The 461,373-nt window shown below is 42.2% G+C and carries 464 protein-coding genes, 16 pseudogenes and 2 riboswitches (1 of these 482 cut by a window edge); of the genes and pseudogenes, 200 read left to right on the top strand and 280 right to left on the bottom strand.

Features of this window, described 5'->3' with window-relative positions; translation table 11 throughout:
* The first annotated feature begins 606 nt into the window (after window positions 1–606).
* From QFZ81_RS15600 to QFZ81_RS15565, 7 genes and pseudogenes are all read left to right on the top strand, one after another.
* Window positions 607–2,099, top strand: a pseudogene (locus QFZ81_RS15600) (spore germination protein).
* The gene (locus QFZ81_RS15590) at window positions 2,083–2,451 is read left to right on the top strand and encodes a Ger(x)C family spore germination protein (protein ID WP_307603442.1); all 369 of its coding nucleotides are present in this window, start codon (window positions 2,083–2,085) and stop codon (window positions 2,449–2,451) included. Before QFZ81_RS15600 ends, QFZ81_RS15590 begins: the two are co-directional and overlap by 17 nt.
* Window positions 2,452–2,492: 41 nt before the next feature.
* Window positions 2,493–3,170, top strand: a complete 678-nt coding sequence (locus tag QFZ81_RS15585) for a Ger(x)C family spore germination C-terminal domain-containing protein (protein WP_307603440.1) — start codon at window positions 2,493–2,495, stop codon at window positions 3,168–3,170.
* 152 nt (window positions 3,171–3,322) lie between these two features.
* A complete protein-coding gene (locus QFZ81_RS15580) occupies window positions 3,323–3,802 on the top strand; it encodes a carboxymuconolactone decarboxylase family protein (RefSeq protein ID WP_307603439.1) in 480 nt (159 codons plus the stop codon).
* Window positions 3,803–3,927: 125 nt separating this feature from the next.
* Window positions 3,928–4,407 (top strand): carboxymuconolactone decarboxylase family protein, encoded by a 480-nt coding sequence (locus QFZ81_RS15575; RefSeq protein WP_307603437.1) that lies wholly within the window; start codon window positions 3,928–3,930, stop codon window positions 4,405–4,407.
* Window positions 4,408–4,490: 83 nt separating this feature from the next.
* The gene (locus tag QFZ81_RS15570; protein ID WP_307603435.1) at window positions 4,491–5,255 is read left to right on the top strand and encodes an SDR family oxidoreductase; all 765 of its coding nucleotides are present in this window, start codon (window positions 4,491–4,493) and stop codon (window positions 5,253–5,255) included.
* Window positions 5,256–5,554: 299 nt separating this feature from the next.
* Window positions 5,555–5,749, top strand: coding sequence for a hypothetical protein (locus QFZ81_RS15565; RefSeq protein WP_307603433.1), 195 nt, complete (start codon window positions 5,555–5,557; stop codon window positions 5,747–5,749).
* A gap of 828 nt (window positions 5,750–6,577) precedes the next feature.
* Here the strand turns inward: QFZ81_RS15565 and QFZ81_RS15560 are convergent.
* Genes QFZ81_RS15560 through QFZ81_RS15550 form a run of 3 tightly spaced genes read right to left on the bottom strand, consistent with a single transcriptional unit; the run spans window position 6,578 to window position 7,777 of the window.
* Window positions 6,578–6,862 (bottom strand): transposase, encoded by a 285-nt coding sequence (locus QFZ81_RS15560; protein ID WP_307603431.1) that lies wholly within the window; start codon window positions 6,860–6,862, stop codon window positions 6,578–6,580.
* A 37-nt stretch (window positions 6,863–6,899) separates the two neighbouring features.
* The gene (locus QFZ81_RS15555) at window positions 6,900–7,451 is read right to left on the bottom strand and encodes a hypothetical protein (protein ID WP_307603428.1); all 552 of its coding nucleotides are present in this window, start codon (window positions 7,449–7,451) and stop codon (window positions 6,900–6,902) included.
* Window positions 7,448–7,777, bottom strand: a complete 330-nt coding sequence (locus QFZ81_RS15550; RefSeq protein ID WP_307606917.1) for an IS110 family transposase — start codon at window positions 7,775–7,777, stop codon at window positions 7,448–7,450. Before QFZ81_RS15550 ends, QFZ81_RS15555 begins: the two co-directional genes overlap by 4 nt.
* A 333-nt stretch (window positions 7,778–8,110) precedes the next feature.
* On the opposite strand from QFZ81_RS15550, the gene QFZ81_RS15545 reads away from it, so the two are divergent.
* The gene (locus tag QFZ81_RS15545; protein WP_307442906.1) at window positions 8,111–8,380 is read left to right on the top strand and encodes a hypothetical protein; all 270 of its coding nucleotides are present in this window, start codon (window positions 8,111–8,113) and stop codon (window positions 8,378–8,380) included.
* Between the two features lie 45 nt (window positions 8,381–8,425).
* Here the strand turns inward: QFZ81_RS15545 and QFZ81_RS15540 are convergent.
* Both QFZ81_RS15540 and QFZ81_RS15535 read right to left on the bottom strand, forming a co-directional pair.
* A pseudogene (locus QFZ81_RS15540) lies at window positions 8,426–8,521 on the bottom strand (SDR family NAD(P)-dependent oxidoreductase); the annotation flags it as partial.
* 117 nt (window positions 8,522–8,638) lie between these two features.
* Window positions 8,639–9,259, bottom strand: a complete 621-nt coding sequence (locus tag QFZ81_RS15535; protein ID WP_483874679.1) for a hydrolase — start codon at window positions 9,257–9,259, stop codon at window positions 8,639–8,641.
* A gap of 500 nt (window positions 9,260–9,759) precedes the next feature.
* Between QFZ81_RS15535 and QFZ81_RS15530 the strand changes: the two genes are divergently transcribed.
* The 6 genes and pseudogenes from QFZ81_RS15530 to QFZ81_RS15505 form a co-directional block, all read left to right on the top strand.
* On the top strand, window positions 9,760–10,929 hold the full coding sequence (locus tag QFZ81_RS15530; protein ID WP_307442908.1) for a murein hydrolase activator EnvC family protein: 1,170 nt from the start codon (window positions 9,760–9,762) through the stop codon (window positions 10,927–10,929).
* 141 nt (window positions 10,930–11,070) lie between these two features.
* Window positions 11,071–12,897 (top strand): amidohydrolase, encoded by a 1,827-nt coding sequence (locus QFZ81_RS15525; RefSeq protein WP_307442909.1) that lies wholly within the window; start codon window positions 11,071–11,073, stop codon window positions 12,895–12,897.
* 39 nt (window positions 12,898–12,936) lie between these two features.
* Window positions 12,937–13,143, top strand: a complete 207-nt coding sequence (locus tag QFZ81_RS15520; protein WP_307442910.1) for a CDGSH iron-sulfur domain-containing protein — start codon at window positions 12,937–12,939, stop codon at window positions 13,141–13,143.
* 1,099 nt (window positions 13,144–14,242) lie between these two features.
* Entirely contained in the window at window positions 14,243–14,761 is a 519-nt protein-coding gene (locus tag QFZ81_RS15515; RefSeq protein WP_307442911.1) for a GNAT family N-acetyltransferase, read from the top strand.
* Window positions 14,762–14,864: 103 nt separating this feature from the next.
* Complete coding sequence (locus QFZ81_RS15510; protein ID WP_307442913.1) at window positions 14,865–15,386, top strand: P-loop nucleotide/nucleoside kinase family protein; 522 nt, start codon at window positions 14,865–14,867, stop codon at window positions 15,384–15,386.
* A gap of 184 nt (window positions 15,387–15,570) precedes the next feature.
* A pseudogene (locus tag QFZ81_RS15505) lies at window positions 15,571–16,029 on the top strand (IS110 family transposase); the annotation flags it as partial.
* Window positions 16,030–17,596: 1,567 nt separating this feature from the next.
* Here the strand turns inward: QFZ81_RS15505 and QFZ81_RS15500 are convergent.
* Window positions 17,597–17,863: a spore germination protein gene (locus QFZ81_RS15500; RefSeq protein WP_307442915.1), complete on the bottom strand. Its 267-nt coding sequence runs from the start codon at window positions 17,861–17,863 to the stop codon at window positions 17,597–17,599.
* Window positions 17,864–18,360: 497 nt separating this feature from the next.
* Here QFZ81_RS15500 and QFZ81_RS15495 point away from each other — a divergent pair, with 497 nt between their 5' ends.
* The 17 genes and pseudogenes from QFZ81_RS15495 (at window position 18,361) to QFZ81_RS15420 (ending at window position 31,394) form a co-directional block, all read left to right on the top strand.
* Window positions 18,361–18,930, top strand: coding sequence for a TetR/AcrR family transcriptional regulator (locus QFZ81_RS15495; RefSeq protein ID WP_307442917.1), 570 nt, complete (start codon window positions 18,361–18,363; stop codon window positions 18,928–18,930).
* A gap of 875 nt (window positions 18,931–19,805) precedes the next feature.
* Window positions 19,806–20,555, top strand: a complete 750-nt coding sequence (locus tag QFZ81_RS15490) for an SDR family NAD(P)-dependent oxidoreductase (protein ID WP_307442918.1) — start codon at window positions 19,806–19,808, stop codon at window positions 20,553–20,555.
* Between the two features lie 82 nt (window positions 20,556–20,637).
* Window positions 20,638–20,823, top strand: coding sequence for a hypothetical protein (locus QFZ81_RS15485; protein ID WP_307442919.1), 186 nt, complete (start codon window positions 20,638–20,640; stop codon window positions 20,821–20,823).
* A 388-nt stretch (window positions 20,824–21,211) separates the two neighbouring features.
* Window positions 21,212–21,964: an SDR family NAD(P)-dependent oxidoreductase gene (locus tag QFZ81_RS15480; RefSeq protein ID WP_307442920.1), complete on the top strand. Its 753-nt coding sequence runs from the start codon at window positions 21,212–21,214 to the stop codon at window positions 21,962–21,964.
* Between the two features lie 134 nt (window positions 21,965–22,098).
* A complete protein-coding gene (locus QFZ81_RS15475; RefSeq protein WP_307442922.1) occupies window positions 22,099–22,851 on the top strand; it encodes an SDR family oxidoreductase in 753 nt (250 codons plus the stop codon).
* A 271-nt stretch (window positions 22,852–23,122) separates the two neighbouring features.
* Window positions 23,123–23,452, top strand: a pseudogene (locus QFZ81_RS37345) (transposase); the annotation flags it as partial.
* Window positions 23,379–23,663, top strand: a complete 285-nt coding sequence (locus tag QFZ81_RS15470) for an IS3 family transposase (RefSeq protein ID WP_307442925.1) — start codon at window positions 23,379–23,381, stop codon at window positions 23,661–23,663. The pseudogene QFZ81_RS37345 and the gene QFZ81_RS15470, both read left to right, overlap by 74 nt.
* Window positions 23,647–23,973 (top strand): MFS transporter, encoded by a 327-nt coding sequence (locus tag QFZ81_RS15465; protein WP_307442926.1) that lies wholly within the window; start codon window positions 23,647–23,649, stop codon window positions 23,971–23,973. The genes QFZ81_RS15470 and QFZ81_RS15465 overlap by 17 nt, the downstream gene beginning before the upstream one ends.
* A gap of 156 nt (window positions 23,974–24,129) precedes the next feature.
* Window positions 24,130–25,008 carry an SDR family NAD(P)-dependent oxidoreductase gene (locus QFZ81_RS15460; protein WP_307442928.1) on the top strand — a complete coding sequence of 293 codons (879 nt, stop codon included), beginning with the start codon at window positions 24,130–24,132 and terminating at the stop codon, window positions 25,006–25,008.
* Complete coding sequence (locus QFZ81_RS15455) at window positions 24,929–25,294, top strand: hypothetical protein (protein WP_307442930.1); 366 nt, start codon at window positions 24,929–24,931, stop codon at window positions 25,292–25,294. Before QFZ81_RS15460 ends, QFZ81_RS15455 begins: the two co-directional genes overlap by 80 nt.
* Window positions 25,295–25,935: 641 nt before the next feature.
* Window positions 25,936–26,424, top strand: a complete 489-nt coding sequence (locus QFZ81_RS15450) for a GNAT family N-acetyltransferase (RefSeq protein WP_307442932.1) — start codon at window positions 25,936–25,938, stop codon at window positions 26,422–26,424.
* Between the two features lie 111 nt (window positions 26,425–26,535).
* Complete coding sequence (locus tag QFZ81_RS15445; protein WP_307442934.1) at window positions 26,536–27,018, top strand: hypothetical protein; 483 nt, start codon at window positions 26,536–26,538, stop codon at window positions 27,016–27,018.
* Between the two features lie 130 nt (window positions 27,019–27,148).
* Window positions 27,149–27,286, top strand: a complete 138-nt coding sequence (locus QFZ81_RS15440) for a hypothetical protein (RefSeq protein ID WP_307442935.1) — start codon at window positions 27,149–27,151, stop codon at window positions 27,284–27,286.
* A gap of 158 nt (window positions 27,287–27,444) precedes the next feature.
* Window positions 27,445–27,969, top strand: a complete 525-nt coding sequence (locus tag QFZ81_RS15435) for a GrpB family protein (RefSeq protein ID WP_307442937.1) — start codon at window positions 27,445–27,447, stop codon at window positions 27,967–27,969.
* A 196-nt stretch (window positions 27,970–28,165) separates the two neighbouring features.
* The gene (locus QFZ81_RS15430) at window positions 28,166–29,452 is read left to right on the top strand and encodes an IS110 family RNA-guided transposase (protein ID WP_307603425.1); all 1,287 of its coding nucleotides are present in this window, start codon (window positions 28,166–28,168) and stop codon (window positions 29,450–29,452) included.
* Between the two features lie 502 nt (window positions 29,453–29,954).
* Complete coding sequence (locus tag QFZ81_RS15425) at window positions 29,955–30,911, top strand: sigma-70 family RNA polymerase sigma factor (protein WP_307603423.1); 957 nt, start codon at window positions 29,955–29,957, stop codon at window positions 30,909–30,911.
* Between the two features lie 99 nt (window positions 30,912–31,010).
* Window positions 31,011–31,394: an SRPBCC family protein gene (locus tag QFZ81_RS15420; protein ID WP_307606913.1), complete on the top strand. Its 384-nt coding sequence runs from the start codon at window positions 31,011–31,013 to the stop codon at window positions 31,392–31,394.
* 79 nt (window positions 31,395–31,473) lie between these two features.
* Here QFZ81_RS15420 and QFZ81_RS15415 read toward each other — a convergent pair whose 3' ends face one another.
* Window positions 31,474–31,890 (bottom strand): VOC family protein, encoded by a 417-nt coding sequence (locus tag QFZ81_RS15415; protein WP_238171709.1) that lies wholly within the window; start codon window positions 31,888–31,890, stop codon window positions 31,474–31,476.
* Window positions 31,891–32,166: 276 nt separating this feature from the next.
* Here QFZ81_RS15415 and QFZ81_RS15410 point away from each other — a divergent pair, with 276 nt between their 5' ends.
* Together QFZ81_RS15410 and QFZ81_RS15405 are read left to right on the top strand one after the other, a co-directional pair.
* Window positions 32,167–32,865, top strand: coding sequence for a penicillin-binding protein 2 (locus tag QFZ81_RS15410; RefSeq protein WP_307606911.1), 699 nt, complete (start codon window positions 32,167–32,169; stop codon window positions 32,863–32,865).
* 188 nt (window positions 32,866–33,053) lie between these two features.
* Window positions 33,054–33,620 carry a histidine phosphatase family protein gene (locus tag QFZ81_RS15405; RefSeq protein ID WP_307603421.1) on the top strand — a complete coding sequence of 189 codons (567 nt, stop codon included), beginning with the start codon at window positions 33,054–33,056 and terminating at the stop codon, window positions 33,618–33,620.
* Between the two features lie 301 nt (window positions 33,621–33,921).
* Here QFZ81_RS15405 and QFZ81_RS15400 read toward each other — a convergent pair whose 3' ends face one another.
* On the bottom strand, window positions 33,922–34,239 hold the full coding sequence (locus QFZ81_RS15400; protein WP_307603419.1) for a hypothetical protein: 318 nt from the start codon (window positions 34,237–34,239) through the stop codon (window positions 33,922–33,924).
* 81 nt (window positions 34,240–34,320) lie between these two features.
* Window positions 34,321–34,690 (bottom strand): annotated as a pseudogene (locus QFZ81_RS15395) (transposase); the annotation flags it as partial.
* Between the two features lie 158 nt (window positions 34,691–34,848).
* On the opposite strand from QFZ81_RS15395, the gene QFZ81_RS15390 reads away from it, so the two are divergent.
* From QFZ81_RS15390 to QFZ81_RS15365, 6 genes and pseudogenes are all read left to right on the top strand, one after another.
* Window positions 34,849–35,178, top strand: a complete 330-nt coding sequence (locus QFZ81_RS15390; protein WP_307603417.1) for a hypothetical protein — start codon at window positions 34,849–34,851, stop codon at window positions 35,176–35,178.
* 224 nt (window positions 35,179–35,402) lie between these two features.
* Window positions 35,403–36,773: a UDP-N-acetylmuramoyl-tripeptide--D-alanyl-D-alanine ligase gene (locus QFZ81_RS15385; RefSeq protein WP_307603414.1), complete on the top strand. Its 1,371-nt coding sequence runs from the start codon at window positions 35,403–35,405 to the stop codon at window positions 36,771–36,773.
* Window positions 36,774–36,940: 167 nt separating this feature from the next.
* Window positions 36,941–37,196, top strand: a pseudogene (locus QFZ81_RS15380) (DUF3977 family protein).
* Between the two features lie 191 nt (window positions 37,197–37,387).
* Entirely contained in the window at window positions 37,388–40,921 is a 3,534-nt protein-coding gene (locus tag QFZ81_RS15375) for an SIR2 family protein (protein ID WP_307603412.1), read from the top strand.
* Window positions 40,922–41,140: 219 nt separating this feature from the next.
* On the top strand, window positions 41,141–41,626 hold the full coding sequence (locus QFZ81_RS15370; RefSeq protein ID WP_307443054.1) for a DinB family protein: 486 nt from the start codon (window positions 41,141–41,143) through the stop codon (window positions 41,624–41,626).
* Between the two features lie 913 nt (window positions 41,627–42,539).
* Window positions 42,540–43,328: a class I SAM-dependent methyltransferase gene (locus tag QFZ81_RS15365; protein ID WP_307443055.1), complete on the top strand. Its 789-nt coding sequence runs from the start codon at window positions 42,540–42,542 to the stop codon at window positions 43,326–43,328.
* A 404-nt stretch (window positions 43,329–43,732) separates the two neighbouring features.
* On the opposite strand, the gene QFZ81_RS15360 is transcribed toward QFZ81_RS15365, so the two are convergent.
* Complete coding sequence (locus tag QFZ81_RS15360) at window positions 43,733–44,998, bottom strand: IS110 family RNA-guided transposase (RefSeq protein WP_307443056.1); 1,266 nt, start codon at window positions 44,996–44,998, stop codon at window positions 43,733–43,735.
* Window positions 44,999–45,270: 272 nt separating this feature from the next.
* Between QFZ81_RS15360 and QFZ81_RS15355 the strand changes: the two genes are divergently transcribed.
* Entirely contained in the window at window positions 45,271–45,582 is a 312-nt protein-coding gene (locus tag QFZ81_RS15355) for a hypothetical protein (RefSeq protein WP_307443058.1), read from the top strand.
* A 107-nt stretch (window positions 45,583–45,689) separates the two neighbouring features.
* A complete protein-coding gene (locus QFZ81_RS15350; protein WP_307443059.1) occupies window positions 45,690–45,836 on the top strand; it encodes a hypothetical protein in 147 nt (48 codons plus the stop codon).
* A 621-nt stretch (window positions 45,837–46,457) separates the two neighbouring features.
* Here QFZ81_RS15350 and QFZ81_RS15345 read toward each other — a convergent pair.
* Entirely contained in the window at window positions 46,458–47,321 is an 864-nt protein-coding gene (locus tag QFZ81_RS15345) for a LysR family transcriptional regulator (protein WP_307443060.1), read from the bottom strand.
* A 215-nt stretch (window positions 47,322–47,536) separates the two neighbouring features.
* Here QFZ81_RS15345 and QFZ81_RS15340 point away from each other — a divergent pair, with 215 nt between their 5' ends.
* From QFZ81_RS15340 to QFZ81_RS15245, 20 genes are all read left to right on the top strand, one after another.
* Window positions 47,537–48,316: an ABC transporter ATP-binding protein gene (locus QFZ81_RS15340; protein WP_307443061.1), complete on the top strand. Its 780-nt coding sequence runs from the start codon at window positions 47,537–47,539 to the stop codon at window positions 48,314–48,316.
* A complete protein-coding gene (locus QFZ81_RS15335; protein WP_307443064.1) occupies window positions 48,313–49,152 on the top strand; it encodes an ABC transporter permease in 840 nt (279 codons plus the stop codon). The genes QFZ81_RS15340 and QFZ81_RS15335 overlap by 4 nt, the downstream gene beginning before the upstream one ends.
* 32 nt (window positions 49,153–49,184) lie before the next feature.
* On the top strand, window positions 49,185–50,240 hold the full coding sequence (locus QFZ81_RS15330) for an ABC transporter substrate-binding protein (protein ID WP_307603410.1): 1,056 nt from the start codon (window positions 49,185–49,187) through the stop codon (window positions 50,238–50,240).
* A 339-nt stretch (window positions 50,241–50,579) separates the two neighbouring features.
* Window positions 50,580–50,840 carry a hypothetical protein gene (locus tag QFZ81_RS15325; RefSeq protein ID WP_307603409.1) on the top strand — a complete coding sequence of 87 codons (261 nt, stop codon included), beginning with the start codon at window positions 50,580–50,582 and terminating at the stop codon, window positions 50,838–50,840.
* A 194-nt stretch (window positions 50,841–51,034) separates the two neighbouring features.
* Window positions 51,035–52,426 (top strand): MFS transporter, encoded by a 1,392-nt coding sequence (locus QFZ81_RS15320; RefSeq protein ID WP_307606909.1) that lies wholly within the window; start codon window positions 51,035–51,037, stop codon window positions 52,424–52,426.
* Window positions 52,427–52,725: 299 nt separating this feature from the next.
* Complete coding sequence (locus tag QFZ81_RS15315) at window positions 52,726–53,883, top strand: 2-methylaconitate cis-trans isomerase PrpF family protein (RefSeq protein ID WP_307603407.1); 1,158 nt, start codon at window positions 52,726–52,728, stop codon at window positions 53,881–53,883.
* Between the two features lie 17 nt (window positions 53,884–53,900).
* Window positions 53,901–55,034, top strand: coding sequence for an MFS transporter (locus QFZ81_RS15310; protein WP_307443070.1), 1,134 nt, complete (start codon window positions 53,901–53,903; stop codon window positions 55,032–55,034).
* Window positions 55,035–55,088: 54 nt separating this feature from the next.
* On the top strand, window positions 55,089–56,510 hold the full coding sequence (locus QFZ81_RS15305) for an NAD-dependent malic enzyme (protein ID WP_307603405.1): 1,422 nt from the start codon (window positions 55,089–55,091) through the stop codon (window positions 56,508–56,510).
* Window positions 56,511–57,066: 556 nt separating this feature from the next.
* A complete protein-coding gene (locus QFZ81_RS15300) occupies window positions 57,067–57,543 on the top strand; it encodes a glutamine amidotransferase-related protein (protein ID WP_307606907.1) in 477 nt (158 codons plus the stop codon).
* 163 nt (window positions 57,544–57,706) lie between these two features.
* Window positions 57,707–58,147: a carboxylesterase family protein gene (locus tag QFZ81_RS15295; protein WP_307603403.1), complete on the top strand. Its 441-nt coding sequence runs from the start codon at window positions 57,707–57,709 to the stop codon at window positions 58,145–58,147.
* Window positions 58,148–58,151: 4 nt separating this feature from the next.
* Window positions 58,152–58,373 (top strand): hypothetical protein, encoded by a 222-nt coding sequence (locus QFZ81_RS15290; RefSeq protein ID WP_307603402.1) that lies wholly within the window; start codon window positions 58,152–58,154, stop codon window positions 58,371–58,373.
* A gap of 49 nt (window positions 58,374–58,422) precedes the next feature.
* Window positions 58,423–58,956 (top strand): histidine phosphatase family protein, encoded by a 534-nt coding sequence (locus tag QFZ81_RS15285; protein WP_307603400.1) that lies wholly within the window; start codon window positions 58,423–58,425, stop codon window positions 58,954–58,956.
* Between the two features lie 223 nt (window positions 58,957–59,179).
* Window positions 59,180–59,695 (top strand): hypothetical protein, encoded by a 516-nt coding sequence (locus tag QFZ81_RS15280; RefSeq protein ID WP_307603397.1) that lies wholly within the window; start codon window positions 59,180–59,182, stop codon window positions 59,693–59,695.
* A gap of 130 nt (window positions 59,696–59,825) precedes the next feature.
* Window positions 59,826–60,077 carry a hypothetical protein gene (locus QFZ81_RS15275; RefSeq protein ID WP_307603395.1) on the top strand — a complete coding sequence of 84 codons (252 nt, stop codon included), beginning with the start codon at window positions 59,826–59,828 and terminating at the stop codon, window positions 60,075–60,077.
* A gap of 206 nt (window positions 60,078–60,283) precedes the next feature.
* On the top strand, window positions 60,284–60,961 hold the full coding sequence (locus QFZ81_RS15270) for a hypothetical protein (protein ID WP_307603393.1): 678 nt from the start codon (window positions 60,284–60,286) through the stop codon (window positions 60,959–60,961).
* A 58-nt stretch (window positions 60,962–61,019) separates the two neighbouring features.
* Window positions 61,020–61,673 (top strand): hypothetical protein, encoded by a 654-nt coding sequence (locus QFZ81_RS15265; RefSeq protein ID WP_307603391.1) that lies wholly within the window; start codon window positions 61,020–61,022, stop codon window positions 61,671–61,673.
* Between the two features lie 195 nt (window positions 61,674–61,868).
* Window positions 61,869–62,222, top strand: coding sequence for a hypothetical protein (locus QFZ81_RS15260; protein ID WP_307603389.1), 354 nt, complete (start codon window positions 61,869–61,871; stop codon window positions 62,220–62,222).
* 527 nt (window positions 62,223–62,749) lie between these two features.
* A complete protein-coding gene (locus QFZ81_RS15255) occupies window positions 62,750–63,562 on the top strand; it encodes a class I SAM-dependent methyltransferase (protein ID WP_307603387.1) in 813 nt (270 codons plus the stop codon).
* Window positions 63,563–63,720: 158 nt separating this feature from the next.
* Window positions 63,721–64,224, top strand: coding sequence for a DinB family protein (locus QFZ81_RS15250; protein WP_307603385.1), 504 nt, complete (start codon window positions 63,721–63,723; stop codon window positions 64,222–64,224).
* Window positions 64,225–65,208: 984 nt separating this feature from the next.
* Window positions 65,209–65,328 carry an N-acetyltransferase gene (locus QFZ81_RS15245; protein ID WP_307603383.1) on the top strand — a complete coding sequence of 40 codons (120 nt, stop codon included), beginning with the start codon at window positions 65,209–65,211 and terminating at the stop codon, window positions 65,326–65,328.
* Here QFZ81_RS15245 and QFZ81_RS15240 read toward each other — a convergent pair.
* The gene (locus QFZ81_RS15240; RefSeq protein ID WP_307603381.1) at window positions 65,286–65,720 is read right to left on the bottom strand and encodes a hypothetical protein; all 435 of its coding nucleotides are present in this window, start codon (window positions 65,718–65,720) and stop codon (window positions 65,286–65,288) included. The genes QFZ81_RS15245 and QFZ81_RS15240 overlap by 43 nt on opposite strands.
* 124 nt (window positions 65,721–65,844) lie before the next feature.
* Window positions 65,845–66,591 carry a hypothetical protein gene (locus QFZ81_RS15235; RefSeq protein ID WP_307603379.1) on the bottom strand — a complete coding sequence of 249 codons (747 nt, stop codon included), beginning with the start codon at window positions 66,589–66,591 and terminating at the stop codon, window positions 65,845–65,847.
* Between the two features lie 216 nt (window positions 66,592–66,807).
* Between QFZ81_RS15235 and QFZ81_RS15230 the strand changes: the two genes are divergently transcribed.
* The 17 genes and pseudogenes from QFZ81_RS15230 (at window position 66,808) to QFZ81_RS15150 (ending at window position 86,971) form a co-directional block, all read left to right on the top strand.
* Entirely contained in the window at window positions 66,808–67,098 is a 291-nt protein-coding gene (locus QFZ81_RS15230) for a hypothetical protein (protein ID WP_307443122.1), read from the top strand.
* A gap of 103 nt (window positions 67,099–67,201) precedes the next feature.
* Window positions 67,202–67,744, top strand: coding sequence for a hypothetical protein (locus tag QFZ81_RS15225; protein ID WP_307443123.1), 543 nt, complete (start codon window positions 67,202–67,204; stop codon window positions 67,742–67,744).
* Window positions 67,745–67,847: 103 nt separating this feature from the next.
* Window positions 67,848–68,855 carry a phosphotransferase enzyme family protein gene (locus QFZ81_RS15220; protein ID WP_307603377.1) on the top strand — a complete coding sequence of 336 codons (1,008 nt, stop codon included), beginning with the start codon at window positions 67,848–67,850 and terminating at the stop codon, window positions 68,853–68,855.
* Window positions 68,856–68,946: 91 nt separating this feature from the next.
* Entirely contained in the window at window positions 68,947–69,402 is a 456-nt protein-coding gene (locus tag QFZ81_RS15215) for a DinB family protein (RefSeq protein WP_307443127.1), read from the top strand.
* A 325-nt stretch (window positions 69,403–69,727) separates the two neighbouring features.
* Window positions 69,728–70,855 (top strand): NADH:flavin oxidoreductase, encoded by a 1,128-nt coding sequence (locus QFZ81_RS15210; RefSeq protein WP_307603375.1) that lies wholly within the window; start codon window positions 69,728–69,730, stop codon window positions 70,853–70,855.
* 229 nt (window positions 70,856–71,084) lie between these two features.
* Window positions 71,085–71,561, top strand: a complete 477-nt coding sequence (locus QFZ81_RS15205) for a DUF6980 family protein (RefSeq protein WP_373463775.1) — start codon at window positions 71,085–71,087, stop codon at window positions 71,559–71,561.
* A 747-nt stretch (window positions 71,562–72,308) separates the two neighbouring features.
* A complete protein-coding gene (locus QFZ81_RS37340) occupies window positions 72,309–72,479 on the top strand; it encodes a hypothetical protein (protein ID WP_171688074.1) in 171 nt (56 codons plus the stop codon).
* A gap of 119 nt (window positions 72,480–72,598) precedes the next feature.
* On the top strand, window positions 72,599–73,030 hold the full coding sequence (locus QFZ81_RS15195; protein ID WP_171688075.1) for a DUF6326 family protein: 432 nt from the start codon (window positions 72,599–72,601) through the stop codon (window positions 73,028–73,030).
* A gap of 1,874 nt (window positions 73,031–74,904) precedes the next feature.
* A complete protein-coding gene (locus QFZ81_RS15190) occupies window positions 74,905–75,672 on the top strand; it encodes a nucleotidyltransferase family protein (protein ID WP_307603371.1) in 768 nt (255 codons plus the stop codon).
* Window positions 75,673–77,462: 1,790 nt separating this feature from the next.
* Window positions 77,463–77,651, top strand: coding sequence for a hypothetical protein (locus tag QFZ81_RS15185; RefSeq protein ID WP_307440050.1), 189 nt, complete (start codon window positions 77,463–77,465; stop codon window positions 77,649–77,651).
* Between the two features lie 249 nt (window positions 77,652–77,900).
* On the top strand, window positions 77,901–79,067 hold the full coding sequence (gene ltrA / locus QFZ81_RS15180) for a group II intron reverse transcriptase/maturase (RefSeq protein WP_307603369.1): 1,167 nt from the start codon (window positions 77,901–77,903) through the stop codon (window positions 79,065–79,067).
* A 1,454-nt stretch (window positions 79,068–80,521) separates the two neighbouring features.
* Complete coding sequence (locus tag QFZ81_RS15175; protein WP_307603367.1) at window positions 80,522–81,205, top strand: hypothetical protein; 684 nt, start codon at window positions 80,522–80,524, stop codon at window positions 81,203–81,205.
* A complete protein-coding gene (locus QFZ81_RS15170; RefSeq protein ID WP_307603365.1) occupies window positions 81,186–81,737 on the top strand; it encodes a hypothetical protein in 552 nt (183 codons plus the stop codon). Before QFZ81_RS15175 ends, QFZ81_RS15170 begins: the two co-directional genes overlap by 20 nt.
* Before the next feature lie 49 nt (window positions 81,738–81,786).
* A pseudogene (locus QFZ81_RS15165) lies at window positions 81,787–82,378 on the top strand (YdeI/OmpD-associated family protein).
* A gap of 802 nt (window positions 82,379–83,180) precedes the next feature.
* Window positions 83,181–84,137, top strand: a complete 957-nt coding sequence (locus QFZ81_RS15160) for an ABC transporter permease (protein ID WP_307603363.1) — start codon at window positions 83,181–83,183, stop codon at window positions 84,135–84,137.
* 27 nt (window positions 84,138–84,164) lie between these two features.
* The gene (locus tag QFZ81_RS15155; protein ID WP_307603361.1) at window positions 84,165–85,064 is read left to right on the top strand and encodes a carbohydrate ABC transporter permease; all 900 of its coding nucleotides are present in this window, start codon (window positions 84,165–84,167) and stop codon (window positions 85,062–85,064) included.
* Between the two features lie 137 nt (window positions 85,065–85,201).
* Window positions 85,202–86,971: a type 2 periplasmic-binding domain-containing protein gene (locus QFZ81_RS15150; protein WP_307603359.1), complete on the top strand. Its 1,770-nt coding sequence runs from the start codon at window positions 85,202–85,204 to the stop codon at window positions 86,969–86,971.
* Between the two features lie 33 nt (window positions 86,972–87,004).
* Here the strand turns inward: QFZ81_RS15150 and QFZ81_RS15145 are convergent, their stop codons facing one another.
* Entirely contained in the window at window positions 87,005–87,898 is an 894-nt protein-coding gene (locus QFZ81_RS15145; RefSeq protein ID WP_307603357.1) for an AraC family transcriptional regulator, read from the bottom strand.
* 132 nt (window positions 87,899–88,030) lie between these two features.
* On the opposite strand from QFZ81_RS15145, the gene QFZ81_RS15140 reads away from it, so the two are divergent.
* Together QFZ81_RS15140 and QFZ81_RS15135 are read left to right on the top strand one after the other, a co-directional pair.
* On the top strand, window positions 88,031–88,609 hold the full coding sequence (locus QFZ81_RS15140; RefSeq protein ID WP_307603355.1) for a hypothetical protein: 579 nt from the start codon (window positions 88,031–88,033) through the stop codon (window positions 88,607–88,609).
* 347 nt (window positions 88,610–88,956) lie between these two features.
* Entirely contained in the window at window positions 88,957–89,817 is an 861-nt protein-coding gene (locus QFZ81_RS15135; protein WP_307603353.1) for a protein phosphatase 2C domain-containing protein, read from the top strand.
* Between the two features lie 151 nt (window positions 89,818–89,968).
* Here the strand turns inward: QFZ81_RS15135 and QFZ81_RS15130 are convergent, their stop codons facing one another.
* Window positions 89,969–90,376, bottom strand: a complete 408-nt coding sequence (locus QFZ81_RS15130; protein WP_307603351.1) for a hypothetical protein — start codon at window positions 90,374–90,376, stop codon at window positions 89,969–89,971.
* A gap of 150 nt (window positions 90,377–90,526) precedes the next feature.
* Here QFZ81_RS15130 and QFZ81_RS15125 point away from each other — a divergent pair, with 150 nt between their 5' ends.
* The 6 genes from QFZ81_RS15125 (at window position 90,527) to QFZ81_RS15100 (ending at window position 97,250) form a co-directional block, all read left to right on the top strand.
* Complete coding sequence (locus QFZ81_RS15125) at window positions 90,527–91,078, top strand: hypothetical protein (protein ID WP_307603349.1); 552 nt, start codon at window positions 90,527–90,529, stop codon at window positions 91,076–91,078.
* 533 nt (window positions 91,079–91,611) lie between these two features.
* Window positions 91,612–92,154: a transposase gene (locus QFZ81_RS15120; RefSeq protein WP_483874677.1), complete on the top strand. Its 543-nt coding sequence runs from the start codon at window positions 91,612–91,614 to the stop codon at window positions 92,152–92,154.
* 50 nt (window positions 92,155–92,204) lie between these two features.
* Window positions 92,205–92,756 carry a hypothetical protein gene (locus QFZ81_RS15115; protein WP_307603347.1) on the top strand — a complete coding sequence of 184 codons (552 nt, stop codon included), beginning with the start codon at window positions 92,205–92,207 and terminating at the stop codon, window positions 92,754–92,756.
* Between the two features lie 15 nt (window positions 92,757–92,771).
* Window positions 92,772–93,455 carry a hypothetical protein gene (locus QFZ81_RS15110; protein ID WP_307603345.1) on the top strand — a complete coding sequence of 228 codons (684 nt, stop codon included), beginning with the start codon at window positions 92,772–92,774 and terminating at the stop codon, window positions 93,453–93,455.
* A gap of 62 nt (window positions 93,456–93,517) precedes the next feature.
* The gene (gene lepB / locus QFZ81_RS15105; protein WP_307603344.1) at window positions 93,518–94,144 is read left to right on the top strand and encodes a signal peptidase I; all 627 of its coding nucleotides are present in this window, start codon (window positions 93,518–93,520) and stop codon (window positions 94,142–94,144) included.
* 1,744 nt (window positions 94,145–95,888) lie between these two features.
* Complete coding sequence (locus tag QFZ81_RS15100) at window positions 95,889–97,250, top strand: fibronectin type III domain-containing protein (protein ID WP_307603342.1); 1,362 nt, start codon at window positions 95,889–95,891, stop codon at window positions 97,248–97,250.
* A 52-nt stretch (window positions 97,251–97,302) separates the two neighbouring features.
* Here QFZ81_RS15100 and QFZ81_RS15095 read toward each other — a convergent pair whose 3' ends face one another.
* Entirely contained in the window at window positions 97,303–97,689 is a 387-nt protein-coding gene (locus QFZ81_RS15095; RefSeq protein ID WP_307559831.1) for a hypothetical protein, read from the bottom strand.
* Window positions 97,690–99,306: 1,617 nt separating this feature from the next.
* Here QFZ81_RS15095 and QFZ81_RS15090 point away from each other — a divergent pair.
* The 10 genes and pseudogenes from QFZ81_RS15090 (at window position 99,307) to QFZ81_RS15045 (ending at window position 109,935) form a co-directional block, all read left to right on the top strand.
* Window positions 99,307–100,032, top strand: coding sequence for a stalk domain-containing protein (locus QFZ81_RS15090; RefSeq protein WP_307603340.1), 726 nt, complete (start codon window positions 99,307–99,309; stop codon window positions 100,030–100,032).
* 342 nt (window positions 100,033–100,374) lie between these two features.
* The gene (locus QFZ81_RS15085) at window positions 100,375–101,514 is read left to right on the top strand and encodes a hypothetical protein (RefSeq protein WP_307603337.1); all 1,140 of its coding nucleotides are present in this window, start codon (window positions 100,375–100,377) and stop codon (window positions 101,512–101,514) included.
* Window positions 101,515–101,662: 148 nt separating this feature from the next.
* On the top strand, window positions 101,663–101,824 hold the full coding sequence (locus QFZ81_RS15080) for a hypothetical protein (RefSeq protein ID WP_307606905.1): 162 nt from the start codon (window positions 101,663–101,665) through the stop codon (window positions 101,822–101,824).
* 1,187 nt (window positions 101,825–103,011) lie between these two features.
* The gene (locus QFZ81_RS15075; RefSeq protein ID WP_307603335.1) at window positions 103,012–103,581 is read left to right on the top strand and encodes a M10 family metallopeptidase domain-containing protein; all 570 of its coding nucleotides are present in this window, start codon (window positions 103,012–103,014) and stop codon (window positions 103,579–103,581) included.
* Window positions 103,582–103,597: 16 nt separating this feature from the next.
* Window positions 103,598–104,170 carry a hypothetical protein gene (locus QFZ81_RS15070; RefSeq protein ID WP_307603333.1) on the top strand — a complete coding sequence of 191 codons (573 nt, stop codon included), beginning with the start codon at window positions 103,598–103,600 and terminating at the stop codon, window positions 104,168–104,170.
* Between the two features lie 1,584 nt (window positions 104,171–105,754).
* Complete coding sequence (locus QFZ81_RS15065; protein WP_307603331.1) at window positions 105,755–106,372, top strand: hypothetical protein; 618 nt, start codon at window positions 105,755–105,757, stop codon at window positions 106,370–106,372.
* A 17-nt stretch (window positions 106,373–106,389) separates the two neighbouring features.
* On the top strand, window positions 106,390–106,950 hold the full coding sequence (locus QFZ81_RS15060) for a hypothetical protein (protein WP_307603329.1): 561 nt from the start codon (window positions 106,390–106,392) through the stop codon (window positions 106,948–106,950).
* Between the two features lie 11 nt (window positions 106,951–106,961).
* Window positions 106,962–107,356, top strand: a pseudogene (locus QFZ81_RS15055) (glutamate--tRNA ligase family protein); the annotation flags it as partial.
* A gap of 188 nt (window positions 107,357–107,544) precedes the next feature.
* A complete protein-coding gene (locus QFZ81_RS15050; RefSeq protein WP_307603327.1) occupies window positions 107,545–108,561 on the top strand; it encodes a hypothetical protein in 1,017 nt (338 codons plus the stop codon).
* Window positions 108,562–109,380: 819 nt separating this feature from the next.
* On the top strand, window positions 109,381–109,935 hold the full coding sequence (locus QFZ81_RS15045; protein WP_307603325.1) for a 2'-5' RNA ligase family protein: 555 nt from the start codon (window positions 109,381–109,383) through the stop codon (window positions 109,933–109,935).
* Between the two features lie 573 nt (window positions 109,936–110,508).
* On the opposite strand, the gene QFZ81_RS15040 is transcribed toward QFZ81_RS15045, so the two are convergent.
* Together QFZ81_RS15040 and QFZ81_RS15035 are read right to left on the bottom strand one after the other, a co-directional pair.
* Window positions 110,509–110,913: a VOC family protein gene (locus QFZ81_RS15040; RefSeq protein WP_307603323.1), complete on the bottom strand. Its 405-nt coding sequence runs from the start codon at window positions 110,911–110,913 to the stop codon at window positions 110,509–110,511.
* 135 nt (window positions 110,914–111,048) lie between these two features.
* Window positions 111,049–111,996: a helix-turn-helix transcriptional regulator gene (locus tag QFZ81_RS15035; RefSeq protein ID WP_307603322.1), complete on the bottom strand. Its 948-nt coding sequence runs from the start codon at window positions 111,994–111,996 to the stop codon at window positions 111,049–111,051.
* Window positions 111,997–112,286: 290 nt separating this feature from the next.
* Between QFZ81_RS15035 and QFZ81_RS15030 the strand changes: the two genes are divergently transcribed.
* Entirely contained in the window at window positions 112,287–112,841 is a 555-nt protein-coding gene (locus tag QFZ81_RS15030; RefSeq protein WP_307603320.1) for an imm11 family protein, read from the top strand.
* 122 nt (window positions 112,842–112,963) lie between these two features.
* Entirely contained in the window at window positions 112,964–113,251 is a 288-nt protein-coding gene (locus QFZ81_RS15025) for a winged helix-turn-helix domain-containing protein (protein WP_307603318.1), read from the top strand.
* Between the two features lie 318 nt (window positions 113,252–113,569).
* Here QFZ81_RS15025 and QFZ81_RS15020 read toward each other — a convergent pair whose 3' ends face one another.
* Window positions 113,570–115,405 (bottom strand): ATP-dependent nuclease, encoded by a 1,836-nt coding sequence (locus tag QFZ81_RS15020; protein ID WP_307603316.1) that lies wholly within the window; start codon window positions 115,403–115,405, stop codon window positions 113,570–113,572.
* Window positions 115,406–115,851: 446 nt separating this feature from the next.
* Between QFZ81_RS15020 and QFZ81_RS15015 the strand changes: the two genes are divergently transcribed.
* The gene (locus QFZ81_RS15015; protein ID WP_307603314.1) at window positions 115,852–116,208 is read left to right on the top strand and encodes a DUF3221 domain-containing protein; all 357 of its coding nucleotides are present in this window, start codon (window positions 115,852–115,854) and stop codon (window positions 116,206–116,208) included.
* Between the two features lie 8 nt (window positions 116,209–116,216).
* On the opposite strand, the gene QFZ81_RS15010 is transcribed toward QFZ81_RS15015, so the two are convergent.
* Window positions 116,217–116,510 (bottom strand): hypothetical protein, encoded by a 294-nt coding sequence (locus QFZ81_RS15010; RefSeq protein WP_307603312.1) that lies wholly within the window; start codon window positions 116,508–116,510, stop codon window positions 116,217–116,219.
* A 174-nt stretch (window positions 116,511–116,684) separates the two neighbouring features.
* Here QFZ81_RS15010 and QFZ81_RS15005 point away from each other — a divergent pair, with 174 nt between their 5' ends.
* Entirely contained in the window at window positions 116,685–117,146 is a 462-nt protein-coding gene (locus QFZ81_RS15005) for a hypothetical protein (protein ID WP_307603310.1), read from the top strand.
* Window positions 117,147–117,707: 561 nt separating this feature from the next.
* Here the strand turns inward: QFZ81_RS15005 and QFZ81_RS15000 are convergent.
* On the bottom strand, window positions 117,708–118,985 hold the full coding sequence (locus QFZ81_RS15000) for an IS110 family RNA-guided transposase (protein WP_307603308.1): 1,278 nt from the start codon (window positions 118,983–118,985) through the stop codon (window positions 117,708–117,710).
* A gap of 318 nt (window positions 118,986–119,303) precedes the next feature.
* On the opposite strand from QFZ81_RS15000, the gene QFZ81_RS14995 reads away from it, so the two are divergent.
* Entirely contained in the window at window positions 119,304–119,645 is a 342-nt protein-coding gene (locus tag QFZ81_RS14995) for a hypothetical protein (protein ID WP_307603306.1), read from the top strand.
* Window positions 119,646–119,778: 133 nt separating this feature from the next.
* Here QFZ81_RS14995 and QFZ81_RS14990 read toward each other — a convergent pair whose 3' ends face one another.
* Window positions 119,779–120,612, bottom strand: a complete 834-nt coding sequence (locus QFZ81_RS14990; RefSeq protein WP_307603304.1) for a Cthe_2314 family HEPN domain-containing protein — start codon at window positions 120,610–120,612, stop codon at window positions 119,779–119,781.
* A gap of 508 nt (window positions 120,613–121,120) precedes the next feature.
* On the opposite strand from QFZ81_RS14990, the gene QFZ81_RS14985 reads away from it, so the two are divergent.
* The 7 genes from QFZ81_RS14985 (at window position 121,121) to QFZ81_RS14955 (ending at window position 126,198) form a co-directional block, all read left to right on the top strand.
* Window positions 121,121–121,378 (top strand): hypothetical protein, encoded by a 258-nt coding sequence (locus tag QFZ81_RS14985; protein ID WP_307603302.1) that lies wholly within the window; start codon window positions 121,121–121,123, stop codon window positions 121,376–121,378.
* 292 nt (window positions 121,379–121,670) lie between these two features.
* On the top strand, window positions 121,671–122,243 hold the full coding sequence (locus QFZ81_RS14980) for a hypothetical protein (protein ID WP_307603300.1): 573 nt from the start codon (window positions 121,671–121,673) through the stop codon (window positions 122,241–122,243).
* A 59-nt stretch (window positions 122,244–122,302) separates the two neighbouring features.
* Window positions 122,303–123,760 carry an AAA family ATPase gene (locus tag QFZ81_RS14975; RefSeq protein WP_307603298.1) on the top strand — a complete coding sequence of 486 codons (1,458 nt, stop codon included), beginning with the start codon at window positions 122,303–122,305 and terminating at the stop codon, window positions 123,758–123,760.
* Between the two features lie 12 nt (window positions 123,761–123,772).
* Window positions 123,773–124,690, top strand: a complete 918-nt coding sequence (locus tag QFZ81_RS14970) for an HNH endonuclease signature motif containing protein (RefSeq protein WP_307603296.1) — start codon at window positions 123,773–123,775, stop codon at window positions 124,688–124,690.
* A gap of 185 nt (window positions 124,691–124,875) precedes the next feature.
* On the top strand, window positions 124,876–125,238 hold the full coding sequence (locus tag QFZ81_RS14965; RefSeq protein WP_307603294.1) for a hypothetical protein: 363 nt from the start codon (window positions 124,876–124,878) through the stop codon (window positions 125,236–125,238).
* Between the two features lie 223 nt (window positions 125,239–125,461).
* Window positions 125,462–125,728, top strand: a complete 267-nt coding sequence (locus QFZ81_RS14960) for a hypothetical protein (protein WP_307603292.1) — start codon at window positions 125,462–125,464, stop codon at window positions 125,726–125,728.
* A gap of 68 nt (window positions 125,729–125,796) precedes the next feature.
* The gene (locus QFZ81_RS14955) at window positions 125,797–126,198 is read left to right on the top strand and encodes an immunity 22 family protein (RefSeq protein WP_307603290.1); all 402 of its coding nucleotides are present in this window, start codon (window positions 125,797–125,799) and stop codon (window positions 126,196–126,198) included.
* Window positions 126,199–127,264: 1,066 nt separating this feature from the next.
* Here QFZ81_RS14955 and QFZ81_RS14950 read toward each other — a convergent pair.
* Entirely contained in the window at window positions 127,265–127,420 is a 156-nt protein-coding gene (locus tag QFZ81_RS14950; protein ID WP_307603288.1) for a hypothetical protein, read from the bottom strand.
* 277 nt (window positions 127,421–127,697) lie between these two features.
* Here QFZ81_RS14950 and QFZ81_RS14945 point away from each other — a divergent pair, with 277 nt between their 5' ends.
* The 8 genes from QFZ81_RS14945 (at window position 127,698) to QFZ81_RS14910 (ending at window position 134,758) form a co-directional block, all read left to right on the top strand.
* Window positions 127,698–128,192, top strand: a complete 495-nt coding sequence (locus QFZ81_RS14945; RefSeq protein WP_307603286.1) for an NUDIX domain-containing protein — start codon at window positions 127,698–127,700, stop codon at window positions 128,190–128,192.
* Window positions 128,193–128,902: 710 nt separating this feature from the next.
* Window positions 128,903–129,877 carry an aminoglycoside phosphotransferase family protein gene (locus QFZ81_RS14940; RefSeq protein ID WP_307603284.1) on the top strand — a complete coding sequence of 325 codons (975 nt, stop codon included), beginning with the start codon at window positions 128,903–128,905 and terminating at the stop codon, window positions 129,875–129,877.
* A 220-nt stretch (window positions 129,878–130,097) separates the two neighbouring features.
* Entirely contained in the window at window positions 130,098–130,610 is a 513-nt protein-coding gene (locus tag QFZ81_RS14935) for a hypothetical protein (RefSeq protein WP_307603282.1), read from the top strand.
* Window positions 130,611–130,785: 175 nt separating this feature from the next.
* Window positions 130,786–132,156 carry a UTP--glucose-1-phosphate uridylyltransferase gene (locus QFZ81_RS14930; protein WP_307603280.1) on the top strand — a complete coding sequence of 457 codons (1,371 nt, stop codon included), beginning with the start codon at window positions 130,786–130,788 and terminating at the stop codon, window positions 132,154–132,156.
* A 382-nt stretch (window positions 132,157–132,538) separates the two neighbouring features.
* Entirely contained in the window at window positions 132,539–133,222 is a 684-nt protein-coding gene (locus QFZ81_RS14925) for a hypothetical protein (protein WP_307603278.1), read from the top strand.
* 126 nt (window positions 133,223–133,348) lie between these two features.
* Window positions 133,349–133,768, top strand: coding sequence for a DUF7674 family protein (locus QFZ81_RS14920; RefSeq protein ID WP_307603276.1), 420 nt, complete (start codon window positions 133,349–133,351; stop codon window positions 133,766–133,768).
* Between the two features lie 206 nt (window positions 133,769–133,974).
* Window positions 133,975–134,367, top strand: coding sequence for a DUF2569 family protein (locus tag QFZ81_RS14915; protein WP_307603274.1), 393 nt, complete (start codon window positions 133,975–133,977; stop codon window positions 134,365–134,367).
* Window positions 134,368–134,572: 205 nt separating this feature from the next.
* Complete coding sequence (locus QFZ81_RS14910; RefSeq protein ID WP_307603272.1) at window positions 134,573–134,758, top strand: hypothetical protein; 186 nt, start codon at window positions 134,573–134,575, stop codon at window positions 134,756–134,758.
* A 332-nt stretch (window positions 134,759–135,090) separates the two neighbouring features.
* Here the strand turns inward: QFZ81_RS14910 and QFZ81_RS14905 are convergent, their stop codons facing one another.
* Together QFZ81_RS14905 and QFZ81_RS14900 are read right to left on the bottom strand one after the other, a co-directional pair.
* A complete protein-coding gene (locus tag QFZ81_RS14905) occupies window positions 135,091–135,336 on the bottom strand; it encodes a hypothetical protein (RefSeq protein ID WP_307603270.1) in 246 nt (81 codons plus the stop codon).
* Window positions 135,337–135,381: 45 nt separating this feature from the next.
* Window positions 135,382–136,653, bottom strand: a complete 1,272-nt coding sequence (locus QFZ81_RS14900) for an S-layer homology domain-containing protein (protein ID WP_307603268.1) — start codon at window positions 136,651–136,653, stop codon at window positions 135,382–135,384.
* 335 nt (window positions 136,654–136,988) lie between these two features.
* Here QFZ81_RS14900 and QFZ81_RS14895 point away from each other — a divergent pair, with 335 nt between their 5' ends.
* The 27 genes from QFZ81_RS14895 (at window position 136,989) to QFZ81_RS14765 (ending at window position 157,499) form a co-directional block, all read left to right on the top strand.
* Window positions 136,989–137,312 carry a hypothetical protein gene (locus QFZ81_RS14895; RefSeq protein ID WP_307603266.1) on the top strand — a complete coding sequence of 108 codons (324 nt, stop codon included), beginning with the start codon at window positions 136,989–136,991 and terminating at the stop codon, window positions 137,310–137,312.
* A 194-nt stretch (window positions 137,313–137,506) separates the two neighbouring features.
* Window positions 137,507–137,806 carry a hypothetical protein gene (locus QFZ81_RS14890; protein WP_307603264.1) on the top strand — a complete coding sequence of 100 codons (300 nt, stop codon included), beginning with the start codon at window positions 137,507–137,509 and terminating at the stop codon, window positions 137,804–137,806.
* A gap of 52 nt (window positions 137,807–137,858) precedes the next feature.
* A complete protein-coding gene (locus QFZ81_RS14885) occupies window positions 137,859–138,260 on the top strand; it encodes a hypothetical protein (protein WP_307603261.1) in 402 nt (133 codons plus the stop codon).
* A 595-nt stretch (window positions 138,261–138,855) separates the two neighbouring features.
* Window positions 138,856–139,353 (top strand): VanZ family protein, encoded by a 498-nt coding sequence (locus QFZ81_RS14880; protein WP_307603259.1) that lies wholly within the window; start codon window positions 138,856–138,858, stop codon window positions 139,351–139,353.
* Window positions 139,354–139,594: 241 nt separating this feature from the next.
* A complete protein-coding gene (locus QFZ81_RS14875; RefSeq protein ID WP_307603257.1) occupies window positions 139,595–140,050 on the top strand; it encodes a GNAT family N-acetyltransferase in 456 nt (151 codons plus the stop codon).
* A 246-nt stretch (window positions 140,051–140,296) separates the two neighbouring features.
* Entirely contained in the window at window positions 140,297–140,875 is a 579-nt protein-coding gene (locus tag QFZ81_RS14870) for a TetR/AcrR family transcriptional regulator (protein ID WP_307603255.1), read from the top strand.
* A gap of 61 nt (window positions 140,876–140,936) precedes the next feature.
* Window positions 140,937–141,749 carry an SDR family NAD(P)-dependent oxidoreductase gene (locus QFZ81_RS14865; RefSeq protein ID WP_307603253.1) on the top strand — a complete coding sequence of 271 codons (813 nt, stop codon included), beginning with the start codon at window positions 140,937–140,939 and terminating at the stop codon, window positions 141,747–141,749.
* A 595-nt stretch (window positions 141,750–142,344) separates the two neighbouring features.
* Window positions 142,345–142,965, top strand: a complete 621-nt coding sequence (locus QFZ81_RS14860) for a hypothetical protein (RefSeq protein WP_307603251.1) — start codon at window positions 142,345–142,347, stop codon at window positions 142,963–142,965.
* 104 nt (window positions 142,966–143,069) lie between these two features.
* Window positions 143,070–143,435: a DUF6547 family protein gene (locus tag QFZ81_RS14855; protein WP_307603249.1), complete on the top strand. Its 366-nt coding sequence runs from the start codon at window positions 143,070–143,072 to the stop codon at window positions 143,433–143,435.
* A gap of 199 nt (window positions 143,436–143,634) precedes the next feature.
* The gene (locus QFZ81_RS14850) at window positions 143,635–144,402 is read left to right on the top strand and encodes a nucleotidyltransferase domain-containing protein (protein WP_307603247.1); all 768 of its coding nucleotides are present in this window, start codon (window positions 143,635–143,637) and stop codon (window positions 144,400–144,402) included.
* 195 nt (window positions 144,403–144,597) lie between these two features.
* Window positions 144,598–144,987 (top strand): hypothetical protein, encoded by a 390-nt coding sequence (locus tag QFZ81_RS14845; protein ID WP_307603245.1) that lies wholly within the window; start codon window positions 144,598–144,600, stop codon window positions 144,985–144,987.
* 140 nt (window positions 144,988–145,127) lie between these two features.
* Window positions 145,128–145,967, top strand: coding sequence for an alpha/beta fold hydrolase (locus tag QFZ81_RS14840; RefSeq protein WP_307603243.1), 840 nt, complete (start codon window positions 145,128–145,130; stop codon window positions 145,965–145,967).
* Between the two features lie 87 nt (window positions 145,968–146,054).
* A complete protein-coding gene (locus QFZ81_RS14835; RefSeq protein ID WP_307603241.1) occupies window positions 146,055–146,342 on the top strand; it encodes a hypothetical protein in 288 nt (95 codons plus the stop codon).
* Between the two features lie 112 nt (window positions 146,343–146,454).
* A complete protein-coding gene (locus QFZ81_RS14830; RefSeq protein ID WP_307603239.1) occupies window positions 146,455–146,955 on the top strand; it encodes a shikimate kinase in 501 nt (166 codons plus the stop codon).
* Between the two features lie 327 nt (window positions 146,956–147,282).
* The gene (locus QFZ81_RS14825) at window positions 147,283–147,753 is read left to right on the top strand and encodes an NUDIX domain-containing protein (RefSeq protein WP_307603237.1); all 471 of its coding nucleotides are present in this window, start codon (window positions 147,283–147,285) and stop codon (window positions 147,751–147,753) included.
* 63 nt (window positions 147,754–147,816) lie between these two features.
* Window positions 147,817–148,269 (top strand): GNAT family N-acetyltransferase, encoded by a 453-nt coding sequence (locus QFZ81_RS14820; protein ID WP_307603235.1) that lies wholly within the window; start codon window positions 147,817–147,819, stop codon window positions 148,267–148,269.
* Between the two features lie 147 nt (window positions 148,270–148,416).
* Entirely contained in the window at window positions 148,417–148,824 is a 408-nt protein-coding gene (locus QFZ81_RS14815) for an NUDIX hydrolase (RefSeq protein WP_307603233.1), read from the top strand.
* 52 nt (window positions 148,825–148,876) lie between these two features.
* Window positions 148,877–149,287, top strand: a complete 411-nt coding sequence (locus QFZ81_RS14810) for a GNAT family N-acetyltransferase (protein WP_307603231.1) — start codon at window positions 148,877–148,879, stop codon at window positions 149,285–149,287.
* Window positions 149,288–149,492: 205 nt separating this feature from the next.
* Window positions 149,493–149,942 carry a GNAT family N-acetyltransferase gene (locus tag QFZ81_RS14805; RefSeq protein WP_307603229.1) on the top strand — a complete coding sequence of 150 codons (450 nt, stop codon included), beginning with the start codon at window positions 149,493–149,495 and terminating at the stop codon, window positions 149,940–149,942.
* A gap of 526 nt (window positions 149,943–150,468) precedes the next feature.
* Complete coding sequence (locus tag QFZ81_RS14800; protein WP_307603228.1) at window positions 150,469–150,846, top strand: hypothetical protein; 378 nt, start codon at window positions 150,469–150,471, stop codon at window positions 150,844–150,846.
* A 182-nt stretch (window positions 150,847–151,028) separates the two neighbouring features.
* The gene (locus QFZ81_RS14795; RefSeq protein ID WP_307603227.1) at window positions 151,029–151,946 is read left to right on the top strand and encodes a Nif3-like dinuclear metal center hexameric protein; all 918 of its coding nucleotides are present in this window, start codon (window positions 151,029–151,031) and stop codon (window positions 151,944–151,946) included.
* Window positions 151,947–152,049: 103 nt separating this feature from the next.
* Window positions 152,050–152,667 carry an HD domain-containing protein gene (locus tag QFZ81_RS14790; RefSeq protein ID WP_307603226.1) on the top strand — a complete coding sequence of 206 codons (618 nt, stop codon included), beginning with the start codon at window positions 152,050–152,052 and terminating at the stop codon, window positions 152,665–152,667.
* Window positions 152,668–152,879: 212 nt separating this feature from the next.
* On the top strand, window positions 152,880–153,626 hold the full coding sequence (locus tag QFZ81_RS14785) for a hypothetical protein (protein WP_307603225.1): 747 nt from the start codon (window positions 152,880–152,882) through the stop codon (window positions 153,624–153,626).
* Between the two features lie 154 nt (window positions 153,627–153,780).
* Window positions 153,781–155,067 (top strand): IS110 family RNA-guided transposase, encoded by a 1,287-nt coding sequence (locus QFZ81_RS14780; protein ID WP_307602321.1) that lies wholly within the window; start codon window positions 153,781–153,783, stop codon window positions 155,065–155,067.
* Between the two features lie 527 nt (window positions 155,068–155,594).
* Window positions 155,595–155,936 carry a serpin family protein gene (locus QFZ81_RS14775; protein WP_307603224.1) on the top strand — a complete coding sequence of 114 codons (342 nt, stop codon included), beginning with the start codon at window positions 155,595–155,597 and terminating at the stop codon, window positions 155,934–155,936.
* Window positions 155,933–156,847, top strand: coding sequence for a serpin family protein (locus QFZ81_RS14770; protein ID WP_307603222.1), 915 nt, complete (start codon window positions 155,933–155,935; stop codon window positions 156,845–156,847). Before QFZ81_RS14775 ends, QFZ81_RS14770 begins: the two co-directional genes overlap by 4 nt.
* A gap of 238 nt (window positions 156,848–157,085) precedes the next feature.
* On the top strand, window positions 157,086–157,499 hold the full coding sequence (locus tag QFZ81_RS14765; protein ID WP_307603220.1) for a hypothetical protein: 414 nt from the start codon (window positions 157,086–157,088) through the stop codon (window positions 157,497–157,499).
* Between the two features lie 173 nt (window positions 157,500–157,672).
* On the opposite strand, the gene QFZ81_RS14760 is transcribed toward QFZ81_RS14765, so the two are convergent.
* Window positions 157,673–158,542 (bottom strand): LysR family transcriptional regulator, encoded by an 870-nt coding sequence (locus QFZ81_RS14760; RefSeq protein ID WP_307603218.1) that lies wholly within the window; start codon window positions 158,540–158,542, stop codon window positions 157,673–157,675.
* A gap of 216 nt (window positions 158,543–158,758) precedes the next feature.
* On the opposite strand from QFZ81_RS14760, the gene QFZ81_RS14755 reads away from it, so the two are divergent.
* The 3 genes from QFZ81_RS14755 (at window position 158,759) to QFZ81_RS14745 (ending at window position 160,607) form a co-directional block, all read left to right on the top strand.
* Window positions 158,759–159,463 (top strand): SDR family NAD(P)-dependent oxidoreductase, encoded by a 705-nt coding sequence (locus QFZ81_RS14755; RefSeq protein WP_307603216.1) that lies wholly within the window; start codon window positions 158,759–158,761, stop codon window positions 159,461–159,463.
* A 311-nt stretch (window positions 159,464–159,774) separates the two neighbouring features.
* Window positions 159,775–160,344, top strand: coding sequence for a dihydrofolate reductase family protein (locus QFZ81_RS14750; protein WP_307603214.1), 570 nt, complete (start codon window positions 159,775–159,777; stop codon window positions 160,342–160,344).
* Window positions 160,345–160,442: 98 nt separating this feature from the next.
* Complete coding sequence (locus tag QFZ81_RS14745; protein WP_156390090.1) at window positions 160,443–160,607, top strand: hypothetical protein; 165 nt, start codon at window positions 160,443–160,445, stop codon at window positions 160,605–160,607.
* A gap of 73 nt (window positions 160,608–160,680) precedes the next feature.
* On the opposite strand, the gene QFZ81_RS14740 is transcribed toward QFZ81_RS14745, so the two are convergent.
* On the bottom strand, window positions 160,681–162,696 hold the full coding sequence (locus tag QFZ81_RS14740) for a beta-galactosidase (RefSeq protein ID WP_307443624.1): 2,016 nt from the start codon (window positions 162,694–162,696) through the stop codon (window positions 160,681–160,683).
* Between the two features lie 147 nt (window positions 162,697–162,843).
* On the opposite strand from QFZ81_RS14740, the gene QFZ81_RS14735 reads away from it, so the two are divergent.
* From QFZ81_RS14735 to QFZ81_RS14695, 9 genes are all read left to right on the top strand, one after another.
* The gene (locus QFZ81_RS14735; RefSeq protein WP_307603211.1) at window positions 162,844–163,707 is read left to right on the top strand and encodes an AraC family transcriptional regulator; all 864 of its coding nucleotides are present in this window, start codon (window positions 162,844–162,846) and stop codon (window positions 163,705–163,707) included.
* A gap of 264 nt (window positions 163,708–163,971) precedes the next feature.
* On the top strand, window positions 163,972–164,865 hold the full coding sequence (locus tag QFZ81_RS14730) for an ABC transporter permease (RefSeq protein ID WP_307443621.1): 894 nt from the start codon (window positions 163,972–163,974) through the stop codon (window positions 164,863–164,865).
* 6 nt (window positions 164,866–164,871) lie between these two features.
* Window positions 164,872–165,771: a carbohydrate ABC transporter permease gene (locus QFZ81_RS14725; protein ID WP_307443619.1), complete on the top strand. Its 900-nt coding sequence runs from the start codon at window positions 164,872–164,874 to the stop codon at window positions 165,769–165,771.
* Between the two features lie 62 nt (window positions 165,772–165,833).
* A complete protein-coding gene (locus tag QFZ81_RS14720; RefSeq protein ID WP_307443617.1) occupies window positions 165,834–167,540 on the top strand; it encodes a type 2 periplasmic-binding domain-containing protein in 1,707 nt (568 codons plus the stop codon).
* 66 nt (window positions 167,541–167,606) lie between these two features.
* Entirely contained in the window at window positions 167,607–169,397 is a 1,791-nt protein-coding gene (locus QFZ81_RS14715; protein ID WP_307603209.1) for a cache domain-containing sensor histidine kinase, read from the top strand.
* Window positions 169,397–171,010, top strand: coding sequence for a response regulator (locus tag QFZ81_RS14710; protein WP_307603207.1), 1,614 nt, complete (start codon window positions 169,397–169,399; stop codon window positions 171,008–171,010). The genes QFZ81_RS14715 and QFZ81_RS14710 overlap by 1 nt, the downstream gene beginning before the upstream one ends.
* 237 nt (window positions 171,011–171,247) lie before the next feature.
* A complete protein-coding gene (locus QFZ81_RS14705) occupies window positions 171,248–171,442 on the top strand; it encodes a hypothetical protein (RefSeq protein ID WP_307443614.1) in 195 nt (64 codons plus the stop codon).
* A 154-nt stretch (window positions 171,443–171,596) separates the two neighbouring features.
* Window positions 171,597–172,067, top strand: a complete 471-nt coding sequence (locus QFZ81_RS14700) for an NUDIX domain-containing protein (protein ID WP_307603205.1) — start codon at window positions 171,597–171,599, stop codon at window positions 172,065–172,067.
* A gap of 218 nt (window positions 172,068–172,285) precedes the next feature.
* Window positions 172,286–172,975 (top strand): hypothetical protein, encoded by a 690-nt coding sequence (locus QFZ81_RS14695; protein ID WP_307603203.1) that lies wholly within the window; start codon window positions 172,286–172,288, stop codon window positions 172,973–172,975.
* A gap of 345 nt (window positions 172,976–173,320) precedes the next feature.
* On the opposite strand, the pseudogene QFZ81_RS14690 reads toward QFZ81_RS14695, so the two are convergent.
* Window positions 173,321–173,503 (bottom strand): annotated as a pseudogene (locus QFZ81_RS14690) (hypothetical protein); the annotation flags it as partial.
* 161 nt (window positions 173,504–173,664) lie between these two features.
* Complete coding sequence (locus QFZ81_RS14685; RefSeq protein WP_307603201.1) at window positions 173,665–174,558, bottom strand: ketopantoate reductase family protein; 894 nt, start codon at window positions 174,556–174,558, stop codon at window positions 173,665–173,667.
* A gap of 162 nt (window positions 174,559–174,720) precedes the next feature.
* Here QFZ81_RS14685 and QFZ81_RS14680 point away from each other — a divergent pair, with 162 nt between their 5' ends.
* A complete protein-coding gene (locus QFZ81_RS14680) occupies window positions 174,721–175,299 on the top strand; it encodes a TetR/AcrR family transcriptional regulator (RefSeq protein ID WP_307603199.1) in 579 nt (192 codons plus the stop codon).
* Between the two features lie 530 nt (window positions 175,300–175,829).
* Window positions 175,830–176,213, top strand: a complete 384-nt coding sequence (locus QFZ81_RS14675; protein ID WP_307603197.1) for a putative periplasmic lipoprotein — start codon at window positions 175,830–175,832, stop codon at window positions 176,211–176,213.
* 189 nt (window positions 176,214–176,402) lie between these two features.
* On the opposite strand, the gene QFZ81_RS14670 is transcribed toward QFZ81_RS14675, so the two are convergent.
* Window positions 176,403–177,131, bottom strand: coding sequence for a GDSL-type esterase/lipase family protein (locus QFZ81_RS14670; protein WP_307603195.1), 729 nt, complete (start codon window positions 177,129–177,131; stop codon window positions 176,403–176,405).
* Between the two features lie 277 nt (window positions 177,132–177,408).
* Between QFZ81_RS14670 and QFZ81_RS14665 the strand changes: the two genes are divergently transcribed.
* The 4 genes from QFZ81_RS14665 to QFZ81_RS14650 all read left to right on the top strand — a co-directional run bounded on the left by QFZ81_RS14665 (window position 177,409) and on the right by QFZ81_RS14650 (window position 179,824).
* Window positions 177,409–177,606, top strand: a complete 198-nt coding sequence (locus tag QFZ81_RS14665) for a nucleotidyltransferase domain-containing protein (RefSeq protein WP_307603193.1) — start codon at window positions 177,409–177,411, stop codon at window positions 177,604–177,606.
* Window positions 177,607–177,703: 97 nt separating this feature from the next.
* Window positions 177,704–178,264 carry a hypothetical protein gene (locus QFZ81_RS14660; RefSeq protein ID WP_307603191.1) on the top strand — a complete coding sequence of 187 codons (561 nt, stop codon included), beginning with the start codon at window positions 177,704–177,706 and terminating at the stop codon, window positions 178,262–178,264.
* A gap of 398 nt (window positions 178,265–178,662) precedes the next feature.
* Window positions 178,663–179,061, top strand: coding sequence for a MerR family transcriptional regulator (locus QFZ81_RS14655; RefSeq protein ID WP_307603189.1), 399 nt, complete (start codon window positions 178,663–178,665; stop codon window positions 179,059–179,061).
* A complete protein-coding gene (locus tag QFZ81_RS14650; protein ID WP_307603187.1) occupies window positions 179,054–179,824 on the top strand; it encodes an SDR family oxidoreductase in 771 nt (256 codons plus the stop codon). Before QFZ81_RS14655 ends, QFZ81_RS14650 begins: the two co-directional genes overlap by 8 nt.
* 315 nt (window positions 179,825–180,139) lie before the next feature.
* On the opposite strand, the gene QFZ81_RS14645 is transcribed toward QFZ81_RS14650, so the two are convergent.
* Both QFZ81_RS14645 and QFZ81_RS14640 read right to left on the bottom strand, forming a co-directional pair.
* Window positions 180,140–180,472: a hypothetical protein gene (locus QFZ81_RS14645; protein ID WP_307603185.1), complete on the bottom strand. Its 333-nt coding sequence runs from the start codon at window positions 180,470–180,472 to the stop codon at window positions 180,140–180,142.
* A 449-nt stretch (window positions 180,473–180,921) separates the two neighbouring features.
* Window positions 180,922–181,611, bottom strand: coding sequence for a hypothetical protein (locus QFZ81_RS14640; RefSeq protein ID WP_307603183.1), 690 nt, complete (start codon window positions 181,609–181,611; stop codon window positions 180,922–180,924).
* Window positions 181,612–182,026: 415 nt separating this feature from the next.
* Between QFZ81_RS14640 and QFZ81_RS14635 the strand changes: the two genes are divergently transcribed.
* The 5 genes and pseudogenes from QFZ81_RS14635 (at window position 182,027) to QFZ81_RS14615 (ending at window position 185,317) form a co-directional block, all read left to right on the top strand.
* Window positions 182,027–182,587: a hypothetical protein gene (locus QFZ81_RS14635; RefSeq protein WP_307603182.1), complete on the top strand. Its 561-nt coding sequence runs from the start codon at window positions 182,027–182,029 to the stop codon at window positions 182,585–182,587.
* Between the two features lie 570 nt (window positions 182,588–183,157).
* Window positions 183,158–183,268: pseudogene (locus QFZ81_RS14630) on the top strand (polyketide cyclase); the annotation flags it as partial.
* 201 nt (window positions 183,269–183,469) lie between these two features.
* The gene (locus QFZ81_RS14625) at window positions 183,470–183,895 is read left to right on the top strand and encodes a MarR family winged helix-turn-helix transcriptional regulator (RefSeq protein WP_307440771.1); all 426 of its coding nucleotides are present in this window, start codon (window positions 183,470–183,472) and stop codon (window positions 183,893–183,895) included.
* A gap of 159 nt (window positions 183,896–184,054) precedes the next feature.
* Window positions 184,055–184,396 carry a DoxX family protein gene (locus QFZ81_RS14620; protein WP_060647815.1) on the top strand — a complete coding sequence of 114 codons (342 nt, stop codon included), beginning with the start codon at window positions 184,055–184,057 and terminating at the stop codon, window positions 184,394–184,396.
* Window positions 184,397–184,738: 342 nt separating this feature from the next.
* Window positions 184,739–185,317 (top strand): hypothetical protein, encoded by a 579-nt coding sequence (locus QFZ81_RS14615; protein WP_307603180.1) that lies wholly within the window; start codon window positions 184,739–184,741, stop codon window positions 185,315–185,317.
* A gap of 252 nt (window positions 185,318–185,569) precedes the next feature.
* On the opposite strand, the gene QFZ81_RS14610 is transcribed toward QFZ81_RS14615, so the two are convergent.
* Complete coding sequence (locus QFZ81_RS14610; protein ID WP_307603178.1) at window positions 185,570–186,925, bottom strand: catalase; 1,356 nt, start codon at window positions 186,923–186,925, stop codon at window positions 185,570–185,572.
* Window positions 186,926–187,172: 247 nt separating this feature from the next.
* On the opposite strand from QFZ81_RS14610, the gene QFZ81_RS14605 reads away from it, so the two are divergent.
* The 4 genes from QFZ81_RS14605 (at window position 187,173) to QFZ81_RS14595 (ending at window position 189,343) form a co-directional block, all read left to right on the top strand.
* On the top strand, window positions 187,173–187,388 hold the full coding sequence (locus tag QFZ81_RS14605) for a hypothetical protein (protein ID WP_307603176.1): 216 nt from the start codon (window positions 187,173–187,175) through the stop codon (window positions 187,386–187,388).
* Window positions 187,389–187,608: 220 nt separating this feature from the next.
* A complete protein-coding gene (locus QFZ81_RS14600; RefSeq protein ID WP_307603174.1) occupies window positions 187,609–188,151 on the top strand; it encodes a hypothetical protein in 543 nt (180 codons plus the stop codon).
* Between the two features lie 409 nt (window positions 188,152–188,560).
* Entirely contained in the window at window positions 188,561–188,953 is a 393-nt protein-coding gene (locus QFZ81_RS37335) for a VanZ family protein (protein WP_373463674.1), read from the top strand.
* A 183-nt stretch (window positions 188,954–189,136) separates the two neighbouring features.
* On the top strand, window positions 189,137–189,343 hold the full coding sequence (locus QFZ81_RS14595; RefSeq protein WP_307603172.1) for a hypothetical protein: 207 nt from the start codon (window positions 189,137–189,139) through the stop codon (window positions 189,341–189,343).
* A 299-nt stretch (window positions 189,344–189,642) separates the two neighbouring features.
* On the opposite strand, the gene QFZ81_RS14590 is transcribed toward QFZ81_RS14595, so the two are convergent.
* The 7 genes from QFZ81_RS14590 to QFZ81_RS14560 form a co-directional block, all read right to left on the bottom strand.
* The gene (locus tag QFZ81_RS14590) at window positions 189,643–190,212 is read right to left on the bottom strand and encodes a TetR/AcrR family transcriptional regulator (RefSeq protein ID WP_307603170.1); all 570 of its coding nucleotides are present in this window, start codon (window positions 190,210–190,212) and stop codon (window positions 189,643–189,645) included.
* A 144-nt stretch (window positions 190,213–190,356) separates the two neighbouring features.
* Window positions 190,357–190,695 (bottom strand): bacillithiol system redox-active protein YtxJ, encoded by a 339-nt coding sequence (gene ytxJ / locus QFZ81_RS14585; protein WP_307603168.1) that lies wholly within the window; start codon window positions 190,693–190,695, stop codon window positions 190,357–190,359.
* A gap of 307 nt (window positions 190,696–191,002) precedes the next feature.
* On the bottom strand, window positions 191,003–192,181 hold the full coding sequence (locus QFZ81_RS14580; RefSeq protein WP_307603166.1) for an MFS transporter: 1,179 nt from the start codon (window positions 192,179–192,181) through the stop codon (window positions 191,003–191,005).
* Window positions 192,182–192,252: 71 nt separating this feature from the next.
* On the bottom strand, window positions 192,253–192,810 hold the full coding sequence (locus QFZ81_RS14575) for a TetR/AcrR family transcriptional regulator (protein ID WP_307443157.1): 558 nt from the start codon (window positions 192,808–192,810) through the stop codon (window positions 192,253–192,255).
* A gap of 258 nt (window positions 192,811–193,068) precedes the next feature.
* Window positions 193,069–193,374, bottom strand: coding sequence for a hypothetical protein (locus tag QFZ81_RS14570; RefSeq protein WP_307603164.1), 306 nt, complete (start codon window positions 193,372–193,374; stop codon window positions 193,069–193,071).
* A gap of 197 nt (window positions 193,375–193,571) precedes the next feature.
* Window positions 193,572–194,342: an SDR family NAD(P)-dependent oxidoreductase gene (locus QFZ81_RS14565; protein ID WP_307443160.1), complete on the bottom strand. Its 771-nt coding sequence runs from the start codon at window positions 194,340–194,342 to the stop codon at window positions 193,572–193,574.
* Window positions 194,343–194,427: 85 nt separating this feature from the next.
* Window positions 194,428–195,012, bottom strand: coding sequence for a TetR/AcrR family transcriptional regulator (locus tag QFZ81_RS14560; RefSeq protein ID WP_307603162.1), 585 nt, complete (start codon window positions 195,010–195,012; stop codon window positions 194,428–194,430).
* 179 nt (window positions 195,013–195,191) lie between these two features.
* Between QFZ81_RS14560 and QFZ81_RS14555 the strand changes: the two genes are divergently transcribed.
* The gene (locus tag QFZ81_RS14555; RefSeq protein WP_307603160.1) at window positions 195,192–196,292 is read left to right on the top strand and encodes a GerAB/ArcD/ProY family transporter; all 1,101 of its coding nucleotides are present in this window, start codon (window positions 195,192–195,194) and stop codon (window positions 196,290–196,292) included.
* On the opposite strand, the gene QFZ81_RS14550 is transcribed toward QFZ81_RS14555, so the two are convergent.
* The 17 genes and pseudogenes from QFZ81_RS14550 to QFZ81_RS14475 all read right to left on the bottom strand — a co-directional run bounded on the left by QFZ81_RS14550 (window position 196,281) and on the right by QFZ81_RS14475 (window position 211,379).
* On the bottom strand, window positions 196,281–196,511 hold the full coding sequence (locus QFZ81_RS14550) for a hypothetical protein (protein WP_307603159.1): 231 nt from the start codon (window positions 196,509–196,511) through the stop codon (window positions 196,281–196,283). The two genes, QFZ81_RS14555 and QFZ81_RS14550, sit on opposite strands and share 12 nt — an antisense overlap.
* Window positions 196,508–197,680, bottom strand: coding sequence for a Ger(x)C family spore germination protein (locus QFZ81_RS14545; RefSeq protein ID WP_307443165.1), 1,173 nt, complete (start codon window positions 197,678–197,680; stop codon window positions 196,508–196,510). The genes QFZ81_RS14550 and QFZ81_RS14545 overlap by 4 nt, the downstream gene beginning before the upstream one ends.
* Window positions 197,677–199,272, bottom strand: a complete 1,596-nt coding sequence (locus QFZ81_RS14540; RefSeq protein WP_307443167.1) for a spore germination protein — start codon at window positions 199,270–199,272, stop codon at window positions 197,677–197,679. Before QFZ81_RS14540 ends, QFZ81_RS14545 begins: the two co-directional genes overlap by 4 nt.
* A 251-nt stretch (window positions 199,273–199,523) precedes the next feature.
* Window positions 199,524–200,219, bottom strand: coding sequence for a sensor histidine kinase (locus QFZ81_RS14535; RefSeq protein ID WP_307443168.1), 696 nt, complete (start codon window positions 200,217–200,219; stop codon window positions 199,524–199,526).
* A gap of 41 nt (window positions 200,220–200,260) precedes the next feature.
* Entirely contained in the window at window positions 200,261–200,743 is a 483-nt protein-coding gene (locus QFZ81_RS14530; RefSeq protein ID WP_307443169.1) for a hypothetical protein, read from the bottom strand.
* 205 nt (window positions 200,744–200,948) lie between these two features.
* Entirely contained in the window at window positions 200,949–201,758 is an 810-nt protein-coding gene (locus tag QFZ81_RS14525; protein WP_307603157.1) for an SDR family NAD(P)-dependent oxidoreductase, read from the bottom strand.
* Window positions 201,759–202,220: 462 nt separating this feature from the next.
* On the bottom strand, window positions 202,221–202,670 hold the full coding sequence (locus QFZ81_RS14520; RefSeq protein ID WP_307603155.1) for a TetR/AcrR family transcriptional regulator: 450 nt from the start codon (window positions 202,668–202,670) through the stop codon (window positions 202,221–202,223).
* 162 nt (window positions 202,671–202,832) lie between these two features.
* A complete protein-coding gene (locus QFZ81_RS14515; RefSeq protein ID WP_307603153.1) occupies window positions 202,833–203,408 on the bottom strand; it encodes a TVP38/TMEM64 family protein in 576 nt (191 codons plus the stop codon).
* A gap of 92 nt (window positions 203,409–203,500) precedes the next feature.
* Window positions 203,501–203,974 (bottom strand): DinB family protein, encoded by a 474-nt coding sequence (locus QFZ81_RS14510; protein WP_307443176.1) that lies wholly within the window; start codon window positions 203,972–203,974, stop codon window positions 203,501–203,503.
* A gap of 63 nt (window positions 203,975–204,037) precedes the next feature.
* On the bottom strand, window positions 204,038–205,177 hold the full coding sequence (msrA, locus tag QFZ81_RS14505; protein ID WP_307443178.1) for a peptide-methionine (S)-S-oxide reductase MsrA: 1,140 nt from the start codon (window positions 205,175–205,177) through the stop codon (window positions 204,038–204,040).
* A gap of 351 nt (window positions 205,178–205,528) precedes the next feature.
* Window positions 205,529–205,810 (bottom strand): annotated as a pseudogene (locus QFZ81_RS14500) (spore germination protein); the annotation flags it as partial.
* 158 nt (window positions 205,811–205,968) lie between these two features.
* Window positions 205,969–206,211: a hypothetical protein gene (locus tag QFZ81_RS14495; protein ID WP_307603152.1), complete on the bottom strand. Its 243-nt coding sequence runs from the start codon at window positions 206,209–206,211 to the stop codon at window positions 205,969–205,971.
* 325 nt (window positions 206,212–206,536) lie between these two features.
* A complete protein-coding gene (locus QFZ81_RS37330) occupies window positions 206,537–206,704 on the bottom strand; it encodes a helix-turn-helix domain-containing protein (RefSeq protein ID WP_373462645.1) in 168 nt (55 codons plus the stop codon).
* Window positions 206,694–207,752: a hypothetical protein gene (locus tag QFZ81_RS14490; RefSeq protein ID WP_307603150.1), complete on the bottom strand. Its 1,059-nt coding sequence runs from the start codon at window positions 207,750–207,752 to the stop codon at window positions 206,694–206,696. Before QFZ81_RS14490 ends, QFZ81_RS37330 begins: the two co-directional genes overlap by 11 nt.
* Before the next feature lie 184 nt (window positions 207,753–207,936).
* Window positions 207,937–208,416 carry a MarR family winged helix-turn-helix transcriptional regulator gene (locus tag QFZ81_RS14485; RefSeq protein WP_307443183.1) on the bottom strand — a complete coding sequence of 160 codons (480 nt, stop codon included), beginning with the start codon at window positions 208,414–208,416 and terminating at the stop codon, window positions 207,937–207,939.
* 433 nt (window positions 208,417–208,849) lie between these two features.
* The gene (locus QFZ81_RS14480) at window positions 208,850–210,325 is read right to left on the bottom strand and encodes a protein adenylyltransferase SelO (RefSeq protein WP_307443185.1); all 1,476 of its coding nucleotides are present in this window, start codon (window positions 210,323–210,325) and stop codon (window positions 208,850–208,852) included.
* A 73-nt stretch (window positions 210,326–210,398) separates the two neighbouring features.
* The gene (locus QFZ81_RS14475) at window positions 210,399–211,379 is read right to left on the bottom strand and encodes an NAD(P)-dependent alcohol dehydrogenase (protein WP_307603148.1); all 981 of its coding nucleotides are present in this window, start codon (window positions 211,377–211,379) and stop codon (window positions 210,399–210,401) included.
* A 242-nt stretch (window positions 211,380–211,621) separates the two neighbouring features.
* Here QFZ81_RS14475 and QFZ81_RS14470 point away from each other — a divergent pair, with 242 nt between their 5' ends.
* A complete protein-coding gene (locus QFZ81_RS14470; protein WP_307603146.1) occupies window positions 211,622–213,070 on the top strand; it encodes a sigma-54 interaction domain-containing protein in 1,449 nt (482 codons plus the stop codon).
* A 117-nt stretch (window positions 213,071–213,187) separates the two neighbouring features.
* On the top strand, window positions 213,188–214,615 hold the full coding sequence (kamA, locus tag QFZ81_RS14465) for a lysine 2,3-aminomutase (protein WP_307443190.1): 1,428 nt from the start codon (window positions 213,188–213,190) through the stop codon (window positions 214,613–214,615).
* A gap of 310 nt (window positions 214,616–214,925) precedes the next feature.
* Here the strand turns inward: kamA and QFZ81_RS14460 are convergent, their stop codons facing one another.
* The 5 genes from QFZ81_RS14460 to QFZ81_RS14440 are packed head-to-tail and all read right to left on the bottom strand — an operon-like array spanning window position 214,926 to window position 219,278.
* Window positions 214,926–216,224 (bottom strand): peptidase, encoded by a 1,299-nt coding sequence (locus tag QFZ81_RS14460; protein ID WP_373463673.1) that lies wholly within the window; start codon window positions 216,222–216,224, stop codon window positions 214,926–214,928.
* A 51-nt stretch (window positions 216,225–216,275) separates the two neighbouring features.
* Window positions 216,276–216,938 (bottom strand): 3-oxoacid CoA-transferase subunit B, encoded by a 663-nt coding sequence (locus tag QFZ81_RS14455; RefSeq protein WP_307603145.1) that lies wholly within the window; start codon window positions 216,936–216,938, stop codon window positions 216,276–216,278.
* Window positions 216,905–217,633, bottom strand: a complete 729-nt coding sequence (locus QFZ81_RS14450) for a CoA transferase subunit A (RefSeq protein WP_307443194.1) — start codon at window positions 217,631–217,633, stop codon at window positions 216,905–216,907. Before QFZ81_RS14450 ends, QFZ81_RS14455 begins: the two co-directional genes overlap by 34 nt.
* The gene (locus tag QFZ81_RS14445; protein ID WP_307603143.1) at window positions 217,617–218,981 is read right to left on the bottom strand and encodes an aspartate aminotransferase family protein; all 1,365 of its coding nucleotides are present in this window, start codon (window positions 218,979–218,981) and stop codon (window positions 217,617–217,619) included. The genes QFZ81_RS14450 and QFZ81_RS14445 overlap by 17 nt, the downstream gene beginning before the upstream one ends.
* Window positions 218,982–219,014: 33 nt before the next feature.
* Window positions 219,015–219,278: a YokU family protein gene (locus QFZ81_RS14440; RefSeq protein ID WP_307443198.1), complete on the bottom strand. Its 264-nt coding sequence runs from the start codon at window positions 219,276–219,278 to the stop codon at window positions 219,015–219,017.
* 346 nt (window positions 219,279–219,624) lie between these two features.
* Between QFZ81_RS14440 and ablB the strand changes: the two genes are divergently transcribed.
* Complete coding sequence (gene ablB, locus QFZ81_RS14435) at window positions 219,625–220,482, top strand: putative beta-lysine N-acetyltransferase (RefSeq protein WP_307443200.1); 858 nt, start codon at window positions 219,625–219,627, stop codon at window positions 220,480–220,482.
* An 18-nt stretch (window positions 220,483–220,500) separates the two neighbouring features.
* Here the strand turns inward: ablB and rpoN are convergent, their stop codons facing one another.
* The 17 genes and pseudogenes from rpoN to QFZ81_RS14350 all read right to left on the bottom strand — a co-directional run bounded on the left by rpoN (window position 220,501) and on the right by QFZ81_RS14350 (window position 236,496).
* A complete protein-coding gene (gene rpoN / locus QFZ81_RS14430) occupies window positions 220,501–221,826 on the bottom strand; it encodes an RNA polymerase factor sigma-54 (protein ID WP_307603141.1) in 1,326 nt (441 codons plus the stop codon).
* A gap of 119 nt (window positions 221,827–221,945) precedes the next feature.
* The gene (locus tag QFZ81_RS14425; RefSeq protein ID WP_307603139.1) at window positions 221,946–222,356 is read right to left on the bottom strand and encodes a glycoside hydrolase family protein; all 411 of its coding nucleotides are present in this window, start codon (window positions 222,354–222,356) and stop codon (window positions 221,946–221,948) included.
* A 510-nt stretch (window positions 222,357–222,866) separates the two neighbouring features.
* Window positions 222,867–223,784, bottom strand: coding sequence for a C40 family peptidase (locus QFZ81_RS14420; protein WP_307603137.1), 918 nt, complete (start codon window positions 223,782–223,784; stop codon window positions 222,867–222,869).
* Window positions 223,785–223,786: 2 nt separating this feature from the next.
* Entirely contained in the window at window positions 223,787–224,890 is a 1,104-nt protein-coding gene (locus QFZ81_RS14415) for a dipeptide epimerase (RefSeq protein ID WP_307443206.1), read from the bottom strand.
* A gap of 77 nt (window positions 224,891–224,967) precedes the next feature.
* On the bottom strand, window positions 224,968–225,900 hold the full coding sequence (locus tag QFZ81_RS14410) for a S66 peptidase family protein (RefSeq protein WP_307603135.1): 933 nt from the start codon (window positions 225,898–225,900) through the stop codon (window positions 224,968–224,970).
* Window positions 225,901–225,972: 72 nt separating this feature from the next.
* A complete protein-coding gene (locus tag QFZ81_RS14405) occupies window positions 225,973–227,616 on the bottom strand; it encodes a peptide ABC transporter substrate-binding protein (protein WP_307603133.1) in 1,644 nt (547 codons plus the stop codon).
* A 31-nt stretch (window positions 227,617–227,647) separates the two neighbouring features.
* Window positions 227,648–228,679, bottom strand: a complete 1,032-nt coding sequence (locus QFZ81_RS14400) for an ABC transporter ATP-binding protein (RefSeq protein ID WP_307606901.1) — start codon at window positions 228,677–228,679, stop codon at window positions 227,648–227,650.
* Window positions 228,680–228,699: 20 nt separating this feature from the next.
* Window positions 228,700–229,617, bottom strand: a complete 918-nt coding sequence (locus QFZ81_RS14395) for an ABC transporter permease (protein ID WP_307443211.1) — start codon at window positions 229,615–229,617, stop codon at window positions 228,700–228,702.
* Window position 229,618: 1 nt separating this feature from the next.
* Window positions 229,619–230,551, bottom strand: a complete 933-nt coding sequence (locus QFZ81_RS14390) for an ABC transporter permease (RefSeq protein WP_307443212.1) — start codon at window positions 230,549–230,551, stop codon at window positions 229,619–229,621.
* A gap of 21 nt (window positions 230,552–230,572) precedes the next feature.
* Entirely contained in the window at window positions 230,573–231,397 is an 825-nt protein-coding gene (locus QFZ81_RS14385; protein ID WP_307443214.1) for a M55 family metallopeptidase, read from the bottom strand.
* 124 nt (window positions 231,398–231,521) lie between these two features.
* Window positions 231,522–231,878, bottom strand: a complete 357-nt coding sequence (locus QFZ81_RS14380) for a DUF3870 domain-containing protein (RefSeq protein ID WP_307443215.1) — start codon at window positions 231,876–231,878, stop codon at window positions 231,522–231,524.
* 144 nt (window positions 231,879–232,022) lie between these two features.
* Complete coding sequence (locus tag QFZ81_RS14375) at window positions 232,023–233,177, bottom strand: serine hydrolase domain-containing protein (RefSeq protein WP_307443217.1); 1,155 nt, start codon at window positions 233,175–233,177, stop codon at window positions 232,023–232,025.
* Window positions 233,178–233,370: 193 nt separating this feature from the next.
* Complete coding sequence (locus tag QFZ81_RS14370; RefSeq protein ID WP_307443219.1) at window positions 233,371–233,820, bottom strand: DUF3888 domain-containing protein; 450 nt, start codon at window positions 233,818–233,820, stop codon at window positions 233,371–233,373.
* Between the two features lie 378 nt (window positions 233,821–234,198).
* Window positions 234,199–234,852, bottom strand: a complete 654-nt coding sequence (locus QFZ81_RS14365) for a M48 family metallopeptidase (protein WP_307443220.1) — start codon at window positions 234,850–234,852, stop codon at window positions 234,199–234,201.
* A gap of 202 nt (window positions 234,853–235,054) precedes the next feature.
* Window positions 235,055–235,591, bottom strand: a complete 537-nt coding sequence (locus QFZ81_RS14360; RefSeq protein ID WP_307443223.1) for an NADPH-dependent FMN reductase — start codon at window positions 235,589–235,591, stop codon at window positions 235,055–235,057.
* A gap of 87 nt (window positions 235,592–235,678) precedes the next feature.
* Window positions 235,679–236,080, bottom strand: coding sequence for an ester cyclase (locus tag QFZ81_RS14355; RefSeq protein ID WP_307443224.1), 402 nt, complete (start codon window positions 236,078–236,080; stop codon window positions 235,679–235,681).
* 67 nt (window positions 236,081–236,147) lie between these two features.
* Window positions 236,148–236,496 (bottom strand): annotated as a pseudogene (locus QFZ81_RS14350) (ester cyclase).
* A 251-nt stretch (window positions 236,497–236,747) separates the two neighbouring features.
* On the opposite strand from QFZ81_RS14350, the gene QFZ81_RS14345 reads away from it, so the two are divergent.
* Window positions 236,748–237,503 carry an ArsR/SmtB family transcription factor gene (locus QFZ81_RS14345; protein ID WP_307606900.1) on the top strand — a complete coding sequence of 252 codons (756 nt, stop codon included), beginning with the start codon at window positions 236,748–236,750 and terminating at the stop codon, window positions 237,501–237,503.
* Between the two features lie 103 nt (window positions 237,504–237,606).
* Window positions 237,607–237,759, top strand: coding sequence for a hypothetical protein (locus QFZ81_RS14340; protein ID WP_171688098.1), 153 nt, complete (start codon window positions 237,607–237,609; stop codon window positions 237,757–237,759).
* A 26-nt stretch (window positions 237,760–237,785) separates the two neighbouring features.
* Here QFZ81_RS14340 and QFZ81_RS14335 read toward each other — a convergent pair whose 3' ends face one another.
* From QFZ81_RS14335 to QFZ81_RS14325, 3 genes are all read right to left on the bottom strand, one after another.
* Window positions 237,786–238,091: a glycoside hydrolase family 30 beta sandwich domain-containing protein gene (locus tag QFZ81_RS14335; RefSeq protein ID WP_307443227.1), complete on the bottom strand. Its 306-nt coding sequence runs from the start codon at window positions 238,089–238,091 to the stop codon at window positions 237,786–237,788.
* A 68-nt stretch (window positions 238,092–238,159) separates the two neighbouring features.
* A complete protein-coding gene (locus tag QFZ81_RS14330) occupies window positions 238,160–238,402 on the bottom strand; it encodes a hypothetical protein (protein WP_307603131.1) in 243 nt (80 codons plus the stop codon).
* Window positions 238,403–238,581: 179 nt separating this feature from the next.
* Window positions 238,582–242,280 carry an FIMAH domain-containing protein gene (locus tag QFZ81_RS14325; RefSeq protein ID WP_307603129.1) on the bottom strand — a complete coding sequence of 1,233 codons (3,699 nt, stop codon included), beginning with the start codon at window positions 242,278–242,280 and terminating at the stop codon, window positions 238,582–238,584.
* 822 nt (window positions 242,281–243,102) lie between these two features.
* Here QFZ81_RS14325 and QFZ81_RS14320 point away from each other — a divergent pair.
* Both QFZ81_RS14320 and QFZ81_RS14315 read left to right on the top strand, forming a co-directional pair.
* Window positions 243,103–243,660, top strand: coding sequence for an NADPH-dependent FMN reductase (locus QFZ81_RS14320; RefSeq protein ID WP_047673269.1), 558 nt, complete (start codon window positions 243,103–243,105; stop codon window positions 243,658–243,660).
* Between the two features lie 381 nt (window positions 243,661–244,041).
* Window positions 244,042–245,112, top strand: a complete 1,071-nt coding sequence (locus QFZ81_RS14315) for an SDR family oxidoreductase (protein ID WP_307606898.1) — start codon at window positions 244,042–244,044, stop codon at window positions 245,110–245,112.
* A gap of 57 nt (window positions 245,113–245,169) precedes the next feature.
* Here the strand turns inward: QFZ81_RS14315 and QFZ81_RS14310 are convergent, their stop codons facing one another.
* Window positions 245,170–245,544 carry a winged helix-turn-helix transcriptional regulator gene (locus QFZ81_RS14310; RefSeq protein ID WP_307603128.1) on the bottom strand — a complete coding sequence of 125 codons (375 nt, stop codon included), beginning with the start codon at window positions 245,542–245,544 and terminating at the stop codon, window positions 245,170–245,172.
* Window positions 245,545–245,715: 171 nt separating this feature from the next.
* Here QFZ81_RS14310 and QFZ81_RS14305 point away from each other — a divergent pair, with 171 nt between their 5' ends.
* Together QFZ81_RS14305 and QFZ81_RS14300 are read left to right on the top strand one after the other, a co-directional pair.
* Window positions 245,716–246,777, top strand: coding sequence for an LLM class flavin-dependent oxidoreductase (locus tag QFZ81_RS14305; protein WP_307606896.1), 1,062 nt, complete (start codon window positions 245,716–245,718; stop codon window positions 246,775–246,777).
* Between the two features lie 256 nt (window positions 246,778–247,033).
* Window positions 247,034–247,423, top strand: coding sequence for a PaaI family thioesterase (locus QFZ81_RS14300; protein WP_307449800.1), 390 nt, complete (start codon window positions 247,034–247,036; stop codon window positions 247,421–247,423).
* Window positions 247,424–247,558: 135 nt separating this feature from the next.
* Here QFZ81_RS14300 and QFZ81_RS14295 read toward each other — a convergent pair whose 3' ends face one another.
* The 4 genes from QFZ81_RS14295 to QFZ81_RS14280 all read right to left on the bottom strand — a co-directional run bounded on the left by QFZ81_RS14295 (window position 247,559) and on the right by QFZ81_RS14280 (window position 251,736).
* The gene (locus QFZ81_RS14295; RefSeq protein ID WP_307603126.1) at window positions 247,559–247,978 is read right to left on the bottom strand and encodes a phytanoyl-CoA dioxygenase family protein; all 420 of its coding nucleotides are present in this window, start codon (window positions 247,976–247,978) and stop codon (window positions 247,559–247,561) included.
* 100 nt (window positions 247,979–248,078) lie between these two features.
* Window positions 248,079–249,785, bottom strand: a complete 1,707-nt coding sequence (locus QFZ81_RS14290) for an ABC transporter substrate-binding protein (protein ID WP_307443236.1) — start codon at window positions 249,783–249,785, stop codon at window positions 248,079–248,081.
* Window positions 249,786–249,882: 97 nt separating this feature from the next.
* Complete coding sequence (locus tag QFZ81_RS14285; RefSeq protein WP_307603124.1) at window positions 249,883–250,818, bottom strand: carbohydrate ABC transporter permease; 936 nt, start codon at window positions 250,816–250,818, stop codon at window positions 249,883–249,885.
* Window positions 250,819–250,830: 12 nt separating this feature from the next.
* Window positions 250,831–251,736 (bottom strand): ABC transporter permease, encoded by a 906-nt coding sequence (locus QFZ81_RS14280; RefSeq protein ID WP_307443240.1) that lies wholly within the window; start codon window positions 251,734–251,736, stop codon window positions 250,831–250,833.
* A gap of 171 nt (window positions 251,737–251,907) precedes the next feature.
* Here QFZ81_RS14280 and QFZ81_RS14275 point away from each other — a divergent pair, with 171 nt between their 5' ends.
* The gene (locus tag QFZ81_RS14275) at window positions 251,908–253,644 is read left to right on the top strand and encodes a sensor histidine kinase (protein WP_307606894.1); all 1,737 of its coding nucleotides are present in this window, start codon (window positions 251,908–251,910) and stop codon (window positions 253,642–253,644) included.
* Window positions 253,641–255,161 carry a response regulator gene (locus QFZ81_RS14270; RefSeq protein ID WP_307603122.1) on the top strand — a complete coding sequence of 507 codons (1,521 nt, stop codon included), beginning with the start codon at window positions 253,641–253,643 and terminating at the stop codon, window positions 255,159–255,161. The genes QFZ81_RS14275 and QFZ81_RS14270 overlap by 4 nt, the downstream gene beginning before the upstream one ends.
* 49 nt (window positions 255,162–255,210) lie before the next feature.
* On the opposite strand, the gene QFZ81_RS14265 is transcribed toward QFZ81_RS14270, so the two are convergent.
* The 3 genes from QFZ81_RS14265 to QFZ81_RS14255 all read right to left on the bottom strand — a co-directional run bounded on the left by QFZ81_RS14265 (window position 255,211) and on the right by QFZ81_RS14255 (window position 258,399).
* Window positions 255,211–256,509 carry a hypothetical protein gene (locus QFZ81_RS14265; RefSeq protein WP_307603120.1) on the bottom strand — a complete coding sequence of 433 codons (1,299 nt, stop codon included), beginning with the start codon at window positions 256,507–256,509 and terminating at the stop codon, window positions 255,211–255,213.
* Window positions 256,510–256,842: 333 nt separating this feature from the next.
* Window positions 256,843–257,823, bottom strand: coding sequence for an aldo/keto reductase (locus QFZ81_RS14260; protein ID WP_307443244.1), 981 nt, complete (start codon window positions 257,821–257,823; stop codon window positions 256,843–256,845).
* 234 nt (window positions 257,824–258,057) lie between these two features.
* Window positions 258,058–258,399: a zinc ribbon domain-containing protein YjdM gene (locus tag QFZ81_RS14255; protein WP_307443245.1), complete on the bottom strand. Its 342-nt coding sequence runs from the start codon at window positions 258,397–258,399 to the stop codon at window positions 258,058–258,060.
* A gap of 153 nt (window positions 258,400–258,552) precedes the next feature.
* On the opposite strand from QFZ81_RS14255, the gene QFZ81_RS14250 reads away from it, so the two are divergent.
* Entirely contained in the window at window positions 258,553–258,933 is a 381-nt protein-coding gene (locus QFZ81_RS14250) for a hypothetical protein (RefSeq protein WP_307443246.1), read from the top strand.
* 134 nt (window positions 258,934–259,067) lie between these two features.
* The gene (locus QFZ81_RS14245) at window positions 259,068–259,610 is read left to right on the top strand and encodes an NADPH-dependent FMN reductase (RefSeq protein ID WP_307443247.1); all 543 of its coding nucleotides are present in this window, start codon (window positions 259,068–259,070) and stop codon (window positions 259,608–259,610) included.
* Between the two features lie 78 nt (window positions 259,611–259,688).
* On the opposite strand, the gene QFZ81_RS14240 is transcribed toward QFZ81_RS14245, so the two are convergent.
* The 4 genes from QFZ81_RS14240 to QFZ81_RS14225 all read right to left on the bottom strand — a co-directional run bounded on the left by QFZ81_RS14240 (window position 259,689) and on the right by QFZ81_RS14225 (window position 263,683).
* On the bottom strand, window positions 259,689–260,288 hold the full coding sequence (locus QFZ81_RS14240; protein WP_029197103.1) for a response regulator transcription factor: 600 nt from the start codon (window positions 260,286–260,288) through the stop codon (window positions 259,689–259,691).
* Complete coding sequence (locus QFZ81_RS14235; RefSeq protein ID WP_307443249.1) at window positions 260,285–261,421, bottom strand: sensor histidine kinase; 1,137 nt, start codon at window positions 261,419–261,421, stop codon at window positions 260,285–260,287. Before QFZ81_RS14235 ends, QFZ81_RS14240 begins: the two co-directional genes overlap by 4 nt.
* Window positions 261,422–261,499: 78 nt before the next feature.
* Window positions 261,500–262,555, bottom strand: coding sequence for a Delta(5) desaturase DesA (gene desA, locus QFZ81_RS14230; RefSeq protein WP_307443250.1), 1,056 nt, complete (start codon window positions 262,553–262,555; stop codon window positions 261,500–261,502).
* 273 nt (window positions 262,556–262,828) lie between these two features.
* A complete protein-coding gene (locus QFZ81_RS14225; RefSeq protein ID WP_307443251.1) occupies window positions 262,829–263,683 on the bottom strand; it encodes a helix-turn-helix transcriptional regulator in 855 nt (284 codons plus the stop codon).
* A gap of 117 nt (window positions 263,684–263,800) precedes the next feature.
* On the opposite strand from QFZ81_RS14225, the gene fabF reads away from it, so the two are divergent.
* Entirely contained in the window at window positions 263,801–265,036 is a 1,236-nt protein-coding gene (fabF, locus tag QFZ81_RS14220; protein ID WP_307443252.1) for a beta-ketoacyl-ACP synthase II, read from the top strand.
* 92 nt (window positions 265,037–265,128) lie between these two features.
* On the opposite strand, the gene QFZ81_RS37325 is transcribed toward fabF, so the two are convergent.
* The 4 genes from QFZ81_RS37325 to QFZ81_RS14205 all read right to left on the bottom strand — a co-directional run bounded on the left by QFZ81_RS37325 (window position 265,129) and on the right by QFZ81_RS14205 (window position 269,372).
* Window positions 265,129–265,329, bottom strand: coding sequence for a CLC_0170 family protein (locus QFZ81_RS37325; protein WP_307545370.1), 201 nt, complete (start codon window positions 265,327–265,329; stop codon window positions 265,129–265,131).
* 66 nt (window positions 265,330–265,395) lie between these two features.
* Complete coding sequence (locus QFZ81_RS14215) at window positions 265,396–266,619, bottom strand: Ger(x)C family spore germination protein (RefSeq protein ID WP_307443254.1); 1,224 nt, start codon at window positions 266,617–266,619, stop codon at window positions 265,396–265,398.
* Window positions 266,591–267,712: a GerAB/ArcD/ProY family transporter gene (locus QFZ81_RS14210; RefSeq protein ID WP_307443255.1), complete on the bottom strand. Its 1,122-nt coding sequence runs from the start codon at window positions 267,710–267,712 to the stop codon at window positions 266,591–266,593. Before QFZ81_RS14210 ends, QFZ81_RS14215 begins: the two co-directional genes overlap by 29 nt.
* Complete coding sequence (locus QFZ81_RS14205) at window positions 267,660–269,372, bottom strand: spore germination protein (protein WP_373462767.1); 1,713 nt, start codon at window positions 269,370–269,372, stop codon at window positions 267,660–267,662. The genes QFZ81_RS14210 and QFZ81_RS14205 overlap by 53 nt, the downstream gene beginning before the upstream one ends.
* 226 nt (window positions 269,373–269,598) lie before the next feature.
* Here QFZ81_RS14205 and QFZ81_RS14200 point away from each other — a divergent pair, with 226 nt between their 5' ends.
* A complete protein-coding gene (locus QFZ81_RS14200) occupies window positions 269,599–270,855 on the top strand; it encodes a sensor histidine kinase (protein WP_307443256.1) in 1,257 nt (418 codons plus the stop codon).
* Between the two features lie 130 nt (window positions 270,856–270,985).
* On the opposite strand, the gene QFZ81_RS14195 is transcribed toward QFZ81_RS14200, so the two are convergent.
* Window positions 270,986–271,483 (bottom strand): DinB family protein, encoded by a 498-nt coding sequence (locus QFZ81_RS14195; RefSeq protein WP_307443258.1) that lies wholly within the window; start codon window positions 271,481–271,483, stop codon window positions 270,986–270,988.
* 156 nt (window positions 271,484–271,639) lie between these two features.
* Between QFZ81_RS14195 and QFZ81_RS14190 the strand changes: the two genes are divergently transcribed.
* Window positions 271,640–272,206, top strand: a complete 567-nt coding sequence (locus QFZ81_RS14190) for a CGNR zinc finger domain-containing protein (protein ID WP_307443259.1) — start codon at window positions 271,640–271,642, stop codon at window positions 272,204–272,206.
* A gap of 64 nt (window positions 272,207–272,270) precedes the next feature.
* Here the strand turns inward: QFZ81_RS14190 and ymzB are convergent, their stop codons facing one another.
* The 26 genes from ymzB to QFZ81_RS14065 form a co-directional block, all read right to left on the bottom strand.
* Window positions 272,271–272,627, bottom strand: a complete 357-nt coding sequence (gene ymzB / locus QFZ81_RS14185; protein ID WP_307443261.1) for a protein YmzB — start codon at window positions 272,625–272,627, stop codon at window positions 272,271–272,273.
* A 61-nt stretch (window positions 272,628–272,688) separates the two neighbouring features.
* Window positions 272,689–272,853: a YozQ family protein gene (locus QFZ81_RS14180; protein ID WP_307603118.1), complete on the bottom strand. Its 165-nt coding sequence runs from the start codon at window positions 272,851–272,853 to the stop codon at window positions 272,689–272,691.
* Between the two features lie 84 nt (window positions 272,854–272,937).
* Window positions 272,938–273,906, bottom strand: a complete 969-nt coding sequence (locus QFZ81_RS14175; protein ID WP_307443264.1) for a S8 family peptidase — start codon at window positions 273,904–273,906, stop codon at window positions 272,938–272,940.
* 245 nt (window positions 273,907–274,151) lie between these two features.
* Entirely contained in the window at window positions 274,152–274,235 is an 84-nt protein-coding gene (locus QFZ81_RS37320; RefSeq protein ID WP_367618672.1) for a putative holin-like toxin, read from the bottom strand.
* Between the two features lie 116 nt (window positions 274,236–274,351).
* A riboswitch (cyclic di-GMP riboswitch) is annotated at window positions 274,352–274,432 on the bottom strand.
* 170 nt (window positions 274,433–274,602) lie between these two features.
* On the bottom strand, window positions 274,603–275,793 hold the full coding sequence (locus tag QFZ81_RS14170) for an alanyl-tRNA editing protein (protein ID WP_307443265.1): 1,191 nt from the start codon (window positions 275,791–275,793) through the stop codon (window positions 274,603–274,605).
* Window positions 275,794–275,842: 49 nt separating this feature from the next.
* The gene (locus tag QFZ81_RS14165) at window positions 275,843–276,481 is read right to left on the bottom strand and encodes a ThuA domain-containing protein (RefSeq protein WP_307443266.1); all 639 of its coding nucleotides are present in this window, start codon (window positions 276,479–276,481) and stop codon (window positions 275,843–275,845) included.
* A 25-nt stretch (window positions 276,482–276,506) separates the two neighbouring features.
* Window positions 276,507–276,707, bottom strand: a complete 201-nt coding sequence (locus tag QFZ81_RS14160; RefSeq protein WP_307603115.1) for a hypothetical protein — start codon at window positions 276,705–276,707, stop codon at window positions 276,507–276,509.
* Window positions 276,676–277,434 (bottom strand): class I SAM-dependent methyltransferase, encoded by a 759-nt coding sequence (locus tag QFZ81_RS14155; RefSeq protein WP_307603114.1) that lies wholly within the window; start codon window positions 277,432–277,434, stop codon window positions 276,676–276,678. The genes QFZ81_RS14160 and QFZ81_RS14155 overlap by 32 nt, the downstream gene beginning before the upstream one ends.
* A gap of 221 nt (window positions 277,435–277,655) precedes the next feature.
* The gene (locus QFZ81_RS14150; protein ID WP_307603112.1) at window positions 277,656–277,970 is read right to left on the bottom strand and encodes a hypothetical protein; all 315 of its coding nucleotides are present in this window, start codon (window positions 277,968–277,970) and stop codon (window positions 277,656–277,658) included.
* A 7-nt stretch (window positions 277,971–277,977) separates the two neighbouring features.
* Window positions 277,978–278,241, bottom strand: a complete 264-nt coding sequence (locus tag QFZ81_RS14145; RefSeq protein ID WP_307443273.1) for a phytanoyl-CoA dioxygenase family protein — start codon at window positions 278,239–278,241, stop codon at window positions 277,978–277,980.
* Between the two features lie 30 nt (window positions 278,242–278,271).
* On the bottom strand, window positions 278,272–279,462 hold the full coding sequence (locus QFZ81_RS14140) for a GntR family transcriptional regulator (protein ID WP_307443274.1): 1,191 nt from the start codon (window positions 279,460–279,462) through the stop codon (window positions 278,272–278,274).
* On the bottom strand, window positions 279,428–280,636 hold the full coding sequence (locus QFZ81_RS14135; RefSeq protein WP_307443275.1) for a trans-sulfuration enzyme family protein: 1,209 nt from the start codon (window positions 280,634–280,636) through the stop codon (window positions 279,428–279,430). Before QFZ81_RS14135 ends, QFZ81_RS14140 begins: the two co-directional genes overlap by 35 nt.
* The gene (locus tag QFZ81_RS14130; RefSeq protein WP_307443277.1) at window positions 280,636–281,466 is read right to left on the bottom strand and encodes a carbohydrate ABC transporter permease; all 831 of its coding nucleotides are present in this window, start codon (window positions 281,464–281,466) and stop codon (window positions 280,636–280,638) included. The genes QFZ81_RS14135 and QFZ81_RS14130 overlap by 1 nt, the downstream gene beginning before the upstream one ends.
* Window positions 281,467–282,348 carry a carbohydrate ABC transporter permease gene (locus tag QFZ81_RS14125; RefSeq protein ID WP_307443278.1) on the bottom strand — a complete coding sequence of 294 codons (882 nt, stop codon included), beginning with the start codon at window positions 282,346–282,348 and terminating at the stop codon, window positions 281,467–281,469. It lies immediately after the preceding gene.
* A 64-nt stretch (window positions 282,349–282,412) separates the two neighbouring features.
* Window positions 282,413–283,783, bottom strand: coding sequence for an ABC transporter substrate-binding protein (locus QFZ81_RS14120; RefSeq protein WP_307443279.1), 1,371 nt, complete (start codon window positions 283,781–283,783; stop codon window positions 282,413–282,415).
* Window positions 283,784–283,926: 143 nt separating this feature from the next.
* The gene (locus tag QFZ81_RS14115; RefSeq protein ID WP_307443280.1) at window positions 283,927–284,208 is read right to left on the bottom strand and encodes a late competence development ComFB family protein; all 282 of its coding nucleotides are present in this window, start codon (window positions 284,206–284,208) and stop codon (window positions 283,927–283,929) included.
* 208 nt (window positions 284,209–284,416) lie between these two features.
* Window positions 284,417–284,962, bottom strand: coding sequence for a DinB family protein (locus tag QFZ81_RS14110; RefSeq protein ID WP_307449810.1), 546 nt, complete (start codon window positions 284,960–284,962; stop codon window positions 284,417–284,419).
* 83 nt (window positions 284,963–285,045) lie between these two features.
* A complete protein-coding gene (locus QFZ81_RS14105; protein WP_307443281.1) occupies window positions 285,046–285,399 on the bottom strand; it encodes a DUF6463 family protein in 354 nt (117 codons plus the stop codon).
* Window positions 285,400–285,453: 54 nt separating this feature from the next.
* Complete coding sequence (locus QFZ81_RS14100) at window positions 285,454–285,699, bottom strand: hypothetical protein (protein WP_307443283.1); 246 nt, start codon at window positions 285,697–285,699, stop codon at window positions 285,454–285,456.
* A 21-nt stretch (window positions 285,700–285,720) separates the two neighbouring features.
* On the bottom strand, window positions 285,721–286,896 hold the full coding sequence (locus QFZ81_RS14095) for an ArsA family ATPase (RefSeq protein ID WP_307443285.1): 1,176 nt from the start codon (window positions 286,894–286,896) through the stop codon (window positions 285,721–285,723).
* 490 nt (window positions 286,897–287,386) lie between these two features.
* Window positions 287,387–287,761 carry a Rid family detoxifying hydrolase gene (locus QFZ81_RS14090; protein WP_307443287.1) on the bottom strand — a complete coding sequence of 125 codons (375 nt, stop codon included), beginning with the start codon at window positions 287,759–287,761 and terminating at the stop codon, window positions 287,387–287,389.
* A 192-nt stretch (window positions 287,762–287,953) separates the two neighbouring features.
* Entirely contained in the window at window positions 287,954–288,769 is an 816-nt protein-coding gene (locus QFZ81_RS14085; RefSeq protein WP_307443289.1) for a uroporphyrinogen-III synthase, read from the bottom strand.
* Between the two features lie 66 nt (window positions 288,770–288,835).
* A complete protein-coding gene (locus QFZ81_RS14080) occupies window positions 288,836–289,054 on the bottom strand; it encodes a hypothetical protein (protein ID WP_307443290.1) in 219 nt (72 codons plus the stop codon).
* 235 nt (window positions 289,055–289,289) lie between these two features.
* Window positions 289,290–290,156, bottom strand: coding sequence for an SDR family oxidoreductase (locus QFZ81_RS14075; RefSeq protein WP_307443292.1), 867 nt, complete (start codon window positions 290,154–290,156; stop codon window positions 289,290–289,292).
* 105 nt (window positions 290,157–290,261) lie between these two features.
* A complete protein-coding gene (locus QFZ81_RS14070) occupies window positions 290,262–290,678 on the bottom strand; it encodes an Rrf2 family transcriptional regulator (RefSeq protein WP_307443293.1) in 417 nt (138 codons plus the stop codon).
* Window positions 290,679–291,095: 417 nt separating this feature from the next.
* Window positions 291,096–291,623: a GNAT family N-acetyltransferase gene (locus QFZ81_RS14065; protein WP_307443295.1), complete on the bottom strand. Its 528-nt coding sequence runs from the start codon at window positions 291,621–291,623 to the stop codon at window positions 291,096–291,098.
* 523 nt (window positions 291,624–292,146) lie between these two features.
* Between QFZ81_RS14065 and QFZ81_RS14060 the strand changes: the two genes are divergently transcribed.
* A complete protein-coding gene (locus QFZ81_RS14060; RefSeq protein WP_307443297.1) occupies window positions 292,147–292,788 on the top strand; it encodes a response regulator transcription factor in 642 nt (213 codons plus the stop codon).
* Between the two features lie 12 nt (window positions 292,789–292,800).
* On the opposite strand, the gene QFZ81_RS14055 is transcribed toward QFZ81_RS14060, so the two are convergent.
* The 8 genes and pseudogenes from QFZ81_RS14055 to QFZ81_RS14020 form a co-directional block, all read right to left on the bottom strand.
* Window positions 292,801–293,922, bottom strand: coding sequence for a Ger(x)C family spore germination protein (locus tag QFZ81_RS14055; protein ID WP_307443299.1), 1,122 nt, complete (start codon window positions 293,920–293,922; stop codon window positions 292,801–292,803).
* Window positions 293,919–295,028, bottom strand: coding sequence for a GerAB/ArcD/ProY family transporter (locus QFZ81_RS14050; RefSeq protein ID WP_307603109.1), 1,110 nt, complete (start codon window positions 295,026–295,028; stop codon window positions 293,919–293,921). The genes QFZ81_RS14055 and QFZ81_RS14050 overlap by 4 nt, the downstream gene beginning before the upstream one ends.
* Before the next feature lie 19 nt (window positions 295,029–295,047).
* Window positions 295,048–296,526: a spore germination protein gene (locus tag QFZ81_RS14045; RefSeq protein WP_307449813.1), complete on the bottom strand. Its 1,479-nt coding sequence runs from the start codon at window positions 296,524–296,526 to the stop codon at window positions 295,048–295,050.
* Between the two features lie 148 nt (window positions 296,527–296,674).
* Window positions 296,675–297,487, bottom strand: coding sequence for an alpha/beta fold hydrolase (locus QFZ81_RS14040; RefSeq protein WP_307603107.1), 813 nt, complete (start codon window positions 297,485–297,487; stop codon window positions 296,675–296,677).
* A gap of 83 nt (window positions 297,488–297,570) precedes the next feature.
* Window positions 297,571–298,431 (bottom strand): annotated as a pseudogene (locus tag QFZ81_RS14035) (aldo/keto reductase).
* A gap of 82 nt (window positions 298,432–298,513) precedes the next feature.
* Window positions 298,514–298,903 carry a MerR family transcriptional regulator gene (locus QFZ81_RS14030; protein ID WP_307603105.1) on the bottom strand — a complete coding sequence of 130 codons (390 nt, stop codon included), beginning with the start codon at window positions 298,901–298,903 and terminating at the stop codon, window positions 298,514–298,516.
* Window positions 298,904–298,948: 45 nt separating this feature from the next.
* The gene (locus QFZ81_RS14025) at window positions 298,949–299,791 is read right to left on the bottom strand and encodes a VOC family protein (protein ID WP_307603103.1); all 843 of its coding nucleotides are present in this window, start codon (window positions 299,789–299,791) and stop codon (window positions 298,949–298,951) included.
* A gap of 222 nt (window positions 299,792–300,013) precedes the next feature.
* Window positions 300,014–300,520, bottom strand: a complete 507-nt coding sequence (locus QFZ81_RS14020; protein ID WP_307603101.1) for a DUF3189 family protein — start codon at window positions 300,518–300,520, stop codon at window positions 300,014–300,016.
* 143 nt (window positions 300,521–300,663) lie between these two features.
* Between QFZ81_RS14020 and QFZ81_RS14015 the strand changes: the two genes are divergently transcribed.
* Window positions 300,664–300,846: a hypothetical protein gene (locus QFZ81_RS14015; protein WP_029194957.1), complete on the top strand. Its 183-nt coding sequence runs from the start codon at window positions 300,664–300,666 to the stop codon at window positions 300,844–300,846.
* Window positions 300,847–300,928: 82 nt separating this feature from the next.
* Here the strand turns inward: QFZ81_RS14015 and QFZ81_RS14010 are convergent, their stop codons facing one another.
* Complete coding sequence (locus tag QFZ81_RS14010; RefSeq protein ID WP_373462652.1) at window positions 300,929–302,167, bottom strand: MFS transporter; 1,239 nt, start codon at window positions 302,165–302,167, stop codon at window positions 300,929–300,931.
* A gap of 170 nt (window positions 302,168–302,337) precedes the next feature.
* On the opposite strand from QFZ81_RS14010, the gene QFZ81_RS14005 reads away from it, so the two are divergent.
* Window positions 302,338–303,102: a C40 family peptidase gene (locus tag QFZ81_RS14005; protein ID WP_307603099.1), complete on the top strand. Its 765-nt coding sequence runs from the start codon at window positions 302,338–302,340 to the stop codon at window positions 303,100–303,102.
* 113 nt (window positions 303,103–303,215) lie between these two features.
* Here QFZ81_RS14005 and QFZ81_RS14000 read toward each other — a convergent pair whose 3' ends face one another.
* The 27 genes and pseudogenes from QFZ81_RS14000 to QFZ81_RS13870 all read right to left on the bottom strand — a co-directional run bounded on the left by QFZ81_RS14000 (window position 303,216) and on the right by QFZ81_RS13870 (window position 327,873).
* Complete coding sequence (locus QFZ81_RS14000; RefSeq protein WP_307606893.1) at window positions 303,216–303,659, bottom strand: GyrI-like domain-containing protein; 444 nt, start codon at window positions 303,657–303,659, stop codon at window positions 303,216–303,218.
* A 48-nt stretch (window positions 303,660–303,707) separates the two neighbouring features.
* The gene (locus QFZ81_RS13995; RefSeq protein ID WP_307443309.1) at window positions 303,708–304,058 is read right to left on the bottom strand and encodes a VOC family protein; all 351 of its coding nucleotides are present in this window, start codon (window positions 304,056–304,058) and stop codon (window positions 303,708–303,710) included.
* 139 nt (window positions 304,059–304,197) lie between these two features.
* The gene (locus QFZ81_RS13990; RefSeq protein WP_171644114.1) at window positions 304,198–304,458 is read right to left on the bottom strand and encodes a hypothetical protein; all 261 of its coding nucleotides are present in this window, start codon (window positions 304,456–304,458) and stop codon (window positions 304,198–304,200) included.
* A 15-nt stretch (window positions 304,459–304,473) separates the two neighbouring features.
* On the bottom strand, window positions 304,474–304,854 hold the full coding sequence (locus QFZ81_RS13985; protein ID WP_307603097.1) for a hypothetical protein: 381 nt from the start codon (window positions 304,852–304,854) through the stop codon (window positions 304,474–304,476).
* A 14-nt stretch (window positions 304,855–304,868) separates the two neighbouring features.
* On the bottom strand, window positions 304,869–305,912 hold the full coding sequence (gene mreB / locus QFZ81_RS13980) for a rod shape-determining protein (RefSeq protein WP_307443312.1): 1,044 nt from the start codon (window positions 305,910–305,912) through the stop codon (window positions 304,869–304,871).
* A gap of 172 nt (window positions 305,913–306,084) precedes the next feature.
* Window positions 306,085–306,990: an S-layer homology domain-containing protein gene (locus QFZ81_RS13975; RefSeq protein WP_307603095.1), complete on the bottom strand. Its 906-nt coding sequence runs from the start codon at window positions 306,988–306,990 to the stop codon at window positions 306,085–306,087.
* Window positions 306,991–307,301: 311 nt separating this feature from the next.
* Window positions 307,302–307,418, bottom strand: a pseudogene (locus QFZ81_RS13970) (class I SAM-dependent methyltransferase); the annotation flags it as partial.
* Between the two features lie 131 nt (window positions 307,419–307,549).
* On the bottom strand, window positions 307,550–308,020 hold the full coding sequence (locus QFZ81_RS13965) for a GNAT family N-acetyltransferase (protein ID WP_307603092.1): 471 nt from the start codon (window positions 308,018–308,020) through the stop codon (window positions 307,550–307,552).
* Window positions 308,021–308,044: 24 nt separating this feature from the next.
* On the bottom strand, window positions 308,045–308,605 hold the full coding sequence (locus QFZ81_RS13960) for a hypothetical protein (RefSeq protein ID WP_307603090.1): 561 nt from the start codon (window positions 308,603–308,605) through the stop codon (window positions 308,045–308,047).
* A 41-nt stretch (window positions 308,606–308,646) separates the two neighbouring features.
* Complete coding sequence (locus QFZ81_RS13955) at window positions 308,647–308,994, bottom strand: DUF962 domain-containing protein (RefSeq protein WP_307603088.1); 348 nt, start codon at window positions 308,992–308,994, stop codon at window positions 308,647–308,649.
* A 12-nt stretch (window positions 308,995–309,006) separates the two neighbouring features.
* Entirely contained in the window at window positions 309,007–309,363 is a 357-nt protein-coding gene (locus QFZ81_RS13950; RefSeq protein ID WP_307603086.1) for a hypothetical protein, read from the bottom strand.
* A 171-nt stretch (window positions 309,364–309,534) separates the two neighbouring features.
* Window positions 309,535–310,389 (bottom strand): 3-hydroxybutyryl-CoA dehydrogenase, encoded by an 855-nt coding sequence (locus QFZ81_RS13945; RefSeq protein WP_307603083.1) that lies wholly within the window; start codon window positions 310,387–310,389, stop codon window positions 309,535–309,537.
* A 21-nt stretch (window positions 310,390–310,410) separates the two neighbouring features.
* A complete protein-coding gene (locus QFZ81_RS13940) occupies window positions 310,411–311,592 on the bottom strand; it encodes an acetyl-CoA C-acetyltransferase (RefSeq protein ID WP_307603081.1) in 1,182 nt (393 codons plus the stop codon).
* A gap of 20 nt (window positions 311,593–311,612) precedes the next feature.
* Window positions 311,613–312,257 carry a 2-oxo acid dehydrogenase subunit E2 gene (locus QFZ81_RS13935; protein ID WP_307603079.1) on the bottom strand — a complete coding sequence of 215 codons (645 nt, stop codon included), beginning with the start codon at window positions 312,255–312,257 and terminating at the stop codon, window positions 311,613–311,615.
* Window positions 312,258–312,269: 12 nt separating this feature from the next.
* Complete coding sequence (locus tag QFZ81_RS13930) at window positions 312,270–313,250, bottom strand: alpha-ketoacid dehydrogenase subunit beta (protein ID WP_307603077.1); 981 nt, start codon at window positions 313,248–313,250, stop codon at window positions 312,270–312,272.
* Window positions 313,251–314,261, bottom strand: coding sequence for a thiamine pyrophosphate-dependent dehydrogenase E1 component subunit alpha (locus QFZ81_RS13925; RefSeq protein ID WP_307443326.1), 1,011 nt, complete (start codon window positions 314,259–314,261; stop codon window positions 313,251–313,253). It lies immediately after the preceding gene.
* 24 nt (window positions 314,262–314,285) lie between these two features.
* Window positions 314,286–317,522 (bottom strand): fused isobutyryl-CoA mutase/GTPase IcmF, encoded by a 3,237-nt coding sequence (gene icmF, locus QFZ81_RS13920; RefSeq protein WP_307606891.1) that lies wholly within the window; start codon window positions 317,520–317,522, stop codon window positions 314,286–314,288.
* A 53-nt stretch (window positions 317,523–317,575) separates the two neighbouring features.
* Window positions 317,576–318,718 carry an acyl-CoA dehydrogenase gene (locus tag QFZ81_RS13915; RefSeq protein ID WP_307603075.1) on the bottom strand — a complete coding sequence of 381 codons (1,143 nt, stop codon included), beginning with the start codon at window positions 318,716–318,718 and terminating at the stop codon, window positions 317,576–317,578.
* A gap of 85 nt (window positions 318,719–318,803) precedes the next feature.
* A complete protein-coding gene (gene prpB, locus QFZ81_RS13910) occupies window positions 318,804–319,712 on the bottom strand; it encodes a methylisocitrate lyase (RefSeq protein WP_307603073.1) in 909 nt (302 codons plus the stop codon).
* 39 nt (window positions 319,713–319,751) lie between these two features.
* On the bottom strand, window positions 319,752–321,200 hold the full coding sequence (locus QFZ81_RS13905; protein ID WP_307603071.1) for a bifunctional 2-methylcitrate dehydratase/aconitate hydratase: 1,449 nt from the start codon (window positions 321,198–321,200) through the stop codon (window positions 319,752–319,754).
* Window positions 321,197–322,348, bottom strand: coding sequence for a citrate synthase (mmgD, locus tag QFZ81_RS13900; protein WP_307443332.1), 1,152 nt, complete (start codon window positions 322,346–322,348; stop codon window positions 321,197–321,199). The genes QFZ81_RS13905 and mmgD overlap by 4 nt, the downstream gene beginning before the upstream one ends.
* 39 nt (window positions 322,349–322,387) lie before the next feature.
* Window positions 322,388–323,530 carry an acyl-CoA dehydrogenase gene (locus tag QFZ81_RS13895; protein ID WP_307603069.1) on the bottom strand — a complete coding sequence of 381 codons (1,143 nt, stop codon included), beginning with the start codon at window positions 323,528–323,530 and terminating at the stop codon, window positions 322,388–322,390.
* Between the two features lie 221 nt (window positions 323,531–323,751).
* On the bottom strand, window positions 323,752–325,155 hold the full coding sequence (locus QFZ81_RS13890; RefSeq protein WP_307443334.1) for an MFS transporter: 1,404 nt from the start codon (window positions 325,153–325,155) through the stop codon (window positions 323,752–323,754).
* A 236-nt stretch (window positions 325,156–325,391) separates the two neighbouring features.
* Window positions 325,392–325,595: a hypothetical protein gene (locus tag QFZ81_RS13885; RefSeq protein ID WP_307603067.1), complete on the bottom strand. Its 204-nt coding sequence runs from the start codon at window positions 325,593–325,595 to the stop codon at window positions 325,392–325,394.
* Window positions 325,596–325,655: 60 nt separating this feature from the next.
* Entirely contained in the window at window positions 325,656–325,886 is a 231-nt protein-coding gene (locus QFZ81_RS13880) for a hypothetical protein (protein ID WP_307443337.1), read from the bottom strand.
* Window positions 325,887–326,276 (bottom strand): S-layer homology domain-containing protein, encoded by a 390-nt coding sequence (locus QFZ81_RS13875; protein WP_307443338.1) that lies wholly within the window; start codon window positions 326,274–326,276, stop codon window positions 325,887–325,889. It abuts the gene before it with no gap.
* A gap of 94 nt (window positions 326,277–326,370) precedes the next feature.
* Window positions 326,371–327,873: a DUF4153 domain-containing protein gene (locus tag QFZ81_RS13870; RefSeq protein WP_307443339.1), complete on the bottom strand. Its 1,503-nt coding sequence runs from the start codon at window positions 327,871–327,873 to the stop codon at window positions 326,371–326,373.
* A gap of 143 nt (window positions 327,874–328,016) precedes the next feature.
* Between QFZ81_RS13870 and QFZ81_RS13865 the strand changes: the two genes are divergently transcribed.
* Complete coding sequence (locus QFZ81_RS13865; RefSeq protein ID WP_307443341.1) at window positions 328,017–329,813, top strand: ABC transporter substrate-binding protein; 1,797 nt, start codon at window positions 328,017–328,019, stop codon at window positions 329,811–329,813.
* Between the two features lie 20 nt (window positions 329,814–329,833).
* Here the strand turns inward: QFZ81_RS13865 and QFZ81_RS13860 are convergent, their stop codons facing one another.
* The 10 genes from QFZ81_RS13860 to QFZ81_RS13815 all read right to left on the bottom strand — a co-directional run bounded on the left by QFZ81_RS13860 (window position 329,834) and on the right by QFZ81_RS13815 (window position 342,234).
* Window positions 329,834–331,780, bottom strand: coding sequence for an ATP-dependent DNA helicase (locus tag QFZ81_RS13860; RefSeq protein WP_307443343.1), 1,947 nt, complete (start codon window positions 331,778–331,780; stop codon window positions 329,834–329,836).
* A 145-nt stretch (window positions 331,781–331,925) separates the two neighbouring features.
* Window positions 331,926–332,804 carry a radical SAM/SPASM domain-containing protein gene (locus QFZ81_RS13855; RefSeq protein ID WP_307443345.1) on the bottom strand — a complete coding sequence of 293 codons (879 nt, stop codon included), beginning with the start codon at window positions 332,802–332,804 and terminating at the stop codon, window positions 331,926–331,928.
* Between the two features lie 83 nt (window positions 332,805–332,887).
* A complete protein-coding gene (locus QFZ81_RS13850; RefSeq protein WP_307443347.1) occupies window positions 332,888–333,685 on the bottom strand; it encodes a lipid II flippase Amj family protein in 798 nt (265 codons plus the stop codon).
* Window positions 333,682–334,116, bottom strand: a complete 435-nt coding sequence (locus QFZ81_RS13845; RefSeq protein WP_307443349.1) for an SRPBCC domain-containing protein — start codon at window positions 334,114–334,116, stop codon at window positions 333,682–333,684. Before QFZ81_RS13845 ends, QFZ81_RS13850 begins: the two co-directional genes overlap by 4 nt.
* 37 nt (window positions 334,117–334,153) lie before the next feature.
* A complete protein-coding gene (locus QFZ81_RS13840) occupies window positions 334,154–334,681 on the bottom strand; it encodes a DinB family protein (protein WP_307443350.1) in 528 nt (175 codons plus the stop codon).
* A gap of 488 nt (window positions 334,682–335,169) precedes the next feature.
* Window positions 335,170–335,841, bottom strand: coding sequence for a ribose-5-phosphate isomerase RpiA (gene rpiA / locus QFZ81_RS13835; RefSeq protein WP_307449822.1), 672 nt, complete (start codon window positions 335,839–335,841; stop codon window positions 335,170–335,172).
* A gap of 175 nt (window positions 335,842–336,016) precedes the next feature.
* Window positions 336,017–337,906: an ABC transporter ATP-binding protein gene (locus QFZ81_RS13830; RefSeq protein ID WP_307443351.1), complete on the bottom strand. Its 1,890-nt coding sequence runs from the start codon at window positions 337,904–337,906 to the stop codon at window positions 336,017–336,019.
* On the bottom strand, window positions 337,903–339,669 hold the full coding sequence (locus QFZ81_RS13825; RefSeq protein WP_373462654.1) for an ABC transporter ATP-binding protein: 1,767 nt from the start codon (window positions 339,667–339,669) through the stop codon (window positions 337,903–337,905). The genes QFZ81_RS13830 and QFZ81_RS13825 overlap by 4 nt, the downstream gene beginning before the upstream one ends.
* 46 nt (window positions 339,670–339,715) lie before the next feature.
* Window positions 339,716–340,666 (bottom strand): magnesium/cobalt transporter CorA, encoded by a 951-nt coding sequence (gene corA, locus QFZ81_RS13820; protein WP_307603064.1) that lies wholly within the window; start codon window positions 340,664–340,666, stop codon window positions 339,716–339,718.
* A 125-nt stretch (window positions 340,667–340,791) separates the two neighbouring features.
* Window positions 340,792–342,234, bottom strand: coding sequence for a CoA-acylating methylmalonate-semialdehyde dehydrogenase (locus QFZ81_RS13815; RefSeq protein ID WP_307443353.1), 1,443 nt, complete (start codon window positions 342,232–342,234; stop codon window positions 340,792–340,794).
* Between the two features lie 122 nt (window positions 342,235–342,356).
* Here QFZ81_RS13815 and QFZ81_RS13810 point away from each other — a divergent pair, with 122 nt between their 5' ends.
* The gene (locus QFZ81_RS13810) at window positions 342,357–343,970 is read left to right on the top strand and encodes a PucR family transcriptional regulator (RefSeq protein WP_307603062.1); all 1,614 of its coding nucleotides are present in this window, start codon (window positions 342,357–342,359) and stop codon (window positions 343,968–343,970) included.
* Here QFZ81_RS13810 and QFZ81_RS13805 read toward each other — a convergent pair.
* The 11 genes from QFZ81_RS13805 to QFZ81_RS13755 form a co-directional block, all read right to left on the bottom strand.
* Window positions 343,967–344,182, bottom strand: coding sequence for a hypothetical protein (locus QFZ81_RS13805; protein ID WP_307443357.1), 216 nt, complete (start codon window positions 344,180–344,182; stop codon window positions 343,967–343,969). The genes QFZ81_RS13810 and QFZ81_RS13805 overlap by 4 nt on opposite strands.
* Window positions 344,175–345,617, bottom strand: a complete 1,443-nt coding sequence (gene hydA, locus QFZ81_RS13800) for a dihydropyrimidinase (protein ID WP_307443359.1) — start codon at window positions 345,615–345,617, stop codon at window positions 344,175–344,177. The genes QFZ81_RS13805 and hydA overlap by 8 nt, the downstream gene beginning before the upstream one ends.
* Before the next feature lie 3 nt (window positions 345,618–345,620).
* A complete protein-coding gene (gene preA / locus QFZ81_RS13795; RefSeq protein WP_307443361.1) occupies window positions 345,621–346,916 on the bottom strand; it encodes an NAD-dependent dihydropyrimidine dehydrogenase subunit PreA in 1,296 nt (431 codons plus the stop codon).
* A 32-nt stretch (window positions 346,917–346,948) separates the two neighbouring features.
* A complete protein-coding gene (locus QFZ81_RS13790) occupies window positions 346,949–348,313 on the bottom strand; it encodes an NAD(P)-dependent oxidoreductase (protein WP_307443363.1) in 1,365 nt (454 codons plus the stop codon).
* A gap of 20 nt (window positions 348,314–348,333) precedes the next feature.
* Window positions 348,334–349,215: a nitrilase-related carbon-nitrogen hydrolase gene (locus QFZ81_RS13785; protein WP_307443365.1), complete on the bottom strand. Its 882-nt coding sequence runs from the start codon at window positions 349,213–349,215 to the stop codon at window positions 348,334–348,336.
* A complete protein-coding gene (locus QFZ81_RS13780) occupies window positions 349,212–350,483 on the bottom strand; it encodes a M20 family metallo-hydrolase (protein WP_307443367.1) in 1,272 nt (423 codons plus the stop codon). The genes QFZ81_RS13785 and QFZ81_RS13780 overlap by 4 nt, the downstream gene beginning before the upstream one ends.
* A 6-nt stretch (window positions 350,484–350,489) precedes the next feature.
* The gene (locus QFZ81_RS13775) at window positions 350,490–351,863 is read right to left on the bottom strand and encodes an aspartate aminotransferase family protein (protein WP_307443368.1); all 1,374 of its coding nucleotides are present in this window, start codon (window positions 351,861–351,863) and stop codon (window positions 350,490–350,492) included.
* Window positions 351,864–351,943: 80 nt separating this feature from the next.
* A complete protein-coding gene (locus QFZ81_RS13770; protein WP_307443369.1) occupies window positions 351,944–353,017 on the bottom strand; it encodes an ABC transporter substrate-binding protein in 1,074 nt (357 codons plus the stop codon).
* Between the two features lie 83 nt (window positions 353,018–353,100).
* Window positions 353,101–353,973, bottom strand: a complete 873-nt coding sequence (locus QFZ81_RS13765) for an ABC transporter permease (protein ID WP_307443370.1) — start codon at window positions 353,971–353,973, stop codon at window positions 353,101–353,103.
* Window positions 353,970–354,782: an ABC transporter permease gene (locus tag QFZ81_RS13760; protein WP_307449828.1), complete on the bottom strand. Its 813-nt coding sequence runs from the start codon at window positions 354,780–354,782 to the stop codon at window positions 353,970–353,972. The genes QFZ81_RS13765 and QFZ81_RS13760 overlap by 4 nt, the downstream gene beginning before the upstream one ends.
* Entirely contained in the window at window positions 354,766–355,578 is an 813-nt protein-coding gene (locus tag QFZ81_RS13755; RefSeq protein WP_307443372.1) for an ABC transporter ATP-binding protein, read from the bottom strand. Before QFZ81_RS13755 ends, QFZ81_RS13760 begins: the two co-directional genes overlap by 17 nt.
* Before the next feature lie 389 nt (window positions 355,579–355,967).
* Between QFZ81_RS13755 and QFZ81_RS13750 the strand changes: the two genes are divergently transcribed.
* The gene (locus QFZ81_RS13750) at window positions 355,968–356,594 is read left to right on the top strand and encodes a C40 family peptidase (protein ID WP_307443374.1); all 627 of its coding nucleotides are present in this window, start codon (window positions 355,968–355,970) and stop codon (window positions 356,592–356,594) included.
* A gap of 69 nt (window positions 356,595–356,663) precedes the next feature.
* Here the strand turns inward: QFZ81_RS13750 and QFZ81_RS13745 are convergent, their stop codons facing one another.
* The 4 genes from QFZ81_RS13745 to QFZ81_RS13730 form a co-directional block, all read right to left on the bottom strand.
* Window positions 356,664–357,587, bottom strand: a complete 924-nt coding sequence (locus tag QFZ81_RS13745; protein ID WP_307443375.1) for a S66 peptidase family protein — start codon at window positions 357,585–357,587, stop codon at window positions 356,664–356,666.
* A gap of 106 nt (window positions 357,588–357,693) precedes the next feature.
* Complete coding sequence (locus tag QFZ81_RS13740; RefSeq protein ID WP_307449830.1) at window positions 357,694–358,605, bottom strand: tyrosine-type recombinase/integrase; 912 nt, start codon at window positions 358,603–358,605, stop codon at window positions 357,694–357,696.
* Window positions 358,606–358,755: 150 nt separating this feature from the next.
* Window positions 358,756–359,007 (bottom strand): YolD-like family protein, encoded by a 252-nt coding sequence (locus tag QFZ81_RS13735; protein WP_307443376.1) that lies wholly within the window; start codon window positions 359,005–359,007, stop codon window positions 358,756–358,758.
* A 24-nt stretch (window positions 359,008–359,031) separates the two neighbouring features.
* Window positions 359,032–359,235 (bottom strand): YwbE family protein, encoded by a 204-nt coding sequence (locus QFZ81_RS13730; protein ID WP_307443377.1) that lies wholly within the window; start codon window positions 359,233–359,235, stop codon window positions 359,032–359,034.
* A gap of 173 nt (window positions 359,236–359,408) precedes the next feature.
* Between QFZ81_RS13730 and QFZ81_RS13725 the strand changes: the two genes are divergently transcribed.
* From QFZ81_RS13725 to QFZ81_RS13710, 4 genes are all read left to right on the top strand, one after another.
* Complete coding sequence (locus QFZ81_RS13725) at window positions 359,409–360,140, top strand: YqjF family protein (RefSeq protein ID WP_307443378.1); 732 nt, start codon at window positions 359,409–359,411, stop codon at window positions 360,138–360,140.
* Between the two features lie 194 nt (window positions 360,141–360,334).
* Window positions 360,335–360,757 carry a DUF3995 domain-containing protein gene (locus QFZ81_RS13720; RefSeq protein WP_307443379.1) on the top strand — a complete coding sequence of 141 codons (423 nt, stop codon included), beginning with the start codon at window positions 360,335–360,337 and terminating at the stop codon, window positions 360,755–360,757.
* A 66-nt stretch (window positions 360,758–360,823) separates the two neighbouring features.
* Window positions 360,824–361,687, top strand: coding sequence for a helix-turn-helix transcriptional regulator (locus QFZ81_RS13715; RefSeq protein WP_307443380.1), 864 nt, complete (start codon window positions 360,824–360,826; stop codon window positions 361,685–361,687).
* A 132-nt stretch (window positions 361,688–361,819) separates the two neighbouring features.
* Window positions 361,820–362,101, top strand: a complete 282-nt coding sequence (locus QFZ81_RS13710; RefSeq protein WP_307443381.1) for a hypothetical protein — start codon at window positions 361,820–361,822, stop codon at window positions 362,099–362,101.
* A 337-nt stretch (window positions 362,102–362,438) separates the two neighbouring features.
* Here the strand turns inward: QFZ81_RS13710 and QFZ81_RS13705 are convergent, their stop codons facing one another.
* The 5 genes from QFZ81_RS13705 to QFZ81_RS13685 form a co-directional block, all read right to left on the bottom strand.
* Window positions 362,439–363,098 carry a DUF3892 domain-containing protein gene (locus tag QFZ81_RS13705; RefSeq protein ID WP_307443383.1) on the bottom strand — a complete coding sequence of 220 codons (660 nt, stop codon included), beginning with the start codon at window positions 363,096–363,098 and terminating at the stop codon, window positions 362,439–362,441.
* Window positions 363,099–363,184: 86 nt separating this feature from the next.
* Complete coding sequence (locus QFZ81_RS13700) at window positions 363,185–364,030, bottom strand: ABC transporter permease (protein ID WP_307443384.1); 846 nt, start codon at window positions 364,028–364,030, stop codon at window positions 363,185–363,187.
* On the bottom strand, window positions 364,014–364,817 hold the full coding sequence (locus QFZ81_RS13695) for an ABC transporter permease (RefSeq protein WP_307443386.1): 804 nt from the start codon (window positions 364,815–364,817) through the stop codon (window positions 364,014–364,016). Before QFZ81_RS13695 ends, QFZ81_RS13700 begins: the two co-directional genes overlap by 17 nt.
* Window positions 364,792–365,811, bottom strand: coding sequence for an ABC transporter ATP-binding protein (locus tag QFZ81_RS13690; RefSeq protein ID WP_307603060.1), 1,020 nt, complete (start codon window positions 365,809–365,811; stop codon window positions 364,792–364,794). The genes QFZ81_RS13695 and QFZ81_RS13690 overlap by 26 nt, the downstream gene beginning before the upstream one ends.
* A 298-nt stretch (window positions 365,812–366,109) precedes the next feature.
* Window positions 366,110–366,427 carry a hypothetical protein gene (locus tag QFZ81_RS13685; RefSeq protein WP_307443388.1) on the bottom strand — a complete coding sequence of 106 codons (318 nt, stop codon included), beginning with the start codon at window positions 366,425–366,427 and terminating at the stop codon, window positions 366,110–366,112.
* A 288-nt stretch (window positions 366,428–366,715) separates the two neighbouring features.
* Here QFZ81_RS13685 and xerS point away from each other — a divergent pair, with 288 nt between their 5' ends.
* Window positions 366,716–367,798: a tyrosine recombinase XerS gene (gene xerS, locus QFZ81_RS13675; protein WP_307443390.1), complete on the top strand. Its 1,083-nt coding sequence runs from the start codon at window positions 366,716–366,718 to the stop codon at window positions 367,796–367,798.
* Window positions 367,799–367,801: 3 nt separating this feature from the next.
* Here xerS and mgrA read toward each other — a convergent pair.
* The 9 genes and pseudogenes from mgrA to QFZ81_RS13630 form a co-directional block, all read right to left on the bottom strand.
* A pseudogene (mgrA, locus tag QFZ81_RS13670) lies at window positions 367,802–368,793 on the bottom strand (L-glyceraldehyde 3-phosphate reductase).
* 567 nt (window positions 368,794–369,360) lie between these two features.
* Complete coding sequence (locus tag QFZ81_RS13665) at window positions 369,361–370,404, bottom strand: phosphotransferase (RefSeq protein ID WP_307603058.1); 1,044 nt, start codon at window positions 370,402–370,404, stop codon at window positions 369,361–369,363.
* A gap of 9 nt (window positions 370,405–370,413) precedes the next feature.
* A complete protein-coding gene (locus QFZ81_RS13660) occupies window positions 370,414–370,920 on the bottom strand; it encodes an ADP-heptose synthase (protein WP_307443395.1) in 507 nt (168 codons plus the stop codon).
* A gap of 147 nt (window positions 370,921–371,067) precedes the next feature.
* Window positions 371,068–371,661, bottom strand: a complete 594-nt coding sequence (locus QFZ81_RS13655; protein WP_307443397.1) for a ribonuclease H-like YkuK family protein — start codon at window positions 371,659–371,661, stop codon at window positions 371,068–371,070.
* Between the two features lie 106 nt (window positions 371,662–371,767).
* Window positions 371,768–372,721: a C40 family peptidase gene (locus QFZ81_RS13650; protein WP_307443399.1), complete on the bottom strand. Its 954-nt coding sequence runs from the start codon at window positions 372,719–372,721 to the stop codon at window positions 371,768–371,770.
* Window positions 372,722–372,881: 160 nt separating this feature from the next.
* Window positions 372,882–372,969: riboswitch (cyclic di-GMP riboswitch) on the bottom strand.
* 118 nt (window positions 372,970–373,087) lie between these two features.
* Window positions 373,088–373,381: a hypothetical protein gene (locus QFZ81_RS13645; protein WP_307443400.1), complete on the bottom strand. Its 294-nt coding sequence runs from the start codon at window positions 373,379–373,381 to the stop codon at window positions 373,088–373,090.
* Between the two features lie 70 nt (window positions 373,382–373,451).
* Window positions 373,452–375,755 carry a thiamine pyrophosphate-dependent enzyme gene (locus QFZ81_RS13640; RefSeq protein ID WP_307443401.1) on the bottom strand — a complete coding sequence of 768 codons (2,304 nt, stop codon included), beginning with the start codon at window positions 375,753–375,755 and terminating at the stop codon, window positions 373,452–373,454.
* Window positions 375,756–375,789: 34 nt separating this feature from the next.
* Window positions 375,790–376,800: a 2-oxoacid:acceptor oxidoreductase family protein gene (locus QFZ81_RS13635; RefSeq protein ID WP_307603056.1), complete on the bottom strand. Its 1,011-nt coding sequence runs from the start codon at window positions 376,798–376,800 to the stop codon at window positions 375,790–375,792.
* A gap of 113 nt (window positions 376,801–376,913) precedes the next feature.
* Window positions 376,914–377,090, bottom strand: a complete 177-nt coding sequence (locus QFZ81_RS13630) for a hypothetical protein (protein WP_307443404.1) — start codon at window positions 377,088–377,090, stop codon at window positions 376,914–376,916.
* Window positions 377,091–377,303: 213 nt separating this feature from the next.
* Between QFZ81_RS13630 and QFZ81_RS13625 the strand changes: the two genes are divergently transcribed.
* Both QFZ81_RS13625 and QFZ81_RS13620 read left to right on the top strand, forming a co-directional pair.
* Entirely contained in the window at window positions 377,304–378,551 is a 1,248-nt protein-coding gene (locus QFZ81_RS13625; RefSeq protein WP_307443406.1) for a sensor histidine kinase, read from the top strand.
* Between the two features lie 89 nt (window positions 378,552–378,640).
* On the top strand, window positions 378,641–379,039 hold the full coding sequence (locus tag QFZ81_RS13620) for a hypothetical protein (RefSeq protein ID WP_307443408.1): 399 nt from the start codon (window positions 378,641–378,643) through the stop codon (window positions 379,037–379,039).
* An 80-nt stretch (window positions 379,040–379,119) separates the two neighbouring features.
* On the opposite strand, the gene QFZ81_RS13615 is transcribed toward QFZ81_RS13620, so the two are convergent.
* The 80 genes and pseudogenes from QFZ81_RS13615 to fliM form a co-directional block, all read right to left on the bottom strand.
* The gene (locus tag QFZ81_RS13615) at window positions 379,120–379,602 is read right to left on the bottom strand and encodes a low molecular weight protein-tyrosine-phosphatase (RefSeq protein ID WP_307443410.1); all 483 of its coding nucleotides are present in this window, start codon (window positions 379,600–379,602) and stop codon (window positions 379,120–379,122) included.
* Window positions 379,599–380,333 (bottom strand): phosphonate ABC transporter ATP-binding protein, encoded by a 735-nt coding sequence (locus tag QFZ81_RS13610; RefSeq protein WP_057301492.1) that lies wholly within the window; start codon window positions 380,331–380,333, stop codon window positions 379,599–379,601. The genes QFZ81_RS13615 and QFZ81_RS13610 overlap by 4 nt, the downstream gene beginning before the upstream one ends.
* 147 nt (window positions 380,334–380,480) lie before the next feature.
* On the bottom strand, window positions 380,481–380,870 hold the full coding sequence (locus tag QFZ81_RS13605; RefSeq protein WP_307449832.1) for a YlbF/YmcA family competence regulator: 390 nt from the start codon (window positions 380,868–380,870) through the stop codon (window positions 380,481–380,483).
* A 109-nt stretch (window positions 380,871–380,979) separates the two neighbouring features.
* Window positions 380,980–382,449, bottom strand: coding sequence for a tRNA (N6-isopentenyl adenosine(37)-C2)-methylthiotransferase MiaB (gene miaB / locus QFZ81_RS13600; protein ID WP_373462768.1), 1,470 nt, complete (start codon window positions 382,447–382,449; stop codon window positions 380,980–380,982).
* A gap of 163 nt (window positions 382,450–382,612) precedes the next feature.
* The gene (pduL, locus tag QFZ81_RS13595; RefSeq protein WP_307443417.1) at window positions 382,613–383,182 is read right to left on the bottom strand and encodes a phosphate propanoyltransferase; all 570 of its coding nucleotides are present in this window, start codon (window positions 383,180–383,182) and stop codon (window positions 382,613–382,615) included.
* A gap of 95 nt (window positions 383,183–383,277) precedes the next feature.
* Window positions 383,278–384,144, bottom strand: a complete 867-nt coding sequence (locus tag QFZ81_RS13590) for a 2-oxoacid:ferredoxin oxidoreductase subunit beta (protein WP_057301495.1) — start codon at window positions 384,142–384,144, stop codon at window positions 383,278–383,280.
* Complete coding sequence (locus tag QFZ81_RS13585) at window positions 384,132–385,880, bottom strand: 2-oxoacid:acceptor oxidoreductase subunit alpha (protein WP_307443420.1); 1,749 nt, start codon at window positions 385,878–385,880, stop codon at window positions 384,132–384,134. Before QFZ81_RS13585 ends, QFZ81_RS13590 begins: the two co-directional genes overlap by 13 nt.
* 204 nt (window positions 385,881–386,084) lie before the next feature.
* Window positions 386,085–387,026 (bottom strand): dipeptidase, encoded by a 942-nt coding sequence (locus QFZ81_RS13580; protein ID WP_307603054.1) that lies wholly within the window; start codon window positions 387,024–387,026, stop codon window positions 386,085–386,087.
* Between the two features lie 124 nt (window positions 387,027–387,150).
* Window positions 387,151–387,411 (bottom strand): stage V sporulation protein S, encoded by a 261-nt coding sequence (locus QFZ81_RS13575; protein ID WP_028558349.1) that lies wholly within the window; start codon window positions 387,409–387,411, stop codon window positions 387,151–387,153.
* 114 nt (window positions 387,412–387,525) lie between these two features.
* A complete protein-coding gene (locus tag QFZ81_RS13570; RefSeq protein WP_029195281.1) occupies window positions 387,526–388,320 on the bottom strand; it encodes a TIGR00282 family metallophosphoesterase in 795 nt (264 codons plus the stop codon).
* Between the two features lie 116 nt (window positions 388,321–388,436).
* Window positions 388,437–389,978 (bottom strand): ribonuclease Y, encoded by a 1,542-nt coding sequence (rny, locus tag QFZ81_RS13565; RefSeq protein ID WP_307443427.1) that lies wholly within the window; start codon window positions 389,976–389,978, stop codon window positions 388,437–388,439.
* A 385-nt stretch (window positions 389,979–390,363) separates the two neighbouring features.
* Window positions 390,364–391,053, bottom strand: coding sequence for a regulatory protein RecX (locus QFZ81_RS13560; RefSeq protein WP_307603052.1), 690 nt, complete (start codon window positions 391,051–391,053; stop codon window positions 390,364–390,366).
* A 76-nt stretch (window positions 391,054–391,129) separates the two neighbouring features.
* Window positions 391,130–392,173, bottom strand: coding sequence for a recombinase RecA (gene recA, locus QFZ81_RS13555; protein ID WP_047672987.1), 1,044 nt, complete (start codon window positions 392,171–392,173; stop codon window positions 391,130–391,132).
* A 175-nt stretch (window positions 392,174–392,348) separates the two neighbouring features.
* Window positions 392,349–393,599 (bottom strand): competence/damage-inducible protein A, encoded by a 1,251-nt coding sequence (locus tag QFZ81_RS13550; RefSeq protein ID WP_307603050.1) that lies wholly within the window; start codon window positions 393,597–393,599, stop codon window positions 392,349–392,351.
* Between the two features lie 188 nt (window positions 393,600–393,787).
* Window positions 393,788–394,376, bottom strand: a pseudogene (pgsA, locus tag QFZ81_RS13545) (CDP-diacylglycerol--glycerol-3-phosphate 3-phosphatidyltransferase).
* On the bottom strand, window positions 394,373–395,701 hold the full coding sequence (gene rimO, locus QFZ81_RS13540) for a 30S ribosomal protein S12 methylthiotransferase RimO (protein ID WP_307443432.1): 1,329 nt from the start codon (window positions 395,699–395,701) through the stop codon (window positions 394,373–394,375). The pseudogene pgsA and the gene rimO overlap by 4 nt, the downstream one beginning before the upstream one ends.
* 128 nt (window positions 395,702–395,829) lie before the next feature.
* Window positions 395,830–396,321 carry a YajQ family cyclic di-GMP-binding protein gene (locus QFZ81_RS13535; RefSeq protein ID WP_047672977.1) on the bottom strand — a complete coding sequence of 164 codons (492 nt, stop codon included), beginning with the start codon at window positions 396,319–396,321 and terminating at the stop codon, window positions 395,830–395,832.
* A gap of 142 nt (window positions 396,322–396,463) precedes the next feature.
* Window positions 396,464–397,345: a helix-turn-helix domain-containing protein gene (locus QFZ81_RS13530; RefSeq protein WP_307443435.1), complete on the bottom strand. Its 882-nt coding sequence runs from the start codon at window positions 397,343–397,345 to the stop codon at window positions 396,464–396,466.
* A 48-nt stretch (window positions 397,346–397,393) separates the two neighbouring features.
* Entirely contained in the window at window positions 397,394–398,137 is a 744-nt protein-coding gene (locus QFZ81_RS13525) for a DUF3388 domain-containing protein (RefSeq protein WP_373291262.1), read from the bottom strand.
* 128 nt (window positions 398,138–398,265) lie between these two features.
* Entirely contained in the window at window positions 398,266–399,117 is an 852-nt protein-coding gene (locus tag QFZ81_RS13520) for a hypothetical protein (protein ID WP_307603047.1), read from the bottom strand.
* A 93-nt stretch (window positions 399,118–399,210) separates the two neighbouring features.
* Window positions 399,211–399,462, bottom strand: coding sequence for a DUF3243 domain-containing protein (locus tag QFZ81_RS13515; RefSeq protein WP_307443438.1), 252 nt, complete (start codon window positions 399,460–399,462; stop codon window positions 399,211–399,213).
* A 96-nt stretch (window positions 399,463–399,558) separates the two neighbouring features.
* Window positions 399,559–400,314: an elongation factor P 5-aminopentanone reductase gene (gene ymfI / locus QFZ81_RS13510; protein ID WP_307603045.1), complete on the bottom strand. Its 756-nt coding sequence runs from the start codon at window positions 400,312–400,314 to the stop codon at window positions 399,559–399,561.
* Window positions 400,311–401,600, bottom strand: a complete 1,290-nt coding sequence (gene yfmH / locus QFZ81_RS13505; protein ID WP_307443440.1) for an EF-P 5-aminopentanol modification-associated protein YfmH — start codon at window positions 401,598–401,600, stop codon at window positions 400,311–400,313. Before yfmH ends, ymfI begins: the two co-directional genes overlap by 4 nt.
* 3 nt (window positions 401,601–401,603) lie before the next feature.
* Window positions 401,604–402,884, bottom strand: a complete 1,281-nt coding sequence (gene yfmF, locus QFZ81_RS13500) for an EF-P 5-aminopentanol modification-associated protein YfmF (protein WP_307443441.1) — start codon at window positions 402,882–402,884, stop codon at window positions 401,604–401,606.
* A gap of 101 nt (window positions 402,885–402,985) precedes the next feature.
* Window positions 402,986–403,765, bottom strand: coding sequence for a spore cortex-lytic enzyme (gene sleB / locus QFZ81_RS13495; protein ID WP_307443442.1), 780 nt, complete (start codon window positions 403,763–403,765; stop codon window positions 402,986–402,988).
* 124 nt (window positions 403,766–403,889) lie between these two features.
* Complete coding sequence (locus QFZ81_RS13490; RefSeq protein WP_307443443.1) at window positions 403,890–406,439, bottom strand: DNA translocase FtsK; 2,550 nt, start codon at window positions 406,437–406,439, stop codon at window positions 403,890–403,892.
* Between the two features lie 64 nt (window positions 406,440–406,503).
* Window positions 406,504–406,743: a YlzJ-like family protein gene (locus QFZ81_RS13485; RefSeq protein ID WP_171688227.1), complete on the bottom strand. Its 240-nt coding sequence runs from the start codon at window positions 406,741–406,743 to the stop codon at window positions 406,504–406,506.
* On the bottom strand, window positions 406,740–407,474 hold the full coding sequence (locus QFZ81_RS13480) for a ClpP family protease (protein ID WP_307443444.1): 735 nt from the start codon (window positions 407,472–407,474) through the stop codon (window positions 406,740–406,742). The genes QFZ81_RS13485 and QFZ81_RS13480 overlap by 4 nt, the downstream gene beginning before the upstream one ends.
* Before the next feature lie 218 nt (window positions 407,475–407,692).
* Window positions 407,693–409,369 carry a ribonuclease J gene (locus QFZ81_RS13475; protein ID WP_307443445.1) on the bottom strand — a complete coding sequence of 559 codons (1,677 nt, stop codon included), beginning with the start codon at window positions 409,367–409,369 and terminating at the stop codon, window positions 407,693–407,695.
* Between the two features lie 170 nt (window positions 409,370–409,539).
* Entirely contained in the window at window positions 409,540–410,403 is an 864-nt protein-coding gene (dapA, locus tag QFZ81_RS13470; protein WP_307443447.1) for a 4-hydroxy-tetrahydrodipicolinate synthase, read from the bottom strand.
* Between the two features lie 27 nt (window positions 410,404–410,430).
* Window positions 410,431–411,648, bottom strand: a complete 1,218-nt coding sequence (dapG, locus tag QFZ81_RS13465; protein WP_307443449.1) for an aspartate kinase — start codon at window positions 411,646–411,648, stop codon at window positions 410,431–410,433.
* 51 nt (window positions 411,649–411,699) lie between these two features.
* The gene (locus tag QFZ81_RS13460) at window positions 411,700–412,737 is read right to left on the bottom strand and encodes an aspartate-semialdehyde dehydrogenase (RefSeq protein WP_307603043.1); all 1,038 of its coding nucleotides are present in this window, start codon (window positions 412,735–412,737) and stop codon (window positions 411,700–411,702) included.
* A gap of 36 nt (window positions 412,738–412,773) precedes the next feature.
* Complete coding sequence (locus QFZ81_RS13455) at window positions 412,774–413,367, bottom strand: dipicolinate synthase subunit B (protein WP_047672942.1); 594 nt, start codon at window positions 413,365–413,367, stop codon at window positions 412,774–412,776.
* A complete protein-coding gene (dpsA, locus tag QFZ81_RS13450; protein ID WP_307443452.1) occupies window positions 413,364–414,263 on the bottom strand; it encodes a dipicolinate synthase subunit DpsA in 900 nt (299 codons plus the stop codon). The genes QFZ81_RS13455 and dpsA overlap by 4 nt, the downstream gene beginning before the upstream one ends.
* Before the next feature lie 158 nt (window positions 414,264–414,421).
* Complete coding sequence (gene dut, locus QFZ81_RS13445) at window positions 414,422–414,877, bottom strand: dUTP diphosphatase (RefSeq protein WP_307443453.1); 456 nt, start codon at window positions 414,875–414,877, stop codon at window positions 414,422–414,424.
* A complete protein-coding gene (locus QFZ81_RS13440) occupies window positions 414,864–416,120 on the bottom strand; it encodes a M16 family metallopeptidase (RefSeq protein ID WP_307443455.1) in 1,257 nt (418 codons plus the stop codon). The genes dut and QFZ81_RS13440 overlap by 14 nt, the downstream gene beginning before the upstream one ends.
* Window positions 416,121–416,226: 106 nt before the next feature.
* Window positions 416,227–417,279 (bottom strand): polysaccharide deacetylase family protein, encoded by a 1,053-nt coding sequence (locus tag QFZ81_RS13435; protein ID WP_307603041.1) that lies wholly within the window; start codon window positions 417,277–417,279, stop codon window positions 416,227–416,229.
* 156 nt (window positions 417,280–417,435) lie between these two features.
* Window positions 417,436–419,538, bottom strand: coding sequence for a polyribonucleotide nucleotidyltransferase (locus tag QFZ81_RS13430; protein ID WP_307443458.1), 2,103 nt, complete (start codon window positions 419,536–419,538; stop codon window positions 417,436–417,438).
* Window positions 419,539–419,806: 268 nt separating this feature from the next.
* A complete protein-coding gene (gene rpsO / locus QFZ81_RS13425) occupies window positions 419,807–420,076 on the bottom strand; it encodes a 30S ribosomal protein S15 (protein ID WP_029195252.1) in 270 nt (89 codons plus the stop codon).
* 167 nt (window positions 420,077–420,243) lie between these two features.
* On the bottom strand, window positions 420,244–421,179 hold the full coding sequence (locus tag QFZ81_RS13420; RefSeq protein WP_307603039.1) for a bifunctional riboflavin kinase/FAD synthetase: 936 nt from the start codon (window positions 421,177–421,179) through the stop codon (window positions 420,244–420,246).
* Between the two features lie 46 nt (window positions 421,180–421,225).
* A complete protein-coding gene (gene truB, locus QFZ81_RS13415) occupies window positions 421,226–422,140 on the bottom strand; it encodes a tRNA pseudouridine(55) synthase TruB (RefSeq protein ID WP_307443462.1) in 915 nt (304 codons plus the stop codon).
* Window positions 422,137–423,138 (bottom strand): DHH family phosphoesterase, encoded by a 1,002-nt coding sequence (locus QFZ81_RS13410; protein ID WP_307603037.1) that lies wholly within the window; start codon window positions 423,136–423,138, stop codon window positions 422,137–422,139. Before QFZ81_RS13410 ends, truB begins: the two co-directional genes overlap by 4 nt.
* The gene (rbfA, locus tag QFZ81_RS13405) at window positions 423,135–423,494 is read right to left on the bottom strand and encodes a 30S ribosome-binding factor RbfA (protein WP_057301522.1); all 360 of its coding nucleotides are present in this window, start codon (window positions 423,492–423,494) and stop codon (window positions 423,135–423,137) included. Before rbfA ends, QFZ81_RS13410 begins: the two co-directional genes overlap by 4 nt.
* A 6-nt stretch (window positions 423,495–423,500) precedes the next feature.
* On the bottom strand, window positions 423,501–426,434 hold the full coding sequence (infB, locus tag QFZ81_RS13400; RefSeq protein WP_307443466.1) for a translation initiation factor IF-2: 2,934 nt from the start codon (window positions 426,432–426,434) through the stop codon (window positions 423,501–423,503).
* Window positions 426,424–426,753, bottom strand: coding sequence for a L7Ae/L30e/S12e/Gadd45 family ribosomal protein (locus tag QFZ81_RS13395; RefSeq protein ID WP_171648885.1), 330 nt, complete (start codon window positions 426,751–426,753; stop codon window positions 426,424–426,426). Before QFZ81_RS13395 ends, infB begins: the two co-directional genes overlap by 11 nt.
* Window positions 426,743–427,057 (bottom strand): RNase P modulator RnpM, encoded by a 315-nt coding sequence (rnpM, locus tag QFZ81_RS13390; RefSeq protein ID WP_307603035.1) that lies wholly within the window; start codon window positions 427,055–427,057, stop codon window positions 426,743–426,745. The genes QFZ81_RS13395 and rnpM overlap by 11 nt, the downstream gene beginning before the upstream one ends.
* A 29-nt stretch (window positions 427,058–427,086) precedes the next feature.
* Window positions 427,087–428,184 carry a transcription termination factor NusA gene (gene nusA / locus QFZ81_RS13385; protein ID WP_047672911.1) on the bottom strand — a complete coding sequence of 366 codons (1,098 nt, stop codon included), beginning with the start codon at window positions 428,182–428,184 and terminating at the stop codon, window positions 427,087–427,089.
* A 36-nt stretch (window positions 428,185–428,220) separates the two neighbouring features.
* Window positions 428,221–428,685: a ribosome maturation factor RimP gene (gene rimP / locus QFZ81_RS13380; protein ID WP_307443467.1), complete on the bottom strand. Its 465-nt coding sequence runs from the start codon at window positions 428,683–428,685 to the stop codon at window positions 428,221–428,223.
* Window positions 428,686–428,950: 265 nt separating this feature from the next.
* Complete coding sequence (locus QFZ81_RS13375; RefSeq protein ID WP_307443469.1) at window positions 428,951–433,261, bottom strand: PolC-type DNA polymerase III; 4,311 nt, start codon at window positions 433,259–433,261, stop codon at window positions 428,951–428,953.
* A gap of 66 nt (window positions 433,262–433,327) precedes the next feature.
* Window positions 433,328–434,776 carry a proline--tRNA ligase gene (gene proS, locus QFZ81_RS13370; protein WP_307443471.1) on the bottom strand — a complete coding sequence of 483 codons (1,449 nt, stop codon included), beginning with the start codon at window positions 434,774–434,776 and terminating at the stop codon, window positions 433,328–433,330.
* Window positions 434,777–434,798: 22 nt separating this feature from the next.
* Window positions 434,799–436,058, bottom strand: a complete 1,260-nt coding sequence (gene rseP, locus QFZ81_RS13365) for an RIP metalloprotease RseP (protein ID WP_307603033.1) — start codon at window positions 436,056–436,058, stop codon at window positions 434,799–434,801.
* Between the two features lie 269 nt (window positions 436,059–436,327).
* Entirely contained in the window at window positions 436,328–437,473 is a 1,146-nt protein-coding gene (locus tag QFZ81_RS13360) for a 1-deoxy-D-xylulose-5-phosphate reductoisomerase (protein ID WP_307606889.1), read from the bottom strand.
* 24 nt (window positions 437,474–437,497) lie between these two features.
* Complete coding sequence (locus tag QFZ81_RS13355) at window positions 437,498–438,292, bottom strand: phosphatidate cytidylyltransferase (RefSeq protein WP_307443475.1); 795 nt, start codon at window positions 438,290–438,292, stop codon at window positions 437,498–437,500.
* A gap of 45 nt (window positions 438,293–438,337) precedes the next feature.
* A complete protein-coding gene (locus tag QFZ81_RS13350) occupies window positions 438,338–439,111 on the bottom strand; it encodes an undecaprenyl pyrophosphate synthase (protein WP_373463670.1) in 774 nt (257 codons plus the stop codon).
* Between the two features lie 64 nt (window positions 439,112–439,175).
* Complete coding sequence (gene frr, locus QFZ81_RS13345) at window positions 439,176–439,730, bottom strand: ribosome recycling factor (protein ID WP_029195236.1); 555 nt, start codon at window positions 439,728–439,730, stop codon at window positions 439,176–439,178.
* 3 nt (window positions 439,731–439,733) lie between these two features.
* Window positions 439,734–440,459, bottom strand: coding sequence for a UMP kinase (gene pyrH, locus QFZ81_RS13340; protein WP_029195235.1), 726 nt, complete (start codon window positions 440,457–440,459; stop codon window positions 439,734–439,736).
* A 90-nt stretch (window positions 440,460–440,549) separates the two neighbouring features.
* Window positions 440,550–441,200 (bottom strand): translation elongation factor Ts, encoded by a 651-nt coding sequence (gene tsf / locus QFZ81_RS13335; RefSeq protein WP_307443477.1) that lies wholly within the window; start codon window positions 441,198–441,200, stop codon window positions 440,550–440,552.
* 113 nt (window positions 441,201–441,313) lie between these two features.
* Complete coding sequence (gene rpsB / locus QFZ81_RS13330) at window positions 441,314–442,012, bottom strand: 30S ribosomal protein S2 (protein ID WP_029195233.1); 699 nt, start codon at window positions 442,010–442,012, stop codon at window positions 441,314–441,316.
* A gap of 250 nt (window positions 442,013–442,262) precedes the next feature.
* The gene (locus QFZ81_RS13325; RefSeq protein WP_307443479.1) at window positions 442,263–442,778 is read right to left on the bottom strand and encodes a hypothetical protein; all 516 of its coding nucleotides are present in this window, start codon (window positions 442,776–442,778) and stop codon (window positions 442,263–442,265) included.
* Window positions 442,771–443,391 carry a DUF6115 domain-containing protein gene (locus QFZ81_RS13320; protein WP_307443481.1) on the bottom strand — a complete coding sequence of 207 codons (621 nt, stop codon included), beginning with the start codon at window positions 443,389–443,391 and terminating at the stop codon, window positions 442,771–442,773. Before QFZ81_RS13320 ends, QFZ81_RS13325 begins: the two co-directional genes overlap by 8 nt.
* A 34-nt stretch (window positions 443,392–443,425) precedes the next feature.
* Entirely contained in the window at window positions 443,426–443,749 is a 324-nt protein-coding gene (locus tag QFZ81_RS13315) for a hypothetical protein (RefSeq protein ID WP_307443482.1), read from the bottom strand.
* 19 nt (window positions 443,750–443,768) lie between these two features.
* Window positions 443,769–445,178 (bottom strand): flagellar assembly protein A, encoded by a 1,410-nt coding sequence (locus QFZ81_RS13310; protein ID WP_307443484.1) that lies wholly within the window; start codon window positions 445,176–445,178, stop codon window positions 443,769–443,771.
* A gap of 35 nt (window positions 445,179–445,213) precedes the next feature.
* Complete coding sequence (locus QFZ81_RS13305; RefSeq protein WP_307443485.1) at window positions 445,214–446,002, bottom strand: FliA/WhiG family RNA polymerase sigma factor; 789 nt, start codon at window positions 446,000–446,002, stop codon at window positions 445,214–445,216.
* Window positions 446,003–446,021: 19 nt separating this feature from the next.
* On the bottom strand, window positions 446,022–446,459 hold the full coding sequence (locus QFZ81_RS13300; protein WP_307443486.1) for a hypothetical protein: 438 nt from the start codon (window positions 446,457–446,459) through the stop codon (window positions 446,022–446,024).
* A complete protein-coding gene (locus tag QFZ81_RS13295) occupies window positions 446,456–446,950 on the bottom strand; it encodes a chemotaxis protein CheD (protein ID WP_307443487.1) in 495 nt (164 codons plus the stop codon). The genes QFZ81_RS13300 and QFZ81_RS13295 overlap by 4 nt, the downstream gene beginning before the upstream one ends.
* Window positions 446,947–447,534, bottom strand: coding sequence for a chemotaxis protein CheC (locus QFZ81_RS13290; RefSeq protein WP_373462769.1), 588 nt, complete (start codon window positions 447,532–447,534; stop codon window positions 446,947–446,949). Before QFZ81_RS13290 ends, QFZ81_RS13295 begins: the two co-directional genes overlap by 4 nt.
* Window positions 447,535–447,570: 36 nt before the next feature.
* The gene (locus tag QFZ81_RS13285; protein ID WP_307443489.1) at window positions 447,571–448,032 is read right to left on the bottom strand and encodes a chemotaxis protein CheW; all 462 of its coding nucleotides are present in this window, start codon (window positions 448,030–448,032) and stop codon (window positions 447,571–447,573) included.
* Between the two features lie 27 nt (window positions 448,033–448,059).
* Window positions 448,060–450,126, bottom strand: coding sequence for a chemotaxis protein CheA (locus tag QFZ81_RS13280; protein ID WP_307603031.1), 2,067 nt, complete (start codon window positions 450,124–450,126; stop codon window positions 448,060–448,062).
* Between the two features lie 49 nt (window positions 450,127–450,175).
* Window positions 450,176–451,279 (bottom strand): protein-glutamate methylesterase/protein-glutamine glutaminase, encoded by a 1,104-nt coding sequence (locus tag QFZ81_RS13275; protein WP_307443491.1) that lies wholly within the window; start codon window positions 451,277–451,279, stop codon window positions 450,176–450,178.
* 49 nt (window positions 451,280–451,328) lie between these two features.
* Window positions 451,329–452,198 (bottom strand): MinD/ParA family protein, encoded by an 870-nt coding sequence (locus QFZ81_RS13270; RefSeq protein WP_307443492.1) that lies wholly within the window; start codon window positions 452,196–452,198, stop codon window positions 451,329–451,331.
* Complete coding sequence (flhF, locus tag QFZ81_RS13265) at window positions 452,195–453,499, bottom strand: flagellar biosynthesis GTPase FlhF (RefSeq protein ID WP_307443494.1); 1,305 nt, start codon at window positions 453,497–453,499, stop codon at window positions 452,195–452,197. Before flhF ends, QFZ81_RS13270 begins: the two co-directional genes overlap by 4 nt.
* A complete protein-coding gene (flhA, locus tag QFZ81_RS13260) occupies window positions 453,496–455,529 on the bottom strand; it encodes a flagellar biosynthesis protein FlhA (protein ID WP_307443495.1) in 2,034 nt (677 codons plus the stop codon). Before flhA ends, flhF begins: the two co-directional genes overlap by 4 nt.
* A gap of 18 nt (window positions 455,530–455,547) precedes the next feature.
* Complete coding sequence (gene flhB, locus QFZ81_RS13255) at window positions 455,548–456,645, bottom strand: flagellar biosynthesis protein FlhB (RefSeq protein ID WP_307443496.1); 1,098 nt, start codon at window positions 456,643–456,645, stop codon at window positions 455,548–455,550.
* A 10-nt stretch (window positions 456,646–456,655) separates the two neighbouring features.
* Window positions 456,656–457,456 carry a flagellar biosynthetic protein FliR gene (fliR, locus tag QFZ81_RS13250; protein WP_307443498.1) on the bottom strand — a complete coding sequence of 267 codons (801 nt, stop codon included), beginning with the start codon at window positions 457,454–457,456 and terminating at the stop codon, window positions 456,656–456,658.
* A 12-nt stretch (window positions 457,457–457,468) separates the two neighbouring features.
* Window positions 457,469–457,738 (bottom strand): flagellar biosynthesis protein FliQ, encoded by a 270-nt coding sequence (gene fliQ / locus QFZ81_RS13245; RefSeq protein WP_029195371.1) that lies wholly within the window; start codon window positions 457,736–457,738, stop codon window positions 457,469–457,471.
* Window positions 457,739–457,763: 25 nt separating this feature from the next.
* Entirely contained in the window at window positions 457,764–458,537 is a 774-nt protein-coding gene (gene fliP / locus QFZ81_RS13240; RefSeq protein ID WP_307443500.1) for a flagellar type III secretion system pore protein FliP, read from the bottom strand.
* Window positions 458,534–459,109 carry a flagellar biosynthetic protein FliO gene (locus QFZ81_RS13235; RefSeq protein ID WP_307603029.1) on the bottom strand — a complete coding sequence of 192 codons (576 nt, stop codon included), beginning with the start codon at window positions 459,107–459,109 and terminating at the stop codon, window positions 458,534–458,536. The genes fliP and QFZ81_RS13235 overlap by 4 nt, the downstream gene beginning before the upstream one ends.
* A 102-nt stretch (window positions 459,110–459,211) precedes the next feature.
* Window positions 459,212–459,574, bottom strand: a complete 363-nt coding sequence (locus QFZ81_RS13230; RefSeq protein WP_029195368.1) for a response regulator — start codon at window positions 459,572–459,574, stop codon at window positions 459,212–459,214.
* A 24-nt stretch (window positions 459,575–459,598) separates the two neighbouring features.
* Window positions 459,599–460,888, bottom strand: a complete 1,290-nt coding sequence (fliY, locus tag QFZ81_RS13225) for a flagellar motor switch phosphatase FliY (RefSeq protein ID WP_307443504.1) — start codon at window positions 460,886–460,888, stop codon at window positions 459,599–459,601.
* A protein-coding gene (gene fliM / locus QFZ81_RS13220; RefSeq protein ID WP_307443505.1) for a flagellar motor switch protein FliM crosses the window boundary here: on the bottom strand, window positions 460,878–461,373 show its 3' end. The gene runs 503 nt beyond the window's last position; the window shows 496 of its 999 coding nt (coding positions 504–999); its start codon lies off the right edge, out of view; the stop codon is at window positions 460,878–460,880. The genes fliY and fliM overlap by 11 nt, the downstream gene beginning before the upstream one ends.

Here is a 461,373-nt window from a genome sequence, read left to right as displayed (position 1 = left end):
ATCACCCCCATGTCTGATTATGTAGACTTTGGAATTTTAGTTGAACTATGTCACATATTTAGATCGCTAATTGCCTTATTAGTGTAAACAAAAATAACAAACAACTGGAGAAATAAAAGGCTTTTCTTCTCTAGTTGCTTTCAAATAACGCTGCTATCAGAGTTTGAACAATCAGAAAAGAAATGGAGGAAGACACCTTGAGCAATTGTCCTGTTTGCCTAGTAGGTATTGTTGAGCCACTTGGTTACGTCGAATTAAAGGAGGGACCACTGGAATTCAAACTTGGCCAATTTCCACCGACAAAAAAAGAAATAATCACCATCACAATGTGTAGTCAGGGATCATGTCAGCATGTAAGTATGGGGGCAGCTCCGGAATCCCTTACTCCGGCCAAGAGATTATTGAGGGATCTCATTCTATCGCTTGAAAAAAGAACACGGTAATAGCAATAACAAGATTTCGTGCTCTCACTCCAAACGCAGTATATACGGAACTAGCAGCTTTATTAAAAGCGCTAGAATTTGGATAACTAGTTGTTGCTTTGTTCGTATCGATAGTTTGTATATCGATCTCGTTATTTTCCAAGAAGTTCAAGGAGGAAACTGCATGACTGGGACTGAACTTGAACCAGTAGAAGGTTGGAACAAGCAGAAAATCAAGGCACAATTTCTTCACTCTGCGGACGTTGAAATAAAGCAATATCGATTTGAAGAGGGCAGCACTGCCGAAGTTATTCTCATCTATAGCGGAGGATTATGTGATTCCTCACAGATTGCAAAAGTCATTCTTCCAGAGCTGGAAAGCTTGTACCGGCAACAAAGGTTATGTGATTTGCAATTGGATCATATGTCCATTCCATTGCCGTTAACAGCGATAAAAGCCACTGCCTCAAAGGAGCAAATATCTGAATGGATCTTTCAAGGCGATCTCCTTCTGTTGTTCTCACAGACGAACCTTTTATTTAGAATGTGTATAGCCAGTCGTCCAGAACGTACACCCGAGGAATCAAGCACGGAGATTTCCATCAATGGACCAAGAGATGGATTTGTGGAAGATATCGGTGTCAATGTGGCCTTAGTTCGAAAACGTATTCGCAGCCATTCCCTCTGTTATGAAACTTTTACGTTGGGAAGGAGAACAAGAACAAAGGTAGGCTTGTTATATTTTACGGATATTATTTCTTCCGACGTGTTGAACGAAGTTCGAAAAAGATTGAGTAAGATTGATGTCGACGGACTTCAAAGCATCAATCAACTAGAGAAGAAGATTGCCGATAAGCCGTACACCCTTATGCCTTTATTTGATTATACCGGCCGACCGGACAAGGCAGTTACCAGTTTGCTGAACGGAAGATTTGTCATTATCGTGGACGGTAATCCAATGGTTCTAATTGGGCCGGGGACATTTTTACTTTTACTAAAATCACCTGAAGATATCTATTTCAGTTTCCAGTATATTTCGTTTGCACGTTTGATTCGTGCAATCAGTTTTCTCTTATCAGTCTTAATGCCGGGAGCTTGGGTAGCACTCACTTCGTTTCACCCGGATCAGATTCCCTTTCGTTTGATGGCAACCATTGCCACGGCACGACTTGGTCTGCCATTCTCTGGACAAATTGAAATGTTGATATTACTGATGTTGTTGGAGATTTTTAGAGAAACAGGCCTTCGCCTCCCAAGTACCATTGGCCAAACATTGACCGTTGTAGGCGGGTTAATTATTGGGGATGCAGCCATTCGAGCTGGATTCGTTTCCCCAAGTGTCATCGTTGTTGGGGCCATTGTAGCAGTGACGGGCTCAACTTTAGTCAGTCAAAATTTAAGCGGAGCCGTTAGCGTCCTCCGATTTGCGTTTTTTTCATTTCTGCTGTTTTTGGGATGTTTGGGTTAATCGTTAGTATTGTGCTGTTTATTGGATATATGTGCAAACTGAGCTCCTTCGGAGTTCCTTACATGTCGCCTCTGTCACCCCCGGTGTTTAAAGAGATGGCAAGAGCTATTTTACGACTTCCATGGAGCCAATATAAAAAAAGACCTGATGACCTAAACACCTTAGATTCTGATAAGCAAGGGGAAGATCCGCATGAAAGTAATCATTAAATCGTATATCGTTCTGACTGTACTTTTAGTGATACCAGGATGTTGGGATTCCAAAACAATTCAAAATATCGCTTATGTTACGGCTCTTGGGCTTGATTATAAGGATGGACATTATATTGCGTATATACAGATTCTTAATTTTTCGAATGTGGCAAAGAGCGAGAAAATAGAAATTGGTAAAAATGTGCCCGTATGGATTGGCAAGGGAGAGGGGATGACGGTTATTGAAGCTTTAAACTCGATTTATGCGACTTCGCAATTAAGAGTATATTGGGGGCATATCAAAGCTACTATGAAGTCCGATATAATATTTTGCTGTTTACTACAAAAGAAAGCTTTTCCGAAATCTTAACACAAAAATCACTACTTAATCTTTCACCGCTGGATACGATCATGGATACACCTGAGGAAACCTATGCGCAAAGATCCTTTATTCAGCCTCAGTATGGTTACAAACAGGTTGCCGAACTTAACGAAAAGGGCAGAACGGTAATACTTCCAACGCTCTCCATCACGAAAGAAGAATGGCAGGAAGATCAAAAAGAGAAGGCCATGTTTAGAATAAACGGTGCATACGCAATGCACGAACATCAATTGATGGGATGGTTTTCAGAAGACGATCTCAAAGGAGTGAGATGGTTTAATAAGAAATCGAAACGCGTTCTTGTTAAAATACCCGATAACAAAAAACCGAAAGGAACGCTAGTATTAACTAAACCTCATCATAGGATACAGCCGCTAATTGATCAAGATGAAGCACGCTTTAACATATACATAAAGGCTCGTGCAGTAGTTGAAGAAATGACCGAAAATGTTTCTGTGAAGACAATGGAAGAACAAGCTGCACAAGTAGTTCGAGATGAAATCCTAACGACGTATCGAAAGGGCCTTTCCACGCAGTCGGACCTGTTGAATTTGTTTGGAGAAATTTATAGAAATAATCCCCAAGAATGGCATCGCTTAAACGACGGAGGCCATTTGGTTTTAAAAGAGGACATCTTAAATAAGATTGATATCAAAGTGAAAATTATGCAAACCGGAAAATATAAAGGCAGGGTGCTTCCTGATTAGTGGCCGCATACATTGCGGCTTTTTTTATGAGTAAAACTTAACTTTGGATAGCAGATATGAGTAAGGGGAAAATAAAAAGAAATGTTTTATGTCACACATTGAAGTCGCCAATTGTCATATTAGTGTCAAAAAAAATAGGAGGTACACAAACTATGACACAACGTATGAATTATATGCAGCAATCACCAGAGCTTTTCAAAAAGATGATGGAATTCAGTAACGCTGAGAAGGAAAGTGCAATTGAAGAGAAGATCCTCGATCTCGTTCACATCAGAGCCTCGCAAATCAATGGGTGTGGGTTCTGTCTGGACATGCACGTTAAACAAGCAAAGATCCATGGTGATAGCGAGCTTCGCTTCTACCACCTTTCGATTTGGAGGGAATCGACGCTATTTGGTCCGCGTGAACGCGCTGCGCTGGCATGGACCGAGATCCTGACCAAGCTTCCTGAGCAAGGTGTACCCGACGACGTGTACAATCGTGTTCGCGAACAGTTGTCTGAAAAAGAAATCTCGGATCTGACTTTCTCGATTATGGCAATTAATGCATGGAATCGTATCAACGTAGCCTTCAAAATTGTTCCGGGTTCGGCTGACGCAGCATTTGGATTGACGAATGCAGGTTTGAGCTAATCGTTGTATTGGCATAGTTAACACTTAAGCGCTTATTGAGGTAAAAAAAAGAAATAGTTTTTATGTCACACATTGAAATCGCCATTTGTCTTAATAGTGTCAAAAAAATAGGAGGTACAACAGTTATGACACAACATGTAAATTATATGCAGCAATCACCAGAATTTTTCAAACAAATGATGGAATTTAGCAACGCCGAGAAGGGAAGCTCAATTGAAAAGGAGATCCTCGATCTCATTCACATCAGAGCATCACAAATGAATGGATGCGGATTCTGCCTGGACATGCATATGAAGGAAGCAAAGATTCATGGTGAGCGCGAGCTTCGCCTACACCACATCTCGATCTGGCGGGAATCGACCCTGTTTGCTCCGCGTGAACGCGCTGTACTGGCATGGACCGAGATCCTGACCAAGCTCCCTGAGCATGGTGTACCCGACGACGTGTATAATCGTGTTCGCGAACAGTTGTCTGAAAAAGAAATCTCGGACCTGACTTTCTCGATTATGGCGATTAATGCTTGGAACCGCATAAATATAGCATTTAAAACTGTCCCGGGTTCTGCTGATGCTGCATTTGGATTGACCAAAGCTGGCCTAAGTTAAAAAGCAGTAAAGCTTATTTTAGAAATAAAAAGAAAAACATTACATGCCCTTATTTATGGGCTACAAAACTAGGAGGAATTAAGATGAAAATTGTAGTTATTGGCGGCAGTGGGTTTATTGGAAAAAAACTTGTAAACAACCTTCGTCAGCTTGGCCATGAGGTAGTGGCAGCATCACCTTCCTTAGGTGTCAACACGATCACTGGTGAGGGGCTGGCAGAAGCGCTTAGCGGCGCACAGGTTGTCGTCGACGTGACAAACGCGCCTTCGTGGGAGGACCAGGCAGTTTTGGAGTTCTTTGAGACGTCTACTCGTAATCTCCTTGCTGCTGAAGCAACCGCTGGAGTAAGTCATCATGTTGCGTTGTCGGTCGTTGGTACCGAACGCCTTCTCCAAAGTGGTTATTTCCGTGCGAAAATGGCTCAAGAAGAGCTAATTCAGAATTCCAAGAATCCTTATACGATCGTCCGCGCGACGCAGTTCTTCGAATTCGTCGGCGGCATCGCCGATGTGGCTACAGAAGGGGAAACCGTTCGTTTGCCTTCCGCCCTTATGCAGCCTATCGTTTCGGATGATGTTGCAGCAGCGTTGGCCGATTTCACACTTGGGGCGCCAGTGAATGGCATTGTCGATGTGGCTGGTCCAGATCAGATTCGTATGGACGAATTCGTTAGACAATACTTTAGCACAACTCAAGACAAACGTCAGGTGGTCACAGACGACAATGCGCTCTACTACGGATCGGTAGAGGTGAATGATCAATCTCTCGTTCCAAATGGCGATAGACCCGTACGCATCACTACGACACGTTTCCAAGATTGGCTCAGCCGTTCTGCATCTCATGTGTAATACTGCAAGACAGAGTCAGGAATTAATGATTTTATTGATGAAGAACATGGAAGAGTGGATTTAACCGAGAAATAAAGGGGAGGTAAGGCGAAAACGGCGTTCTTTACCTTACCCCATCCCATAGACCGAAAAATCGAAAGGGAGGAAGTCAGCGAACGGTGACATTGTTGAAGAAAGAAATGACAGACATCACTGACAAATTGGCGGGGTCAGAATCCCCATTCCTGTCGGGTGACAAGAACATTATCTCATTAATTACCGCGTAAATCGCGGTTTTTTTGTTTTATGGGATAAAGTTCTTGTCACGACCAATTGACAAGAACTTTATCCATAGAGCAACTGATACCGTCATTGGTAAACCACACATTTGTCTCAACAAAGAGTATAACGCTAGCGATGTTATGATCGCAGCGAAAAAAGCAGTTATGCCATACAAGAAAAAAGATTTGACGATCCCTGGGCTTTCATTCCAACCAACAGGAGGCTCCTTCTGAGCGATATCCTGAAATTGAATGGGCGGTATGGGATATTGTTCATTTCGCTCATCCCAATGACCCAAGACGAGGTGAGCCAGAGAAAAAGGCTGGCTATTCAATATGAAATGACTTTTGAACACTTGTAGGAGGACAAGATCATATATCCATTTGAATCCGTGATTTGAGCGGATTTTTTATTTTATGGATACAACTTCTTGTCTTTTCTAAAAGACAAGAAGTTGTATTGTTTTCCAATAAAGGACACTAAGTTGATACCTTCCCCTTAGTTGCTAAACGATACAGATTAGTGGTCTATTTAACATTATACAATACATCTTCATATCCTAAAATTCGGCTTTCATTACATGTTAATATTGAAACATAGCGATGCGAAAAACAGGCTCAAACTAATACAAAGGATAAACGGCCATAATCGGCTGATTTTGTTCAACTCCCTCAGAGAATAAGGATTTTCTCACGAATGCTCGCTCATTCGCAGGATTTCAATATGCATGTTAAATAGGGGTTCAGGTGTTTGGGTAGTATGTGGCAGGCAGTTCCGTTAGAGAGCATGCGGGAACAGAAGGTGCTGATCATTTTTACAACATCTTCCATAAAAAAGTTATACTGCACGCTTCTCTCCACAAGGTCCTTGGGGATTCACTCTCCCAAATCTCGACGGGTCTTTGCCCTCACATTCCTTCGTCCTATCTTTCCAAGGTGTGGAGTCCGATCATCGTTAACGGAACGGGTCTATGCCCTAAAGCGGAAAAATCTCGGTACTCGTGCTTTCTTTGTGAGATCCTGCGAATGAGCCAATCTACGTGTCAGGGTTACGATTTACTTTTATGCTGCTAACGGTAGCTGGGCCTTATCCATGGAGAATGTTTGTCCTTCTCTTGCCATGGCTACAAGCATCCGGGCCAGTTTCCCAATGAGCTTCATCATGGACTGCATTTTCGTCATTCGTTTTACGACGGTATTGTGCGCATGCATGGCTTGGAACGCTCCATTGAAAGATAACAGGTGAAACACAGTGAAGTAGAGATGCTTGCGCAGTAGTGAGTTGCCTCGTTTGGTGAGCTTGATTTGCCCCTTATACTTGCCTGAACTTCGTTCTGCTAAGTTCAATCCTGCCTTGCGTAGTAATTGATTTCCGTGAGACAGATTACGTAAGTCCCCCCCCAAATGCCAATATGGCAGCCGTTGCAGGAACGGAAGCACCGACAGATCGAACGAGATCAGAACAAGGAATTTCAGGCAGTATCTTTTCAATCATCTCGTCCGCTTCGTCAATAATTCGGCAGATTCTTTCATACTCTTCGATGAGGTGCCTTAGCTCCCATTTGTCTTCTTCAAGGGCAGTAGTGTCTCCCACGCTATGTCTAGCGAGTGATTGAAGTTCCAACGCCTTGTTCTTACCTCGCACCCCGCCAGGTCTGGCCATATACTCACCCCAGATCTGTACCATTTGCTCCGGAGTTAGCTGCAAGAGGTCAGAAGGGGCTGGGAACCGGCGCAAAGTGGCCAACGAACGATCGCTAAAAATATCATCAAATGCTTGTCTGTATTCTGGAAACCGGATATCAAGCCAGCGGTGGATTCTATTCTTAGTCCTTCCTGATTTAACAACCCAGTGCTCTCTGTTTGTAACCATAACCCGTAGGCGGCGGAATGCTTCATCCTTTGGAGAGAAGGGCGTGTAGAACCCACGGCTCACCGCATCGGCGATGACCAGAGCATCTTTTGGGTCGTTCTTGGAAGGTGAGTTATCTCTGTTTCCTTATTGCGTTTGGTTGTCATTGGATTGACAAGAGCTACATCAATGCCTTGACCCACCAACCAGTTGGCAATATTGAACCAGTAGTGACCGGTGCTCTCCATTCCCACAACGAAGTCATTCATGCCGTGCATCTTCTGTAATTTCCGAATACTGTGTTCTAAATGCTCAAAGCCAGCAAGGTCATTCGAAAATAGAATAGGGCGCTTGGAGAGGACAACACCTCGAAAATTAATGGCTTGTGCAGCGTGCTTCTCCTTGGCAATGTCGATGCCTATAACCAGAGTGGTAGTGGAGATTCGTTATACACGTTGATTTTGAGAATTAATTAGATTAGACTTCATGATAACGCCTCCTAAGGTGAGTTCTGAGGGCTGCAACCCAGTATATACTCATCCTAGCGAGGCGTCCTTTTTTCTGCAAGTTCAATCTACTAACACCTACAGGAATGTTAACGGGCAGTTTAGCGTGGTAGAGGTTGAAAGTATTTCAAAATACAATATGTAGGAAAAAAAGTTAATTTAAGTGAAATACTAAAGAGGATGGCTTAGGGAAATTCTGTGGTCGAAAGCATTTGTTTAAATCTAGAGGAGGTCAAGATGGGGAGTTTTGCCTTAATCTGTTTAATCGTTCTAACTCTAATAGCTGTTGCGATCTTTTATGGATGTGTATTATTGGACTTTATCAATCCAAGCGCTCTTCAAGTTCAACTTTTAGGTGTCATTATTATACTGTTCGGAGTAATTGTTTTGCTGTCTTTTGAAGATTCTTCTGGATATGGATTTACTTTTGGGTTAATTGGGCTTATTACAGGTATTTTCGGTTCATTTAGAGAATCCCAAAGGGCTAAACAAGAAAAAGATGGTTGAACTAGCGCAGAACGTTAGTATTATTTCCTGGTATTTCCTGTTTAGTTCACGTCGTCCACAAATAATGACTTTATTTCCAGCTTTTATAAAGCGCTCAGCAAAAGCTAATCCTATTCCAGCACTTCCGCCTGTAATAAGAATTTAACTCATGATATTGCTACAACGAAGAACTATATTTGAGGGGTTGCTTCGCGGCAGCTCTTAGCACAACATAAAAAAACCGCTAAAGGTGCTTCGGCGGTCATTTTTGTTTGAAGATTATTTTCCTTCTTTGCCGCCGAACATCTCCTTGGCGTATATGACACCAAGTCCATAAGCGCCGCCATGATCTTTGGCAATCGTGAGCACATCATTATAAGTCTTTTGATTCGCCCAGTCGCGCTGCATCTCGAGCAAGTATTGCAGCCAAGTCATAGGTACGGCACCGGCCTGGATCATACGTTGTACGGCCCTCTCGTGTGCCTCTTCGCTTACGCCTCCGCAAGCATCCGTAATAATGTATACTTGATGCCCCGCATCGATTGCCGAAAGAGCCGGATCGACAACGCAAACTTCTGTCCAAAGCCCCGCAATGACAAGTTTCTTTTTACCTGTCTTCTTAACTGCATCTACGACGCGCTGGTCTTCCCATGCATTCATGGTTGTACGATCGATTGGCGCTTGATCGGGAAACACAGCTTGAAGTTCCGGAAAGATCGGACCGCTAAACGTTTTGGATGCCACTGTCGTAAGAATCGTCGGCACTCCGAACAATTTCGCGGATTTAGCAGTCCCAGTTACGTTATTTCGAACGGATTCCAAACTATGGGATTTCGTTGCAAATGCCATTTGCGGTTGATGGTCAACTAATAAAAGTGTGTGATCGGTTGGGCTCAGCAATCCCGGTGATGCATTCGTGGCATTCGCTCTAATATCTGCCCCTTCTGAAACCTTTGTAGCAAGCGAGTTAAATTCTGTTTGTGGAGCCCCGCTTGCTGCATAAGGTTGAACCGTATCACTTGCGGTTCGGGCAACATAAGTGGGTGGGACTTGGCCGTCAGTCAATGTGTTAGCCTGAAAGTTCTTTGTTTGATAATTGGGATTGGTCCCTCTAGCTGTGCATCCTGTCAAAGCAGATAGTAACATGACGCCAGCAATAGGGTATATCAACTTTTTCATTAATAAACACCTCCATTCATAAGATGATTCTGTTGAGGTAGCATTATTCAAGTAATTAGTTCCATTTTTTAGAGTTAAAACGTCGTGTAGATAGATATATAAAGATTGTGCCACAAGATTCCAATGACATTCATCCTGCTCAGCTTATATACTTATCTATAGAGCAGTTCTAATTTCACCTGCCATCGAGACTTCTTAGAACAACTAGAAGGGATGATAGGATGAAATCCAAAAAACGTGTTATACCTTTCATCATCACCGTGATGTTAATGGTTTCCAATATGAATTTGGCTTATGCTCAAAATGATGCCAATCTGGCGGTCAAAGACTTGATCGATAATTATAATAAACGTCTGGAAGTCATTCAACAGCTTAATAATCAAGAAGAACAGATTCAAGGTCAGCTTTCTACGATTAACCGGCAAATATATGAATATGATCAATTGGTTAGCGAGCTGCAACCCGATATCGATAAAATTACAATGAAAATGCAATCCATACAAATCAATATCAGCAATACCGAGAAGAACATTGACTATCGTAATCAGTTATTGAAAAATCGCCTTAATAATATGTATACAAGCGGAAATCTCTCGGTTTCATTTATTGAAGTGCTTTTGGGTTCTACGGATTTTGGCGATTTTATTAATCGGGTGAGTATGCTGACGATGGTTATCAAATCGGATAAGCAATTGATCGAAGTCATGTCGCAGGACAAAGTAAATTTGACAAAATTAAAAGATGAGCTTGACCAACAACAAAGTTTGCTCTTGGCACAGCGGAATACATTAAGTTCTGCAAAGGCTGCACAAGAAGAAAAGATCAATCAACGGATTGCTTTATTAGATCAGTTACAGAAGAAAAGTCAGGCTGAAGTGGATACTGCTCATAAAGTAGAAGAAGACTTGTCGAGTATTGACGATAAGCTTACCCCTGAGGTTGAGGCGCAGCTCAATGCTGTCTTACAAAATAAGGTATGGAGTGACGGTTTTTGGGACTGGCCGGTTCCTTCCTCCCACATGATTACATCGGATTTTGGCCCGCGCGTACAAGAATTTCATGCGGGAATCGATATCGGTGCACCGATCGGAACATCCATCGTTGCGGTAGATAACGGGATTGTGCTTTACGCCGGGAAAGCGAACGGATTCGGCAACTGGGTTGTTATTAAACATTCCAACGGTTTAATGAGCGTATATGGCCATATGTTTGGAGCCGGGATCTACGTATCCGTAGGTCAGGAAGTAAAACTCGGGCAAACCATTGCAGTTGTCGGGAATGATGGGCAATCGACAGGTCCCCATCTGCATTTTGCCGTTGCTACAGGAATTACCGGAAATAAAATGAACTATATTGATCCTCGCCCTTATTTGGATAATAAAAAACTATAATCATGAAAACTCCCTTGGCGGCCATGTCCAACTAGGGAGTTTTTGATTTATAACCATGGGTACAATGGGCTGAATACATAGTTGCCAATTTAATGAATAAAGTGATGTAAGGAATTGTCATACTAAAGGAGGCGTACAGGTATGCGGCTTGAGCCTGATTTTCCAGAGGCTGATTTAGTCATTTATAACGCTAACATCGTAACCATGGATGAATCCAGACACATCGCAACAGCAGTTGCCATTAAGGGAGACCGTATTATTGCTGTGGGCAGAGATGCCGATGTTATGTGCTATAAAGGACCAAAGACTCGTGTTGTGGATGCTAACAAGCGCCTTATGATTCCAGGATTGAATGATACGCACATTCATCTAATACGCGGCGGATTGAACTATAACTTGGAGCTGCGTTGGGATGGAGTGCCGTCGCTTGCTGACGGTTTGCGTATATTAAAACAACAAGTAGACCGTACACCACCACCGCAATGGGTGCGCGTCGTCGGGGGGTGGTCGGAGTTTCAATTCAAGGAACGCCGATTGCCCACTTTGGAAGAAATCAATCGTATAGCTCCGGATACGCCCGTGTTCATTCTGCATTTATACCAACGAGCCCTTTTGAACAAAGCGGCTTTGCGCGCGGTTGGGATTACGAAGGATACGCCGGATCCACCAGGCGGTGAAATTCAACGGGATAGCCAAGGCAATCCGACCGGGCTGCTATTAGCCAAGCCGAGCGCAACGATTCTATATTCGACTTTAGCGAAAGGGCCTAAACTATCACATGAAGATCAGTTGAACTCCACGCGGCTGTTCATGCGTGAAATGAATCGCTTTGGCGTGACCAGCGTCATTGATGCCGGCGGCGGCTTTCAGAATTACCCGGAAGATTATCAAGTCTTTGAGGAACTCGACAAGAACGGAGAAATCACTATTCGAACGGCATATAATTTGTTTACGCAGCATCCCGGCCACGAACTGGACGATTTTAAAACATGGACGGCTACATCGAAGCCTTATACGGGGAGCCCTTATTATCGTCACAACGGCGGCGGTGAAATGCTTGTATACAGCGCAGCTGACTACGAAAACTTTGCCGAACCTCGCCCGATTTTGCCCGCTGTCATGGAAAGCGACTTATATAATGTTGTCCGGCTGCTGGTTCAACAGCGCTGGCCTTTCCGACTCCACGCAACCTATGGCGAGGACATCACGCGCTTCCTCAACGTGTTTGAACGTGTAAATAAGGAAGTTCCATTTAAAGATCTACGGTGGATCTTCGATCATGCTGAAACGATCCGCGAGCCGGATCTGGAACGCGTTATCGCGTTAGGCGGATCCATTGCCGTTCAAAACCGGATGGCGTTTCAAGGAGAATATTTCGTTGACAGATATGGAGCTGAAGAAGCTAAGCACGCTCCACCTGTCGTTAAGATGCTTTCACATGGATTGCATGTAGGCGTCGGTACGGATGCTACGAGGGTAGCCAGTTATAACCCTTGGGTTTCCTTGTACTGGCTAATTACCGGTAAAACGCTTGGCGGACTGCGCTTGTACCCTTCTTCCAATCGGGTCGACCGGCACCAAGCTCTTCGCATGTATACAGCCGGAAATGCCTGGTTCTCGAAGGAAGAGGATGTAAAGGGCCAAATCAGGGTAGGTTATTACGCAGACATATCACTCCTTTCTGATGATTTCTTCCGTGTCTCCGAGGAAGAAATCAAACGCATTGAGTCCGTATTGACTGTCGTAGGCGGTAAGATTGTTTATGGCGCTAGTGAATTCGCCAGATTATCGCCTCCAGCTCCGAAAGCAAGTCCAGACTGGTCGCCGATCAATTACTATGGCGGATACTGTAAAGCCCCGCATGATGGAGGCGGGGGTGGTCCGTGGATACATCGGCCGCAGCATGCGCATCATTGCGGCCATCATCACGGAAGCGGGTTCTGCGACTTGGATTGCTTCGTCTTTTGAACCTAACAACTAACTCACAAACAGAAAGGTCTGGCATGTATGTCCGATTTAACGATTAAAGTCAATGATAACGGTCCTTTACGGATCATGGGAAAAGTAGACATGGTGGATGCAGAGGGGAATCGCTTTGAGACCCCGGAATCTTTTATTCTGTGCCGCTGCGGACTATCCGATAAAAAACCGTTTTGTGATTTGGCACACAAAGGCAAGTTTGAAAGTGCTCCTCGTGCTGCCGATCAGGCTTAAATACAACAAAATAACCTTGAAGAGACAGCTGCGAGCTTGTCGTTCAAGGTTTTTTTGCATTTCTCGGGAAGCCGGCAGTTCAGGATTATGAGCGGCGATAGGCTTTCTCGTGAAATTTAATTATGCTTCGGAACAGCACCTTCCCGTCATCCGGCAGCCGATCCTTCTCATTAATAATCCTTCAAAAAAAGTAATGATAAAAATCGGTATGAGTTTTATTAAAATGTTCAGTCACCCGAAAGTTGAGAAAGATAGTCCTTTAAATAAACATGTTCTCTTTCATAAAAAGCAAAAATAATTCAGCTAACGGATACAAGAGCTCAAACTACATCACGAGGCTAACGCAGGAATAATTCGGCGGCCTCGTTAAGCTATCGGGCAGGATAGAGGAGCATAAGCGCAATATATCATGGTAGTATATAGAGTGAACACTGATTTGTGGAGAGGAGGATTTCTTGTTGAAGTATAATGAATTAATGGAACTGAAAGATGTATTCTTCCTTGGTCTTACAGAGCCTGAGATAAACGTATTAAGGCTTTATTTTAGCAGAAGCAATATCAGTGATACGCCTGAACCGCTCATTATAAGGTGAGAAAAACTTTGGAGATTCGTATTCAATAAATATTGATAAAAATTCCCCGATAATACAAATTGATTTTCACACATACATTGCGTATTCCATTCGAAATGAATCATTTACATCATGGGATGATTATGAGGAATTTGAAGGGAAGGGAAGATATTTAGGATTTACAAGAAATCTAGGTATGTATCCCGAAATCATCCCGCCAATACATCATCGATATATGTTCTTGTCCTCCGACACATCCGACATTTGTGTCGCGAAATGTCTGGTGACAAGAACATTATCTCATTAATATCCGTGTAAATCGCGGCTTTTTTATTTTATGGGATCAAGTTCTTGTCAAAAACCAATGACAAGAACTTGATCCCATTCCCGATTTTGACAAGAACTTGATCTCATTCCCGACGGATCCCCGGTCGAATACATTTTTGTTACGGTGAACTATAGCCTAATACGACGTAGTGCAGCTGCTGACAAAGATCGGCAGGCGTGTTCAACTAAAGGGCAGAATAATGCAACTGTCTAATGAATATTTATGGTATATTTTAGTGGATGAGGAAGGAGAGATTAATGTGGGCTTTGCATTCTTGGATTTAGAATTTATTCCTGGTAAAGAAGTTGACTTAGTTATCTCTGAGAAAGTTCCAGGTGATGAAGAGAAGGGATTTGTTCCTGCATATAAATACAACATCGTTCGAGCTGGTTCCAATGAAATCACAGGTAAAATAGATGTTCGGATTGGTAGCAATGAAAATCTTTATTATGGTGGACATATAGGTTATTCGATAACAGAGAAATTTAGAGGGAACCATTTCGCTGCAAAGGCTTGCTTATTAGTCAAGCAAGTAGCACTAGCACATGGTATGGAGAAATTAATTATTACATGTAACCCAGATAATTTCCCTTCGAGAAAAACTTGTGAGTACATCGGAGCTAAATTGAATGTAATTGTTGAACTCCCTCCACATAATGACATGTACCTTGAAGGAGAGAGGCAAAAATGTATTTTCGAGTGGTCATTATTGAGCTAACGGATACAAGAGCTCAGCGATAGAATCGATCCATCGCTTTTTCTGTATTTATTACGGCGGGCCGCTTAATATATGCGGCTTGGTTGTGAAGGAGGCGAATTTTATGCTCTATATATTTAGCGGGTTGCCAGGCACCGGGAAGTCCACGTTATCATCGGCTTTGGCTAGAGAGTTTCAGGCTACGTATCTCCGGGTCGATGTCGTGGAACAAGCTATGCGGGTTGCTGGGACGTGGGCAGATGGACCCGCGGGTTACATCGTGTGTTATGCGATTGCATCGCAGAATCTCCGACTGGGACTCGATGTGATAGCAGATACGGTCAATCCCATCGAAATAACGCGCCAAGATTGGCGCAACGTGGCGGAATCTCTTGGAACTCTGTTTGTGGAAATCGAAGTAGTCTGCTCAGACGATCGTGAACATAGGCATCGAATCGAAACGCGTGTAGCCGATATTCCCGGCTTTGCTTTACCTACATGGGAGCAAGTCAGGAACAGACAGTACGATATTTGGGAACGTGAACACATCGTCATCGATACAGCTCACCAAACTGTGGCCGAAAGTCTGAAGACGTTGCGCGAACGGTTGGATCGGGAGCGTAAGAAGTTTAGTAGATTCCGCTAACGGAGACGGAGCTTCAGGGCAACAGGCTGCTAGCATCAATGGCAGCCTGTTGAGCTATCGGGCAGCATTCCTATTATGAAGAAATACGAGACTTGAGAAACAAAAAGGCTCCTTGGTATGATGTTTATGGGTCCACGATGCTGGCCAGCTAACGGATCCAAAAACAAACCAAGGAGACTACAAGATGCATTCTACTCAAAATGAACGAATTAATCAAATCACTTCTTCTACCTTAATTGTCGGTGTCGACATCGCCAAATTCAAACATGTGGCTCGAGCCCAAGACTACCGCGGAGTCGAGTTCGGGAAGCCAATCACGTTTGAGAACAACCGGGAAGGTTTTGAATTGTTTGTTAATTGGTACCAAAAGATATCAACGGAGCAAGGATTCCAGGACGTAATTGTCGGCATGGAGCCGACAGGCCACTACTGGCTGAATCTTGCATATTACTTAAGAGAAAAGCGATTTAGGTACGGTGTGGTGAATCCACTGCACGTGAAGAAAAGCAAAGAACTGGACGACAATTCTCCAACGAAGAATGACGTTAAGGACGCGAAAGTAATTGCACAGCTAGTCAAAGACGGGAGATACGCCATACGAAGCCTACCTCAGGGCGTTTATGCAGAACTGCGGGAAGCGATGATAACTCATTTCATGTCGGGTGACAAGAACATATACGCTTATGAAGCCGCATATCTGCGGCTTTTTTCATTTTAACGATAAGTCAAAAGCCAGTGACAAGAACATATATCGTTTGCCGATTTAGGACAAGAACATGTATCGTTGTCCGCAGTTGAGGATTATTCTCAATTTGAATGCTTAAAAGGCAGGCAGAAGAGCGATGTGTATTCAAATCCAAGCAGTGAGAACAAACAATATATAAAATACGTAGACCAGTATGTAGCTCGATTAAGAATTTAAATTATCAGCGTTGCCGATAACTTGTTGTTATTGGTAACGCTGATTTTTTTTTCGAGGGGGAACGGAACAGAAACATTAATGTATAGAAGAATGTATAGAAGTTCTTGTCGTTTTTGTATAGAAGTTGTCGGGTGACATGAACATTATCTCTTTATTAGCCGCGTAGATCGCGGCTTTTTGCGTTATGGGATAAAGTTCTTGTCAAATTTTAATGATAGAACTTTATCTCATTCCCGATTTTGACAAGAACTTGATCTCATTCCCGACAAGCGTCATGACAGAGGTATTACCGTTCGGGAAACTCAGGTCATACAGGATATTGAAGGTGCTCTGGTTCGCTTTCGGATCGGTCAATGAGGATGTATCGCATCAACACGAAGATGACATGTTCAATTTTGACCGGGATTGGATCCATTGATTAGCTGGCTAACACTGGGAGACGGCGGGGATCAGGAATTATAGCAACTCTATGGCAAGATGCCAGCATTTTCTAACGGATGTGGTACGCCAAAAAGAGCCGGGCACCCGAAGGCGAATAAGTGCTGAATCTGATTTGCCTGGACGGAGTCCCAGGCGGAGGTGATCCGTGTAATTTCCTTCCAGTTTTGTATTTACGAAGTTCAGCAATTTGCGTAAGATGGAGGTATTCACGAAGTTCGTGAATATGACGTTATCCGAAACCTTCGAAAGCATGTTGAAGACACGATATTAACCATACAAAACCAAGAAGAACAGACCGTATAAATTAGACGCGCCAGCAAGCGAGCAATTGGGTAACCCCCTTCGCCGCCGCGGCGCTTTTTTAATGATGTCAGAAACCAAAAAGTGGTATATACTACCAATATCTAAGGGAGAAAGAATAAGAGAATGGAATGAAGCTAGTCGCAATGGAATTGTATGTTGGAAAAAGAAACTAGAAGAATAAAAAGCAGAACAAGAAAGAATCAAGCTAGTCGCGATAAAATATTAATGGGTAGGGGAAGGAAATAGAAGAATTCGAAGGTTGTTCAAGAGGTCGAAGGCATCGGATAACAACGTATTCATGCATCGGGGTATCCGCCCCTCGGTCCGGCCGAGGATTTTCGGGGAGGCAGGAGCAGCCGGACACATCTGCAAGACTAATTACGCTGCGCGAACCGGTGTGATGGATGGCTGCGCCGATCCAATCTGTCCCTTAAGTCTTTTGACGTCGTGAATACAGTAACGTTATGTGAAATGACCGCAGTTCAGAAAAACAAAGCCAAAATCCGGGAAAGTATTTGAGGCCACAACACGAGCACGTATTATCTTAATTGAAGAAAAAATTGGTGTACAGGTCTGGGAGCAGTTGGGTAATAGTTTGCAAATTTTGTTCAATGGACTCTACGAAGGCATTCTGTGGGCCGATAATCTGTGATTCAATTTCAGGTGCTGAGGCCTGTCGGCCGTTTTTTGCAGTTGTTTTAAATAAAATCGTCATATTAGAAGAGCTATGGATCGGCATCGAACAGCCTTGCACGATGTCCATCGCCATTTCTTCAATATTAGTCGTTGTTGCATGAATATTGACTTGCACTTGTGTGACGATTTCTTCAACGAATTTTTATCTTCTGGGTGATTTGGGATATAACGTATTAGTGGTGCCAAAAGATGCATGTAAACCAGTTCTTTGTCGACGACATATTCAACTTACATTAACCAACTTTGAAGCTTTGGCTGTGAGATGTCTTTTACCTTATTCTTTTGAGGAAGCATTTTTCAACACGTTCAAGGATTATGTTTTGATGTTTCATCATCTTACAAACTGAGCTCCTTTCTTTAAAAATTAAATTAGAAATTTAACACAACATTAATATTACCAGATTGTCGGAATATATCTTTTGTTTCGTAAATTTAGGTTAATTTGCAGGATTAAATTCTTGTATTATAATTCAAACGGGAAGTATTCGTTTTTCTTTTTTTTGCATTTATGTATAATTGACAGGTATTATAAAATAAACATCTGGTCAATAATGAAATAACTTATTCAAGTTATTTAGTCTATTTTAAATAAAGACAAAAGGGGAAGATGTAATGCGAAATGCAGAGGTGACAAGAGAACGAATACTGGAAGCCGCAATGAGAGAGTTTTCATCTTTTGGAATAGCAGGGGCACGTGTAGATCGTATAGCTAAAGCAGCAGATTGCAATAAAAATATGATTTATATCTATTTCGAAAGTAAGGAGAAGCTCTTTACTACTGTCCTTAAGAAACATCTTTCACGCGTATATGAAGAAATACCTTTCCTTCCGCAAGATCTCCCTGGCTTTGCCGTACAAGTGTTTGATTTCGCCATGGCTAATCCCGATCTGATGCGCTTAATGACTTGGTTTAGCTTGGAAAACAAGGACGAACATCTGGTTGACAGAGATACTGCCCAAAACTCGAAAGTTCAAGCATTGTTAGAAGCACAAAACAATGATCAAGTGGGGCAAGCATTTTCACCGGGTTTCCTATTAACGGTTGTAATGTCGATAGCTACTGCATGGACGACAGTGAACCCCTTTGGACCGTTTATTGATTCTAATTCTTCCAGCAATAATTATAATGAAATTCGGGATTATGTATCAAAAGTAGTAAGTATGATAACTCAGAGCAGCTGACTGGTCGCCGATTTCATCTTCAGCGACTGGTATAGTCAGCAAATATAGGATTTGGTCCTGTGCCCGCTTTATTGACGACATTATCGAAGTGGTCCGTACCCCATGTAGAAGCCAGGGCATCTTTTACGATAGCAATAAATGTATCGAAGATATTCTCTTTACTCACATCAAGCTTAAAGGCAATGGCTTTTCGGCCTGATTTTTCAACATACTAGACGACTTTCTCTGCTTCTTCTCGATTGGAATTGTAGGTGAAGATTGAATCAACCCCTCTTATAGCTAGTTCAAGAACAATACTGGCCAATGCCGTGGCTTCCACCAGTAAACAACAGCAATTTTGGTAATGTTAACTCAGTCCCTTTCATTTATTCTGATTTTTTGCTACATAGCTCTATTATTGATATAACTAAAAAGTCAGTTATGAAAATTTCAAAATAATCGCTCATGCAAAAAAGTAGTATGACCAGACGATGATTTTGTATTTATTGTCGGTTCATATTAGTCAATTATATACGAAATTAGGATTATCTCCCCGAATCCGGAGTTGTTTTGAGAGGTCGTTAATTCTTTTGCTGTCGCGGGTTTGTGCTCTAAACCAATTATGCCAATGAAGACTTGATGAAGTCCGCTGACGCAGAATTGTTTCGCAGGATATAGATCGATTGCGTCAGTCAATTAGTGCCGTCGCTGCTGACTCCAGAATTTAACAAGTTGAAGATAGGAGGGGCTCTTTCCATAAACGGTGGTTTTCGTGCTTTTTTATCAAAAATGCAATCCTAATTTTTACATTGACCTAACTATATAGTTAGTTATATATTATAGACATCCGGTCGACATGAGTCCCGGACAAAACTTCAGAAAGAAGGAAATTTCAAATGTCAAAAATCGCGATTGTAACTGGCGGCAGCAGAGGGATTGGCCGCAGCACCGTACTTTCACTAGCAGAGCGTGGAATTCATTCAATTTTCACATATAACACAAACGTCGAGGAAGCAGAAAAGGTAGTTGAACTCGTTACAAAATTAGGCGTCAAAACAACTGCGTTAAAACTGGATACAAGTAATACAGCCATGTTCGACCCCTTTATTACAAGCGTGAAGGAAGTATTGGCAACGTGGGGGCATGAAAGTTTTAATATTCTTGTAAACAACGCTGGTACATCCCATCATGGGTCTTTTGCCTCCACGACTGAAGAAGAGTTAGACGCTTTATATAACATTCACGTCAAAGGCGTATTTTTCCTCACCCAGAAGCTACTACCGCTAATCAATGACGGCGGCAATATCGTGAACATTTCGACTGGCTTGACTCGTATTATTGTCGGCAGCGCTCCTTATGCAGCTGTAAAAGGGGCGATTGAAGTGCTGACGAAGTATCAGGCAAAAGAGCTTGGGGCACGTCGTATAAAAGTGAATGTTGTAGCCCCTGGTGCTATTCAAACCGACTTTAGCGGAGGCATGGTACGGGATAATCCGCAAGTAAACAAAATGGTATCGGATATGACTGCACTTGGCCGCCCTGGACTTCCAGAAGATTTAGGTATGATGATCGCTTCTCTCGTTTCTGAAGAGAATCGTTGGATAAATGCACAAAGAATTGAAGTTTCAGGTGGTATGGGCATCTAACCTGCATGTTACCGAATTCTGATTTGGTTTGAATATATGGGATGCTTCTGTCGTTGTCATGAAGCACAGAAGGATGCCCTGTATGTCGATTTGGGAGTTGCCAGCTAAAGTGCGCGTTGCGAAATATTTGCCTTATAACGCTTTCCTGCCACTGAATATGGGAACGTACAATTCGCTCTGTCCAACGGTGTACCGCTTATTGGGGCAGGCGATTCGGAAGACAGGCCTGAAGTCAACCAGCGTATCGCATGGTCTGAAGCTGGCTTGAATTTGTAGTCGGGAACGCCATCGGTTGAACAACTTCGAGATGCTATAAACAAGTGCTTACCGATGGGAAATTCCGGGAGCGCCTTATAGTCATTCTCTTCATTCAGTTGAAACTAAACAAGGTAATTCTGTGTACAAACTTCATCTAAAGCAGCTCTTGGCCGAATACGACATTGCTTGCCAACAACTGCAAGTGGTTGAAGCAGAGTTAATTGCTGTGTCAGACTGTATTCCTTTTGCGAAATCAATGCGGATTCACTAGGAGAGGCCGGGATTGTGGTTCAAAGGAAAGAAAATATATCTTACTAACCGTTTGGTTAGGTATATAGTTTACTCGACCGAATGATAATATGTTCGGAAAACACATTTATGAAAGAAGGAAATTAAACATGTCCAAAATCGCTATTGTAACCGGCGGCAGCCGAGGCATTGGTCGCAGCACCGTTGTTGCGTTGGCAAACCGCGGCTTTGATACGATCCTCACTTATAACACCAACAGCGAGGAAGCAGATACGGCAGTTAAACTTGTTCAAGAATCAGGCCGCAAGGCCGTTGCGTTAAAGCTGGACGTAAGCAATACCTCCACATTCGACGCTTTCGTTACGAGCGTGAAAGAGGCGTTGTCAGCTACATGGGGCAAAGATCGTTTCGATATTTTGGTCAATAACGCGGGCACTGCCCATCACGGCACATTCGCATCCACGACGGAAGAAGAACTGGATACGTTATATAACATTCATATTAAAGGCGTCTTCTTCTTGACTCAAAAGTTGCTTCCGATTATGAACGACGGCGGCGAAATCGTGAACGTTTCTACAGGCTTGACCCGGATTATCGTCGGCAGCCCTCCTTACGCAGCCGTAAAAGGCGCGATCGAAGTATTGACGAAGTATCAAGCGAAAGAGCTTGGACCACGCCGCATCAAAGTAAACGTCGTCGCTCCGGGCGCCATTCAAACCGACTTCAGCGGGGGAATGGTACGCGATAATCCGCAAGTAAACAAAATGGTCTCGGATATGACCGCGCTTGGTCGTCCCGGGCTTCCCGAAGACCTCGGCATGATGATCGCGTCGCTCGTATCGGAAGAGAATCGATGGGTGAACGCGCAACGGATCGAAGTATCCGGCGGTATGGGTATCTGATTTAATGTACATGTTTATCAAAAAAAACTGAAATCGAGCGTGACCTGTCGAAGTAGGAACTAACTTGCTAAAACAGTTCACGCTTTATTCATTTATTTGATTCGACATAACAGCAGGTAAGGGGCTAAACATCTATGACCAATTTGAAAAATAAGGTTGCTTTAATCACCGGCTCCGGGCGCGGTCTCGGTAAGGCGATCGCCGAGCGGTATGCTTCTCTAGGTGCAAATATCGTCATTAATTATAGCAGCAGTAAAGCTTCGGCTGAGGAAACGATGGCTAATGTTTTAAAATATGGCGTTAAAGCTATAATGCTTCAAGCGGATATTTCCAAAGCGGACGAACTCCGAGAAATGTTTCAATTATCCTTGAAGGAATTCGGGAAAATCGACATTGTCGTTGCCAACGCGGGTATTGAATCGGAACGAATTCCGACGGTCGACATATCGGAGGAACAGTTCGACAAGTTTTTCCGAATCAACACCAAAGGTACTTTTATTACTTTACAAGAAGCGGCCAAGCACGTTGCGGATAATGGACGGATAATTTATATTTCGTCTAGCACTACAGCCAGCGCGTTGCCCGGAGCAGCTTTGTATGCCAGTAGCAAAATCGCGCCAATGTACCAGGTAGAGGTGTTAGCGAAGGAAATCGGCTATAGGGGAGTGACCGTCAATTCAATCGTGCCGACGGGCATAGAAGGTGCGGGAGCATTTTCCAATCCGGAGGAACGCGCGGAATTTATTAAGCAATTTACTCAAAGCCATCCCATGAGGAGGCTGGGCAATTTAGAAGACGTAGCGAATGTCGCCGAATTTTTCGCTAGCGAACTTAGCTCTTACGTGAGCGGCCAGCAACTGCTACTAAGCGGGGGAGCGTTACAATAATTTTTAATTATTAAAAGGAATAAATGTAGGCCTGTTGATTAACCAATATTTAGTTAAGGGAAAACCACATATAAGGCCAAATAAACATTCCATTCTGGAGGTTGAAGTGCACCCCCTATAATAGACATTGGATAAACCCCCTGGGTAAACCGATGAATTTATAGGGGGTGCATTTTTCATGGCGATTAAAGGACAAACGTTTAAACATTATCCAGAATCATTGAAAATCGAGGCAGTTCGACTGCATGTTTAAGAAAGCTGGAGCTACAGAAAGATAACGGAACAATTAGAAATACGGGATAAAGATCGTGTGAAGAGGTGGATGAGTAGCTATCGCAAAAGTGGAATCGATGCTTTCAAGGATAAACGTGGGAATCCTTCGACAATAGAGACAGAGCATGAACGCCAGATACGACGGTTGCAGTTGGAGGTAGACATCTTAAAAAAGTGGATACAAATCTTAAAACGGGAGGATTGCAGGACAGATACGACGTCATTGATCATTGATGTGCTAAAGAAAACCAGAAGTGTTAAGGAACTATGTGGCTATTTGGGGTTACTACGCCTATGTGAGGCGCAGAAAGGAAGTTCGGGACGGTGAACTAAAACTCAAAATCAAAACGATCTATGAAGAACGAGATAAGATTCTGGGATACCGTCGCATACGAGATGAGTTATACCGTCAGCATAATCTTATTGTTAACCATAAGAAGGTTCTGCGCCTTATGCAGCAGTTAGGCATCAAGTATGATGATCGGAATGTCTCTGGTCATGATGCCCGCGCAGACAACGGGCTTGAATCAGCTGCCTAGCCACCTTTATGCGCACGGCACCGCCATCTTGAACACGTTGCAGCAGGTTGCGGGTGCGATCGGTATTGCTTTGTTCATCAGCATCATGTCGTCTGGCGCGAAAGATTATATGAAAACATCACCGGACCCGGCTTCGCCGCATGAAGCGCTCCAATCGATGGTCGCGGGGCTGCACGACTCTTTCATGTTTGGCCTGATCTTGGCGGTGTTTGCGCTGGTCATCAGCCTCTTCATTAAGCGCACCCATGCGCCGAAGGAAAATAGCCCTAAGCAGCTGTTAACCGCGAAGGAGCAAGTGAACAAAGGATAATCAATACAGGACGATCATCTATGTTAAGCACAATTTGATCACAGGGGGATGCAAGATGACTGAGCATATCAGATGGAGCCGTGGATTCATACGGATTGACGAAATCACGCGAGATGTTTCATTTTCTTGCGGCATTCAATCAAGGAGGATATCATAATGAGTGAGGGTAAGGGCATGCCGCGGACTGCAGTGGTGACAGGTGGCAACAGTGGCGTCGGTTTGGCCGTCGCTGAAGCTCTCGGCAAGAAGGGCTACAAGGTTTGGATCGTGGGCCGGAACGCCGAAAAGGGCGCGGCCGCAGTGGAGCGGCTTCGGCCCCACTGCTCGGCGGGGATCGCATTTTTGCAGCTGGACGTGATGCTGTTCAGCGGCATCGAGCAGTTTGTATGCACCCTCAGGCCGCAGCTGGGCGGGCGGCTGGATGCACTGGTTCACTCGATGGGTGTAGTTGGCACCAAAAGGAAGGTGAGCTCCGATGGACTGGAAGAAGGCTGGGCGACGCAGTTCCTGGGCCGCTATCTCCTCACCGAGGCATTTACGCCGGAACTCTCAAAGTCCGAGGATGGCCGCGTGGTCTTCGTCAGCGCGCAAGCACCGAAGAAGCCGCAGTTGTTCGAGGACGATCCCTCGCTCGAAAAGAACTTCAGCACCATGCGCGCGATCGCGCAGAATCAGTCTGCGTGCGTGCTCTATGAACAGATGTACGCGGCCGAACATCCGAGCGGACCGGCCATTAGTGGCGCTGTCGCGGGTCTGGTCCGCGATACCGGCATCACTCGCGCGCATCCCGGTTTTGCCAGGGCGATCGCCGGCGTGATGTATAACCTCTTCGGGATCACGCCTGCGCAGTCCGCGATGAATATCGTGGCGCTCGCCAGCGATCCAGCACTCAAGGATATCTCCGGCTACTGGTTTTCAAAGCCGCAGGACCTCGAGAAACGTCAGAAGTTGGCGTATGACGAGATGCACGTGGAGTCTTTACGCCGCCTGCTCGGCAGGTACGAAGGCGTTAGAAACACTCTGCTGTCGGTCTGATTCCAACCATACAGCCGGCCGCTCTCGCCCTAAGTGGAAGATTGGTGAACGTATCGAGATTGGATGGCATGGAGGAGACAACCACGTAACAGGACTGACTATTGACGGTGATTACGATGAATACATGGTGGCCTTCGAGGAAAGTTTGTCTCGTATACCGGATGAATTGTCCGCCTTAGAAGCTGCACCACTTTCTCGCGCGGCAGGGACAAAGAAGAAGGAATTCGCCATCTTGGTGCACATCATTATATCGATTCTGAACAAGAAGATCCGGCTCTCGCATTGAAGGCACTTGGGGGAGATAGAAACAAAACGTAAGCCAAAAACCGAGATCAAGCTGATCTCGGCTTACTTAGTTTTTTCTAGATGGATAAGCAAAGAGAAACAAAGTATATAATGTGACACATCATATGTCGGGTGACATGAACATAGTAACATGCCGCATATATTGCGGCTTTTTTGTTTTATGTTATCAAGTTCTTGTCAAAATGAAATGTCCGACAATAGTGAACTCATCATTGTGTAGCTGGTTCAGGTGACAAAAGCCGAGATCAGCTTTGTAATTTTGCAGAAAAAAGAGGATGTCCAATGACACAAATGTGCCTACATAATTTTAAATGCAAATGCCTGAGGAATCAGGCTTATTTATTTTTATGTAGGAGGATTTGTGTCATCTAAAAATGCACAAATGTACCAACATTGTAGTCTGGCGACACAAAATCACCTACATTTTAGGAGATCAATTTTTGGATCGAATCACTCAAGAGATTATCCACTTGCCAACAAAATAATCCTAACCGCTCGGCTAACGGGCAGCATAGTTATTTGGACAAAGGGTATATCATGTCTTTTGGCGAACTTAGTGTAATCAATTATAAGAAGTCGTTGCAAATAATATCATAATTGCCGAGGTTAGGAAGTGACAGATTGATTGTAGTATTGGAAAAAATTACGGATGAAGGATTAGATGCTTTAAAAAATCTCTTTGAATTTGCTGCGTATGATCTTTCAGAATTAAATAGTTCCAACATTAATGAAAAAGGATCGTATATCTCGATTCTCAATTGCAGAGATTGGTATGAAGATCCAAACTATGATTTATTTTTTATTCGAGTTGATGGAGAATTAGCAGGATTTGTTATCATAAAGCATTTATTAGAGGAAGAAGTGTACTACCTCAATCACTTCTTTATCTTGAGGAAAAATCGTAGAAATAATATTGGAAAGCAAGCAGCTATACAGGCATTTAAATTATATATGGGAAAATGGAGAGTGAGTCAATTCGATTGGAATACTCCCGCACAAATCTTTTGGAGAAAAGTTATTAAGGAATTTACAAGCGATCAGTATTATGAGATCAGGAGAAAAGATAACAAAGGCCCAGCTCAAGAGTTTACTTATTGTTATTCAGAATAGTTTATCGCTGACTTCTGAGACAGTAACAAGTAAGTTAGTAGGGATTCTGGTTCCTTATATGGATATTTATTTAGTAGTTCAATGAAAATTGAGAGGGGGCTATTACAACAAATGGATTATAAACAAGAGTTGATTGAGACTATGGAAAAAATGGACATTGAAAACGCAGAGTATTGGTCGGACCAAGAAATATCCGACAAAAAGTATGCGACACTTGCAATGCTTCGATTTTTAAGACCATTCCAAAAATCATTAGACAATTACTTAGATAGCCATGAAAATTGGATAAAAAACGAGATGACTAGAAGGAATAGTAAATTATCAGGCGTACTTGATGAAATGATTAGTGCTGGTGTAAAGTCAGAATCTATCGGAATTCTAGCATATTGGATTTCGAGAATGACATTGAACAGCGTATTGTATAGATTAGATGACCCCGCAGGTGGGGATTATGATTTAGAAAATGAAGGTGAAGATCTCCCAAGATGGGTCCTGTTAGAACAAATAATATCAAAAGAAAATAATAAAATTGATGGAAAACTAACTGGCAGAATGCTAGCTGGAATGTATGAGGTATTCCCTTTAGAATCCTAATGAATAGAAATTCACACGAATGCTTCACTACGCTTAACGAGAAACAATATCACACAAATAACAGACTTCCGGCAGAAAACAATGAGCAGGCTGAGAGCAGACAAATCTGAAAAGGGAGAGATAAGGAATATTGAAAAAAAGATTTTCGGTTGGCAAGGCAGAGTGGTCAGATACAAAAGAAGAACAGTATAGAAAAGACAGTCTAGTTATTGCTTTTGGATTTGGAGACGAGACATGGCTAAAGTTAAAAGATTTCTACGGAGTCTAACACGATTCAACTAACGCAGAACGTTTGTTTAATTAGAAACCAAGACGAGGCTGCCGGCACTTCGGCAGCCTCGTTGAAGTAATGGGGCAGTTAAGTTCAAACACATAGAAATATAAAGTGTTAAAATAAATGAAATATTCATTTTTCTGGAGGCGTGTATGGAGAAAAGCGTAGTTATTGAGGAGTATAGCTCGGATTGGTTTTTTCAATATCAAAAAGAAGCTATGAAAGTAAGAGAAGTATTACGTGATAGAATTCTTGGAATTGAACATATTGGTAGTACATCGGTTGAAGGATTAGGCGCAAAACCGATTATTGATTTTATGGTTGGAGTAAGTGATTTAAACAAGGTAGATGAATTCATTGAACCATTACACAGAATTAACTATGAGCACGTTTTTCACAAGGAACTTCCAAATAGAAGGTTCTTTAGAAAAGGAGAAAGAGGTGCTGGCACACATCATCTGCATATGTATAAGTTTGGTGGTGAAGACTGGGACAATAATATTTTGTTTAGAGATTATTTAAAAACGCATCCAGATGTATTAATACAATACTGTAGCTTGAAGAAGAAGCTTGCTGAAGAATATCCTAATGATAGAGCTGCATATACGAAAGCTAAACATCCCTTTATAACACAAATAATTGAAAAGGCTAAAATTGATACAAGTAATGGAAAATGACTATTAGGTTGAACTAACGTAAGAACGTTGTTCAATACACAGCAATGGGAAGCTGCCGGCACGATCGGCAGCCTTTCGCTCACCTAAACATTCCTGTTAGGGCTAAGAAATAGCCTTTGTCAAAAAAGGAGCGCCTCGGTATGATGGGTTTGTCGACGGGTTTATAACCCAATACCATCAAGGAGGCGCTCTCACTATGAAGTTTAAACAAACAGACGGACAAAATCAACGTATTGAACGAATTACCACTTCTCATCTTGTTGTGGGCATCGACATTGCGAAGGAAACTCATGTCGCACAAGCGACTAATTTTCGCGGCATCGTACTTTCTCAGCGTCATCTCACATTTTCAAATACAATTGAAGGCTTCGAAAAATTAGTACGGTGGATCGATGGACTGAAACAGAAACACCGTTTACAGGGACTCATCATTGGCATGGAGCCGACTGGACATTACGGTTCAAACCTGGCTAATTGGCTTGCTGACAAAGGCATAAACGTTGTCATGGTGAATCCGGCCACCACCAAAAGAAACAAGGAGAATCGCGACAATAGTCCATCTAAGAATGATCCGAAGGATGCGCTTGTCATTGCCGACGTGGTCAGCCGAGGATTTTACTATGAATACTCTCGACAAGCTGCAGTCTTTCAAAGGTTGCGAACAATGATGAGTGATCGGGAATATTGGGTGACAAATAGTGTACGGCTGCAGAACCGAATCATCCGCTGGATAGATATTCGCTTCCCTGAGTATTTTTCTGTGTTTAAAGATTGGACCTGCAAACGTTCCTTGGCTACGCTTAAGGAATTCCCATTTCCGCAGGATATAGAGTCTCTGTCCGTATCTGAGGTGATCACCGCTTGGAGAGCGCATATGCAGCGAGCCGGTGGTTCCACTGGCATGCAGAAAGCTGCGCAACTTATCTCTCTAGCTAAGCGAAGTGTAGGCGACAAGACTGCTCTCAATGAAGCGAATCAGGATTTACACCGACTCTTGCAAGAGTTCGAACGGATTGTTGAAATACTAAATGAAATTGAAAAAGATATCCAAAAATTGCTCAGTGAAATTCCTATGGCCGATCAGCTTCGATCTATCAAAGGACTAGGCTCAATCTGTACGGCAGCTATTCTTTCAGGTGCTGGTGACCTTAGACAGTATGCGCATGGGCGCCAATTATTACGTAAAGCAGGCTTGAACCTAGCCGAAAGCACGTCGGGAAAACGTAAAGGACAGATCGTGCTTTCTAAAAGAGGTGATGCTACACTGCGAAAATATCTATATCTAGCCACGATCCAGCTCGTAGGGAATAATCCTGTGTTCCGACAGTTACATGAGAATAATGTTCAAATCAAGCATATGAAGAAGCAACAGTCTGTATTTAAACTGCTTGGAAAACTGGCACGAATCATCATTAGTATTGTTCAAAAAGGAGAAACTTTTTCTCCTGAGATAGCTGCTCCAACGTTTACGCAAGCTGCTTAAAACGAACTTAATGATCACATAGATTGACTCATTCGCAGGATTTCAAAAAAGAAAGCACGGAGAACCGAGCTACTGCCCGGCAAGGGCTTCAGACCCGTCCGCTAAACGCTATCGGTCTCCACGCCTTGGTCAGGTGTAACGAAGGAATGTAAGGGCATAGACCCGTTGAGCCATGGGATGGTGAACACCAAGGAGAAAGTGGAGTATGCGTGCAGAAGAATAGCACTTGGAGAAATGTTCCACACGTTTCTTCTGTTCCCGCATATCCAAACATGGAACGACGGTGTCTAATAAGCTTACTTTCTGGAGCACAGCTGTTATACATGGCGACGAAATCCTGCGAATGAGTGAGTAAATGTAAGATAAATCCTTAAAACCGAGGGACGGGCAGTTTAGCGCAACTATCCAAGTATTGGAAGCGTAAAATGTGTAGTATGGTTTTTCTGCGAAAGAGGGGGTTTGAAGGTACCGCCCTTCGGGGAGATCGTTAAGGGAGGCCGCGATGAACGAGAACGCATTTGACGAACAATTATTTACAAGCTTGAAGCCGGGCTTAACCTCGTTCTGTTACCGAATGCTAGGCTCCATGGACGATGCGGACGATGCCGTTCAGGAGACGAGTATTCGGGTCTGGCAGAGCTGGAGCACGTTCAGACAGGATTCCTCGTTCAAAACTTGGGTCTATCGGATTGCCTCCAACCTGTGCTTGGACAAGCTGAGACAATCCAAACGTCGCGCGCTTCCCGTTGACCTGTTCGACCCGGCCGTCGCCATCGTCGAGCCGCGCGACACGCTGCCGGACTCTGCCTGGATCTGGCCGTCTCCCGACTTTGGGGGCAATCCGGAGGATCGGCTCGTCCGCAGAGATACCCTTCAACTGTGCTTCATCGCTCTCCTGCAGACCTTGCCTCCGCGGCAGCGCGCGGTACTCATATTGAAGGATGTATTTGAATGGTCCTCCAAGCAGATCGCGGAAACGTTGGCGATGTCGCCGGCAGCGGTGAACAGCGCCTTGCAAAGAGCCCGAGAGACGATGGACCGGGCGCAGCTTCGCTCGGATGAGCTCAGCAGCATGGACGTTCAACCGGAGCAGCAGCTGCTGTCCCGGTATGTGGAGGCCTTCGAGCAATTCGATATTGCTGCGCTCGTCGCGTTGTTCCACGAGGAAGGCTGCATGTCGATGCCGCCCTTCGAGATGTGGATCCGCGGCAAGGAAGATTTGTCCGCTTTCTATTCGCTTACTCGCTGGCATTGCGAAGGTTCGCGATTTGTGCCCATTACGGTGAATGGCGGTTATCCGGCGTTGGCCCAGTATATGCCGGGCAAAGAGGGCTCTGGCCTGGTACCCTGGGGCATCCACGTCATCGAAACCAAAGAAAATCAAATCCTGCACGTTCAAAACTTCATTCATACGCCATTATTTTCGCGATTTGGGCTGCCTGAGCGAATTGACCAATGAATTTCGTCATTGGCTTACGTCTATATCATTGAGAATAACCAAACGACGAATATCATGAGAGAGGTGTCAATTTAAAATGGAAACGAGTCACGAGCCGTCATTCAAGCCCCTGTCGAGAAGGTATGGCGCTATTGGACCGGGCCGGATCACATCACGAAGTGGAATAAAGCGTCCGAGGACTGGCATGCGCCGAGAGCCGAAAACGATCTGCGGGTCGGCGGCAAGTTTCTGACACGAATGGAAGCGAAGGATGGCAGCATGGGCTTTGATTTTGGCGGCGTCTACGATGTCGTGAATCGGCATGAGGCGATCGGCTACACCATGGAAGACGGAAGAAGAGTGGATATTGCTTTCGTCGATCAAGGGAATGAGACGAAGGTCATTGAAACGTTCGACGCGGAAAGCTCCAATCCCGTCGAGTTCCAGCAAGCAGGCTGGCAAGCGATCATGGACAATTTCAAAGCCTATACCGAACAAAACTAATCATCGCGAAGAAGACGCCGGGGAAGATGCCCGGCGTCTTTCTTTTTGAACCCTAGTACGAGCGTGCTCTCCGTTAGCCTTAACCTTGTGCCTCATCCATGTTCATGTAGTTAATGGCCCACAGATGGCCGTCCAAGTCCACGAAGCCCCAATGATACATGAACCCATGATCTTCAGGTTCAGCGTGCAATTTCCCGCCCAAGGAGACCGCGGTATTCACGATTTCATCGACCTTTTCCCGGCTCTCGAAGGCCAATGCGATCGTCATCTGCGCATACTTGCTCGTATCGACGGATTCCTTCTCCGTGAGCGTATTAAAGAATGCTTGATTGATCAGCATGACCTGCAGGTTGTCGCCGATCACGATGGCTACCGAATTCTCGTTCTCGGGGAATTGCGGGTTGAGCTCGAATCCGAGTCCGGTGAAGAACGCTTTCGATTGTTCTACGTTTTTTACAGGCAGGTTGAAGCTCGTGAATGCGGACGTTAATGCCATTTTCAAAACACCTCTTCGTCAAATTAGTTTGTGTTCATTTATGCCTTCGTTTATATAGACGACAGCCGATCCGGGAATTCATCGGTCTCATGGATTCGGAAGCGTAAATTTTGAAAAATAACTTGGTATTGAGTTCGGATACCCGCCATTCCCGTAAGGTTGCTTATTCTTATTGTGCAGGGATAAAGATTGAACCTCCGCCAGACAAGCATGATCACGAAGGGCGTATCCATCCCGCCCATCCGCGGCAATATTTGCGATTCGGCGGGATAGCAGATCGCATATTCGATCTCAACTCAGTCCCTATACTTTACTTTCAAAACAGGCTTTAAGCAAGAAGCGGTGGAGGCGCTGGCTGCAAAACTCGTGCAGCTGTTTAACGAAAAAGGCGAAGCGAATTCCAAGCCGTTGACGACTGAGGAAGTTATCGAGGCTATGGACATCAAAGGCAGAACGCATCTGCCATTCCAACAACGACGGATCAAATCGGGACTGTCAAAAGAAGAGATCGCCTATCTTAGCGAGCACCGCGACGAGTATCCGGACATGGAGATCGTGGAGGAGCGCATCCGCCAGTACAGTCCCGACCGAGTCGCAGTTCAATTGGTCGGCTATATGAAGGGAGCCAAGGAGAATCTGGACTTTTACAAAGAAATCAACGCGGATCAATCGGATCCCACGCTTAAGTATTTGGATTCTGAGGAGGTCGGCTACGACGGCATCGAGTTGATGTATCTGAAGGAGATGCGGGGGCTTAACGGTTATAAATCCTATCAAATCGACAGCATGAGCCGGATCGTCGGCGACATGAAGCTGACCAAGCCGGTCAAGGGGCAGAATCTGTATCTAACGATTAATCGCAAGGTGCAGCTCACCGCGCAGCAAGCCATTCTCGATCAGATCGCGACAACCCTGTTAATTACACAGCCTGCCGGCGAGATCCTGCAGGCTGTTCGGCTAACGAAGAAACGATAGTTCCATAACCAACACGACGGTAGCCGGCACACGATTGGCTGCCGTTGTCCGTTGAAGTAACAGGCAGGATAGTCTCAATTGTTTCTCGAATATTTTCTGAGTTGGATAATTTTATAAACTTTGTGAATATAACGTTTATGTGAAATCACAGTGTGCTACTTAATGAAAGCAATCTAAAGGAGGCCTGTATGAAGACAATTATCTATATGGTCAGGCATGGAGAATCACCATACAATGAAGGAAATGAAAGAACAAGAGGGCTTACCCCAAAAGGAAAGATCGATATTGAAAAAGTAACGAAGTTACTTATAGGTGAAGGAATAGACATGATTATATCAAGTCCTTATACTCGAGCAATTCTTAGTGTTGAGGAATTGGCCGAGCACTTAAAGTTAGATATTAAAGTGTTTGAAGATCTTAGAGAACGTCATTTTTCATCTTATATTATTGAAAATGCAGAGTTAATGTCTAGTATCAGGGAGAGTTTTAATGACCCTAATTATACCTTGCCGGGTGGAGAGTCTAATGCTGATTGTCAGAAAAGAGCAATCTCGGTTCTAGAACCCATATTAAAGGAGCACAGAGGGAAGAAAATAGCAATCGGGACTCATGGTATTGTAATGACTTTGATGATGAATCATTTTGATCCAGCTTTTGGCTTGGAGTTTTTGAATCAATTAATGAAACCAGATATCTATAAAATGCAATTCGAGGACTTTGAATTAGAAGAAGTAACAAGAATGTGGAATGAATAGATTTTATAAGGTTTATCGAAGAGGACTGTGACATCACATAACAGAGTATTCGCGCTGCGGGGGACAAGCCCCCTTGGTCTGGTATCCATCAGATAACACCATAATAATGCACTGGGGCTATCGCCCCTCGGTCTGCCCGAGGGGTCTCGGAATTAAGCTAACGCAGAACGATAGTGAAACAATCAAGTAAGGTGTCCGGTCATCGGAAGCCTCACTATATTTACGAGAAGAATAGTATTTGACTAATGAAAGTTACCTGAATCGATCGACAGATCGGATTGTTGTAATTCGTATTTCATTTTTAATTGGATGGAGAATCATCCTGAGATAAGGCCTGATGTTTGAAATATGATTTATAATAACGCTGAATCCTGCTTTCAAAATAACGACGGACTTCACAATCAGGAATCCAAATTCCCTTTTGCTCTATCGCGATTAAAGTCTCCTGTAAAACCTGTTCGCGTTCTGGACGTTGTAATTGCCGTTTATGTTCAAGTATTAGAGTGATCGTTTTACTTCTGAGTAAGGAAGCGATCCACTCTTGTTGTCTTAGTTTTAAAGCGGAAAACTTCTTATTGGTTTGAAGTAACCTTCCATTTACTCGTATATGATTTTTCACACTTCAACCCCTGACTCCTTGTCGTTCATGTTATCCACAATACTCATGCCTTTTTCTATTATAAAGATTTTTCGATCCGACTAAAAGAACTTCTTCTGCGCCACGACGGTATAAGTCTTTCAGGACATCTCTCCAGCCATTTGCACTCTCTTGACCACCAATGTAAAATCCAAGAATCTCACGGTAGCCTTGTTCATTGATTCCCATAGTAAATGACTTCGCTGCTAACCGTGCTGCGCTTCAGCTTGACGTATAATCCGTCCAGATAAATAACGGAATAACGCTTCTCGAGTGGACGCTTTTGCCACTTTTCAACATCCTCAAGAACGGTTCCCGTTATGTTGCTTACGGTCGTTGGCGAGTACTGAGCCCCGAACATGCTTTCAATAAAGCCCGCAACATCCCGAGTACTCATTCCGCCTTTGTACATGCGTATGACGGCTTCCTCCAGCAACGACAAATGGTGTAGAATACAAATCGCTATTACAGCGCTCTATCGGAAACGAGAGAATTATGAAGCTGCCGGAAGTTTTTGAGTCGGTAACCTTCGTTACGATTGGGCATGAAATTTCTGAAGTGAATCAACTATAACGAAAGGACGGTTATTGGATGAAATTCTTGTGTGAGTGTGGTCATGCAATATATGATCAAACCGATTACTTATCCTATAAGGCATACTTAATATCAGACCAAGATTGGTTTAGTTTCTTAGATGAAATTGATAATGCAATTGAAAAAACTGGATCAACTCCAGAAGACAAAGAAAAAGCATTAATGAGAATTAGATCGATAGCAATTAATCTTACTAAGTTAGTGTATCAATGCGATAAATGTGGAAATATATTTTTTTATAATAGTCCACCTCAATTAGAAATGTTTCGAAGTTGTAGTGATACTCCTAATAAAGGATTATTAAAATCAGCTAAAGGAGTTAATTAGGAAAATTTGTTCATTTTCCAAAGGTTGATCATTCCGCTAACGCAGAACTATAGTTCAATCATTACATGACGGCAGCCGGCACACGATCGGCTGCCTTTGTTGAAGTAACGGGAGTATACTTGAAAAAATAAAATGATTCTGTGTAGTATTACCCTGGAAGGAATATCCTTATTGTAAGGGAACTTAATAATTCGGTTTATATAAAATTGATTGGCGGTGGTTCTGTGATTTGCCATAAACTAAAAGTTATTGAAACGATGACTGAAGGAAATGGACTATCTAATGTATTTGATGTCCTTATGATTCAAGGGGTTTCCATTGATTCTAGAACAATAAAGACACGTAATTTATTTATCCCAATCATAAGACAATTGGACGGTCACGATTACGTGGAAGAAGCAATATCCAAAGGAGCGATAGCCTCTTTATGGCAAAAGGATCATCCCAATCCACCTGTTCATTTACCGCTAATCTATGTTGATGATTGCTTGAAAGCACTTCAAATACTCGCCACTAATTATCGAAGGGAATTATCAATAAAAGTAATTGGTGTTACTGGTAGCAATGGTAAGACAACCACAAAAGATATGATAAATTCTGTGTTGCAGACAAAATACCGAGTTCATAAAACAATTGGTAATTTAAACAGCCAAATTGGAGTTCCCTTGACCATACTAGAGATAGATAAGAATACAGAAATTGCTGTAATTGAAATGGGGATGAGTGAACGTGGTCAAATCGATCGACTCTCCCGAATCGCTCAGCCAGACATAGCTGTCATAACAATGATTGGTGTATCTCACTTATCGAGTCTTGGATCAAGGGAAGAAATTGCTGCCGCGAAATTAGAGATTGTAAATGGCTTGCAAGATAAGGGAGTTCTAATCTACAACGGGGATGAACCGCTGTTAACTAATGGTCTTAATAAAATTAGAGCTAAGAATCCGATCTCTGCAATTTGCTTTGGTGAAGGCGATACTAATGACTATTGTGTGGGAACAACTCTAACAGACTCAGAAGGGTCCTTTTTTACAGTCGGTGACGATAAGTTTTACATTCCCCTACTTGGTGAACATAATGTCTCAAATGCACTTGCGACAATTGCTGTAGCGTCAATAATAGGCATAGGTCCTGCAGAAATGCATGAGGGCTTTAGAGATTTGAAAATAACCGGTATGAGAATGGAGAAAGTAGTCTCGCCCCATGGATTTACCATCATAAATGATGCTTGGAATGCAAGCCCAAATTCCATGACCGCTGCAATAAAGACCTTTGAAGAATTAACCGGTTATGCTAGGAAATTTTTAGTCTTAGGAGACATGCTTGAGCTAGGTGAACATGAGCAAGGATTTCATCGGGATATAGGGAGGAATATTAATCCAACTAAAATTGATTTTATTTATACGGTCGGCACTCTCGGTAAGCACATCGCATTAGAAGCAGAAAAAAGTTTTCACAAAAGTAGCGTCCAGGCGTTTCCAGACAAAGAAGAGTTAACTAAGAAATTAAGAAACATGGTAAAGCAAGACGATGTAATCCTGCTGAAGGGATCGAGGGGTATGCAATTAGAGACAATATTGCAGAATTTATTATAATACAATGCGTTTACTTTATTACGCTAAAGAGAAACGATAGTTTCATACAACACTTGTGAAGGCAGCCGAAATCATGCGGCTGCCTTTTCCCCGTTAACGGGCAGGATACTTCCAATATGTGTTAATATAGAAATGATAGATTTTTGCGAAGAAGTAGGTAAGCTCGTTTGAATTATATCGAAATAGGTGTAAGAAATACCTGGAGAATCCGAACAGAAACGATATTTTGAGGATGGTTCTGAGATTGAGCAGAAAGGAATTATAACGTTATTTATATTTCATTCGATCTATATAAGAATATGGCTTTGGAAAACTGTATTCATTTGGGATTCCAAACAAGGTTTAAAAAAGATTAAGCTACGACGTGAGTTTAAGTATATTTTAGGACTAGCTACTTATCTCAGCGAAAGTGACACTAACTAACGTAGCTAAATTAAACGCGGAACGATACACAAATAGAAACAGGTTGTATGCAATCTGGGCATCTTGTTCATGAAATGGGTGAGGATTCCGTGGAAGCACTCTTGGTTGCTGGGGTACGCGATACAGAAATAATCGAATTTTCAATGATTAGTGTGACTTGCAAATGTCTTTATTAAAGGAGTGCAAAATTAATGTGGATTACGAAAGACATTAAGTTACCAGACGAGATAATTGATGCTCAAAAAAAAGGGGAACTTGTTATATTCGCTGGAGCCGGTGTATCTACTCCACCACCATCTAATTTACCAAACTTCGAAAAGTTGGCTATTGCTATAGCTAATGATTTTGTTCCATTTGATAACACTATTTCAATCGATACTTTTTTGGGGAAGCTAATGAACAGAAGAATAAAAGTTCATGAGAAGACTATCGAACTACTTACTTTACACAATTCCAAACCTTGCTCTTATCACAGTAACATATTTAAGTTGTTTGATAAGGATAAAATCAAAATAGTAACAACAAATTTTGATGATCATTTTAAAAATGCATCTGAAGGTATAGAAATTCCTTATTATTCAGCACCGGCTTTGCCATTGGGACGGGATTTTACAGGCGTTGTTCATTTACATGGGAGCGTCACAAAAAGGCCTCAGGATTTAGTATTAACCGACAGCGACTTTGGAAGAGCTTATTTTACTGATGGCTGGGCTACAAATTTCTTAAGAGGTATGTTTTCTAATTATGTGGTACTTTTTATAGGTTTTAGTGCGAATGATCCTGTTATTAAGTACATAGCTCGGGGATTGGGCTCGAATAACCGGAATAGGTATGCTTTTACAGAAGAAGGACAGCATGATCACTGGAATCACTTGCAGATTAATTACATTGAGTATCCTCGATCAAGGCATGATTTGTTAGAAGAAGCAATTGGATCGTGGGTCGTTAGAACTCAAATGGGTGTGTTTGAGCAAAGAATGTTAATTAAAGATATAGTTGAAAAACCTCCGGAATACAATGAGGTTGAAGAAAGCTATATCTCACACCAATTGAAAGATCACTTGGGTGCCCAACATTTCTTTGAGTTTGCCAAAGATTTTCAATGGGTAGAGTGGATGTACAATAATAAAAGTTTGGATACTCTCTTTAATTCGGACAACACTCTAACTCCATATAAACATTTACAAGCAATGTGGTTTTCTAGTTTTCTGGCGAATGAACCAGAGAAAATGATGAAGATCATTATGGAAAAAGGTGTGGTTAGTAATTATTTAAAACAATATATTATCAGGGAACTTCATCGTCAGCAAGATGGATTATCACCAAAATCAATTGGAAAATGGTTACCAGTATTCTTAGATCATGTTAATTACCATAAAAAAGAAGACGGCTTAGAGCTTATTTCTCATGATATGGAGTACCCAAAGAACAAGGAACTCATACTTATTTTGTTTGAATATCTTACACGACCATTGACAAAATATAAGAAAAAATTCTCCCTCTCAGAGAGTAGTTATGATGAATTAGTTGATGTTGAAATTGAAATTCAAGGTGATATGTACTCGCTTGGAGAATTATGGAGGAAATCAATACTACCTAATTTAGAGTACTATGCAGTGCCATTAATGAATATTTTTATCAATCAACTTCAGATGGTTACATTTCTTCTTAAAGGAACAGGGCATGGGAACTGGGATCCCCTTAGTTTCTCTCGTTCTGCAATAGAGCCTCATGAGCAAGATCGTTATCCTGATAGTATGGACTTAGTAATTGATGGTTGTAGAGATGTGCTTGAGTATCTCATCCAACATGATGGTAAGCTAGCACAATCTTTAATTAATCAATGTCTTTTGAGTGAAAGTAAGTTATTAAAGCGAATTTCAATCCATAGTTATAAATTTATTACAGAAATAACGGTTGATGAGAAAATAGTATGGCTGGTTAACAACAATCTACTGTTTTTATCCGATTATAGACATGAGGTATATCAATATATTAAATATATCTATCCAGAATTAAGTTTAAAAAGTAAAAGAACATTTTTAAAACAAGTTAATGATGAATACGAAAAGAGAAGTGTGGATGAGAGTTTAATTAAAGAAAATGTTGAATATGAGGAGTTTAATCTCTACTATTGGTTAACACAATCAGACGATAAATGTCGGTTAGCTCAGAGAGCTTTTCTGAATGCTAAAAAGAAAAATAAGCGGTTTAAGGTTAGGAACGAATATCCTGATTTTACGCACTGGTCTTCAAGTAGCGGATTTTCACCGGTAACCAGCAAAGTAACTATTACAGAAATATTGTCAAAAGATCCTTGCGTTGATAAAGATTTAAACTGGCTTATGACATATCAAGACGAAAATTACATGCTTGAAAAAAGAGAAGGTTTTTTGGATGCTGTTAGTTCTGCAATTGAATCGGAACTTGATTGGGGATTGAAACTGTTAAGGCGTTTAATTACACCTCCCAAGAAGTGGAAGACGGATCTATGGAAAGCTATACTTAATGGATTTAAAGAAGCTAAATTAAAGAATGAGGAATGGGTAGAGTTTTTAAATGTTCTCATAATTCATCGTAATCTCAATGAGTTTCGTTTCGAAATAGCAAATCTTTTTGATAAAGCAACTAAGACTAACGATATAGATTTTCAGTTAAGTATTAATTTAGCAATAAAAATCTTTCATAAAATATTCAGTTCTGCTCGGACCTCTGATATTTCCTCTACGGAGGATGCCTTAACCCAGGCGATAAATCATCCAATTGGAAAGTTTACCGAATTTTTTTGTTATGTCTATATAAAAGTCTTCAACGATGAAAAGGCTAACAAACAGATTCTTAATGAGATTAAGACTAGTATATTTTCCAAAATGATAGTCCGGACTGATGAACAATCAATAATGGGTAAAATAATATTAGCAAACCGTTTACATATTTTCTTAACTATTGACGAAGATTGGAGCAAAAAGAACCTAATTCCTTTATTTGATCCCAACCATGATAAAGAAATGGCGAAAAAGGCGTGGAATGGTTATGCCTATGGTGGTAGATGGAACGAGCGAATTCTAGAGAGTCTGTTTTCAAAGTTAGTATTAATAATACCGATTGCTATCGAAATGAATACAGTGACTCAACAAAGTATTTATCGTTTATGTGCTTCAATACTATTTTACTCAACAGAATTTAACGAGCCCTTAAGAAAACACTTTTTTACTACGGGCAGTGAAAATCAATTTAACTTATTGACAAATGAGCTTACAAATTACCTTGAACAGCTTGAAGAATCAGCTAAAGAAAAAGCATGGAGAGAGTGGATAAATAATTATATAAAGAATCGGCTGGAGAATTTACCTGTAGTTATTAGTGATGATGAATTAAGTGAAATAGTTGAATGGTTACCTTTTTTAGAACCTATGATAGAAGAATTCGTAAGTCTGATTATTACAACTAGAAATGTTAGACTTAGAAATGCTCATATTATTTATCAGATCAGTACAAATGAGATTGGAAAAAAGCATCCTAATACACTTTTGATTTACTTAGAATTTATTTTGAGAGATAACGGAATTGAATTTTATTCAGATGAGGCATACAATGTAATGTCTCAGATTCTTGAATCTCTACAAAATAAGCATGATTATTTTCCTTTAGTCTGTGCACATTTACTAAAGTCAAATGTCCCGAAAGCGGTGGAATTGTTGGCAAGATATAATGAAAAGTTTTAATAACTTCTGTTTAATGTTTTTTGATCAGGAAAGATAACGGGATTATTGTCCAACAAAAGATTCCCACCCGATCAATGGTGTACAGGTAAAAAACTTTAGTCTGAAAAAATATTGTATTAGAGTGTACAAATAAAATATTAGACTGATTGGTCCAATTCAACGTTAAGCTAACGGATACGTTAGCTCCGCCGCATATCATTAAGAAGGAGTGTGGAAAGTATGTTTCATGTAAAAGATATTTTATCCGATCAGTTATTAGCAAATGCTAATGACCCTAGTTGGTACCCACCATTTTCAGATGCAGTTGAAAATTTGTCAGAGGAAGTTGCGTTTTGGAAACCTAGTGAAGATAGTAATAGTATCGCTGAAATTGTGCAGCATTTACTTTATTGGAATGAAACTTGGCAAACCAGGTACCAAAAATCTCATGTCAATGCTGTGCCTTCCATAGGAAATAATAATAAAAGTTTTATAATCCCGAAAGATCAAAAATTCACTGACTTAAAAGAACGATTATTAGAGGTGCTTTTACAATGGCAAGATCTACTTACTGAAGAAAAAGTCGAAAGTGATGTAAATGGTTTCCCAGAGACTGCCAAGTGGTGGGAGATACTCGGAAATGTGTCAACTCATAATGCATATCACATTGGTCAAATCTGTTATATTCGGAAACTACAAAAGAGCTGGAAAGTAGATACAAACTAAGAAAAATTACCTAGCATAAATAGTGAAGGGGCTTGCAACGCGGCAGTTCCTCTTTTGTTCATTCAAGTAACGGGCAGAATAACGGAACTTACAATACTTGGAAGCGTATAATTATTAACACCATCGGTGGAGGTGGGGCATGACTAAACCAAAAATGGGACTAAGAATGGCATGGATTATTCCAAATATATTAATGTACATTTTTTTCTTGGGCCTTTCTTTGTTTGTATTTGCGAATTCAGAATTGCTAAATGATATCAATCGACTTGGAATATGGTTTGTTATCCTTATTTTATTGTTGTTAATTGCACTTTTCGGGTCTTACCGAATTTGGTATTGGATACAACAGGGGAAGTTGTAGATTCGATAAACACAACAATTTAGTTCTAGGGAGGAAACAACAACGATGTAAATAATTACAGGAGGAGATTTTTATGCTATGGATAGCGTTGGGAGGTTTAGGTTTGTTAATAAGTTTCGTTATCTCATGGAAACGCGAAGGAATTACACAAGCGATTCTAAATCTCATTAGCCTACTTAGCTTCCTTTTCGCATTTATTGACCCTTTTAATAACATTATTCGCGTTACTATATATCTTCCTGCCCTTATCTGTGCATTAGCATCTATTACTATTTCAATTATTTTATGGCGGAGATCCAGTACGCGAAGATAAATGACTTGAAGTTTATTTCTAACGAGAACGATAACAAATCATTTGAAGGGTTGCGGCGTGGCGCTCTTCATTCCGAGGGACGAACGATAGCTGAATAAAAGCACTGCGGCAGCCGGCCATGATGATCGGCTGCCGTTTCCACGCTAACGGGCAGTAGAGTTACAAAAATGTTGACAATTAGCACAAAAATGGTACTATATACCAGCTAGTGTTGACATATGAATCTGGGAGGTATGTGTATGCAAGAAGAACTGGTAATTGCGAACAAGCTTGCGTGGGAAACGAAAGCGTATCAGGCTTGGGTTCAAAAGTATGGAACACCAGAAGAACTTGCGGTAGAACTGAAGCTGAAACATAGGCATCACTTGCGTTACTGGCTAAAGTACATTGGTGATCCAGCAGGCAAGCGAGTTATTAATCTCCTTGGCTCACACGGTCGAAAGGCAATTTCTTTAGCATTGCTAGGTGCTGATGTTACGGTGGTGGACATATCTGAAGAAAATCGGTTGTACGCGATGCAGGCTGCTACTGCCACGGGTGTGGAAATCGACTATATCTGTTCTGACGTCTTGAATATCCCGAACGAAGAGACACTAGGCGAATTTGACATCGTGTTGATGGAGTTTGGAGTTTTGCATTATTTCACAGATCTCAGCTCTATTTTCTCTGTGGTTCGTCGCAGACTAGGGAAAAATGGTCGGTTTATCTTGACTGACTTCCACCCTTTCGCACGTGCATGGATGAACACATACAATTTAAAACAGCCAACTGGTAATTACTTTGACGATAGCATTAAGGAAGGAGAAGTTGCCTTTGCTAAGCTGCTACCTGAGGAGGAACGCTCTGGATTAGGTAAGACTTTAGTACGAAGTTGGACAGTCGGTGAGATTTTAACTGCAATTGGGACTATGGGGTTATTTATACGGACATTTGAAGAAATACCAAGTTCCACAGATCCGAGGTTTCCAGAGTTTTACACTCTAATTACAGATAAAATTGATATGGAATTATCCCCACTACATCCCTGAATATGGAAGACATCCATTGTTAAACTCCCTCGGTATGATTTGATTTTCTCACGCAAGCTCGTGTATTCGCAGGATTTCATCCTCTTTGATATCGGACGATAAAGGAAAGAGAGTTGAATTGATAGGGCCTAATCGTTAGAAGGCATGCGGGAACAGAGGTGGGGGTAACATCACCTAATTTTTACCATCTGTTGCACGTATTCTCCATATGGCCCTTAGCGATTTTCGCTCCCATGTCTCAACGGGTCTAAGCCCTCTCATTCCTTCGTCACATCTATCTAAGTGGTGGAGGTCGGTTTTTCTAACGGAACGGGTCAGTGCCCTTTTGCGTAACGTATCCCGATACTCCGTGCTTTCTTTGTCATCCTGCGAATACGCCAACTTGCGTTAGTAATGCATAGTTTTTAAGCTGCCAATGCAAAGACTTTCACTGGGTTGTATGCTTCTTCACTGCGTGCCAGGCCTACTAAAAGTCGAGCCAACTTTCCACATAACTTCATGATGGATTTCATTTTTTTTAGCTTTTTTACCTGAACATTATGTTGATGCAAAGCCTTGAATTCTTTGTTATTCATAACCATACACATCGTGATTAGGTAGAGGAAGTGTCGCAGGCGTGGTCGTCCTCGTTTACTGAGGGTCATCTGGCCCTTCCATTTCCCAGAGCTTGCCTCGGTCAGATTAAGGCCTGCGTGACGCAGCAATGTGTTTCCGTGGATATAACCGCTGAGATCACCTGACTCCCCTAAAACACCCGCTAAAGCAATCGCACTTATGCCAGTAATGGCTAGGATTTTGACCGCATAGGGGATTCGTTCAAGTACGGCTTTGGCCTCAGTTTCGATTCTCTGCAGCTGTGTGTTTGCTAAGTCATACTCCTCAAGAAGATGCTCAAGATGGAGTTTGTAAGCATATGTTGCCTGGGTAGACCCAACGCTCATTTTGGCAAGATCGATGAGCAACTTAGCTCTACGGACACCAGAGTGTCGTTTCATGGACTTTTTCCATCCCGCAATCACATCGTTAGGTTCTAGTCTAGATAGATCGGCGGGGAGAGGAAACAACCTAAGAGTCTCCAATGCACCTTTGCAAGTTAAGAGTTTAAAGACTTGTCTAAGCTCAGGAAACACAATGTCGACCCAGCGGTGAATTTGATTAACTGCACTTACAAGCCGCTTAATAACAGTCTCCCGATTTGCCATAAGGACTCGCAGCTCTTCGTATTCTGTGGAATGAAAACGGACAGGGGAATAGTAGCCGTTTTTCACCATGTCAGCAATGACAAGCGCATCCTTTTTGTCACTTTTAGATCGTGTATTGTCGCGGTTTTCTTTATTCCTTTTGACTAGGTGAGGATTTACGAGTACAGCCTCGATCTCGGTATCTTTAAACCAATGTGCAAGGGCAAGCCAGTAATGTCCTGTTGGCTCCATACCGACGATTACTTGGCTTAGCTTGTACGAAGCTAGCAAGTCTCGGATCCAGCGATCAAGTGATCGGAAGCCGACTTCATCATTACTAAATTCCAGTGGATTACCCAAAGCAATACCACGGAAATTAACAGCTCTAGCAACGTGGATCTCCTGAGCGATATCTACACCGACAACAAGGTGATTAGCGGTAATGTTTTCAATGAGTTGATTTTGTTTATCTTGTGCTTTAAACTTCATAGTAGAGCGACCTCCTGATGTGGGATTTTAAGGGCTGTAGACCCGTTACGTACTCCCATCGTACAGAGGCGCTCTTTTTTATGCAAACTCCAGATAATTCGTTCCACAGGAATTCTAACGGCGAACGTTAGCTCATAAAGACATGAAAGCAGCCGTCTAGAAGTGAAGTGTACCCCAATAGTTAGACACCATCTAACTATTGGAGGTGCAGTTCAGGATCGGCTGCCTTTTCTCAACTAAGGGCAGTTTAATTCAAGGGTTTATTCTAAAATATGGATAAAGATATAAAGGTTGGTGATCTTATGGAATTTCCTAATATTATTTACTTTTTGAATGAATACCGCGATATGATGCAAATGCCGTTTACTGAAAATATAAAGTTGTACAATAAGACTGAGGCTCAATCTACAAAGTTAGAACTAAAAAATGAAATACAAATACTCGAGGAGAAATTATTACTCGATGATTGGGAGATGGACAGATCTGTAGCCTTACTATGTGATAAATATAATAAGAAAAGCCTTATTAAAATAGTTCATTCACTAAAGAATGAAATTAAGTATTTAACTCACGAGAAACTATAGTTAAGGGGCTAGCTTAGACGCTGCTCCAGGCGATCTCAATAATCTCATTGAAACATTTGCTAACATATGGTATAAATTCCTAGTTGAATTTGAAGGGGGCTTACAAAATGAAAATTGGGATTGTTGGTGACTTTCGTCCAGAATATCCATCACAGATTGCTACTAACGATGCACTTATACATTCATCTAGGAAATTAGGAATTTTTATCGAATATGAGTGGATTCCTACAGCTACCAAAATTAAACAACTTTAATACCATCAATGAAACCTATCATGGTTTTTGGATAGGCCTCGAGTTCCCAGATTCCGTTGATGGGGTACTTAGCATTATTCAATTTGCATTTATTTATGAGACATTCACAGTTTTTTTGTTGTTATTCTTCATAAATAACTGTAAATGTTTCATAATTTGTTGTAGTTTTTGTTTCAAAAATAAAGATATGCAAGTAAATGCATGAATATACATCGATTAACTCTATGCTGAGTATCTGGGACTTCACCAGAGAAATGTTAAAGAGAGAAACAGGCATAACTATGGTGCTACCCTTAAACCAGTCAAAAGTGCAAAGCGACTAGAGGTTGTAGAGGAGTACATACCGCTTTATTAACAAACCTTTCCGTTAGAATTAAAGGGCATCAAATGATCAGTATCGAGCTTGAGTAATTGATGAAATGTCATAATAGAAAATGAAACGCCACTCATTCATAGAAAATGAGAAGTGGCGTTTCGTTTTTCCATTTACGGTGGGTATAGCAAATTCCAGGTTGAGTTAGACGCAATAAATAGAAATAATAATTTTTTATATAAATTAATAAGAAACATTGTTTTCTATTGATTTTATATGTGGGTGATGGGATTGTTATGAATTTACCCTTACATCAGTTTCATATTCTGTATAAAATCTACAAAAGCATTAATTAGTGATATTTGCAAAGATTCCTTTCGATAAATCATCCATGATTTACGCAAGATAGGCTCCCCGTAATTAGTCCTTAGTTGTATACGATGCAAGTGTTCATTATCTCCTAAGACGATGTTGGGAAGTATCGCGTAACCAAATCCGCTGGATACCATCTCTTTGCATGTTTCCATATGATCTACTTCCATTGTGACTGTCGGTGGTACTGAATACGTCTCCTTCCACCAATTATCAAATACATTTTCTAAGGACAAGTCCGTTTTATAACTGATTCTCGGTAATTTTGGCAGATCGTTTAATGAGATCTCTCTGTTCGATACAATCCAAATATTCTCTGTCATAATTAGATGTTTTTCTTCAGGCCAATTATAATTTCCTCGAATAAATCCGATATGGACATCCTGCTTATATACCGAATTTATTAATTCTGAGCTGCGGTTTGAAGTTACTTTAAACTCAACATCGGGGTATTCAGTATGGAAATTTTTTAACATTCCTGGGAGTTTGTAACGTCCTAGACTGCTTGCAGTACCGATTTTTAATGTGCCAGAGATTTTATTATCCATACTTAATAAATGCTCTTTTGTTTTTTGTAATTGCTGTAGAAGATCCTTTGCATATCTTACCAAATATTCACCTTGAGGCGTAAATTCTATACCTCTTCTTCCCCGGTGCATGATTTTGATCCCAAATTGCTTTTCTAATTGTTGAATGCGGTAACTTAAAGAAGGTTGAGATACGTATAAAAGCTCAGCAGTTTTTGTTAAATTTTGGTGTTCGAAAAGTGTTTGTAATAACATGCAGTCTCTTTCTTCCATAATAAAATCACTCATTTCATGAAATTAGGTTAGTTTAATTGTAAGCACAACTAGAGTTAGAAATCAAATAATTTTATCGATTATTATAAATTTAAACACTTTGTTTTATTCCATGGAACATGGTAATTTTATTTTACAGAGCCACAAATGGCTTTTAGCAAGCATCATCTTATTATAGCAATCCTAATTCAAGCGAGAAGAAAGTAGGGGGAGCAATGGCCTTAATACAGTTTTCTAATGTATCCAAACGGTTCGAACGTAATGGAGAGCAGTTTTGGGCATCACGCAACATTAATTTGACAGTTGACGAAGGCGAATTTCTTACCGTAATCGGTCCAAGCGGTTGTGGGAAGTCAACGGTTTTAAACATGTGTGCGGGAGTTATGAAGGCCGACGGCGGAACGATCACGTATCGTGGCAAGCAAGTAGATAGAATCAACACAAAAGTTGGCTACATGACTCAAAAAGATAATCTTCTTCCTTGGCGCAACGTTAAAAATAATATTGGGATCGGTTTAGAAATAAAGGGCATAAGTAAAAAAGAACGAGAGAAAATATGTGACCATTATATCGAAATGGTAGGTTTGAAAGGATTTGAAAAGCATTACCCCCAAGAACTTTCAGGAGGAATGCGGAAGAGGGCAAGTTTAGCGAAATTATTAGCATACAATCCAGAGACCCTATTGATGGATGAGCCATTTGGGGCATTGGACGCTCAGATGCGCTTGATTTTGCAAGATAAATTGTTGGAAATTTGGAAAGAAACCCAAAAAACAGTCATCTTTGTTACACACGATCTCGATGAAGCGGTGACTTTGGGTGATAGAGTAGCGGTATTTAGCAAACGTCCCGGAACCATTAAATTTGTTGAGAATATCAACATATCCAGGCCCAGAGATGTTGTGAATACACGCTTTTCAGACGAGTTTACGAAAGCGCATTCAAAGCTTTGGACTGCATTGAAAGATGAATTTGAAATGGAGGTGCTGAGATGAATGCTGGAAGAGTGTCAGATAGCCGAATTGGAGTTGAAATTCCACTTAGCAAATCATTAAAGCATAACAAACGTGTTGAATTTTTTAAGTTATCATTAATCCGCCTGGTACTATTAATTATATTTTTGGGAAGTTGGCAGTACGCATCTGGGAGATTCATTGATAAATTTTGGATTAGTACGCCACTCGATATCATGAAAGCGCTGCAAAAATGGATTGTCAATGGGGAGTTATTTTTCCATTTGGGAATAACTGCTGAGGAGACCCTGCTAGGTTTTTTCATCGGCGCTTTAAGCGGCGGTATCGTTGGTTTTTTTCTGGGGCGATGGACGTTTGGTGCCAAAATCTTCGAGCCATTCATTATGGCGTTATATAGTTTACCTAAAGTAGCCTTGGCCCCTTTATTTATTCTCTGGTTTGGCATCGGGATAGAGATGAAAATTATGTTGTCAGCAGTCACGGTATTCTTCTTAGTATTCATTAACACATTCGCAGGTGTGAGGGATGTAGATAACGATCAGTTAGAAAGCATCCGAATTATGGGAGCAACAGAAAGACAAATATTGTCCAAAGTCGTATTTCCTTCCGCATTGAACTGGATCATAGTCGGACTCAAATTATCTGTGCCCTATGCTTTACTTGGTGCAATTGTCGGAGAGATTACGGCTTCCAATAGGGGGATAGGCTACTTGATTCAGTATTCGGCAGGACAATTTAATACGGCAGGCACATTTGCAGCCTTGATCACTCTTATCATAGTTTCCAGCTTTTTAAATTATATTCTATCTTTATTTGAAAAGCGCTTTCTTCATTGGAAAACCCCGAGTCCGAATTAAAAAATTGAGTTCAAAGAAAGCAGGGATTAGAAATGAAAATAACGAAAAAGTTTGCATTTATGTTGATGTCTGGCATCTTATTGCTATCAGCTTGTGGAAATGCACCTTCCAAAACAAATTCGTTACCTAACAATACTCCAGTTTCCTCTTCTAGTCTTTCAACAAAAAAAGAAAAAGTGACATTAGTTCAATCCACCGCTGGCTTTTTATTCTCAGCTATTTATGTGGCTAAAGGAAAAGGCTTTTTCGAAGAAGAAGGACTTGATGTAGAGGTTACTATTGCAGGGGGGTCCCCTAAGGTCATTTCAGCGGTAGCGGGCGGGGGAGCGCAGATTGGTGCAACTGGACTCTCGGTAGTTATGGATGTTAACGGAAAAGGACAAAATATCCAGGCATTCGCTTCCCTAATCAATCAATACGCGTCCAATATCGTCATTCGCAAAGATGTAGCTGCAAAATTGGGTATTAATGAAAATTCACCCATCGATCAGAAGATCAAGGCTCTGAAAGGGCTTAGTATAGGAATTAATACGCCAGGAAGTGGTAATGACAAATTAGTGCGTTATTTACTAAAATCCCAGAATATAAATCCGGATAAAGATGTCAATCTGGTTCCACTCGGGAATGCAGAGGCTTTCTTTCCTGCATTTGCCAATAATCAAATTCAAGCGTTTTGTTTTTCATCTCCCACATCTGATACGGCTGCCTCTTCTGATATTGGGATGATGCTAATTAATTTGTCGAAGGGTGAAGTTAAAGAACTAGATGGATTTTCTCATAGTGTTCTCTTAGCTAAGCAAGACTTTATTGCTAAGAATCCTGAATTGGTACAAAAAATAACGAATGCGATTGGGAAGGCTGAGAAGTACATTGCTGAGGATAAAATGGGGGCTAAAGAAATTCTAAGGAAATCATTTAGCGACCTTGATGCAAAAGTATTTGATGTTGCGTTTGAAAACAACTATGGTGCCTTTGCAAAAAAAACTGCGATTACAAAAAAAGGATATGAGATGAATGTTACATTTGAAGGTATTGATATCCCCTTTGATAAAGTTGTAGTTAATAAATTTGCTGATGCAGTTAAATAAAACAGCCAAGGCTACCTAACTTAGCTTTTCCATGACCGATCACAGTTCAACAGAGTTCGGGTGATCGTATCCCGATTATCGGGCATCCTTAAAAGACCGCGTAGTAGGCGGTCTTTTAACTTTTGTAAATAAGAATTGAACTCATAAAGAATTTCTATTTTCAGGCACTGGCTTTATTGCCGGTATCTGTTGCTGGAATCTTTTATCTTTAAATGCGGCAATTCAAATGGTAAGAGCAGGTGCAAGGAAAAGGTTTTGCAGTGGTTGCCATTGAAGTAAGGAAGCTAGCATTGTAAATCCCAAAGTACTTCCGGGCAAATTCAGGAGATTATCCTTAAAATGACAGGTTTAGTCAGAAGTGTATCTGATGTTATGAGAAACAAAGTAAGTATAGAAGTAGAAAAGGGGATCCTGGTTACTGAGGAAGCGCGAGAAGCCTTTACCGAGATTAAATTAGGATCGATGGACTCCTTCCAACACGTGACAGCTGCATCCCAGGAGCAGATTGCTTCAATGGAGGAAATGAATTCTACTTCAATTGTTTTAACCAAAATGGCTGAGAATATGCATCATGTAGTAGAACGTTTTAAGTTAAAGTGATTTAATCTGCAAACTTTTTTGGATTCCATAGAATTAGAATTTTAGAAATCAAAAATTTCTATTATACTCGATAAAATATACATATTTTTTTTATATCAATTCTGATGGTAAAGTTAAGTTGTTGCTCCGGGGTGAATGCTGAAGGCTTAGACTACAAATTATATGACACGATGGAGGAAAGAAAATTGAATATCATCCAAAATGAAAGCGGAAACAATATTTCAAGCCGTCTAGATCATCTACCGATTACAAGTATTCATAAAAAAGTTATAGCGGCACTGGCTATTGTTTATTTCTTTGAGTTTGCTGACCTAAATACATTTTCTTACGTTGCACCTGCATTAAAAAAACATTGGGGAATGTCCGTAAGCACGATTGGCATTGTTACATCTTGTTCTTTTTTGGGAATGTTTCTTGGTTCTGCATTCGGCGGATGGGTAGCCGATAGATTTGGGAGAAGAAATGCCATTATTACAAACACTGTCTTTTTCTCTATTCTTTCTTTACTAACAGCTTTTGCTTGGGATCCGGTTTCGCTAGGCGTCTTGCGGTTTTTAACAGGTATGGGAGCCTCAGCCGCTCTTGTAAACGCAAATACGTATATCAGTGAATTTTTCCCTTCTGCTTCCCGCGGCAAATACCAAGGCATAACGATTGCGGTGGGGTTACTCGGAATTCCTTTAACTGCTTGGGCTTCGAGTTATTTCGTTACTTTAGGACCGGATGGATGGAGGTACGTGTTCGCGTGGGGTGCGTTAGGGCTATTCTCAATTTTCTTTCTTCGTAAGCTTGTAGAAATACCCCGGTGGCACTTTGCCCGCGGAGATTTTACAAAAGCAGAAGCCATTATGCAGAGAATCGAGGATACTGTTCGCCTGGAAAAGGGGGAATTGCCTCCTATTACTGAAGTTATCCTTAAGCCAAAGGCACAATTGAAAACAGGTTCTCTTATCGAATTGTTTAAAGGGAAATACCTTGGCAGAACGTCGATTCTGACTTTAACGTGGATTTTCCAAACTATCGGTTTCTACGGATTTTCCTCCTGGGTCCCAACACTACTCGTACAGCACGGTATCGAATTGAACAAATCATTAGTTTACAGTTCATTAATTACGATTGGTGCACCGTTAGGCGCTTTAGTAGGCGCTTTTATTTCAGACCGTTTCGAACGAAAGTGGAATTTGGCTGTATCGTCCATAGTAATTGCAATTTGCGTCCTTTTATACGGAATGACTTTTAACCCTGTGTTTCTAATATCATTTGGATTTTTAGTTAATCTAGTGGAGAGAGTATTCTCTTCGAATTTATACACGTATACCTCCGAATTATACCCTACTGAGATAAGAGCTACAGGATATGGTTTTACTTATGGTATCGGCCGAGTTTCAAATGTTTTGGGACCAATCGTTATAAGTTATTTTATCATTCACTTAGGGAATATGAGTGTCTTTTCTTTAATCGCCGCCACTTGGATCGGTTCAGCCGTGGCACTTAGTTTCGGTCCTAAGACCAATAAACGTAATCTGGACGAGATCAACAGTGATGATCCGATAAAGGTTCAACAATCGTCAGTAACTGTGAAATAATTATAAAGACGATATAAAAGCGCTGCAGCAAGGTAGAGCTTTATATCGTCTTTTTTTGGGTCAGCCTAGCTCCAATTCGTTATTACTTTTATTTCCACATCAGGGTTTCTAAGATGAAATTACTTGAGAATACCGAGCAGCACATATTAAGTAATGTTTCCTTAAACTTAGAAATCAATATTTTTTATTGAATATTATAAAAAAACATTATTTTATTTATTTCTACTGTTCTAATACATTTAATTCTGTAAGTCAAAAGAATTATCAAACAGAAATGTTTTATTAAGGAGTGGTACGTGATGAACGATTTCGGACAAATGATAAAAATCCCGACAACCATCATGAGGGGAGGTACAAGCAAAGGTCTGATCTTACGAAAATACGATCTCCCTTCCAATCCGGACCAAAGGGATAAATTGATTTTGAGAATGTTCGGTAGTCCGGACAGCAGTCAAATCGATGGGTTGGGCGGGGGAACAAGTTTGACGAGTAAGCTAGCGATCGTAGGTCCGCCTTCGCGGCCCGGAGCACATATCGATTATACCTTTGGTCAAGTCAGTGTCGAAAACCATGTCATCGATTATAGAGTGACCTGTGGAAATTTAGTTACGGCAGTTGGACTTTATGCTGCTGAAGAAGGATTTGTCCCATTAACGGAACCTGTTACAGCGGTCCATATTTATAATACGAATATCGATAAAATCATTGTAGCCGAAATACCAGTAGCTAATGGACAAATCATCTATGATGGGGATTTCTCCATTGATGGTGTACCTGGCGTATCCTCGAAGATCATGCTGAACTTTTTGAATTCGGGAGGTACCTTTACAGGAAATACTTTACCAACAGGCAATGTTAAGGATACGGTTCAAATTGACGACGGCAGGAGATTTGAAGTTAGTATTGTTGATTGCGCCAATACGATTGTCATTGTCAGGGCTGAGGATGTAGGAGCCAAGGGGACGGAGTTGCAGCAAGAGGTTAATCAAAACACGGAACTGCTGAATACGTTAGAAAAAATAAGAGTGCAGGGCGGCATCCTCGCTGGGCTCATTAAACCGGGAGAGGTCGTTAAACCATCTACTCACGCCTTACCGAAGATCATCATGGTTACTGCTGCTACAGATTATGTAACCCTGACGAATAGAGAAATTAAACAGGGGGAAGTCGACATTATTTCTCGGTATATGACTATGGGTGCTTTGCATAAAGCACATGCAGTGAGCGGAGCTATGGCATTAGCAACTGCGTGTAAAATTCCGGGAACTCTTCCTTTCGAGATTGCACCCCCGAGATCCAGCGTAAGGATAGGACACCCATCAGGTACAATGTACGTCGAGACCAAAGTGGAGTACGAGGACTTAGTGTGGAATGTGGTCCGCGCCGCTTGTGGTAGGACCGCAAGAAGGCTAATGGACGGATACTCGTATGTACCTGCCTCTGTGTTAGGTGCTTAGAAGTAAAGGTGAACGATATGGTATTAAGAGTTGTCATCATCATCACAATAGGATTTCAAGTCATGTTGAATATCACCAGACCTGTTGTCACCTTATTTGCTTCCCATTTGGGCGCTAATACATTTGAAATTGGTATGGTAACAGCTTTTTACGCATTCTTTCCGCTATTTTTCGCCATTTATGCAGGTAAAATCTCCGATTATGTAGGCGATCGGTTACCAATTATTCTGGGCACAGTCGGTATGACGGTAGGGATGGCTTTCCCTTTTTGTTATCCGTCCATGTGGTCACTATACACATCCCAAGCCATAATAGGCGTTTCGCAGCTTTTTATAAATATTTCACTCCAAAACGTGCTAGGCAACGCTGCAACCCCCAAGAATCGAGATCAATATTTCAGCATATTTAGCATGGCGATGTCATTGGGTAGCGTCATAGGTCCGGTCGTTGGAGGATATCTGGTTGAACATTTTTCTTATACGTTTGCTTTTCTCGTTTCTATGTTCACTGGATTGATACCGATTGCGATTTCATTCTTTATACCTGTCATTATTAGAAAGAACGAACAATCGGATCATGCCTTTTCCGGTTCTATGAGTTTATTGAAAATACCAATTTTAAGGAAAGCTTTGGTTTCAAGTGCACTTGTTTTGTATTCTCGAGATATTTTCGTAGCATATTTTCCGTTGTTTGCTAAGCAACAGAATATTTTACCGAGTGTTATTGGATGGATTATAGCCATTCAGGGGATAAGTATGGTCGCAGTCCGGTTTTTCTTGCCTAAACTTATTATCATCTTTGGTCGGAACCGAATCTTATTAGCCTCCATCTTTACTGCAGGAATTTCATTTTTCCTGGTCCCATTTACAAGTCATTTTTATTTTTTCTGTGTGTTGAGCGCATTGATGGGTGCGGGTCTGGGGTGCGGTCAACCGCTTTCGATGACTACGACCTACAATGCTTCTCCAAAAATGAGAACAGGCGAAGTTCTAGGGCTCCGATTAGCGTCGAACCGGCTATCACAATTGATAGCCCCACTCTTTTTCGGTTTAGTAGGTTCGTCGGTTGGGCTTGTCTCAGTGTTTTATGTCAGCAGTGCACTGCTAATCGGTGGAGCGTATCTGACCAGATCCAACGCAGATGAACAGTGAGAGCAATTATCGGACTGAATTTGAAAGTTAATTTTTTGAGGGTAGGTAATTGGGATGAATAACTTTGGCGGTAAAAGTATTATTTTAAGATTGGAACTCTATACAGAGCAAATTAATTTCGGACAAGTCATAACAGTAATAAACGAAAATGGTGGAGATGTAATAGCTATTGATGTTATCCAAATGGGAGAAGATTCAACCATTCGTGATATCACAGTTACAGTCTCAGATCAAAAGCATATCGAACAAATTGTTATTGCTATCAAAAATTTAGTTGGCGTCCGACTAATTCATGTTTCTGATAGGACATTTCTTCTTCATTTGGGCGGGAAAATAGAAACAAAATTGAAAGTACCTATTCAAAATCGGGAAGATTTATCGCGTGTGTATACGCCTGACGTTGCACGGGTTTGCATGGCTATTCATGAAAAGCAAGAAAATGCTTATAACCTTACTATAAAAAGAAACACTGTTGCTGTTGTATCGGATGGAAGTGCTGTCCTGGGATTAGGTAACATTGGCCCATATTCGGCTATGCCTGTTATGGAAGGGAAATCTATGTTGTTTAAGCAGTTTGCCGATGTGGATTCTTTTCCAATTTGTTTAAATACACAGAATGTTGAAGAAATCATAGCTACTATTAAACATATATCGCCTGCATTCGGCGGCATTAACTTAGAGGACATATCCTCGCCCAGATGCTTTGAAATTGAGGAGAGGCTTCGAAACGAACTCGATATTCCTGTTTTTCACGACGATCAGCATGGAACAGCAGTTGTTTTATTTGCAGGACTCATCAATGCTCTTAAGATAGTTGGTAAATCAATAAGTGATGTGAAGGTCGTTGTTTGCGGTATTGGAGCTGCCGGAATAGCTTGCACCAAAATACTATTGGCAGCAGGCGTAAAGGAAATAATAGGCGTTGATCGGGAAGGCGCCCTTGTTGAAGGCGGCAAATTTATAAATCCAATGTGGGAGTGGTATGCCAAACATACAAACCGCAATCTAAGTTTGGGTTCATTACATGATGTGATTGAAGGCGCTGATGTATTTATAGGGTTATCTCGCGGCGGAGTTTTAAAGAGAGAAGATGTACAGAAAATGGCGCCACAACCCATTGTTTTTTGTATGGCTAATCCTACACCGGAAATTCTTCCCGAAGAAATAGAGGATATTGCCGCAGTAATTGCAACCGGTAGATCCGATTATCCAAATCAAATAAATAATGTATTATGTTTTCCTGGTATATTTCGAGGGGCGCTTGATTGCCGGGCAACAACGATTAACGAGGAAATGAAGCTTGCTGCCGCCCATGCTATAGCATCAGTAATTCCCAATAAAGCTCTTAATAAGCTATATATTATTCCAAGTGTGTTTAACCAGGATGTAGTAAAACTCATAAGGGACAGCGTAATTAAAGCAGCTATTCAGACCGGAGTTGCCCATAGAATTCCGAGAGAGTATGGAAAAGCATAACTGAAGGATGTGAATTCATTTGAATCAGAATTTATTATGTCTCCTTTGCAATCTTGCGGAAAAGCAAATCTCAGAAAAAATATGTGATTGCTGCGCAGATGTATTGGAATTTGGGTATCCTTCTTTTCCGGCTTATGTACTACAGGAGACCGGTGAATTGCATGAAGCTGAAAGAAACAAAAGTTTATTGATAATAAGTAATTATTAGTAACTAGACTCAAAGCTCATTTACTTTTTTCTTTTAGAAAAAATGGATATACATGAATATGTAAATGGTCTGTTGAAGCCTCAACAGGCTTTTTTGTAGGCTTTTTGACTTCGTGAGTAGTAATATAAGTCGTTTGTTGTTCACTGTGTCAAGATGTTTTGAATAACAAACGATACACTATAACTTTTGTCGAAAAAGTGCGTGAATATTTATGCATATACTGCATAAAAGCAGTATTTTCTGTTGCAAATAATTTTGAAACAGAAGCGTAATCGGAATACGCCAAAATGCAAATTCCAATTAATTTGAAACAAAAACAACGGAGCCACGCGGGATTGCGAGCTCCGTATTATATGCGAAAACAATATACCTTTGTTAGGGATATGCGGTGGATTTCAATACATCATTATGGAATATGCAAGAAACAAAATGATGCTGGATAATGCTGGGCACGAAGAACGCGATCCACACGCAAATCAAATAGTTATTAGTAAACTGGCTTGCTCATTAGTCGGCCAAAAAGGTGAATTCATAGTAAAGAAAACCTCGAGAATCTTTGATATTTATCAAGTTGAAAATGTAATTGAACAGTTCAGATGTAACTATGGACTTAGTTCGGATTATGAAAAACAAATTCATGAAGCCGGATTAAGAATAGTCGGAACGGATTACATTGGCAACCCAAGAATTATTGAACTACCTGAGCATAAGTTCTTCATAGGCACGTTATTTGTTCCCCAATTAAGTTCCACTTCTAATTCAACACACTGCATCGTTGACCCTTTTATTACTAACTGTCTTATGTCAGCCAGAGAATTAAGCTAACGGATAACTATAGCTCAATACAGAACTAAACGAGGCTGCCGGCACAAACGGCAACCTCCATTACGTTTTACGTTAACGTGCAGTATTGTTACATAATTCTATTGACTCCTTTCTGAGATAGAAGTATAATTCTCCCAATTTATCATTAGAGGTGGGCTATTAAATGGCAGTTAATAATTATGAGTTTCACAAAGAATCACCTCAGAAAATGAGTGTAAAATATCAATTATTTTTACCTCATGACTATGAATCAAAAACAGACAATAAGTATCCATTAATTTTGTTTCTTCACGGTGTTAAAAAACGCGGAGAGGATATTAGTGTGCTAGAAGGTTACGGGCTTACTTGGATTGCAGAAAGTAAACAAGATTTTCCTTTTATTGTAGCTACTCCACTATGTCCATCCGATTCTAATTGGGCGTTGGAATATCATTCGATCACAGCCTTGGTTAATGAAATAATAACAAATTATCGAATTGATTCTGACAGGATATATGTTACTGGATTTAGTATGGGTGGAAACGGTACATGGGATTTCGCTTCAAGATCGCCGGAACTATTTTCGGCTTATAGTTCCAATTTCAGGGTGGTTCGATTCGGATAAGGCTATGTTACTAAAAGATATACCTATATGGGCTTTTCATTGTGTAGACGATGATATTGTCCCTGTTTCAGGAACAAAGGATATGGTTAACGCTTTAATAAGTATTGGTGGGAATGTAAAATTTACTTACTATGCTGGATTAAAGCACGATCACCGAGTAATGCACGAAACATTCAATAATGCAGAACTATATACTTGGTTGTTGAATCAAAAAAGAAAAATATGACCTTTGGTGATTTTACTAACGAGATAGTATTGTTTGGAGAGATAAATACTTGAAATTATATGTTACAAGACATGGTCAAACTGAATGGAATGCTGAAAACAGAGTTTGTGGAGTAACAGATATTGACTTAACTGAACGAGGGATAGAACAAGCAAAGGAACTTTCAACTAGAATTGAACATTATGACATTGATTTAATACTATCTTCACCATTAAAAAGAGCAAGAAGAACCGCTAAAATCCTTGCAGATTGTATTGATAAAAAGGTTGTTATCGACAACAGACTTATTGAACAAAACTATGGTGGTTTTGAAGGAATATCTCGGGACTCAGTGGATTTTAAATACGCCAGGAAACAGTTTCCAAGCAGACTTATAACAGGCGAATCATTATTCCAAGTTGCACATAGAGTATATGGCTTACTAGAAGATATTCGAGAAAAATATTCAACAAAAAACGTTTTATTTGTTACTCATGGCAGTGTGTGTAGAGTGATCAATACCTATTTTAATGAGCTATCTAACGATGAATACTACTTATATTACACAGGCAATTGTGAACTCAAAGAATATGAAATGCAATAACAAACTTCAAGGAAAACGTGATAATCCATCATTTAGAACGAAAGTGAAGGAGCTTCATCGCGGCAGCTCCTTCACTTTCGTTCATTAAAGTAACGGGCAGTATAGTTGAGCAACAGAAAAGTTAATATTGGATGAAATACCATAAAATTAAACCTTTATAAATATCTCACGTCTATACTGTCATGAGTGTCTAAATTAAAGAGAGGGGTTCCGAGGGGGTCTTATGATATTATCTAAAATAAAATTATTTGCAATTCTGAATCTTCTACTATTTCTAATTGTTGGTTGTAATAATGGCAATAAGAGCGCTATTAATGAATTCTCAATCTATTTGGTTAAAGAATTATCTACAACTGAAGCCATGAGTAAAAAGCTTGATGATCTTCCATTAGAAACTATACCTGTGCTTACCGACAAGGAAATTAGAACATACGATTGGACAGAACATGAATTCACAATGAAGGAAGGCATTAGTTTAGAGGAAAAGTTAGATGGGAAGGTATCTTTAAGTGGCAAACCTTTTGTTGTAGTTGTTGGTAATGAAAGAATATATCTAGGGAGTTTTTGGTCCTATTTATCTTCTCAATTTAATCCTGATATTCCAATTATCTCTTCTGTGTGGAATAAAGGAAGCGATAACGATATGTATAAAATACAATATGGAAAAAATCAGGATCCTAGAGACGATACTAAAATATTTGAGGCATTAAAAGGATTAGGGAAAGTTATTAATTATTAATTCTTCTTGGGAGTGCTGAGTAGTAATTGCATCAGCATATTTTCAGGGGTTATACTTCACTTACGAAGAACGATAGATCAATTCACACAAATAGAGTCTGCAGGTATTTAGAGGGAAGGAAAAGATTTGAATGAGTAGGAAAAGCGTGGTTGCCGGGATACTTTTATCCTTGTCTGTACCGATGATCGTGTTTTTCGCGGTTGTAGCTATTACTAATCTCGGTAACGTGCAGGGGCCTCCAGAAGATTTTCAATATCACGATTCTTACTTCGTCGTGATACATATTGATCCATACGTGTATCCCATATTGGCGGTGACTACTTTCACGGTTTATGCAGCAATTTTCTGGGTCGTGCGATACGTTAAGCGAAAGAACCTGTAGGCTTTCGAAGAATGAATCAATGATTCGTTACGCTAACGAAAAACGATAGCTTCATAACAAAGATCAAACAGGCTGCCGGTGATAAACTCGGTGGCCTATTGTGAATGGGCAGGATACTAAGAATAAAGGGGAATTATTAAAGACGTTGAATACCTATAACACAGAGTGAAGTGAACCCTTTTTCATTAATCTTGAGGAGAGAAAAAATGATAAATAAATTCGTTTCAATGCTTATGGGACTTTTATTTTATCGGTCTTCTTCACTAAAGTTTTCACCTCATGAAGTCGTGGAATACGACAAAATCTACTCGAATGCTATTAGTGAACATTCTGAAATTATATATTCAAGCAGTTATCCAAAATATCGTTTTATCCAATACATTTCCTCATCCAAGCCAGTAATAATGCACGGATCAAACAATGAGGGAATTCTAGAATTCGAAACCAGAAGACAGACGCTTTATAATGGACAATACGTTGAGGCGGTGTTTGCAACAAAAGATGGAGCTTGGTCTTTATTTTATGCTGTATTTGATCGGCGAAAGTTAGTTGATAATTTTAGAAACGCTTGTTTCAAAATACGCAAAAACAAAAATAGATATTATTTCTTCTCATTGACTCAGAACACAATGAATAAAAACCCTTGGACGAACGGTATTGTATATTTTCTACCCCAAGAATCTTTTGAAAATACAAATAGTTCAATTGTTTCGTTTGATGAATGGATTAGCAGAACACCAGTTACACCAATTACAAGAATTACAGTGGAACCTCATGATTTTTACTTTATAGATAAAGTTTCATGTCATAAGGCAAATGAGTCACTTTTTACATCTTGGTTTCTTTACAAGCTTAGATTAAAGATAAATGTAAAAAAACATTAAACTAACGAAGACGATAGCCTGAACGAGATGTAGAATTTCCAGAAAGGACATAAGAAAGATGCAAAATTCAAATGAATTTTTTGAGGATTTGGAGATATATCGTAATCCCGCTCAAATGAGAGTTTATTTTGAAATGAAGCGTACTGAGATTATTGATAATAAGGAATATGTCAAATTAGCAAGGCTTAAAAAGGGAAGATATAAGGAGTTCCTTGAGGAGTTTTACCCTTTGTATCTTTTTAGCCAAACTAAATATGTTTCTTCGGATTCTGAGATAAGATTAGTTGTTGGTAATCAAAGATATGACGGCCTTTTAAAGTTACCAAGCGGACACATTCAAAAAATTGAAATTACTGAGTACATTGATGGCCATAAGGAAAATATGGATGCGAAAAAAATAAACGAACGTGGTTACAGTGAAATGAGGATCGGAGATACGAGAGATCTTAAAACAAAAGCTAATGACTATATGGAAAAGGTGATTGAGAACGCAAATAGGAAAGCTCAGAAAGACTATCAAGGAACTAGCATAATAATACTAATTAATTCACTATTGCATCTGGACATTTGGGAACTGAAAACAGATGAGTTCATTGTTAGATTGTTGAGCAGATTGAGGGAACTTCAATTTAATTCAGATGCGGTTTACTTGCTAGTGCGAAATAGTGACCCCGTCGAAGATATTAATAATAATATTTATAAGGTCATTTAAATCGTGGGACGAAACTAGCCATACATAGGAGATTGCGCTAACGGATACTATAGTTGAGGGGCTTGATTCGCGGCAAGCTCCTCTTTTTGTTTATTCAAGTAACGGGAAGAGAATGGAACAAATTGTTTGTATTCCTGGTATTCTAACATGTTAAATTAACGATAGGAAAGTAAAGATTGTATGGGGTGAATAGGGTTGGGTAAGTTTTTGGTCATTATTTCCACCTTTGCAGTCTTGTTGTCAGGATGTTCAGGAGATGCAAAGCTTGACGAGCAAAACGTAAAAGAGTCCGCGATTGGATATAAGACGGAAGTGACTGAAGGGGATTTCGTCTATCGCCTCGTGTCCGAGAAGTCAGTATACACCGAAGGCGAGAAAGTGGAGGTCTACGCGGAGCTGGAATACGTAGGAGATGAGGCAGAAGTCAAAATCGGCCATGCCATCTCGCCGTTCTATTTCCCGACGAAAGAGAAAACGAGAAACTTCGATATCCGCTACGGTATGCAACAGCCTGCACCTCGACAGATCAAATTGGGAAAAGGAATTTGAAGTAAAAAAAGACTTATTTATTTGGAAGTATATTTGATTTATTGGATTTGGCCCCCCAGGGCGCGCCTTTATTTGGGGGCGGGTGGACTTAACTTGCAGGACTTGCAGGACTTAAACTTGCATCTGCAGCCATCTGCAGCATTTTCTCAATGTAGGCACATTTGTGTCATTAATGTAGGCACATTTGTGTCATTAGACAATTGTCGGATGACAAGAACATAGTCCGAATCAAGTCCGCGTAAATCGCGGGCTTTTTAATTAATCGGCTCAAGTTCTTGTCAATTGGCGATGTCAAGAACTTGATCCGATTGCCGATTTGTGACAAGAACATTGTCCGATTGCCGACAAGATTAAAAGGGCGCGCTCAGCTAACGGGCAGATTTGCTTAATTTAATAATTCATGATAGAGGGCATTTACATAAGAACATACGTGCGATATGATAATTTTGCATATATATCCCAATATAGAGTTTGGGTTGGATTATTTTGTTACATTTAGTGAATCTTTTTTTGGGGAGTGTGATTGCATGGACAAGAATTCTATTTATGGGAAAAGCATTATAGGCGGTAGTGAGGTTGGTGTCATCTCGGTCGACGACATGAATACGAGTGATATTCATGAAACAAACAGCTTATTTTGGGATACAAAAGGAAATGATGTTTTAGGAGCAACCTCACTTCCTCTTTATGGAGCATTTGTCTCAGAAGAAAAATGCCAGCTTTTTGGTGATGTCTCAGGAAAAAAGATACTGGAAATAGGCTGTGGAAGCGGTCAATCTTTGCAATATGTGGGGGAACGCAAAGCATCTGAACTATGGGGTATGGATATCTCAGAAAACCAACTCGAAAAGACAAAGCAACATTTGACGGAGTTTGGTCTTTCAGCAAAATTAATCTGTTCTCCCATGGAAGAAGAATGTGGTATACCAGAGGATTATTTTGACTTTGTTTATTCGGTTTATGCAATAGGCTGGACAACTGACCTTGAAGGTACTTTTCGCCGGATTGCTTCTTACCTAAAAAAAGACGGCGTATTTATTTTCAGCTGGTCACACCCTATACACAAATGTGTTGCTGCAGAAGATAATATGCTTGTTTTCAAAAAATCTTATTTCGATGAATCTTGGTATTCGCTATCTCTTGGCGGAAGTACGCTAACATTATCGGACCGTAAACTATCAACCTATGTGAATGCGTTGGCAAAAGCGGGATTTGTTATTGAGCAATTGATTGAGGAATCTGATGATGAAATTATGCAATCGCCGGCTAACAGCGACAATTTTGCAAAAAAAGCGAAGATGCTTCCTGTAACTTTTGTAATCAAGGTAAGAAAACTATAGGAGAACAATAGTTTGAGGAGCTTGCTTCGCGGCAGCTCCTCTTTGTCATTGAAGTAACGGGCAGGATAGTGGATCCCCGACAATCATATTTATATAATAGGAAGGATTTAGTGTTATAATTGGATGAAAAATGGGAAAACGGAAAGCGAGGAATCTCCATGAAGAAAGCAATTGTCCCTCAATTACTAGCTTCTTTAACTATGTTAGAGGAAGCAATCAATACGTGTCCAGATGATTTGTGGGACCACCAAGGGTACGAAAACAAATATTGGCACATTGTTTATCACACCATATTCTTTACACATCTATACCTAACTACTTCAGAAAATATGTTTAAACCTTGGGAAAAAGCAAGAAATGAATATCAATTTATGGGACCAGTCCCATGGCCACCACATTATACACCGAGAATAGAACACACCTATACAAAGGAAGACCTTATTGAATATATTGAAAAGATTAAGGGAGAGGCACCAAATATAATAGCTCAAGATGATTTAAATGCGAAATCCGGGTTTGAGTGGTTGCCGTTTAATAGATTGGAATTGTATCTACATATGATAAGACATGTCCAGCATCATACAGGACAACTTATAGAGAGATTGAGGAATTCCGGTGTTAAACGTAACCAATGGATTGTTACAAATAACGTACATCAATAAACGGCATTTGATATAACACAAAATGTTCATAGCCCCTTCTTTCCAGAAGAAAGATTGCAAAGGGTTGAAAAGCGTTTGTTCAACTAACGACGAACGTTTGTTTAATAAGAAACCAAAAAGAGGCTGCCGGCATGGAGCAGCAGCCTCGTTAAAGTATTGGGCAGCATAGCTTAATAATTGTTGTTATAATTAACTTGAAGTTTTTAACATTGAGGTGTATGCAAATGGCTATTTGTCTTGAGTTTGAACTAATAGAAGTAATCGGCACAATAGCAAGGTATAGATTCGGCAATTGTTTACGTGAATTAGATGGCGTTATCGAACTTGATTTATTTAAGTTGAAAAACGGCTACCGGGTAACTTTAGTTGAATAGTAAAGTGGCAGCCTAAGACTTTATTTTCGAGTCTTAGACCGTTGTTGTTTCATTTTCAGGGTTAGTCTAATACTTAATTTTATACATCTGATGATAACTCAATTCACAAATCCCGTAGCATCATGGGGTTCAGTCTAACACTATATTTTCTAAAGACAATAATTATCTTTAACAATCACTTACGTAAACAAGTAGATATACGTAAAATCAAACGCGCGTTAGATAATTTCCTGCAACTACTTACGAATGGATGTAATTTGATATGGCACGTACCAAAACAGTTACGAGTGACAATAATTTATGCTTGGCAGGAGATTGTGAAAAGCCTATCAAAGCAAAGGGATTATGCGCTACACATCATCAAAGACAGTTTAGAACAGGCTCCACAGAGTTAAAAACACAAATGAAGCAGAAGCAGTTTCTTCAACGTGTATGTAGAGCGGCTGGATGCAATGTTCTGAGTGTTAGGCTAGGTTTGTGCCAAGAGCATTTAATTGAGTTTCAATTGTAAGTTTTGATTGTTACTACATTATAAGTTCATTACGCTAACTGGGAACGATAGTTCAATACCGAGAGGGTTGCCTCATAGAAGCCGCCTATACATAGGAATATGGGTGTAGGTCGGAAGCTTATGCAGCATGCCATTGACTTAGCTATTGAGAACAAAACGACCCGATTACAGCTTTTTCATTGTTTTTGGGATATGAGGTCTTGCTTCCAACCCATATGAATCCAATCATTGAGTTCAGGAGCAAGCACTTGAAACACTTCAGGAGTTGTTGTAACTTCAACTATTTCTTTTCCATGTATTGCTGGGGATATTTCGATAAATTTACCGTTGGTTAATTTTATTGATAAATAATTTGGTGGTATTGATTTTGAAGGGAAACTTTCCTTATATCCTAATACCTTGGATTTGCTTAACCAAACTAGAATTTTTTCAATAATTTCTTTATCTCTTTTCTCAGCTGGATTGAGTGGCAGAATTTGAATGGATTCAAGGGGTATAACATACTGAACAGAATCAATGTCATTTATCATTGGCATAGTAATATCTTTAGAAGCAGAGCAACCAGATAAAATCATCATTGTCAAAAGAAACATTATGAAAAATCTTCTCATATCATTCACCCTTTACATTTATTTAATGAAAGAACACTCAAACATTTTCCTTAGGTTAATCTATAATATACAACTTCAACATCTCGGATTATGGATCTGCTGAAGTAACTGGTTGGAGCGCCTATTATCCTTTTCGTTCTTTTGCTTTTAGTTTTTGCTTTAACCAAAAATCTGGTGGTTCGTAAGCAATGATTGAATAATCAAGTTCATGACCTAAAGCAGTTGCTAATTGAATAAGCAACGATTTCCTTAAATCAGTAGGATGTATATCACCTGTTTTAACGGTCAAGACTTGAACACCATTTCTATTGGGAGTGCCAGCGACAACCACTTGGTTTCCTTTTGTATAAACATCGGTGACTGTCGTTTGAAAAACAACAATATATAAATCAAGAGCAGTGTCATTCTGAAACATAGGAAAATTAATACCTACGTTTTGTTTGAAGTTTAACTCACCTGAAATTCCAATGTCGTAAGTGGTAAATAACCGATGGAGTGCGTATTGTATTCGCATTGGGATGTAACTCCATCTGCCCCCCCAATATGTACTGTGCCAATGTTCTTCATAAACAGGTCTTTTATAGTTAGGGTCATTCATTATTATGTTGAATGGAATTTTTGTTCCTTTATCTATTACTTCAGAAATAGGAATCGTGTCGGTGGGATAGTATTTTTTGGCTTCTGCTTCTTCTTGTGGTTCAACAATTGTAATTGGTTTAGGTGGCTCAAGCTGTTCTAAACGTCTTTCTAACTCTTCAACTTGCTGATCGGAGTTACCTATTTGGGGACTTGGTAATTCTTGCGCATAACAGGTTGTATAGGAAACGGAGAAAGCAAATAACATGAAGAGAGTTATACTTATTTTTGACATATCCAACACCTCATGGATATGTTGCTTCTTTACAAGCAAATTTATGTAAAAAATTCCCTTGAACTTACGGGAAACGATAGTGAAAGAGCTTGCCTCTTGGCAGCTCCTTTTTTTGTTCATTCAAGTAACGGGCAGGATTGCTTAGTATTTAGTTTCCGATTTATGGTAAAATAACGAGGTATAAATTTTCTCGAATAACACTTAAGGTGATAACAAATGCTCGATGTAATACGGGAAACAGTAGATGAATGTATTTTAAAAATAGACGGAGTTGTTATTGATAGTTTTGTTAAGTATGGAGATAAAAAGATTGAATATGCACTGTCATTTAAAGAATTTATGGCATCAGTATCAATCTTACCTGTTTTTACATATGACTTTTACGCGATTGAAATTGATTCGGAACGAACATTTATGTTTAATACAAAACAGTTCCAAAATCATGATGATGTCGTTTCAGAACTAAAAAAAGACCTTCTTGCTTTATCAAGCTTAGGGAAAAAATGAAATCACAATTTCTAAGGAAAACAAGAACTCAATAAATACCATGAACCGTTTCCAGTTGATTTGCTAACATAATGAATGAACATAGATATTAGGAAGTGTAACTATGAAAATCAACTATTTAATTACATTTGACTCTGAAGAATCAGATGCAACTTTAGATGAACTTGAATATGGTGGAAGTGTTTCAGGTTACTTTGAGTTGGTGTGTAATGAAGAATGTAGTTATGGGTGTATACCATATTTACCAATCCCCGCTGATTTACAAGGTTTGGATTTGCTATCAACATGGTTCGAGCAAATATCGGAAGCAGCAATGATAATTTCCAAAACTTCTGACTTTGTAATAATCAATGATATTGATTCTTTTAATTCGTGGATAGAAATTCAAAAATGTGGTGAACAAGTATTTATTAGTCATATAATATCAGAAAAGAAAGCAGGGCAAGGTGCTTTATTGCTTAAACCATTAAGTGACTATATTAACGGTCCCTGGGTGAAACAACCTGTCGAAGTAAAAGTTTTTTTAAATGAGATCATTGGTAAAACACGAGCATTTATGGATGAACTACTTGCACATAATAAAAATTTCCTAAACGTCAGTTGGGTTGAAAAAATAATGCATAATATAAATAACATAGAGATTTAGACGAGATTCAACGGGCAGTTTAGTTGAGTAACACCTTAGCAGAACTAACAACTTATGGTAATGTAAAACTAAGTTAGCAAAAGCTGAGGAAGGTGTTTCAGTTATGGATAACATTAAGTTACTTCAAGTGGCAGTAAAGCAATATGGATATAATCCTGAAGATTTGGTTGTCGAAAAAGAGCTTCAATTGAATACTTGGCATGGGGATTTACATTTTAAAATTCATTTAAAAGAAAAGTCGTTCTCAGCAAGATTTACTAGCCATGAGCGATATGAAATTAGCGTATTTGTTAAATTAACGGATGAAGTTCTTACAGAACAAATTAAATATTGCAATTATCTGCGTGAATCTGGAATTCCTTTTATGAAACATCGGTCAACTGTTTATAATGAACCATTTACTTTGGTTAATGATGGGGAAAAGGAATGGAGATTCGTATTGTTTGAGTGGATTGAAGGTGAACATATTACTCATTGTACTGAGTCCGTATCAGAAAAATTTAGTAAACTGGCACGAAAGATTCACGACATATCAGTAAAATTTGAAAGTGAGGTCTTTACAAAAGAATCCCATGTTTATGGTTCAGAACAATTTCTTGAAATGATTCGTAGAGAATTAGGCTCAATCAAGTTTACGGCAAGAACAGACGAATTGTTACAAAACTACATATCTCTTGTAGAATATAATATAGAAAAAGCAAAATCTGAATCATTGGAGTTCATAGTTCAAAGTGACTTAAACAATCTAAATATACTGTGGGATAGTAACGGTGAAATCATTGGAATCGTTGATTTTGAGTCAATCACTTACACGGATAGAGTAGAGGGCTTAGCATGGCTAATAAAATGGTATTCACGACCTCATGGAATAGGCTCCCATGAAATGTCTCCTGCTCTTGGAAAGGCTGTCTTACGCGGTTATGAGGCAAAAGAAATTCTTAATCAAAGTGATTTTAGCAGACTCCCTTCATTGCTATGGTTATCAGGTTGTTTAAATTGGAATTTTACTGCTCAAACAATAAATTTAATAAAGAATAATGAAGATATACTCCTAAAAGAACATCTAACTAAGTATTTAAAACGTGGGGAAAAACTTGTATCTCTTATTTAATGAAATATACTCAAAATGCTAAACCATATGTTATTGAACTAACGGGAACAGTAGGTTCAAGTAATCGATGAGACGAAGAGGGGAAACCGAAATGAAGACGATCAAGTGCATGATGGACCATCTGTACTGGGCGGACGGACGCATCTTGGACACGCTCGAGGAGAGTGAGACGAAAAACAAGGACCTTCTGAAGCTGGTTCGGCACGTCGCGGTCGCGGAACGAGTCTGGCTGTCCCGATTGCAGGGCAAGGGCAGCGCGCAATATTCGTTGTGGGAGGAAGCGGAAGACCTGACGGCGATCCGGACGATGTTCGAAGAAAACGCCGAGCAATATCGCGTCTATATCGAAGGGCTCGAGGAATCCGAGTTGGACGAGATGATCGACTATGCGAACCAGAGCGGGGTTCCGTTCCGAACGTCCGTCCGGGTCATCCTGTTGCAGGTCCTCTTACATGGGCAATATCACCGGGGACAGATCAACCGGGCACTTCGGATCGAATCGGCAGAGCCAGTCCAAGTCGATTACATCACGTTCGCGAGGCTCTAACAGGGCCTAATAATCACCATTACTCGGAATGGGATTGTCATTGAACTAACGAAAACGTTAGTTGAATAAAACAGCGACAGTCTAGGACCTTATTTTCCTGTCCATGACTGTCGCTGTTTCTATTTCAGGGTCAGTCTAATACTTTGTTTTCCTTCTACACCGACGCAAGAACCGCAGCTGCGGTATGCAGAAAACAGTAAGTAAAAAGTAGTGCTTTTGGAAAAAGTATGGTATAGTAAATTCAATAACTGTAATAATTTATATGACAGTTTAAGTGGCAAGGCTTATGAAACCAGAATTTATTCATAATGGAGGTAATGCTAAAATGAATAATCAAAAAATCCAACCTGCCTCCAAGCTAGGACCTTTATTCGAGTCCTCCAAGCTTGGAACTTTGAACCTAAAGAACCGGGTCGTCATGGCTCCAATGACGAGAGCCTTCTCTCCAGGAGGAGTGCCGGGTCCTGATGTGGCCGCTTATTACTGTCGCCGTGCTGATAACGGTGTAGGGCTTATTATTACGGAGGGTACCCTGATCAACGATCCGGCTGCCACCAATAATCCGAATATTCCGAATTTCCATGGGGAGGAAGCGCTGAAGGGTTGGGCTCGCGTCGTCGCGGAAGTACATGAAGCCGGCGGGCTGATTATGCCGCAGCTATGGCATATCGGCACGGACCGTAAGGTAGGAGCCGTTCCGAACCCGGAGGAGCTGCCGATCGGACCTTCAGGCTTGGATCTCGCGACCGGGGAAAAAGTCAATGAGCCGATGAGTCAGGAAAGGATCGATTCCGTTATTGCCGCTTACGCACAAGCGGCGGCGGATGCCAAACGAATCGGCTTTGACGGGATTGAGCTTCATGGCGCCCACGGCTATTTGATCGATCAGTTTTTCTGGGAGAGAACGAACCAGCGCACCGACAGCTATGGCGGAGACCTTGTGAAAAGAACCCGTTTTGCGGCTGAAATTATTGCGGCTTGCCGTCGCGCGGTAGGACCCGATTTCCCTATCTTACTGCGGATATCGCAATGGAAATCAAGTGATTACGAGGCGAAATTGGCAGCCAATCCGGATGAACTGGCCAAATTCCTTGCGCCGCTTGTAGAAGCGGGTGTTGATGTATTTCACTGCTCGACCCGCCGCTTCTGGGAACCGGAGTTCGCCGGTTCCGACCTGAATTTCGCAGGCTGGGTTAAAAAATTAACCGGCAAACCTACAATCACTGTGGGCTCCGTAGGTCTGGATAATGAGTTTCTATCTTCGTTTAGAGGGGAAAACGCAGGTACGGCGAACGTGGATACCTTGACCGACAAGCTTAACAATAGAGAGTTCGATCTGGTTGCAGTCGGCCGTGCGCTGCTGGTTGATCCGGCATGGGCGGCTAAGGTCCGCGATGGCCGGCTTGACGAGCTGAAGCCTTTCACCCCTGAAGCGCTGCGTTCGCTATCTTGATTCTGCTGTAATTCTAACCTTTTGTTTATATGATTGGGCACTCCGAGTTAGTGGGAGAGCCCGTTTTTTTGTTTGACGACTTAACATGTGTTATAGCAATTCCTGCAATTGGCGATAGAGGGCGGAATTGATCGGTGGCCTTTTCTGAACTAACGGGCAGTTTAATTGAGGGAGTTTTTGCTCTGGGTGGTATATAATCGAGTTATAGGTGAAGGCAGGTGTGGATTACATGGATTGTAAAACTTATAAAACGAACTATGCAAAATATCAACCGCCGTTGGAACAAGCAGTTTGGCAAACAAAAGAATATGAAGAACATGTTGAGCATTTTCATCAATGTACTCAATGCAGTGAATGGGTAATGGAACAGACTGCATTTCATAAGGGAATAGATGCATCGAGATATTGTTGCGTTGAGATGGCATACCACTTGTCGGCTGGAATAGGTGTGGACCCGTACCAGGATGCCGATGTAGTCATAATTCATTATAAGAAATATGATGAGTATGGCATACCGATAAAAGATGGAGGCACGTCATTTATCTCAATCAGCAATTGTCCTTGGTGTGGGAAGTTACTTCCTACTTCAAAGAGGGATTTGTGGTGGGATACACTTCAACGATTAGGTTATGAAGAAACCTCCGAACAAGAGATTCCCAAAGAATTTGAGACGGATGAATGGTGGCTTAAACTAAAGTCTGACTAAACTAACGAATAACGTTAGCACAACACAGTTGGATTTCTGAGACTGAAAATGTCTTCAGCTTAATCGAGATGATGGAATCTAACGATATACTTCCTGATGATATTGAAGAATTGCGAGATGATCTAGCTAGATTACAACGCAATATGGAAGTCATAAACAAAGATGATTATCGTGATAATCGATACATCCAAACAAAAGATTCCGAGTTTTGGACCATTGAAAGAATATTAGAGGACATTTAGACGCACTTTTAGACGACACAAACATACGTATGCTGATACGAATAAAATCACGGAATTTATATATTAATGAAGCATGCGACACAAATTTACATTTATTGAGTACATAAGCTTATCGAAATCAAAAGCTATTGCTGTCATTGAAGAAATTACTCTTTCTGATTCTACACACGACTAAGAACGTAATAAAAACATGTCGATTGACACAAAACCACCCTCAATCAACTTCCAGATTTTACTTGTATATTCGGTTGATTGGGGGTATATTTGTGTCCATTTCCTTTGACACAAATATACCCCCAAAAAAGGAGATTGACACAACACTACCCCCAAACACATCGGTTTTATTACCGCTGATCGGCAGCGGCAGGAAATTTCATACGTGAGCGTATTTGAGCTGCTAGATTGTTTTTCAGGTGCTGGAGGGTCTTTTATGCATTAACTTTGAATAAATTTAATATTACAGGTAAGAATTCTAATAAATAGTAGTAGAAAGAGGTGACTAGAGTTGGGTGATAAAAAACGTGAGGACTCCTGGAATGACGAGCATGATCAATTATTAGCCGAAGTAGTATTATCTCATATTAGGACTGGCAGCACACAATTGGCTGCTTTTGAGGTGAGTGGAAAACCACCAATGGATGTGGATGGACTTGTTGATGAGCGGCAAAACCCATGAACCCTCAAAATGTTATATTTTAGAAAATTTTTAGAATTGCTTTCGAGGGTGTTTATACTTCTCATTTAGACTAAGGTTGTAGGCAAGAGAAACCATATAACCTTAAAGGAGAGATTAATATGAATACACAAAATAAAGCACAAAATGCACTGGAAGACATCAAAGTCAGTTCGAAACTGAAGATTGCTACGCTGTGGGCGAGTTTTATGTTTCTCTATATTTATGTTGATTATTTCGCCTTATATATGCCGGGCAAAATAGAAGGTATTCTGGCAGGAAAAATATTTATATTTGACATTTCATATGTCTTTCTATTGATAGCACTGATTTCGGTAACAATTCCAGCTCTTATGATTTTCCTTTCTGTTGCCCTGCCGGCAAAAGTAAGTCGCTGGGCAAATATCATTATTGCCGCGGTGTATATTCCCTATACATTGTTTAATTTGACAGGAGAGGCTTGGGTGCACATGGTGTTTGGCGCTGTTGTAGAAGTCGCTCTTCTGTGTCTAATTATCTGGTATGCATGGAAATGGCCTTCTTCGTTACGGTAATTACGTTACTAATTATCTTTACTGCATGGAAGTGGCCTAGGCAGGATAGCTAGCAACGCGGGTTTCGGGCATTACTAAGAAGAATGATGATGACATAGTCGCAACTTTTGCATATCGTATGCGAAAAACTGGCTATCAAGAAAAAAATGAATATCAAACAACCCCCACCTCGGGATGGGGGAGAAGAAATGTCTACTGTTTAAGAATTTAGCCGGCAATGCGTTGGCAGCGAAGCTGACCATGGCATGAATGGCTCCAGTGCCTTCGGATCGAGCTGACCTGTTAGTTGAGGTAGCTGTTGCGTTATCAGGCTTATTTGGATTTTGGTAGATTACATGGAGTATGTAACGCACCCCGAGTTCATAATAAAACACCAAACATACATATCTAAGTAGATTGTTTTACGTTATTGAACAAACGAAGAACGATAGTTGAATGAAGCAGACAACTGCCTTTGACTTTTAGGCTGCTGCAAAGATTGACACAAAAATACCATTGGGAAACAGCAGCAGTCAGGGGGCGGTTAGAACTTATTATTTTGATGATCGAAAATACACATCATATAATGCGTAACAATATATTAAATTGTAAGAGGACAAGAACATATATCGATTAGAATCCGCGATTAGAGCGGATTTTTTAATTTATGGATATAACTTCTTGTCCTTTGCAAAAGACAAGAAGTTGTATTGTTCGCCGAAAATGGACGAAAAGATGATACCTTTCCCGTTGTTGCTAAAGGATACAAGTTGAGTGTCACTTTTTCATTATACAATACAACTTAATGTCCTAGTATTTGGTTTTCTCTATTTTCGTTGAGATAAGGGCATGAAAGTTCAATAAACACACTAAGGCAGTCGGAAGGAAACGATCGGCTGTCTTTGGTGCGCTTGGCAGCGGAATCGACTAAGACAATCACTGTGTACACGATTTTGAGCATTTGGCGATCTTAAGATACAAAACGAAAATGATACGGAATACTGTTTTGGACTCGAATTCATTTTACAGATGTAATGAAGGCGGCATAGCGGATTCGATGTTATAAGCAACATTCGTTTCCATATCTTGAAAAAGAAAATGTCGTTAAAATAACTGTATGCAGCAGCTCCGGTCGTTTCTACAACAATCGATCCTTACAGAACCGACCAAAGACATCCCAGTTCATAATGCATTTGTACATTATGGCCCTAATAGATTCCCAGTCTGGACAGAGATCCCTACGATCGACTTAAAGGTAGAACATATTTAGAGCATACAGTGAAAGCGTATTATTTTTCACCAGTTATGTATTTACGAAGGTCGTCAATTTGCTTAAAATGGAAGTATTATCGAAATTCGTAAATAAGACGGTTATCGGACAGTCTCGCAATTCGATTTAAAATCTCATTTTAAGATCAAGATCAAGATCAAGATCCAGATTAAGATCAAGATCCAGATTAAGATCCAGAATCAGAGACATTTGAAGACGAAAAATGATTGAAGATTATGAGCGATTGAAGATCAAGAAATATTAAAGATAGAAGAGCAATTGAAGATCAAAAGACAATCGAAGATAGAATAGCGATTGAAGATCAAAAGACAATAGAAGATAGAAGAGCGATTGAAGATTAAGAGAGAAATTGAGTCCTAAGAGCGATAGAAGACGAAAGACAGTTTGAAGGTAACTCAATGAAGGCGAGACCGTCCGATAACACCATATTCACGCTTCGGGCTGACGCCCTCGGTCCGGCAGAGTGATTTCGGGGAAGCGTGGCAGCCGGACAACCCTGCGAGGCTAAGTCTGACGACCCGTTCCCTACGGTCACTTAAGCCTCTCGGGCTCGTGAATACCAGAACGTTAGCCGAAAGAAGTTCTTAATTTAGGAGGAGTCTATATGATATTAGAAAAAGTTATAAATAGAATTGCAATACAAAGTGAATATAAGGATTTTGTTGATAAGTATATAGATAATATACTTACTGAATTTAAAGGTAAGATTCATAGCATTTATATGTGTGGCTCGATTCCAAAAGGAACTGCTATACCTTTTAAGTCAGATGCAGACTTTACTATTGTATGTGTAAATCCCAAAGATATTGATTACGAAAGATTGACAAATATTAAAGATAGGCTTTTGGAAGAATATCCAGTAGTAACTAAGATTGATACGATAATTTGCTCGATTGACGATGTATTAAGTAAACCAAATGAGTGGGGTTTTTGGGTTAAGATAATTTGTGTTTGCGTATATGGTCATGACGCTGGTGAAAAAGTACCACCCATAATTATTTCTCCAGAGTTCATTTTAGCCTTAAATACAGAGACCAAGGAGGAAGTAGATCGTATACATAGTTTACTTTCTAATGCTAGTGATAACACAATGAAAACTAGATATATTAAAGGTTACTCTAAGAGATTAATTCGTGCATTATACTCTTTGGTTTTAGAAGATACAGATGTATGGCAAGATGACATTATTAAGATGAAGACTGCCATATTAAACTATTGTGAGATTGACTCCGCTTTAGTTGATTATCTGTATGCTTGTTACTTAGATAGTAATGTACTTGTTGAAGAGTTTCTGGGAATTGCAGATGAAGTATTTAGCTATTTTGAGAACGCCTTAAATGCAATGGCTGCTTCCAGAACTTCTTTCGGCTAACACCATATTGACGCTCCGGGTCACTCTGAGAAGCGAGTGACCACATCCAGCCCCCTAAGCCCGTCGGGACGTCACTGCATTAGGTGTTCGGCAAGCCTCACAACTATAAGCAGCGACTCTAATTAAAACATAAGACTATTGAGCTAACGGGTAACGATAGTTAAATCAATAAAGCATGAAGGCGGCCGGCCAGATGATCGGCTGCCTTTTCTCAACTAAAGGGCAGCTTAGTTAAAGAAAATATGATAATGTATAGCTAAATCGCACTTTGGGACGTGATTAAAACGGATAAAAGCTTATTGGACATATATATTGACTGGGAAAACAAATTAGATAGCGATGAATGGTATTTTAGTAATTCTTTTGAATCGATTATTAAGGAAATGTCCCCTGAAGAAGCGTTTAACTACATTCCAAATGTTATTGAGATGTTATTTAAGTTAGATGATGACTTTTTGATTTGGGAAACCCTTATTTCTTAATTGAACTCAATACTATTGCTAATACCACTCAAATACATCCATTCCTCGAAAGAAATTGGTCTTTATTTAGAAAACACATTATGAAATATAAAGACTCCTATGATACTCCATTTAAGGAACTTATAAGAGACCTTAGAATTACAGAATGAACTGCCCATTAAACTAACGGATACTTGATAGTGAAGTGACGAAAGGGCTGCCCTGTGACAGCCTTCGCTCAGCAATCTGGCAAGATAATAGCAAGAAGAATTAACCGTTTATTTCCAACAAGGGGATAGGAACAAAATTCAGATAAAGTCGTTTAATGTTATGGTAAGAATGCAAACGGAGGTATAACATTGAAAAAATCTATCTTAGTTGTTCTAGTACCACTGATTATTGTTGCAGGTTTTGTGGTAGTTAATTTGTTTTCTAAACCAGAACTTAAGGGTCATCAGCCGCCAATTCAAAATTACAACTGATGAGAAAGAAATCCCAATTGTTTTAGGTTCACACACTTGGAAATCGGTCGTTGACGTAAATGTTGATTATGACGAAATTATTAAAAATCATAAACCAGTCGTTGTTTCCCCTAATTCGGAAATATCCATTGATTTTGGCAACTACAAGCCAAAACCAGATAACATGAACTATGGAAAGATAAACAAACATCAGGATGGTTGGCATAGTCTTACAGTTTCATATTCAATCAAAAATAATGTAATTAAAATTGGGGAAGACTCAGGAAAAGGAATTACAATCATTCATTTAACCACTTCATGGGATTCAGGTTCACAAGCAGATTATTATATTCCAATTGAAGTGAAGTAAAGAAATAAAAAGAGTATCCCAAGACTTTCAGACTATCGACAAAGTCTCTATCGTTCGGCTGACCACTCCATTGGGAGTGGTTTTGTTTGTGCGCCTCACAGTCGCACAATCTAAGTGGTTCAAATCCACTCGGTAACTTTACCCTTTAAAGTGCCGTAGCCGAAGTAGAGGTCCTAATCCAGCAGGGTTAGGATTGGCAGGGTGTCTCTTGTGAGAGGGAATCCGAAGGGCCTGCAGGCAAAATCCAGCCCGGAATGCGGTGAACCAGAGGTGGCGGCGATGTTGGGTGACCCGCCAAACAAACGGGGAAACTTATGCAAATATGTATATCTTGTAGGGAAACAAACAAAGGGATATGACCTGCAAGGCTCATCGACGTGATTAGGGTCAGGATGGATGGAATAGAATGTGCAGATAACTGAGGGAAGTCTCGTAGCTTCCTTGACGCAAACGCGGACAAGGTAGGGGAGGTATAACCTTAAAGGGAAAGCCGAATCAATGGGCTGCGAGATGGCGGATCGTTCCGTAATAGCGAGTAAGTCCGAGCCGATGAAAGCTGGTAACAGTCTGGAGGGGAAAACTCGGATGAGTATGCGCGCGAGAAAGAAGACTCAGTCGCATAACCTGCTTCCGCTTCAAAAGAGGGAAGACAGAGGCAAAGGGGACGTGCTTCGTCAAAATCTGTGAGTTTGCGTGAGTGGAGATCGTAAGCGCCTTAAACCAACGAGAGTAGCTCCAAGTGGGTGCGTCCCGCCAATGGCGAAGAACGCCAACGGATAAGGACTACTGGCGACCTGAGTACACGGCGGACCAACAGAGTGATTGACAATGAGACTAAGACGCATTTGTTACGCCCGTGGAACAAGCAAGGAATCGATCATCTGTAGCGGAAACAAGACCAGTTTGGTGAGTAGCGGTAAAGGTGGTGAAACACCAATGAAACCGAAACGACGATATTACTCCCTGATCGATAAAGTGTACCAAATAGAAAATCTGTACGAAGCATGGCTATCCGTGAGGAAGAATCAAGGAAGCGGCGGAATCGATGGCGTAAGCATTGCCATGTTCGAGAAGAATGTGAGTATGAACCTGAGGGAGCTCCAAAGGTTATTGCAACAAGGGCGGTACAAGCCTGACCCTGTGCGACGTCATTACATTGAGAAGGAGAATGGGAAATTAAGACCGTTAGGTATTCCTACAATCCGAGATCGCGTATGTCAGCAAGCGGTACGCCAGATCATCGAGTCGATTTTCGAGAAAGACTTCTACTATTATAGCTTTGGCTTTCGAGCAGGATACTCGGCGCACCAAGCAGTGAATACGATTCGACGCGCGAAACGCGGCGGATACGAATATGTGGTTGACCTGGACATTATGTCTTTCTTCGATGAAATTCCACACGAATTACTGATGGAGAAAGTACATGAGAGAATCGCCGACGGAAAAGTACTGACGCTCATTCGCGGATGGCTAACGGCGGGATTCATGGAAGATGATCAGTTCCATGAAACGGAAATCGGGTCTCCACAGGGCGGAAATTTGTCGCCATTGCTTGCGAATTTGTACTTGAACCATTTCGACTGGGGGATGAAGGAGAGAGGTTTTGCAGTGGTAAGGTATGCGGATGATGCAGTCATTCTATGTAAAACAAAGGAACAGGCTGAAGAGGCATACCTAGCGGCAAAGACCATTCTGGAAAACGAATTACAACTACGAATGCACCCTGAGAAAACGAAGGTTGTACATTTCGATGATGGATTTCGCTTTCTTGGATTCGACTTCTGGAAGGGATATCTCATTGTACCTGACACGAAAGTGAAGAAATACAAAGATAAAGTCCGTAAGATCACCCGCAGGCAACAAGGGATTAACCTTGATGGAATGCTCAAGAAACTAAATGAAATTGTGCGAGGGTTTGGTAATTACTTCGGCATAGGGAATGTAAAGAAGAAGTTTCAACGGTTAGACGAATGGACGCGCATGAGGGTGCGAGCCTTTATGTGTAAAAAGAAATCTACGGTTTCTAATTCGCTGATACCCAACAAAGTGTTGGAATCGGCAGGAATGGTATTTCTAACAAACTTACTCACCACACGTTTCTAATTCAGTTGTGAAATATGCAGCCCGGTGACGGGTGAAGATGACTCACTCCTGAAGATGGGGAACTGACGAAGGAAAGCCGTGTGCGGGAAATCCGCATGCACGGTTTGATGGGGAGTCCGGGGGAGTAATCCCCCGTCTTACCCTACTATTTACGAATATTGTACTTTGGGTTTTGATACTGTGAATCATACCGCAAATGGAGATCAGGTCATTGCGCTAACGGAAACGATAGCTAAATTGGCTTCTTTATCACTTATAACAATGAATGAAAGCACGATTTTATGGATGTAGGGTGGGGTGTATCTATGATTAAATATAGTCTTGGCGAAACACAACTTATTGTGAACAATAAAACGGTTGAACTCATTGAACCCCTTCGTTATATCGAAACATTCAATGACTGATTGATTGTTGTTTTTAATAAAGGAAATAGGGATATATCTCATGAACCCTTAAATAACATGAACGCCTATGACATTAAAACTGGAGAGTTGATTTGGAATATTGAGGAATTGATTAGCAAGAATGAAGAATGTAAGCAGTGGGGTATCAACAAGGCACTTTTCTTTAACTTGTGTCTGGTGGAAATAAAGTTGTAGACTGGAAAATAAAGTATTAGACTAAAAAATAAAGTAATAGACTGTCTACAGCAAAAAGGGGGTTGAAACATTGAAAGCAATCCACAAAAAACACGATGTTGTAAAACGGAAAATGATTGGATGGCTGTTGGTAGTAATTATTGTGTGCTCGTTAATTGTTATAACTTATAAATCTGGATACATAATTGGGAAACTTATGGCCTATTTAGAGCTTATATGGCAAGACTAAGACTGATTCGTTCAAATAACAGAGAACGTTAGCTCAATCAAAGACAGTGACCAGTCTAAGACTTTATTTTCAAGTCCTAGTCCGCCAATGTTTGATTTTCGGGTCCAGTCTAATACTTATCTTTAGAAGGCAGGCGATTTTCTAACTTGTAAACCGCGCCACATTAACACTTGTAGTCTAATACTTTATTTTCTTTGTACAACATGAAAAAGGAAAACGAGATATTGTATGCTTATGATTTAATGCATCACTTCTACATTAACCCAATCGAAAGTAGAATCATCAAGGTTACAACACGTAGATAGCATTGCAGGAAAGAGCAATTTCATTGAAAGGAAAGGAACAATAGCTGATGCAATGTCCAAAGAAGTATTGCTTTTTTTGGCTAGATAACGGTACTTGCGGATGCGTTTTCGGCAAATGCTCAGGATAGAAACGGATAAAGGCAATAAGGATTGGTACGAACCTAACGAACCAGAACACGATAAGAGTGGTCTCCCTTATGACCATTTCACGATAAAGGTTAAATAAAGCATAGTTTTCATAGGCGCTGAAAAGCGTCTTTTTGTTTATTTCTTGGGATAGAAGGGAAAATATAGGTATCCAGGATTCGAAAGGTGATACCAATGTCGCGACTGCTGTCTTTAATGCTCATAACATCTTTGTTGTTACTTCCTACGTTTGTCACGGCTAAACCAGATCAAACTCAAGATGCACATAAATTATCTGAACGCTTAAAACGCTTAGAGCCGGATGAACCAAAAGATATTGCTGATCCTCCGTTTGGGCAACGAGCATTTCCGTCAAAATTGAAGCAGCCACAAGACTTAATCAGAAACGGCAATCAGCTTCCGTATAAGGTACTGCTTGATAAACCTGATTGGAAGCGTCCAATATATAAATCATACTGGCATAGCAGCGTTTCTGGTGGTAGATGGAGTTATGTGCCGAATCGTTTATATTACGCTCAGCACCGTTTATTTATAGATATTACTGCTGGCGCATCAGAGTATTACGATTTTGTTCACGACATTGGTTTGGAAGAAGAATTAGGTCACAGTTCAACAGAGCCAAAAGGCGAAAGTCAGATAATACGTCTTGGTCAAATTGTAGTTGTCGTCATGCAAGCAAAAATAGAAAAAGTGCTGACATGTGGAAATCAAGTCGTGATTGTTGGAAGACCGCAGAGGAATGGCGTACAAGTGATAACGGTGAATATGGTAAATATGATGCTTGATGATCCGAAAGAAGCGGTACTGTTTCAGCTTATAACGCCGGAGGGTGATGAAATTGATTATTCGATTAATTAGATATATCGTGCTTGCGTTTGTTCTTATTTTGTCTGCTTATGATAGCGTTGAAGCAAGTCTGGCAAGAGACATGGTTGAAGCAACCATGAATTTTAAAGTTTCTACTGTGTTAGATGGATACGGAACGCAGGATAAACCTTTTAGTGATGAATCATTTAAACCAATACCTGATGCTCGTCTAATTGTCATTGATCGTAATGGGAATATCGCTGCAAACGGTATAACAGATCATAAAGGTGAGTGGAGCGTCAAAATTAATACTCCAATTGATACAGTGGCAGATGGGTTTAATGAGTTCATCAAATTTGACGTGCCAGTAAATGAGCATGGAGATGGTTTGGGAAGAGCATCAATTACTCTTAGACCGATTAGACCAGAAGCTCGAAATGAACCGTCATTCGATGCTGCGTTTCATCGGTTTACTGTTTTTGGGATGTTGGATTACTACGCTAGTAAAGTCGGGCTTGCAAAACAGAAACCGATTAAAGGTGTCGGGGAACAGGAAATGCCTTGGAGTGCAAAAATGAAATAGATACACTTAGCTGCTGCTGATCGAAAAATTGAAGAGGAGTGGTTCCTTGATGACAAATAGTAGAATGAATCCTAAGGTTGATGGATTTTTAAGAAAAGCTAAAAAGTGGAAGGAAGAATATGAGAAGTTGAGAAATATCGTTCTTGACTGTGAGCTGACCGAAGAATTTAAGTGGATGCATCCTTGTTACACGTTTGAGGAAAAAAACATAGTTTTAATACATGGATTTAAAGAATATTGTGCGCTTCTGTTTCACAAAGGTGCCTTGTTACAGGATGCCCATGGGATTCTAATCCAACAAACGGAGAATGTACAGGCGGCGCGCCAGATTCGGTTCACCAATGTTCAAGAAATAGTTGAAATGGAAATCATCTTGAAAGCCTATATTTATGAAGCCATTGAAGTTGAAAAAGCCGGTTTGGAAGTGAATTTTAAAAAGAATACAGAATTCATAATTCCTGAAGAATTTCAAAATAAATTCGATGAAATCCTTGCCTTGAAAACTGCTTTTGAAGCATTGACGCCGGGACGGCAAAGAGCATACATTCTTTATTTTTCTGCTCCCAAACAATCCAAGACTCGGGTGTCAAGGGTTGAAAAATGTATAGCAAATTCTCAATGGAAAGGGATTAAATGATTAACAGGCTTACGCATTACCAGCTAAGAAAAGAAAGTTGTAGTATAATGCTGACGCTATTTTACTCGTTCGGAACGACGCTACAGCTGTGGAGCTTACGATTCCGCGATTTAGCATCCATGCCATGTAAAAAAAGCCCCGAAGGGCTTACTCTGGCGTTACTTCTTGTGGATCGTCGTCGCATGCAGTCCCTATTCATGCTGCCATCACTTCTACTCATGTTTCACATACCAAGTGCCGTGCAGTCGGATGTACCCCGTTACAATCACTGGTTTCGGTTTGAACCACCTAATAATCCATTTCATGGCTGCACAACCTTTCGTGAGAGCGCAACGCTCTTTAGTCTGTCAATGGCCTAGTCTGTTAATGATGGGCTAAGAACGCATTCCAAGGGCGTTACTGATATGATTAAAAAATTTTATCTAATTGAATGAATTTCATAATTTAAAAGCCTTACCACACCTGAGTTTTTAAGACGTAAATAAGGGAGATTACTTTTTATCGGCTTAATTGGCGGAGTCCCATGTACTCTTCTTTCATGAAGAATAACCTGATTCATTATGCATTATTTGCGTATAAATATCAGTATTGTATTATAAATTGCGCAAAATCATACAAGACAGTAATCTATTAGATCATTATTATTGTAATTAAAGGGAAATTAAATATCAAATTTCCTCTCGGGATAAGAGGCCAACAAAGGGGTGTATTAGAAAAAATTAAATGATGGTGGATATATTGTTATTTCATGCAAACGTTTTCTTTTTGAGGGACATCTAGAAACGAAATTAAAAGGGGGAAAAAGAATGCAAGCTGATACCAACCCGGCTATTCGGACACCAAAGATCCGAAAGCGAAATAAAAATAAGTCAAAATACACATTGTTTCTGATGGCATTACCTTTCTTGATTCTGGCTTTCATCTTTTCATATTTACCGCTCTATGGGTGGATTTATGCCCTTTATGATTACCGTCCGGGGATCCCGCTAGCGGACTCCAACTATGTGGGACTGCATTGGTTCAAGACGATGTTCTCCAACGAAGTCCGGCGCTTAGAAGTACTGCGCGTTCTACGCAATACAATGGCCATGAGCTCATTAGGGATCCTGACATCCGTACTTCCCGTTATTTTTGCCATCTTTTTGACGGAGATCAGATCCTCGCGCTTTAAAAAGTATGTACAAGTCATAACGACCTTGCCGAATTTTATCAGCTGGGTGTTGGTTTACTCATTCGCCTTTATGTTGTTTTCCGTAGATAACGGCTTCCTCAACCATTTCCTTATGGATTTAGGTATCATCGACCGACCTTTGAATATCCTTGCATCTGATAACCATACATGGCTAACAATGACACTATGGGGAGTTTGGAAAGGGCTTGGCTGGGGGGCGATTATGTATATCGCAGCCATTACTGGAATTGATCAAGAATTGTACGAAGCTGCCAGAGTAGACGGTGCAGGCCGTTTTAAACAGATGTGGCATGTGACGATTCCTGGCTTAATGCCAACATTCTTTGTTCTATTGTTGCTCACAATCGCGAATTTCATTAATAACGGACTTGAACAATTCTACGTATTTCAAAACGCGATTAACACAGAGCATATCGAGGTACTTGATTTGTATGTGTACAATATCGGCATGCTGAATTCTAACTTTTCATTTTCTACTGCTGTAAGCTTACTTAAATCCTTAATCAGTATTTTTCTGCTGTTTTTTGCAAACGGGTTATCGAAGCTGGTTCGCAAAGAGAGCATCATTTGATTGACCATGACCTAGAGAGGGGCACACATGATGGAAGCTGCGATAAAGTCGCGAATCAGTTTATTTTCAATCCTGAACTATACTGCATTTGCATTATTTACACTGGCATGTATTTTTCCATTCTATTATCTGTTTATCAATACAATTAGTAATAATGATCTAAGCAGTAGAGGGTTGGTTATGTTTTATCCGAAAGGCTTTCACCTTGATAATTATACGCAAGCGTTTATGCTGCCTGGATTAGGGAAAGCCGCATTTATTTCGCTGGCACGTACCGTTCTTGGTACCGCACTCACAGTCGCCGGTTCTGCTTTTCTTGGATATTTGTTCACTAAGGACGAAATGTGGGCAAGGAAATTTTGGTATCGCTTCCTAATGATTACCATGTATTTCAATGCGGGATTAATTCCTTGGTACATTACGATGCTAAATTTAGGATTGACGAATAATTTTCTCGCCTATATTATACCTGGAATTGTTTCACCATTTTATATCATCCTGGTCAAAACCTTTGTTGAATCCACACCGGTCGCTTTACAAGAATCAGCGCAAATTGACGGTGCCGGTTACTTAACTATTTTTTGGAAAATAGTAGTTCCTTTAATTATGCCAATATTGGCAACAATTTCGATCTTTGCAGCTGTGGGGCAATGGAATTCTTTCACGGATACGTTGTTCTTAGTTTCTGAAAACAGGCTGTTCACTCTGCAATTTATACTGTATCGGTATATGAATGAGGCGACCTCGTTGGCCCAGCTTATGAAAAGCACAACTGGAGCGATGAATATAGACCTCTCCAATATGCAGACACCGACTTCGATCCGGACCACGGTTTCTATGATTGTCGTGATACCGATTCTAATGGTTTATCCATTCTTTCAACGTTTTTTTGTTAAAGGGATTATGATTGGTGCTGTAAAAGGATAAATAACACAAACAGCTGCATTACGATAAAGGGGTTGATGCATTCCGCGGGGATATTGACGTGGAGAAAGCAACGATGGGCAAAAAAATGGATTTGCAAGCGGCTTCACTAACAATAATTGAATGGGGTGTTCCAAGGTATGTTAAAAGGAAGAACAAGATCGGTTATGGTTTTAATGTTTATCATGATGTTCGTATTTGTAACAGCTTGCAGCGCTACAGATACAAAAGCGGTTCAAACAACTGCAAGCCCAGATAACGCAGCTGTGACTACAGCTCCAGTTGTAAAAGAGCTGCCGGAAATAACGTTAACAGTCTTCTCGATGACAGCTAACTACGCTGGTGAACAGCCGGGTTGGTTTGCGAAAATGATTAAAGATAAATTCAACATCAAGCTGAACATCATTGCATCCAACCTAGCGGGCGGTGCTGCAAAAACAGCGACGATGATGGCTTCGGGTGATATGGGCGATCTCGTTGTATTTGGTACCAACGGTAAAGATTATCAAGATGCAATCAAGGCTGGCTTATTATTGGATTGGAATAAGGACGGCTTGCTAGAGAAAAATGGACCGAATATCATGAAAAATGCGGGGCAAGCGGTTGAAGCGAATAAAAAACAATTCGGCGGCGGCACAGCTGTATATGGTGTAGGTCATGCTGTAGGTAATGGTGACGGTCCAAGCGAAGGCGCAGAAATGGTTTTTGGACCTAATATTCGCTGGGATCTTTATCAAAAACTGGGCAGCCCCAAGATCAAAACGTTAAATGATTATTTACCATTATTAAAAAAGATGCAGGAACTGGAGCCGAAGAGCGATACGGGTCGCCCAACTTACGGGTTTTCACTCTGGTCGGATTGGGATCCCAACTACATGACGCTAGCTAAGGTCATAGCCCAATTCAACGGTTATCAGGATGGTGATGGATTCAATCCGGGTGATTTAATTCTGACATCGGCCACCGAAAACAAAGCTCAAGGCCTGTTGGAAGAAAACAGCTACTATATGCAAGGTTTGAAATTCTATTATGACGCCAATCAAATGGGGCTGCTCGATCCGGATTCACTAACGCAAAAGTTCTCGGATGCCTCGAACAAATTTAAAGACGGTCAAGTATTCTTTTCTCATTTCCCTTGGCTCGATAATGTGTACAATTCACCAGAGCATACCTCTGTTGGTAAGGGCATGCAGTTGGTGCCGTTCGAAGATGAGAAGGTACAATCGTATGGACTAAACCCATATGGTGGTAATCGTGTGTGGGCGATTGGCTCAAAAGCTAAAGATCCTGCCCGCATCATGCAATTCATGGATTGGATGTATTCATCCAAGGGCATGGTAGAATGGAACTATGGACCTAAAGGGCTTGCTTGGGATATTAAAGACGGCAAAGCCTATGTGACAGATTATGGTTGGAAGGCGCTTACTTCGAATACTGAGCCCGTTCCGGCTGAATTCGGCGGTGGTACATTCAAAGACGGTACGAACCAAATCAACAATTCGACCTTGAATAACTCTATGATTAATCCAGATACGAATGAACCGTACGATTACCTCTTGTGGAGCAGCACGTTGAGTAGACCTACAAACCCAGTAGTTAAGAGCTGGCGTGAAGCGATGGGTGCAATGACAGCCAAAGAATATTTCGTTAAAAACAATATGGTTGCGGTAAATAGACCAACATTTACAGGTACAGCTCCTCTAACACCACCATCCGATATTCAGCAAAAACAGAGTGAAATCGGAAAAACGATCAAAGAATACTCTTGGAAAATGGTCTTTGCTAAAAATGATGCAGCATATACCAAATTGAAAGAGCAAATGCTCACTAAGGCTAAAGGGCTTGGATATGATGAGGTTGTAAAATTCCAGCTTGAGCAGACAGAGAAAACCGTCTGGGCAGCAAAATAAAAATTCCTCCCCAAGCAAAAACCTTCTTGCTTATCATGAGCTGGAAGGTTTTTGCGTTTTACGAAAATCAGATGGAGTACACTTCTTATGCAGTTTAAATAACTTAATGAAATAGCTGGGATTTTCAAAACCAACCTCCATGGCGATATCAATGATTTTTTTGTCTGAATGACTGAGCAGCTTGGCGGCTTGGTTGATACGGACGGTATTAATATATTCCATCGGGGTTTTTCGTACCATGGCTTTAAAAAAACGACAAAAATGTCCTTCGCTCATCGCTATCAGGGAAGCCATATCTTTGATTTGTATCCGTAATGGATAGCTTTCATCGATGAACTGCAGAACTTTTTTTAGACGCTCAATTTTATAGAGGCTGGCTGTAATGGGTGGTTCTGGAGCGGTTTCTTGTAGATTTGCAATGTACTCAGCGAATAAATTATACAGCTTGGCTTTTATTAGCAATTCGAAGGCAACGGGTTTCTTTTCGAATAGATCTGCAATACCCACCAATTGAGAAATTATATTATTCTCCCAGAATGTATGGGGCTGGAGAAGACTGGGGAGAAACAGCGTTTGTTCCAATAAAGGATCTATATACTTGCTCTGGATGACGTCATAGGTTCGTCCACTTAAGAGGTTTAAATCAAAGACAATGGCGTAAATTAGACAAGGAGTGGTTAAATCTGTAACAAATCCTGCATGTATGGTCCCGCTAGGAATAAACAAGGCATCACCCACCTGAAGCGCATATTGGCTAGTGCCCAACCAGAAGACGGCAGAACCTTCTCGCAAGTAAATAAATTCTGTCTCCTCATGCCAATGATAATCAAATAACGTATGACGTTCATCTTCGACTACCGGATAAACAACCATCGGAAATGTAATATTCCCATGCACTCTGTTTTCGTGGAGTATATCTTTATTCATGTCGGGAGACCTCCGTTTAATAAATATCAGTATTGTACTATTAAATATGCATAATCTTGCAAGACAGCGATATCATATATCAGTATTATTTTAGTTAAGATGATGGTATAAATCAAATGGAGGGTAAAGAAGATGAAATTCAGTGATGGCAATTGGTCTTTAGATGTATATGCTCCACCAAAGCACATCGCAGGAAGAGGGGGGCAATTGGACACGCCGCTTATGCTTATCCGTTACTCTTCCCCAATGCCCGATGTAATCTGTGTACGGATGACGCATCATAAAGGCAAGCAAGATCAGGGCCCTCATTTCGAAATCTACCAAAACCAAACTACTCCGTTAGAAATCACAGAAAACGATGCTTCATTGAGCTTGAAAAGTGGACAGCTTAGTGTTATTCGCAGGGAACAGCCATGGACGGTTGATTATCTTTGGAATAATAAGCGACTCACTAGCAGCTCAAACCGAGGAATGGGATATTTGAAATCGGCAGATCAGACCAACTATGTGCGCGAGCAACTGGATTTATCCGTTGGCGAATATGTGTATGGACTTGGTGAACGATTTACTTCATTTACTAAAAACGGACAAAGCGTGGACATGTGGAATCGCGATGGCGGAACTAGTACAGAGCAATCCTATAAAAACATTCCGTTTTATTTGACGAATAAAGGTTATGGGGTATTTGTTAATACAGTTGCTGTCCAATGACACAAAAGTGCCTACATAATTTATTCGGCAAAGGCTTGAGAAATCAGGCTTTTTTATTTTTATGTAGGCACATTTGTGTCAACTAAAAATGCACAAATGTGCCTACATTGTAGTCTTATGACGCAAATTCACCTACTTTATCGAAGCTCGAATTCGGGATAGCTCCTTATTTCATTAAACTCCCTCAGAGAATAAGGATTTTCTCACGAATGCTCGCTCATTCGCAGGATTTCAATATGCTTGTTAATTAGGAGTTCAGGTGTTAACGGGCAGGATAGTTCCAATACTTGGTAGTGGAGAAAATGGTAAAATAGATCGAGGATATTACAGATTAATTTGAGAAAGAGGTGAACAACTTGAATGTTACTTATGAGGAGATCACCAAGAAAGGCGTTGGGGTACTAAATGAGGATGCTATTATTATGCATCCGAAAGCAAATTTGTATGGAGCTTTGGATGGTGTATCTTCCTTGGTACCCTATCTAAATTCCAAAAAGGAAACTGGCGGTTTTATTGCGGCGAATCTGGTGAAAAACTACTTCGAATCTGTTACTGATCCTGGAAGTTTAAAGAACCACATGATTGAGGTGAATGATCTTCTTAGGGAACAAATGGTGCTCGCTAATATTGATCTGGAGAAAAAGGAAGAACTCTGGGGAGCGGCATTGGCAATCGTTCGTTTTCAGGATGATGGTGTGGAGTTCATACAGACAGGGGATTGCATGATTCTAGCCGTGTATGCTAATGAAGAGGTTCGCCCATTAACATGGAGACAAGTTTCTCACTTAGAAGCTCCAGCATTCGCTAAATGGCAGGAAGGAATAACAAAAGGCTTAAAAAGCCAGAAAGAGCTTCATGAAACCGTTATTGATACAATAAGAAAGAACCGATATCGTGCTAATACAGATGGTGGTTACGGGGTTTTAAATGGGGAAAAGGATGCAGTTCGTTTTTTCGAATACGGGAAAATTAATCTGACGTATTTAAAACATATCATTTTGTTGACTGATGGGATGTTTTTACCAACAAATATCGTACCCGAACAGAGTTCGTATTGGAGCTTTGTTGCGCAAAGAATATTGAATAAAGGTATAAAACTTTATACTCAAGAATTAATAGAACTTGAGGATAGCGATCCTGAGTGTATTCAACATATTCGCTTTAAGAAATCAGACGATAAGACCGCAATGGTGATTAATTTCCATTAGCAATTACGCTAACGAATACGTTAGTTCATTATAATTGAAGTTTCAATAAAAAAGCACAATCCATGAGGTTGTGCTTTTCTTTTGCCCTTGAGAGCGTGTAGGAATCCATCTACTGGTGTTGAATAGAGCAAGTGGGTGTGTGAACTAAAAATTATTGAGGATGATTTTCGTCATGCCTACGAGTCACATTAATACTACCTTTGATACTCCCACCTTCTCCAGAAGCTTCAACAACAAAATGATCGTGAATAGTATCATCCTTGGTATATCTCCAGACACAAGTCCAATCAAATTTGTTCCCTTTTTCGTTACAAATAAGAATTCGATTTTCCCATTGCTGTGTTCCAGTAGGAACTCTCCATACTTTAAATGTATTTGAATATGCGGTAGATACATGAATAACCATCAGTCCATCACCTTCAGGAAAGTAGACCCAATTACCTTCAGGAGCAGGAATAGTTTTAATGCTCATTAAAGATGGTTGTTGTGCATAAGCTGCTCCATTGAATATCAAAAGAAAGAAAGCAGTTACTACATTGATAGTTAGTTTTTTAATCATGCAAATTTCACCTCAATTGGTAAAATGCTCAACTCGGTAGAAAATTATTTATAAATGGACTATCCATGCGGTTATGCTATTTCTAGACCTTTAGAGCGACTATGAAAGGCTTGTGGAGCGTTCGTGGAGTGAGAATGGAGTAATGTGTTAGTGCATAAATTTATGGGAATAATACCTACAAAGCGTTATGGGTGGGATTATATGAGAAAATTGTATTGCTTAGTGATTGTTGTTTTGATGTTGAATTTGCCTAATTCGGTTGAATCTGCAAACATCGAAATCCCTCAAAGATTGAATACTGCTGATGTTGTTTCAATTCAAATCAGCAAAGGTTTACATGGTGCGTACACAAAAACTTATAAGGCTAAGAGGTTTTGGGAAAAGCATAAAATAACCAATGTAGTTAACTGGATAAATAATGCAACAGAAAATAATGTTGAGAACGATATTGTTGTATATGGCTATCCAGACTTATTACAAATTGATGTTAAAAATGGCGAGAATATCTATATTTCATATGCTCATAAGTGTGATGTGAGAAAAAATGCTGATTCAACGGAATACATTTGTAAGCCAATCGACGGTTACTTGAGATACAGTCAGGGCGAAGAAACAAAATTATTACAGTCTAAACAATTGTTTGATTGGTTGCAATCGCTAGGAGAAGAACGGACAGAAATATTGTTAAGGCATTTGAAATAAATAGATAATGTGTTACAAAGGCATCATCACACGATGGTGCTTTTCTTATGTTCATCTCGCCACAGCTTCATTATAGGGGCTTGGTCGTAGATTAGGAAATAAGTATTAGACTGGTCGGGTCATTAACGGAAACTTTAGTTCAGTAACATTATAAAATATAGGAGCTACCTATTACATATACAATAGGTAGCTCTTTTACTTCTTAGGTTTATAGTTACTGAAATAATTATTGTTCCATAGTGCTAAGGAAGCAGAACCGTCGATTAAGATAATAATCTAAACGTATTCAATATCATCTCTATCTTCTGTTCGATCATACCTTATCCAGCACATTTCCTCGATATCAAGTAATGATTTAAACCTATCGATTGCGTTATACTCTCCATTTATATAAGTATCAGCTATCAATAGTTTTCGTAATTCATCTATGATTTCATCTTTTAGATCAAAAAAATTAAGGTTTTTTAAAGGGCCGTGTAGAATTAATTTCTATACGGTCTTTCATTTGGAGGGTTAAGCTATGATGGGTGTAGATAAGTCTGGATGATCTTGTACCTAAAGATCACTTGCTTCGAGAGATCAAAAATAAAATCGACTTTTCATTCATTTACAAAAAAGTACAACACCTCTACTCTCCTATTGGACGTAAATCCATTGATCCTGTTCTTTTGATGAAGATGCTGCTCATTGGATACTTGTTTGGAATTCCTTCGGAAAGAAAATTAGAACAAGATATCGTTGTAAATCTTGCCTATCGCTGGTTTCTTGGTCTGGACCTGACTGAGGCAGTACCGGAACATTCTACGTTAAGTCAGAACCGTCGCAGGAGGTTTAGGGATAGTCAGATATTCCAGGAAATCTTCGATCACATTGTTTCGGAGTGTATCACGAAAGGTATCGTGACGGGTGAAATTGTCGTTGTAGACTCTACTCATTTAAAGGCCAATGCCTCCAACAGCAAAACAGAGAAAGTCGTTGTGGAAAGGAAACCTTCGGAATATTTCAAGGAGTTAGAACAAGAAGCTCGCCGGATCGAAAACGAATTGGATGATGATCCGTGGGGTATAACAAAATAATAGGTGATACACTTTGATAGTTAAAATATTTAGCAAAAGGAAGTGTTACTATGAGAAAACTAGTATTATATTTATCATATATTGTTTTGTTAATGAATGCCTCTACTTCAGTGGATGCTCATACTGCAGGAGCTGTTAATTACTCAGTAACGTATCCAGCAGGTAATCCATGCCCGAATCAATTTTGTGAATATTATTATGCAGATACACACTTTAGCTTCAGTATCTACTGGAATCCCGATCCAATCTTTGTTAATTCAGCAAATATTGTTCATACTGATGGGACATACACGTATTGCACAGGCTGCGGCACTTATCCTGTATATGATCAATGGGAACAAGAACGCCTTTGGATTGGTACTAACAAAAACCCTACATCATTATTATATACAACAGTGTATGATAGCAGTGCTCACAATGGGCATTTACATACAAACAGTAACTCTTCATTACTAGAGGATTATTATCCGAATGCCAAAGTAACTTTAGGTGACAATTACGTAATTGGTTACTTTGAACTTAAAAATTATGATAAAACTTTGCCTAGCGGCCCACTTAAGGAACATCTTTTCCCAAAACGGTATAGACAAAATTTTAATTAATGGTAGGTGAATATTATGAAAAGAAACACTAAATTTTTAAGTATCCTTACAGTAATTATTTTTTTATTAATAGGTACTAATGTATTTGCTCATGACTCCACCAATCAGAATAATTCTCAAGACAAAAAAAGCACTCCTCTTGAGGCAGGTACACCATCACAATTAGTGAAAACTGAGAAGTATATGAAACATATTTTATTTTCTGAGAATGTTCTTGATCCAGAAGGAAGGTTAGTTGAATCGAATTATGAAGTATGGTTTAATTCAAATGGTGAGTACCGAATGAACACATTGACTGGACCATTCTCTGGTGACTATGAGGTGTGGGATGGACTTAACTTATATCAATATACAAAAGTAACAAATGACTTAATGGTAAGAGAATTTAAAAATGAAGGAACTGATGTAGTGGTTCCCCACAAATTGTTTAGTTCCTATACTACTGAAAAAATAAAGCAAGAAGTTAATGATAACAAGTTGAAAAAAAGAACTGAAGTAAAGTACGAAAAAATAGATGGAAAAAACAGCACTCAAGTCATTTTTGACAAAAAACACTCAATTATTATGGAGTCTAGTTTCACATATGACGGGAAATTGTTGCATTCACTTAAAATTACATTATACGAAAAAATAAAAAACTTTAATATAAATCTTTTAGTAGTAGAACCAAATGATGCTCATATCATAAATATGAATTAGCGAAAAAATGAAGTTGAGGATTTCTCAACTTCATTTTTATTAGAAATGAAGGGTAGTGGATTATGAATAAATTAAAGTATATAACGTTTGTTTTACTTCTATGCTTATGTGCTTGTAATACTTCGATTAATTCAAACGTCATTACAGATACAATCTCAACTCAAAAACCTCAGACTCAGTACAATGTAATCAAATTGCCAGATAAACATATGATTTTTGAGTATTTAGAGGATGCAATGAATAGAGACACTACTTTTCCAAGGAAACTAGTCGTTAGTCAATCGTACTATGAGAAAAGCGCGATAAATAGGGGAGATATCATCTATATGGAATTTTCGGATAGTTTTATCAAAGAGCATTTTTCTATAACAGACCAAGAGCAAATCCAATTATATCAAAGAAAAGTTTCGAGGGTGATCGGGTTGCCCGGAGAAGTAATTCATATAAGCAAAGGACAAATTTATATAAACAATAAAAAACTAGATACTTTTTATGGGCATCAAACTTTCCATAATCAACCTGTCGCGTCGGAAGAGGGTTTGACGATGGCTAAAAACATTAAAGTTCCAGAAAATCATGTTTTTGTCATGCCTGATGAATGGTGGAGAGGTTCAGTTGACAGCAGCGGTATAGGTCCTATTGATCATTCATATATCAAAGGTAAAGTAGTAGGATATGTTACTGAATAAGCACTTCTAATTTTAGCTCCAATAAGTTTTATCTTGCTTGAATATAAACAACCGATATAGCATATAGAGATTAATAACAATTGTCGGGTGACAAGCACGTTATCTCATTAAATACCGCGTAAAATCGCGGTTTATTTGTTTTATAAGATAAAGTTGTTGTCGCAGCCAATTGACTAGAACTTTATCCCATTCCCGATTTTGACATGAACATTATCTCAAATAGTTAAAAAGGTGTATTGGCGGAATCTGAATATTTCAAGAACTATGTTAATGAAAGGAAATTTGTCCAACTTATATGATATGCCTGAGCGACACGCAGCTTATTTTTGAAACCTGAAAGGGGACCTTGATGCACCACTGCCTTATTGTGTTGTAGTTAAAATAGGAGAGGGGTGGGTTACTTATTGCGCATGAATTGGACAAAGCCATCATTGGATGAAATAAAGAATCCCGCTCTCTTTGAGAAGTGGGATTTACTTTTGATCGTTTCCATCTAAAAGTAAGCAACGTTGTGTTTGGTTGTTAGAATGCAGGATTGTGTAAATTTAAGGGCATTATGTATTAATCGCGCTTCTCACTGGGTAATTTAAACTAATTTACGCAGCTATTACATAGAACAAAACAAACAATATATATATTCGAAGGGGGGCATCCTATAATTAAATTCAAGAATCAGATTGATTGTGGATATAATATCATTAGTTTCAAGTTATCGGCGTTTGCCAACCTTATTTCGTTTGAATGTTCATATGGATAATGCGAGTCATAACATATAAATAGCCATAAAATTATCTAGTGAGTGAACTTTAAGTTCTTTTAGATAGCGCTTACAGAATATAAATCGTTAATGTTGTCATTGGATAAATGGATAGATGATAAACGCTGGAGCGATGGTATCCATAAGTTCGATATGTTCTCATATAGTGTGTGAGAGGACAAGAACTTACATCCACTGTTGCTTTTTTAAATACTCAAGAGTACTACAAATTGATGTTTTCTTATTATTTCAGCATATTGATTTAATCCATATTTTTTCAATTATTTTAAAAAAATAGGCCATGGTGGGACATTACTCATAATAATCTGTTGGTCCAGTTGACAGACCACCCCCAGGCCCTATTGAAAGTCCCCCGTCTGGCCTGTCGATAATAATCCTCCGCGAGGCCCCGTTGAAAGTCCAATCAGGTCCCGTTGATAGCCCCCGCGTGGTCCAGTAGACTTATTTCTATTCCACATATAAATACCCCCTTGTAATAAATTATATGATCTATCTTAACTTACTAAGAATGCCCACCATGTCAGTTTCATTATCACAATACCTAATGACAATAGTCATGAGCATTTTTAAAATATCATAAGCTTTTAAGATAGAAGCCTTGACTCATATAGGGGTCCCGACAACATTTTAACGAAAATATACGTTAAGCGTCGTTGCATCCCCAGCGTGGCTGGCATGAGATTAATAAAATTACCTCTTATTGTCTGTCTTCAATAGGCCAATGGTCTTACTGTGCATGCCTTGTTACTAGCGCAAAATATGTCAATTAAATAAGTCTAGGTGATCATCCTATTCTATTGAAATAATGCTAAAATGTGGAATTGGAGGGAAAAAATGATCATATAGTTCTAGTTTAAGGAGGTATCATTACATCAATCAATTCTTAAAGTAACTTGAATGTTCAATGAGTACTGGATACGGGTTGTATGGATTAAAATTGATATAAGTAGGAGGAGAAAAAATAGAATGAGCATTAAAAAAACAATATCTTTGTTAGCAGTGCCATTTATTGTAGTAACATTGTTTAGTCAATCATCTGTTTCTTTTGCTGCTCCAGCCAAAGGTCAAATTAAAGCTAAGACTGAAATTTCTGCATCATCTGTAACATTGAGTTGGGAAAAGATTGGGACAAATTACAAGGTATACAAAGATGGTAAACTTGTAGGTGAAACCCCAGAAAACACATTTGTTGATTCTGCAATTAAAGCAGACGAGCTTTATAAGTATCTTATTGTCGCTTACAATGGAAACCAACTAATTGATACCATAAGGATATCTACAAAAGCGAAATCTTCCACTGATAATGTGTCGTTAAAAAACGAAAATCAGAATACAATACCAGACATGACTATAGAAAGTATAGCTAGTTCAAATTCTGTCACTTTAAATTGGCCAGAAATTCCTGATGATGACAATGTTTACGAAGTTTATAGGGATGGTTCGCACATCGCGAGTGTTTCTGGCAGGCAATTTTCCGATCAAGATGTAACTCCTAGCACCAAATATCGTTATAACGTGATTGGGAAGAAAAAGCTCAATGTTGAGGATATTAATAAAATCAAAAAGGATTCGAAATATAATAATGCGAATGCTGTTTCGGATGAAGAGCTCCTTAAGTTAGAAAATACGTTCGAGGCAATTAAGTTTGTAAAAACTCTTGATAGTAATTTGCAATCGAATCTGGAGGAAAACCGTCTTAAGGAATCAAACGTTGTATCTTTCAGTTCGGTACCGTACTTTTCTTTCAGGTATATGACTTTTATTCCTGACTATAGAGTTGCAAACCCATTCTCGTCAGGAACCTATTTTTTGGGTAACAACCGATCATATGATGTATTGTCTAATGAGTACAAAACTTTACAAAACATTGACGTCACTTTCGATCAACCATACTATAGTACATACGGTCACCGAACAGGAACTGGTGTAACACATGTTGTTGATGCAAATAACAACCCTATTAGCTCAAAAACAGCAAATTGTACTTCCAGCAATGGGGCTTACGATTTATATTTGTTGTCACCAAATAGTTATGGAACAGATTTGAAACAATTTGGTGCGGGAGGAGATTGTGGTCTCCCGTACTATGATTCCATATCTCCAGATATTACTTATTATTATGATGCGTGGATGGAACGAGATGGGGATTGGAGGGTCAAAGGCTCTCATGATAAAGCACCTTCACACGAATTCTATCTCTATGATCGTTCGCTAGGTTATTATATAACGATTTTCCAACATGATGCCGCACGAAAAGCAAACGGTGATGTTGATTTTGCTGCTCTAGCTCCCCCTTATCCAAGTTGGACATTCGATATTAGCGGTTAATAAAAAGGTGTTCGTCCAAAGTCACTTGACTTAGGATGAACACCTTTTTTCTTTATCTAAGTAACTGAATTTTTTTCAAAAAACTATCAACTAACCATAATCCTGCTGCTGCTCCAAAAACTGAATTTATCAGAACATTTGAGAAAATAAGAATATCGTCGGATTCGGTAAAAGTAAACAAAAAAACAATAATTCCTGCAAACACAAGATGTAAAATAAGTCCCATCAGAAGGTAATTTATTGACTTCTTCTTTTTGGATAGGATCAGATCTGTCACAATTGAAAAGGGTACACCAATAATTAAGGAACCAACTGAAAAGTACATAAAATAAGCGAAAAATGAGGCATACCCATGAATAAGCAATAGAATTAGTGAAAGAATTAACGACATTAGAATACCAGATATAATCTTCCTTACAATCGCAACTTTTGTGAACATTTATAATATCTCCTTTCGTATAATGAATTTCAACGCCGGACTCATGGTGAGCAACTTATCGCTGTAACCTGAACGAAGACTACCCTGTTAAATGAGCTATCGTTTCCGCTGAAGTATGTTTTTACCCCCTGACATACCTCCCAGCAGTTGCTGCAAACGCTGAGCGCCATCGGAGGGCATTCGAATAAGTGCTAAGGCGTAGCAGGTTGCCGTATACGCTCACCTATTTCAGATGTGCTATTACCTGTTCTGTCATGTGGGCTTCAGGGGTCTTTATTTCAAACGATAGAAAGTGTGGGCCTAAGTGCCGTGGGTCTTAAAGATTTAATGAGGTTGGCTTTGCTCCCATTGCTTTTCTGTCCCAACAAAAAATTAAGTTTTTCTGGTCTAGTTGTTGTGCCATCAGTGTTCCTTATTTCCCCAGTTGAAGTTCCTAAGCCATGTATCATTATCACAGTATCAGGAAGTTTTGTTTTTTGTCCATTATTCTCAATATAATAAAAAACCATAGGGCCTGTAATGTTACTGCTTGAGTTCTAATTTTTCCAGAGGGAGGGACTTCATATACAATGTATTTCCTTCTTCATGTTTCAAAGCAGGATATTCAGATTGATCAAATATAACTTTTACCCACCCGAATATTCCTTTGGTAAGAGAAACTTATGAGTTGGATAATCCGGTTTGTTGAAAATAATTATTGTCCCTATTATAAGACAGACGACTACCGAGACTGCAATTGCAATACCTAGCATCTTTTCATAACCAACCTCCTCTAATTAGATGTATATTTCCAAGATTTCTAATTTTTAGATTAAAGCAAAGTAATCAGCTATGCAAATTTGGAACAATATTTTATTATATTGGCGTTTACACTGTCTAATACTTATAATGCTTTTAGTTGCAACGTTCATGGAATCTGAGCGCCTCTTAGATGGTATGTATTGGGATTTAACCCCCGTCAATAAACCCATCCCATCATACCGGGGCGCGAAAAGTCAGACTTGGAAGATAGGATTGATTTGTTATCAGAAGCCAGATTAGCCATTTCTTAAATATTTCTCAGACCGCTGTGGAAAGCCGCTTAAGGCGATCAAAAAAAATATTAAAAAAGGAGTTGTTTGAGATGGTTCAAGAAACATTGTCTCACAAAAAGTTGGTAAGAATTTTGAGCAAAAGGTAATTAAGAGAATTACAGGAGTAGCTCGTATCAACATACCCGTTAGAAACATAGAGAAATCTGTGGATTTTTACGTTATTCACTTGGGATGCACATTAATGCGAGGCATTACAAATACCTATTTCATGTTCAGCCCTTCTGCAAGGTATTGCAACACCTTATTTTTACGCAATATTAGGAGTTTTTTGAACAGGCTCTATTAAATAAAAAATTACAAAAAGTTAATATCCATTTTTATATGAAAAAGGGATTTTTTGGTTTATAATAAAATGAATTAAAAAACAGAGGGAGGGGGAATTAATCATATAGTCATCAGTTGTTCAAAGTATGAGTTAATTAGAAATTTGAAACTCCTAGTGTTTTTTTGGTTAATCTCATCAAGATAATGTTAAAAATTCTTAAAGTACTAATTATTTAATAAAGTATATAGGAGGAATACAATGAAAAAATTCACTTTAGGTCTCTTGTCTGGAATAATGCTTACAGCCAGTACCACTGTGATTGCGGCTTCATTAGATGTTACTTTATTTCCAGCTAAATATGTCATTAATAATAATCAGGTTCCCTTACCAGAAGAATATACTAGTCTAAACTACAATGGTCATGCTTACGTCCCAGTTAGGTTTGTTAGTGAGAATTTCGGCGCAAATGTTGACTATGATTCTAATTTAACTAAGATTCTTATTAATAACGAAGGTTTAAAGTTCACTGCTGAAAATAACATGAAATTTGGTAACCTAATTACTTACTTAGCAGAAAATAAGACCAAAGTTTCTTTTATGTTACAGAGTGACTTGGATAATGTGATAGGTGGGAATCTTTATTTTTACGATGACAGTGCTGTTTTATTAAGCAAAATGCCTATCGGTGGAGAGTATAAAGCGGGAACCTCTAAAATTGAAGGATTTGCTGAGGAGGATGTTTCAAACTATAAATACGTGGTCTTAAGAATTGGTATGAACCTAGGTAAAAATTATCAACCTGGACAATTGACTGATCAGCAAAGAGACGAGATTGCAAAGAATGGATTATTAAAAATTGGTATACCAGTCAACCAGGTCGAGAAATTAGGAGTTAAAAGAAGTATACTTTGGGACATTATTAAAACCTCGAACATGTCTAGTCTTGATAGCGCAAAACTGGCTGAGAAAATAAACGCAAGATAAATCATTATTAATTTGCAAGATTGTTTCTAAAGGGAAACAGCTGCAGAAGTAGTTTTTGGGAATATCCTTAAACGCGAAACGAGCCTTAGAAGCGATTCTAGAGGCTTGTTTTTTTCAGCTTTTTATTTTCTTTAAAAAAGTGTACTTTTGCAGTTGCCTCCAAATAAGGACTAGTTTTCTATGATTTATCCATTTTTTTTGATTATCTTAGAGCCTACATAGCTAGAAAAAGGAAAAAATTTACAAAATATAAACCCAATAAATGTAAATAATCGTCTACAATATAGTAGTGGGAGATAAAGGTAATGAAAATTCGGATCTTAAAAAAAGGAGACAATGAAAATGAAAAAACTTTTAGCTGTTGCATTAGGTTTTACACTAACCTTTTCTGTGGTTTTACCTACTTCATTTGCTACATCTACTAACAAAGAAATCTCTGAGGTTGAGAAGAAACTAATCAATAAAGGAGTTTCGAAAGAGGAAATTACTAATCTTGGGAAAAAGTACACTAGTATTATTGATAACGTATTGCAGTCTGAAGATCTATCCAACGAGCAATTGAGAAATTTAGTAAATGGTTTATTGGATCGAGAAACTGATGATGAAAAAGTAAAAAAGGGTACAATGAAGAAGCAGGATGGTTATAAAGAACTCCCTAAGCATGACTTTAATATGTACAAGCCTAAAGAATTAATAAAATCAAGAGATTTAAAAAATGAGGTTTCAGCGCTTGCATCGTCACCTAGTGAAGAACACTCAACTGGTGTAATTAGAAATGTTATCTCACAATGGGGATATTCAACAACAACTATGAAAATAGATTTACCTTCTGTATATCTAAATAAAACAAATGATAGTTCCTCATATGTATTTGGCGGAGCGTATACTAAAAATCCAAGCACAGGTATGCCCTATTCTGGGGCAGATCTAGGCGTAGGTACTGAAGATTCGAGCGGAAGATATTGGTTCCCGGTTATATACTTAGGGTTGCCCGGGTGGGACGGTAAACGTCTACCAGGGGAAGATGATGACGGATGGTACCAATCTCCAACGGTTAGTATTGACAAAAATCAAGTGCAGAAACTATACATGATTGTAGAAGCAAACGATGATCAACTAATTCTCTCGATTTTTAATGGCATTACATATTCAGAAATATCAAGTATTAGCATGTATGCTCCTGGTAGATATTTTACCAATGAAGGACAAAATGTTCAGTTAGCTCAACAGGCATCAATATGTTATCTAGCACGTGGCGATGGTACTTACAATGGTTATCTACAATCAGGATCATACATGAGATATGCTACTTTTTCAAATGTATATATTTATAATGATTTGAACTTACCTAACGGAACTTTATGGACAAGCTCTTATACTTCAGCGATAACAAAAGGAGAAACGACTCAAGCAGCTGCGAAAATTAATGCTTCCGTATTTTCCGCTGATTACAACCATCAGGTAAGCATAAATTTAAATTAGTTTGAATAATCAGAATTAAAGATACTTATTCCATTATCTTTATTAACCCTAAGCTAATAGGACACTCAATTTCTAATTTTGAGTGTCCTATTAGCATTTTTATTATCGGTATGCTGCTTGGTGCAATAAACCTGAACCTGATGAATCAATTATAATTGACGTTTTAATGGAACCTTTCGTTAAACAAGCTCGTCCAGAACAGAATTGCCAATTTTTACGTCATGGATATTTTTGCCTAGATAGAACCGGTGACCGTCTTGTATTTAACCGTGTCGTACCGTTAAAAGATACTTGGAGCAAAAGACTTTAAAAAGAGAGAGTTAAAATGACAAGGCAGCCGATCTTTAATCGGTTGCCTTTTTTACAGCAACTTATTTTTCTAAATAGAAAAAGAAGCTCAATATAATGTACGACGACACCAACATTGTTGTTGTCAGCTTCTGAAACAACTAACGGCATTAAAAACATCGGGACGCTTCAGTTATAGAAACAGATCACGAATTGATAATGACAGCTGCGAGCGATTTACGGCTATTAATGAGACCCGACAAAAAGTGGCTTGCCAGCATATCACCGAACGAAACAACGAGGCGAGGGAACGGCTCAATTTTTGTTCTTCAATAACTTTCAACAAAATGTCTGTTTTGTTGAAAGTTGTTTAGGGAACATTTGTTTGATATACGTATCCAGCTGAGGTATTAGATGAAACGGCGCGAGAAAAACAATGGAGGTCATCGATGGAGCTGGAGAACAGGAAGAGGCAGATTAGGTCGCGACTCATTTATCTTATTTTTTCTACTCTTGTTCATACCACTGCTTCCTAAGAAAGATAATTAGGTTAAATTAAGCAATATTTAGCAATCTATCAATCGGTTTTTTTACTCTGGGAAAATTTAATCACTAGGGTAAGAAAGATTGTCCCAAAGGCTGAACATGGTACTTATTCGGCAGCTTCGGTTTTTCCCTCTTTTGTCTGGATCGGGATGGATCCAAGCCGCGGGAATGAGATAAAGTTCTTGTCATTTATGAGATAATGTTCTTGACATCATCTGTAAGAGAAAAAGAACATACATCTATAGAGATCCGCACACAGCGCGGTTTTTATTTTTTAAGGATGTAAGTTCTTGTCTTTTTTGTAAGACAAGAACTTGGAAATCTTTCACCAGAGGAATTGCAACAATCTGACGGGCCTTTTCGTCTAGAAGATGCAAATTCAAAAACGAAGGGGTCAGACAAAACATGAACTTCAAGCTAACAGCAGGTTTTTTGGTTATGCTCATCGCCTTGACGGCGTTTTCTTAAGCGTCTGAAAATCCCTTGCTGTGTGGATGTCTTATTATGGCGAGTTCGTCCCTGTTGCTTCCTGGAAAGACCAACTAATCAATTTTTCTGTTCATGGAAATAATTACGAATTGTTTTTGTTAGTCTAAATGACTAGTATTAGTCACAGCCTTAGTTTATTAATAAGGGATTTTATAAATTTGGGAGGTATATTTCTTGAAAGTGTTCAAAAAAGCAACTTTAGCCGTGCTAACTTTAGGAGTTATCACAACCTTAGGACTATCTAAAGAAAGTGATGCTACCATATATAACGGTGGAAGAATTTCAGCTGATCATCCTATTTATTATTCTTCTTCTGTTTCTAGTTATGGATATGGAACTCATTTTGATCAAGCTCGCAATAATTGGAATGTTTTATCAACACAAGTAAATTTGTGGAAGAATGCTAGCAGCACTTCACAAACAGATGATTATTATATTGGGATAGCGACTAACCCACCAGGTAAAGTTAATCTCGGCTTGACATCTTTTTATGATTCCACAGGAACCCCAGTAGCTAATTACCAAACATGGGCTTATTCAACTGTAACGTTGTATGATAATAGCATGAGACAATTATCTATGACACCCGAACAAATTATTGGTAATGCGACACATGAAGTAGGACATAGCATCTCATTAGATCATCCAGCTATTTCTGTATCTTCGATTATGAATTCAGGTGTACAGAGTATTCCACCTACTACATATGACAAGAACGATGTATATTCAGCATGGGGAGAATAATAGGAGGTACATTTATATGACAAAGAGATATATAATTATTGTAACAATTGGTGTAATGGTTTTAGTAAGTGGATGTGGAATAAAGAACGATAACTCGGTTTCAATTCCTTCTATTAATTGGGATTCGAATACGGTTTATGCAACAACTATTGATAAAATTGGTGAATACGCTGATGCAGTTGTAGTAGCAGAACCAATTAAAGATATATTTGATAGTCAAGCTGTTGTCAAATACTTTCCTAAAGATCCGGGAGATAATTCAGGTAAATCACCAGCAATTGAAGATTTCTATACAATAACGGAGTTGAAAGTTGATAAAGTATTAAAAAAATCAACAGTTACGTTATCACTTGCAGAATCCGATGTGATTAAAGTATATGAACCAATAGCGGTTATAGATACTAAGGAAGGTAAAAAATTGCTTAAACAAGACGAATATAACGAATTAAAAAAAGATAAGAAATATGTAATTAATCTTAAAAAGCCCGATACCGGCGAGATTTATGGAATTGTTAGAGATAATGATGGAATAACAGAAGTAAATAATGACTTAGATATAGAAAACGCTAAGAAAAAGTATAAACTATAATAGGGTACAAACTTGATTTAGATGGTTGCTGGGATTCCGGCATTCTTTTTTTATATGGATACATGCAAACCGCTAATAGTTGGGAGAAACTTCGCCACGAAAAAGGCGGTGTTTTTTCATTTGTTTTTTCAGCTGGGAGGCAATGAGATAAAGTCTAATATGCGAAGCTTTGAAAGAAGCCGGTCTATTAGCGGAACCCTCAGCGTCTGTCATCGAGACCCAAAATATTTTCAAACACTATTCAGATGTTGGTAACAAACAAGTCATTGAAGTGATTTTGCAAAAAGAAGCAAGAACGATAAATATCTTTTGTGCCATCAGTTCAAAAAGCGTGAAGAAATCACTACGAAAAATGAAATCTTTCACACCGCTAAGTGTAGCGATGAGATTTTTTGATAATCCAAACAGATGACAATAAAGCTATTAGTAAATACGTTGATCAATATGTAAAAAGGTTGTCTCTATAAACATCACCATTAAAAAAAGGTGGTGTTTTTTTAAGTTCGCGCGGGGTTAATGCGGGAATGAGATAAATGTCTGGTGACAAGAACATTATCTCATTAATTGCCGTGTAAATCGAGGCATTTTTATATTATGGGATAATGTTGTTGTCAAAGGTAAATGACAAGAATTTTTTCCCATTCTCGATTTTGACAAGAACATTATCTCATTCTAAACGACTGTGCTGTACCCCCAAACATAGCAAATAGCCGCCTCTTTATTATCAGTAGGCGGCTATTTGCACATTGTTACTTACTAGATAGACCAAATTCCTTTACTGATGTGATATTAGGAGTTCTCCAAAACTTGTTTGTGGATTTTCTTAACTTTCCAGATGCTTCATTTTAATAGTGGACTTTCCTTGATAGACTCCTTTCTGCGATAGGTCCGGAATATTTTTCGAGAAATACAATTGCCCAGTACCAGCGAAACTGTCATGAAGGCCAACTGTCCGTTTGATGATATTCCCCCTAGTAGTGAGGTTCATCACAATTCGTCTCACAACATGGAGTTTGTTCGCTTCTATTAAAGAAGAAGAACCGATCTTTAATGATTGGTCTTTTAATGTTCATCTCCAAAGGTTAGCAATTGTATACAGTGGTCGGGACAAGCAGGTGCTTGTCCCTCAGTCATCGCATGATTGAGGGACAAACCGCTGTCTATGTTTAGGAATTCATCAATAAGAATAACTTGCTATTACCAAAAGGGGTAATCAGAGCGATTTTTGTGTCGTTATTTGAAATTAACACCCAACTTCCAGACTATACCAATTATTACTTTATTATTGTAATCTATGAATAAACCAAACAGAACTGCTACAAACCATTATAGAAGCCGCATCCAAGTTTAGATTTGGAAGCTTGGCATACGGCCACTACGCTCATGCTTTGATATTTCACAAAATTAATATCGCGTTATAATTTATTATCACTCATCGATATTACTTTGTAAATGTCATAGTAGCGGGCAATCCTACGAAAAAGGAGGTTTATATGGTTTGGAATGAAAAGCTTTCCTAGTTTTTAAAACTGTCAATGATTATTTAATAATCACCATTCAATGAAATATTGAGGAGGAAAGCATATGAAAAAGAGATATCTGGTCCTTACAGTTGTACTAGCTTTATCAGTGGGTACTGGCAGTTATGTTCTGTCATTTGGGAACAATTCAAAAGAAGTTTCGACTCTTCAAAATAATACTCAAACTGGACATATTCACGGTAAAGTACAAGATTACCCTTTTAGTGAATCTGTAAAAAGGGCAACGTTGATTGTCAAAATTAAAATTAAGGATAAGGATCATGAACTTGATACACCTACTGTTGCAAAAACCATTTTTAATGCAGATATTCAAGAAATATACAAAGATGCTAAAAATTTAGGGAAACAAAGCATTAAAGTGATGCAGCATGGCAACAGTAAATTCTCCTTTAATGACAATGATCTTTTTAAAAAAGATGAAGTACTAGTTTTATTTTTAAGGGAAGCAGAGGGCTTCGATAATACTTACTGGTTAGTCGGAGAAGAAACAAATTTTTACAAAGTACTTGATAACAAGGTAACTAAACAAGCAATTATGGATGTTGAATTAAAAGATGTGGAAATAGAAATAAAAAAGCTAAATAATAAAGAAGTGCAAGTTATGGATCTCGAGAAGTTTACGAAGAAGATCAAGGATAAGGTAAAAGAACAAAATTCGTAATGAAAGGGGCACTTTATATGAAAAGGATCATTAATAATTTATTACTAGTAATAACACTTATGATAATTACCATTTTTCCAACGCAAGCTTTTGCACATACAACTGCACAAACAGGTAGTGAAACTGTTAAATGGATGCTAGATAATTATAATCATGCAGGTGCTACAAACGTATTATATTATAATAGTCCAACACTTGATTCTACTATGGTTAGTGATGTTACTAGCGCGGCTTCTCGATGGTCTAAAGTCACATTTACCGAATCAACTGGAAACTATACCGGTTATGTAAATCAGATTTCGGACAGTAACTCAGACGTAGCGGCCGAATTTTGGATGTTTGCCTCTGATAGTTCAGGTCATTTATACAACTGGTCTATTAATATTAATAAATATCTAACAGATCAGTATACATCTCCTCAACGACGTGGGGTGATTACGCATGAATTTGGACATGCTGTTGGTTTAAACGATATTTATAATAGCATAGGCGTCAATATGTATGCATATATGTCTGGCTGGACTGCATATTTCCCTACCTCTTATGATCTAATCGGTGCGGATGAAGCCGACCATTAAAGCATTAGCAGCGGCCCCTGTACGAATGGGTCTTAAAAAAGCTTGAGATTCCTGAACCTCCACGGCAAAGGGAGTTCGGTCGGCTGAACTTAACAGGTGTCGTTACAAGTAAACGGTTTTTGAGGCAACTGATAGATGGGGGACTCGTGAAAGGTTGGGATGATCCCAGACTTCCTACCCTACGAGGATTTAGAAGAAGAGGCTTCACGCCATAAAGTATACACAGCTTTATAGAGGAGATTGGCAGCATCCGAACCCAAAGCACGGTAGACATAATTCTCTTGGATCATTGCCTCAGGCAGGATCTAAAAGAAAAAACTGTTAACGTCATGTGCAACCGTTGAAGGTAGTCATAACCAACTATCCGGAGGATGACGTGGAGATGTTGTTGATTGAAAACAACAGTGTCTAGATAAAACCGGTGACCGTCTTGTATTTAACCGAGTCGTACCGTTATAAGATACATGGAGCCAAAAGACATTAAAAAGAGAGAGTTAAAAAGACAAGGCAGCCGATCTTCTAAAACCTGTAGAGTATTTTAATGAACATATTCTGACCTGGTTTCCACAGTTCATGAGTTGGTGCCCAGACTGTATGAAGATGGGATATCATAGCTGGTTACATCAATTTGCGTTGGTTCATAACTGTCCGATTCATCAAACCAATTTGATAAATGCGTGTCCTAGCTGTTTCTCCAAAATTCCATTTTTATTAAGTGATAGCGGGCTGAGTGATCCGTTTACCTGTAAATGTGGATTTAAGTTAGCTAATTTCACAGAAACTCATTGGTCTGAATGGAATTTTCCAGTGAATATAATTGATAATTCAGTCTCTGGATGGATTGAAGGCAAGGGAAGAAATGATGACACTCGGTTTGTATTTGTCCCTCGCTCTGTTTCTATTGAAGATTTTAGCCTTGATCCAATAATCAGATCCAAGTATTTTTGTTACGAAGTTAAGCAAGCATCCGGACATGAATACGCAATTAGTAGGAAGTTTATTGACGAAATCTATATCGAAAATAAAAGTTGCTTTAGAACGATAGACCGATTTATTAAGAAAAAATTTCTAAAAAAGCATCGAATCTGCACACTTACTCTTCAGGAGTTAAGAAAGCAAGAAATAGGGGAGTTCCCACCAATTTGCCCATTTGCTTATGCATATGTTTTTTGGAAACATACACTACTTCAAACGGCACATTTCCATAAAGTTATTAGAGGGGATGAAACAAATTCTAGAAAGTTTCTAGGGTTAGAACTAGCAACTCAACTAATAGAAAAAATAATCATTGATTCTAAAAACAAATTAATTGACCATATGAATCTCTTTGAAGTTAACAATAGAGAAATACTGCACTGGATCATAAATAGAATTACATCTGAGTTGTGTCTAAATTATTTCTATCAATGGCTTGAAATTTCAACAAAGGGAACAGTGCAAATACGAGTTCCTAATTGGAATCAAGTTAGGATAATGCTAGAAAAGAGTATACCTAAAATAATTTTTAAACTTTCAGATGTTGATGGTAACAAACAAGTCATTGAAGTGATTTTGCAAAATGAAGCAAGAAGTAAGATATTGCGAGGAGTGCTTAAGATATCATTTTCATAGTATTTTTCATCAATTACGAGCTATCGATCATTGCCCATACCACTTAGTAAGATTAATAGACGTCTGTATAAATTGTAACAAAACAATACTTTATTTGTTTAAGAATAGTCATTATCAGTGCCCATGGTGTGGCTGCAGCATTTTCTCGAGTAATATGATCGATAGATCTAATTGGGAAAAGGAATTTGAAGTAAAAAAAGACTTATTTATTTGGAGGTATATTTAATTTATTGGATTGATTTGGAGTGGCAGCTGCAGCATTTTCTCAATGTAGTGTAGGAGGACAAGATCATATATCCATTTGAATCCGCGATTTGAGCGGATTTTTTATTTTATGGATACAACTTCTTGTCTATTCTAAAAGACAAGAAGTTGTATTGTTTTCCAATAAAGGACACTAAGTTGATACCTTCCCCGTAGTTGTTAAACGATACAGATTAGTGGTCTATTTAACATTATACAATACATCTTCATATCCTAAAATTCGGCTTTCATTACATGTTAATATTGAAACATAGCGATGCGAAAAACAGGCTCAAACTAATACAAAGGATAAACGGCCATAATCGGCTGATTTTGTTCAACTAACGGGCAGTTTAACACTAAAGCAGGACTTGGAAAATACTCTCTAAAAACATAAATGTTCGGAAAGTTGATGATCGAAATGAATAGGAATTCTCCGAGAAAAATACATATTATTGGTTCCATTGGGGAGAAAACAACTTTAGCTAGAAACTTATCTGTGAATTTGGAATATTCCACCTTACGAATTGGATAATGTTTTATGGAAGCGAAGTAAACCAATAAAGGGGTGTAAAAATGGAGTTTTTCATAGGAATCGTTCCACCTGAAGATTACAAAGAACAAATTTCGGTATTTCGTAATAAATGGGCTAAGACATTTCGAAATCGATGGGATAATAACGGCTTTAGGGATCCTGTGGAGCCCCATATTACTGTTAAAGCCAAAAGTGGACTTACGGAGGATATGAGTTGGCTTGAAAAAGTAAGAGAAACTTGTTCTTCATTTCCAATCTTCCAGTTAACTTTGTCTGAACCAGCAACATTCGGAACAGCGGTTACATTCCTTAGCGTTGAATCGAAAGAGATATATAATCTGCATAAGAACTTGGTAGATGCGGTTTCCCCACCGCCCGAACTTATTGAAAGGCATATAGAGTTGGATCACTTCATTCCACATTTGACTTTGGGTCAAATAAAATGGGGCATGAGTGAAGCAGAAATTATAGAAATGAAATTGGCTGCGAGAGAAGCATTATCTCCTTTTCCAAGCTTCAATGTAACATTCGTGCGGGTATTTGATATCAAAACAAACGCACCTTTTGAAGATATCAAACTTGCCAAGTTGTTCTAATCAGATCATTGAACTAACGCAGAACTATAGCGGAGGAGACTGTAGCGCTACAGCTCCTCTTTTTTTTTCATTCAAGTAATGGACAGGTTAATTGAATATGGTTTAAAAAGAGGAACGTTAGTTCAATGAAATAGCGACAGTCTAGGACTTTATTTTCTAGTCCTTTGCTGTCGCTGTTTCAATTTCTAAGGTCAGTCTAAAACTTAGTCAATGAAGTCTGACGGTATGACAATTCGAAAAGCCGCATGGAATAAAGACATCCAGTCTAATACTTTATTTTCTGCTGACACCAGAAAGCAAGCAGAACTGAAAACAGTAAAGGAGCAGCCGTAGCTGCTCCTTTGACTTGTTCATGAAAATTCTTACTTACTAAATGATAATGACCACAAATTGGAATAGTTTCTACCATAAGCTATATACACATTGGTAGTCGTGTTGGCCCATTCGGGTTCATTGTCATACCGGGAAAGACGATGTTATCATCGGAGAAATGTTATCGGCACATTCGGCCAAAATGGCCATACGAATCGTTGTCACTCCCCAAATTGAGGCCTCACTCACTTCAACTGTCCGTCAACGCCTACCGCTGAACCGTTTGATCGCTTCCTCGGTCACAGGCGCGAATAGGTTAACCAGATTGCCGTCGGGATCGCGAAACAGCACAGCACGGTTCCCCCACGGCATCGTGGTTGGTTCCTTTACCCACTCGTCGACAAACGGCTTCAAGCGCTCGTATTCGGCGTCGACATCGTGGACGCGAAACTCGATGATGACAGTGTGATTGTCGGCCGCCACTGCGGAACCAGCGCCGAACAGTTGCACCGTCTGGGAGTGGCCGATCGCCAGGGTGCACGATGGCACAACGAGTTCGGCAAAGACGGGTGCGGGGCGTTCCGCCGAAACACCCAGGACTTTCTCATAGAACTCGACGAGACGATCCACGTCGTCGGTAATGATGCGTACAGAAGCAAAATTCACGAGATACCATCCTTCCTATAATAAATGATACAATACCGTATCATATCATTTTGGGCCAGAATACTTCGCATTTATCTCCCACTCCTTTATGTTTACTTACTACGATTATAAAAAAACGCTACTGACAACAGTATGTCAGTAGCGTTTTAACATTTTTTCGGCTTCCTCGCGAATCCGATTCCGGAATGATTCAGGCTCCAGTACCATCACATCCGCTCCCCAGCTAAGCACCCATTGCAGCGATTCGTCCAGTTGGCGAACTCGTAAGACTACGTACAACCCATCTTGCTGCTCTTCCATGTCTTCCATGTAAGTGTAGTTCGCTTCCTTCACCTTATCAGCCATGTCCTGATTAAATCGAAGGCTAACTTGCATGTGCCGATCATCCTGAGGGGTGTACTCCCTTAGGTTAAAATGGGCGGGCAGTTCGAAGCGATCCTCCAGATCGATAAGTGCCGATATTCGGGACAAACGGAAATGTCGAATGTCTTGGCGCAGATCGCAATGAGCCACTAGCATCCACGATCCTTGAACGAGCACCAGTCCATAGGGAGCAACCGTACGAAAACTATGGCGATTCTCCTCGGAATCCACAAGTCTTTTTATATAACGAAAGCTGATCTTTCGCTCGTCCAATATTGCTCGACGGATCTTTTCGAGATATTCCCTTTCTTTTGAAGGCGTAATCGGTTTATCGGAAGGGAGCAAGCGCATAGCCTTGCGTACTCGAGAGGTTTCATTACGAACGCTCTCCGGTAGAATAGCTTCGATTTTCCCGCGAGCGGCTTGAGCCTTGACACGGTAATCAGAATCAAATCGTTGCTCGATAAAGTCCGTTCCAATGAGCAAGGTTACGGCTTCTTCTACCGTGAAACTGACCGGCGGCAGGAAATAGCCTTCCATTAAAGAATATCCTGTTCCTGTGGCTCCAATGATCGGCACGCCTGCCTCACTTAGAGCCTGAACGTCGCGGTAAATGGTCCGCACGCTGATTTCAAATAGGATTGCCAAATCTTCGGCTCGTACCACTTTTTTTCGTTGCAACTCCAGCACTATGGCTAACAAACGGTCTGTTTTATTCATTGGCCGCCTCTCTATAAACCTTAAAATTAACGTATGCGCAACTCATTCTCTACAAAAGACAAAGAATCCCTCATATACATCAATATATATATAAGAGTCACACCTGACAATGGAGTAGTTTCGTGGCTTAAGCTAACGGAAAACTATAGTTCAATCATTACATGACGGCAGCCGGCACACTATCGGCTGCCTTTGTCTGTTGAAATAACGGGCAGAAATGCGTAACAAAAGGTAATTTAAACGTAAATGTCGAATTGTGATTAAATTGAGAAAATTGACAGGAGGACACCGTGAAAATTTGGCTACTTAAAAGTGATAACGAATATAGGAGTCTTCAGTTAACTAATTTTAAAGAAGATCATGAGAAGAATTTCAAAAATGGTTTCCTTACAGATCCAGATCTAGCTCTAAGGTGGGTGGCGCCTAGGGTTTATGATTATGAGTCTGATGGAATTAGCGGGGACTTTCCTCATTTTTGGGCTGGATCTGGAATTCCTGTATTCAGTGAACGAGCAATCAATATATTAAAAGAAGTTATAGCGTGTTCGGGTGACATACTTCCGCTGTATCATCCAGATAAGCAATATAATGTTTTTAGGGTAACAAATACTTTGGATGCTATCGACTATGAAAAATCAGAAATTGAAAAATTGATTACGGGCTTAACTGTTGGTTTTCAAAAGTATGCATTTATTCCGGAAAAATTGAACAATCAATATATCTTCAAAGTGTTTTTAAATGAGAGGATATATTCAACAGCGACATTTGTAACAGATGCTTTTAAAGATATAGTAACAAAGGCTGATTTGAAAGGTTTTAACTTTAAACAGGTATGGGAACTTTAATTACCAAGCATGCTAGTATGCTGCAGGTGGGCAGGCTCAGAAACCTCAAGTCAGAGGGCGTTAAACTAACTTAAACGAGAATTAACACAGAAGATGTTAACTGTTTTAATGGAGGTGTCTTTTTGTCAGGAATCCCAACTTATAAAGAATTCGTGGTTCCATTTCTAAAACATCTTGCTGATGGAAATCAACATACGATTAATTCAATAATCAATAAACTAGCAGATTATTTTAACCTTTCTGAGGCGGATAGGCGCGAACGTGTGAAATGTGGAAGGCAACTTAAATATCGAAACCGGATAATATCTGCTAGGACCTACTTATTAAAAACAGGTTATGCGGAATACATAGATGATAATAATCTTGTTATTACTGAAACAGGGCGGTCTTATTTGAAAACTTGGGACTAAACTAACGAGTAACTGATAGTTCAATCAATAAAGGATGGGCAGCCGGCCAGATGATCGGCTGCCTTTTCTCAAAATAACGGCAGAATACCGTGGAAATGCCACTTGGATAATATTTAGCCTTAAAACAAAAACATGGTAAATAAAATGAAAACTATGTGATAATATTTGTTGGGCACGTGCGGTTTGATAAGGGGGGAGCCATGAGAATGGTTCCCCTACTTTATTTGCACTTTTATCATCAAGTTGAGTTGTTCGGGTAGTTCTAACAATAGCCTCAATCGATTAATTAAAGAAAGTGGAAGTGTAATTCGATAATAATTAGCTTCCGGTTGGAAGTTCTTCTTTGCTTGGAGCCGCGAGCTTTTCGACCCAGAAGGTCTTTACATATTCATCCATCATCGGCGCTTGCCATTCCTTAATTGCTTGCTTTAATTCCTGCCAATCATCACGCTTAAGTAGTTTTAGCAAAGTTTCAACGCCGTGATCAATTGGAGAGTCAAGAGATAAACCAAAAGCTGATCCAATTATCATCACTAGATTTTCCGGTAGTTCTGATATTGCTTTATCCTTTATGTATTCATAAGCAGAAAAAGATTTTGATGTGCCCTTTTCATAATCATCAGGCATTTCGGCTTCAAAAGTATGTTGAAATACGTATTTTTTGTTGCCTCTTTGTTGCGCTAATACCTCAAGCTTATGATTGATTGTTATGACTGATTTCAAAGCTGAGGGCGTTCTTCTTGCGTTCTTCTTATTAAATTCGGTTATGTCAAAGTCATGAATAACTGTGTACGGAATACCAAAATTATTCAAAATGTTAAGCACAACGTACATGGTTGGTTTACCAGCACAATTTACAACGGATGTTCTATTGTATGCTTCGGCAGGTAAAGAAGCTTCTGTAATAAGTTTTTCGCCAATTAACTTAAAGGCAACTACTTCTGTATCGCCCTCAACTAATACCGCGCGGTCAGCGAAAAAGACTTCATTAATATGAGGATTAAATTTTAACAATGCCTGGAATTGTTCTACTTCATCTCCAGGCAAGCCATAAATGTCAGAGCTTACTTGATTCACCTCGATAATTTTATTTGAATCTACGGATAATCTCACCAGAGTTCTATGGGGTTTCGATAAATCAATAAAATTAGGTGAGTGAGACGTAGCGACTATTTGAAACAAGTTATCATCCGCTAAAGAGTAAAGAGTTTCTTTGAAAACTTTAGCAATATGAGGGTGTAAATATAACTCTGGCTCTTCAATGGCGAATATTAATGGGCGATTGAAGAGCATATTCTCTTTCGGATCACTTGGGAACTGGCTTTTAAATTTTCTGAAACCTTTAAGGATGGAAAGGATAAACGTTCTTTGTACACCATTACCTTGAAAATCAATATCTGTTTCAATACCATTATAATTAAAGATTGGGCTGACAGATGTACTAACAATTTCATCCATTGGTTTCACATTTACTTTGAAATTTATAGATGTCGAAGTCACGTCATTAAGAAATGCTTGAACCTCCGATTCAAAGAACCTTATCTTGTGATCGTTATGTTGATTTATTTTTTCCTGTAATAGCCTTGTTTTCGTTTCAGCTTCTGTGTATTCATCCAATGAATGAATAATTTCTTTATACAGTGCGGTCAGCGTCTTCATATTATCAGACCCGGACTTTATTTCGTCTCCCGCATTCTTTACTGCCGGTATATATATAACCTCAGGGAAAACATTAATAAAGTGAGAAGCATTTTTACCTCCACCGAGCTTTCCATCCCAGCCTTCATCATCTAAATCATGAGAAGGTGCTCCAGTCACTTTGGCAGCTCTTTTAATGTCTTCCTCAAAAGGATAAATGGCTCTAACGATAAAAGTATTTGTATCAGAGTGCATAGAAGCCCTTATTCCATGCATATCAGCTTCTTCAAATGTAATCTCTGTAAATGTTGCATGGAAAGATACCGGATTTGACGTATCATGTTTATAGTAATATTTCCTATCCAATTTTTGAGCTGAACCAAAAATTTTCAGGGCTTGAAGAATAGTACTTTTTCCGCAATTATTTGGTCCGATGATGACTGAAATATTTTCAATGTCAATACTTAGTTCACTAATTCCCTTAAAGTTGCGGATTGTTAACTTAGACAGTTTCAAAATTCCCATCCTCCATGTAAAGTAATAGAAAATATTTTGGCTAAGCTATAAAAATTCGACAAATTGGAATTAAATTCCTCTTTAGGGGGGCGGGCTAACCTAGGGGGAAGCAAAATCCGAGTCTTTTGGACCTAAGGCTCTTTATGAAGTCGAACGAGTTGGACTTTACACCTTAAAGAAATCTTAACGAATTTCCCGAAATTAATGCCTCTGCCACGTGCCAAAGGGAGAGGTTGGAAGTAATATCACTTCGAAAGAATTGCTGTCGAATAATTAGTGAACAACCTTCAACTAACGGGAGAACGATAGCACCATGACAACAGGCTGCCAGCATTATTGGCAGCCTGTACAGGTCACGTCCAGTTTAACGTAACAAATTATTACCAGAGACCCCTCTAATAAAGTGGGTAGGATAAAGTCTTTTTTTACCAGGAGGAGTGAAAATATTGAAAAAGTTAGTTTTAGGCGTAGCCTTAACACTTGCCGTATGTGTATTTAGTGGTTGTAGTGCTTCGTCTGAAGCTGAAAAGGGGAATTACATTATTGCAAAGGAAGAGCAAAGAATCTTAGTAGCGAAGCAAATTTCTAAGAAGGATGCAGAAAGTAAGACCTTTGCTACCTTCAAAAAGAGTAATATCGAATTAGTCTATTATATTGTAGAAGATTCCCAACTCTACAACGAACTTAGGGTAGGCGAAAAAGTTAATGTAACTCCTAAAACAAATGACAAAGGCGAATATATTGTAATACAATCCGATCCCCCTCAAATTGTAGCTGGTGAGATAGAAAGACAAAAGGATTGATTAGGTTATTATGAACGAGAACCATATAATAATCGTATCGTCGTTAAGTTCCCTCGATATGAAATTCGATTTTCCCATTGCTGTGTTCCAGTAGGAACTCTCCATACTTTAAATGTATTTGAATATGCAGTAGATACATGAATAACCATCTGTCCATCACCTTCAGGCAAATAGACCCAATTACCTTCAGGAGCAGGAATAGTTTTTATGCTCATTAAAGATGGTTGTTGTGCATAAGCTACTCTATTGAATATCAAAAGAAAAAAAGCAGTTACTACATTGATAGTTAGTTTTTTAATCATGCAAAATTCACCTCAATTGCTAAAATGCTCAACTCGGTAGAAAATTATTTATTTATGGTCTATCCATGCGGTTATGCGAAGGCTTGTGGAGCGTTCGTGAAGTGAGAATGGAGTAATGTGTTAGTGCATAAATTTATGGGAATAATACATACAAAGCGTTATGGGTGGAATTATATGAGAAAATTATATTGTTTAGTGATTGTTGTTTTGATATTGAATTTGCCAAATTCGGTTGTTTCTGCAAACATCGAAATCCCTCAAAGATTGAATACTGCTGATGTTGTTTCAATTCAAATCAGCAAGGGTTTACATGGTGCATACACAAAAACTTATAAGGCTAAACGATTTTGGGAAAAGCACAAAATAATCAATGTAGTTAACTGGATACATAATGCAACAGAAAATAATGTTGAGAACGATATTGTTGTACATGGCTATCCAGACTTATTACGAATTGATGTTAAAAATGGCGAGAATATCTATATTTCATATGCTCATAAGTGTGATGTGAGAAAAAATGCAGATTCAACGGAATACATTTGTAAGCCAATCGACGGTTACTTGAGATACAGTCAGGGCGAAGAAACAAAATTATTACAGTCTAAACAATTGTTTGATTGGTTGCAATCGCTATGAGAAGAACGGACAGACATATTGGTAAGGCATTAGAAATAAATAGATAATGCGTTACAAAGGCATCATCACACGATGGTGTTTTTTTATGTTCATCTCGCCGCAGCTCCATTACAGGGGCTTGGTCGTAGACAAGGAAATAAGTATTAGACTGGTCGGGTCATTAAGCTCCCTCAGAGAATAAGGATTTTCTCACGAATGCTCGCTCATTCGCAGGATTTCAAAATGCATGTTAAATAGGAGTTCCGGTGTTTAGGTAGTGTGTGGCAGGCAGTTCCGTTAGAGCGCATGCGGGAACAGAAGGTGTTGATGTATTTACAACATCTTCCATAATAAAGTTATGATGCACGCTTCTCTCCACAATATCCTTGGGGATTCACTCTCCCAAATCTCGACGGGTCTTTGCCCTCACATTCCTTCGTCCTATCTATCCAAGGTGTGGAGTCCGATCAACGTTAACGGAACGGGTCTATGCCCTAAAGCGTAAAAATCTCGGTACTCCGTGCTTTCTTTGTGAAATCCTGCGAATGAGCCAATCTACGTGTCAGGGTTACGATTTAATTTTTATGCTGCTAACGGTAGCTGGGCCTTATCCATGGAGAATGTTTGTCCTTCTCTTGCCATGGCTACAAGCATCCGGGCCAGTTTCCCAATCAGCTTCATCATGGACTGCATTTTCGTCATTCGTTTCACTTCGGTATTATGCGTATGCATGGCTTGGAACGCTTCATTGAAAGATAACAGGTGAAACACAGTGAAGTAGAGATGCTTGCGCAGTAGCGAGTTGCCTCGTTTGGTGAGCTTGATTTGCCCCTTATACTTGCCTGAACTTCGTTCTGCTAAGTTCAATCCTGCCTTGCGCAATAATTGATTTCCGTGAGACAGCTTACGTAAGTCCCCGCCAAATGCCAATATGGCAGCCGTTGCAGGAACGGAAGCACCGACAGATCGAACGAGATCAGAACAAGGAATTTCAGGCAGTATCTTTTCAATCATCTCGTCCGCTTCGTCAATAATTCGGCGGATCCTTTCATACTCTTCGATGAGGTGCCTCAGCTCCCATTTGTCTTCTTCAAGGGCAGTAGTGTCTCCCACGCTATGTCTAGCGAGTGATTGAAGTTCCAAAGCCTTGTTCGTACCTCGCACCCCGCCAGGTCTGGCCATATACTCACCCCAGATCTGTACCATTTGCTCCGGAGTTAGCTGTAATAGGTCAGAAGGGGCTGGAAACCGGCGCAAAGAGGCCAACGAACGATCGCTAAAAATATCATCAAATGCTTGTCTGTATTCTGGAAAACGGATATCGAGCCAACGATGGATTCTATTCTTAATCCGTCCTGATTTAACAACCCAGTGCTCTCTGTTCGTAACCATAACCCGTATCCGGCGGAATGCTTCATCCTTTGGAGAAAAGGGCGTGTAGAACCCACGACTCACCGCATCGGCGATGACCAGAGCATCTTTTGGGTCGTTCTTGGAAGGTGAGTTATCTCTATTTTCTTTATTACGTTTGGTTGTCATTGGATTGACAAGAGCCACATCAATTCCTTGACCAACCAACCAGTTGGCAAGATTGAACCAGTAGTGACCGGTGCTCTCCATTCCCACAACCAAGTCATTCATGCCGTACATCTTCTGTAATTTCCGAATACTGTGTTCTAGATGCTCATAGCCGGCTAGGTCATTGGAGAATAGAATAGGGCGCTTGGTGAGGACAATACCTCGAAAATTAATGGCTTGTGCAGCATGATTCTCCTTGGCAATGTCGATGCCTATGACCAGAGTGGTAGTAGAGATTCGTTCTACACGTTGATTTTGAGAATTAATTGGATTAGACTTCATAATAACGCCTCCTAAGGTGAGTTCTGAGGGCTGCAACCCAGTACATACTCATCCTAGCGAGGCGTCCTTTTTTCTGCAAGTTCCATCTATTAACACCTACAGGAATGTTAACGGGCAGGATAGTGGAGTAACGTTGAATTCATTTGCGATACGGTTCTCCATAATTAATTGTCTGGTAATGTTGAGATTGTCTGAGAATACCGCAATATAGAGAGAAACACTTGCTTTGAGTTGCGAACGTATTGCTTATTATATTAGTGATATAAGAACGTAACATTTTCTCTCACTTTTATGTCTATAATTATGGGGGTGATTATTGTGAGCAAATTTATTTCAATTATTATGTTGATGCTAACGATAACTGGCTGTTCGTCGGCATCTTCTACCGCAGTGTCTAATAAAGGTTCATATCCGAGTGCCATCGTATGGCATGATACGCTATATGGAGTTTCTGCATATGAAGTTGCTTCAAAAGATATTGGAAAAGAGTTAGGAGAAATCAAGCAGATTGTGGTACCAATGCCCAAAAACAATGGGGATTCAAATGATAAACTTGGAAAGTTGTATGAATTAAAAAGTAAGCAAAACTTTGAGGTTCTCGCACTAGAGTCAAATGGACATTATTTTGAGGTGCATATTTTAGGACCGTTAAATCATTGAACTAACGAAGAACGATAGCTCAATAAAATACGAAGAAACAGCAGTCTGCATAAATGGCTGCCGTTTTCTCAACTAACGGGCAGATTATCTCATTTGATGAATGGAAATTTCCTTCCTTCAATGATGCTGTTTTTTAATTATCATTAGAATCATCTTGTTTAAAGTCGATTCCATGGAAATGCTCCTGTTCGTTTTGGAAACGTTCGTCAATTTCATAAAGTATATTCAAAAACACGAGTCCAGTTACTTTCGATATGGCAAAAAAGAATTTGATTGTGATGTCTAAGTAGCGGTCCGTATCAAGTTTTGCATCTTTTTGGTTAAATACCTGAGCGCGCATCCTTGTCAACCCATTCTCCCAAGGCTCCCTCTCTTTCGGACCGAACTCAATCTCTTCGAATACAAACCCAGGAGACAGAGGGTCACTTCTATGCGTTATTGCATTACGTGTTTCTCTAACATCAGAGAGTATATCGCAATCATTTTCAAATTTATTTAATTCTTTAGTTATATCATGATTGGGATACTCTCGGGTCATTAAATCCTTTACTTTGTGGTATGAAACCATTCGCTCGCTTAAACCTAGTCCCATTGTAATATTTATCGCATGGGCCATTTTTTCCAGCAGGCCAAATGATCTGTACATGAAGTTTTCTAGGTAGTATTCAACGATCCCACTGTAATAAATTATTTCCTCACTAATATTGCTCTCTGAGAACATATCCTTTAGCTTCTCAAAATAAACAGCGTGAGCGCAAATTACGGACATACGACATATATCCCAGATACCAAAAATATCAATTCTCCATGAATTAATGACTGGGAAGTATTTTAGGTGCTGATTGAACATAAAAAAGATTTCTTCATGAGATTCAAGATACTCGTTATAACTCTCAGCCGTACTCCGTAAAAAATCAGGAAATAAGTCTTGATGTTTTATATAATCATCTTCTGCAACATTGAACATATATTCCCCCCCTTTCCAATAAGTTAATGTATTTTGGAAGATAAAACAATAAATAACCGCTTTTCACTGGATGAGAAAAAGCAATCGTTTGATGTAGTAGGACAATTAGTTTGCAAAGACAAAATAATACTTGGAACTAGTGCCTGAGATATGGTACTTGCAGAAGTAATTGATCATGTTAATTAGGGACTATAAAAAATAAACATAGATACTCATTACAATAGATATATTGATAAGAATTCTGAATTTGAAAGTAAATTAGGTGCTCTGGAACAGCATGCGAATATAATATTAATAAATAGAGATGGTGAAGCCATCGTTATCAATGGGGATGTTATGAAAATAATAGCGTTCAGCTAACGGCAAACTATAGCTCAATAAACATCAGGAAAAGGCTACCGAAATCAATAGATCGGTTAATCTTCTCCGCTAACGGCCAGTTTAGTGTGAGCACCATAATATGGTAATATAAATAGTAGGTCGATATAGAAATGGAGAGTGGGCGACCGTGCATGATGAGTTTATATGGGGGATTTTTGTCGCTGAAAATACAGGGCGTTTTCCAAATTTCTTCCCAATTGCCTTATATACTACACGTGAAAAGGCATTAGAAGATATTGATACATTACCAAAAGATACGAATTATCAATTGCTCAAACTTCCTCTGAATCGTAACTTCGCTTATTTTCATAAAAAAGGTGGGAAATTGGTAGGTATGGATAATATCTATCATGAGCACTTTCACTTTAAAAACAATAACGAATAACCCAGCGGAAACATTAGTTCAATTAAAGACAGCGCAGAGACTTTAATGTTCAAGTCTCTGCTACTGCTGTTTTATTTCGTGCTATGTGTCTTAACTACGAGAAGGAAACGGCCCAAGAAATTGGTATTGGTAGCCCATGCTATATACACATGAAATAAGTATTTAGGGAATAAACGTTCTTAATGTGACATTAAAAAGCGGCAGGAAAGTTTAATAAATTTAGCGAATATCTTCCTACAGAAACAACACAAAATTTATGATTATTTAAGTCCCAAATTGAAGGAGTCGAAAAATGCAAGAAACCTTTAAGGATTTATATAAAAAGCATTTTCTGGAACTTTATACAACAGATGATATTTTTACAATGATAATTAGAGGTCACCTTTACATTGAAGCATCTATTGTAAAACTTATTAATATGAATTTACCAAAATCGGAATATCTGAATGTATCAAGATTAGACTATCAATTAAAAGTGAATTTAGGATGTGCAATGGGGGTTATTCCAAGTAATCTTGAGCCGAGTTTAAAGCAACTGGGAAAATTGCGTAATAAGTATGCTCATGACCTGAACTATCAATTAACCGAGCAAGATCAAAACGATATAACTAATACTATTAAATCAAATCTTGGGGAACCTGCGGATTACCTATTTGCTTTTTCTAAACAGTTTCCCGATGGTGTTAGAAGATCGATATTGGCTATTTGGATGTATTTGGAGATGGAAAAGGCAGTTAAAGAAAATAAAGAAATTAATATCATTGCGGATGTGATTGGTTTCGGAACAGAACAATTTGGTTTAAGCTCAGAAGACATGCAAAAGAGGATGCAGGATAGAATAAAGATATGGAAGAGTATGAAGTAATTAAATTTTCTACGCAGCTTATTGTAGCTAAATTTTTGATATACAGGAGGGATAAATAATTGTTTTATTTAACTTCGTTTAGAACAAAGAAGAGTAAACCAGGTTTTCATTTAGTCGGAGATAATTGGAACGATTTTGGCTTCTATACCCTCTTTAAGTTATACTATCTTGACGCTGATTTAAAAGAAACCGAAATAGGGTTTGTCAAAATAGGTTATAAAGGCCAAGAAGTTGGAGCTACAAATCTTCCTAATAGTTTCGATGAATTACCAAATGGACATTTTTCTTTGGGACAAGATGTGAAATTCTATAGTACAATTCGTAGGTTGGGCGATGATATTAGAATAGATTGTCTAACAGGCTTAAATGATTTAGCTTACGATCAAAAATTGTATGATGAAGTAGTAGATGAAGAAGTTGTTAAAACATCATTGTTAAGAGAATTGAATGTAAAAACTGTAACCAAGCAATTTAGAAGAATTGCACACGGTGGTGCAATTTTAACTAGATATAATTTTGATTTTAACATTACTACTGGAGAACAAGCCCCTGCATCAACATTCCATTTTGAAGTTGATCCCGAATCATTACCCCCAACTAATATTCATACAATTATTGGTACTAATGGGGTGGGGAAAACAACTGCACTTAAAGGAATTGTTGATGGTTATTTAAATGATAGCTTAAATGAGGATTTTACAAATGCTATTTTTATCTCCTTTAGTGTATTTGATAAAAACGGTCGTTATGAATCATCTATTACTAAAGGGAATGAGTACTACTATGTTGGAGTTAAAACTCATGAATCGAAAACCAAATCACAAGAGGATTTAAAAACGGAATTCTATAGTTCAATAAGAAGCATTCTTTCAAAAAAAAGACAATATTACTTACATAGAATGTTGGAAATTTTGAATGCTGATTATAACTTAAATAGTTTTGGATTAATTGATATTTTAGAAGAATTTTTTACTACTCCTCAAGATATTAAAGCAATTGAAGAGTGTAGTTTAACATTTAGTCAGATATTTGATTGTCTAAGTTCAGGACATCAAATCATTTTATTATCAATATCCAAAATTGTTGAACTTATAGTTGAAAAAACATTAATACTAATTGACGAACCGGAAACTCATTTACATCCGCCTTTATTATCAGCATTTATTCGTGCTCTTTCTGAAATAACAATTTCTGAAAATGCTGTTGCTATTCTAGCCACACACTCACCGGTAGTTTTACAAGAAGTACCAAAGTCATGTGCATCTATAATACGTAAACACGGTAATCAAATTAATATCCAACGCCCTCGTTTTGAAACTTTCGGGGAAAATGTAGGTGTTTTAACAGAGGAAGTATTTGGATTAGAAATACCTAAAACAGGTTTTCATACTTTACTTAGAAAAATTGTAGAAGAAGACCCGGATTTTGATGAAGTTGTTGAACGTTTCAATAATGAACTTAGTATCGAGGCTAAATCTGTTATAAGGACATATATAAACGAAATAAAAGGTAGTTAAGAGGGTAATGGAATGTATTTTTTAAAAATACCAGAATATGCTATTGGTAGTTATTTTGAAGAGTTACTCGAAGGTCGGCATAATAATGAAAAGAACGAATATCTTATAACTAGATTATTATCCATAAAAACTACATTGGTAGATGCAGAAGCAGTTTATCAAAGTTTAGCCTTAGAGAAATTGCTTTATACTATTACTGAACAAGAAACAATTAGCATACCTCCTGATGTTCAATTAAGTGGGACAGTTCCTAGAATTATTACTACTGAAGAGATGGAAAAAGTTTATACAAGTTTTTTTGTCGATAAGCCAGGCTCACAAAAAATTGGACGTAAGGTTTATGGCTCAATATTATCAAATACTTATTATAATTTATGCCCTTACTGCTCGCATAGGGAAGTTAAGACAGTAGATCATTATCTTCCAAAAACTAAATTTCTATCTTATGCTATTACGCCAATAAACCTGTTGCCTTGCTGTTCGGACTGTAATAAAGATAAATTAGATGTTTATATCCTTGAAGACGATAAAATGTTAATTCATCCTTATTTTGATGATATTGGTGTTATAACATGGTTAAAATGTAAAGTTGTTGATAACTTATGGCCGATAACATTTTCATATGAAGTTTCAGATATAACTGATCCAGTGCTTAAATCACGTATCGAATATCAATTTAAACTGCTTAAATTAGGTAAATTATATGCAGATAATGCTACGAGGGAATTTAATAAAAGAGCAAAGTCGCTGGTAAGAGTGTATAATTCAAACCCTTCAAGTAAAGCACTAGATTTTATAAACGATAATTTTGAATCGTACCATTCTGAAAATCCAAACTCATGGCAAACAAAAATGTTTGAAGCTTTAAAAAGCTCTACATGGTTTATTGAAAATGCTCTTCCAAGTGTTCAAAGTTATTATCAGAAGTGATATATCTCAGTTATCATTGCGCTTAACAAGGCTGCAGACTAAGACTTTCTATGTCTAGTCTGCAGCTGTTTAATTTTTTGTGGCATATATGATGCATTTAATTGTGTGTGTAGTGTCCGGCGACACAACAATCAAATAGCCGTGATTGCGAATGGGGTCGCATCTTTAAGGAAAGCAGGCAGGTCATGAAACTCAAGGGGACACTGACAGAACAGGCATATCGAGAGCAATTAATAGCCTCAAAATCTCATCTGTTCAATGATTTATCCATGCATAGGTTTTTAAACATTATTAGAGAGACATTTCCCGCGATGAAGACAGCGCACGTTTTATCTTGGACACCCGAACAGGGTGAGGATATCATTAGCTTTCTTGTGGATACTTACTCAGTTATTAAGATTGAACTGGACCGTTATGATAATACAATTGCTCCGATAGTCGATGTGTATCTAATTGAGAATTGGATGAAGGGACTTAGTAAAACGTTTCAGATCAAAATCGCAGTAGCCTTCGATTTAGCTAAAAACGATTTAATACAAGGCAATTAAGGTGGAAATTGCAGCAACAAACTATTCAACTAACGGAAACTATAGTTCAGGAGCTGCATTGAAGCAGCTCCTTTTTGATTTCATTGTATTAACGGACAGAAGAGCGAAACATCATTAAGTGAAACAGGGGTATTTGAACGGATTATAGAATACTTTAAAGAATTCAACAGTATTGTTATGATGAGTATGAATGTCATTGATATTTATACCTCTAAGGGCGCTCGTGGATTATGATAAAATCAAAGAGCTAATAAAAAATAGATTTCTAGGTTGGGATATATATTATGAAAAATCAGGAGTTACTTATTGGATAAGTTTGAATGATGGTAAGTTAAATTATTTTGAAATACAAGTAGTACCTGGCATAGGAGTAGGCTTAACAAACAGAAAGAATATTCTTCCTCTCGATATTTCTATTAATAGTCACGATGTAGCTTTTGACACAATTGAAGAAGCAGTAAATTATCTTGATATGATTATTCACAACTAAATTGTTGCTCAACCAACGGTGAAAAGTTAAAACGGCTTTAGCAGAATTGGTTTTCTGGGGGAGTTTGAATGCGTAAAGAAGGTATGGTTTCTTTGTGGGTAGGAAAAATGCCAGATCAAAAAAGGTTAAAAGATTATGTAGATATACCGTATCCTGATGAGAGCAATGGGTGCGATGAAATCATGCCTTCCAAATTCGGCGAGGATTTTGAGATTAACTACTACGATGAAGATTTTATTGAATGTACATTTTTTGATAGTGAAATTTTGGCTCTTCAGAACTTACTTAGCCAAAACTCATACGCAGAAGTAATCTCTTCAAGATTAATTGTAACTAATGGAGAGGAAGTTAAGTCTGGAGTAAATGTAGCAATTCTTCTTTACAATTATGAGTATAGTGGTAGTGTGTCCGAGATTAATAATATGGAATATACTCTTAAATACTTAGGATCTACTAGTTACAATGAATAACTTCTTGAGCTACTTCATTACGCTAACGGATAACGATAGCTTCATAACAAGATCTAGCAGGCTGCCGGTGATAAATTCGGTGGCCTATTCCGCTAACGGGCAGTCTTGTGATAAATATAAGCAGGTACTAGATGAAAATAGTACTAATTAATTAACCCCAAATACTTTATACTTCTGTTGTAGGAAAGAGTTAATACAGGGGAAATTTATTGGGGAGTGAAAATATTGAATAATAATTTTAATCCGAATATTACTAAGTTATTCTACATTCAGTGTGCAACATTTCTTTTTCTAAATGTGTTAATTGGAATGTTTTCAGTAACAGTTTTCATCTTAGGGCTTCCCTTAATATGGGAGTTAGAGTGGTTTCTATGTTTTCTTTTATGGGCTGGATATATAATTTGTTGTCTTTGCTTAAATATTTTTATTTTCAGAGGGATGAGTACTGGTTTTCGGTGGGGGATGTTTATATTAGGGATATGTATTATAACAATTAGCGGAATCTTATTTGGTGGAATAGTAGCTGAACAATTTTAATTTTAAATCAACATTAATTAACATGCTAACTGCTACGCTAACGCAGAACGATAGTGAAGGAGCTTTGAACAGCTTGAAAAGATTAAGTCCACTTTAGATTAGTTTATTTTTTATATGTGATATATTAAAAAAAGGTCGGTATTATAGGCAGAATCGTAATTCCGAATTACGGTTTCTCCGATGGAAAAGGACGCTATTGCAGCCTTTTTTTTCTGTATTTTATACATATGTACGAAAATAGCTTGAATTAACGAGTTCAATAAAATAGAAGTTTGCTTAAAAAGCCACTCCAATTTAGAAGTGGCTTTTGCTGTAGATATATAAACCTTAAGTTTGAATAACTTTATGCTTACGTTACAGACTTGGCACAAAATTGCTGTAATGCTATAACCAAACATGCCGGGTGCAGCGATGGTGCGAGCAACTGCCTGGTGGTAGTCTACGGCCAATTGGGCACGAAGGATGGGAAGGCGGCATAACGGTAAGTTTCAGTTGAATCGAAGCATTGAAGGATAAAATAAAGGGAAGATTACTTCTTCTCCTCATCATCCTTCATATATTCTTCGACAGTATTGTTTAACCCGATAGGTCCTTCAACACCTAGTCGATCATGAATAAAGTCGGCTGTTTCTGCCATACCTTCATAAAAATCGTTTTCATCGTCATTTTTCCCTTTATCAGCCAATCTTGAACACCTCCATAATTTATCGAAGATAGTTTACACAGAATTAGGAATTTTATCCAAACGGTTTATCCAAAGGTGGCTAATAGTTAGTGTCGTTATAGGATTTGTTGGCTTCAAAAATCAAAAACAATAAAATTGGAGAAGATATCCGTTCAACTAACGGGCAGTTATGTTTATAAATCTCCACTTATCCAAATCGCTAAAAAAGGGAAATTATAACTGTTAAGCGAATTCAAAATATATATAAACCATTTAATAACAAAAGTGAGGTGTTAGTGTGAGGATTAGAACGGCAGCAAGGGCAGTGTTAATTAAAGATGAGCAATTGCTTGTATTAAGGAGAACTGGTGTCCAAGGAGAGTTTTATGTTCTCCCAGGAGGGGGGCAAGAACATGGTGAAAGCATCCACGAAACTCTAATAAGAGAAGTATTCGAGGAGGTAAGTTTAAAGGTTGAAATTGAAGAATTGCTCTTTATTAATGAGTTTATCGCAAAGAGAGATTCATCGTTCCCTGAATTAGAACCTGATGTTCATCAAATTGATTTTACGTTTTTGTGTACTATTACATCCCACAACGAAGCTAAGGTCGGGGAAACTCCTGACTTGCATCAGATTGGCATTGCTTGGATTCCGTTGAACGAGATAACCGACTACAGTTTGCATCCTGATAATGATGTTAATTTTATTATGGGAGCACCAACGAGGAGTGTATTATCACAGTGGATTTCTAATCACAAAAAAGTAATAACACCAATATTTATTGCAGGTTGAACTAAACTAACGGAAACTATAGTTGAGGGGGTTGCTTCGCGGCAGCTCCTCTTTTGTTGTTAAACGAAAGGGCAGATTAGCGCAACATCTTCATACCTTATCTCGTATGGAGTATTATTGATAATTTCAAAAACCATGCATCCTGCGGCGTTTGTGAGGAGGTTCAATGTACACATACATTCTAATGTTTGTATTCAACATGTTTTCAGTCTATTTATTCTTATTCAGGAGTAAATTGTTTTATTGGTTAATGGAAGGTTATGTGCCGTGGATATGGATTATTTTATCGTTCTTACTCGTGTTATTCATACCTTTAGTTGGTAACATTACATTCGCAATTAAGTCTAAAAAAAACTGGTGGAAGGTGCTTCTATTTGCCTTTCTAAGTATCCTGATACTTATTGTAGACCCTTTCATCATGCCGAAATACATAATATGGGTGACGGATTACACTATGCATTTGTCCTTTTCAATTCTTGAATTTTTTAAAACCCAATTATTGAATTAACGTGTTGAAAAGTCAGCACTACAACTGGTTCGGCTATCAAATTTGTTGAGCAAACGGAAACTTTAGTGTTGGAGCTGCTTCCAGGCGGCTCCTTATTGTTTCATTGAAGTAACGGGCAGGTTAGTTATAACCATAAAGTACCGTTTGCTCCATTCCGAAGCATAGTACAATAGGTGTTATGGTACTCAATTAAGGAGTGGTGATGCTAAGAATGGATGAAATATCAACTTTATTAAAATCAGAATTTGGAATAGTTTCGAGTTCAATCTTTCCTGTTCCCGGAGGTTTTTCCGCAAAAGCGGCTTATCGCGTCGCAGGCGAGGACGATACCGAATACTTCCTAAAGGTGTATGACAAATTCTTGCCGACAACGCGCCCGCTTGTCGAACGTATCGACATATATATGCCGGTACTGGACTGGCTGTCGGCATCATCGTCCCTATGCGGACGCGTACTAGCGCCGGTTCCGGCACTGGACGGGGCATATAAAGCAGAGACGGACAGTGATGTATATGTGCTCTTTATATATGTCCACGGAGAGACGCCGGGTGTAAAGGGCATGACACGAGATCAGACGATAGAACTGGCCGAGATACTGGCTCTTTTACATGATGCCAGCGGAGGTGTTCCTCCTGAGATACACGAGCTTGCCGAGGACATCTCTCTACTTTTCTGCGAAAAACTTACACGATATTTAAGTAAGTCAAACACAGAAAATGATGCACTTTTTGAACTTGTTTCCCCGTACAATGGGTTGCTCCACACGGCGATGCGCGATGCCTTTCGCCTACGGGACACGGTTCGGCTCGGATATTCTCCGCTTGTACTATGTCATGGGGACGCGCACGGTAACAACGTGATACAGGGCGAGCGCCTAGTACTTGCAGATTGGGAAGATCTGCGCCTAGCACCCGTGGAAGCTGACCTTTTCATCTATGCATGGCATCCTCATGGCAGCGTTCTACTAGAAGCGTACGCTGCAGCCAGGCGTAGTTATCGTATCAACCATGAACTTCTTTATTTTTACGTATTACGCCGACGGATTGAGGATGTCTGGTTCAATATACAACGCCTGACTGAGGAAACCTCGGACGAAGCCGAGACGGCAAAGCTGCTTGACTATACAAGGCGGGGGATTGAGGAGATACAAGTGCTATATCATGATAAACGACGATAAACTGTAAGTTTACTAAGGAAGGCTTTGAACTAACGGAAACTATAGTTCAATAGACAAAGGCAGCCGGCACACGATCGGCTGCCTTTGTCTATTGAAGTAACGGGCAGTATTATTGAAAAAGCATAGGAAACTTATTCCATTATGGCACGTCTAATAAGTGCAGTATAATAACTTAAAATTTTTATAATCGGTTGTTACTCAAAAAAAGGAAGTGGCTAAAATGAAAAATAAAATCTTGATATCGGCATGTGTTGGTTTAGCTATTATTATTGGGGGATCACTTAGTTATAATGCTTATGCAGATATTCTGCCAAATGCAGTAAAACTATCCCAACTTAAAAATGATTTCGAAAAAGAAAAGGCAATCTTTGAGTCAATACCAGAGAGTAAAACAGATGAAGATCATGCTAACGTAGAGAAGCAAGGTCGTAAGGTGAAAGAACTTGGCTTGGAAGCTGGATTGTTAGAAGCTGATTTAAACCCCTCTGATCCCAAAAAAGAGTTAGAGGATAACATTCGGGGATTAAAGGGAATTTTGGCTGAAAACGAATATTTTAAAACAAGAGTCGATGATCCTGAATATGGTGAGATGTATAAAAAAGGAATTAAAATTGTTGAACAGAAGAAAAAAGACCTTGCTGAAATAGAAAAAGAATTCAAAGATAATAAAACACCTATTGAAGAGCTTGTAAAAAGGTTTGAAAAGGTTAGAGATACAAAAGTGCTAGAATAAGGCAATGAGCATTAAGCTAACGAGGAACTATAGCGCGGCGATGGAACCGATCCATCGTTTGTTTTAGTTAATTATCATGACCTATGCATTTCGAGTTAATCTATGGTAGTTTTCCCTGTGATAAAATCAAGGAAGATAACGAAGCGATTCGTAGTCTTTACATAGGAGGTTTTTCGTGGATAACCGATACGACGAACTCTATAAAAAGGCGCAAGCCTGCGGCCAGGAGCATATACTCAGGTATTACCCGTCGCTTTCCGAAGCTTCGAAGAACAAGCTGCTGGACCAGATGGAACAGCTGGATTTTGCCGCGCTCCGCGAGCTTTTTCATCATACGAAGCAGCCATCGGTAAGCACCGACAGTATTTCGCCTATGGAAGCTTACGATTCGGAGGATTATAGCGAGGAGGAGCGGAAGCAATTGACCGAGACCGGCTGGGACCGGCTTCGTCAAGGCAAGGTCGCGGCGCTTGTCGTCGCCGGAGGGCAGGGAAGCCGCCTGGGGCATGATGGACCGAAGGGGACCTATAACATCGGGCTGCCGTCAGGAAAGTCGCTGTTCCAGCTGCAAGCTGAGCGCTTGCTCAGCTTGTCTCGGATAGCCGGCGGGTCCATCCCCTGGTACATTATGACCAGCCCGGAGAATCATCAGGAAACGGTGCGATATTTCCATGCATCGGAGTATTTCGGCTATGCCCCGGACGACATTTTCTTCTTCCGGCAAAATGTCCTGCCGGCATTGGATTCCGTAGGACGCGTCCTACTCTCCGCCCAGGACGAAATGGGCCTAACCCCCAGCGGGAACGGCGACGTCTTTTCTTCCATGAAGCGGTCCGGCGCCTTGGACGACCTGAAACGTCGGGGAGTGGAGTGGCTGTTCTATTACAATGTCGATAATGCCTTGATTCGAGTCGCCGATCCGCTGTTTGTAGGGGCTGCTGTGCATCATAACCATCCGATTGCCACCAAAGTCGCGGAGAAAGTTTACCCTGAGGAAAAAGTCGGCATTCTTTGCCTGAAGGACGGCCGACCCGCCGTCGTAGAATACATGGACGTGCCTAAAGAGCTAATGTACGAAACCGATAGCTCGGGCCACTTGACCTACGGTCTGGGCAACCTTTCGATCCATCTGTTTCGCACCGATTTTATCGAACGGCATGCGGAAACGAATATTCCTTATCACACCGCCCACAAAGCGGTCAAATACATAGACGATCAGGGCCGTCCGGTTCAGCCAGCGTCGCCCAACGCATTTAAATTTGAAAAATTCATCTTTGATTTCTTCCCGCTCGCCGAAAGCATGACGGTATTGAAAATACGAAGAGAGGAAGAGTTTGCCCCTGTCAAAAACAATGAAGGTGAGGACAGCCCGGCGACAGCACGCCGACTTATGCAGGATTTGTATAAGCGGTGGCTCCTGGAAGCAGGCGCTGACCCCTCCGTACTGGAAGGCCAGGACATCGAAATTTCCCCGTTGGTTTCTTATGCGGGGGAGGGACTGACCCCGGAAGTTTTGAAAGATCTTCTTGACGCAAAGTTTAACTGATGGTTAGCATTTGATTGCAAAATGGATGACTGTATCGGTTGTCGGCTTATAAGATTTATTCCTGAAGTACGGAGAACGATCGTTGAATGACAGAAAAAAGCAGGCCAAGACTGTATTGTTCCAGTTTTGGACTGCTTTTTGTGATTCTCCCACAAGGATACATTGAATACATGTAAACAATGTCAAAGGCTTTATATTTCAAGGGATTTTCACACGCTCGTTTAGATAATGCAGCTTCGCCGGTAATGAAATTTCGTTTCGGTGCGCTCCGCTCAACTATCGGGCAGGATACTAGGAATAAAGGGGAATTATTAAAGACGTTGAATATCTATAAACACAGATTGAAGTGAACCCTTTTTCATTAAACTTGAGGAGAGAAAAAATGATAAATAAATTCGTTTCAATGCTTATGGGACTTTTATTTTATCGGTCTTCTTTACTAAAGTTTTCACCTCATGAAGTCGTGGAATACGACAAAATCTACTCGGATGCCATTAGTGAAAATTCTGAAATTATATATTCAAGCAATTATCCAAAATATCGTTTTATCCAATACATTTCCTCTTCCAAGCCAGTAATAATGCACGGATCAAACAATGAGGGAATTCTAGAATTCGAAACCAGAAGACAGACGCTTTATAATGGTCAATACGTTGAGGCGGTGTTTGCAACGAAAGATGGGACTTGGTCTTTATTTTATGCTGTATTTGATCGGCACAAGTTAGTTGATAATTTTAGAAACGCTTGTTTCAAAATACGCAAAAACAAAAATAGATATTATTTCTTCTCATTGACTCAGAACACAATGAATAAAAACCCTTGGACGAACGGTATTGTATATTTTCTACCCCAAGAATCTTTTGAAAATACAAATAGTTCAATTGTTTCGTTTGATGAATGGATTAGCAGAACACCAGTTACACCAATTACAAGAATTACAGTGGAACCTCATGATTTTTACTTTATAGATAAAGTTTCATGTCATAAGGCAAATGAATCACTTTTTACATCATGGTTTCTTTACAAGCTTAGATTAAAGGTAAATGCAAAAAAAACATTAAACTAACGGCGAACGATAGTTCATTACAAGGAGGGCTGCCGCATGGTGGCCCTTTACTCACCTAAAGGGCAGGTTAGTGTAATAAACTGTGTGGAAAGATGATGAATAAAAATCGTGCAAAGGTGGTCTTTTATGGAGTACCAAATTAAGAAGCAACAAGTAATGAAATTGTTGCTTCAGGCATGTCCGTCTTATCAGGAGCGATGGAAAGTGTATTTTGAAGATAATTATGGTGATGATGATGAACCACTTTTATATGTTGATTTAGGGGATTTTGCCCATCACCTAATTGACTTATATAAAACCAATAAGCTGGAGGAATTCCCTGAAATATTTCAGGTTATAGAGCAATTGCATGTCAATGGGGATGAGTATGTTAAGGAAGCAGCGACTATTGGATTGCTAGAAGCAATACAAAATGTCTCCTCAAATAGTAACCTCAATCCGAAATTGTTTATCACATACTTGAATCCAGAGTCCCTTAAATGGTGGAATCATCTGAATGATTTTTGGGAAGGCAAAACAAATTTTGTAGGTGATAAAGAAAAATAGTTTTATTTAACCAAACCTTCATCGCTGAACTAACGAGAAAAGTTAGTTGAATAAAAATAGCTGGTTCACCACCATTGAGGTGGTTTTTATTTTAGTTAAAAATCAACAACACATGATCCATTAACTGCCATTACATTTATTTTGAATTTAACACATAATTAAAAATATCTAATTTTAGTTTTCAGAATAAAAAGGTGGCAACATACGTGCAAAAACAGAAAAACCTAGCAGGAATCAGAGGCTGGCTTCTATTCTATGTTAGTTACTCAATTGTTGGAGTTTCGATCAATCCATATTACATATTCACGATGATAGATGAGGTACTAGAATGGGACCTTGAAAGTGTGTATGCTATTGGTTCTTATATTTTACTAGAAGTTCTTTTTATCATTTCTCTTTTTAATTTATTAAAGAAGAACAAGAATGGACCATTGATTACAATCATAACTGAATTAATAGCGATATTATTTGAAATAATTGATTTCTTTCTTTCAGATAGAACACTATATGATGTTCTTGATTCAGCTCTTATAATTATTGCGGGAATGATATGGATTTTATATTTTAGATATTCGAAACGTGTAAATACAACTTTTTGAATTTATCTCAAGAAGGCATTTGGCATCAGATACCGTCGTTCAACTAACGGAGAACCTAGCAGGCTGCCAGTGATAAATTCGGTATCCTATTCCGCTAACTGGCAAATTAACACAATAAATATTACTCATGCAAATACCAGTTTATGGTATGAATTGCATTAATAAACACAGTTATAACAAAATACTTAAGAAAAGGTGAGATCAAATGACTTTTGGTTATTTCTTACTTTCAGTATTTGTTTCAATTATTCTCTTCTTTATAATTGGCTTTACAATTAAGCCAAGTACCAATGATGGAGGAATGGTTTTAATAATTGGAATTGTTCTTTCACTACAGCTTTCATTAATAACAGCAATTTTACTAAGTAAAAAAACGGAAAATAATAACTAAATACGAAGCTTCGTTCAATAAAGCCCCGAAGAAAAAGGGGGCTACCTTTTTGTCCACTAACGAGGTACGAGAGCTCAATAAACAACAAGTGAAGGTAGCCGACGAAAATTGATCGGCTGTCTTTTCAGCTAACTGGCAGGTTAATTGGACCTGAAAGTTAAAACGGTCGAGATACATGTCTTACGGCAACGGCAATTAAATAATTAAGAAAGAGCCCATAATTATTGGGCTCTTTCTAGTTTGGAACTCATCATGAATGCTCTGGGTGATAACCCATGTTTTTTCAGCTAAACGAGGAAAACTAGCTGAAATCATATTGTTTTAACACGCAATTACTCAGCAATTACTTCTCGAAGGATTGGATCAATCATGATTGTTCTATTTTTACCTTCTTTTTGCATAGTAACGCTCCAGTAGGGGGTTAAATTAAACCATACAATCTCGGTACTTTTAGCAACATACTGATAATCATAGCTTTTGACAGCCAGCGCCATGGCATCTTTTCTTACACAGTAGTACAGAAATGAAATCGCAAATAATATACAAATTGTAACTGTCAAACCTTTAAATAATCTCACGTATGTTCATCAATCCTTTATAGTTTTCCGAAATAAGCAATCAATTTAGATCTTTCTAAACTTGCCAACAAGTTTTGCCGCCTCAGCCCGGGTAAGTGTCCCAAAGGGATGAAAAAGACCGTCCTCATAGCCGTCGATCCAACCTGCTTTACTTAGTTTTACAATTCCATTATAAGCCCAACTGGGAAGTAGGTAGTTAACATCCATAAATCCTTTTTCTTGAGCGTGGTCTACTTGGGAGACTTTGCCCGTTCTAGTCATCATTGCAGCAGCTTCTGCGCGGCTAATTTGACGGTTAGGGTTGAAACACAATCCTTGTCCGCATTGCTCTCCTTCTGTCACTCCCGCCTTTGCTAGTGCCTCTACGTACGGGTTAGACCACGAGTACGTGGGCACATCCGAAAAACGGCTTGCGATTGAATTAGAATCTACCGGGAGTTTGATACTTGTGGCAAGCATTTTAGCAAACTCGGCGCGCGTCACGGATTTGCTAGGCTCAAACACCCCCGGGTTGCGTCCATCAAGGATGCCAAGCAAGTTCATGATTTCCACTGGTTTATGAGCCCAATGTGCTTTAGTAACATCGGAGAATGCATCCACATTGTCCACAATAAACCTGCGCGTAATCATCGTTCCAGTGCCGCTCTTCTTTTCCGTAATAAAATTCAAGGTGTGGAATCCTTCTGTCAACCCCTTAGGGTTAATCGTTAACGGCATATTACCGTGATCTCCTACTTCGGAAAGGTCTACCGATTCTCCGTCTAATTGAGCCGTAATCGTATACGTATCTGAGCCTATTTCAAAAGAAGCGGGCTCACTCCATATCGTATATGGCTCGAAGTAACCAAGCCTAAACTTAGGAACCGCTGTATCTTCCACTTTCAAGTTGGCGCCTGTTAAAGAAACCTCAAATCGTGGTTCCGAATCGATAAAATTATCACCGAAATTGCTGAAATAAAACTCATAATTTCCGTTGTGGGGCAGGGTAACCTGAACTTGTGAGTATCCCTCTAGCTGTGCTTCCCCAACAATCTCTCCGCTAGTTGGATCTATCACGGATACGTGGGCAACGTTATCATCCGTTACCAGCTCCTGCTTCAAAATAAGAATTCCTTTATCTGCGCTAAAAGGCACTTTGTGCTGCTGCCGCTGTCCGGCTTGAACCATATCCATATCAATACGAACTGTTTGAACAGCAGGTAATTCTCCCTGCGCATTCGCATTGATATTAATGAAAAGTGCGCTTCCAAACCAAAGGAGCACAGAACTGACCAATTTTAATATAACACTATATTTAACTCTCATTCTTGTGTACATTTTCGTTCCTTTCTAAGCTGTCCTATATTTGAATCTTAAGTTCCTATACCATATTAAATGCTTCTCAATAAATAGACCATGGAGGTTTGTTGGAAAATGATAAACCGAAGGTGATCTTGCCGTATTTTGAGAAAATTGGGGCAGTTATTCCGTTGATGGATTAAACACTAAATACTTACATTAAATGAAGTAGCTTAACTCCTCCGCTAACGGGCAGTTATGCGCAACTTTTAATGTATTTACAGCGTCTGTATTTATGGGGTTATTTGGTATATCTGCAAGTAGATCCTTCTTGGGCTCATCAGGCTTTGAATATTTTTTAGGAGGGTTCTTCAATGAAATATGGAACATTTATGGTGACCATCTCATCGATTGTCCATATAATACTTGGAATGATATTAATCATCCGTTCCTACTACAGCTCTTACATTACAATTTCGCTTTTTTTCTTTTTTATCTTATTGCCTGCGATCCTTACACTTGGCACTGCATTATACAAAATGCGAATATTGCTGTTTGTATCATTATTCTTTTCAATTCCAGGCGCATGGTATTTGTTAAATGCTGAAGGACCATTTAAGATTTCATGGGTGACATTTCCAATACTATTCTTCGGAGTAATCCTTGCACTCACTAATTCAAAACCACGAACAGAATGAAAACCACGGGTTTATTGGCTGTGATTCATTCTGTTTCGTCATGGGATTAAGCTAACGGGAGACGTTTGCTCAATAAAACATCTTTAAAGGCTTCCAGCATGATTGGCAGCCTTTATTCACCTAACGGGCAGGAATCTGATTATATTGAAGAAAAAATAAATGAAAAGCACGGTAAGGCAATGTAAGGGGGAATCATGAAAAAAATAATTTTTATTGTAGTCCTTATTTTTATCGTTCCAGGAATTATATTAGCACCATGGGTAACTGTAAGCTTTGCTGAACACAGAGCTATAAACACGTTTGAGGGACAATGGAAAAACGTATCGGATGGATGTGGTTTCAACTGCAAAGATTGTGGTGTTAAAACCTCAGAAAAAGTTCTGTTCGGTCGGAAAGTGGTTATAGAGTATGCATGTGGTTTGTTACCTTCTGATTCTCCTGAATTTCATCAGAAGAAAGAACTGTTTGTATCATTTTTTGGAACTGTTCATTAAACTAAAGGAAAACGTTAGTTCAAAATTATTCAAATGTAATGGGGCTGGTTATTTGATCAATTCGGCAGAGGAGTTTGTTCGATTAAGACTGAGTGACAATCAAGATGAATATCTACGTGCAGCCTGGGATGAGGCCCCCATCGAGATTTGGTTAGAAATAATTGATAATTATCCAGATATGAGGTTTTGGGTTGCGCAGAACAAAATGGTACCTGCTGAAGTATTAGAGATTCTTGCTGCGGATCCATCAGATCGCGTAAGGTTTATGGTCGCTTCAAAGAATAAGCTTCCTGAACGACTTCAACTCAAAATGGCATTGGATAATGATTCATCTGTCAGGATGAGGATAGCAATGAACAAAAAAGTAACTCGTTCTGTATTAATAATTCTTAAAGAAGATAGAGATGAAGAAATTCGTCAAAAGGCTATAGAGAGATTAGCCATTTTAAAATAAACAAATAATCATAGAGCTAGCGCAGTTCAATAATTGTAACAAGAATGAAATGTAATTTTCATATGGCTTTTATGAATCAAGCCTATAATAAAACTGACCCCCTTTAAAATATAAATTAATTATGATTTCGTTTCATCATGTGAGGATCGTGTAGACTATTTCTTGGATGCTCGTACGAGCGACGCTTAATAAGAGTAGGCTGCCAATAGCCGTCTTACAAGCGAAAGTCTATTCGTCCTCGGTCTTCTAATGTCGAATCCCTTCGGTGAGCAGATGGGGGGCCTAACCTCTCTCCTAAGTGACTTCCTCGCCACTAATTTGGCTGCTTACAAAGTCAAGCGATTGGAGCTCCTCTATGCAGCTGGAAACAATCTTGTACCTCGTTGACCTAACGGATAACTTTAGTTAAAAAAAGGAGCATATCACTGCAACTGATCCTTTACTTTTATTAAGGAAGGATTGTGGAATCATTTCACGAATACCTCAAATATGGAAAAAATTGAGTAGTCCATAAATAAGGCGTTATATGAAAAGTGCCTAAAGGGATTGAATTAAAGAATAAAAGTCATAAATCATTGTGAAGGAGATATCATAGTTGAGCAGATTTATTAAGATTTCTCTACGCATTGTTCTCGTGTTGTATTGTCTAGTTTTAGTAAAGTTCCTTATTTTAGATCGAATTTTTTATTTAAGTTTTTCTCATAGAATGTATAATTTCTATCCTTTTAAATCAGTAAGCGAATATTTTTTGAGATTCGAGCATTACAATCGCGATATTCTTATTAAGAACTTAGCTGGAAATTTATTAATGCTTTCACCTTTAGGTGTAATATTGCCTGTAATGTTCGAAAAATTTAGAAAAGCTTACAAGTTTATTACATTTATTTTGATTTTTAATTTGTCGATTGAAATTTTTCAAATTGTTACTACCTTAGGTAGTTTTGACATTGACGATATTATCTTAAATTCGACAGGAGCATTGATTACATACGGCTTTATTCGATTAATATTACGTAACCAAATGATAATTAGATTTCTCGAACAAAAACCCGAAAATATTAAGCATATCGAAGAAAAGACACGCATCATATAACACCGTATTCACACGTTTGGCCCAAGGTCTGCCAGAATGATTTCGAAGAAGCGACACCGGCTAACGGCATCGCATGATTTAGCTAACGGAAACGATAGTTGAATGAAAACCCAAGACGAGGCTGCCGATTTGATCGGTGGCCTTTATTACGTTAACGGGCAGAATGGCGGAATCAAAAAAGGATATTTCAAAGGAAATACGAAATTTCTTATTTCATAATATTTTAAGAGAGGGACAAAAAATGATTACATTAAATTTAATGAATTCAACTGAATTCAAGGAGTACCTTAATTCTGCAATTAAAAGCTATGCAGATAATAACGTTCAATCTGGTAATTGGAGCGAACAGGAATCTTTCAGTAAGGCAACGGAACAATACGCACAACTTTTGCCGGATGGCGAGAAAACCGCTAATAACAAATTATTTACAATTCGTTCTGATGGCCAAGAGGTTGGAATGATTTGGCTAGCATTGAAACCAAACAACAAAGGATTTATCTACGATATAAAAATTAGGGAAGATTACCGAGGACGTGGATTTGGCAAGCAAGCGATGGAAGATATAGAAAAGGTGGGAAGAGAATTTGGCATAAAGAGTATAGGACTTCACGTCTTTGCTAATAACCAAATAGCGCGTAGTTTATATGAAAAGTTAGGCTATAAAGAAACGAGCATCGTAATGGCAAAAGAAATATAAACTCAATATCTTGTTCAACTAACTGGGAACTATAGTTGAACAATCAGAGAGCAGTTCGCCGCGGCCGGCAGCTGCTCCTTTTTGTTGAAGTAACGGGCAGATTAGTTTACTTGTGATATGCTGAACCCTATCACAAGTGACAGCGAAAAATACGGGAACGATCAGTAAAAAATGTTATTTACCGATCGTTCTCATTATGGTATAGTACTCGATGTGGAATAAAGAAAGGGGAAGGAGGAGAACATAATGCCTAGAGTGAAGGAATTTGATGAGGACGAAGTTCTGACGAAAGCGATGCATTTATTCTGGGCACAAGGCTATGAGAAGACATCCATCAACGACCTGGTCGAGAATATGGGCATCCATCGCAGAAGCTTGTACGATACGTTTGGAGACAAACATCAATTGTTTCTAAAAGTCATCGACCGTTATTGCAAGACCTTGCTCGGGCACTTTGATTCAGGCGTTACTCGCGCCAAAAGCGCAAAAGAAGCTTTGCGTTTTCTATTTGACTATATGGTTGAAGGAAACGAAGAGAAGCCGCTGGGCTGCTTGCTCGTTAATATGGCGGTGGAGCTTGCTCCGTGGGATCCCGAAGTGGACGTTATGGCTGAAGAAAGCTTTGACCGGACGGAACAGCTTATTGCCGGACTGATCCGAAAGGGACAGGAAAACGGAGAGTTCGCCACGACCCATGACGCAAGCGAACTTGCGGCGAATATTCATAACACGATGGTGGGGCTGCGCGTACTTGCTCGAACCTCCGCCGACAAAGAGAAGCTTTACCGCATAGCCGATTTTACAATGGCGATGCTTAATGCCTAAGTAAAGCTTTTTTTTTGCCAATATTAGAACGATCGATCTCAAATAAAAAGGAGAAATTACGATGAGTAAAGTGTGGTTTATTACAGGAACTTCGACAGGATTTGGCCGCCATTTTGTGGAGCAGCTGCTTCAAGCGGGAGACAAAGTCGTTGCAACGGCGCGCAGACTTGATGCTATTCAGGATTTTAAAGCGTTGGCACCGGATCGTGTCCATCTTGCTGCTCTGGATGTGACCAAGAAGGACCAAATTCAAGCCGCCGTTCAAGAAGCCGTTGACGTATTCGGGCAAATCGACATTGTCGTGAATAATGCGGGATACGGACTTTTCGGCATGCTGGAAGAGTATACGGATGAACAAATCCGGAAACAGTTCGACGTTAACTTGTTCGGCGTACTGGATGTCATTCGCGCGACGCTTCCCGTGTTCAAGCGTCAAGGCTCGGGGCATTACATTAATTTCTCGTCTTTCTTCGGAGAAGTGTCCTATCCGCCGTTCAGCCTTTACGCCGCTTCCAAGTTTGCGGTCGAAGGCTTCTCTGAGTCATTCGCACAGGAATTCGCAAGCTTCGGGATCAAGACAACCATCGTGGAACCGGCCGTGTTCGCAACCGAGTTTATCGGACACTCGATGGACCGCTCCGTGATGAAGCCGGAGTACCTGCCGTATTACGAAGCTTTTCAAAAAGGATTTTCGAACGTCAAGATCGGCGATCCGGCCAAAGCGGTGCAATATATTATTTCCGTCATTAAAAGCGGTAATGTGCCGCTCCGGCTGCCGGTTGGATCTTATTCTGCAGACACGATTCGCGAATCGTATAACAATAAGCTGAAAGAGCTCAGCGTATGGCATGAGCGTTCGGCTGAAGCGGATTGATGATAGTTCTGTTTGAAGACGAGATCCTCCAAATGTAGATTGTTAATTGAGCCATCTTATTAATGAACACTTGAGGAGGAATCTTGCATTCGAAGGTGAGCGCTTCGCCTAGTCCGCTACGTACGCAGCTACCCGGAACAGCTGCCTTTCCTGCGCGACCTGGTGGGCCGGAGGCTACACGAAAGCCAGCTCCAGCCGTTAATGAAGGTGAACCGTATCATAAGTAAGGAAAAGAGCCGTAGATGAAATGCCCCCTTAGAATAGCCCTTTTGCCGTAGATGCAGGGGGCTATTTCTGTTACGCCTTCCATGAACTAATTTTACTAAATCTTAAAATGGTGAAACCATTGAGCTAAGCACTACCCTTCACTTTTGTTAATCTATCCAATGATACGGTGAACCGTACCACAAGTCGTTGAACTAACGGGAGACGATAGTTGAGGGGTCTGCTTCGCGGGGATAACGGAGTCAAAGAACGGGAAACGATAGTTCAATCCAAATATGCTAGCTTTCTCGTCCTAGTCTAATAATGAAACATAAAATGGAAACAAACGTCTATTGATATGGATTGTTTTTCATGGAAGGATGGAGCAAATATGAAAAGATATTTGATTGCACTTACGTTTTTGGTTTTGTTTAGCTTTATTAGCACCATTATTTCAAGTAAAACATATGCTTGTAGTTGTGGTTTTCAACCAGACCCCCATAAAGCATTAGAAGAATCCAAAGCTGTGTTTTCTGGTAAGGTTCTTGAAATCAAACTACAGGTTATTGATGTAGATGGGATTCTTGAATCTAAAAAAGCTGTTTTATTTGATGTAGACCAAACATGGAAAGGGATTTCTCAAACACAAGTTTTAGTTAATACAAATTTTGGGGAATCATCTTGTGGGAATGAATTTAAAGTTGGTCAAACCTATCTTGTTTTTGCTAGTAATAACGACAATAATAAGAATACTATACAGACAAGCACTTGTTCATTAACAAAGGAATTTTCAAATTCAAATTTGGAACTTAATAAGATTGGACAAGGCGTAAAGCCAATAGAAAATGTAAATTTAAAAGATACAATGAATAAGATGGAGTATTCGAATAAGCTGGCTTATGTCAAAATGGTGTATCATCGCTTGGTTAAATATCATCTAACACAAGTAATTTTGGTTGCGTTGATTGTGGTTATTGGAATACTGGTGATAAAAAAGAGAAGTAATTCGTAATTATTAAAATAGTCAATTGTTACGCTAACGGCGAACGATAGCTGAATATAAGTGGAAAAAGAAGTTCAAAGACCTGATACTACATAAACTTGGGGGATAAGCGAATGGACAGCGAAGCACTAGAACTTTATAAAATATTCATTGATGATTTAGTCAAGCTACACCCAGGTGTGCTCCCTCGCTGGATAATGGGAGATGGTTGGCCTAAAACGGTTGAGAATGAAAAGGTCAACAAAGTCTTAGGCGAGCTAACTACAGAGCAAAAAGAAGTATTTGCACTAATTGCTCAATCTGCTCGCGATGGTGGGATCCATGATGTTCTTGTATATTTAACCGATCAGATTAACCTTGAAGGCTTTGAGATTGCAAAGAATGGGGTTAAGATGGCAACAGAACCATTTGGTTCCGAAATGTATTTTGATTGGGTTTGCAGAAGAGAAGGCGATGAATGGCCGGATTCAAATAAGTGAAAGTGGTATAATGCCAAGCCATTAAACTAACGGAGAAACGATAGTTCAATATCAAAAGGGCTGCCGTGTGGCAGCCCTTTGCCCCGCTAACGGGCAGGATAGTTGAATGATTTCGCGAATAACTTAAGTCATGACGAATTTACGAAGTTCGCAAAAAAGACGTTAGCCGAAAGAAGTTCTTAGTTTAGGAGGAGTCTATATGATATTAGAAAAAGTTATAAATAGAATTGTAATACAAAGTGAATATAAGGATTTTGTTGATAAGTATATAGATAATATACTTACCGAATTTAAAGGTAAGATTCATAGCATTTATATGTGTGGCTCGATTCCAAAAGGAACTGCTAAACCTTTTAAGTCAGATGCAGACTTTACTATTGTATGTGTAAATCCCAAAGATATTGATTACGAAAGATTGTCAAATATTAAAGACAGGCTTTTGGAAGAATATCCAGTAGTAACTAAGATTGATACGATAATTTGCTCGATTGACGATGTATTAAGTAAACCAAATGAGTGGGGTTTTTGGGTAAAGATAATTTGTGTTTGCATATATGGTCATGACGTTGGTGAAAAAGTACCACCGATAATTATTTCTCCAGAGTTCATTTTAGACTTAAATACAGAGACCAAGGAGGAAGTAGATCGTATACATAGTTTACTTTCTAATGCTAGTGATAACACAATGAAAACTAGATATATTAAAGGTTACTCTAAGAGATTAATTCGTGCATTATACTCTTTGGTTTTAGAAGATACAGGTGTATGGCAAGATGACATTATTAAGATGAAGAATGCCATATTAAACTATTGTGAGATTGACTCCGCTTTAGTTGATTATCTGTATGCTCGTTACTTGGATAGTAATGTACTTGTTGAAGAGTTTCTGGGAATTGCAGATGAAGTATATAGCTATTTTGAGAACGCCTTAAATGCAATGGCTGCTTCCAGAACTTCTTTCGGCTAACACCATATTGACGCTCCGGGTCACTCTGAGAAGCGAGTGACCACATCCAGCCCCCTAAGCCCGTCGGGACGTCACTGCATTAGGTGTTCGGCAAGCCTCACAACTATAAGCAGCGACTCTAATTAAAACATAAGACTATTGAGCTAACGGGATACGTTAGATCAATTAATAATATTTTGAAACGGTGATGATTACATGGACAGAACTGAGCTATTACTTGAACAGTATGGTTTAGAACCAATGAGACAACACAGGGATATTCTTAAAGAGTTGCTGTCTAGCGAGTCTTTAAATGAGGAACGCGAGGATAATGAATACCTGAAAACACTTTGTATCCTTGTATATACTTATGGAATTGCAGAGGATACAGTGCAGATATGGAGGGCAAAAAATATTGATTTCGATACAGGTTGTTATATAGATGGGGAACTGCTTATAGGCGCGGGACTAGAAGAAACCATTTCATATTTAAAAACATTAAAGACGGCTGAAGCGGAAAAAGAGTTAGATTATCTCAAGAAGCTCAAAACGATAGGAAGGGATAAAGTTTTGGAGTTTTATAGGAGTTACTATGGATTAAGCTAACGGGAAACGATAGCTCAATAAGAATACAGGCTGACGGCATACTGGGTAACCTGTTCAAGACGGGAATCGCTTGCTGTTTCATTCTGGAAATAGAATAAAAAGAAAAATTAAGGGTTGCTTCAAACTAGGGAGGCTTTAAAATGGAATGCCATGTTAGCAAGGGAACAATTAACTATGAAGTATGTGGAGAGGGAAGCCCAGTTATTGTGCTACATGCGATGGGGACAGACCATCGATCTATGAAGGCTTGGCTAGAACCCATTTTTATGGAAAGAAAAGACTGGCAGAGAATCTATTTGGACATTCCCGCTCATGGCAAAAGTGCAATAACTGAGCAAGTAAAAGGTACTGAAGATATGCTTGATATGATCATTGAGTTTATTGATGCAGTTCTTCCTGATCAGATGTTTTCAGTTATTGGAGCTTCATTTGGGGGTTATTTGGCACAAGGAATAGTACACAAAAAAAGAGAGTTAATAACAGGCATTTCCTTGATTGCCTCTGCTCTTCATTTACCAGGAACTGAAAGAACACTGCCTGCAAAGGTTGTTTTTGAAGTAGATAAAAGCTTATTTGGTGAACTTGATGATGATATTTTGAAAGCTTTTCAATTGCTTATGGTACATCAAAACAAATCAAATTTATTAACTTTCTTAAAAGATGTTCAGCCAGGACGATTGCTCGCTAATCGTGGTTTTTTAGCCTCTGATTGGAAGAAAGAAGGCTATTATTATAAGTTTGATCCTCTTGGCAATTTTGAAGAACTACAACAACCTACACTTATCGTTTTGGGGAAGCAGGATTCGATATGTGGTTATGAAGATCATATAAAACTTTTTGGGAAATACAGTCATGCATCGTTAGCAGTACTCGATCAAGCAGGACATATGATTCAAATTGAGCAAAGGGAAGTACTTATAAGTTTGGTGACGGATTGGCTATTCAGAATTGAAAAACAGCAATCATTTTCATTTCATTAAAAATGATTCTTTTGTTCAATTAACGGAAACAATTGCACAATGATAAACCAGGCTGCCGGCATATGGTAGCCTGCATTGGAGGGAAAAATGGGTTACATTTGTCCAGTTTGTGGTTATGAAGAATTAGAAAAGCAACCTTATGATGAAAAAGGTAATGAATCATTCGAAATTTGCGAATGCTGCGCTTTTGAGTTTGGCGTTGATGACATGCTATATACCTTTGAAACATACCGAAAGGAATGGCTATCTAACGGTGCGAAATGGTTGTTGCCTGCTACTAAGCATAGTGATAACTGGAACGCAGATGAACAACTAAAGAATATTGTGAAAATCAAACCAATGTACATTCCATACAATCGGCCACCAAAGCCCTAAGCTAACGAAAGAACGTTAGTTGACAAATGGGAGCTGATCGCTCCTGCCAGCAGTAAATTGTCGAATGACCTATTGAAACCACTACTATCAAGTAACAAAAGTGAGGAAGAATATGAATATTGTTCTTATAGGTATGTCTGGAGCTGGCAAGAGCACCTTAGGTGTGTTGCTTGCAAAAGCTTTAGGTATGGACTTCGTGGATACAGATATTGTTATACAACAACATCATGGAAGGTTGTTACAAGATATAATTGATAATGATGGTGTCGAAAAATTTATGGAAATCGAAGAAAGATCTGTGTCGGAGTTGCAACTAAAAAATTGCATTATATCAACAGGTGGAAGCGTTATATATTCAGAAAAGGCTATAAATAACCTTAAACAGGATGGTTTGATCATTTATTTACATGTCCCATATGAAGAAATCCAGAGGAGACTAATAAACGTAACAACCAGAGGCATAGTTATAAAGAAAGGAAACAGTCTTAAGGACGTTTACGAGGAACGAGTCCCTTTATACAAAAAATACAGTGATACAACACTTGATTGCTCAAATATGGATATTGAACAATGTATTAGCGAAATTATTGAGAAAATACAAGAAAGTCATTGAGATCGTTCAACTAACGGAAACGATAGTTAAATCCCAAACATCGAGGCTGCCGCGTGCAGCCTTTGTGCAAACGGGCAGCATAATTAAACCTTGACGGAAATATAGAGTGTTGGTTATTATTACCATAATATTTGTGATATGGAGAGAAACGAATGTTTAATTTGAGTTTGATACAACCACATCAACATGAGAAGCGTTAACCCATTCTTAAAAACAGGGATGGGTTAGCGCTCTTCGCGCTTCCCATCCTGCGATATACAACGCGCAGGACCAAGGGTCTAGCGCGTTTTTTGTTTCAGCAAAAATAGGAAACGGAGGAATTCAGAAATGGCAATCATGACAGATGCAAAAGGGAATATTTTCTTGGAATTCTTTGGAATTGAAGAGGATCAACTCAATACCACCGAACTCGATGCTCCATTAACACATGCATTAATTGTAGTGCAATATCAAGGGAAGTACCTATTCATGCATAATAAATGGAGAAACAGCTGGGAATTGCCTGGAGGTATTATTGAAGATGGAGAAACTGCTAAGCTATGCGTAATTAGGGAATTATTTGAGGAAACAAATCAAAAAATCGATGAAGTTTACTTTAAAGGTTTAATGAAATTTAGACTTCAACCCAGTTTCCATGGCCCTGAAAGAACAGAGTATGGAGCTTTGTTTTCAGGTCAACTAAGTCAACTTGATGATTTTGTTGAGAATGATGAAGCTAGGTGTATTATTTTATGGGATGGCACATCGGATATTGGGAAGATTAGCGAAATAGACAAAAAACTGATTGAGTTCGCCTAACTTATCATTGCGAGGGACGGGAACTATACTTCAATTTGTAATTTAAAAACAGGTGGTGCAACCATGATTTATCGACCTTCTAATGAGGATGAAATCCCTACAATTGCAGAACTAAAACTGAAGATGTTTGAAGAAGTAGGCATGTCACATTTACTCATTAGTAATTTTATCGAAGAAGTTATTTCTATTTATAGTACACTTTATATTAACGGAAAAGCTCAGCATTTTGTTATTGAAGAGAATAAACATGTAGTTGCGTGTGCTGGCGCGTTTATTAAGGAAGACATACCTTATAGTTTCTACAATGAAAGAAAATACGGTTTTGTCGGTGATGTTTATGTTGAACCGAAATTCCGGAAACTAGGATATGCAAAATTACTAACTAATGCAGTGTTAAATTGGTTTACCGAACAAGATATTCGTACGGTTAGGCTACTTGCTAGTCATAATGCTCGTCATCTATACGAATCAATTGGTTTTAAAGCTACGGACGAAATGGTTTTACGCATTGAGTGAATGTTATGCTTACGAGAGAACGTTACTAAAGTAGGGATCGCTGGCTGCCGTGCAGTCTGACGATCCCTACTTTGCTAACGGGCAGAATTCTTCCAGTATGTGTTAAAATAGAATACGAAGGTTGACTCTTCGTAGGGAGGAATTCAATTGAATATGTGGGTCGGTGCGGCAGCTTTATGTGTTAATTCTGACAGACAGATACTTATGGTTCTACAAGGTAAACCAGAAGAAGAAAAGCGATGGTCAGTGCCATCTGGGGGGAAAGAACAATATGAGACCCTGGAAGAATGTTGTATTAGGGAAGTTCATGAAGAGACTGGTTACAGCTGTAAGATAATTAAAGAAATAAAAAGTAAAGCAGGGGCATTTGATACAGTAGAATATCATGTTACATATTTCGAGATTGAAATTAAAGGCGGCAAACCAATAATTCATGACCCTGATGAACTAATATATGAAGTTGCTTGGAAGACCCCTGAGCAGTTAAATGACATAGACTTAACCTTTCCCGAAGATAAAGAGTTCTTGTTACAGTATATCGAACATAGGGCATAGAAGTAACGGATAACAATAGTTTGATAAAGTTCTTGCAAGAAGAGGGATCAATATGAAGATTATAGCTGCAACCGAGAAGGACTTTGAGTTCTTAAAAGACAGAGATCACCATCTCAAGGAGAAATTAATTTTATCTAAAATCAGGGATAGAGAAATTTACTTATTCCAAGATGAAAGTGCTGCAATCATCGGATGGATGCGTTACAGCCACTTTTGGGATAATACTCCTTTTATGAATATGATTTGGATCGAAGAGCCTTACCGCAATAAAGGGTTAGGGAAGAAAGCAGTCGATTTTTGGGAAAATGAAATGAAAAAACAAGGCTTTCAGTTGGTAATGACATCTACTCAAGCTGATGAAGATGCTCAACTCTTTTATAGAAAATTAGGTTACAAAGATTCAGGGTGCTTATTACTAGATACTCAACCATTGGAGATTCTTCTTGCGAAAAAACTGAACTAGAGAAGAACGATGAGTTAGGACTCTTCATTGAAGCAACGAGGATCGTTAGCTCAATAACAACATGTAACGAGAGTTCAATAACAACATGTAAAAGCAACCAGCCCAGGTGGATTGGTTGCCTTTTCTTAAGTAACAAGGATACTTCCAAAAGGTGTTGAATTAAGATTGGAGCATTGAAAACGACTTCTCGGGGGAGATGGTTTAAGTGAATGAATTTATAATTACAAAAGTGAATCATCTAGATACCCATAAGCTTAATCTGTTGGTTGAAGAGAGTATGAGCGAAGGATTTCGGCATCTCAAACGATTGGTAACCGATTATGAAGATGGAACCAATAAGTTCGATTTGGACGGGGAAGCACTCTTTCTAGCCATAAAAAATGGCGATATTGTTGGAATTTGCGGACTGAATCAAGCCCCACATTCAGAGAACATAGAAATTGGTCGTGTTCGCCGAATGTATGTCTCACCAAGTGTACGCCGATTTGGGATATGGCGGATGCTAATGGATTCAGTAATTGCAGAAGCTAGAAATTACTATCAAATCCTTGTATTAAAGACTGATAATCCTGTTGCTGATTTGTTTTATCGCTCAATTGGGTTTTCGGTAAAAGATGATTCTGAAAATGATACTCATTTACTCCAGTTGGCGTGAAGCTAACTGTGAACGATAGCGTAATAACCAGGGAGCAGCTCGCCACGCGAAAGCTGCTCCCTGGTTTCGTTAAAGTAAAGGGAGGAAAACGAAGAGAAGATATTGAAATAATTATTGTAATTTTTAGTTGGAGAATTACACTGTGAGGTATTACGCCGTATAAAATCAAAGGTGAAAAATGAACAAGAAAAAATCGATATTTTACTTTATCTTAGCTTCATTTTTATTCGGCGGAGCCATCTGTCTATTCAAGAGCATCTTTTGGACTTTATTCTTTTTAATATTTATTGGTTTCGTCTTAACACTCAAGATTTCAGATGAAAAAAGAAGTTTTGGGAAACAAATGTTTAGTGCCTGTTTAGGTCTTTTCTTTTTCGGCTGGATCGCCGTTTTGGTTATTCTGCTGATTAAAATATTCATGAGCTACTTATATTATTCGTTAATCTAACGGATAACTTTTCTTCAACAATATTTAGTACAGACGTGGTATAATTTGGGTAATGTTGGTAGTTATTGAGGTGATAAGGTGAATAAAATACTTCATCAATCTATGATTTCAATAAATAAAGCTGGACTAGTATTCACTGATGTTGATGGTAATCAGGTACGAATTCAATTCGATGATTGTAGAAAAAATTGGGTTAATTATGTAAACAGATCGACTGAATTCGATACATCCGACTTAAAAGAAGAAGAAACAAATTGTGTAGGTTGGAGAGATGCTTTTGATAAGGTGCCATACATTGAATTCTTCTCAGAACCAAAAACCCGATTCTTATTTCCTTATAGGAGAACCTTTTATGAATGGTTTCGAAACATGCATTCTCGTAAGGGTTATAAGCATTTCAGAAATATGTGTAATCAATTAAAAGAAAACGGATGGTCAACTTTTGACTTGGGATAGATAAAATTTATTTCCCTTTACGGGTAACGCTGTTCAATAACACACCAATGGGAGGCTGCCAAGGCAGCCTCCATTACGTTAACGGGCAGCATAGCGCAATATACAGATGAAAAATTGTGTCTACATATTTAATGTTTATTTTCCATGTGTTAGAATTTGGAAAAACGTGCGAGGTGATAAGTTTGGAGAGTTTGGATTCTCTATGTTCCAAGCTTGTTGATTATTTCAGAATCAATGAACTTGATAAAGATCCGAGTTTTAGTAAGTTTATTCCCAGGGTCTATGATCCAATATCATTTGATTGGAAAACATTTTTTGAGCCAGAATTTGTACGTAGATTCAATGGCTTAATGCTCCGCGGAGGTGAAGAGGTTAATAATGTTTTTCTAGCAGTATTCCCTACAGACGAGGTACTCGATCAATTTATTGAACAATCCATCGAAGGTGACATGTTATTTATGCATCATCCTTTGACTATGGAGTGTGGTGATCCAAAAGGGTTATGGGGCCGTGGATTTGTACCTATTGAGCATAAGCGACTAAATGCACTTAAGGAAAAAAAGTTATCCGTTTTTACTTGTCATGTGCCACTCGATTACCACGATTTTCTAAGTACCAATTTAGCGATAGCAGAATCTCTAAAAGTGATCAGAATTGTCGATCGTATTTATCAAGACGGGGATAAGTATTACGGCATCATATGTAAAATACCACCAACTGATACGAATGCATTAGAAAAGCAACTTCTACAAATATTCGATATCCCGTACATTGATTTTGAAGGTAAAAGGCACCAATTAATTACTGAAGTTGCTATCGTAGCAGGTTGCGGTGATCGTGTTAATGTTATGCAGGAAGCAGAACAAAAAGGTGTACAAGCTTATATATCTGGGGAGATTCACTGCCACATCGATAACGATTACGGTCGAACAAAGTATGAACAAATCAAGAATTATGCAGAAACATCAACGATGTCATTAATGGGGGTATCTCATTCCGTATCTGAATATCATGTTATGGAAACGCAACTTCAGAAATGGTTAAAAACAAATGTTAATGCAAATGTTTTTCTAATTAAACAGAGTAAATGGTGGGTGTAAAGGTTAACCCTATCAATAACTGTAAGATAAAGACTAATTAGTAAGAACGATATCGTATTACAGAAGGATAATAATATGTTTTTATAGAGGGGGAGAAATTTTAATGTTTACCCGTATAGCTCAGTTAATTGATTTTCTTTCGTTATTAGACAAATTTAAAACGATTGAACGTAAAACCTATGTATCGAACACGGTACGACGTGAAAATGATGCAGAACATACCTGGCACATGTGTATGTTTGCTCTTTTGTTACATAAGGAAATTGATTATGAAGTTAACTTAGAAAAAACTTTAAAATTGATTCTAATTCACGATTTAGTTGAGATCTATGCAGGTGATACATTCACCCATGATATTAAGGCACGTGTTGGGAAGAAGGTAAGAGAGGATGAAGCTGCTGAGATTCTGTTTGCACAGCTCCCAGAAGACTTCAGAAGCGAATTCAATGAGTTATGGGATGAGTTTGAATCAGGAGAGACACTCGAATCACAATTTGTTAAGACAATAGACAAGATGCAGGCTTTTGCCCAGAATGTCAATACAAAGGGAACGGTTTGGAAAGAAAATCAAATTGCACCTGAGAAGATATTAGCTTATAACGAAAGCTGGAGAAATCATAATGATTCCTTTTCGGAACTATTTAATCATCTATGGAGTTTCGCAAAAAAAGAAGGCTATCTTTATAATTCCGATGATAAATCAGCTAGTGAATTAACCTAACGGGTAACGATAGTTTATATAACCGCCTTCTCAACAGGCGGTATTTGTTTTGGACAAAATATACAACTAACATTACGGTAACCTTTTAATAAAGAAATGATTGTTATCTGGATTGTTGTAATTGGTTGTAAATGTATGTCCTGCATAAAATGTGCAAATATTTGGAAACATATCATGATGAAAATTGGTAGACTTGGGAGTGATTTATTGCTTTGAAAAAAATATTATTCCTTATTTGCATAATGTTTGTGATTTCTACACTGCAAAGTGAAAGTGTGATGTCCTATCCAATCGAACCTTACAAGTTAATCCAGACCATTGATTTTTCTTCGCCTGATCCAAATACTATGCATAAAGTGGAACTTTTCGATGCAGTCAACGATTTCCCGCGCGCAATTATTTTGAAAATTGATGGCAAAATAATCGATCGGAAAGGGTATGCGACAAGTAAAATCATGATTGGCGATGTGACAGCCGATAATCAGGATGAGATTTTCTTTTATCAATATGGAACAGGTAGCGCAGGGGAAATGGGGCTAAATGTTTACAGTGTAGTTAATGCTAATTGGAAGCAAATTTTTACTGACCCACGTATAACAACTTTACAGGATTACGAACGATTTAAGAGTGAATATTTAGAAGGAAAAAGCCTCCGGTTTTATGACAAAATAACTGGAATGACTGGCATTCTTGACATGACAGGATTTCTTTTTTCAGAAGAACAACTGCAAAAAATGAAATTTCAGTTGGATCCGATAGCTGAATATGTCATTCATAATGAAAACATCGGTTGTATAATCGAAACGGTACAATGGAATTTTGCTTTTTCCCATCCAATCTCGGTTTTTACCTTACATAATTTCTACCTTTATCAATTTGATAAAAAAGAATTTACACTATACGAATCAAAAATACTGGATGAAAAAGGCGCAATTTTGTCTGCGAAAAAGTATCTGTGAACTTAGCCTGTGAAAGTATGTAGTATATCGATTTTGTTAAGCTAAACATTCCTGTATAGCCTAAGAAATGGGCTTTGTCAAAAAAGGAGCGCCTCGGTATGATGGGTTTGTGCACGGGTTCGAAACCCAATACCATCAAGGAGGCGCTCTAACTATGAAGTTTAAACAAAACGATGGACAAAATCAACGTATTGAACGAATTTCCACCTCGCATCTTGTAGTAGGTATCGACATGGCGAAGGAAATTCATGTCGCGCAGGCTACTAACTTTCGGGGTATCGTTCTGGCCAAGCGACATCTATCATTTACGAACGACTTAGAAGGATTCGAAAGATTACAACGTTGGATGGATGAATTGCAACAGAAACACCGATTGAATACCCTAATCATCGGTATGGAGCCAACCGGACACTACTGGTTCAACCTGGCTAATTGGCTTGCCGACAAAGGCATAAACGTTGTCATGGTGAACCCAGCAACCACCAAACGAAATAAGGAGAACCGCGATAATTGTCCGTCCAAGAGTGATCCTAAGGATGCCCTTGTTATCGCAGACGTCGTCTGTCGAGGCTATTACTATGAATACACGAGACAGACTACCGTCTTTCAAAGGTTGCGGACGATGATGAGTGACCGGGAATTTTGGGTGACGAATAGTGTGCGGCTGCAGAACCGGATCATCCGTTGGTTAGATATTCGGTTCCCCGAGTATACCTCGGTGTTTAAAGACTGGACCTGCAAACGTTCCTTGGCTACTCTTAAAGATTTACCCTCACCGCTAGATCTTCAGTCACTGTCCGTATCCGAGGTAATTACAAGTTGGAGAAGGCATATGAAACGAGCTGGTGGTTCTACGGGTACTCAGAAAGCTGCGCAGCTTATTTCACAAGCTAAGCAGAGTGTAGGAGACAAGACAGCTCTTCATGAAGCCAAGCAAGATTTAAGGCGGTTATTAGAAGAGTTTGAGCGTATCGTTGAAATACTAGAAAAGATTGAAAAGGACACTCAAGCATTGCTAAAAGAAATTCCTATTGCCGATCAGCTTCGATCGATCAAAGGCCTAGGCACAATCTTCATAGCAGCCATTCTATCTTGTGCTGGCGACCTTAGGCAGTATGCACATGGACGTCAGTTATTGCGTAAAGCAGGTCTAAACTTGGCTGAAAGAATGTCAGGAAAACACAAGGGACAAATCAAACTTTCGAAACGGGGAGATGCTACGTTACGCAAATATTTGTATTTGGCGACAATCACACTCGTAGGAACGAATCCAGTCTTTCGACAGATGCACGAGAATAATGTTCAGATCAAGCAAATGAAGAAACAACAGTCCCTTTTTAAGCTGCTTGGAAAATTGGCTCGAATTCTGGTTGGCATTGTTCAAAGAGGAGAAGCATTTTTACCTGAAAAAGCTACCCCCAACTACGCTCCGGCAGCCTAAGACTTATTGTTGATAACGTAGATTGACTCATTCGCAGGATATTCACAAAGAAAGCACGGAGGACCGAGTTCGTTCTCCAAAAGGGCACAGACCCATCCGCTAAACGCTATCGGTCTCCACACCTTGGTCAGGTATAACGAAGGAATGTAAGGGCATAGACCCGTTGAGCCTTGGGAGGGTGAACCTCTAAGGAAATTGTGGAGTATGCGTGCAGTAGAGTATGAACTGGGGAAATATTCCACGTGTTCCTCTGTTCCCGTATGCCCAAAATATGAACCAACGGTTCTAACCAACTTAGTATCTGAACGATATTGATTTTAAAGGTGATGAAATCCTGCGAATGAGTGAGTATACGTGAGATAAACCCTTAAAACCGAGGGACGGAGAACGATAGCTTAATAACGGCATCCGGTGGGAGTCCTCTAGCCGTTAAGGCTTTTCATACAAGCGAAAATCAAATCGATTGCATGGAACATTATGTAAAGATTCCTCGTCAAATAAGCATATGAATGACAGGGGGTTCCGAAATGAAAGATAATTTTAGAAAAAGTAAACTTCTTGCGGCTGGCATACTGCTGGTACTGATTGTGACAGCTTGTGCCAAACATTCTGGAAATTCGATTTCATTGGAAAAACGACAAGTCGCAGCGGCCGGAGTTGATGTGCGTATCGTCAAAGCAAGCAACGAGTTCGGCATGCAGCTCCATCGGCAACTGGTTCAAACGGAGCAGAACAAGAAGAAAAACATATTCATTTCGCCAACCAGCATTTCTTTGGCGCTCGCCATGACTTACAACGGAAGTAAGGGGGAAACACAACTCTCAATGGCTAAGACTTTGGGCTGGCAGGCGTGTCCCTGGATGAAATGAATCGGGGCAACGAAAGGCTTATCTCCCTTTTGCAGCAGCCGGGCAGCGACGTTCAAGTGCGCATTGCCAACTCGATTTGGTCACGTAAAGGAAAACCGTTTCACAGTGATTTCACGAAAGCCAATCAAGCGTTTTACGACGCGAAAATAACTGAGCTCGATTTCAACAGTCCCAACGCTCCTGACACGATCAATGACTGGGTAAACAAGAATACCAATGGAAAAATTCCCAGGATGATCGAATCCATCGATCCCATGGAAGTTTTAATCCTGATGAATGCGGTCTATTTCAATGGCGGGTGGAAAAAGGAATTCCAACCTTCTGCAACGAAAGAAGAAAGCTTCAAACTGCAGGATGGTTCCACCAAGCAAGTGCAGATGATGACGCAGTCAGGCTCCTATGAATATTTGCAGGAAGAGGAATTTCAAGCCATTCGCTTACCTTACGGAGAGGGACAGATGGACATGCTGGTCATTCTTCCGGATGAATCTTCTTCACTGGATGCTCTCCATGACAAGCTTTGGGAGGATCCCAACCGCTGGCACGAATCGTTCCAGTCGAACCGGGGTGAAATCAAGCTTCCCCGTTTGAAGATCGAATACAGCGAAAAGTTGAAAGAACCGCTCAAGGCCATGGGCATGACGCTGCCCTTTGACGAAGTCCATGCAGATTTTTCCGGCATGGCCCCTGTTCCGCCCAACCTTTTCATCAGTGCGGTAACACACAAAACGTTCATCGAGGTCAATGAAAAAGGAACGGAGGCAGCTGCGGTCACTTCGGTACATATGGCAGGGGCTTCGGCACCAATCGATGAACCGTTCCAGGTGACGATAAACCGGCCGTTCTTCTTCGCAATTGAAGACCGCCAGACCGACGCATGGCTTTTTGTAGGTTCCGTGGTCGAACCATAAACGCCTGTACTTAAACTGCAACGTGTTACTCCACATCAACTGAGGAAAGAGTCTGTTTTTGCTTGGTAGATAAGGTGTTTATTAAACTAACGAAAAACGATAGTGGAGGAGCTTGCAGCGATGCAGCTCCTCTTTTTCATTGAAGGGCAGTTATCTTTAATGAAGTCTATCTTCCTCAATGTTCCTTAATATGGTAATGTGTTGCTATAACGGCAATATCTAAGAATAGAGGTTTCATATGGTGAAAAGTAAATTAGAGAGCCTTATTGACTCACAAGGTTATCCTGATGCTGAAGTAGCACCAATCGTTTCAGTTGAGGATTTTTTCACTGGTAATACAGATGAAAGTTCAATTGGATGCAACCTGATGAAACACCCAGGATTACAGCACTTTTATGAAGTTCTAACTATGATTCGGAATAAAGAAGAGGTTCAGGATGTATTTGTAGAAATTATGGAATTGGAAGAAGGAAGCGACTGGGCTTTCTCGGAGAGAATTTATATTCTAACCAGTGCAAGTCAGGGAGAAGTTGAGGAATGGGTCGGGTCCTTAAGTCCTTCCGATTTAGATACAGGTTATCAATACGGGGAACCAACAATTGCCCCATCGTTACTTCCTGGCTATCAAGTGTATTCGATTTGGTGGGATTAATCCTTACGGTTTAAGCTAACGGAGAACGTTACTTCAATAAGGACAGCGGCAGTCTAAGACTTTGTTTTTCAAGTCTTGGTCCGCCGCTGTTTCATTTTTATGGTCATTCTAATATCGTATTCTCTCTTAACCTACCGGTTAACTATGCTGAGTTTGCATTTCCTTAATGATTTCTAGAAACTGATTGACATCCTCGGAAGGATGTAAGGGATATAGCAAACCATAAGGTATTGTGAAGTCCAAAGGTCCAAGTCGCTAGGAATTGTCACTAAGGACGGATGAATGTCTGCCCATACATCCAATGTTAGTAAGACAACACCACTTTCCTCACATCGATTGAATACATCAATATCATAAAGGCGCGGAATATCTTTAATTCGGATTTTAGGGTGGTTCCTTATCAAAAAATCACGAATTTCATCAATTACAGCACTTCCTCCACCGTTTACTACAGCCAATTGCTCTCCATACAAATCTTTGACAGACATTGTTTTTTTAGAAGCCAGCCGATGGTTGCGAGATAAAGCAAAGCAAAAGCGATAACTTCCCAACTCAAGAACTCGGAAATATTCCTTCCAGTTCTCTGTAAGGGTTGGCCCTACAATGAAATCATAGTGTTTGCCAATAGTACGATAAGTGGTTGGGAGTGTATGTGAATCATCCTCAAAATGCACGATATTGATTTTGAACTGCGGAAATTGGTCGCTGACCTCATTCCACATATCCAACAAAACCTTGCAGGGATTAAGCATAGAGGTTCCCACGCGAATTACAAGCTGATTTGACTGTGCGGATTGACGCATGCGTAACAGAGCTTCTTGGAAATACTGCACCATAAATACCGCATCCTTGCTAAAGGATTTTCCAGCTTTGGTGAGTTCAATTCCATGGTTAGTACGGATCAAAAGAGGCATACCTACATGTTTTTCCAATAGATTCATTTGCTTCATCACAGCGGTTGGAGAAACAAATAATTTCTCAGCTGCCTTTGAGAAGCTACCGGACTGTACGACCTGAATAAAAGTGTTCAATTGTTCGTTCATTCAAAGAACCTCCCTGTTGCATAAACCAATGGTTGATACCATGCTAACTTATTTGAACTTCCGTATCAAGTTCTCCAACTGTAACATTAGAGATGAAAAGAGCAGAGCATTTTGAATCTTGCTTATTTCATTCATTGATTTAATTTTTCAGGACTGCTGGACCGCTTCTTCACAGAACCGGTTTGGCTAATCTCCTCCAAGAAAGGAACATTTATTATGGAAATTCGTGACAAGGTAGTTTTTATTACTGGAGCATCCGCTGGTATCGGCTTAGCCACAGTACGCAGCTTTGCCACTGCCGGTGCTAAATTAGCACTGGTAGCTCGATCTGCCGATGCACTAAATCATCTCGCCAAGGAATTGCAGAGCCAAGGTATTGACGCTGTCGCTATGCCGGCTGACGTGAGTGATCCTAAGCAAGTAGAACGAGTCATTGAGGACACGGTTCGCCGCTTTGGCCGCCTAGATGTGGTCATCAATAACGTAGGACAAGCTGTAGTTGGCAAGGTCGATGACCTAAATCCTGATGACTTCCGTAAGATCCTCGACCTTAATGTGCTAGGACCGTTAGCAGCTATGCAATCTGCGATCCCTGTCATGCGAGCGCAAGGGGGAGGGCTGATCATCAATATAAGTTCGGTGGTATCCAAGATGCATATTGCTGGATTGGGCGCCTATGCTGCAACCAAAGCTGCTTTGAACATGATTTCAGATACAGCTCGAGATGAATTAGCCTCAGATCAAATCCGTGTAATTACCGTCTATCCGCGCTCAACCGCAACGGATTTTGGTAAAAACGCTCTTGGTGCTCGTGAGCAACAGCGACAAGGATCTTCTTCTCCAACAGACACTCCTGAAAAGGTCGCAGAGAAAATCTTGGCTGCAGCTTTACATGAGCCAGACGAGCAATATATGGATTAATGAGCTTTTACTTTCATAAGGGATGCCCGGAACATTTTATTTGAAGCTCATAGTTGTCAAAGATATTAGTAACGATCATTACGCTATCGGTGAACTATAGTTTAATCATGATGACGGCAGCCGATCGGCTGCCGTTGTCTGTTGAAGTAATGGGCAGATTTACGCAACATTGTTGTCTTCGAAGAAAATTCAGATTCCCGCTTGACCCTTACGTAACGTAATGATTTATAGTTAACGTAAGAGCAGGACGAAACACGGGCCTACAGCCAAAAAATCGAACAACTAAATTCGAAATCGGAGGAGAAGCAAACATGAGAAAACTCGTATTGTTCATGCATGTGTCGCTGGACGGGTATGCGTCGGATTCGAACGGAGGACTAGATTGGATTCCGTACAACGAGGAATTAGAGAAATACGCCGAGGAGGTCGTAGCCGAAGTCGGCTCTCCCGTATACGGACGCACGACGTATCGGATGATGGAGAGCTACTGGCCCACGGTTCTGGACAATCCGAATTCGTCGAGGCACGGTATGGAGCATGCCAAATGGCTGCAGGATGTTAAGAAGATCGTCATTTCCGGCTCGATGGACATTGTGGAATGGAACAATACTATGCTGATCAAGGACAATATCGCAGAGGAAATCAAGGCGCTCAAGGAGCAGCCTGGCAAAAATCTCGTTATCTTCGGCAGTCCGGGGGCGGCGAAGACGTTGCTTGAGCTCGGCCTGATCGACGAATTCCTGCTGACGATTTGTCCGGTCATCTTGGGCGGTGGAAAATCGGCATTCCACGGCGACGGAGAGAAAATCAGGCTCAAGCTGCTGTCCAGCCGAACGCTCAAGTCGGGCATTATCGCGACCCGCTATGAGTTGGAGAAATAGCCGTGCCGTACAAGGTGTTCCACTAACGAAGAACGTTAGTTCAAGATCACCGTTAAGTAAATGTTACATAATTGAAATCCCAGTTAACGGGAAGTTCAATGCCGGGAATGAGCCCGGAACAGTTGGCAGAAGCGATGGCGGTCTCGAACCGAACCTTCAACTCCGCGAAAATTGTCATTTCGATGGTGCCCATTCTTATTTTGTATCCGTTTATCCAAAGATTCTTTGTTCAAGGGATTACTCTTGGTTCTGTAAAAGAATAGTATCCATGTCAAAAGGGCATCAATCGGCAGGAGAACCTGCTTGGTTGATGCCCCTTTTCAGGCGAATAACCGATTAACACTTTAACAAGAGTTGAACGCCGTAGGGGGCTATTTTGATTCGTTCTTGTAATTTGACACCGCTCATTGCATCTTGGTAGCAGCCTTTAAGCGGACATTCCACATGCTCATTGTTGTGATTAAGCAGCATAAGGTAAGCTTGACCGTTCTTCACTTTTTCGATAGCTTCGATACCATCGATGGGAGTAGTCAATGCTGTTGGAACTCCTTCTTCTTTCACGATTAGTTCCATTAAGGAGCCTAATGCTAATTGATCCAGGTCACAGCCAACATAGTAAACTCGTCCTTTTCCGTATGTGTTGACAGTTACTGCGGCTTCACCCGCATAATAATGGTTACCATAAGAGGCAATCGTTTTGGCACCAACGGTTTTCAAAACGTCGCACCATATAGAGGCAGTCCCTTGCCCGAAGGCTCCCTGAATACGAACCGTTCTGCCGAAGTTAACGGAGTCGAACTCTTCTAACTCAACGCCAGCCAGCTGCTTGAATAAACCGGGAACCGTCAATGTGGTCATCTGATTGTTCCATGTGCGGGTGCCTGAGCGGAAGGTAAGAATAAGAGCGCCGCCATTTTCGACATAAGCTTCGCATTTCGCTGCGATTTCTTCTGTTACGAGATTGAACGCAGGCATCATCACGAGCTTGTATTTGGAAAAGTCGCTCTCAACTCCAGTAACATCGAGATTTACGTGCTGTTTGACGACCGCCGTATAATAAGCGTCAAGCAAAGCATTGTAATTAAAATTTGCATTATGCGGCTGTCCGCGATGGCTCCAACAATTATCAAAGGATTTAATCAGAGCCACGGAGCTTATATTTTCAGAACCGACGATAAGATCGCTGAGGGCTGAGATTTCGGCGCCGATGGCTTTGATTTCTCTGTACCTTCTGCGGCCGATACCGTCATGGTCCAAAATGCCGTGCCAATACTGCTCGATGCCCACCGTGCAGGAACGCCAACGGAAGTAAATCATGGCCTCAGCTCCGTGCGCTACCGCTTGGTAAGTCCACAATCGAAGCTGTCCGGGTTCAGGCGTATCGCCCAGCATATGCCAGCCGCAGGGACCACTTTGCTGTTCCATCATCCAGAAGTTCTTGTTCTTGAGACCCCGCATTAAATCATGGGCCATCGATACTTGACTATAGGAGGATTTGCCCCACATATTGTTCGGATAGTTATCCCAGCAGACAACATCTAGATCGCGGGCAAGGTCAAAATAGTCTAACTCGCTGAAGTGACCCATCAGGTTATGTGTAATTGGCAGGTCGGTGCAAGCTCGAATCTCTTCAATCTGCAGACGCTGGTATGCTACCGTTGCATCCGAGAAGAAACGTTGGTAATCAAGCAGCAGGCCAGGATTATGATTATAAGGTGTAGACAATAACTGACGGGCGCCGGCATTTTGGCTGAAGCCATCGCTGGACGAATAGGTAGGAAGGATGATTTCGTCCCAATGTCTGTAAGTGTGGCTCCAGAATACCGTGCCCCACTCTGTATTCAGCTTATCAATCGTACCATATTTGTGCGCCAGCCATACTCGGAAGGCCTGCAGACAGCTCTTGCAATAGCATGCTCCGCCAAATTCATTATCTATTTGCCAGGCAACCACATGTGCGTGATCCTTGTAATGCTCGGCCATCCGTCTTGCGATAAGCACTGAATATTGTCTGTAAATTTTGTTATTAGGGCAATAATGTCTTCTTGTTCCAAAGCCTTTCGTAAGCCCATAGACATCTACCGGATACATGTCCGGATATTTATCCATCAGCCATTTAGGTGCGGCAGCCGTAGGTGTCCCGAGAATAATTTGTATGCCTTCCTTCGTTAGTACCTCAATAGCGCGATCAAGCCAAGTGAAATCGTAAAAGCCATCTTCAGGCTCCATCAGCGCCCAAGCGAACTCAGCCAGCCGGACGGTGTTCATTCCCGCCTCACGCATCATTTTTGCATCCAGAGGCCACCGATCCTCAGGCCAGTGTTCTGGATAATAATCTACGCCAAACCACATATATGGCACATCCTTTCAGACTACATATAGGACTATTTTGTTGATATAATAGTGCTTAATTCATATTTTATTCATAATCAACGTGGTGGTAAATCACATAATTTTGCGATGAATAGTATTATATTGCGATATTCAGGAGTTGTTGATATGAGAGTAAACCACTATTTGCCGCAGCCCCGGTTCAGCCGGTATATGTGTTATCCGGAGTCGTTCGGGCATTACAAGGAGGAGACGAATCACCGAGAGAAAAGAACGGCCGAGCAGGTGCCTTATTACAATTTGCATGTGGTCATGAGCGGTACAGGATATGTAGTGCAAGGAAACCAGAAAGTTAGGCTTCACGCAGGAACAGGTTTTCTATATGGAGAAGGAATGCCTCAAGAGTACTATTCGGATGAGGGAGAGCCATGGGATATTCGGTGGGTACATTTCTTTGGCGAGGGCTTACCCGGACTTTTTGATTGGAAGATGGGCGGAAAGGTATGGGTCTTTGCTTGGGTAGGGGTCACGCGATTGCCGGGTTTACTAGATCAATTGTTAGTTAACGGTGAATCGTTCATTCAAGAAAAGGAGACGCAGATCTCTGCCTTGCTTTATGAAATTCTCATGGAGTTGCTGCAAAATGGGGAAGATTTAAATGGTACCCCGGCCATCGGATTGAGGCAAACGATGCTGAAGACAGCTGATTGGATCAAAGCAGAATGCACGAATCAATTAACACTGGAACATATGGCGGCATTTTCAGGATACAGTTCATACTATTTTAGTCGACAATTTCATCAGATCATGGGGAAAACGCCGAGCGAATTTTTATTGGAAAGCCGGTTGTTAAAGGCGAAGGAGTTATTGTCATCTACCAATTGGAGCGTTAAGCATATTGCTGAGCGTTTGGGCTTTTCACAATGCTCTTATTTTATTCGAAGGTTTCGTCTTGCAGAGGGACATACACCGGAGCAATTCCGGGTTTTAAGAGGTGTGAATCAATCAGTTGGTTACAAAAAAGAAATATGATTTTAAAGATGTTCTTGCCACGGTTGTGGTGCAAAGTTCTAATAAACGAGAATGAATGGTTGAATCCTTGCAGCGAAAAGAAAGACTGTCGATGGTTTGTCGACAGTCAGAAAGGTTCTCGATCCTATAGACCTTTTCTAATTTTTGATTCGGATTGTGGTTGTTAATCAAACAAACTAATTAGAGTGATAGATATCCAACCACCGTTATATAGTCGTGTTCTCCATAACCCTTTATGATAGAGATATCAAGGGGGTAGTCATCATGTACGCAAAGATCTACAAACACCGTTGGCAATATCTCATGATTTTACCGGGCGTCGTACTGTTGTTTCTCTTCAGCTACATTCCTATGGCGGGGATACAGGTTGCGTTCCGAGACTTTCAGATCGGCACCTCGATCTGGAACAGCCCGTGGGTCGGGTTGGACAACTTTTCTTTTATCCAGGACCCGCAATTTTTGATCGTCGTCCGGAATACGTTATATATTTCGGTGCTTAAGTTCATCTTTGGTTTTCCGGCCCCCATCCTTCTGGCGCTGATGATTAACGAGGTAACCCACTCGGTATTTAAGCGCTTCGTGCAGTCGGTCAGCTACCTGCCCCACTTTTTTTCCTGGATTGTAGTCGCTTACATCCTGCAATCTTTTTTGGCGCTGGACAGCGGACTGGTGAACCAGTTCGTCGGTAAAGTAGGCGGTGAGCCCATATTCTTCTTAGGGTCCACTGAATGGTTCCGCCCCATTGTGGTAGCGAGCGGGCTGTGGAAGGAAACGGGGTGGAACACAATTCTCTATCTGGCGGCCATCACGACCATCGACCCGCAGCAGTATGAGGCGGCCAAGGTGGAGGGGGCCGGGAAGCTGGCCCAGATACGGCATATTACCTTCCCGGGTATACTGCCGACGATTTCCATCGTACTGATCCTGAGTATTCCGAGCTTGATCACCGTCGGGATGGACCAAATTTACCCGCTTATGAATTCGGCCAACCAGCAGGTTTCGGATGTGCTTGATACCTACATTCTCCGAAGCGGGTTGCAGCAAGGCTACTTCGGAATGGCGACCGCCATAGGCTTGCTCTCGTCGCTGATCAGTCTCTTGCTGGTCGTGTCGACAAACAAGATATCGAGACAAATTAACGGCGAGGGATTGTGGTGAGTTTACATGATGAAACAGACTGGAGTTGAAAGATCGGTACAGCTGCTAATCGTGGCTTTGCTGACTATGCTGTGCGTAACCGTATTGTACCCGTTCCTGTATATGCTGGCGATTTCACTCAATGAAGGAGCGGATGCCGCCAAGGGCGGTGTGTATCTGTGGCCGAGAAGCTTCACGCTCATTAACTATGAGATTGTGCTGGGCAACGAAGTGATCCGGCAGTCGTATCTCATTACGGTTGCAAGAACGGTTGTGGGGACGGTTGCCGGGTTGTTCATCACCCTCCTGGTAGCCTTCGGCCTGTCCTACCGGAGTCTTCCGCTGAGAGGCGTGATCTTAAGCTATATTCTAATCACTATGCTGTTTCAAGGCGGCTTGGTCCCATTCTACATCCAATTGAACAACCTGGGCCTCCTGAATACGTTTTGGGTCTATATCCTCCCGGGCTTGTTCTCAGTTTGGAATATGTTCGTCATGCTGAAATTCATCCAAGGCATACCAGAAGCGCTTGTGGAATCGGCGGAGCTGGACGGGGCAGGTCCTGTACGGATCCTGTTTCAGATCATCATCCCCCTGTCCAAGCCGATGCTGGCGGCGCTCGGGTTGTTTACGGCAGTTGGGCATTGGAATGACTGGTTCGCCGGCGCCTTCTTCGTCACCGACCAGAGGCTAATCCCGGTCCAAACCTTCCTGCAGCAGCTGCTGGCGGCGCAGGATCTGTCCTCCGTGTTGGGCTCGAACAACAATCAGGAAGCATTGGCAAGGAGCTCACAGTTGAAGAATATCACACTCATGTCGATTAAGATGACTGTCGTGATGGTCAGCGCTATACCGATTTTGTGTGTGTATCCGTTTCTTCAGAAGTACTTCGTCAAAGGGGTTCTTGTGGGCTCTTTGAAAGGCTGATTAAGGGTAAAAGGCATCATCCAATATTCCGAAATTAAGGAATGAATAGGGGGAGTTTTGCAATGGGTTTCACAAGATCAAGAATGCGTTGGGCGGCGTTGACGGCAGCGGCCGTACTGGCCGTAGTCACAGGGTGCTCGGACGGGGATAGGGCGTCAAACACTGCTAGTCCGGCCACCACAGGGAGTCATTCGGCAACCGGAAGTCTGGCCGCCGGCGGTTCCAAGTCATTCAGTTTATGGTTGGGCTGGTCGGCAACCATCAATAACGACAGCTTGGTCCAGAAGTATTGGCGGGAGAAAGAACCCGGAATCGATGTTAAACTGGAAGCAACCCAAGGCGATGCAATCACTGCTTTGAATCTGAAGATCAATACGGGCGGCTTCGATGATGCGGCCATCTTCAGCAGGAACGATACGGTCAAGAGCGCTATGAACCGTTCCAAACAAATCATCCCAGTGGAACAGTATTTCAATATGCCTGATAAGTATCCCGGGTTGGCTTCCATTCCGAAGCAATACCTGGAACGCATGAAGGATAAGGATGGCCATATCTGGTCCATTCCCACCTGGTTCGATCAGAATCCGAGCGATCCCTGGCCGGGTTGGGCCTCCATGACCTGGACCGTCCGTTCCGACATCTTGGAGAAGGCGGGCATGACAACCAAGGACTTGGCCACCCTAGAAGGCGTCGAAGCCTTCCTGAAGAAAGCCGCGGAGCAAAAGGATGCATCGGGCAAATCGATTCTTCCCCTTTCCTTCTTACTGGACATCAACGATAATTTAGGTTGGAGCGACGAAAATGCGATTCTGACCGCATTCGGGGTATCCACTTCTGGTAAAGGTGTGGAGAAGAAAGGAAATGAGTTCGCATTCGCCTACGATGATCCGAACTACAAAGCCGCATATAAGTGGATGAACAAGATGTACCAGGACAAGCTGATTGATCCAGAAGTCGTGACCAACAAAAAAGAGCAATACCAAGAGAAAAACAAATCCGGGCGGGTTGCGCTCAACACAGGGAGCTTTTGGAATATTCCCAGCTCCCTTTGGGAAACGTTGGACGGTCCTACGGAACCCGGTTGGTACTATGAAGTGATTCCGTTCCCCAAGGTGAACGGCGTGAAGAAGGTCGGTGTGAACCAAGTCGTAAATCCGAATCCGGGTTTTGAAGTCTATATAAGTAAGAATTCGAAGAATTTGGAAGCAATTCTGAAGTTCTTTGACTACACGCTCCAACCGAAGCCGGAGATGCAGCAGGTCGTCAATGAAGGTCCCGCAGGATTGTATTGGGATTGGGCCGACAAGCCGTTGGGTAAATGGAGATTTACCAACGAAGAATACAAGAAGAGCCGGAATTCGGGCGATCCGGCCCAGAAGTCCAAAGTTACACCGGAGCTATATATGACTTCGTCTTTCAATAACAAGTGGTATCCGTGGTGGAATACCGCCGATGTGGACAAGGTCGGAGGGACCAAAACCTCCAAGTTCACGGAAGCGGTTGGCAAAATGGGTGGTGTACGGGTTGCCCACTCCTACGATCTGGTACAGACAAAGCAGGGTGGCGTATGGGAGAAGTATTGGCCGGAGATGGAGAACATCCGCAAGGAATACCGGTCCAAATTCCTGTTGGCCAAGGATGATGCCCAGTTTGAGTCCGCTTGGGAAGCCTTCCGGAATGCGCTGGAGAAGCGTGGGCACTGGAGTGAGCTGAAGAAGGAATGGAACGAATCCTATCAGGAGGAAATTAAAGTCAACGGAGAATTTTAAGAGTTGAAGGAGCAGCCCTCTTCCAAGGGGGGCGGCTCCCTTTGTAGTTCATGGAAGGGGAAAGCTATGAAGATCAAACATCTTATTGAGAAATCGGTCATACGTTTGACCCGTTACATGAGCTTAAGAAGCAAAATCGTCCTATTCTACAGTCTGATTGTGTTCATTCCCACGGTTCTCTTGGCCGTCGGTGCCGGTTACCTGGCTCTGCACATTGTAAGGGCGAATTATATGCTGACCATCAAGGAAGCGGTCCGTCAAAGCGCACAAAGCATCGAATTCCGGAAGCAAAGCTACGATTTGCTCGCCATCCGTACAGCGACTGACGGTGAGTTGATCTCCCGCCTTTCTCGGGACTACGCGGATATGGAGGAGCAGCTGATGACGGTCCAATATGTGGACCGCTCTTTTCTGTTCACGAGCAAATATTTGCCTGGCATTGAGGATTTCCGCATTTACCATAGTAATGGGACTCTGGTTCAGGACGGCGGACTCTTGTGGAAACCGGAAAATCGGATGCTCTCCGGAATAACCGAGAAGGTCTGGTATGAAAACAACCTCCATTCTCCAGGGAATCTCAATTGGTCCAACGCCCTGGATGACAAGACCCGACTGGTTGTTTCCCACAAGATCATAAATACTTACGGGAACATTTATGGGGTTGTTTACCTGCTGCTGAACTACAACGTAGTATTCTCGGAATCTTTCGAGCACCCCTTTGAAGGGGCGGGGGAACTATTTATCGTGGACGAGAACGGCAATATCATCGCATCCACGGACCCCGGTGAGATCGGGGACCGGCTTGCCAGTACACCGCTCAAGGAGTATTGGGATAAACCTGGTGCCATGGGTTCCCCCAGCAACGGGAAACTCCTGATTACGCAGAAAATCAACTCCGAATGGACTGTTGCAGCCTTGGTGCACCTGAACCGGTTGGAGGAGCAATCCACTCGGATACTTTATACGGTAGGATGGGGAATCGCCTTTTTCCTACTCTTGTCGATCTTTCTGATCACGACGGTGATCAAAAACGTGATATGGCGGATTCGCAAATTAGGAGTCCGGATGAACGATGTCTCCAACGGGGATTTTGAGGTTACGGTGAAGAACCGGGACAACGACGAATTGGGGGAGATCGAGATCTTGTTTAACTCCATGTCCAACCGTTTGGGCCGGCTTGTTAAAGAGCATACGCAAGCCATAATCCAGGAGCGGGAGCAGTCGTTCAAAGCGCTTCAGGCGCAAATCAATCCCCATTTCATTTATAATTCGCTCAGTTTGATCCGTTGGCGTGCCATGGACATGCAGGATGAGCTGCAGGTCCGGACCATCGACGCCTTGACAACCTTTTATCGGATTGCGTTGAACAACCGGGTCAATGTGACCAAGATTCGTGACGAACTCGAGCATTTAAAGGCATATGTCGAAATCCAGAAGTTACGTTACCCGGATCTGGTACACGTGGAGTGGCAGGTGAAAACCGAGGTGCTCGATTTGTACACCATCAAGCTGCTCCTGCAGCCGATTGTGGAGAACAGCTATTTGCACGGAAACATAACGAAGAGAAAAGATGCCTTTATTCAAATCTCGATCCAACAGGTGGAAGACACGGTTCAATTCTTTATCTTTGATAACGGGAAGGGGATTCCCGCCGAGAAGCTGGAGGCCATCCGAGCCGGCACCCATACCGGTACAAGCAACGGGTTCGGCATGAACAACATCCGCGAAAGGCTGAACTTGTACTTCGGGCTGGAGGGGCATTTTTCCATTGACAGCATTGAGGGCGAGTGGACGTCCGTATCCATTCGAATTCCAGTTTGCGAAATACGTCCCGAACTTAAACGAGGTGATGAGTGATGATCCAGGCATTAATCGTCGATGACGAGCCGATGCATATCCAAGGGCTTGTTCGCCATATCGATTGGGAAAAATTGGGATACCATCAGCCTGTGACCGCCGAGTCGGGGGAGGAGGCGCTTGCGATTATGGCCGATACCCGGGTGGATGTTCTCATTACGGATGTGTCGATGCCCGGGATGACGGGGATTGAGTTGTTGGCCAAGTGCAAATCGGATTATCCGCATCTGCAGTCCATGCAAACCGTGATGATCAGCGGGTATGACGAATTTGAATTTGTCCAGGAGGCCATTCATCTCGGGGCCAAGGCCTATGTGCTGAAGCCCATCAAGACGCAGGAGCTAGAGGAGAAGCTAGCCGCGTTCCGCGATTCAATTGAGAAAAGGATTCGGATTGAACGGGAGACTACCGCCCTGAAAGAAAAGGTGACCGGCAGTCTCGACGTTCTGCAGGAACGGTTCGTCAACGACCTGATCGAGGGGCGGATTCTCAGTGTGGAGTTGCTGGAATCCTGGCGACGTCTACTTGAGCTGCCGGAAAGGAATTGGCAGACCAGTCTCTTTTTATTCGGATACGACAGGCTTACTCCTTCCAACGCGCACGATGCTAGGGAATGGGTTGTATTCAGCGAAGGGCTGATGAAAATCGTCAAGGTGGGTTTATCCGGATTCACAGGGACATACTTTGGTAAGACAGGGGTGGACGAAGCGGCGGTCATCTATCTGAATGCCTCCCCGCTAGACCGCGCCAAGCTGGAAAAGCAGCTAGCCTTTATACAAGACGTACTAAGGGAGCAGTATAACACAACGGTGACCGTTGGAATCAGCAGGGAATGCCTCGGCTGGGAAGAGATTCCGCTATTGTACAAGGAAGTCAAATACATGATGGCCAACGGCAGACTGGCCGGTCCAGGCCAACTCCTCTATTTCGACAGGGGGGAAATGACCGAATACCGCGACTTTCGGCTACGCGAAGAATACATCCCCGAGATCGTCAAGATGCTGGAGAAGGGAGACAGCAGCAATGCCGTTGTATATTTCGACCATGCCTTCGACATGCTGTTAACACAGGAGCCGGTGTCCTTCTCGTATGTGCAGGCATTCGGCATGGGACTCATCAGCGAATTGGCGCGTAAGATCAAGCGGACCAAGGATTCCGATGGGGAATCGAACATCCTGATATGGCAGAAACTGATCATTTGCACCAACGCGACAGAGATCAGGGGAGTAGTTCTGGAGTATCTGAACCAATATAGCGTGTTAAAGCAGAAGGAGCAAACCAGGCAGCAGCATAACCTCGTCCATAAGATTTCGCGCTATCTGGAAGAACATCTGCAGGATAACGTGACGGTGAAGCAATTAGCCGAACAGTTCCATCTGAACGCCAGTTATCTAAGTGTTCTGTTCAAGAAGGAAACGGGCCAGACCCTCTCGGAATTCGTGCAAGAGGCACGGATGGCCAAAGCGAAGGAACTGCTCGGGGATCCGAATATCAAGGTTTACGAGGTGGCGGAACGTGTCGGCTTTCAGACTGCGGCATATTTTACCTTCCTATTCAAGAAAATGGTAGGCACCACGCCACAGGAATTCAGAGATTATCACTACGAGGAGTGATCGCTTGTATATTACGTTAAGCTTGCTTGGTAGAGGTTTAGGCTAATTCAAAAACACATATGTAGGAAAAAAATCACTTTAAACGAATATACTTAAGAAGATTCTTAGGGAATGGTGTGGTTGAAAACATTTGTTTAAATTTTTTAGAGGAGAGGGTCAAGATGGTTAGTTTTAGCTTAGTGTGATTAATCGTTCTAATTCTAATAGTTATTGTAATCTTTTATGCAGGTGGTATTAATGGACTTTATCAATCCAAGTGCTCTTCAAGTTCAACTTTTAGGTGTTCATATAACATTGTTCGGAGTAATTGTTTTGTTAGCTTTTGAAGGTTCTTCTGGATATGGATTTACTATTGGGTTAATCGGGCTTTTTACAGGCATGTTCGGTTCATTTAGAGAAACCCAAAGGGCTCAAAAAGAGAAAGTTGATTGAGCTAACGGGAAACGATAGCACAATAACAACAGGCTGCCGGCTTATTCGGTAGCCTGTTGAAGTAACTGGCAGGATAATGGAAATAATTCGAAGAAATTAACTAGGATAAAAATCGGCTGCTTTTTCTCGATACGAATGAAAGGGGCGATTGTAATTGAAGGTACGGAGTGGAGTAAAAGGAATCGTTGTAAGTAAAAACAAACTGCTGACAATAAAAAAGTATGATCAAGTATTTGGTGCTGATTTTACGTTACCAGGTGGAGGTCAAGAGCATGGTGAAAACTTGATCGAATCACTTAAACGTGAATTTCTTGAGGAAGTTGGCTGCCGTATAGAAGTGAAACAGTTTGCTTTTGTAAGAGAATATATAGGCAGAAATCATCATGGAAACAGCATGGTAGATCCGAATACTCATGTTGTAGACCATATTTTTTTGTGTGACATATTGGATGAACAAAATGTAGGTCACGGTACAGCTCCAGATGAGGACCATCTTGATATTGAGTGGATTCCAATATCAAGTCTTGAGGAATATAGATTTTTTCCTAAAGCTTTAATCCCGTACATCAGGGAAATTGCAGAAGGTAATATTATCGAAAGCATTTATACAGGGGATATAAATTGAATTCAGTATTGAAGTAAGAGAAACGATACTTAAATACGAGGGGCTGCCAGTAGTTTTGGTAGCCTTCGTTACGCTAACGGGCAGTTATCTTCAAATTAGTTGTGCTAAAATATGTATATAATTAGAACGGAATCCGAGCAAATAACTCATTTTAATAAATGTAGATTGAGGTGGGATAGATTTGTAAGTCCACCCATGTATATAGGGGGATAATGTATATGAATCATTTTGATGTTATTGATAAAAGTCTTTTCTTAAGTTTAACTAGGACTAAGCATTCACGACTAGAAGACGTTAATTTTGAATCTTTTTCGGGCGATATCACGAAGAATGAATTATCTCCATTTGCAGAATTTTATATCGCACCATTTATATTTTTAACACCAAATATGTGTATTAATATTCCATTAACAGGTATAGATCTAAATAATGATACATTGAGACAGTTGTTATGTCATTTTCAAAATATTACTGTCCTAACTTCAAAGGGAATTCCCGTAGAAATAAGATTCACAAATCTTGAACCTAAATCTAAGGAAATGTTTACTTTACTAATGAGTCAAAAAAAGATAAATCCTTTCATTCTGGATTTATACCGATTCTATGGAGAACATGATGCTTCCGGTGATTATAAGTATGTAAAATTTAATAATAAGTCTGTAAATCTTACTTGCGAAGGCTTGATAAATTCAATTTACATTAAAGCATTTGACGATATTTGGCGTAATATAAAACAAATTTACTCTGACAAGAATTATGTACATCTTTATCCTAATTGGCAATTTTCCGACCAGTTAACAAACTCAATTTCATTCAATTATTTTTCAACTGCCTGTAAAGAAGTTTATTTATGTGTAGATAATATAACGTCTCGCGTTCTTGAACTAACCCTTTCAAATGATAAATGATGATAACTTAAGATATCTGAAGTCATGTGAAGCGGTTATCTCATAGATAATTTTCAGGTATGTACTTGATTCAGTAGTTGTCGAGTGACAAGAACATAGACCGATAATCACCCGAAGAAAATGCGGATTTTTTATTTTCTCGGATCCATGTCGGATGACAAGAGAATTATCTCATTTCCGATGGATTGTAGCAGAGGTGGCGTTAACGATTAAGCTAACGGAAACGTTACTTCAATATACTACAAAATGAGGCTGATACCGCGGAAACGAGTGGCAGCCTCATTAAGCTATCGGGCAGGATAGTTTAGAGGGAAGTGGAGAGCTAAAATGCAAATAGCCCGCCATTCACTGGCGGATTATTTGCATTACTTTTCTTTTTTTTATCTTCAGGAGCCGTAAGCTGTTGAACGTTACAATCAGCGTTGCTCCCATGTCAGCTAAAATCGCCAGCCATAGCGTCAGCCAGCCAGGCACAATGAGTACGAGCGCTAAAAGATTGATGCTTAGTGAAAAGGCGACGTTTTGCTTTCGGTTGAGAAATATTTTAATTGCAATGACGTTAGCGATACATTTTATGAAGAGTTACGACGGATGGAAAGCAAATTGCCTTTAATTATCGTAACAGTGACAGGAGGCGACGTTCATCGAGGTAATATAAACAGTTTCGTAGTCCATGATGAGTCTAAATGTCATCGCTGGATAGACATCTTTTTATGAAAAACCTCATCCAACAACATTATTTCTGCTTTTTGGCTGACGGCATGGTTCCCAAGCTTTACATCAATGATAAAGTCATTGCTCAGCATCTGGTGGTAACGAGAAATAATATCGGTGTCTGACAACTCTCCCATTGCCTTTGTTTCAGGTGGAATTACCAAAATTCCTGCTTGCTCTACCAGGTGGATGTTTTGTTTAATATCAGCAGCGATCTTACTTAGAGTGCTTACACTTCTTGCTATCTCTATATCCACTATTCCGTCAATAGTATAGAAGTGTTTATTTACGATAGCCAATGCAGTATGCGAAATATGGAATGCCTGAATGTCTTTTTGGATTTCATAATGTAAATCAACCGTTTCAAGTATTTTGGCAAGTTCTTTTACTCTTTCGGTTGTCAATCCATTTATTTCACCAAAAATGGTTCCTTGATGTTTTTCGGATCCAAATTGGGCGTATAGAACATCCTCTTTGATGTCTCCACCCGCACCCGGGAAGCCTGGGAGTAACCGGTCGCCCACGATTTCAAGCCAGCTTTCATATCCAATGGTATTGGTCAAGGTGACAATGGTTTTGCTCTGATTATTCTTGATCAAAGTCAGGGCAGATTCAGCCTGATCATATCGTACTGGAACAAAAATGTAATCATAAATGTCATCGTCCTCAAGCTTTTCTATAGTCTTGATCGATATTTGCTTTATCGTTCCATTATCGTTGTATCGCAGTCCATTCCTTTTCAGTTCATCCAGCCTCTTTCCACGTGCCAGCACTGTTACATCCAGTCCGTACTGTGCAAATCGGAGAGCGTATACACTGCCAATCACACCAGCGCCAAATATCAAGAGTCTATTTTGTTTTGTGTTCATTTTGTTCCATCCTTTCAACGAATTAGTCACGAATTGTTTAAACAACATCTGTTGTCTGATAATATTATATTGTCGCATTCTAATGAATTCAACTGACAGAATCAGTGGAAAGTTGCATAGACAACACATTGCGATAATTGATGTTTAAGAGGAGCTATGGTTATGGTAAAACTGCAAGATCCAAGGGTTTTGCGTACACGACAGTTAATAAGGGAAGCATTCAAAGAATTGTTGAGGAGTAAAGGATTCGATGCAATAGCCATAAAGGATATAGCACAGAAAGCAACCATTAACCGCGCTACCTTTTATGCCCATTATGAAGATAAATATGCTTTGCTGGAGGAGACCATAGAAAAGGCGTTTCACGGGATGATCCCTGAAGAAGTTGTAAATGCAAGGGAGTTTACAGGTGAAATATGCGACCAGTTGATCTTGCTGACACACCGCTATATTGTAGACTTTTATCGGATATGCAGAATGGATTCCAAATCTATTGCTAAGCTTGTTGATGAAAAAATAAAGAAAATGTTGCAGCAAACAATAGAAAGCATATTTTTGAAAGGAGATAACCACCAAATGGTAGTCCTCCATCATTCAAAGATCATTTCGGCCATGACAGGCTCAGCGATCTACGGTGCTGCCCATTGTTGGTTTATGAGTGGGGAAAATGATCGAACAGATTTACTTGTAGACATTGTTCGTCCCTATGTAATGAATGGTCTGGGTTTGTATCGCAAATGAAGAACGGCAAGTGATATATCTGGAGTCAGTTCAAAAAAAGGGGGGCAAACCTAAAATTGGACACCGCCCCAAAAGGTAGCTTCACTTGCCGAAAACGTCTTTGTTGCCGTCCAGATGCCGATGACCAGGCTCTACTTCGTTGAGGGACAATCTACAATCATTATTTAGGGTGAGATGCCAGCAGTACGAGAATATGTTCTAGTCTTTGGAGATACATAACACATCAACAAGCGTTACTTTCTAAGTGAGGGTAAGATCCAAATCATTCCTTTAGATGAGCGAATTAGGATTCAGAAGTTGTATATCGAATGGTTGGCTGATAAAGGGATGCGTCATGACATTATAGTGGGTAAGTAATATGGGATTGAACTAACGGAGAACGTTTGTAAAAAAGATCATCGGCTTAGTACAGTCAATGATCCTTTTTTCTGCTGAAGTCACGTGAAGTAAAACCTTTCCAACCAATAGAAATTAGGAAGAAGCAACAAAATCAATAAATTGCTCGTTAATGTATTACGAGGTGAAATTAAATGAGAAAAATGAGTAGTTCCATCATAATGATTGTATTAGTGGTCTCCATGATTTTGTCGGGCTGTTCAAACAGTAATTCAGTTAAATCTGATTTAGTAGGATCCGTCAAGGTAGAAAATCTAGATTCGGATTCAAAAGTAACTTATACTTTCAAAAATCAAAGCGAAAAAAGAGTGACAGTTGTTGGAGGAGCAGGATATAAGTTGCTAAGAGACAACAAAATAGTGGAAGAAGGCGGGGTTCCAGTAAAAGACTACATTGATTTGGAGCCTGGTGAAGAGTATACAGATAAAAAGACATTTTCGAACTTACAACCAGGATCATACAGTATACATGTGGAATGGAACAAAACGATAGTTTCGGATAACTTTGTTCGGAACTAACAATATTATATCTTCCTTGTTAAGCTAACGAGGAACGATAGTTCAATTGTGTATCGAATTAACTCTTCTTTACTCGGCTATTAGCATAAACATGGAACTAGACGTTAAAAAAGCTGGTACATTTCATGTGCAGATTTGCATGCATGAACATGTACCAGCTCTTTAAAATTTATTCATCCATTTTGCTTGTTAGTTGACATCTTGGATTGCTTTAGCAGCTAAATCCGCGAGCAGTTGTTGTCCTTCCAAATTAGGATGAACGTCTTCAGGAAGAATAAGGAGATTTTGTTTCCCGATAAACGCTGTGAATGCATCAGCGATTTTAATACTTGAATCTGCCTTAAAAGAACTGATTGCTACGTTTGCTCCATATAGCAAAGCACCGGCTTGTGCATCCTTTCCGTAAAAAGGATTATAAATCGTATATAATATAATCGGAGCATCTGTCAAAGTGCGAATTTCATAAACAATTTGCTGTAGATTTGTAACAAGATTTATCGTGATATTTTGCATTAAAGATACATCATCGAGTGTAGGTTGATAATTCGGAATCGTCATTAGCTTGGTTATAATCGGACTTGCACCCTTTAAAAAGTCGGCACTTCCGATATTAAGTGTGATCACATCTGCATGACGAACGGCTTGACGATACTTTTCAGTTTTAAGAAGAGTTAGGAGGTCAGATGACGTATCTCCAGGAACTCCAAGATTTCGCACACGGTACTTTTCGCCTTCCACTGCAAACTCCGGAAATGCTTCTTTCGACGGGTGATTGTTTTTTGTGTCTAAGTTATACCCAAAAGTGATGGAATCTCCGAGAGCAACAAGAGATTTTTGTTCTTGTGCAAACGCTGTCGGTACCATGATCGCAAAACATAATGCAAAAGATAAAGCCAATTTTACTGTAGATTTAAACATAGTTTCCTCCTTGGTGGTTTGTGTGATACATAACGTATCAATAATAAACTAACAGTCCCGAAATGTCTGTCATAATTCGCCGTTTTGGCAATAAAACCAAATACATGCATTGATGCCTTTTAATTGTGCAGTCATCTGCGCTACGGGCAGGATAACTAATTCAGTGGATAAAATGTCTAAAATCAAAATAACTCTTTTAGTACAACTTCAGAACATTTACATTTGATGTTGATGGTAATGAGTTCATAATTCTATAAGTAAAAAAAGAGGTGATGATATGAAAAGCCCAACAGATCAATTGTTCATCAATCATGTGGCAGAACAACTCGGTACCGTACCGGGAGTTCAAAGTGTAGCTTTAGGCGGATCACGAGCTACCGGTGAGAATCGTCCTGATAGCGACTTCGATTTCGCAATTGAATTTTGCACTTTTGCAATGGTTTATGCCTATGATAGTATAGTGAAAGCAGGCTAGTGCACTCAATAATAGTCATACTTCAGCTACAGATAATATGAGCGGCAGCGTTTCTGATAGAATAGATATTGTATCGAATTAATAAACAGGGGTATAGATGTTGAAAAAGAAAAAGATGCTTATTATTTTGAGTTTTTGTACCACCCTTTTATTTTTGAGTATATCGACTCAAACAAAAACGTTAGCAAATATAGGTTTATATGACAAGATGAAAACTGCAATTACTGGGCGTGGTATTTCTAAAGATCCCGATGGTAAAGATATATCAATTACTTCTGTTGATTATAAAAAAACAACTAAAGATGTAAAGATTAAAAAGGAAAACGAGATTCCTGGATACGTATCTGATATAGAGTTAGCCGAAAAGGGCGGAATGTATACCCGAAAAAGTTTAATGACATATCATGATTTTATTGATCTAGGGATTGCAGATGACCTTAGACACGATATTGAACCAGAGAGAATGGTATGGGTATTTACATCTAAGTTTAGGAATGATCATAACTTAGGAGAAAGTGTGGTACCAACAAGAGAAGTAACAACAGTTATTGATGGGGAAACCGGAGATGTCTTATCCGTATACAATTCTTCTAACATAAACCAGGTAAAAAGAATGCCTTCTCCTGATAGTAACTCCATATTTTATAATAAGCAGTAGTTATTGAATCCAACTAATAAATCGAAACCCTTGAAGTGTGCTTTAAGGGTTTTTCAAATACACATAATTTGTGTCTAATGGTCGGCAATCTCAGGAATCAGGCCGAAGAGATAGGTGGTACTATATGTCCCAATACGTCTCTAATGCGTGTTTTAAAGAGATGAGTTGGATCAGCTACGAACGGGTAGAAGCCCAGGGAGATAGAATACGTGTAATCTTCTGATGTCGTATGAGCGTTCAGCTAACGGCAGAACGCTAGCTCCATAGCAGGCTGCCGATTATAAACTCGGTGGCCTGCTGTGCTAACGGGTAGGATAGCGCGATTACTTGGTTCAGTTATTTTTTGATCTGGCTTGACCTTAACATCATGTGATGGATTAGAATATCGGTTATTAGACATGGAAGGGGAGGGTTTTATTCATATTAGTGAATTGTCCCGCAAGACAGGAGTAAGTCTTCGTTCTTTGCGCTATTATGAAGAAAAAGGACTATTGAAACCTGCTCGGCTGGAAAATGGTTATCGTGAATATGATGAATCCCATATTGAACAAGTAAGAATTATTAAACTGTATTTTAGTCTTGGTCTCACTACTAAAGAAATAACCGATTTTTTTCACTGTACGATTAGTCACGAAATTCAACGTCAATGCTTGCCGATTGCCGTAGAAGTCGGCGAAAGGAAGCTTGAAGAAATCAAAAAACAAATAGAGACCTTAAGAAAAGCCGAATCTCACTTGGAGGAGAATCTATCAAGTTGGAGAGAAATCTTACAAAAAGGAGAGGGCCAAAATGAATAGTCTAATGGATCAAGGAAATCCCCGAATTGCATTAGTCACAGGAGCTAACCGCGGTATAGGAAGGGAAATCGCATATCAACTGGCTTTGAAAGGGTTAAAAGTATTGATTGGCAGCCGAGACGAAGATAAAGGGCGTCACACCGTAGAAGAGATGCGTCATGAAGGACTGGCAGTTGAGTTACAAGTCGTTGATGTGAATGACACAGAAAGTGTCAGAAAGATGGCAGAGTCAATTAAACAACTATATGGTCGTCTAGACATATTGGTAAATAACGCCGGGGTACTACTCGATCACGGGGTTTCTGTGTTGGATGCAGATGAGACAGTGATAAAAGTGACATTTGAAACTAATTATTTTGGTGCATTACGAATGATTCAAGCCACTGTTCCCTTGATGAAAGAACATAGATATGGACGCATCGTCAATCTCTCATCAGGATTGGGGGCTTTTGAGGTACTACAGGGATTATTAGGCCTTAAAGGATCATCATCTGCGTATCGTATCTCAAAGACCATGCTCAATGCCTTGACGTGTTTAGTTGCGCAAGATGTGGCTGAAATGGGTATCAAAGTTAATGCTGCCTGTCCTGGTAGAGTACAAACGGATATGGGAAGATCAACTACTTCGAATTCAGTCGCGGAAGGAGTACCTGCTCCAGTGACGGTTGCTGAAGGAGCAGACACGGCTGTCTGGCTGGCAACTCTGGATGAAGATGGTCCCAATGGCGGATTCTTTCGAGAACGTAAACCCGCCAATTGGTAGAAGTGTATGATTAAATTAAAGCAGTCTATATTTCTAACTATAAAAGGTTACCAAACAGCAGTTTCTTTGTTACGCTAACGAGGAACAATAGTTGAATGGGCTTGCCGCGAGGCAGCAACTTTTTCATTGAAGTAACGGGAGATTATACGCAATAGATGATTGTTCATTTACGATACGGTTCACCGTAGTGTAACTAAAACAAAGTTCTGTTTGACCATAAGATTTACATTTGTATATAAAGACAAAGCCACTCCTGACAACGGAGTGGTTTCTTTAATAGAACTTCTCTTTTATTTAGTAATTTAATTAATGAACCTATTTTGAATCCTCACGAGTGCTAAAACGGACAATTCCTGCAAGTAAAGGAAGCATACTTGAAGCCCATAAAACCCCACCTACTCCTAACCATAAGGAATTGCTTTCGGATGCCATACTGGAATGAAGTGGTTTTGTACCAATAGCATTAAGACAGCATGTTACAGCTATCGAAAAAATAATCATATGAGCAATTATCCATCCAAAAGCACTTCGATATATTGACTTCCTTTGTTTTATCCAAAGCAAAATAACAAACAAGAATGAAAGTCCCATAACTATTACAAAACCACCTACTAACATACCCATTGTTTCTTGTTCCATTGGTAGCAATTTTTACACTTCCTTTCATGAAATCCAATCATCTTGCATTTGTAACCTTTATATCTGCATGAACTCATAATATTTACACTTTTCAACCATTAGTTATCTTATAACTTGAATCTAAAGCCAATTATTATTAAAATACCAGATAACATGTAAAGCAATGGTAATAATCCAGATAATCTCATTTCAAGTTCAAGTGATTGACCCATTTCCAAAAAACCTATTAATGGAATTGAAACAATAAAAGCAATCATCAGAAAGACTGCCCTTCTGATGCATGAACCAATAATTGCACAAAGGATAGAAGGTATAAAAAAGGTTGCCATCATATCTGTTTCTGGCTCTGATAATATAATCACATCGTTAGTGCTAATAGTGACGAGAATATTCCAAGCATTGACCCTATTTTGGTAAACATATTCAAGTTCAATATCCCACCTTTGTTTGCATAAAAATCATTCTTTCATCTGTCTATTCATCCCTGAATCCCCTGAAAGCTGTAACATCACTACTTGCTTATTACTCTCATCAACAACTAAGGTTATACATGGAACAAAGGTGGCAAAGAACCTTAACGTCTTCGATTCTTTCAAATCATCTACAAGTATCCAACCTGTTGGGATAAAGCCAAACTCCTCACCCAAGTCAAAATATCCCTTTGTGAAAAAATCCTGAATGTCATTTGTATTGTCAATATCATACTTATTTAACGCATTGAGTCTAACGGAGTAACGAGTAAGTTCTCTTTTTTTACCATCTGTCCATATACACATGTCATTAGTTCTAATTAAGTCATGTATAACCTGAATAATTCCAATGTTCGTGCTGTTAAACATTTTTTTTGAATCTTTCTTTAGATATTGCATATTAACAACATCAATTTCATCTTCAACATACACAATTTTTACATCTTCAAAATGAGGTGCAATGTCATTCATTATCAGACTACGAGCAGTTTCATCTTTCGCAGAATAGATATTCATCATATTGTCTGCTAAAAGCACACTACCAGCAGAAAGCAATCGTGCTAATTCAGTCATAGTTGCAGGTGATTCAAAGGAAACCTTTTTTAAATTAAATCGCCTATGATGTATTTGCTTCAAATCTTTATTTGTTGGTTTAAACTCCTCAATCCAATCAAACATATATATCATCCCTACCTATGTATTGTCATTCCGCATTACACCATATCTTCAAATTTCACTCTTAGTCGAGCGGTGGATGTGCTATACCCTTTTCACCATTCAAACAACTTCATTTTGGTGTAACCCCCCCTACATAACAACATCAGAACTCCTAGACAGCCTTCTAAGGCATGTTTGAATCCCACGTAAAGACTTTCACACACTCCTATCAGAGCCGCGAAGTTGTAGGCTAATTTGCGGTGACCGTAGCATAAATGGAAGTCAGGTCGTTAATCTAACGGGAAACGATAGTGGAGGAGCTTGCTTTAGGCAGCTCCTCTTTTAGTTGATTGAAGTAAAGGGCAGGATTGTGCAACAGTTGTCTCCCATTTTCGTCTATATATTTACTTGGAAATAATTTGGTGGGGTGTTTAAAATGAAACAACTATGCTCATTGTTATTTGTATTACTATTTATAATTACTGCTTGTAGTACGGAAACAGATTTGGCGGCAAGCTCTGATATCGAGAATCAGAAAAAGGGAGCTGTTGAGCAAGAGAACAAAATGCCAAAAGTAATGCCCACCGATTTCGATTTCGCGGTTCGTTTCGGATATGGTGAGATTACTAAAAATGAAATTAATACCTATCAAGATACGGTTACAAAAGATTTGATAATGAACGGGGATATAACGGCAAAAATCACTTTTACCATAGAAGAGATGCGCAGCATTTATGAGAATATGAGAGAGATAAATATCATGGGAACGAAAGAGTTGGTACCAACTAACAAGAATTGTTCTAGCATCCCCTATAATGAAGACAGTTGGAAAATTAGTGTAGATGGAGAAACAAAAACATTTACTTGGTCAGATAAAAATTGTGACGTAACGAGCGATGCAAAGCAACTACTAGGATTACGAACATTCATCCAACATATAGTTGCGGGTAAGGATTCTTATAAAGAATTACCCAAAGCTGAGGGTGGTTATGAATAAAAAAATAGAAATCCAATTGGAAAATGCTATTTAACGGAGAACGTTACGTCAATAAACTACAAAATGAGGCTGCCTCCGCGAAAACGAGCGGCAGCATTAAGCTATCAGGCAGATTAGCTATGAAGAAGGTTATTTCGTTCTTTTATCGAATACAGTCAATTAAAGAAGATTAGATTTGCTAAGGAGCTTCTAGGATTTACTGAGAAAAAGGTGGTGGATTATAGTAATGGAACCTATTCAAATTCCAATATGGACTTTAGTTATGCCGATTTTATCTGTTGTCTTTTTGTTGTTGTTAATCGTTTCAATCATAATTCTTGTGGTTAACTCCCAAAAGAGTACTCGAAGTCTTCAAAACATTGAAGCGTTACTTAAGGAACTCAAAAAAGATAAAGACAACCATCATACTTAATGGGAACACGATCACCACTTTTTGGGTGGTTTTTTCATTTTTCTATTAGACCAATACTCTATATAGCTCTAGAATGACTATTCAGCTAACGGATACGATAGCACTACGTTTGAGGTGAGGATATGCTCGAGGAGATACTGTCAGTTATAGCTGGTGTTACGATCTTTGAAGAAACTGCCGCTGTATTTGAAAAGGTGAAAATATATGCCGTCCCAGGTGCTGAACAGACCATGGATCGCCTTGAGGAGCATCTGGTAAGTATATCTTGATGCACGGGCACGTTAGTTCAATTCTAAACCCAGCGGCAGTATTCCACAGTCCAGTAATGCCGCTGGTTTTATCATTATTTTCCCAGTTCCAGCAGGCATTACTGAAATGTGAGTGAGCCGTCCCATTTGACAAACAAGAGTTTTTAAGATATTTTATATGCTATAGCATGTATTGATCTTATAGAGAGGAGAGCATATATTATGGAGCTAAATAATCTCACTGGTTTTCTTGTTCATCGAACAGATGTAAAAATGACTAATTTTTTCACGAAAATACTTAAACAATATGAAGTAACTCCTGAACAATGGGGGATTATCAATATACTTGACGCGGAAAGAGCAACGAGCCAGAAAGAGCTTGCTGAAGCCATTGATAGAGATCAAACCACTGTTGTGAGGATGATTTATTCACTTGAAAAAAAAGAAATAGTAAGAAGAATACAGAATGATTTTGATAAACGATCCCACAACTTGTTCCTTAGCGACAAAGGAATGAGTCTCAAAACAAAACTTTTGCCAATTGTAACGGCTGCTCACGATCATGTTACCAAAAATTTGAGTAAAGATGAACTTCAACAGTTACATGAGCTACTTAGCAAACTGTATTCAAGCGTAAAAGATGAGTAGTGCCTAGGCATCTTGAAGTGCGTGTTGCAATTCGAGATGCAGACACAACGAATTGAAGAGACCCAACTCAAATATCCATGTACTCGTATGAGTCCACCATTTATATGCTATAGCATATAAAATGCGAAAAATTAAAACTAGAAAGAGCGTGATTACGGTATGTTAGTTATTATTTTCCAAGTTATATTGGGCATTTTCTTCATGATAACAGGAACGAGAATAATCTCAGGTAAAATGGCAAATGAATTTAGTCGATTTGGTCTTCCGTCCATATTTAATTTCTTAACAGGGTTTATTGAAATAATATGCTCCATTGGAATGATAGTAGGGATATGGTATCCTATCGTAGCTTTGTTATCTGGATTACTTCTAGGAGCGACAATGCTGGTTGCAGTCTTTACTCTGCTTGTGATCGCACGTGATCCATTTAAAAAAGCGATCCCAGCAATAATACTGTGTCTGCTGTCTTTTACGATTGCCCTTTATCATTTAGATCTCTGAAATTGAAACGGGAGCTTGTACGGGAAACTATTGCTCAAACAGAACGAGACGAGGCTGCCGGTACAAACGGCAGCCTCCATTACCTAGCCATTATTCTTGGGTAATTTGATGATACCAGCTTTGCAGTTCTTGTCCGATGTAATGTGGGTTTTCCTCCACTAAATAATACCGTTGCAGTGGGTCACTTTTTTGTTCATTGAAGTAACGATAGTTGTATTTGGACACCGCGGCAGCAGGGCCAGAACGATCAGCTGCTTTTCGTTGAACTATTGGGCAGATTAGTTAAATACGCATTTGTGGTAAAATGTATCTGGAAGGTTGAAGAAGGGGGATCGAGGATGATTGATCGAAGACGAAAAAACGTTACGTCATGAGGTTGAACAGGAATTACTAAATGTGACTGATACTTCAATATTGATTAATTTAAGTGCTGCTCTAACGAGCCTTTATCCTCATTTGGTCCCCATCCATGCATTCGCTTACGACGCTTGGGATGATATTGTAATCCCATTGTATTATGAAATGGTCTACCAATCCTTTTCCTATAAGTACGGAATAATTATTACTTCAAGTGAAGTGCACCCATATATGTATACTCTTCCTTGCTATCGTGGGTTGCACCACATTGAATGCACATTGAAAAAGTCTTTCATTGAAGCATTCATTAACTTCGAATGGGTTCATGTAGAGAAACAAGATCTTGAGAATTACTTAATTATTTTTAAGTCGTTCGGTGATGGTTCCAATTTTTTGACTGGCGGTATAACCAAAGAACAAGCTTCCGAAGTCCATTTCAATTTTGTTGAGGTCGAAATCGTAAGTTCCAAGACTAGAAGTTCAATAGATGGCAACAAATATAAAACCATGTTTATACGTAAGGAAGATTTACATTTCGAATTTGTAGCAGAAGAGAAGATTTAATGGAATTGTTGAACTAACGGAGAAAGATAGCTACAGTCGGCTATGACGATCGGCTGCAGCTTCTGTGCTAACAGGAGGATTATGATTAACACAAGGAGAAGACAATTCAATAACCAGGGAGCAGATCGCCGCGGCCGGCAGCTACTCCTTTTTTCGTTGAAGTAACGGGCAGGCTAACCGCTTTGACTTGAAATCATAACCTTATATAAAGAAAGAGCCGTATTTGTTGTCAAATACAGCTCTTTTTGGTTTTCAACCCCTGATCATTCCATGGATGGCCCGAGAGACCCGTTCTCCAAGCTCGGCAGACGCCTTGTACAGGTAGCCGAGCACGATGTTTTGCGTTTCGCGCGAGACTTGGACAAGATCGCCGGTTAGGTTCGCAACCAAATGCTCTTGCTGCAGTGGCGCAAGCGATCGGTAGAACTCACCCGCCTGCATGAAGTCATCCTGCTTCGGGATGTCCGTACGCTCGAGGCGGCCTTCCACGAATCTTCCGTTGCCGCTGGTCACTTGGGAGTCCGGCGACCAGTGCTGCTGATGATTGATCGGAATGCTGCGGAAATCCGGACCAAGCCGTCGCCGCTGCGAATCCCAGTAAATGTTAGAGCGCCCTTGCAGCAGTTTATCGTCCGACAGCTCTGCACCATTCAGCAGGTTCGCAGGGGAGAAGGCCAGCTTCTCGACCTGTTCGCTATAGTTATCCGGATTGCGGTTCAAGACCAGTCTACCGACCGGATGCAGCGGATACTGCCGCTCATCCCATATTTTCGTATCGTCCAGCGGGTCGAAGGGGAGGGTGGCCTCGTCTTGAGGGTTCATCAGCTGCACGTAAAGGCCGTATTCCACCCCTTTGCCCGCCTGCAGGGTATCGAACAAATCCTTAGCGGCATAATCGGGATTCTCGCCTGACAGTCGGGAGGCTTCTCGCTGATCGATGTACTGAATGCCGGCAAGAGGCATCCAGTGATATTTGACGTAGGTGCGCATGCCTTGCGCGTTTTTCCAGACGTAGGTATTGACGCTGTGGCCCGGGATGTGGCGAAGGCTTTTAATCGTGCCGACGTCAGAGTACAGCCAAAGCACGAAGTTGGTGGCTTCCGGCGCCCGGGCGACGAAGTTCCAGAACCGCTCCGGCTCGGTTAGGTTATTGACGGGTGAAGGCAAGAGGGAGCGGATAAACTCCGGAAAGCGGATGGCGTCCCGGACGGCGAATACCGGGATGTGGTTGCAGACCAGATCGAATACGCCCTGGTCCGTGTAGAACTTGGTGGCGAAGCCGCGCACGTTGCGGGACGTATCCGGCGTACCCCGATTGCTGACAGCAAGCGAAAATCTGACGGTGACGGGGACCTGCAGGCCCGGATTTTGCAGGAAGCACAGCTGCGTGTAGGCCGTCATCGCGTTAACGGTCTGGAAGTAGCCGAAGGCGCCGCAGCCCTTGACATGTACGGGTCTCTCCAGCGGTTTCTCATGGATAAACGTCTCCAGTGTTTCGTGGAGTATGCTATCCTGCTCCAGCACGAGGCCTCGACTTCCAACCGTCTGCGAGTGTTCAACATCCGGAAGCTCCCCCGGCCAGAGGCGATTTCCTGTGTTCTCGTTCATCTCTCTACCTCCCAAGCCGCACTATAAATTGTATGGACATATTAAGGTATGAGGCGCTTGGCTATGAATATGACAGTGATCAAAGCATGAAAAAGGCACCCCGTGTGGGGTAACTTACGTTATTCCGCCAGAACATGAAAACGTCCAGTTGAATGTAATTTCCTAAATTGACGGCAAGTCTTTTTTTAAAATGGTTAAAGGAAGGAAATGGAAAATTTACTATTATTATAAGGGGGGGGCATTATGATTGAAACAGTCCATTTCAAAGAACAATGCGATTTCGAACCCAAGCTTGTCTAAAACGACATCGCCAACGGCTAGCAGTGTTGGAATGATGAATACGAGTGCCATTATGCAATTGCAGCAAACAATTGGAAATCAGGCCGACATGAGTATGTTACAACCGAAGAAACCCGCAAAACGGAGAAGGGAATTAAGACCAATACGAAACGTTTCAAGATAGTGGCAAGGAAATAATGGGGTGGTGGGGTGTTAACGGAAACTATAGCTTAATAACAAAATGTAAAGACAGCCGGTACAAATCGGTTGCCTTTTCCCCACTAAACGGCAGGTTAGTTCCAATATGTGTTAAAATAAAGTGGTTAATACATTGACTTTGTTAAACTGGAGTAGCATTAGCCTGAACAATCGAAAACCTAACTGATTACCACGGTGGTGAAATAATGAACCTAGAATTAGACAAGCAATTTGCAAGAAAAGTAGCTATTATGCTTAAATCTCGACTGATCTGGTATAAGCATTACTTTTTGTTTTGTGATGAAGTTATTGAGGGCATGGCCAAGCCTCCATATTGGATCATCGAACTTGCAGATAAAAAGTATATCGAGGATGCTATAAAAATTGTAAATGCTTATGCCTTTTCTGAACCATTCGAGGCATTTCCTGACTCATTGTATGATTTTTATGTAGCTTGTCTGTTTATAAAGTGTGAAAGAAAACAAGTGTCATGGGCATCTTTTTTAAAAGAAGCTGGCGACTTTGCAGATGGATATCAAGCAGTAAAACATGATTGTGAATTCTTTTATTTTATGCTCAATGATTTTGAAGATAGTGAATACGCAATTGATTTAGAGCTAAAACAAAAAGAAGTTATTAAAAATAGTTTTAAGAATGAAATTCAAGATGTTCACAATTTTTATGCTCCTTTTACAACTTACTTTAGAAAATACGTGCAATTACAAAAAACTAATCATCCGTTAAACTAACTGGGAACGTTTATCGTAGCCACAGCGATAAACCTGCTTTTTCCTTTTAAGACCTTGAGAGAAAAGGATTGAGGACAATTGTTGTTTAACTAATGAGAAACTAAGTTGAGGGGCTTGCTTCGCGGCAGCTCCTCTTTTGCTTATAACGTAACGGGAAGGTTATTTGAAAAGTAAACCACCTTATTCCGCTAACGAGAAACGATAGTTCCATAACGAAAGGGCAACTCAAATAGGAAATATGCCGAATAAATGGTAATTTTGATAAATAGGAATATCAAGCATACCAAATAACATAATTTTGTAGAAACAAGGTGGAGAAAATTGTATTCAATTTATGATGTTGTCACAATAGGTTCATTATTCTTGATTATGTATGTTCTTATTGATTTAATTAGAAATAAAGCCAAGAATGTTATTAGAAGAGCAGTTTTATTTTATAGGTGACTGGTTAAGTATTTATCGAAATAATGGATTGGATTGGTCCTTTTGGAATTCCGTAAAGTTATCGTTATATAATTTAATTATGTTAATGCCGCTTGGAATTTATTTGCCGATGTTATTCAAACTTAAACGAATTTCGAAGTCTATACTCACTGTCTTTCTCGTAAGCCTTACCATTGAAATTTCCCAGCTTATACTCGGATATTTAGGCTTTGTAAGAAGTCGCGAGTTTGATGTTGACGACCTCATATTAAATACTTTAGGCGGTACTATTGGCTATTTATTTATTGCGTTTATAAGTAGATTTATCGAAGCCTTACAGAACAGACACAATGGAAAAGAAATGAACTCGTTAAACTAACGGGAAACGTTAGCTGCATAACAAAGATTAAACAGGCTGCCGAAGATAAACTCGGTGGCCTGTTGTGATAACGGGCAGGATTGCGTAGTCACTTCGCGAATACCTTAGATATATGGCGAATTTACGAAGCTCACGAAAAAGACGTTATGTGTAATACCCGTAAAAACTGAAAGGGTGAAATCAATGACGTTAGAAGAAAAACTATACAATGAATTAACTGCACAGAACAATTCTTTCTTAATTGGAATTAGAGGGGATATTAAGTGGGAACATCAAAAATTCATAGATTTAATAGAATTAATGCGAGACTATATCTTAAAGACAGAAAATAATTCTATTATTGAACGTAAATTTTTCTTTTGTGTCATACATGAGGTTTATCCTGTTTAAAGACATATGTATAAAATACGGGTTTTGTGAATATGTCGTTGTTGACAAGAACATACACCCGATAAAGTTCTTTGTTGTTGGCTCAACAACATAATAAAGACGGTTATTTGTTTCTTCCACATCTTCCCAAAAATGTGTCACTTACTTTCATGCCATGATTCATAAATAATTGAATAACATGATCTCTAAATCTTTCTTGGATAACCTTCATCTTGCCTGGATTTACATCATAAACTCGCAGTTCGCACTTATCAATTAAAAGGTAGGTTACATTTAAAAAAAATATCCGCCTTTATTTTTTAAGTTAAAGCGGATATTAATCCTTCGGCAATCATGTTAAACCTACTTAAATCCCGAAAACTTCTCGCTAGTAATTGCGCACCTTGAAGCGAAGCAAGAAATTGATGTGCTTGCACATCCGCGGCACCTTTAAAGTTTAGATGCCCTACTCGACGCCCCTGTTCCAAGACTCTTTCCAACCATTCTAAATTAGCGGTGAAAAGCTGAACTAACCCTTCTCGTGTCTTTCCTGATAAAGTAGCCAGGTCAGTTGAAAGCATGACGCCCAGACAAGTACAAAAATCTTGAACAGGTCCACCGTAAAGCAAAGTGAATTTTCGTAGCTTTTCCAAATTGTTCTGTGTCTTGGTATCGATTTGAGCAATTGCAGAAATAAAATGTCTGTGATAGCGTGCAATCAGCGCTTCTCCTAAATCCTCCTTGTTTGGGAAATGGTAATGAATACTGGCAGTGCGTATCCCTACTTTTTCTGCAATGTGTGCATAGCTGAATCCGTTAAACCCGGCATCCTGCACAATTGATTGGGCAGTATCCAAAATAATCTCTGCTGTATTCTTATTATTGTTCATGTTGGCATTCTACCTTTTAGTAGATAGCATGTCAACCCCTCTTCCCGAGCAAGGAAGGTTGGTTACTGCTGCAGACACCCCATCGATTCCAACTCGGCGGCCTATTCCGAACGGGCAGATATTGTTCAGTAGAAATATTTTCAATTAGTCTAGTATTGCTGTCATATGTGCTTTCGTAACCGACCAGTGGGAGGTAGCCCAGTATTTGGCTTTATCCTTGATGTAAATCATTTGCGGGGATTCGTGTTTGACAGTCAAATCCTCAGCAATCTTGTTTGACACCGGACGGGATTCGATAACTTTGACAAGCGTGTAATCTACCTCTTGATTCGGGGTACTCTTCAAATATTCTTCATATTCATGAAGCGCATTGGCGCTAACCGGGCATGTCGAACTATATTTTAAAATAACTTGTCCGCGTATTGACGACTTCGCAAGCATTTCATTCCACTCTTCAAGCGTTGTGATTTCTTTCCAGCTCATTTGAGTAAGTCTCCTTTGTTTCAATATTTATTTTTTCGATGATTACCGGGACAATGCGCCGCAGTCGTAAGAATCAGCTCTCAGAACTAGTGCAAATCTGCGGGGAGTCATGTATTACCAAAGAAAAGGCACAACTTTTGACCGCTGAATCATGAAGAATTTCATGCCTTATGCCAAAAGTAATGCCTCGTGATTTATAAGAGATGGCGAACCGAAAATACCGCAGCTTGCGTTCTGTCGCGCAGCCCATCTTGGCTATGAGATTTGAAACGTGAAAATCACCTTACAAAACAATGGCATATGGTGATTATTGTGATGTACCTTTAGAATAATAACGATTAAATTTGACTGAATAAATTAACACATAGATAACCATTAGCGCAGCAAACAAATTTAGAAGAATCAACGAGAAGTTCAAACTAAAAAATTGAGTCAGCACTCCGACACCAACAGGGGGAACAATGAATCCGGAGTATGCGCATAAATAAAATGCCGAAATGACTCGCGGACGTTCTTCCGGCTTCGGTAACTGGCTGGCAAACCTTAAAGAAACTTGAAACGTCCATCCGGCGCCAATTGCTTGAATGAATATACCGGCCCAGAGCAAAAATAAACTCGCTGTCTGACCAGAAAAAACAATGACCCACGATCCAATGGCAAGAAACAGGATTCCTATACGCATCCGTGTAACGGGATTACGCGGCCAAGGGAAGAATTGCATCAAGGCCCCCCCGCCTAGAAGCACCAATATTAACAACCCGGAAATAGAGAGATTGTTGGTGTGAATAACGTTCTTGACGAAAGAAGGAATAAGAGAAAATACAATTCCGCCTAACGTGAAAAGGGTAAAGATCGGAAGTCCGATAAAAGACCAAAAATGGGAACGAATATTGTCAGGAACACCGAGCGAAATCTTAGTTTTAGCCGGTTTATGCGCTTGGGAATCTTCGTGCTTCGGTAACATTTCCAGAACTACCAAGGAACTCAATAACATGACGAGCAGAAACCAATACGGCAAACGAAGCGGCTGAAAATGCATATATTGCACGATTAAACCTGAAATAGCTGGACCCAAGCCAAAACCGATGTTTACTATTACTCCTGATAACTTAATTGCCGTACCCACTTTATCGTGAGAGGTTTGTTTTAATAAAAAAGCGCTGGCAGTACCTGTAAAAGCGCCATAGGCGATGCCTTCCAAAATCCTTGCCGCATAGAGCATCCAAACGTTGAAACTCCCTATAAAGAGCAACGTCGATGCGATGGAAATCCATATACTGAAGCGAAGCACCCTTTTCAATCCCCAGGCGCTTCCTCTGGCTCCCACGACAAGCAAGGTTGGCAGCAGGATAGCGGCATAAACGGCAAACAAAATGGTGATTTCCAAACTGCTCAGCCGATAATGCTCCCCATATAAAGGGAATAATGAGGAAATAAACGTAGCTCCGCAGGACATCATAAGAACAACCCAAAGCATTCTTTTCATTTTAGTAATTTCCTTCTCTCATTTAATTTTACTTACTAGTAGATAAGTATTAGTTGTAGATAAACCGCCTTTTAACTTTTAATAAGACGGTTTATCTGATTCAGAACTTGAGATAATACATCCTTTCCCAATGTTCGTTTATATTGCAGAGCACCTTTTATACATGACAGAATGGTATAAGCTAGTGCTTCAACATCTTCTGATTTTTGAACGATATCTTCATTATACCCTTCTGTAAGAATACTTATTAAAACCTTTAATTCAAACTGACTTACCTCCTGTACTTTTTGTCTAATAATATCTGGTAAGGATACAAAATCAGATTGTAGAGATGATATAGGACATATCCCTTCCCCGCATATTTCAATTTGTCTAGCAATGTAATGCATAAGCTTCTCTTCTACTGTCATCGTAGAATTATTAATAAATATTAAGATTTTCTCTAAATTTTGTTGTATCCGCTCGGTAACGGCAACTCCTAAATCCTCCTTTTTTTCAAAATGATAATGAATGCTTGCTTTGGTTACGCCCAATTGTTTGGACAAATCATCATAACTTATGGCAACATAACCTTTTTCTCGAATAAGTTTAAGTGCTAGGTCTAATATTTGTGTTTTTCGATTTTCCATAACTGAAATATAACCTACTAGTAGATAAGTGTCAAGCCGTGTCATTGAAACGTGACAATAAACTACTCCCTTAATGTTGAAAAGCCCTTGATATATCTATGAAATCAATGATCATATTTTCCAACTCAATGTCGGACAACTTCCGTTGTTCTGCTTTCATGATGTCTACCCACTCCCCATTGGTATCTCCGCTTTCTGTACCTTGCCCAATTATATTTCTTCTATTCTATCCATTATTTAGCTGTTTTACTTTGGTCTCTATTTTGACAATGGCTGGACTCGCAGTTTTTGCAATTGATGAGAACTTTTCGTCCCTAAAGGGGTTATCGATGCAGTTTGGACATCAGCTGCTGCCGAGTTAGCTGCAGCTGCAGCGACGCCTGATTGAACGGGTTGGGCATCATACCCAAACAGATTCATCTTATCCGAAGTGAACATCAACCCACCGACAACGACCGCGCCAGCCATAAAAGTTGCAAATACAGATCTCAATTTGGTGCTCCCTATCTTCTTTTCAACCTTTTTATCATTTAAGTTAATCATATTTTTCATATCTTCATTCATGCGATTACCGCCTTTCGTATGCCCATTTATTTGAATAGTGTTGATAGATAGAAGTATAGAGCGCTAACCTGAAGTGTTACTTAAGTTTGGCTGATAGGCACATGAAAGTTAACTGAAAGTATGCTGAAGGTGTCGATAGGTCAAAAAACCTCTTGTTTAACAAAAATAGTTAAACAAGAAGTTTTTGTGGTGATACCTTATTTTTGACGATAAATTGGAGCGCCAAACGGGGATGAGCCTGCGCCTCCATCTACGCTAATTTCAGCACCCTGGACAAATGAAGAGTCATCCGAGGCCAGGAACAAGGCGACATTTGCTATCTCCTCCGGTTCACCCAAACGGTTCAGCGGAACCGCGCGCGTGAGTACGGATTCAAATTGCGCTAACCCTTCAGGTTGACCCCAAATTGGCGTCCGCGTCGCTCCCGGCACGATGGTGTTCACGCGAATGCCACGCGGCGACAATTCGGAAACCAGCACTCTCGCCATACTGGTGACAGCCCCTTTGCTGGCCGCATAGGCCGACCATCCCGGGCTTCCTGCCTTTGCAAGCACCGAGCCGTTTAAGATCACCGAAGCACCAGCCTTCAGATGAGGCAAAGCGGCTTGAACAGTGAAAAAAGTCCCAGTAACGTTAATCTTAAGTATCTCCTCAAAGACGGAAAACTCTGTGCCACCTAATGGCGTATTACCACTGATACCTGCATTAGCGAATACCACATCTAGACGGCCAAATTTTTCAACCGCTGCGGCCACAGCTTTATCCGCGCTTGTTGGATCGGCGGCATCAGCCTGCACGACAAGAGCGTTGGTGGTGCCAAGCTCCTCCACTGCCGCGTTTAACGCGACTTGATTACGGCCGGTAATAACGACCTTTGCGCCTTCTGCCACAAATAGTTTTGCGGTTGCCAAGCCAATACCGCTGCTACCCCCAGTAATTAATGCAACTTTCCCATACAGTTTTCCCATAATCTATTGCTCCTTTGTGATTTATAGTTTTCGTCTATTCCGTTTCTTTTTCTTGAGAACGATCATTCTCGAATAAATAAAAAAATTAGTTGATCTTTAAAATTGACATTGTTGTTTCCACTATTTGCATTAATTTCTCTCTGTCATCTGTCGTCTTCGCCAAAACCCGCAGCCCAGTAAATGCATTATTAAAATAACACGATAGCCATTCCGCATTGAGCATTTTGTCAAGTTCGCCCGATTGTTGACCTGCCTCAATAAGCTCACGAATCAATTGTTCAAAATCGGTCAAGCTTTGGTTGACCCAAGCTCTGGACTCAGAATCATGTGGGGCTAACTCAACCGCGGTATTTACCATCAGGCAGCCTTTAGGGAGCTCATCATCATCCCTTCTGATTGCCGTTTCTAACACCAGTCTAATAGTTTCCTTTGCAGAAATGGATCCATTAATAATGCGTTTAACTGATTTATCTATCATTTCACTATATCGCTTTAACGCCTTGATATACAAGGAATGCTTATCGCCAAAGGAGTCATACATGCTTCTCTTGTGAACCCCCATTTGTGAGACTAGGTCCATCATGGAAGTCTTCTCATAGCCCTGTTCCCAGAATAACTGCATGGCTTTGAGCAAAACCGCATCCTCATCAAATTCCTTGGTTCTGGCCATTCCTGTTGACTCCTCCTTTCAATAATATCTTAACATATTGAGAACGATCGGTAAAGAATTATTTATATACCAAAGGGATGTTCTTTTGCATTGTATTATCTCTCTTTAAGCGTATAAGTGGATAACGATAAGTCAATACTTGGAACAACCTCTGTGAGGTTAGGAGAGGGAGTGTGAAGATGCAGACAACAGAAAAAATCACGGGAAATCAGCTAGGCTTATTACTATTTACTTTTATCGGTTCCACCATCGTCTTAACCATTCCCGGATGGATGGTGATGATTGCAAAACAGAATGGTTGGATATCCGTGATTCCTTCTACTTCAACAGGTTTATTAACTCTGTGGGCGCTGATTACACTCGCCAATCGTTATCCGGGTTTGACGATTATACAATACAGTTCAAAAATCATTGGGAAATGGTTAGGCAAATGTTTGGGTTTTTTTTATATTTATGCTTGGTTTAATGCTATTTCGGTTATGACCATACAGCATACCTTTTTTATTAAAGCGCTTCTATTACCAAAAAGTCCGTCCATAGTAGAAAGTCTATCGTTATTGATCCTATGCGGTATAGCCGTTTTTGCTGGAATTGAGGTCATTGGAAGATGTAATGAGTTTCTTACACCATTGCTCTTGGGTTCTTTGATTCCGATCTTGATTCTGGCGTTTGGGGAAGCAGATCCCGTCCGGCTAAAGCCATTTTTAGGAGAGGGAATACTGCCGGTATTGCAAGGAGCTGTCATTCCAGGAGGAGCATTCATGAATCAAGTGTTTATATTGGGATGGCTCCTTCCTTATTTGAATCAGCCGAAAAAGGCTCGCAAGGTCGCGCTGATTGCGTTTTTCAGCCTTTCCATTTTAGTATTTATCATCGTATTACTTACGATTATGGTCCTCGGTACATTAACAGGTAAACTGACCTATTCATTTTTAAGTCTCATGCAATATATAGGTATTGAAGGTTCATTTGAACGTCTGGAGGCTATCGCTGTTGCGGTGTGGGTGTTGGGGAATTTTGTGAAGGTATCGGTATCGTTGTTTATATTATGTCTTTGTGTAAGTCAGCTTTTCGGGATCCGAAATTATCGTGATATCGTAGCTCCGCTAACACTTTTGTCCATCATTGGATCAGCTTGCGTTTTCAAAAGTGGCGCGGAGCTTCAAGCTTTTCTTGCTTTCATTTACCCGAGCGTGGGTTTTATCACACAAACCCTCATACCGTTGTCACTTCTCATGATAGACACTATAAAAAGAAAAGTGGACCATTCAGTGCATTAAAAGCATTTTTCCGATGGGTTCAAAAATAATTTTGAACGGGACAACCATGCTCGGTATGTCAACCCGGGCAATTAATAAGGAACCGGTAATGGATGATACTACCATTAAAACGCCGAATACCGCTGCTTCTTTGTTTTTTTGCATACTCAGCAAGGATCGGATTCTAACAAAAGACCATACAACCAATAAACATACATATCCCACGATTTGGACGATCATTTTATGATCTCCTTTTCCTTCAAATGTAAAGGAGGACCTGCCATCCCGCTTCCTATTATATTAAGCTTAACTGCAACGGAAACGTCTACCTCCGGAAACTTATGATCCCATTGTTCTTTCAACGCTTTCCATTGTTTCGGCTTATCACGGTAAATTTCTTGGCCGAAACCCACACTATCTACTTTGTACCGTTTCTGGAATTTGGATAATGTATCCAGGACTTGTTTCTCGACCGATTTCTCCAATGCTTTCTGTACAAGTCTAAGATTCTCCGGCAAACTGATATCCAAAGGGGTATTATTTTCCCAGATTGTTCCTTCCCCTTGCAGCTGAATCTTGAATTTGATCTTATCACCACTTATCTCCGTGGTAATTTTTCGGTTTGTTTTTCCCAGAATCACCCCAACTGTTCCATCACCTTCCGGTAATTTAGCGTTGATTCTGCCATCTTTCATTCTATCTGTAACCCAAAGAAATCCATTTGTTTCATTCTCGTTTAGAAAACAGACTAATTTGAAATCCTTAAAAATGGCTGATCCGGCTAGCTTAAATATGTTGTTTTCTTTCATTCCTTCTGATAAATCCTCAGGCATTATGACTCCCAAAACGGGACTGATCCCTTCACTTGATGACGCTAAAAAAAAGTCTCGCAATGTAACCGATAACCCGCTTCCTAATGCTTCCATTTCCTTGATTGCTTCGCTGGGAGCTTGTTCAAAGGGGTATTTAACTTGCAAGAGTCTCCGCGCTTCTCCCCCCTTTACAACCATCATATAGGTTTTTAATCGTTGTTTCGAATCGTGGGTGTAAACATCGAGAATATCTTGAATCCCGTGTTTAGATAACGATTCACCTATAAAAATAACGACGCGATGTGCGGTAAACAACCTGCGTGAACTTTTTTTCTGAAGCCTATAGAACGCTTCATTAATATTCTTTCCAACAGCCGATATAACAAAAAACTTCTCTTTCTGGCTTCCTCCACTCCCTGGTCCCCCCTGAGCGGAGGAAGGGATCGCAATCTGATGTGATAATATATATTCCCCATCATCCGTTATGTCAAATGCCGTACCCGCAATGAACGCAAGATCATTAATCTCCGTACGATCCCAACAACCGCTTGTGGTCAATATTGTGAATAGTAAGCCGATGTATAGGAATGGTTTCATTTTGAAGTTCCTTTCCCTTTCCTCGCAGATTCTGGACTTGGTTTTTGACCTGCCGGTTCACGGACCAAATTGTTAGATCCTGTTGCCTGTGGACGACGAGTTTTAGCCCATATAGGTGCCCGGATGATTACATCTTTCAAATCCGTTATGGTCATAGGGGCTACCGGAGTGAAATAAGGGACACCGAACGAACGAAGGGAGGTGACATGTATCAAGATGCCCAGAAAACCCAGTACAATGCCATAAAGTCCAAGCGTACCTGCCAAGAATAGTATCGGAAAGCGAAGAACTCGGATTCCATTTGCGAAACTGTATCGCGGTATCGTAAACGCTGCAATGCCCGTGATCGAAACGATAATGACGACCGGAGCGGATATAATTCCCGCCTGCACAGCCGCTTGGCCGATGACCAATGCCCCAACAATGCTTATCGCTTGCCCGATTTGTTTGGGTAATCGAATCCCTGCTTCCCGCAATGCCTCAAATATAATTTCCATTATTAAAGCTTCGAACACAGCCGGGAAAGGAACAGGCTCCCTAGAGGAGGCAATACTCAGCACGAGATTAGTCGGAACCATTTCCTGGTGGAAGGTCGTAATTGCAACATATAGGGGAGGAGCAAATATGGCGATACTGATGAAAAGGAATCGAATCCACCGCACAAAAGTTGCAATGGGCCAACGAATATAGTAATCCTCGCTTGCCTGGAGTCCATTCCAGAATGTCATGGGAACAATTAATACAAATGGGGTGGTATCGACAAGAATGGCTATTTTCCCTTCCAATAGCTCTGCAGCTACAACATCTGGTCGCTCTGTACTGTGCACTAGTGGAAAAGGAGAGAAAGGTGAATCCTCAATAAATTCCTCGATATAGCCTGAATCGAGGATCCCGTCGATTTGAATCCGAGTTAACCTTTTTCGAACTTCCTCAACAACAGACTCGGAAACAATACCAACTATATAAGAAATGACTACTTGGGTTTGAGTAAGCTCCCCGAGCGTAATGGATTCCATTTTTAGTCGAGATGTTTTAATTCTATTTCGTATTAGACCAATATTCGTTGAAATGTTCTCGATAAATCCATCCCTAGGACCACGAATAACCGGTTCGGAAGAAGGTTCTTCAAGACTTCGTTGCGACGTGCCATTAACCTTAGCAATCAACGCATTGCTGTCCCCTATCGCAAGAACGGCAGCATGACCATTTAACATATGACTCACAATTTCAGTTACTTTGGAAGTAACAAACGTCGTTCCGATGGAAATCATTTGGTCATCCAGAACTTTTACTTCGTTATTTATCAAATCATCTTGTTTGCTTGATTTAGATATCAATGGTTTCAATATATGCTCGTCAATCAACTTTTCTTCAACCAGACTAGTAAGATATATCACAAGCCATTGAATTTGCCCAGCTATCTGAATCTTGCGGAATATGATGTCAGAGCTGTTTTGGAATATTTTTTTTAAAATCATTTCATTTTGTTCTAAATTCGAGGTTAACCTGGGGTTTTCTTCATCAATTTGATGATCCTCCGGTATATTTGGATACTCAGGTTTAATGCGAATCCATTTCCTAAACCATTTCACTAAATAGACCCCCAAAGAAAACACTGATTTAACTATTTTTCCATTTTACGTCAAAAATATTCTAAACAGGCAAAACATTGGATCGCACTGATGATCGCCTCCGACGGCATGTCCTTTAATAAGTATCCATGAACGCCTTTCTCCAGAACTTTCATAATGAGTTCCACGTCATCGTTCCATACCCGGCTCTAAACCGATGATGGTCGCAAGACGCTCTCTCATGAGCCGCTGATCGTCTACAATCAGGATTTTCAATTTCTTTGCCCCATTTCCGTTATAGGATAAGGAAACTTAACTTCAACAGCAAAGCCTGTCTTCTGATCCATCCTAAAATGCACTTCTCCGTTCCACTCCTTCACCCTTTCTTGCAAATTCATCAAACCAAACCCCGGCTTCAGTTCGGCAGGCAGCTCTCCATCATTACGTATGCTTAGAGAAAATTCGGTTTCGGCATAGGCCAACAAAATGACAACATTGGTCGCATGGCCATGCTTCTGAGCATTGGTAAGGGATTCCTGTACAATTCGATAAGCCGTTAATTGAAGATCGCCCGGGAGGGAAATGGGTGTACCTTCAACTTCAAAAAGAGTATGAACCTTTGCAAATTTGGTAAACTCTTCTGCTAAGCTGGTAAGGCTATCATTTAAAGTAGTAGATGTAATAGACTCGTCTCGTATAGCCCTTACGGAAAGACGTACCTCTTGCAAGGCAGACCTAATTAAATCCTCACATTCCAAGTAGGCTTGCTCACTGCGTAAAGAATCCAGCCTGCTTAGCTTGCGAGCCACTTGCATTTGAACCAACAATGCCGTCAGTTTATGACCAACCGTATCATGAATATCCCGTGCAATTCTCACTCTTTCCCTCGCGGCTGCCCACTCCTCCGTCTGGAGTGCATACTCCTGCAGCCGCTCATGAGATTGCATCAATTGTGCATACAGTTGCATTGTATCCGAACGTGCCTTTTGATGGAAATTAATCAAAGAGCTCACAATACATGCGAACACAATGAACGAAGAGGAAATAAAATAGCTTGTTTCATCAAACCGTTGATACAAATACCATCAATGCTGCCCATCGTAACCATATAGAGTAATAGTAAAAATAACCCAGAGATGATGAGCACTCGGGTATTCTTTACAAACATGAAAATGGCAAAAGCTGTAATTCCAATAAATAGATGATTGGGGAATTTGTCGCCAATATAAACATAGCCATAAGAAGCGGATACCAAGAAATCGATGATCAGGAGGTGCAATAGCCAATGCTTTTTCATGGTGGAGTAAAATAGATAAACGAAAAGAAAAACCATCAAGGAAAATACAACAAAACTTAGTCTCCAAAAGATCGCAATCGAGTTTTCAAAATAAAACATCCCGGTCAGGACTAAATCAAAAACGAGCTTCAGCCCGAATAGCCATCTTAACGAAATAGGATTCTTCCATACGATATCCGTTACTTTCAGCATCATCTATAACTCCCTTATCATGCAACTCCATGTTTGTTCTGACTAAAGTTGAACAAATGCCTCTCCTATATCCGAATCGGAACGATGCCAGAAAAAGTTCGGCGACCGATTCCCCTATTGAATATAGTGAGAATCGATCGCCGCTTAAATAGTTTATGAAACCCCGGATGGTAATAACATTATTCCATTACTAACCGACGGAATTTCATTATCCTTCAGCCGAACGATCCCACCATGCGTTGACCTCCTCAAGCCGTTTCGTATAAGCTTCGCGAATCGTATATGCAGCTTGAGTACCAACCGGAAGACGAAGTGGAGGATTGTCGCTTTTGATAACAGAAATGATCAATTCTACCGCTTTTGCCGGGTCTCCGATCACGATGTTCGAGACTCCTTTCTCGTATGCTTCATACAGCGGAGCATATTCTTGCTTCTTCTCGGTATGTTGCAGCGATTCGCCTAAAAACTCTGTTGCGTACACGGAAGGCTCCACGATCGTCGTCTTGATCCCGAAGCTTGCAAACTCTTTCGCGAACGCTTCGGAGAAACCTTCAACTGCAAACTTGGATGCAGCGTACAGGCTATACGGAGGCATGGACCAGGTTCCGAGGAAAGACGAAACATTAACGTAATGTCCCGATCCTTGACGCTTAAATACGGGGAGTGTCGCTCGGATGACGTCTAGAACACCGAACACGTTGACGTCGAACTGCTTCTGGATTTGTTCATCCGTATACTCCTCCAGCATACCGAACAGTCCGTATCCGGCATTATTCACGACAATATCGATTTTACCGAAAACGTCAACGGCTTCTTGAACGGCGGATTGAATTTGCGCCTTGTTTGTCACGTCCAAAGCAGCGAGGTGAACACGATCCGGTGCCAGTTCTTTAAAATCCTGAATTGTCTCTAGTTTGCGCGCCGTAGCGACCACTTTGTCTCCTGCTTGAAGCAGCTGCTTCACAAATTGTCTTCCGAATCCTGTCGAAGTCCCTGTAATAAACCATACTTTACTCATCGTTTTGATTTCTCCCCTTTAGTTTTTTCGAAAAGAAAATTCTGCTTATTAGTTGATAAGATTTATTCGGAAGGCCTCCGTTTCTTGCAATCCTCTACAGCCTTCATTAATAGCCGGAGGGGCAATTCGAATTGCCGCTCCGGCTTTATAAGATCTGGAGAGGCTTAAATGTAATTGCATTATGATTTCCTGTATTTATCAAGAAATACGGAAGCTGTAATGGCAATCCAATCAATTTTACTTACTAGTTGATAATTTTTACCCGAAAATATTTAGCTTATAATTAATCTAACTATTTGATCAGTGATCTGAGGTAAGATGTCTTTTTTTAACACACGATTGTACTGCAAGCCACCTTTAAAACTTGACAGGACGGTATAAGCTAAAGATTCAATGTCGACGGAACTTTTAACTAGTCCTTCTTTCTGCGCTTCTCCTAGAAGTTCCATCCAACTCATCAATTCAAACTGGCTTAGTTCTTGGACCTTTACTTGAACGACTTCCGGAAGGATTCATAGTCCGTTTGAAGCGAAGAGATTGGACATATGCCATTACCCCCAGCTCTAATTGTTTGGCGATGAATCTTTTAATTTTCTCTTCGACGGGTATTGAATCTTTATTCAAGGACAATCTTAAACTTTTCAAAGACTGATGAATCCTATCCGTTAAAGCAACCGCTAAATCCTCCTTTTTTTCGAAGTGGTAATGAATGATTGCCTTTGTCACGCCTAAGTGCTTAGATATATCGTCATAACTATTTGCAACATATCCTTTTTCGCAAATCAGATCCAGCGACAGGTCAAGAATTTGTGTTTTTCTGTTTCCATACTCATATTCTAACTTACTAGTAGATAAGTAGTCAAGCGCCCTTAACTTCTCTGCATTTCCCTCCGACAATACCCATAGTAACATCGAATTATCCAACAGGGAGATCGAGGGAGGTGATCGCTTCATTTAAAATTTCCATAATTCTTTTGTTCGACTCGATTGCCACCGTGCCGCCGCGCAGCATAGCTGCCCCGTTTTGAAACAAAGGCCCACAGCATTGGTCGGGCTTTCATACTTGATGTCGATTTAAGTCAAGACAATGTATGACTTCTTTTCATGCAGAAAACTCGAGCCCAGAAAACTATAAGCAAACGTTCCTGGAATGATTCCCAGAAGTGTACCGAATAAAAATGACGAAAAATTCACTTTGGCCACGCCTGCTCCGTAACTGATAAGATCAAACGGGAATATGGGAATCAGCCGCAGAAGCAAAATGTAGATAAAGCCCTTCTGCTGCAGTTGCTTTTCAAGCTTGCCCCATTTCTCCTTCGACCTCGTGGAAACCAATTTATTACCCAAAAATCGCGCTAACCAAAAAGACAACACCGCGCCTATCGTCGCACCGACGATCGTATACACGGTTCCCCACACCGGACCGAAAGCCAATCCGCCAGTCAATGAAAGAACGGACGCGGGAAACAATATCAAAGGACGCACCGCATAAATGAAGATGAACAGTACTGGCGCAGCCCCTCCGAATGTTAATATCCAAGTCCTTATGCCTTCAGGACTGAGATGCAAAACTTTATGATTGAACCATAATAAACCTCCGACTACTACGATGAACAATAATGATTTGATTAGCCATGATCGTTGTTTCATTCCAATCTCCTCATGTGGCTTTTCTACTTTTGTTTATTTATCAAAAACAGCAGTCAAATATAGAATTTGGACTGCTGTTTTTGTTTTACTTATTATTTTAGTTGCAGTATTTGCAGCATTGCGGCTACAACGCCATTATGATTGGATAAATGCGCCGCAGTCGTGAGCATCAGCTCTCCAAAATTTTCAGCTTTTTTGAAGTTCTCTGGTACAGGCTCTTCCAGTCTGTCTTTGAACGTATTGTAAAGATGTTCGCGTTGTTCTTTCAAGAGAGCGATCATCTCGTCCCATGCAGGCAACTGCGCCAGCTGCTCTTCTTTCCATTCCGTAGCTTTCGTTCCATAAAAGAAAATATCATGGTACTTTTGCGGAAGGCTCGTTGGTTGTGCACCAAGGTCAAACACGTGGAACTCAGTAACCCGAAGTACATGCCCTAAATGCCAATAAAGGCTGGTGTTAAAACCTTCAGGGACGACCATGCGTTTGTCCTCTGGACATTTAGCAAGCAGGTTTAGAAAGTTATCGTGTTCAACATTATATAGGTGGTAAACGAAATCTTTTCTCATTTTTACAATCTCCTTATATTTAGGTTTTTTATATTAACCATGTAACTTCAAATGATACCGCAGTTACTGTTGATTAAACAACTCGGCATAATCGCCATATCCTTTTTGTTCAAGTTCATTTTTCGGTATAAATTGTAAGGCCGCAGAGTTAATACAGTAACGCAATCCCGTTGGTTTGGGTCCGTCTTTGAACACATCGCCTAGAAAGGAATCCGCATTACGGCTTCTGACCTGCGTAGTCAATGATAGAAAACCAGAGCTTTCTTTTAATATAATATTATTTGGCTCCAAAGGTTTTGTAAAACTAGGCCAGCCCGTGCCTGCATCAAATTTGTCCTTTGAGCTAAACAAAGGCTCACCCGAAACAATATCCACGTAAATACCTTCTTCTTTGTTATCCCAATATTCGTTATTAAATGGCGGCTCATCAATACCATTCTGAGTTACGTTGTATTGGCGCTTAGTCAGCATTTTCAGCTTTTCCTCCTTATTAAAATCTTTATTAATAACTGTTTTTGCAGTAATTTTCACTTCCCGATCCTTGCCCCAAGTTTTATTCAAAAATGCATCGCGACCAGAGCCAAGCTCACTTATCTTGTAGCTGATTGGATTTTTTTTGTAATAATCCTGATGTTCCACTTCGGCTTTGTAAAACGTTGATGCAGATGAAATCTTAGTTACAATTGGTTTATCAAACCTGTTTGATGCTACTAATGCATCTCTGGATGCTTCAACCAACTCTTTCTGTTCATTGCTATTGTAAAATACAGCGGATTGATATTCATTGCCACGATCAACGAATTGACCGTCTGCATTGGTAGGATCAACGTTTCGCCAGAAAACTTGAAGGAGGTTGTCATACGTAATCTGTTTCGGGTTATAACGAACTTCCACCGATTCGAGATGTCCTGTAGTTTCAGAACCCACTTCTGCATAGGTTGGATTTTCCTTATGTCCACCTGTATAACCACTTTCAACACGCAAGACACCGTCAAGCTTTTCGAAAGCCTCTTCCATATGCCAGAAACAACCACCAGCAAAAATAGCGGTTTCGTAAGGCGTGCTCGAATTTTCATTAACCGTAGTTAAAACCTCTTGAGCCTTCACTATCTCTTTTTTGTGAAACGAACTGTAAAAGGAATAAACAATAAAGACTAATAGGGCAATGGTTAACACAACTAATTTACTTTTTTTAAAATTCAATATCTTCTTCACCTCCGTGGTATCTATTAGGGATCGTGCCTCCCCTATCTTCTTAGTTGTTCAAAAAACAATTAATTACAAAAAAAGTTTATCCTCCTTTATTTTTTCTTACACTTGGATTTTAACAAGAAAAGAACGGAAGCAAATCTGTGAAAGGTCATGTATTTACAAAGAAAAAGGCAGAACATTTGGTCGCTAAAGCATGATAAATCTCACGCTCTATGCCAAAAGTCATGCCCATTGAATTATATTGAATGTCTGTACCTTCCGTAATAAAAAGTAAGCTGCAATATCTTTACTATTTAATCCTTGACCCTATAAAGCTAGTACCTCTTTCTCTCGTTCGGTCAATCACAGGGGCAACATTCCGTTATTTCCAATGTCATGGGCGTCTCGGGACGCGACGTGCCGAAGTGTTGAAATCTGTTCGATAAAACCGTCCCTTGGGCCGCGTATAACTGGCTCGTATGACGCTTCCTCAATACTTCTTTTGGATGAACCGGGAATTGAAACCGTCATTACGTTACTGCTGCCTGTCAATAGAATGGCGGCATGACCTTCTAAGACGTTTCGTATGGTATACGATACTTTTGTAGAGCTATTCGTGGTTCCTATGGAGATCATCTCACTTTTAAGATCTCCTGCTTCCTTCGGAAACGTATCCCTTGTTACGCTCGTTAGCTTGGTTTAATGACATGCTCTTCAAGTATTTTAATATCAATCAAGTTATCAATGTAAACAATGAGCCATTGACTCATGAAAGATCCTCCTGGTTGACACAATCACTGCTATTATTCCAATAGAGTAACATAAATGACAAGAACATTATCCCATTCCCGATAAGCCGCCTCGAAAAATCCAAAAAAGCCGCCCTGTAGTTTCACATGGCGGCTAGGGTTATTGGTGGACCACAGTGAGAGCGCAACGACGATCAGCCAGATCGACTTCCACACCAATTCCCACAGAAGCAAAGGCAGCATCTGCAGTGGATACCGAAGCCCCAGGACGGATAGAGCCGAAAAGGCAGCCAACATGCACTGGACTACTCCCTCCATCAGTTCCCACGGCTTTTCGTGGTGGATGACTCCAGGCCATACCTCGATACCGAGTCCCATGATGATATGAAGGTAAAGCGCCCTCAGCAAATAAAGACATGGCTCGTCATGATGAGTGTCTGAGATTCCAGGTCAACATATGAAATCATTCCTTACACGATCGATTCTCGTACCACCGGACGGCGAAATCCACGATTTCGTCCACCTCCTCGAAATCATGCCGGCCCTCCTCCCGGAAGAATCTCCCCGATCTTCATCCGGTTCTCCGCCGTAATCTTACTATCAATAGATTAAAGTTCTCCCCCTAATCTTTAAATCTTGACGTCTTCCTGTACTGGATCGGCTTTTCCGGCACCCTTTTCTCAAATTCCCTCAGGAAATGATGATAATGCACATAACCGATATCCTCCGCGATGGAACGGACCGTATCGTCGGAATACCGGAGTCTCCTCTTGGCTTCTTCAATCCGCATGTCGTGGATACATTCGATGATGCCGATACCGTTTCTTCATAAAAGCCTGACCCAAATAGACCGGGTTCATAAAAAACTGCTCTCCGATCTCTTTAATGGTAATCGACTTTCGGTAATTCTCCTGGATGTAGCATTCGATCCCGCGAAGCGGATGACCGTAGCTAGCTTCCTTATGCTTCCGCAACCGGGTCATAAATTCGGTTAAGTAAGCATGCAGGATGTGCTCCAGCCCCGCAAGTGAATTCGGCTCCGTCCGGAGAAACCCGCGAAGCTGCTGTCCTATATCCGTGGCAGCCCCCAGTTCCCGGAGCACCTCCATACTCTTCAGCACGAGGTTGATGCTTATCATGCGCACTACTTCCGGTGCGGTCATGGTTTCCCGTAGAAATTGGAACAGTCCTTGCAGAATTCGAAAAGTTTCCTGCTCCTGCAGCCTTTCGGCGGCGGCCAGCAATTGCTCAACTGTAGCCATGGCTTGCAAGTCGTAGCTGACCTCCATCTCGCTCACGATCTCATAATTGACCAGACCGGCATCAGTGTGGAAGAAGTGGTAAACCGAAACCTCCACCGCACCAGAATAGGAATGGGCCAAATCACGGAGAAATGAAACAGTTGGACCCACCGACACACTGCAATTCGTCCCCCGCTTCCGAAGTTCGCTGCAGACTTTCTCCGCCATCTCTCGTGCCAATTCAGTTCCCTGGACCACCAAGCCGAATTGGCTCCCGTACAGATCGATGAACATACTTTGTGGGGATAGATCCAAAGCTTTGCAGAAATCCAAGTCGTCCCCCTTCAAACCTTCAATAAGAACGAATCTCCAACTTCCTGCCTGCCGGTCCAGTTGTTCGATCAGTTTCGATCCAATAACGTCCGGCTCTTGGACCTCCCCTCGCAGAAGCTGGGCAAGCATGACTGGTAAGTGTCGGCGGGATACCAGTTCCTTCTGATATTTCGAACGGACGCACTCAATCGTAAGTTCGTCTGGGAATACTGTAAATCGGCAGCGGGCTAAAACAAGTCCGAATTTCCTCTTCATACTTTTCATGAATTTCACCTGGCTTCAGCAATGACCATTTTTTCCGGATTAATCACCATTTTAGTAAATTAGGATAGCTAAGCAGTTTTAATGTTTTCCAATAGCAGCGGCAACACTCGTTTTCCCAACTCAATTGGCAACCCCCTATTTTTATTACGATTTCGTACTATTTATGCAAAAAAATTTATAATGATTAATCGTCAATCGCTATTTTACGCAATTTAGCATCTTGAGTTCCGTTCTCTTTCTTTTCATTCCCTTGCAAGGCTTTCCCGACTTTCACGACCAACGAGAGGAACTGTTGAAGCTCATCATTACTGAGTGCAGACTGAACGCGTAGGAACATATTTTCCATGATCGCTCTTGCCTGCAAGGCTAATTCCTTTCCTTCCGCGGTTAGTTGAACAAGAATGATCCGTTGATCCTTATCAGAATGAGCGCGATTTATAAGTCCTTTGCGAACGAGTCGTTTAACCAGACTTGTAACTGTACTCAGAGGTGCCCCTAACTCTGTAGCAAGCACGGAAGTTGACATTTCACCACGGAAGTGCAGAACCAACAATGCTGAAAGATCGGAACGGTTCACTTCCTGTTCAAATTTAGCCGTTTCAGATAATAAACTCAAAGGTCTGAGGCCGTTTTGCAAAAATAACTCTAACATTCGATCTAACACTTGCTGTACCTCCATGCCTAAGAAAGAAGATTAATTTAACAGTTTGATCTTACTACGATTTCGTAACATTTTGCAAGTACAAATAGGTTACGATCAAAATGTTTTTTTAGAAGTATAAAAAATAAGCCTTCACACTGTTTTCAGTGTAACATTCAAGTTTCTACCATTTTATCACATTATGTCTAACCAGAAAGCTGCTATTTCCCAACATCACCTTCACTTTTGAAATACACTCCGCAGCCTCCCGTTTCACCTTAATCGTACCAATTAATGGAGTGAGCTTTAATAAGATTTCATAACATTTATTATGTTAACAAATTTTCAAGTTCCACTTTATTTACGAAATTAACGATTTTAATTACTAAGAAAGCCATAATTTCAAACAAAAAAAATAACCTGTTAGTCAGGTTATCTTTTAAAGTTCAAACATAAATCAAGTACCACAAAAGGTTCGGTAAGGCTGTGTTGATTGTGTAGGCAGTGTGTAATCAGCCTGTTCGGGGGAGTGCGCATAGGGTCTTGAAAGAACATCAAGAAGCCGCTCCATCACGCTATAGTCTCCTTGTTCCACCGCGGCTTCTAATGCGTCTTCTACCCGGTGGTTACGGGGGATTATCGCAGGATTGCTGCTGCGCATCAACTGATTTGAGGAGTCTTTTGTTTCCTGCTGCCTGCCTAGTCTCGCCTGCCACTGCTCATGCCACTGATCAAATTCCGTGGTACCGAACAGGGCTGTCTCGTCTGGCTTATCAAAAGTTAATGCCCAGAAAGTATTGGTATAGTCCGCACTATACTTCTGCATCATAGTGAGCAGGTCTTTAATAAGAGATTCATCCTGCTGTTCTTCATGAAAGATTCCCAGTTTTGCCCTCATGCCTGCGAACCAATTACGGTGATACACCTCGGAAAAACTTGCAATCGCATCCTCAGCTAGTTTGAGAGCCTGTGCCTCGTCGTCATGAAGCAACGGTAGTAGGGTTTCAGCAAATCTGGCGAGATTCCATGCAGCAATATATGGCTGGTTACCATAGGCATAGCGGCCCTGCTTATCAATGGAACTGAATACCGTTGCCGGATCATAGGCATCCATGAAGGCACAAGGACCGTAATCAATGGTTTCTCCACTAATCGCCATGTTGTCGGTGTTCATCACCCCATGAATAAAGCCAACGAGCTGCCATTTGGAGATGAGTACGGCCTGACGCTTGATCACTTCTTGAAGTAGTAAAAGGATGCGGTTCTCATCAGCAGCTTCAATTTCTGGAAAATGTCTTTGCAAGGTGTAATCAGCCAGAGCTTTGAGATCCTGGGCAGTGCCAAATTTAGAAGCATACTGAAAGGTTGCGACGCGCAGATGACTGGCAGCTACGCGGGTAAGAATGGCACCGGGCTGCTCGGTTTCACGGATTATCGACTCACCGGTTGTTACCACCGCTAGGCTGCGTGTGGTAGGAATACCAAGCGCATGCATGGCTTCACTGATGATGTATTCACGCAGCATCGGTCCAAGTGCCGCTCGACCATCGCCCCCGCGGGAGTATGGCGTCCTACCTGAGCCCTTCAGCTGAATATCAACCCGCATACCTTCAGGAGTGATCTGTTCGCCAAGCAGATGAGCCCGGCCGTCCCCTAACCGGTTAAAATGCCCGAATTGATGCCCTGCATAGGCTTGGGCGAGAGGCAAAGCCCCTTCGGGAATCAGGTTGCCGGCCAACGCCGCTGCACCATCATTGCTTTGCAGCGATTGGACGGATAACCCCAAGGATGTTGCCAACTGATCATTAAGAATAATTATCTTCGGTAAGCGAACAGGAGTTGGATTAAGTCTGGTAAAAAGTGATTCCGGCAGACGAGCATAACTGTTGTCGAAGTTCCATCCTGTTTCTATCATTGTTTTTTTCTCTGTCATCGTAGCTCCTTTTTCATTTGTCTTTTTGTATCTTATATTATCACAGTTCTACGCCATCAACTGCAACGCTTTGTTAGCTCCTACTATTATGTCCAATAGTGATGACTACACTTCCCTTTTTGTGTCCTTTATCTACATAACGGTGAGCCTCAGCAGTCTGCTCCAACGGATAGCGTTGATCGATGACCGATTTTATCTTCCCCGACTCATATAGCTCTTTAAGGAAGATTAGATTTTCTTTATTCTGAATTAAGCCTGCAGTCACAAATATGGCTTTTTTGCCGCCGATCATTGAAGTCCAAAACATTTGCAGCACAATGGACAACGTAGGGACAGTAGAAAGATAGACTCCACTTTGCGTTAGCGATCCTTTACATTGAGCAAATGAACGCTTGCCTACCGCGTCGAAAATAACGTCATAGGACTGACTTGCTTGTGTAAAATCCTCTTTGGTATAGTCAATGACCTTATCAGCTCCCAGTGACTTAACCAAACTAATATTCGTGGAACTGCATACCCCGGTAACTTCTGCCCCATAGAACTTGGCAAGCTGTATCGCATGAATACCTACCGATCCGGAAGCGCCATTGATCAGGACTTTTTGTCCGCTTTGAATCTTTGCCTTATCTCTAAGGAAAGTCAACGCAGTTGTTGCCCCATCGACGACGGCGACGGCTTCTTCATAGGACATAGAGGACGATTTGATTGCTAGTGGGGCGTCTTCAGGCAGACATTTGTACTCGGCATGAGTACCAGAGATCTTTGCACTTAAACCAAAAACCTGGTCACCTTCTTTATATAATTGCACATCCTTTCCTACTGCCTCGATTTCCCCTGCTAGCTCAAACCCCAGTATTGGGTTTCTCGGTTTGCGAAGACCGTAGATAAGTCTGACAATATACGGGTCGCCCTTTCGAAAGGCGCAATCAGCAGGCCCTACTGTTGCCGCGCATACTCTGATTCGTACTTCATTGTCCTTGGGGGTAGGCTTTTCTACCTCCATAAGTTGAAGAACATCCGGTGATCCGTACTTGGTGCATACAATTGCTTTCATTCGGGATTCCCTCCTACTCTGTATTTCCATGCAGCGAAGTTGTTGTGTAATAAATGTAAAGTATTATATACATAATGTAATTTATTATATACGTAATGTCAAGATTAATATACATTAAATGACGAAGAAATTAGGGAATACACGATGCCTTTTTTGTTTTTCCACTGGTCATTTTTCCAGACAAACTCTCATAAGGTGTTAATTGAACCATTGAACCATTCTACATGAGGCAGGTGAACATAATGTCCGAGCAGAACGATCATGGATCGAAGTATTTTGAGAAAATGTTGAATATCATTGATGTCGGTGTTCATCTGATTGATAACAAGGGAATAACCATTTTTTATAATGATAAGATGGCTGAAACCGATGGTTTTAAGCGAGAACAAGTTGTAGGAAAGAACTTCTTCGACCTATTTCCTTCCTTAACGAATGAAACAAGCACCTTCATTAAAGTTCTGCAAACTGGTATAGAAATACGAGAAAAAATACAAACATACGTGAGCGTAACGGGGAAACGGATCACTACCATTAACAGCACGTATCCTCTTTTGGAAAATGGTGAAATCATCGGTGCCTTAGAAGTGGCAAAGGATATAACAAGCATTGTTCATCTCCACGACCAAATCCTTGATCTCAGGCATCAAATCTACGAATCACCATCAAAAGATAAGAAAAACGCAAGCTCCGCTCGATACCATTTCAGTGATTTAATTGGCAATAGCGAAACCTTCTTACATACCGTCTCCTTCGCCAAAAAGGCATCTCGTACTAGCTCACCTGTTTTGATATCCGGACCTACCGGTACTGGTAAAGAATTGTTCGCCCAGAGCATACACAATGCCGGAGCCCGCCGAAACCGTCTATTTATTGCTCAAAATTGCGCGGCAGTCCCCAACGAGCTGATGGAAGGTATTATGTTCGGAACTGCGAGAGGAGCGTTTACTGGCGCTATTGACCGAGCTGGTTTATTTGAGCAAGCTAGCGGCGGAACTCTTTTTCTGGATGAGTTAAATAGCTTGGATTTATTTTTGCAGGCCAAATTATTGCGGGTACTTCAAGACGGGATTGTTCGCCGAGTCGGGGGAACCCAGGAACAGCAAGTCGATGTCCGCATCATTACAGCCATGAATATAGACCCGAAGGAAGCATTAGACAAAGGATTGCTGCGCAGCGATCTTTTCTACCGGCTAAACGTCGTGAATCTGTACCTTCCACCACTTGTGCAAAGAAAAGAAGATATTCCTATCCTCACTTACCACTTTATTGATAAATTTAATCACGTATTCGGCATGAAAATAACAGGCATTTCCCCAGCTGCAATGAATTGCTTAATGAACTACCATTGGCCCGGCAATATACGGGAATTAAGCCATGCCATCGAATCCACCTACAATATGATGGAACTGGAATGTGAAATCATTGAAGAAAGTCACCTTCCCGCTTATTTCATGGGGAATCATATAAAAACCGCATCTCCCACCCGGCTATCCGCTCCGTGGAGTGACGAAATGACAACAATTTCAGCAGGTAGATTAACAGATAAAGTGAGGCAAATGGAAAAGGAAACCATCACGGATGCATTAGAAAATCATCAATATAACATCACTCTCACCGCACAAGCTCTAGGAATCAAGCGCCAAGCTTTACAGTATAAACTGAACCGCTACGGCATCGTGAAAAAGCCCTAAACATCATTAGTTCAGACTCCGACAGGAGTCCTTTTTGCTTTTCAGTTTGTGGTGAAAAGTTGGCATGCTTTTTGCATCGTCCTATTATAAGAAGGCATCATTACTGGAGGTGCAATAATGGAACGACGTGACTGGAAGCAAGTTGATCTATGGAAAAATGTAACGGATGAGCAATGGAATGATTGGCTTTGGCAGCTGACACATACCATTCGTACCTTGGAAGATCTGAAGAAAGTAGTGAATTTAACCCCCGAGGAAGAAGAGGGTGTTCGTATTTCAACGCAAACCATTCCATTAAATATTACCCCTTATTACGCTTCATTGATGAATCCAGATGACCCGCGATGCCCGATTCGCATGCAATCTGTTCCCATTTCCGCCGAATTATTGAAAACTAAGTATGATCTCGAGGATCCCCTATACGAGGACGAAGACTCCCCTACCCCTGGTTTAACACATCGTTACCCTGACAGGGTTCTATTTCTGGTAACGAATCAATGTTCGATGTACTGCAGATACTGCACACGCCGCCGCTTCTCCGGCCAGGTGGGCATGGGGGTTCCCAAAAAACAATTGGATGATGCGATTGCTTATATTCGAAATACGCCCGAGGTGCGTGACGTTCTGCTTTCTGGCGGGGATGGACTATTGATTAACGACAATATTTTGGAGTATATTTTGAAAAATTTACGAGCGATTCCCCATGTTGAGATCATTCGTATCGGTACGAGGGCCCCGGTTGTTTTCCCGCAACGGATTACGGAGCATTTGTGCAGCATTATCAAAAAATATCACCCGGTTTGGCTGAATACCCATTTTAATCATCCTTTGGAAATGACGGACGAAGCGAAAAAGTCCTGCGAAATGCTAGCTAATGCCGGAGTCCCTTTAGGCAATCAGTCGGTGATTCTGGCCGGTATTAACGACAGTACCTATATTATGAAAAAACTCATGCATGATCTTGTGAAAATACGTGTTCGTCCTTACTATATTTATCAATGCGATTTATCCGAAGGGATCGGTCATTTCCGGGCACCTGTTTCCAAAGGTTTGGAAATTATCGAATCGCTTCGCGGCCACACCTCAGGGTATGCGGTACCAACTTTCGTCGTCGACGCTCCAGGAGGCGGCGGGAAAATTGCGCTTCAGCCTAACTATTTAATCTCGCAAAGCCAGGATAAGGTCATTCTGCGTAATTACGAAGGTGTCATAGTCGGTTACCCCGAGCCGAAAAACTATGAACCAGGCCGTGCAGACGAATATTTCAACGAAATCTACGGCATCGAGAAACAGCCGGAAAGCACCGGAATTATTTCGCTCATGAAAGATGAAAAATTTAACCTAGTGCCAGAAAATTTGCGCCGGATTGGCAGAAGGAAAATTTATCAAGATACACCGGAGCACGCATCGTTGAAGGAACGTCGGCCAAAGAGGGATGAAATGAAAGACAAATTGATGAAAGCGCAGCAGAAAGAGATTAAAAAGGATAAAGAGAGAAACGAAAATAAAGAGGATAAAGAGAGTATTCCAAATACGGAGAACTGAGTGTTTGAAAAAACCAGAGGCTTTACGTCAGGTTCTTCGTATAGATCAACCTTCATACACGTTGGCGGCATTGGGAGCGGGTTCCTGCCAACCATTGGAAAGCTCTTGAAAGGGAACGACGATTCGTTATTATGCTTGAAAGCACCTGTTTGGCTAGAGAAGCGGAACGTCGATCCCTTATATCCGCTTTAATTGCCATATTAGAAACAAAAACGGCAAAATAACGTATTAAATGTCACAAAAAAAGACCTCGCCCACGTCAATCATCAATCGCGTGGGTGAGATCTTTTTCCCATGTGTAGACTACTTTTTAAATCATGTCAATTTCAGCTCCGTCAAAACCACACCAATGAATCAGGGTCAATGCGATAATCTCCGCTGCCTCAAACACATGATCCAGCACAATGTGCTCGTTAGGATAATGGGCCACTTGTGTGATGCCTGGGCCAAAAACGATACAAGGTGTTTCGCCGAGCTGCGTCAGCAAACCGCCGTCTGTTCCCCATGGCGATGCTTCAATCGTAGGTTCTTCTTGCTTAACCTCCCGATATTGCTCCATCAGAACCCGCATCAAATCATGCCCTGGATCCACGCTGCCTGGGACCCACCGGGCTCCAAACCATTCAACTGAAACCGGATGTTCTTCAAACCAAGGATCTTTTCCCTTAAGCCCCTCCATCCAACGGGTCATTTCCTCTTTAGCTTCATCAAGCTTTTCCTCAGGTGCTACGCCCATTCTTCCCTCTAACTTTACAGTGTCCGCAACGGAAGAAGGCCAATTGCCTCCTTGAATGACACCTATATTAATAGGGATAGGAATAGGATTTTGAGCGTACAAAGGATCCGAGATCCGAGCATTTCTTTGCTCCTCAAGCTTCCGGATATGCTGCATCACGATCATGCTTTTCTCAATGGCACTAACCCCTTCGTACCTGGTTCCGCCATGAGCTGAACGGCCTTTGACCTCAATACGGAACCACATAGAGCCCTGCTGCTTCGGAAATATGCGTAAATTGGTAGGCTCCGGAATAAGGGCCGCATCTGCTCGATATCCCTTCACAATCGCAGCCAATGTCCCTACCCCTCCGCTTTCCTCTTCAATGACGCTTTGAACAATGACGTCACCATTCAACCTAATGCTAAGACTCTGAATAGCCTCCACAGCAAGAAGGAGAGAGAGATTTCCGCCTTTCATATCCGTTGCTCCGCGTCCATACAGCTTCCCGTCCATCACATTGCCGCTAAATGGATCATCTTGCCACTGATCTCGATTTCCTTCCGGAACGACATCTATATGACCGTTGAGTAGGATAGAACGTCCCCCTCCGGAACCTTTCATTACTCCGACTACATTGGGACTGCCTGTAAACCGTTTTCTAGGAGAACAAAAATAAGGATGTGTCTCAAGGTTCTCTCCATCCGGCTCCCATACATCCACGTCCAGTCTCAACTCACGAAATTTATCAGCAATTAAGGCCTGGACCTCCTTCTCATTGCCTTGTGTGCTGGGGATTCTGACCATCTTCTGCAGAAAACAGGTTCCTTCTTCACGATGAAGCCTAATCCACTCATGTATTTGCTTTTGCAGTTCAGCGTTCAGATTGGGCAAAGGAATTCCCTCCTTCAGATATGCATAAGAAATTGAGTTTGTAACACACGTTTATGGAATGTACGAGATGTTCTCCGGAATGATTAATTCAGCTTCCGTGTGATTTACAACGTCCTCTACCGTATAAGGAAGCATGATTTCTTTTAAAAGCAATCCTTGATCCGTGACCTCCATCACGGCCATTTCCGTAATAATCAATTTGACGCATGTCTGCGCTGTTAGCGGCAAGTCACATTGTTTTTTAACCTTGGATTCCCCCTGCCGATTGACATGGTTCATAAGAACGATGACTTTTTTGGCTTTTTGCGCAAGCTCCATCGCCCCTCCGACCCCTGCCACCCGCTTCCCCGGCACGATCCAATTGGCCAAATCCCCACGCTCACTGACCTCTAGCGCACCAAGAATCGAGATATCGATACATCCCCTGCGAATCATGGCAAAAGCAATGCTGCTATCGCAGTAGGAAGCACCATTAGTAATCGTGACGGGGTATCCGCCTGCGTTACAGAGAAAAGCATCTTCTTCCCCAGGAAGCGGGGCGCCCCCTGCAGCCAAAATTCCATTTTCCGCATGAAAAACAACATGAATACCTTCAGGGACGTAATCTGCAACCTGGGTCGGGATGCCGATTCCTAGATTGACAGCCATGCCGTCCTTTAATTCTTGAGCAGCCCGCTTTGCTATTCGGACGCGGGTTTCTTTTCCCATACCCATTCCCAAGTCACCCCTCTGCTCAATATCACCATATCTACGAAAATCCCCGGCGTTACAATGTTTTCGGGGTCAAGTTCGCCTAGCGGTACAATCTCATCAACTTCAGCAATCGTAAATTTCCCGGCCATGGCAACCAATGGATTTAGGTTTCTTCCGCTTTTATCATAGACAAGATTCCCGTAAGTATCGGCTTTTTTCGCATGAACAATGGCAACGTCTGCCGTCAGTGCCGGCTCCACCAGATAATTTTTCTCGTCGATAGAAACAGTCGCCTTTCCCTGCTCCATGATCGTTCCGACACCGACATCCACCAATATCCCGCCAAGACCTACGCCGCCTGCCCGAATTTTTTCCGCCAACGTTCCTTGCGGGTAAAACACTACCTCCATCGTCCCTTCCTCCATCCTTAGGCCGGCGTTAGGATTGGAGCCGATATGGGAGGCAATCACCTTCTTTACTCTGCCTGCTGTGATTAAGCGACCTATGCCAATCTGCGGAAACCCGGTATCATTCCCAATGATCGTTAAATCTTTAATCCCCTTTTGCAAAATACCTTCGATCATCGTTGGAGGCGTTCCTATGCCGCCAAACCCGCCATACATCAACGTACAGCCATCGTTTATCGCTAGAAGTGCCTCTTCCAAGGTCCTTACTTTTCCGTCTATGACATGTGCGTTCTCACGTGGGATCATCATTTCTCCTCCAATACGAGTCGGGTAACTCAACCATAACTTCCCGAATGGATGCATCCAAAATCAGCACGAGCTGGTCGATATCTTCTTCTGTAATCACAAAAGGTGGAGCCACTATAATGACATCCCCTACCCCGTCCATCGCGCCTGCCGCAGGGTACACGAGAAGGCCTTTTTGAAAGGCTTTTTCGACGATTCGAGAGGTGACACCTAGCCCTGATGGAAACGACTTCTTGTCGGTCCGATCGGAAACAAATTCCATGGCCAGAAGAAGTCCTTGGCCCCTTACATCGCCGATGATCTCGATCCCGTCAGCCATTTGGCGCATCTGGCCCAGCAAATAACTGCCTTTGATCTCTGCTGCCCTGACTAACTGATGCTTTTCGATATAGGCGAGAACCGCCAGTGAAACTGCCGCTGATTGCGGATTTGCGCTGTAAGTGTGGCCGGACATGATGCTTTTGGATCCCTGCAAAATGGGTTCCATCACGTGATCTTTAACCAACGTTGCTGCCATTGGTGTATATCCGGCGCTCATGCCTTTTCCTAGAGCCATCAGATCCGGTTCGACGCCATAATGCTCCATGCCGAACATAGCTCCTGTACGGGCAATTCCCGTCATGACCTCATCGGCGATAAAAAGAATCTCATTCCGTTCGCAGATCTCCTTGATCTTCTTGTAATATCCTTCAGGTGGAACAATAGCACCACCTGCAGCACCAATGATCGGCTCTGCTATGAATGCGGCGATATGTTCGGCGCCGATCCGCTTTATGGCGGTTTCCAAATCGTCCGCACACGCTAACTTGCAATCCGGATAGGTCTTGTTCAAGGGACAGTGGTAGCAATAAGGGGGGACGACAACTGGAAAGTCCTCTAATAACGGAATAAATCGTCTTCTTCTAAGTACATGGCCTGACATCGAAAGAGCGCCCATCGTTATACCGTGATAGCTCATCCTTCTTGAAATAACTTTATTTTTTCCTTGGCGACCCTTCTCCTGCCAGTGCTGGATGGCAATCTTCATCGCCGTCTCCGTTGCTTCGGATCCGCTGTTCACAAAGAAAGCCCAGTAATCATTGCCTGGCGCCAAATCACTTAGCTTCTTCGCCAGCTTTTCGGCTGGTTCACTTGTAAACTGAGAACGGTAGACAAAAGAGACCTTGCCCGCTTGCTCCAGCATCGCATCGATGATTTCTTGAACCCCGTGCCCGATTCCGGCTGTCACAGCCCCCGACGATGCGTCTATATAGGCTTTGCCTTGATCATCGTACAAAAAGACGCCTTTTCCATATTGAATGGTGGGATAATGGTGATCCAAAACCGGCTTGATTAAATGCTCCCGCTTCATAAGGCTCCCCCCATTGTAACCATCGCTACGGTTTTATTTGAGAAACATATTCTTAACCCGCGGAGCCTTCAACAGATCTTCATAACGAAATGAGGTTCCAAGCGCGGACACATCATGCCAATATAATGTCTCTTCAATTTGCTGCGCGGTGCTCTCCAAAACGTAAGTACGGCAGTTGGAACATTCGATAGCGGGAACTTCCAAAATCTGAACCGCCACTCTCCCATCCGGCATGACCCAGTAGCAATCTTTCACGCTTTCACGGATATCCTCCGTTTCACACCACATGCACTTCATATGCTTCCTCCTCAATGTACCCCACAAAGTGAAGTAATGCTTCGAAGCTTAGTCCTATTACTTTGCGGGGGCCCCAGAATTTATTTGTTTAGAACATTCTTATCGCTACCTGATTACTATGCAAAATACATACCAACTTTTCGAAGTAGGCATCTAACTTCTGCAGGGTAGGTTATCGCGGGAAAAGCCGCCAATTATTTGGCAGTAGCTATATTTTTGGCAGCAAAAAATTAGAATTCATACGGTATTGCGTGCTTGCAGCACAAACCATGATCTCGTTTTGCAGTTGGCACCATTTTTGCAAATAACTGAATAGAACCATTTTAGGGAGAAAGGGGAATGCAGGATGCCTAATAATCAGCCAACGTATACGAATCAAGTTGAGAAAGGCGACGATTATACGGTAAGCTTTTGCCTCGATTTTTTTAACAAAAGGCTGCGGGTGGATGACTATCTGGGAAATGTGGATGCCGTCTGCAAGAGGATAGGTGAAATTGCCAAAGCCAATGCTTTGACCAAAGTGTTTATTAAATCGAGAGAGGATGATTGGCAAACCTTTCTATCCAAAGGCTGCATGCTGGAGGGAATTTATAAAGGATATTTCAACGGTGGCGATGCTTACTGTATGGCTCTTTATAATGATCTTGAGCGGCGGACTAGCGACTATTGGATGGAGGAAGATCAAATTCTAAAGCAAGTGCTAGCTCTTCCCCTCAAGCCGGATCGGCCCTTGGTTCCTGAATACTATACACTGCGTATAGCTCGGATGGAGGATGCTGAGCGGCTTTCTGTTTTATACGATCAAATATTTCAAACGTACCCGACACCGATGAATGATCCTTTTTACGTCGAAAAAACCATGCGCGAGGGAACGATTTATTATCTCGTAGAATCGCCGGATCAACTGATTAGCGCCGCCTCCGCTGAGATCAATACGGTCTACGCCAATGCGGAAATGACGGATTGCGCCACACTCCCTGCTTATCGAAATCAAGGACTCATGAGACTTCTTATGCATGCCTTGGAAGATGAATTAATCGCACGAAACATCACTTGTGCTTACTCCTTATCCAGAGCCCTTTCTTTCGGTATGAATGCCGTTTTCTTCCAGATGGGATACCGTTATTACGGCAGACTAACGAAAAATTGCGATATCTACGATAAATTTGAGGACATGAATTTGTGGGCCAAAATGCTGAAGTGATTTTGACCCCTTTAGAAACTATATGCGTTTTCTTCTCAGGGAAGAAGAAATGCCTAACTCCTCCCGATATTTGGTTACCGTACGGCGAGAAATTTGAATGCCTTCCTTCATCATTAACTCTGTCAGCTTCTGGTCGGAGTAAGGCTTGGCGTGGTTTTCCCCATGGATCCATTCCTTTATTCTCGCTTTTACGTGCTCCGAGGACGCTGAATCTCCAAGGTCCATTTGTAAACCGGAGGGGAAAAAGTATTTCAACTCGAAGATGCCCCATGGGGTTTGGGCATATTTTCCAGACGTTGCACGGCTGACCGTCGATTCATGTACGCCCAATTTATCGGCAATTCGCTTCAAAGTCATCGGTTTGAGATTGGAAGTTCCCTTCCAGAAAAAATCGGTCTGTTCCTCCACAATAGCTTGCGATACGCGATATATGGTCTTTCGTCTTTGCTCCAAACACTTCAGGAAGAACATCGCTGAATTTAATTTACCAAAGAGGAACTTTGTTGCTTCGTTATTGTCGCTACTATCCTTCACCATTCGTTCGTAATAACCATTAACGGAGAGGCGGGGCGACGCTGTTTGATGAATCAACACAACGAGCTGTTCACCTGCCTTCTCGATGATGACCTCGGGAATGATATAATGAATAGCTTCTGTGTGAAAGGCTGCACCGGGTCTAGGATTCAGCCCTTTGATCACATCGATCGCAGCCTGAAGTTCTTGTGCTGTCACTTGCAGCATCGTCGACAATTTATGAATGCGATAATCCGCAACATCCTTTAGATGATTACGAATTAGTAAGGATACTAACGGAAAGTACTTCGACAAGGACTGGACCTGAAGAAGCAGACATTCTCTCAAATTTCTTGCTCCCACGCCGATGGGCTCAAAGCCCTGCAAGATCCTTAGGGCAAGCTCCGCTTGAGCAAGATCGACCTTACATACGTCGGATATTTCATTTAAGGAAGGTACAAGATATCCATTATCATCCAGATTTCCGATCATAAACGCGATCATTTTACGAATGGATGGCTGGATCTTTTTTACAAAGCCCAACTGCTCCTTTAAATGCCTTTCCAAGGATACCTCGTTTGATGCTGCGTGATGAATGGGGTCATAGATGTGTTCACGCCTGACTGATGCAGTATGGAATTTATGCGAGGCGTTATAAGCATCCCATTCGTTTCCGCTGAATTCCAATACCGGGTTATCATTCATCTCCTGCTGGACAACCTCCAGCAATTCCGGTGTCGAGAGTTGCAGTATCGTTATGGCTTTTCGCAATTGCGGAGTCATTCGCATTTTTACGGCTTGTTGTTGGAACATTCCGTATCCTGGGCGCATGTACATCACCCCTTTATGTTTTTGCTTTGCTTATATATGTATTCAAGTACGAACCCTTTTTGTCCATTTCGACTAGAAAAGAAAGAAGACGCCGTTTGAAATATTGACGTCTTCTCCTATTACACTACGATATAGTCCACAATGCGATCAAGTAGTTTGCGCTCGCATTGAGTATGGATGCCGCATGTCGGAGCGGTTGAGCCGTAGACAGACTCGGTTACTACCGTATCCGATACAGCAACGTAAGCATTTGCCTCGTTATAATTGCTGCCGACCTCCCAGTGGCCCCACATGATATATTTCTTTGTTTTCTCATTGTACATTACTTTAGGCCGCTCGATCTTAGCGTTTGTGAGGTTGGCCGGATCGGACGCAATCGTGAGCGCCTGATTGCGGAACTCCCATTGGATCAAATCCTTAGATGCATATACGGATACCGCCTTAAACAAAGCCGAATTGTGGCTCTTGTCTTCACCGAACCAATAGTACGTGTCGCCCGATTTGATGACGCCGCCGCCATGGGCTTGCATCACATTGCCGTCCGTGTCTAACCAAGGGATGCCGTTGGCAATATTCCCCTACTCCGTCGGGTCAGGGATTGGATCATCTGAATCCGTTGGCGTGACCGTGGTCGTCTCGCTTGCAGCTTCAGACAGATTCGATTCATCAAAGGACATTTCCTCTGCTGCCTTATAGGACACTTTGTCGACGTGCCGGCCACATTTTTGCTGAGTTCGACTCTGGCTTCACTTGTCTTGTTTACTCTGAACATATAGTAATTGCTTGCATCTGTGTATCGGACTACAATACCGAGATAAGCGCCTCCATCCGTCAGCTTCACCCTAAACAGTCGGTGCACTTGCGGATGCAGATGGTAAAGCGATGACTGGATACACCATCGAAAGGATCAGAATAGCCGTCAAGATCTTCGTTCGAAGGTTATAAAACTTCATCATACTATGTACCCCCTTAACTATTCACTCATTTAGAATAAAAAAAGCTCGTAAGATCATCATCTTACGAGCTGTTTGAACACTGCGCTAGCTCCAGTAACGCCTTGACACGCAGTGCTCTTTGGCTAACTTATAGCTGCTTAAATCCACAATTTCAATTGATTTGATCGATTCAGGGGAATGGATCATCTGATTGTCTCCAGCGTAAATCCCCACATGGTGAATAGCTCCCTTGCCTTCTTCATAAGCGAAAAAGAGCAAATCCCCCGGTTCCAGTTGTTCCTTTGCAATGAGCGTTCCCTGCTTAGCTTGGTCAGAGGCGTCTCTTGGAATCGAAATCCCAAAATATCTGTGCATGCTATATGCAAAACCGGAGCAATCGTAGCCAAATGAGGACATTCCGCCCCATAAATAAGGCAGATCAAGAAATCTTCTCCCCTGCTCCACGATTCCACGTCCGATGTGGCCTTCACTAGGCTCGGGGATCAGAGAGCCATCGATCAGGCGAACCTCGTTCACTTTTAAACAACCATCACCCTCTGGCGTCTTCACCTTTACCCATTCTTCGGTTTCATCAAGGACAGGAAGAGAGGTCAGATAGCTCAACTCGATCGAGCGTTCGGACGGATTCCGATACAGCCACGCTTGAGCTGTTATCACTTCCGCTCTCTTCGAGCCCGCATAGGCTTCCGGCTCTCTAACTAGCTGGCATCTTGGCACCCAGCCGGGGTAGCCTAAAGCTTCCTTGCGTGTTCCCTGCTGCGGAATGAGCACTTTGATCCAATCTTCCAGTTCTTCCATGACAAGAACGTAGGTACCATAAAGAATTTGAGTCTGAATCCGGTTCCCTTCCCACAAGTCCAGCTTATCGTCCAAAGTCATGCTGCTCAGCCATACTCTGATTTCGGCTGGATGCTTCAATGCAGGCTCATCCATTAGCCGAGGAGATTCCGGCTTCGTCCAAACCGTTGCGACGGAAACACCGACTGTCATCCGTTTCTGCATACTCATGACCACCCCACAACACTTTCGCTGGGGACCACATCCCGAATGCCAAGGCCTGCTTCTTTTGGGAAGGTCATCATTCTGCCGTCATATTTCACACCGCCAACCACAATATCGTTAAGCATCATTAAAGGAGCATCGAAATCAAAACGGGTAATGTTCTTCTTGCTAGCTGCCAGATGAGCTGCTGCTGTTACAGCCACACGAGATTCGATCATGCTTCCCACCATGCACTCGACACCGAATTCTTCTGCGATATGGTTAATAATTTGCGCTTTGTAAATACCGCCGGATTTCATCAGTTTGATATTAATCAGATCGGCTGCGCGGTGTTTCAGCACTTCGAAGGCTTGTGCCGGAGAAAATACACTCTCATCTGCCATAATGGGGGTTTCCACACTATCTGTAACCATTTTCAGCCCTTCAATGTCGTTAGCTTTCACTGGCTGTTCTACCAATTCAATATCAAGCCCCAAATCCTCCATGCGGCGGATAGTCCGGATGGCGTCCTTTACCTGCCACCCCTGATTCGCATCTATGCGTATTTTCACACTGCTGCCGACACAACTGCGGATTTCCTTAATTCTTTCGATATCCTCTTGGATAACATCTTTGCCAACCTTTATCTTCAGTACATTGAAGCCTTCCTGCACATAACGGATAGCGTCTTCTCCCATTTCCTTAGGTGAATTGACGCTTACCGTGTAATCTGTCTCTATCTGATCCTTATATCCACCTAGGAACTGGTACAATGGCAAACCGCAATACTGCGCGACCAGATCGTATATAGCCATATCTACTGCCGCTTTGGCACTGCTGCTGCCTATCATCGAATGATGAATCTCCTGCAGAATGCGCTCGTACGCCAGTACGTTTTTGCCAATAAGTAAGGGGGTGAACGTATTTACAATAGACGAATGGATACTATCCAAGCTGTCGCCGGTGATTACGATCGTTGCCGGTGCCTCTCCCCATCCGATCCTGCCATCGTTAGCTTGAATCCGAACGATGATAGACTCCGTTTTATACACCGTACGCAGTGCTGTTTTAAATGGCTTAATGAGCGGAGTCGATTGCCGCATTACTTCAACACTTTGAATGTTCATGTTTGCCTCCTGAAAGTTTTGTGCAGCTATGCAAGCGAAGCGGGCTTATGCCACAAAACGACTTCGGAAGCATAAGCTTATGCCTCTACACCGAGTTCCATACATGCCAGCAGCTTATCGTACGTACTCATTCTTGCTCCTATGCCCATCGGAACCGCAATATTGGGAGAGCAGTGGCCGATCTTAAATCCAGCGAGTGTCGGCTTCCCTGCAGAAACGATGTGATCGTTAAATATTTGCTCTAAAGTAAGCGACACTTTCCGTTTGTTCGGCACGCAATTGTTAAAATCGCAGATCAGAATGCCGGCTGCTTCAGCGAATTTACCTGCTAGTCTTAACTGGTTTAACATCCGATCCAACCTATAGGGCTCTTCGTCAATATCTTCAATAAAAAGGAGTTTCCCCCTCGTGTCCAGCTCATAAGGAGTTGCAAGCGTACTAACAATCAAGGAAATGTTCCCTCCCACGAGGGCCCCGCACGCTTCTCCTTCAACTAAGGTTTGCAGAGGGGAAATCTCCTCCGTATAGCGAAGAACGGAAGGGCGAAGAAGCGTCTCATAATTTTGAATCGTGAGCGGGTGCACATCCTCTTTTCCCAGATCGATCAACATCGGACCATGAAAAGTAACCAAACCCGCTAAACGACCTATCGCCGCATGTAGAAAGGTAATATCGCTATAACCCCAGAAAATCTTCGGATTAGCGCGAATGAGTTCATAGTCCAGCAAATCTGCCATTCTCCCGGTACCGTAACCGCCACGCGCACAAATGATCGCTTTGATCGTCGGATCGGCGAACATTTCGTTCAATTCCGCTGCCCGCTGCTCATCCGTTCCTGCCAGATAGCCATGCTGCATAGAGAGGGTATTTCCCAGCCGCACATGGAGCCCCAGCTCCTCCAGATAGGACGAAGCCGCTTTCACTTGATCCTTGTCAGACCAACTAGCCGGCGCCGTTATGGCTACCGTATCGCCAGGGCTTAACCGCCTAGGCTTTATAAGCTCAACCATCAAGGCACTCCTTACCCGCATGAAAAAAAGGGAGAAGCACCTCTTACAGGTGCATCCCTTGATCATCCGATTTTATTTTAAATCCGCCCACTTAAAGTCGAGGAAGCCGAAAGCGTGTCTAACGACGCCTTCCAATTTGTCGCTTTGCAGGTAAGTGGAATTATAGAAGTAAAGCGGCAGAACCGGAGCTTCGTCCATTAAAATCTTCTCCGCATCATGCATCATTTTGTATCGTTTAGCCTCATCCGATTCTACATATGCGTCTTTGATCAATTTATCATAAGAAGCGTTAACCCACCCTGTTCGGCTGAACGGATTCGTCGATTGGAAGCCGTCCAGGAAGTTGATCGGATCGGCAAAGTCCGGGAGGAACGAAGAACGTGACAATTGCAACTGCAGAGCCTTTTGTTCGGTAGTCAGAACTTTTCCTTCTTTGTTTGCCAGTTTCACATCGATACCTAAGTTATCTTTGAGCATAGCTTGAAGCGTTTGAGCAATTCGTTGACTCACATCGTTCGTATTATAAGTCAAAGTAACTTCTGGCAGCTTCGTGTATCCGGCTTCCTGCATCCCTTTGTCCAATAGCTTTTTCGCTTCGGCCGCATCAAACTTGATTAGGCTGCCGCCAACCTTGCGGAAGTCTCCACCCGCAGGATCCTTGAGTCCAGGAGATACATAACCGTCTGCCGGTTTCTGCTTTTGCTTTAATACCAAATCTACAAGCTTCTGTCTGTCTACAGCCCCAACAAAAGCTTTACGAATGTTGACGTTATTGAAAGGTGCCATTTTCACATTAAAGCGGTAGAACGCAGTTCCTGCAGCATCTTCAACCTTCACTTTGTTTTCTGCAAACAATTTATCGCTCATGTCAGCCGGAATGGATCCGGTTGTATGAAGCTCGCCAGTAGTGAAGAGCTGGTAAGCGGTGTTGGTATCATTGATCATTTTGAAAGTAACACCCGTCAGTTTTACGTTTGCGGCATCCCAGTACTGGTCGTTTTTCACCATTTTCAGCTCACTATCGTGCTTCCATTCGGTAATTTTGAACGGCCCGTTACTTACAATCGTAGCCGCTTCGCCGGCCCATTTGGCGTTGCTTTCTACTGTTGCCTTATGTACCGGGAAGAACGCCGGACTGGATATCATGCCAATCAACCAAGAAGCAGGCTGTGTCAAAGTAACTTCAAGTGTCTTGTCGTCCAGAGCCTTAATTTTCACATCGCCCGCAGTACCCTTACCGGAGTTGAAAGCTTCTGCACCTTCAATAGGATATGCGAGGAAAGCTGCGTCAGAAGCAGTTTTCGGATCCAACAGACGCTTCCATGCATACTCAAAGTCGGCAGCTTTTACCGGATCTCCATTGGACCACTTAATGCTGTCACGAAGCGTGAACGTGTACTTTTTCCCATCAGGAGTGACTTTCCACTCTTTCGCCATAGCTGGCTCAGGAGACTGGTTCTTGCCAAGACGCGTCAATCCCTCAAACGCATTATTGACAACGTCGTAAGAAACTTGGTCAAATCCTTTCGGAGGATCGAGGGATGTTGGTTCTTTTAAATTGTTGTAAAGGAGGATTTTGGACTTCGTTTCTTTGGCTGCTTCCGTCTGCTTGGCTCCAGACTCTTGCGTTCCGGACCCTGGATCTTTGCTGCATCCGGCTAGTAACGTACTGAATACCAATACGGAGCTGATTAGCATTGCTGAAACTTTTTTCATGAGCACTTCTCCCCTTCGTTCATGGTCTTATTTATCCTAGAGCCGACATAATGTTACTCTTCATCGGCGGCTGGAATACAAATTGAGAGCGCGGATCCTGAAGCCAACAGGCAACCGAATGGCTGCTCGATACAGCAGTCTGCTCCGGCTGATAGGCACCGCATACTTCCATGGCATAACTGCAGCGCGCTGCAAAACCACAGCCTTGTGGCGGAGCAAACAAATCCGGCGGTGTTCCAGCAATTGGAGTGAGCGGAAGTGACTTATCCGTGTCTAGACGCGGCATGGAAGCCAGCAGCCCTTTGGTGTAGGGATGCTGCGGATTGTGGAACAGCTCATCCACTGTCCCTGCTTCAACGACCTTACCGGCATACATCACATTGACCCGATCGGCCATATTCGCAACAACACCAAGGTCATGCGTGATGATGATAATGGAAACACCGGTTTTCTTCTGGAGCATTTTGAACAGCTCAATGATTTGGGCCTGAATGGTGACATCCAGTGCCGTAGTCGGCTCGTCCGCAATAAGAACGGAAGGTTTGCATACCGCTGCGATAGCGATCATAATCCGTTGTCTCATGCCACCGCTGAACTCATGCAAATATTGCTTCAAACGCATCTCGGGGTTGGAAATACCTACCAGACCGAGCATTTCAGTTGCTTGCTTACGGGCTTCTGCACGCGATATTTTCTGATGGCGGATGATTCCTTCCATAATCTGCTCACCTATGGAGATGGTGGGGTTTAAGGCTGTCATCGCATCTTGGAAAATCATTGAAATTTCAGAGCCTCTCAGCTCTCGCAGCTGCTTCTCACTGAGTAATGTCAGTTCCCTGCCCTTATAGCGGATACTGCCTTGGCTGATCTTCGAGCTATGCTCGGGAAGAAGGCGCGTCATGCTGCGGGCAGTTACACTTTTACCACAGCCGGACTCGCCTACGATAGCCAAAGTCTCTCCCTTACTTAGCGTAAAACTGACTCCGCGGACCGCCTTCACTTCTCCACCATGTGTGGTGAACGAGACATGAAGATTGTCCACTTCCAATAGAACGTCGGACATGTTCGTTGCATTCACGTTGGCTACCTCCTCCTCTTCGGATTAAAAGCGTCCTGCAATCCATCGCCCACCAGATTAAAAGCAAGCATGGTCATCGATATGAAAAACGCCGGATAGAACAGCCGCCACCACTGACCTGACAAAATGGTCGACAGACCGTCGTTGGCCATGACGCCCCAGCTTGCCAAGGGAGGCTGAATACCTAAGCCAAGAAAGCTTAAGAACGCTTCTGCGAAGATGGCTGATGGCACCGAGAACGTCACTTGCACGATAATGACTCCTAGCGCGTTGGGTAATAAATGTTTGCGGATAATATAACCCGCACCTCCGCCTAACGTCCTTGCCGCCAGCACGTACTCCGATGATTTCAAACTAAGCACTTGTCCGCGCACGATGCGTGCCATTCCGATCCAGCCTGTGGCACTTAAAGCCACGATGATAGTTAATAGGCCTGGACCCATGACTACCATCAACAGGATGACGACAAGCAAATAAGGGATCCCGTATAAAAGATCAACGAACCGCATCATAAGATTGTCGATCCTTCCGCCTAAGTAACCAGCGATGCCGCCATAAATAATGCCGATGACGAAATCGATCAAAGCAGCCATGAGGCCGATAAATAGCGAGATGCGTGCTCCGTAAAGGATACGGGCATAGACGTCGCGTCCAAGTTCATCCGTACCGAACCAGTGGGCTGCAGATGGATTTTGATTGGCATCGAGCAGCACCTGTTTCGAGTAGCTATGGTCGGTAAGGAACGGTCCAAGGATGGCCAGTAGCGACATCAATAGAACGATGATTAACCCCACCATGGCCAGTTTGTTTGCACGAAGCCTAATCCATGCTTCCTGCCAGAACGACAGCCGTATTCGGACAATCGCTTCAGCCGTACCGTTACTCTTGCTCATTGGGACAAATAAGGAATCTGGAACGTTCATCCTACCCCTCCTTCCTGTGCAGCTTGATGCGGGGGTCAATGATGCCGTAGGCGATATCCACCAGAAACATCATAAAGACTAAAAGAGCGCTATAGAAGACAGTCGTGCCCATAATAAGCGAGTAATCCCGATTATTAATGCCATCAACGAAATATTTGCCCATTCCCGGAATGGCGAATATCTTTTCGATAACGAAGCTCCCTGTGAGAACGTTGGCTACCAAAGCACCAAGCAGTGTGATGACCGGAAGTACCGCATTACGGAGCGCGTGCTTAATGACAATCGTTGCGGGCGACAGTCCTTTGGCCCTTGCCGTTTCAATGTAGTCTGCCGTCAACACTTCCAGCATGCTGGCCCTTGTCAATCTTGCAATGATCGCAAGAGGCCCAGTCGATAACGCAAGTGCAGGCAGGATGACATGTTTCCAGGTTCCCCATGTAGCTACGGGAAGGAGCTTCCATTCGACTGCTACATATTTGATCAGCAAGGTCGCCACAATGAAGTTGGGTACCGCAATGCCAATAACGGCGAAGATCATGGCGAGGTAGTCTATGATTCGGTTCTGCCTCAATGCTGCGACTGTGCCGAGTGCGATACCGGTTACGATAGAAATAAGGATGGACACGATACCGAGCTTAAACGATACTGGAAATCCCCGGCTGATCATGGAATTGACGGTATCGGGGAAGTGGCCGATGGAAGGTCCAAGGTCCAATGAAAGCAGCGATTTTAAATAAAGCAGGTACTGAGTCGTAATGGGTTGGTCCAAATGGTAAAATTCCATCATGTTCTGAACCGCCGTCGGATTCGAATTCTTGCCCTCCTTTTCGAATGGCGACCCCGGAACAGCATGCATCAGTGCAAAAGTAACCGTAATAATTAGCCACAGTGTGACAATCATGGAGATAAATCTGCGAAGAATATATTGTGTCACGCTATCACCCACTCCCGCTTTTTAACAAAATGCCGTTCTCATCGCCAATTCCGTCATAACCAACATGGCTTGGTAGGCCTCTAGAATATTTTTAGCCTGAAAAGTAACAATAGGGCTATTATCATCAATGGTCGTACCCGGCATCAAGTGTGCCCATTCTGCTTGACCATAGTTGGCAAATTCAATCTTCAACACCGGATTATCCGGCGTTACGAGCGGCTTGACCTTACTGCGATTAGCTAATGCTTCCCTCGTTTTCTCCCGGAGCAGCTGTCCGCTTTTTTCCGGGGTTAGGCACAAAGCCGAAGTCCGGGAAATCCGCCTTTTCACAATCGCTGTCGTGATTCCCGGAATAAGCTCCTCCGCTTCAATCGCAGTCTCATCGTCCCCAGCTACCAATAGAACAGGTACGCCGTAATGACCGGCAACATAAGCATTAAAACCCAGCTCGCCAATTACTCTATCATTTATGTACATATTACGAACGCCGAAGATCATCGTATGGCTTAGTACCCCTTTGGTGGCCGCTCTAGTGTGATAGCCTAGAAAAGCCGCTCCTGCGAAAGAGGCGTCTAATCCTTGTACCATGGAAAACGGCTTCACATCACCTGAGATCAACTGTGTTTCGGGATGGAGCTTCTCGATCAACAGATTGTTCATTTTGGAGTGACTATCATTGACGATGACTTCCTTGCAGCCTGAATCAAAAGCAGTTCCTATAACATAATTGGCTTCATCCGTCATGATGTGCTGCCCGCGAGTATAGTTGTACTGTCTAGAATCGATAAACGTGTTATCGACAAGTCCAGTGATGCCTTCCATATCAATGGAAATATACAGTTTCATAGGTTATCCTCCCATAGTGTAGAGTTGCAAAAACCCAGCAAACAGCCAAGGGAACATTCATCCCAAGAGACTATTTGCTGGGTTTTATTTACGGGTATGTTTCCATACGGATAAATAAAGCAGCTTACACTGTACCGGAAGATTGGAAACCCAGTTCTTCTCGGCCGTTAAGTGCTAATTTATATTTTTTGTGTGCGTCTTTATACGCTACGCTCAGAGCCTTCTGAGATGATCCATGATATCTGCGCCGGATTTCCTCCGTCACCACATCAAGGAGCAGCATATTGTGACCGATAAAGATCGAGCGTACAAAATCCGATGTAAGCGGAATTGTGGATGAACATCCTGCATCGATAATTTTATGGCTAGTGGTATCCACGACAAGTCCGATAAAAAATGCGTTGTACTGCTGAGTAATAGGATTGTTCACGGAAGCTTGAGCGTCGCCGATAACATAAATTGTGTCTTTGTCGTAAAGCAAACGACCACTCTCCTAATTAGCATTCTGTTCGGTTTCCGAGCGGGATGTGGGAAGGGGGGTGCTTCCTACGACCGCCAGAAGCTAGAACACTAATGGTGTAATATATTCTAACATCGAATTAACATGTTGTAAATAATGAATCACTTACTCAAGGAAAGTGGCATGCAATAACCGTGTAAGCTCTTCTTCTGCTTCAAAATAAACGCCATGATCTTTTCTTTGGATAAGACCGTTCATCAGTAAAATAAAGCCCCATTTTTCCTGTTTATGAAAATACATATCGCTAAGCAGTCCATAAGCATCACCGGAATGTCCAATAAGTCTGTGTCCCGGGATCAGATCGTCTGTAATCTGAAACTGGAGCCCGCAATTACGGAAGAAGCCATCTCGTCTATGTCCCGACCAATGAGGGAAGTGCATAAGGTCCACTGTCTCTGGCTTCAGAATTTGAACGCCGTTCAATTCACCCGCATTTATATGCGCTTCCAAAAACCGCGTTAATTCATCTACATTTGTGCGCAGTCCGCCTTGAGGGCTGAAAAGTGCTCCGTTGGTGCCCGGTATATATCCGCTGTAATCGATTGCGTCCGGTTTTCTTCCACGAAAATCGTCCGTTCCTACAATAAATCGATCATTGACCTCGGAATATTCATACAGCACAGCAACGGAATCCATATCCTTGAGATCGCCAATATGAAAACTCGTCTCGTTCATTTGAAGCGGTTCGAACAGATGCCACTTGCAATATTCGTCAAAACGTTCATTCGAAAGCCGTTCCACGACAGTTGCTAGAATGACGGCACCCAGATTTGAGTATTCAAAGCAATCCGAATCCCCGGCCTTCCCTTCTCCCCAGAGGTTGTCCGTGTAATAAGTCCCGCCTGGCAATAAGATATCCGCAAGACGTTTTTGGGGCGGGTTCTCATTTCGCGAATCAACGACAAAGCGAACATATTCATCTTGCAGCCCCGAAGTATGGGTCATGATATGTTTGAGCGTTATCGGTTTATCTGGATACTTTGGATTACGCACCAGAAACCCGAGTAGTTCTCCTACATCCTGATCGATACCGCATAAGCCCTTCTCCACAAGCTGCATAATCGCTGTCGCGACCACTGTCTTCGAAATTGAAGCAATCCGGAAAATGGTTTGAGTCGAAACGGGTATGCGTCTTTCCACATTCGCCCATCCATACCCTCCACACCAAATCAAACGCCCTTCGTAAATCATCGAGGCTGCTAAACCAACGATCCGATGCTTGTCCATAATCTGTTGGATCCGTTCATCCAAAGATTTCAAGGCGATCCTCCTTTGTCCTTTTTTGGCAAAAGAATTTATCGATATATTTACATTATAATAAAGTCTATTCCTGCTGTGTAGCATTTTTTTTGTTAGAAAAACGTGGGCTTAGGACAATACGCAAAAACAGTCAAACCTCGACTGCTGCCGATGGTTTGACTGTTATCTTAGGATTATAGGTTTAACTGCTTCGTCACTGAATGGTTAAGAGGTCTTGATAATTCGGTGGAAAGTCCTTTTTATTGGGTCCCTTCAAATGTTCAAATTTCACGAGTTTAACATCTACTCCGGATTTCACTTCAAATGTAAAGAGATCGTCGCCAACAGCAATATGAGGTCCCACAGTAGGAGTTGCTTCAAGTGTAATCTGAAATTCAAACCCTCGAAACCCGTTTAATCGATCTACCTGTTTAACATCAATAAAATAAGGATACAAATCTGGTGCACCTTTTAAATCCGTGGAATACACCTCAGAGAGCTTGTCCTTCATATATGGTAATAAAAACAGCACAAGCATATCTTGTATTTTCAATTCCTTGGAATCTTTTTCAGGCTTTGTATGTGCTGAAGCAGCACAAGAAATTTGCCATGTAACTAATGATGCAATGATTAGAACATAAACAATGACCCATTTGTTTCTCATTGAAAAGCCCCCCTTTGTTAAACTACATTGATAAGTTTTCCAAAAGGAGTGATGTTCATCACTTTAATCTGCGCGCTACCACCAAAAATAAAACAGGTCGCCGCGGCGCCTGCTTCATAAACTTTATCTATTAATGATCGTTCCTTGTTAGTTTCAAATTAGAATTAAACCCATCCGAACGGCCTAATGACTCGGACTTCAACATGCTTTAAGCCCTGTTCGACTGCCCAATCCAATGCTTCCTCGAAATTAGCTGAAGACGTATTTTTCGAAGTATAGTTACATTTTTTAAGCATTATACTCCTTGTCTAAATAGAAAAAAGTCAACCGATTCACTTAGACCGGCTGACTTTTTCAGATAGTATTGAGTTCTGTTTCTCAAAGTGTCATAGCATGTCCATGCCGTGCCAAAAACGCTTCCTTTTCTTTATAATCCGGCATAATGCTTCCTACACGTCTCCAAAATGATCGATCATGATTCATATGAAGGAGATGACATAGCTCATGAATGATGACATAATCAATAACTTCAACTGGAGCCATGGCTAACCGATAATTAAAGGTTATTTTTTTGTCCGAGCTGCAGCTTCCCCACTTGGTTTTGGACTCATCTACCTCAATCGTTTTGGGTTTTACTTTTAGTTGTGTTTGATAAATTTTGATTCGTTCCCCTACAATCTTCTTGCAGCTTGAGAAATAGAACTTCTTAAGATTCATTTTCAATTCTTCTTCATTTAGCTCATCCGTCTCGATTAACTCATGGAGAAAAACATATTTTCCAAGATGAAGGAACTTTCCTTTATCTTGATACTCTCTTGTCTTCGGGGTTTCTCGAGCTTCCGCAATGAGTTGTAATTTTTCCGAGATCCCTTTCCCATGATGTTTCACAGCACTCATCACCATCTCCTTACTTGTATCATTAGGAGCTTTAACAGTTATGAAACCCATAGAATCAATATGAATTGAGATCTTTTTTCTAATTCCATATTGAACATTAAATTCTATCGTATTATTTTCAAATTCAATTTTCATAAACATCGTTCCTAAAAGGTTATTTATAAATCGTATAAAAGTATCAAAACATTTTTCCATTTATTTTGCAATGTGGGAAACCTTTATGTTAGTTAAAATTAATAGAAAACGCTTGATCCCTGAGTATGTAAGGACCAAGCGTTTCTCATCTGGTGATTGTCTAGTTTTTCATTTGCCCACAGTCGTCGGATTGGTTCTGAACCTACTTGCGCAGTGTTTGAAGCGCTCCACTCCATGCGATCACTTGATCCAGCATAAGTTTAATATTGTGAAGATGTAATTCAGCTGGCTTAAATGTGCTATAATTCTCAAAATCGGTAAATATCGATAAAGTTGGATGTGCTTTCACATCAGCAATTAGTAACTCTCCTAAGATTCCTCTCAGATGCTCAGCCGCTCGTGCCCCGCCAGTTGACCCATAACTAATGATACCTGCAGCTTTGTTATTCCATTCCTCACGTGCTAAATCGAGTGCGTTTTTTAAAGCACCAGTAATACTGTGATTGTATTCTGGCGTAATAAACACAAAACCATCAAGACTATTCAATTTTTCAGTCCAATTTTTGATTTGTTCTTCGCTGCCCGGATCACCAAAAAAGGGCAATTTGTAGTCTGCAATATCCACTAACTCGTAGCTTGCATCTCCGCGTTTATCTGCAATTTCTTTGACCCAATTTCCCACTTGTGGACTCACCCGTCCAGGTCTAGTACTTCCTAAAATAATTCCAATCTTCAGCATATAAAGAGCCTCCTTATGAATTCCTATTTTGAGCTTATGATTCAATTCTGCAAGTATTCTCATGTGTTATTTGACTGCATCCGGAAATTAGTTGGCTTGTAATTGGCGCCACATTGTCATCATATCGATCCAACCTCGATGTTCGGCAATCTTACCATCTACGACTCGATATTGACGGTACAGTGTAACATCAATTGAATTGCCTGTAGGTAAGTTTCCAAAAAACAATCCCTTATGCGTACCTCTCACAACCATTCTTACGATTACCTTCTCCCCTTGAGCTACGATCTCTTCCACTGTGTAGAGTTTATCAGGAAATGCCTCTAATATTCTTCCAGCAAATTGTTTCAGACCTTCTTTTGATTGATAAGAGAGCTCTTGATAATCGGTTGACAAAAATTGTTCTGTACACTCCAAATCACTTTGATTCCAAAAAGCCTCGATAAACGCTGTTACCGTTTCAATATTTTTCTGTTCAATTGTTATCACAATAAAACATCTCCTTTGTTGATATATGTTTGCCTTTTACTACCTCATTCTCGTTCAGAACCTGAAGTTAATTGGCTTTAATTTGGGGCAAAAGTGTCGCTGTATCGAACCAACCACGATGTTCGATAATCTCGCCATCTACTACACGAAATTCACGAAACTGAGTGACCATTAACTGAATTGCCCGTAGGTGAATTTCCTGCAAACGCACCTTTATGCGTACCTGTCATAAAGATTCTCGCTATTACCTTCTCCCCTTGGGCAATGACCTCTTCCACTGAGTAGTGTTTATCAGGAAATGCCTCCCCTATTTGATTAGAAAAGAATTGATCTGTACAATCCAAATCATTTTGATTCGAAAAAGCCTCAATAAACGATGTTACCGTTTCAATATTCTTCTGTTCAATCGTTTTCATAATAAAACATCTCCTTTTTTGTACATACATGAAATGCTTTGAGACAACAATGTTTTCGAGCGATTATGTTACAATAACTAGTCGAGTTAGACGGATCTGTTTATCGCCGGCTGACAAACAAACTTGTTTATGCTAATATGTGACTATACTGTCACCTTTATAATACGTTACCATTTGGTAACATGTCAAGAACAAAAAAAGCATGCTCGTAAGCATACTTTTAGAAGGAGGCGTTCCAAGTAGATAACGATATATTTAAGGCACTTGCTGATCCTAGCCGTCGCACACTCTTAGATCTGCTTCACGCAACAGATGGGCGAACGTTGAACGATCTTTGTACCCCTTTGCAAATGTCAAGATTCGGTGTAATGAAGCATCTTAATATTCTGGAGGAAGCCAACCTCATTACCACCAGAAAAGTTGGCAGGGAAAAGCTGCATTATCTAAATTCAGTGCCCATACGGCAAATATACGACCGATGGGTGAGCAAATACGCCGAACCATGGGCTATCGAATTAACATCACTTAAAAACGAATTGGAGCGTGAAACGAATATGGAGAATAAACCCCGACATGTAAACCGAATTGCCATTAAAGCGACACCCGAACAAGTGTGGCAAGCCTTTACAGATCCGGCCAAGACATCAAAGTTTTGGTACAATTGCGCCATCCGATCCAACTGGGAATTTGGCTCCTCTTTCGAACTATGGAACCGAGAGGAGAAAAAACTAGCAAATGGAATCATTCTCGAAATGTCTCCTCCACATAAGCTGGTTATGAGTTGGCAGTTCCCCGCGTTTCCAGACACGGCCTCTGAAAGCCCGTCACGTATTACGTGGGAAATCGATTCTCATACCGAGTTAGACGGTATTACCCTTGTAACAGTCGTGCATGATGAATTTGAACAAGCAATAAACACCGCAAAGATTCTTGAAATGGGTCTACCTATTGTACTTTCGGGTATGAAGACATTACTTGAAACCGGCTCAACACTTACTAACGATTAATAAAAGCAAATAGAAAACTACGCTTCTTCATAAGCGTCCAAATCCCTACTCGAATAAATGGCTTGATCTTGGAAACTCTAATTCAATGAAAGGAGGTTCAAACATGGTTGAGTACACAAATATTCAAGACAACTCCGAAGAAATAATGAATTGTATTGTTAACTGCGACACCAACACCGAGCAAGATCAGAAAAAAGTAGATAAAAACCTTTTGAACAGCATCCCAAACGAAGAAGAATATATCGATGAACCTTAATTCACTAACCGCCAAAGATGGCGGTTTTATTTTATCGCGCCTCTCTTTTCTCCCATCCATACGAAAGTAGCTGCCGCGCCAGCAGGAAGCACGTATGAGAACGACTTGCTTCCCCGCTGCACCTTGAACGATCTGCTCTCAGCAGCTGAATTAAAAGCGACGAGCACCTCGGAACCGTTCTGATTTCGGAAGGCGACATCCTCGATATTTCCGCTGCCGAGCGCGTTCGAATCGATCCTATAAGCTCCCGCCCGCACAAACTTACCCGCATGCCCGAAAGCATAATACTCCGGATTATAGGAAATCGCCCCGATCTTCTGATCGATCTTCACGAAGCCGCGACATTTGGGACAACCCCCGTTCTTGGGCCCGTACGTTTCATCAAGGGCCAAATTCCACTTCAGACTGTCCGCGAAATCAGGGGCCCATAATCGATCGAAAATTTCCTAAGCTCAGGATCAGTCTGCCCTTCTGGCACATCGTCATATGTGTAGCTCTTTAGAGAAAAATCCGCGGCTTCCATCGGGAGCCACAAATAGCTAATGCCGATGCCTTGCTTATAATCGAACAATTTATTCATCAGATCGCTTCTTTGCTCAGGATTTAGCTTGTTCGCAATCAACCAGGCGGATGAATCCGTCATAGCCGCACCGAAGCCGTCGATCTATTGATACTTTTTCTCCCCATCGATGACAATGGTAGAATCATTCGGTATGTTATCCTTTACCCAAGCCAAATCCGCCTCTTGATGAATTGACCATAAAAAAGCATCCGGCCTCCAAGGATGGCCGGATGCTTTTGCATATAATACGTAAATGCTCTTTATTTTGCGGACCAAATTTCGATCAAAGCTTTGGCATCAGCCGTGAGGATGGACTTCACTGTTTCGGAGACGTTATCTGTCATCGACATATTATTCAGATGCTTCAGGAAATCCTGCATATGTTTAAGCGCTTTGTCTTTGTCGCCTTTGCCCAATTGATACAGCGCCTGGTCAAGGCTGTTGCGCAATTGGTTAATCAGTGGCCCTTTCAATTCACCTGCTTTGGCATAGCGGTCAATCAAGTTGGACAGTCCTTCGGGGGTGGCTGCAATGGTAAAGCTAACAGTTTCATCCGTCTTATTGCCGGCCAGATCGGTGATAACGATCTTCAGCGTATGGAGGCCAAGATTGCCGGTCAAATCTACGGAAGCGCCGTTTTCCAAACGCTTTCCGTCCAGGGCGAGTTCCTGGCTCTCTAAGCCGGACAATGCATCGTTCGCATTCAAGAGCAGCGCAATCGAACGGTCGTCGGAGAAAACAGCACTTTCCGCAAGCGGTTCCCCGTTTGCCGTCAGAACAAAGACCGGCTTCGTTTTGTCGATCTGGACGCTTAGCTCCTTTGTTTGCTCGATGTTACCCGCAGCGTCAACCGAGCGGAACTGCAGCCGATACACGCCTTCGTTCTTGAAAGCGATTGACCCAGCATAGGTTTGCCATTCCGTGTTATCCCCCACCTCGTATTCCGTTTTCACTACAGCGGAGAGATCGTCAAGCGCCGTCAGTGCGACTGACCCATCCTTGTTCAGCCAGCCATTCCGCAGCGACGGCTCGATCCGCACTTCCGTTTTAGGAGGTGTAACATCTTGCGGATCTACCACCAAGGTCGGTGCCGATATCATTAACTTACGGGAATTCGGGTCTGTTCCTTTTGATCTAACGGCGACTTTGGACACATCGGTTATGCTGCTTGGTAAAGTATAGCTTGTTGCGGTTACCGGTAAGTCAGCAAGTACAATTGCTCCATTATAAATTGCGTAACCTTCGCTTAAATCATTAGTATCCCATTTCAGATTTTTAGCTAACTCATTTGCTTCAATTGTAAGATTCTGTGGAGGAGTTGGTGCATTGAACACTTGAACCTGTGTAAGACGTGGAGGTCCTGTTAGATCCGTGCCGGAATTACCGCCTGATGCGTTCTCTACCATTACCTTGATATATCTGGAATGATAGGTCTTACCAAGGTTAATTGGATAGGAACCATCTTCAGAATCAGTGCCTCCATTATTGTTGCCAGTTGCATACGTATAACCTTGAGCAGTCTGTCTATCCACTTGTTTAAACGTCATTGCGTCAAATTCAACAGCCGATGTATGGTTTCCAAAATCATCAGATACATAAACAGTTGCGCCTTTTAACCTGTTGGATTTTGCAAATAGTCTTAATTGGCTAAAATCCATGGCCTGGCCAAGGTCAATGACGAAACTGCCTTTTCTCTCTCCGTCAGTACCCAGCCATGAATAATTTCCGATTTGATTCAGACTGGTGACGTTGGTAACATTCCATTTTGTTGGGTCTTCCAGTACACCATTGGTCAGTTTGTTTGCATTACCGTATTCGTTAGCCATAGCAGATTGCATCTGGATCGGGTTGGCACCTGCTGCCCTGCTTAGGTTATACGCTTTTTTATTAAGGGCAATGTTTACTGATGATAAACCTGATGCCACCTTTCTTATAGTTATGTCAGCAAGTTGAAGCGAAGCGTCATAGGCAGAGTTGGTTCCGTTAGCAGAGCTGCGGTAAATGCCCCATTTGGGACGCAAATATTGATCAAATGCAGCTGGATACTCCGTCTCGAAGCCGCCGACTCTTTCCGGTCTTCTCCATATATCTTTCGTACCGTCACTTGCGCCTTTGTTTGTGAACACTTGATAAACATCCGGGCTGTCATAAGTGTATACCTTACCGGTTACCCTATCCGTTATCTTAATTGTGAACCAGCCGCTATCCGAAATAAGCGCGTTAAGTTCAACCTTAATCCAGTGGCCGTCGATTTCTTTTAACGGAATTCTCATCAAGGTCTTATCGCCGTCATATCGGTTATGATTCACGACCAGATCCCTGCTGTTCGTTCCCGAAATCGACATAGCCATGATATAAGCACCGTTTTCACCACCGTTGTTTCCACCCGGTAAAGTATCAGGCGCTTGGCGATTCACAGCCTTCAACTGGAAAATATGTCGGAAGTTTGACTGATTCCACTGATTGCCGTCCGGAATATTCCAGAGCCATTCATAGGAAACCAAGTCGCCTTCATAGGCTACAAAATCGCCGTTTGAATCTTCGCTGGGGCGAATTTCAATCCGCTGCCTGTCCGTGATAGCTGCACCGTCAACCACATAGCCTAAATTCCGATCAAAAATACCTTTGTGGCCATACTCACCGTCGCGAACCTTATCAAGGAATTCATTATTCAAGCCTCTGCCGTTCGCAATGACCTTGAATACATTTTTTTGCAAGGTACTGTCCCAAATGCTTTTAATATGGTCGTCGGCCGCAGTCGTCTTAGGCTGATCACCGTAAAATTCGTGGTAAGCGTCTCTTATTCTTTTGGTCACGCCTTCTACCGGCTCGTCCGTCCCCATTGCGCCGCCTAAAATGTTATAAGGAGATACGCCTTCAATTGCGTTCATCTTGATCGTCTTGTCATTCGCACCATAACCGCGGGCAATTACGTCCAATTCAAATATGGATGGGTTTCCGCTGTTAAAATGAAAGTTGAATTCATTCGTACCAAGTGGCAGTTTGGCAAGGTATGGAAGAGAGAATGTAACTGTGCTGCCAGTTAACGAGTAATCGATATTCGGCCGAAGCGTAGTATCGCCTCTGGTAATGCACGTAAGCGTCTGTCCACTCGTAAGGCTTATAATTGTAGATTTAGGTGCAACCTGATCCCATGTGCTGTAGGTATCCTTAGCCGGTACCAATGCGGTTGTGTTAGATACCGAATCTTTGCCGTAGATAGCCAAGCCGGATATCCCCATCGTTGAACTGGTATCATTCGCGCGCTTATCGCTGGGTCCAACAAGTAGCGTGTTGATCATCACATACCGTGCTGTAAACGGATACAAGAATGTCTTGGTATCATAGCCCCATTGTTGTCCGTTGTAAGTGACATAAGACCATAAACCTTCCGTTTCCGTCCCGCCGGCTAGCGTCCAGCCGTTTGCCTTCCAATTATAATTGTTTGCTGTGTCGGAGGCGGTGGGAGCACTTGCCCAAGAATTGGAGTCATTTGTGTAATAAACCTCAAATCTTGTCGCATTGCTTTGAATATTTGCAATTGTGTTGGGTATTTCAAGGTAAAGTTTATCAATCGTTTTTGGAACGCCTAAGTCAAGGGTCAATGCCAGTGAGGATGGCGAATAGTTACTCTTATAGACATTTGAGCTTGAATTACGCCAGTAGCCGCTGCCTCCCGATCGCAAAGCGTCTACTCCTGGATGATCAGCAGCTTCTGAACTTACCTTTAGATTCATACCTGCTTGTGGTGTAAAACGAGAGGGATCCAACAGATTGACTGAACCCGTTTCTGCAGGAAAATAAACAGCTTCCATTACCGAAGAGTTGAGTGTATTGGTATCTGGCGTACTTGCATGAATCGTTGATGCTGGATGAGCGGACAGATTAATAAACGAAAAAGCAAGTGCAAATGAAAGAACTAAGTTTACTATCTTTTTTTGAACCTGTTGCTTAAACATTTGAAAGCCTCCTTATTTTCGTAATATTAAACGTTTACGGTTTCCGCGCCTATTTGTTCGGAGGTGTCCGATTAAGCGCGTTTTCCGCGCTTAATCGGCATGAAGGCGAGGGACGGTCATCTGGGAAGTAAATGTGAACATGTCACTCGATCCCGAATTAAAAAAAACGATTCAGCTAATGACAGATAAAATCAGACTAAACTTCTTAACAAAACGAACCCCTTCTTTCCTCATTTTTGCGAGACTGGTAAACGCTTTCAATTACCATCATAATGAATCGATGAAATTTCTGTATTAGTTAATTTATGATACACATGGAATTTTTTACGATTTTACCATGCCGCTGATCTCGTAAACAGCAAGCAAAGCAAAAACGCTCAACCTCCCCGATAGTAAATTATCGGCTTAAATTGAACGTTCAACGCATCCTTATCTTATTCTCAATATTGTAATTTCACATTGAGAGGTATCAGAAAACCCACTCGGCAGCTTGTTCCATGGTTCGTCTTGTTGTTTCACGCGGTTCATGCACACGATAGCCAAATGCGATCATTACGCTTATGCCTCATTTCTTCACCCTATGTTCTTTGGTATTTGGATATATAGGTTTATGTATAACCACTGTACATGTCATACGACGACTTTAGTTCATCCTTTTTCACTCCAAGATCTTAGGAAACTTTGGTTATAACGGTTGTTTCGTTTGAAATGTAATGAAGTTGTCTGTTAAGATTTTCCTTGGGTATAAAACGGAAGGGGGTTATTGGAACTAAATTTCAGAATGCAATAAAAAATAAAGTCAACATAACGGAGGAAATAACAATGCTAAAAATCGGAATCATAATTGGCAGCACGCGTCCAGGACGCAGAGGTGAAGCAGTCGCTCGATGGGTTCACGAGATCGCACAAAAACGCAGTGATGCTGAATACGAAATCGTGGATATTGCTGATTTCAATTTACCGCTATATGATGAACCAAAGCCGCCTATGTTGGCTCAATATACAAAGCCGCATACGGTGGCTTGGTCGAAAGCAATCCATTCGTATGATGGCTATGTTTTCATAACACCCGAGTATAATCATGCGGTCTCCGGCGCCCTCAAAAACGCCATTGACTTTCTTTTCAATGAATGGAAAGATAAGGCGGCAGGTATCGTTAGTTATGGCGGTGGCACTGGCGGGGCTCGTGCGGCAGAAAACCTGAGACTCATCTTAGGTGAGCTGCATGTGGCTGACGTACGTGCTCAGGTCACCCTTTCGCTCTTTACGGATTTTGAAAACTACAGCGTTGTGAAGCCCGCACCTCATCAGGAAGCAGCCGCCAACACACTGTTCGATCAAGTCGTCGCCTGGAGCGGCGCATTAAAAACGTTGCGCTAACACTCCAACCAATCGAATAAGAAAAATAAGCTGGATAGGGTTCGCCTAATCCAGCTTTTTTGATTGTTAAATCACTATTTTGAGTTGCGATTACGCTTATACTCTTCGATCTCAGCCCAAATTAAATAAGATAATCCTACTATCAGTGAAATTTTACTTAGTGTTGAAGGGTATTCACCAACCGAATAAAGCATATTTTGAATTAATTGTGGATTCCACCAAAAATACAACTCCTCTTCAATAAACCTCATCCATATATTACCATAGTCTGCCTTATATTACTTCTAAGTAACTATATGACTTCAAAGTGCGTACTTTTCATTCAACACTCTAAAGTGCACAATGATCATGAAACCACCGCGGAGTAGGAGAGGATATTTTATGAAAACAAAAGAAGCCACGCCACGCAAAACCGCTCTTGTTGTCGGAGCTAACGGCGTTATTGGAAGAAATCTTATCGCATATCTGGAGCAGCTTCACGACTGGGATATCATTGGTGTGTCACGGCGGGGTGGGGAGTCGAACAACCGAGTCCGCTATATAGCCGTCGACTTACTTAATGAAAATGATATCCGTGACAAACTTGGAAGTCTAACAGAAGTCACACATATCTTCTATGCTGCTTATCAAGACCGTCCTACCTGGGCCGAATTGGTCCCCCCAAACTTAGCCATGCTCGTCAACATCGTCAATGCGATCGAGCCAATCTCTCCATACCTCCAGCATTTCAGTCTCATGCAGGGCTACAAAGTATATGGTGCGCACCTCGGCCCCTTCAAGACACCAGCTCGTGAAACAGATGCCTATCACATGCCGCCTGAGTTTAATGTCGACCAACAACAATTCCTTGAAAATCGACAGAAAGGCAGCAACTGGACCTGGTCGGCGCTTCGGCCTTCCGTCGTATGCGGATATGCATTGGGCAATCCAATGAACCTAGCAATGGTTATCGCAATCTATGCTTCCATGTCAAAGGAACTTGGGTTGCCGCTCCGTTTTCCCGGTAAGCCGGGAGCCTACAACAGCCTTCTGGAAATGACCGACGCGGGATTGTTGGCCAAAGCCACCGTCTGGGCAGCGACAGATGAACGTTGCGCGAATCAGGCGTTCAACATCACGAACGGAGATCTCTTCCGGTGGAACGAGCTTTGGCCAAAGATTGCCGCATATTTCGGACTAGAGACAGCACCTCCGCTGCAGATGTCACTGGATGTAGTCATGGCCGACAAGGAGTCGTTATGGAACACTATGGTGAAGAAGCATGGGTTGGTGGATAACAGCTATAGTGACGTTTCTTCCTGGCGGTTCGGTGACTTTGTTTTTTCTTGGGATTACGACTTTTTTGCTGACGGTACGAAAGCGCGTCGTTTCGGCTTTCACGAGTTCATTGATACAGAAGCAATGTTCCTGAGCATCTTCGAGGATTTGCGTCAACGCAAGGTTATTCCATGACCTAACACAAGAAACTGGCCTCTGAATTCCAGAGACCGGTTTCTGTCTTATTACTGATTATATTCCATTCAAGCGTAGTGAACTTTCCACGATCTTGACCTTATCACCGTACACACGCTCAACATGCCTATCTCCCCATCTGCACATGATATGAAGAAGTTCCTTCAAGCTCCAGCCATACTCGGTCAGCTCATACTCGACTTTTGGCGGCACCTGGTTATATGAAATCCGGGTAACAACCCCATCCTCCTCAAGTTCTCGCAGCTGCTGGGTTAGCACTTTTTGTGTAACCGTTGGCATCAAGCTCATCAGCTCACCGTTGCGTTTCGTACCGAACGTGAGATGGAACAAAATGACTGGCTTCCACTTGCCTCCGATCACCTCAAGCGTTACTTCTACTGCCGTATTATATGTTTTCCCCGGTTCCAGCATAGGATTTGCATCGCCTCCCTACCCTTTACGATACCGTCTCAAGCTCACAGGTGCAAGCACTAAGTATTTTAACATTCGTTCTAATGTATTCGTTGTCCATCTCTTCTCTTACTAAATTTGAGAAACCATAAATAAATGAGTTAATATAGATAATGAAGGAGGCGAAACATGATGGCCGATATGGCAACTAACATAGAAATAGGAATAAGTACTTTCTTGGAGACGACACCAGACCCAGTGACAGGAGAGGTCATCAGCCATGCCGAGCGATTACGCAATGCGGTTGAAGAAATCGTACTAGCCGATCAGGTCGGGCTTGATGTCTATGGCATTGGAGAGCACCATCGTGCCGATTACGCAGGCACCTCGCCTGCTGTTGTTCTGGCTGCAGCAGCTGCCATGACTAAGCGGATAAGGCTCACGAGCGCCGTAACCGTGCTGTCCTCAGACGACCCGGTTCGCGTGTATCAAGCTTTCTCTACCCTTGACGGCATATCAAACGGCCGGGCCGAAATTATGGCGGGCCGGGGTTCGTTCATTGAATCCTTTCCGCTTTTCGGATATAGTCTGGATCATTATGACGAATTGTTCGACGAAAAGCTGGAACTGCTGCTTGCGATCAGATCTTCCGAAAAGGTATCCTGGCGCGGCGGTCATCGTCCCGCCATCCATAACCTCGGTGTCTATCCCCGGTCCGTTCAGAACCCATTGCCTGTGTGGATCGCAAGCGGCGGGAATGCACAATCCGCTGTTCGGGCAGGAATGCTGGGTCTACCGATCGTATTCGCTATTATCGGCGGAATGCCCGAGAGTTTTGCTCCCTTAGTTGCACTCTACAAAGAGGCTGCCATGAAGGCTGGGCACGATCCTAACAAGCTGTCCATTGCGACGCACTCGCACGGATTTGTCGGAGAAACTACGGAACAAACTGCCGATTTATTCTTCCCTTCAACGCAGGCCCAAATGAACGTCATCGGACGTGAGCGGGGTTGGGGGCAGAATTACAACCGCGGTACTTTTGATGCCGCACGTAGTATTCGTGGCGCTCTTTATGTCGGCGATCCTGAATACGTTGCAGAAAAGATCATTCTACTGCGGAAAAATTTGGGGATAACGCGTTTCTTTCTGCATGTAAATGTCGGAACAATGCCGCACCGTGAGGTCATGCGGTCAATCGAACTGCTCGGCACTAGGGTTGCGCCAATTGTACGACAGGAGCTTGCCCGAAGCTAGGCAAAGAAATAAATGAGCTGTGCTAAGCCCCTCCATCGCCTATTCCGACAGAGAATATGAGCCTATGTTTGTAACGTTGGACATAAAATAAATACAGCTCCTACTTTGTATGATCATTGTCGATTTGTCCGAAGATGTTCTGGTGTTGACGGAAGGTTTCTTAAAATTTTCTAGACCTATGGAGGTTTTGGTTATGATCGTATCCGAAGAAATTTATCAGTCCTACGGCATGGATAAAGATTCCTTTATTGCGTTTATGAAAGAAAGAAGTCAGAACACCGCTATCCGTACGCTAGGCATTGAAATTGTAGAGCTAACTCCCGATCGCGTTGTGATGACGATGCCAGTTGGACCGGCCACACACCAACCAGCAGGGATTTTACATGGAGGGGCTTCTGTCCTATTGGCTGAGACCGCAGCTTCTATCGCTTCTGAAATTAATATCAATAAAGAAAAACATGCAGCTGTAGGACTTGAAATTAACGCCAATCACCTCAAAAGTAAGAAAGATGGTATCGTAACAGCTGTTGCAACTCCTTTGCACAAAGGCAGGAAAACAATGGTTTGGGAAATTAAAATTTCCGATGAGAATAACCAACTCATATGTATTTCTCGCTGTACGGTCGCGATCCTTGACAAAAAATGATTTGCTTAATAATAATGAAGAGGCTGTCTCTTTTGGGGACAGCCTCTTGTTTTGTCATAAAGCCTATCTCACAGTCATCTTCGGCGACTTTTTGCACAGCCACTTTTGCTGCAATGATGTATTTCATCGTTAGATTCAAGTTGAGGTAGCATTACGATTGCTGCATCGATGTTTTACATCGTTACGAGGGAGATTGGGAGTATGACGGCTCATCAAAGATTCGACGGCATTAAGAATTTTACCATTGCTCATTAAATGAAAATAACCAGGTATCCGGTCACGCCAACTACGCCCGTATTTCAAAAATTCTTCAGCGGTTAAATGTTCAAAAAGTTCCGCTAGTCGATATTTAAACGGGCGTTCAACCAATTTATCCTCAATTAGTCCGTCACGAAACAATTCATCGGCAATCATTGAAACCTTATACGTCATCGCTTCTTGCGCTGGCGCTAATTCATCATTTGATAGTAAACGATCAAGTACGATGTAACCTTCCTCATTATAAAATTCAATTTGTTGTTTAGTTAAATATCCGCTTTTATTTTCTACCGCCATCTCTATCACCTTCCATTATTAAGTCTCAACGGATAAAGAACCTTCAACCCACTGTAGGTTTGAAGGTTCTTTGCAAACTCATAATAACAAACGCAATTACTTATTTTTTATACACTTTGTCGTAGGCATCCTGATAGATTTTGATAAATTGATCCATGCCGGAATCTTTAAGGCCTTTCACGTAAGCGTCCCAATCTTTGTCGATGCTTTTGGCCCCCATGATGAATTGCAGCATGGACTGTTTGACGTAATCCGTAATAATCGGCTTCAACTGTTTCACTTGATTGGCCTGATCGTTCGTCAAGAAAATATCCGTAGGGAACTCTTCTTTCGGTTGATGCCCCTCGTACAATTCCTTGGTGGCCTTGTACAAGCGGGTTTCCAAGCCATCCATCGTATAGATTTCCTGGCTGGCTGCATACGAAGTTTCGCGATATTCGGCTGAACGAAGGTTCGGTCCCATTTGATTCCAATGATCGTTCTGCACCTGACCTACCCCGTAAGACGTTTCCTTAACCTTGAACTTGGCTGCAGTTCCGCGCGTGTTTTTATCGTTCGCTTCCGCCTTCACCCAGTTACGGCCTTCTTCCCCAGAGTTGGACGTTGTCGTCCCCTCTTCTGAGTACAGATAATCGGCTAGACGAATGGCCGCTTCCGGATTTTTATTTTTATTCGTTATTGCAAAAACCGAGTTCCCGATGCCGATGTAGTGTGCTGTGAATGAGGCTCCGTCCGGTCCTGTAAGCGGCGCGATCGGATCATAGTCTTTGTGGCGTGTTGCTGCCGGCGATGCATCCGTAAATTCACCAAACCAGCCTGCAGGAATAGCGCCGGCGATCGCCGTATCCGGGCTATTCCCTTTTTGGGTAAGCGCATCGGATTTTTGTGTAAATGCTTCTTTATCAATTAAGCCTTCCGCATACAGTTTATTCAAAAATTGCAAACCTTTTTTGAAGCCTGGTTGGTCGACCGATGTTGCCAGCTTGCCGCCGCTCATCATGAAATAGTTGTTATCCGCATTGTAATAGACGAACGCGTTCATCACGAACGTCTCAACATCCGTATGCCAACCTGTCGGTGAACCCGTGAACGCAATTTCATCTGCCTTGCCATTGCCATTTGGATCCTTCTCCTTAAACGCTTTGAGCATGTTATAGAAATCGTCAGTTGTCTTCGGCGCGCTAAGACCGAGCTTTTGCAACCATTTCGTGTTCACCCACATTTTGGCTGAAAACTGGCAGTGATAGCATTCATTTACGGAAGGGATCGCATAAATATTGCCATCTGGCGCAGTGATCGCCTTCTCCAAATACGAAATATCTTTAAACGCTTTCTTAATGTTCGGTGCGTATTGATCGATTAACTTGTTTAATGGAATCAAGACGCCTTGTTGCCCGTACAGCAGCTGCTCCTCTTTCGTTAGATTCCCTTGCATGAAAATATCGGGATAGTCGCCGCTGGCGAGCAGCAGCTGCTTCTTCTCATTCAATGCCGCTGTTTCTCCCGGCACAAGCTGCCAGTTCAAATGAATATTCGTCTTTTCTTCCAAATACTTGGTAAACCAATTCGTATTCAAATCTGCAATATTAGCCGATTGCGGCGCGAAAGCACTCATCGTAATTTTATTTTTGGCGATAGGAAAGCCTATTGCATTAACGTTCGCTCCCCCGTTTACGCTTCCACCCCCATCAGGGCTAGTGCTATCCTTCGGCTCATCACTATTGGACGTACAGCCGATTACAAGCGAAGTGATGAATAAAATCAGGACCACCGATAACCATGTTTTTCTGGTTCCTTTACTTACCATATTCAAAACCCTCCCTGTTTTTTAAAGATAATCAATCCTTGGGGGCAAACCTGATCTGTTCGTGCCTCGCATCCCTCCTTTCAATATCTAACTAGATTCAACCTTTCAGAGAACCAATCAATAACCCCTTTACAAAATGTCTTTGTACAAAAGGATACAGAATAAGAACGGGTGCGCTTGCGACGACGATCAGCGAATATTTAAGCAGCTCCTTCAAGCCTTGTCTTTCCGCAAGTTCTCTGACATCTTTAATCATCGTAGGATCGATCGAATTCAGAATTAGAATGTTCCGTAGAATGAGCTGAAGCGGATACAGATTAGCCGATTTCAAGAAAATTAATGCTTCAAAATACGAATTCCAATAGCCGATAGCGTACATGAGCACTAGCACGGCAATGATGGGTTTGGAAAGTGGAATCACGATACGAAATAAAAACTTGAAGTCGCTGCATCCATCCAAATGTGCGGCCTCCGTTAGTTCAGAAGGAATCGATGTCTGGAAAAACGTTCTCGCCAGAATGACTTGCCATACCGAAATTGCGCCTGGAATAATCATCGCCCATCTCGTATCGAGCAAGCCCATCCCTTTCACGGTCAAATAATAAGGAATTAATCCCCCACTGAACAGCATCGTAAAAACAAATAGTGCAGTAATGACGTTGCGTCCATAAAAGTTTTTTCGTGAAAGTGGATATGCGGCCGTTATCGTTAGCGTTACGCTAAGCAGTGTCCCGAAGAAGAGATAGAACAAAGAGTTGCCGTACCCCGTCAAGATTTGCGGATTTTGAAACACAGCTTGGTAGCCACGAAGGGTTGGTTCAACCGGGAACAGCCAAACCTTGCCTGAAATAACAGCTGATGACGAGCTGAATGATGAACTAATAATGTAGATGAGCGGATAAGCTACAATAATCAAACATAGGATCAAAAACAAATAGACAAAGAACAAATACAATCTGTCCACACTATTTTCAAGAATGCGGGTAGGTGACTTTCGCACTTCTAGCATCAGTGTCTGTTCGGGATTAGCCATAATTTCTACCTCCTACCACAAACTCGTCTCAGAATTTTTTCTTGCCACATAGTTGACCACAATGAGCAGCAGCAAATTAACGATGGAATTAAACAGTCCGACTGCTGCGGAGAAACTAAAATTCGCTCCTACCAAGCCCATTTTGTAAACATAGGTGGAAATAACCTCAGACGCCCCAACATTAATCGCATTTTGCATCAGGTACACCTTCTCGAATCCAACGTTCATGATTTGCCCTGCATTCAGAATGAGCAGGATGACGGCTGTCGGCATTAAGCTTGGCAAATCGATATGAATCATCCGCTGAAAACGGGACGCGCCATCCACCTTGGCCGCTTCATACAAATGCGGATCCACCCCTGCTAGAGCGGCAATGTAAATGACCGAGGCATATCCCGTAAACTGCCAAACGTCGGAAAGTACATACACGGTTTTGAAATATTCCGGCTTTGACATCAAATTTTCCGCTGGAAACCCGAACTTATCCGCCAAGAGATGGATGAAGCCAAGCTGCGGGGAAAGGAAAAGCATAATAATCGAAACCATGATGACCGTTGAAATAAAGTACGGCGCGAATGTGACCAGCTGTACGGCGCGCTTGAAAACCCCGTTTTTCAGTTCGTTCAGTGCAAGAGCGAGTATAATCGGCGCCGGAAACCCGATAAGAAGCGAGTAAAGGCTAAGCAGCGATGTGTTCTTGATAACCCTCCAAAAAATGGGCAAATGGAAAAAGTCTACAAAGTGCTTAAAACCAATCCAATCGCTTCCCCATATCCCTTTGGTAACCATATAATTTTTAAAAGCAATCTGCACGCCAGCCATAGGTACGTATTTAAAAATAATCAAATATACGAGTGACGGCAAGATAATCAGATAGAGTTGCCAGTTTTTCTTTACCATTCTAAGTGCTATACTCATGATACTCCCCCTCACTGCATTTACGTAAAAGTTAATATTAAGCGCTTACAGGATCTATGATAAAGGAGCTAGAATTAAATTTATAGGGATCATTCTTAAGCAGTAGTGTCCGTTCATAAGGTGGTGTGAGTCATAACAAAGCCAACGATTAACTTTCAAAACTTGTCGATTGTGAAAAAAATGGCGATAGGCTATATCGTTATCATCTTCATTCCGATTATTTCGTTCGGCCTGTTTCTGTATAACCAGAACTACAACAGTTTTCTCGAAGAGTACGCCCAAGGAAGGCAGAAAATTGTTAATCAGGTGCTTAACAACTTAAATGTAAGTACAGTGCAGATCGAATCCGCTTATCAATTATTTCAAAATAATTCGAATACCATTGCTTATTTAAGTGGGAACTACCGGACCGATTTCGATCAGGTATCTAACTTTTTAACCTATATCAGACCCCTATTCTCTTATATTTTGTCATCCAATCGACTGATCGACGGAATGACCATCTATATGGAGCAGCAGAATGGTATGATATTTCGGCCTGAAATGGCCAAGATGGACGAATCCAAGTTGGACGAGAGCATCAAGAAACTCCCGCTAGGGGTTGGAAAATGGATTACGATAAAAAACGGGTCGAATCCAGACATCAACCTACATTTTGTCCATAAAATCGGAAACCGGAATTTTGAACAGGATATCGGTCTTCTCGATATCAAAGTTACTTCGAAATTAATTAAACCTTTGTTAGAATCGCTAAATTTGAACAATAGAAGCAATTTATATGTGCTTGATCAGGATCACCAAGTCATTTCTCTTGTGGAAAAAGTCCCCTTATCTCAGGATTCAGAACAGGCTTTATTTGCCGATGTCTTCCAATCGAACGCAAAATACTCGTATCAGCAGGTTAATGGAAATAAAATGCTAATTGAATCGTTTTATGCCGAAAGCCTTAAGCTGCAATTTGTCATGATTGAGCAAGTTGACGACGTCTTTATTGGCATCAAAAAAAACAAGTACGTACTCGTATTAACCGTGTCCATCCTTTTATTACTACTTTCCGGCATTTACTATCTGATCGCCAGTTCAATTACGAAGCGCATTTTGAAGCTTTCCAAACATATGCGTCAGGTTGACGAAAACCATTTCCCGCTCTATCACGGAGAAATTAATAAGGATGAGGTCGGGCACCTGACCTCCGCTTATAATGCGATGATCAGGCGTATGGATGAGCTGGTAAATACGGTACACCGTTCGGAAATGCTGCGGAAGGAATCAGCCTATCTCATGATGCAGGCGCAAATCAAGCCCCATTTCCTGTACAATACCCTCGAATCGATTCGCATGATTGCGGAAGCGAACGATGATCCAGAAGCAGCTGAGATGTCCTATACACTTGGCAAACTATTTCGCTACAGCCTTTCGGGAACGAAAAGCGAGACTTCGCTAAGAGAAGAAGTAGAAAATGTAAAAGATTATATCAAAATCCAGCAAATTCGGTTGGCTGACCGGCTGCAAGTATCTTTCGATATAGACGCTGTTATCGATAACTTTATTTGTCCCCACTATATGCTGCAGCCAATTATCGAAAACAGCATTGTACACGGGATCGCGAATGTAAGAAAACAAGGCTCGCTTTCGATCCGTATTTGGGAAAATTCCGCGTTTATGTTCATCGCCGTTGAGGATACTGGTGCAGGCATTGAGGAAGTAAGGCTTGTGCTCATTCAAGGCGTCTTAAACGGTAAAATAGATGTCCATCTCTTGCAAACGGATGGCGGGGGTCTAGGTATTTTCAATGTAAACGAAAGAGTGAAAATGTTTTTTGGCGAACGCTCGGGCATTCAAATGGAGAGTAAGCTTAACGAGGGGACGACATGTATTCTCAAGTTAGCTAAGGGGGCAATACAATGAAGCTGATGGTTGTCGATGATGAGCCTATCATTTTAAATGGGATTATCCGCATGATTCAGAAAGCGAATACATCGTTTACCGAGATCGTCGGCGCTGCCGACGGCGTTGATGCGGTGCAAAAGCTAGCCTATTTTCAGCCCGACCTGATCCTTACAGATATTCATATGCCGGAAATGGACGGTCTCGCTCTTATTAAAGAAATACAAGCTCTGAACCTTTGCAATCGCTTCATTATTTTAACCGGTTATGGCGATTTCGCATATGCTAGACAAGCTCTGCGCTATCAAGTCATCGATTATTTGTTGAAGCCGATTAATAAAGAAGAACTACTCACTGTACTCACAAGAGTTGAGCGAACAATTATGGAGGAACAGCATCAAACCATTGAGCATGACCTACTGCTTCTCAAAGAACATATCCTTTACAATACGCCAATTGAGGACATGCCGCTCAAGCCTGAGCAGCTGCACACCCTACTTCCCTATCCATATACGACGATTATTGTATTCCAGGCATACGAGAGTGTTCCCCTTTTGACGGCCGAACGTCTGGAAGGTGTTTGTGCCCTTCTGTCGCACGTTTGCAAGAAAACGTACACCGTTCATTCCCGTTTCTTAAGGCAAACGGTCCTCATTGCGAACGGTGTGCATGTACCGACAGACGAAGAGTTTCAGCGTGCATGTGGCGAGTTGTTCGATACGAAAAGAATACTGGGCAGCGGATATTGCATTGGGCTCAGTGTGAGGAAGAACGATAATGATAATTTGCGTGATCTGTATATAGAAGCAATGGCTGCAATGTTATTTAATCGGTACTTTTCCAATAGCAGTTTGACGATATATAGACCAGAGTCAGAGAACATACATAGTGACTATGATAATCTTGTTCAATATATTGAACATTCGCTAGCCCAACAGATTTCGATCGAGCAGATTGAGAAGGACATCCAGTCCATACTGCCTCCTTTCTCAGGCCATGCAGATTGCAATAAGAAACTGCGTGAGCAGTTTCTTATCTGTGTTGGTGTCTATTTGCAAAGTGTTGGCCTGACGCCTGAATCCATTTGGGGTGAACACGCGGCAAACAAACTATTTTCGCCCAGCAGCACCCCGCTTGAGAATATCAGTGTATCGGAGATCATCGCACAATTAATTCGCTATGCACGCAGCACCGATCGCCATCAGCCGCACACACAGGCAATCGATAAAATCGTTGCTTTCGTGGAACAAAATTACAAGCTGGATCTATCGCTCGATGCCGTTGCGGATCATGTGCAAATGCATCCCAATTACATCAGCATGTTGTTTCGCAAAGAGATGGGACTAACCTTTCTTCACTACTTGCATACGTTCCGACTGACCAAAGCCAAGCAAATCATGCAAGAGAATCCGGAATGGCCGATCAACACCATTGCGGAGCTTGTAGGTTATGAAAATCCGCGGCATTTTTTCAAAGTGTTTAAAAAATTCGAAAACATCACGCCCGGGCAATACCGCCTTGGAAATTCTTCCGTATGAAATTCCTAAGCCTCTTCCATTTCGATATCCAGATTCAGAATCCATCTGCTTATAACGCCGCTTCAATAGTAGGCGTTTTCCGCTGTACAGCTTTACGGAACAAATATACGGACAAACTGAGCTCGAACATGATGACGACGGAACTCGTAATCCCAGCGATCAGACCATTAAGCCCAGGATTGTAGTCCACAAGAAGGAAAAGTATCGTCACTGACAAAATCACATTGCCGAATTTGCTGTAAGCGATTGTCTTATTTACGCCATGATACATAGCAAGCCCGTTCAAATAGTCGATCCAGGGATAGACCGCCGATCTAATGATGAGCACACCCAAGATGAGTGTACAGTTGCGAAGCAGATCACCGTGAATGCCAAGCCCTTTCTCGAGTACCAAGTGACCGAGTGGCGACCAGGCAAGAAAAGCGACAAGGGCCGTGGAAATTATCGAGAGCGCAGTCGTCAGCGCAAGCACATGACGTGGCTGTTGTTCATGGAAATTGAGCACAGCTTGATGTAAAAAGCTGGCGAATCCGGCGATAAGTCCCGCTAGATTAGAAGCGACTGCAAAAGCGGCGATGGCCTGAATCGGATCAAGACTTTGGTTCATAGCCGCGTTTGTTGCTGGACCGATGACGATAGAAACGATCGATCCATACAGCAGTGGCATGTAAAACGGGAATATATCCGGCTTCCAGCGGTTGATCGGGTGGGAAGGCAGCTTGTCAGGCAACCGTCTGGCAAGCGAATGACCTTCGAAACAAGCAACCGCGCTCTCGATGGCCATCCCTGCCAAGAACAGCAACGCTCCGTACCTGCTGTCGTTAGTTAGATTCCAGGAGACCATAGCCCATGACATAAGACCCATGACGAATAAGCGTATCAGAATGCCGATCGTCATCCATTTGGTCAACAGATGTTGGATTATAATGCCCTGGTACAAGCTGCGGGCAGCTGAAAACACGTTGACGAACATCAAGATTTGATAAGCGTTGACTGTAGCATCCAACAAGCTGTCTTGAGCCCCGAAAACATAGTGGAACAACAGCCGGCCAAGCGGCGTCCATGCAATCAGAGCGTTAAATAAGGCAATGATGCCAACAATCGTAACGATCATACGCACCATTTCCCTAAATGAGTGTTGATCCTTCACATATTTGGCGCTGGTTTGCCGGAGTGGAGCGATAGCCTGTTCCAGGATAAATGACAAACTGAGTGCAAGCGCATAACCGCTTATGGTGAGATCAGGGTGTGGCGAGCGTGCAAGCACTCCGCTGATAATGACGTGAGTAAGTGAAGCAAGCAAAGCTGAAGCACCCATGGGCAGGTAAAATAAAATCAATCGAAGCAAACGAGTTCCTCCTGATAGTCGGGTAGATGATTCCTTAAGAGATTTTCATTCGGTAAAGTAAGCTGTTTAATGTGGGATTGTGACGTTTATAAATAAATATATTTATTTTTTTGTGGAATTAAACACATTTTCCCCCATGAACCAACATGTGTCAAGGTTTATAACGGGAAGTTCCCCATTGTTCTAACAAAAACAAAATTTTTAATTCCAACTTTTAGCTGCTTATGCTTACATAAAAAATGCACCCCTTAGAACTCATCGGAATCGATTTTCCAATGTTTATCCTAAGGGGTGCATTTCAAATTTTGAGTGAAACGTTTTTTTTCTTACCTTTTACCAAGCATATGCCTGCGGAGCTGCTCCTCCTGGACCCGGGAAGATTTCATCTAGTTTCTGTAGCGTTGATTCATCCAGTACAATATCAACAACACGCAGTGTATTTTGAAATTGTTCAAGTGTACGCGGTCCAATAATCGGTGCTGTCATAGCTGGGTGAACCAGCGTCCATGCCAACGCCACATTCGCTTCACTTTCACCAAGCTCCTTGCTTAAAGTCGAGAAAGCCTCCAACTGTGTACGAAACTTCTCTACCCTCTCAGGGTTACTCGCTCGTTTAGAGCCCTCAATCGGCTTCAAAGCATTGCCGCCTAGCAGTCCGCCATCTAGCGGGCTCCATGCTATTACACCAATTCCAAGTTCCTCAGCCGCTGGCAGCACTTCAAGTTCAGGCAGTCTGCAGAGCAAGCTGTATTTGTGCTGTTCGGATACAAGACCAATAAGATGACGAGCTTTGGCTTCATATTGCGCTTTCACCAAATCACGACCCGCAAAGTTACTAGATCCTACATAGCCAATTTTCCCTTGGTACACTGGAACTTGAAAAGCTTCCCACAGCTCATCCCAAGATACATTGCGATCCACATGGTGCATTTGATAGAGCTCAATATGATCCGTTTGTAGGCGGCGTAATGACGCGTCCAAGTGTCGGCGAAGCTTGTAAGCGGAAAGCCCGCCTTCCCGGTTAGGTCCGTCGTTCACATCATACATGTCCCCATAGAACTTCGTAGCTAGTATCGTCTTCTCTCTTCGTCCACCGCCTTGTGCGAACCAACGACCTATAATTTCCTCGGTACGCCCCGCATTCTCTCCCCAACCATAAATATTTGCCGTATCAAAAAAATTGATTCCAGCATCCAATGCAGCATCCATGATTCGAAAAGCTTCTTTTTCCTCTGTATCTACACCGAAGTTCATGGTTCCAAGGCACAATTTACTAACTTTTAATCCCGAACGACCTAAGTAACTATATTTCATCTTTATCGCCTCCATTAGTTTATAGAGCAAAGCACGTTTCCATCGTGAAGTGACTCATCCACTTATTCATTTCAACAACCTAATCATACCTGAATCTGGGATGCTTCAGAAGTACGCACTTTTCCTTAACATAGTTGGCTTAGGGTAATCTACTCACCTAAATGTTAGTACTATTTTTGATAAAAAGATAGCCTGAAAAAATAAAAAAAGCCGCGACTAGCGCGACTTTCGAGCTTATACCTTTTTAACAAATTCGGATTTTAATTTCATAGCTCCGAAATCATCAATTTTGCAATCAATATCATGATCTCCATCAACCAAACGTATATTTTTAACTTTTGTACCTATTTTTATGACGGATGAACTTCCTTTTACTTTAAGGTCCTTGATTACCGTAACAGTATCACCGTCATTTAAAACATTTCCATTGGCATCTTTAACAATTTTGTTATCGGCACGATCTTCCGTTTCCAATTCTAACGTCCACTCATGCGCGCATTCTGGGCAAATCAATAGATTCCCATCTTCGTACGTGTACGCTGATTGACATTTTGGACAATTTGGTAAATCTAGCATTAATCTCATTTCCCCCATTCGTTATATGCTTATATACTGCCATAGTCTTCCCATTTTAACAACCCTTCCTCCTTCCTTCGTAACGTACAAATGTACAAACACACTTGCAGCTTTTGCATTTACTGTATTAATAAAGGAAGGAGAAGTGATAGGATGATTGCAAAGCGAGTTACATTCTCAACTGGTATTTTACGGAGACCAAATAAAACGAAGTTTGCCCTTGTCGATGTCGTTAACTTCAATAAAGGGTGCTCCCGCAGGGTAACGGTACAAGTATTTGACTGGTCTAATGGATCACCAATTCCCTCGAAGGTAAGTCCTTGCAACACCAAAAAATGTACGGTAACGGTTGCATCTAATAAATCGGTTTTCTTGTTTGCAGACGTGTCAAAGGTAAGGTTTAAATATGAGGTTCGTATTACACAGCACAATGATCACAAGTTAGTAACGAATGTAACTGGTGTTACGAATGCACCCTTTACTCCGCAAGTAGGAGACACGGTGCTTCAACGAAGTTTAATAAGAATAAAATAGTTTCAGCATTTCAGCTGAAAAACATAAACGAGCAGACTGCGGCTGATGCTCTTTTTATGTTTTGTGTTGTTTTACTTTTGACTATCGTACAATGTAAGATAAAGGAAACAACGAAAGAAATGAGATGATTTCGGATGGAGAAAACAATAAAAGTGTTAGCAATTTCAGGAAGTCTTCGCCAAAAGTCTTCTAATACGGCACTTATGCACGCTATCATAGGACTAGCCCGTGAAAATATGAGCTTTACTGTATATAACGGTTTAGGTGATCTACCGCATTTCAACCCCGATCTTGACGTTGATGATGGACCTGCATCGGTCCTTCAGCTGCGCACACGACTAAACGAAGCCGATGCTGTTCTTATCTGCACACCAGAGTATGGGAATGGAGTACCTGGGGTTTTGAAAAATGCACTAGACTGGTTAGTATCTTCAGGTCAGTTTATGAATAAACCGACAGCGGTAGTCACCGCGTCTCCCACTCCAATGGGCGGTGACAAGGCGCACGATTCCATTCTGCTTACGCTGAACATGATCAATGCCAAAATTGTTGAGAGAGGAACCATGATGATCCCCCACATTAACTTAAAACTTAATAAAGAGGGCGTCATTACTGATGCTAAAACCGAGAATGGTTTAAGTTCCCTGCTTGAAAGTCTTGTAGAGGCTTGTTCATAATTAAAATTCGCCCTCTTATTGCTGATATTTTTTCCTCATAAAATCAAAAGAGCTCCGATTTCTCGAAGCTCTCTTTGGTCACTTGAACCATCCCTTTTCTTTAAAACGCATAATAGCCTCAATACGATTGCTTACATTGAGTTTATCAAGGATTACAGAAATATAGTTGCGGACGGTACCCGTTGTTATATACATTTGATCGGCGATTTCCTTCGTATTTTTACCGTCGGCGATAAGGATCAGCACTTCCTTCTCCCGCTCGGTCAAAGGATTTTCTTCCCCATATGCGTCATCTACTAACTCTGAGGCATAGATGCGGCGGCCAGCCATGATACTGCGAATCGAAGTAGCGAGTTCCTCACTCGGGCTATCTTTCAACAAATAACCGTTGGCACCTGCTTTCACAGCCCTTTCAAAATATCCAGAACGGGCAAATGTAGTCAGTATCATCACCTTGCAGCCAAATCCCTTTAGTTCCTCAGCCGCGTCTAATCCGCTCTTAACTGGCATCTCAATATCCATGATACAAATATCTGGCTTATGAAGATGAACCAGCCTCACAGCGTCCTCTCCATTGCTTGCTGTACCAACGACCTGCATATCTTCTTCCAAATCGAGCAAGGAAGCAAGTGCGCCAAGCAGCATTCGTTGGTCCTCAGCAATTACAATTCGAATCATATCCCCGCCTCCCTTTCCGGTGGTTTGAAGGCATTCGGCACTTTGATAACGATCGTCGTTCCAATGTTTGAAACAATTTCCATGCATCCGTTCACAAACTCAAGCCGCTCTTTCATGCCGCGCAGTCCATTTCCAAGTAAGACAACGGATTCTTTGGCCATGCCGACCCCATTGTCCCCCACTTTGATAACCAAATCGGTTTGTGATGGCTCAATGGAGATCGAACAGGTTGAAGCGCTGCTATGTTTAATTATATTGGTAATGGCTTCCTTTAAGCACATACTCACCACATTCTCGTTCATCAGGGAGGTGTTCGTTAACTGAGGGTCCCCTTCCAAAATGAGGTCGATTTCTGCAGCCTTCAAAATCTGCTTAACGCGAAACATCTCATCCTCGAGTCTAGTACCTCGCATTTGCGTGACCATTTCCCGAACTTCCTTTAATGCACTTCTAGCCGTCTGCCGAACATCATTGATTTCAATTTGTGCTTGCGTCGGGTTTTTGCTAATTAATTTCCCCGCCAAATCACTCTTTAAGCCAATTAATGAGAGCTTCTGACCAAGTGTATCGTGTAAGTCGCGAGCTATTCTTTGGCGTTCTTCCAACTTTACCAGCTCGGAAATTCGTTTATTTGCGTCCTCTAGCTGTCCCTGCAGTTTATCACTCCTGTTTCGGTTGTATGTAGTGACTGGAAGGAGAATAACGCCAATCACGTTAATAAGGACAAACGGCAGCTGTGTAATATATACAGGATTTTGGGATACAAATCCATAGTTGATCGTTACAATTGTGCTTACTAGATGAATGGTGTACAACGTAATAAATCCGGCTCGATTTTGAATATTGCCAATAAAAAATGCTAAAAACAGTGAGAAATAAACATAGCTAAACAATAAGGTCATCGTGATTGAAATCAGAATTTGTACACTCGACCAGAAGTACATGAGCCAGCCTTTAGAGACAAAAGAAAGCACGTAGCAAATAAAGAATACAATAATCATGCTGGTGCCTAATACAATTTGGTAAGTGGCAGAAGAACGAAATATGAAATAAAAAGGGAGGATATAAAAGACAACCCATACATATGGACTAAGACCTGTTTTTTTGTGAAAAATCTGATGCCACTTTTGCATGGTCTCTTTACCCTCTTTTTCTTCGTCATTGATTTCATTCTATTTTAACATAAACATGAATTGACAGGATTATTTTCCTTAAATGACCGATTTACGGACTTTTAAGTTGTTCCCCAAAGAATCTTGCTTATCTTGGTTAGGGAGCACCTGTTTTTTATTTTTATAACCGACAAACGTTTTGTTCTGCTCGTCCCAAAGACGGAAACGTAATGATTGCAGACTTGTGCTAATTGTAATCGTCGTTGCTTTTTGCAGCGGAGGAGTTGCATTATGCGCCTTCTCCAAGTTATAATTTGGCACTTTCGGACTCAAATGATGCACATGATGAAACCCAATATTACCGGTTATCCATTGCAAAAGCTTGGGCAGCTTGTAATAGGAGCTTCCATCTACCGCGGCTTTCACATAACTCCACTCATCTTCGTTCTCAAAGTAGGAATCCTCAAACTGATGCTGTACATAGAACAGCCAGATCCCCAACAAGCCGGCTACAAAAACAAGCGGAGCTTGGATCATAACAAACGACTGCCATCCAATTGCCCAACACATAAATGCATATAACATGATGATGGAAACATTAGTCAAGTAAGTACTGATTCTTTCCTTACGCTTCGCACCTTTTGTATTAACACGGTTAGTAAATAGGAATAAAAAGATGGGGCCAAGACCAAACATAATAAATGGATTCCGATATAATCGATAAGCAACTTTACGCAATAATGGAGAAGCCGCATATTCATCGACAGTAAGAACCCACATATCACCTGTGCCGCGTTTCTCGAGGTTACTGCTCGTTGCATGATGAATGGAATGACTGTTCTTCCACTGTTGATACGGAAAGAGCGTAAGGATACCCGTTATCGTACCGATGATTTCGTTAGCTCGGCGGCTTTTGAAGAACGATTGATGACAACAATCATGGAAAATGATAAAAGTCCTTATAACGAACCCGGAAGCAATGAACGTAATCGGTAACGTTATCCAATAAGAGACAGATAGGCTTAGATACGCAGCATACCACAGCAGCAATAAAGGTCCTAAGGTGTTGAGTAGCTGTTTAACACTCGCCTTCGTATTTGATTTTTCATAAGGGGCAACCTGTTTTTTTAAATTGGATAGCGTAGATTGGGTCATTGTATAGTTCCTCCTCGGGTATGGTAAGCGAGTCATGTTGTCGAACGTAAGTCGCAATATCCTATCTTCATTATAGATATCGCTTTCATTTCGTTGTAGTCATAAACGTCAAGTAGCGGGTATGACAAATGTCATGTCCTATAGTAAAAAAGTGCCGCTACTTCGTAAATAACGAAATAGCAGCACCTGATCACAACATTCTTACTTTAGACGCAGACCCACCGATAACTTCTCTACGGCCTTCTCAATGCCGGCGCTCCTTGTTACAACACATTAGTCATGGTCCTGATCTTCTAATTTGCTCATCAAAAGTCTGACTTTCGAATCGGTATCCGAACCGGGAGAAGGTGTATACACACTGCATCTTAAATCGGTACGGCCTTGCACTTGAAGTGTTGTCAAATCGAACAGCATCTTTCCTACTTTGGCATGCCTGAATTCAATGAATACTTCTGGCGCTGAACTCACATCACCTTGGTTCCAAAAAGCCCTAAAATCCTGGCTCTGCTCACTGATCTGCTCGATAAACTCACTGTACCAGTTATCTCCCACATATTGCCCATAATAAGATCGAAACATCGCCAAGAATCCCTTTACAAAATCATGCCAGTTTACAGCCAGAGCCTTCAATTCTTTACGTGTAAAAAGCAGCCATATCATATTTCTTTGCTCTACAGGGATAATCGCAAAATCTAGGAATATAGCTGCGGCAGCTTGATTCCATCCAACAATATTACATCGGCGATCTGAAATAATCGTGGGGCAATCGTGAAGTTCTGTCAGGATTCTGCTTAACGCTGGGCTGATTGTTGGTATCTTGTCTTCAAATGTGGTCGGTGCCGGCTGCTCGAGAGCCAGCATGAAGAGATACTGGCGTTCATCCTCATTAAGCTGCAAAGCTAATGCGATACGGTCCAGTACTTGCACGGACATTTTAATATCTCTTCCCTGCTCTAGCCAGGTATACCAGGTCGTGCTGACACCAGCAATTGACGCCACTTCTTCTCTGCGTAAGCCAGGTGTTCGTCTACGACTCCCGCCAAGCACCCCAGCTTCACTGGGTTGGATTCTAGCACGATGAGTAGTTAAAAACTCTGACAGCGCCTGTAACCGTTCCTTTGTATCCATGCTAAATCCTCCTACGCATTTATCATAGAAGCTATTATACCAGTATAAACCGTAACTTGTAATAGGATAAGGAGTGTGACAATCTAATGGTAAGTAATCGATTAGGAGGAATAACAAATGAAGCGTGTAGTTGTGACAGGGATGGGTGTCATTACACCCATTGGGAATCAGGTGGATACGTTCTGGGGGAATCTTACGGATGGAAAATCAGGTATTACCAAAATAGATCATATGGATGTAACCGATTATAAAACCAACTTTGCTGGTGTGGTTCGGAATTTCGATGCAGAAGCAGCTGTTGGTCGGCGAGATGTACGCCGGATGGATCGATACTGCCTATTTGCCGTTGCCGCGGCCAAACAGGCTCTTGATGATGCAGCATTAGTCATTGATTCCACGAATGAGGAACGTATCGGCGTCTATATTGGCTCTGGTATTGGCGGTATTCAGACGATTCTGGACAATTATCGTACGTTACTGACCCGCGGACCAAGCCGCGTGAGTCCGACCGTTGTCCCCATGATGATCGCCAATATGGCGGCGGCACAGGTCAGTATCTTGTTCGGTGCCAAGGGCCCATCGCTAGCTCCAGTGACCGCATGTGCCACGGGAAATAACGCCATTGGCGAGGCTTTTAAGCTTATCCAGCGCGGAGGCGCAGACGCCGTCATTGCCGGTGGCGCCGAAGCGACGGTCACCGACCTCGCGCTGGCGGGCTTCGGCAATGCGACAGCGCTCTCGACGCGCTGTGACGCGCCGGAGCAGGCAAGCCGCCCGTTCGACGCGGAGCGGGACGGCTTCGTCGCCGCCGAAGGCGCCGGCGTGCTCGTGCTGGAGTCGCTCGAGCATGCCGAGCGTCGGGGGGCGCGGATCCATGCCGAGCTTGTCGGCTATGGATCAACCTCGGACGCCTACCATATTGTGGCGACCGATCCTGAAGGCTCGGGGGCTTACCGAGCCATGCGCGAAGCGATCGCCGACGCCGGGATCGCCGCGGCGGAGATCGACACGATCAATGCACACGCGACGAGCACGATCGCTGGCGATCTCTCAGAGACGCTCGCCATCAAGCGGCTGCTTGGTCGCGGTGCGTATGACGTACCAATCAGCGCAAACAAGTCCATGCTCGGCCATATGCTCGGCGCAGCTGGCGGTGTAGAAGCCGTCGCGCTGATCAAAACCTTGCAGGACGGCCTCATCCCTCCGACAATTAATCTAGAAAATCCAGATCCTCAGTGCGATCTCGATTATGTTCCAATCGTTGCAAGACGAGCTGAACTTCGTTATGGCTTGTCCAGTTCATTCGGATTTGGTGGGCATAACGCCGTCCTCATTTTCAAAAAACATGAATAAATAATCTCTTCCATCTACTCTCATACAAAATAAACCTAATCCGTTCAGCATAGCTAAATGGATTAGGTTTATTCCATGACTGATTCAGGCGTCTAATTCCAGAACCATCTCTCATAAATATAGTAGCTGCAAAATGAAATGAAAGCGAGGGCTATACTGAGCCACCCTGTAATAAGGGCACCTTTTTTTTCTTTGATCATATTAGCCTTCACATAGATTCTAACATCGAAACATAAAATGAGGATCCCAGAAATTAGTAACAACAAAACCGTGTAATAATTAAAGGTTATCATTGTCGAACCCCTTCTCACCCGAGCCGCGGTCATAAAACTCCTAGCATGGAACCAAGCTTTAACGGATTATTTGGTTTTCGTACCAATTCGTCGAATATTTATACGTAGACTTACGTCAACGGACATTTCACGATACATTTCTTCCCACTTCTGCTTAGTTTTAATTTCTCTATTCCAATAGGAAGGATGGAAAGCACGCACGTCTTCCCCGAAACCGAAGATGTCGCAACCATCCTTTTGGGTCTGATGAATTAATTTTTCGAAACCTATTTTCCCGTCCTTTTCTATGGTTTGCTCTAATTTTTTAATCGTTTCCTTCGTTAAAGTCAAATTTTCATCCGATTTCTCCCGTAAATCTCCTTCTATTTGACTCACAACTGTGGCATGAATTTTACCGTTTTTGATCTCCGTAGTAATTTTCGCTTTACGATGGGTAGATTGAAATATGGCAGAGGTTTCTGATCCAGGTATCTGTGAGATAACGCTGTATCCTCCAGGATTGATTTGCTTCATTGCCATAAAGTGACCGATTTGCAGTGGCGTAGTGATTCCCTCCATTTTATCACCTTTAAAATAAGCCAATCCGGCGATTTCAATGTTAGATTCTTTCTTCAAATCCAGATAAGGGAGAGACCCTTCCTGTCCTTTAGCAGAACTAGCACTATAGAATACGCCTAGGAAATTATTGGGAAGCTTCCCCATTTCCTTGGCACGATCTAGAGTAGCCACTAGATATAAGGTGGGAACACGCTCTAATTGAGGCGTGGCTCTCATGATATCAGAAGCTTTCCCTTTGGACACAACCATCCAGACTGTTCTTCTTACCTGGGGCTGACGACGGAAGAAATCTTTCTCATTTTCGATCCCCTTCCTTGCCATCGCTTCTGACACTACGATTACACGCAAATGACCAAAAAACAAACGATCCGCCAATTGCTGCTGCAGATTCATCAAGGAATCGTAGATGGTACTCCCAACGCTAGTCAGCACCCAGACTGGTTTCTGCCCCGCTGGACCGCCTCCAGTACCTCCCGTCCCCAAGGGAATGCGTCCCGGAACGGCAATTTGTACAGTGATACGTATTAATCCTTTATTCAACTTAGGATTTTTAAGGATTTGTGTTGCATTGCTGCTTTCATTCGCTTCTTGCGGTTTGGCCTCATCGATGGCAATGGCTAAAACAACGGCTCGATCTTCGATTTCTAAACGATCCCAGCATCCCGTAAGCATTGGTAAAAGTAGTAGAAAAACAAGACCCCGGTTAATCCGTTTTCGCCACACGTTGATCACCCCGACTCCCCTTCTTTTTCTTGCGAATGAGGGCTACGACCAGTAGAACCAATGGATAGAAGACCGTGATGACCAGTCCCCAACGACCAACAATTTGAATAATGCCATACATCTGAAGCAAGTTTTGGGGAAACATGGCAATGACATAGATGAAAGGAATGAGAAAAAATGAAAACAACTTGTGATCGCGCAAATGTAACAGTTGGCTTAAAAAGTGAATGGCCAAGTAATAGGTCGACAACAATGTGGTAAATACAGCTGTGACCCAAACGGCAAGAAAGGCGCCATCCAACCTCTCCAAGATGTTGGCGGGCAGTGATGTGGTTTTGGCTAATTCCAAGGTAGGCCAAACTAAATTTTTAATTTCCTCTGCTCCGAATACGCCAACCGTAGCAACTACGATGAGTAAGTAGAGCCCCCCCGAAATTAACATGCCGACTAAGCTTGCCAACATCGCTCTTTCCGGCCTACGCATCGCAGGAATGACGATGGTCATGACGAAAGATCCTTGAAACAAGGCAGCCATGGTAAGGATTCCTTTTGACATGCCACTCGGTTCATTCCCCCATATTGGCAATAAATTGACCACTTGCGCATTTTTTAGTGATAGAACGACGATCAATACAAGTGGGAACACAATTAGCGGGAAATAAAAATGATGGAAATAGGTGAAGGTTGTCATATCAGCACGCGAAGAAACCGCAGCTAACAACAGCATCACAATAACAGTCACTTCCAGCGGCGTTTTCGTTAAAACGGAAGTCACTACGACTTCACCGAATTCGCGCGAAGCCAGCGCTGTAAGTACGGAAAAGAAAACGATAATCAAGACGCTGAAAACCCGAGCCGTCCATTTACCGATCAAAACTTCACTGTATTCAATAATTGTTTGAGTGGGAAAGCGCATGCCGAGTACAGTAACTAGCCAAAGCCCCAGAGAGCCGATTAAGATACCTATAAAGGTTACGAGTGGCGCCCCCGAATCGGCAGCTCTGACAGCAAAAAGCGAGAGTGCTAATACACCTACCCCGATAATCGTACTAATCAGAATGATCGCCGCTTGAATCATCGTTACTTGGCGAGGATACTCCATCTTTTATGTCCCTCCTTATATTCCCTACTTTCAATGGATCTAAGGTATTGCTTGGTGGATGCTTCATTTCCTTCGTTTTCATTCCCAGACGGGTATCATTCGGCGTATGCAAGAGTGCCGGTCTCTTTGGCATGGACCAGAGTGGCAGCCGAGCCAATGTATCCTTCATCCCTTGGAAATTTCCAGGGACAATCGGACTTAAGTAAGGCACCCCGAACGATTTTAAGGAGAGCATATGGTTGGCGATCAGGATAAGCCCGATCATCACGCCGTACAAGCCAAACATACCAGCCAAAATCACAAGCGGAAAGCGCAGCATCCTTAACGCCAAAGCCGCGTTATAAGCCGGTGTGGCAAAGGAACCAATCGTTGTTAAAGCGATGATTACGACCGTAATTGGACTGATGAATCCAGCAGCAACCGCGGCCTGTCCGACGACTAGTACTCCGACAATTGATAGCGCTCCCCCAACCTGCTGCGGCAGCCGTAGAGTCGCTTCCCTAAGCACCTCCATGGAAACCTCCATGACTAGAACTTCAATTAGAGATGGAAAAGGCACTCCGGCTCTCCCACCCGCAACGGCCACGGCAAACTCTGTTGGTATGAGCTCCGGATTAAAAGAAATCAAGGCAACATATAACGAGGGGAAAATCAAGGAGAAAATAAGAGCTACCAGTCGCGCTAGCCGAATAAAGCTGACCAGTAGAAATCGTTCCGAGTAATCTTCGACGGTTTGGTAAAACTGACTGAACACGGTCGGCAATATGAGGGCAAAGGGGGAACCGTCGACCAGCAGGATGACTCTGCCCTCCAGTAGATTGGCGACAGCCTTATCCGGGCGTTCCGTATTTTGAATCTGCGGGAACGGGGATAGGTGGTTATCTTCAATAAACTGTTCCAAGTATCCAACATCAAGAATCCCATCAATGTCTATCAACGCTAATCGTCTAAACACCTCTTCAACAAGTTGGGGATTGACAATCCCATCCAAGTAACAGATCGCTACTTTAGATTTGGTTACACGCCCTATCCGAATCGTTTTTACCCGTAGATCCGGTGTCGGGAGGCGGTAGCGAAGCAGCGAAAGGTTCGTACCTAACATTTCGATGAATCCTTCTCGTGCTCCGCGGATGACCTGCTCCGTTTCAGGTTGAGTAATCGAGCGCTTATCCACATTTCGTGTACTGAATAGCAGCGCTTCCTCCAACCCGTCCACTACAAGAACTGTTTCTCCTTGTACAATGGCTTGGATAACCTCAGATAAATGCTTTTCTGTTCTTCCTTCACAGGCATACAGCGTATCTCCAAATAATACATCCTTTAAGGGCCGGCTTACCTTCGCTTTCCCTTGCTTGCTAGTCGACGATATCATCAGCGGTTTTAAAATATGCTCATTCAAATACTGCTTTTCAATTAAGTCTGAGAAATACAAAAGCACCGCCGGGTACTGATCAAATATACGAAACCGATGCATAACAAAATCGTCATTTTCACCAAGTATCTTATCAACGAATGAAATCGTTTCTTCGAGAAGTGGAGTGATTTTCCCTTCTTTATTTTCTTCCAAAACCTGATGGGCAGGCGGCTCCTTTGGCGGAATCATGCGAGGTTGCTGGCTTTGTGATACTTTTCTAGACCTTCGTTTATACCATTGCCACATAGCCACGCTAACACCGCCTCCTGAAAACAGTCCCAAGATGTTCTATTCTTCCTGATTCCCTTTCATTTCCTTCTCCGTATTTTTATCCATTTCCCCAATAATATACATGAGAATAGGTAATCTGTCCTGATGAGCCTTTCCTACCGTAACCCCAAAGAGGAAGTTTCCACAGATACATCGAATAACTGTATAGTAAATTATTTCAGAACTGGCGAGGGGGAGCCCTATGCTCTATATCAAAGAAGTTTTGCTGCAATTACTGTTCGCCTTAACTCCCTTTGTTCTATATAACATCTACTATCGTGATAAAACCGCTAACTATTCAAAACGGTTTATCAATATTACGTGTATGATTTGTCTATTTATGTCCATGACCTTTTATTCTAGCGTGCAGAACGGAATTATTTTTGACATTCGTTACGTGATCATGTTTTTCGGACTGGTGTACGGCGGCATGACTACTGGACTTATATTGCTTGTTGAGTTTGTAATGTACCGAATACTAATTGGCGGACAAGGACTATTTTCAGCGATGATTATTCTAGTGATTACATTCAACTTGTCTGTCCTGTTATCCATCTTATATCGTCGACGCTCCGAGTACCGAAACCTAATAACTTTCCTAGCTGGGTTAAGCTTTTCCGTTATACCTATTTGTGTAATGTTAGTAACTGAACATAAATATGTAGTCGAGAACTTGACGTTTAATATCCTAGCTATGCCCATTCAAAATTCCTTGGGTATTTGGTTGTTGATTTCCCTTTTCAATAAGGCTGTTTCGGATAAGCAGCTCTTCCAGAAATATCTTCAAAACGAAAAAGTTGAAACCATCGCTCATGTTGCCGCCTCCCTTGCCCATGAAGTGCGCAATCCACTTACAGCCGTAATGGGATTCTTGAAATTAATTCGTAATGATTCTATCTCTAAAGAGAAGACCAACTATTATATTGATATTTGTGTTGAAGAGATGAAGCGGACGGAAGTTATTCTTTCCGAATATCTATCCATAGCTAAACCTAGTACTCCTAATTATGAACAAATGGATCTTGTGCCGCAGTTGAACTCCATTATAGATATCATGACACCATACGCTAACATGAATAACGTCGCATTAGAAGTACACAATCAGGGGCAAGAACTTTATATATCTGCGAATCCAAACGAAATCAAACAACTACTCATTAATTTCATTAAAAATGCCGTTGAGGCTTGCTCTTATATCTCAAGAGGAAAAGTCGTCATTCGTATGGCCCCCGAATCCCAACTCTATGCAAAGATAACCATACATGATAACGGGGTCGGCATGAGCAGCGAGCAGCTTGAGCGGCTTGGTACCATTTATTTTTCAACTAAAAGCAATGGTACAGGAGTAGGACTAACATTTTCTTATCAATTAATCCGTTCGATGAACGGTTCAGTCCATGTTCAAAGCACATTAGGTAAAGGAACAGAATTCGTTATCTCGTTACCTTTAACCAACTGATTAATCTCTTTAGATTTAAAGTTCGAGATAAATATGAAAAAAGACACCCCGGGGTGTCTTTTTTTCATTCTAAAATATGGCTTCCTCTACGCGATCAATTTACTCAACTTAAGAGTTAGTCGCAACCCCATTAGTCAAAAGAACGACGAGATGGCCAAGACCCCTGCAGTTTGCGAATGAACATGATCTGTCCCGTGTGATATGCGTCATGCATGATGAGGCTATTCACCCATCGGCCAACGGATTGAGATCGATTGGGGAAAATGTGTTCGAATTCTTCCTCTTCCCAGCTTGCGATCCGATCACGAATTCCCTGATGAACGGATTGCAGACGATCCAAGGTTTCTTGCCAATCCCCATTTGTTGTTGCCCCCACTGCAAATGTATCATCATTAGTCAGTTCCTCAGGATAATCGGATTCTTCCCCCGTCATTCTTTTCAATAATCGTTCTTTATAAAAAATCAGATGATGGATATTTTCCCAGATCGTGTTGACATGTTCACCCTCAGGCCGCCAATTGGCTTGCTCTGCGGACAGTTCTTTTAACGCATCAGTAAGTGGCGGATACCAGTCTTCCTTCTCATAGCAGCTATCCCATCCGTGAAGCAACAGCTCGACTTTATTCATTTCATATCCTCCTTAGATTACGCATATGTAACTATCTAAACAAGATTAACGAGTTACACGAGTAATTTACCATGGAATATTATGGAGGTCAAGTAACTAGTAAAATCGATGTTAAGGTGTTACAATGTTTTAAAAAAAGAACGGGGTTTACCTTCTATGCTTTGGGACGATTTCCTGAATAGCTTACATCATGATTGGCGAGGAGACGGAGCAATCGATGATCGTCTAGAAAAACCGGAATGGTTGGATCAATGGATTATGAAGCACCAACTTTCCGTTAATCATCATCCCTCTCCTAACGAATTAAATGCCCTGAAACAATTAAGAACGCTTCTCCATCGGATAGTGACGGATTTCGTAGCCAATTCCTCACCTAGTGAGGATGATATAGAAGCCCTCAACAAAGTCATGGCTGATGGGGCCGTTATTCGTCAACTTACAAAAAACAGTGAACGTTATCAATTAAATTTGTATGCAATCGGTCAGCAGTGGTCCCATATTCAGGCTGAGATTGTATCATCTATGGCACAATTGATCGCTGAGGGAGAACCATCTCGGATACGCATTTGCGATAATCCGAACTGCTTATGGGTTTATTATGATGATACTCGCAACCGCTCCAAAAGATACTGTGATGACAAGCTGTGCGGTAATTTAATGAAAGTACGCCGATTCCGCGCACGACAAAAAGCAGCTGCCGACTTGCCCAAGCATGAGCACTAACGACAACTGTTTTTTTGTGAGGAAGTTAAATGATTGTTGTAGGTACAGGAAACAATGAAGATAGTTATGTGTCTTGAGGATTTAACTGGGAAATGGAGTAATAGGCACGCTCAGTTTGAAGCATCAGCCCATTTTCATTTTGAATCCCTTGAATGATACCGATAAAAGGTATTTCATAAACATCTTCGGGAAGCTTTTGCATTTGACCCTCCACCGTTTCAATGCTTCCATTACCACGTAGTACAATCGTCTGTGGCAGTATATAGCTGTCAAAGGTTTCAGAGCTTCCCATTAAACCAACGTTATCTAGTGTAAATTCAATCTGATCCATATCTTGCTGTTCCTTCTTTTGAATCGTCAAGCTATTGCCTATTTGGCCTTCCAACCAGTTGCAAACTTCTTGTACTGTTATTTCCTCCATAGTGTTCTCCCCTACTTTTATGATTTAGAAGCCTTAACCGGCAAGCGGTCAAGGCTTCTTGTTATTTTTGACCAGAATCAAAAGGCTCGTCCGTTATTTTGACCTTCCCCTCTGCAAGCTGGTGTATACCGTCGCTCGTCCCCGCTGCATACACATCCGAAAGCTGTTCATGCGTAACTGAGCTGCCTTCTAATTTTTTGTCACGAGAATCCTTATCATTTTCCACTGCACTCACCTCCATTTGCCTGCTATATCCAATATAGTTTGTACTTACAGACTGTTCTTATTCTCTAATATTTGCATATCTTATTTAAGTATTTCTGCTCAGTAATTTAGCGACGAATTTGGGATTAAATACTTCGGATAGCTCGTCCATTACATTTAAATAGACAAGCCCATTGCCTTCAAGTTTTGGAGAATTCCCTAAGGGTACGGTTCGCTTTATTAATTGAGCATACAGCTCACGCTCTGTGAGATTTCGCTCGAAGCTTGCATTCACAAGTACTTTGATTAACGCCATTGCTCCGGCGACATGTGGTGTTGCCATAGAAGTTCCGCTTAATGTAGCATAGGCTCCGTTTAAATAGGTTGATAAAATTTTCTCTCCAGGGCCCACTAAATCGACTTCATTGTTTGAATTTGAAAAATTGGAAGAGCGTCTCTCCAAGTCAATTGCACCTACGCTAATGACTTCGTTATAACAACCTGGATAGTCAAATTCGTCTGTTGAATCAACCCCATCGCCTTCATTACCTGCCGCACAAATCACAAGAATGTTGGAGGCTACGGCTTTTTGAATCGCTTCGTGTAACGCAGGAAGATTTTCTGGGCCGCCAAGAGACATGGAGATAATATCCGCTTTTTGTTCGATCGCATAGTTAATGCCATTAATTATCCATTCGTATTGACCAGAACCATTTTTATCAAGAACCTTAATAATAAGCAAATTAGCCTCAGGAGCTACACCTACAACGCCATTATTGTTTTTTGTCGCAGCGATAGTTCCCGCAACATGCGTTCCATGACCATTGTAATCCTTGTATACATCCGTCTTGCCTCCATCATCCTTCGTAAAATTAATTCCGCCGATTATTCGTTCTTTTAAGTCAGGATGGGTGATATCACAGCCGGTATCCAGTATGGCAACCGTAATCCCCTTCCCTTTGGTTTGATCCCAGATTTTTGGGGCCTGAATCATTTCCACCCCGGTTGGAATTTCATTGACCTGTTCAATCTTCTCAAGAACTTGAAACGGAATCACACGCATTTGTCGCTCCATTTTAATTTCCTCCTAATTATTATTAAAATAATAAAGCTTTGATTCATTCAAATTTGATGTTGATCGACGGGTTATCTCTATGCTATTATTTGGGAGAACATTTTAACATATCGTTGTAATTTGCTAAAAAAAACAAGAGTGCTACCAACACTCCTGTTTTTTAGATACATTGGCTTTTGGGACCTCCTGGGGCTAATGGTTCATACACACCTACCTGATCGTTTAGCGGCGAAGGGGTAGGTTTTTTAGTGTATTCTAACAATAATTAACGCTATAAAAGTTAACAATGCCAAGAGGAAACTCCCAAATTGTAGAATCAACTTTATCATTTCATCTGGTTTCACCTTTACCCTCCTCCTTCCTGACGAAAGGGAGATCCGGGTGGCCTAGTATCTAACAAAAGTATCTGTAAAGAGTCATTTTGGACAGAAAAAGCCTACCCTCATTTGACAGCTGGCTGGCATAGTTTCCCTTAGCCCCTCTAGCTTTGCGTCACCGCCTTTAAACGGTTTTGCCATTATCGTGGGTAGACTTCTATATACTGTAAATCTATTATATGCCTAATTATTATATAAGAATATAGGGAGTTAGACACATTATGTATTGTAAGTGCATACAACAAATTTGTCGAACTTAATCAAGAAATACACCGGAACATAGAAAATCGTCATTCAACTAGTTCGAAAGCAATGTATTCTACATCTCCGCCATTAAATTCTCAGTAACATGCTGTCTTGTGAACTCATAGAAAGAAAAGGCTTCCTCCCACGTCTGGAATCCCGCCTGTGCAATTATATCGCTACCTCCGCCTTTCCCATTGTATTTTCCTACATATTCTTTGAAGAAAGCACCGCACGAAAGTGGAGAACTACTGTTGTTTGCAAGAATAACTTTGTTCTCCGCAGCAGTAGCGAGCAATACGGGAGTATCACTTTCTGAAGCTAGCTTCACCGCCAGACTTTGCAAATCTTTAAGCGTCTTGTCTTCAAACACACTTGCTATCAAGTTGCCTTCGCGGCTTGATAACAGCTCCTGCGCTACATAAGCATTGTTTTTCTCTTTGAGAGAAACCAGTTCAGCCTGAAGCTGCTTCTGTTCATTTTCCCACTTCTCAATCCGGTCGATAATCTCGTCTTTACCGGTGTTGAATTTGGATGACAAGACACCCAAAATCCGCTGGCTTTCATTAAACTCCTTCAGGGCACGGTATCCGCACAAGAAGTAAATCCGAGTGTTTCCCTTTTGCTTTTCTGCTTTCAGAAGCTTGATCATGCCAATTTCGCCCGTTGATGCGACATGTGTCCCACCGCAAGCGTTGTATTCTACACCTTTTATCTCGACAATTCGAATATGATCCGTCACTTTGGGCTGTTTAACTAGCTGTAGATGAGCTACTTCTTCTTCGGTAATAAAATAACTAACAATGCTGTTGTTCAGGTAAATTTGCCGGTTGACTTCGTTCTCAATTGAAGCAAGCTGGTTCAATGTCAGTTCAGGCTGCTCCACGTCGATGGTGGCATAATCGTTACCCAAATGAAAGCTTACCGTCATGGCCTGATAAAGGTCGCGGCATACCGCAGAGAGCAGATGCTGCCCACTATGCTGCTGCATATGGTCAAATCTTCTATTCCAATCGATCTGGCAAGTCACCTTACTCACATCGGGAAGTCGTGCTAGTTTGTGCAGCACTTCATCTTCTTCATTGATCACATCAAGCACAGGAATTCCGTTAATATGCCCATAATCGCAGGGCTGTCCGCCCCCATGTGGATAAAAAGCTGTCTCCTCCAGGATGACATAATACCCATCTTCTCTTTCGAGCGTTTGGTGTATGTCTGTTTGCCATTCGGTAATATAAGCGGAATTGTAATATAGTTTTATGGACATGACGATTTCCTTTCTTCTTGCTGGCTGTTACAAAAGAGAAATTAATCATTTAGTTACTAGCACTTAACCAACGTGCGCTGTTGAGTATTAGACGCCTGTAAGCTTCCGGTTTAAATGATGGAGCATGATGACCGGGTTGTAAATAGATCACTTTCCCAAGACCATAAGCTTGCTCCCAGGCTGCTGGATACCTGTTTCCATCAAATTCATACTCTAGAAAAACGGTTTTCTTGGTGAAAGGATCAAAATCGAACATATACGGCTCTTCCTCCATGCTGAAGTCCTCGACACCGTCGAGCAATGGATGATTCTCCACGGATCCGTAATAATCCAGAGACTGGTACGGCGGGTGGCCTGTAAACTTTGCACCGATCATCTGGATCAGCTCGTAGCTACGTTGAACCGAAATGCCATTATGGATCACAAGCAACCCGCCTCCACCCGCCACAAATTGAATTAGACCAGAAGTTTGTTCCGGTGACAGATCTCGGTTCCAGCAATCCGTATAGGATATGCAAAGTTGGAATTGTTTTCGATCCAATTCCGTGAAATAGTTGTAGTCCTCCGTACTCGTAATCAGAAATTCTTCGCCAAGAATCCCCCTAAGCTGATGCTTGGCGGGTTCCAATGGATGCCATGGAACATCTGTGTCGTCACCAACCAAAAGTACATTCGTTTTATCACTCATGCGCTCTTCTCCCCCACCTTTTGTTTTACCAAGGCAATTCTTTTCCGGTGTCTGCTTCAAGATAAACCGGCTTTTCGCGAAGCGTATCTTTATATTCCTCTATTCGATTCAAAATATTGTCGGCCGCTTGTTCCGCAGTATAAGTACCCGCATCATTCCAAATACCGCTCATATACGTTTTGATCGCGTTTTTACTAAATCTCTCCCCAATACACCTCAGTTTCATAATCGAAAAACACATTTCCATCTTGCTCATGCCGTTCAAATATATGCTGCAGTTCCGTCATCATCGGCGCAAAGTTGGGGTGCTCAGGTACGGGAATGTAGGAAGATGACATCAACCTCCCCATCAAACCTTCAAAATCGAAAACTTGAGTAATAGCGAATCGTTCTAGCTGCATACTATCGTTCTTGAAGAAAGACGCCAGCGTTTCCTGCGAAATATTTTTATGAGTAACTTTTTCATAATCACTTCCAAATGTACGAAGCAGTAAGTCGTACTCTTCTCTAAATGCATTGCCATGTTCCAGACGTGAGTTCCAAATCAATAGCACCTTCCCGCCAGGCTTCAGAATCCGATGGAATTCGGCTTGTGTGGCCGTGCGATCAAACCAGTGAAACGCTTGGGCACAAACGATAAAGTCAACAGACTCATTCGATAGACCAGTCGCTTCTGCGGACCCCGGTATGGTATGAAAATTGGCATCTCCGCTCAACATTTGCTCAGCGGCTTCCCGCATCGCTTGATTCGGTTCAACAGCGATTACTTGGCTCCCTCTTTGTAAGAGCAGCTTTGAAAAAATACCTGTCCCTGCGCCGATGTCCGCAATTACTGCATTTGCGGACAGACCAACGACGTCGTACAAATAATCAATAGCCTCTTTCGGATAACTCGGGCGGAATTTCACATAGGTATCAACGCGATTTGAAAAACGTTCTTTATGATTATTCATCTCATACCTCTCCCATCAGATAAAATATCCTTCTACAAACAAAGCGACCAACTGTTGTTGAGTTAAGAAACTGCGACTTTTGTTTCACTTGGTGAAACAACGTTTCATTATATACATCTATATCATATTCAATTATTTGGCAAAAGTCCATAACAAATACATAGCACTAAAACACAAAAAACGACCGCTAATTTCGCGGCCATTCACCATTTCTTACAACTTCAACCCTTCTCGAATTCGGTAGGATAGCTAGCTCCAAATGGCGCATCTGGTCTTGCAAATTGTCCCATTAAATAACGGCGTGTCGGAATTGTGCGGTCTACGAACTCTTGATTATTCTCGAAACGATCTGAGCATCGAACCCACGGCGGACTATAAATATAGTGCATCGTATACCGGTCGTAATCACCATCATGAGCGAAAGTCCGATGCCAGACGGCATTATGAAAAAATAATACCGATCCCGCCGGTGCACAAATGACATGACCGATCGGAACATCATCCTTGGCAGTTCTAATCGCACCCGGAAGCTGCACTTGGCTTCTATGGCTTCATGGGATCATCTCCATATTCCCCATATACAGCGGGATGATCAATCAATCGCTCCAAAGCGGATTCCGTTTCATAGCCTTTTCCCACCTGTGCCAAACCTTTTGCGTCGGCTGACTCGTGTAAACGGATGGATGCTTCCAGACATTCCTTCACCTCATCTTCGGAGAGCACGTTAGGAATAATCAGATAGCCCCATGATTCAAACATAAACCGATCGAGCTCCGTAAACTCTCCTGGATTAGAAATAGGATTCATAGTAAAGCTCCTCCTTTTTTAAACAAATGATTATTTCTTAACCAATAGTTCTCCAGTGGATTCTCCTAACACTAGGGCCGATTTTACGATCACTTTAGTCGGCTCTTTCACACTCTCCTGGTTATTCAACAGTTTAAGCAGAAGTTCAGCCGATTTAGCGCCAATTTCCTGCTCATGTTGGTCTATATGAGTGAATGTAGGGTTTCCGTCTAGCTCGGATGAGGGATTATCGTACGTTATAATAGAGAGGTCGCGCGGTATATTCATTCCCAGTTTTTTAACCAAACTCGTTAAAATCAAGCCTAACTTCAAATTCAAAGTAATGAACGCGGTTGCTGTGCGATATTTGAGATAATGATATAACGGGTGCTTTTCAATGGGGATCGTATCTGTCACTTGAAAATCCGTCACAATTAAAGCCGGGTTAATCATCGAGCCTTTTTGTTTCAGTGCTTCCATATAGCCGCGAATCCGCTCGTCGACGGTCACTGTATGGATCGAAATATCGGAGCAAATAGCAATGTCCCTATGGCCTTGCTCCCATAGATGGTTGACCGCCAATTGAGCGCTCATCCAATTATCCGAACAGACACAGTGGGTATCAAAGCCTGGCAAGTAGCGATCAATGAGCACGAAAGGAAATTTCCGCAGTTTCAGTACCAAGATTTCTTCGTTGTACGTTTCCGCATCAATCGGAAAAATAATAAGTCCGATGGCCCCATTCTTAATCAGCTCCTGAATGGCTTCCTTCTCCCGCTCCTTGCTATTGTGAGTTAGCACAATCGACACATAATAATTTTTGTTCTCGAGCACGGAATTAATTCCCTTCAATAGTCGAATCGCAAAGAAATCTTCCAATAAGGGTAGAACGAAGCCGATCATTTTGCGGGAGGAAGCACGCTCATCCTGCTCTTTCACATCAATTGCGTCAAGCTGATTGTAATCCAGGCTCTCATCTTCTACCTTCGTACGGGATTCTGGACTAACGAAGCTTCCTCTCCCTGGAATCCGGTAAATCCATCCGTCTTTCGCCAGCTGCGTAAGCGCATTGGAAACCGTCATTCGACTGACACCGAATTGCTCCATCAGCTGCTTTTCCGTTGGAAGTTTGTCATTTTCCTCCATAGCGCATAACTGGATCAACTGTTTAAAATGCTCTTGAATCTGCAAGTATAGCGGTTGTCGTTCATCCGTCCTGGCTGATACCCGCATTCTGCTCATATATCTCCCCCTCAGAAGGGCTCAGTGTGACACATCGCCATGCTTCTTCCATATCCCGAATTAAGTCGTCCGGATCCTCGGAACCTATATAGAGTCGAACAAGCGAACCTGTTTGTTGATCATTGTTATTTAAGGCATTTACATTGATTAAACTTTCGAAACCACCCCAGCTGGCTCCAATTCTGAAATAGTGCAGATGGTCCGCCCAAGCCCTTAATTTGACAACCGGCTCATCGGATTCGAACGAAAATAAACTGCTGTACCCGTACATTTGCGTACGAGCCAGCTCATGCTGAGGGTGGTTTGTCAACCCCGGATGGTTAACCTTCCGGACATAATGCTGCCTGCCTAAATATTCGACGACCCTCAGCCCGCTCGACTCATGCCGCTGCATGCGCATTGGCAGTGTACGCAGCCCACGCGTAACTAATCCCGCCGTCTGTGGCGTCATAATGCCGCCGAACAACATATATTCCGTCGACATGAGCGTGTCCATTAATCGGTGGGAGCCGATCACAACACCTCCCACGCAATCGCTATGCCCGGAAATGTACTTCGTGATCGAATGGATGACGAGGCTAACCCCCATCATGAGCGGATTTTGATGACAAGGCGTCGCCCACGAATTGTCGAGAATTGTTTCTGCTCCTATACTTTGAGCCAGCGCTGTACAACCTCTGATATCTTGCAGCTGGAACATCATGCTAGTCGGGCTCTCCAAATACAGTAGTTTGGTATTCGGCCGAACCGTACATTTCCAATTTTCCAATGAACTGCCATCGACAAAGGTCGTTTCGACCCCAAACTTTTGCAAGTAGACGCCTAGAAATTCTCGTGTCGGTCCGTACGCCTGATGAGTGCAAATGACGTGGTCACCCTGCTTGACTATAGACATAATCGCTGCCGAAATCGCTGCCATTCCGGATGAAAAGCACTTGGCTCTTTCCCCTTGCTCCAGCTGGGCGAGCTTGTCCTCCAGGTACCTCACCGTAGGATTATTGCCTCTGGAATACACGAAGTTTTCTTGCTCATCGAGTCTTGCCATGTTGAATTGCTCGTACGTATCGAACGAAAATAAACTTGTCTGATAAATGGGAACATTGATGGCGCCATGATGACGATCATCGTGCGCATCATGTGCCACTATGGAGTACATCTTCTCCTTTGCACTCACTACCCTTTCACCGCCCCTTGGGTTAATCCTTCTACAATAAATCGCTGCGCTAGGGCAAACAACAGTATCGTCGGGAGTACAGACAGCACAGTTCCGGCGGACATAGAGCCCCAATCAACATTAAATTTGAGGATAAAAGAATTCATCGCTACCGGCAGTGTTTTTAACGATTCATTATCGATAAACATGACGGCCAAGAAAAGCTCGTTCCAGTTCTGGACAAAAGCAAATATGAACATCGAGGAAATACCCGGCATCATGATCGGGATAATGACTCGAATGAGGGCAGACAACTGGGAACAGCCGTCGATCATCGCCGCTTCCTCCAGATTGGAAGGAATTCTTTGAAAAAAGCCTCGCAGCATAATCGTGGAAAACGGGATCAAGATGACCGTATACATGAGGATCAATGAAATTCGCTGATTAAGTAGATGCAAGTTTGACATCATCATGTAAAGCGGAGCCAGAGCGATGAATCCTGGAAGCATCTGTGTGACGAAGAATGCGAGCATGATTTGTTTGTGGCCGCGAAACCGAAATCGCGCGAGTACATAAGCGCTGCATATAGCAATCACGATTACGATCAGCGCAGAAGAAATCGAGACGAGAAGGCTGTTGGCAATATATACGTTAAATTTAGACACTTTGAAAATGTTGACGTAATTTTGAAGTGTGAATTGTTCGGGCCAGTAATGAACGGGATAACTGAATATTTCCTTTTGCGGCTTTAACGAGGTGATGACGATCCAGTATAACGGAAACACCATAACGACTAAGTATACGGAAAGAAAGGCAACTTTGATGACCCGATACCCATAATTTCGTTTCATTTAGAAGTCACCTACTTTCTCCGACTTGGTAACCATCAAATAAAACAAAGTGTACAAAAACAACATGACGATCATTATGACCCCGACTGCCGATGCAGCCCCATAATCTCCGTCATAAATAATTTTATTGAGCATCAAGGAGGATAAAATGTGGGTCGCCCCTCCCGGGCCGCCATTCGTCATGCCGTAAATGAGCGTAGGATCATTGAAGATCCAAATAACCCGCAGCAGCGTAGTAGCGATGATGGTTGGCATGATGTACGGAATCGTCACATAAAGCAGCTTTCGATAACCGTTTGCTCCGTCAATGCTCGCTGCTTCGTACAACTCCGAAGGTATAGATTGCAGAGCAGCCAGCAGCATGATGGTAAAAAAGGCTATCCCGTACCATACGTTGGCGACGATAACGGAGGACATCGCCCATTTGGGATCCGACAAGAACCCAATCCGATCTTCAATAATACCTAGTCGCAATAAGAGATCGTTAATGACGCCGATTTGAGAGTTAAACAGCCACTTCCAAATAAGGCCGATCAGAAATCCCGATAATGCCCATGGATAAAAAATAAAGGCTTGGTACACGCCTCGTCCCCAGAATTTCTTGTTCAGAAACAATGCCAGGATGAACCCAAAGAGAAATTGCAAAATTAAGGAGAAAAACACCCAGTAGGCGCTGTTTTTCAATGCTGCAAGAAATTGATGGTCTCGAAATGCATCAACGAAGTTTTGCATACCGACAAAATGCACCTGCTTCAGATTGAACAGCTTGTAATTTTGAAAAGCCATCACCACTCCCTTGAAGAAGGGATAATATGTAAAAATCAACACTAGAAGCAGTGCGGGCAGCAAGCTGGAGAGAATGAATTTTTGCCGAGAACTCACATGAACACCCCCCGGTAAGAAAAAGCGGCAAACGATGACCGCCCGCCGCTTTCAACTATTTCCTTTATTTTTTCATTCCCGCTTTCTGATCTAACCAAAATTTATCCCATTCCTTCAGAGTATCGTCAGTCGATTTCTTGTCGAGCAAATACGATTGCTGCCCTTTCATGCTCAGTTCTCCCCAGCTCCCGTTCCCTGGATATTTGAAAGGAGGTGTAAAGTTGACGAAAACATCTGCTTTTGCAGTCATATCTAGCAGCGTCTTATAAGGGCCTGTTTGAAAGAATGTATCAGCTGTCGCAGATGTATGAATCGGTATGGTGCCAATTTGCTTTGAGAATTCCGTATTTTCTTTCGGGCTCGAGAGATAAGATATCAATTTCCAAGCTTCGTTTTTACTTTTGGAATTCGCTGTTACGCCCCATCCTGCAGCCCCCGTACTGACCAGTGATTTGCCGTTAGGTCCGAGTGGCATCGCTGCCGTTTCTAGTGTTTTGGGGTCCATTTTGTCCTGAAGCACCTTAATAACGTCTGGGTCCTGGAGCAAAATGCCGGTCACCCCAGATGTAAAGGCTTGAACCTGATCCTGGAATCCCCAGTTGATCGAGTCCGGCGGCGATGCTTCTTTATAAAGCTTCTTGTAAAGCTCCAATGCCTGCTTAGCTTCAGGTGTGCTGTACACCGACTTGCCATCCTTCGTAAACGGCGCATCATCGATATTCATCGATTTATCGTTATAATCGTAAATCATATGGTCAAAGTTGCCGTTAGCTCCCGGACCTCCGCGGAATGAGAAACCGTACCGATTTTGTTTCGGATCGGTCAGCTTCTTGGCAGAATCGACCAGCTCTTCCCACGTCTTCGGTGCAGTAAGCCCCTTGGCGTCGAACCAATCTTTCCGATAAAACATTTGTCTTTGATAAAGAGCGTTCGCGATAAAATAGAGTTTTCCGTTATTCGAGCCTACAACTTTGGATGTACCAGAGAGAGTTTTACTATCCGCCCAACTCGATGCGTAGGTATCCAATGGTTCCAAATAACCATTATTCACATACTCGGCAATGTTCAGATCCCGTACCTCGAGAATGTCGAGTTCTTGCTTGGCGGCAAGCATAGTTCTAATTTTGTTGTCCGCTTGATCGAATGGCGGGGATATGAGTTCCACTTTGATGTTCGGATTGTCCTTTTGAAACCGAGCTATGGCATCTTGAAGCAGTTTGGTACGTTCCGGACTCGTTAAACTTTCAATCATATGAAGCGTTACTTGTTTGGCTGGAGGCTCCGTGCTCTTCGAGCTTTCACTGGGCGCTGCCGTATTCCCGCTTGGAGTTGCCGTATTCTCGGAGCTGCCACTCCCGCTACACCCTGCTAAGGAACCCAATAACATTACGCCGGCAAACAAAGTTGTCCATCCTTTGACCACAGCTGCCCCCATATCTGACGCCCTCCTCAATTTAGTCATATTCAACTATATTGTCTTAATTAAATAGATATGTCTTATTGCTGCCGCTTTAATTAACAAAAGCAAAAAAACGCTAATGACATTCCTATGTCATCAGCGTTTTATTTTCCTTTATCTTATACCCCTTCAATAACAGCATGGTTTTGTTTATGTTCAACGACAAGAGCAGCTCGCATGAGCTCTCTCATGACATCGGATTGCAGCTGTGGATTTAAATAGAGAGTTTTGATGTACAGCTGGCCTTTTTCACTCGACGTATATTTGGGAGGTATGCGATTTAAAACTAGCGCAAGAATATCCTCTTTGCAATGCTGACATCCGCATTTGATCTCGTAGCTCTTTTGAAACTCTTCATACAAATTGCTAACGATCGCTTCTACTGCATTAACTAATCCCATACTTGTTCAGACTCCTCTATACCGGCATTTATCTCACTAAACTATCGACTCTATTATTCATTCATCAGCCTTTGATTAAAGTCTTATGTTCCTATTCAATCATGAATATGTTTAGTAAGTGTTAGGCTGCCATAAATGGAACCCTTGCCGTATCTCGAAATAGAAAAAACGAGAGAAGCTTATAAGGAGCTCCCTCGTTTTGTTGATATTATACGGTTTCCGTGCTGTTTAAGAATGCTTTCAAACGCTCTAACTGAAGAAGATGATGGCGATAATGCATCTCAATTAGTGCAAACCATTCTTTCGCGTTAAGCGCGCCTAATCTTGGATGCAGCGAGGTACATCTCGGAGAAATGTCCTCAAGCAAAGGCTCGATTTCTTTCATTCTTTGGAGCACCGTATGCATGCCGTCTATGATCTGCTGTTTACTACCGGGCTGCTCGGGCGTATATTGAGGAGAAGCCGGAACCCTAATGCGTTCAGGTGGAAAACCACCTAACGTAAAGACTGCTGCTCCCGCATCTGTTTTTCCCCCTATAGTATCGACTGCATCTGCGCTCTGATTTTGGCATTTCTCGATATTACCAATCTGCATGTAGAGAGCTGTTTTGATGAGATGGAGGTACAACTGTCCAAGCGACCATTCATTCTCATTTGACTGAAGCTTCAGTTGCTCCATGCTCAGTGGATGTAATTCATCTAGGTAATAGTGCGTGAGTTCCTCAATTCGTTCCACAATTTCAGCTGTTTTTATCATATTATTAGCTCCTCTCGAATCTTATAACTTTAGTATACAAGACACTACTGACAACTGTATGTCAGTAGTGTTTATGCGTTTTAAGACTTTCGTATGAAATAAAGTCCTTGCGGAATAACGAGCCAGAAGCCTGATATAGGCATTATTATTGCCCCTACGACAGACAAAATGAGAATATGCCAGCCTACAAAGCGAGGAATCGCAAGGCCCTTCTCTTTGGTCATCCAACGTATCATTCGTCCAATAATCCACAACAAAACACCAAAAAATAAAAACCAGATAGCTGCCGACCTGTCGAAGGAAGAATCAACGGAATTCCATATCCCAGCTTTCACCATCTCGCTGATCGGTTTCCAAAATAAAATCAAACCGACAGCATTATGAATGTAAGAAGTCCACTCCATCATCCATCCGCTGTGCTTCTGTATGGCCATGCTGCACCTCCTTAGAGTTTCGTTCTAACCAAACTATTTATCGTAAACATAGCTTTAATCTTCAACAGGAATCTGTTTCAAATGATTACTATCGTTCACTTGTTTCATGGAATCATCTTCTTCCAACCGAACTATAGCTGCATCAAGCAGAGATTTGACACCTAATAAGGCTTCTTTTTCCGCTAATCGAAAATGAGCTCTTGCTGCCTCTGGAACGAATCTTGCCACAGCGATGTTTTTAATTCCCTCGAAGAGGAGCACAATATTTTCTAAATCCTGCATATTTGTGCGGATGCTCATGAACCATTTCCTCCTACCTATTTACGATTCTTTGTTAAGACCGAAATGTATGGTCAGTATACCCTCTGCAAGACGTGCTGCCTCCACCTGTCTCCCTATCAAGATCCGAGGCAGTGCAACGATCCGTCTATAGCTGCCGACCTGCAGTGTCAATTCATCGCCTTTTTGATTTAATTGGAGTTGTTTCTTTTCGGTAAAAGGTAGCGAGATGCGGAGTTCATATCCTGCTTCTGTTTTCTTCACTTCCTCTATGATTCCTCTATGCAGAATCGCTCCGCATTCCCGTTCGTGGAAAGCTGCTGCTGCAACGCGCTCTAGCATCTCCTTACCAACAACCTCAAGAGGCATTAGAGGTACTTTCAAGATTGGCAATGGACTAAAGCATTGGACAATTTCTTCTTCGTACTTGTTCTGAATTTGTTTCCACTGCGCGAAATACCCTTCGGATGCTTCTTCGGAAAGCACTTTATTAACGATGACCGCGTCGGTGTGAAACCCGTATAAGTTGAGGTTAGTAAAGGCTCTCCGCGCTTCGGAAATAACCATTTTTTCCGGATTAACGACAAGGCGAATACTAGTAATTTCGGGATCGGCGATTACCTGCTGCAGCTTTTCCAATTGATCGACAACTTGGCTGAAGCTGTCCATAACATCGTCGCTGGGCAGTTCCAAGCCCTTGGTCACTTTCATAATCGGACGGGCAAGCTTGAGAATTTTACGCTCGTAAGGAAATATATTTCGCACCCACCATCGAAGCAGTTGGGGATAGCTAAGCAAACGAAGTGTTTCCCCAGTCGGTGCGCAATCCACAATGATTGCATCATACAGTCCACTTTCGGCATGCTCTTTAATTCTTAAGAGACTAAATAATTCTTCAAACCCTGGAAACACCATAAGCTCTTCAGATCCGATATCATCCAGGTTGGCCCACTGCATAAAGTTCGAGAACCAATTGCGAACACTCCCCCAATACCGCTGTGTTTCCCTTAAGCAATCGATTTCTTGCGCCCACAATCGCTCATGAATTAATATTGGTTCGTGCTGCAGCGGAATACCGAGCGAATCCGATAAGCTGTGTGCAGCATCCGTACTTATAACGATTGTTCGCTTTCCTTCGGCTGCCATTCGGTAAGCCGTTGCTGCGGCGATACTGGTTTTTCCCACTCCGCCTTTACCTGTGTAAATAATAATGCGCAAACTTAGCACCTCCAATAGTACGATTTCGTAGTAATTGCATAAAAAATTAATCAATTTCAATCATTCTCACCATAAACTACGATATCGTAATTAATTCCTACTGTTAAATTACTACTTAATCGTAGTAATGTCAACTGTTCATGCTGGAATTGTTTTTGATCACTTGGTAAATATTATTAATATACAGTCTGACTTCCGTTGTGGCACACATTGAACTGATACATTGAACAGATCAAAATAAGCAGGTGCCATGGCGTCCTGCTCTTTAGTTTCTTTTCGAATATAGGTTTTTTTAATATAGGGGCAAATAAGCGTGCTGCTTGCTCAATTATACGCTATGGATACGAGCGCTGTATCAATTATTCCATTTGCAAAGGTACTGCATTAAGTAGATCACGCTCGAATTTCTCCGTAATTCGCCGATCCTACTCCAGCCATTTCATCATCAATGATCATCACAGTTTTTGGAATAAACATATTCCTTACTCTATTATTCAATCACAGCTATAGCATCAATCTGAACCATAAAACCCATATTTGCTGGCCCTATTGTTCGAGCTGGATATGGTTTTGAGAAGTAGTCTTTGTAAATCAAATTAAATTCATCGAAGCCTGCTCCTTCTCCAAGGAATACAGTTACTTTTACAACATCTTTCAACGCAGCACCCGATTCTTCCAAAACTGCTTTAAGGTTTTCTAATGCCCTTCTCGCTTGTTCTTCTAATGTATTTCCTACTAACCTACCCGTTTCAGGATCAAAAGGTCCTTGTCCAGCAACGTATACCGTATTACCTGCTTTAATTGCCTGCGAGTATGGCATTCCATCAGGGTTTTGTGCTTTCGCTGTAAAAATAACTTCTTTCATGGTTATACCTCCAGTTTATTATTTCGGCCCGTTGATTAATTCGATAAATCCCAAAATATTCCTGCATTTCTTCTGATTTGTGCTCATAAGTATCGGAGAATTTTTATATTTGCCTAACATAATAAGCCGACACGAGCGCCACAAAATAGCAGCTCATGCCGGCTTATCATGTTTAAACCTATTTGGACCAAATCAAGGTAAATATTGATTCTCATAATACTTGACTAATTCAATAACCATGGCCCCCATCCGTTCGCTTTCAGGTACTATGACGAGGTCTAATCCTTCTTCTCTCAAAGCCTCTTCCGTTACTTTCCCTACCGCTACTGCATTTACTCGTGTGTTGAACGATTCTCGGACTGTATCCGCGATCCCTTGACGTTTGGCATATTCAAACAAATATCGCACTTGCACCGCGGTAGTAAAACAAACAGCGTCTATTGATTTCGTTGAAAGCTCATGACACAATGTCTCCAAAGTGGATGATTCCGGTTCTACATGCCGATAAGGCAGCAGTTGAATAACATTCGCCCCCCGATTCTCTAAGAATTGGATCAAATCGGGCTGAGGTTCACCATGTAACTGGACAACTACTGTTTTACCCGCGAAATCACAAAGGTCCATACTTCGAATTAAACCTTGCGTCGTACCATCCTCATCGACAATTTCAGGTTTTATATCTAATTTTTTAAGCAAAGCATACGTCTTATATCCGCGTGCCGCTACCTTCGCTTCTTTCATTTTTTGAATCAGAGTTGAATGAATTCCTAAGCGTTCTGCTGCCACCAGCAGCGTATCTGTTCCAGTGCCTGTTGTTAGAACAAACCAATCAATCCTATTATTCACGCAAAATAATAACTCTTGTTCTATTGCCGACTCATCAGAATATAAAAGGCCTTGCAAAGGACGAATGACAGGGATACCGCCCTGCTTCTCAATTAATAGGCTCATTTCCTCTGTTTTTCTAGAGCCTGCGATTACGATTTTCTTGTTGATAAGCTTTTTCATTTGCTATGAATCCCCCTTTTTTAAAATGACCACGCTTCGCATTGTGCAGCGAAGGCGTGGTCATTTTTACCCGATCGAATAACGAATATACGCTAGTAAGGCTAACAAACCTGCAACAATTGAAATCACATAAAAAGATGTAAGCCGAACCCATTTTACCTCTGTTTTTTGAAAATAAGTTTGATCGCCTTCACGATTCTTACGAGAAAAACCAACCATAAAGGTAACTACTAAACCAAATAATAGTATGATTGAAAATATCCCAAAATAGATATACATATTCATAAAATAACCACCTTTTTCTTTGTAAAATTGGTCTTCGGTGAAAATTATATAGGAATTTAATCCGAAATTCATCAACCACTTTCGTGCTATTTATACCATCCAATTTCTCAAATAGCGGCTAGGCTTCTCCTCAACTAGTATAAATGCAATTTTATTCAGTAGTACGAAGCCAAAAGATAACAAAAAGCCGCGGTCTATAAAAGACTGCGGCTTAATTGCCTTGTTTATGCTCGTTTTATGAGTTCAATCCGTTCACAAGATCTTCAATCGCCTCGCTCAGTGGTGTAACCGGGCGACCAAGAAGTGTCGGAAGATCGTTGCTCTCTATTTCTAGAACGCCATCTCTAATCGCGCTTTGGATGGCAACAAGAATGGGAATAACTTGCTCAGGAACCCCTGCACCGGCCATGATCTTAGCGTAAGTCTCATCGTCAACTTGCTGAATTGGAACCTCACGATCAAGGACCTTAGAAAGAACCCCCGCGAGGTCTTCATGCGTGATCAATGCGCCCGAGAGCTCATAAACCGTATTCTCATGTCCGTTACCTGCAAGCACATTTGCTGCCGCTTGTGCATAATCGCCGCGAGAAGCCCACCCAACTTTGCCAGCTCCTGCTGAGGTCACGAGCGGTGCACCCGCCAATACGCCTTGTAACGTTCCAATCTCGTTCTCAATGTACCAGTTATTACGTAGAAATGAGTATGGAATTCCCGTTTTACGAATCGCTTCCTCTGTCGCACGATGCACAGGCACAAGAAAGAGAGAGCTTTCCTCTGCGTTTGTGGCACTAGTGTACGCGATGAAACCAACCCCAGCGCGCTCAGCCGCAGATACAGCAGCTAAATGTTGACGAATTCGAGTTTCATTATCCCCTTGCGTCGAAACGATAAGTAGGCGGTCAACACCAGCGAAAGCTTTATCAAGAGATGCTGGATCATCAAAATCACCATGGCGTACTTCAACTCCCCGAGAATGTAAATCGGTTGCTTTTTCCGTATCTCTTACGCTAACAGCCAATCTCTCAGCCGGTACGGATGCAAGTAAAGCTTCCACCACTTTTGATCCCAATTGTCCTGTTGCACCGGTTACTAGAATTTTCATTTGTAATACCTCCATCAGATTATTTAATAATAAGTTAGAATCACTATAGTTATAACTAATTTGGTTACAACTAAGCTATAAAAATTAGCTCATTAAGAGCTATTTTTATTTGAAATTAGTTATCAGCTGTTTCAAGGAAACGTTAGACAATCTTTGTTCCATCGCAGATTGAGCATCACGCATTTCTGCACGGAGAACAGATTCAATATTTCTTCCTACCGTACATTTGGGGTTAGGATGGTTGTGGAAATTGAACAATTCCCCATTCTCGATCACTTCCACTGCCCGGTATACATCAAGTAATGTAATCTGGTCCGTATCCTTACATAGCGAAGCTCCGCCAACTCCAGCACGTACTTCAACGAGTCCTGCCTTCTTCAGCATCCCAATAATTTTGCGAATGATGACAGGATTCGTATTCACGCTGCCAGCAATGAAATCACCTGTACATTCTGTTGGAATGGTCGCAATTAACGACAGGATATGAACAGCTATCGAAAATCGACTGCTAATTTGTTTCATTCATCATCACCTACTCGTTGTAACCAGTATAGTTCTAACTAACTTCTAAGTCAAGTTTGTCATGTCAGTTTAAAATCATTTTTTTCACCCTTCTTGAATTGTGGCTCATGATTATGTTTGTTAAGAAGAAAAAGAACTCCTTTCGGAGTTCTTCTCGACGGTGAATTGATTGATGGTACTTATGCCTTGAACCTTACTTGGCTTGGTCTATACCTCATCCATTATTGCAGTACAAGTACTACATTAAGTGTTTGCGGCACATCTCCTCGCTTCTATATGGATTCAAAAACAACTTCCCTGGTATTTATCTCGTTGAATGTACAACGGAACCACACCTCTCTTGTTTCACCGTCATAAGTATTATGACTGATCTAATTCAAATTATACACATTCATTTACATAAAGAGTTGCTCCATCCTATGTTGCATCAGTAAGGTCCAATCTCCAATCGTTGCATCGCATGAAGCTTCCCGGAGGGTATTCGAAGCTGCACTCGGCGATGAACTCGAAGTCGAGTTTCCGGCAAATGGCATTCGATGCGGGGTTATCGACCGACGGGAATGCGTGAAGGTACCTGATCTTCTGTTCTGCTCTGGCGCTAGCAGCGGCCGCCGCGGTTGCTGCGCTTGCAATGCCTCTGCGTTGGAACGTCGGCAGTACGCCCCAACCGATCTCGTACACGATCTCTTCCTGCCAGACACGTTCCCAGTACCCGATGTTGCCGACCGCTTCTAGTTCTGGAAGCAGAACGATGCTGAACATACGGCCATTCCCCTTGCCGCCAATCTCGACGTAGCGTTTGTGGCGCGCCAGGATCTGCTCCTCCGTCTCCGGACCACCCAAGTGTTCCAGCATCTCTGGTGCATTCATGCGATACAGCAGTGCAAGATCAGCCTCTGCCCATGGCTCGATCCTTACCTGCAAATCATTCGTTCGATTTAGCATCTTCACACTCCTACTAGGGAAATCATGTCAAAATAAGTTCTTTTACATTGTACTTCTGAATCATTACCATCATCAAGTTTAAAGCCTAATATTCACGATATCAGCAGCAGCTCGATCTACTGATTTTATAGTTGATGTGTTTAATTTATTTGCCCAGATGCAGTAACCCATCCCCACATAAGTTAATCCCCAAAAGAACGCGAACCATTTATTATCTGCGACTGGAATGACTATGGAGAGAATCATAAGCAAGAACAGACCTGGAACCCAGCGGGGAACGTCTCATCTTCCCACAAACTGCGGGTGGAAATCACGGATAATGGCGCATCCCTCCCATCTCGGTCGGGGATTTCGGGCAGTAAAGGCGGCATTGGCCTTGTCTCCATTCGGGAAAGGGCCGCTGAATTGGGTGGTCACTGCACAATAGAAAGACTTGAAAACGGGGGCACACGAGTTTTGGCTTTGCTGCCACTGTAAGAGTTTGTGCTAAGAGATTAGAACTTGAAGGAGATTGATACTAAACATGAAGATCATAATCGCAGATGACCATCCGATATTTCGCAGCGGAGTCAGAAATTTGCTTAGAACGACAGAAGATTTGGAAGTTGTTGGAGAAGCTTCCTCTGGAGATGAGGCTTTGAAGCTAGCGGAACAATGCCAGCCTGATTTGATTTTGATGGATATTCGCATGCCAGGGCTGAACGGGATCGAGGCCACGCGGTTGATTAAAGAGAAATTCCCGCATATCGAAGTATTAATCCTTACCATGTTCCGCGACGATCAGTCGGTCTTTACCGCCATGCGCGTCGGGGCCAAGGGCTACGTGCTGAAGGACGCGGACGAAGTTGAGCTGATGCAGTCCATCCGCATGGTGGGTAGTGGCGGAGCTGTATTCAGCTCGGATATCGCGGCACGGATGATGCATTACTTTTCGGCGCCCAAGCTGGTGGACACTGTGGATCACCCTGCTTTGGCTGAGCTGTCCAAGCGGGAGAAAGAGATATTGGAGCGTATCGCCGAGGGGGATACTAACGCTCAAATCGCCACACGCTTGCACATCAGTTCCAAGACTGTAGCCAACAACGTGTCTACGATACTGAATAAGCTTCAAGTTGTAGATCGGAACGAGGCTAAGCGGCTTTTGAAGGAATCACGGGAGGGTTGAGATTCAAAACAACTATTCAATCACACCTGAGCGAACCATGATTGCTTTGATATCCACTTGGACCTTGGCTTTGGGATACATCTCCCTCCACTTCTCATCCGTCAGATTGGAGTGTCGTACTTTAGAAATATAAGTTTCACCAAAACCGATCGGATCCGATTGAACCGCTTGGGTTTTGGTAATCAGATGTTGCGCACGCCGAACTAATTCCTTGGCAATCTCGCTTTCGAGGGCATGAACGACCTTTGGTTCTCCTAAATTCATCTCGTTTGAAATCTCTTGAATTCTGGCATGCATAGATATATGGACAGAAAATGACGGAATAGTGGGGTCTACTAGCTTAATTTTACTGGAACTTGTGATATTTTCTATCACGATATTAATTTTATCCGTCTGAATACCTGACTTAATTTGTTTAAAAGGTTCAGCGTCCAAGGTTAACTCCAACGCACCAGCTCTGTAACGATCTCGAATAAGTTTAAGCAGAAAAGCCTCGTCCACCTTAAGCCCTCCTACCATCTTATCATTCTGAAACATTGCCGTATTATGCATTGAAATTTCGTCGCCAGAACGCTCAACAATAGGGAGAACCGGGTCTTTTCCTACTGCATATACATCATGAATAAATTCATGAAGCGTGCATGAAAGAATTTGTTCTCCTTGAATATTTTGACGAATCATTTTATAGAGGTAAGTTCCGATATTGCTTATTTCCGGAAATCGATGCGTGATAATATTTTCACTGCTCCCTTTACTTACAGTTACATACATTGTATCTGAAATGGAAGGGTCTCTTGAGAGCGTATCGGTAAGGGTTAAGATCCCACTCCGGGCCAACTTCTCATTATACATGGCAATTCGGAGCTGTCCACCAACGACACGCTTGGATACTTCACGGTTCTGAGCATTTCGAACCCCTTTGCTTGTGTTACCGGTTGTAACGACTACCTGAACCTTTTCTTTCGCTTCCGGATCTATTTGATGGAGCAGCGCTGTTCCCTTGATGCGGTCATTCTCTTGAGGATCATAACCAACAATGACGATGAGTCCTAATTCTTCTAAAATCCTCTTTTGCACACAGCCAGTAGGAAAAAGTAGTACGATAACCGACAGAACTAGCAGGGATTTCCTCATTGTATCCCCTCTCTTTTCTTGTGAAAATGTTGTTTGAGTAAGACAGCTGCGTAAAGTACCCAGGGATAAGCAAATACAAATCTCAGGGCCACTTTCGAAAAGATGTCATTTAAAGTATTAATCTGTAATCGTGTTTTAAAAAAGATCGATACAACAACCAGTATAAGAGCAAAGGTATAAAGGGCATATTTTTGCTTCCATCCAAATATTCGTTTAATTCCTTTGGACGCTGCCCACATGTACATCATTAAGTTGGGAAGGACGATCAACATCCATATACTTATAGCCACATATTCAAAGCGTTCCAGAAATGGAAACACAACAATCTTAAAAAGGCTGAACGTAGCCCAAACGGTCTTCGATAATTGTCCAGGACTAAAGTAAACAAGCGTGACCACCATAACAGCTACATAGATGACAGTGGTGGTAATAAGTCCTAAATGGGCGGCCAAAGGGGCACGGTGTTTATTACGAATAAAAGGATACAAAAACATCAGAATTTCGAAACCGACGATGGTCAAAGACATTTTAACCATGCCTTGAACTAATTCAGAAATGCTTGCTTCCATTATCGGAGTAAGATGTGTCCATTCTGCATACCGAATAGGAAAGTACAAAAATACTATCAACCATGTTGTCAATATTGCGGACATAAAGGAGATCCCCACTACAACCCGAATACCGCCAAGAACGCCATAAGTAGTTAACATAGCCAAAAAAGTGCTCAGCAGCCATGTGGGTAGGTCCGGGAATATCCAGGTCTGGACCATTTCTACATAATTGCGGGATATCACCAAGACAGCAGTTAGCATATACAACATAACAATTGTGTTGATTATCCCCCCGAAATATCGACCATAAAGGTCTCTGTGAACTTCATAGAGGTCCATATTCGGATTCAGCTTAAGAGTTCGCAGCATGACCCAAACCGTTAGATGAGACCATACCCCAGCCATGCAGACGGATATCCACGCATCATGCCCCGCCGATTGGAAAATAATACGCTGAAATCCAGACAAACCAGTTCCTATCTGATTGGAAAGAATAACAAAGAATAAGAGAAAGGAACTAAACATCAATCTCTTTGGAGGACTACCAGTCTTCACCTTTACTCCTCCTTGTCCATTATTCATCAATATCGCTGTGGCTAGTCACAATCTCTTGTTCCTCAAACCTGTTGGTGTCATCGCCACGGATATACATGGAGCGTTCACGCAAAAAATTGAAAGGTAATCTCAAAATGCTGTCTTTCAAATCCCCTTTCCGAAACGGATAGAGGGGGTACAAATAAGGCTGTCCCAGACTAGTTAAACGAAGAAGGTGAATCACCAAAAAGCAGATACCAATCATGATCCCAATTCCTCCATAAAAGCCTGCAAGTATAATGATTGGATACCGGATGATACGAATCGTAATACCCATTAGATAAATCGGTGTTATAAACGATGCCAACGTTCCTAGTGCTACGATGATAATGAGAATATTACTAGTAAATCCTGCCTGTACGGCGGCCTGTCCGATAACGATACCACCTACGATTCCGATTGTTTGGCCAATCTTGGTCGGAAGTCTTGCACCAGCTTCACGGAGCAGTTCAATCGTTATTTCCAAAAACAAGGCTTCCATTAAGGGGGGAAATGGTACTCGTGTTCGGGATTCAGCCAGCGGCACGACCATGGCAGAAGGAATGATTTCATAATGGTATGTTAATGCTGCTACATATATGGGTGTGAATAGTAAGGATAAAACCATGGCTCCAACCCGTAAAAGCCGGAAGAAAGTAGCCATATTCCACCGAACTTGATGGTCTTCAGGGGAAGAGAAGAAATCCATCATCGTCGATGGGCATACAATGGCGAACGGACTTCCAGAAACAAACAGCACAATTTTCCCCTCTGATAGGGAGAACGAAGTACGGTCTACACGTTCGGTCATAACAAACTGTGGGAAGATCGTAAATTTATTATCCTCTATGAACTGAACTAGTTGTGCACTGGATACCACACCATCTATCTCAAGATTATTGATCCTGTCGCGCACTCGTTTAACGAGTTCATTATCTGTAAGATTTTTGATATAAAACATCGCCACTTGTGTCTTGATTTCTACGCCAACTTCCAGGTTCTCCTGACATAAGTTTGGACTCGGGAGATACATTTGGAGCAAGGCAACATTGGACCTTAATATTTCGTTGAATGCGATCTGTGGACCAAATACTTGGCTTTCAATGTCAGCTTTTGAAAAGCTCCGATTAGGAGGCTTGTACACATTCAGCAGAAAATTGAAGCTGCTATCATCGGCGTGAAGATACACCCAGCCTAGCAATAATTTTTCCACAACAGCCTGAATATCTTTAACCTCAACAATCCCTGCAACAGGGAATCGGTCTGTTACATTTACTGAAAGGACATCACTTAAACTTAATAATGGCTGGATAATATCCCTTTGGAGCAAATCCTGATCCACTAATGTTTCTAAATAATAGAGAGCAGCCGTTTGTTGTCCTAGCATGACATACTTGGCAATTAAATTCGGATTTTCATTAAGAGATTCCTGTAGCAGCTGTTCCAGCTCGATAATATCGGCAGGTATGTACTTTTTCATGTTCTGCACGATAAACAATCCCTCGTTTCACAATGCCATATCGCATAGTATGTCAAAAGATCAGGAAAACAATCCCATATAGCTTTGAAAAACGTAAAAAACCATCGCTTTGGTTGCGATGGTTCTTAAGGGCGTGAGGCCCGTTAGTTTAGCCAATAAATTGAGTAAGTACCTGGTTAAATCGATCCCGTTCCTCCCAAAAAGGGCCATGGCCACTGTATTGAAATGGAACGAGCTGCGAATTTCTTATTACTTTATTTACTTCCAGCGCTTGTGCAAATGGAATCACTTTGTCATGGATGCCATGAATTATTAATGTTGGTACGAATATTTGATGAAGATCTTGGGATACGTTCTCATCTCTTAATAACTTTATTACTGCAGCAGTTGACCAGCCAGCAGCTTCTAATCCCATCTGAAAAAACCAATCCGAGAATGGCCCGGTTATATATTGAAAGAAAAACGTGTCCGTGATACCTTGCAGCATTTTGGGGCGATCATTAGCATTCTCGATGAGGAATTTATTCGCCGTTTCTGGTGTAAAACCTGTAGGAGCTGCAGCGTCTATTAGGACTAGTTTAGATACACCATAGCCATTATATCGCGCCATATATCGTATTGCGATCGCTCCCCCTGTCGAGTGACCCGCTAATGTGCAATTCTCTAATCTAAGCGCTCCAACTACAGCACGAATATCATCCGCCAATCTGTCATAATGATAGCCACTAAACGGTTTGTCTGAATTACCGAAGCCTCTCCAGTCAATACCAATGCAGCGATATCCCATTGCCGGCAGAACATTAAACTGATATTCAAACTGCTTATGGCTTAAAGGCCAACCATGAATAAACAGGATGGTCTTATTACCCTCCGGGTTTACATCTTCAATAAATATTTTTACTCCTGCTTCTACATTAACATAATATCCCATTTGGACATGCTCCTCTAATAAATTACTCATGTGCAACAAGATATTCACATGCGCAAAAATAGGTGCATGCCTATCGGCATTCTTAATGTTTGGCAGCAATTTTGTAAACAACATTAAATTTTGAACATATCACTGACCGATGAATTTCGTCTTCACTTAAATGAACGTTTAAGGTTTGAATATTACTCTTGATTTGATCGGGGCGCTTAGCTCCAGGAATAATGATATCTACCCTGGGTCTTGTTAATAACCAAGCTAGAGCTACTTGTGCTGCTTCGACTCCTTTATTCAAAGCGAATTCCTTTAACTGTTCAACACGTTTGAGATTGGTAAGATACGCTTCCCTTTGGAACAGAGGATTATTCATTCGAGACAAATCATCAAATGTTTCATTCTTCGTATATTTACCCGTAAGTAAACCTGAATATTTGTACCTGCAGGATATCCAAATGATCATCCGTATTAAATGCTTTCAATTGATCAATAGTGACGTTGGATACACCAATTGCTTTAACTTTGCCTTCCTGCTTCAATTCAGCCATGGTACGGGCTACTTCTGCAAGCGGGGTTTTGTTATCCGGGAAGTGAAGGAAGAAAATATCCAAGTAATCGGTTTGCAGCCGTGCTAGGCTGTCTTCAACAGATTGTCGAAGGGCAGGCCGGCTGTTATCCACTTCCATGACGCCATCTATATACTTGATATCAGCAGATGCTTTCGTGGAGATAACAAGACGATCACGTCCACCTCTTTCTTTGATAATTTCGCCAATCAATTGTTCAGACCTTCCGAACCCATATAAATAAGCGGTATCGATAAAGTTAATATTTTGATCTAGAGCAGTGTGTATAAGCTGTTTTCCGGTTTCCTCGGTTACATTTGGATACATCATTTGATTCCCTACAGCACCTGCACCTAATCCAATCTTGAAGGCACTTAATCCTGTTCTACCGATTGTTGTTCTGTTATTATTCATCGTAATGGCTCCTTTTTATTTCAAAGTTATTCTAACAGAGCCATCGTATTACTTGGAGTCAACTCCAAGTCAAGTGCTTTTTTTATTGTTCAAATAAGTCTGGTGGACCGAATTTCCCGCTTTTTAATTTCTGATCGATAAAATCATTAATTACCTGTAATTCGGCCATTTGATTTTCGATACTTTTCTTATGATTTCGAAGCTTTCCATATATTTCAGGAAATTCTGTAAGATCAGCATCATAGGAGAGCTGCAAATACGGCTTCATATCGTCAAGCGACATCCCGGTTTTTTTCAGACATTGAATGAGCTTCATGGTCTTAATATCCTCTGTATGGTATACGCGGTGACCACTTATCTTTCGTTCCGCTCGTGGTAGAAGACCGATTTTCTCGTAGTAACGAATCGTATCTTCAGTTAATCCGGTTTGCTCTGCCGTTTGTTTGATCGTATACTCAATGACTTTGGTCATAATTTCATCACATGCTTTCTGATCCGTTTAGAAGTAATAACGAATTCAATTCACAGTCAACACAATATGATTTCCTGATGGGTCAACTGCTGTATATTCGTTTACAGGATAGCCCAACCGTTCTAGATTCCTTGTCGCAGCATCTCTAGTTATTTCATCGGCAAATACTATCGTGAAATATTTCAGACCAACGCTGTTACGAGATGGTGCTTGTACGCCTTTACCGTTCCAGATGTTTAATCCAATATGATGATGGTATCCTCCACTCGAAATAAAGAGCGCTTGATTGCTTATTTGATAAACAACCTTAAACCCAAGTCCATGGATATAAAATTCCGCCGCTTTTGCGAGGTCTGAAACATGTAGATGAATATGGCCCATAATGGTTTCAGACGGCAAACCCGTGAACTTCTCTCCATTCGTTTCAGACAAAAGACTGCGTAAATCAACCTGTTCGGTTGACATGCTAACTTGTTCCCCAATCCATTCCCAACTGTCTGAAGGACGGTCTACATAAATTTCCATCCCATTCCCATCCGGGTCCGCTAAGTACAGCGCCTCACTCACAAGATGATCGGATATTCCTTGTAACGGGTATCTAATATCGATAAAGTGCTGAATGACTTTTGCCAGCTCTTTCCGGTCCGGTAGAAGTATCGCATAATGATAAAGTCCTGAACGACGTGGTTCTTTCGGTAAGACATCTGCTGGCTGCTCTAGGGTTACTAGAACATCCTTTCCGTTTAACGTCAGTGAAACTGAGGTTTCTGTACGATCCAAAAGTTGAAAACCTAATACCCCTTGGTAGAATGATAAAGACCTTTCAAGCTTTTCAACGATTAAATGTACATGACTAACAAATGTAATTGGTTGTTGATGAAACTTCATATGAGTACCTCCCATTATATATTGGACATTCAACTATAGTTGATGCGTAAATGTTCATCTTGATCACTTTGCCTTACCCTTAGATTCTATAACTTGGAGTTAACACCAAGTCAAGTTATTTTTGACTGAGTAAGCAATAGATGTTGCCACAAAGTTATTATGAAAAAAGCAGGTCGCCGCGGCGCCTGCTCGAGTTATCTTATTCATTTCAATCCTGAATACTTACTTGAAATCTTTATTATCAAGCATAATTAATTGGGAGCTTGACAATTTTGCGGTCTGTTTCGTATGTTGAACGAGATTAAAAATGTCTTTATAGGCTTGTTTTGCCCCTATAACCAATAAGGGCACACCTATGAAATCAATTTTCAACCATCGTGAAAGCATACCACCGCAGGTCATCGCAAAAGGCACAGTCGGAGACGTATTGGATAAAATGATTTTTTCGTTGAGAACCTCTTCTTCAATCAGCATATCAATGAAATTAAAAACGCCTGGAATTAGGATTTTAGACCTTCCTCTGCCCATTGTGTATACTTTATTGCCATCCTCGTCCTTGCCATGAAAGTATAATTTCCCTCTGTCTTTATAAACTAGCTTATTGAAATTGTGTGTATTCAATATTTCACTTTTTGTAGGCTCGTGAGAAGCGTCCAACTTATTGAGAAGATAAGCTGCAGCTAAAACTGTTGTATGAGTTCCCCCGAAATCGTTGTAAATATAGATCATAGTTCAAACCCACCACCCAGAGAACAATATTGTATAAAGCTTCTTTACTCATTATCTCCTATAATGAATAAAACAACCCTATTCTCGAGCATATTACAGTTTGTTGTATCCTATTAAATAACAGCAAGGGAGCATTCTTAACGATGACAACAAACAGTGGACATCAAGGAGCGCATGGGATCGGCCAAGAAATAGAGCAGTTAAACAATCAGGCGCAAGCGGCAGAACTCATGCAAGGAAAAAATAAGGTAGATCAAGAAATCATTGCAGCGGCTAACGAGCACAGTTCAGAACTAGAGGAAATCATTGAACGTGAGACCACGTAATTTGTAACGGATTAGAGAAATATACAGAGAAGCCACGCACTGATGCGTGGTTTTTTGTTGTCACTACGTCATCTTGGAATATTCATTGAGTAGGATCAGCTGTATAATCGGGGTCCGCATTTTTTGTTTCTTTGCCAAAAAACAATAAAACCAGTGCTCCGATGACAATCGCTACAAAGAATACCATAAAAATGGAGTTGATTGCTTTATTACTCGCCACCAGCAAACCCACAAGGTACGGACCAATAATACCGCCGATACGTCCGAAAGATGCGGCAAGCCCAACACCCGTTGAGCGTACTTCAGTCGGGTACAACTCAGGTGTATAGGCATACATGGCTCCCCATGCACCAAGATTAAAAAAAGATAAGCTAACACCGGCTGCTATCAACATCCCTTCTGTTTCAGCATTACTGAACCATAGTGCGCTTGCTGCCGTCAGCAGCAAATAGGTGACGAGCACAAACTTACGGCCAAATTTCTCAATAAAATAAGCAGCTGTAAAATAACCTGGAAGCTGTGCCAACGTCATAATCAATACATATTGAAAGCTTTTCACGAGACCAAAACCCTTAAGAACCATCACGGTTGGAAGCCATAGAAACATGCCGTAATAGGAAAACACCACCGTGAACCACAAAATCCAAAGAGTTAAGGTGGATCTTCGATATTTAGATGACCATACGGAAGCTACACGTTTGCGGAATGACAATTTCCGGCTACGCAGCTCGGTAAATCGAGGTGAATCTTGAATCGATCGTCTGAGGTATAAAGCATATAAGGCCGGCAGCGCACCGATAACAAAGGCCGCACGCCAGCCATAAGTAGGAATGACGAAGTAAGCGATGAGCGCCGCGACGATCCACCCGCACGCCCAGAAGCTTTCTAGCAGCACGACAGCACGTCCCCTTTCACTAAGGGGAAATGACTCAGAAACAAGAGTTGACGCGACAGGAAGTTCCCCTCCAAGCCCTACTCCAGTAACGAAACGCAAGACACATAGCATAACAAAGCTAGTGGCAAGAGCAGAGAGTCCGCTGGCAGCGGAAAACATAATAAGCGTTCCAAGTAATACCATCCGACGTCCGTAACGATCAGCTAGGGAGCCTGCTAATAAAGCCCCTACGGCCATTCCGATTGAATTAATGGCTGCCAACAGACCAATCTGCTGCGCACCTAATTTCCATTCGACTGCTAACGCAGCAACAATAAACGAGATAATCCCTACATCCATAGCGTCGAACAACCAGCTAATACCTGTGCTGAAAAGCAACTTTCGTTTTGCCGGTTCACGTAACAAATTTGTTTTATTCACATTCAAAACGCATTCTCCTAATCATCACATTAGCTTGCTTTATCCTATTTTGTGTTACTTCACAGAAAAACACTCCCTCTGCAACTAATAATCAAACTTCAAGTTGATCGCTCTACCCATCGGATTAAATATGATCGATCTAAACATAATATGGGTATCAACTATAGGAGGAAGTCATGAAACACAAAAAAAAATTACTTATAGTATTCAGCTGTATACTTGTTTTGTCTGGGTGCGGTAAAAGGGATGTTACCCCTCAAAAAATTGGAGTCTCCACGCAGCAAGGCGGTATGGATAGTCGGCTGTTGGATCCTAAAATTACAAATCAAGACTTGCTGCTTCAAAGGGGTGATGCCAACATCGAACTAGAAAAACGTGGCTATCGCGCTCAAGATGCCGCTTCTTCCACTAATAGCTCTATCAAAATCCTCGGAGGAACTCAAGGACTCGTTCAAGTATGGCCCAATCCCTCCATCCAGCCCAAAGAAGGTAATTATGCAGAAAATGTGATCTCACAAGCCGCTATGTACTATGGAACTCCATACGAATTCAGTTCGGATCGATCGGACCCATCCACATTTGACTGCTCCGACTTCACACATTGGGTTTATCTTTCTTCTCTAGGGATGGATATCCCAAATGATTCTCGAAGTCAAGCGTCCTATGTTCAATCTTTTTCCAATCGGACTTACACATCTATCGATCAAGCCCAGCGTGGAGATTTACTTTTCTTCGTCAGTTTTAAAGGGACAGATCCGAATAATTACACTGGAATTGATAAATCAATCGAAAACATTACACATGTTGGTCTCTATTTGGGTAATGGCAAAATCATACATACAGCCTCAGCGGCCACAGGTGGCGTACGTATTGATGAAGTTGCCAATAATCATCTAACCTATCGCTTTGTCTTAGGTGGTTCGGTACTAGATACTAAATAATCCTTATTTTAGCGTTTAGTTATGTTTTTCCTGCGCATATCTCAAACAATCTTGGGAATGTTCTCGCAAGTAAAAGAGACGTGTTCTTTTCTAAAGAACACGCCTCTATGTAATTAATCTCTTATAGGTATTAATATTTCAACATTTTCTTCCTCTACATTTTCTTCAAAGTAATATATTTCGATCGGACATGAATGATCCAAAAACTTCTGTTGATATCCATTTTCTTTCATCCACTCAAATATTCTCGTGTAAGCTTCTCCAATTGTTTTGGTTGTACAATTTATTTTGGCATAATTGATGGTAGGGAGCTTAAAACCAATCATCCCTTCGGGTATTAAAGTTAAATCATCCACTTCAAGGCAAGCAAAATAAGTAGCAAATATACCATTACACATATATGGCGAAAAGAGTACTTCCTGATCCTTAGCATTTGTGATCTCATGTCTTCTCTCAGCAAATTGACTTTGTATTTGTAGGGCTGCATCTGGGAAGCCTTTTGGAAAATTGGCTGTAAGACTCTGACCAACGAATTGATACTCTCTTCTAAGAGTGATATTTAATCATCGTTTTGTTTTCCAAAGTAATCGTCCCTCTCCTATTGATTATTTATTTTGTATTAAGCCGATCCCATTCCCTACTGGATCCACTAAATAGGCAAGATAAAAATCATCAAATTCCATTTTACCACGAACAACTTGTGCTCCCGATTCAACAGATTTAGTAAGTGCTTCATCTATGTTGTCAACTTCGATTTGAATTCTTATTCCGTGTGGAAAATCACTGGGTCCCTTAGAAATACCGCCATTAATGCCAGATTTATCATCATTTCCTGTAGTCACTGGGTGATATCCCCAGTTAGGCTCTGCAATCTTCCAGCCAAAAACAGACGAATAAAAACTTGCAGCACGTTCCGGATCTTGACTATTCATTTCAAATAACACAACACGACCCAAATGATTCAACCTCCGTAATTGGAATTTATACCCACTTCCATAATACCGAATATTTGTTCCCATGTAAATAAATTTATTTCTGAAAAATAACCAAAAAAAAACCGATCCTTGATGACCAAGGAACGGCTTCTTTTTGGTATTAATTATAAGTAATCTTTAAACCTAATTCCAGGGCACGGGCAAGCGCCCCTTCAGAAAATTTAGGTTTCTTATACTTCTCTTCAAACTCTTCTTTAGATAGCGGTGCCCAGATGAAATCTTTATTCTGATAGATCCACGTTTTGGTTCCCCAATCGACATGAACCGTCCGGCTCGCAACCTTTTTTACGACGCCAATCTCGATAATAACACCCGTTTTACCGAATATTTTGGCGCAGTATTTGTTAAGCATTTCGCTCACAACAACACCCCATTTCTATACGCCTGATCTTAGTGAATGAATGATACTTGAAGCTATTTCAATAGACTTTTCGTCTGCATGAAATTCATCACGAAAGGAATCACCCAATACCTTATTAATCGCCTTGCCGAGTGATATAGCATCCAGATCATCTATATGTTTAGTGATATAAATGGTTATCGTTCGCGTTTCACCATCATACTCATCATCCGGACAATCCATCGCTAGAAGCTTTACGGGGTCCCATCTATCGATGTGGTGTTTCACGACCTCCATAATTGGCGTAGGGTCATAAGATAGGGATTCTAAATATTTATTCTCTTTCATGATTTCCTTTTTAATACTCCAAAGCATAACATTCATTTTCGTCTGATCAGATACAGCTCTAAATTTCAATAGAAAAGCCTCCTTTACAGGACGCTTTCTCGATCTTCTGTCACAATCTTTTCAGACCGCTCAATAATCGCCCCATTGAAGTTTATCATTTTCCCTGTACCATGAGCAATACATTCCATCGGGTGCTCTGCGAGATGAACAGGAACGCCTATGTCTTGCTGAAGCCGCTTATCCAACCCTTCCAGCAATGCGCCTCCCCCACATAACAGAATGCCCTGCTCCATCACATCACCAGCAAGTTCTGGCGGGCATTTCTCCATCGCGAGTCGAATGCATTCCAGAATCGATTTCACAAAATCATCCATAATCTCGTAAATTTCCTGCGATGAAATCGAAATCGTTCTGGGCAAGCCCTGCATGAGGTCACGCCCTCTTATATCCATCTTCACTTCTTTCAAAGGCATCACAACGGCAGCAACGTTCTTCTTGATCTCCTCCGCAGTCCGTTCTCCAATGGCCATATTATAAGTTTTCTTCACATATTCGATAATATCCTGATCAATTGACATGCCTCCACGGCGAACCGACTCACTTACGACAATTCCACCAAGTGAGATGATGGCTACTTGACTTGTCCCTCCGCCGATATCAAGTACCATACTTCCAATTGGTTCTGCAACAGGAAGCCCGGCGCCCATAGCTGCAGCTAATGGCTCCTCGATGGTGATCGATCTTCTTGCTCCTTTATGTACAATCATTTCTTCAACGGCACGCTTCTGCACATTCGTTATTCCACAAGGCACGGAGATCAGCACTTGGAAGCTGCGAAACCATTGATAACCTCTTTTTATTTTGCCTATAAAATACTTCAGCATCGCTAAGGTCATATCAAAATTGGCTATAACCCCATCCTTTAAGGGATAGATTACTTCCACATTAGCTGGAGTTCTTCCAATCATATTATAGGCTTCTTGGCCAAAAGCTTTAATTTCCCCCGTATCCGTTTGAATGGCGACGACAGATGGCTCTGACAATACAATCCCTTTTTTTTGTTGATAAATAAGTGTGTTACAGGTGCCCAGGTCGACTCCAAACAGTTCTTCCAATCTCTTTAACATGACTCGCTCCTTCTCGCTGTTCAATAGACTATGCCCATAGTAGCGTGTATATTAGTTGATTTTGACTTAACTGCATCTTCATACTTGTTCGCATAAAGCAGCCATTCTAGGGGGGTAAGCCAAAAAATGCCACCCACCATATAGGTGAGCGGCACTCTCAAGTAAGCTTAATTTAGTTGGCAGCTGCTGGTTCTGCTACTGCTTTATAAGCGGAGGAAACGTAAGTTACGGCTTTCGCCTCCGTTATCACATCAGCATACATCGTGTCTGGTTTTGGATCTTGCAGGGTATACGAAATCACCGCTTGACCGTTTTGATCAAATCGAACATTTTGAATGGCAATACTGTAACCTGAATTCGGTTTTTGACCTCTTGATAAGGTAACCTTGTTCACATCGTCAGTTACTTTCTCCACAGTTACGGATACCTCTTCAATAGGTGCCGGTTTTTGGATATGTGTTTCTAAGACGCGAATCGCATTAAAGATCCATCCAGCAGCTTCACCGCGAGTAAGCTCGGCTTTGGGATTAAACTTGCCATTATTGTCTAGAACGGCAATTTTGTAAAGCAGCAAACGTTGTAGAGCCCCTTGATACTCGGGTGTAATTTGATCCTCATCTTTGATCGGGATAAACATTTTCACCAGTGGGAAATTGCCCTTCTTTTCCAAAGCTCGTACGAGCATTTCCCCAAATTGTTCACGAGTTATCGTAGCGTTCGGGTTTACATCCTTCGGAATGTTCATACCGTTGTAGTGCGCTATGATAAAGGCCTCCGCATACCAAGCATCATTCGGAATGTTGGTAAAAGTGTCAGAAGCTAATGGCTGTTTAATAAAACGCAATGTATCCATATTTAAATTCATGCCTTTAACAATCATTTGAATGGTTTGAGCATAACTAATTTTTCCTTTTGGTACGAAATGATCCTTATCAATACCGCTCACGATTCCGCGTTCTTGTAGAGCAGAGATTGCTGCTGCTTGTCCTTCCTCTACATCCGTAAAAGCGAAGGCACTGCTAAAAGTCAAACTGCTAACTAAAGCTGTCGTCAAAGTTAAAGCTGCTATCTTTTTCATAGTTAATTCTCTCCTTTTAGTTGATTATCTTATTACACTCTCTTAACGTATCGTACGTGATAAATGTTTCAGTGATTTCAAAAAAAAATAAAACCGAAGGATTTCCCCCGGCTTAATCATCTTTTAAATGAAGTTCAAACTTCTTTGCAGATCATGAATTATTCTCCTTATTTCTTTGAACGACGTACGTCAAACAATCACTCTTAAGCAGAATTTCGCGCCCATTTCTCTCTATATTAAATTGCAATGCTTTTAAAGTAGTAAATATTATTGTCCAGTCTGGATACGCCGATGATAATAATTGTTTGGCATACTGTTTTTACTGGCTTTGATAGCCATGATCCCTCTTCAAATAATTTGTAGTTATCATAACAAGCTTCATGATATTTCCGCTCTTCATCTCTAATGATTTTGATCCTATTGTCCATTTTTGTTTTCCTCATTTTCTTCTGGAAAAACTGCAACTATTATTCAAAAAGAAATACATTCACACGGATATCATCTTTACCACACCGGGCGTGACGATTCCAGAGATCTATTCGCAGATTATACAAATGGATTAATACAGTTTCTTACTCATTACATACCAGCTATCTGCTCGATCAGGATAAAATTCATGTTCAATTACTTCGTATTTGAGCCGTTTATACATATCTATGTTTTCTGGAATCGACAACCGTACCGCAACTTTTGATTCTTTAATTCCCATTGACAATGCTTTGTTTTCTATAAAATTTAATATAGATTTACATATTCCTCTTCCGCGATATTCCCGTATAACTGAAACTCTCCCAATATAAATATAATGTTCAATAAATCTATACCTAGCTGAGCCTACAGCCATAATTCCATTCCATGCTAATACGGCTCCTCCACCTTCTTTAAAGGTATTTATTACATTTTGAGTCGTTTCAGAAAGTGCTCCTGAAGGTGGATTCAGTTTCCCACTATATTCCATAAATGATTCTTGCATTGTACGAAATACAATGTCTACTTCTTCTATTTTGGCTTCTCTAATTTCTATTGACATGGTATACACAATCCTCACTCTATGTTAATTGTTATCCGCTTTTCTATATTTACTTTCAAAAAGTGAAACAAACTCTTCAATTTTAATCATATTTTGCTCAAGTGTTCTTAATTTCTGTTCATCGATATTTAGCAATCCACTCGCGTTTCCAGTAAATAAAGAAAAAAATTCTAAAAGACCAATTGAAGTCTCAAAACCTAATAACTTACTAAACCTCCCCATTTCATAAGATAATTCAGTTGGCTTGATCTGCATGCCCATTTGCAATAATAATCTATCGTTTTCATATGGCCAATCCCTACTTGATGAACCCAACATACCATTCATTTCTTGCAGGGCAAGGGATCTTAAGTCTTCATCATATTGCTCAAATTCAACAGCACCTTTCAGGTCTAAATAAAACTCTATTTCGTTACAACATATAGAAAAGCATCGCACAGTTGAGGTCCACTCTTTATATTCGGTTGATTTCAGTACGATTTCTCTTGCCACGGCAGGTGTTGTTCCTTGTTTCAATAGCGTTCTTGTTAGTCGTTCAATGCTCTGACAAACTTCCCAATCTACTTCAAATTTTTCATCATTCATTTTTTTATCCCTTACTTAACGAATTTTTAGTTCAATCATTCTCAATCCTCACGTTTCTCATTTAACCATTTGTTCAAAATTTCTTTGCCAGTTGCAATCTCAATCGTCTTTATAAAAAACCATGTAAACCCAGAATAGAAACCTATAAGTGGGTAGCGAAACGATGCCGGTTTATTCCCCTCAAAATAGAAATGTCCTATCCATGATAAAAGGTAATGTAACATGGCTAGTATCAGCGTTACTTTTAGACTATAAAACAAAAATAGCCATGCCATAAAAGCCGACATAAAAGCAAAATAGTGCAGTATTCGATTGGTCTTATTCTGATGCTCTTTCAGATAATAATCTAAGTCGCGTTGAACTCGATGTATGAACTTTTTTAGTCTCATCTCAATTCTTCCTCATTTATCAGTGTCCATATCTTTATTTTTCTCATTCACTTTGTTCGAATAGTTTTCAAGTTCATCTTCAATTTCTGCATTAATCTTATCAAGCTCCTTTTGTTCGGATTCACTACGCACTTCAAGTTCAAGTTCCTCTTCAATTTCCTCATTCGACATATGAAAATCGTTACGATCCACGATGCCTAATCGTTCTTTAATTCTCTGTATATCATCATACATTTTTTTGTTTCTTTGATGTGCACTTAGAACAAGCCCAAAAATAACAGCCAGTAAAACGATTCCCCCAAATGGCCCTAAATAAATAGAAATCAGTATTGCAAAAATAATGGCTGTAATTATCCCAATAATCGTCATTCGTTTATTCCTTTCAGTGGTTGATCAATTTTTCATCAAAAACTTCCTTTGTTTTAATTCAATAAATCCCAAAATATCCCTGCACAAACTCCCCCCTTTCTCAAATATACTTATAGTCGAATCAAAATGGACAGCCCCCTGTGAAGTGACTGTCCAATGGTATCCTTATTTTCAACCATGATACGAATAAAACCCCTGACCAGATTTGCGCCCCAAACGCCCTGCTTTCACATACTTCCGCAGAAGTGGACATGGGCGATATTTCGAATCCTTAAAGCCTTCATAAAGAATTTCCATGATGGATAGACATGTATCCAACCCGATGAAATCCGCCAACTCTAGCGGTCCCATGGGGTGCTTCATGCCTAGCTTCATCACGGTGTCGACCGATTCAACAGATGCAACACCTTCATAAACGGTAAAAACAGCTTCGTTAATCATCGGCATTAAGATACGATTCGACACAAACCCTGGAAAGTCTTTCACTTCTACAGGGGTCTTCCCCATTCTTTCACTCAATTTATATACAGCTTCGAACACTTCCTGCGAGGTTTCCAAACCTCGGATGACTTCAACTAAAGGCATAACCGGTACTGGGTTCATGAAATGCATTCCAATCACCTGGGTCGGACGCCCCGTCACCGCGGCAATTTCGGTAATGGGAAGCGATGACGTATTCGATGCCAGTATTACTCTAGGCGGGCAAATGGCATCCAGCCTTTGGAATAGTGAAGTTTTCAACACCATATTCTCGGAAATGGCTTCTATTACAAGATCAACCTGTTCCGCGTGTTCTAATTGCTCCGCAGGTTGTATTCGACTTAGAATTTCAGCCTTTCTTGCTTCTGTAAGGCCCCCGTTCTCAACACCTCTAGATAGTTGTTTGTTTATCGAAGCTAATCCTTTGTCAATAAAAGCCATGGAAATATCATGCAATAGCACCTTCAAGCCTGAAGCAGCAGCAACTTGAACGATGCCGCTCCCCATTTGTCCCGCACCAGCAACCATGATACTCTGTATATTCATCTATTCACCCCCGCCACAAACTTATGGATCTACATGCAAAAGAATGGCGTCCCCTTGAGCTGCACCGCTGCATATCGCGGCAATCCCATAGCCTCCGCCAATTCTCCGCAGTTCATGGATCAAAGTGAGTATGATTCGCGCCCCGCTGGCACCAATGGGATGACCAAGTGCAATTGCTCCCCCATTTACGTTGACTCGCTCCGGATTCCAGCCAAGCAATCTTCCGCTGGTTAACATAACGGCCGCAAAGGCCTCATTTACTTCGAACCTGTCAATTTGCTCCAAAGACATAGCCGTTTGACGCAACAGCTTCAGAATCGCCGTAGCTGGTGTGGTCGCGATATATGGCGCTCTTTCACCTACAGCAGCGTGACCAATAATCCTTGCCAGAGGCTTTATCCCCTGAGAAACAGCCTTTTCTTTGGACATGACCACCATGGCAGCTGCGCCGTCATTAACGCCGGGGGCGTTCCCAGCTGTTATAGTGCCATCCTCTGTGAACAAAGAAGGTAATGCAGTAAGTTTTTCAAGACTTGTATCTGCTCTAGGGACTTCGTCTTGACTAATTTCAATTGTTCCATCCTTTTTCTCGATGGTTACTGGGACGATTTCCTCCGCAAAATATCCCCTATTCATCGCTTCTACGGCTCGAATATGACTGCGGAGTGCCCAATCATCCTGTGATTCGCGGCTAATTCCGAACTCTGCGGCTACAGTGCTGCCATGAACAATCATATGCACGTTGTGAAATGAACACCATAGACCGTCATGAATCATGAGATCCACGAGGCTTTGATCTCCCATTCTTGCTCCCCACCGGGCGCTTGGCAGGGCAAATGGTGCATTGCTCATGCTTTCCATCCCGCCGGCTACGATACTATCTGCATCCCCTGAACGTATGATTTGATCTGCCATTGTTACACTTCTCAGGCCGGAAGCGCATACTTTGTTAATGGTCTCCGTCGTCACTCTCCAGTTCAGACCGGCCCATCGGGCAGCCTGACGAGAGGGAATTTGTCCTGTTCCTCCCTGCAGTACCATCCCCATAAGCACTTCGTCAATGGTTGCCGGATCAATCGAAGATCGGATGATCGCCTCTTTAATCGCTGTTCCACCAAGAACAACAGCCGGGACTTCTTTCAAAGCGCCGCCAAATTTACCGAATGGAGTTCGGGCACCGCCCACAATCACACTTTCTCTCATAGAATAGTCCTCCATGATTCTCAATAAATGATCGATTCTTGATCATATTGTTCCAAATAATGCTTAACCCGCTGCATGAAACGACTGCAAATCATCCCGTCCACAATCCGTTGATCATAGGAAACACAAAGTTTGGCTATCGATCGGATCGCAATCATCTCCTGAATGACTACAGGCTTACGTACGATGGACTCAAAAGTCAGTATGGCCGCCTGCGGATTATGAATGATTGGACAGGAAAGCAAGGATCCTACCGAGCCGGTGTTACTAAATGTAAATGAACCCTCTAATAAATCGGCAGGCAGTAATAATCCACTTCTCGCCCTCATGACCAACTCATACAGCTCAATCGCGATTCCTGCTATGGATTTACGATCCGCATGATAGACCACAGGTGTTACGATGGTATCGTCGGCAAGAGCAACAACTATCGAAAGGTTGATATCCTTTTGGAAAAGAATGCTGCCCGAGTGCCAGGTTGAATTCATCATGGGGAACTCCTTCAAGGCATTCACGATCGGTTTCAATACGAAAGGGCTAAGCGAAAGCGGAACGCCCTCTCTACGCATAAAGTCGTCTTTCAACTCTTGCCGCAAGGCGACGAGGTTACTGACATCCACTTCGATCATCATCCAAGCATGGGGATTTTCAGAGATCCTCTGCATACCCAGCCTCCTTCAGATTTCCGCTAATTGGCGCATGGCTTCTTTGACGATGTCGACATTCGGCAGGTAAAACTTCTCTAAGGTTGGCGCCATGCCAACAGGGGGAATATCGGGAGGGCAGCATCTCATGATAGGTGCATCCAATTCGTATAATAGGTGTTCCGCTATTAGAGCCGATATTTCAGCTCCGATGCCACCTGTTTTATTATCCTCGTGGACGATCAATATTTTACCTGTTTTGGCTGCTGCCTCATAAATAGCAGGCTTATCGAGCGGATGAAGTGTCCGCAAATCCAATACTTCGGTACTAATTCCTTCTTGCTCCAGCTCGAAAGCCGCTTTAATTGCATAATGTACCGGCAAACCGTAGGCAATCACTGTGATATCCATACCTTCGCGCCTTATGGCTGCTTTGCCAATAGGAACCGTGTAATCTTCTTCAGGTACTTCATCTGATATCGAAAGATAGCATTTCTTATGTTCGAAAAAAAGGACAGGATCCTCGTCCCGTACTGCCGCTTTCAGCAAACCTTTGGCATCATATGCTGTAGACGGCGCAACAATCTTGAGTCCTGGAGTGCCAAAAAACACTGATTCCGGACACTGTGAGTGATACAATCCGCCTCCGCCTGTCGCGCCGTAAGGTGCGCGAATGACGATTGGACAATGCCAGTCATTATTCGAGCGATAACGGATTTTCGCTGCCTCACTAATGATTTGATTAGCCGCCGGGAAAATAAAATCGGCAAACTGGATTTCCGCAATCGGCCTCATCCCGACCATAGCCGCTCCAATCGCAACACCCACAATGGCTGATTCCGAGAGAGGCGTGTCAAGGACTCTTAATTCACCGAACCGATCGCGCATGCCTTTCGTCGCATTCAAAACGCCGCCCTTCCCAATATCCTCTCCGAGCACAAAAACATGCTCATCGCGTTCCATTTCCTCCACCATCGCACGGCGAATGGCCTCCAAATACGTTAAGATTGGCATTTAAGCATCACCCCCATCTTCCGCATAAACATGCCGTAATACATCCTCGGGAGCCGGATATGGGGCTTTTTCAGCATATTTCGTTGCTTCATTCACTTCTTTTGTAACACTCTCATTCAGCACTTGTTCGATCTCTTCGGACATAACCCCACATTCGATCAAATAACGACGAAACCGCTGCAAGCCGTCCTGCTCCTTATGGTACTCTACCTCTTCTTTCGTCCGGTACAGCATATCGTCATCTGCTGTGGAATGCGGCGGGATCCGATAAAGCATCGCTTCAATCAACGTCGGCCCATACCCGCGAACGGCACGCTCCCTCGCTTCTTTGACCGCGCGATACACCTCAAGTGTGTCATTGCCGTCAACACGCTGACCTGGAAAGCCATAGCCTGCGGCACGATCAACAACGCGTCCGGCCACTTGTCTATGCGCAGGAATGGAAATGGCATACTGGTTATTTTCGCATAGGAAGATAACGGGCAGCTTGAATACACCGGCAAAATTGAACGCTTCGTGCACATCCCCTTGGTTGCTCGCCCCTTCGCCGAAGCTGACGAAAGCTACATGATCTTCCTTCCTCATCATGGCCGTCAGTGCGATGCCGACAGCGTGTAGGGCCTGTGTGGCAACCGGGCTTGATCCCGAAACGATATGATGCTTCTTATAACCAAAATGCCCTGGCATTTGCCTGCCACCGTTGATGTCCTCAGCTTTAAATAAGGCTGCCAGCATGAGTTCACGCACGGTCATACCCACCGTTAGGACAAAGGCATAATCCCTGTAATAAGGCAGAAAATAGTCATGCTGCTTATTTAATGCGAACGCCGCTGCTGCCTGGGTCGCTTCTTGACCGACACTAGAGATATGAAAGGCCGTTTTGCCTGACCGTTGAAGAAGTGTTGCTCGCTCGTCAAACTTCCTCGCTTTGAGCATGAAGGTATACATCTGCAGCACCTGTTCATCGGTTAAACCGAGCTGTTGATGTTTCGTATTTTGCTGAGAAGACATAGGAATTCCTCCTCTCTCCTGCTGCTACATATTTCTGCGATATTGCCCGCCTACCTGATAGAGCGCGTGAGTAATTTGCCCCAAGCTGGCTACCTTGACCGTTTCCATCAATTCGGCGAAAATGTTGCCGCCATCAAGCGCTATTTGCTGCAGCTTTGCCAAAGCCTCGGTTGATTCTGCTTGGTGCCTCGAGAGAAACTCTCTGAGATTCGTAATTTGCTGCTCTTTTTCTTTCGACGTTGCGCGAGCTAGCGGGATATTCATGTCCTCATCTTTGGAAGGATTGGGATGAAGGAACGTATTTACCCCAATAATGGGCAGCTCGCCATGATGTTTTTTCATTTCATACAGCATCGATTCATTCTGGATTTTACCCCTTTGATACTGAGACTCCATAGCTCCGAGTACACCGCCCCTTTCACTAATTCGTTCTAATTCCTGCAGCACAGCCTCCTCAACCAAATCGGTCAACTCCTCGATGATAAACGAGCCCTGCAGCATGTTTTCGTTTTTAACAAAACCAAGTTCTTTTGTGATGATTAATTGAATAGCCATTGCTCGACGTACGGATTCCTCCGTTGGTGTTGTAATCGCCTCGTCATAAGAATTCGTATGAAGCGAGTTACAGTTATCAAGAAGGGCCATCAGTGCTTGCAGCGTGGTTCGGATATCATTAAAATCAATTTCCTGCGCATGCAGAGATCGCCCCGACGTTTGGATATGATATTTCAGTTTTTGGCTGCGTTCATTAGCGTTGTATTTGTTCTTCATAACCGTAGCCCAAATTCGGCGCGCCACTCGTCCAATCACCGTATATTCCGGATCAAGCCCATTGCTGAAAAAGAAGGACAGATTCGGTGCGAAGTCATCAATCGGCATGCATCTAGCCAGATAATACTCAACATAAGTAAATCCGTTAGCTAATGTAAAAGCGAGCTGTGAGATCGGATTCGCCCCAGCCTCGGCAATATGATAACCCGAAATAGAAACCGAGTAATAATTACGGACTTCATGATCGATAAAATATTGCTGAATATCGCCCATCATCCGCAGTGCGAACTCCGTTGAAAAAATACACGTATTCTGTCCCTGATCCTCCTTCAGAATGTCAGCCTGTACCGTCCCCCTCACCGATTTCAGCGTCTGCCCGCGGATCTGGTTAGCCTCCACGTCCGTTGGTAGTCTAACCTGCTCCCGGGAGAAGCGTTCGATCTGGAAATCGATGGCCGTGTTCATGTACATCGCAAGAAGTATCGGTGCAGGACCGTTGATCGTCATTGAAACCGAAGTTAAAGGATCGCAAAGATCGAACCCGGCATACAGCTTTTTCATATCGTCTAATGAACAGACACTAACCCCGCTCTCACCGATCTTGCCGTAAATGTCCTGCCGTTCATCAGGATCCTCCCCATACAAAGTGACGGAGTCGAAAGCCGTGCTGAGACGCTTGGCTTGATCATTCTGCGATAAATAATGAAATCGTAGATTGGTGCGTTCCGGCGTCCCTTCGCCTGCAAACTGGCGTTTGGGGTCCTCTGCTGTTCGTTTGAAAGGAAAAACACCTGCTGTAAAGGGGAATTCCCCAGGAACATTCTCACGGTACATCCAGCGAATGAGATCTCCTGCATCGCGGTATTTGGGCAGGCTCACCTTCGGGATGTCCAGACCAGACAAGCTTGACGTTGTTAGCTCTGTCACGTATTCTTTACCCCGTACTCGGGTAGTGAATGTTTTGCCTGTGTATTTTCTTTGCAGTTCCGGCCACTGAGCCAGCAGATGGTGTGTTTCTTTTTGCATACGCGTCTCGAGATTCATCTTTAGTGTTTGCAGCAAATTAATACTTTCGTCCGCTCCTAGCTCCTGCTGCAGGGCTGTAATCGCCCCTTCAATTTGATAGCAAGTAGTAGCCAGCTCGGCTTCCCCTTCTGCGTAGGCATGATACGCCCGTACAGTATTCGCGATTTCTCCTAAATACCGTGTGCGATCAGTTGGTATGATGACATGCGTCTTAGCAGCAATATGACCAGTTGAAAATCCCTGAACAGGCCACTGCAAAGCACATTTTCGATTCAAGGTTTCGATGAGAGCGTTGAATAACGTATCCACGCCAGCATCGTTAAATTGACTAGCCATTGTTCCATAGACAGGCATGGTTTCAAAATTCAACTCAAATAATCCGTGATTTCTCTGAACTTGCTTCTTCACATCCCGAAGTGCATCCGCAGAGCCTCTTCGGTCAAATTTATTAATCGCAATCAGGTCCGCGTAATCAAGCATATCAATCTTCTCTAATTGCGAAGGCGCGCCGAATTCGCTTGTCATCACATAGAGCGACACATCGGCTACTTCTGTGATCTGATGATCACCTTGACCAATTCCGCTGGTTTCCACCAAAACGAGATCAAAGCCGGCCGCCTTCAAGATGGCAATGGCAGGAGCGATTGCCAGAGATAGCTCGTTGCCTGAGCCCCGTGTTGCCATACTTCGCATATACACGCGATCGTTGTGAACAGCATTCATGCGGATGCGATCCCCAAGCAAAGCGCCACCGCTTCGCTGCTTGGTTGGATCGACCGATAGGATGGCGATCGTTTTATCCGGGTACTGACGCAGGAAACGCTGGACTAATTCATCGGTTAGGGAGCTTTTCCCCGCTCCGCCCGTACCTGTGATGCCAACAACTGGACATGTGGCCCCATTTGACTGTTTACTTAATATCTCTATCTCCGATTTCGATTCCCTGCTTTCACAAGCTAGTTCGGCAGCTGTAATGAAGCGGGCTATCGACCTATGATCTTTGATTTGCCCTAGTCCGCTTACTTCGTAACCTTGGGCATTGCCAGAAACCGTACTAAAATCACACTCCTTCATCATGAAGTTAATCATCCCTTGCAAGCCAAGCTCCCTTCCATCGTCAGGGGAAAATAGGCGAGTAACGCCATAGTCATGCAGCATTTTGATTTCTGAAGGAAGGATCACACCCCCGCCGCCGCCGAAGACTTTGATCTCGAGTGCCCCTTTTTCCCGCAATAAATCAATCATATAAGTAAAGTACTCGACGTGCCCGCCTTGATACGATGAAACGGCAATTCCCTGAACATCCTCCTGAATAGCTGCTTGCACAATTTCCCTAACGGATCGGTTATGCCCTAGATGAATGACCTCCGCTCCACTGGCTTGAAGAATTCGCCGCATAATCGTAATGGACACATCATGGCCGTCAAATAAAGCCGAAGCCGATACGAATCTCACCTTATGCATCGCACGATAGTTGGTTTCCGAACCCACAGATGCCACGACTGCACCTCTCTTCCTCAATCAGCAAGAAGGCTTTGAGAAATGACCACTCGCTGGATTTCGTTCGTCCCTCCATAGATTTGCGTGATCTTGGCATCGCGCATATAACGTTCAACGGGGAACGCTTTTGTATAGCCATATCCTCCGAAGATTTGAACAGCTTCTACAGTCACCTCCATGGCCGTGTCTCCAGCAAAAAGCTTGGCATAAGCAGATTCTTTGCCGTATGATATCCCCTGACTTTCTCGCCAAGCGGCTTGATACGTCAGCAATCTGGCTGCCTCGATTTTTGTTGCCATATTCGCAAGCTTAAAGCCAATCGCCTGCTGCTGCGCAATCGGCTTACCAAACTGTTTGCGTTCTTTGGCATAGGCCAACGAGACATCCAGTGCTCCTTGCGCAATCCCTACCGCCTGAGCCGCGATTCCGATTCTAGCGCCATCAATCGTGCGCATTGCGATTTTATATCCTTCTCCTTCATTTCCAAGTAGGTTTTCCATGGGTATGCGGCAGTCGTCAAAGAGAATCTCCGTCGTCGGCGATGAGCGAATGCCCAATTTTCTTTCCTTTTTGCCAAATGTAAATCCGGTTGTGTCTTTCTCTACGATAAATGCGCTCCAGCCTTTGTCCTTTTGCAAAGGATCCGTCAAAGCGAACACGATATAAATTTCCGCAGCACCTGCATTGGTAATGAATTTTTTGGAGCCGTTTAATACATAGTGATCCCCATCTCGTATGGCTGTCGTTCCCATGGATCCAGCATCGGAGCCTGAGCCGATCTCTGTCAGACCGTATGCCCCAAGCTTCTTCCCTTCTGCCATCGGACGTAGAAACCTTATCTTCTGCTCTTCCGTCCCAAAGGTATAAATAGGCCAGCCTGCAAGCGAAATATGTGCCGATAGAGTAATACCTGTAGAAGCGCACACACGAGATAGTTCCTCTACAACAAGACAATAGGTCAGATAATCGGAGCCAAGCCCACCGTAGTTCTCAGCCCAAGGAATCCCCGTCAGACCAAGCTCTCCCATTTTGTTAAATAAGGCTCGATCAAACCGTTCATCCTCATCTCGAAGGGCAGCACTCGGTTCCACCTCATTTTCGGCGAAATCACGGACCATACTGCGAACCATTTCCAATTCCTCCGACAAGCTAAAGTCCATGCCAGTACGACCTCCTCTAGATGACTTAAGTGTACGCAAAGACCCCACCGATATCAGGAGATCAGTGAGGATGATTCAAAGGCCGCTAATCATTTTCATTCAAAATCGTTTTAGCAATTTTCCCATCTAATGCTTCATAATCGTAATACCGAATCGTATCATACAGCTCACTCCGGGTTTGCATATGGCTGACAGAGCCCTTTTGGGTTCCTGTCTGACTAATTTCCTCAAATACTCTTTCATAGGCTTTGGCAGCTACGCGAAGAGAAGTGACAGGATAAATAACCATATGAAATCCCCAGCTTTCAAATTGCTCCGCCGTATAATAAGGAGTTCGCCCGAATTCCGTCATATTGGCTAAAAGTGGGGCCTTCACTTCTTGGCTAAAGTGTTGAAAGTCTTCTTGACTCTCCAACGCTTCTGGAAAAATCGCATCCGCTCCGGCTGCGAGATATTGCTTTGCTCTATGAATCGCTTCACCTATTCCCTCGACGCTCTTGGCGTCCGTACGCGCAACGATAAATAATGTCGGACTCACGGCTTTGATCGTTCGAATTTTTCGAATCATTTCCTCAACCGAAATGAGCTTCTTTCCATTCAAATGTCCGCATTTTTTCGGCATTTCCTGATCCTCTATTTGAACGGCTGCGACTTTCGCCTCCACCATTTCCTTAGCTGTTCGTGCTACATTTAAAATACCGCCGAATCCGGTGTCTATATCGACAAGTAGAGGAAGACCGGATGCACGAACTAACTCTCGGGCACGTTCCGCCACCTCATTAGAGTAAATGAGGCCTAAATCAGGCAGTCCCCTGCTAGCTGTGTAAGCAGCTCCTGATAAATATATGGCTTTAAAATGAGCCTGTTTGGCTATTCTTGCTGCCATTCCGTCGTGGGTTCCGGGGATTTTGACAATTGGACCAGCACCAACAAGCTGACGAAATTCAGCGGCCAATCGTTGTTGATCCGGTTCTTCTTCAATCAGCCATGACATAAAGACCTCCTGCATCTCGCCGATTTTATTAACCAGTGGTCATATAATAAAATGCGCCATAAACTCATGAACAGGTGTTTGAATCAACCGCTCATAATCAAGTGAGAGCTTCCGTATTTCTGTCGTCTTCCTACGAGGAAACCGAGTAAGTAAATTTGCTTCATATTTCTCAATAACCTTAGGTAAACCTTCCTCACGCCGCCTTCGATGCCCGATCGGATACTCGCAAACCACTTTCTCCGTATTCGTACCGTCTTTGAAATCAACTTGGACCGCGTTGGCGATCGAACGTTTGTCAGGATCCAGGTAATCCTTGCTGTACTGCTCATTCTCGACAACGACCATTTTCTCCCTAAGCGCATCAATCCTAGGATCCTTAGCGACCATTTCTTCGTAATGCTCAGCTGTCAATGTACCAAACAGCAGCCCAATCGCTACCATGTATTGCAGACAATGATCCCGATCAGCAGGATTGTGCAAGGGTCCCTTCTTATCAATAATCCGAATCGCAGATTGATGGGTAGTCAATGTGATGTGTGCAATCTCATCCAGTCGCTTGTTTACCTTGGGGTACAACCGCAAAGCACATTCTACGGCCGTTTGAGCATGAAATTCAGCTGGAAATGATATTTTAAATAAAATATTCTCCATCACATAGGAGCCTAATGAACGACCTAATGTGAGTTCTTTTCCTTGAAATAAAACATCTTGGAAGCCCCAGTTTTTCGCAGTAAGTGCCGACGAATAGCCCATTTCTCCACCTACAGCCATCAAAGCTAACCGTACCCCACGACTTGTGGCATCACCGGCAGCCCATGATTTACGTGATCCTGTATTGGGAGCATGTCGATACGTTCTTAAGCTAGCTCCGTCAATCCATGCGTTAGAAAGGGCGCTGCACAGCTCTTCTCTGTTCGCCCCCAACATTGCCGCAGCAACGGCTGTCGAAGCTATTTTCACAAAATGAACATGATCCAGCCCCACACGATTTAAGCTGTTCTCAAGAGCAAGCACTCCTTGAATCTCATGCGCTTTAATCGTCATGGTGAGGACATCTTTCATAATGAGCGGCTTTTTCCCCTCAGCAGCTCGATTGCGGCTAAGATAATCGGCGACGGCAAGAATACTGCCTAAATTATCCGATGGATGCCCCCATTCAGCTGCCAGCCATGTATCGTTATAATCCAGCCAACGTATCATACAGCCGATATTAAAAGCCGCATGGACAGGGTCTAGCTCGTATCTCGTCCCCGGCACACGGGCGCCCCCCGATAAGTTCGCACCTGGTACAATCGGACCCAAATGCTTCGTACAATCCGGGAATCGTAAAGCGAGTAATCCGGTGCCAAGTGAATCCAATAAGACATGCTGTGCGATGCGATACGCTTCCTCACTTTCAATCCCTTTTGCCAATGTATAATCGGCAATTTCCTCTATTAAGGGATCAAAGGTCATCTCCTTATTTTCCAGATATCCAGAACTACTCATTCGTATTCGTCCTTTCTGCTTAAGCGACTCGGCTGCTGAGGAGGGTGTAGATCTCGAGGCCCCTTATAATGAACTCGTGGTCGAAAGAGTCGATTATTATCATGTTGTTCGATCACATGCGCGCTAATGCCGATCGTACGGGCAGCAAGAAATACCGGTGTAAACAAATCAATTGGAATCCCTAGCAAATAGTAAACAGGAGCTGCATAATAATCCAAATTCGGATGCAAATTCTTTTCTCGCTTCATGACTTCTTCCCCAAGGACACACATGTTGTAGAGCTCTGGTTGATTTTTGTCTACTGCGAGTTCAGCAAGCGCCTCTTTCATAAGCAGCGCACGGGGATCCGCTTTTTTCATATAAACCCGATGTCCAAAGCCCATAATTCGTTCTTTCTTTGCTAATTTATTCAGCATGAGTGCTTCAAGCTTTGCTTCCGATCCCGCTTCCAAAAGCATAGCCATGACCGCTTCATTCGCACCGCCGTGCAGAGTCCCTTTGAGTGAAGCAACCGCACCTGTTAATGCACCATAAAGATCGGATTGTGTGGATGCAATAACACGAGCAGCAAACGTAGAATTCGGCATTTCATGCTCACTATAGACGATCAGTGATTGATCAAAGATAGCTTCTTCCATCTTGGTTGGGACGCGTCCTGTGATCATATATAAGAAATTAGCTGTATAGGATAGCACTTTGCGCGGGTCTATGAATGGCTGCTTCGTTTGCGCGCGATACCCATTGGCTACAATTTCCGGCACTTTCGCGAGCAATCGAATGGCTTTACGGGTATTGGCTTCTCTAGAACGATCCTCAAGATCTACATCGTAACTAGCTATAGCTGAGATGCCTGTTCGCAGAACATCCATGAAGTCGGCTTCCTCGGGGAGTAGTTGTAGAATTGCATTCACATTTGGAGGTAATCCATATTCCGATCTCAACTTCTCTTCGATCGAATGCCGTTCATCTGGATTAGGCAGCACTCCGTTTAGAAGCAGCCCTACAATATCCAGATAGGTTACATGTTGGGCAAGCTCAATAAGGTCATATCCGCGAACAACAATTTCCTCCTTCTCCACATCCAGATACGAGATGTTTGTCTCGCTAGCAATGACATTTTCAAGTCCAGGCAAATAGTCTTCACTCATCTCATCGCTCTCCCTTCCTCCGTTCGTTCTTTCATTCAGTCAGTCGGCAAGAAGCATTCGGGATATCACAATACGCTGAATCTCGTTCGTCCCTTCGTATATCTGGGTTACCTTCGCATCGCGCAAAAACCGCTCTACAGGGAAATCCTTGGTATAGCCGTCGTCTCCAAATATTTGCACAGCCTCAATGCAGACCTGAACAGCGGTATCACTGGCGAAAAGCTTGGCAATAGCAGCTTGCTTCCCATATGTTAACCCCTTGCTTTCCCGCCAGGCGGCCTGATAGGCAAGCAGTCTAGCTGCTTCAATGTGAGTTGCCATATCAGCGATTTTAAAAGCAATCGTTTGCTGCCCACCAATCGGCTTTGCCAATTGATTTCGTTCTTTTGCATAAGCAATTGAAGCATCTAGAGCACCTTGCGCAATTCCAAGTGCTTGAGCAGCAATTCCGATACGTCCGCCATCCAGACTTTTCATGGCAATTCGGAAGCCTTCACCCTCCGGCCCTAGCAAGTTTTCCGCTGGAACACGGCAATTCTCAAACCTCAATTCCATTGTCGGTGATGAACGGATGCCTAACTTCTTTTCTTTGCTGCCAAAAATGAATCCAGCAGCTCCCTTTTCTACGATAAAGGCACTGCACCCTTTTTGCCTTTGCTGCATATCTGTCATCGCAAAAACGATGTAAACCTCCGCCTCCCCTCCATTTGTAACAAATAGTTTGGAGCCGTTAAGGACATAACTGTCCCCGTCCTTTATCGCTGTTGTCCTCATTGCCCCAGCATCGGAGCCGGAACCACTTTCCGTTAAGCTATAAGCTCCTAGCTTCTTGCCTTCTGCTAAAGGCCGCAAAAACTTTTGTTTCTGTTCTTCTGTGCCATACCTGTAAATCGCCCAACTGACTAGAGAGGTATGAACGGAAAGCATAACTCCTGTGGAACCACATACCCTAGAAAGCTCTTCGATGACCATGGCATAGGTCAGAAAATCGGATGCAAGCCCACCGTACGCTGCAGGCCACGGAATGCCCGTCAAACCAAGCTTCCCCATTTTATCGAACAAATTACGATCAAATCTCTCTTCTTCATCCCGCTGTGCAGCCGTCGGCTCTACCTCGTTAATCGCAAAATCACGCACCATGAAACGAATCATGTTCTGTTTATCCGTATAGGACACATGCATTCGACTGCCTCCTTCGACATGATGGACATTTCTTCATGTTCTGCCGAGGAAAAATTCGGTCGATGGATTGAAAATAGGACAAGCTGTAAACGCTTTCAGATCTATGCTTTATATATACACCCTTTTACAAAGGCTTATACCTTCGGGGCTGCACTAAAAAATTAAAAGAGCCAGACCTTTGTACAGGGTTGGCTCTTCCAAGTTCATTGTCTTTCCAGTATTTATACCAGTTCATTGACCAGTTGTTGATTTTTTTTGCCAAAAGATACGAAATAAAGTAATGTACTTGCTACGACAACTAAGCATAATATCAGAATGAGATTGCCGTACAAGTAGGCGTGTGAGTCTGAAATTAGAGGATGAAGCGGAAAAGCAAGCAGTTCTTTCTCCATCACTTTAGCAACGAGTGCCGTCACGACCGCTCCGGAAATCGTTGATGTCATATTGAAAAAGCCCATCCCGACGCCAATTTGTTGAACAGGCAATATTTGCGTAATCGTTTCCGTTAATGCCGTCTGCATGAAAGAAAACCCGATGTACATCATGATGAGAGCTGCTCCAATGTACCATACCCAAAGTCCGATTGATGAAGATTGCAGTAAAAGACTAGCTGCAATTAATATCAATCCTAGATATACAACATAATGGCTCCCTCGCTTGACCGTCATATTGCCGGCCACTTTCCCAAATACGACCGCGCTAATGGCTCCAGGAAACATTATAAGTCCAATATGTTCTGTGTCCAGGCCGTATATGTTACTTAACATTAGCGGAATGACGAACATGACCGACATTACGGTGCCAAAAATTAGAAAGCCGATGATGAGACCATTTCGGTAAAGAGAATTTGTGAAAAGTGCAGGTTCGACGAACGGCTCCTTCGCTCTGCGAATATGAACGATAAATAAAATAAGAGCTATCAGCACGATTCCCAAGTAGATCCAATTTCCTTCTGTCGTAAACAAAATCAGCGTTGATATGATAATACCCAAAAGTACCGCTCCTGCAACATCCAATTTACCTGCTTTGCGCGGTTCTACAGGCAGAAACTTTTGAAAAAAAGGAATGGCTATAACGACCGGTACCGAAACAAGAAACAAAAAGGCCCAGTGAAACGATCCTGCAATATAACCGCCAAGTACCGGACCGATCCCAATCGCGAATGAAACGGTCGATGTAATAATACCAAACATTCTCCCCCGTTCTTTCACTGTGAAAAACCGGGCTACCATGACGAAAATCAAGGCTGGGATAGCTGACCCACCTGCCCCTTGTATGGCCCGAGATAAAATGACAGCGGGATACCACGATTGGCATACAAAACCCAATATGGACCCAAAAGCGTAAAGAGAGATCCCTATTGTAATCAATTTTTTGATGCTGTACATATCGGAAAGCTTCCCGAATATAACCATTCCCATACCAAAGACGATAAAAAAGATCGTAACTACCCAGCTTACACCGGAAGCATCCAGACCGAACTGCTTGGCAATGCTTGGAGTAGATACATTGAATACGGATTCATTCAATACGGCAAAAAATATAACATAATAAATCCAAAGGACACTTTTCTTTATTTCTGAGTTGTCCGCTACAGTGTTGGTTTGACTCTCCACGATATTCATTTCGACAAACTTCCTTCCTCTTTACGAATTTAAATTTCATATCATTGAACTTACTACTCATTTACTCCTCGATTCACCCCATTTCTTACCAGCCACCTCAACTTTACCAAACTCACGTTCTCATGTACAGTAGTTTACACAACAAAAATTGTTGACAACATACAACTTGAAAGCTTCGCCAAACAAAAAAACTGCCAACTCTCCGTCGCCAGAGACTAAGCAGTCTTTATAATGGTTTAGTTTACATCCACACTCACTGTAGCATGCGCAGCCTCGCTATAAATGGTAATCTTATGAGTACTATCCAACAATTGTTTAGCAATCAGTCTCACTTCAAAGCGAGCATTCCCATTTTCATCAAATAAATCAGTTGTTCCTAGCGAGGTACCTGCCATTACAATCTCAAGGTTTGGATTTTCAGGAGACACAACAGGCGTCAAGTTCTTTGAAGTGACCTCATTTTGATCAAACTGTTTTTTGATGATCGGGTTCCCAACTGGTCAAACAAATTCAATGAAATGGATACTTCGAGCTGCGCTAAGTTTGCTATTATTCACATAAACGGTTACTGATAAATAATCATTCGTTTGGGAAGTATTCGCTTCTTTGACGTTAGCAATTATAACGAGGTTGCCCCATTCATCTTTTTTAAAATCTGCTGGAGCTGAGCCAGCTACAATGGCCGTGAAACCCGACGTTCCAAGGGATGCCGTTTCTCCGTATTGATTCATCTAATCGTTGCAGCCACCATCGCTAACGCCATTCGTAATTCCAGCTGTTTTCAAAGCTTCAATATATGGTAATGCAAAGCCATTGGCTTGATCATATGTACTTACATCTATAAATGAGGAAACTCTTAAACTAGCATTAATCGGAAGATCCAAGATCTTTGCCGCAACTTTAGCGAACTGTGCACGGTTCATTTGACTCTTTAATCCGAAAGTCGTTTCGGTCATTCCCTCAAAAATACCCGCGCTAATCATCGCATCGAATTTGGCTTTGGTAGCGGCGTCTAGTTGGCTCAAGTCCGTGAAGTCAAATGACGTTTTGCCGAATGCGACAGATGAGAACATGGATAAAGCCATAGCGGATGTAAGTACGAAAGATAGTTGTTTTTTCATAACGTTTCATCCTCCTAAGTCTGGGTTTTGTGTTGATAGGAATTTATACCCAGCTGCTTTGAGATCGAAACGAAATGTTTTGAAATATTTACATTTACCTTCTTGCTTGATGTTTGGATAGATTCCAGGAAGGCCATGAATAGTCTCCGGAATCTGCTTTAATGCGATCTATGGTTGCTTGTATCGACACCAACTCAGGGTGCTTGGATTGCAGTTCCTTAAGTGGCGGGACCACGTCGGTTGAGAGTCTCCCCAGATATTCAAGGTCGATGATTCCCGTTCTTTCGTACCGCTCCATGTTGTTGATTACGATTCGTTGTTCAATGTTCATATAATTCATCACCAGATAGGCCAGGATTGCCGTCGTGATAACAGCTTTTGACAAGGACATCCGCTCCATCCAGATTCGGAAAAAAGCAATGATAAACAAAACACCTAAGAAAATCATGAAACCATGAACGAGTAATCTCGTTTGCGTGAAGCCATACGCCTCTTCATACAACGAAAGCCTTCCATAAGCGGAAATGAGCATCACGATCGTGCATCCAACGAGCATCGTCAGCAGCCCTTTTCGAATGTTTTCCCCCATTTGACCGCTGCGGCGGATCCAATGCAGGCCTGGAAACAGCAGCGAAATATTGATGATAGCGACCGCAACAAGCTCAGCAAACCCTCTTCGCGCGTACTCCGCATAGATCACACCATTTGGTAAAAACCCATTCGCTGCTCCGAATAAATAGGAGAACTGAATGATAGCGAACAGCACATAGACAACGTTGACACACACCAGTAAAGTACCGGCTGTTATTGGATCAATGAGAATTTTTTTGTTTACAGCGGCAGATTCCTTACTTAACTCTTGAGGCGTTTGACTGGCTTCGAGGACTTTTGGAAAAAGAATTCCCCATAAATAGCAGAACGTGTATAGGGTTATTGCAATCCCAAAACCGGTACGTACTATCCCCTCAGCAACCGATATTCCGTTGAACCAATGAGGGATTTGGGTCACCCAAGATTGAAAAACACGATCCGCAGAAGCTAACAACCCAATTACGATGAACAATATGGGGGCTGCCAGCAAAAGGCCTGCACCAACTTTCCCCATCTTTCCCCATGCAGACTCCTTTTCGGTCTTTCTGCTCGGCAGCCAAGCTTTGATCATTCCAAAAGGTACTGACAAGTAAGCTATCGGCCTGCCAATGCAATGTCTCAGCAGATCCTGCAGGAATGTAGCATGATACCATGCATGCTTACTATTGCGTGATAAGACAATCGTCTGCATCGCAATGCATAGGGGTAAGGCAAGCAAATTAAGTGTATGGAACAGATTGTTGGCAAACAATGTATACGTCATAGCAATTAATACAACTGGAGCCAGAAGGAACCAACCCGCTTTATTTTGTCCTTCCCACGGCTCAAAGCCGCCTAATCTTCCTTTTATGGCGTAAAAGTAAAGGCTGTAAAAGCCAGCCACACTAATCAGAACAGAGATGCCGGCGGCATGGTCAATAAACATGTATTGAACCATGAAACCCAATAAACATGCGTACACAAGCATTAAACCGTATTTTCTTTGCCATGGAGCAGGATCTCTCATTGGACTTGTTCTCCTTTGTTTTACAGATGGTCAGGCAGCCTAAGCGTTTGTTATTTCCTGCCCTTTATTGTAACCTGTAAAACAAGAACAAAAAGTGTAAGTTTAAATTTCATAATTTCATATTTTATTCCGGAGGCTAAAGGGTGAAAATACGCAAACATTATTTAACAATTCGACGCTCATTTCCCCATGTCCATGAAGAGAATCCGCTCGAAATAACACTAGAAGAGTTAGCGTTGCATTTGGACTGTACGCACCGCAATATGGTTCTGCTTCTCAAGCGAATGCAGCAGGAGCAGTGGCTCACTTGGCTGCCCAAGAAAGGCCGCGGTAATCGCTCGACCCTTATTTTCCATGCGCGCAAAGAAGATATGCTTCTGGAGGAAGCTAAGGAATTGGTCGCGAAACAGGATCTGCATTCTGCTCTTGAACTGCTGCAAGCAGCCGAGCATGCTTCTTCCCTGCGAGAACAATTCCAAGTTTGGTTGTCAGGGCAATTCGGCTTTCGTTCTGAAGTGCAAGGTCAGCGGAGAACGGATATTTTGCGCTTCCCACTTACGCAAACGATTCACGCCTTAGACCCTGCAGCCATCCATTATGCGGGGGAATCCCATCTGGTGAATCAGCTCTTCGATGGACTCGTTCGGATGGATGCCAAAGGAGATCAGATCCTACCGCATCTTGCACACGCGTGGGATGTGGATGCTTCGCGCACCTTATGGACCTTTTATCTCCGCAAAGGTGTGCAGTTTCATCATGGCCATGAGATGCTGGCAAGCGATGTGAAATATTCACTTGAACGGCTTGGGCGCTTAGCGCCGCGTGGACTGTATAGCTGGGCTTATGCAGGCATCATTGACATTACAACTCCAAACGAAACAACAGTTTGCATTCAACTGTCTGAACGCAATGAATTATTTCTCGGATTTTTAACTACCAATCGCGCTTCTATCGTACCAGCTGATGTGTGTGAAGCTGCCGGCGGACTGATGGATAAGTCGCCTATTGGCACAGGACCTTTCCGGTTAACTGGGCATGAGCAAGGGATATGGATCTTGGAGGCATTCCCTGCTTATTTTCAGGGACGCGGGTTCTTGGATCGGGTCGAAGTATGGACATTGCCGGAGAATGAACAGACGGAATTATCAGCTCAAAGACAGCCTTTCCAAGTCATGCACAATGTGCGAATTTCAGACATGGAAGCGCAGCGTTGGCAGCAAGTAAGGCAATCCGGCATGACGACGAAATTCATGACCGTGAATGAATTGAAAGACGGACCGTTAAAGAATCGCTTCATTCGCGAGGCACTTAACTTAGCCTTGGATCAACCCTATTTACTGGAACAGCTCTCGGGAGATGTGATTGAAGCGGCAAGCAGCTTCTTCTTGCAGCGACAACAAGATACGGATCGTCCAAATCCTGCCATTGACGCGGGACAGCTAATTGAAGTCGAACAGCTGCTAGCAGCTTCCGGCTACCAAGGTGACGTACTGAAGCTGGCGACCATCCCGCAATATGAACAGGACGCGCTTCTTTTGCAGAAAATGTACGCCATGTCCGGAATCTCACTGGAAATCCTGCTTATTCCTGCTGAAGAATTCAAGGGCGAGCTGCGCATGACAGCAGATCTGCTGCTATTTGCCGTCATGCTAGACGAGCATCGTGAGCTGCGGCTCTATGATATGTACAAGAGCATGCGGCAGCATGCGGCGCCTGATGTGCAGACCATGCTCGATGACAGCTTGCGGCAGCTGCGTTCCGAGTCCGACCCGAAACGCAGAATGGCGCTGCTTGAGCAGTTGGAATCCCAGCTCAAGCAGCGCCACAGCCTGCTATTTCTATATCGAAAACATCTCAAAACCGCTTACCATCCGTCGATTCGCGGCATCTCCCTCGACTCACTTGGATGGGTGCGATTTCGCGACATTTGGTTCACCTAGAACCACCCATCGAAGGTAATTTATTCGCTCTTCAGTGTTACACCAGAAGGCAATATGCGAACAATGTGCTCGCGAAGCACCACGTTATCGTGCAGTTCGTCATTGAAGATGGCAATAATTCCACTGTCTTCACGGGTTCTAATCAAGCGCCCTATTCCCTGTCTAAGCCTTAACAGCATATATGGAATATCCACCTCTTCGTACGGCGAGGTTGATGCTTGACGCTTCGCATTGAATACGGGATCTTGTGGAGGAAACGGCAGTGACCAGACAATCACATTGGACAACGAAGGACCCGGTATATCGAGTCCTTCCCATAGAGTGACTGCAGACAACACGCTGTGTTCGTCTCCCTGGAAAGAGGCAATCAAATGGCTGATTTCTTGATCCCCTTCAAACAAGAATGTCAGTTCCGAACAATCCGAACGACCTTTGATTTCTCGCTTAAACCGCTGCAGCTCCTCGTGAGTTGGGAACAGAATAAGCGCTCTTCCTTCTGTTCTTTTTAACAACTGAACCGCGGATTCCATCTTTTCTTGAAACGTACCGCCAGACTCCCATTTGGGTGCGATAACTTCCATCCGCTCTGCATAATCAAAAGGAGAATCTACAGAGAAAGATAGATACTTATCAAGCCCCAAACTGTTAGCCACGTAATTAAATTTCCCCTCAACAGACAGCGTAGCCGATGAGAAAACGATTGGCATTCTGGAAGAAAACACGTGCTCTTTCAGCACTTCTTTCACGGTTCTTGGCATAATCACTAGGCTAAGACCTGTAATGCTTTCGGTTGCCCAGCAAATGAAGGTTTGATCATTGCGGAACAAAGCCAGCGCTTTCTGCATCATTTCCAAGTGTTCTTCCACGATCTTAAGCTGGTAGTCGTTTAATGTGAACATTTCACCTTCAAAGACAAGCTCCTCTTCAATCTCCGATAAAATATCACTTAGACGATGGATCTCTCGCAGCAGTCGGTCATTGATGATAATCTGCTTACGATCCGATCCAACAATCGGTTGACAGCAGCTTTCAAGCACTTCGAACATGAGCTCGCTTTGCTCAATGGCCTGATCAATACAGACGGCTAACGTCTCGCGCACTTCCCCTTTTAACAAACGAACCACTAATTCCTCGAACACCATATGCTTCAGCTTGTACGTTAAAGCTTTCTGAGCAGCCGATTCCATCAGATGTCCTTCATCGAAAACAACCGTACAATGATCCGGCAGCAAAGGAAGCTGACCTTCACGTTTTCTTCCGTCGTACGTCCACACATGTTCCATGTAGAAATCATGCGAGCAGATAATCAGATCCGCCGAACGTCTATACGCTTCACGAGATAACGTTTGGCCGCAGCGATGACGCTTATCGCAGACGAAACAATCCTGATAGGCATCCCAACTCACCTTGTGCCACTGTTCATCATTCAGGTGTGGGTAGTTTTTACGATCCCCATAAGCATGGAATGTTTGCAGCGCTTCACGAGTATGAACAAAGTCAGGAAGACCTTCATGCAGCTCTCTATATATGCCGGTATCCTCATGTCCGAATCGCGCCTCATCAAGCTTGACGAGACATACGTATTGGTCAGGCGATTTGGCAAGCCGCGCATCAATAACGAGATCCAAGTGACGCGATATTTTATCAATATCTCCACCTGGCTTGACCAATTGTTCAATCAAAGATTCATCCGCACAAGCGATGATAGCCGGTTTCTTCATGAATCGCGAGTAACATATCGCATACAATAAATAGACTAGCGTTTTCCCCGTACCTACCCCTGCTTCCGCAAAAATAGTCGATTTCTCAGCAAAAGCTCGTTCTAACTGGAACGCCATGTAAATCTGTTCGTCACGCACCTCAAAGCCTGCTTCAGGCAAAACTTCATAAAATATATCCGCAATCCAGTCAGAAACCTGCTGCATGAATGGCTGTGCGTGATCATATGCAAAAGGATAACGTCCCACGTAATGTGCCCCCAACAAATAGAATTGAATCAAACTTATATTATCCCACGAATGCTGCTTAAAAGCAAAGATCCGCTTGAAAAAGAAACATAAGAAAAAAGCCCATTCCCCAGCACGCACCTGCTAGAATGAGCTCTACCTATTTCTACATGCTAAATCGTTCGCGATATCCACATTTGCGGCATAATTCCTCGACAACTTCACGTCTGGAAAAGCCCTCGAACAATCGGTTCGCCCGTTCACCCTCAACGATTTCGGAGAAAGGCGTTTGGTTGATATTACCCAGATTAATAACCCCTTCTCCATCCAGACAACAAGGAATCACAGTGCCATCAACAAGAATGCCTGCTTGATTCCGCAGCGCGTGACAGAAGCCCGGCCCTTCAATTTCTTCCGCCTTCAAATCCGGCCACTGGAACTCATGATCCTGATTCAGATAGACGCGATCGGCCAGCTTAACACCAGTACCGCGAACGAATTTCTCATCGATTTTGTAATCAAGATCGAACTCTTTCTCGAGCAATTCCAGCACTTCACGGTTTCGCTGCCGTTCTTGATTCGTCTGATTGTCCGTATCTAGATTCCATAAACGGAATGAGATAATCGCATTGGACTTGGCAACGATTTCCTTAGCAAATCGCAGGATACTCGTGACGTATCCTTCTTTATCCTCAGATCCTTCGTGGCCATCAAAGCTGTGCAAGGAGAAATTCATTTGCCGCAGCGCCGGTTTATCCAGCAGCTTGTGTCTATTTTTGTTAATCAGCGTGCCGTTGGTTGTGATATTGACCTTGAAGCCTTTCTCGTGGCTCAAATCCAGCAGTTCGTCAATCTTTGGATGCAGCAAAGGTTCCCCTTTGACATGCAAATAAATGTGATCCGTATGCGGCTTAATTTGATCTAATATATTGGTAAATGTATCGATTTTGATAAAATTAGCTTGGCGCTTCGTCTGTGGGCAGAAGGTGCAGGCCAAGTTACAAACACTTGTAATTTCGATATAAAATTTCTTGAACTTCTTCATTCTATAGCTCCGTTTCTAGCTGCGCTCCTATGATATTTGCTATTATACCAAGCAAGCCCTGTGAAGGAAAGGAAATCGAACAATTAGAAAAACCATCTGACCATCCATCCAATAAAATGAGCAGACGGGATAAGGAAAACTTGCGCAAGCAGTGTCCCGAGAAATCGAGATGTCATGAGCAGCGCATAGATCTTTCCAAGCTGTCTACGTTGCGATTCGTCATGCAGTGCTTTGTCCGTGATAAGACCTAACTGCGGATCTATGAATATGGTAAGCAAAATAGTAGCAATACCGTTAATAAGTCCAGATGCTTGCGACGCTGTCGTTGCAAATTCAGGTAATAAATGCGCGGCATATAAGGAAGAAAGCACACCAACCGAATAGAAAGCAGTCACCATAATATTAATCAAAAGGAATCGTTTTGGAATCCCCAAATAACGGAACTGGCTCAACAGCTTGACATTCGGCTTCTTCAAATATTTTTTCGTGTTCTTCAACTGAGTCACCGTTACACTCGTTATGAGTTTCGGAATCGATCCTGCAATTTCCAACCGGGAAATGACTCGAACGCTGAGATTGATAAAAGACGGGAATAAAGCAATCGCAATCAGTGTCCCAATCGACGAGGCGAATAAACTGATTCGCAGGTATCGTTCCAAATCGAACGTCGGTTCGATCTTCGCAAAATCAACGAAGTGCGCAGTCATTGGCGCCTGAATTAAATTCGCTGTGCGCGATACAAGGACGACAATGCCGACTAAAGAGAGTGCCACGGCCAGCTTATTCACTTGCACCCCAGCGTACCGAATCGAGTATGACAACGTTTCCGCTGTGTGGATAATCATCGTCAGAATGAAGACCAATATGAGCGTGTTCGTCATCGTATGGACTTTTCCTTAGAAAGGGCTAGTAATCCGCTGATTACCTCTTCCCAATGTGCTTTCATCTCTTCTCTTTGCTCCGCGCTGTCCAGCTTCTCTTGATGGAAGCTAATTGTTGTTTTCCCTGGACTAGCGGCAGGCAGCAAGCGAATTTGTAGTGTAGACGCCTTCGGGAAGCCAATTGGCTGCCAAGTCATTCGAAGCTGCTCCTGCGGCTTCACCACACGAAATTCCCCCGTCGTTCCTTCTTGCGTCACGAACTTGTGACCTTTCACGATCTCAACTGTCGCTAAATCACCTAACCAAAGCTTTCTCCCTTGTGTTGAAGTCAGCAGCTCCCAAGCATCCTCTTGGAAAAAGGGAAGTGTACGTCTAACACCAATTTGAAAGCCTGCCGAAGCGGTCAGACCAACTGGTTTATTGGTATTCATCTCTTCTTTCCTCCTATCGGGGTAAAATTCACTGCTTTTATACCGGAAGTCGTTTTCTCATCCAACGAATCTGCCCCCGATGATTAATCTCATCCTCAAATACGTGGTACCACATGAAATAATGGTTAGCGGGCTGGTTCCGCCAGAATGGGTATTCCTCATACAACCAATCATCTGTCTTCTTCTTGAAAACCTCATATGTTTTGCTGCGCACCTCGCTCAAGATGCTTAGATAATAGTCGAGGTTATTTCCCTTAATTTGGGCTCTTTCTTGATCACCAAGCTCGAGGGCTGCTCCCCAGATTTTCATTTCTTCCTCGTTCAAATCACGGTGCTCGAATGTCTCTAACTGATAAGCAACCTCGACGGCCGCGAAGTGCAGCAGCAAAGAGCCGATGGAGTTACTTGCCGCGTCCATTGTGTAGTCTAATTGCTCGGTTGTGAGTCCTTCCACACTTCTCAGCGTCGTACTTCTCGCGTAATTCATCATTGACATCAGCCTGCTAATTTGAGGCGCATAGCCTGGGATGTCTGTGATTAAAAGAAGATTGGGTGAATCGTGCATATGTACATTCGCTCCTTGTTTAATCGTTAAAAGATTATCTTATTTAGATTCGTTCTTTTGGTAGATTTTCCCTGCATAAGCTTTAAACGCCTCTCTCAATCTCAGCTTAAATCTTCCCACTAGCCCAAACATGATAAAGAAACTACCACTATCACTACACCAACAACAACAACCTCTACCAGTTCCAAGTGCTAGGTGCCAAGTGCCAAGTCCAGCCCCCAGTCCCCAGTCCCCAGTCCCCAGTCCCCAGTCCCCAGTCCCGTTGGAGTATCGAACAATATTTGCTGTAAAACATGCAGTTAATTTCACTTCAGCTGCTCATCTCTCATGTATTACCTGCATTTCCTACATCAAATTCACCCATAACGCTCAGTTTGAGCCTCTTAAGGCGAAATTAGCTGTATATTTTGCAGGTAATCCCCTCCGAAGGGCGTTCAACACCTAATTTTGATGCACAAAAATGCATGTATTGTGAATTCGTGCTTCCCTCATGGTTGGTCAATAATCTTTACATTTCCATCGTTGTATCCAATGACTAATGAACTTACCATACGAGTAAATAAGCCATTATCAACAACACCTGGAATCAAGTTGATTTGTTTATTTAGCTCTATTGGCTCTACTATTTTTTCAAAGTTACAATCTACGATTATGTTTCCGTTATCCGTGACATACTCTTTATCGTTACTCATTCGTATCCTTGTGTTACACCCTAGTTCCTTTAATTTATTTATTGTTAAATTCGCAGCAAATGGGACAATTTCGACCGGTAATGGAAATTTGCCTAAATGTTCTACTTGTTTTGATTCATCTACAATTACAAAAAATCTCTTACTATTAATGGCTAGTATCTTCTCTCTGACTAATGCGCCTCCTCCACCCTTGATTAAGTTTAAATGAGAATCAACTTCATCCGCACCATCAATCGTTAGGTCTATCACATCTATTTCAGAAAAAGCTACTATTGGAATTCCTAATTTATTTGCCAATTCATCCGAGTCTCTAGAACTCGCTACGGCCCGGATACGAAGTCCTTCCTGTATTCTTTGAGCAATTTTTTGGATTGCCCAATAGGCTGTTGATCCAGTACCTAATCCAACTACCATGCCATCTTCAATAAATTCTACAGCTTTCTCAGCAGCTAGTTGTTTGGGGTTCATCATTTTCTATTTTCACTCCTAAATTTAAGTTATTCCTTACCTTATTTTGCCCTTATCCTATCTTAATTACAATCTTTGTCCATTGGAAAAGGAATTCATATATTTTCGTTAACCCCCCACAAATTTCCTTTATATAAATAAAAAAGAAGCCCAATCTCTCAGGCTTCTCTACTTATTATGATTGCCGCTCATCGCCATACCACAGTTCCCTGAACGTCGCACTTTGCCGCAGCAGTTCCTCCGAGTTTCCTTCGGCCTCAATACGGCCGTCCTTCATTACAATGATGTGGTCAGCCCGCGAGAGCGCCGTTTTGCGGTGAGATACGACCAGGCAGGTCGCGTCGCTTCGACGCTGGAACATCCGCTCCCACAGCTTCTGTTCCGTCTCGACATCGAGCGCGCTCGACAGGTCGTCGAAGACGTAAAGCTCGGCGTCGCGCACGAGCATGCGCGCTGCAGCCGTTCGCTGCGCTTGCCCGCCGGAGAGCTTCACCCCGCGCGGGCCGATGACGGTGTCCAGCCCGCCAGGCAGCTGCGCGACGTCGAACTCCATCACCGCCGCGTGTAAGGCCATTTGCAAGCTATCGCCTTGCTCCGCTTGCCCGAGCAAAATATTGTTGCGCAGCGTATCGCTGTATAGCCGCGGAACCTGCGCGGTATAAGCGCTCCGCGGCGGTGTAAAGAACGTGCCCGGATCTTCGACGGGCACGCCATTCCACGCAATCGTTCCCTCTCCCTTGGGCAGCAGCCCTAGGAGAGAGCGAACAAGCGTGGTCTTGCCCGAACCAATCGTTCCCGTAATAACGGTGAACGATCCTCTTTTCAAGCTGAAGTGAATGTCCGAGATCCCTCTGCCTGTATCAGAGTAGGCGTAGCTAAGTCCATTCACATCAAGCCGCTGCAGCGAGGTCTCAATCTCTTTTTCACGATTGTATCTTTCCTCTACCTTTGCACCAACCGCGATTTCATGCTCGAATCCTATCTCTTGTTTTCCCCCACCCAGACTCTCATTCTCTCTTCCTTTCTGAGCCAAAGGGATAGCGGACACATTAACCTCCGCCACTTTACTTTCCGCCTTCAAATGAAGTGAATTAACCATTGTAAGAACCTTAGCCGATGCCCCCTGCAAAAGGAACGTCAATCTCTCCAGCGACACACTCATCTGCTTAAAATACGTAATAAATTTACCCACATTCGTAATAAACTGCGTAACAAAAGTTAAATAGTACACGAACAAAGCCAAGTCACCGACGGTAAACGTCCCAGCTCTCATTTTTGTTCCAGCTAGTAATAGAATCAGCCCCGTTCCCAAATTAACTGAGTTTGAGAACACTGAATCCAGCAGTTCACCCATGAGCCGATCCTTCAGCATCGCTTTCCTACGGTCATCACCGAAACTGCTGAACCGAGCGATCACTCGTTTCTCCGCACCGGCGACTTGAATCGCCTGCACACTGCCGAACATTTCGCTGATCTCTCCCGTTACCTTGGAGGTAGCTTCGCGGCTAGCTGCGCGATATTTCTGTAAGCGAACCGTAGCCAACTGCGCAGCCGTAATGACCAGAACGATCGGCATAAACACAAGCAGAGTCATTTGAGCATCAATCCGAATCAGGATATAGCCCGATACGAGGGCAAAACAAGTCATCCCGAAAACATCGACCGACCAGCTTGCTGCCTCTTCCGATTGATCAACATCATCTCGGAAGTGACTAATCGCTTCCCCAGGCGAAACGGGAATGGCCTGTGCCCCCGGCTGTTTTAATACATGCTCAAGCAAGTTTCGTCTAAGCAGCATCCCCATACGAAAGCGAAAATTAACATCCGTAATAAAACCAATTACAATCAGCATAATGCGCCCTAAGGCTGCAGCCATTAACAATGCGATCAGTCCCCATACACCATAACCGAGCGCTGACGTACCTGTCAGAGAATCGAAAAACTCTTTCGTTATAAGTCCAGGCGCAATCGGCGCCAAATAGATAACTGTCCAAGCTATGGCGTTAACCAGATACCGTATTGGACGGTACATAATAAGCCGCCACAAATATTGATACGTATTCATGCCAACACCTCCTCTAAGCCTGTGGCAAGTAACTGGCTGAAGCGAGAGTTCGGATCTGCAGCCAGATGCTCTCTTTTACCCGATTCCAACACACGCCCATTATCCAAAATAAGAATGTGATCCGCTCGTTGAACGGTTGTTAGACGATGAGCAATCATGATACAGGACCGCTGTGTCAACAATTTAGAAACCGCTTTTTCCATACGCTGCTCTGTCAGCGGGTCGAGTCGTGAAGAAGCTTCGTCCATGATCACAAGTCCGGGGTTCGTTAAGAAAACCCTTGCGAAGGCTAGCAGCTGTGCTTCTCCTGCTGACAGGCTTCCTCCTCCGGAGGCTAAACCTGTATTTAGCCCATCAGGCATGGCTTCATACCACGCTCCGAGTCCAAGTTCCTTGAGTACTTCAATAATTTGTTCGTCCGTAATCGAATCGTCGTAGAAGGTTAGGTTATCTCGAATGGTCCCTTGCATAATTTCAATATTTTGCGTCACAAGGGCTACACGTTTACGTAGATCAACTAACTTACAGCTCCGGATATCCGTACCGCCAAGCGCGATACTTCCACTTTGAGGATCGTAAAAGCGGAGCAGCAACCTTGCCATTGTTGACTTACCACTCCCCGTGCGGCCGAGAAGTCCTAGGACTTCTCCTGGTTTTAGAGTCAGATTTAAACCCTCAATCGTAGGCTGATCCCCATCATAACTAAACGTGACGTCGCGGAATTCAACGCTTAGCGGTCCTTCCGGTAACGAAGCCCCAGTCCCATCCTTAATCTCAGACTGGATAGCGAACAGCTCGCGAATACGTGAGATACTAGCGTCTGCCTTTTGCAAATCTTCCATTTGCGTACGAATCTTTTCAATCGGCTTGGCTAGTAATTCCGTATAGAAGAAAATCAGATACACCGTACCTAGAGAGATTTGCTGGGTGTGCCACAGATAAGCACTAATACCAAACGCCATGGCATTGCCAAGCGCAAAAACGAAAATAGACATGTTCCACATCGCACAGAAACCGAGAAAGGCTTTTACCCGAAGCGGCAGCATTTTTCTAAGCATCGTATAGAAGCGATTCATAACGAACCCAACTGCACCATTGGCGCGAATATCTTCTGTTCCTTCCAAATGCTCACCAATAAAACCATAAAACTCTGCGTTCGCCTGCCGCCAACCCGCCCAAACTGGAACAGCGAATTTACGAATCCACTGAATCATAAAGACCGCAAAAACGACGAAAAAGGCCATCCCCGCGCCAATCAACCAATTTTCCCGAAGTAATAAAATAATGATACCAGCCATCAAGAGCAGATTACCCAATAAATGAATGATCATGCTCGAGAAGAAATTGGCCAATGCATTCACATCCCCATCTACACGTTCGATGAGCGAGCCTGATGTATGTGATTTATGAAAGGACATATCCAGTGATAAACAATGAGCGGCAAGATCCACTCGCAGCTTATTCGTAGTTTTCCACCCTACATTTTCACTAAAATAGGTAGCTATGACGGAAACCAGCTGCTGCACAAGCGCAAAGCCAATAAACATAATCGCGGCTGTGATCAGTGGCTGCATCGCCCCTTGTGTTTGAGCGGTATCGATAAAATAGCGAATAATTTGCGGGTTGATGAGCTGAAGACCAATAGATGCGAATAAGAGCATCGTCAATACAATGAGCGTACCCTTTTGCGGGAACAAATATCGGCTAAGCAGCTCCGCATATTGTCCCATCGTGTTATGCTTTTTTTGTTTATGCTTCATCATAGAAGCGTCCTCCGCCAATAATTAATGACATTAATATTTTACACTACTAATCAAACCATTTCTTGTTTCTGAATAGCAAATACATGCCGAAACCAATGCCGAACATGATAAATAGAACAACAAAATAACCCCAACGCCAAGTAAGTTCCGGCATATTTTGAAAATTCATTCCGTATATCCCAGCAATAAATGTCAGAGGCATGAAAATCGTCGTAATCACCGTTAAAGTCTTCATAATCGTATTCATACGATAGGAATTTATGGAAACATAACTATCTCGTATATCCGCAGTTAAATCTCGATTGGAGTCAATAATTTCTGAGAGCTTAAGCAGATGGTCGTAGATGTCTGTAAAATAGACGACATGTTCTTTAAGACCTTCAATTTTTTCGGTATTAATAACACGATAGAGCAGATCCCTCATAGGAACAATTGTCTTTCTAATCTTTAACAGCTTAGCTCTTATTTCAAATATTTCATTCATTAAAATGTGAACTGGAACACTTTTACCTCTTACTTCGATTTCATCTAATTGATCTTCGATTTGATATAGACTAGGGAAATATTCATCTACCAGCTTATCTATAATTAAATAAGCCGTGTATACAATACCTTTCTCACGAAACTTTTGTTGTTCTGCCATCCGATGCCATGCCTCATCAATTTCCTTAGACGGTGAATAATGAAAGGTAACAATGAAGTTAGTGCCCCAGAACATGTCCACCTCTTCCGCAGCTAACGTTTCAGGATGCAAGGCATGTAGGACAAAAAAATGAGTATCATTGTAATGATCTAGTTTAGGTCGCTGCAGATGATGATAACAATCTTCTATAGCCAGTGAATGAAATTGAAAGTGCTTTTGTAAGAGCAAGGCTTCCTCTTTGGAAGGCGCATTGAAATCTACCCAATACCGATCTATATTTGAATGTTTAAGATCTTCTAATGAGGATAGATGGATAATCTCCTGTTCTTCGTTAACAGCCAATATTCTAATCACTTGTGTCTCCCCCTTAATTCCCTATTCTTTAACCTACAACAACGATTAAAGCTTGTCCATACACAACGGCAAAAAAGCCGCAATCGCTCGCGGCCCTCATTCCCCTTTTTTTAAAAAAACTAATTTTAAAAATAACGTGATGTTATCATCTTTTTCTTCGTATAAAACTCTACACCATCTTTGCCATTGGCATGCAAATCTCCATAGAAAGAGTCTTTCCAGCCTGAGAATGGAAAAAAAGCCATCGGAGCCGGCACGCCAACGTTCACGCCAAGCATTCCCGCTTCCACTCCTTCACGAAATTTCCGCACTGCTTTAGCATTTTCCGTGTAAATGACCGCCGAGTTGCCGAATCGCGATTGATTCACTAGGAGCAGCGCTTCGTCCAAATCCTCAGCACGGAATAGGGATAAGACTGGGCCAAATATTTCCTCTTTAGCGATGGTCATGTTCGGTTTCACATGATCAAATACCGTAGCCCCAAGGAAAAATCCTTCCGTCGAACGAGCCTCCGCATCTCTTCCATCTAATAGAAGTTCCGCTCCCTCCTCTATCCCTTTGTCAATAAAAGCTTCAATCCTGGTGCGCTGTTCACTTCGAATGAGCGGTGTGAGTGTTACTTCTTCCTTCATCCCATTGCCAAGAACCATATTACGCGCCTCATGATGAAGCCTATTCACGAAATTATCCCCGTCCCCAACAACTACAATAGCCGAGCAAGCCATGCATCTCTCCCCCGCGCTTCCAAAGGACGACATGATAATATTCTCAATCGTTTTTTCAACATGGGCATCGGGCATGACGATATGATAATTTTTGGCTCCTGCTAGCGCTTGCACACGTTTACCTGCAGAAGAAGCCTTCTCATAGACATATTTCGCAACCGGCTGCGAGCCTACGAATGAGATAGCTTTTACGGCGGGCGTCGTTGTCAGCGTATTTACCACATCATGTGAACCATGGACGATATTCAGCACCCCATCAGGGAGCCCAGCTTCTTGAAAAAGTGCGGCTAATTTCATTGCCGTCAGCGGCGTTCGCTCAGAAGGCTTTAACACGAACGTGTTTCCACAAGCAATGGCTAAGGGAAACATCCAACATGGCACCATCATCGGAAAATTAAAGGGTGTTATCCCTCCAACTACACCGAGCGGCACACGAAATAACTCTGAATCCATATCGGCGGATATGTTAGCCAATGTCGAACCCATCATATGGGAAGGCGTTCCTGCTGCAAATTCTACACATTCGATACCACGTAGTACCTCACCTAACGCTTCTTTATAGCTTTTACCATTCTCAGACGTAATGAGCTCTGCAAGCTCTTGCTCGTGTTCCTGCAATAACTGCCAGTAATGAAATAAGACTCTTGCTCGTTTGGGCACGGGAGTTCTGCTCCATGATTCGAAAGCCGTTTGTGCCGCTAGGACAGCAGCTTCTACGTCTTCAGAAGAAGAAAGCGGCACTCGAGCGATGATTTCTCCTGTTGCCGGATTAATCACATCACTCATAGCATCGCTTTCTGAATCGATCCAAACTCCATTTACGAAATTCTGTAAGAGTTTCATATTCGTTCATCTCCTGGTAGGAAGAATTTTTCCCAAAAGTCTTTGGACACATTGTATAATAGGTGAAATTACTATTCCGCTCTGTTACGTCAACTTTCCTTACATGAAGGTGGTGAACTCGCTTGGTACAGACACTCTTACAATTAACAGTGAAAGATATTTTGCAGAGACCGCTATTCCGCAAAGCAGAAGCCATCGCAAGTGAGGAAGCTTTGAAGCGAAAGGTACGTTGGGTACATATCATGGAAGTGACCCAAGTCGGCCATCTTCTCAATGGGAATGAGCTTATTCTAAGCACAGGCATTGGTTGGCATGATAACGAGGAGCTTAGTCTCTCCTTTTTACAGCAGTTGATCGACAGCGGTGCTTCAGGATTATGTATTGAGCTCGGTACATATACGAAACAGCCGCTTGAACGGATGAAGGAGCTTGCCATCCAAGAGAACTTTCCACTTATCTTTTTCCACGAGGAAGTTCGATATATTGACATTACGCAGGATTTACATGCCTATTTCATCCATCAGCATCATAAAATGGTGTCAGACCTGGAATCCCTCTCCACCCAGTTAAATCAGTTACTCCTCTCGGGGAAAGGACTGCAATCTCTCTTAAAGCTGCTGCATCAAACGACACACTCACAAGTCGCCTTCTTTCCCTTCGGTGCTGAGGCGCAGTTCGTCCCTACCATGCCGAAAGCGAAGGCCGATGCCTTTTATGAGAAATGGATTTATGGTGAGATCTTTCAACTGCCTAAGGCTAAAAGCAAACTGGCCCATCGCCCTATTTTAGCCTTAGAACATTTGTTCGCAGACTTACTTTTATACGCCGATCAAGAACTTAGTGAATTTCAGATCCTTGCCTTAGACAGGTTCGCAACGGCCATTGCACAAGAAATGATGCGAACGAAATATATGGAAGAGAAAACGCGGTACAAACAGAATCTCTGGGTCACAGATTGGCTAAACGGCAAACATACAGGGCAAGAAATTCGCGATTATATGCTCTCCATCAAACCCTCCATGAAGCTGGGCCAAACCATCGTCTGTCTATTTGACATCGTCTCATCAGCCGAATCGTCCAAGGACTATGAAGATCTGCTCTTACAGAAGCAGATGATCGCCCGCGCCCTCTTCGAAGGTGAAGGTTTCTATCTCATACCGACCGTCGTACATGGTCAAATCGTGTTCATCCTACTTGACCAATTGCCCGCTATGCCTTGCAAAGAACGAATCTCCAGAGCCATACAAAGACTTCAAAAATCAGAAGCTAATCAAGAAACAATCTTGTTCTCCCCTATGTTCGGCATCGGGAAAACATTAAGTGATCCGTCTCGCGTTAAGGAAAGCTATGTGACCGCCCAAGAAACGATTGAGATTCAGAAAGATACCCGTTTGTTTGCAAGTCCTTTTTATCATGATCAGCATGTTAACAAAGTGATTCTAAAAATGAAACAAACAGGTTTACTGGAGTCATTCATCGATGAATACATCGGGAAATTAATTCATTATGATCGAGAGAAAAATGGACAGCTCTTGAAGACATTGAAAGTTTATTTAGCGCTATGCGGATCCAAACAGGATACTGCCAAGGAGTTATTTATCGTCCGACAAACCCTGTACCACCGTCTGGACAAAATAGCAGCGCTGCTTGGCGACGATTACATGCATCCACACAAGAGGATTGCCATCGAACTCGCCCTACACGGCTACGAATACATAAATGGCGCTATCGTTTAAGCCTGCGATTGTCCTTGAGCAAGGAGTAAAGAGACATAATACTTTCTAGCATTCGCCGTCGTTAGATGCAGATTCGCCGTTTCACCGCCGGGATGTTCGAGATCGAGCCACGCTCCCTCCAGATCTTCCTTCACCCCGACGATTTTGAACTTCTGAGCCACGAAGTCATCCAATTTCTGCTTTTCTAGCTTAAATTGTGCAAACTCAGACATGTGTGGCTCCCCCTTTGATAGCTTCTTCTTTCTTCGATTTTACAACGCCTGAAGCTGCATGGTACGCGTCTCGTTTCACGAATTGCCCGGCACCTGCTGTGCCAACGAATTGTTTATTCCGGATGACGTATTCGCCTCGAGACAGTACAGTAACAGGCTCCCCAGAGATCACGAAGCCTTCAAATGGATTGTAATCCACATTCATATGGTGGGTTTCAGCTGAGATCGTCCGTGTAACGCTCGGATCAAAGATGACAATATCCGCATCGCATCCTACAGCGATGGTCCCCTTTTTCGGAAATAAGCCAAAAAGCTTCGCAATTCGCGTAGACACGATATCTACGAACTGATTCAGCGTGATGCGGCCCTTCACTACACCTTCTGAATATAGGATGGAGAATCGATCTTCAATGCAGGGTCCTCCATTCGGGATTTTGCTAAAATCACCTAGCCCCAAGTCTTTTTGCCCGTTAAAGTTAAATGAGCAGTGATCAGACCCGAGGGTCTGGAGCTGTCCATTTTTCAAAGCGGTCCACAGAGCCTCTTGGTGATACCGCGGTCGCAGCGGAGGCGACCATACGTATTTCGCCCCTTCGAAATTCGGCTTTTCCAAATAGGTCTGATCCAGCATCAAATACTGCGGGCATGTTTCCCCCCATATATCAACGCCTTGATTCCGTGCTTCGGCAATCTGCTGAACGGCTTCTTCGCACGTCACATGAACTACATAGAGCTGAGAACCAGCCAATGCAGTAAGCTTAGCCGCACGCCCAGTCGCTTCTCCTTCAATTAATGATGGACGCGTTAGTGCATGGTAAATCGGATCCGTATTCCCCGCTTCCAACGCTTCTTTAATCAAATATTCGATCACATCGCCATTCTCTGCGTGTACCATGACTAGAGCTCCGTGTCGCTTTGCCTCGAGCAATGTCCGATACAGCGTGCCGTCGTCGGCTTGGAACACATTTTTATAAGCCATAAACACTTTGAGTGAGGTGATCCCCTCTTCGTGAATCATTTTCGGCAGCTCTGCCAGCACCTCATCGTTGATTTCCGCAATCATTAAATGAAATCCATAGTCGATGACGGATTTGCCTGCGGCTTTTTGATGCCAAGTTTGAACAGACTGACTCAGCGGTCTTCCTTTGTTCGTTAAACAAAAATCAATGATCGTTGTCGTTCCACCGAAAGCAGCCGCTTTAGTACCTGTTTCGAAATCATCGGCTGTAACCGTGCCGCCAAAAGGCATGTCAAGATGAGTATGCGGATCAATACCGCCTGGGAACACATAATGACCTGCGGCATCCACAATTTCTGCCCCTTCCTTGGAGAGGTTCAGACCTATTTGCGTAATGATCCCGTTCTCGATAAGGACGTCTGCCTGATATTGGTCAACAGCCGTCACGACTGTTCCGTTCTTAATGAGCTTGGACATGGGTTACACAGCCTCCTTCTTGGTGGTGTCTTTGCCTTCCGACAGCTTGGCGACAGCCTCCTGCCTTTCGTTCCACGTCATTGGCGCATCTGTACCTGATACCTCAATCATAGAAATGGCGCCTTCAACGGGACAAACAATCGCACATAAGTTACATCCCACACAATCTTCTTCGCGTACTTGCAAATAGGACTGCCCCTGGTCACCGGTCAACATATCAATGCATTGATGAGACGTATCCTCGCAAGCAATATGGCATTTGTTGCAGTTGATACAGGTATCCGTGTCAATTCGTGCCACGACCGCATAGTTCAAATCCAAGTTCCCCCAATCGGAGTAGCGCGGAACGGATTTCCCAATCAATTCGGTGACGCTGGCGAGACCTTTTTCATCCAAATAGTTATTCAAACCATCGATCATATCCTCCACAATGCGGAAACCATGGTGCATCGCCGCCGTACACACTTGAACACCTGTCGCGCCCATCAGCATGAACTCAACGGCATCTCGCCAATTGGAAATACCGCCAATACCAGAAATAGGTACGCCAACCTCTGGGTTTCGCGCACAATCAGCAACCATATGGAGGGCAATTGGTTTAACTGCCGGTCCGCAATATCCGCCATGAGAGCCCTTGCCCCCGACATGAGGAATCGTGTTCCACGAATCGATATCCACGCCAGCTAATGAGTTGATCGTATTGATCAACGAAATCGCATCCGCTCCGCCTCGAACCGCCGCCTTAGCGGTGCTCGTAATATCGGTGATGTTCGGCGTCAGCTTCACGATGACCGGCGTCGTCGCTGCTTCCTTCACCCACATCGTCTGCGCCTCCACGAGATCCGGCTGCTGCCCCGAAGCAGCACCCATGCCGCGTTCAGCCATGCCGTGCGGGCAGCCGAAGTTCAGCTCCAAGCCGTCTACTCCGACAGCTTCGACTTTTTTCACGATCTCATGCCACTTCTCCCGGTTCGGCTCTACCATCAGGGAAACGACAATCGCATGATTCGGAAAACGCTTCTTCGTCTCATAAATCTCTTTGAGATTGACCTCGAGCGGCCGGTCTGTGATAAGTTCAATATTATTGAAGCCTGCAACGCGTTGTCCGTTAAAATGAATGGCCGCAAAGCGCGAAGAGGTATTAATAATAGGATCGCCAAGTGTTTTCCAAACCGCTCCACCCCAACCCGCTTCGAAAGCACGCTGAACTTGATAGCCCGTGTTGGTCGGTGGCGCCGATGCTAACCAGAACGGATTAGGTGACGCTATACCTGCTAGATTTATGCGTAAATCAGCCATGTTGAATCCCTCCCGATCCATTTAGATAGTCATTAAGCCGATGCATGTTCCCTTTTCACCAGTTGATTATAAATAGCGTAGGCCGTTTGTTTGCCCTGCTGAGCCGCCGACACAACCATCGCTTCTCCCTGTCCTTCTCCGAAAATGACGTCGCCCGCTGCATACACCTTGGGATTGGACGTTTGACCTGTTGACGGATCAACCGTAACGGTTCCTCGCATATGTGCAAGTTCGAATTGATCAATGAGCGAAACATGCTTCGTCTGACCAATCGCCTTAATAACAGCATCCACCTCAATGATGAATTCTGAGCCTTCAATGGGAACCGGACGTTTGCGCCCCGCTTCCACATCCACAAGCTCCATCCGCAAGCATTCTAATGCCACAACATTTCCATTCATATCCCCGATGATCCGTTTTGGAGCAGTGAGCCACTGAAATGCAACGCCATCCTGCTTAGCGAAATCATATTCGAAATCATACGCCGTCATCTCTTCCTGCGTACGCCGATACACAATTTGTACCTTTTCAGCTCCTAGCCTCACTGAGCACGTGGCCGCATCAATGGCTGTATTCCCCGCTCCAATGACCGCTATCCGTTTCCCAATGAGGGTTGTATCCAACTCCTGTTCCATCTTCGTAGATTCAACAAAATCAATGGCATCGTACACGCCCGTCAAGGCTTCGCCTTCAATACCCAGCATCGGAACCTTCGACATGCCCACAGCCAGAACTACGGCATCATAATCGCTGACCAGCCCGGTCGCACTAACATCTATGCCAACTCGCGTGCTCATGCGGAATTCCACACCTAACTGTCTAACCTGCTCGACTTCCCATAGCGAAATCTCTTGGGGCAGCCGAAACGATACGATCCCGTAGGTATCTAACCCTCCGGCCTGCTCCTTCGCCTCAAACACAGTGACCTTGAAGCCGAAGCGGGCAAGCTCCCGAGCTGCCGATAAACCAGCAGGCCCGCCACCAATCACAGCAACCGACTTCCCATTACTTGCCCCGGCCTTGAATAAAATTTGTTCATTCTTGATAGCCCAGTCTGTGGCATAGCGTTGTAAGTTACCAATCAGGATAGGCTTGGACGAATGATTGAGTACACAAGCCCCTTCACAAAGCTCCTCTGTGGGACACACCCTTGAACAAGAGGCCCCTACCGGATTCGCTTCCATGATCGTACGTGCGGAGCCTTTGAGATTGCCGGAAGCAATCTTTTTGATAAAAGAAGGAATATCAATACCTGTTGGACAGGCACGAATGCAAGGAGCATCATAACAAAATAAACAGCGGTTCGATTCCTCGATCGCCTCTTTCGGCTTCATGCCAGATTTGACCTCGGCGAAATTGCGTTTCAAATCCGTTAAGGAAATAAATGTTGAACTCATCTTCACTCCCCCTCCCACGCTTATAAGCTAACAATTTGATCATAGGTTTCAGGCCTGCGATCCCGATAAAATTGCCAAACATTGCGGACTTCACGGATTAACTCTTTGTCCATTTCACCGATGACCACTTCATCTTGATCCCGACTTCCGATGGAAACGATCGAACCACGCGGATCCACTAAGTAAGATTGACCATAGAATTCTCCCATGTTCCACGGAGCTTCGAGACCAACACGATTAATAGCACCGACATAATACCCATTGGCCACGGCGTGAGCTGGCTGTTCGAGCTTCCAAAGATACTCGGATGTCCCCGCTACTGTAGCGGAAGGATTGAACACGATCTCCGCTCCGCCGAGTCCGAGAGCCCTTGCTCCTTCTGGGAAGTGGCGATCGTAACAAATGTAAACCCCAACTTTAGCAAACGCTGTATCGAACACGGGGTAGCCCAGATTACCAGGTTTAAAATAATACTTCTCCCAGAACCCGCAAGAACCGCCGCCTGCCGCCACGTGTGGAATGTGATGCTTGCGGTATTTGCCCAAATAGGCACCATCAGCATCAATCACAGCAGCGGTATTGTAGTAGGATGCGATGCCTTCTCTCTCATAAATAGGGAGAATGATGACAACACCAAGCTCCTTCGCCAATTCCTGAAAAAGAATTGTCGTTGGCCCCTTCGGTATTTCCTCTGCGGCATCATACCACCTTGTTGTTTGCTCTGAGCAGAAGTAAGGGCCGTAGAAAATCTCTTGCAATGAAATGATTTGCGCGCCCTGCAGCGCCGCTTTACGAACCAACGCGATATGTTTTTGTATCGCTGCTTCTTTGTGCTTGGCCACAGCCTCATCCCCATGCACATCATGCGATGCTTGAATGAGGCCAATTTTCACTTTGCTCATGGCTGGAAGCCCCCCTTTTCCGTGGCTATTCGTCGTGCAGTGCGGTATAAAAGCTCCGTGCCCTGCGTAATGTCCTCTGGACTAGCATATTCTTTGGGATTGTGACTGATGCCTTCGAGGCATCGAACGAAAATCATCCCATAGTCACACACATAGGACATAGTGAGCGAATCATGAAAAGGTCCGCTCATCAGCTCTGGCGGGGTCAACCCCATCAGAGCTGCTTCCTGATGCAGGCTTTGCTTGATCCAATTCGCGCAGTAGCGTGGTTCACTGTTCGTATCTTCGCGAATCGTATACGTAAGACCATGCTCGCGCGACACGTTCTCGATCACGCTGAGCAGCTCCGCTTCAAGCGCATTGCGACGCCGTAAATCAATGTCCCGCAAGTCAATGGTGAAGGATACCTTCTCTGGGATGATATTGCGGGAATCAGGAAACACCGTAAGGGAGCCCACCGTACCGACGGTCGGAGCACCAGGCTCCTGCCGCACTAACTCATTGAGCGCCACGATAATTTTGGCACAGCCTAGAAGCGCGTCCTGACGCATAGACATCGGCACCGAACCGGCGTGCCCGGCGAAGCCGATCATCTCCACGGTGAGCCACAACGGACCAGAGATTCCGCTGACGATACCGATCGGAGCATCGAGTGACTCCAGAACTGGACCTTGCTCGATATGCAGCTCCAGAAAAGCGCCAATCCGACCTTCTTGGAACACATAGCTCTCGAAGTCAGCAGGGTCACACCCGAACTGAACCAAAGCTTCTCTGCGTGTAACGCCATTTTTGTCCGTACGCTCCAACTCATTTGCTTCAAGCTTTCCGGTCATTCCACGAACGCCGAAAAGCCCTTTGTTGAAGCGACAGCCCTCTTCATCACAGAATGCCACAACTTCAATATTACATTCTGGCGTTATCCCTTCCTCCACCAGCGTTTGGACCACTTCGATCGCACCAAGTACACCTATCGCACCATCAAATCTACCGCCATAAGGCTGCGAATCCACATGAGAGCCTAGCATGAGAACAGGCGCATTCGGATTGCTCCCCTTAAGTACCCCAATTAAGTTGGCGAATGGATCGATGGAAGCTTCCATTCCAGCTTCTTGCATCCAGCTTTTCACCAGCTCTACGCCTTCTCGATCTTCTTTGGACAAGGCAAGCCTGCATACGCCCGTTTCGCCAATTTTCCCGATTTGGGCGAGCTCCTGAATTCGCTGTTGCAGTCGTGAAGCGTTAATTTGTATCTGAGGTGCTCTAGGCAAGTCATATCATCCTCTCTCCTGATTGGCATCAAACACAGCAAGCAAGGTCTCGATGATAAAAGCCACATCCTCATCTGTTGAAGATAACGGCGGACTTAGCGTGAGAATGTTAGCAAATCCAGGCACTGTATCCCCGTTCCTCCCAATGAGCAGACCCTTTTGCTTGCAGCCTACTATGATCTTAGTCACGCGATCAGCAGTTGCCGGAACCCTCGACACTTGATCTTCTACGAGCTCGATACCCATCGCTGATCCGAAAATGCGTATCTCTCCAACATGCGGGTGGTCAAGCAAAGGTTCCAATTGAGTTCTAAATGTGTTTCCGATATGAGCAGAGCGCGTAACCAGATTTTCTTTTTCCAAAATCTCCATATTTTTCAACGCAACAACGCAAGAGACTGGATTACCCCCGAAAGTATTGATATGTCTTAAATGGCTGGTCGCTTCTTTATCTTTGAATGATTCATACAATTCAGCCGAAACAGCGGTTGCAGAAAGCGGCGAGTACGCACTGGTCAAGCCTTTGGCCATTGTCACGATATCCGGTCTCACTCCATAATTCAGATGACCGAATTTCTCACCGGATCGACCGAATCCGCAAATCACTTCATCTACAATGAGCAGCACATTATACTTATCACAAATGCTTCGCACCATGGGCAGGTACTCGTCCGGAGGAACAATCATTCCGCCTCCCGTAATTACCGGCTCCACGATTACACCGGCAACAGAATCTGCCCCCTCCCAAACAATGGCATCCTCGATGGCTTTGGCGCATTGAAAACTGCATGACCCCTTCGTCTGGCCAAATGGACAGCGATAACAATAAGGCGGCGGCACATGCTGAAAGCCCACACCAAGCGGTTCATATTTCAACTTACGCTGCGCTTGCCCTGTTGCACCCAATGCCCCCATTGAATTGCCATGATAAGCGCGATGCCGCGAGATGAACTTATGTTTGGATGGCTTCCCATTCTGATGATGGTATTGGCGAGCAATTTTGAAGGCCACTTCATTGGCATCCGACCCCGAATTTGAGTAAAAGATCCGATACTCGCCATCCAGCCACTCATTCAATTTCGCCGCTAATTCAATTGCTGGTACATGGGATTGAACGAGCGTAGCATAAGCGATTTTCATCATTTGCTCAGCGGCCGCTTCCGCAATTTCTTTTCTACCGTGACCCACATTAACGCACCATAATCCGGACATGCCATCCAAATAACGATTCCCATCCACATCCGTAACCCAGCTGCCCTCACCAGAAGCAAGTATTATCGGATTTTCGTTATGTGCAGACATGTGATGCCACACATATTTGCGATCCTTCTCAAGCAGGTCCTCCTTCGTCACCAGATCACTAACCTCGTTAGTGCTCATAAGCCCAGCTCCCCTCTCTTGATGATGTAAAGAAGGATCGCAGACTACAGTCATCCACGATCCGCCTTCCTTTCCAAAACTCACTTGCCCTGTAAAATCGTTTTATCAATAGCCGCAGTCAAATCGGCCGGTTTCTTAATCAAGCCATATTTCAGCGCAATGTCCGCTGTCCGTGTCACTGATTCATCTACGAATGAACCGACTTGTTCACTTTTAAATCCTTCCGGCTTCACAAGCTTCGCCATCTCCTTCAGCATCGTCGTTTGGTGCTGTTTGGTTGTACTGCCTGCCGTTACACTTTTCATCACGATATCAACGACTTCATCCTGATGCTCAATCGCATAATTCCAGCCTTTCATGGTAGCTCTCACGGCTTTAACTGCGAGATCGTGGTTTTTGTCGACCCAGTCCTTCTTCGCAATGAGCGTATCCTCCAGCATCGCAACACCGGCATCATCAAAGTTAAACACATTCAAGTCTGTCTCTTTCACACCGCTCTCAAGCACAACATAGTACTCGTTATAAATCGTCGCTGTCGCCACATCCAGCTGATCCCCAAAGAATTGATCCATCGTAAAGCCTTGTTTCACTAATTGAATGTCTTTCTTCGGGTCAAGTCCGTTCTTCTCCATAAAAGCAAGCACTTGGAACTGCTGGCTGCCCATCCATGTCCCGACCTTTTTGTCCTTCATTTTGGCTGGTGCATCGATACCGGTCGATTTTTTGGATAATAAACGGTACGAACTCTTCTGAGTCACTTGCGCCAAAGAGACGAGAGGTAAACCATTGTCACGGTTGACTAACAAAGAGTCAAAGCTCGATACGCCAATATCGACAGCGCCATTTACAACTTGCTGCTCGATGATGACATCCGGTCCGCCAGGCACAATTTCTACATCTATGCCTTCATCCTTGTAAAAGCCTTTCTCTTTAGCGGCATAGATTCCGGCGAACTGCGCTTGCGGCACCCACTTCAACTGAATTTTGACCTTCTTGAGCGGCTCTGCCGAAGGAGACTTGGTTGCACCTGCTGCGGTAGAAGCACCTGGTGTTGTGGTTGCTGATTTGTCGGAAGCACAAGCTGTGACGAGAACTAAAACCATGAACATACTTAACATCAAAGCCAATTTGCCAGTAAGGATTCTCTTTTTCAATCGAATCAATCCTCTCCTATTTATTTCTATGTATGTAAAGATGGTGTCATCCCTTGATGCTAATGTTAAATATTCGTTTTCATTTAGCGATTGGAATTTGACCACGGTATAAAGCTTTTTTCTACAAGTTGAATGATCGTATATAAAACAATTCCCAGGATAGCTGCGATGACAATACAAGCCCAAGCTAAGGGCATATTGGCCAGTCGGATTTGGTCCGAGAGCAAGTAGCCTAGCCCACGCGATGCAATGAAAAATTCCCCCACTATCGCACCGATGATGCTCGTGGACATGTTGATTTTAAGGGCCGAAAATATCGACGGTAAGGCCTTAGGTAATCTTAATTTGAGAAAAAGCTGTCTGGTGCTAGCCGCGTATGAAGTCATTAACTCCAGGTAGGACGGCTCAATGGAACGCAGCCCTTTGTAGGTGCTAACCGCCATGGTAGCCATCGTCATAACCGAGACGATACCCATTCGTGAGGCGACGCCGTCTCCCAACCAATTATTCATGATTGGTGCAAGTGCCACGATCGGCACCGCATTGAGCGAGGCCATGATCGAAATCGCACCCGCACCCGCTTGTGGCCGAAAGGAAGCCGCGACCGCAGCAAGCCACCCCAGCAGCGAACCGATGAGGAAGCCGCCGATGATTTCCACACCCGTGTACAGCGTATAAATGAGCAGGATATCGCCATTCTCGCGCATGGCTGTGATGATATCCGAAGGAATAGGCAGCTGATAGCGTTCTAAACTGAATAATGTGTGTATCCCTCTGAATTGCCAAAGCAGCAAGAATACGAGACCGAATACATACGGGAATAGCTTCATTGGCTGCGTGAACATAGCCGTGTAGCCTGCTCGTACTTTTCCAGTGGAAGCTCGGGTTGGTTCCTCTAAGCTCGTTAGTGTCGTCACTGCAGTTTGTTGGTCTTTGCTTAAAATGACCTCCTTCATGCGCCTCCCCTCCTGCTTTCGCGGAAATCAGGCTGCCAAGGTGTCAACCATCTTTCTAGAAGAACTAGCATTAGAAAGGTTGTAAAGCCGATGGCAATCGAGACCAGCACCGTGCACCAGAACATGTACACTTGTGCAGCTCCGTAGTACAGCGAGCTGACCATAAGCACGCCGATTCCATCAGGAGCCCCCATTAGCTCAACGATGATGGAAGCTGTGATCGCCAGCGGAGCTGAAATCTTGAGCCCAGCGAACAGCCCCGGCAGCGCAGATGGCAGCTTGAGCTTCAGGTAGCTATGCCAGGTTGAAGCAGCTAAGGAGCGCATAAGCTCCAGCTGTTCAGGCTGCACACTGCGCAGCCCGCGAAGCGAGTTGATAGTGACAGGAAAGAATGTCACATAACCTGCCATAACAATCCGCGAAAGACTCGGATCATGGAGAATTCCGTACAGGATCGGTGCAAGACCGATGATGGGCACCATTTGAGAAGCGACCATGTAAGGAGTTAGCGTGTGTTCAACCGTTTTGGAGAGGCTCATCGAAATGGCTAAGGCGGCGCCGAAAATGGTACCAATCAGGAAACCAGTCATCGCATTGCCGAACGTTGTGAAGCCTTGCTTGATGAGAGTGGGAAGATTGTCTTGTAAGGAGGTTATCACCTTATGCAAATAAGGCAGTTTGGAATCGGGTTGTGAGACTTGAATTACGTTATGGAGCAGCCAAGCGAACACTTCCCAGAGGAGGAGCAATGCCGCTATCCAACAAGCAATAACAGCAGCTTGATGCCATTGTCTATCCAATTTGATCATCAAGGGCATCACTCTCCTCGTAGAAGCAATTTCGAATGGAAGCGGTCAACGCATGGAAACATTCCGATTCTCTGGTTTGCAAAGTGCGATCCTCTCCCAAATCGACGTGGTGTACGGAATGTACGCGACCGGGATTTGCCGATAAAACAATGATTCGATTGGATAAAAAAACGGCTTCCGGAATGCTATGAGTGACGAAAACAATCGTCTTATTCGTCTTTCTTTTAATTTCAAGCAGTTCGAATTGCAGCTTTTCCTTTGTGAATTCATCAAGCGCCGAGAATGGTTCATCCATAAAGAGAATGGGCGGATCCAGCGATAAAGCACGTGCAATAGCAACTCTTTGCTGCATGCCGCCACTTAGCTGCCAAGGATAATAATCTTTGAATTTCGTCAAACCTACGGTTTCAAGGAGTTGATCGACCATACTTCGATACTCCGTGCGATTACGCCCCATTACCTCTAAGGGAAGCTCCACATTTTCGCGTACGGTTCGCCATTCGAAAAGCGTGGGATTTTGAAACACAATGCCGAACTTCCTGCGCAAACGCACTTCCCGCGGATGTTCCTTTTGAATAATAATTTGCCCGCTCGAGGGTTGCAGCAGGTCAGCCATCAGCCGCAGAAGCGTTGATTTGCCACAGCCCGAAGGCCCAAGCAAGGATACGAATTCATTCTGGGCTACATCGAACGAGATGTCTTGGAGTACAGTCACTTGCTTTCCTTTTTTCCCAAACACCATGCAGACGCCATCCACCGATATTTCCACTTTCTGCCCGGAAAGATCTGAATTCATTGTGTCCCTCCTCATACTTTAATGCCGCGTTATGTATATGTCATGTATGATTACTGTATATGTTATATTATATAACTTATATAACGATTTACATTATACAAAGTGTTCCTAAATTTAGCTTTGCATTTGACATAGTGTAAAACAGGTAGTAAAACACTCCACAGCATTGATATATTTTGGATCCCCCTACTCGAACTCTTTTATCATGCATGGGGAAGAAAGCTGTTCATTATGATGCTCTCTAATCAATTGATTACATAATATTTGTTATGTAAACAAATATTATGTAAATAGCCCCGCCTCATATTTATCCATAATTTGTTCATATTCTCTATTTCTTCATTTTGATAGAATATTTATGTAACTACATAAACATTAGGAGGAAATTCATGAGAAAGTTTATTCTTTCAACCGTAATGGCGACAAGCCTCTTATTCGGCGGAATCACTTATGCGGCACCTTCAAATCAGTACATTGCTACGGATGCTGACACGTTCTGGACTATTTCACAGAAGTTTAATGTACAATTATCCGATCTTATCGCAAGTAATCCAAACGTTAATCCGCAAAATATCTACGCAGGTGTTGTTATTAACCTTCCAGTTAAAACTCCTCTTAAACAGAGCTGGGAAGTAAAAGCAGATGCCATCATTGCTACAGGGATGCAGCAACTCGGAACGCCATATGTATTTGGCGGCAGCACACCATATGTTGCTTTTGATTGCTCCGGCTTTGTACAATATGCGTTTAATCAACACGGGTTTAACCTTCTTCATTCATCAGCATTGCAGAGTCAATTAGGAACGCCAGTAGATAAAAGCAATCTTCGTAAAGGAGACCTTGTATTTCTACAAGGAACTTATACAAGCGGAGTCTCCCATGTAGGTATCTATCTTGGAGATAACAAAATTCTTCAAGCAGGTACGATGGGAACGAGGGAAGTTAAAATTAGCACACTCTTCGGCACCCCCTATTATGATGCACATTATTGGGGTGCACGTCGTTTAATTAACTAGTATGAGAAAAAGCCGGTTTATACCGGCTTTTTTTTCATTCTAGAAAAGGGGTTACGTGTAAAAAGTGCATTAGGCTTTTACCGTGGGTTCAAGTACAGTAAGCCTGTTATTGTATGTATCAAGGTTTACGTTCGCTCCAATGGGGATTGCTGCTTTATAATAGCCATGAGCTGTACTTACATTGGTCATGAGAGGTTTTCCTAGAGGAGCAATCACCCCAGTTATTAAGTCATTATAAGTCGTAGAATAAGATATAGAGCAGTTCGTGCATTGTCCCATTACCACACCGACGCAATCTTGGAATTTCCTTGCCATGATTAGATGAGTCAAATGTCGGTAAATCACATTCGTTGCTTCGTGTGTCTCTTCTATGACCAATATTTTACCGGCCGTATCAATTTCGTATGGAGTTCCAAGTGCATCAACAAAGGAAGTGAGATTCCCCCCTACGATTGGACCTCTAACATTTCCCTCAACCAGGCTGGTCATCTGCATACCGGGTGGATTCTGAATCACTCTTGGACTACTGAGGGTTGATGTAGCAGAATAAAATTGGTTGAAGTTATAAGCTGGTGTGCTCGTGCTAAAGTCAATTAACAATAGACTTTGAAAAGTAATTAAGTTGGAAAATTGGTACAAGATATTTAATAAAATCGTGATATCACTGTATCCAGTTACGATCTTAGGATTGTTTTTTATAATCGTATAATTTAGGTATGGTAAAATATCTTTGACCCCTGTCCCTCCTCTTGTAGGTAAAATCATCTTCACACTGCGATTTTCAAACATATTCATAAGATCTTCAGCACGCTGCTGTGCTGTTGCGGCAACAATGCCACCATAAGCATACGCATATTTCCCCACTACTACTTTGAATCCCATATTTTCAATTGTTTGAATTCTTTCATCAATAATATTTGCATCAAGCGGACTTCCTAAAGTAACAATTCCGATGGTATCACCCCTTTGTAAAATGGGGGGTTTTATAGCCATATATATGCCTCCTACCAAAGAGAAGTAATTCCATATTTGGATCCTACTTTGTAATCTCTCTGTTGCCTTATATGCGCTACCCGAACTAATTATTACATCTCCCGTTCTAGATCCCCATTCCTACTGGAATAAACGCAGAAACCCGGTTCATTGCATCCTGCTTTTGCTTATCTCCAACATGGGTGTAAATCTGTGTGGTCTGGATGCTCGCATGGCCAAGTAATTCCTGCAAAGTTCGGATATCCGTCCCTGCCAGAACTTGCATCGTGGCGAACGTATGCCGAAGCTTGTGACTTGAGATCGACTTCCCCTGTAGCTCAGCATACTGCTTCTTTAGCACCTCGAAATACTTCTCAGCAATCGTTTGAATCATACGAACACTAATTCGCCGTCCAAATTGAGAAACAAAAAAAGGCTGCTCCACCGAGCTCCTTGTATCCATTCGTTCCATTAATGCTTTATTCAGAACTTTAACCAGTTCGGCAGGAAGAGGGATGACTCGCCATTTCCGTCCTTTGCCAAACACCTGCAGCGTACTCGTTGAACGATTGAAATCAGCGATGTTTAGTCGATGCAGCTCACTTACACGCAAACCTGCATAACTCATCAATAGAAACATGGCCACATTCCGGATCTGATACTTCCCCTCAATCGATTGTAAAAACACAGCAAGCAGCTGCTCGCTGAGAAACGTGGGAATTTGGTTTTTCTCGACCTTCGATTTTTTTACGTTTAGGGAAGGGTTGCTCTGCACAATTTGAAGTTCGATCAACGCCGCGAAAAATGTCCGAATCGAAGATAAATAGCGATTACGCGCGGCATCCCCTGCCCCACCCTGTCGCATTTTCGTCAAGAAGCGCATGATATCAATTGCCTCAATCGTTGGCAACGACTTCTCTATACCGGAAAGGAATAACCGAACATCCCCTAAATAAGCTTGTTGTGTTCGTTTCGTAAAGCCTTGATCTTTCATCCATGAGTCAAAAAGCTCTAAATACTCATCATCATACTCGTACACTTGCCCCAATCCTATTCACTCCGTCCGTTACAATCTAAGTTGCGTTAAATATAGATTTAGTGCAATATTTTTGACAGCAAAAAAACGGTCAATTAGCGCTTATCCCGTGTGAAGAACACCAAAATAAGCTTATTAACCGTTTTTCCGGTCTTAATCCCGTGGGTATTCGACTTTCATAATGTCCATGAAAGGAACTTTATCAATTTCACCATTCGTTTCCATATGTACTCTACCGGTCCGCGAATCCATTGTCGCTATGATGCCGCGAACACGGTCTTCACGCCCCCAAACTGTCAGAACAATCTCGGAGTTCTCCTGCTTCGCTTCGGACAGTTGGTTACCAATCTCTTCCAATACAAATTCATCCCGCGTTGGTCTTTTTGCTACTTTTGCTTTCGCCATCTCACGTTCCCCCTGGATTATAAATCACCTTGCCGGCGATAATATTTCTTTAACACGTCCAACTTGACCATCTGCAAGTCTTACTTTAATCCCATGCGGATGGGTAGACGAGTTCGTTAATAAATCTTTGACAATTCCACGTGTTAACTTCCCGCTGCGTTGGTCTTGCTTCAAAACAATATTCACTTCAATACCTGGAATCACATCTTTACGATTTTGGCCATTCATGCTGTGTAAGTCGCCTGCTTTCTTTCAATTGTGTGCTTTATTATAACATAGTTTTCCCCCATTCCCCACCAAGTTGCGTACATTTGCACAACCCTTTACAACGGCTTACTAAATCAATACGATTAATCTACAAAATAAATTTCGAAGTCACGAATATAGAAGGAGATCCACTTATGAGCCGATTATGGCCGTTACCTGACAAGCCCTGGATCATGCGCCAAATCTGGAATGATTTACTCTTTGCTCATTGGCCCATTCCCATCGAAACATTAAGACCACTCCTACCAGCCCATATCCCCATTGATACCTTTGACGGAACAGCATGGATCGGTGTTGTCCCCTTTCACATGTCGTGCGTTGTACCTAGAGGTATACCTCCATTGCCTTACTTTTCAGCTTTTCCAGAAATCAATGTTAGGACCTACGTAACCATACACGGTAAACCCGGCGTTTACTTTTTCAGTCTAGATGCCCACAACCGTTTCGCTGTTGAAGCAGCACGATTCGCTTTCCATCTTCCGTACTTTTATGCGCATATTCAAGTTCAACATCGGCCTAAGAACACCATATTCTACCAATGTTTACGAAAAGATAGTCGTGCACAACAAGGTGAATTTACTGGTGAATACCGCCCATCATCTGATATACGATTAGCAAATCCTAGGACTCTAGAATATTGGTTAACAGAACGATATTGTCTGTATTGCACAGATCGACACGGTAATGTATATCGAGGAGATATCGATCATGACCCCTGGCCCTTACAAGCGGCTGAAGCTTCAATCAACGTCAATACCCTCCCTAATTCTTTTGGGATCCAGCTGCCAGATACACCACCGCTTTTACATTTTGCTAAAAAATTAAAGGTTAAAATCTGGGCGCTTGAAAAGCTTTGCCTTACATAAAACATGATATTACTACTCAAATGATGGAGAAAATATAATTAACCACATTAATATTTAATGGAGTTAATTCATATAAAAACCACAATTAAACGTTGCGTTTCTATCATTTCGTGCTTTTTCCTATTGAAAAAAGCTTATTTCAGTTAAAATAATGACAGAGATGGTAATCGTTTCAGAGAGGTTGTGATTCAAGGATGTTGATTAGTGGAATTTCTGTTTTCCTATTGTTTTGTATCGGTGGCTTACATGTGTTCTGGGCATTTGGCGGTAAATGGGGAAGCAAAGTTGCAATTCCTTCTACAAGCGGATCAAGAGAACAGACATTTATACCTGGCTCAATAGCCACTTTAATCGTGGCCATTCTCTTGTTTAGCGGTGCACTGCTACTGGCTATTCACGGGCACTTACTTCCAACCCTCCCTTCATCTCCATGGGTTCAATGGGGCTGTTGGGTTTGTGTCTTCGTATTTGGACTCCGTGCAATTGGAGATTTCAAGTATGTGGGTATATTTAAAAGGGTCAAACAGACTCGTTTCGCTACATATGATACATTTTTGTTCACACCGCTTTGCTTATGGCTTTGCTTCACATTTTATTACACGCTTATTTACAGCTAATTTGCCCTCACAAGCACAAGACTTTTTTTCGAAAAATATGGAGCTAACACGGAGGGAATACACGATATGCCAAGATTCATGGACTATATGATCAGTCCTTATCCGCTTCGGATCATTACATTACCAATTGATTCCAGTAAATTGAAGCTGCAATCCTTGATTATCCGTGCTGTTGGGCATCTTCCAGGCCGTATCTCATTTCGAGCTAATGCTTCATTTGAGAAATGGGCATTTGTCTATATAGCTGGTGGAAAAGGCTCCTATCAAGTCGATGATGGCGCCGTTCAACACGTTGATAGCGGCAGTCTGTTCTTCCTTCGACCTGGAGCTGTTTATAATTATGGACCTGACTCAGACGGTTATTGGGACGAGTATTACTTCACATTCGAGGGAAGCCGTATTGCGGAATGGCTGAGCAGTTGGCTTACACAAGTGGATTTGGCGAAGCTGGTTGGGCACGAAGATGCTGCACAGCACAATCGAATCGAGCGTATTTTTATCCTTATGGAAAGCGGTATACCCGATAATATAGATCGTGCTGCCTTGCTGCTTGAATCCTTGCTTTTTGAATTTATTCTGGAAAATCAAGTACCAGCAGAGACGACAAAAACGCAGCAATTGATCGATCTCATGGTCGACCTCGGTGATTCGTTATTTCAGCCTTTTGACGCGACGGTTATCGCAAAACGCCACCATATCTCGCTTTCTACGCTGCGGAGAATCGTGAGCGAATATACTGGCTACCCACTTGGTGCTTACATTCACCGTTTGAAAATGGCAGCAGCGAAAAATATTCTATTAAATACGCATGATACAGTAAAGGAAATCGCAGATTCGCTTGGTTATAAAGACGTTTTTTACTTCTCACGGTTATTTAAGAAATACGTCGGTGTCTCTCCTCTTATTTATCGGAACAATATGCAGCTCTAAATTTGTTTACATAATTATGATTATGTAAACATGATTTTTACATAAAATAATCGTGTTGTCCTAGTACGACTTGTTATATGACAGCATATGATAAAGTAGAAAGAAAATCTTCCTACGGGGAGGTGAATCTAAATGACACTTACACTTACGGGTTGGATGCTCTATTCGATGTGGGTAGTTCTTGGTTTTATGGGGCTTAGCTTTTTACTAGGCTTATATAAAGCACTCAAAGCTGGAAGCTTCTCCAGCACTCTGATTCTGACTTATCTGCAAGATATGCTGTACTATGTTTTCCCTTTATTTTTAATTTCGAACATGTTGTCCCTTGATCCAACAGGCTTCGTATTATTAATTGCTTATTACCTCGGCGCACTTGGACTTGTTCTCAAGTATCTGGCACATTTCAAAAAATAAAATGTATCCGCATTCAAAGAATGCTATTATATGAGCTCATAAGAACGCTAGAGCAAAAAGGCTGCCGATTTGTAACGGTGGCCTTTTCATTTGGGTGCACCTATTCATAAAAAAACCTGAGGCTCCTCCTCAGGTCCTTTCAAATGCGGACACTTTCGCTTTTCCACCCTATTCCCCTCATCTTAAACCTTAGCAATCAGACTTGCGCGGCGCAACGGGCTGCAAGCGTCTTTTCGGCGCTTAGCGGGCGTCTTCGCGCGGCGCAGCGAGACATATAAATTCTTATTTGTATAAAAAAAGCAGTTTGCACCATGGCAAACTGCATGCGATAAGCTTTTTAAAATCGAGGTAAATTAGATAAATTGTTACTTGGATCGCCATCCGGATAAGATCTTAGCGTTTTTTGACCTTCACGATTCCTACCGGTATTCACATCTTCAATCAGTCCTGCTTCTGTCATGGCAATGGCATTCGCAATATCAACCACCCTGCCATCTTGGAATTGAACCGCACTGATGCCGCCATCTCCATAATGGACGGATTGAATGATAGCTTTATTGGGGTCTATCGTGTGTGGACCAGCACCATACTGCGTTCCATCCCGCATAAAAGTGCCATATTGGGTTGGTTGGCCATTTGCACCATAGCCGGTATATCCCCCTTGAAAGCCTACATTTCTCGCATCCGCATTGTTGATTCCTGTGTTTCGCTGACCATATTCGGCATTCATGTTGCCTGAAGAACCTGGAACTGGCATTCCACCTTGGGAAGTCTGAGTTCCATTGTTACGAGCTTGGGGAATAAATGACTGCTGCCCGCTTTGACCAGCTTGCTGGTACATCTGTGTTGGAATCGGTTGACCATTCCATGCAAAATTTCCATTATGGGTTGGTTCGACCGCATTGCTATAATTTTGAGAGGGTTCAAACTGTGTATTCGTCATACCATACGGTTGATTCTGCATCATCGGTTGTTGTCCACGTCGGCGTCGCGCCATAGATATCAGCTCCTTTGTTAATTCTATTTAGTGGCTTCCACCTATAGCATGCGTCACCTATATGCAGTTTATCCCTTTTAACCCAATTAACGCCGAAGCCCCATCATATTGCCAGAGGCGTATCGACGGAGTCCTATGTAAAACAAATAGATGCCCCCCAAGCAAAGCAGACCTGTCACAGCTATGGCACCTGACATAAAAGGAATATCCACCTGACGTAACAACCCAATGGGTAAGTAACTGATGAACCCTGCCGGCAACACAGTAAACAGTACGACTTTGCCTAGCCCCCGAAATATGCTCGTTGGATACGTAGTGAATGTTAGGAGCCCATTATATAGCTGAAAACTCAGCCCATCGGAACTCCCAAGCCAGAATGCAGGGCAGTTCACAATAACCGTGAAAAATAAGAAAATCAGCGTCGATAACAGCATGGCTAGACCAAATTTTATGAAGCCTATCATCGATTTATCTCCAAATGCGACGTAAATTAAAAGTGCGAATAAGACGTCCCCAATTGCACTTACCGACATGCGGCTGATGAGAACATGAAGAAGTATCGGCTTTGGTTGAGTTAAATAAATATCAAGCTGCCCGTTTGCGATCAGATTCGAAATTCGCATAGCGTTACCGAAAAACGTAGCCATAACGCCAAAGCCGCCAGCCGCTACAGCCCAAAGCATCATCACATCCTGTAGTTCCCATCCATTCAATACAGAAAATCGGCTAAAATAAAGTCCCCAGAACACAATCCAAACCACATTATTGATAATCATCATACCGGCCGTGAGAAAGAAGCTCATCCGAAACTCCATGGCGCCAGCAAGATTAAGTTTCCAGCATTGCCAGACGAAACGAAGTAAACGCCCGTATTTACCTGGCTGATCAAATTCACTAATAGGTGTCAATTTGCGGCTATCCACCATTAACATTGAGCTTTTTCACTCCTTTTCTATAGACCAATGAGACAATTATGCCAATTATAATAACCCATATCAGCTGAGTGCCGATCATACTTGGCATTTGAACTGCATCAAAGGTCACTGTTGTCTTGGCCGGGATGTAGACAATGGCTTGAAACGGCAGCCAACGACCTACCCGCTGCAGCATGTCGGGAAATAACTCCAGAGGCATCAGCATGCCACCAATCGTGAATAAAAATTTGTTGTATACGAATTCCAGCCCGCGTGTCTCCTCCACCCAGAAAGAGCTTAGCGCTAAAACCATATTCAGCATGAAATTTACTGTGAAACCGCACAATGCCACAATTGGCAACCATAGTAACCCATAACCAAAATCAGGTGGACCCATAATTAGCAATCCTAACAAACCGCCTAGCGCCGCGTTGACGAGAAAACGAATCGCAGCTTCACTCATATATTCGACATAGTGAAAGGCGACAAAACTAACAGGACGGACGAATTTGAACACGATATCCCCGCTTTTCACTTCTTCTTCTACGCGTGAGCAGAGACTTGGACAGGCGAGGATCATCGATTCCGTTATAACGAGATACCACATGATCTGCTTAAAGCTGAAGCCTGCTATGGTTTCCGTACCCTCGCTATGAAACGTTGTCTGCCATAGTTGAAGAAAAATATAAAGAATCAACAGCAGAAACAACGAGCGGATAAGAAAATCGGCCACATAAGCAAGTTGATTACGAAGTGTGATTTTGCCGATAAAGGCATATTTAACCGATTTTCTCCAGCTGTTCATATCCTTTCTCCTCCTTACCGAAATTCCCGTACATACGTGTGATGATGTCCTCCATCGGTGGATCTTCAACCGTAACGTCGATGATCCGGTGCTCAGCCATGATCTGGGACAGCGCTGCTTCTATCGTTGTTTGACTCATATCGACGGAAAGCGAAATTCTTACACCACTTCGTTCGAGTACCTTCACCCCGACAATTTCTATGGAATCCGGCTCCTCTCCCAAAACAAGGCGGACTGTTTTCTGTGTCAAAAACTGCTGCTTCATAACCTCAACACGGTCATCGAAGACAATCCGCCCATGATTGATAACAATCGCCCGGTCACATAGCCGCTCAATATCACCAGCATCATGTGAAGTAAGAAAAACAGTTGTTCCTTCTTCACGTTTTAACTCAAGAATAAGCTCTCGTATTCGCTGTTTAACGACAACATCTAGCCCAATCGTAGGTTCATCAAGGAAAAGCACCTGTGGGCGGTGCATCAAGGATGCAGCGATCTCACAGCGCATCCGTTCGCCAAGCGAGAGCTTCCTCACTGCTGTATGCAAATAGGGTCCAAGTTCAAATCTCTCTATGAGTTCATCACGCCGGTGTACATACTCGCTGCGCCGAAGCTCGTAAATACGGCTCATTAACTCAAAGGTATCGATGGGAGGCAGATGATACCATAGCTGAGACTTTTGCCCGAAGACAGAGCCTATTCGATAGCTCAGCTTCGTTCGTTCCTTCCATGGACAGCAGCCTAGAACTTCAGCCTGACCTGTTGTAGGATGAAGGATGCCTGTAAGCATCTTAATTGTTGTGGATTTCCCCGCACCATTCGGTCCGAGAAAGGCAAGTGTTTCCCCTTGATCCACGGAGAACGTTATGCCCTCTACGGCTGACTTGTCTACATACTCCGGCTTTAACAGTGATCTGACACTCGCCATAAAGCCTTCTTCTTTTTTCTTGAGTCGAAAGGATTTCCCCAATTGCTCCACACGGATCGATGCCATCTCTGTTCCCTCCACTTTTTATTTCGGTAAAGCAAAAAAGACCTCAGTCCGTTTCGCCTAAGCAGGCGGAACTTTCCGAAGGTCTTTTATCCCTTACGGTGTAACACGTCATATATCCGTGTCGGCTTCGCTCGGTTCGCCACCTTTGTAGGTTCGGATCCCTAGAAGCCCTTCCGTTTATTTTCCACATATTAACACATGATGTCATGTACAGACAACACTTTTTTTGCGACCCATTCAAGCAAAAAAAGCCTGTTGCAGATGCACAGACTTTTTACGCTAACTCTCTTGCGTTGCGCTATTGGGATTGATGAGATTCCGAAGATTGTTGAGAATGTTGAGGTTGTTGAGATAGTTGAGATTGTTGAGATTGCTGCGATTCTTGTGTCGTTTGTAATTCTTGTTTTAAATCTTCCGTCTTTTGCTGAGCCTGCTGGATTTGTCCCTGAAGATCTTGCAGCTGTTGTTCTGCTTCGGACAGTGCAGCTTCAGTCGCCTGTGAATAAATCTGCTGAGCAACTTGCAGAGTTTGTTCAGCAGCTTGCTCAGCTTTTTGGGCAGCTTCTTTTATTTGCTCAAAGCCTTGTTGATTTTGTTGCGGCGTTTGTTGTTGCATAGAGATACCCCCAGCTGAATTTTTCATACCTGATTAATTTTAGTAAATGTTCCTTTTTTTATTCCTAATGAATATACTCGCCTCTTATTGTCAAAATATCAGACAGTACGGGAGTCGGAATGATGAATTCAACAACGCCCATATAACCGGGAGAGACCCCGTATTTTTGGAAAGAGAGAATTGTGTCGTTTTGATGGTCATAAGCTTCGAATCGACCTTCTTCTACCAATTTCCCTTACCCACTGCTATACTAACAGCAAGAAGAAGCAAGTGAGGTGACATTTACCTATGAACATCATTAAAGTCAAAGATCGCCTTGAATTAGAAAAAAGAATCCCTTCTATGCCATGGTATATTGAGAAATTTATTAATTATAAGCTGCCAGACCTTTCTCCATCCTCATTACTTGAGTATGTCCGTGATTACGAAATCTTTCTATCCTGGCTGTTGGCCGAAGGATTAAGTTCTGCTCCCTCTATGAACCAAGTTCCTCTGGAGGATTTGGAGAAATTACATATGGATAGCGTTGACAACTTTCGCATGTTCCTAGCTACTCGTAAAGCTCAGGCTAATGTGAAAACCACGATTAACCGTAAGCTTTCCGCTTTGCGTTCCTTATTCCATTATTTAAGCCAGATTGCCGAGGACGATAATTTCTACCCGCTTCTAAAGCGGAATGTGATGGCCAAAGTGGAGATCAAACGCTCGCATAGGCCCAAGGACAGTGCCGCTAAGCTCGAGGGCAAGCTGCTTCAAGAAGAGGAGATTGTTGAATTTATTGCGTATGTGCAATCTGGCTATGAGCACGATGTAGCTACCAATAAGCAAGCCCTTTACTCCTACGAGTTGAACAAAATAAGAGATACTTGCATCATTACACTCATACTAAATTCGGGGCTTCGTGTATCGGAAGTATTCAATCTGAACGTCGATGATATTGACCTTAAGAAGAAGCTTACCTACGTATATCGCAAAGGTAAGAATGATGACACGTTCAAAACTCCCGTATACTTCCGTAATGAAGCTATTCAAGCTCTAACGGACTATATCACCATCCGCTCAACTCGCTATAAGCCGCTCAAAAAGGAAAAAGCCCTCTTCCTTGCCATCGCAAATGGCAAAAAAGAAGGCGAACGTATGACGAAACGGGCTATCCAGGAACTCGTTATTAAGTACGCTAAGCGCTTTGGAAAGCCCTACCTGTCTGTTCATAAGCTGCGGCACTCGTTCGCTACAGACTATTACTTACAGAATGACCTGTACAAAACCCAAGAGCAGCTCGGCCATGCCTCCCCAGAAACAACACAAATCTATGCGCACCTCACGGATAAAACAATGTCCGAAGCGATTGATAAACGATTGGAATCCTGAAGATTACTTCAGGATTTTTTCAATTTTAGCCAATTCTTCTGGCGTGAATTCTAGGTTTTTAAGTGCAGCTACGTTCTCCTCAATTTGGGACACACGACTTGCACCAATCAAAGCGGACGTTACTCGCTCGCCGCGGAGAACCCAAGCTAACGACATTTGCGCCAAGCTTTGGCCACGACTGCTTGCTACCTCATTCAGTTGATTAATTTGAGCAAGTTTCTCTTCCGTAATATCTTTTGTGTTTAGGAATTGACTCTTCCCACCCGCGCGAGAATCACTTGGCACCCCACTCACGTATTTGTTCGTCAGCAAGCCTTGTGCAAGCGGACAAAACGCGATGCTGCCTACGCCAAACTCATCCAGCACATCCTGCAAGCCATTCTCAATCCAACGATTCAGCATACTGTAGGAAGGTTGATGAATCAGCAGCGGTGTTCCCAGACCTTTCAGAATGGTTACTGCTTCTTTCGTTTGCTCTGCCGTATAATTGGAAAGTCCTATGTACAATGCTTTACCTTGACGAACAATTAAATCCAGGGCAGCCATTGTCTCTTCGAATGGCGTATTCGGATCCGGTCTGTGGGAATAGAAAATATCTACGTATTCCAATCCCATTCTTTTCAAACTTTGATCCAAACTGGACACTAGACTTTTCTTGGAGCCCCACTCCCCATAAGGACCTTCCCACATGTGGTAACCAGCTTTGGTTGAGATGATCAACTCATCGCGATACGCGGCCAAGTCGCTTTTCAACACCTTACCGAACAATTCCTCAGCAGACCCTGGTGGAGGTCCGTAGTTATTAGCCAAATCAAAATGAGTAATCCCTAGGTCAAAAGAGCGAAGCAGCATAGCCTTCCCATTCTCATGAATATCCAATCCACCGAAATTGTGCCACAATCCTAATGAAATAGCCGGGAGCTTAAGGCCTGATTTACCTGCACGATTATATATTTCATTTCTGCATAACGCGTTGAGCTTGCTTGATAGACCATTTTTGTCCTCCTAAATGTTATCGCAGATAACTTACTTCGTAAGCTTCTTCTTGAGTTATCGTAGAAAACTTATTTCGTAAGCATCCACCTAAGTTTCACCAGTGAACTGGCTTCTTAAGTACTAGTATAGGTTAACCAAGGCAACAAAAAAAGAACTGAAAAAAACGTGTCTTACTTACCTCAAGGTTAGTCATGTATTTATTTTACCTACAATCAGAAATAAAACTGCCGAATCTCTTCGACAGCTTTTTCAAATTTATTTACATTTGCCACAACCCCAATGACATTTACGTTTTGATTTGTGAGCCATTTTTCCTTTTGATTTTACTGTGGACTTTGCACTTCCGCGTAATCCAGCACACCGCAGACAATCCGCAATACATTGATTGCGCCCAACTACAAATAATCGATTACACACATTACGACAAAACCGACCACAGTTAGGCACAGCAAGAACATTGCCCAGATAAACACCTTTAGGCATACCTAAACACCACCTTTTCAATTGGTGCTATATAGTATTCCAACTAAAGATCTATCGATTGTACGATTACCCCCATCTTGATGCTATTTGAGCAAAGTAAGCACAAGCTCCGACCCATTCATTTGCAGCCACTTCGTTTTATCAAACGTGTTATGAATAATATCAACGAGCACGCCTTGAGCATCCACACCATCTAAATATCTTCCTAGGAAATGGATAAATACATCCAACCGACGAAGCTCAATCAGAAGAGGCAGCAGCGCAATTTCTTCCTCTCCCAAATGAATCGATTGGCCATACCCCTTATAAAAGGCAGTGCAATTGCGTCGTAGTTCTTCTGCCGGTAGAGTGGGATCGATAAGATCTGATAAGCAGACAGCTAGCTCCATGACTCGAACATCAAGAGTTACGAACTCAAAATCAAGTACAGCCGTAATTTGACTATCGGCATTAACCAGCATATTAGACCCATTGATATCACCATGAACGAGTTGATGAGGAAGCTTCCGAAGATCAGGAATAGCCTTGTAGAAAGCAGCAAATCGTTCAAATATATAGGAAAGCTCATCGCGCTGCTGCCAGAACGGTTCTGGTGGATGAAGACAGAACTCTTGAATCGCATCTGGTGTGCAGCGAGGATGGATATGTTCAATTTCATAATAAGGTGGGTAGACAGGTTCAAGTTCCATGGAAATCGCAGCCAGAGCAGACGAGAGCTGTCCGACAGCTTCTCCGAATTGCAGCAGTTGATGCGTATTCCCCCAAATAGGATTACAGCCTTCTGTGTACGTAAATAAGGCAGCCAATTTGCCTTCCTTAGCGTCTAATCGAATAACAGTCCCCCCTGCTGTGAGCTCCACTGGCACAGGTACACGAAAGGGAAGTTTATCTTTTTCTTTATCTAATGCCAAAAGAACACTATGCTCGAAAATTATTTTGTCCATGTCACGATGAGTTTCGTACAATCGAAGAACATAGGATGTACCTTCCACGTCTACGAACCGAGTTGTATTATTCATACCTCCCGCACCAACACGAATGGACCATGTTTGAGTTGGAAACCAGTATCTTGGCAGTGAGGTTAATTGCTCCTCTTGATCTTTGACACGCATAATTGCATTCCTCAACTCCTCTTCCTAAACCTGATTGTCACCTTCTACCGCAAATTCAAAATCCTCTACGTCATAAGCTTCGACTGGAATTCCTGCTTGAACCATGCGTTCAATGAAATCTAACTGGTCTGTTAACAGAGCAGCCTGTTCTTTGATTGCCGTTAGAATTAATTCGGTTTCAATCGGGTCGAAATTGTCCCCATACTCCTCATTGTCAATCGCAAAAACAACCATCAAAGTAACATGCTCATTAATTGGCAAAGGTGGGCTTTTCCGCCAAGGAACAGTTAACGCTTTTTCAATTTTTTTCTTATTAAACGCTTCCTCGAAGAAAGCAATCAGCTCACCAATCATCTGCTTCACGAAGCCGTCGTCTTCTTCCTCTAACATGATCGGCTCACTGCCGGTTTGAAGCTCGTATAACTCCTGAATGCTGGTATAAGGTATCACATAAGTAACAGGCTGTTCTGGCAACATTAACTGACCATGCACCGCAAGCATAACAGCTTCGATAATAAATGTTTTGCTCATCTTGTTCTCCCCTTTCTCTCTAACCTTGTAAAAGCATTATTTCGCTAAGAAGCTGAGGAATCCTCTTTTCACAACCTTCTCAGCCAAACAAAACCGTCAGTTCCTATGATCGAGGTGACCACATCGAACTAACGGTTTCGATTACTCTTATAGGATGCCATCGATGACCTCATGATTCTCATAAATTGGCTGATACGGCTTCTTCGAAAAACGATTGGCATAGGCCGAAGCTACATAACAATCCGGTTTAATAACAGGAACCATTCCGACGGATTCCACTCTCCGCACCATCTCTTGAACGAATTTAGCCGTCCGATTCTTATTTACATCGTCACCAGCATCAATATGAATAAACATATCGAAGGAAGCACCTTGATACAGATGTGGAAGAATGATGTTTTCCATATCCTGTCGTTTAGACTCATCAAAATACATGGCAATCTCTTCACTCAAGGCAGTTTCCATCGAAAGCTTTTCTTTAATCGAATGTAGGGCCCGATGAACGATGACTTGACGATAACACGCCCACGCTCCTTTTCCTAACCGCTGGATGACTACACCGGTAATGAATTTCGTATGACCTGTGTGTACCTGACAATCCGTACCAATAATAAATTTATAGGTTGCTACGGGGTCGTGACGCATGAAATGGAGAATACGCTCGTGTACGGTATCTAGGTTTAGTCCTCTTTCCGTTGTGTTCCGAAATTCCAGTGGATGGGTCGTCGTCAAAGGTTTCAAAGATAAGGTTCTTCCTTTCTTCTTAGAATGAGGAAGAAGCGGATGCTGAAGCTGCATCCGCCCCTATCTATAGTATATGGCAAAGTTCCTCTGATCGAACCATCACTTAACGTAAAACACTGCCTCCGAACAAAAATCGATTTTCCCATTGCTTCCCAACGATCGTATCCGTACGAACACCGCCGGATTCGATCGAATACGTATGCAGCATATTCCCATTGCCTAAATAAAGACCAACATGCGTGATCGGTTCTGTAAGAACATTCACGTTATCATAATCTGTTGCTTTGCTCCCTTTGTAGTTGCTGAAGAACATCAGATCTCCACGTTTCAAATTTGTCCACTCCTTACTAACAGGACCTAACGATTTAACATAGTTGCCTTGTGCTTGTGAATCGCTAGGTACGGAGAATCGTAGAGCATCCCAGAACATCGTTTGAATGAAATCCGAGCAATCGAAGGTCGTGGTATCATTGCGTTCCGAGCCAAATTCATAAGGAGTGCCTAAGTAAATTTGGCCAGCTGCGATAACGGCTTCAATTTCTTCGGCGAGAGGTAGATTGGGTTTGATAACAGAGAAATCAGTGCTTATGTATTTACTATTTGTGCTTACATACCCGCTAGTTCCATTCGCGTCTTGAATTTGATACCAACTGTCATTGACTTTTGCTGTAACGAGGACGTCTTCCCCTTTACTTAACATCCGAATAACCTTGGAGCCGAGCTCGGAAGCTGGAAGTGTGCGAAAGTTTACGCCATAGATGATTTCCGCATTGCTAGTTATTTTTATGTATTTGCTATTCGTCGAGACATAGCCGCTTACACCCTGCGCATCCTTAATTTTATACCAATTCGTAGTTACATAGTCCGTGACTGTAACAATTTCGTTTGTTTTCAATAAACGTATAACATTGCTTGATGTACTAGCTTGATCTCTGAAACTTACCCCCGAAACAATTTGAGCCTTTGTCGTTATCCCCTCATCTGCGTGAATAGCTTTAGGGACTACAAAAGTAAGCGCTAAAACAAGCATTCCGATAACCATCGTCCATTTTTTCATCGTCTCTACCTCCATATGTTAATATCACTCTAGATGTATCTGCGTAAAACCGAACTGACGAAATGGATAATTTGAACCTGACACCTCCTCTTCATCGTAAAAAGGATGACCCGTTTGCCTCTACTGGGTCATCCTCTTCTTGTAGAAGGGTCCCATCGCATTCGGCAGCTGGCTAGCACTGTGCCTTAGGCACGAGAGCCCCTGTAGCTTTGCGTCCCAAGCTTTCGCTCGGTTTGCGATTTCGATGTGATGTTAATTTTTTCTTTCACATCCTTATTATAGTTGAGCGGGTCTTTCACGAATATAGGTGAAAGGTAGCGTTTGTTGTCGAAATCATAGTGGCTGCGTACCTATTGACGCTGCGGTTTATTTTTCCAGTTTACGGACTTCCGGTTTTCGTGTAGGAAGCCAAAACACTTGCAAATTAGGGTCATTTTTCAACTTCACATTGCAGAGCTTCATTTCCCCTTCCTCAAGCTCAGTCACATGCCAAGCATCCGGCTCCATTCCCCCCATGTTGTGCAGAAATGCAGGAAATTGCTGCTCAGCCTCTTCTAAATCCAGCCAAAATTTTACGCCATAATAGGCTAAACCGTAGTGATTGACTTGTGTACATGTGAAAATCTGTTGCGATATTTTGTGCTGCAGCACATAGGGCATCTTTCATTCCTCCGATAAAAAGGCACGTTCACCAAAGAGGTGAATGTGCCTTCATTTTTATGATGACGACTTATAAATAAGCATTCTCATGCTTGGCTTTTAACATATTCCAACGACGCTCAACTTCCGTCTCGAACGATTTCAGGGAACCCTCATATTCTGGCTTCGTCATATGCTTCGTTTTCCCCATCGTCTTGAGCCAATCCGATAGAGGAATCTTCTTGCTCTTATCCTCCGGATTATACGTGATGGACGTAATCCCGTGCTCCACTTCATAGAGCGGGAAGAAGCAGGAATCTACAGCAGCTCCGACGATATTGGAGCCTTCCTGGTCATCCGACAGCCAGTTGAGCGGACATGCAATGAGAATTTTCCCATACACCAATCCCTCATTTTGGGCGTACCATTGTGCTTTCGCCGCTTTCTTCACAAGATCCTGCGGGTACGCTTCCGACCCCGTAAATACATACGGAATATGGGTAGCGGCCATAATTTGGGCTGTATCCTTGTGATGGAATACTTTACCGCCCTGATGTTTCCCAACGTTTGAAGTCGATGTACGATGACCCATTGGCGTCGAATAAGACAATTGAGCGCCCGTATTCATGTATCCCTCGTTATCGTACTCGAGAATAATCATTTTATGATTGCGCAAAGCCGCTCCGATTGCTGGCCCCATGCCGATATCCATTCCGCCATCACCAGTGATCATGACGAAGGTGAAATCGTCTTTCAAACCCAAATGGTCGAGCTCGCCACGGCGCTTACGCTCCCAGAACATCTCCACAACCCCTGAGAGGGTCGCTGCGCCGTTCTGGAACAGATTATGAATATACGTCGCCTTGTGAGCCGAATACGGATAACCCGTCGTTACAACCATCGCACAGCCTGTATGGAAGATCGAGACAATATCGCCTTCAATCCCTTTGAAAAACAGCTCCAAGCCGGAGAAAATGCCGCAGCCTGGACATGCGCCATGACCCGGAGCAATACGCTTCGGTTTCTTCGTCAATGCACGTAAAGGCGGGATACGTACATTCAGCTTGCCCGAGTTCTCATCCGGCGTTACCGTGATGAGTCCCGTCTTCAAATCCTCATACTTCATCGGCGTCAACACCCGCTTCGGCGCTTTCGAAGGATCGCCTGGCGTGTGGCCGTAGTAATCGAAGGGAACTTCCACCTTGCCGCTTTGTACAGCGTCAATGGCAAATTGGAACAAATTATGCCCGTCTTCGGCATAAAAGTCCTTGCCACCTAAGCCGTAGATTCGGCTTATGACAAGCGTATCTCTGTTCCCATGTGTGAACAGCGCCGCTTTAATTTCGTTGACCATATTGCCGCCATGGCCGCCATAGGAATCCGCGCGATCGCCAACGGTGATCGCCTTTACATTCTGCAAAGCTTCAGCGATCTGCTTTGCTGGGAATGGACGGATGATATTCGGCGCGATCGATCCGGCCTTAATGCCCTTCTCGCGGAGCTGGTCGACGACGTCCTTAATGATTTCGGAAGCCGAATTCATCAAGAACACGGCGACTTCCGCGTCCTCCATCCGATATAGCTCAAGAATCGGATAATCACGGCCTGTCAACTCAGCATATTCCTGCCGAATACGATCATAAACGCCTTCAGCGTTATACATGGCCATGGATTGCTGGTAGCAGTTATTAATATAATCCGGCTCATTCATATAAGGACCTACGGTAATCGGATTATTACGATCCAGCGTATCCGGGAAGCCCTGTGGCTTCTCTCCGACGAAAGCATGCACATCCTCACGATGCGCGAACGTTTGTACTCTACGCTTTTGGTGGGACGTGAAATATCCGTCCGAAGCAACCAAAACCGGCAATCGAACTTCCGGATCTTCAGCCAGCTTTAAAGCTATGATATTCATGTCATAGACCGCTTGCGGGTCCCGGCACATCACAATCGGCCATCCCGTATTTAAAGCATAGTACAAGTCAGAGTGATCCCCATGAATATTCAGCGGTCCGGATACGGAGCGGCATACCAAGTTCATCACCATGGGAAAGCGTGTCCCGGATTGTACCGGCATTTGCTCCAACATATACAAATAACCGTTGGCGCTTGTCGCGTTAAATACGCGGCCGCCAGCAGTTGAAGCGCCATAACATATGCCTGCCGAACCATGTTCACCGTCTGCTGGAATGAGCACGATATCATGTTGTCCGTTGGACTTCATAAGATCTAGAAATTGAGCAACCTCCGTAGATGGAGATATCGGAAAGTATCCCATAACATGATAATTAATTTGATGAGCTGCATATGCCGCCATTTCGTTACCTGATTCATATACAATGCGCTGTTCGACCTTGGCTTGCCCTAATTCTTTTTTGATATCAATGGACATGCGAGTAGTTCCACCCTTCTCCCATAAATACTCTCTAAGAGTTTACAGCTAGATTGAATCGATGCGGCATGCGATTTAAGTCCGCATAACCATCTTCTTCCCGCTCATTAGTGAGCGCTTCGGTCGGACAAGCCTGTACACATTTAAGGCAACCCTTACAATATTGATAGTCGATCCCTTGTAAGAACATTTGAGGCCGCCCCTTCTTGTCGGGGAGTTCATCCCAAACGAAACAGAAATCCGGACACACATTATCGCAGGAGGCACAGTGAATACATTTATCTTCATGGAAATGCGGCATCATCCCCGCACGTGAAATGCTTAAATCTTTCAGAATGCTGTTCCCAGGATTCGTAATGACACCACCAATGGACTGCGTTTCATAGCCAAGCACTGGCGTATCGAAACGAACGAAATCGGGCATCGTCTCCCCTTCTGGAAGCGCATACGTTTGGAACTTAACTTCATTGTAACCGCGGTCAAACGTTCGTAGGGCTGGTGCAACAGCAAGCGGATATTTCTTTTCTAACGATTTACGAATAACGCCTCTCATGACATCTGGATCAAGGAAATCACACAACTGGAATAGCGCGCCAAGCATCGCCATATTAACGCGATTCTTCTCCTCTAGCGAGATTCCAATTGCATCAATAACGGCAATGGTACCTCCCCGGAGCTTCATCTTTTCCTTCAACTCATCCGGCGTTTTTGTCGAATTTACAAGTACGGTACTATCTTCATAGATGCCACTGATAACGTTTACAGTTTTGGAAAGCGATTCGTGAAAAACACCCACAACATGCGGTCGTTCGACCGGTGAAGTATCCCGAATTCTCGTATCCATATCACAAAACCTTATATGTGCTTTCACTGCCGATCCTTTCTTCTCTGAACCATAGGAAGAAAAGCTAACCCCGTTCAAACCCACCCCAACGACTCCCGCTTCCGCCAGCATCTTACCCGCTAGATTCGCGCCGAGTCCACCGATGGATTCCAGTCTAATCTCAAAAAAACCGAGATCGTTCAATTTAGGTAAAGTTACCATGCCAGGTCTCCTTTCAAAAATGAACTGCATAAAGAATGAATAGTATGAATAGTAAATCTACTCTCATTGTAACAAGAAATCTCTGGTAATCAACCTTTTTTTGAAGGAGCCATTCATAGTAAATAATCAATGATGAGGCCGCACCCTCCCAAATAGTAACTTCTCGACCCTGTATTCTCTTCTTGAGCAGAATTGTCTTTCTCAGCATCCTCACAATCTTCACATACGTCCACATAATCATCATCAATCGGATTAAAGACAACACCGCAAACCTGTGAGCACGCCCGCATCCTCATCTCTCCTTGTTTGACAACCAACTTAGATTGTAAACGCTTGCATCATCGTGTTCCTTTATTATACCGCGGTTTATAGGAATTACACCATAAGTCTTTATCAAATCTTTAGCATTTGAAATGCCCCATTTCTCTTGATAAGGTCAGTTTTTGTGAGATAATGTAGAAATAATAAAGATACTGTCGGACAGCGGAAAGGATGGCATTCATTTGTTCCATTCAATCATTTCCAATGAACTACATGGTCTCTTCTACATCATGAGTGCTATATTAATCCATCTAGTTCTTACCCCCATTTTCATATACAAAGAATATCAGCGTAGATCTCTATTCGCACTTATTTTAATCGTACTCATCTTTTTGTACTGGAAATTTGAAGACATTGATCCCTTAATTTATTCCCTCCATTTGTTTCCGATCAGCTTGATTGCTGTGATTTTATTTGTCGGATTTATACCAGCTTTTATCACCTGGACCTTATTTAACATAGGCTGTATGGTCGTCCTGAATTACTACTGGCAACCCGCTCTAATAAGCAGTGCTGTTTTATTATTAGGTGGATTTCTCATCAGAAATACTACAACTCAACCTACACTCAAGATGAAATTAACTTATGCAACGGGTATGCTGCTCGTGTACGAAGTATTGTATGCGCTTATAGCGCTGAACATACGATCTCATATAACCTTGTATGCTGCATACACCGTGTTTTTTTCCTTTTTCTCTCTTTGGATGATTACATACTTACAATTTTTTGTGAAAAAGCATGAGATGCACAAACAGAGACTTGTCGCATTGGAAAAGGATCGAATGCTCGGCCAGTTTGCAGCCACCATTTCTCATGAAATACGTAATCCTCTCACATCAACAAGAGGCTTTCTTCAGTTGCTGGATCAGAATGAGTTATCCTTCAACGATCACAAACGTTATGTAGACCTTGCTTTGTCGGGCGTGGATCAGGCGACCGCCATCCTGGGTGATTACTTAAACTATGCCAAGCCATCTTCTAACTTACAGGAACAATTAGAACTCAAAGAAGAGATAGAAGCCATGCTGCGTTTCATCACACCATTTGCTGCAGATCACCAGGTTGCTATCCATATTAGTCATGAAAATGAAGAACCCCTTTACATACTGGGAGAATCCAAAAAGCTGCGCCAATGTTTGATGAATCTTGTTAAAAATGCGATTGAGTCCATGCCTAACGGCGGTAAAATTTCATTAAGCACCTGTAAGCTGCCTAATGCTGTACAAATTTCTATTTCTGACACTGGCGTTGGAATGAGTAAGCAGCAATTAAACTCACTCGGTATGCCATTCTACACAACCAAAGAACAAGGAACTGGACTTGGTCTCGTCGTGGTCATGAGTATTATCAAAATGATGAACGGAAAAATCTCCTTCTCCAGTAATTTAAACCAAGGCACGCAATGCTCCATTTTATTTCAGCAAAAGTGAACACCCAGCGCCCTCCATTAACAACCTTGATGATCTGTGCTATTCTGTTAAGACAAGCGATCATCATGATTGGTAAGGAGGGCTTTATTATGAATTCAGATTTCATTCCGATTAAATCACTTGAGGGCGACTTGAAAATGTCGCATAAGAAGAGGGATTTCGGTCTTACTGTCTCATCCAAAGAGTTGATCCTTCACAAACCTCACATTAATTATTATTTCAAGTTGGAACATATAATTAGCATTATTCCATACGATCATTCTGCTCTCAAAGCCGTCACCTTCGTAAACTTGCGATCAGCTAATCGAGAATTCACCCATGTAGCTCCGGTTTCTGATTACTTCCGCATTTATGTCCAAGCAGCTACCGTCCATAACCGCAGCGGGCTGTTCGAAATAGGACCAACCGATATCATCATTCCCATCCATCCGAGTATGCTCAAAGCCATATCTGAATATATGCAGCGCATCGGTATAACCATATTTTAGAGCTCCTCCACAACAAAAAAGCAAGGATGAGAAAATAATCTTTTCTCACCCTTGCTTTTTTTATTTCATAAGAGATCATCTTACAGCTTTTCTTTCTCGACAATAAAGGCTAGTAAGCGTTCACAGCTCTCTTCTACCATCTCGTACACCTCTTGAAAATTACCCGTGTAATAAGGGTCTGGAACATCTTTATTTACGCGATCAGGTGCAAAATCCAGCAATTTATGAATGGCAGCTCGTTTCTCACCTTCTACTACAGCAGGAGCAAACGATGCCAAATTCGTTACATTACTCTCATCCATCGCAATGATATATGTATATTGTACAAAGTCATCGGACCTAACTTGCCTTGCTTTTAGACCCTCATGATTAATCTGATACTGATCCAATATATCCCTAGTTCCTTGATGTGGGGGATGTCCAATGTGCCAATCACCGGTTCCGGCTGAATCAATAGCAATTACATTATCGAGACCCGCTTTTTTGACCTGATGACGAAAAACAGCTTCAGCCATGGGAGAACGGCATATATTTCCTAAGCAAACGAATAAGACCTGGATCATACTTCACCAAAGATGAGCTTTTTTTCACGCATAGTGAGCGACCTAGCCGGAATATCCAGCACAATTTTACCTTCAGAAAGTCCCCAAATGCGAGTAGCATATCTCTCCGCGAGCTCAACTTGGTGCAGAGTAGCAATGACGCTCATATTTCGATCTTTGCAAAGGGATTTCAAATCCTGCAAGATATATTCCGTTGATTTCGGATCAAGACCAGATACAGGTTCATCTGCGACAAGGACCTTTGGTCCAAGTATTAGAGCTTTAGCAATAGCAACACGCTGCTGCTCACCTCCGCTTAGCTGACCAACCTTCTTCTCACCCTTATCAAGCAACCCCACTTTTTCTAAATAATCCATGCTGTCCACATGCTCATCTCTTGAAGTCATGCCAGTCAAAATACGCAGAGGCGTTTGATAGACACGACCCATCATGACATTCTTGACAGCGCTTTTATTTCGATTCAAAGCAGGCTTTTCTTCAAGAAATGCGAAATCTCTACCTAATTTGAAGCGTTCGAATGGACCTGGCTTTGATATATCAATGGAGTTATAGATCAACTGACCGCTTGTCCATTTCTCTTGATGACTGATACAACGCAATAATGTGGTTTTCCCACTACCACTACCGCCAATAACAGCAATGAATTCGCCTTCATCAACTTGAAAGCTCACTTGTGAAAGTACCTGAATGTCCGGAGGATATACTTTACTTAAATTACGAACTGTAAGCATGACAATGTCTCCTTCGAGTAAGTCTTCTTCCGTCTTTCCGATAGAAAGACTCATTTCATAAGTTGCTCTTTTGGGAAAAAATCGCCACTCATTTCAAGCGGTAAGCCTGAGTTGAGGGCGATTTTCTAATTCCCAAAGGATGTTATCTTAATCGCAAGATGTCGGAGCTTCCGCCGTACCTGCTTCAACATTAATTTTATCTGATATCGTATCACGAATGACCGACATAACAAGCTGTAATAAATAGTTGATATCCTCTTGTGTTTGCTTGAATTCATTCACAATTGGAATCTCATCTAATTGATCCTGCAGCACTTCAATCTCATTTTCAATTTTTTCGATCATTTTAGCATTTTGGAAAGTCTCAAAAGCAACGACTTCCTTCTGTTTCTTTTTGATCGCACCAATTAGCACTTGGATGTCAGGATTCGTAGCGATTTGCTTCTCAGCCTTTTGATAAAACTGTACCTCATTCGAAGTCGTTAACAATTCAGCCAATTCCTTAGCTTTGGTTAAAATATCTTCGCGTACGATCATTTCCGTATTTGTAAACTCCTCTACTTTAAAAGCATGAGGCTCATTATCGTTATGATTATGATCACATTGGGACACTTCTAATCACGCTCCTATCTATTTCAACTTCAAATTAAATGGACATCTTCATGGGTTTGTGTACAATCTCACCCTTCAAAATCCATGTTTGTGCATGTGTCACTTCTACTTCAACCATTTGACCAATTAAAGACTTGTCGCCAGTAAAATGGATCAATTTATTCGTCCGCGTGCGACCAGCTAGTACTTCAGCGTTATTCTTACTTTCGCCTTCAACAAGTACTTCAACGGTCTGCCCTAACAATCTCTCGTTACTCGCTTTACTGTGTTTATTGACTAACTCATTTAAGCGATAAAGACGTTGTTTCTTTACTTCCATCGGTACATTGTCTTCCATATCGGCAGCAGGTGTACCTTCTCGCGGTGAATAAATAAATGTAAACGCGAAATCGAAGCCTACTTCCTCATAAAGTGACATCGTCTCATCGAATTGCACATCCGTTTCACCTGGAAAACCAACAATAATATCTGTTGTCAGAACGACATCGGGCATCGTTTCTTTAATTTTACTGGCCAGCTGTAAATAATGATCTCTGGAATATTTTCTACTCATTCTTTTCAGAACCTCGGTATTGCCCGATTGAACTGGAAGATGTATATGCTCTACAAGATTACCGCGTTTACCTAACACTTCAATCAAGCGATCATCAAAATCTCTTGGATGCGAAGTAGTAAAGCGAATACGCGGTACATCAATTTTACGAATATCGTCCATCAAGTCAGCGAAAGAAAACGTAATATCCTCAAAATCTTTACCATAGGCATTGACATTCTGTCCAAGCAGCGTAATTTCCTGAAACCCTTGACGAGCTAAGTCTCTAACCTCAGCAAGCACGTCTTGTGGTCGGCGACTTCTCTCTTTACCCCGCGTATAAGGAACTATACAGTATGTACAGAACTTATCGCAGCCGAACATGATGTTCACCCAAGCACGGATTCCTTCACGTTTTTTTGGTAAATTCTCAACGATATCGCCTTCTTTGGACCATACCTCAACGACCATTTCCTTGTTATAGAAAGCATCCTTCAATAAGGTCGGAAGTCGATGAATATTGTGCGTTCCGAATATCAAATCTACAAAAGCATGCTTTTGCATAATTCGATTCACGACCGCTTCTTCCTGCGACATACAACCACAAACACCCAGAACAAGGCCTGGTTTCTGTGCTTTAAGTGCCTTTAAATGGCCAAGTTCACCGAACACCTTGTCTTCTGCATTCTCCCGAATCGCACAAGTGTTGAGCAGAATAACATCTGCTTGGTTCTTGTCCTCTGTCGTTTGATAGCCCATTTGCTCTAGTAAACCCTTCATTACTTCTGTATCATGCTCATTCATCTGACATCCGTAAGTGCGAATCAAATAATATTTATCTTTGCCGAACTCCTGCATGTCCTCAGGAATGGTGAAGTCATAGTGTACGGCGATCTCTTCTTTTCCGCGCTTCTTTGCATCTGTCAGTGAAGGAGGCTGAAAATATTGGGAATAATCCTTGTCGGATTTCACTTGGTTAGCCACTTTCTTTCCTCCTGAGAGTTTTCGTAGAAAACTTACTTCGTAAGCGTTAACTGAGTTTTGCTGTAGTAAACTGACGCAACTTTTATTATAGCATCACATGCCTACATAGTACAAAGAAATTAGCATATGTATGAATATTTGCTTCCTAGAACTAATCTATCAGTTCAGCTAAATCGCCAGTTTTCACACCAGCAGCATTCCCCTCATCCGTGTCAATGTGCATGTCTAATGCATAATGATCAGATACACGCGCAATGACATTCTCGAAAATCAATGGTCGTTCTCCATTCACTTTGACACGCAGAAGCTGTTTATCTTGAATGCCCCATTTCTCAGCATCCGAAGTATGAAAGTGAATATGTCTAGCCGCGACAATTACGCCTTGCGCCAAATCCACCTCTCCCTTTGGACCAATAACTCGGAGGCCAGGAGTGTGCTCAATCTGTCCGGATTCACGTACCGGTGGATTTATCCCTAAAGAAAAAGCATCCGTTCGAGATACTTCGATTTGTGTATTTGGACGAGCAGGACCAAGAATACGTACTTTCTCGATCTTACCTTTGGGTCCAACAATCGTTACCGTTTCTTGAGCCGCAAATTGTCCTGGTTGTGAGAGATCCTTAAACGTCGTCAATTCATATCCCTGACCAAATAAAATATCGATATGAGCTGGAGATAGATGTATATGTCTAGCTGAAACCCCTACTGGGACTGTTTTCATAGTATCCATCCTTTTACTTTTGTGATAGTAGACAGTATTGCCGCTCAGCAAAAAAGGCATACGGAAAATCTCCATATGCCCTCAAGGTGTAACTATTATTTGAATTCAGTAAGCATTTTGCTGAAATCAGCTTCTGAAAGCTTAAGGTCTTGTTTCGAAAGTCCTTCTTTAGCAAAGCTTGGAATGGAATCTTCATAGCTCTTTTTCTCTTTGTTTTGATAGATAATACCTGTCAACATGGAGTTTGTTTCCATGATTTTGGTCATTGCCATCACACGGTTCGTATAATCATAATCAGGAATTTCATCCAGATCTACGATATTCTCTTTGAACCAGTCATACGTGTTTACTTTATTGAAAGTTACGCATGGGCTAAACACGTTAATCAAAGAGAAACCTTTGTGATTCAAACCAGCTTCGATAACAGCCGTTAACTGTTTCAAGTTACTGGAGAACGATTGTGCTACGAAGGAAGCACCGGCAGCCATCGCAACTTCTAATGGTGAGATCGCAGACTCAATTGTACCTGATGGAACGCTTTTCGTTTTGAAACCTTCCGCACTACGTGGGGATGCTTGACCTTTCGTCAAACCGTAGATTTGGTTATCCATAACGATGTATGTTACATCAATGTTACGACGAATCGCATGTACAGTATGTCCCATACCGATTGCGAAGCCGTCGCCGTCACCGCCTGAAGCGATAACAGTCAAATCGCGGTTAGCCATTTTCACACCTTGTGCGATTGGCAAAGATCTACCGTGAATACCGTGGAAACCATAAGCATTGATGTAACCAGAGATACGACCGGAACAGCCGATACCAGATACGATTGCTAAGCCTTCAGGCTCTAAACCAACATTAGCTGCCGCACGCTGAATTGCCGCTTGTACGGAGAAGTCTCCGCAACCTGGACACCAGTTAGGCTTTACATTGTTACGAAAGTCTTTTAATGTTGCCATGCTAAAGTCAACTCCTTACATTTTTGTTCAATTTCTGCTGGCAAGAACGGGTTACCGTTGTATTTAAGAACGTTTTTAATTTTATCTGCATGACCAACATGCAGTTTAATTTGATCTGCTAATTGTCCAGTTGCGTTGTTTTCAACAACTATAACTGTTTTCGCTTTTTCAACAAGAGGTCTAAGCTGCTCTGCAGGAAACGGATGAATCAAACGCACTGTAGCGTGATTTGTCTTGATTCCTTCCAGTTCAACGCGGCTTCTTGCTTCATCGATCGTTCCACCAGTGGAACCCATTCCGATAATCAGAAGATCTGGATTCTCATGAGGTGCGTCGAATTTAATGGCATCTGTTACTTGAATGTGTTTCAGCTTCTCAAGACGCTTATCCATCATACGTTGACGGTTTTCAGTGCTTTCCGAAGGACGACCTGTTTGGTCATGCTCAACACCTGTAACATGGTGAATACCATGCTTCACGCCAGGAATCACACGTGGTGAAACACCGTTCTCAGTGAACTCATAACGTTTGAACAATTGATTCGCTTCTTGTTCAGGAGCTTCTGATACAAGCGCTCCGCGGTCAATTACAATGCGGTTGTAATCTAGCATCTCAGCGGATTGTTTACCCAGAGAGAGTTGCAGATCCGTCATCAAAATCACCGGAACTTGATATTTCTCAGCAAGGTTGAAAGCTTCAATTGTATCATAGAAGCATTCTTCAATCGTGCTTGGGGAAAGAACGATTTTTGGGATTTCACCGTGTGTACCGTATACCATGGCATTCAAATCGGATTGTTCTTGTTTTGTCGGAAGACCCGTACTTGGACCACCACGTTGTGTATCTACGATAACAACAGGCGTTTCTGTCATACCGGCTAAGCCAATTGCTTCCATCATCAAAGACAGACCAGGACCTGCAGAAGCTGTAAGTGCACGAGCACCTGCGTAGTTAGCGCCGATAGCCATTGTACATGCTGCAATTTCATCTTCGGTTTGGATAACAGTTCCACCCAATTTAGGAAGTGCTTTTTGCAAGTATTCCATAACTTCAGATGCTGGTGTGATTGGGTAAGCTGGCATAAAGCGGCAACCTGCTGCTACAGCTCCAAGAGCGATTGCATCGTTACCGATCATGAACAATTTTTGATTGCCGTCAGCTGGTTCCAATTGGAAGTCAGCAATAGGTCCACCGGCTAATTCTAGTACGGATTCTGCACCTTTACGAACAGCTTCAATATTTTTTTCTACAACAGCTGCGCCTTTACGGCCAAATTCTTCTTCAACAGCTTTATTAAACACGTCAAGCGGCAAACCGAGCAATGCCCAAGAAGCGCCTGATGCGGCCATGTTCTTAAATAAGGAAGTTCCTAGTTCTTCTGCAATCGCAGTAATTGGAACTGGAAACAAACGCGCTTTAATTCCTTCAGGTAAAACGGGGTTAAACTTAGCATCTGCAACGATAACACCGTTATCACGAAGTTCGTGTGCATTAAAATCGATACTTTCTTGGTCAAAAGCGACCAGAATGTCCAAATCGTCTGAAATTGCGCGAATCGGTTTAGTGCTGATGCGGATCTTGTTATTTGTATGCCCCCCCTTAATCCGTGAAGAGAAATGACGGTACCCATACAAATAGTAACCGAGACGGTTCAATGCAGTAGAGAAAATGCGGTCTGTACTTTCGACCCCTTCACCCTGCTGACCTCCGATTTTCCAAGATAACTGACTAATCACCGTACGTCCACTCCTTTTGATTGTAGCTGCATGAAGACCTAAAAAGCTAAATTAGTAGAAATTTATGATGATGCTATAAAAATTTTCTTTCACTTGTCATCCAAATTCTATGCCTTTACAGAGCAAATTGCAAGGGGTTAAACGATTCTAAAACATAGAGTTTTTAGATCGAATCCATATCAATATTAGAATGATTCCCAACTTTCATTTTGGAAGATTGGTGAGCATGAAATTCCGCCAATTTCCATACAGGAATGCCTCCACTTGTGTTTCCTTATAGTTTTTACATAAGGCTTCTATTATATTTCCATATTGACCGACATGTCTCAAACCTTTCATCCATTGCTCAATCCCATCAAAATCCGATCCAAAGCCAATATGCCCTTCCCCACCCAATGAACAAACATGATCAATATGCTTCAGCAGTGCCGTAATGGGAACAGCTAAATTAGTGCTATCTACAAAGTAAGGAACAAACGTAATTCCGATCAATCCTTGACACTGAATGATAGCTTTGATTTGATCATCTGATAAATTTCTTGGATGAGGACAAACTTTTTGAGCGTTCGAATGAGATGCTATGAATGGTTTAGCATATACCTCAACCAATTCCCAGAACGCCGCTACGGATAAATGTGATACATCTGCTATTATACCCATAGTTTCTAATTCTTTTAACATCAGCTTGCCTTTTCTTGTAAAACCACTTTTACGCGGCTCCATAACACCATCTGCAGCCCAATTTGCATAGTTCCAAGTCAAACCAATACTTCTAACACCTAGGTGGTGAAGAATCCTTAGATGCGTCATGTTACCAGCTAAAGCATCTAAACCTTCAAGAGTGAGAATAGCTCCAATCTGTTCCCCTGCTTCAACAGCTCGCCAGTCTTCTACATTCTGAATAAATTTCATTCCTGGGTGACGAATAATTTTTCGATGAAATAAATCAACCATTTGCAAAATATGATCAAAAGTAGGCTGCTGAATGGAGTCCGATAAGTAGATGGCAAAACACTGAACTTTTACTCCCGCTTGCTTAAGCCTTGGATAACTAACATCCAACTCCTGTTCTTCTTTATCAAAATCCAGCTTGGGGTTCATATACAATTTCGTAAGCGCATCGCAGTGACCATCCATTATTCTCATCCTAGCAGCCTCCTATACCTCATTTTCCAGACAACACAAAAACCCCTAAGCAGAGGTTTGATAGGAATTGTGAAAAACCTGTCTACTAGGTAAACAGGCTAGGTATTTGGTATGGTACAGTTTATTACCTTGGCTCTACAATAAGTTTAATGGCCGTCCGATCTTCCCCGTCAATCACGATGTCTGTGAAGGCTGGTACACAAATTAAGTCAACTCCACTGGGCGCGACAAATCCTCTTGCGATAGCTACTGCTTTGATGGCTTGGTTTAAGGCGCCTGCACCTATTGCTTGGAGCTCAGCAGCCCCACGCTCGCGCAAAACACCTGCCAATGCACCTGCTACGGAGTTTGGATTGGACTTTGCTGAAACTTTTAATACATCCATGAATAGTACCTCCTCGGGAATGATGGATAGATTCCATTACCCATCATATTCTCAAGGTTTAACAAACATGCTATCGTATCCAATTAAAATGTTCACAATATTGGGAATTATCTACTAATCCATGAAAACTTGATCTTCATCATAGCGGATAAGGTTAATTCCTTTCGCCAAACCTGTCTGATCGTTCAATTCAATCACGACAGCGTGGAAATGCCATTTGCCTTCATCCGTTACAAATCGAACTGGAAGCTGGGTTTTGAACTTTTGCAGTACAGCATTACGTTCAACGCCAAGAATACCATCACGTGGCCCTACCATCCCTACATCGGTTACATAAGCTGTTCCTTGCGGCAATACACGGTTATCATTCGTTTGTACATGTGTATGTGTGCCGACAACTGCTGACACTTTTCCATCCAAATGCCAACCCATCGCAATTTTCTCAGAGGTTGCTTCCGCATGGAAATCAACAAATACAAACTTATGTTTTTTCTTATCCGCTTCAAGAATTTCGTCCACTTTACGAAATGGGCAATCAATCGGCGGTAAGAATGTGCGTCCCTGCAAATTAATGATCAGCAATTCCTGATCTTTGACCTTAATGACCGTATGTCCTCTACCCGGTGTTCCAGGAGGAAAGTTAGCAGGTCGAACCATCTTCTCGTCACGATCAATGAAATCAAAAATCTCTTTCTGGTCCCACGTATGATTGCCCATCGTCAGAGCTTGAATGCCCATCTCATAGATTTCCTTAGCAATAGCCGCTGTAATACCTTTCCCTGCTGCAGCATTCTCACCATTAGCAATGAACACTGCGTGAGGATGAGCTTGTTTTAATCTAGGCATAATATTCTTTAACGCTTTTCTTCCGACAGATCCTACAATATCTCCAATAAATACAATTTTCATAACAAATAATAGCTCCTTTATAAACACTAGATGCAAAGGCCAGCAATTGATGAATTCAATGACCAGCCTGAAAATAAGGAAAAGTGGCTATATTAGCCACTTTTCGCATTGGTATCTTATTTAGCGTATTCAACAGCCCTTGTTTCACGAATGACCGTAACCTTAATATGTCCTGGATAATCGAGTTCACTCTCGATTTTCTTCGTAATATCGCGGGCTAGACGGAACGCTTCGGTATCATCCACTTTCTCCGGCTGAACCATTACGCGTACTTCGCGACCTGCTTGAATGGCGTATGATTTCTCAACACCTTCGAAGGATTCCGAAATTTCTTCAAGCTTCTCCAGACGTTTAATATACGTTTCGAGCGTCTCTCTGCGTGCTCCAGGTCTTGCTGCGGATAAAGCATCTGCAGCTCCTACTAACATCGCAATAACAGAGGTTGCTTCCACGTCACCGTGATGCGAAGCAATACTATTAATAACGACTGGATGCTCCTTGTACTTCTTACCAATCTCAACACCGATTTCCACATGAGATCCTTCAACCTCGTGGTCTAGCGCCTTACCGATGTCATGAAGCAGCCCGGCACGTTTCGCCAAAGTTACGTCTACCCCGAGCTCCCCGGCCATCAGACCAGCCAGATAAGCTACTTCCATGGAATGTTTCAACACGTTTTGACCGTAACTTGTTCTGAATTTCAAGCGACCCAAAATTTTGATCAAGTCAGGATGCAATCCGTGTACACCAACCTCAAACGTGGCTTGCTCCCCATATTCGCGGATACGTTCGTCCACTTCTTTACGGGATTTCTCCACCATCTCTTCAATGCGTGCTGGATGAATACGTCCATCAGCAACAAGCTTTTCTAAAGATGTACGAGCAATTTCGCGTCGGATTGGATCAAATCCTGATAAAATAACTGCTTCTGGCGTATCATCAATAATAAGGTCGATACCCGTCAATGTTTCCAGTGCGCGAATATTACGTCCTTCACGTCCGATGATTCGGCCTTTCATTTCTTCATTTGGCAGTGATACAACTGAAACGGTTGTTTCAGCAACGTGATCTGCAGCACAACGTTGAATGGCGAGCGTGATGATTTCACGGGCTTTCTTATCGCCTTCTTCTTTGGCTTGCTGTTCGATTTCTTTAATAAGCTGTGCGGTTTCGTGACGAACTTCCTGTTCTACATTTGTAAGAATGATACTCTTAGCTTCATCCATTGTAAGACCAGAAATTCGCTCTAACTCCGAAACTTGACTTTTATAAAGCTGATCAATTTGTGATTGTGTATCCTCGATCCGCTTCTCTTTGTTGGCAACTTGCTCTTCTTTACGCTCGAGAGATTCTAATTTTTTATCCAGCGATTCCTCTTTTTGCAACAATCGTCTTTCTTGTCGTTGAATTTCATTTCGACGTTCACGAATGTCTTTTTCAGCTTCGGACCTTAGTTTATGCACTTCGTCCTTTGCTTCCAGAACCGTTTCTTTTTTCAGTGCTTCTGCTTCCTTCTTGGCAGATTCTCTAATCTGTTCAGCGGCTGTTTCAGCACTGGAAATTTTCGCTTCTGCAAGAGATTTACGGATAAAATAACCAATCCCTAAGCATGCAGCTCCAACAATGAGAATGATCGCGATCCAGATGAATGACATCATCTTGTTCACCTCCTCGTTGGTTTCTCCAAGGTGTTAGCCTGGGATTCCCTTCGGTTTTTTAATCCGATTTTTAATTGTTTGACTAGTCATACATACCCTACTTATTAAGAGTATGGCTTTTAAATGAATGCGCACCGTGCGTTAGAGGCACTATAGTGCTAATAATCCATAATCAACAGTGTAAAAATTGGCGGTTTCTACATCTGTCCCCTCAAAATCAATGAATTGAGTATGATTTTGAATACATTATGAAAATATACACTGTTATTTTATCTTTTGTCGAAGAAGCTTGTCAAGCGAATGTCCCTGAGATGACGGAATAAGTATTTCCAGTACCTGCACAATACTTAATGACATTAACTAATTGAAGTAATAGTTAATGTCATTAACAATCAAATGGGTCATCTGAGATTTCAAATTCCTCTTCACTTGATTCACTGCTTAATACCCCCAAAACCTTGTTAACAATAGAGCCTGTATAACCTCTCCGCATTAGAAAAGCTCCCGTCTTTCTTTTACGATCCATCGTCTTGCCTGAGGTTTGCTTCCATTTCGTTTGGCCCAACTTCATTGCCGCCGTATACTCATCTTCGGGATTGATAGTCTCCATAGCATTTTTGACCAATTCTTTATCAATGCCTCTTTGTTGGAGCTCCTGTCGAATGAGATTACGACCTTTCCGCTGTGAAATAATGCGATTATCTGTCCACATTTTCGCAAATTCCTCATCATTGATATAATTTTGCTGGACTAGCTTCTCACATGCCCATGCAATAATAGGCACTTCGAATCCTTTCTCTTTCAGCTTACGTTTTATTTCACTTAATGAATGAGGTCGTCTGCCTATCATGCTTATTGCCTTTATATAAGCCATATTCTGTTCCTCATCAAGCGTTATACTTTCGATTTCTTGTAGATGTATGGTTTCCCCTTTATTTAACCGATGCTTGATTAGAATGTCTTCATGAACAGAGAATGCATATTCTTCATTTAGAAATATATTGTATCTATGCTTACCGCGCTTCTGTTTCTCAACCTTGGTAATAATCAATACTTGTTGCTCTTCACTATTCAAAACTAAACCACTCCTTCAATGAACAAAAGCACCTTAACACAAGGTTTAAGGTGCTTTCATGTATGATCATTTAAACTTATTCGAAATCCGGTTCTAATTCATCATCTTCCTCGTCAACATTAAGAGGAACTGCTTTGATTAAATTACTGTTCTCTCGAATCCGTAATTCAATCGTTTCCGAAATACTTTTGTTATCTTTCAAAAATTGCTTCGAATTCTCACGGCCTTGACCAAGACGCTCACCTTCATACGAATACCAAGCTCCGCTTTTATTAACGATATCCATCTCTGTTCCGATATCAATAATACTGCCTTCGCGTGAAATTCCTTCACCGTACATAATATCAACTTCCGCTTGCTTGAACGGCGGTGCTACTTTATTCTTAACGACTTTAATTCTTGTGCGGTTACCAACCATATCATTACCCTGTTTGATTGTTTCCACACGGCGAACATCTAGTCGAACGGATGAGTAGAACTTCAGTGCACGGCCACCAGGAGTTGTCTCTGGGTTACCAAACATAACGCCGACTTTTTCACGTAATTGGTTAATGAAAATCGCGATAACTTTGGACTTGTTGATCGCACCAGACAGCTTACGAAGTGCTTGGGACATCAAGCGAGCCTGCAGACCCACGTGAGAATCACCCATATCGCCTTCAATCTCTGCTTTAGGCACTAATGCCGCTACAGAGTCAATAACAATAATATCTACAGCACCACTTCGAACTAGTGCTTCAGCGATCTCAAGTGCTTGTTCACCGGTATCTGGCTGAGAGAGTAGAAGCTCATCTATATTAATACCAAGCTTGCTTGCATAAGAAGGATCCAATGCGTGCTCCGCATCGATAAAAGCTGCTTGTCCACCATTCTTCTGTACTTCTGCGATAGCATGTAGAGCTACCGTTGTTTTACCGGAAGACTCGGGTCCGTATACTTCTATAATTCTTCCGCGTGGAAACCCACCAATACCAAGAGCGATATCAAGTGCAAGAGATCCGGATGAAATCGTTTCAACTTGCATATGTGTAGATTCTCCAAGTTTCATAATGGAGCCTTTTCCGAACTGTTTCTCAATTTGACGTAAAGCATTATCAAGTGCTGCGCGACGATCTGACAAAACACTCACTTCCTTCTTCTATCATTATAGGTATATGATAACTTGTTTTCAGGTGTTTGCCAAGCATTTTTTCGAACATACATTCGACTTTTTAGCGAACAAACAAAAAACCGCAACAAAGTTATCGCTTTGCTACGGTTCTTCCGTTAACACTTAGTCTCATTATATGCCAACTCTAGCTATCTTTCAACTGTTTCCATAAATGATAGAGTGCGCTTTTGGCTGCTCTATGCTTGATGGACTCCCGATTACCAGATAGCTGCAGAGTAATAACCCTTGTTGCTACGTCTTTTTGAGCAAAACCTATATAAACAAGTCCAACTGGCTTGCCTTCAGACGGACTTGGACCGGCTACACCCGTGACTGATAGACCAAAGTCACTTCCGGTCACAGTAATCAATTGCTCCGCTAAAAGGGCCGCTGTCTCGCTGCTAACAGCACCAGGTGCACCCTCCCCTTCCAAAACTTCTATTGGAACACCGAGGAGCTTATGCTTTAAGGCATTAGAATAACAAATAACTCCTCCAAGAAATGATTGGGAACTCCCTGGCACCGCAGTAATCAAATCACTGAGCAAGCCGCCCGTGCAGCTTTCAGCTACAGCAAGTGTCTGATTCTTCTCGCCAAGCAATTGCAGCACAATCGTTTCGATGGGAACATCTTGGTCGGCATAGAGATGCTCTCCTAATCGCGTTCTAATCTCTAGTTCGGTCGCTTGAAGATTCCGTTCACCTTCTGAAGCTGTCTGTGCACGTGTTGTTAAGCGAATCGTCACTTCGCTTTCTTTGGCATATGGAGCGATCGTCGGGTCCTTTTGAGCTTGGATTAGATCAATTATTTGATGTTCCAAGTTAGATTCACCGATGCCGGCAAATTTAAGCATTTTGGAATAAAGCGGAATCTCACCCGTCATCCTTGCACGCAGCCAAGGAGCCGCATACTTGGTGAACATCGGCTTCATTTCTTTGGGCGGACCTGGCAGAAGAATGAAATGTGTCCCTTCGTATGTAAATGCAACACCAACAGCAAGCCCAGTTTCGTTATGTAAAGGATCACTTCCCTCAATCATCATCGCTTGTCGTCTGTTACTTTCCACCATATGAATTCCGCGCGACTGGAACATATCCGTAATTGTTTTCATAGAGGGCTCATGCATAATCAATTCACGGCCTACAAACGCAGCAAGCACATCTTTCGTCAAATCATCCTGCGTAGGTCCAAGACCTCCTGTACAAATAACGACATCAGCCCTTGAAGCGGCTAATTTGAAGCTTTCTAACAATCTCTGTTCATTATCACCAACGACCGTTTGGAAATACATGTCAACGCCAAGAGCAGCACATTCTCTGGAGAGAAATTGAGCATTTGTATTTACAATTTGGCCGAGTAAAAGTTCCGTTCCAACAGCGATAATTTCTGCTTTCATTCCGAATTACCTCCTTAAAATGAGAAAACCTCTACCGAGGTCATTCAAAAATGAGCGACCTCCTATAGGGATCTTTGGTCTCCAACCAAAGATCCCTGATGCGGAGAGACTTTGGTCTACGACCAAAGATCCCTATATTAGGTTTTACCGCCAATTCTTATGTGGTAGAAAAAACACAATAGGTTGTCCTATTGTGCCTTTTCTGAAAAATCTATGACATGCTTATTCTTTACAAAGTACTCTACACCAGAATACACGGTAATAATTGCTGCTGCCCAACTAGCTATAACATCAAAAGGGAAGTGCATAAACGTAAAAGGAAAATTATTAATAAGTAGTGCAATGATGGCTGTAATCTGAGCTGCCGTCTTCGCTTTTCCCCATTTGCTAGCCGCCATCACGGTGCCTTCCAATAGAGCAATTTGGCGAAGTCCTGTAACAGCCCATTCCCTACTGATAATGACGATGACAATCCAAGCATCTACTTTATCCATTTCCACTAATGACACGAGCACAGCCGTAACAAGCAGCTTATCCGCTAAAGGATCAAGCAGCTTGCCCAAATTAGTTACAAGATTACGTTTTCTGGCAATGTAACCATCTAAACTGTCTGTACTCGCTGCAATAATGAAAATTAAAGCAGCAATAATTTTGATTATACGTTATGCTAAATTCCTCTATCCGTATATGAGGGAATTTCACCTTAATCAACAGAAAAAACATGATGATAGGTACTAATAAAATCCTCGCCACGGTGATGCGGTTGGCCAGGTTCATGCAATTACCTCCCCGGATAAGTCAAACTCATAAGAGTGGGTAATACGAACTTTAGCTAGTTCACCAATGTTAAGCTTCGCATTCGATACGAATACTTCTCCATCAATCTCAGGAGCATCAAATTGGGAACGTCCAATATATACATCACTTCTGCCATCGTATCTTTCGATAAGTACGTCAATTTCCTGCCCGATGCGGCGTCCGCCACGCAGATTCGAGATTTCACGTTGAATTTCCATAATCGCGTTCGCGCGGTACTCTTTTACATCATCAGGAACTTGGTCCGACAAACGTGCTGCTGGCGTATCATCTTCCTTGGAATAGGCAAAAACACCGAGACGGTCAAACTGGATGTCGCGAACAAATTGTTTCAAGTTTTCAAAATCTTGTTCGGTTTCGCCTGGGAAACCTACAATGAGTGATGTGCGTAGGGCTACATCCGGAATCGCTTCACGAATTTTACGAACCAGTTCACGCGTATCCTTCTGGCGGCCAGGTCTACGCATCCGTTTGAGGATAGAATCTTCGCTGTGCTGAAGTGGCATATCGATATACTTACATACCTTCGGATTAGATGCCATGACAGCAATCAATTCATCGCTAAAGAATCCAGGATAAGCATAGTGAAGTCGCACCCACTCGATACCTTCCACTTCACTAACTTTATTTAGTAAAGTAGGTAGCATGAAACCATCGTATAGATCCGTTCCATAATTCGTGGAATCCTGCGCGATTAAACTAATCTCTTTAACGCCTTGTGCAGCAAGATTAGCTACTTCAGCAACAATGGACTCCATACTTCTGCTTTTGAAATTGCCTCGCATAATTGGAATACTACAGAATGTACATGCATTATCGCAGCCTTCTGCAATTTTCACATAGGCTGTATATCGAGGAGTAGTCATAAGCCTTGGCAGGTCCGCATCATAATTAAACACCGGATTCCCAACAAGAACCGGTTTCTTTCCGCGAAGTGCTTCATCTACGATATGGTTGATTTTATCGAAATCTCCGGTACCCACGATGCCATCAATCTCAGGCATTTCTTCCATCAACTGCTTTTTGTAGCGTTGAGTCAAACACCCTGATACGATAAGCGCTTTGAGATTCGCTGTTTGCTTTAGTTCTGCCATATCCAAAATTGTATTAACGGATTCTTCTTTTGCTGCATCAATGAACCCGCAAGTGTTCACGATAATGACAGTGGCATCTTCCTTGTTCTCAACAAGCTGAAAACCACGGCCATGAATTAATCCTGACATAATCTCGGAATCGACCAAATTCTTTTCGCAACCGAGAGTAACTACTTTAACCTTTTCTGTCATGAAAGAAACAACCTCCAATAGTCCTAAAAAACACTCCCTACCAGTATAATACAAGCCCTATAGGGTGTCAAAATGTAAAAACCCCCTACATGTAGGGGGTGACTTTCCAAAGAACATCGTATGTATGCTTATTTCAAGTTTACAAATTGTAAATCAAGAGGAATTTCCGCCTTACGCAGCAACGCAATAACGGCTTGTAAGTCATCACGACTCTTCCCGGTTACCCGGATTTGATCCCCTTGGATTTGCGTCTTAACTTTAAGCTTAGAGTCACGAATTAGAATGTTAATTTTTTTCGAGTTCTCCTGATCGACACCTTGTTTCATGCTAATTTTCTGCCTTACGGTAGAACCAGCCGCTGGTTCTACTTTACTGTACTCGAGATTCTTAATCGAGATACCGCGCTTCGTCATTTTGGCATGCATAATATCAAGGACATTCTGAAGCTTAAACTCATCATCGGAAGTGACAACAAGCTGGTCCTTATCCAATTTAATGCTGCTTTTACTACCTTTAAAGTCAAAGCGGGTAAGGATCTCTTTTTCCGCCTGCTGTATGGCGTTGTTTAGTTCCTGCATATCCACCTTGGATACGATATCAAATGAACATTCTGAACTCATCTTAGACAAAACATCCTTTCCATCAAATTACAATAGCATTATAGCAAGAAGCCGTAAAAAAAGAAACATCCCAAGCCCTCTCGGCCTAGGATATCTCTTGGTATTATTCATTACCCGGGAAAGCGCAGGAAACGTCAAAATGCTAGTTTTTCTGCAAATTGAGCTGTACTCTCTTGGGGTTTGGTGTATCCCCGACAGGAACGATCGTACCATTCACATTAAGCTCCAAAGCACTAGCTGCACCTACATTTAAATACGCAGAACCAGTTAAATCAAAAGAGTCCGTGTCACCGGCTTTGTAAAGTTTCTGTCTAAGCATTTCTTTACCGCCTGCCTCTGTAAGAGAGTCCACACGAATCCAACACGAGCCTGTTATTTTCATCTGAATATTCAGATTGGAAGTACCGGTTATCGTATAATTATCTACACCTTTCTCGCTACTGCTAAACTTAACTTGAACAGATGGCGTTGGTGTCGGTACCGGCGTTGGAGTAGGAGTTGAAAGAGGCGCCACTTTACCGTCACCGGACGCATTCATTGTCGTACTTGGAGCAGTGCCAGTCGCTGGATTCGTAGAATCCGTGATTCTCGGAGATTGCGTTTGAGAAGGATTTTCATCCGCTGGCGTTCCCTTATAATTCTTATATGTATAGTAGTATACGATACCGAATATAAGGAGAATGAAACAGACAAACATCGTACCTGAAGCCCAGCGGCTCAATTTCTCGGTATTACGCACACTAGTTCTATTATTACGAATCGTTTCTACAACTGGTTTCTCTACAGCTGGGGAGGGATTCGTCGTTTGGTACATGCCCAGAACTTCAGCAGGATCAAGTCCCACCGCTTCTGCGTAGCTCTTAATAAAGGCACGTACATAGAAGCTGCCAGGCAAAACCTTGTAGTTTCCTTCTTCAATCGCTTCCAAGTAGCGTTTACGAATTTTCGTAACTTCTTGAAGATCATCAAGCGAGATCTTTTTTTCCTGTCGTGTTTTGCGTAAAATGTGTCCTAGATCAGACATATGGTCACCTCCCCGCGGGATCTTCTTTATTTAATGACGATACAGACATCAAAAAGGTTCGGACGTATACGTAAATGAATCATAATTGATTTCTTCATCTGGGCTATTTCGCAACTCAATAATATAATCGAAGTGATTATAAGTGTATTCCGACTCCCGAATAAATATATCCGGATGCTCGATAACCTTGGTAGAAGGCATACCCATAATGTCCTGTAAAAGGCTGTAATGCTTCTCATTTGAACGTATAGTGGAAACGATACCATCAATAATATATACATTATTTGGAGTCATTTCATCTTCCGACAGTTGACTGCGTACGGTTTGTCTGAGTAACGTAGAGGAAACGAAAGTCCAACGTTTGTTTGCGCATACACTTCCTGCAATAATCGACTCCGTTTTACCAACTCGCGGCATTCCCCGAAGGCCTACAACTTGGTTCCCTTCTCGCTTGAAAATCTCACCAAGGAAGTCAACTAATAGCCCCAATTCATCACGAGTAAAACGGAATGTTTTGCGATCATCCGAATCACGCTCAATATACCGACCATGACGGACAGCCAAAATATCAACAAGCTTTGGGGGTCTAAGAGCAGTAATAGTAATATTATCTACTTTTCTTAACATTTTACCCATTAAGTCAATTTTTTCTTCATCATTGGTTTGTAGAAGCATACCGCGTGTACGATCTTCTACCCCATTAATAGTCACAATATTAATATCCAGCATCCCCATCAAGGAAGCAATATCCCCTAATAAGCCGGGACGATTTTTGTGAATTTTGTACTCCATATACCATTCTTTAACGTCCAATCTTTCCACCTCATCGCAATATCTGTAACGAACAAGTCGATACCTATTGAAGTAATTTCTACAATTTCCGTCAATGTCCTTCTTTTATCGCGCAAAAATCCACAAATTTATTTCATTTTTAGTTCTTTAAGCTCTTGTTCGTTGTAAATCGTACCACCCTTTTTCCATGAACTGGTTTTCATCATAGCGAGACGATTTTCCAATATTTGGGCCCAGTTAAGTTCAGCCGATACAGCTCCTGAGATATCCACAACCGATACTCCAATAGACTTAGCTTTCTGTACTTGTGCCTCATCAACTGGTGTATAGAAAATAATCGTGTTGGAGTGATGCTGTCTTGTTTGGAATGATAGCTGCTGAAACCACTGTTCATTATTATCGAGCAAAACAATATGATCCGCTTCCTCCGAAGGTGCCCAAGCAGAAGGAATGGGACGATCACTTCGAGTCACCCACTCCACGACAACGTTTTGTGCTAACAGGTCTTGGATCCATTTATTTTTCAAGGTCTCAATCTGAAGTGAATCAATTAGTAAGAACGAAGCTTGCTCATTTACCTGACTAGTGATTCCTTTGGCATCAAGCTGACTTTGTAATAAGGTCCATTTACCCATCGAAAGTCCTTGCCCAATCACCCCATTAGCAGAAGGAAACAGTTCATTACCAATGACATATATGTAATCATATTTACTTGCTTTCAACTTTGCTATTACGCTTTCATCCAGTTGATTCAAATCCTTGATCCAATCAAAGGTTATAAAATTCGTATCTCTCCACTGCTGAAGCGCATTTCCTACCGACTGCTTAGAAGACGCAGATATACTAGCTCCTGTCAGCATTAGCACAGATAATTTATTATCCAACAATTCCTGCTTAATGGCTGGAATTCCACGATTTCCACACCCTGCTAAGATAAAAGATAAGAGCAATAAAGTAAGCATAAAACGTTTGATTGCCATGAAGTTACAATTCCTTTCTTCCTTATAAAGCGTGCAAAAGCCTCCGAAAGAGGAGGCTTTCACATAGTACCCTATTGAATTGTAAAACGGTTATTAACCTTTGTCTACTAATTTTACCATGAGGCGGGCAATTGTAAGCTTTTCTTGCTCATCCCCTGCATCCCACAGCTCTTTGAGCACTCGCTCTTGTTCATTTTCGGGATCCACTTTATTTGACAGAAATTCACCGATTTGAAAAGCGAGCTTAGAAATGGTTTCCTCACTCATCCCCGCATGTCCAGCCTGACTCACACGTTCAGCCAAAAACTCTTTCCACTTATCAAATACTTTAAGTACAGTAGCCATTGTAAGAAGCCTCCTTTGAGTTATGAGAAATGGTCATTACATACGTAATATTCGCTTCCCTGCTTAAAATTATGCGCGAGGCTTCCTACACTGTACTCAGGTTAACCAACCACCATTTGGACTTATGATTTGACCCGTAATATAACCGGATTCAGGCAGTGCTAGAAAGTATACAAGCGAAGCAACTTCAACAGGCAAAGCAAAACGGCCTGCCGGAATTTCGTTGGCGATCGCTTCCCGCTCCTCAGGCTGAAATCCTGCCATCATTTCGGTATGTACCGCACCGGGCGCTACGGCATTCACAGTCACACCAGAAGGAGCCAGCTCCTTCGCTAACGCCTTCGTAAAGGCGTTCAACCCACCTTTGGCTGTTGAGTAAACAACCTCACAGGAGGCACCTGAGATGCCCCATATGGAGGATACATTAATAATGCGGCCGTACTTTTGTTTGACCATTGCCGTCATGAAAGTTTGTGTACAAAGAAAGGCTCCTTTAAGATTTACATTCATCACCAGGTCCCAATCTTCTTCGCTTACATCAGAAAGCATACCAAAGTGAGAAATCCCCGCATTGTTCACGATAATATCAGGGACCATGTCTCTTTGTTCCAGCTTCTCCTGCATCTTGTTGATTTGCTCACGAGATTTTACATCCGCGGATACGGTTAACACCTTGGCGCCATGCTTCATGCAGGATCTGGCCACTTCATTAGCAGCTTCATGCGACTCACGGTAATGAATAACAACATTCATGCCTACCGCGGCAAAACGCTCAGCAATGGCTGCACCAATTCCCCGGCTAGCTCCTGTTATAAGAACTGTTTGTTCACTGAATGGCTTAGGGAACGTCACGACGGCTTACGACTTTGCACAATCGAAATAGCAAGTCTGCTCCAATCAAAATGCTCGCGGAACCGACGGTTCACGTCTTCAAGTGTAATCTGCTCGTAAACAGGCAGTATATCGAATAAATCAATATCTTTGAAACGGTATTTAGTGAATTCATTCGCTATGGATTCCGGTGAGTTCATCATCCGAAGGAAATTACCAATTTTTTTCTTACGACTCCGTTCAAAAGTGACTTCATCGAGTCCAGAATCCTTACGTTTCTCAACCTCTTCGCGAATGCGCACTACAAGTTGGTCCGGATCTTTGGTATCTCCGCCAAGAATGGAGAAAGCATAACCCTCACTGCAATTATATTCATGACCAAAATTATCGGAAATCAATTGCTCATCATATAGTGCCTGATAAATATCAGAGCTTGAACTGAACAAAACATCTAACATTAATTTCGTCGTCAATTCTCTAACTAACAAGTCTTTCCCACTTACAGAAGGCGCAGGCTCCTTGAATCCGATTAAACATTTTGGCAATGAAACAGGTAGTAATGTTACTCTGCGCGCTTCCTTCACTTCTAGGGGCTCTTCTGGGAAAAATCGTTGGATATCACCTTGAGGTGGAAAAGTTTTGGCAGCTTGGTTCCCTTTAACTAACGACATTACCTCTTCTGGGTCTACGCCTCCAACCACAAACAGACTCATATTGCTAGGATGATAAAATGTGTTGTAGCACTCATACAAGGTTTCTTTTGTGATTTCGGCAATAGACTCTACTGTACCAGCAATATCAATATGGATGGGATGCTTAGCATATAAGGATTCAATTAATCCATAATAGCTTCTCCAATCCGCATTATCTTCGTACATTTTGATCTCTTGACCAATAATGCCTTTTTCCTTTTCTACATTTTCATCTGTAAAATAAGGATTTTGCACAAAATTAATTAATGTCGTTAAATTTGTTAAATAGTGATCCGTGGATGAAAATAAGTACGCTGTCCGATCAAAGCTTGTAAAAGCGTTAGCCGAAGCGCCGTTTGAAGCGAAAGTAGCGAAAATATCACCTTCTGGCTCCTCAAACATTTTGTGCTCAAGAAAATGAGCAATGCCATCCGGAACTTGGACTGCCTCTTTCCCTTCAACTTGAAAAAAGTTGTCAACAGATCCGAATTGCGTCGTGAACGTCGCATAGGTTTTCTGGAAACCGTCTTTGGGTAGAACAAACACATGTAGCCCATTATCAAGCTTCTCGTGATAAATGGTTTCACCCAGGTGTGGATAAGGAATAACCTGCATCTTCTACTCTCCCTTCTGGTCCCGCAAAAAGTATATCGTATCCAGTTGAACACGCTTAGCAGCTTCTGCAATAGCCGTAATATCTACCTGCTCCACAGATTCAATCAAGCCTGAAACCGTACGTTCTTTTCCAGATAAAATAGCATTAAAATCAAATGAAATTAATTCAAATGCGGAATCCTGAATTTCGCGCAGTTGATTGGCAATCATGGCTCGGGTTTGATTCCATTCAATATCACTAATCTCCCCTTGCTCCATGGCAGTCAGCTGCTTTCGAATGATATCAACCGCTTTCTCATAATTCGCCATTTCAATCCCCGATTGAATCGTCAGAATACCTTTGTGACCATCAAACCGAGAAGAGGCATAATAGGCCAGACTCGCTTTCTCACGAACATTCGTAAACAATTTGGAATGTGGGTACCCTCCGAGAACGCCGTTATACATAAGAGCTACTGGGTACTGCTCATCTCGATACGAAATATTTGTACGCAGTCCCATGTTCAATTTCCCTTGATTAACATCTAGACGTTCAACGATTGTCTTCACATCACCTGAAGCTCCCCGCGGGGCAGATGTTACATATCCGACATCCTCCTTACGTTCAATGGAGAATGCCTGCTTTACAATACCCTCTACTTCAGAAAGCGTCGTATTTCCAACGACATAAATATCGATAGGTGCCGATTGAAGCCAGTGTTTATATTGTTCGTATAGTCGCTCGGCATTGATAGGGTCCAAATCATCTATTTTACCTAAAGGGTGAAGCCGGTAAGGATCATCACTGCACATTTCTTCGATACAGCGTTCAGCCGCATAACGAATTTTATCGTTAATGACTGATTCTATGCGCTTCTGGAGAGTCTGCTTCTCAGCATCGACATATTTATTACGAAAATGTCCTTCTTCAAGCGCTGGTTTTGTCAAAGTTTCTCCAACGAATTCAAGTCCCTGTTTTAATAAAGATTGTGCCGATTTCACGAATCGGTCATTGATGATATCCATGCGTAACTGAACAATCTGATAATCGCCCCGTTTGTAAATATCAAAACCGAATCCTGCACCATATAAATCATCTAAATATTCTCGAAATTGCTTCGTTTCTGGGCGCAATTCCGTACCTCTACGCAGTACAAATGGTGTTAATGCGGTACTCGTGACCGTTTCCTCCTCTAGAGGACGGCCTATGTACACTGAAATGGCAAACGTTTTAAACCGATCTGTCGGCAGCACATGTAAACGTATATGATTCCATGTAGTGCGCTCAAATTGTATATGCTTCAAAGGTCGGTCTCCCTTCTTTGTCCGTGATATAAATCCATTATATTCCTATACGAAGAGGAGAAGCAACCAAAGCTGGTTCCTTCTCCTTGTCCATGTCTAAATTATTTACAGAAAATATGCTTCCCAATATTTTTGACTTGCGGCCTACTCCAAATCCATTTGGATGTCGCCGTTACCGGGTTGAAATAATAGATACAACCGCCCGTAGGATCCCATCCATTCAGCGCATCTTTTACGGCCTTTTTCGTCGATTCGTTTGGTGTTAGCCAAATTTGGCCATCTGCTACGGCTGTGAAAGCACCAGGCTGAAAGATAACACCAGAAACCGTATTAGGAAAACTTGCTGACTTCACACGATTCAAAATAACTGCTGCTACGGCTACTTGACCAATATAAGGTTCTCCCCGAGCCTCACCGTGCACAGCATTCGCCATCAGATTAATATCCTGCTCAGATAAGCCCAGGTTATTAGAAGGCAGCAAATTGGCCGGCTTTTGATTTGAAGTAGCCGTTTCTTTGCCTGCACCGCTCTGTCTTCCTGCAGATGGTGCAGTAGGCTTCCAATTCTTCGTAGCTTCCCACAGTTTAAGCTTGGTCTTGGGACCTACAACGCCATCTACTTTCATCCCAAACTCACCTTGGAATCGCTTCACTGCCGTTAAAGTCTTATACCCATAATCTCCGTCTATACTGCCGTTATAGAAGCCAATGAACTTCAATCTGCCTTGCAGCTCGTTAACGTCTGCTCCTGTGGCTCCATAACGCACTTCATTTTTACTAAACGTTTCTTCTGCAGGTGGATTGAACTTTCCCTTCAACTGAAAAGCGACAACTAGTACGAAAACAATACAAAATGTAAGTACAATTAATCGTTTATTCATTCCCCTTCTCAACCTCACTTTTCAAATTACAGCCTTTTCTTGCTTATTATGAGAAAGGGGCTCTCTGTTTATGCAAAAAAAAACACTCTCCTAAGGAGAGTGCTTGTCCAATCGTCTATTTTAACTAGGAACTGATCCGATTATGATGGTATTGTTCAATCGACATCAGCACCTCTCGAGGCTTACTGCCTTCGTACGGACCGACGACCCCTTTGGCTTCCATAGAGTCAACCAGCCTTGCCGCACGTGTATAACCGACTCTCATACGTCGTTGCAGCAGGGAAACAGAGGCTTGCTTGGCTTCCAATACAATTTGAACAGCCTGGTCGTACAGCTCGTCTTCAAATTCATTTTGCTGTTCCGGCATTTCTTCCACATGCGGGACCATTTCTTCTTGGTAATTCGCCTGCTCCTGCGTGCGTACAAAGCCAACCACATGTTCAACCTCTTGGTCAGATAAAAAGGCACCCTGAATACGAACAGGCTTGGACGCGCCTACTGGCAAATAAAGCATATCGCCTCGACCTAACAGCTTCTCGGCTCCGACCATGTCCAAAATGGTCCTTGAGTCCACTTGAGACGAAACACCAAACGCAATACGAGATGGAATATTGGCTTTAATCACGCCCGTAATAACATCAACGGATGGTCGTTGTGTAGCAATAATTAAATGAATACCTGCTGCGCGGGCCATTTGAGCAAGGCGTGTGATAGAATCTTCCACATCATTAGCAGCAACCATCATTAAATCGGCTAACTCGTCCACAATAACTACGTAATATGGCAGAGGGACTGCTGTACCGCTTTCTGTCAACATGGCATTGTAGCCCTCAATATTTCGCGTTCCGCTTTTCGAGAATAGTTCATAACGCTTTTCCATCTCAACGACGACCTTCTTTAGTGCTAACGAAGCTCGTCGAGGATCAGTTACAACTGGTGCCAGTAGATGTGGGATCCCATTGTAGACATTCAATTCAACCATCTTCGGATCGATCATAAGAAACTTCACTTCATTAGGCTTTGCTTTATACAAAATGCTCGTAATAATCCCATTAATACACACGGATTTTCCTGAACCGGTGGCTCCAGCTACAAGTAGGTGAGGCATTCTCGCCAAATTTCCGACGATTGGTTGTCCAGAAATATCACGCCCAAGTACAACGGATAGCCGCGAGCTGGATTCTTGAAAAGCGGATGTTTCCATGACTTCACGCATGGTCACGATTGAAACCTCCAGATTCGGCACCTCTATGCCGATCGCAGCTTTACCAGGAATCGGCGCTTCCATCCGAATATCCTTGGCGGCAAGCGCCAACGCGATATCATCGGTCAAGGAGACGATTCGGCTGACCTTCACACCCACGTCGGGCTGTATCTCATAGCGTGTCACGGCAGGGCCTCTGACGACCTCCAGCACCTTGGCGCGAACCCCAAAGCTCTCCAAGGTGGCTTCGAGCTTCCTTGCATTCGCTTTATAGTCGGCCATCTCACTGCCTTTGCCAACAGCAGGCTTAGCTAATAATTCAAGGGAAGGCATCTCATATGGCCGTGTTTGCACAATCGGCACATTCTCTTCAAATTCTAGCGTAACTGGTTCCTCATCCGTGTCAACAGCCCCTGCTCCCTGAACTTTAGAGACCGGCGCTGTAGAGGAAGCTGCAGGATGTTTGACAGCCTGCTGAGCTTCTTGAAAAACTTGCTCCTGAAAATCACGAATAATAGGTGTGATTGGTTGATCTGTGGATGGTGAATCTGATTCAGCAGCTTGCTTCGCGCTTGACTTATAAAGAACTTGCTCGGTTTCATCTGCTGCACCTAAATCATTTAAATCATCTGCATTTGAATTATTCTCGACTTCCGCCTTTTTCCGATTTTCCTTATTAGGACGAAGCAGCTCCATAAAAAGAGGTGTCTTCTTCGCCCGTTTAACAGGCTGAAAAACCTCCTCATCGAATTCATCATCAACAGGAACATATGAGGATTTCTTCGCCTTAGGTGCACTAGCACCTGCGGAGACTGTTTGGGGCTGACGTGTTTCGCGATCCTGCAGCCACTCTTTCATTCTATCCTTAAAATTTTGGCCTACATTACTGAAACGACCCTTCACGATATTACCAATGTCTACGTAAGAAATGCCTGTTGCCAGAATAAAACCCATGACAAACAGGGCATATTGGATTAATCTTGCGCCCAAATAATCGAACAGAAAGTAAAGGACACTATATAGCATAGCGCCAATCATTCCGCCGCCAATACCATGTTCGAGTGCCGCTTTGCCTGCTTCTGTTGGATGCAGACCATCTAACATAGCATTCCATGTTGATCCGATGACTTTACCAGACGTGAAACCGCCATCAGGATATAATTGAGCAAACAAATCAATATGATTTTTTATTAGTAGTCCAAGAATGAAAAGCAGTATGCCTGCTTTCTTGGGCGTAACCATCTGTGGCCATGCTCTCTTAATCATCGCATATAAGGCCACATATATGAAAATCAGCGGTATAAGTGAATACCACGTTCCCACAAAAAATCGAAAAAGGTAAATCAACGAATTCCCGACATGCCCTTGATGAGCAAGCGCAATGACGGAGAAGATTAGAATGAGAATACCATATAACTCGAATAACAAGCTTGTTTTTAGAGCCTTACCTTTTTTCTTGCGTTTCGCCACGCTTGCCACCCCCAAGTCCACATTATACCATATTTGACTTGGGGGATGATACAGGAAGAGCACACTAGAAAGTTAAAGTTGCCTCAACTACAGGACTATATGAAATAATAGTTCCAGGGGCATATTGATTGTTTAAATAATCCTGCGGATTACAGCTAAACAGCCTGACAATACGTGCCTGAAAGCCACTAATCGGTTCAATTTGCATTTTGACTCCACCCTGATCGATCTCGATAAATTTGGGTTCATAAGTCTCCATTCCTTCAAAAATCACATCCATGGGAATAACGGAGTAATGTATCATTGTACGATGCCTCCGTTCGCTGCTGCTTTCTTGATCTCTATACGCTGATTAAGCTCTCGGATTGCATCTCCGATACCACCCACTTGATCTATCAGGCCATATTTAACAGCGTCTATACCAATGACTGTTGTCCCAATATCCCTTGTTAACTCACCGGTCTTAAACATTAACTCTTTAAACTTTTCTTCCGTTACATTAGAGTGCTTCGTAACAAACCGCACAACACGTTCCTGCATTTTATCCAAATATTCAAATGTTTGTGGGACTCCAATAATTAAACCATTTAAACGAATGGGGTGAATCGTCATCGTTGCCGTTTCGGCAATAATCGAGTAGTCAGCTGAAACTGCTATGGGTACACCTATACTGTGCCCGCCACCTAATACCAAAGCAATGGAAGGCTTCGATAGTGTTGCGACCATCTCTGCAATGGCTAGCCCTGCTTCTACATCTCCCCCTACCGTATTTAAAATAATCATAACGCCTTCAATCTTAGGATTCTGCTCTGCGGCGACTAATTGAGGAATTAGGTGCTCATATTTGGTCGTTTTATTCTGGGGAGGGAGAACGATATGTCCTTCCACTTGCCCAATAATGGTGAGACAGAAAATATTAGATTCGCCAGAAAGCGTATTAGTTTGACCTAACTGTTGAATGTTTTCGAGGACTGCGTTTTTCTTACCTTCTTCCGTTTCCGGTTCTTGTTGTTTCGGTCCTGTGGGTGCTGCCACTGAAAATCCCCCTTCGAGTTTTATTTTTGCGAAAACAGCTTTGTAAGCTTAAACAGCATTGTGCTAGCAAACTTTGCATGTACTGTTCATAATCTCCCATAGTATGAATAAATTTGCGTACTTTCATGCATTAGCCCCCACTAACTACAAGAAAAAAAGCTCCCTCCAGTGATGGAGAGAGCTTTACTATTGCATAGGTTCAAGTGACTTGTTCGAGCCTAGACTTCCATGATTATAGGAAGGATCATCGGTCTTCTTCTGGTTTGTTCATATAAAAAGCGTCCGAGAACATCTTTCACGTTTGTTTTTAAAGATGCCCACTCATTTACATTTTCATTCATTAATTTCGTTAATGTATTCGTTACGATACGATTAGCTTCTTCCAAGAGACCCTCAGATTCACGTACATATACGAATCCGCGAGAAATAATATCTGGTCCAGATAAAATTTTGCCATCTTGTTTGCTGAGTGTAACTACGACCACAAGGATACCGTCCTGAGACAGTAATTTACGGTCACGCAACACGATGTTGCCTACATCTCCAACACCCAGTCCATCAATAAGAATGTTGCCGCTTTGAACTTTAGATCCTTTGCGAGCAACACCATTTTGAATTTCTACCGTGTCACCGATATCGCACATAAATATATCTTCTTTAGGAATGCCGACAGACTCGGCTAGGATGGCATGTTGACGCAGCATGCGATATTCGCCATGAATCGGAATAAAGTACTTAGGCTTCATAAGATTGAGCATTAACTTCAATTCTTCTTGGCTACCGTGACCTGATACGTGTACGCCAGTAACAGAACCTGGACCGTAAATCACATTAGCACCAATACGGAATAACTCATCTACGGTACGGCCTACATAACGCTCATTCCCCGGAATTGGAGTTGCCGCAATAATGACAGTATCACCTGGTAAAATATCGATTTTACGATGGGTTGAACGTGCCATTCTTGTAAGAGCCGACATTGGCTCTCCCTGGCTTCCTGTGGAAAGAATGACAACGCGATCAGCGGCAAGTTTGTTAACTTCCTCTGGCTCAATTAACATGCCATCCGGAATGTGCAAGTACCCTAACTCGCTAGCGATCGAAACCACGTTAACCATACTGCGACCGATTACTGTTACTTTGCGATTTGTTGCTGCGGCTGCATCAAACACCTGTTGAACACGGTGAATGTTGGATGCAAATGTCGCAATAACAACTCTTTGCTTAGCTTTACGGAACACTTCTTCAATCTCAACCCCAACACTGCGCTCAGAACCTGTGTAACCAGGACGTTCTGCATTTGTGCTGTCGGAAAGCAAGGCAAGTACGCCTTTCTTCCCAATCTCTGCCATACGATGCAAATCCGCATATTGATCATTTACAGGAGTTTGATCGAACTTAAAGTCTCCTGTATGAACAACAACACCTTCTGGTGTATCTAAAGCGACACCCACAGAATCAGGAATACTATGATTGGTTTTGAAGAATGTTGCTGTAAGAACGCCTAAGGATAGAACGGATTCCGAATTAATGAGGATCCGGTTCGTAGTACCAAGTAAATTTGCTTCCTTCAGCTTTGCTTCGATAAGTCCCATTGTAAGCTTAGTAGCATAAAGTGGAACGTTAAGATGCTTAAGCACATAAGGTAAGCCGCCAATATGATCTTCGTGGCCGTGTGTGATGATAATGCCGCGTACTTTATCCCGATTCTCCGTTAGGTATCCAATATCTGGAATGACGATGTCGATTCCAAGCATGTCCTCCTCTGGAAATTTCAAACCACTATCAATGACGATGATATCGTTCGCATACTGAACGCAATACATATTTTTTCCGATTTCGCCCACGCCGCCAAGAGCGAAGATCAAAAGTTTATCAATATTTTTTTTGGACAAGAATATACCTCCTTCTAAGATTGGACGACGAATTTTAAATGAAAAAACCGAACTAGTCACTTGCAACCATTATACATGAAAAAAAACAACAAATACAAGTTAATACCTATTACTTTAGATTCCCCAAAAAAAGAAAACCGATGCCGGAAGCACCGATTCATTAGGCGTTATCATACAAAAAGTGATTGGATGAATTGTCCTTCTTGCTCGGATACACGAACTAACGGAAGTCTTACGCCTCCAGTTTGAATGCCTTTCAATGCTAGAGCATGCTTAATTGGAGCAGGACTCGGTACACGGAAAATGCCAGTAAAAACAGGATGAAGCTTACGATGAAGTTCTGCCGCTTGCTGAGTGTTACCTTCTAAATAATACTTTATCATAGATTGCATTTCTTTTCCAATCACATGACTAGCAACACTAATAATTCCCTGACATCCAACCGCTAGAGCAGGCAGCGCACTGCTGTCATCCCCACTGTACACATGGAAATTAGGGGCTGCATCATTAAGTATACGTGTCAATTGATCCGTGTTAGCGCAATCTTTGGTAGCCACGATATTCGAAATTTGGGATAGACGAATAGTTGTCTCCGCATCCAAATTCACACCTGTGCGTCCCGGTACATTATAAAGCATAATCGATACCTGAACAGACTCAGCTACTGCTTTAAAATGCTGGTACAACCCTTCTTGGGAAGGGCGGTTATAATAAGGAGCTACGATCAGTAACGCATCGACTCCAAGTTTTTCAACTTTTTGGGAAAAATGAATGGTGTGTGCAGTGTCATTACTTCCTGTACCTGCAATGATCTTGCAGCGCCCCCCAGCATAACGAACAGATAGTTCGATAAGCTTCAGCTTCTCATCATCTGTTAATGTTGGTGCCTCACCAGTCGTGCCACAAATAACAAGGCTATCGGACTGCTGCTCTTCGATCAAATAGTTAATTAATGGTTCCACTTGCTCCCAGTTCACTTGTAAGTTCTCATCAAACGGAGTGACCATAGCTGTAATTACTCTTCCAAAATCCAAAAGTTATACCTCCTCAATCTCACATTTTCACTTATACAAATTGAACTTATGATGTAGTGCCCTAACAGATTTAATCATATCAACACCATGGACAAGCACCCAAATCGTTGTATTTGAATCGGCTGATTGAAGGATACGTATGTCCTCTACCGTTAATGCCTCAACAATATGCGCCATAATTCCTGGCACTCCGTTCATACCGCCGCCGATCACAGAAACTTTCGCACATCCACTCACAGCCTTAGGATCATAACCTTGACCTCTGAGCAGTTTGAGAGCGCGTTCTGCTTCATGATCGAACACCGTATAAACGACACCCGATGGATTGACATTTATAAAATCAACACTAATCTGATGCAGTGCCATCGTTTTAAATACACGAAGCTGAAGATCGAATTGACCTTCAACCGCAGCAACATGAATTTGAGTAATGTTCGTAAAATGGGCAATTCCCGTAACGAATCGATCCTTCACTTGACTAATATCCGTAGGGATACTGTCTGAAGCTGTAACCAACGTTCCTTCTTCTTTGGAAAACGTAGATCGCACACGAATCGGAATATTAGCCTGCATGGCAACTTCTACCGCGCGTGGATGTATAACCTTAGCACCATTATGTGCCATATTGCAGATTTCAGCGAAACTTACGCGAACTAGCGGTTTAGCATCCTCAACGATCCGTGGATCCGCTGTCAATATCCCGTTCACATCTGTGAAAATATCTACAATTTCAGCTTTAAGAGCAGCACCAAGAGCAGTAGCCGATGTATCACTACCCCCGCGACCTAATGTTGTCAGTTCGTCTTGACTTGTTTTACCTTGAAATCCGGTAACAATGACTACCCTATCTTGCTCCAACAATTCAAGGATCCGGTTGGGCTGCATAGCTATTATCTGGGCATTACCGTGAACATCATTCGTAAGAATACCAGCTTGCCCACCTGTCAAAACCGTAGAGTTAATACCTGTTGCTTGTAATAAGCTACACAAATGTACCGCAGAAATTAACTCTCCGCAGCCCATTAGCATATCGAGTTCCCGCGCTGGCAGCCCCTCCCCGTTTTTTCGAACGAGGTCTAAGAGCGTGTCAGTCGCATAGGGTTCTCCTTTTCTTCCCATCGCGGATACAACAACAACTAATTTATAATGATTGATAAGTGCGTCTTGAATGTGTCCAATAACGTGTTCTCTGGCATTAGCGGTGGAAAGCGAAGTGCCTCCAAATTTTTGTACAAGGATTCGCATGAGTTTCCCCCATATTCACTGCATGATGATTAACGCAGTTCTACTTGCTGATTATTGTTCTATAGCAATATATTCAGCAATTTGTACGGCATTCCATGCAGCGCCTTTTAGCAGGTTGTCAGAAACAATCCACATATTTAGCGCTTTCGGATTGCTCAAATCACGGCGTACACGACCAACGAAAGTTTCCAACTTACCCGCTGCATCTGTAGCTAGTGGATATTGCTGCTCAGCCGGATTGTCAACAAGAACAATACCAGGGGCATTAGCAAGTAACGTCTTCACTTCTTCTACGTCGAAATCTTCTTTTAATTCAACATAGACAGACTCAGAGTGTCCATAAACAACCGGAATACGAACACATGTAGCTGTAACTTCAATGGACTCATCGCCCATAATTTTTTTCGTTTCAAGAATCATTTTCATTTCTTCATTCGTAAAACCGTTATCGAGGAATTTATCAATTTGCGGAATCGCATTGAAGGCAATCTGATGTTTCACTGGCAAAGAACCAACCGGCAAAATATCCGGCTTCGCATCATTCCCTTCAAGCACTTCTTTCGATTGCCTCAACATTTCGTTAATCGCTTTAGCACCAGCTCCAGAAACAGCTTGGTACGTTGATACAATGATACGGGAAATCCCGTAGCGATCATATAAAGGCTTAAGTGCAGCTACCATTTGGATCGTGGAACAATTCGGATTTGCAATAATGCCTTTGTGCTCGTTAATTTTCTCTACGTTTACTTCAGGTACTACTAGTGGTGTTTCAGGATCCATGCGGTATGCACTCGTATTGTCGATACAGATCGTACCCGCCTTAACCGCGTGAGGAGCTAATGCCTTCGTAACATCGCCTCCAGCACTAAATAAAGCAATATCAACGCCTTGAAAACTTTCTGGCGTCGCTTCTTGAACAGTTACTTCTTGACCTTTGAAAGAAAGCTTTACGCCCGCTGAACGAGCGGAAGAAAGTAATTTCAATTCCTTGATGGGGAAATTCCGTTCATCCAATAGACGGATAATTTGTTCTCCTACTGCGCCTGTAGCGCCTACGACTGCAACGTTAAAAAGTTTCTGGTTCGACATGAGCTGGACTCTCCCCTTCAAGATGTTATATATGAATTAGTATTGAAATCTCTCAATAATCATGGGCTGCAATTGCTTACCTTCAAGAGCAGCTTCACAGGCTTCCATAATCAAGTCCATCCGAGCTACCAACGAATTTGGTTTCGCTCCAGGTGCATCTTGACCATAGGGTACAAAATAAATGTTTTTGGTAATGAGAAGCTTAGCGATATTCATCGCGTTCAAACCCAGCCCATCATTGGTCGAAATGGCTAAAACTAGCGGCCGCAAATTTCTCATTTGCGCTTTTGCAGCCATAAGTACTGGACTCTCTGTCATCGCGTTTGCTAGCTTACTAGTCGTGTTCCCTGTGCATGGCGCAATAACCATCACATCAAGCAGCTTGGATGGACCTAGAGGCTCAGCGGCCACAATTGTAGATATAATTTCGTTACCTGTTATATCCTTTATCTGTTGCTGCCAATCAGCTGCATTGCCGAAACGTGTGTCGGTAGTCATGACTGTATTCGATACAATCGGAATGACACGAGCACCTGCATCTACAAATCTCTTAATCTGAGGCATGACTTCTTCCAACGTACAGTGAGAACCAGTTAAAGCATATCCGACTGTTTTCCCTTGCCAATTCATTCCACATCGCTCCTGTCTTTGAAGTCTTCCACGATCAGCTGACTGAGTGTGTTTGCCATGATGCGGCCAGCTGTTTTGGGGGCGACGATGCCAGGTAAACCGGGCGCTAGCATCGCTTTGATGCCTCTTTTCTCGGCAAATCGGAAGTCCGTTCCGCCAGGTTTAGAAGCCAAATCGATGATAAGCGCGCGATGTGGGATATTAGTAATAACTTGCGCTGTGACTATCATAGTCGGAATTGTGTTAAAAAGCAAGTCAATATTCCCCACTTCCGGGTACAAGTCCTTTGTATAAAAAGGCTGAAAACCCATCTCCCACGCCCTTGCAAAATGCTCCGGTTTCCTCACGCCAACCTTCACGGTTGCCCCTAATCCCTGCAAAGTTTTGGCCATTGTAAAACCTGTACGACCAAAACCTAAAACCATACTAACTGAACCGTGGATGGTAATATCGGTATTCTGGATCGCCATCATCAGCGCTCCCTCGGCTGTCGGAATGGAGTTATAAATCGCAATATCATCACGCTCGAATAACTCCACTACCTCAATCCCATTTGCCGCACAAAGCTTTTTTAGAAAGCTTTTGGCCATTCCTGTATACACTTTGGCATGCTTTGGCAGTGAAGACATAAGATCGTCAGTCAGTCTCATCTCTTCACTCGAGAATATAGATTCCACTTGTCCCGAATCATCCGTACCTACAGCAGGTAAAATAAGTACATCAACGGTTTGAAACAGCACGGGATCGAGTCTAGCATTTGAAACACCGCTAAATTGTCTCCCTAAATTGTCAAAGCCGATTAATGTCACCGTAGCATCAAGTTCAGTAAATTTCTGAATTACTTCAAGCTGCCGGGCGTCTCCACCCATAATAGCAACCGAAATCCCAGTGAGCATTCTCGCTTACACCCCTTTCTCGGTCCGTTTCGATAAGTTATAGTATGCGTTCGCCTAAGGATGGGTGACTTTCCGTACTCAGTTCCTTGGAAAACAAAAAGAACCCCTTCAATTGAAAGGGGTTCAGGCATTTTATGCTTACGTGTGCAGTAGATTTATTACCGTCCTGTATGACCGAAACCGCCTGATCCTCGCTCCGTCTCCGTTAATTCCGAAACCTCATTGAGCTGGATCTGTGGTACAAGCTGGAATACCATCTGTGCAATTCGCTCATTCCGCCGAATGGTGAACGGCTCCGTCCCATGATTAATCAGCAGCACTTTCACTTCCCCGCGGTAGTCGGCATCAATCGTACCCGGTGAATTCAGTGTTGTGATGCCATGCTTGTAGGCGAGCCCGCTCCGTGGTCGGATCTGAGCTTCAAGCTCAGGTGGCATACTAAGTGCAAAGCCTGTAGAGATAAGTTGACGCTCACCCGGACCTAGAACTACCGGCTCGCTCACAGCAGCATGAAGATCGAAGCCGCTGGCAGCGGCGGACATTTTCTGAGGCAGAAGAATATCTTCCTGTCCGGATACCCGTTTAATTTGAACATCAAAGTTATAGAGAGACAAGCTGATCCCTCCTGAAGCCGTTAATTACATCATCCGAATTTCCCACCATTGACAGAGAAAAAGGTGCCCCGAATAGCGTTTTCGTCAATAGACGAATGTTCTCCATCTGAACGCTTTCAATTCGCTCGATCATTTCGTCGAGACTGTAATGCTTACCAGTCATCAGCTCATTTTTTCCAAATCGGTTCATACGGCTGCTGGTACTCTCCAAACTAAGAATCAAGCTGCCTTTCAGCTGCTCCTTTCCTTTCTTTAGCTCAGAATCTGTCATTCCATTCACCGCAATATCATGCAGCAGCTCCATAGTCACTTTGAGCACTTCTTCCGTCTGCTTCGGTGCTGTGCCTGTATAAATCGTGAACATACCGCTGTCGATATGCGAGGAGTGATACGAATAAACGGAATAAGCAAGCCCGCGTTTCTCCCGAATTTCCTGGAACAATCTAGAACTCATTCCACCGCCAATGGCATTATTCAGCAGTACCATCGGATATAGATTCTCTTCTTGGAGCGATAGACCTGGAAGCGATAGACAGATGTGGTTTTGCTCCGTTTTTTTCGCATGGAAAATCAGTTCTCCAAGGAAATCTGGTGCATCATAACTTGTTTCCACGCCCGTTTGAGCGAATTCACCGAAATGCTTCTCAATAAGCTCGCGCACACTATCATCAATATTGCCAGCAATACTAAGAACTGTATTTTCCGTATTATAGTATTGCTTCATATAGTTACGTAGATCTTCGGATTTCATTTTCGATAAATTGTCCTGAGTTCCGAGGATCGTATACCCTAGCGGATGTGAGCCATAAGAAGCTTTGGCCAATAAATCATGAACCAAATCGTCCGGTGTATCTTCATACATAGAGATTTCTTCATAAATGACGTTCTTCTCTTTTTCTAACTCACTCTCATCAAATGCAGAATGGAAAAACATGTCCGAAAGCATATCCATGGCAAGAGGCAAATGATCATCGAGAACCTTCGCGTAATAGCATGTATACTCTTTGGAGGTGAATGCATTCACATTTCCTCCGATTCCATCAAATATCTCCGCGATATCTTTGGCTGAATGGCGCTCTGTCCCCTTGAACAACATGTGTTCAATAAAATGCGAAATGCCGTTATTATCTTGAGACTCATTACGCGAGCCCGTCTTCACCCAAATCCCGAACGTTACCGATCGAAACGTAGGAATTTGTTCCATGACGACTCTCAAGCCATTATGTAAGCGATATTTGATCACCAAGGTTCCTCCTCGAATTGTAGCACCTAAAGTCCTTTTCCCCAATTATACTTACTCAGTCTAACAAAAATGTGCCAACGACTCAACTTTCCAGCTGATTCATCGATTAATTCGCGATTTGACCCGCTTCAGCAACACGTCTAGAGGATAAAAGCTCAGATACGGTACCAATCATCAATCCTTTATTTTTAATGATACGAATCATACCTTGCAGTGCTTCCTTGGATGAGGTCGTTGGATGCATCAAGATAAGTGATCCAGGCTCGACACTTGTCGATAACCGCTGGAGGATTCGCTCAGCCCCTGGATTTTTCCAATCTAACGTATCGAAAGTCCAAAGGACCGTTTGCAGGTTGAACTCCGATGCTACTTGAATCGTTTCTTGGTTAAAATAACCCGACGGAGGCGCAAACAGTATGTTCTTCACACCAATCTGCTGTTTCAACAAATCCTCTGTTTTAGAAATTTCCTCAACAGCTTTACTGCGAGTTATACTTCTCATATCCTTGTGCGAATAAGCGTGATTAGACAATTCATGCCCTTCGCTTTGGATCTTTTTGGCCATTTCTACGTTCTTCTTCAACCACGAGCCATCCAGAAAGAAAGTCGCATGTACATTTTCTTTGCGGAGAGTGTCTAGCATACTAGATAAATACTCATTTCCCCAAGCAACATTGATCATGAAAGAAACCATTGGCTTCTTGGGATTCCCTTTATAAATTGGATTCGGACCGAGATCGTTCAATTGAATACTAGGCTGCACTTCTTTCATTACATAATTAATTTTATTCGGCGTTAAGTGATGCTCTGCTAGCTTGAGCGTCTCCTCAATATCGACTTCCAATCCATTGTAACCGGGTATAGCTTTCCAAACGGGATCGATTTTGGCATTAATAGGGGCAATCTTTCGTTTTTCAGCTTCTTTCATGATCGTTTCTAGTAAAATGCTATGCTTTGACTTCTTTAGTTCGGTTGAATTTAAAGTCGCAGAGGCAAAGACAGGGAGTGCTTCTTCATCCCTCCAATTGGAATCTGCTAGATACGTGTTTTGATTATTTTTCACTGCATGAATGTAAGTTCCTACGCTAGGGATTGCATCCAATGTAAGCAGAACCATAGCAAAAAAACTTCCAAGAAGAAGCCATTTTTTGTGGAGCATACACAGATCTCCCCCTTCCATATTTCCTGATTTTATGCAGGAAAGGACAAGAGTAGAACGAGGCATGTCCTGGTATGACGGAAAAGCAAAAAAGAGACAGATTGATCTGACTCTTTATCCAAAACTATTTAAAGGGGACTTCACAAGTCACGCGGCTTAGGTTTGAGCTGGGACTTGCGAAGTTAATGTCGCTTTGCGAGAAAGATTAACTCTTCCTTGTTGGTCAATCTCGGTTACTTTGACGGTGATTTGATCGCCAATGTTCACTACGTCTTCCACTTTCGCTACACGCTCTGTGGAGATTTGTGAAATATGAACCAAACCTTCTTTACCAGGCAAAATTTCTACGAATGCTCCGAATTTCTCAACGCGTTTTACGGTTCCCAGGTAAGTTTCACCCACGATAACCTCGCGTACGATGCCTTCGATAATGGAACGTGCTTTTTCGTTCATCTCTTGATTGGATGAAGCGATGAATACACGGCCATCTTGTTCGATATCAATTTTAACGCCGGTTTCTTCAATAATTTTATTGATGATTTTACCACCTGCACCAATGACATCACGGATTTTGTCCGGGTTGATGTTCATCGTAAGAATCTTAGGCGCGTATTTGGAAAGGGTCTTCTTAGGCTCAGAAATACGAGATACCATTTTACCCAAAATGTGCAGACGGCCTTCTTTGGCTTGCTGCAAAGATTGCTGTAGGATGCTGCGATCAATCCCATCGATTTTGATATCCATTTGCAGGGCTGTAATACCTTCAGCAGTTCCCGCAACTTTAAAGTCCATATCGCCAAGGTGATCTTCCATACCCTGAATATCGGATAGAATGGAGAAATGATCGCCGTCTTTGATCAGACCCATTGCAATACCAGCAACCGGAGCTTTAATCGGAACACCAGCATCCATTAGAGCAAGTGTACTTGCACAAATACTCGCTTGGGATGTTGAACCGTTCGATTCCAATACTTCAGATACGAGACGAATTGTGTAAGGGAATTCAACTTCATTAGGGATGATTGGCTCAAGGGCTCTCTCACCTAATGCACCATGTCCGATTTCACGACGACCTGGTGGACGAAGCGGTCTTGCTTCCCCAACGGAAAACGGAGGGAAATTGTAATGATGCATGAAACGTTTCGTTTCTGTAAGATCCAAGCCATCCAATATTTGAACATCGCCTAAAGCACCTAATGTACAGATACTCAGAGCTTGTGTTTGTCCACGTGTGAACAAGCCTGAACCGTGAGTACGCGGTAACAGATCAATATCACAATCAATTGGACGAATTTCTTCTGGTTTACGTCCATCCGGTCTCACTTTATCATGCGTGATCAAACGACGTACTTCTTCTTTAACGATATCATAAAGCGTTTCCTTCACATCACCTAGTAAGCCAGGAGTCTCTGCATACAAGGCTGTAAAATGTTCCACGGCTTCGGCATTCACAACATCGATTGCTTCTTGTCTAGCATGCTTCTCAGGAATTTTAATCGCATCAACTAATCTAGCTTGAGCAAATTCACGAACTGCACGATTTACCTCGGCATCAACCGTATGAAGTTTGACCTCCATTTTCGGTTTACCCGCTTGTTCAACCAATTCTTCAATCAACGCAACAATCTTACGGATTTCATCGTGTCCAAACATGATAGCCTCGAGTACAACTTCCTCTGAAACTTCATTCGCACCAGCTTCTACCATCATGATCGCATCTTTGGTGCCGGCAACTGTCAAGTGAAGATCACTTTTCTCTGCTGTCTCACCCGTCGGGTTAATAACGAATTGCCCATCTACTCGTCCCACAATCACGCCACCAACAGGCCCATTGAAAGGAACGTCAGAGATTGCTAGTGCAGCAGAAGTACCAATCATTGCTGCCATTTCTGGCGGACACTCTTGGTCTACGCTCATTACGATAGAAACGATTTGCACGTCATTACGGAAGCCTTCAGGGAAAAGTGGGCGAATCGGACGATCCGTTAAACGGCTCGCTAGGATTGCTTTCTCACTTGGACGTCCTTCACGTTTAATAAAACCACCAGGAATTTTACCTACGGAATACAATCTTTCTTCATAATTAACCGTTAACGGAAAGAAATCCAGATCTTTCGGTCCGCTTGAAGCCGTTACTGTACTTAGCACAACCGTATCACCATAACGAACTGTTACAGCTGCATTGGCTTGTTTGGCCAGTCTACCCGTTTCAAGAATGAACGGTTTGCCGCCAAGTTCCATTTGTACCCTTTTCTCCATAACATCCTCCTAAGGAATTGTTCTATTCAATTCATATGTGTTTGATAAACATGCACAGAAAGTAAGGTTCAGAAACCTTTAATATTATGCTCCGTATGTACTCAAAAAATTGCCTAGCGCTGGAGTCATCCACTATTTCTGCGTAATGTCTAGTATTTCCTTCTTTTTCCGTTTTAAAAATACAAGAAAAAGCAACCTCGTTGCTTTTCTTCGCCAAAGCTTTATCAAGCCCAGCAAAGGAGCAACAGGTTGCTTCTCATTGTCGGTTTTATCGACGCAAACCAAGCTTTTCAATCAAAGCACTGTAACGGCTCACATCTTTGTTCTTCACGTATGCTAGCAGCTTACGGCGTTGACCAACCATTTTGAGCAAACCACGGCGGGAATGATGATCTTTCTTGTGAGTCCGCAGATGATTTGTCAGGTTGACAATGTTTTCTGTAAGGATTGCTACTTGTACCTCAGGTGAACCCGTATCGGTATCATGTACCTTGTGAGTTTGAATCAGTTGTGTTTTACGCTCTTGAGTTAATGCCATGATTGTTCATCTCCTAAATTCTATTGTATCCCCGCTAGCCTAGAAATCGCCGATGATAGCGTATGTCCAAGCTAAGGTTCATGCCAGAAGGTATAGATCCTTTTGGCAACGTTATTCAGTATATCATAATCGCACAGTAGAAGTAAATGCTTGTTTCAACTGAAACGTTATAATTTGTTCTTGGCTGTTTCGACGTCAAGTTTAATTTGAGTAACCAAATCGTCCAGGGATGAGAATTTCCGCTCTGGTCGAAGGAAAGCTATGAGCTCAACATTCATATGCTCGCCGTAAATTTGTTCGGAGAAATCAAATAAATGAGCTTCGAATGAGGGCTTCAATTCTCCAGTTGTGAAGGTAGGTTTTACACCAATATTCATAACCCCTTTATAGGTTTCCCCTTTAACAGAAGCTTTAATCGCATAAACACCATTGGTAGGGATGACATAAGACTCATCCAGTTGAATATTAGCGGTAGGAAAACCAAGTGTTCTCCCCCGCTTTTCTCCATCCACAACGATGCCGCTTATACTATAGGGACGCCCAAGAAGTCTGGTAACTGTGTCTATGTCCCCTTGCTGTAATGATTCACGAATGAGTGTACTGCTAACTTTTTCGCCATCCATATGAAAGGGTCTCACCACTTCTACAGAAAATTTCCCATGACTCAACTCACAGAGCGAATCCGGGGTACCTTTACCTTGAAAACCAAACGTAAAATCAAAACCGCATATGACACTTTCAACACCAAGTCGATCTAATACTTGATCCACGAAATGTTCCGGGGATAACCGCATTAAAGAGGCATCAAAGGTAACAATGTAGGTATGACTCACACCCAGTGATTCAAACATCTTCATTTTCTTACTCATCGGAGTTATTAGATCCGTATATCTATCTTGACCCATTACTGCTCTAGGATGTGGGTGAAAGGTCATGATGGCTGCCCTCAGCCCAAGATTCTTAGCCGTGCGTAGGGCTCGTCCAATGACTTCCTGATGTCCCAAATGTACACCATCGAAATCACCAATTGCCACCACTTGCTCTCCTACAATTAGGTCCAAATCATCCATATTAATGGGATATGATATTGGTATTATGCGCATAAGTTCATTTCACCTACCCATGTCAACCTGTCCCGTGACGTTATAATTAGAGGAAAACTTTGGCTGGGATCAGGACTTGGCTAGCGCTGTTCCATTCATACAAACCAAGAAAACGTTCATCAGGCGAATAAGCCCTGAAAATGGTTTGTGAAGCTTCTGCATGAGCCGTCCGATTCGCAGTCATAGTAATTTTCTTCCCCTGTAGTGCATGTACAGCTTCCCCGGCAGATAGTTCAATGAATGGGATATGTGAAATCGCCTGATCCATAGGAATCATATGCGCCTGCAGTAATCCTTGAACCTTCATTTGTTCAATCTGTTCAAATGTTAAGCACTGTTCTTGGCGAATACTGCCCGTCGATGTACGTATTAGACTTTTCATCACCGCCGGATATCCGAGAGCTTTGCCTATATCCACACATAAGGTTCTTATATAGGTCCCTTTGGAGCAAGAAGCACGAAATTGAATCTCTGGATGCTTTTGTTGTAGGTCCATATGAAGAATGTCTAGCTTATGAATCGTCACTTTACGTGACTTCCGCTCTACTTCCTTGCCTTCTCGAGCTAATTCATAGAGTCGTTTCCCATCAATCTTCACCGCAGAGAACATTGGTGGAACCTGTTCAATTTCTCCGACAAAAGAATGAAGAACCTCACGGACCTTCATTTCATCTAAAGTCACCTGTGAAACTTCTTCCAACACCGTACCCGTCATATCCTCCGTATCGGTAGAAAGACCAATTCGAAGAACAGCTTCATATTCCTTAGGCAGATCCTGAATGTACTCCACCATTCGAGTTGCCCTACCTATACATAATGGCAAAACCCCAGTTACTTGCGGGTCAAGCGTTCCCGTGTGGCCGATGCGTTTGATCCCAAGGATACCTCTAACTTTGGCTACTACATCATGAGAAGTGAAGCCCGCTGGTTTCCATACAGGCAAAATGCCTTCTAACGTCATATGAGTTCGTTCCCTACTTCCTGAACCATTTTGGCTACTGCTTCCTCAAGCGTACCTTGGATTGTACAGCCTGATGCACGAACATGGCCGCCACCGCCAAGTGATTGCGCAATCGCAGCAACGTCAACAAGCCCTGATGATCGGAGACTTACTTTAATGACACCGACTGCTTTCTCTTTAAATAGCATGCCCACTTCTACGCCTTCCACATTACGCGGATAATTGACAAGCCCATCCAGATCGTCGCTTGAGGCACCAGTTAACTCCAAATCTGCCAGAGAAACAGCAAGCCATGCTAATTTACGATCATTCGCAAATGAAAGTGTAGATAAAGCTTTCTGAAGAAGTACGATTTGCGAATAAGTGACTCTTTCCAGCACTTGCTCAGCTATGACAGAGCCCTGAACACCAAGTGATAGCAGCGTTGCACCAATCTGCATAACCTCAGGCGAGGTATTCGAATACCGAAAACCACCTGTGTCAGTCAGCAAGCCCGTGTAAATGCAATCACCAAACTCCAAATTCGGTACAAGTTTCATATGTATAGCTAAATCATACAAAATTTGAACGGTTGCAGCGGCATCATGTTTAATCAAATGGCACGAACCAAATCTATCGTTCGTTGGATGATGATCAACATTGAGCAGCTGTGCCTGGTCATCAAAAAGAGTGCTGATCCTACCCATTCTGGAGAAATCAGCACAATCTACACTTATGATGGTTTGGTAAAGTTTTTCTGGAACTTCCTTGCCATAATCAAGGACTTGATCATTTCCCCATAAATAGGAAAATTTAGAGGGCATAGCGCCCTCATTGATCATTGTAAAGGATTTTCCCAGTTGTTTAAGAATCCAACCGGTGGCATACGTAGAACTGGCGGCATCCCCATCCGGTTGGATGTGAGATACCACCAGGAAATCATCATGCTGCTCGATAAACGTAGCTGCTGCTGCCAGCTGCTGGCTGTACTCGGTGGCATGGTTCATTCCACTTCTCATACGCTTGAATTTCCTTCCTGATTAAGCTTGTGCAACAAGTTATCGATATGACTTCCATAATCAATAGAAGCATCGAACTTAAATTGCAGTTCTGGAATTTTACGTAAACGAATTCGTTTGCCTAATTCCGAACGAATATATCCAGAACCCACAGAAAGTGCCTTAAGTGTTGCAGCTTTCTCTTCTTCTGTGCCCATTACGCTAAGAAAAACGCGAGCTAAGGATAAATCGTTCGTTACTTCTACACCAGTTACGGTTAAGAAACCAATGCGTGGATCTTTCAATTCGGACTGAACGATCTGGCTTAATTCTTTCTTGATTTGTTCGCCAACTCGACCTACACGAACTCTAGCCATTTGTCATCACCTCTCAACGGACTCCATGATGAAGGCTTCAATAATGTCGCCCTCTTTAATATCATGATAACGCTCAAGAGATATACCACACTCGTAACCTTGTGCCACTTCTTTTTGGTCATCCTTGAATCGTTTCAGGGAGTCTATTTTACCTTCGTGCACGACAATACCACTGCGGATCAAGCGAGTTTGTGCATTACGAGCAATTTTGCCTGAGATAATCATACATCCAGCAATTGTACCTGAACCCGTAATTTTGAACACATTACGTACTTCTGCTTGACCAAGTACAACTTCTTTAAAGATAGGATCCAGCATGCCCTTCATAGCTTGCTCGATTTCTTCAATTACGTTGTAGATAATGTTATGCAGACGGATATCAACTTTCTCTTGATCTGCTGTTGCTTTCGCAGCAGGTTCAGGACGAACATTGAAACCGATAATAATCGCATTTGATGCAGAAGCCAGAATAATATCAGATTCTGTAACAGCACCAACACCGTTGTGAAGAATTTTAACGCGAACGCCTTCCACTTCGATCTTCTCAAGTGAGCTTTTCAGGGCTTCAACAGAACCTTGAACGTCACCTTTGATGATTACGTTAAGCTCTTTGATTTCGCCGTCTTTAATGTGTTTAAAGAGGTCATCCAGCGTGACGCGGGAATTCGCCGTCATTTCGGATTGTCGAAGTGCTATGGAACGACGATCTGCAATGTCTCTTGCCTTACGCTCATCTTCATAAGCAAGGAATGGATCCCCAGCTTGTGGAACTTCTGTAAGACCCGTGATTTCAACTGGTGTTGAAGGACCCGCTTCTTTCAGACGTTTACCTTTATCATTCACCATCGCTCTTACGCGGCCGAAGCACACGCCAGCTACGAAGCTATCTCCGACTTTTAATGTACCATGTTGAATCAGGATTCTGGCAACTGGACCACGACCTTTATCCAACTCGGCTTCGATTACGGTCGCTCTAGCACGTTTGTTCGGATTAGCTTTATACTCTTGAACTTCCGCAACAAGCAGAATCATCTCAAGCAGATTTTCAAGTCCAATCCGTTGTTTTGCGGAAATTTCGCAGAAAATTGTATCTCCGCCCCACTCTTCCGGAACCAACTCATAAGCAGTAAGTGCTTGTTTGATTTGATCTGGATTTGCGCCTTCTTTATCAATCTTGTTAACTGCAACAATGATCGGAACGCCTGCTGCCTTAGCATGGTTAATTGCTTCAACGGTTTGCGGCATTACGCCGTCATCAGCAGCAACAACGATAATTGTAATATCGGTTACTTGTGCACCGCGGGCACGCATCGTTGTAAAAGCTTCGTGACCAGGCGTATCCAAGAAAGTGATTTTCTTTTGGTTAACTTCAACTTGATAAGCACCGATGTGCTGCGTAATACCGCCTGCTTCGCCTTCGGTTACACTTGTTTTACGAATAGCATCAAGTAAAGTCGTTTTACCATGATCGACGTGCCCCATAATCGTAACAACTGGCGGACGCTCAATCAGATCTGCCTCATCGTCAATTTCTTCGAAAGTCTCGAAATTATCTTCTTCGACTTTAATCTTAATTTCAACTTCAACGCCAAACTCGGATGCAATCAATTGAATGGCTTCCAAATCAAGCTCTTGGTTGATTGTTGCCATTGTACCCAAGAACAAAAGCTTTTTAATAACTTCAGAAGCATCTTTGTGAAGTAATTTCGCTGTTTCACCAACGGTCATACTGCCACGAACGATGATTTTCTTAGGCGTGTTGTCAATTTTTTCTTTCTTAACGGTTTCTTGTTGGTATCTGCCTCTATTGTTACCGCGTTGATTTCCTCTGTTTTGTCCACCAGGTCCGCGATTGCCGCCGGAACGGTTATCATCAAAACGCTTAGGAGTTGGTTTGGATTTCTTAGTTGTAATTACACCAGCTTTAGCTGCTGCATCATCCAATTCAGCTGCTGTTGCTCCTACGTGGAACTGCGGCTTTGCTTCTTGAATGACAGGTCTTCCGCTTTGATTATTGTTACGGTTATCAAACGGTTTGGACTGACGGTTTGGGCCAGCACTACGGTTCGGGCCTGCATTTTGCGGACGGCTGCTATTTGCGCTTTGTCCACCACCAGCTCCCGGTCCACCAGTCCCCTGACTTGGACGAGACCCTGCATAGTTACTATTGCTGCGTGGAGCTCCGCCTTGGCCTTGACCTTGGCCTTGGCTGTAGCCTTGACCGCCACTAGGACGTTGGCTATTGTAGCCGCCAGTTGAACCACTTGGACGCTGGCCACCTGGATTGGAACCTTGATAACCCGTACGTTGTCCACCTTGGCTGGAACCTTGACCACTAGGGCGTTGTCCACCTGGATTGGAGCCTTGATAACCCGTACGTTGTCCACCTTGGCTGGAACCTTGGCCGCTAGGACGCTGTCCGCCTGGATTGGAACCTTGATAACCTGTACGTTGTCCACCTTGGCCTTGACTGTTTGGGCGTTGCCCGCCTTGCGATGATCCTTGACCACTTGGGCGTTGATCACGCCCAGGCTGAGCTGGACGACTAGCCGTATTAGGCGTAGATTGTCCTTGGGGTGCTGTTACAGCACCATTTGTAGTCGTGCTGTTCGTTGGTTCTGAAGCAACTGGCTTCGAAGCCTGTGTTGCTGCACCTTTATTCTCTTGTGCTGGAGCCTGCGTTGCAGGATTCTGATTCGTCGTAGATGAACTCACATTTCCTCCGTCCGTAGCTGCTCGTTTGGCAGCCGCATTGGCTTTAATATCACGAAAAAACTTTTCTACACTGCTTACTGCGTCATTTTCCATTACACTCATATGATTGTTAACGGGAATATTCAGACGTTTGAGGATGGTTATAATTTCTTTGCTGCTCATATTGAGTTGCTTTGCGTATTCGTAAACGCGAGTCTTATCTTTATTGTCTTGTTTATTGGTCAATATGTTTCACCTCCGCAGGATTATCTTGACTCTTCTGCAGCATCTGCGCGAAGCCTCCGTCCAATACACCTATGGTGACACGCATTTCTTTCCCAATGCTGCGGCCCAATTCATACTTCGTACCTATTTCCATGAGTTTAATTCCATAGAATTGGCATTTATCTTGAAATTTCTTACGTGTATTAGCAGATGCATCCTCCGCCATAATGACAAGTTTGGCTTCTCCCGAGCGAATCGCTTTAAACACACCTTCATCACCGGTAACTAGCTTCCCTGCCCGCATCGCCAAGCCCAATTGGGATAGAAATTTAGGATTCATCTTCAGACTCCTCCTCTTTAGAAGAGAGGAACTCATCTTCAACACGAATGAAATCTTGCTCCAATTGGTCATAAATATCGACACCAACGGCATGCTTCAGCGCTCTATCCAGGGCTTTACTTTTCTTCGCCAATTTAAAACAAGAAACTTTACCGCACAGGTAGGCACCGCGCCCAGACTTTTTCCCTTTGAGATCAATGAGAATTTCATCTTCAGGCGTTTTGACGATGCGGATCAAGTCCCTCTTCGGCATCATTTCCTGGCAGGCCACGCATTTTCTCAGAGGGATTTTTCTCTGCTTCATTCCGATCACCCCTTGCTACGAACAAAAACTTAATCGACACTTACAGAATCTTGATGCATTTCTTCTGAATAAGTTTTCACTCTGCCATATTCTTGTTCGGCTTGTGTTTCACTTTTGATGTCTATTTTCCAACCTGTCAATTTGGCAGCAAGACGAGCATTTTGCCCTTTGATTCCAATAGCCAAAGAAAGCTGATAGTCAGGTACAATGACACGCGCCATTTTTTCATTTTCATGAATTTGCACTTCAAGCACTTTGGAAGGGCTAAGCGCATTGGCTACGTATTCTTCCACGCTTTCCATCCAACGAACGATGTCTATTTTCTCGCCGCGCAGTTCGCTTACAATCGTTTGAACACGTAACCCTTTAGGCCCTACGCAGGATCCTACTGGATCAACTTCAGCGTTGCGAGAGTGAACAGCAATTTTGGATCGGAAGCCGGCTTCACGCGCAACCGAACGAATCTCGACCACACCATCAAAGATTTCAGGAACTTCCAGTTCAAAAAGACGCTTCAACAGCCCTGGATGTGTTCTTGATAAAATGATTTGCGGTCCTTTCGTCGTATTTTCCACTTTCGTGATATACGCTTTAATCCGATCGCCCTGTTTGAACTTATCCGTAGGCATCAATTCAGTCAAAGGCAGCACAGCCTCAACTTTACCCAAGTCCACATATATGTTACGTTGATCTTGGCGTTGAAGGATTCCTGTAACGATATCTTCTTCCTTGTCGATAAAAGCATTATAAATTAAGCCACGCTCGGCTTCACGAATACGCTGAGTCACCACTTGTTTGGCAGTTTGAGCAGCAATACGTCCGAAATCACGAGGAGTCACTTCAATTTCAACGATATCTTCCAATTGGTAATTCGGATTAATTTCACGAGAAGCGTGAAGTGAAATTTCCAATCTTGGATCTAATACTTCCTCAGTTACGGTTTTACGGGCATATACCTTGATGAGGCCAGTATGGCGATTGATATCAACTCGCACGTTCTGTGCGGTGTTGAAATTACGTTTATAACTTGAAATCATCGCTGCTTCAATTGCATCGATAAGTAACTCCTTTGAGATACCCTTCTCACGTTCAATTTCCGACAGCGCTTCGATAAAATCCGTGTTCATTTGAACTGAGTCCCCCCTTTCAATAAGTAACGGTCACTAAAAAACGATAGCTAGACGAGCGCTTGCTACTTTAGCGAACGGGATAATTATTTTCTTTTTGCCAATTTCAATAACGAGTTCTTCCTCGTCAAAGGAAAGCAGCAAACCTTCAAATTCCTTGGAACCGTCTATAGGTTCATAGGTGGTAACAAATACATGACTATTCACAGCCTTATAATAATCTTGTGTCTTCTTAAGCGGACGTTCCGCGCCAGGTGAAGAAACTTCCAAGAAATAGGCATCAGCAATGGGATCTTTTTCATCCAATTGAACACTTAAGTATTCACTGATGCGGCCGCAATCATCTATATCAATTCCGCCTTCCTTGTCTGCATAGACACGAAGGAACCAATTGCTGCCCTCTTTGACATATTCAATATCCACGAGTTCAAATCCATTTTGTTCAATGAAATCCTTCAGCATGTCCTCAATGACGGATTTGATTTGCGCTTGTGTAGCCACAGATAAATGTACCTCCTAAATTGACTTTCCCTTATCGTATTCCGAAAAGTCCTATATCAAAATGTAAAGAGTGGGTTTCCCCACTCTTTAATCACAAGATGATATCCTCATTATTGCCAATAAAAATTATACCATAACCATTCTTTGCATTACAATAGCAAACTTGTTAATCATTTTCACTTGACAGCCTAAAGTTTTCTTAAGAAAACTTGCTTCGGAAGCATTAACTTTTGAGTTTTTCTAAAGAAAAACTGACTTCGGGAGCTTAAAATAAGGACAATTGATTCGATTCCGGCAGTCCACGGAAACATCCCATCGAGCTGAGCATCTCAATGACCGTCTTTGAGGCTTTGGACCGATTCTGGAAATCTTCGATGGAGAGGAAGTCGCCTTCCTCTTTGGCAGCGGCAATATTTTTGGCTGCGTTATCTCCGATACCTGACATTGCCGCAAATGGCGGGATAAGTGACGTACCATCGATAATAAAACGTGTCGCATCCGAACGATAGATATCAATCGGTTTGAAACTGAAGCCACGGGACGTCATTTCGAGTGACATCTCCAAAATGGAAACCATCGCTTTTTCTTTCGGCAGCGCCTGGAAGCCTTTTTCTTCAATCTCAATCAACTTTTTAAGAATGGCATCATATCCCTGACACAGAAGCTCTAGATCAAAGTCAGCCGCACGAACACTAAAATAAGTGGCATAGTAGGCTATCGGATGATAAACCTTAAAGTAAGCTGTACGAACAGCTGAGATAACGTAAGCAGCAGCATGCGCTTTTGGAAACATATATTCAATCCGTTCACAAGATTCAATATACCAGGCTGGCACATTACAGCGTTTCATCTCATCTTTCCATTCATCTGTAAGCCCCTTACCTTTACGAACACTCTCGGTAATTTTGAAAGCAAGACCTGCATCCATTCCCGCCTTATAAATCAAGAAAAGCATGATATCATCCCGACAGCCAATAACGGTCTTAATGTTACATATCCCTTTTTTGATTAGCTCCTGTGCGTTCCCCAACCAAACACCTGTTCCATGTGACAAACCGGATATTTGCAGTAAGTCGGCAAAGGAGCTTGGCTGCGTTTCCTGAAGCATCTGACGAACGAACTTGGTTCCCATTTCCGGTACACCATAAGTGGCTACTGGAGAGCGGATTTGATCCGGTCTGACCCCAATCGCTTCCGTCGAGTTGAATATACTCATCGCTTTTGCATCATTCATTGGAATTGTTGTCGGATCAATACCTGTTAAATCTTGCAGCATCCGCATCATCGTCGGGTCGTCGTGTCCGAGAATATCAAGTTTCAGCAAATTGGCGTCAAAGGCGTGATAATCAAAATGGGTCGTTTTCCATTCCGAATTCTTATCATCAGCTGGGTATTGTACGGGTGTGATATCATCAACTTCCATATAATCCGGAACAACGACAATACCGCCGGGATGCTGACCTGTACTTCTCTTCACACCTGTACAGCCCGCAGCTAATCGGCTAATCTCAGCACCGCGCCATTTCTGTCCTTGCTCTTCTTCATACTTCTTGACGAATCCGAATGCCGTCTTCTCGGCGACAGTACCGATGGTCCCCGCGCGGAATACATTCTTCTCACCAAAAATTTCTTTCGTAAAATTATGCGCAATCGGTTGATAAACGCCAGAGAAGTTTAAATCGATATCGGGAACCTTGTCCCCTTTAAAGCCAAGAAACGTCTCAAACGGAATGTCGTGACCGTCACCTTTTAAATTACCCCCGCAATTAGGGCAAACTTTGTTCGGAAGATCGAATCCACTCGGAACGCTCCCGTCAAGGAACCACTCACTATGCTGACAAGATAAACATATATAATGAGGAGGCAGCGGATTAACCTCGGAAATGCCTAACATCATCGCAACGACGGAAGAACCAACGGAACCCCTTGAACCTACGAGATAACCGTCCGCATTCGACTTTTTCACAAGACGTTCGGAAATCAAATAGTTAGCAGAGAAACCGAACTTAATAATCGGAACAAGCTCTTTCTCAAGCCGGGCTATAATGACTTCCGGAAGCTCATCCCCATACATTTTCTTCGCTGTATTGTAACAGGTGGCACGAATTTCTTCGTCGGCACCTTCAATGATGGGTGTAAACAGCTTGTCAGGGAAAAGTTCAATGACTTCAAAGCGATCCGCTAGATCATTCGTACTGCGAATAACAACCTCGATCGCCTTTTCTTCACCAAGAAACTTGAATTCTTCCAGCATTTCTTTGGTCGTACGGAAATGTGCATCCGGTTTTTTCATAGCTTTAAGTGGGCTAAACCCGGTAATTCCATTAATGGCAATATCTCTGCATACTTTCTCACGAGGATTCAGATAATGCGCATTCCCTGTAGCAATAACCGGTTTGCCGGTCTTATAACCAATTTCACAAACACGTCGTACAGCATTTTCTAAATCTTCGACACTTCCCACGAGACCCTTTTCTACCAGATGCATGTTATAGCTCACAGGTTGAATCTCGAGAATGTCATAGAACTCGGCCACTTGCTCGGCTTCTTCGATTGATTTATTCAGAACGGCTTCAAAAAATTCCCCTTTTTCACAGCCGGAGGTGATAAGGAGACCTTCTCTATGCTCTACTAGAACACTTTTGGGAATTGTTGCAGAGCGCTGTAAATAGGTTGTATGGGATAAGGATATAAGTTTGAATAAGTTCTTCTTCCCAACGGCATTAAGTGCATAAACACAACAATGGAAAGGACGTTGATTTGACAAATCTTTTCCTACATAATCATTCAATTTAGCAAGATTCGTTATTTGTCGATCATTAGCCTCGTTAATTAAATGATATAAAACAAAGCCTAAGGCAATAGAGTCATCAATCGCGCGGTGATGGTTGTCCAAGCCTACTTTAAATTTATCCGACAAGGTATTCAATCGATGGTTCTTCATTGAAGGGAATAAAAATCTTGCAAGCTCTAGGGTATCAAGTACGGAGTTCGTAACCTCTGGCAATCCCATACGTTTCAAATTCGCTTGAAGGAAACCCATATCAAATCGTGCATTATGGGCTACGAGAACACAATCACCAACAAACTCAATAAACTTAGGTAGCTCATCCTCGATATCAGGCGCATCTTTTACCATATCATCGTTAATGTTTGTTAATTGTTGAATGTTATAAGGAATTTTCTCGTGGGGATTAATGAACGTTGCAAACCGCTCAATTTCTTTACCGTCCTGCATTTTAACACCTGCAAGCTCAATAATTCGGTTATTGGTAACAGAAAGTCCCGTTGTCTCTACGTCGAATATCACATATGTTGCTTGCTTTAGATCCATATCTCTACCATTCATCACAATAGGAACAGAGTCATTCACAACATTTGCTTCCACACCATAAATCACTTTAATCCCGTGCTTTTTGGCGGCTTTTCCTGCATCAGGAAAACATTGAATGTTACTATGATCGGTAACCGCGATGGCTTTATGTCCCCATTTAGCTGCCATTTTCACATATTGATCAATTGGTGTCAGAGCATCCATGGTACTCATGGTTGTGTGAAGATGAAACTCAACACGCTTCTCAGATGCATCGTCCATCCGATCTCTGGGAGCCATAACTTCATTCAGGTCATTCGGAATCATGACAAGTTCAGGAATTTGCATGAAACGATCGTACTCGACCTTCCCTCTCGCTCTAATCCATGTTCCATTTGCAAGAAGGCTCATAATTTTCACATCATCTTTGGTTTTCGCAAATACTTTCATCGCCAAAGAATCTGTAAAATCGGTCAGGTTAAATGTAAATAACGTGTTTCCATTTCTCAATTCCTTTACGTCTAGTCCAAATACGGTACCCTGAACCGTTACTTTCTTCTCTTCTTCTTGAATGTTCTTAAGTGGCGTCGGCACCTCTTTGATATCGTAGCCCATGACAAGCTTGAGATCCGTATCTGGTAATGAGGATTCTTCTTCTTCCATGTCAATGGACATCATAATCTCTTGAGTGATGGTCTTCTCGCCTTGCTCGCGCTGCTTCGCAAATTTCTCGTACTCAGCTTCGATCTCGCTAGAATCACTTATCGCATACTTTACGTTTAATTCTGTTTGAAAAAAGTTATGAAAAAAGTTCCGTATAAACATATCTACATTTTTCTTTTTAGCAAGTTCAAGTCCAATCTGATCTAGCATTATGAGTGTTAGCGTATGACCTTGTACCTCGAACCTTGCTTTCGACATCCAACCATTAATCGATGCTACTTCTCGCTGCAGCCATTCCATAAATAGGCTCCAGTATTCTTCCACTAAAGCAGCGGGTTCTACTTGCTCATATTTCCAAATAAAACGAATCTTCGCAATTTGAGCGAACTTCTCTTGAATCATTTTGCAAAAAGAGCGGTAAATATTCTGAGGGACTATTTCATTTTTCACCAAATAAAAGGTCCAGTCGCGATTTTTACGACTAATTTCTACTTGCTCGATGTAGCCTTCCGCAAAAAATGACCGCACGATATCGGCTGGAATCTCGGCTTGCTGCATCAAAAGCTCAAAGCGATTCCGTTTATCAGCCAAATTACTCATGAACAGCCTCCCCATAAAAATACGAAGGGCAATGGAATTGTTGCTTCCATTTGCCCTTGATTGTAATTAATAACTTCGGCCAAAAACGACCGTATGTTTAGCAGCATCGCCGCAAACCAGACATGTTGATTTCGTTTCTGAAGGTGTGAAAGGAATGTTACGGCTTGTTGCCCCCGTCTCTTCCTTCACTTGCGCTTCGCAAGCGATAGACCCGCACCAGCCGGCCAAAGCAAAACCGCGTTTCGTCTCCAGGAATGTTTTGAATTCATCAATGGAATCCACTGCAATATAATGCTCGTCACGGAACTGCTTCGCTTTATCATACATCTGCTGATGAATCTCAGCAAGTAAATTTTGAACTTCCTGAACGAAGTCAGTTTGCTGAACGGTTTTCTTCTCCCCGCTTACTCGAGAAACGAGAACAACTTGCCCATTTTCCATGTCACGAGGTCCTAATTCAACTCGGATCGGTACACCGCGCATTTCATATTCATTAAATTTCCAACCTGGGCTTTGGTCTGCACGGTCATCCACTTTAACTCGAACTCCAGCTTTCTTAAGCTCAGCATACAATTCATCTACTCGTCCAATAACTTGTTCACGTGTTTTTGGCGGACCAATTGGAATCATGATGACTTGTGTAGGGGCAACTTTAGGAGGCAAAACCAACCCACGATCATCACCATGAACCATGATAAGTGCACCGATGAGTCGAGTACTAACTCCCCATGAAGTCGTATGGGCAAATTGATGCTGATTTTCACGGTCCAAGAACTTGATATCGAAAGCGACTGCAAAATTCGTACCCAGATAGTGAGAGGTGCCAGCTTGCACCGCTTTCCCATCTTTCATCATTGCCTCGATAGAGAACGTATCGACAGCACCCGCGAATTTCTCAGAAGGAGTCTTCTGCCCAACAATAACAGGGATTGCTAAGAAATCTTCCGCAAATTGGCGGTATACATCCAGCATCTGCATCGTCTCACGGCGAGCATCCTGCTCATCTTCATGAGCCGTATGTCCTTCCTGCCACAGGAACTCTGTAGTTCGAAGGAAAGGCAATGTTCGCTTCTCCCAACGAACTACGTTAGCCCATTGATTAATCAATAGGGGAAGATCGCGATAGGAGTTGATCCATTCCGAATACATGTGACCGATCATCGTTTCCGAAGTGGGACGAATAGCTAGACGTTCTTCGAGCTTCTCTCCACCTGCTTCAGTGACCCAAGGCAGCTCTGGATTAAAGCCTTCCACGTGTTCTTTTTCCTTCTGGAAAAAACTCTCTGGAATAAATAAAGGAAAATAGGCGTTCCGATGACCCGTTTCTTTAAATTTACTATCGAGTTCACGTTGAATGTTTTCCCATATTTCATAGCCATCCGGTTTAAACACGATACAGCCGCGCACTGGTGAATAGCTCATTAAATCAGCTTTCTTGATCACATCTATGTACCAACGGGAGAAATCCTCTCCCTGTGGTGTAATCTCTTTAACAAACTGTTTATCGTTTGACATAAACCCTCCTACAATATTAGGACTATCCCTTAATTAATCTTAAAATATCATTGTAAGTAACTGCCACCATGAGCAGCATTAGCAGTGCAAAACCAACAAAATGAACCATACTTTCTCGATTCGGATCAATTGGCTTCCCGCGTAGTGCCTCTAGACCCATAAATAGAAGTCGGCTTCCATCTAAAGCAGGAATAGGCAGGAGATTAAATATACCTAGATATAAACTTAATGTAGCTGCCCAAGAGATTAAGTAAGTTATTCCCATTTTGGCAAACTCAGCAGATACTTGAGCAGTCCGGACAGGTCCGCCAAGATCATCAAGTTTAAACTGCAGCATAACAAGCTTCTGTAAACCAGTCACAATGCCAATCGTTGTTCCAACGACTTGTTCGTAGGTGCCAGTTAACACTTCGCTAAAGGTTGCGCTTCTACGATCCCCTGAAATGACAACGCCGAGCTTACCAGCCCCTGCTTCCATTTCAGGTGTAACCTGAAGTGTAATTGGATTACCTGCACGATCCACAACCCAAGTCATCGACTTTCCTGCAGATGATTGAATCGAGGTGACAAGCTTCTCCCGGTCATCACCAATCGGCTGATTATCAATCGACATGATAATATCCCCTTTATGAAGACCCGACTTCTCGCCTGCCTTACCTGCAAGCACAGAATCTAGCTTAACGTTCGTAAATACGCCCGACATAATAACAACGATAAAGAACAATACAATCGCGAGTATGAAGTTCATCACAGGACCCATCACAATAGCAATTGCTCTCTGGCCAACCGTTTTCGAACCAAACTGACGATCATATGGAGCAATCTGTGTTTCTGCCCCTTTGGTCACCATCATAGCTTGTGGATCAATGGGATAAGTAACGCTTTCTCCGTCAACATCAAGTGATACTTGAAGCGCTCTATCTAAATCAATTTGTTCCACGACACCAATGATAACATTCGAGCGTCGATCTAATTGATCAAGATAAAGAGATGACACTTGATTTTGTTTATTTAGCTTAACAGCAACCGTTTGTCCAGGGTTCACTTGGACAATTTCCGGGTCTTCCCCTGCCATGCGAACGAATCCACCAATTGGCAAAATGCGCAAGGTATAGCGAGTTTCCCCTTTTTTATATGAGAAAATTTTGGGTCCAAAGCCGATTGCAAATTCTCGAACTAAGATGCCTGCACGTTTCGCAAAGTAAAAATGACCCCATTCATGAATCGTAACGAGAACGAAAAACAACAAAATAACCTTCAATCCAACTTCTATGGCTGACAAGTCGTATTTCCTCCTTCGGGTTTTCTTCAGAAAACTTACCTATGTTTGCAAAAACCATAACGTTTTCGTTTGAAAACCTGCCTTCTAAGCATCCACTTATGGACAGCATGTTCTTAGATTAACATTATTGAACTGCTGAATACAAGCTATGCCCTTTTAGCACAGTATACGAGCTGGGAGTTTGAATTAGACTTTACTTTATAGAGCGCCTAGGTGATAGATTGAAAAAAAGAGCAGAGCCAACCTCGCTGACCTAAGCTCTCATGAAATTAAAATACAATAGATGATGCAAAGGCTCTTGCCCAAATATCTTGTTCTTGTATGACATCTAGATGAGGGTTTGAATGGGATTCATGTTTCTGCAAAACAACTTCAATAATCTGTTCAATTTGTAAGAACGTAATCTCACCTTTGAGGAAGCGTGCAACAGCGATTTCGTTCGCTGCATTATAAACAGTAGGTGAAGTACCTCCCTGTTTGCCACTCTCAAAGGCCATTCGTAAACACGGATACCGATTGTAATCCATCTCACGGAAATGAAGTTTTCCGATGGCAGCCAAATCTAGCCGATTGGTTGGCGTCGGATATCTGTCTGGATAGGTTAATGCGTATTGGATAGGAACTCGCATATCCGGATTACCTAGCTGAGCAATAACACTATTGTCAACAAATTCTACAAAGGAATGAATGACACTTTCAGGATGTATGAGGACATCTATTTGGTCATAGGAAAGATCAAATAACCAATGAGCCTCAATGACCTCAAGACCTTTATTGACCATCGTCGCTGAATCTATCGTAATCTTAGCTCCCATCGACCAATTCGGATGTTGGAGAGCTTGTTCGACCGTTACTCCCTCTAATTGTTCACGTGATCGATCTCGAAAGGAACCACCAGAAGCAGTAAGCGTTATTTTCGCAATTTGCGAGCGATTCTCGCCATTCAAGCATTGAAAGATAGCCGAATGTTCACTATCAATAGGCAGCAAAGACACACCTTTTCGACGAATAGCATCCTTTACAATATGGCCTGCACTCACTAACGTCTCCTTATTTGCAAGACCAATGTGTTTGCCAGCTTCTATCGCTGCCATTGTAGGCTTAAGTCCCTGACTCCCTACCAACGCTGTTACTACCAAGTCTGCATCTGTTGATGCAGCAACTTCCATTAATCCCTCTTCACCATATAACACCTTGGTCGATGACGAAACATTCTTGGAAACTTCGTCGGCCAGCTCCTTGGTCGCGACCGATACAACTTTTGGGTGAAACTTTTTAACCTGTTCAATCAATAATTGACTATTATAACCGCCAGATAATGCTTCAATCTGAAATTTATCTGGGGCATGCTGGGCAATATCTAAGGTTTGTGTACCAATAGACCCTGTTGAGCCCAGAATGGCAATCCGTTTCATCATATTCCACCTCGCCTATGACTGTTAGTGAGTAAGAATTCCAAGCCAATAAATAAATGGAAATACGATAAGCCAACTATCCATCCGATCGAGTACACCACCGTGCCCGGGAAGTAAAGTTCCCGTATCTTTAATACCCTTTACTCGCTTATAAGCCGACTGTATTAAGTCTCCTACTTGTCCAACAACAGCTATTACGAAACCAAGCACCAATGCCTTGCCAAGCCCAAGTAAATCCGGTGCATACCAGGCGAATCCTAATGCTGCAATCATCGAAATAACGACGCCACCTACAGCTCCCTCAATTGACTTCTTAGGACTGATTTGAGGCCATAGAAGATGTTTCCCCAGCTTCGAACCGACAAAATAAGCTCCTGAATCCGAAGCCCAAATACATACAAACACAACTATTGACCAAAATAAGCCATGCTCCATTAAGCGTGCAGCAATCATATAATTAAATCCAAAACCTATGTAAATGACACCAAGTAAAATAACAGAAACCTGATCTATTGTGATCGTATTTTTTGAAGCGACTGTAATGAAAAGCAAGACAAACATGGTCAGCCAAATAATGGCTGTCGAAGAAACGGGAAATGATCCACCAAACGTTTCCCACGGCACTGTTAAGTATAACAAGGAAATTAAACCAATAGCCGCTGTAAATTTATACTTCGTGTAGCCATTCATTTGCAAATATTCACGGTAGCCGATAATTGACAGTAATACGATTAACCCAGCATACCAATAACCACCCAGTACTAATAACGTAATGAAAACGAGCCCGGCAATGACTCCCGTGACGATCCTTTGCTTCAAGTTGAATCCCCCTAGATGAACACGCGCCGGAAACATACGAAGTGATTAGATACCTCCGTATCTTCTCCCGCGGCGCTGATATTCTGCAATTGCTTGCATAAATAATGATTCCGTGAATTCCGGCCAGTACGCCTCCGTAAACCAAAGCTCCGAATACGCTAATTGCCAAAGAAGAAAATTACTGAGTCTGAGCTCACCGCTTGTTCGAATTAACAAGTCTGGATCTGGTAAATCCGAAGTTAACATATAGGAAGAAAAACTTGCCTCATCCAAATCTTCTACTTGTAGTTTGCCATTATGAACATCACGAATCATATCCTGAACACCAGCAATCATTTCTTTACGCCCACCATAATTTAAGGCAAAGTTCAGAATGAGTCCTGTATTATCTTTCGTCCGTTCGATAGCTCCCTCAATCGCTTTGAGTGTGTAATCAGGTAAGCCTTCTTTCCAACCCGTCATTCGGATACGAACATTGTTTTCGATCAGCTCTTCAATTTCTAAAGGAAAAAATTCTTGAGGAAGTTTCATTAGAAATTCAACTTCTTCCTTCGGTCTTTTCCAATTTTCCGTTGAAAAAGCGTACATCGTAAGGACCTTAACACCGATCTCATTTGCAGCCATCGTAATTTTCTTCACATTTTTCATGCCCGAATGATGCCCTGCTACGCGAGGCAAGCCTCTTTGCTTAGCCCAACGACCGTTCCCGTCCATAATAATAGCGACATGTGCTGGCACTTTATCCAATTCGATAGCCGGTATAGCCGAAGAAACAGATTTAACATTGATTCCTAACCATTTCTTAATTAGCTTGAGCACAGTTGTTCCTCCCAACTAGGGAAAGATGAAAAACCCCCAGCGAATACCCGGGGGCATATCTATCTTATACTTCCATGATTTCTTTTTCTTTAGCAGCCAAAACTTTCTCAACTTCAGCCACGAATTTATCAGTGAACTTTTGGATATCCTCTTGATGTTTGCGGGACTCGTCTTCGGATATCCCCGCTTTTTCTAACTTTTTGATCTCATCGTTGGCATCACGACGGATGTTACGAATAGCAATTTTTGCTTCCTCGCCAAATTTCTTCGTCATTTTCACAAGATCGCTACGACGCTCTTCTGTTAAAGCCGGTATAACAATTCGAATAACCAAGCCGTCGTTAGATGGCGTTAATCCTAAATCAGACTTCATAATTGCTTTCTCAATCGATGTCATCGAACTTTTGTCCCATGGTTGAATAAGTAATGTACGTGAATCAGGTGTTGTTAAATTTGCCAGTTGATTCACAGGCGTCATCGCTCCGTAATATTCCACTTGGATGCGATCTAATAAAGATGGCGTAGCACGACCTGCACGAAGAGAAGTTAAATCTCTTCTCAAGGCGCCAATTGCTTTATCCATCCGATCTTCTGCATTCTTTTTTACTGATTGTGGCATGGTTTAGACACTCCCTTTAACTGTAGTCCCAATTTTCTCGCCAAGGACCACTCGTTTGATATTCCCTTTTTCTGTGATATTAAACACCACTAACGGGATGTTGTTATCCATACAAAGGGAAGATGCGGTGGAGTCCATGACACCAAGATTGTTACTGATAACTTCCATATAGGTTAACGTCTCGAATTTCTTCGCTGTTGGATCTTTGAATGGATCTGCCGAATATACGCCATCCACTTTATTTTTGGCCATGAGAATAACTTCTGCTTCAATTTCAGCTGCTCTTAAAGCCGCTGTTGTATCTGTTGAGAAATATGGATTCCCAGTACCTGCCGCGAAAATAACAACTCTCCCCTTTTCAAGGTGACGCATTGCTCTTCTACGGATGTATGGTTCAGCCACTTGCTGCATAGTAATGGAAGATTGAACTCTTGTAGGCACATCAAGATTCTCTAGTGCATCCTGCAGAGCCAATGAATTCATGACGGTTGCAAGCATACCCATATAATCTGCTGTCGCACGATCCATACCCTTCTCACTACCTGCAATACCACGCCAAATGTTTCCACCGCCCACAACGATAGCAACTTCTACATTTAATTCCACAACATCCTTCACCTGTTGGGCAATGGAAGTAATAACTTCCGAATCAATGCCATAACCCTGCTGTCCTGCCAAAGCTTCGCCGCTCAATTTTAGCACTATTCTTTTATAAAAAGGTTGACCCAACTTGTATAACCTCCGTTTCAATGCTTAAACAGATCTCTTATTGGCTAAAAAAGAAGGAACACCAAGTGTTCCATCTTTTTTAAATGCCTATTATAGTTTAACTTGGGACATAACTTCTTCCGCAAAGTTCTCTTGTTTTTTCTCAAGACCTTCACCAAGGCCGAAACGTACGAAACGACGAATGGAAATGTTCTCGCCGATTGCTGAGATTTTTTCATTCAACAATTGGTCGATTGTTTTGTCTGGGTCTTTAACGAATTGTTGCTCCATCAAGCAGAACTCTTCGTAGTATTTACCGATCCGGCCTTCAACCATTTTGTCAATGATTTTCTCTGGTTTACCTTCATTCAAAGCTTGGTTACGAAGAATTTCTTTTTCTTTCTCCAAAGCTTCTGTTGGTACTTCTTCGCGACGTACATAAGTCGGGTTAGCCGCAGCGATATGCATAGCGATGTCTCTGCAGAAAGTACGGAATTGCTCCGTTTTACCAACGAAGTCAGTTTCACAGTTGATCTCAACAAGTACGCCTACTTTACCTCCAGCGTGAATGTAAGATTCTACTGCGCCTTCTGTAGCAATACGTCCTGCTTTGTTAGCTGCAGCAGAAAGACCTTTCTCGCGAAGCAATTCGCCTGCTTTGGTGATATCACCGTTTGCTTCTTCAAGCGCTTTCTTACAATCCAACATTCCTGCGCCTGTTTTTTCACGTAACTCTTTCACTTGTGCTGCTGTAACTGCCATTGAAAGAAACCTCCCGATAGTTGTTATTGGTATGTAATACCTATTGATTCTTTAAAAAAAGAGTGGTGACAGGCTGTTACACCTTCCAACCACCCTTTTCACATTCCTATAGATTAAGCTGTTGTTTGCTCGCCTTGGTGTGCTTCGATAACTGCATCAGCAATTTTTGCTGTTAATAATTTAACGGCACGGATCGCATCATCGTTACCTGGAATCACGTAATCAATTTCGTCCGGATCGCAGTTTGTATCAACGATACCAACGATTGGGATACCCAATTTGCGAGCTTCCGCAACAGCAATACGCTCTTTGCGTGGGTCGATAATGAAAAGTGCGCTAGGCAGACCCTTCATGTTCTTGATTCCGCCCAAGAATTTCTCAAGACGATCTTTCTCTTTACGGAGAATGATAACTTCTTTCTTAGGAAGAACTTCGAAAGTACCGTCCTCTTCCCATCTTTCAAGAGTTTTCAAACGGTCAATACGCTTTTGAATCGTTTGGAAGTTTGTTAGAGTACCACCCAACCAACGTTGGTTGATGAAGTACATTCCGCAACGTTCTGCTTCTTCAGCAACGGAATCTTGTGCTTGTTTTTTCGTTCCTACGAAAAGAATCGTACCATTATCTTCAGAAACGGATTTAACAAAGTTGTAAGCTTCTTCAACTTTTTTAACCGTTTTTTGTAGATCGATAATGTAAATACCGTTTCTTTCTGTAAAGATGTATTTGTCCATTTTCGGGTTCCAACGACGTGTTTGGTGACCGAAATGTACGCCAGCTTCTAAAAGCTGTTTCATGGAGATAACTGCCATCCCCAATCCCTCCTCTAAAATGGTTTATTTGGTATCCGCCGCCTGTCGCATCTTTGCATAAAACTTACCAAAGTAAGCACCATTATGCAAATTGACGGGCGTGAGTTTTTAACACCGTGAATAAATATACCACAACTGAAATACCTATGCAACTTTTTGTCATGATCCTCATTTTGCCCTACAAATGGCATGTATATGTACAGAAACAACAAAAACAGACCTCATAATAAAGATCCATTTGTCGGACTATCTATTGAACTGTAATTAAATTGGTCACGACTTTGGGAATATCCGTAACACCTTCAAAAACATGGTAACCGATTTGGATTTTAGTGTTACCACCTTGCTTTTCAAGCTCCGTAACAAAAGCTTTACGATCGGTAATAATGCCAGATTTCACGAGAAGTTCACTGACAGCAGTTGCATCAAGATTTGGCTGTACATAAATAACTATTTTCGGTGTAACTTCAGGTGTATTTGCTTTGGGCTGATCCTGAGGTTTAGCTGCCGCCAATTTGTCTGTTTCCTCTTTGACCTTTTTCAATACGGCTGCATCGAACTCATTTTGCGTAAATACTTTTGTATTCTTATCGAATACTTGGTAGTACTTCGCAGCTTCGACCTTTAACTTCTGAGGATCCATTTCATCCAATGCAAGGCCCGTTTGACCAGGTGCACTAGCTCGCACAGACATTATTTGCAGAAGTAAGGCTCCTACGATAATTCCAGTCCCTATTCCAAAAACGTACGACCTATTTTTAAACACGGGCCCTTTCCTCCTGTCTGGATAATTGAAGGATTAGACTGACCTCGCCTTTATTCATGCCTAGCTTCTTAGCAATGGCTTCGACGCCTTTTCCTTGATCATACAGTGAAAATAGCTCACTGTATCTGCTTTTCATGCCCAATCCAGTGTAGATGGGTTCTTCTACTTCCGATTCTTTAGCAGACGCAACAAGTTCAGAAGAAGCGACTTGAACAGAATGGGCTGGATTAGCACTAGGTATTCCCGAGATAATAGCATGCTGATCATCAGAAAACACGTCAGTTGCCGCATTTGTTCTTTGATTTATTTGATGATTGACATGCACTTTCGTTAATTCCTTCGACAGTTCATGTTTTTGCTTTTCCAATGATTCCAGTCTGCCTGCAAGCTTAGCAAGCTCTATCTCGTAATCTTGTTTCGTTTTGGAGAACAGATTGAGCAGCGTTTGATTTTGTTCATCCATCTCAGCAGCGAAATGCTCGATGGTTTCCTCGATCTCTTGGACTACGTTCGTCTTAATGGACGCTGCCGCTTGTTCCTTAGGTAGGAAACGTGCGTAGACAATCAAGACAAGACCTAGAAGTACGACATACATCCACGGCTGCATAGCCATTGGGTTCACCTTTTTCTATATGTGAGATAATTAGTTATAAGGATAAATCAATATGATGCCCTTTATACGGATGATCTAGCTGATGACTGCCTTCAGGGGAAGCGGAAACTGTCTTACCTTTGTTCTTGGCTTTACCCTTATTAGACTGCTGACGCTGGTCGCCATGATCCTTGATATCTGTACGAACGCTCTCTTCAAGCTTGGCGCTACGATGGCGATCCTTCTCCGTTGTTTGTGCAGCTTGATTCTCCAAGATCGTTTCGTCCTGCCGCGGTTTTTGCATAAGCTGATTTTGACGGATGCCAGCTTCATCGTTTTTGTGTACAGCGAACTGTAAATCGATGGCTTTAAAACTCATCGCTTACCCTCTCCTTCACTCACACATACGCACTCATGGAAATATCGCCTTCACTTAAACGGAACGTCATACGGCTTGTTGGATCTTTGATATATTTCGTATACCGGCCAATGACAATCTTAGTTCCCCCATAAATAGTAGACAATACTTCTACTTTCGCTTTGTCGGAGTCTTCTAACGATTTCTCGATCTCAAGAATACGTTCTTTGATGGTATTTTGCTCTTCTAAAGCTTGCTTTTTCGTATGTGTCAACTTGATTCGCATGGCCACTTTATCCGGACCTAATTGACCTGCTGCTGCTAATTGATTTAATAACGTAAGCGCTTTATCCGTTTTATCCATATTTTCCATGAAAACTTTTAGTTGGTTGCGTAAATCAATCATTTCATTACGAAGCTCTGGAAGAACGCCAACTTCAACAGCTGTAGCCGTTGACATCGAATTCCCTATCGTCCTCGCAGTAACACGCTCCCCGGCTTGTATGGTACCTCCAACTATGAGTCCTTTGGAACCATTACAATTTACGGCCTTGCCTGCTCTAATCGTTGAATGCATAATACTCTGAGAAACCGTTAATTCTCCTGCTACTTCAACAATAGCATCCTGAATGAAGGAACTTTTTACATTCTTACCAGCTTTGATATGTGCCTTATTCTGCCCAACAATGCCTGCACTAATGTCAATAGAACCTTCGGCTTCAAGTTCTGCGGCCTCCACGCCTCCAGTGACACGAATATCCCCAGCAGCACGGATTTTAAAACCAGGAAGAACATTACCTCGAATAACCACAGTACCGATAAAATCAATATTCCCAATATTATAATCAACATTTCCATTCACTTCATAGATAGGAAACACATTAATTTTGTCACGATCTGTTCTTACCACCATGCCATCAATTGTAGAATAAAGCCCCATTTGTTCAGCGTCTGTTACCACATTCTTGCCTAATTTAAATCTAGCTTCTTTCCCTGCTTTAGTAAAAAGGGTCTCACCTGTAACTGCTCTTCCCGGTGTGCCTTCCGTTGCCAGAAACCGCTGTCCGATAAGCTGTCCTTTTCTAACATTATGAAGAGATACTACTTCTTTATAATTCACCCTGCCGTCATCCAGCTCTAATGGTTTTTTTTCATCCTCATCAAAATCAAAAATAAATTTAATATATCCGCTCTGGCCTTCTATTGCCTTCGTTCCCGTTGCAATTGTAACTTTTTGATGATAAAAAGGTTTCGGATTTGCAGCTATTTGAGCAAGTAAAGATCGATTTAAACCGTGAACGATGTGATTCGTTTGAACTAACTCTTCCAATTGTCCTGCTGTTACTTGAAAATCGTCATCAGCATTGTTAATTAACAAATAAGCTGTTAATTTGTCATCCGAGATGGAAATACTAATGTAAAAACCCAAAGGCATGTTCCTCTCAAGCATAGACAAACCACCTTTCATTACCTTCTGATTGTATGTTATGTATCTTGAAATAATTGCGTCTTAAATCGACCTAGTACGCCTTTAAGCCGAAGTATTGCTTTCGAATGTAATTGTGAAATACGAGAAGGAGACAAGCACATAACCTCAGCAATTTCACTTAAGGAGAGCTCTTCGAAATAGAATAATGAGACAACCGTTCTCTCTTTATCCGTTAATCTTTCAATAGCCTTTGCCAAAGACTCCTTCAAATAAAACTCATTAACCTGAAACTCTGGGTTCTTGGCCTTTTCATCTACAAGTAATGAAAGACGCGTTTCCGAATCTTCCTCTCGGATGGGATCATCAATCGAACAAACGGTTGTAATCGAAATATCCTGAAGCATCTGCTGAAAATCTTGCTCACTAATTTGTAAATAGTTGCTGATCTCAGCATCCGTAACTGAGCGTAGATACTGCTGTTCTAGCTTCTGGTAAGCATCTTCGACCTTCTTGGCCTTTTCTCTTACAGAGCGTGGTACCCAATCCCCTTGCCGAAGTCCATCAATAATAGAACCACGAATTCTCCAAGAAGCATAGGTTTCGAATTGCAGTCCGCGTGAATAGTCAAATTTCTCCACGGCATCGATAAGGCCCATCACACCAAAGCTCGATAGATCTTCTCTCGAAACACTTTTGGGAAGTCCTATTGCCATACGTCCGGAAACATAATCGACTAAGGGCAAGTAACTCTCGATAAGCGACTGCTTAGCGGGAACCCAGCCCTGTTCCTTCCATTGCTTCCATAACTCGATGTTGACTAGTTGTGATTGCTTTTGTTCGATCATGATTTACGTTTCACCATCCTTAGTCTTCAGACATTCGCCTTAAGGCACCCGCCAGTTGTTCAGGGTCCAAATTATTCTTGGTGACTAGCTTAGGTGGATTCAGTGGTGAAAATTGCATTTCATTAGATAGTAAAGAGTTATTACTGCCCAGGTTAGCCTTCATCATCTCCCGTGTTTCCTCATCCTCATCTGGTGTAGTCAAATCCAATGATTGACCAACGGACGATTCTATCGTGGGATTCACATAAGATGCACCGCCTGCAGCATGTTCAGCTCCTATCATTACACCCAACACCCATCTAAAACCAAATGTCAGAACGAATAAAATAAGAAAGCTGTATGCACTTTTAAGACAAGTAGAAAGAAATAAATTATTGCCGATCGATAAGGCAAATGTAAATAAGGCAGCCAATGATGCTACGATGACATTAATTCGAATGGTTCCAATCATCATCAAATTTCCTTTACTCCTAATTGGACACTTCGAATAACCAGGATGCCGGTTTCACTATGGAATTCTATCGTTCGACCGTAATTAGCCCCGGTATCCTCAGCATGAATTGGAATTTTGTATTTATTCAACATTTCTTTACAAGATTCTACATTTCTTGGACCAATTCTCATCGTATCATTATTTCCAGCAAATGCAAACATTTGAGCACCGCCGGCAAGCTTTGCTTCTAGCCTATTCACAGTAGCTCCGAGCTTTTCCATTCTGGAGATTAACTCAGGAATAGCCGTATCCGCGTATTTAGCAATATTCAGCGAGCCTTCACGAGCTATCTCGGAAGAAGGCAGCATCACATGAGCCATACCTGCCACTTTTACGCGGCTATCATATAAAGTGACACCCACACACGAACCCAGCCCTGTTGTCTTCAATACACCTGTCTGGTGAGCAACATTCAGGTCAGCCATTCCTACTTTAATTAAATTATCTAACGTCATGGAGACTCTACCCCTAATGCCGAAAATATTTTGCCAAACGATTCCGGATCAGGAATTAAGAAGAAATGTCCTTGTACTTCATTTTCCCCTTCCATAAATTTGGTATCAATGAGAAGTGCTTGATCTCCCATTTGACCAAATTGCAATAATCCATAGCTTAAAATGGCACCGGCCATGTCAATTGCTAACGCAGGGACAGTAGGCTGCATATTCAAATTCGTAAAATCAGCAAGAGAGGATAAATAAGAACCGGCTAGAATATTCCCGATCTCATTCAAAGCAGATAATTCCAGTTCTGAATACTCTTCATGATCTTCGATATGTAACCCAATCAAATCCCTTAGCATATTTTTGGCGGCATCTAAATCAAGGATAAAAAACATATTTCCAGGCGCGTCTCCATCCACACGCAAGAAGATAGCAAGAACAACAGTCTCTGCTCCGCCAACACTTTCGCAGATTTCTTCGAAAGGAAGCATTCTTACCTTTGGAACGAGCATATCAATCGGCTTATCCAGCAAAGTAGATAGGGCGGTAGCAGCATGCCCCGCACCTATGTTACCTACTTCTTTGAGAACGTCCATTTGAAAATCCTCTAAACGACTAAATACATCCACAAGCTATTCCTCTAATCTTTCTAACTGTTGAATTTCATTGCGATCCAAGACTTGCTCTAAATTCAACAAAACAAGCAATCTTTGTTCACCAACGCGTGCGATACCATCCAGATACTTGGCTTTGATTCCGCCTACAATTTCTGGAGGATTATCAATATTATCCGTGTCCAAATCAATAACGTCATTCGCAGAGTCTACAATGAGACCCACTTCAAAGTCACCTGCAGATACGATGATAATACGAGTAGCATCTGAATTAATTTGCTCTTCAAGTCCGAATCTTGAGCGAAGGTCAATAATAGGAATAACAACACCGCGAAGATTAATAACGCCTTTAATGAATGCTGGCGCTTTAGGTACGCGCGTCATTGGCTGCATTCTTTCGATCGTTCTAACTTTCTCAACTTCCACGCCGTACTCTTCCGTTCCAAGTGCGAAGACGATTACCTTTTTCTCTTCTCCCATTGTGAAACCCTCCTTAAAAGTATGTAATTATTTAATCAATGCATTCGGATCAATGATCAATGCGACTTGTCCATCCCCTAGAATCGTTGCACCGGATATTGCGAATAGTCCGGATAAATATTTACCTAAGGTTTTGAGAACGATTTCTTGCTGACCAATAAATTCGTCTACCATCAAGGCAACTTGTTTGTCACCTTTGCGTACAACAACAATTTCGGTCTCTTCCTCAAGATCCTCATTGAAATCAGGCACATTAAATAATGTACTGAGCGATACAAGAGGAATAACATTATTACGATACTCCACCATTTTGTTACCATGAATGTTACGAATCTGATTCTTCTGAATAGCAGAAGTTTCAACAATGGACGATAACGGTATCGCATATTTTTCACTGCCCAGACGCACAAGCATGGCAGAAATAATGGATAACGTCAGTGGTAATTGGACTGAGAACTTACTTCCAAAACCTGGTTTGGAATCAACTTGAACATGTCCACCCAACATCTGAATCTTCGTCTTCACAACGTCAAGACCAACGCCACGTCCAGAAATATCAGAAATTTTCTCGGCCGTACTAAATCCAGATGCGAACAATAAGTTGTATACTTCCAAATCACTTAACTTCGCTGCTTGTTCTGCTGTTACAAGACCATTCTTGAGTGCAGTCTTCAATACCTTTTCTCTATAAATCCCTCTGCCATCTTCTTCAATTTCTATAAACACATGATTCCCACTATGGAAAGCACGCAGCTGAATGGTACCTTGCTCACTTTTGCCAGCAGCCAATCGATCACTGATAGACTCAATACCATGATCGACAGCATTACGCAGTAAATGTACAAGTGGGTCACCAATTTCATCAATAACGGTCCGATCTAATTCTGTTTCTGCACCTGTAATGACCAAATCTACTTTCTTATCTAGCGATTTAGCCAAGTCCCTTATCATCCGTGGGAAGCGATTGAATACAGAATCCACAGGAACCATGCGGAGCTTCAATACTATATTTTGCAAATCACTGCTTACTCTAGACATATGTTCAACTGTTTCAGTCAGATCATTACGTTTAACCTCACTAGCAAGTTGTTCTAAACGTACTCGGTCAATTAATAATTCGCTGAACAGATTCATCAGTGCATCTAAGCGTTCAATATCAACACGTATTGTACGACTTGCAACAGGAGCCCCACCCGCCGCTGGTTTAACTGCAGCTGTAACTGCCTCAGCATTATGTATATTTTCGACTGATACAGCAGGTGCGATTGCTTCTGCAACCGCTGCAGCAATTTCTTGTCTTGCCGCCTCAACTTCAGTTCTTGGACGGGATAATTCGGCAAGCGATTCTGAATCAACTGTGATAATGACGGCTGATTGGATTTCGGAAACATTCAAAATCTCTTTCTCTAACGTTGCTTGATCAACCTTAGAAATAAAATAAAGAGAGAAGGAACGATCAAATTTCTCTTGTTCGATTTCTTGTACGGATGGCGTCGCTTTTACGATTTCGCCCATTCCCTCGAGTGCATCGAACACCATATATGCCCTTGCTGCCTTAAGTACGCAATTCTCATTAACACTTACTTCGATATAGAATACAAGGAATCCCGAGTCAATCGACTGTTGAAGAATAGAGAGTTGAAACTCATCAACTTCGATTCCTTTAGCTGGTTCCTTCGCAGCTGTCACTGCTGGAGCTTGTACGGTTTTATAGTCACCTGTCACAATGGAACGAAGAGCAACGACGATAGGTGAAACATCCGCTTTCCCTGTACCACCTTGAATAATATCTTCGACCATAGATTCCAATGAATCAAGACTTTTGAAAATGCAGTCAAAAATGAATGGGTTCATATCAATTTTACTGTTACGTACTAAGTCCAACACATTTTCCATCTCGTGTGTTAGGGCGGCGATATCCTCGAAGCCCATTGTTGCAGACATCCCTTTCAACGTATGAGCAGAGCGGAAAATGTTATGAACAATACTAATATCCTGAGGATTGCTTTCTAAATTAAGTAAGTTCTCATTCAAAGATTGCAAATGCTCTTTCGATTCATCGATAAACATGGATAAATATTGACTAAGTTCCAAAACCATACACCTCCAATAGAATCATTATGTACTGCATGCAAAAATTCATTTAATTAAGTACGCATTGTGCTAATCGAATTGCAATATCCTGCTGTGGCAAAACATACATAGCAGCTTGGATCTCTACAGCAGCTCTAGGCATCCCGTATACGATACAAGTTTCTTCGCACTCGGCAATGGTTGTTGATACGCCGGATTGCTTTAATGAGAGCATGCCTTTGGCTCCATCGCTACCCATGCCGGTCATCAGAACGATGTGCCGCTTCAACTCACTCATACCAAGCAATGACTCAAACATGACATCCACCGAGGGGCGGTGGCCAGAACGAGGTTCTTCTTTGGTTAATCGAATTTTGTACGTTTTGTCCGTATCTTTGTAGATGACCATATGCCATCCTCCCGGTGCTACATAAGCTGTTGCCGTTTGGAGCACATCCCCTTCCGCAGCCTCGACTACCTGTATCTGAGAAATGTCATTCAGGCGTTGGGCTAATGATTTGGTGAAATTAGGTGGCATATGTTGAACAATTAAGATCGGTGCAGGAAAACCTGCTGGAATATGAGAGATCACCTGATGTAAGGCACGAGGTCCTCCTGTTGAAGTACCTATGGCTACAAGATGATCGAAATGCGTTGAACCGGGCTTTGCAGCAAGTTTAATATCGGGTGCTTTCATCAAACTGGCATTACTTTTGGATATTAACGGTTGAGTAACCCGCGGAGACACAGGCTCTTGCTGTACCGGCCTTAACTTCGTTCGAACTGCCATATGCAGCTTCTCATGAAGAAGTTGTTTAACTTTATACAGGTCAAGGGATATGGAGCCTGAAGGCTTTCGAATAAAGTCGACAGCTCCCCACTCGAGTGCTTTAATCGTTTCAGAAGCACCCTCCTGGGTTAAGGAACTTAACATAATGACGGGAGTTGGTTGTTCTGCCATGATTCGTTGTAAAGCATCCAAACCATTCATTATTGGCATTTCCACATCCATCGTAACGGCATCGGGGCATAAAAGCTTCACTTGTTCAATAGCTTCTTGACCATTTTTTGCTGTTCCTATTACTTTGTACTGAGGATTATCTGAAATCAAATCGCTTATAATTTTTCGCATAAAGACGGAGTCGTCTACGACAAGAATGTTATATGGTGCCAAGCTGCTTCCCTCCCCCTTATGAGCATATTCGACACGATTTGCGAAAATCCTATTTCAAAAGTTTCATCATTTTATTTAAAAAGCCCTTGACACCGGATGTTGGTGTGTCGATTACTTGATAACCATTCATATAATTAGCGACTAATAATTGAAGACTTCGTGAGGCAGCCGAATTCGGAAAAGCAACAGTAAAAGGTATCTGTTTTTTAACCGCCTTAGATACAGCCGCATCATCGTCAACGAATCCTAATGTAGGGATTTGGATATCCAGAAATTGTTTAGCTACTAAAGAAATTTTATCAGCCGTGTGCTTGCCTTCCTTTGCATCGGTTACTCGGTTGATAACTAGTTTAAACGAAACGTCATGTCCCATTGAGTTAACCATTTTTATAATGGCATAAGCATCAGTTATAGAAGTAGGCTCAGGCGTTGTGACAACAAACGCTTCTTCGGCGGCAAGAATAAATTTCAACGTTTCTTTGGACAATCCGGCTCCTGTGTCAAAAATGATAAAATCAACATACCCGTTGAGCTGCATGACTTGCTCGGCAAAGTAGTTCAGTTCTTCATCGGTTAAGCGAAGTAAATCGTTAAAGCCAGATCCACCTGCTATAAAATCTAAATCATTGTAACCTTTCTGGATAATTTCCCAGATCGTTTTTTCCTTTTTCAACAAGTGATACAAATTGTATTTGGAGGAAATCCCCATCAGCACATCAATGTTGGCAAGCCCAATATCTGCATCAAAGACTAGAACCTTATAACCTTGGGACTGAAGCGTTAAAGCAAAGTTAAGCGTGAAATTTGATTTACCAACGCCTCCCTTTCCACTAGTCACGGTAATAATCCTGGTTGCTTTTGTGCCTTTGTCATTCTGCATCTGTACCAGGTTCCGCAACCCTTCTGCTTGATCCTTCATGCTCTAGGTTCCTCCAATAACAAATCGATGATTTGCCACTCATTCATTTCCGTAATATCATCGGGTACATTTTGACCGTTCGTAACATACGAAAGCTGTAATGAGAACTCGTGAACAATATTTACAATAGCACCGTAGGAGTCTGTTTCATCCATCTTGGTGAATAATACTTTGTCTAGCTTAAATTTATTAAAATTGTTCGTGATCGCTCTCATGTCCCGATACTTTGTTGTTAAGCTCAGAACCAGAATGGTCTCACTATTTCCTTGTGTCTTAAGCAAAGAGTTAAGCTCCGAAACATACATTTCATTTCGGAAATTGCGTCCAGCTGTATCCATGAAAATAACGTCACATTCTTCTAGATTATGAAACGCTTTCGCTAAATCCTGTGGTGAGAAAACAACTTCAAGGGGGACATTCAAGATTGTTCCATATGTTTTTAACTGCTCTATTGCCGCAATTCGATATGTGTCTGAAGTAATAAAACCAACCTTACGTTGATACTTCAACACTTGTTCCGCTGCTAACTTTGCTATGGTTGTCGTCTTTCCAACTCCTGTTGGACCTACGAAATGTACCACGCGTGTTTGCGGTGAAATTTGTTTACTGCGATTGGACTGAAGCACCTGCCCCAGCTTGGATCGCACAACTTGAAGAGCTGACTCATCCGTTAAAGGCTCATCTGCAAGGTGAAAATCTGCCACTACTTCATCCACAATTTGACGAATTAACGTAGGATCTACTTCTTGGTCAAATAATCGTTGTTCAATCTTCTGTAAAGGTTCAGGGAGATTTGACTCCTCGGTTGCATGAGTAAGCTTTCTCATCATTTCCTTCATTTGTTTGAGCTCCTCCATGAGGTGCTCATCTTTGAGAATGGCTCTATTAGGTGCATTTATCGAAACCGGTGAGTAAGACTGCTGTGAAGCATTACGCTGTTGTATCTCAACGCCTGCACTAACGGTAACTGGTTCTTTTTTGGCTGAAACAGGAGCGATTACATCTGGGACATCAGGAAAATCAGATAGATGCGATTGAGCTCTTGCAGGTTGATCTTGACTCATGACCTTCTGCTGTTGAGGCTGTGGTTGAGGTGCAAAACGCTGAGCAGCCCCTCCTGAATTCGTGCTTGCTCCATCAATTGCAGCGATAACTTCAATCTTTTTCTTACCGAATAGACCAAGAAAACCACCCGTGCGAATTTCCTTTGTATTGAGGATTACCGCATCCTTGCCTAAATCCGTTCGAATTTTTTGCAAAGCGTCCGGCATGGAATCGACAACGTATCTTTTTACTCTCATAAATTGACTACCCCCATACTCTGAATTTCAACGCTAGGCTCTAATTCGCTGTAGGATAATACAGGTATATCTTGCAAAGTTCTCTCAAGCAATTGTCTTAAATACATCCGAATCGTTGGTGAAGTTAAAATAACAGGCTGTTGTCCGGATTGAATCAATTTAGAAACTTGCTCACTGACGCGATGATAAATAATTTGTGAAGAGGATGGGTCAAGTGCTAAGTAGCTCCCTTGATCTGATTGCTGAACAGAATCGGCAATTTTCTTTTCCACAGAAGGACCAACCGTGATGACTTTTAAGGAATCTCCTAAAGAAGTAAACTGTTGAGTGATTTGTCTCGATAATGATTGTCTAACATATTCAGTCAGTATTTCAGGATCCTTTGTATAAGAACCATAATCAGCAAGAGTTTCCAAAATCGTTACCAAATCACGTACAGAAATTTTCTCACGAAGTAACTTTGCCAATACCTTCTGAACGTCCCCTACCGACAACACGGAAGGAATAAGATCGTCAACAAGTGCTGGATAAGACTCGCGAACATTCTCGATTAGAGCTTTTGTTTCTTGACGACCTAGAAGTTCATGTGTATGTTTCTTAATAATTTCGGTTAAATGTGTAGCCACTACGGAAGGAGGATCAACGACTGTGTAGCCAGATAGCTCCGCTCTTTCTTTGGTCACTTCATCTATCCATATAGCAGGCAATCCGAAGGCAGGCTCAGTCGTTTCTATACCTGCTATTGAATCATCATCAATACCAGGACTCATGGCTAGGTAGTGATTAAGAAGTAGTTCGCCACGTGCAACCGTATTGCCTTTTATTTTGATGATATACTCATTCGGCCGTAGTTGAATATTATCGCGGATACGAATAACGGGTACGACAACCCCAAGCTCAAGCGCACATTGTCGGCGAATCAAGATAATACGATCTAGTAAATCCCCGCCTTGTTGAGTATCTGCAAGAGGTATTAAACCATAACCAAATTCAAACTCAATGGGATCGACTTGTAACAAGGAAATGACACTTTCAGGACTCCGCACTTCCTCAATTTGCTGCTCTTCCACCAATTGTTCTTCTTTGATCGCTTCGCGCTCCAAATTCTTTTGCATTTTAAAAGCTGCGAAAATTAACAATCCGGCAATCGGAAACGTAGTGTACCAATGAATTGGTGTGAATAAGCCAAGCACCATAAGAGTACCAGCAACAATATAAAGAAGCTTTGGTTGTGCAGTTAACTGTTTGGTGATATCGTGACCTAAATTTCCTTCTGATGATGCCCGTGTTACGATAATACCTGCTGCAGTTGAAATCAACAGGGCAGGAATTTGGCTGACGAGTCCATCACCAATGGTTAGGATTGAGAATGTTTCAAGTGCCTGAGAAAAAGACATCCCTTTCATCGTCATCCCAATAATAAAGCCACCAATCAAATTAATGACAAGGATGATGATGCCGGCAATGGCATCCCCTTTAACAAACTTACTTGCACCATCCATTGCTCCGTAGAAATCCGCTTCTCGTTCAATCTTTTGTCTACGTTCACGAGCCTGGACTTCGTTGATTAAACCTGCATTCAAATCTGCGTCAATACTCATTTGTTTTCCCGGCATCGCATCGAGTGTAAATCTCGCTGCAACCTCGGCAACGCGCTCAGAACCTTTGGTAATTACGATGAATTGTACCAAGACAAGGATGAGAAACACGACGAATCCCACGACGATATTGCCTTGAGCAACGAAAGAACCAAAAGTTCTGACCACGTCGCCTGCTTCTGCATGCGACAAAATGTTCCGCGTAGTCGAGACGTTTAACGCCAACCGAAACAAAGTCGTAATCAGGAGTAAAGAAGGGAAGATTGAGAACTGAAGAGCTTCTTTTGTATTCATAGCAACCAAAATAATCATTAAAGCAATCGATATATTAATAATTAATAAAAAATCCAACAAAGGGATTGGAACCGGTACAATCATCATTAATACAATACCGATAATGCCTATAAGAACCAATAAATCCTTGATCTTCATCTGATTGTACCTCCCTCCTCATTCGTTCGTTTTGCCCTTCACTTTATATACATAAGCCAATACTTCCGCGACAGCCTGGAACAGCTCAGCGGGAATGGAGTCACCAATTTCCACCTGTGCAAAGATCGCTCGAGCAAGCGGTTTATTTTCCATCGTCATAATACCATTTTTCTTCGCAACTTCTTTAATCTTTAAAGCAACATAATCCGCACCCTTAGCAATAACTGTCGGGGCTTGCATATTGTTAGAATCATATTTCAAAGCAACCGCAAAGTGGGTTGGATTGGTAATAATAACATCTGCTTTGGGGACTTCTTGCATCATACGCTGCATGGCCATCTGGCGCTGCTTCGCGCGGATCTTTCCTTTGATAAGTGGATCCCCTTCACTCTTTTTATACTCATCCTTGATATCCTGCTTGGACATTTTGAGACTTTTCTCGTACTCATACTTTTGATATATGTAATCAAAAATGGCAAGGACAATTAATATCGCTCCAATTTTGATCCCTAGTTTTAGCGTGACCGAGGCAATAAATGAAAATGTACTCTCCAGTGGAGCATGGCCAAGGCCCAGCAGTTTAGCTTTTTCCCCCATTAATGTCGTGTACACGACATAACCGATAATTAACATCTTCATTGTTGACTTGAGAAAATCCATGACGGTTCGTAGCGAAAAAATCCGCTTGAAACCCTCGATCGGATTGATCTTGTTAAACTTCATCATCAGGGGGTCACCAATGAACATAAAGCCAATTTGTGCATAATTTCCAATAAAAGCTACTAAAACAACAAGTATAAATATGGGAGCTAAAATGATTAACCCTTGTTTGACTAAATCTACGAATAATACCTGAACGTTAGCGGCTGTAATGTCCATCGTCAGTTGATTCTCATAGACGTTCCGAAAGATGTTAACTATCTTCTCTTTCATATAGCCACCGAACATGAGGAACGATAGAAATGAAAAGAGTAATATAAATGCCGCAGGTAAGTCCATGCTCTTCGCAACTTGACCCTTTTTACGAGCATCTTGCCTTTTCTTTGCAGTCGCAGGTTCCGTCTTATCCCCAGCAAACCATTGTAAATCGAGCTTCAATCGAAATGTTTGGGACACGGCGTACCTCCTACTTAGGTGATGGTTGCTGTGTGCCGCTAATCAGTTGAAGCAACTTCTCCATGTAATCAAAAATTGTTGCAAATAAATGTTGGAATTGTGATATTAATTCTGGGAAAAGAATGACTAGCAGAAAAAAGCCAAGAATCATCTTCAAAGGTGCACCGATAACGAAAATATTAAATTGCGGAGCAACCCTTGTTAGGAGTCCTAACCCTAAATCTGTCAAAAAAAGGGCTGCTATAATAGGAGCAGCGAGTTGAAACGAGAGATAAAACATTTTGGAAAGCGATTGAAACAAGAAATTCGAAATTTGTCCATCATAGATGCGTGAGAACAGTTGATTGTCCAGCGGTATCCAGCGGTAGCTGTCAATAATCGCTCTGATCAAATAATGGTGCCCATCAAAAGAAAGAAAAAGCAGCACGGCTATCATATATTTAAGGTTACCTAACATTGGGGTTGAAGCCCCCGTTAGAGGATCAATTACACTCGCCATACTGAAGCCGATTTGCATATCCATAAAAGAGCCGGCTGTCTGGACAACTGTAAAAAAGATATAGGCGAGAAAACCAAGTAAAACGCCAACAAGCATTTCACGAATGATCAATAGAATGTATTCACCATCCATGGGAATGGGTTTATCCAGCCCCATAGTCGCAAAAATGATTAACGAGATGAATACAGAAAGACCAATTTTGAACATCATCGGAACATTTCTTGAAGAGAGGATAGGAACAACGACAAAGAACGATGTAATTCGACAAAAAATAAGCAGAAAGATAGGGATAACTTGGAAAAAGTATGTCATATCGCTCACAACCTATCCAACGAATTTGTAAAGGTTGTTGAGTAAATTAAAGGTAAAGTCAACCAGTGTATTCATGATCCACGGTCCAAATATTAAAATAGACAGCAGAACCGCAACAATTTTGGGAACAAACGCTAAGGTTTGTTCTTGAATCTGCGTCGTTGCTTGAAAAATACTTATGATCAGACCAACGACAAGCCCAATAATAAGCATGGGCGCACTTGCTTTAAGCACGGTATAAACAGCCTCACCAGCAATCCGTATAACAAATTCCGAGCCCATTTAGAAACCTCCGATATCTTGATCCTTAACCATAGCTTAGGAGTAATGATCTCACCACAAGATACCAACCATCTACAAGTATGAAAAGTAGAATTTTAAAAGGGAGTGAAATCATAACAGGCGGTAACATCATCATTCCCATTGCCATTAAGGTACTGGATACAACCATATCTATGACCAGAAACGGGATGAAAATCATGAACCCCATCTGGAAAGCTGATTTCAGTTCACTTATTGCGTATGCAGGAACTAATGAAGTAATCGGTATATCTTCTACGCCTGTAGGCGCCTTAGCTTTGGTATAGTCTAAGAACAACTTTAGATCCTTCTGACGTGTATGTTTGAACATGAACTTCTTCATTGGTAAGGATGCTTTCTCAAAAGCCTGGGTCTGATTAATTTCACCCTTCAGATAAGGCTGCAGAGCTGTCTGATTAACCTCTCCCAACGTTGGAGACATAATAAAAAAGGTTAAAAACAGAGCTAGTCCGATTAAAACCTGATTAGGCGGCATCTGCTGGGTACCAAGTGATGTTCGAACGAATCCAAGCACGATGACAATTCTTGTGAAACTAGTCATTAAAATAAGAAAAGATGGTGCAAGACTCAATACGGTTAATAAAAGCAATAAGGTAACTGTATTAGAAGATCCACCGGCAGTGCCACTAGTCCCAATATTCACATTTAACCCAGGTATCGGATTGTTTGGATCTGTTTCAGCAGCAGAAGCTGTCAGTGATAAGAGGAACGCTGAAATCATGACAATCAGAAGCGTAAGAACTAATTTATTTCTTTTCATTCATCATTCAACCGATCTGTTTGTTTTTGATCAGAAAGCCACTCGTGAGCATCTTTATTACGGTTTGATACTCGCTGCAGCCTATCGTGAAATACTTGTTGAAAAGATGAAGTAATTTCTACTTCTTCTTCGATCTCTTTCTTTCTAACAGGAAGTTTGCTTATCCACTTACTTATTGCACCAAAGCCCACGCGATCATCCTGAGAAGAAGTAAGCAATTCCGAAATATACGCAACTTCATCGGCGTCATTGATTTTATCCAACAACTGAATGTTCTCACCGACGCCAACCACGAAGAGCGAATGACCAATTTCAACAATCTGAATAGATTTATTTTGTCCGAGGGGAACTCCACCTAAAGAACGAATTGAGTTCCCGAACATAGTACCTTTATTTTTCTTAGCTATGTACTTCATAAGTACAAAGAATAAAAGAATAATTAATACGAGAAAGAAAATGACCTTTACAATCATGCCAAACGAATTAAATGAGTCGGTAGTCGGAAATTCCGATGCTGGAAGACCTTGTCCAGGCTCTGTTTCAGCAAAGCTCATGGATTTGGTATATAACATCGCGACTACACTTAATATTGCTGAAATCAGTCGTTTCGATTGGAGTCTTCTCATAGTCACAACCCTTTCGGTTTATGTAAGACTCAACCGAACGTAGACGGCTTAACCTAGAGTCTTTTTAATCGCTTCGATAACACGGTCTGCTTGAAATGGTTTCACGATAAAGTCTTTTGCCCCTGCTTGAATGGCATCAATAACCATGGCTTGCTGCCCCATCGCGGAACACATAATAACCTTAGCAGTAGGTTCAATTTTTTTTATTTCCTTCAATGCTTGAATACCGTCCATCTCAGGCATCGTAATATCCATAGTAATTAAATCTGGTTTCAATTCCTTGTATTTCTCGATGGCTTGAGCACCATCATTCGCTTCTCCACAAACCTCATAACCATTTTTAGATAAAATATCACGAATCATCATTCTCATAAATGCAGCATCATCAACAATTAGAATACGGTTAGCCATGAGTAAAATCCCCCTAAATATAAATTATTGTAACTTTTGAATTCGTTCCCACTGGTTCACAATGTCTGTAACACGAACCCCAAAGTTTTCATCGATGACTACAACTTCGCCTTTGGCAATTAACTTATTATTTACTAAGATATCTACAGGCTCACCTGCTAGCTTATCCAATTCAATGATCGATCCCTGGGAAAGTTCTAAGATGTCTTTAATCACCTTGTGCGTTCTGCCTAATTCTACAGTCACCTTAAGAGGTATATCCAGTAGTAAATTAAGGTTTGTATCATCAGCCTGCCCCAACGAACCCGATTGTAAATTCCCAAATTGTACGGGTTGAACATTTACATTCCGATTCGGCATCCCACCATAAGCTGCCGGAGGCTGCTGATACATGGGTTGCTGTGGCGGATACATGGGCTGTTGTGGTGGATACATCGGCTGTCCCATTGGTGGCTGTTGATACATCGGTTGTTCATACACTGGCTGCTGTTGTTGGTACATTGGTTGCTCGTATATAGGGCTAGGAGCTACTGGAGGCGGTGTAAGAACTTCCTGTGTAGGTGCTGGTGACGGTGCAGCAGGAGCCGGTGCTTGAGCCGCAGGTGCAGCCTCCATTGAAGAGTCAGAATCACCACCCATGAGAATCGATACCATTTCTTTGGCGAATGGAACAGGTAATAATTGCATGATGTTAGAATCAATAAGATCGCCAATGGCTAGTCGGAACGATATCTTTATAAATACGTCCTCGTCGGGCAGTTTTCCTTCTCCTTTCGACAAATTTAATATGTCGATTCCTGGAGGAGAGATATTGACAAATCGATTAAAGATGGTAGACATGGACGTAGCTGAGGATCCCATCATCTGATTCATCGCTTCTTGTACAGCGCTGATGTGAATTTCACTAAGATTTTCATCACCGCCAGTACCATCACCGCCCATCATTAAATCAGCAATGACCTGAGCATCACGTGTTTTAATGACAAGTAGATTAATACCATCAAAACCATCAACATAATTCACATGAACGGCTACATGAGGTTTCGGAAACTGCTGTTCTAATTCTTCTTTACCAATAATAGAAACCTTAGGTGTCGTTATGTCTACTTTCTTTCCAAGCAATGTCGAAAGCGCTGTGGCTGCACTACCGAAAGTGATATTACCAATTTCACCAAGTGCATCCTGTTCTAGGGGAGATAAATAGTCTTCAACTTTAGGAGGCCCGTTAAAAGAAGAGGCTGAACTATCGTCCGAAGACTGTCTCAACAAAGCATCGATCTCTTCCTGGGACAAATAATCTCTGTTATTCGTCATAATCTTCTTCTCCTTCGTTTACGATTTCTGTAATCTGTACAGCCATCTTCCCTTTTAAGGTTCCGGGGCTTCCGAGATATTTCAGCTTCTCGCCCACTTTGACTTGAAGCGAATCTTCGACGGATTTATGCAGCGGGATTACATCGCCTGGTACTAAGCCAAGGAAATCACGTATGGTAATTTCGGACGATCCCAATTCTGCAATGAGAGGCAGCTTGGTTTTTTCCAAGCGTGATTGAAGTGCTTCCATTTCTTCAGGTGCTCTCGTCTTCTTCTGGGAGACAAACCAGTGATGCACAGAAAGTCGAGGCATAATGGGTTCGATGACCACGTGAGGGATACACAAGTTGATCATCCCTGTTGTATCACCGATTTTGGTGCTAAGTGATATTAACGCAATGGTTTCATTAGGTGAAACAATCTGCATAAACTGCGGATTTGTTTCAAGGGCCTCTAAACGAGGTTGAATATCAATGACAGTCTTC

The organism is Paenibacillus sp. V4I9 (genome assembly GCF_030817295.1).
Taxonomy (GTDB): domain Bacteria; phylum Bacillota; class Bacilli; order Paenibacillales; family NBRC-103111; genus Paenibacillus_E.
The sequence above is the reverse complement of the archived record's forward strand: the minus strand, read 5'-3'. Positions and strand labels throughout refer to the sequence as shown.

Bases quoted from the DNA above. Each gene is read 5' to 3' on its own strand.
- QFZ81_RS15590 (WP_307603442.1), top strand. From the start codon at position 2,083: ATGAAAGTAATCATTAAATCGTATATCGTTCTGACTGTACTTTTAGTG.
- QFZ81_RS15585 (WP_307603440.1), top strand. From the start codon at position 2,493: ATGGATACACCTGAGGAAACCTATGCGCAAAGATCCTTTATTCAGCCT.
- QFZ81_RS15580 (WP_307603439.1), top strand. From the start codon at position 3,323: ATGACACAACGTATGAATTATATGCAGCAATCACCAGAGCTTTTCAAA.
- QFZ81_RS15575 (WP_307603437.1), top strand. From the start codon at position 3,928: ATGACACAACATGTAAATTATATGCAGCAATCACCAGAATTTTTCAAA.
- QFZ81_RS15570 (WP_307603435.1), top strand. From the start codon at position 4,491: ATGAAAATTGTAGTTATTGGCGGCAGTGGGTTTATTGGAAAAAAACTT.
- QFZ81_RS15545 (WP_307442906.1), top strand. From the start codon at position 8,111: ATGGGGAGTTTTGCCTTAATCTGTTTAATCGTTCTAACTCTAATAGCT.
- QFZ81_RS15530 (WP_307442908.1), top strand. From the start codon at position 9,760: ATGAAATCCAAAAAACGTGTTATACCTTTCATCATCACCGTGATGTTA.
- QFZ81_RS15525 (WP_307442909.1), top strand. From the start codon at position 11,071: ATGCGGCTTGAGCCTGATTTTCCAGAGGCTGATTTAGTCATTTATAAC.
- QFZ81_RS15520 (WP_307442910.1), top strand. From the start codon at position 12,937: ATGTCCGATTTAACGATTAAAGTCAATGATAACGGTCCTTTACGGATC.
- QFZ81_RS15515 (WP_307442911.1), top strand. From the start codon at position 14,243: ATGCAACTGTCTAATGAATATTTATGGTATATTTTAGTGGATGAGGAA.
- QFZ81_RS15510 (WP_307442913.1), top strand. From the start codon at position 14,865: ATGCTCTATATATTTAGCGGGTTGCCAGGCACCGGGAAGTCCACGTTA.
- QFZ81_RS15495 (WP_307442917.1), top strand. From the start codon at position 18,361: ATGCGAAATGCAGAGGTGACAAGAGAACGAATACTGGAAGCCGCAATG.
- QFZ81_RS15490 (WP_307442918.1), top strand. From the start codon at position 19,806: ATGTCAAAAATCGCGATTGTAACTGGCGGCAGCAGAGGGATTGGCCGC.
- QFZ81_RS15485 (WP_307442919.1), top strand. From the start codon at position 20,638: ATGTCGATTTGGGAGTTGCCAGCTAAAGTGCGCGTTGCGAAATATTTG.
- QFZ81_RS15480 (WP_307442920.1), top strand. From the start codon at position 21,212: ATGTCCAAAATCGCTATTGTAACCGGCGGCAGCCGAGGCATTGGTCGC.
- QFZ81_RS15475 (WP_307442922.1), top strand. From the start codon at position 22,099: ATGACCAATTTGAAAAATAAGGTTGCTTTAATCACCGGCTCCGGGCGC.
- QFZ81_RS15460 (WP_307442928.1), top strand. From the start codon at position 24,130: ATGAGTGAGGGTAAGGGCATGCCGCGGACTGCAGTGGTGACAGGTGGC.
- QFZ81_RS15455 (WP_307442930.1), top strand. From the start codon at position 24,929: ATGACGAGATGCACGTGGAGTCTTTACGCCGCCTGCTCGGCAGGTACG.
- QFZ81_RS15445 (WP_307442934.1), top strand. From the start codon at position 26,536: ATGGATTATAAACAAGAGTTGATTGAGACTATGGAAAAAATGGACATT.
- QFZ81_RS15435 (WP_307442937.1), top strand. From the start codon at position 27,445: ATGGAGAAAAGCGTAGTTATTGAGGAGTATAGCTCGGATTGGTTTTTT.
- QFZ81_RS15430 (WP_307603425.1), top strand. From the start codon at position 28,166: ATGAAGTTTAAACAAACAGACGGACAAAATCAACGTATTGAACGAATT.
- QFZ81_RS15425 (WP_307603423.1), top strand. From the start codon at position 29,955: ATGAACGAGAACGCATTTGACGAACAATTATTTACAAGCTTGAAGCCG.
- QFZ81_RS15415 (WP_238171709.1), bottom strand. From the start codon at position 31,890: ATGGCATTAACGTCCGCATTCACGAGCTTCAACCTGCCTGTAAAAAAC.
- QFZ81_RS15405 (WP_307603421.1), top strand. From the start codon at position 33,054: ATGAAGACAATTATCTATATGGTCAGGCATGGAGAATCACCATACAAT.
- QFZ81_RS15390 (WP_307603417.1), top strand. From the start codon at position 34,849: ATGAAATTCTTGTGTGAGTGTGGTCATGCAATATATGATCAAACCGAT.
- QFZ81_RS15375 (WP_307603412.1), top strand. From the start codon at position 37,388: ATGTGGATTACGAAAGACATTAAGTTACCAGACGAGATAATTGATGCT.
- QFZ81_RS15370 (WP_307443054.1), top strand. From the start codon at position 41,141: ATGTTTCATGTAAAAGATATTTTATCCGATCAGTTATTAGCAAATGCT.
- QFZ81_RS15365 (WP_307443055.1), top strand. From the start codon at position 42,540: ATGCAAGAAGAACTGGTAATTGCGAACAAGCTTGCGTGGGAAACGAAA.
- QFZ81_RS15360 (WP_307443056.1), bottom strand. From the start codon at position 44,998: ATGAAGTTTAAAGCACAAGATAAACAAAATCAACTCATTGAAAACATT.
- QFZ81_RS15355 (WP_307443058.1), top strand. From the start codon at position 45,271: ATGGATAAAGATATAAAGGTTGGTGATCTTATGGAATTTCCTAATATT.
- QFZ81_RS15350 (WP_307443059.1), top strand. From the start codon at position 45,690: ATGAAAATTGGGATTGTTGGTGACTTTCGTCCAGAATATCCATCACAG.
- QFZ81_RS15345 (WP_307443060.1), bottom strand. From the start codon at position 47,321: ATGGAAGAAAGAGACTGCATGTTATTACAAACACTTTTCGAACACCAA.
- QFZ81_RS15340 (WP_307443061.1), top strand. From the start codon at position 47,537: ATGGCCTTAATACAGTTTTCTAATGTATCCAAACGGTTCGAACGTAAT.
- QFZ81_RS15335 (WP_307443064.1), top strand. From the start codon at position 48,313: ATGAATGCTGGAAGAGTGTCAGATAGCCGAATTGGAGTTGAAATTCCA.
- QFZ81_RS15330 (WP_307603410.1), top strand. From the start codon at position 49,185: ATGAAAATAACGAAAAAGTTTGCATTTATGTTGATGTCTGGCATCTTA.
- QFZ81_RS15325 (WP_307603409.1), top strand. From the start codon at position 50,580: ATGACAGGTTTAGTCAGAAGTGTATCTGATGTTATGAGAAACAAAGTA.
- QFZ81_RS15315 (WP_307603407.1), top strand. From the start codon at position 52,726: ATGAACGATTTCGGACAAATGATAAAAATCCCGACAACCATCATGAGG.
- QFZ81_RS15310 (WP_307443070.1), top strand. From the start codon at position 53,901: ATGGTATTAAGAGTTGTCATCATCATCACAATAGGATTTCAAGTCATG.
- QFZ81_RS15305 (WP_307603405.1), top strand. From the start codon at position 55,089: ATGAATAACTTTGGCGGTAAAAGTATTATTTTAAGATTGGAACTCTAT.
- QFZ81_RS15295 (WP_307603403.1), top strand. From the start codon at position 57,707: ATGGCAGTTAATAATTATGAGTTTCACAAAGAATCACCTCAGAAAATG.
- QFZ81_RS15290 (WP_307603402.1), top strand. From the start codon at position 58,152: ATGTTACTAAAAGATATACCTATATGGGCTTTTCATTGTGTAGACGAT.
- QFZ81_RS15280 (WP_307603397.1), top strand. From the start codon at position 59,180: ATGATATTATCTAAAATAAAATTATTTGCAATTCTGAATCTTCTACTA.
- QFZ81_RS15275 (WP_307603395.1), top strand. From the start codon at position 59,826: ATGAGTAGGAAAAGCGTGGTTGCCGGGATACTTTTATCCTTGTCTGTA.
- QFZ81_RS15270 (WP_307603393.1), top strand. From the start codon at position 60,284: ATGATAAATAAATTCGTTTCAATGCTTATGGGACTTTTATTTTATCGG.
- QFZ81_RS15265 (WP_307603391.1), top strand. From the start codon at position 61,020: ATGCAAAATTCAAATGAATTTTTTGAGGATTTGGAGATATATCGTAAT.
- QFZ81_RS15255 (WP_307603387.1), top strand. From the start codon at position 62,750: ATGGACAAGAATTCTATTTATGGGAAAAGCATTATAGGCGGTAGTGAG.
- QFZ81_RS15250 (WP_307603385.1), top strand. From the start codon at position 63,721: ATGAAGAAAGCAATTGTCCCTCAATTACTAGCTTCTTTAACTATGTTA.
- QFZ81_RS15245 (WP_307603383.1), top strand. From the start codon at position 65,209: ATGGGTGTAGGTCGGAAGCTTATGCAGCATGCCATTGACTTAGCTATT.
- QFZ81_RS15240 (WP_307603381.1), bottom strand. From the start codon at position 65,720: ATGAGAAGATTTTTCATAATGTTTCTTTTGACAATGATGATTTTATCT.
- QFZ81_RS15235 (WP_307603379.1), bottom strand. From the start codon at position 66,591: ATGTCAAAAATAAGTATAACTCTCTTCATGTTATTTGCTTTCTCCGTT.
- QFZ81_RS15230 (WP_307443122.1), top strand. From the start codon at position 66,808: ATGCTCGATGTAATACGGGAAACAGTAGATGAATGTATTTTAAAAATA.
- QFZ81_RS15225 (WP_307443123.1), top strand. From the start codon at position 67,202: ATGAAAATCAACTATTTAATTACATTTGACTCTGAAGAATCAGATGCA.
- QFZ81_RS15220 (WP_307603377.1), top strand. From the start codon at position 67,848: ATGGATAACATTAAGTTACTTCAAGTGGCAGTAAAGCAATATGGATAT.
- QFZ81_RS15215 (WP_307443127.1), top strand. From the start codon at position 68,947: ATGAAGACGATCAAGTGCATGATGGACCATCTGTACTGGGCGGACGGA.
- QFZ81_RS15210 (WP_307603375.1), top strand. From the start codon at position 69,728: ATGAATAATCAAAAAATCCAACCTGCCTCCAAGCTAGGACCTTTATTC.
- QFZ81_RS15205 (WP_373463775.1), top strand. From the start codon at position 71,085: ATGGATTGTAAAACTTATAAAACGAACTATGCAAAATATCAACCGCCG.
- QFZ81_RS15195 (WP_171688075.1), top strand. From the start codon at position 72,599: ATGAATACACAAAATAAAGCACAAAATGCACTGGAAGACATCAAAGTC.
- QFZ81_RS15190 (WP_307603371.1), top strand. From the start codon at position 74,905: ATGATATTAGAAAAAGTTATAAATAGAATTGCAATACAAAGTGAATAT.
- QFZ81_RS15185 (WP_307440050.1), top strand. From the start codon at position 77,463: ATGGGCTGCGAGATGGCGGATCGTTCCGTAATAGCGAGTAAGTCCGAG.
- ltrA (WP_307603369.1), top strand. From the start codon at position 77,901: ATGAAACCGAAACGACGATATTACTCCCTGATCGATAAAGTGTACCAA.
- QFZ81_RS15175 (WP_307603367.1), top strand. From the start codon at position 80,522: ATGTCGCGACTGCTGTCTTTAATGCTCATAACATCTTTGTTGTTACTT.
- QFZ81_RS15160 (WP_307603363.1), top strand. From the start codon at position 83,181: ATGCAAGCTGATACCAACCCGGCTATTCGGACACCAAAGATCCGAAAG.
- QFZ81_RS15155 (WP_307603361.1), top strand. From the start codon at position 84,165: ATGATGGAAGCTGCGATAAAGTCGCGAATCAGTTTATTTTCAATCCTG.
- QFZ81_RS15150 (WP_307603359.1), top strand. From the start codon at position 85,202: ATGTTAAAAGGAAGAACAAGATCGGTTATGGTTTTAATGTTTATCATG.
- QFZ81_RS15145 (WP_307603357.1), bottom strand. From the start codon at position 87,898: ATGAATAAAGATATACTCCACGAAAACAGAGTGCATGGGAATATTACA.
- QFZ81_RS15140 (WP_307603355.1), top strand. From the start codon at position 88,031: ATGAAATTCAGTGATGGCAATTGGTCTTTAGATGTATATGCTCCACCA.
- QFZ81_RS15130 (WP_307603351.1), bottom strand. From the start codon at position 90,376: ATGATTAAAAAACTAACTATCAATGTAGTAACTGCTTTCTTTCTTTTG.
- QFZ81_RS15115 (WP_307603347.1), top strand. From the start codon at position 92,205: ATGAGAAAACTAGTATTATATTTATCATATATTGTTTTGTTAATGAAT.
- QFZ81_RS15110 (WP_307603345.1), top strand. From the start codon at position 92,772: ATGAAAAGAAACACTAAATTTTTAAGTATCCTTACAGTAATTATTTTT.
- lepB (WP_307603344.1), top strand. From the start codon at position 93,518: ATGAATAAATTAAAGTATATAACGTTTGTTTTACTTCTATGCTTATGT.
- QFZ81_RS15100 (WP_307603342.1), top strand. From the start codon at position 95,889: ATGAGCATTAAAAAAACAATATCTTTGTTAGCAGTGCCATTTATTGTA.
- QFZ81_RS15095 (WP_307559831.1), bottom strand. From the start codon at position 97,689: ATGTTCACAAAAGTTGCGATTGTAAGGAAGATTATATCTGGTATTCTA.
- QFZ81_RS15090 (WP_307603340.1), top strand. From the start codon at position 99,307: ATGAAAAAATTCACTTTAGGTCTCTTGTCTGGAATAATGCTTACAGCC.
- QFZ81_RS15085 (WP_307603337.1), top strand. From the start codon at position 100,375: ATGAAAAAACTTTTAGCTGTTGCATTAGGTTTTACACTAACCTTTTCT.
- QFZ81_RS15070 (WP_307603333.1), top strand. From the start codon at position 103,598: ATGACAAAGAGATATATAATTATTGTAACAATTGGTGTAATGGTTTTA.
- QFZ81_RS15065 (WP_307603331.1), top strand. From the start codon at position 105,755: ATGAAAAAGAGATATCTGGTCCTTACAGTTGTACTAGCTTTATCAGTG.
- QFZ81_RS15060 (WP_307603329.1), top strand. From the start codon at position 106,390: ATGAAAAGGATCATTAATAATTTATTACTAGTAATAACACTTATGATA.
- QFZ81_RS15050 (WP_307603327.1), top strand. From the start codon at position 107,545: ATGAAGATGGGATATCATAGCTGGTTACATCAATTTGCGTTGGTTCAT.
- QFZ81_RS15045 (WP_307603325.1), top strand. From the start codon at position 109,381: ATGGAGTTTTTCATAGGAATCGTTCCACCTGAAGATTACAAAGAACAA.
- QFZ81_RS15035 (WP_307603322.1), bottom strand. From the start codon at position 111,996: ATGAATAAAACAGACCGTTTGTTAGCCATAGTGCTGGAGTTGCAACGA.
- QFZ81_RS15010 (WP_307603312.1), bottom strand. From the start codon at position 116,510: ATGATTAAAAAACTAACTATCAATGTAGTAACTGCTTTTTTTCTTTTG.
- QFZ81_RS15005 (WP_307603310.1), top strand. From the start codon at position 116,685: ATGAGAAAATTATATTGTTTAGTGATTGTTGTTTTGATATTGAATTTG.
- QFZ81_RS15000 (WP_307603308.1), bottom strand. From the start codon at position 118,985: ATGAAGTCTAATCCAATTAATTCTCAAAATCAACGTGTAGAACGAATC.
- QFZ81_RS14990 (WP_307603304.1), bottom strand. From the start codon at position 120,612: ATGTTCAATGTTGCAGAAGATGATTATATAAAACATCAAGACTTATTT.
- QFZ81_RS14980 (WP_307603300.1), top strand. From the start codon at position 121,671: ATGCAAGAAACCTTTAAGGATTTATATAAAAAGCATTTTCTGGAACTT.
- QFZ81_RS14970 (WP_307603296.1), top strand. From the start codon at position 123,773: ATGTATTTTTTAAAAATACCAGAATATGCTATTGGTAGTTATTTTGAA.
- QFZ81_RS14965 (WP_307603294.1), top strand. From the start codon at position 124,876: ATGAAACTCAAGGGGACACTGACAGAACAGGCATATCGAGAGCAATTA.
- QFZ81_RS14955 (WP_307603290.1), top strand. From the start codon at position 125,797: ATGCGTAAAGAAGGTATGGTTTCTTTGTGGGTAGGAAAAATGCCAGAT.
- QFZ81_RS14940 (WP_307603284.1), top strand. From the start codon at position 128,903: ATGCTAAGAATGGATGAAATATCAACTTTATTAAAATCAGAATTTGGA.
- QFZ81_RS14935 (WP_307603282.1), top strand. From the start codon at position 130,098: ATGAAAAATAAAATCTTGATATCGGCATGTGTTGGTTTAGCTATTATT.
- QFZ81_RS14925 (WP_307603278.1), top strand. From the start codon at position 132,539: ATGATAAATAAATTCGTTTCAATGCTTATGGGACTTTTATTTTATCGG.
- QFZ81_RS14920 (WP_307603276.1), top strand. From the start codon at position 133,349: ATGGAGTACCAAATTAAGAAGCAACAAGTAATGAAATTGTTGCTTCAG.
- QFZ81_RS14910 (WP_307603272.1), top strand. From the start codon at position 134,573: ATGACTTTTGGTTATTTCTTACTTTCAGTATTTGTTTCAATTATTCTC.
- QFZ81_RS14900 (WP_307603268.1), bottom strand. From the start codon at position 136,653: ATGTACACAAGAATGAGAGTTAAATATAGTGTTATATTAAAATTGGTC.
- QFZ81_RS14895 (WP_307603266.1), top strand. From the start codon at position 136,989: ATGAAATATGGAACATTTATGGTGACCATCTCATCGATTGTCCATATA.
- QFZ81_RS14890 (WP_307603264.1), top strand. From the start codon at position 137,507: ATGAAAAAAATAATTTTTATTGTAGTCCTTATTTTTATCGTTCCAGGA.
- QFZ81_RS14875 (WP_307603257.1), top strand. From the start codon at position 139,595: ATGATTACATTAAATTTAATGAATTCAACTGAATTCAAGGAGTACCTT.
- QFZ81_RS14870 (WP_307603255.1), top strand. From the start codon at position 140,297: ATGCCTAGAGTGAAGGAATTTGATGAGGACGAAGTTCTGACGAAAGCG.
- QFZ81_RS14865 (WP_307603253.1), top strand. From the start codon at position 140,937: ATGAGTAAAGTGTGGTTTATTACAGGAACTTCGACAGGATTTGGCCGC.
- QFZ81_RS14860 (WP_307603251.1), top strand. From the start codon at position 142,345: ATGAAAAGATATTTGATTGCACTTACGTTTTTGGTTTTGTTTAGCTTT.
- QFZ81_RS14855 (WP_307603249.1), top strand. From the start codon at position 143,070: ATGGACAGCGAAGCACTAGAACTTTATAAAATATTCATTGATGATTTA.
- QFZ81_RS14850 (WP_307603247.1), top strand. From the start codon at position 143,635: ATGATATTAGAAAAAGTTATAAATAGAATTGTAATACAAAGTGAATAT.
- QFZ81_RS14845 (WP_307603245.1), top strand. From the start codon at position 144,598: ATGGACAGAACTGAGCTATTACTTGAACAGTATGGTTTAGAACCAATG.
- QFZ81_RS14840 (WP_307603243.1), top strand. From the start codon at position 145,128: ATGGAATGCCATGTTAGCAAGGGAACAATTAACTATGAAGTATGTGGA.
- QFZ81_RS14835 (WP_307603241.1), top strand. From the start codon at position 146,055: ATGGGTTACATTTGTCCAGTTTGTGGTTATGAAGAATTAGAAAAGCAA.
- QFZ81_RS14830 (WP_307603239.1), top strand. From the start codon at position 146,455: ATGAATATTGTTCTTATAGGTATGTCTGGAGCTGGCAAGAGCACCTTA.
- QFZ81_RS14825 (WP_307603237.1), top strand. From the start codon at position 147,283: ATGGCAATCATGACAGATGCAAAAGGGAATATTTTCTTGGAATTCTTT.
- QFZ81_RS14820 (WP_307603235.1), top strand. From the start codon at position 147,817: ATGATTTATCGACCTTCTAATGAGGATGAAATCCCTACAATTGCAGAA.
- QFZ81_RS14810 (WP_307603231.1), top strand. From the start codon at position 148,877: ATGAAGATTATAGCTGCAACCGAGAAGGACTTTGAGTTCTTAAAAGAC.
- QFZ81_RS14790 (WP_307603226.1), top strand. From the start codon at position 152,050: ATGTTTACCCGTATAGCTCAGTTAATTGATTTTCTTTCGTTATTAGAC.
- QFZ81_RS14780 (WP_307602321.1), top strand. From the start codon at position 153,781: ATGAAGTTTAAACAAAACGATGGACAAAATCAACGTATTGAACGAATT.
- QFZ81_RS14775 (WP_307603224.1), top strand. From the start codon at position 155,595: ATGAAAGATAATTTTAGAAAAAGTAAACTTCTTGCGGCTGGCATACTG.
- QFZ81_RS14770 (WP_307603222.1), top strand. From the start codon at position 155,933: ATGAATCGGGGCAACGAAAGGCTTATCTCCCTTTTGCAGCAGCCGGGC.
- QFZ81_RS14765 (WP_307603220.1), top strand. From the start codon at position 157,086: ATGGTGAAAAGTAAATTAGAGAGCCTTATTGACTCACAAGGTTATCCT.
- QFZ81_RS14760 (WP_307603218.1), bottom strand. From the start codon at position 158,542: ATGAACGAACAATTGAACACTTTTATTCAGGTCGTACAGTCCGGTAGC.
- QFZ81_RS14755 (WP_307603216.1), top strand. From the start codon at position 158,759: ATGGAAATTCGTGACAAGGTAGTTTTTATTACTGGAGCATCCGCTGGT.
- QFZ81_RS14750 (WP_307603214.1), top strand. From the start codon at position 159,775: ATGAGAAAACTCGTATTGTTCATGCATGTGTCGCTGGACGGGTATGCG.
- QFZ81_RS14745 (WP_156390090.1), top strand. From the start codon at position 160,443: ATGCCGGGAATGAGCCCGGAACAGTTGGCAGAAGCGATGGCGGTCTCG.
- QFZ81_RS14740 (WP_307443624.1), bottom strand. From the start codon at position 162,696: ATGTGGTTTGGCGTAGATTATTATCCAGAACACTGGCCTGAGGATCGG.
- QFZ81_RS14735 (WP_307603211.1), top strand. From the start codon at position 162,844: ATGAGAGTAAACCACTATTTGCCGCAGCCCCGGTTCAGCCGGTATATG.
- QFZ81_RS14730 (WP_307443621.1), top strand. From the start codon at position 163,972: ATGTACGCAAAGATCTACAAACACCGTTGGCAATATCTCATGATTTTA.
- QFZ81_RS14725 (WP_307443619.1), top strand. From the start codon at position 164,872: ATGATGAAACAGACTGGAGTTGAAAGATCGGTACAGCTGCTAATCGTG.
- QFZ81_RS14720 (WP_307443617.1), top strand. From the start codon at position 165,834: ATGGGTTTCACAAGATCAAGAATGCGTTGGGCGGCGTTGACGGCAGCG.
- QFZ81_RS14715 (WP_307603209.1), top strand. From the start codon at position 167,607: ATGAAGATCAAACATCTTATTGAGAAATCGGTCATACGTTTGACCCGT.
- QFZ81_RS14710 (WP_307603207.1), top strand. From the start codon at position 169,397: ATGATCCAGGCATTAATCGTCGATGACGAGCCGATGCATATCCAAGGG.
- QFZ81_RS14705 (WP_307443614.1), top strand. From the start codon at position 171,248: ATGGACTTTATCAATCCAAGTGCTCTTCAAGTTCAACTTTTAGGTGTT.
- QFZ81_RS14695 (WP_307603203.1), top strand. From the start codon at position 172,286: ATGAATCATTTTGATGTTATTGATAAAAGTCTTTTCTTAAGTTTAACT.
- QFZ81_RS14685 (WP_307603201.1), bottom strand. From the start codon at position 174,558: ATGAACACAAAACAAAATAGACTCTTGATATTTGGCGCTGGTGTGATT.
- QFZ81_RS14680 (WP_307603199.1), top strand. From the start codon at position 174,721: ATGGTAAAACTGCAAGATCCAAGGGTTTTGCGTACACGACAGTTAATA.
- QFZ81_RS14675 (WP_307603197.1), top strand. From the start codon at position 175,830: ATGAGAAAAATGAGTAGTTCCATCATAATGATTGTATTAGTGGTCTCC.
- QFZ81_RS14670 (WP_307603195.1), bottom strand. From the start codon at position 177,131: ATGTTTAAATCTACAGTAAAATTGGCTTTATCTTTTGCATTATGTTTT.
- QFZ81_RS14665 (WP_307603193.1), top strand. From the start codon at position 177,409: ATGAAAAGCCCAACAGATCAATTGTTCATCAATCATGTGGCAGAACAA.
- QFZ81_RS14660 (WP_307603191.1), top strand. From the start codon at position 177,704: ATGTTGAAAAAGAAAAAGATGCTTATTATTTTGAGTTTTTGTACCACC.
- QFZ81_RS14655 (WP_307603189.1), top strand. From the start codon at position 178,663: ATGGAAGGGGAGGGTTTTATTCATATTAGTGAATTGTCCCGCAAGACA.
- QFZ81_RS14650 (WP_307603187.1), top strand. From the start codon at position 179,054: ATGAATAGTCTAATGGATCAAGGAAATCCCCGAATTGCATTAGTCACA.
- QFZ81_RS14640 (WP_307603183.1), bottom strand. From the start codon at position 181,611: ATGTTTGATTGGATTGAGGAGTTTAAACCAACAAATAAAGATTTGAAG.
- QFZ81_RS14635 (WP_307603182.1), top strand. From the start codon at position 182,027: ATGAAACAACTATGCTCATTGTTATTTGTATTACTATTTATAATTACT.
- QFZ81_RS14625 (WP_307440771.1), top strand. From the start codon at position 183,470: ATGGAGCTAAATAATCTCACTGGTTTTCTTGTTCATCGAACAGATGTA.
- QFZ81_RS14620 (WP_060647815.1), top strand. From the start codon at position 184,055: ATGTTAGTTATTATTTTCCAAGTTATATTGGGCATTTTCTTCATGATA.
- QFZ81_RS14610 (WP_307603178.1), bottom strand. From the start codon at position 186,925: ATGAACGAGAACACAGGAAATCGCCTCTGGCCGGGGGAGCTTCCGGAT.
- QFZ81_RS14600 (WP_307603174.1), top strand. From the start codon at position 187,609: ATGAACCTAGAATTAGACAAGCAATTTGCAAGAAAAGTAGCTATTATG.
- QFZ81_RS37335 (WP_373463674.1), top strand. From the start codon at position 188,561: ATGTTATTAGAAGAGCAGTTTTATTTTATAGGTGACTGGTTAAGTATT.
- QFZ81_RS14595 (WP_307603172.1), top strand. From the start codon at position 189,137: ATGACGTTAGAAGAAAAACTATACAATGAATTAACTGCACAGAACAAT.
- QFZ81_RS14590 (WP_307603170.1), bottom strand. From the start codon at position 190,212: ATGAACAATAATAAGAATACAGCAGAGATTATTTTGGATACTGCCCAA.
- ytxJ (WP_307603168.1), bottom strand. From the start codon at position 190,695: ATGAGCTGGAAAGAAATCACAACGCTTGAAGAGTGGAATGAAATGCTT.
- QFZ81_RS14580 (WP_307603166.1), bottom strand. From the start codon at position 192,181: ATGAAAAGAATGCTTTGGGTTGTTCTTATGATGTCCTGCGGAGCTACG.
- QFZ81_RS14575 (WP_307443157.1), bottom strand. From the start codon at position 192,810: ATGGAAAATCGAAAAACACAAATATTAGACCTAGCACTTAAACTTATT.
- QFZ81_RS14570 (WP_307603164.1), bottom strand. From the start codon at position 193,374: ATGAATGAAGATATGAAAAATATGATTAACTTAAATGATAAAAAGGTT.
- QFZ81_RS14565 (WP_307443160.1), bottom strand. From the start codon at position 194,342: ATGGGAAAACTGTATGGGAAAGTTGCATTAATTACTGGGGGTAGCAGC.
- QFZ81_RS14560 (WP_307603162.1), bottom strand. From the start codon at position 195,012: ATGGCCAGAACCAAGGAATTTGATGAGGATGCGGTTTTGCTCAAAGCC.
- QFZ81_RS14555 (WP_307603160.1), top strand. From the start codon at position 195,192: ATGCAGACAACAGAAAAAATCACGGGAAATCAGCTAGGCTTATTACTA.
- QFZ81_RS14550 (WP_307603159.1), bottom strand. From the start codon at position 196,511: ATGATCGTCCAAATCGTGGGATATGTATGTTTATTGGTTGTATGGTCT.
- QFZ81_RS14545 (WP_307443165.1), bottom strand. From the start codon at position 197,680: ATGAAACCATTCCTATACATCGGCTTACTATTCACAATATTGACCACA.
- QFZ81_RS14535 (WP_307443168.1), bottom strand. From the start codon at position 200,219: ATGCAACTGTATGCACAATTGATGCAATCTCATGAGCGGCTGCAGGAG.
- QFZ81_RS14530 (WP_307443169.1), bottom strand. From the start codon at position 200,743: ATGATGCTGAAAGTAACGGATATCGTATGGAAGAATCCTATTTCGTTA.
- QFZ81_RS14525 (WP_307603157.1), bottom strand. From the start codon at position 201,758: ATGAGTAAAGTATGGTTTATTACAGGGACTTCGACAGGATTCGGAAGA.
- QFZ81_RS14520 (WP_307603155.1), bottom strand. From the start codon at position 202,670: ATGTTACTATGGGTATTGTCGGAGGGAAATGCAGAGAAGTTAAGGGCG.
- QFZ81_RS14515 (WP_307603153.1), bottom strand. From the start codon at position 203,408: ATGAAACAACGATCATGGCTAATCAAATCATTATTGTTCATCGTAGTA.
- QFZ81_RS14510 (WP_307443176.1), bottom strand. From the start codon at position 203,974: ATGAGAAAAGATTTCGTTTACCACCTATATAATGTTGAACACGATAAC.
- QFZ81_RS14495 (WP_307603152.1), bottom strand. From the start codon at position 206,211: ATGTTGGCTGCCTTTTCGGCTCTATCCGTCCTGGGGCTTCGGTATCCA.
- QFZ81_RS37330 (WP_373462645.1), bottom strand. From the start codon at position 206,704: ATGCGGATTGAAGAAGCCAAGAGGAGACTCCGGTATTCCGACGATACG.
- QFZ81_RS14490 (WP_307603150.1), bottom strand. From the start codon at position 207,752: ATGAAAAGTATGAAGAGGAAATTCGGACTTGTTTTAGCCCGCTGCCGA.
- QFZ81_RS14480 (WP_307443185.1), bottom strand. From the start codon at position 210,325: ATGACAGAGAAAAAAACAATGATAGAAACAGGATGGAACTTCGACAAC.
- QFZ81_RS14475 (WP_307603148.1), bottom strand. From the start codon at position 211,379: ATGAAAGCAATTGTATGCACCAAGTACGGATCACCGGATGTTCTTCAA.
- QFZ81_RS14470 (WP_307603146.1), top strand. From the start codon at position 211,622: ATGTCCGAGCAGAACGATCATGGATCGAAGTATTTTGAGAAAATGTTG.
- kamA (WP_307443190.1), top strand. From the start codon at position 213,188: ATGGAACGACGTGACTGGAAGCAAGTTGATCTATGGAAAAATGTAACG.
- QFZ81_RS14455 (WP_307603145.1), bottom strand. From the start codon at position 216,938: ATGGGTATGGGAAAAGAAACCCGCGTCCGAATAGCAAAGCGGGCTGCT.
- QFZ81_RS14450 (WP_307443194.1), bottom strand. From the start codon at position 217,633: ATGATGATCCCACGTGAGAACGCACATGTCATAGACGGAAAAGTAAGG.
- QFZ81_RS14445 (WP_307603143.1), bottom strand. From the start codon at position 218,981: ATGAAGCGGGAGCATTTAATCAAGCCGGTTTTGGATCACCATTATCCC.
- QFZ81_RS14440 (WP_307443198.1), bottom strand. From the start codon at position 219,278: ATGAAGTGCATGTGGTGTGAAACGGAGGATATCCGTGAAAGCGTGAAA.
- ablB (WP_307443200.1), top strand. From the start codon at position 219,625: ATGCCTAATAATCAGCCAACGTATACGAATCAAGTTGAGAAAGGCGAC.
- rpoN (WP_307603141.1), bottom strand. From the start codon at position 221,826: ATGCGCCCAGGATACGGAATGTTCCAACAACAAGCCGTAAAAATGCGA.
- QFZ81_RS14425 (WP_307603139.1), bottom strand. From the start codon at position 222,356: ATGCAAGCCCATGGCGGCGGCGTCATCAAATCGGGCGACACGTACTAT.
- QFZ81_RS14420 (WP_307603137.1), bottom strand. From the start codon at position 223,784: ATGCAGAAACGGATGACAGTCGGTGTTTCCGTCGCAACGGTTTGGACG.
- QFZ81_RS14415 (WP_307443206.1), bottom strand. From the start codon at position 224,890: ATGAACATTCAAAGTGTTGAAGTAATGCGGCAATCGACTCCGCTCATT.
- QFZ81_RS14410 (WP_307603135.1), bottom strand. From the start codon at position 225,900: ATGGTTGAGCTTATAAAGCCTAGGCGGTTAAGCCCTGGCGATACGGTA.
- QFZ81_RS14405 (WP_307603133.1), bottom strand. From the start codon at position 227,616: ATGAAAAAAGTTTCAGCAATGCTAATCAGCTCCGTATTGGTATTCAGT.
- QFZ81_RS14400 (WP_307606901.1), bottom strand. From the start codon at position 228,679: ATGTCCGACGTTCTATTGGAAGTGGACAATCTTCATGTCTCGTTCACC.
- QFZ81_RS14395 (WP_307443211.1), bottom strand. From the start codon at position 229,617: ATGAACGTTCCAGATTCCTTATTTGTCCCAATGAGCAAGAGTAACGGT.
- QFZ81_RS14385 (WP_307443214.1), bottom strand. From the start codon at position 231,397: ATGAAACTGTATATTTCCATTGATATGGAAGGCATCACTGGACTTGTC.
- QFZ81_RS14370 (WP_307443219.1), bottom strand. From the start codon at position 233,820: ATGAGAAACAAATGGGTCATTGTTTATGTTCTAATCATTGCATCATTA.
- QFZ81_RS14365 (WP_307443220.1), bottom strand. From the start codon at position 234,852: ATGAAAATTGAATTTGAAAATAATACGATAGAATTTAATGTTCAATAT.
- QFZ81_RS14360 (WP_307443223.1), bottom strand. From the start codon at position 235,591: ATGCTGAAGATTGGAATTATTTTAGGAAGTACTAGACCTGGACGGGTG.
- QFZ81_RS14340 (WP_171688098.1), top strand. From the start codon at position 237,607: ATGGTTGAGTACACAAATATTCAAGACAACTCCGAAGAAATAATGAAT.
- QFZ81_RS14330 (WP_307603131.1), bottom strand. From the start codon at position 238,402: ATGACGGATTCATCCGCCTGGTTGATTGCGAACAAGCTAAATCCTGAG.
- QFZ81_RS14325 (WP_307603129.1), bottom strand. From the start codon at position 242,280: ATGTTTAAGCAACAGGTTCAAAAAAAGATAGTAAACTTAGTTCTTTCA.
- QFZ81_RS14320 (WP_047673269.1), top strand. From the start codon at position 243,103: ATGCTAAAAATCGGAATCATAATTGGCAGCACGCGTCCAGGACGCAGA.
- QFZ81_RS14315 (WP_307606898.1), top strand. From the start codon at position 244,042: ATGAAAACAAAAGAAGCCACGCCACGCAAAACCGCTCTTGTTGTCGGA.
- QFZ81_RS14310 (WP_307603128.1), bottom strand. From the start codon at position 245,544: ATGCTGGAACCGGGGAAAACATATAATACGGCAGTAGAAGTAACGCTT.
- QFZ81_RS14305 (WP_307606896.1), top strand. From the start codon at position 245,716: ATGGCCGATATGGCAACTAACATAGAAATAGGAATAAGTACTTTCTTG.
- QFZ81_RS14300 (WP_307449800.1), top strand. From the start codon at position 247,034: ATGAAAGAAAGAAGTCAGAACACCGCTATCCGTACGCTAGGCATTGAA.
- QFZ81_RS14295 (WP_307603126.1), bottom strand. From the start codon at position 247,978: ATGGCGGTAGAAAATAAAAGCGGATATTTAACTAAACAACAAATTGAA.
- QFZ81_RS14290 (WP_307443236.1), bottom strand. From the start codon at position 249,785: ATGGTAAGTAAAGGAACCAGAAAAACATGGTTATCGGTGGTCCTGATT.
- QFZ81_RS14285 (WP_307603124.1), bottom strand. From the start codon at position 250,818: ATGGCTAATCCCGAACAGACACTGATGCTAGAAGTGCGAAAGTCACCT.
- QFZ81_RS14280 (WP_307443240.1), bottom strand. From the start codon at position 251,736: ATGAGTATAGCACTTAGAATGGTAAAGAAAAACTGGCAACTCTATCTG.
- QFZ81_RS14270 (WP_307603122.1), top strand. From the start codon at position 253,641: ATGAAGCTGATGGTTGTCGATGATGAGCCTATCATTTTAAATGGGATT.
- QFZ81_RS14260 (WP_307443244.1), bottom strand. From the start codon at position 257,823: ATGAAATATAGTTACTTAGGTCGTTCGGGATTAAAAGTTAGTAAATTG.
- QFZ81_RS14255 (WP_307443245.1), bottom strand. From the start codon at position 258,399: ATGCTAGATTTACCAAATTGTCCAAAATGTCAATCAGCGTACACGTAC.
- QFZ81_RS14250 (WP_307443246.1), top strand. From the start codon at position 258,553: ATGATTGCAAAGCGAGTTACATTCTCAACTGGTATTTTACGGAGACCA.
- QFZ81_RS14245 (WP_307443247.1), top strand. From the start codon at position 259,068: ATGGAGAAAACAATAAAAGTGTTAGCAATTTCAGGAAGTCTTCGCCAA.
- QFZ81_RS14240 (WP_029197103.1), bottom strand. From the start codon at position 260,288: ATGATTCGAATTGTAATTGCTGAGGACCAACGAATGCTGCTTGGCGCA.
- QFZ81_RS14235 (WP_307443249.1), bottom strand. From the start codon at position 261,421: ATGCAAAAGTGGCATCAGATTTTTCACAAAAAAACAGGTCTTAGTCCA.
- desA (WP_307443250.1), bottom strand. From the start codon at position 262,555: ATGACCCAATCTACGCTATCCAATTTAAAAAAACAGGTTGCCCCTTAT.
- QFZ81_RS14225 (WP_307443251.1), bottom strand. From the start codon at position 263,683: ATGGATACAAAGGAACGGTTACAGGCGCTGTCAGAGTTTTTAACTACT.
- fabF (WP_307443252.1), top strand. From the start codon at position 263,801: ATGAAGCGTGTAGTTGTGACAGGGATGGGTGTCATTACACCCATTGGG.
- QFZ81_RS37325 (WP_307545370.1), bottom strand. From the start codon at position 265,329: ATGATAACCTTTAATTATTACACGGTTTTGTTGTTACTAATTTCTGGG.
- QFZ81_RS14210 (WP_307443255.1), bottom strand. From the start codon at position 267,712: ATGGAGTATCCTCGCCAAGTAACGATGATTCAAGCGGCGATCATTCTG.
- QFZ81_RS14205 (WP_373462767.1), bottom strand. From the start codon at position 269,372: ATGTGGCAATGGTATAAACGAAGGTCTAGAAAAGTATCACAAAGCCAG.
- QFZ81_RS14200 (WP_307443256.1), top strand. From the start codon at position 269,599: ATGCTCTATATCAAAGAAGTTTTGCTGCAATTACTGTTCGCCTTAACT.
- QFZ81_RS14195 (WP_307443258.1), bottom strand. From the start codon at position 271,483: ATGAATAAAGTCGAGCTGTTGCTTCACGGATGGGATAGCTGCTATGAG.
- QFZ81_RS14190 (WP_307443259.1), top strand. From the start codon at position 271,640: ATGCTTTGGGACGATTTCCTGAATAGCTTACATCATGATTGGCGAGGA.
- ymzB (WP_307443261.1), bottom strand. From the start codon at position 272,627: ATGGAGGAAATAACAGTACAAGAAGTTTGCAACTGGTTGGAAGGCCAA.
- QFZ81_RS14175 (WP_307443264.1), bottom strand. From the start codon at position 273,906: ATGGAGCGACAAATGCGTGTGATTCCGTTTCAAGTTCTTGAGAAGATT.
- QFZ81_RS37320 (WP_367618672.1), bottom strand. From the start codon at position 274,235: ATGATAAAGTTGATTCTACAATTTGGGAGTTTCCTCTTGGCATTGTTA.
- QFZ81_RS14170 (WP_307443265.1), bottom strand. From the start codon at position 275,793: ATGTCCATAAAACTATATTACAATTCCGCTTATATTACCGAATGGCAA.
- QFZ81_RS14165 (WP_307443266.1), bottom strand. From the start codon at position 276,481: ATGAGTGATAAAACGAATGTACTTTTGGTTGGTGACGACACAGATGTT.
- QFZ81_RS14160 (WP_307603115.1), bottom strand. From the start codon at position 276,707: ATGAAACTGAGGTGTATTGGGGAGAGATTTAGTAAAAACGCGATCAAA.
- QFZ81_RS14155 (WP_307603114.1), bottom strand. From the start codon at position 277,434: ATGAATAATCATAAAGAACGTTTTTCAAATCGCGTTGATACCTATGTG.
- QFZ81_RS14145 (WP_307443273.1), bottom strand. From the start codon at position 278,241: ATGAATCCTATTTCTAATCCAGGAGAGTTTACGGAGCTCGATCGGTTT.
- QFZ81_RS14140 (WP_307443274.1), bottom strand. From the start codon at position 279,462: ATGAGCAGAATGCGGGTATCAGCCAGGACGGATGAACGACAACCGCTA.
- QFZ81_RS14130 (WP_307443277.1), bottom strand. From the start codon at position 281,466: ATGAAACGAAATTATGGGTATCGGGTCATCAAAGTTGCCTTTCTTTCC.
- QFZ81_RS14120 (WP_307443279.1), bottom strand. From the start codon at position 283,783: ATGGGGGCAGCTGTGGTCAAAGGATGGACAACTTTGTTTGCCGGCGTA.
- QFZ81_RS14115 (WP_307443280.1), bottom strand. From the start codon at position 284,208: ATGGGATTAGTTAATGCAGTAGAAGCGATCGTTAGCAATTTGTATGAA.
- QFZ81_RS14105 (WP_307443281.1), bottom strand. From the start codon at position 285,399: ATGGCCATACAGAAGCACAGCGGATGGATGATGGAGTGGACTTCTTAC.
- QFZ81_RS14100 (WP_307443283.1), bottom strand. From the start codon at position 285,699: ATGAGCATCCGCACAAATATGCAGGATTTAGAAAATATTGTGCTCCTC.
- QFZ81_RS14090 (WP_307443287.1), bottom strand. From the start codon at position 287,761: ATGAAAGAAGTTATTTTTACAGCGAAAGCACAAAACCCTGATGGAATG.
- QFZ81_RS14085 (WP_307443289.1), bottom strand. From the start codon at position 288,769: ATGAAAAAGCTTATCAACAAGAAAATCGTAATCGCAGGCTCTAGAAAA.
- QFZ81_RS14080 (WP_307443290.1), bottom strand. From the start codon at position 289,054: ATGAATATGTATATCTATTTTGGGATATTTTCAATCATACTATTATTT.
- QFZ81_RS14075 (WP_307443292.1), bottom strand. From the start codon at position 290,156: ATGAAAATTCTAGTAACCGGTGCAACAGGACAATTGGGATCAAAAGTG.
- QFZ81_RS14070 (WP_307443293.1), bottom strand. From the start codon at position 290,678: ATGAAACAAATTAGCAGTCGATTTTCGATAGCTGTTCATATCCTGTCG.
- QFZ81_RS14065 (WP_307443295.1), bottom strand. From the start codon at position 291,623: ATGCTAAATCGAACGAATGATTTGCAGGTAAGGATCGAGCCATGGGCA.
- QFZ81_RS14060 (WP_307443297.1), top strand. From the start codon at position 292,147: ATGAAGATCATAATCGCAGATGACCATCCGATATTTCGCAGCGGAGTC.
- QFZ81_RS14055 (WP_307443299.1), bottom strand. From the start codon at position 293,922: ATGAGGAAATCCCTGCTAGTTCTGTCGGTTATCGTACTACTTTTTCCT.
- QFZ81_RS14045 (WP_307449813.1), bottom strand. From the start codon at position 296,526: ATGAAAAAGTACATACCTGCCGATATTATCGAGCTGGAACAGCTGCTA.
- QFZ81_RS14040 (WP_307603107.1), bottom strand. From the start codon at position 297,487: ATGAGTAATTTATTAGAGGAGCATGTCCAAATGGGATATTATGTTAAT.
- QFZ81_RS14030 (WP_307603105.1), bottom strand. From the start codon at position 298,903: ATGACCAAAGTCATTGAGTATACGATCAAACAAACGGCAGAGCAAACC.
- QFZ81_RS14025 (WP_307603103.1), bottom strand. From the start codon at position 299,791: ATGAAGTTTCATCAACAACCAATTACATTTGTTAGTCATGTACATTTA.
- QFZ81_RS14020 (WP_307603101.1), bottom strand. From the start codon at position 300,520: ATGATCTATATTTACAACGATTTCGGGGGAACTCATACAACAGTTTTA.
- QFZ81_RS14015 (WP_029194957.1), top strand. From the start codon at position 300,664: ATGACAACAAACAGTGGACATCAAGGAGCGCATGGGATCGGCCAAGAA.
- QFZ81_RS14005 (WP_307603099.1), top strand. From the start codon at position 302,338: ATGAAACACAAAAAAAAATTACTTATAGTATTCAGCTGTATACTTGTT.
- mreB (WP_307443312.1), bottom strand. From the start codon at position 305,912: ATGTTAAAGAGATTGGAAGAACTGTTTGGAGTCGACCTGGGCACCTGT.
- QFZ81_RS13975 (WP_307603095.1), bottom strand. From the start codon at position 306,990: ATGAAAAAGATAGCAGCTTTAACTTTGACGACAGCTTTAGTTAGCAGT.
- QFZ81_RS13965 (WP_307603092.1), bottom strand. From the start codon at position 308,020: ATGTCAATAGAAATTAGAGAAGCCAAAATAGAAGAAGTAGACATTGTA.
- QFZ81_RS13960 (WP_307603090.1), bottom strand. From the start codon at position 308,605: ATGAATGATGAAAAATTTGAAGTAGATTGGGAAGTTTGTCAGAGCATT.
- QFZ81_RS13955 (WP_307603088.1), bottom strand. From the start codon at position 308,994: ATGAGACTAAAAAAGTTCATACATCGAGTTCAACGCGACTTAGATTAT.
- QFZ81_RS13950 (WP_307603086.1), bottom strand. From the start codon at position 309,363: ATGACGATTATTGGGATAATTACAGCCATTATTTTTGCAATACTGATT.
- QFZ81_RS13945 (WP_307603083.1), bottom strand. From the start codon at position 310,389: ATGAATATACAGAGTATCATGGTTGCTGGTGCGGGACAAATGGGGAGC.
- QFZ81_RS13940 (WP_307603081.1), bottom strand. From the start codon at position 311,592: ATGAGAGAAAGTGTGATTGTGGGCGGTGCCCGAACTCCATTCGGTAAA.
- QFZ81_RS13935 (WP_307603079.1), bottom strand. From the start codon at position 312,257: ATGCAGAGGATCTCTGAAAATCCCCATGCTTGGATGATGATCGAAGTG.
- QFZ81_RS13930 (WP_307603077.1), bottom strand. From the start codon at position 313,250: ATGCCAATCTTAACGTATTTGGAGGCCATTCGCCGTGCGATGGTGGAG.
- QFZ81_RS13925 (WP_307443326.1), bottom strand. From the start codon at position 314,261: ATGTCTTCTCAGCAAAATACGAAACATCAACAGCTCGGTTTAACCGAT.
- icmF (WP_307606891.1), bottom strand. From the start codon at position 317,522: ATGCATAAGGTGAGATTCGTATCGGCTTCGGCTTTATTTGACGGCCAT.
- QFZ81_RS13915 (WP_307603075.1), bottom strand. From the start codon at position 318,718: ATGGACTTTAGCTTGTCGGAGGAATTGGAAATGGTTCGCAGTATGGTC.
- prpB (WP_307603073.1), bottom strand. From the start codon at position 319,712: ATGTCATGGCTGATTGAAGAAGAACCGGATCAACAACGATTGGCCGCT.
- QFZ81_RS13905 (WP_307603071.1), bottom strand. From the start codon at position 321,200: ATGAGTAGTTCTGGATATCTGGAAAATAAGGAGATGACCTTTGATCCC.
- mmgD (WP_307443332.1), bottom strand. From the start codon at position 322,348: ATGAGTGAAGACTATTTGCCTGGACTTGAAAATGTCATTGCTAGCGAG.
- QFZ81_RS13895 (WP_307603069.1), bottom strand. From the start codon at position 323,530: ATGCATGTGTCCTATACGGATAAACAGAACATGATTCGTTTCATGGTG.
- QFZ81_RS13890 (WP_307443334.1), bottom strand. From the start codon at position 325,155: ATGAATATCGTGGAGAGTCAAACCAACACTGTAGCGGACAACTCAGAA.
- QFZ81_RS13880 (WP_307443337.1), bottom strand. From the start codon at position 325,886: ATGAATCAATACGGAGAAACGGCATCCCTTGGAACGTCGGGTTTCACG.
- QFZ81_RS13875 (WP_307443338.1), bottom strand. From the start codon at position 326,276: ATGAAAAAACAACTATCTTTCGTACTTACATCCGCTATGGCTTTATCC.
- QFZ81_RS13870 (WP_307443339.1), bottom strand. From the start codon at position 327,873: ATGAGAGATCCTGCTCCATGGCAAAGAAAATACGGTTTAATGCTTGTG.
- QFZ81_RS13855 (WP_307443345.1), bottom strand. From the start codon at position 332,804: ATGAAGAAGTTCAAGAAATTTTATATCGAAATTACAAGTGTTTGTAAC.
- QFZ81_RS13850 (WP_307443347.1), bottom strand. From the start codon at position 333,685: ATGACGAACACGCTCATATTGGTCTTCATTCTGACGATGATTATCCAC.
- QFZ81_RS13845 (WP_307443349.1), bottom strand. From the start codon at position 334,116: ATGAATACCAATAAACCAGTTGGTCTGACCGCTTCGGCAGGCTTTCAA.
- QFZ81_RS13840 (WP_307443350.1), bottom strand. From the start codon at position 334,681: ATGCACGATTCACCCAATCTTCTTTTAATCACAGACATCCCAGGCTAT.
- rpiA (WP_307449822.1), bottom strand. From the start codon at position 335,841: ATGAACCCCAAACAACTAGCTGCTGAGAAAGCTGTAGAATTTATTGAA.
- QFZ81_RS13830 (WP_307443351.1), bottom strand. From the start codon at position 337,906: ATGAATACGTATCAATATTTGTGGCGGCTTATTATGTACCGTCCAATA.
- QFZ81_RS13825 (WP_373462654.1), bottom strand. From the start codon at position 339,669: ATGATGAAGCATAAACAAAAAAAGCATAACACGATGGGACAATATGCG.
- QFZ81_RS13815 (WP_307443353.1), bottom strand. From the start codon at position 342,234: ATGAAACTCTTACAGAATTTCGTAAATGGAGTTTGGATCGATTCAGAA.
- QFZ81_RS13805 (WP_307443357.1), bottom strand. From the start codon at position 344,182: ATGTCTGAGTTTGCACAATTTAAGCTAGAAAAGCAGAAATTGGATGAC.
- hydA (WP_307443359.1), bottom strand. From the start codon at position 345,617: ATGTCCAAGCTCATTAAGAACGGAACAGTCGTGACGGCTGTTGACCAA.
- preA (WP_307443361.1), bottom strand. From the start codon at position 346,916: ATGGCTGATTTACGCATAAATCTAGCAGGTATAGCGTCACCTAATCCG.
- QFZ81_RS13790 (WP_307443363.1), bottom strand. From the start codon at position 348,313: ATGAGTTCAACATTTATTTCCTTAACGGATTTGAAACGCAATTTCGCC.
- QFZ81_RS13785 (WP_307443365.1), bottom strand. From the start codon at position 349,215: ATGAGCAAAGTGAAAATTGGCCTCATTCAAGCATCGCATGATGTGCAT.
- QFZ81_RS13775 (WP_307443368.1), bottom strand. From the start codon at position 351,863: ATGAGCACTAACGAGGTTAGTGATCTGGTGACGAAGGAGGACCTGCTT.
- QFZ81_RS13765 (WP_307443370.1), bottom strand. From the start codon at position 353,973: ATGAAGGAGGTCATTTTAAGCAAAGACCAACAAACTGCAGTGACGACA.
- QFZ81_RS13760 (WP_307449828.1), bottom strand. From the start codon at position 354,782: ATGATCAAATTGGATAGACAATGGCATCAAGCTGCTGTTATTGCTTGT.
- QFZ81_RS13755 (WP_307443372.1), bottom strand. From the start codon at position 355,578: ATGAATTCAGATCTTTCCGGGCAGAAAGTGGAAATATCGGTGGATGGC.
- QFZ81_RS13750 (WP_307443374.1), top strand. From the start codon at position 355,968: ATGAGAAAGTTTATTCTTTCAACCGTAATGGCGACAAGCCTCTTATTC.
- QFZ81_RS13745 (WP_307443375.1), bottom strand. From the start codon at position 357,587: ATGGCTATAAAACCCCCCATTTTACAAAGGGGTGATACCATCGGAATT.
- QFZ81_RS13735 (WP_307443376.1), bottom strand. From the start codon at position 359,007: ATGGCGAAAGCAAAAGTAGCAAAAAGACCAACGCGGGATGAATTTGTA.
- QFZ81_RS13730 (WP_307443377.1), bottom strand. From the start codon at position 359,235: ATGAATGGCCAAAATCGTAAAGATGTGATTCCAGGTATTGAAGTGAAT.
- QFZ81_RS13725 (WP_307443378.1), top strand. From the start codon at position 359,409: ATGAGCCGATTATGGCCGTTACCTGACAAGCCCTGGATCATGCGCCAA.
- QFZ81_RS13720 (WP_307443379.1), top strand. From the start codon at position 360,335: ATGTTGATTAGTGGAATTTCTGTTTTCCTATTGTTTTGTATCGGTGGC.
- QFZ81_RS13715 (WP_307443380.1), top strand. From the start codon at position 360,824: ATGCCAAGATTCATGGACTATATGATCAGTCCTTATCCGCTTCGGATC.
- QFZ81_RS13710 (WP_307443381.1), top strand. From the start codon at position 361,820: ATGACACTTACACTTACGGGTTGGATGCTCTATTCGATGTGGGTAGTT.
- QFZ81_RS13705 (WP_307443383.1), bottom strand. From the start codon at position 363,098: ATGGCGCGACGCCGACGTGGACAACAACCGATGATGCAGAATCAACCG.
- QFZ81_RS13700 (WP_307443384.1), bottom strand. From the start codon at position 364,030: ATGTTAATGGTGGATAGCCGCAAATTGACACCTATTAGTGAATTTGAT.
- QFZ81_RS13695 (WP_307443386.1), bottom strand. From the start codon at position 364,817: ATGAACAGCTGGAGAAAATCGGTTAAATATGCCTTTATCGGCAAAATC.
- QFZ81_RS13690 (WP_307603060.1), bottom strand. From the start codon at position 365,811: ATGGCATCGATCCGTGTGGAGCAATTGGGGAAATCCTTTCGACTCAAG.
- QFZ81_RS13685 (WP_307443388.1), bottom strand. From the start codon at position 366,427: ATGCAACAACAAACGCCGCAACAAAATCAACAAGGCTTTGAGCAAATA.
- xerS (WP_307443390.1), top strand. From the start codon at position 366,716: ATGAACATCATTAAAGTCAAAGATCGCCTTGAATTAGAAAAAAGAATC.
- QFZ81_RS13660 (WP_307443395.1), bottom strand. From the start codon at position 370,920: ATGAGCAAAACATTTATTATCGAAGCTGTTATGCTTGCGGTGCATGGT.
- QFZ81_RS13650 (WP_307443399.1), bottom strand. From the start codon at position 372,721: ATGAAAAAATGGACGATGGTTATCGGAATGCTTGTTTTAGCGCTTACT.
- QFZ81_RS13645 (WP_307443400.1), bottom strand. From the start codon at position 373,381: ATGCCCTATGTGCTGCAGCACAAAATATCGCAACAGATTTTCACATGT.
- QFZ81_RS13640 (WP_307443401.1), bottom strand. From the start codon at position 375,755: ATGTCCATTGATATCAAAAAAGAATTAGGGCAAGCCAAGGTCGAACAG.
- QFZ81_RS13635 (WP_307603056.1), bottom strand. From the start codon at position 376,800: ATGGTAACTTTACCTAAATTGAACGATCTCGGTTTTTTTGAGATTAGA.
- QFZ81_RS13630 (WP_307443404.1), bottom strand. From the start codon at position 377,090: ATGCGGGCGTGCTCACAGGTTTGCGGTGTTGTCTTTAATCCGATTGAT.
- QFZ81_RS13620 (WP_307443408.1), top strand. From the start codon at position 378,641: ATGAATTCAGATTTCATTCCGATTAAATCACTTGAGGGCGACTTGAAA.
- QFZ81_RS13615 (WP_307443410.1), bottom strand. From the start codon at position 379,602: ATGATCCAGGTCTTATTCGTTTGCTTAGGAAATATATGCCGTTCTCCC.
- QFZ81_RS13610 (WP_057301492.1), bottom strand. From the start codon at position 380,333: ATGCTTACAGTTCGTAATTTAAGTAAAGTATATCCTCCGGACATTCAG.
- QFZ81_RS13605 (WP_307449832.1), bottom strand. From the start codon at position 380,870: ATGATCGTACGCGAAGATATTTTAACCAAAGCTAAGGAATTGGCTGAA.
- pduL (WP_307443417.1), bottom strand. From the start codon at position 383,182: ATGAAAACAGTCCCAGTAGGGGTTTCAGCTAGACATATACATCTATCT.
- QFZ81_RS13590 (WP_057301495.1), bottom strand. From the start codon at position 384,144: ATGGCAACATTAAAAGACTTTCGTAACAATGTAAAGCCTAACTGGTGT.
- QFZ81_RS13580 (WP_307603054.1), bottom strand. From the start codon at position 387,026: ATGAGAATAATGGATGGTCACTGCGATGCGCTTACGAAATTGTATATG.
- QFZ81_RS13575 (WP_028558349.1), bottom strand. From the start codon at position 387,411: ATGGATGTATTAAAAGTTTCAGCAAAGTCCAATCCAAACTCCGTAGCA.
- QFZ81_RS13570 (WP_029195281.1), bottom strand. From the start codon at position 388,320: ATGAAAATTGTATTTATTGGAGATATTGTAGGATCTGTCGGAAGAAAA.
- rny (WP_307443427.1), bottom strand. From the start codon at position 389,978: ATGATGTCATTCATCTGGATCGCGATCATTCTCATTGTTGGAGCTGCA.
- QFZ81_RS13550 (WP_307603050.1), bottom strand. From the start codon at position 393,599: ATGAAAGCAGAAATTATCGCTGTTGGAACGGAACTTTTACTCGGCCAA.
- rimO (WP_307443432.1), bottom strand. From the start codon at position 395,701: ATGACAGAAAAGGTTAAAGTAGTTACTCTCGGTTGCGAAAAGAATTTG.
- QFZ81_RS13535 (WP_047672977.1), bottom strand. From the start codon at position 396,321: ATGAGTTCAGAATGTTCATTTGATATCGTATCCAAGGTGGATATGCAG.
- QFZ81_RS13530 (WP_307443435.1), bottom strand. From the start codon at position 397,345: ATGTCTGATCTAGGACACATTTTACGCAAAACACGACAGGAAAAAAAG.
- QFZ81_RS13525 (WP_373291262.1), bottom strand. From the start codon at position 398,137: ATGGAGTACAAAATTCACAAAAATCGTCCCGGCTTATTAGGGGATATT.
- QFZ81_RS13520 (WP_307603047.1), bottom strand. From the start codon at position 399,117: ATGGCAATCAAACGTTTTATGCTTACTTTATTGCTCTTATCTTTTATC.
- QFZ81_RS13515 (WP_307443438.1), bottom strand. From the start codon at position 399,462: ATGGCTACTGTACTTAAAGTATTTGATAAGTGGAAAGAGTTTTTGGCT.
- yfmH (WP_307443440.1), bottom strand. From the start codon at position 401,600: ATGCAGGTTATTCCTTATCCACACCTGGGTGAAACCATTTATCACGAG.
- sleB (WP_307443442.1), bottom strand. From the start codon at position 403,765: ATGAATAAACGATTAATTGTACTTACATTTTGTATTGTTTTCGTACTA.
- QFZ81_RS13485 (WP_171688227.1), bottom strand. From the start codon at position 406,743: ATGATACATTACTCCGTTATTCCCATGGATGTGATTTTTGAAGGAATG.
- dapG (WP_307443449.1), bottom strand. From the start codon at position 411,648: ATGCGAATCCTTGTACAAAAATTTGGAGGCACTTCGCTTTCCACCGCT.
- QFZ81_RS13460 (WP_307603043.1), bottom strand. From the start codon at position 412,737: ATGTCGAACCAGAAACTTTTTAACGTTGCAGTCGTAGGCGCTACAGGC.
- QFZ81_RS13455 (WP_047672942.1), bottom strand. From the start codon at position 413,367: ATGAATTGGCAAGGGAAAACAGTCGGATATGCTTTAACTGGTTCTCAC.
- dpsA (WP_307443452.1), bottom strand. From the start codon at position 414,263: ATGCTCACTGGGATTTCGGTTGCTATTATGGGTGGAGACGCCCGGCAG.
- QFZ81_RS13435 (WP_307603041.1), bottom strand. From the start codon at position 417,279: ATGCTCCACAAAAAATGGCTTCTTCTTGGAAGTTTTTTTGCTATGGTT.
- QFZ81_RS13430 (WP_307443458.1), bottom strand. From the start codon at position 419,538: ATGGAGAAAAGGGTACAAATGGAACTTGGCGGCAAACCGTTCATTCTT.
- rpsO (WP_029195252.1), bottom strand. From the start codon at position 420,076: ATGGCATTAACTCAAGAGCGTAAAACACAACTGATTCAAACTCACAAG.
- QFZ81_RS13420 (WP_307603039.1), bottom strand. From the start codon at position 421,179: ATGCGCATAATACCAATATCATATCCCATTAATATGGATGATTTGGAC.
- truB (WP_307443462.1), bottom strand. From the start codon at position 422,140: ATGACGTTAGAAGGCATTTTGCCTGTATGGAAACCAGCGGGCTTCACT.
- QFZ81_RS13410 (WP_307603037.1), bottom strand. From the start codon at position 423,138: ATGAGAAGTGGAATGAACCATGCCACCGAGTACAGCCAGCAGCTGGCA.
- rbfA (WP_057301522.1), bottom strand. From the start codon at position 423,494: ATGGCTAGAGTTCGTGTAGGTCGAGTTGGCGAACAAATCAAGAAAGAA.
- QFZ81_RS13395 (WP_171648885.1), bottom strand. From the start codon at position 426,753: ATGAATCCTAAATTTCTATCCCAATTGGGCTTGGCGATGCGGGCAGGG.
- rnpM (WP_307603035.1), bottom strand. From the start codon at position 427,057: ATGAAGCAGAGAAAAATCCCTCTGAGAAAATGCGTGGCCTGCCAGGAA.
- nusA (WP_047672911.1), bottom strand. From the start codon at position 428,184: ATGAACACGGATTTTATCGAAGCGCTGTCGGAAATTGAACGTGAGAAG.
- QFZ81_RS13375 (WP_307443469.1), bottom strand. From the start codon at position 433,261: ATGAGTAATTTGGCTGATAAACGGAATCGCTTTGAGCTTTTGATGCAG.
- proS (WP_307443471.1), bottom strand. From the start codon at position 434,776: ATGTCAAACGATAAACAGTTTGTTAAAGAGATTACACCACAGGGAGAG.
- QFZ81_RS13360 (WP_307606889.1), bottom strand. From the start codon at position 437,473: ATGAAACGGATTGCCATTCTGGGCTCAACAGGGTCTATTGGTACACAA.
- frr (WP_029195236.1), bottom strand. From the start codon at position 439,730: ATGCCACAATCAGTAAAAAAGAATGCAGAAGATCGGATGGATAAAGCA.
- tsf (WP_307443477.1), bottom strand. From the start codon at position 441,200: ATGGCAGTTACAGCAGCACAAGTGAAAGAGTTACGTGAAAAAACAGGC.
- rpsB (WP_029195233.1), bottom strand. From the start codon at position 442,012: ATGGCAGTTATCTCCATGAAACAGCTTTTAGAAGCTGGCGTACATTTC.
- QFZ81_RS13320 (WP_307443481.1), bottom strand. From the start codon at position 443,391: ATGGCTATGCAGCCGTGGATGTATGTCGTACTTCTAGGTCTTGTCTTG.
- QFZ81_RS13315 (WP_307443482.1), bottom strand. From the start codon at position 443,749: ATGAGTTTTAAAGCCATCGATTTACAGTTCGCTGTACACAAAAACGAT.
- QFZ81_RS13310 (WP_307443484.1), bottom strand. From the start codon at position 445,178: ATGCTTGAGAGGAACATGCCTTTGGGTTTTTACATTAGTATTTCCATC.
- QFZ81_RS13305 (WP_307443485.1), bottom strand. From the start codon at position 446,002: ATGATCGAACAAAAGCAATCACAACTAGTCAACATCGAGTTATGGAAG.
- QFZ81_RS13295 (WP_307443487.1), bottom strand. From the start codon at position 446,950: ATGACGTTAGATAATTTAATTAAAGTAGGAATGGCTGACCTGAATGTT.
- QFZ81_RS13290 (WP_373462769.1), bottom strand. From the start codon at position 447,534: ATGGACGTTCTCAAAGAAGTAGGTAACATAGGTGCGGGGCATGCTGCT.
- QFZ81_RS13285 (WP_307443489.1), bottom strand. From the start codon at position 448,032: ATGGGAGAAGAGAAAAAGGTAATCGTCTTCGCACTTGGAACGGAAGAG.
- QFZ81_RS13270 (WP_307443492.1), bottom strand. From the start codon at position 452,198: ATGAAGGATCAAGCAGAAGGGTTGCGGAACCTGGTACAGATGCAGAAT.
- flhF (WP_307443494.1), bottom strand. From the start codon at position 453,499: ATGAGAGTAAAAAGATACGTTGTCGATTCCATGCCGGACGCTTTGCAA.
- flhA (WP_307443495.1), bottom strand. From the start codon at position 455,529: ATGAAGATCAAGGATTTATTGGTTCTTATAGGCATTATCGGTATTGTA.
- fliR (WP_307443498.1), bottom strand. From the start codon at position 457,456: ATGACATACTTTTTCCAAGTTATCCCTATCTTTCTGCTTATTTTTTGT.
- fliQ (WP_029195371.1), bottom strand. From the start codon at position 457,738: ATGGGCTCGGAATTTGTTATACGGATTGCTGGTGAGGCTGTTTATACC.
- fliP (WP_307443500.1), bottom strand. From the start codon at position 458,537: ATGAAAAGAAATAAATTAGTTCTTACGCTTCTGATTGTCATGATTTCA.
- QFZ81_RS13235 (WP_307603029.1), bottom strand. From the start codon at position 459,109: ATGTTATATACCAAATCCATGAGCTTTGCTGAAACAGAGCCTGGACAA.
- QFZ81_RS13230 (WP_029195368.1), bottom strand. From the start codon at position 459,574: ATGGCTAACCGTATTCTAATTGTTGATGATGCTGCATTTATGAGAATG.
- fliY (WP_307443504.1), bottom strand. From the start codon at position 460,888: ATGACGAATAACAGAGATTATTTGTCCCAGGAAGAGATCGATGCTTTG.